We start from the raw sequence: 350,486 nt of genomic DNA, 5'->3' as shown, positions 1-350,486 counted from the left end.
GACCGAACTCGCTTTCCACGGCATCCACACCTCCCGCAGAACAAAAGCGGAAAGTGTAATCCATGTGTCCGGTACGTTTTGTCACCTATGTCTCGGGCCGCTCAAGGCACTTCCTGCTAACCTGCGATCCTCGGACTCTCTTGGTACCACATTAGTCCCACCAATTCGCAAGCTGGCGAGCATGAAGCTACGCGCTGCGGAGGGGAAGACGGCGGGGTACATTTAGCGGTTTAGCGCCCGGAGTCGAAGCGTGGCCGCTTCTCAGCGGGCAGAACCCTACGGCTGAGCCGTGCTGCAGCCGACGCGATTGTGCCAGAGCCGCGGAACACGGGGACAAACCTCAGCTCTGCCGATTGCCAATCCCTGCTGCGTGCTAACCGCTCGGAACGAGAAGACGGGCCAAAGGATTCGTCCGGGCAGGAGCAAGCTCGATGCTGATGACGAAGGAAAGACGGCCGGCGATCCGAACGCTGCGCGGCTGGGCGCTCAGCGTGCTGCAGGAGGCGGGCGCCATCCACGAATGCGAGGAGCACGGCTGGGCGAAGGACCGGGCCGACCCGCATGCACGCGAGCACGCATTGGATATAGCCAGGCAGGAGCCACCCGAGGGCTTATCTCCGGATCAGGCCGTCGGGCAAGTGCGCGAGGTTTTGCATTCGATCGGCGATACGTGCCCGGAGTGCCCGCCACGTCCCGATTAAGTCCCCTGCGCTGTCGCGCCGCTCGAATGGCGTGCGAGCCTCAAACGCCTTTGGCAAACTTGGACGACGTAAGGGATATCAGCGGACTATTGCCAAAAGGCCCTTCAAGCGAGCAAGTCTAGTGCGTTCTCGATCGCTGCGCCGGCTGCGGTGTTGTCGAAGATGCACCAGGTCTCACTAGATGACGACGCAGCACCGAGCCGCAGCTTCAGCGATCGCAGGAACGCCCCGTCGTACGCGGAGTAGTAAATGCGCGGCGCTCCATGCAATCGAAAATAGCGCAGACTAGGCCACCCGCCCGGCACGTCGGCATCGGGCACCCGCGCCGGATCCGCGGCGACACGAGCAATCCGACGTTCCCCGAGCCAGGCGCCGACCTCGGGCGTAAACCAGCTGACGTGACGCGGCTCGCAAGCGAGAGCGGCTGAGGTCTTTTCCTGCAGCGCGCGGAACAGGAACTCCGCATCGGACTCAACGAACATTTTGCGAGGTGCAAACTGAACGAGCAAAACCCCGAGCTTCGCACCAAGTCCGGCGCTCTCTTCGATGAACCGATCGAGTTCACCCTGCGCAAGCTGTGACGAGTGAGTAACAGACTTCGGCACCTTTACCGAAAAGCGGAAATCATCGGGCGTCGCGTTCGCCCATTTCTCGTAGGTCGAACGCCGATGCGGCTTATGAAATGATGAGTTGATCTCGGTGGCGTTCAACACCCGCGCGTAGCGTTCAAGCTGGCTACCTACCCCGCCAACTCTTTCCTTGCAGACTCGCGGAACATTCCATCCCGCTGTGCCGAGCCGCAGCTCAGTCTTGACATGCGCGGCCTCTTCCATGTCAGTCCGTGACTGCCATCGGGTATCACCGGATGTTTCAATCTCACGCCGACTTCCGCCGCGCCCCTGCTGTCGGCTTCTTCGCCGCCGCTTCCTTAGCCGGCTTCTTACCGGCGATCGGCATCAGCATCTCCTTCTGAGCCGCGGCAGCTTTCTTCGTCTTCTTGGCAGGCTTTTTTGGAGCCTCGGTCTTTGCTGCCCCGCCGACGCTCTTGCGTAGCGCGTCCATCAGATCGACGACGTTCTCGCCTTTCGGCCGATCCTTCGGGACGATCGGCTTACCGGCGCGCTTCTGGTTGATGAGCTCGATCAGCGCGCTTTCATAATGGTCCTCGAACTTCTCCGGCTCGAATAATCCAGCCTTCTGGTTCACGATGTGCCTGGCTAGATCGAGCATGTCCTTCGTCACTTTGACGTCTTGGATATCGTCGAAGTATTCCTGCTCACTACGCACCTCGTAGGGATACCGCAGCAAGGTGCCGACCAGGCCCTTGTCCATTGGCTCGAGCGCAATGATGTGCTCTCGGTTGGTGAGCACCACGCGCCCGATCGCAACCTTGTTCATCTCGCGGATGGTCTCGCGGATGACCGCGAAGGCGTCGTGGCCGACTTTTCCGTCCGGACGGATGTAGTAGGGGCGAATTAGGTAGCGCGGATCGATCTCGGCCTTGTCTACGAACTCGTCGATCTCGATGGTACGCGTGGATTCCAGCGCGATCTCCTCAAGCTCCTCCTTGGTCACCTCGATGAACTGGTCCTTCTCGAGCTGGTAGCCCTTAACGATGTCCTCGTTGGGCACCTCGTCGCCGGTGTCGGCGTCGACTTTCAGGTACTTGATCCGATGACCGGTCTGACGGTTGAGCTGGTTGAAGGAGATCTTCTCGCTCTCCGAGGTAGCTGGGTAGAGCGCCACGGGACAGGTGACCAACGAGAGACGCAAAAAGCCTTTCCAGTTCGCGCGGGGGGCCATGGTACGCAACACTCCATTATGGGATTTGGAGTCAAGACGAACGGCGGGCCGCAGTTCCGACATCACCCGCAGGTGTCCACTGCAAATTGATGCCACGTCCCGGTCAAGCGGCCGGAATAGATGGCGGGCGGTCTTAACCCAACGAACAAAACAAGAACATGTATCGGTGACGCAATCCCTGGCACTCCGCGGTGATTAGACCTCTGTGGAAAACGGCCAATCCCTTGCTCTAGGGAAGCGGCAACCCAGCCCGTCGGGCAAACACCCTTCTCCCGTCAATCCCTCTCGGCAAAAATATTCCACTTTGCCGAAATTCGGAAACGGCGTATGTGTCGCTCATCCCGGCTCATCCTTGAGGGGCGATCTCGTTGTCGTCTTGATTTGCGAGCCGGGCTTGCGATGGACGCGGCAGCGTCGGTACGAGATGGTGCGGGCAGGGCGGGTAGACCCTGTGAGCCCGCAACCGCGTGCGGACGAGCGGCGCTGCTAGGCTTCGTCTCGCCTGTAAGTTTTCGGCTTCGTCGACAGGGCTGGAAAAACTGCGGCGAAATGGCGGGCCGTGCGTACGGCAAAACCGTGTGGTCCTGGCCGTCGTTGCTACGGTCAAGCTTTCGCGGAGGTGTGTGCGAGCCCAACCGGGCAGACAGCATCATCCAAATTCGCGAGGCGAGGGAGGCCAAAGAGAACTCGGCTCCCGGGAGAGCACGGCATAAGCCGTCCAACCGTCGCGCAGGGAAGGCCGAGTGATTGGCTACACCTGTATGCTGCTGTGCGGTTTTCCTGCGTGTGCTTTTCGCGCAGCGGACCGCGGGTGCCAGCCGGCACCCGGCCTTCCCTGCGCCCTCTTGGATATGAGGGCGGAGTGACGAAGCAAAGCTCGGGCGAAACGCGCCGCAAGAACGAGAAATCATGTCCGCTGTTTGAATGCCTGGTCGCGTCATGTGCCGCGACGTCTCGGTGGCAGGCGCTCAGGATGAATTGCCGAAGCGATGCTCTGGAAGTCCCTGTGCAATGCCATCAATGGCCAGAACATGACCCGCCTGGGGTTCGCGGCCCAGTTGCTCGCGATCAAGAAACTTTCTCGCCGTCGTCACGAACAGGGTCTTCAGATCGGCTCCGCCGAAGCATACGCAGGTCGGATTGGTCGCCGGCACCGGAATGACGGTATCGATCCGGCCGTCCGGCCGATAGCGCACCACCCGGCCGCCGGAGAAGAATGCGGTCCACAGTCCGCCCGCAGCGTCGATGCACGCGCCGTCGGGCCTCTCGCCGGAGGCGCTGTAATCCGCGAACAGCCGTCTGTTGCTAATCGCGCCGTCATCGAGATCGAAGTCGAACTGCCAGGTGCGGTAACGCCTCGTGTCCGTGAAGTAGAGCGTGCGATTGTCGGGCGAGAACGCGATGCCGTTCGTCACGATGACATCGCCGAACATGCGCGTTGTCCGGCCGTCCGCGTCCACGCGATACAGCGCTCCGTTCGGCCGATGCAGCTGGTTGTCCATGGTGCCGATCCACAGCCGGCCCCGCGCGTCGACGCGCCCGTCGTTCAGGCGATTGTCGAGGCCGCTTTCGACCTCGCAGAGCTGACCTGGAGGATCGTCATCGGACGCGCGGCGATAAAGCCCCAGATCCTGCGCGAGCAGGTGGGAGCCATCTGCCGTCAAGGCCTGACTGCCGAGGAAGTTGCACGCGTACGGAACAACCTGATGCGCGCCGGTCGCCGGATCGAAGGATTGATGCAGCCGCCGGTCGATGTCGACCCACCACAGCTTGCGGGAGCGGTCGCACCACAATGGCGTTTCGCCCAGGATGTCGCCTGCGGCGACCGCGGTCTCGACCCGATATGCGGGAATCATGTCAGGAGTCATCCCGAAATCCGATTGCAGCGACGAGCGCTGTCTCCGAACGACGTCAGGCCGCGGACGATCAATCCTCGTTCCAGGAGGCGAGGGCGTGCGCGACGCACCCGTTGATGTGATCGGTGAGCACGGTTTTGGCGCTTTTGATGTCGCGCTTGAGGGCGCATTCGAGCAGCGCCTTGTGCTGGTTGATCGTCTCCGCGCCGCGGTAGCGCAGCGCATAGCGGAAATATTTGTCGAACACGATCGCGTGGGTCTGCATCAGCTCGCGCGAGCCGCAACTCGAGATGAGAGCCTGGTGGAATTCGCCGTCGTAGCGTTTGCGCAGCTCGGGATCGTCCCCCTCCTTGAGGACGGTGCGTTCGGTGGCCGCCAGCTTGTGATGCGCGGACACCACGCGGCCCTCCCACTCGACGTCGCCGGCACGAAACGACTCGGCCATTGCATGCTGCTCCAGCAGGATGCGCAGGCCGGCGAGTTCACGCAGGTTCTGGATGGATATCGGCGCCACCTCGAAGCCGCGCTGGCCCTCCGCGACCACGAATCCCTCGGAGGTCAGACGATTGAGGATCTCGCGCAGCGTGGAGATGCTGACGCCGTAGTCCTCCTTCATGGCGTCGAGCTTGAGACGTCCGGACGGCGTCAGCACGCCGAAAATGATGTCAGATCGAATCCGCTGATAACCGCTGTCGCCCGCCGACAAGGGGCGCCCCTCGAGTGACGTCATGCTCTCCGATCCCGCAATATGCGCGCAACGCCCCGTGGTGGGCGGCCGAACCATCAATGTTACCAGCAATATAGCAAATCCATAACAAAGATGTATTCGAAAATATCAGATGAACAGAGATTTATCATTTGACCGAGAAATGTAGTTATGTTTTTTGATTGACCTGAGGGTGCAGAAAAGAATGGCTCGAGCCGCCGTCGTGCCCCGATCGAGCAGGGAGGTCAAAATGAGCTTGTTGGTACGGGCGCTGTCTGCGACGGCGATCTGCGTGGCGCTGACGGTCGGTGCATCCGCTGAGGACATTCAGGAGCGCACGATCAGGTGGGGACACCTGAACAACACCGATCACCCCGTCAGCGCGGGGGTGCAGAAATTTGCGGAGATCCTGCTGGCGAAGAGCGGGGGCAAGATGAAGATTCGTGAGTTCGCGGCCTCGCAGCTCGGCAACGAGCTGCAGCAGCAATCCGCGCTACGCGGCGGCACGCAGGAAATGCTGTCGGCCTCGACGACGTCGCTCGCAACCGTCGTGCCGGAGTTCGGCCTCATCGACTTTCCATTCATCGTGAAGACCATCGAGCAGGCGGATGCTCTCGGCACCGGCAAATTCGGCACGTCGATGCTCGATACGTTGCCGTCGAAGGGATTGATCGGTCTGGGCTATTGGGGCCTCGGCTTCCGCAACGTCACCAACAGCACGCGGCCGATCACCAAGGTCGAGGATTTCAACGGCCTCAAGCTCCGCGTCATTCCGAACCCGGTCTATCTCGAGACCTTCGGATCCTTCAAGGCCAATCCCGTTCCGATGGCCTTCGGCGAACTCTATTCGGCGTTGGAGACGCGCACCGTCGATGGCGAGGAGAACCCCTTCACGGTCATTCTCTCCAACAAGTTCTACGAAGTGCAAAAATACGTTTCCGCCACCAATCACACCTTCACCCTGAACATTATTCTGGTGAGCAAGGCGTTTTGGGACAAGCTCTCGCCGACCGAGCAGCGCCTGATGCGCGAGGCGTATGAGGAAAGCCGAGGCTATCAAAAGGAGCAGACCCGCCTTCAGACCGAAAAGGCCCTCTCTGAATTACAGGCGAAGGGCATGCAGTACAACACCGTCGCGCCGGAAGAGCTCGATCGCATGCGCAAGACCGCGCAGCCGGTGGTCGACAAGATTGCCGCCAATCTCAAGCCGGAGGCGGTCAAGCTGTTCAACGACGAGCTCGATCGCATCCGCAAGGACGTGAAATAGTCGACCTCGTCAGCATGCAAGAGGCAGAGCCGGCCAGTCGGCCGGCTCTGAACCCGACTTTGCCCGGACGACACGCATGGCGCGAATTCTCGACCTCTATTGCACCCTGCTGAAGGGCATCATCGCCGCATGTCTTGCGGTGATGGTGGTGCTGGTGTTCGGCAACGTTGTCCTGCGCTACGGCTTCAACTCCGGTATTGCGATTTCCGAGGAGCTGTCGCGCTGGCTCCTGGTCTGGCTGACTTTCCTCGGTGCGGTCGTGGCAATGCGTGAGCACGCCCATCTCGGCGTCGATAGCCTTGTGCGGATGCTGCCGGCTTACGGCAAACGCATCTGCTTCATCGTCAGCTACGTCCTGATGCTGTTCGCCGACTGGCTTCTGCTCTCGGGAAGTTGGCGGCAGACGATCATCAATATCGACGACCGCGCGCCGGCGACCGGCCTCTCGCTCGGCATTTTCTATGGCGTCGGCGTGATCTTCGGCGTTTCGGCCGGAGTGATCCTTCTCTACGACCTGTTCCGCGTCGTTTCCGGACAGGCCAGCGAAGCCGACATGGTAGCCGTCAGGGAATCGGAGGAGCACTGATGCTGTCTCCTCGTATCGTGCCGCCCGGCGCTCACATCCTGAAAATCACCGGGATCATGCCATGACGATTGCCGTCTTCACCCTCTCGCTGCTCGGCGCCATGGCGCTGGGCATGCCGATCGCCTTTGCGCTGATCGTCTGCGGCGTGGCCCTGATGAGCACGATCGACATGTTCGACGCGCAGATCGTGGCGCAGAACGTCATCAACGGCGCGGACAGCTTTCCGCTCATGGCCATTCCCTTCTTCATGCTCGCCGGCGAGGTCATGAACAAGGGTGGTTTGGCCAAGCGAATCGTCAACGTTGCGCTCGTCGCGGTCGGCCATTTTCGCGGCGGCCTTGGTTACGTCACGATCCTCGCGTCCTGCATCCTTGCGTCGCTCTCGGGCTCCGCGGCAGCCGATGCCGCGGCACTGGCTGCCCTGCTGGTGCCGATGATGGTGGCGGCGGGCCACAAGAAATCCTATGCGGCGGGTCTGGTCGCGGCCGGCGGCATCATCGCGCCCGTGATTCCGCCCAGCATCGGATTCGTCATTTTCGGTGTCGCCGCGGGCGTGTCGATCTCGAAACTGTTTCTGGCCGGGATCGTCCCCGGGCTGTTGCTCGGGGCGGGGCTCTGCCTGGCCTGGTGGTGGGTGGTCCGCCAGGAGAACCTGACGCCCCCGCCAAGAGCATCGCTCTCGGAAATGGTGAAAGCGGTGGTCGACGGCTTCTGGGCGTTGATGCTGCCGGTCATCATCGTGGTCGGCCTGCGTTTCGGCATCTTCACGCCGACGGAAGCCGCAGTGGTCGTCGCTGTCTATTCGCTGTTCGTTGCGACCTGCATCTATCGGGAATTGAAGCTGTCGCAGCTTTACGAGGTGTTCGTCTCCTCGGCCTTGACGACGAGCATCGTCATGTTTCTCGTGGCAGCCGCGCTGGTGTCGTCCTGGCTCATCACCGTGTCCGAGATTTCGGCACAGATCGTCACCCTGCTCAAGCCTTTCATGGGCAACAACACGCTCCTGATGCTGGCGATCATGGTCGTGGTGGTGATCGTGGGGACGGCTCTCGACATGACGCCGACCATCCTCATCCTCACGCCGATCCTGATGCCGATCGTCAAGGCGGCGGGCATCGATCCCGTCTACTTTGGTGTCCTCTTCATCATCAATAATGCGATCGGCCTCATCACGCCACCGGTCGGTATCGTGCTGAACGTGGTTTGCGGCGTCTCCAGGATCAGCATGGAGGACATCATCAAGGGCGTCTGGCCCTTCTTGATTGCGCAACTGATCGTCCTGTTCGCGATGGTGCTATTCCCGGGGCTGGTGACGATCCCGGCCAAGTGGTTCAGCGGCTAGACGCGTCGGCAACAAAAGAAGGACAAGCGAAAATGGCCGCAAGGATCATGATCCTCAACGGACCCAATCTCAATTTCCTCGGCATCCGCGAGCCCCACATCTACGGCTCGACGACGCTCGGGGAGATCGAGGCGAGCTGCAAGGCGCTGGCCGACCAGCTCGGGGTTTCGATGTCGTTCCATCAATCGAACATGGAGGGCGAACTCGTCAGCCTGATCCAGTCCGCCCATGGCAACGCGGACGCCATCATCATGAACCCCGCGGCCTATTCATTCACCTCGATCGCGCTGATCGATGCGCTGAGGATTTTCGAGGGTGTAAAGATCGAGGTGCATATCTCGAACATCCACGCGCGGGACGAGCTGCACCGCCACTCGATCACGTCGAGCGCCTCCACGGCAGTCATTTGCGGCCTGGGTCCCTATGGTTATCTCGCCGCGATGCTCGCGGCGGTCCAACGGCTAGGGCAATTGCCTGCGACCATCGCGCCAGCTCTGCACGGGCTTGCGGCCGGCGGCAAGGCGTAGGCATGGAGGGCGGGATGCGCGGCACGGGATTTCTCGCCATCTGGAGCGACGTCGAGGCTCACGACCTGACCGACTACCGGCACTGGCTGACGCGTGAGCACACGACCGAGCGCGTGACGACGAAGGGCTTCCTGGCATCGCGTGTCTTCCGCGCGGCAAGGGACGACATCAACCGCTTCTTCATTCTGTACGAGCTGGGGACGCCGGAGGTCCTCGACGGCGAGGCTTATCTGGCGCGCCTCAACGCACCGACGCCGTGGTCCCGGCGCATCATGCCGAAGCTTGGCAATTTCATGCGGGGCGGCGGCGTCATGATTGCGCGGGGAGGGCGGGGCGAGGGCGCATCGATCGTGGCGCTGCGGATCGAGACGTTGCCGAAGGATCCCCAGGGTCTGGCTCAGGCGCTCGTTGCGTGCGACGGGGTTGCCGCGGTGCAGATCGGCGCGACCGACGAGGCGCGGACATCGGTGCGGACGACCGAGAAGGGCATGCGGAAGAACGAGGGCTTTTTCGCCGGACTTTTGCTGATCGAGGCGCTCGACGTCGCGTCGTTGCAGGGCGCCTTGCGGAAAGCCGCGGAAATTGCCCCCGACGTCATGGCCGGGGCGAGCGAGCCGGAAGTTTTTCAAAGCATGTTTGCGCTCGACGCCCGTATCGCAGATTTCGGCTGATGACAACGTTCTCGCTCGCCGCGGTGACTTGCTCGAGCTTGCGCCGCCTGCTGCCCGACGTCAGATTCGTCTGGATTGCTGGCTGACGTGGCATCCCGATACCTGAGGAACGCTCCGCGTCAGGAGTGCACCGCTCCATCCCGGGGCCTGTAAAAGGCGGCGAGAGCGGGCTTCGTTCGAGCTCGCGTGTTCGCCGCTCCGGGCTAGGAACTCTTGCGCACCATCGAGGCTTGACTCAGCGGGCCAGCGTCGCCGCCGATTTGCTGGCCTGCACGGCCCCGCCTCCAAGCCCCCATACCCCCCAGGGTGGGGCCGTGTCTCTTCGCAGGAGATGCAATGCCGGAGCCGACCGATCACGACATCAGAGAACGCGCGCACCGCTTGTGGGAACAGGCGGGCAAGCCGGAAGGCCGCGAGGACGAGTTCTGGCACGCGGCCGAGCAGGAGTTGCGCAACGAGGACAAGTCGAACCCGATGCGGACGCCGGATACGCTGTGACCAACAAGGGCTGCCCATTCTGCCACGGTCTGGGATGGGTCTGCGTAAACCATCCGCTCCGCGCCTGGAGCGAGGAATTGGGCGGCTGCCGCTGTGGTGAGGGCATGCCCTGCACCTGCAACACGACGGAAGATCCCGAAACAAGAGTGGTGATCGTCGAAGCTGACACGACGTGGCATTGAAGGACCTGGCGTTGAAGGCGGAACAGAGCCTTCCAGCAGGAATTGAGGATGTGAGCAGCACGGGCTGCGACGCAGGCCGGTGGCTACGGCGGGGTTTGCGGTGGATGAGCAGCAAAAGATAGAGCACCAGATCGAACTCGCAACGCGAGCGGCTGCGCTCGTTAAAGACGAAACCACCGTCCAGCGATTCAGGAGTTTCGCCGAGGAGCTGAAGCAAAAGCTCCTTCGCATGATGCGGCGCGGCAAGGTACGAGCGCGCGCGTACGAGCTCTGGGAGCAGGCCGGTCGCCCGGCCGATCGCGATGTGGAGTTCTGGGTCGAAGCGGAACGGCAGATCGAAGAAGAGCGCGATCAGCGGAGGTCCTCGGATTCAGAGAAACGATAGTAGCTGGCGCTGCCGGTAGCCACATCGGCAGCGAACAAGCTCGGCCGCGCGTTCCTGGACAGAGAAAAAGCCGCCGAGCTCTTCACCCTGGCGGCTTCAAAAGTTTCGTAGCTGTTGGTCGCCTCTCCAGCCTCATGCGTACCGCCGTTACCTTGTTTGCGGCCATGCAAGATCAATCTACGCGACGGCGCTCGATTCTGCTGTGACCTGAAGCACACATTGGAAGGACGATGTGTCGGGAAGCTTGGGAGGGCGCCGACTTTGATGGGACGGCCCCGTCATTGGCCTATGCGCCGGCCGCGAGACCGAGGCGGCCTATGCCTGGAAGCTTCAGCGCGGGGCGGCGGATGTCGAGGCCGAGCACCGCGCCGAGGAAATTGATCTCGACCCCTTCGACCCAGCCGATGGTCATGCCGAGATAGCCCGACAGCGAGGCGTAGAGCCCGGTACCGGACGCCGTGATGCCGGCCCAGCGTCCGCTGTAGGGAAAGTCCTTGCCGATAGCGGTCGGCGGCAGCACGGCACGCAGCTCGGGAACAGCATCCAGCGCCGCCTGCACGAAGGTGTTGGAATTTGGTCCCGGCCAGGCGCTGTAGTCGCCATAGGCGCGGAACTTGTAATTCTCGATGACGGCACGGATCTTCGGAATCAGCGCTTCGGCCCGCGCGCCATCGACGGCGACCACCGTTTCCGGGAGGGCTCCGAACCAGCGGCCGTCGGGCGGAAAGCCGTTGCTGCGAACAGGGTCGCCCCAGGCCGTGTAGTCGTATCGGCTATAGGTTGTGGCGCCCTTCTCCTTGACGACGATCCAGGTGTGGACGGCAAAAATACTGCGCCAGCGCACGGTGCGCGCGGCGAACACTCGGATCAGCGCATCCGGATTGGCCGATGCGGGCGGCAGCAGGCCGGCGCTGGAGCGATCCGCCGTCTGCCAATTGCCGCGGCCGTCGCCGCGCAAATAATAGCGGCCGGCCGACACGCCGATCGGCAGGAAGATCAGCAGCAGGAACAGAATCAAGGATTTCCTCAAGGGCAAACGGCGATCAGGCGGGACGATGCCACCAATATAGTTCGCAAGGCACGCCGCGCCAGCGCTCTCCTGCTCTTGCATTGGGGTGGTGCGGCCATATGTTGCCTCCATGAGGAAGTTGTCGCTCGTCGAGGACCAGGCCATCCAAGCGCGAATCGCGTACATCGCGGGCGCCGAGATTTTCGATCGCCTCTTCGCCGGCATCCGGTTCGACGAAATCGACGGCAATCTGCTGTTTGCCATTGCCAGCGACGAAGACTGCGCGGCCGAGATCGAGGACGAGTTCTCGCACCAGCTCGCTGTGGTCGCCACGCACATCCTCGCGCAGAGCGTGGACGTGGTCGTGGTGCTGCCGAAGGTTCTGCAATAGCCGCCTGCCCGTTAGCCTTCTGCCCGTTCAGGCCGCTTGCCTTTGCCCCCTGTCTCTGCTTTTCAACGCAATTGCAAAATTGTAATGACGTCAGTGGGCGCTCAAGCCCGAGGCGCGTTATCGACGGAGCTCGACGGGAGGGCTCGTCGTCGCTCGCCTCTATTTGCGAAACAAAGTTGGATACACATTGGCGCCCACCAGCAAAGCCCGGGCCACGACCGGCGCGATAAAGACAAAAAGCAAGAGCTCGAAAAGCGTAGGCTCGATAAGCAAGAGCGCGAAGAGCACGAGTTCGAAAAGCAAGAGGTCGAAAAGTACCAGCTCGACAAGCAAGCGCCCGGACAAGAGCGCCTCGCGTTCCGCGGTCGCCTCCTCATCGCCGCTCGGCATGCTGGCGCTGCATCTGCTCGAGCAGTGGGAGAAGTCCGGCCGCGACGGCCTCGTCTTCCTCTGCGACGACGAGAGTAGGGCGGAGCGGCTGGGCGGCGTGATCCACGCCCTCGATCCCTCGGTCGACGTGCTGGTGTTTCCGCGCCTGAACACGCTGCCCTTCGACGGCCTCGAGCCCTCCCGCGAGATCGCGGGCCGGCGCAGCTCGGTGCTGCGGCGTCTCGCCAAGACAAAGAAGCCCGTCTTCCTGGTGTCCACCGCGGAAGCCATCATGGAACGGCTGCCGCTGCCGGCGAGCTGGTCGCGGTCGAGCCTCACGCTGAAGGTGGGCGCGCCCTATTCCGAGACCGAGCTGGAGACGCGGCTGGAAGCTCTCGGCTACGATCTCGACGAAGAGGCGGAGTATCCGGGCGGTGTCCTGTTCCATGGCAAGACGTTCGAAGTGTTTCCCGCCGGCGCACTCGCTCCCTTCCGGATCGAGCATTCCGGCGACACGATCCGCAAGATCGTCGCGGTTGATCCTATCGAGCACGAGGTCGTCTACGAGACCCCGGAATTGATCATAGATCCCATGTCCGAGCGGATCGCTCTGGGAGCTACGCGCGGACAGCGGGCGACACTGCCTGATTATTGCAGCCGCGCGCGATGGATCGCGGATGCCGGGGTATCGGCTCACGCCGAGAGCTGGCTGGGCACGATCGAGGACGCTGCCGGCCGCAGGGATGCGGAACGCGAATATCTGGGGCAGGCGGACTGGAAGCAGCTGAAGAAGCGCATCAGCGTGCTGCCGCGCAAGGCGGCCTTCATCTCGACGCCGGAGTTCTCGAAGCTGGCCTCGCCTCGCAAGGCGCTTCGCGCCTTCGTCGCCGACATGCAGCGCGGCGGATCGCGGCTGCTGTTCGTCGCGGCCGTCGAGGACGACCTTCGCGCGATGGAGCGAATGAGCGGCATCAAGGCGGAGCGCCTGGCCGATTGGAGCGAGGTGACGAAGGCACGGAGCCGCGAAGGCGCGCTGCTGGCCGATTTCGACGCGGGGTTCATTGGCGCCGGCCGCAAGCCGCTCGTCGTCGTGACCGCGTCCGACGTGCTCGGCAGCCGAGCCCATCATCCGCAGCCGATGGCGCGCGCCTGGAATCCGGCTTTTGATCATCCCGACGTGCCGGAAAAGGGCGCCGCTATCGTCCATCTGCAACGCGGGCTCGCCGTGCTCGATGGCTTGCAGACCCTGGATATGGGCAAGGGATCGCGACGCGAGATGGTCAGGCTCAAATTCGCGGGCGACAATGCCGTGCTCGTACCGCCCTCCGATCTTGCCGTGATCTGGCCTTATGCCGGCGAGCCCGGGAAGCTGACGCTGGACAAGGCGGACGGCAGCAGCTGGTGGGCGCGGCGCACCGAGGCGGAAGCGGAAATCCAGGTCGCCGCCAAGGCGCTCGCCAAACACATCAGCCAGCGCCTCCGCCGTCGTGCACCCAAACTGGTGCCGCCGGGGCCGGCTTACGAAAAATTCGTCGCCCGGTTCCCCTATTTCACGACAGTGGACCAGGCCCAGGCGATTCAAGACGTCCTAGACGATCTTGCGGCGGGCCACCCCATGGACAGGGTGATCTGCGGTGACGTCGGCTTCGGCAAGACCGAGGTCGCGCTGCGGGCGGCGGCCGCAGTGGCGCTGTCCGGCAAGCAGGTGGCGATCGCGGCGCCGACGACCGTGCTGGCGCGGCAGCATGTCGAAACCTTCCGCAAGCGGTTCGGCCCTCTCGGCATCGAGGTGGGAAGCCTGTCACGAGCCAGTTCAGGCCCGGAGACGCGAGAGACCAAGGAGGGGCTGCGGCGCGGCATGCTGAAAGTCGTGGTCGGCACGCAGGCGCTTGCGGCAAAGGACGTGAAGTTCGCCGACCTCGGCCTCGTCATCATCGACGAAGAGCAGCACTTCGGCGCGGCCGAGAAGGCGAAGCTTTCAGGCCTCGCCAAGGGTGTCCATTCGCTGTGGATGAGCGCCACGCCGATCCCGCGCACGCTCGCGGCGGGTCTTGCCGGCTTCAGGGATCTTAGCGTCATCGCCTCGCCGCCGGTTCATCGCCTTCCCATCGTGACCAGGATCGCGCCGCTGTCCGATGCTGCCATTGCCGCAGCGCTGCTCCGCGAGCGCAGGCGGCACGGTCAGAGCTTCCTGATCTGCCCACGCATCCAGGATCTGGAGCCGATGCTGGCGCGGGTGCAATCGGTGGCGCCGGAGCTGCGCATCGTCTGTCTTCACGGCAGACTGCCCGTGGACGAGATCGACGATCGCATGATGAGTTTCGTCGATGGCGAGGCGGATGTGCTGCTGGCGACCAATATCGTGGAAAGCGGTCTCGATATTCCGCGCGCGAACACCATCGTGGTGTGCTGGCCCGAAAAGTTCGGACTTGCGCAGCTGCATCAGCTCAGGGGGCGGGTGGGACGCGGCGGCACGCGCGCCTTTGCTCATCTGCTCACGGAAGCGACCTCGGAGCAGTCCGAGAAGCGTCTGGCGGTATTGGAGGAGTTCAGCAAGCCGGGGGCCGGCTTTGCGATCAGCGAGCGCGACCTCGACCTCAGGGGCGCCGGCGATCTGTTCTCGGAACAGCAGTCCGGCCACGTCCAGGTGTTCGGACCCGTGCTCTACAGTCATCTGCTGAAGCGGGCGTCCGAGCGAGGCAGCGATACCGGGGCCGATCTGTGGGTGCCCGATCTCAATATGCCGCTGGCCGACATGCTGCCTGAAGGCTACGTGCAATCGGAAGCGGTCCGGCTCGAGATCTATGGCCGCGCTGCCAGGTGCCGAAGCGACGACGATCTGGAAGATCTGGAGGAGGAGATCTCGCGTCGTTTCGGCAGGCTGCCGCCGGAGGCCCGCGACTTCTTCGCATCCGCCAGGCTCCGGATCGATTGCAAACGGCGCGGCATCGTCAGGCTCGATGTCGGGCCCGAGGCCGTCGCCGCGACATTCCTGCCGGGGCGGCTGCGGAAATTCAGGGGAAAGTCCGAGGCACGATCGCTGCAGCGCGACGGCGACCGCGTTGTTCACGCCGGCCGCCGCGACCAGGATCCGTTCAGCCGGGTCGAGGAGTTTCTCGACCTGCTGGACGGCTAGGGATCATTCGGTCTGCTCGACTGCCGCGGGCATTTTCGCCACCGACATCAGCGAGCGAGCCACCTGGTTGAGAAGCTGATCGGCGTTCTCCTCCTCGGCGAGCGATTTCGACAGCAGGGCGACAATGGCACTGTGGCGAAGCTGCTGGGCGAGGTTGCGCGCCGTGGTATAGCCCGCGATCTCGTAATGCTCGACGCGCTGCGCTGCGCCGATCAGGGCGAGGTCGGCCGCCGCGTCCTCCTTGTCCTCGCCCTCGGCCATGATCTCCTGGCCTTCCTCGACGAGGCCCATCATGCCCTTGCAGGGCTTGGCGCGGGCGGATTTACCGAGCATTTCGAAGCATTCGTTGATGCGCTCGACCTGCGCTTCGGTCTCGGCGAGGTGCTGCTCGAACAGCTCGCGCAACTGATCGAAGCGGGCGGCCTCCGCCATCTTGGGAAGCGCCTTGGTCAATTGCTTCTCGGCATGCAGGATATCGCGCAGCTCGTTGATGAGCAGATCGCCGAGACCCGCTTCGTCCGCGGGCGGCGAGCTCTCGGTGACGATGGCCGAGGCCGGACCCGGTTCGCCCGCCTGGATCGCAGGCGACTCCGTGAACACCCAGTCGCCGCCCTCGTTCCACGGGCCGCGCGTGTCGATCTCGCCATGGTCGCCGGCGCCGGTGGAATCGTTGAAGAACTGGTCCACGAGGCCGGGCGTCGGCGCGATGCGGCCGATGCTGAACGCTGGCTTGCCCATGCTCTCGAGCGCGAGCGCGAACGCCTTCATGTGCGTGATCTCGCGGGTCATCAGGAACTGCAGCGCGTCCTTGCTGCCGGCGTCGTCGCAGAAATTGATCAGCCGCTCGTAGACGATCTTGGCCCGCGCCTCCGCGGCGATGTTGCTGCGCAGATCGACGTCAAGCTCGCCGGTGATCTTCAGATAGTCGGCGGTCCAGGCATTGCCCTGGGAGTTGAAGAGATTGACGCCGCCGCCGCCGGCGATGGCGATGAGGGGATCGGCTTCGGCCGCCTGGCGGTCGAACTTCGACGGCTTGAGATGCATCCGCGCCAGCGTGCCGACCACTTCCAGATGGCTGAGCTCTTCGGTGCCGATGTCCATCAGCAGGTCCTTGCGATCGGGATCCTCGCAGTTCAACCCCTGGATCGAGTACTGCATCGCGGCGGCGAGCTCGCCATTGGCGCCGCCGAACTGCTCCAGCAGCATGTTGCCGAAGCGGGGATCCGGCTCGTCGACGCGAACGGTGAACATCAGCTTCTTGACGTGGTGATACATGGTGGGGACTCTCGTATTGGGAGGACAGGAAAGAGGATGTCTTCCGAACGGGCGGCTTTAGCGTTCGTTCCTCGCGAAACGACCTGCGCCGATGATATCGGGCGCAGGTCGTTCGAAGTCGATCGGCAGGATTGTGGGCGTATTCGTTTAGCGTTGGTCCGGACGCTTGGCGGGCGGCCCATTCTTGTTGCCTGGCGCGCCCTGAATATTCGACGGGTCCTGCGACTGCACGGCGGTGTTGCCAGTGGAGCTCGTCGAACTCGATCCAACGGTCTCACCAGGCTTTGCGGCCGGCCCGTTCTTGTTGCCGGGCTGCCCGGCAATGCCGGCACCCGAATTCTGCGCGCTCGGCGCGGACGAAACGTCAGGCTTGCTGGCCTGCGCCCAGGCTGCTCCAGGCAGCGCGAGAGCGGCGAGGATAACGGCACCTGTGAACTTCATCTCGGTGTTCTCCGACTGATGCCCCATCTACTCGAACGCCGATAACCTGCGTGCGTTCCCTGTCGTCATCAACTCGAAAGCGTCGGCTCACCGTGTCACGACCAACTACCCCGGCAGCGGCGCCTCCACGACGTCCAGCAGCGCGCCGAGGCCCTGGCGCAGGCGGCGCGTGGCGATGGTTTCGGTGGCGAGACCGAACACCACGAGGGATCGCCCCGTCATCGCATAAACGTGCCCGAACTCGAATGCGGGCATTTGCCCCTCCGGTTGATTGGTGTCGATCAACCCGATCCAGCTGCGTCCCTCGGCGACTGCGGGCAAGGTGAAATTCACGACGTCGTAATGGGCGTTGTAGATCAGCAGCATGGTTGCGTCCGAGCCGCGGCGCTTGATCCCGGTCTCCTGGGCGCGGCCGTCGAGCAGCAGGCCGAAACATTTGGCGTTACCGTCCTGCCACTGGTCCGTCGTCATTTCCTCCCCGGACGGCGCGAGCCACGTCACGTCCTTCACGTCCAGCTCTTCATTGTGGGAGCCGACCAGGAAGCGGCTGCGGTAAAGAATCGGAAATGCCTTGCGCGTGGCGATCAGCTTGCGCGTGAATTCGCGCAGGCTGCGGCCATTTGCGGTGATGCGGAGCCAGTCGAGCCATGTGGTCTCGTTGTCCTGGGCGTACGCGTTGTTGTTGCCGTGTTGGGTGTGTCCGAATTCGTCACCGGCAAGCAGCATAGGCGTGCCGTGCGACAACAACATGGTCGCCAGCAGATTGCGCTTCTGGCGCTCGCGCAGCGCCGTGATGTCCGGATCGTCCGTCGGTCCCTCGGCGCCGCAATTCCAGGAATGATTGTCGCTGTGGCCGTCGCGATTATCCTCACCATTGGCTTCGTTGTGCTTGTCGTTGTACGAGACGAGGTCATTGAGATTGAAGCCGTCATGGGCTGTGACGAAGTTGACGCTGGCCCATGGCCGGCGGCCGCGCTTGTTGAAGAGATCGCCGGATCCGGACACGCGCTTGGCGAAGTCCGCGATCGATCCCTCATCGCCCTTCCAGAAGGCGCGCACGGTGTCCCTGAACTTGTCGTTCCACTCCGCCCATCCCGGCGGAAACTGACCGACCTGATAGCCGCCCGGACCGATGTCCCAGGGCTCGGCGATCAGCTTGACGCTGGAAAGCACGGGGTCCTGCCGGCAGGCATCGAGGAAGCCGCCGCCTTCATCGAACCCGTAAGGTTCGCGCGCCAGGATGGTGGCGAGATCGAAGCGGAAACCGTCGACCCGCATCTCGGTCGCCCAGTAGCGCAGGGAATCCGCGACCAGTTGCAGCACGCGTGGATGCGACAGGTTCACCGTGTTCCCGGTACCGGTGTCGTTGATGTAGTAGCGCTGCTGGTCCGGCAGCAGGCGGTAATAGCTGGCGTTGTCGATGCCCTTGAACGAGAGGGTTGGGCCGAGCTCGTTTCCTTCAGCGGTGTGATTGTAGACGACGTCGAGGATGACCTCGACGCCATGGGCGTGGAACTGGTTGACCATGGCCTTGAATTCGTTCGCGAACGGCGTTCTGAGGTAACGCGGCTCCGGCGCGAAGAAGGCAAGGGAGTTGTAGCCCCAGTAATTGCGCAAGCCTTTCTCGACCAGATAGCTGTCGTCAACGAAGGCATGGATCGGCAACAATTCTGCACTGGTAATGCCAAGCGAGCGCAGGTAGGCCGGAACTTCCGAGTGCGCGAGACCGGAGAACGTGCCGCGGTCTGCGTCGGGCACCAGCGGATGCAACTGGGTAAACCCCTTGACGTGCATCTCGTAGACGATCGTCCGCTCCCACGGCACTTCCGGCTTGCGCGCGGCGCCCCAGGTGAAGGCCGGGTCGATGACACGGCATTTCTGCATCAAGGGCGCGCTGTCGCGTTCGTCGTAGGAGAGATCCTTGTCGGCATGGTCGAGCTGGTAGCCGAACAGCTCCGGTCCCCAGCGCAACCGGCCGACCAGCTGCTTGGCGTAGGGATCGAGCACGAGCTTGTTGGGATTGAAGCGGTGTCCAGCGTCGGGTTCGTAGGGGCCATGGACGCGGTAGCCGTAGACGGTGCCGGGGCGGGCCGAGGGCAAATAGCCGTGCCAGACTTCGTCGGTATATTCGGGGAGTTCGATCCGCTCCAGTTCGGTTTCGCCGCTGTCGTCGAACAGGCAGAGTTCGACCTTGGTGGCATGGGCTGAAAACAGCGCGAAATTGACGCCGAGCCCGTCCCAGGTGGCGCCGAGCGGAAACGGCTTGCCCTCGCTGATGCGGGAGCGGCGCAGGCTCGAGGCCGCCCGCGTCAGGGTGTCGTCTGAATGTACCGTTTGATCCATCGCTGCCCCCGAATAGCCCCTGAAGAATTTGGTGAGGTTGCCGTCACTTCCGCGTCGCCTGCTCGCCGACGGTCGCAGAAGTAATTACCGCGACAGGAGGCACATCGTCCGGCTTCGGCAGCGTGGTTGCCCTTTGCAGCGCCGCCTCCTTGCTGATAGCCGCAATCGAGTTGCCAATCCGCTCGACGATGCTGGTCAGCTCTGCGTCGGATAGTCCGAGACGCTTTCTGACGAGGCGCACCTGAGTACGGTCGGCCAGGTCGAGCTTGTTGCGGATCGGCTGTGGCTTCGAGCGGCGCATGACGAAAACTCCCGTGTGGAGTTGCAACCGTCGCCCCGGCGATTCCGTTCCCTGTTTGCAACTTGATCTTCCCCAACCCATCGTCGCCGCACCTCGGCCCAAAAGTGCACACAACGCACATGGCGCATCGGTGTGGCGCCGGCCTGAGGAACGAATGCCCACATCTCGGCTTCTCCCGTTGAGCATGCTCAAGCGATCGTAAAATCGAGCCTCGCGAAGCGTGCCGTAACTTCCAGCCATGCACGCAAAGGCGGCCAGGTTTGAGTCACAGTTTGGGAATGGCTGGGCCAGCGCGACACCACGGCCCTCGATGCCTCGACCACGGGGTCTGCTTCAATCTGTGGGCGCCGACGGCGCAATCGGTCGAATTGCTCGAAGCCGGCCGGCCGCCACTCCGGATGATGCGCGACCACGATGGCTGGTACCAGGCGTTGAGTCCCGCCGCGCATGTCGGCACGCGCTATCAGTTCAGGATCAACGAAGACCTGGTCGTTCCCGATCCCGCCTCGTTCTTCCAGCCGGACGACGTCGGGGCCCCGAGCGAGGTGGTGGACACTGCGGCGTTCCGAGACTCGGTGCTCTATCCCGGCCGCCCTTGGGCGGAGGCCGTGATCTACGAGTTGCACGTCGGCACCTTCAATGAGGAGGGCACCTATGCCGGCGTCGAGAAGAAGTTGCCCTATCTGCGCGATCTCGGCATTACCGCAATCGAGCTGATGCCGCTCAATGATGTCCCCGGCCGGCACAATTGGGGCTATGACGGCGTGCTGCTGAATGCGCCGAATGCGCGCTACGGCAGGCCGGAAGACCTCAAGCGGCTGTTACGCGCGGCGCATGCCCTCGACATCATGGTCTATCTCGATGTTGTCTATAACCATTTCGGACCGCAGCTGAACTATCTGCACCTCTATGCGGAAAGTTTCTTTACCGCGCGCCACAGCACCGGCTGGGGCCCTGCCGTCAACCTCGAGGGACACGACGGCGCGTTCGTGCGCGAGTTCCTGATCGAGAACGCGTTGATGTGGCTGCGCGACTACGGGTTCGACGGCTTGCGGCTCGACGCCGTTCACGCCCTGAAGGACGATTCCGACCGCCATTTCCTGATCGAGCTTGCCGAGACGGTTCGCAGTCAGCTGCCGGACCGGCGCGTGCATCTGATGCTGGAGAACGAGGCCAATCAGGCCCGCCTGCTCGACCGTGCTCAGGGGCGAACCCGGCTCTATGACGCGCAATGGGGCGATGATTTTCACAACGCGCTCCACGTCCTGTTGACGGGCGAGGACGAAGGCTATTATCGCGCGTTCGCAGACAGGCCGCTTGAACATCTCGCGCGAGCGCTCACCGAGGGCTTTGCCTACCAGGGCGAAATCTTTCCGCTGCATGACGAACCGCGCGGCGAGCCGAGCGCGCATCTGCCGCCTGATGCCACCATCTTCTTCGCCCAGAACCACGACCAGATCGGCAACCGCGCGCTCGGGGAGCGGCTTTCCGCGCTGGTCGGTCCGGAGAAGTTGGACCAGGCCATGGCACTGGTTCTCTTGAACCCGCATATTCCCCTGTTGTTCATGGGTGAGGAAGCCGCGGCCGAGACGCCATTCCTGTTTTTCGCAGACTGGTCCGGCGAAGCTGCCGAGCTGACGCGGGAAGGGCGGCGCAAGGAGTTCGCGCACTTCAAGGCGTTCTCGACGCCCGGCATGCGCGCCAGGATTCCGGATCCGTGCGATGAAAAAACCTTCGGGGCATCGAAGCTCGACTGGGCCGGCATCGACCGCTCTCCCGCCAGCGCCAGGTTTCGCGGCCTCACAGCCCGATTGCTGAAGATACGGCGCGAGAAGATCGTTCCGCTGATCAAACGGGGTTTCGTTTCGGCTCATTGCAGGTTGCTGGGGGAGAACCAGCGTAAGGGCGGCCTGGATGCCCGTTGGCGGACGCAGAAGGGAGACATCTTGCAGATTGTTGCCAATTTCGCCGACCACGAACTGCCCATGCCGGCGCTGGTCGCGGGCGAGAGCCTATGGCGATTGGGCGCCGCCGACGCGCCAGCGCTGTTGCCGAGCGACATCATCGTGCGGCTTGGCCACGAGGCGTGATGGAACCGCGAGGAACGCTTCCGAAAGCTTTCCGTTAGCGGAGTAAATCCCTGGAGCCACTCCATGACCGAATATCCAAAGCCGCCTTATCCCTCCCAGCAGCAATCGATGCCCGGTTCGACCCGCGCGATGAATCCACGACCGGATCACGGCGAAGAGAGTTACAAGGGCTCCGGGCGACTGTCCGGAAAGAAGGCAATCATCACCGGTGGCGACAGTGGCATCGGCCGCGCGGTCGCGATCGCCTATGCCCGGGAAGGTGCCGACATCGTCATCGCCTATTTGAACGAGGACGAGGATGCCGCTGAGGTCAAGACGCTGGTGGAGCGCGAGGGACGCAAGGTCGTCCTGATCCCCGGCGACATCCGCAATCCCGATCATTGTCGCGCGATCATCCAGCGCACCGTCGAGGCGTTCGGCGCAATAGACATCCTCGTCAACAACGCGGCGCATCAGGACACGTTCAAGGAGATCGCTGAGATCAGCGACGAGGAATGGCAGCGGACGTTCGAGACCAACATTCACGCCATGTTCTATCTCACCAAGGCTGCGGTCCCCCACATGCGCCCGGGAGCGGCGATCATCAACACCGCGTCGGTGAACTCCGACATGCCGAATCCAACCCTGCTGGCCTATGCCACGACCAAGGGCGCCATTCAGAACTTTACCGGCGGCCTTGCGCAGATGCTGGCGGCAAAGGGCATTCGGGTCAATGCGGTCGCTCCGGGTCCGATCTGGACGCCGCTGATTCCGTCGACGATGCCGGAGGACAAAGTCAAGAACTTCGGCAAGCAAGTGCCGATGCAACGGGCCGGCCAACCGGCCGAACTTGCGACCGCCTATGTCATGCTCGCCGATCCACTCTCGAGCTACACGTCGGGAGCGACCCTGGCGGTCACCGGCGGCAAGCCGTTCATCTGACCGAACCTGCAACGAGAACGTGGCAGCCCCGCGGGTGGGGCCGCCACGTCTAGTACGTCTTCACCAGCACGCCTTGACCAGCAGGTCTCGATCAAGCCGCGCTGGACGCCTTGGCATTGACGCCCTTGCGAAGCGCCACGGTGTTCAGCTTGGTGTTGGCGGCCTTCTCTTCGTTCAGGTTCGTCGTGAGGAAGCGCACGATGTCGTCGTGCCCGAGTTCCTCCGCCCATGCGATCAGCGTGCCGTAGCGGCACATCTCATAATGCTCGACGGCCTGTGCGTTGGCCACGATCGCGGCATCGAGCACGGCCTTGTCCTCGATTTCGCCCGCGGTCTCATCGGCCTCCTTGATGAGGCCGTCGATGGCGGGACAGTGTGTCCCGCTGGGCTCCTTGCCGAGCTTCGCGAATGCCTTGCCGAGCCTGTCGACCTGCTTGTTGGTCTCCTCCAGATGGGCTTTCAAGCCGGCGGCAAGGTCCCTGTTTGTCGCCTTCTCGATCATCTTCGGCAGAGCCTTGAGGATCTGCTGTTCCGCGTAATAGATATCCTGCAGGCCGTGCAGCAGCAGGTCTTCCATCGATTTGATGTCCTTGGTGAAGAATCCCATAAACGACGTCTCCTTTGACAATGATGGAACTGGAACGCTGCACAGCCCTAGCTGTTCCATTCCCGTGATCAGATCAGGAGAGCCGAATGAGCGATGGTGCGGATCATCTTGCGGGCTTGCTCGGACGAGCGGCCATGGACGTGTGGGGTGACATGCCTCGCGACATCCAGGAAGCGCTGTTCGAGACCGCCATGAAGGGGCGTCCTGCGGAGCGGGAAGAGCTCGCGCGACTGCTGCACGAGCGGCATCCCCGTACGCTTCATCCGGCACGGCCTGGCTGAGCCGCGGCAGGAACGATTGTGTCAGAAGCCGATTTGTAAAATGGGCGAGGCGCGGTGAATGGGATTGACGAAGCCCGTGAGCCGTAGCTCGCCCAGGATCAAATCGGTGAGTCGATCGGCGTGACTGAAATGATGATCGGAAAATGGTACGACCCGATCTCCCAGCGATGGATCGTGCCTCGCGAGGAACGTCCGGTGGCGGACTATTCGCAGTCCAACCCGGAGAAGGGGCCGGAAAGCAGCGCATCGCGCGAGGCGCAGCGGATCTGGGACCTGTTGGTCGATTGCTGTGCGCGCGGTTGATGTCCGAGCCGCACCATCATTCGCTTCTACTTGGCAATTCAGAGAGTGATGACATAGACCGCGAAGGCAATGATGAGCGCCAGGCTTACGACGGCGGTGCTGATCAATATCTTGCCCATGGCGCGTCCGTGTTGTCTCGCCGCGTCAATGTAACAGCCGCCATTTTCGTTCCGGAGCGGCAGGTGAAGGTGGCTCCCACTGTTCACATGTGAACAGTGGGTGTCGGCACCAAATGGCGTGAACTATATCATTTGATACAGACATGGCTGCGCCGATCGTGCTCAGGCGGCGTCGCGTTCAGCAAACCACCACTCTGCAAGAACGGCTTGCGGAGTTCACCAGGACCATCCGTGAAAAGGCCGAGGCGTTGCCCGACGGCAAGGAGCGGGATGAGCTGATGAAACGGCTCAGAAGCGCCGACGCGGCGTCAAACCTCGACCGTCAATTCGCCGGCAGGGATTGAGCTGGTGGTCTGCCGAGGCGGAGTTTGCGTTCAGCCTCTCCGGCGTCAGCTGCGATACCAACTCGCCAGATTCCAGGTCGTGACGTCCCATCCCGACATGTCGACCATGAGGTTGTTGACGCCTGCGTTGACGATGTTGCGGGATAGAAGCGGCAGGAACACGTTGGCCTCGCAAAAAGTTTCGTCGACCTTGATCAGCAGCGCGGCCCGCTTGACCGGATCAAGCTCGTTCTGCGCAGACTTGTAGGCCTTGTCGGCCTCGGGATCGGACCAGCGCGAGACGTTGCGGCCGAGCCATTTGTTTTCCTTGTTGGAGATCTCCCAGGAGACGCACTGGTTCAGGAAGCGCTCCGGGTCGGGCTGCGGCTGCGTGGTGTTGTACATCTCCATGTCGGCATAGAACTTGGAGTAGGTGTCGGGGTTGCCGACGTCGGACGAGAAGAACACCGATGCCGTGACCGCCTTGATTTCGATCTCGATCCCGGCCTTCTGGCAGGCCTGCTTGATGATGGCCTGCGTCTTCTGACGCGGCGCATTGGTCGAGGTCTGGAAGACGAATTTGAGCTTCTTGCCGTCTTTCTCGCGGATGCCGTCCGCGGCCTTGGCCCAGCCGGCCTCGTCGAGGATCTTGTTCGCCTTGTCGACGTCGAACTCGTATTTCAGCTTCGGCGACTTGAACTGTTTGGGCGCGTTGACGAAGCTCGCGGTGGCGACGCCGCCGCGCCCGTAAATGAATTTCTGAATCGACTCGCGGTCGATCAGCAGATTGATCGCGCGGCGAACGGCGGGATCGGACAGCGTCGGGTGCTTGGTCTTGGGGCTTGAGCGCTCGCCGTCCACCTCGGTCCAGGGGTCCGTCGTGTTGAGGATGATGAATTCGACGTTGCCTGATGGCGTGACGTCGAGCTTGCCCTTGCCGCTGGCCTCCATGCGTTTGAGGACCTCCTCCTCCACCTGCATGTTCCAGGCATAGTCGTATTCGCCGGTCTGCAGCACGGCGCGCGCGGCGGACACCGCATCGCCACCGCCCTTGATCTCGAGCGTGTCGAAATGCGGCTGGTTCTTGACGTGATAGTCGGGATTGCGTTCGGCCCGGATCAGGTCACCCGGCTTGAACTCGACGAATTTGTAGGGACCAGTGCCGACCGGCTTCAGATTGCCGGGCGCTTCGCGCGACTTCGCGCCGACATAGTCGCCGAAATGATGTTTCGGCAGGATCGGACCGACCGAGCCGACGAAGGGATCGGCCCAGAACGGCGTCGGCGCCTTGAACAGCACCTTGACGGTGTGGTCGTCGATCTTCTCGACCGTGATGTCTTTGTAAGACCCCGTAGTGTACGCCGCCGTGGCGAGATCCGAGGCGTATTGCCAGGTGAACACGACGTCGTCGGCGGTGAAGGGCTTGCCGTCATGCCATCTCACGCCCTGCTTCAGTTTCCAGGTCACGCTCAGGCCGTCCGGCGAAAGGCCGCCGTTCTGCTTGGACGGAGCCTCGGCCGCGAGGCAGGGGACGAGGTTGCCGTCCTTGTCCCAGCCGGCGAGCGGCTCGAAGAAGACGCGCGAGGCGATCTGGTCCTTGGTCCCGAGCGCGAAATGCGGATTGAGCAGTGTAGGGGCCTGCCAGAGCAGGATCTTGAGTGGGCCGCCGCCGCCGGCCTTGGTCGGCTTGTAGGGCAGGGTGGCGTCCGCCATCGCCACGTCGTTCCAGACCAGGATCTGGCTCGCGACAGGCGCCGCGATCCCGATCGCAGCCATCGTCTGCATGAACGAGCGTCGCGACAAGGTGCCCTGCTGCACCTCAGTGATGGACTTGCGGATTTCGTTCTCGTTCATCGGATGATCCCCCACTTCAAGGACAAGTCGTCACCGGCCAAGGCCCATCATGTTTGATCATGGGCGAGGCGGCAATGCCACCAAGGTCAGAAAACCCTGCGGCGAAATGACGAATGTGCGGGGAGAGGTCTGACGCCCGGATGGAGCCGAGCGCAACCAGGATAAGTCCAGCCGCGCTGGCGGCGCCCCGGATTGCGCATCGCTCCATCGGGCTACGGGCAACGATCCGTGGGTTTTGTCGTGACGCGTCTCACGCTTGCGCAGATGCATTCGTTCCCCACATGCGGTCGAACGGAGAAGCGTGGTCCGCGTCAATCGGTCAATATGGATTTACATTTCATTGATTTCGCGCCGCGGAGAAGCGAATACGGTTCCAATCATTGCCGAGTCATGGAGACCAAGATGTCGTTCTGTTCCACCCTGATCCTTGCGACCGTGCTCGCCGCCTGGTCGGCCGCCGCTTCAGGCGAGACCATCAAGATCGGCGTGACGCCGGGGCCGCACGCCCAGATCTTCGAGGCGGTGAAGCCGATCGCCGCCAAGCAGGGTCTCGACATCCAGCTCATCGAATTCTCCGACTACGTCGTGCCGAACGCCGCGCTCGATGCCGGCGAGATCCAGGCCAATTCGTTCCAGAACCAACCATATTTGGACAATCAGAAGGCGGACCGTGGCTACAAGATCGAAGCCGTCGGCCTGACCGTGAATTTTCCGATCGGCGTCTATTCCAAGAAGCACAAGGCCTTCGCCGATATCCCCGAGGGCGGCAAGGTCTCGATCCCGAACGATCCGACCAATGGCGGCCGCGTGTTGCTGCTGCTGCGCGACAAGGGCGCGATCAAGCTGAAGGACGGCACGGGTTTCAAGCCGACGGTGCTCGATATCACCGAGAATCCCAAGAAGCTGAAGTTCATCGAGGTCGACGCGGCGCAGGCGCCGCGCGCGCTCGACGACGTCGACGCCGCCGCGATCAACACCAATTATGCAACCCAGGCTGGCCTCGATCCCGTCAAGGATCCGATCCTGCGCGAGGACCCGAAGGGTCCCTACGTCAATCTCATCGCCGTTCGCACGGTCGACAAGGACAAGCCCTGGGTCAAGATCCTGGTGGACAGCTATCACACGGCGGAGGTCAAGGAGTTCATCCTGACCAAGTTCAAGGGCGCGGTTCTGCCGAGCTGGTAGGCAGTCTGCCCAGCCAAAGTTCAGCTCGGGGCGATCCCGGCGGGCGGGCTTGCGTACTAGCCCTGCGCAATGCCCGCTTGTCTGGAGCTGCGGCAACCGACATCATCGGGACCTATCCTCGTCCGACAGGGGTCGTATGAAACGCTTAGCAAACCTGAAACGCCTGGGGTTTTTCACACGGCTTCTCGACGAGGCCCCGCCGGCCGACCGATATCGCTTCGCGGCCGAGCAGATCGTGCGCGCCGAGACGGCGGGCCTCGATTCCGCGTGGATCGCGCAGCACCATTTCCACGAGCGCGAGGGCGGCCTGCCGTCCCCCTTCACCTTCCTCGGTTATGTCGCAGCCCAGACCTCGCGCATCAGGCTCGGCACCGGCATCGTCACCTTGCCGCTGGAGAACGCGGTGCGGGTGGCGGAGGATGCCGCGGTGCTCGATCTGCTCTGCAACGGTCGCTTCGAGCTCGGTGTCGGCACCGGCGGCAATCCCTCGGCCTTTGCCGCCTTCGGCCTCGACAGCGCCCAGCGCAACGAGATCTTTGCGCGCAATCTGGACGTCGTCCGCACCGCGTTGGTCGGCAAGCCGCTCGAAGGTGGTGACACGCTCTATCCGCAGCGGCCGCAATTGGACGACAGGATCTGGCAGGCGACGTTCTCTGTCGCGGGCGGCGCGCGTGCCGGCAAGGCAGGCGATGGCCTGTTGCTGTCGCGCACCCAGCCTCGAACCAAGGAGGCGCCGAAGGCAACGCTCGCCGAGATTCAGAATCCGGTGATCGATGCCTATCTCGAGGCGCTGCCGCCGGGACGGGAGCCCCGCATCATGGCCTCGCGCACCGTCTTCGTTGCCGACGACCGGACTGAGGCGATGCGTCTTGCCGATATCGGCCTGCGGCGCGCGCTCCCGCAATTCCTCAAGGGCGGCCACGCCAAGCCAGGCGAAACGCTCGAGGAGATGATCGCGGCGTTCGACACCCATGTCGGCGCGGCCGACGACGTCATCGCTTCGCTCCGCGCCGACGCCACGCTGGAGCGGGTGACCGATCTCGTCTTCCAGGCGCATTCGGTCGATGCCCCGCATCCCCATATCCTGCGCTCGATCGAGCTGGTGGCGGAGAAGGTCGCGCCGGCGCTGGGCTGGGCGCGGACGGCGCCCGACGTGGCGCTGGCGGGTTAGTCGGAATGAGGTTGCAAGAGGCTGAATGATGGCTACGAAAGATATCATCGACACGCTCGCCGGGATCGAACCGGGTTCGGCTCTGGACGGCATTCGGGCCAAGCGCATCCAGGCGCGCGACAATGCGCAGAAGAGCTATCTCTCGCTGTTCGAGCCGATCGACGCCGGCGATGTCTCGCTGGTGGAGCGCGCCGCGGTCGCGCTCTTCGTGATCGGGCTTCACCGCGAGCCCACGATGGCCGGCTTCTATCGGGCGAAGTTAGCTGCGACCGCCGATGGCGCGCGCCTGGTCGAAGCTGTCGATGTCGAAATCGCGCGGGGCGAGACCTCGGGCCCCTACGGTGCCTTTCCAACCGGCCCCCTGTCTGTCGAAAACAAGGCCGGCTTGATCTACCGCGTCAGCGCGGAGCGCAAGCCCGATCTCGGGGACCGGCTCGCTGCGGCGTTCGAACATGCGCATCTGCTGGTGTTCCGCCCGCGCGATGCGGCCGCCGCCGACATGAAGGCTCTGCTCGCCGCCGGTTGGTCGAACACCGGAATCGTCACGTTCTCTCAGCTCGTTGCGTTCCTGTCGTTCCAGGTGCGCGTCGTCACCGGACTGCGCGTGCTCGGTGCCTCGCTCGGGCGCACCACGAACGCCGCGGCCGGCGCGTAAGGAGGCTGCATCATGAGCGCTGCAAACAATGCCAATCCGCCCGTCGTCTTCACCCAGGACGAACTGAGCTGGGTGTCCTGGATCGACCCGCTGCTCGAAGCCGAGCTGACCGAGCGGCATTTCGCGGGCCTCGTCGATCGCTTCCGTTCCAAGTCCGAGTATTTCCGCCTGCTGGTGCGCGACCCCGAGGTGCTGGAAGCCCGCACCAAGACAGACAAGGACATCTTCTACAACGTCGCCGACGGCCTGCCGCGCGCCGAGCGCGAGCTCGCGGCGGCTGCGACCTCGCGCTACAACGGCTGCATCTACTGCGCCTCCGTGCATGCGCGTTTCGCCAGCACTTATTCCAAGCGCCGCGACGATGTGCAGCGCCTGCTCGACGAGGGCGTCGGCGCCGATCTCGGCGAGCGCTGGAATGCGGTCGTCAAGGCCTCGGTGGCGTTGGCTGCGACGCCGATCGCGTTCAGCCCCGACAATATCGATGAGCTGCGCCGCGCCGGTCTCGACGATGCCGAGATCGTCGACGTCATCAACGGCGCGTCGTTCTTCAACTGGGCGAACCGGCTGATGCTGTCGCTTGGCGAGCCCTCGAAATAGCCAATCTCACCGGCATGGAAATTGCTAGTTGTTTCAACGCCTGACAGGATGGAGCCGTCCATGAGCAACATCGATCGTCGTACCCTGGTCAAGGGCTCGCTTGCCGCCCTGATGGCGGGGGCAGCCTTCTCGCGCGCCGCGCTTGCGCAATCGTCCGAACCGATTTTGCTGGGCGTCAGTGGTCCGTTGACCGGGCCGAACGCACAATATGGCACGCAGTGGAAGCAGGGCTTCGATCTCGCGCTCGACGAGATCGAGGCAGCGGGCGGCATCAACGGCCGCAAGCTCGCCTATAATTTCGAGGACAGCCAGAGCGACCCGCGCCAGTCGGTGGCGATCGCCCAGAAATTCGTCTCCGATCCCAGGATTGTCATGGAGCTCGGCGACTTCTCCAGCCCCGCCTCGATGGCGGCCTCGCCGATCTATCAGCGCGGCGGGCTGGTGCAGTTCGGATTCACAAATTCGCATCCCGATTTCACCAAGGGCGGCGACTTCATGTGGAGCACCTCGGTCAGCCAGGCTGACGAGCAGCCGCTGCTGGCGGCCTATGCCGTCAAGCGCCTCGGCCTGAAGAAGCTCGCCGTGCTGCACCTCAACACCGATTGGGGCCGTACCAGCCGCGACTATTTCGTTAAGGCCGCGAAGGAGCACGGCGCCGAAATCGCCGTCACCGAAGGCTACATCGCGGAGGAGCGCGACTTCCGCTCCACGCTGGTGCGTGTCCGCGACGCCAATCCTGACGGGCTGATCCTGATCTCCTATTATTCCGACGGTGCGCTGATCGCGCGCCAGGCGCGCCAGGTTGGGCTGAAGCAGGTGATCTGCGCCGCGAGCTCGGTCTACTCGCCGAAATTCCTGGAGCTCGGCGGCGAGGCCGTCGAGGATGTTCATGTCGGCACGCGCTACTTCCCGGAAGACCCGCGCCCCGAGGTGCAGACGTTCATCGCCGGCTTCAAGAAGAAATACAACGGGGTGGAGCCCGACGCGTTCAACGCCTACGCCTATGACGCGATGAACATGGCGGCCGCCGTGGTGAGGATCGGCGGCGCCGACCGGCGCGCGATCCGCGATGCCTTCACGAAAGTGAAGGACGTCTCGAGCGTGATCTTCGGCAAAGCGACGTTCGACGTCGAGAGCCGGCGCGTCAAGGGCGCCATGAATGCGGAGCTCGTCGTGCGCAAGGGCCAGTTCGCCCTCTGGGACGGCAAGCCGACCTGAGGGGATCTCCTGCGTGTCTTCCTGGCTCGACTACACGATCAACGGGCTGATCGTCGGTAACGTCTACGCCCTCGTTGCGGTCGGGCTCGCGCTGATCTTCGGCGTCAGCCGGCTGATCAACTTTGCGCAAGGATCGATCTACCTCGTCGGCGCCTATATCGGCTGGGTCGCGGTGGTGCAGCTGCATACGCCACTGCCGCTCACCATCATCCTGGTCGCGGTGGCGGCGGCGCTGGTCGGCTTGATCATCGAGCGGTTCGGCCTGCGCCCGCTGCAGAACTCGGTGCGCATCGCACCGCTGCTGGCGACCATCGGCATCAGCTTCGTGCTCGATCAGCTCGTGATGCTGACTTTTTCGCCCAATCCGCGCGCATTGCCGAGCCAGTTGCCGGATGTCCGCTTCCAGATCGGCGGCGGCACGATCGGCCCGCTCGATCTGCTCATCGCCGGTGTCGGCCTCACCAGCGCGTTGCTGCTGTTCGTGTTCCTGCGCTACAGCAAGCTCGGCTGGGCCGTGCGTGCCACCGCGCAGGACCGCGACGCCGCGATGCAGATGGGCGTCGACGTCAACCGCGTCAATCAGGCCGTGTTCGGCATTGCGGCTGCGCTCGGCGGCGTCTCCGGCCTGCTGGTCGGTATGTACTATAACCAGATCGACACCGCGATGAGCCTGCAGGCGACGCTCAAGGGCGTCGTCGCCGAAGTCGTCGGCGGTGCCGGCAATGTGCCGGGTGCGGTGATCGGCAGCCTGCTGCTGGGATTGGTGGAGAGCTACGGCGTTGCCGTGTTCGGCACCAGCTACCGCAACCTGTTCGCGTTCCTGCTGCTGGTCGTGGTGCTCGTGCTGCGCCCGAACGGTCTGTTCGCCAGCGCGCGGCAGGCGCCGCCCGAGCCGCTCACCGGCACTTTCATCGCGCCGAGCCGCCCGGTCTGGATTCCGCGCTGGGCTCTGCTGATCGCTGCCGTCGTCTTCGCGATCCTGCCGCTGTTGCCCGTGTCGTTCTACGTGCTCCAGACCCTGATCAACGCCTGGCTGCTCGGCATGCTCGCGCTGAGCCTCACCCTTGTTGCAGGCACGATTGGTCAGGTCTCGCTGGGACACGCCGCGCTGCTCGCGATCGGCGCCTACACCTCCGCGCTGCTGTCGCTCACGTTCGCTGTCCCGGTCGGCCTTGCCATCATCGGCGGCGGCCTGATGAGTGCTGCGCTGGGCACGGCGCTGATCTCGCCGTCGTTCCGGCTGCGCGGACATTATGTGTCAATCGCGACGCTCGCGATCGGCGAGATCGTCTCGCTGGTGATCCTGAATTGGGAGAGCGTCACGCGCGGGCCGATCGGCATCTCCGGCATCCCGCCGCTGTCGCTGTTTGGCTATGAGCTGGTCAGCCCGATTTCGATCTACTGGTTCAGCTTCATCGTGATGGTCGTGCTGGCGCTGCTGCAGGGACGCCTGCTCGGCTCGCATCTCGGCCGCAGCTTTCGCGCCATCCGCGACGACGACATCGCCGCGCGGGCCTATGGCCTCAGCCTGAATCGCTACAAATCGCTGGCCTTCATCTTCGGCGGCTTTGCCGCGGGGGTCAGCGGCGGCATCGCCGCGCATCTCTATTCCTATATCAACCACGAGACCTTCAACACGCAGCAATCCATCCTGGCGCTGACCGTCGTCATCCTCGGCGGTCTCGGCAATGTCGTCGGGGCGATTCTCGGGGCGGTCGCGCTGGTCGGCCTGCCGGAAGTGTTCCGCATCGCGGCGGAGTATCGCATCCTGATCTACGGCATCGTGCTGCTGCTGCTGGTGCGGTTCAGGCCGCAGGGCCTTTTGGGGACGGTGTGATGATGGACGCACACACGGCGATGCTGTCCCTGCGCGGGCTCACGCGGCGCTTCGGCGGCCTCACCGCCGTCGACGCCATCGATCTCGATCTCGCCAAAGGCGAGCTGATCAGCATCATCGGCCCGAACGGGGCGGGCAAGACAACGCTGTTCAATCTCGTGACCGGGCTTGACCTTCCGGACGCCGGGACGGTTCGCTTCGAAGGTCAGGACATCACAGGTTTCTCGCCGGAACGCCTGGCGGCCGGAGGCATCGCGCGGACGTTCCAGCTCGGCCGCGTCTTCGGCAATCTCAGCGTGATGGACAACGTCCTGATCGGTGCGCATACGCGCTTGCGCGCGGTGAAACCGGCAGTGCCGGTGATCGGCCCGCTGCTGGAATTGGGTCTGGCGCTGCTGCGCCCCGCTAGCGTCAAGGCGGAGGAAGAGCGGCTGCGCGAGGAGGTGAAGGTCATTCTCGCGCGCTTCGGCGAGCGGTTGCTGCCGCGTATCGATCAGCCGGCCTACAGCCTCTCTTACGCCAACCGCCGCCGCGTCGAGATCGCGCGCGCGCTCGCCTTGAAGCCGCGCCTGCTGCTGCTGGACGAGCCGACCGCCGGCATGAATCCGACCGAGACCACGGAGATGCAGGGGCTCGTCGCCGAGCTGAAAGCCGAAGGGCTGACGATCTTGCTGATCGAGCACAAGCTCGAAATGGTGATGCGCCTCTCCGATCGCGTCATCGTCATGGACGAGGGCAAGAAAATCGCGGAAGGCCCGGGCGAAGCGGTGCGCGGTGATCCCAAGGTGATCGAGGCCTATCTCGGCCACGGCCTGACGACGAAGCAGGAGAGCGCGGCATGACGAACCCGCCTCCCGATGCGCTGCTCGCGATCACCGACGTCAATACCTTCTATGGTCAGGCCCAGGTGCATTTCGACCTGTCGATATCAGTTCCGCGCGGCCACATCGTCTGCCTGCTCGGCGGCAATGCCAGCGGCAAATCGACCACGATGAAGATCATTCTAGGCCTCGTGAAGCCGCGCTCGGGCGACGTGACGTTCGACGGCACTTCGCTACTGGGACTTACCACGCCGCAGATCGTCCGCCGCAGCATCGCCTCGGTGCCGGAGGCACGGCGGCTGTTCGCCGACATGAGCGTCCGCGAGAACATTTTGATGGGCGCCTTCGTGCGCGACGACCGCGAGGCGATCGCGCAGGATCTCGACAAGATGCTCACGCTGTTCCCGAAGCTCGGCCAACGGCTGTCGCAGCGCGCCGGCTCGCTCTCCGGCGGCGAGCAGCAGATGGTCGCGATGGCGCGCGCGCTGATGAGCCGTCCCAGGATGATCGTGATGGACGAGCCGACCATGGGCCTGTCGCCGCTTTACGTCGACCGCGTGCTGGAACTGACCCGTACCATCAACCAGGAGGGCGTCTCGGTCTTCATGGTCGAGCAGAACGCCAGCCTCGCGCTCGAGATCGCGCACGAGGCCTATGTGCTCCAGACCGGCAAGATCGTTCTCTCCGGCTCCGCCCGCGCGCTGAAGGACGATCCCCGCATCCGCGATGCCTATCTCGGCGGCTCCGAGGCGGCGTAGCGCCATCTCGGCCTGCATGGTTCGAGACGCCCGCCCTTGGCGGGCGCCTCACCGTGAGGGTCTGGCGATCTCGCGGCGAAGCAAGACCTCATCCTAAAGGAGCCCGCGCAGCGGGCGTCCCGAAGGACGCCGCAAGCACTGCTGCAGAACCGTGCCGCCCCTCCGGGATTGCACTGGTCAGTATGACCACCTTATGAAAAGATCATACCGCTCGTGCGATGGGTCGTGCAGCGGACGGAATGATTGGCGTGACGAAATTATCTTTGCGGGCGGTCGACCCCGGAATGATGCTGCTGTTCGGCGGGTTGATCGCGGCCAACATCGGGGCGTGGGCTTGGGCGTTCGCGGCGTTCGGTGACCGGCCGACGGTGATGGCGACCGCGCTGCTTGCCTGGGTGTTCGGCCTGCGCCACGCCGTCGATGCCGACCACATCGCGGCCATCGACAACGTCGTGCGCAAGCTGATGCAGGCCGGCGATGCGCCGCGCAGCGTTGGTCTCTATTTCGCGCTTGGTCATTCCACCGTGGTTGTGGTCGCGACCATGCTGCTCGCGCTGGGCTTGGTGAGCCTTGGCGGCGACAGCCTGCTCAAGGACGTCGGCGGCTTCATCGGCACGTCGGTGTCGGCGCTGTTCCTGCTGGTGATCGCGGCCATCAACCTGGTCATCTTCGCCGGCCTGTGGCGGACGTTCCGGATCGCGCGCGCGCAAGGCATCCACGACGCCGCGCAGCTTGATGCGCTGCTCGCCAGCCGCGGATTGCTGGCGCGGCTGCTCGGCCCGATGTTCCGCCTGGTGACCAAGCCGGCGCATATGTACCCGCTCGGCTTCCTGTTCGGCCTCGGCTTCGACACCGCCACCGAGATCGGCCTGCTCAGCATCTCCGCCAGCGAATACGCGCTTGGTGCATCGCTGGCCGACGTCATGGTCTTTCCCGCGCTGTTCGCATCAGGCATGGCGCTGGTCGACACCGCCGATTCCGCGCTGATGGTCAGCGCTTATCGTTGGGCCTTCGTCGATCCCTTACGGAAGCTCTGGTACAACCTCACGATCACCGGTGCCTCGGTCGCGGTGGCGCTGTTGATCGGCGGCATTGAGGCGCTTGGCCTGATCGGGGATCGGCTCGGCCTGTCTGGCGGTGTGTGGACGCTGGTCGACGGCCTCAACGATTCGCTCGCGAACGTCGGCTTCGCCGTGATCGCGCTGTTCGCGATTGCATGGCTGGTTTCGGTCGTGCTCTATCGCAGGCTATACGCGCTCGAGCGGCGGCGCACGCCTGATGTGCTGGTGGGCGCCGATGCTACCGAGACAGCATGAGTCAATCGTGGGCTCAAGCCGAAGCTGCGCTCTCCGCCGGCAGATCGTCGGCATTGGGATCGCCCGGCGCGGTGGCCCAGGCCAATTCCACCAGCGTCACGAACCTGCGGCCGGCGCCGTCGAGCTGGCAGACGATCAGGCCCTGCTCTTCCATGTAGCCGAGCAGGCGCTGCGCCCGGCGCAGCGAATGCGAGCCGTAGGCGCGGGCGATCGCGGCGTCACCGGGACACGGCCAGCCTTCTTTCGCCGCACGCGCGATCATCATGAAGACGCCCTGCATGTCGTCGGGAAGGATCGAGGCGCGGAGCGACACGTCCTGCCAGGCGTCGTCTTCGGCATGCTCGGCGCCGAGCCCGGCGCGTGCCCGTGTCAGCATGCGGCGGAATTCGGTGAGGTCGGGCACCGCCGAGCCGAGGCCCTCGATGCGGCAGCGGACCACGAACTCCTGGTACAGCACGCCCACCGCGCGGAAACCGGCATCGGGCGCGGCGAGCACGGCACGAAGGGTCCGATCCACGCGTTCGCGCCGTTCAGCGAGCTCTTCGGCACTAATCGGGACCTCGATTATTTCGGGGCCGATCTCCGGTGCCGCAGCCTTCGCGGCGCGGAGCTGCTCGAGCAGATCGGGCGCGGGCCGGCGCTGCGGCCGGCTGGCATCGGGCGGCGGCGCGGCCAGGATCACGGCGCGCATATTTTCGAGTGCGGCTTCGGGCATCGGCATCAGCCGCGGCGTGGAATTGCGCGGCTGGGTTTCGGTCGCGCCGATGTTCAAACGCAGCGGCCGGCGTGACAGCGCGGGGCCGAGCGCCATGAATTGTCCGCGTTCGAGATCGCGAAACGATTCGGCCTGCCGCCGCTCCATGCCGAGCAGGTCGGCGGCGCGCGCCATGTCGATGTCGAGGAAGGTGCGGCCCATCAGGAAGTTGGACGCTTCCGCCGCGACGTTCTTGGCGAGCTTCGCCAGCCGCTGGGTCGCGATGATCCCGGCAAGCCCGCGCTTGCGGCCGCGGCACATCAGATTGGTCATCGCGCCGAGCGAAAGCTTTCGCGCTTCGTCCGAGACTTCCCCCGCGACCGCAGGCGCAAACAGCTGCGCCTCGTCGACCACGACCAGCATCGGATACCAATGGTCGCGGTCCACGTCGAACAGTCCGCCGAGGAAGGCCGCGGCGCGGCGCATCTGGTTCTCGGCGTCGAGCCCTTCGAGGTTGAGCACGGTGGAGACGCGATGCAGCCGCGCGCGCTCGCCGGCAACCTGAAGGCCGCGTTCGGTGTGATCCTGGGCCTCGATCACGAGATGGTCGAAATGCTCCGCCAGGGAGACGAAATCGCCTTCGGGATCGATGATCGCCTGCTGCACCCAGGGTGCGCTCTGCTCCAGCAGCCGCCGCAGCAGATGTGATTTTCCGGAACCCGAATTGCCTTGCACCAGGAGGCGGGTCGCCAGCAGTTCCTCGAGGTCCATGGCCGCCGCGGCGCCCGCCGTGGTCTGCCCCATCTCGATCGCAACCGTCATGCCCGACTCAAGTCCCATCATTCGCGGACAGGGGCTTATCAATCCGGCCGTGGCGCGTCGAGCACCATGGCGTAAATCATGCGTTGTTGCCCACGGCGGATTTCAGGCGCGATTCGATTGCCGTAGAAGTGCGGGCCGATAGGGCGCTTGCGGACCGGCGTCCTGGGGTATCACTTGCGCGAGTTCCCCCCTTGATGTGCGAAACCGCCATTGCACCGTGCGCTTGGCATGCGCCCAGCCAATGATGGGTGCGGGGCAAAGGGGATCGCGGCCCGTTACAGCGCGCCCGATCCGCCCTGCACGATCTTCTCGTTGAGCTTCAGGTCCACGGTCTCGACCGTGCGGTCGATCTCTGCATTGGGCGCGCCGAGCTGATGCGAGATCAGCTTGACCAGCAGGTCGACGCGCTCGATGAAGGGCGCGCCGCCGGCCACCGCGCGTGCGGCCGATGACGGCTTCAGCAGGCTCTCGGCAGCCTTGGCGTATTTCGCGAACGGCACCTGGTCCTGCGGATCGGCGCCGAGACGCCTGGCGATGGCGTCGACATGCTCGTAGATCGTCTGCGAGCGCGCGAGATCACCGTGCACGGCGTCCCGGATCGACTGCGGCTCGTGCGGCGTGATGCAGCGGTAGTTGCCGGTCAGCAGCATCGACCATTTGGCCAGCGGCACGAACAGGGAATCGAACACCTTCAGCTTCACCGGCACGTCGTGGCCGTCGAGGGTCACCGCGTCGATGTCGGCTTCGAGCTCGCGCAGCACCTTGTTGTGCTTCTCGTCGGCGAACACGGATGCCTTGAAATTCGTGGGCAGACCGACGTGCAGCACGTTCGCAGCCTCTTCCGGCGGACGGAATGCCTGCGGGTCGGGCGAGCACAGGGTCACCAGCCCCGGCTCGAAGCGCTCCCACACCTGCGCATTGGTGTAGGCCTCCTCGAGATCCATGTCTGCGAGCGAGGGGATCCGCTTCAGATAGGGCAGCGGCGGCATGTTCATGATCGAGAGGCACGGCAGCTTCGCCGCGGCGATCCTGACCATGAGAACGCGCACCGTATGGTTGGTGTATTGCGGCTCCTGCATCGCAAGGCCGACCATGTCGTAACGGGACAGGTCCACATTGGCCGGCGTCACGGCGTCGAGCTTGCCGGGCAGGTCGCGCGAGAAGATGGCGCGGTGAACGGCCTCGTCACGCAACTTGATGCGCACCTCGGTCCCCTCGCGGTTGATCAGCTCAGCGGTCTTGGCGCGGCAGACCAGGGTCACGTTGTGCCCCGCCATCAGCAGCTTCGTGCCCAGCAGGGAGCCGTAGGAAGCCCCGAGAATCAGGATGTTACGCGCCATGTCTCGTCCCTTTGACAATTGGTGATTTTTGGGCCCCGGCCGTCAGCCGCGGGCGAGTTTGGCGGGCATGTAAGGCAAAGTGCGTGGGGATGGCAACTGGGATAATGAATACAAGGCGCGGATCAGCGGGCGGCCCGGCGTGTTGCTTGACGCCGAAAGCAAGACGACGCCAAACCGGCGGCGGTTGTGCATGGTCGTTGAGTTGCTCAAATAACTGGCTTACCGAAGTAAGAAATGTTGCACATCTCAATCGCCCAGGCTCTCCCAGAACGCGATCATACCTCGTCACGTCTCGCGCGCCGGGTGCGGATGAGCGGCTTCGAGGATTTTGTCGCGCCGGTTTTCCTGCGACATTGACTAGCGGAAAGTCCTTTGGCGAAGGCCGTCGGCATCGATCAGGCGGTAACCCGCCGCATTTTTATCGCTGGCGTGATTGGTGGCGCGCCGGATCGGCGTCATGAGGAATCATGATGGAAGCCGACACAGGCGATGCCTTCTCCCCCGTTAAATGAGCTCCAATTTTAGTCGTCCACCGCAACAAAAAACTGCAAACGCGGGACAGCAAAAAATGGCAGAGTGGTGCGGGCCTAAACTGTGTATCAGCAACGGAGCTGAGACGTGACGATTGAGTTGGAGTCGGCGTGCGACTTGTTTTGCGACCGGTTCGTTCGGACTGTAGTCCGTCCGGTCCAATGCCCCCGCCCGCGAAGGGAAAACGGAACGATCATCGGGACGGCAGACGCAAGCGCGATCACGCACGCGTGACATCGCATCGAGCAGACATGCAGGGCGTTGCGCTGACAGCGCTGCGCCGAGTCCAAGCAACCGCCGACGCGCCGTTCGGGGACGGGCATGGAAGATGATCATTGGCCTCACGGCACGTGCGACGGCGCCGGTCGAAGCCTGGCGTGCTTGCGAAAACGCGCGTCCCATTTTTTCGAAAGCTTGTCCGTCGCGGAACTCGTGCGCGAGGCGCACAGGCATCGGTGGATTTCGGAGTGGTTGAGGATCTCAGGCGAGTACCGGATATTCGCCGAATCGGCGCGCGTAACCAGTTCAGCTCAGATCGCGCGGGAAGCGTGGCTGTGCTCGCTGACGGCCCTTGAAGTCGCGAGGAACCTGTCTTGGCCCGGAGATCCCGGGGGTACCGACCTCGTAGACAAGGTCAGACTCTGCCTGAGGGGCTTCGAGGAGGACGCCGGTTCGGCGATCGAGCGTGTGGAGATCGACTGCTTTGATCAAGGCTCGCTTGCGGGCTACTTTCTGCCGGCGTTCCCCGATCGGTCTTTCGCACCCGCGGTTATCTGCGTCAGCGACGAGGACATCACCCTCGGCTCGATGATGAGCAGGCTGTTGCCGGCTTCAGGGCGACGGAACGTGTCACTCCTGCTCGTTGATGCCGGCGATTCATCCGGTCGTAGCCCCTTCAAGCCGGCGCATATTCTTCAATGCTGGCTGGATTACCTGGAAGCTCGTCCGGACGTCGATTCGCAGCAGATCGCGGTCTACGGCGAGGGGGCGGCCGCCAGTCACGCATCCCGTCTTGCCCTCGTGGATCGCAGAATGGCTGCCGCCGTGTGCGACGGCGGCATTGCGACGCCGGTCATGCGCCGGGCATCGCTGCGCTGGATGATCGGCGTCGAGCAGGCGGTCCGTGACGGGCCCTCGACGGGTTCGTTGCTGCCGTTGTGTCGGATACCTTGCCCGCTTCTGATGGTCGTCGGCAGCCGCTCAATGGTTTGGGAGGAGGATGCTCTCGAACTGCAAGCCGGCTATCGGCAGGCCGGAGCCGATTGCGCGACCGTCGTGCCGAACTGCATTCCGTACCCTCTGGGCGAGGTCGAGAATTTCATCGCGGTGGACGATTTCATTTTCGAATGGCTCGACAGCAAACTTGGAATTGCCCGCCAGCTGGCTTCCGTGACCTACCTCTAAGGCGCCAAGAGATTGGGAAGGCGAGAAAAGATTGGGAAGGCGAGGAGAGATTGGGGATGAATCGAGGCGCGCGTTCCGCGCCTGACGTCAGGAGTCAGGAAGCGTCGATGGCCAGCAACCGTGCGGCCAGCCGGGCATTCTTGGCAATCGTTGCGAGCGCGGCATTCAGGTCGGCCAAGGTCTTCTCGTCGAGCTCGTTGAACATGGTCGAGTTCAAGGCGAGCTTTCTCTTCGACAGTTTTTCAATCTCCGTCGTTGCTTTCGCCGTCAGCGACATCAGGACGTAGCGTGCGTCGTCTGCGGCCGGCCGTCGCGACAGGAAGCCGCCCTTTTCGAGACTCTTGGTCTGGTTGGTGACGAAGGCGGGGTGGACGCGCAGCTTGTTCGCGATGTCGATTCCCGCGACACCTCGCCCCTGGTCCAGTTCGGTGATGGCCATCAGGATCAGCCACTGCGGCTCGGTAATGCCCAGCAGTCCGGCCCAGCTGGTGTGGATGTCCTCCAGCTGGGAATGAATTTCGACGACGTTCCAGATGAAGTCCGTAATCGCCCTGCCGAGTTTCTTCTCGATCATGTGGCTCCTCCCCGTTTATCCCTTGCCTATCCTTAATGGGATATCTCGGAAGCGTCTCGAAAATCGCGCGCCGACCAAACAGAGATACCGCGCGGAAGAAATCGTAGGCCCCATTATTACTTGCAAAGAACAATTAATTTCATTATCGATTATCGCGCTCTATTTCGCTGCTCTTGACCGACGCGACGGACAGCGATGCGAGACCTCCAAGAAGCCCTCGGGATGCCCCCTGAGGGCTTTTCTGGCTTGTATGCAATGATATTCCGGGGTGATATCGCCGCTGTTGCCCTCAAGCCACATCGCGACCCGAAGTGTCGATTCATCAAAGCAATAAATTGAGACCATTGTTTTTATAAATTATATGTGAAGCCGCGACGGAGGGGGCACCTCGCTGTCGTTTCAGTCCGAACCTTCGGTGCGGGCCTGAATTGAACGGAAATTGAGAGGGTAAAGCGGCGTCCACCGAGGACCCGAGCCCCCTGAACCGACCTGGAGGTTTACTAATGAAGTTGACGAAGACACTCTTTCTCGGCTCGGCTGCCGGCCTGATGGCCGCCTCCGGGGCGTTCGCTGCCGATCTTCCCGTGAAGGCCAAGGCGGTCGAATACGTGAAGATCTGCTCGCTGTACGGCGCCGGTTTCTACTACATCCCGGGCACCGACACCTGCATCAAGCTCGGTGGTTACCTGCGTGCCGATGCGAACCTCAATACCAATTCGGACTTCAACCCGAACCAGAGCGGTGTTGCCGGTGCACGCAACCGCCTGATGAACTACTACACCTTCCGCGCTCGTGAAGACCTCAACATCGACACCCGCACCGCGACCGAATACGGCGTGGTCCGCACGTTCTTCGACGGCGTCTTTACCTGGACGACCGGCAACTATTCGGGCACCGGTTCGGCAACGGGTGGCACCCAGTACAGCGGTACGCTCGGTCTCAACGCTGCGGGCACAGGCCTCGTCGGTTCGGGTAGCGGCAACGTCAACGGCACCGACGGCAATACCTCGGCCGGTGCGCTCGGCGTATACTACGCCTTCATCCAGTTCGCCGGCTTCACGATGGGTAAGGCCGTGTCGCAGTTCGACGCGCCCTGGACCAACTATCCCGGCAACATCACCGACAACCTCGTCGGCGGCAGCGGCACCGTTACTGGCGTCACCCAGTTCACATACACCGCCGACTTCGGCCAGGGCGTCACGGCATCGTTCTCCGCTGAAGATGCGACGGCCTACTATCAGGCCGGCAACCTCAACATGACCGGCGCGACCGCAGGTGGCATCATCGGCGGTTCGTACGGCACCAACGCCCTCGGCGGCTCGCGTTCGCCGAACCTCGTCGGTCAGGTGCGTGTCGATCAGGCCTGGGGTCTCTTCCAGGCGTCAGTGGCTGCGCATGACAACCATGTCGCCTATTACGGCGCGACCGAAGCCACCGGCCATCCCGACGACAAATGGGGTTGGGCTGTTCAGCTCGCTTTGTCGATCAAGAACATCCCGACCGGCGCGGGTGACACGATCAACATCCAGGGCGTCTACACCGACGGCGCGACCCGCTACAACTTCCAGAACCTGTCGGGCAGCAGCTACTCGCTGTTCGGTAGCTCGGGTGTTGCCTACCAGAGCGTTGGCTTCGCCAATGCTCCTGACACGGTGTACGTGACCGGTAGCTCGCAGGAAACCGTCAAGACCTGGGGCTTCCGTGGCGCTTACACCCACAACTGGGATCCCAACTGGAACTCCTCGCTGTACGGTGCTTACGCTCAGGCCCAGTTCGGCACGCTGGCCAAGACCACCATCTGCGGCGCCGGCGGCGGCGCCGGTGTGTTCGGAGCCCTGGCAGGTGTGACGGGTTGCAACCCGGACTTCGCGATCGGCCAGCTAGGTGTCGTCACCCGGTGGACCCCGGTCAAGAACCTGACCTTCTCGGCGGACGTGTCCTGGACCCATCTCGACCAGAAGTATTCTGGTACGGTTGGCGCCTCCCCGAGCGTCGCGACCGCCAAGCCGACGGCGGCCTACGAGCTGAAGGATCAGGACTCGGTCGCCATGATCCTCCGCGCTCAGCGCAACTGGTAAAATCTATCGAAACACATGAACGAACACCCGGCGGGAAACCGCCGGGTGTTTTTTTGCGCAAGGCAGATGATATAGGGCGGCGAAGCCCCGGTGCCCGGATGGAGCGGAAGCGTGATCCGGGGGCTGCTCGCGCTGCGTCCGGCACCTTCCCGGATCACGCTTCGCTTCATCCGGGCTACGGGACCGCGCCTGTGTCGCCCCCGTGTCAATCCGCTCTCACAAAAATATTCCGCTTTACCGAAATTCGGAAACGACGTATGTGTCGTGCATCCCGGCTCATCCTTGAGGGGCGATCTTGTGGTCGTCATGTTCGCGAGCCGGGCTTGCGGTGGACGCGGCAGCGTTCGGGTGCGAGAGGCCAAGGGCAGGGCGGATTGCTCTCCGTGAGCCCAAGGCTGCGTTCCAACGAGCGGCGCTGCTAGGCTTCGTCTCGTCTGTAAGTTTCCGGCTCCGTCGACAGGGCTGGAAAAACTGCGGCGAAATGGCGAGCCGTGCGTACGGCAAAACCGTGTGGTCCTGGCCGTCGTTGCTACGGTCAAGCCCTGGCGAATGCGGCATCCGCGTCAACCGGCGCGGTGCCGGTGACTTTCGTTGGGACGAGGGAGGCCAAAAGGAACTCGGCTCCCGGGAGAGCACGGCATAAGCCGTCCAACCATCGCGCAGGGAAGGCCGAGTGATTGGCTACACCTGTATGCTGCTGTGCGGTTTCCTTGCGCTACATTTTCGCGCAGCGGACCGCGGGTGCCAGCCGGCACCCGGTCTTCCCTGCGCCCTCTTGGCTTTGAGGGTGGAATGACCAGGCAAAGCTCGGGCGAAACGCCGCGAGGACGCGAAGGCGTGTCTACGGCTACACACTCCCTGTCATCGCCCGGCTTGACCGGGCGATCCAGTATTCCGAGACAGTTATGATTGAACCGAGAAGCCGCGGCGTACTGAATTCCCCGCTTTCATCGGGGAATGACAGTGGTGCTGGGAGGACGAAGCCGCCGCCTCATACTCCGTCATTGCGAGCGCAGCGAAGCAGAGTCTTACCGCGGAGAGACTCTGGATTGCTTCCGCCTTCGCTAAAGCTTCGGCGGACAAGTCGCTGCCCTCGCAATGACGATGTGGGGAGAATGTGCGCCACACTCCGTTCTCGTGCCCTAGACGCAGCGCAGCGCTTTTGCGGTGCGGCTGCAGAGCCGGGGCCCATCTCGCCGCATCACGCCGTGTCGCCCTGGTCCCGGTTCTGCGCAGCAGCGCCATAAGCGCGTTTACGCGCGTCTTCGACACGCTTTGCGCGTTGCAGCTTGTCCGGAACATGAGAGGCTCTGTGCGCCTTTCAGAGATCGCCACCGCGCGGAAATTTACGCGTGCCTCACCCCTGGTTCACCACGCGCGCGCGGTCGAGATGCTCCTCGATCTTGGGACGGTCGCGGGTGTGCTCGAAACTGGTGCAGAGCAGTTCAGTCTCCTCGAGCGAAACCGGGGCGCGATACAGCCGGCACATGAATTCGGCCGTTGCGCGTCCCTTGCCGGTACCCGGCCCGCGTTCGGCGAGAAACATGCAGTCCCGGCAGACGCTGGCATCGAGCCGCTGATGTGCCGCGTCGAGATGATTGAGGATCTCGCGCAGCGAATCGCGCAGCCTGACGCACTCGTCGGGTCCGAGCGCCGTGACCGCGTTCAGCACGTGATTGACCGGATCGTGCTGGCTCAGGCACTTCTCGCCCTGCGCAGTGACGTGCAGCACGACAGAACGCTTGTCTTCGTGCGACGGCTTTCGCACCAGGAAGGTCTTGCTCTCCAGCGTCTTCACAATCTGCGATGCAGTCGCCCTGGTGGCGCCGATGAAGCCGGCGAGCGCGGAGGGCGTGCGCGAAAACCTGTTGGCGCGGCCGAGAAAGCGCAGCGCCATCCATTCCCGATCGCGCAACCCATGCTGATCGCCTTCGAAATACCAAGCCCTCGCTGCCTGAACCAGCAGCTCCACGGCTTCTCTTGCCAATGGCATGAATTCCTACCTTGCCCCGGGAGTCACGTCTGCGGCGCTCCGGAGCCGCCTTCCGCCGTTGCGCACGAGCCGTTTGCGAGAAGCCGGACCACCGGCAATGTCCGACACATGCACCGTGCTCTTCTCTCGCGTGAAGGCACGGCCTGCCCGGCGTCCGACCTGGACTGATGAGCACTGCAAGCTATGGCGTGGGAGGCGGTGTTGCTGTGGATATGCCATTCGCGGCGTCGTCGCACGGGAGCCCGAATAGCCGTCGCCACCAGACGATGGATCGGAGTAGTTCAACCGAAGCCCCTAAGGTTCAAGTCACACGCAGACGTTTCTTATCTTCCGACGAAACGATGAATGACCTTCTCAACAAAATCAAGTAGAGACCATCTCGCAGACAGGATGTCGTCGCAGGCGAATGTAACGTTCAAGACAATCCCGCTCCTCGGGACACATGTTGGTGAACGCAATACGCTGTCCCACGAGCAACATGCACGCGACTATGCGACGGTTTTATTGCACGGCCCGTTGGCTGTCGTTGATGCAAGTTGATCGAAGCTTGTGCAGGACGACGATGTGCGTCCGCATGTCATCCACAACTTGTGCGTTCTGCCAAGAATTGTCCGAGGGAACTCACAGGAATTACACGCGGCGGTTGTCCGGACTGAATCAAGGAATCGCCGGTTCAGTCGCTTTCGGCGCGGCTCCGCTACTTTCTCACCCGAATGGTGGAGGCGATCGCGGCGGAAACCGGAGACGGCCGCGCATGCGCTGGAAGCGTGGCGGCATGCGCAATCGCCTGTCGAAAACAACGAGCAAGGTGCGATCGCGTGGCGCCTCGCGCGCCGACTCAATCTGAGACTTGCTAGTCGCCCTTGAGCATGTCCCGCAGCTCGCGGAACGGATCGGCGCTTGGGGGAGCCGAAGCGTCCTGCCGCATCGCGCCATAGATTCTCGGGACCATGTCGACCGCCTGGTCGAGCCCCGAATCGCGTCCCGCCTGGTATCCGCCCATCAGGCGAAGGTCGCGCGTGTCCTCGTATTTGGCGATCATGGCGCGCAGCTTGCTCACCAATTCGCGCTCTTCGGGGTCCCAGACGTTATGGGCGAGACGGGAGACCGAACCCAGAACGTCCACCGCCGGGTAACGTGCCTGGTCGGCGATGTGCCTGGAGAGCACGATGTGTCCATCGAGTGTGCTGCGGATGGTATCGGCGATCGGCTCGTTGTGATCGTCGCCATCCACCAGCACGGAGAAAATACCGGTGATCGTCCCGGATCCCTCCTCGCCGGGCCCGGCGCGCTCCAGAAGGCGCGGCAGATCGGTAAAGACGGTGGGTGCGTAGCCGCGCGCGACCGCGGGCTCACCGGCGGCGAGCGCCACTTCACGGGCGGCGTGGGCGAAGCGGGTGATCGAATCGACCATGAGCAGGACGGATTCGCCCCGGTCTCGGAAATATTCGGCGACCGCCATGGCCGTCTTCGGCGCCAGTCGCCGCATCATCGGGCTCTCGTCTCCCGTCGACACGATCGTGACGGCGCGGTGACGATCGGCGCCCAGCACGTCCTCGATGAACTCGCGCACCTCGCGGCCCCGCTCGCCGACCAGGGCCAGCACGACCGTGTCAAAACCCTGGCTGCGGGCGAGCATCGCAAGCAGGGTCGATTTACCGACACCGGAGCCGGCAAAGATGCCGACACGCTGGCCGGCACAGATCGGGGCGAACAGGTCGATGACGCGTACGCCGGTGCGCAGCGGCTTGTGGACCCGCGCGCGCTTCATGGCCGAAGGCGCCTCCGCCTCGGCCGAGACCGGACGCGACCCGGGGGTGAGAGGGCCCTGTCCGTCCAGGGGCGCCCCGAGCGCGTTGATGACGCGGCCCTTCCAGCTCGGATCGGGCGCGAAGGACAGGGGCGGCATCCGGTAGGCGACCGAGCCGAGGCCGCCGGCGAACTGCCGGTCGAACGGCTTGGCGATGATGCCCTCGCTGTCGATCCGCACCACCTCGCCGATCTGGGGCTTGCCGCCGGAGTTGACGCCGATCAGCTCGCCAAGCCTGACGAAGCGCGACAGGCCGGAGACGCGGAAATGCGTCGACGCGATCTCGGAGATCGCGCCGCTGACGCTTGCCAGGGGAGTGCTCTGCTGAAGCTCCAGCAGCGCCCACTCAAGTTGCCGAAGAGCGTTCAAGGAAACCGTCCAACCTCATTGCGCGCGGGCGCAGTCTATTTGCCGGGTTCGCCCAGCGTCCGGATTGCGTTCTGGAGCGAGCTCTCGGTGCCCTCGATCATCGAATTGGTGCCGTCGAAGGCGCGCGAGGCCGCGATCAGCTTCGTCAATTCCATCATCGGATTGGCGCCCGAGCCCTCGACATAGCCCTGCTTGAAGCCGTCGCGGGAGAAGTCGGCGATCGCGGTCGCAGGCCGGTTGGGCGTGACGCCCGAATTGCCGTAGCGGTCGAGATTGGCGTCGGCGGGAATGTTGAACAGGCCGATGGTGCCGATCTCGTTGTTGTCCTGGGTGATCGCGCCGCTGCGCGCGATCGAGACCGGTCCGCCGTTTGGATCGAGGGTGATCTGCGCGCCGCCGGAATCGATGACGGGGAAGCCGGACACGGTCTGAAGGTCGCCGTTGGCGGCGATCTGGAGTCGGCCGTCGCGCGTATAGACCGTTCCGTTCGGACCGGCGAAGGCGATCCAGCCCTGTCCGACCACGGCGATGTCGAGTGGGTTGCCGCTCTCGGTGATGCTGCCCATTTCGCGCGAGATGATGTTGTCGCCGGGCGAGGAGAAGGCGACCGGGTTCGCGCCCGCCTTGGACAGCACGGTCTCGAACTTCACCACGTCGGTGCGGAACGCCGCCGTGTTGACGTTGGCGACGTTGTTGGCGATCGTCTGGAGGCGCTTTTCGAGAGCGACCTGCGCCGACAATCCTACATAGAGGGCCGATTGCATGACTTACCTGTTGAACTTGATGTTCTGAAGTGTCGTGAGCACGTTGGTATCCATGCCGATCGACGGTGCGGCGCCGCCGATCAGGACCAGCGCCGGGTTGATCGAGTTGTCGCTCTGGGCCTGGGTCGCATCCCACATCGCCGCGAAGCGCTGCACGAATTTGGTGACCTTGGCCGGGTCCTGGAAATCGGTGAGCTTGATCTTGCTCGTGATCATCTTGGCCTGGGCATCGATATCAGCCGAGCTGATCGTCGACGGCAGGCCGAGCGCCGTCTGCACCACTTGCGTCATCGCCTTGTCCGCGAGGATCTGGTAGGAATTGGTGATCGTGGAGGCCTTGCGCGTGAAATAGAGCGCCAGCCGCAGGCCCTCGTTCTGGTCGCCGGCCTTGTCCTCCATCGTCTGCGTGACGTATTGGGTCGCCGTGCCGGTCGTGGCCGCGGCGGTTTGGGTCGCCTTGTCGCCGAGGGCGGCGAAATTGAAGGCGGCGGCGAATTGCCGGTAGCGGATGTCGGTCAGCTTGTTGGCGAAGGTCTTGTTGTCGGCGATACCCTCGGTCAGCACCTTGCGCATGAACGCCTTGGCGTAGGTCATGTCGCTGAGGCCATATGCCTTCATCGCGTAAGAGTAGAGACGATAGTCCTTCAGGAAGTCGTCGATGGTCTTCACGTTGCCGATGTGGCTGAGGAAATAATCGGTGTCACGGCTGACGTCCGGCTGCGTCGCGACCTGTGTCAGCGACTTGCCCATGTCCTTGGTCAGTCTGGTGTAGTCCGCGATGGTGGATAGCATGACACGCGCCCCTCTGGCCGCTCTCGCGACGTCGTCCCAAGCTGCCGTGAATCGCTTGCGCGAGGCTGGCGAGGGGGAAGCCAGCCTCGCGCAAGGCTCGCCAACTAGATATTCCCGATGGGATCGGTGATGGAGCGGCGCGTTGGGCAGTTTCGTGGGGATCGTCATCACGGTAGCGGCACTGCTGGGCGGATTTGCCGCCATGGGCGGGCATCTGGGCGTGCTGATGCAGCCGTGGGAGTTCGTGATCATCATGGGCACCGCGGCCGGCACCTTCATCATGGCCAATCCCTGGAAGACGGTCGCGGATACCGGGCTTGCCTGCGTGCAGGCGGTGACGGGAGCGGTGCCAGGTCAGCGCTACTATCTCGATCTGCTCGGTGCGCTGCACGCGCTGATGCGGGAGCTGCGGGGCAAGGGCCGCAACGAGGTCGAGGCGCATATCGACGATCCCGCGTCCTCCGAGATCTTCAAGGCGTTCCCGAGCGTGCTCGGAGATCCGTCGCTGCTCCAGTTCATCTGCGACTACGTCCGCCTCATCATCATGGGTAACGCGCGAACGCACGAGATCGAAGCGCTGATGGACGAGGAGATCCACACCATCGTGAAGAGCAAGCTGGCGCCCTACCACGCGCTGGTGGTGGTCTCGGAGGCGCTGCCTGCGCTCGGCATCGTCGCCGCGGTGCTCGGCGTCATCAAGGCCATGGGCGCGCTTGACCAGTCCCCGAAGCTGCTGGGCGGCTTCATCGGGGCCGCCCTCGTCGGCACCTTTGCCGGTATTTTCCTGTCCTATGGGATCATTTCGCCCTTCGCGATGAAGGTGAAGATGACGCGCGAGAAGCGTTGCCGGCCCTACATCATCGTCAAGCAGACGCTGCTGGCGTTCATGAACGGCGCCATGCCGCAGATCGCCGTCGAGCACGGCCGCAAGATGATCGCGAGCCCCGAGCGGCCCTCGATCGACGTCGTCGAGAACGAGACGATCGCGGGCCCCAAGGCTGTCGTGACCGAGGTTGAACCGAAGGCTGCGCGCGCATCATGATGGAAGCCCTCGAAATCGATCAGCGCAAGCCGCTGCCGAACTATCTGCTGGACGCCGCCGGCATCTCGATCGAGCGCATGCCGATGCTCAATGTGATCTTCGATCGCATGGCGGCATCGTGCACGGACAGCCTGCAGCCGATGGCTGGAACGCCATGCTATTTCTCGGTCAACGGCATCACCAACGACCGTGTCGGCGACATCGTCAAGGACTACGAGGCCAACGCGGTTGCGGCCGTGCTCTATGCCGAGCAGTGGGACTCCCGCATCATCATCATGCTCGACCGCGACTTCGTGTTCACCATGGTCGAGGCGATGTTCGGCTCCGATGGCGCAGAACCGCCGCTCGACGTCGAGCGCAGCTTCTCGAACATCGAGATCCGCCTGGTCCAGGCGCTGTTCGAGCGGTTCGCCAAGGCGCTGCAATCCGCTTTCGCCGGCACCTCCAACGTCACCTTCCGCGTCGAGCGGGTCGAGACCGCCATGGCGTCGCTGGCGATCGGGCGGAGCGGCAACATGTCGATCTGCGCGAACATCATGCTGCAGGCGCTCTACCGCGGCGGTCAGATGTTCCTCATCATTCCGCATTCCGCGCTCAACCCGCTCAGGCAAAAGCTCGCGACCGTCGTCGTCAGCGACGGCCGCGCGGCCGATCCGCGCTGGCGCGAGCAGATGGAGACCGAGGTTCACCGCACCGAGGTGACGCTGAGCGCCGTGCTGGACGAGAAGATGATTTCGCTGGGCGACGTCGTGAAGTTCCAGGTCGGCCAGGTACTCGAGCTCGAAGCCACGCCGCGCACGCTGGCTCGGCTCGAGAGCAACAACCAGGTGCTGTTCTGGTGTCAGATCGGCCAGCTTGATGGCTATTACGCCATGCAGGTGGCAGATCCCGTCGATCAGAAACGGGAGTTCGTCGATGATATCCTATCTCGTTGATGCCGTGCTGCTGATCGCGCTCGCCTTCACCAGCATGCGGGTGACCCGGATGCATCGCGAGCTGGCGCGGTTGCGCAGCTACCAGGGCGAGTTCTCGACCATCGTCCAGGAGACGGCGGGCGCGTTCGACACGGTCATCAACGCGGCGCATGATTCCACCGCAAATCTCGGGCGGCTCGCCAACGTGCTGAGCACGAAGATCGACCAGGCCCACGAGGCGATCGCGGCGCTCGATGCGAGGAGCGGACTCGCATCCGCGGCGACCGCGGGCGGCGCCGACGTGAACAAGCATTGAAGCCGAAGCCGGCGGAATAAATACGATCGGAACGTCGCGGCGCTCCGGGAGCGGAAATACCAAGAGGCGATACCAAATGGCGCAATCCTTCGACTATGAGTCAGCATCGGCGTCCGACGAGGGGCATACGGAGACATCTCCGCTGGAGCGGCTGGCGGAGATCGCCGCGCGCACTGCGGAGGAGACCGGCAAGTTCGCCAATGTCGATGCGATCCTGCGCATTCCCGTGACCATGCAGGTGGTGCTGGGATCGGCAACCATTCCGGTGGCAAACCTGATGAAGCTCGGCCGTGGCGCGGTGGTTCCGCTCGACCACCGGGTCGGCGAACCCGTCGACGTCGTCGTCAACGGTCGCGTCGTCGCCCGCGGCGAGGTCGTCGTGGTCGAAGAAGACAATTCCCGCTTCGGCGTCTCGCTCACCGAAATTGTCGGGCCGTTGGGACAGGGTGATACCTGACCATGGCCGCACAGGTCGGCATGGCTCCCATCAAGCAGCGCGGCGTCGCCACGCTGGGCGGAACGGAGAAGGTCGCGGCACTCCTGCTCGCCATGGGCCGGCAGGCGGCCGCCAGCGTGCTCGCGCAGTTCGAGCCGCAGGATATCCGCACCGTGACAAAGGCCGCCGCCGAGCTACGGCCGATCACGGCGCAGGAACTGGAAGCGATCGTCGAGGAGTTCGCCCAGCAGTTCTCAATGGGCGCCAACATTCTCGGCACCCTCGGCGGCCTGGAAGCTGTGCTCGGCGACGTGCTTCCGGCCGATCAGGTCTCGGCGATCATGTCGGACCTGCTCGGCAATTCGAGCCGGTCAGTGTGGGACCGCGTCTCGTCGGTGTCGGAAAACTCGCTGGCAAGCTACCTGTCCAAGGAGCATCCGCAGACCGCAGCGCTCATCCTGTCCAAGGTCAAGCCGTCCTGCGCCGCCAAGGTCATGAGCCAGCTGCCGTCGAGCCTGCGCAACGAGCTGATGCGGCGCGTGCTCAGCCTCAAGCCGATCGTCGACGACGCCATGAGGGTCCTCGAGAAGACGCTGCATGAGGATTTGACGCTGAATTTCGCCCGCAACCTCGGCGCGGACACCTATGCCCGCGTCGCCGACATCATCAACAAGATGGAGCGCGGACACATCGAGGACATGCTGAAGAGCCTGTCGGAGAAGCGGCCGAAGTCGGCCGAAGTGCTGAAGGAGCTGCTCTTCACCTTCGACGACGTCACCAACCTGACGCCGAAGGCGCGCACCATGATCTTCGACCAGGTGCCGACCGATCGCATCGTGATCGCGCTGAAGGGCACTGACAAGCACTTCCGCGAGATGATCCTGTCCTCGGTCGCCTCGCGCGTCCGCCGGGTCGTCGAGCACGAACTCGCCATTGGCGAACCGTCGAACCAGCGCGACGTGCTGGAGGCGCGGCGCGTGATCACGGACCTCGCGCTCGACCTCGCGGAAAAGGGCGAAATCGAGCTCAACCCCGAGCAGGAGGATGAGCTGGTCTTTCGCTGACCGCTGAACGGGCATGGCAGAAACAACCGATCAGGAGAGCAAGACAGAAGAGCCGACCGAGAAGAAAGTCCGCGATGCGCTCGAACAGGGCAAAATCCCGGTCTCTCGGGAGGCTTCCATCTTCGCCTCGATGGCCGCGCTGATGGTGATCCAGGCGTTCCTGATCGGTCAGGGCGTGCAGCAATTGACGCCGATGCTGACGGGCTTTCTCGACGATCCCGACGGCTTCCCTCTCAGCACCGGGGCCGACGCCCAGAATCTCCTCATCGTGGTCGGGCTTCAGGCACTGCGATTCCTGACGCCGCTCGTCGTCACCCTGGCGGCGTTCGGGCTCGCAGCCTCGCTGTTGCAAAATGCTCCCAGCCTGGTGCTCCAGCGCATCACGCCGGACCTTTCGCGAATCTCTCCGCTCGGCGGCTGGAGCCGGCTGTTTGGATCGCAGGGCCTTGTCGAGTTCGCCAAGTCGCTGTTCAAGCTCGCCGCGGTCACCGTCGTCGTCGCGTTCGTGCTGCGCTCGTCGGAAGCGAAGGCGTTCGAGGCGATGTACACCGATCCGGTCGCGCTGCCGGAGATGATTCTCAACATCGCCATGCGAATCGTCTCGGCGATCTGCATCGCGACCATCGTCCTGGTCGCGGTCGATCTGGCTTGGGCGCGCTTCCACTGGCGGCGCGAGCTGCGCATGACGCGGCAGGAGATCAAGGACGAGCACAAGCAGGCCGAAGGCGATCCGCTGATCAAGGCGCGCCTGCGCTCGCTGGCGCGCGACCGCTCGCGCCAGCGCATGATCGCCTCCGCATCGCGCGCGACGCTGGTGATCGCGAACCCGACGCATTTCGCGATCGCGCTGCGCTACAATCGCGAGGAAAATCCGGCGCCGATCGTCGTGGCGAAGGGCATGGACGTGATTGCGCTGAAGATCCGCGAAGTCGCCGAGCAGAACCGGATTCCGGTGATCGAGAACAAGGCGCTGGCGCGCGCGCTCTACGAGGCGGTTCAGGTCGACCAGGTAATTCCGGCGGAGTTCTTCCGGCCGGTCGCCGAGATCATCTACTTCCTGCAGTCCAAGCAGACGCCGCAGTCCGAGAAGGTCCAGTAGAATTCCGAGGACGGCGTCCCTTCCATCAGCCTGACGAAAGCTTGCGACCCTAAGGTTACACCGTCTGAACCAGAATGGTGCTGCCGTGGGACCGCTCTATCTCTTCGAACTCGCATCGTCGCAGGCGCGATACCTCGAGCTCCGCCAATCGACGATCGCCACCAACGTCGCCAACGCCAACACGCCGGGCTTCAAGGCGCGCGACGTCGAACCCTTCAACAAGGTGCTCGACGGCATGCCGGTGAGACTGGCGACCACGTCGCCGTCGCACCTGCAGCTCTCCCCAGCCGAGAGCGACACGCGGGCGACTGCGAAGAAGGACAGCTGGGATGTGGTTCACTCCGGCAACTCCGTCAGTCTCGAGCAGGAAATGATCAAGGGCAGCGACGTCAGTCGCGATTACTCGATGAACTCGGCGATCGTGCGGTCGTTTCACCGCATGCTGCTGTCGAGCGCGAAGACCTGAGGTGAACTGACATGCTGGACTCATTGCAATCCTCGTTGACGGTCGCGAGCTCCGGGCTCGAAGCGCAGTCGACGCGCATGCGCATCGTCTCGGAGAACCTCGCCAACGCGACGTCGACAGGGCGCTCAGCCGGCGCCGATCCCTATCAACGCAAGACGATCACCTTCGACGCCGCGATGGACCGCGCCTCGGGCGCGCAGCTGGCGAAGGTCAAGGAAATCGGGGTCGACACCACGCCTTACCGCGTGGAGTACGAGCCGGGGCATCCCGCCGCCGACAAGGCCGGCTACGTCAAGCTGCCGAACGTCAACATGATGATCGAGATGGCGGACATGCGGGAAGTCAACCGCTCCTATGAAGCCAATCTGCAGGTCGTGAAACAGGTGAGGTCGATGCTGGGCATGACCATCGACCTGCTGAGGAGCTGACAATGCTTGAAGCGATTTCATCCACGGCGATTTCGGCCGGGCAAGCGGCAAGCCGCGCGACCGAGACGCAGGCCATCTCGCCGGCGGCGACGCCCGCGATTCAGTCCGGTGGCGACGTCGGATTCGAATCGGTCATGAAACAAGTGACGACGGACGCGATCGGAACGCTGAAGGCGGGCGAGGCGGCCTCGGTCTCGGCGATGCAGGGCAAGGAATCGACGCGGCGCGTCGTCGAGGCGCTGATGTCGGCCGAGCAGGCCTTGCAGACGGCGGTCGCAGTTCGCGACAAGGTCGTGCAGGCCTACCAGGAAGTCGTTCGGATGTCGATCTGATCAAGGAGTGACGCTGTGAAATCGCTTGCCATCGCGGCCACGGGCATGAACGCCCAACAGACCAACATCGAAGTCATCGCCAACAACATCGCCAACATCAACTCGACCTCGTACAAGCGGGCGCGTGCCGAGTTCACCGATCTGTTCTACCAGATGGACCGCATGCAGGGCGTTGCGAACACCAGCGGCTCGTCGCCGATTCCGGAAGGCGCCAATCTCGGCCTCGGGGTCAAGTCGGCGGCAATCCGCAAGCTGCATATCCAGGGCGCGCTCACGCAGACCGGCAATCCCTACGACATGGCGATCAACGGCCGCGGCTGGTTTCAGGTGCTCGGTCCGAACAACGAGGTGCAGTATACCCGCGCGGGTTCGTTCAACACCAATGCCAATAGTCAGCTCGTCACGACCGACGGCTATCTGCTGGATCCGGCAATCACGGTGCCGCAGGGAACGGTCCAGGTCACGGTCAACCAGACCGGACAGGTGTTCGCCAAGCTGGATACGGAAGTGAACCCGAGGCAAATCGGGCAGCTCAATCTCGCCAATTTCGCCAACGAGGCCGGGCTCGAACCGCTGGGCAGCAATCTCTATCGCGAGACCACGGCGTCCGGCACGCCGGTCGTCGGGCTGCCCGGCGATTCCGGCTACGGCAAGATCAACCAGCAATATCTCGAAGCCTCGAACGTCGATCCCGTCAAGGAAATCACCGAGTTGATCTCTGCCCAGCGCGCCTACGAAATGAATGCCAAGGTCATCCAGGCCTCGGATGAAATGGCCCAGACGGTCTCGAAGGGCATGCGCTAGTTCCGGTGTATCCATGTTGAACAGGATGGGCTCGATCATGCACGGGATGGCCGCCGTGCTGCTGGTTCTCGTCTCGGCGCGTCTCGCCGCGGCCGAGGAGAAGCGGCTCCCCGTGCCGGCCGTCTCGATCCGCGCCGGCGAACTGATCCGGGACGACATGATCACCGAGCGCGCCTTTGCGCCGAACGTGCTCGGCGTCGCCATATTCATCGAAGGACGCCAGGTCCTGGTCGGCCGCATGGCGCGCCGCGCGCTGCTGCCCGGCCAGCCGATCCCGACCAACTCGGTGGAGGATCCCTGGACGGTCGCCCGCGGCGCCATGGTCAAGGTCGTGGTCGAAGACAGCGGCCTGTCGATCGTGACCTACGGCGCAGCGATGCAGTCCGGCGCGCCCGGCGCGCTCATCCCGATACGAAACACCGATACCGGTGTGATCATCAGGGGCGTTGTGCAGCCGGACGGCACCGTCAAGGTCGTGGACGGGTCATGACCAGAGTCCTGCTTGCGCTCGTCCTGCTCGTTTCCGCCGCCAGCGCCCAGGCCGCCGTCCGCATCAAGGACATCGCGGACATCAAGGGATTGCGCGAAAATCAGATCGTCGGCTACGGCCTCGTGATCGGCCTGAACGGGACTGGCGACACGCTCCGCAATGCGCCGTTCACGGAGCAGTCCCTGCAATCGATGCTCGAGAACATGGGCATCAATGTCAGGAACGAGACCACCAGCACCAACAATCCGCCGCGTCCGACGACGCTGCGCACGCGCAACGTCGCGGCCGTCATGGTGACCGCGGACCTGCAGCCCTCGATCAGTGCGGGCGAGCGCATGGACGTGACGGTGTCATCGCTCGGCGATGCGACCTCGTTGCTCGGCGGCACCCTGGTGATGACGTCGCTGCGCGCGGCGGACGGAGCGGTCTATGCAGTGGCGCAAGGCGCCGTCACGGTCGCCGGCTACAGCGTCGGGGGCCAGGCCCAGAACGTCAGCCAGGGTACGCCGACCGCGGGTCGCATCCCGAACGGCGCGCTGGTCGAGCGCGAGGTGCAGGGTAGTCTCCATGAAATGGAATATCTTGTGCTGGAGCTCAAGAACCCCGACTTCGTCACCGCAACGCGAATCCTCGACGCCATCAACCGCTACGCGGGCGGACGCTACCGCGCCCAGATCGCCTTCGAGCGAGACTACCGCACGATCGTGCTGTCGAAGCCGCGCCACATCGGACCGGTCCGCTTCCTTGCCGAAATCGGCGAGCTGACGGTCGAGCCGGACACGCCGGCGCGGGTGGTGATCAACGAGCGTACCGGCACGGTGGTGATCGGACGCGACGTGCGGATATCGACCGTTGCCGTGACGCACGGCAATCTGACGGTCCGGGTCACCGAGCTTCCCGTGGTGTCGCAACCCGCGCCGTTCTCGAAAGGGCAGACGGTGGTCGTGCCCCAGACCGTGGTCGAGGCCAACGAAGCCGGATCGCAGGTGGCGATCCTGAGCGGCGTCGATCTCCAGCGCCTGGTGCGCGGCCTGAACCAGATCGGCCTGAAACCATCCGGCATCATCGCGATCCTCCAGGCGATCAAGACGGCTGGCGCCCTCCAGGCGGATGTCATCGTGCAATGACGCGTAAGCGCCGTGCAAGCTTGGTCGCTCAATGCTCTCTCGACCGAGAATCGCACGCGGGCCGATGTTGAAGCTGGATCATAAAGCCAAACTCCTCCTCCTGGTCGCAGCCTCCGCGCTCGCGAGCGCTTCGCCCGTTCTGGCGCTGGATGAGGCCAAGCCGTCGAAGCCGCTCAACCTGCTGTCCTTCGCGCGCGCCCGTGCGTCTGGCCCACAGAAGCCAATCTCATCGATCCCGAGCGACAATGCGTCGATGCGAGCGACAGCGTGGGCAGCCGAAGATTCGGGACCAGTGATCACGGGTGCCGTTTCGGCCTCCGAGAAGCCCGCGTCGGCACCCACAGCCGCGGCGCGACCGGCCAAGCCCGGCAGCGTCACGGCGCCGCCGAAGCCGGTGCCGCCCCAGGCCGCTGCAACCGCGGACAACGAAGTCGCCCTGTTCTGCAGCAATGTCGCCGACTCCGCCGCCGATGCAAGGCTGGCCTGGCAGCTCAAGGAGCTGGAGAAGGCCGAGAACCAGCTTCGCGAGCGGATCGCCGAGGTCGAGGCCAAGCGCGCGGAATATGAGAAGTGGATGGCGTTGCGCGACGAGTTCCTGAAGAAGGCCGAAGCGAGTGTGGTCGAGATCTACTCGCGCATGAAGCCGGATGCCGCCGCAACCCAGATCGCCGGGATGGCGGACGAGACGGCTGCGGCCGTGCTCGCAAAGCTCAGCCCGAGGAGTTCGAGCGCAATCTTCAACGAGATGGAGACGGGCCGCGCGGCGCACCTCGCCGATCTGCTCGGCGGGATGCGTCGCGTGGATGACGGAAAGACCAAATAGATGAAGAATCTGATCCTCATCCTGTCGCTGTTATCGCTTGCGGGATGCGTCACTGATCCGGCCGAGGTCCTGACTGGCCCGCGACTGTCGCCGGTCGGGAGCGGCCTGAGGACGCAGGCCGATCCGATTCCCGTGACGCCCCGTATGCACTCGCCCGTCAGCTATCGCTCGACCTGGGACGACGGCACCGACCTCTACCGCGATCCCCGCGCCCGGCGCGTTGGCGACGTCGTGACGGTGATCATCTCGATGCAGGACAAGGCCAAGCTCGACAACAAGACCGGCCGCTCGCGCGATTCGCAGATCAAGTTCGGGCTCGACTGGCTGATGGACGTTGCGGGATGGCAGGACAAGGGCTCGACGAGCGCCAACCTCAACACCAACACGCAGATCAAGGGTAACGGCCAGATCGACCGCACCGAGGATATCAAGCTGTCGATCGCAGCCATCGTCACCGACGTGTTGCCGAACGGCAATATGATGATCAGCGGCTCGCAGGAATTCAAGGTCAACACGGAAATGCGCGTGCTCAACGTCGGCGGCATCGTGCGTCCACGCGATATCTCGCGAACCAACACGATCTCCTACGAGAAGATCGCCGAAGCGCGCGTGGCCTATGGCGGTCGGGGAAATCTCTCGGACGTGCAGCAGCCTGGATGGGGACATCGGATCTATGACGCCGTGGCACCGTTCTGAGATGCGCTCCCGTCGGGCCGCGTCACGAGGGCAGGGGACGTCATGCGCCTGATTGTGGCCATCGTGGTGCTGACCCTGATCGCGATCGGCGCGGGCGCGCTTGCCGGCCTGCATCTGTTTGCGGCCGCCGAGCGCGTCGCGGATGCGAAGAAAACCGCCACGCCGCCGCCTCTTGCCTCGAGCTACGCCGGCAGCGCGCGGCTCAGGAAGCTGTCCCCGATCGTGACCAATCTCGGCGCGCCGGCCAACAACTGGGCCCGCATCGAAGCCTCCATGGTGACCGACAGCATGAGCGACGAGGATGCCGGCATCCTGGCGGCCCATATCAGCGAAGACATCGTCACCTATCTGCGTTCGGCGACGGTGGCGCAGTTCGAGGGATCGCGCGGGCTTCAGCATCTGCGCGACGACCTGACCGAACGCGCCAATATCCGCTCCTCGGGCAAGATCCGCGAATTGATCATTGAGACGTTGGTGATTCAGTGAAACTGAGAGTCCTGCTGCTTGCGTTGCTCCTGGTCGTGCTGCCCGAAGTGGCACTGGCCCAGATTCCGGACCTCAATTCGCTGCTGCCACCGGGCAACGGCTCGACCAGCGGCCGGATCATCCAGCTGATGGCGGTGATCACGGTGCTGTCGGTGGCGCCGGGACTGCTCATCATGGTGACGAGCTTCACGCGATTTGCGGTGGCGCTGTCGTTCCTGCGCGCCGGTCTCGGCCTCCAGACCACGCCGGCCAATCTGGTGCTGATCAGCCTCGCGCTGTTCATGACCTTCTACGTGATGGCGCCGACCTTCGACCGCGCCTGGGAAACCGGCATCCAGCCGCTGATGAAGAACGAGATCTCGGAGGAAGAGGCCTATCTGAAGATCACCGATCCGTTCCGCGAATTCATGCTGGCCCATGTTCGCGACAAGGATCTGCAGACCTTCGAATCGCTCGCCGCGGAGAGCTTCCGCAGGAAGTTCGACGACAAGCGCGTCGATATGCGCGTCATCATTCCGGCCTTCATGATTTCCGAGCTCAGGCGTTCGTTCGAGATCGGGTTTCTGATCATCCTGCCGTTCCTCGTCATCGACATGATCGTGGCGACGCTGACCATGTCGATGGGGATGATGATGATGCCGCCGACGATCCTAGCATTGCCATTCAAGATGCTGTTCTTCGTGCTGATCGACGGCTGGAACCTGCTCGCCTCAGGGCTGGTGCGGTCGTTCTCGTGATGGCAACGAGCGCCAGAGGAATGGTTATGGTTAGCGAGAAGAACCGGACTATGGTTACCAAAATGTACTGTTAACCAACTGATTTTACAGCGTAATTCAAGCCAATCTTAATCCGCGCGCAAGATTCGGCGTGCTAGCAATGCGTCACGGCGGGTTGGACCCCACCCACATCAGTCCAAAGGCATGATGCCGCCCCTCCGTACCGGTGAAAGCCCGGTATGTCCCCTCGTGAAAATGTAACGCGTACATAAAGGGACATTCGCAATGTCAAGCCTGCTTACGAACTCGACCGCCATGACCGCACTCCAGACCTTGCGGTCTGTGAGCTCGCAGCTCTCCACCACGCAGACCCGCATCTCCACCGGCCAGCGCGTCTCGACCGCTTCGGACAACGCTGCCTACTGGTCGATCGCGACCTCGATGCGCGCCGACAACGCCGCGCTCTCGGCGGTCTCCGACTCGCTCGGTCTGTCGGCTGCGACCGTCGACACCGAATATACCGCTTTGACCACAGTCATCGGCGACAAGGACTCCGGCCTGACCAAGCTCCAGTCCCTGCTGGTCGAAGCCAAGACAGCCGGTATCGACCGCAGCAAGATCCAGGCCGACGTCACCCAGATCCAGCAGCAGATGAAGGCGACAGCCAATGCGGCGACCTTCAACGGCATCAACTGGCTGAGCACGACCGCCACCACGCCAACGACCTTCAGCCTGGTGTCGTCGTACTCGCGTGTTGGCGGCACGCCCACCATCGGCTCCATCACCGTGACCACCGCCAACTACTCGCTCTACACCTCGGCGCAGGGGGGCATTCTGGACACGGCCGGCTCGACCGCTCCGTCGATCGACACGATGAGCATCTCCGCACTGACCGACTCGGCAGCTGACCAGACCACGCTCGATGGCTACATCGCGCAGGTCACCGCTGGCATCAACTCGGTGGCCTCGGCCGCCGCCAACCTCGGTGCTGTCAAGAACCGCCTCTCGACCAACACGGACTTCGTGAAGTCTCTGATGGACTCCGTGGATCGCGGTATCGGCCAGCTCGTCGACGCCGACATGAACCAGGAGTCCACCCGGCTGTCGGCCCTCCAGGTCCAGCAGCAGCTCGGCGTCCAGGCGCTCTCGATCGCCAACAACAGCAGCCAGAGCATCCTGTCGCTGTTCCGCTAAGCCTCGAACCATCCGAAGAGGGCCGCGCTTCTTGCGAAGCGCGGCCCTTTTGTTTGGCGTGACGTCGCGCGCCGCAATTTCGGCCGCCTTGTTGCGGCAAAGCCACAGAGCCACAAGCCTCGCACAAGCTTCGCGGGCTATCGTCGCCGTTACGACAGGTTGGGCCTTGACGCTTCTGCGCAGCCCAAAGGCATGACGCCGCCCTGCCGTACCGGTGCAAGTCCGGTATGTCCCAAACTCAATCCAATCTCCAAAGGGACATCAAAATGGGTTCTAGCCTCCTCACCAACTCGTCTGCAATGACCGCGCTGCAGACCCTTCGCAACGTCAGCTCGCAGCTCGCGACGACGCAGAACCGGATCTCGACCGGTATGCGCGTGTCCACGGCCTCGGACAACGCGGCCTATTGGTCGATCGCGACGTCGATGCGCTCCGACAACGCCGCGCTTTCCGCGGTCTCCGACTCGCTCGGTCTGTCGGCCGCGACCGTCGACACCGAATATACCGCTCTGACCTCGGTCATCGGCGACAAGGACTCCGGCCTGACCAAGCTCCAGGCGCTGCTGGTCGAAGCCAAGACCGCCGGTATCGACCGCACCAAGATCCAGGCTGACATCACCCAGATCCAGCAGGATATGAAGCTCAAGGCCAACTCGGCGACCTTCAACGGCATCAACTGGCTGAGCACGACCGCCACCACGCCGACGACCTTCAACCTGGTGTCGTCGTACTCGCGTGTCGGCGGTACGCCCACCATCGGCTCCATCACCGTGACCACCGCTAACTACTCGCTCTACACCTCGGCGCAGGGCGGCATTCTGGACACGGCCGGTTCGACCTCCCCGTCGATCGACACGATGAGCATCTCCGCGCTGACCGACTCGGCAGCTGACCAGACCACGCTCGACGGCTACATCGCGCAGGTCACCGCCGGCATCAACTCGGTGGCCTCGGCCGCCGCCAATCTCGGTGCCGTCAAGAACCGCCTCGCGACCAACACGGAGTTCGTCAAGACCCTGATGGATTCCGTGGACCGCGGTGTCGGCCAGCTCGTCGATGCCGACATGAACGCGGAATCGACCCGCCTTCAGGCGCTCCAGACCCAGCAGCAGCTCGGCGTTCAGGCGCTCTCGATCGCCAACCAGAACAGCCAGAGCATCCTGTCGCTGTTCCGCTAAGCCGCGGCTTCGAAAACGACCGTGCTCCCCAGGGAGCACGGTCTCCGCCATGAACGGCGGATCTCGGCACACGACGTGCCAACATCGATTTCCTGACGTCGCATCCCAGGCAACATGCCGTCGCCGATCGCACCGCGATGCAACCGGCCGTCCGCCTGTTGCCGACGCGCGCGATTGCGTCACTCGCTCTCTGGTAAAATTGCAACGCCTCGCCTGCGAACCGACACATTCGTGGTCTCGCGCAACCTTCAGACAAGGTTGGCAGCAGAGTGTCCTCTACGTTCGCATTGGTACGAGGTCACATGCTGCTCAGTCGTGCGCAGGTACAGCAACTGCTCAACAATCTGCTGGAGCTTGGGCCGCGACGCCTGATGGCTTTGGGATTGATCGGTTTCGCCGTTCTCGTCACCGTCGTGGGCGGCGCCTATTATCTGAGCCGGCCTGAATTCGAAACGCTCTATACCGGCCTTTCCCGCGAAGACGTGACGCGCATGGGTGCAGCGCTGCGCGAGCAAAACATCACCTTCGACGTCAACACCGCCGGCGACGCGGTCTCGGTGCGTCCGAGCCAGACCATGCAAGCGCGGATGCTGCTCGCCGAGAAGGGGCTGCCGACCAGCGCCAATTCCGGCTACGAGCTGTTCGACAAGATCGGGTCGCTCGGTCTGACCTCGTTCATGCAGGAGGTCACCAAGCTCCGTGCGCTGGAAGGCGAAATCGCGCGCACGGTGCAGTTGATGAAGGGCGTGAAGGCGGCGCGGGTGCATATCGTGATGCCGGTGCGGGGGTCGTTCCGCGCGACGCAGCAGCCGCCTTCGGCATCGGTCGTGCTGCGCACCGACGGCGCCATCGAGGCGCGCACGGCGCAGTCGATCCGTCATCTCGTCGCGGCGGCCATTCCGGGCATGAGCCGCGACAAGGTCACGGTGCTGGACGCCGACGGTTCGATGCTGCTTGCCGAAGAGGACGAGGCCACTGCCGCTCCGACCAAGATGGCGAGCCTGCAGAAGACGGTCGGCGGAATGGTGCAGGAGAACATTCGCAAGGCGCTGACGCCGTATCTGGGCCTCGACAATTTCGAAGTGAGCGTTGCATCGCAGCTCTCCACCGACAAGCGGCAGATCAACGAAACCGTCTACGATCCGGAGAGTCGCGCGGAACGTTCGGTCCGGAACGTCCGCGAGAACGAGAAGTCACAGAACGCGGACCGTTCGCAGCCGACCACTGTGCAGCAGAATCTTCCCGACCAGCAGGTGAACGCCGGCGGCACCAAGAATTCCAGCGAGGACAAGACCCGCCGCGAGGACGTCACCAATTTCGAGGTCTCGTCCAAGACCACGACGACGGTGAGCGACGGCTATTCGGTGAAGAAGCTGTTCATTGCCGTGCTGGTGAACCGCGGGCGGCTCATTGCCGACCTGGGCGACAAGAGCAACCAGGCCATCGTCGACAGCAAGCTCGCCGAGATCAGCCAACTCGCAGCCACGGCCGGCGGCCTCGACAAGGCGCGCGGCGACCAGATCCAGGTGACGGCCGTCGATTTCATCGAAGGCTCGCGCGAACTGGCGCCGGTGCCGCCGATCAGCTTCGTCGAGATGATCAACAAGCAGCTCGGCAGCGTCATCAACGCGGTCACGATCCTGGCCGTCGCTTCGATGCTGGTGTGGTTCGGACTTCGTCCTGCAGTCAACGGCATTTTGACCCATCGCGCGGCGCAGGAGCAGACCGAGGCGGCGGAAGCCGCCCAGCTCCAGGCAGCCGCCGGCGCCCTCACGCTGGCGGACAGCGAAGAGGCCGAGCTCAACCTGGTCGAAGACCTCGAAGGCAAGATGCAACGAACGCCGCAGAAGCGGTTGGAGCAGATCGTCCGTCTCGATCAGATGCAGGCGGCAGCGATCCTTAAAGACTGGATGCGACGCGAGGAGGCGGCATGAACGCGGCAATCGGAAAGCTCCTGACGCAGTTCGATGCGAACGGGCGGGTCAAGTCGCCTCCGCCTCCACCGCCGCCCAAAATCCAGGATGTGCTGACGAGGCCGAAGGAAGCCCGGCGCGAGCCTCAGCCGCAACCCGAGACCCATTCGCAGCCGCAGCTTCAGTCGCCGCCTCCGGCGCCGAACGCGGAAGCCCCCGCGGTCAGTCTCCTGGACGATGCCTTTCGGCGCGGCCATGCGGCCGGCGTAGCGGAGGGCGAGTCCAGGATCGCCGAGGAAAGAGTTCGCAGCGCGATCCGGCTCGGCGAAGAGCGGGCCAAGTGGTCCGACCAGCAGGCGGTGGCGGTTGTCAGCGGCTTCGAGACGGCTTGCCGCGAAATCGAGACCAACATCGCGAGCTCCGTTGCGCGGATATTGCTGCCGTTCCTCGCCGATGCTGTCCGCGACAAGGCGATCGGGTCGCTGGTCGAGCAGATTGCGGCGCTGACCGGCAATTCGCCAGTGCCGGTGTTCAAGGTCACCGGACCAAGCGAACTGCTCGACCTGGTGAAGACGCAGCTCGGGACGGCCAGGCGAACGGGTTTCGAGTATGAGGCCGCCGATACTTTTGAGGTTCGCGTCGTGGCCGACCAGACCGTAATCGAGACGCAGATCACGACCTGGAGCGAGCGCCTGAAAGAGGCGCGCCGGTAGTCCGTCATGAATGAGGTCAAGCCAGAACTCGTCATCATCCGCCGGCGGAGTGCCTTCGACGACGAGAAGCCGCACGGCGGCGTCTGGAAGATCGCCTATGCGGACTTCATGACCGCGATGATGGCGTTCTTCCTGGTGATGTGGCTGATCAATGCGCTCAACCAGGATCAGAAGCAGGTGGTCGCGAGCTATTTCAATCCGATCAAGCTCGCGGAGAACGCACCTGCCCCGAAGGGCCTCAAGGATCTCTCCAAGAAAGAGCCGTCGTCGTTCGACGGCCAGGACGGCAGGCGCCAGCCGGGAGGACCGAGCGAGGAACGTCGCGGTGACTCTCCGACGGCCGAGAAGCCGCCCTTCTACGAGGAGAGGGTCCTGTTCCGCGATCCCTATACGGCGCTCGCCGAGATCGCCAGCAGTGCGAACCAGGCCTCGGGCCAGCGGCGCGCCGGCGCTCTGACGTCCGCCGAAGAGGATGGCCTCAAGGGAGGCGACGCCTACCGCGATCCGTTTGATCCCGGCTATTGGAAGCTTGCGCCGCAGGCAGGCAAGGATGCCGACCGCGTCATCGAGGGCGAGCCCAAGCCCGAGTCCAAGCCGAATGCGTCCGCGCGCGACACTGCCTCCGGCTCAGGCCAGGCCGAGCCGCAGGCGCGCCGAGCCAGGCAGGACGATGCTGGCGGAAACGTGGCTCCGAGCGCCGATGCGTCGTCCGCAAGCCTGTCGCCTGTGCTGCCGCCGGGGCCCGCGCCATCGCAGGCCTCACGCGAAGGGAGCGCGCAGCCTGGCGCCCAGGCTGGTAATCAAGCCAATGCCGCCGCGCAGCCGCATCCCAACGACACGACCAAGGAATCCGAGCCGCGCGACGCGGTTCAGGCCCAGCAACTAGCGGTCAAGCAGCTTCAGTCGGCGATCGCGGACGCGCTGTCGGACGTCAAGGCTGGCGCCGGACCGGTGGCCGAGGTGCGTCAGGTTGAGGAGGGCCTGCTGATCAGCCTGACCGACGATGCGAACTTCGGCATGTTCGCGGTCGGCTCGGCTGAGCCGCGGCCCGAACTCATCCGTGTGATCGACAAGATCGGCCCGCTGCTGACGAAGCGTCCCGGCGTGATCATCGTCCGCGGCCACACCGACAATCGACCGTACCGTTCGGAGGCCTATGACAACTGGCGGCTGTCGACGGCCCGCGCGCAGATGGCCTATTACATGCTGGTCCGCTCCGGCGTCGATGCGCAGCGCATCGAGCATGTCGAGGGTTATGCCGATCGGCGGCCGAAGCTTCAGAACGATCCGGCGGCCGCGCAGAATCGCCGGATCGAGATCATGATCCGGGAGAAGCGCCCTTGATCAGGTCTCCTCTCCGCGCCGCGTTGCTGATGCTGCTGCTGCCGTTCACGGCGGCAGGCGCATTCGCCGAGCCGGCACCGGGGGCATCGGCATCGGGCGAGCCATATGAACTCGTTCGGGCGTTGCAGGCCGTGCAGGACGGCATCGCCAACGGCGATAGCGCGGCGTACGGCAGCCACAGCGCATTGATCCGGCAGATCGGCGAAAAATTTCTCGCCGCCGATCCGGGCCTGTGGAGCAACCCGCAGAACGGCCAGGCCGCCGTGATCTACCTGCTCAGTGGCGGCGCGCCGCAAGTCATCCGCAAGCTGCCGCGCGACAAGCTGAACGTCGATGGACGGCTGTTCGATGGCGCGCTTGCCTATGTCGAGGGTCGTCAGGACGAAGCGCGCGAACTGCTCAAGGACGTCAAGCCGCGGACGGTTCCGTCGGGCCTGGGCGGACAGCTCGCGCTGGTCCAAGGTGCACTGTTCGCACGCGCCGAGGCATCGCTCGCAATCGAGCGTCTGGACGATGCGCGCTTGCTCCTGCCGGGCACATTGGTGGAGGAGGCCGCGCTGCGGCGCGAGATCCTGTTGGTCGGGCAAGCCGAGGATTTCGACAAGTTCGAGTTCCTGACGCTGGCCTATATCCGGCACTACCACAACTCGGTCTATGCCGGGGACTTCTGGCAGCGCTTTGCGACCGGCCTGACGCAGTCGGGCCTCGCGCTCGACGAGCGCCGGTTTGCGCGGATCACCACCTTGCTTGAGCAGATCGACCGCGCGAGCCGCCTCAAGCTCTATCTCGTGATCGCGCGTACCGCGATGGTGCGCGGAGGGCTGGCCGTCACCCGGCTTGCCGGCGAGCGTGCCCTGACTCTCAGCGCCGATGCCTCGGCGGAGCGCGAGCGGGCGCATTTGTTCCGCGGCGTGTCGCGGGCGCTCGCCGACGAATATGACGGCGGTCTCGCCGAGTTGAAGGCGCTCGACCGGTCGAAGCTGCCCGAGCGCGACATTCCCTTTCTCAATGCAACGGTGCAGCTCGCACTCGACGTTCGCAAGCCGTTCGCTGGCGGATCCGCCGCCGCAGCCGACAAGCCTCCGGTCACGCCGGCGCGTCTCGACCTCGCGTCGTCGACCGCAACGCTTGTTCGTGCGCGGAAGCAGCTCGGGGAGCTCGAACTTCTCACCAGGGATCGCCGTCCATGATGAAGCTCAGTGGAACCTCCGGACAGGTCTTTTCGGGTCTCGCCGAAAGCCTCAGCATGCGGGGCACATCGCGCTCCGGGAAGAGCGCCGGGGCGAAAGCGCAGGCGGACTCGTCCTTCAACGATCTTCTGCACACCGTCTCGAATCTCGCGAAGCGTGCGCTCAACGACGAGGGCAGCGCCACGGCCGTGAAAGCCGGAACGCTGCGGACGCGCCTGGCGCATCAGAGCGGGAAGGACAACGCGAGCGACGAGACGGTGCACGACCGTGCCGCGGCGGTCGAGGAGCCGGGATCCAGCGAGACGTCCACCGAGAAATCTTCCGACAAAAAGACCGATAAGTCGTCCGGGAAACATGGACCTCTCGATCACATCGAGCAGGCCGACGTCCAGAGCCGATCGAGTATTGCCGGGATCGTCGGACAGGAGATCGTCGCCGGGCCGCCGGTCGTGATGCCGCAGATGCAAGCACCGGCCGGCGACAAGAAGGATGCGTCCGGGCGCGACGAGCGGTCTTCCACGACGAAGCGCGACGTTCAGGCCTTGGGCATGGCGAAGGCGACAGCCGAGCTCCCACCTCCGGTGGCTCCAACCGCCGCCCGCTCGCAGGCCGCGGATTCGCACGCGGCGACCAGCGCCCAGGCGACATCGACGGACGACAGTGAGCCATCGCCGAAGGCAACGGCACCCGGCTTCGAGGCCGTCGCGGCCAATGTCGAGCGTGCTGTCAAGGCGTCGGCGCGGGACGCATTGCCCGAGACGACCAAGGTCACCGTGGTCCAGCAAGAGACCCATCTGCCGCCGGCGCAGTTCAACGCTCCGCAACAGGTTGCCAACGCCGTTGTCGCCGAGTTGAAGGAAGCTCCGGCATCGACGGCGTCCGCAGCTCCAGATCTTGCAGCGTCCCAAGCCAATGCGCCGGATCAGCCGCTCAAGATCCTGACCATCAATCTCGAGCCGCCCGCGCTCGGCAATGTCACCGTGCGCCTTCGCCTGGTCGGCAACGAAGTGTCCGTCCACCTCGCCGCTGCGCGCAAGGACACGAGCCAGATGCTCGACCAGCAGCGCGATTCGATCCGCGACCTGATGCAGTCCGCGGGCTACGTCGCCGACATTGCGCCCGTCCAGCACGGCTCGCTGGATGGTTTCCAGAGCGGCTCCGGCCAGTCGCAGCCGCAGCTTTCGGGCCAGCAACAGCCCTCGTCGCAGTCGCAAGGCACGTTTGACGGTACGAGTAATTCGTCGGGACAAGCGGACGGCGGCGCGAAGCAGGCTCGACAGGAGCGCCAGTCCAACCAGGAGACGCGTCATGACCAGGACGTGGCGCCGCAGATTCGTCGCGGCCCTGTTTATCTGTAACGCCGGCGCCGCGGCCGCGGCGACCGACAATTCGCGCCCGTGCGAGCGCGAGATGGCGCGTGCGTCCCAGCAGCACGGAATTCCGCTCGGCATTCTCTACGCGGTCGGACTGACCGAGACGGGGCGGCGCGGCGCACTTTATCCTTACGCGCTCGGCGCCGAAGGACAGACCGTGTTCGCCAAGGACATGAACGACGCGATCGCCAACTTCGAAGCCATGCGAGCCAAAGGGATCAAGCTGATCGACCTCGGCTGCATGCAGATCAACCATTACTATCACGGCGACAAGTTCGCCTCGGTCCGGGCGATGTTCGATCCCGCAGGGAATGTCGACTACGCCGCACGCTTCCTGAAGGAGCTCAAGCAGCGCGAGGGCAGCTGGACCATGGCAGTCGCCCGCTACAATGCAGGCCCCAACAACCAGCCGGCGCAGAAGCGCTACGTCTGCCACATCGTCGCGCATCTCGTCTCCAGCGGCTTCGGCGCGTGGACCGACAAGGCGCGCTCGTTCTGTCAGCCCAAGACGACCTAAGGAGACGACGCCAAGTTGTGCATCGTTCCCCATCATCAGCCCCGCGCAAGCAACAGTCTCCATTGTAGCTGCAACCTACCAAAGGAGCCCAATTCATGAGCCTGTATGGTGTTATGCGCACCGGCGTTTCCGGGATGAACGCGCAGTCCAACAAGCTGTCAACCGTTTCGGACAACATCGCGAACGTCAACACCACCGGTTACAAGCGGGCTTCGACCGAATTCTCCTCGCTGATCCTGAAGAGCGGCTCGGGCAATTACGATTCCGGCGCGGTCGAGACCACGGTGCGTTACGCCATCTCCGACGCCGGCAATTACCAGTTCACGACCTCGGCCACGGATCTCGCGGTCCAGGGCAACGGCTTCTTCGTCGTGCAGGATCCGAACGGCACCAACTTCCTGACGCGCGCCGGTGCGTTCGTGCCCGACAGCACGGGTAACCTAGTTAACGCGGCCGGCTTCCAGCTGATGGGCTACAACATTGCCAACGGTGCCACTCCCACCGTCGCAGCCAACGGGTTCGGCGGCCTCCAGGTCGTCAACGTCAACCAGATGGCGCTCCAGGCGTCGGCTTCGACCAAGGCGACCGTCGCCGCCAATCTGGATCCGAGCGCTACCTTCTCTGCTGGACCGGCCGGCCCCGCCAACTATACGTCGAAGACGTCGATCGTGACTTACGACAATATCGGAAATGCCGTGACGCTCGACGTCTATGCCAAAAAGACTGCGGCAAATACCTGGGATATGCAGGTCTACAACGGCGCGACCGCGCTTCCATCAAGTGGGCCCAGCACCACGTTCACGTTTAACGTAAGCTCGACCGGAAAAGGCAAGCTCGATCTGGTGGGCCCGCCGCCGAGTGCGACATCGCTTACGGTGGCGATCCCCGGTGGTTCGGCTGCCTTCAACATCGACCTCTCGGCCATGACCCAGGTCGCCTCCAGCTTCGACTTCAAGGCGACCGTGGATGGCAACGCTCCGTCCGCGGTGGACAAGGTGAACATCGACGACAAGGGCGTGGTCACGGCCGTCCTCAAGAATGGCACCACGCTGCCGAGCTTTCAGATCGCGCTCGCGACCGTCCCGAGCCCGGACCATTTGACGCCCGAAGTCGGCAACGTCTACTCACCGAACCTGGAATCCGGAAACGTGCAGGTCGGCCTCGCCGGCCAGGGCGGGCTCGGCACCATCCAGTCGGGTGCTCTGGAAGATTCCAACGTCGATCTCGCGGACGAGTTGACCTCGATGATCGAGGCACAGCGCGGCTTCACCGCGAACTCGAAATCGTTCCAGACCGGCGCCGATCTGCTGGACGTGGTCGTCAACCTGAAGCGCTGATTTCTTCAGCGCTCGTCCCCGGCAAGAGCAGATCATGAACCTTACCGCCGCTCTCGAATCCGCCCGCTCCTCGTTGATGGCGTCGGGCATCCAGTCGTCGGTCATCTCGCGCAACATCGCCGGTGCCAGCTCCGCCGGCTATTCGCGCAAGATTGCCGTGCTGGACAACCTTCCGGGAACCGGCGTCTACGTGGCGGCGATCCAGCGCGCCGCGAGCTCGGGTCTCTACACCAACGTGCTGACCGCAACCTCGACGTCGGCCAAGCAGAGCGCGATCCTTGACGGTCTCCAGAAGATCGCATCTGCCACGGTGGACGATCCGGAACTCGACCAGTCGCCGACGGCGCAGCTCAATGCGCTGAAGAAGGCGCTCCAGCAATATGCCAACGCCCCGGACAACACCACGCTGGCACAGGCCGCGGTGACGTCCGCCAAGGACATGGCGACCGCGCTCAATCAGGCGACCCAGACCGTGCAGTCGGCCCGGGAGGGCGCGGATGCCGACATGAATACGTCGGTTCAAAACATCAATCGGCTGCTCTCCCAGTTCCAGACCGTGAACACCGCGATCGTGAAGGGGACGATCTCCGGCGATGACATCACCGACTACCTCGACCAACGCGACAGCATCGTCTCGCAGCTGTCGCAGGAGGTCGGGGTCTCGATGTCGCTCCGTCCCAACGGCGACGCGGCGCTCTATACCGACAGCGGCGTCGTGCTGTTCGACAAGACGGCGCGAACGGTGAGCTTTGCGCCGACGAACGCCTATACGGCCGGCACCACCGGCAATGCGGTCTATATCGACGGCGTTCCGGTGACCGGCGCCAATTCCGCGATGCCGCTCAAGTCCGGCAAGCTTGCTGGCCTGGCGCAGCTGCGCGACAATGATACGGTTACTTACCAGAGCCAGCTCGACGAAATCGCGCGCGGCCTGGTCGACGCCTTCAAGGAAAGTGACCAGTCGCCTGTTCCGACGCTGCCCGACGTCCCCGGTCTCTTCACCTATCCGGGCGCGCCGGCGATGCCGGCGAGCGCTACCGTCTTGGTGGGCCTCGCTGGTACGATATCCGTTGCTGCATCGGTCGATCCCGCCCAAGGCGGTAATCCCAACCTGCTGCGCGATGGCCCGATCAGCGGCAACGTCGCATACCAATACAATACCGCCGGCAACGGCGGTTACTCGGCTCGGCTGCAGCAGCTCATCGGCGCCATGGATGCGTCGCAGCCGTTCGATGCGACCACGCAAGGCAAGCCGAACGGCAGCTTGATCGACTTCGCGTCGTCGTCGACGAGCTGGATCGAAAACCAGCGCAAGACCGCCGACTCCAATGTCACCTACCAGAAAACGCTGCTCGACCGCAGCACCGCGGCGCTGTCGAACGTCAGCGGCGTCAACATGGACGATGAGATGTCGTTGATGCTTCAGGTCGAACGCACCTATTCGGCCTCGTCGAAGATCATCTCGACCGTCGACGAAATGTTGCAGAGCCTGCTGGCTGCCGTGGGAAATTAAGTCATGATGAGCGCAAACTACATCTCGACCTTGATGCTGTCTTCGTCGTTGAGGTCTTCGATCACCAACAATCAGGCCGCGCTGGCCAAGGCCTCGAAGGAAGCCACCACCGGCCGCTTCGCCGATGTCGGCCTCGAGCTTGGTGCTACGACGGGAGGCGACGTCACCCTGCGGGCGGATTGGAGCTTCGCCGATCAGCTCGTCGATACCAACGGGCTGGTCTCGGGACGTCTGGACATAACGCAGAGCCGGATCACCCAGCTTGGTTCGACCGCAACGGACTTCCTCAAGGACCTGATCGCGGCGCGCAGCACCGACGGCGGCGGACGGATCATCCTGCCGCCTGCGTCCTCCAACCTCCAGGATCTGATTGGCGCGCTCAACGTCTCCTATAACGGCTCGTCTCTCTTCTCGGGCATCAACACGCAGAACACGCCGATCACGGCCTACACCGCGGGCTCAGCCAGCAAGAACCAGGTCGACGCCGACTTCCTTGCGACCTTCGGCTTCTCGCAATCATCGCCCAGCGTGAACAGCATCACCCCGGCCCAGATGCAGACCTTCCTCGACACCACCTTCGATGCCGAGTTCGCGAGCCCGGCCTGGAACACCAATTGGTCATCGGCCACCGACCAGGTCATGCAAAGCCGTATCTCCACGACCGAGATAGCGGATACCTCCGTCAGCGCCAATCAGACAGGCTTCCGCAAGCTCGCCGAGGCCTACACCATGATGGCAGATCTCGGGAACGCCAACCTGGATCAAGCGACGTTCCAGGTTGTCGTGGACAAGGCCATCGGCCTTGTCGGAAACGCCATCACTGACCTTGCCACCCTCGGCGGCGACATCGGCACGGTCCAGCAGCGGATCACCTCAGCAACCGACAAGCTCAAGACGCAGCAGGACATTCTGAACAATCAGATCGTGGGTATAGAGAAGGTCGATCCGACGGAAGCCTCCGTCAGGGTCAACACCTTGCAGACGCAGATCCAGACGGCACTTGCGCTCACCTCGCAGCTCCAGAAGATCAGCCTCATCAACTATCTCTAAGTCCCGCTCCTTCGTAAGGCTCGTAATCCTTGTCTTATTGTTCGGTCTCCTGCGCAGAGTTGTCCTGATGACGTTTGAAGCCTATGAAGCGGTCGTCGACGAGAGCGGCTATGAGGCGCGGGGCCGCGAGCGGCAGGCGCTCAGCCTTGGCATCGACCGGCTCGAGCGGATCCAGAAGGACCGCTTCAGCCTGGAGGATCTGGTCGAGAGCCTGCTCTATGTGCGGCGGCTGTGGACGATCTTCATCGAGGATCTCGCGCATCCGGAAAACGGGCTTCCGGAAAAGCTGCGCGCCGACATCATCTCGATCGGGCTGTGGGTGGTCAAGGAAGCCGACCGCCTTCGCGAAGAAAAGTCGAATGACGTGATCCAGCTCATCGAAATCAACCGCCTGATCCGAGACGCACTTTAATGAAGATATCCTTGCGTGCGGGCGAACGGGTCTACATCAACGGCGCTGTGCTGCGCGTGGACCGCAAGGTCTCCGTCGAGCTCGTCAATGACGTGATGTTCCTGCTCGAAGGACAGATCATGCAGGCCTCCGACGCCACCACGGCGCTGCGGCAGCTCTATTTCATCGTCCAGCTCATGCTGATGAATCCGACCGATGTCCGGGATGCTTCGGCTCTCTACGGGCAGCATCACGCCGCTCTGCTCGCGGTGTGCGAGAGCCAGGAGATGCTGGTCGGGCTTGGTGCGGTCGACGACCTGGTCGGGGCGACCCGTTACTTCGACGCGCTCAAGCGGATTCGGGCACTGTTTCCAGTGGAGCAGGCCATCCTGGCCGGCGCCACGATTGATTCCCCATTCGAGGCTGCCTGACAGCGGAGAGATACATGAACGTCACCAGCGCGACCGATAGCACCAGCAAGTCGTCCAGTTCGACCAGCTCGACGACGTCGACGTCGAGCACCGGCGTCGACTACAACACGTTTCTTCGGCTCCTCATTGCAGAGATGAAGAACCAGGATCCGACCAATCCGATGGATACCTCGCAATACATGAGCCAGTTTGCGCAGCTCTCGTCGGTCGAGCAGGCGATGCAGACCAACACCAAGCTCGACGCTCTGCTGTCTTCGCAGTCGCTGTCGCAGGCCGACGGGCTGATCGGAAAGACCGTCAGCTTCACGGATGCGACAGGAGCGAGCTTCAGCGGCAAGGTCGCCTCGATCTCCATCAACAGCGACGGCTCGGTCGCGACACTCGAGAACGGCACGAAGGTCGCGATCGGCCCCGGTCTCACGATCAGCCAGTCATGAACGAACGGGACGCTCTCGACATCGTCCAGGCGGCGATCTGGACCATTATCGTGGCCTCCGGACCTGCCGTCGGTGCCGCGATGCTGGTCGGCACCATCATCGCGCTGATCCAGGCCCTGACCCAGATCCAGGAGGTGACGCTGACTTTCGTTCCGAAGATCATCGTCATTCTCGTGGTCGTTGCCGTCTCCGGCTCCTTCATCGGAGCCCATCTCTCCACCTTCACTGAGATGGTCTATTCGCACATCGAGCGCGGCTTCTGACCCGACGGTCCCGGCCACCTCTGCCACCCTGCCACCACCCCCGCGTAAGCTTTGCACGGCAGATTACGGGCCGGATCCTCTGCCGGTGACCCATGTCCGATACGTTAGCTGCTAGCCTGCCGACCCCGCGACGATTGGGCGCCGACGCCTTTTTCGCGGGCGGCATCGTGGCCATGCTCACGATCCTGTTCCTGCCCATACCGCCGATCCTGATCGATCTCGGCCTCGCGTTCTCGATCGCGCTCTCGGCACTGATCCTAATGGTCGCACTGTGGATCCAGCGGCCGCTTGATTTCTCGGCCTTCCCGACCGTGCTCCTGATCGCGACGATCCTGCGGCTTGCGCTCAACGTCGCAACGACCCGTCTCATCCTGTCGCGCGGCGGGGAGGGCGAAAACGCCGCGGGCCATGTCGTTGCCGGTTTCTCGAAGTTCGTCATGGGTGGTGACTTCGTCATCGGCCTGATCATCTTTGCGATTCTGGTCACGGTGAACTTCGTCGTGATCACCAAGGGCGCAACGCGTATCGCCGAAGTGGGCGCCCGCTTCACCCTGGATGCGATCCCGGGCAAGCAGATGGCGATCGACGCGGATCTATCCGCGGGCCTGATCGACGACAAGGAAGCCCAGCGCCGGCGCCGCGAGCTGGAAGAGGAGAGCGCGTTCTTCGGCGCCATGGACGGCGCCTCGAAATTCGTCCGCGGCGACGCCGTCGCCGGCCTGATCATCACCGCGATCAACATTTTCGGCGGTATCATCATCGGCGTGACGCATCATGGATTGACGCTGGCACGCGCCGCCGACGTCTACACCAAGCTCTCCGTGGGCGACGGCCTGGTAACGCAGATGCCCGCGCTGATCGTGTCGCTGTCGGCGGGCCTGCTCGTCTCGAAGGGCGGCACCAGAGGTTCGGCCGAGCAGGCGGTGTTGCGGCAGCTCGGCGGCTATCCGCGCGCGGTGTCGGCCGCCGCGCTGATGATGTTCGTGCTCGCCTTGATGCCGGGGCTGCCGACGGCGCCCTTCCTGCTGCTCGGCGGCGTCATGGCCTTCGTCGGATACTCGTTGCCGAGGCGGCAGGCAGCCCTGAGGCGCAAGGAAGATGCGCGCAACGCCGACGAACGCGCCCAGGTCGATGCCAAGGAATCCGTCAAGGAATCGCTTAAGACCGCGGAGATCGAGCTGGCGCTCGGCGGCCACCTCTCGGTCCATCTGCTGGGCTCGCGCACCGAGCTGGCGCACCGCGTGGCCAAGATCCGCAAGAAGTTCGCCAAGCAGTACGGCTTCGTGGTTCCCGAGATCAAGCTCACCGACAATCTGTCGATCGATCCCAAGGGATACCAGATCCGGATCCACGACACCCGCGTCGCCCAGGGCGAGCTCAGGCTCGGCGAAGTGCTGGTGCTGGTCGACAAGGATGGCAAGCCCGACGTTCCCGGCGAAGAGGTGATCGAGCCGGCCTTCGGCATGAAGGCGCTGTGGGTGACGGACGCTTTCACCGACGAGGTCAAGCGTCAGGGCTGCAAGCCGGTCGACAATCTGTCGGTGCTGCTCACGCATCTGAGCGAAGTGATCAGGGCCAACCTCGCCCAGCTCCTGTCCTACAAGGACATGCGCGGCCTGCTCGACCGGCTCGATCCCGAATACAAGCGCCTTGTCGAGGATCTCTGCCCGTCGCAGATATCGTATTCGGGGCTGCTGGCGATCCTGAAGATCCTGCTGGCCGAGCGCGTGTCAATCCGCAACCTCCATCTGATCCTCGAAGCCATCGCCGAGATCGCGCCCCATGTGCGGCGCTCCGAGCAGGTGGCCGAGCACGTGCGTACCCGTCTTGCCCAGCAGATTTGCGGCGATCTCTCCGACAACGGCGTACTCAACGTCGTGCGTCTCGGCAACCGTTGGGATCTCGCGTTTCACCAGAGCCTGAAGCGCGACGCCAAGGGCGACGTCGTCGAATTCGACGCCGATCCGCGCCTGATCGAGCAGTTTGCGACCGAAGCCAGCGCCGCGATCCGCAAGTTCACCGAGAACGGCACCAGCGTGGTGCTGGCGGTGACCCCGGAAGCGCGTCCCTACGTCCGGATGATCCTGGAGCGGGTCTTTCCGACACTGCCGATCCTGTCGCATGTCGAGGTCGCGCGCAGCACCGAGATCCGGGCCCTCGGAGCCATATCGTGATCAGCGGCCTCACCGATAGCGTGCTGGTGACGTTCATCGTGTTCTGCCGCATCGGTGCCTGCCTGATGCTGGTGCCCGGCTATTCCAGCGTCAACGTTCCGGCCCAGGTCCGCTTGTTCGTCGCGCTCGTCACGACGTTTGCGCTGACGCCGATCCTGATCGCCGTCCTGAAACCCCTTACGGACAACGCGGCGCCTCTGACGCTCGCGCTCCTTATCTGCTCCGAGCTCGTGGTCGGCTGCGTCATCGGGCTCGGCGGTCGCGTGTTCTTCCTCGCACTCCAGACCATGGCCACCGTGATGGCGAGCGCAATCGGGCTGAGCAACATCCCGGGGACCCCGGTCGGCGATACCGATCCGGCGCCGGCCCTGGTGCCGCTGATCATGACGGCCGTCACCACGCTGTTCTTCATGACCGACCAGCACTGGCAGGTCCTGCGCGGACTGATGAACTCCTACGCCGTCTGGCATCCCGGCGACCGGCTCGGCGGCAGCATGCCGCTCGGCCAGCTCGTCGGCAGGCTGTCGGAGGCGTTCGTGCTGACGCTGCGGATCGCCAGCCCTTTCATCGTCTATTCGGTCGTCGTCAACCTGGCGGTCGGCCTAATCAACAAGCTGACGCCGGCGATTCCGGTCTATTTCATCTCGGTGCCCTTCGTGCTGTTCGGCGGCTTCCTGCTGCTCTACCTCACCAGCGACGAACTCCTGACGCAATTCATGCTCGGCGTCTCGTCGTGGCTGGCGGAGTGATCAATCATGACGTCGCGCGCGGACAAGCTCGGCCGGATGGTCTCGCTCCTGAAGCTCCAGCTTCGGCTGTCAGAGTGGCAGCTCGCTCATCTCCGCCAGCAGGAGCGCAGCTTGCAGGACGAGCAGGAATGGCTGGTCGGAACTCTCAACGAGGGGAAGCCGCCGGCGGGATCATCGAGCGAATCGATCGCGCGGCGCCTGACCAGAGCCAGCGTCGGCGCTCGCGCGATTCAGGCCCAGGCCTCGCAGCAGCTCGACCAGGTTCGCACGGAGAGCCGCCGTGTGAAGCAGTTCGAGCAGGTCGCGAAGGCGGCGCTCGCGGACAAGCTTCGCGACGCCGAGAAGCGATCGCTCGAGGAGATGACGGGAACAAGCCTCACCGTGCGCGAGTGGCCGCCACGGCTAGCCAATCGGACCAAGACATGATCGTGACAGCGACACCCGACCTCGTTCTCGACGTCCTCGACGCCGCCGATCCCGTGACGCAGCGCGCGGCCACCGCGAAGCTCGACGCCCTGAAATCATCGGACGCGGATTTCGCCGCCACGATGGACGCGGAGGTCGGCAAGGCCAAGGCGGCTGCTGCCGATCAATTCGCGACGAAGATCTCGGAACCCCAGTCGGGTGCGGTGAACGGGGCGCCGGTGCAGGTGATCAAGGCGCCGGCATCCGGCGAGGTGTACCGCAAGTTCGAGGCCTTCATCCTCCAGACCTTCGTCGAGACGATGCTGCCGAAGGAGTCGGAGCAGGTCTTTGGAAAAGGCACGGCCGGCGGCGTCTGGAAGTCGATGCTGGCGGAGCAGCTCGGTGCTCAGCTGGCAAAGGGCAAGGGCATTGGCATTGCCAAGCAGCTCGCTGCCGCGCATCCGGCGGGACCGGACGCTTCGGGCAAGGCCGGATGACGATCCGGGAATGGATGACAGAAGTTGAAGGGTGAATTTCCTATGCAGGCACAAGAAGGCGCGGCGGCCCTGGTGATGGAACAGCCGGTCGTGGACCGCGAGGCGATGACGACGGCGGCCGTGTCGGGGGATGCCCTGTTGCCCGTGCTGCTGCCGAATGTCGGCGGCGAGGTGGCGAACGACGGCGCGGACGCGGCGAGATCGGACGAGGTACGCGGCCTGCTGGCTGCGATCCGCCGGCTCGAAGGCATCGTCGAAGAGGAGACGGCCGCGCTCGCGACCGGCAAGAAGATCGACTTCGACGAGTTCAGCGCCCGGAAGAGCCGGAGCATGCTGGAATTCGTCCGTCTGATGCGGGCACGAATGCACCTCGGCGGCGAGGTCGAGATCACCGAGGAGGTCCAGCGGCTGCGCGAGAAGCTCGAGCGAAACCGTTCCATCCTCGAAATGCATTACGATGCGGTGCGCGAGGTTGCGAGCATCATCGTCAAGGCCATCAAGGACGCCGAATCGGACGGCACCTATACCGGCCGCGCAGCACAGGACGGAAAATGATCAGACTCGTGCTAGCCGGGCTCTGGGTATGCATCCTCACCGCGGGAACGAGCTATGCCGTGGCCTATTGGAAGGAAAATGGCAGTCTGCTGCCGGCAAAGGATGAATATCTCGACGGGCTGCAGTACCAGAAGACGCGGGCCCTGAGCGTGCCAATGGTCGAGAGTGGCAACGTGCAGGGCTACATCGTCGCGCGCTTCGTCTACACCGTAGAGGCGCGGACCATGCATCAGCTCAACGTGCCGCCCGAGCCGTTCGTCGTCGATGAAGCCTTCCGCAGGATCTATGCCGACGACCGCCTGGATTTCAGAAAACTCGCCCGTTACGACCTCTCCATCCTCACAACGGCCATCAAGCAGCGTGTCAACGAGCGAATGCAGGCCGAAGTCGTCCAGGACGTCCTTGTCGAGGACTTCAATTACGTGTCGAAGGAAGAATTCCAGCAGAAGCCCTAGGCATTACCGGTTCTGATTGAATCAGAAGCGAGCCTCTAGAATCATACTTAGACGCGAGCCGCGGCGCCGGTACTGCCGCGCCTCTGTTCGCCGTTGATGTCGCTGAAACTACAACGGCCCCTGCGAAGGTGGTTCGCGAGGCCGTTGTCGGTTGCGTGGCAGCGCCCTGCCGATCAGTTTCCGGCCGGATACGCCGCCGGAGCGGCATGCGACCTGTTGAGCAAGATGCCGACTTCGTCGAGCTCCTGCATCGGCACGTCGATGGTTTCGCCGGCCGGGATGTCGAGGCGGTACCCGACGTAACGCCGCGCCACGATCGCATCGAAGCCGAGGCGGTCGCGGAGCTTCTTGCGCAGTTTGCTGACGTGGCTCTCGATCACGCTCTCGTCGAACGTCGCTTCGAAGATGCCGTAGACCGCGTTGAAGATCTGCGTCTTGGTGACCCACTTGCCGTGGTTGCTGACCATATATTCGAGAATGCGCAGTTCGCGGCGTGGCAGGGTGAGGGCGTGGCCAGCGATCTCGGGGTCACGTCCGTTGAAGAAGACCTGGATCCTGGTCTCGCAGGGCCTCGGCAGTTCCCCGACCCGGCGGCGCGCAACCGCGGCCGTTCGGGCGAGGATCTCGCGGAGGTGAATCGGTATGTGGACGACGTCATCGACGCCCGATTCGAAGAGCTCCAGCGTGTTCTTGAGCATCTTTTGGCCGCTCATGGCGATGATGGGCGCCGAGGAGCGCTTGCGCATCGCCCGCGGCAGGCTTCCTCGGGTGTCGCAATCCCCGAGGAGGAAGGCGTCCACCGCGGCCAGATCCGATTCACTCGCAGATTGCAGCCAGTCCCAGAATTCTCCGGAGGAGAAGCCGATCGACGATACACCTTCGCGAACGAGCCCTCCGACATAGCTGTTCGTGACGCTCTCGCGATCATCAACGATAATATACATCAGTCTTTCGCCCCTGTTTCGCACTTGTTACGGCCGGTTGGTTGTTGTGATGCCCGGCTCGGCAACTGTGCTGTTTGACGATATTCCTTCCCGCGAACCGTTATTATGGTTTCGATATTCGCGGGCAGCCCTACGCATTCAGTGCCTGCGTCTCGCAGGCCTGCTACTTCGACTCGATACTGAACGCTTACTGCGTGAGGCTCGGCGGGTGTCTTGCGGATCACCTCGCGGAGCGGATTGAGAAAGCGACCTAGAACAATTGCGCCAAGTCGCTCATGCGTCCGAACGCTACTGTACTGTGTCAATCCCCTCGCCAACTGGCGAGAATCACTTGAGTAGGACCGTAACAATTGCCGATTTCCGATCAAGCGTGCGCAACTAAGCGTTTGCTACACGTGCTTGATGCTGTTGGTTTGGTTCGAGTTGTTTCTTTGTATATTCAATCGCATCAGTTGATTTGGAATTCGAACTAGTTTTGCACCTTGGCGGTTCCAAACTTCCGCATCCCCGTATGATTACAGCTATTTCGGGTGGTGCTGCGCTTCATGCACATTGATGGATTTTCAACCCGGGATTGACTCTCGTCATCGCGTTTCCACGTGCGACAATTCGACTCATGTATGGCGAGGCGACTCCAGCTTGGCGAAATCTTGGCGAGGGTGTGTCTTTCGAGTCGCACTCTCGCCACGTGCGTGACGCGTTTGACTCATGTGACGTCGCATCGCGCGTGATGAGAAGTTTTCGATGCGCACGTTTCAGGCAAGCTTCGGCAAATAATGTCACCGTTCGACAGATCGAACCGAACGGAGCATTCTCGCATGTTGTCCGATGGACAAGCTCGTCCCAACGCGAACGCCGATGTTTCCGCAGCGGCGAAACCGGCCGCGGAGACGCGCGATGCCAGAGACAATGCGGCGCCGACGGCCAGGCCTTTTGTAAATGCCAAGCATTTTGCAAATACCAAGCCTGCTGCAAATACCAAGCCTGCGAACACCAAGCCTGCGTCGGCAGCAGCGAGTGATGAAACTCTGGCGAAAGAGGCGCTCGAGGGTCTGAAGCGTATTCGCGCCAAGGCGCGCCTCGACAAGATGGCAATTTCCAAGCCTACGCCCATCGTGATCAAGCCGGCCGTGATCGTGGCCAAGCCGCCGCCCCCGCGTCCGACATGGGTCGTGCCGCTCGCGACATTGGCGGTCGCTGCGATCCTGGTCGTCTGCGCCTGCACCGGAGTGATCGCCTATCTCACCATGCAGCCTGCCCAGAGCAACGTCGCGGCCAACACTGAGATCAGGAATCTGCGCGAGACGGTGGCGCAACTGCGCAGGCAGGTGTCGGGCGTGTCCGACAATCTCGACGGCCTCCGCACCGCGGTCGACCAATCGAGCAAGGCGACCAATGACCGTTTTGGCCGGTTTGGCGAAAATCTTGATCGCATCGAACGGGTGGGCTCGTCCTCTACGGTGAAGCTCGACAAGCTTGCCCAGGTGCAGGCCCAGGCTCCGGCGCCCGTCGCCACACAGCCAATGCCGATGATGGCCTCGGCCGCTACGCCCGAGATCACGGGATCGGTAGCACCTTCCGAGCGCATCTCGGCGCCGCGCAAGACGGTCAAGGGCTGGTCGGTCCGCCAGGCCTATGAGGGGATCGCGATCCTGCAAGGCCCGAACGGCGTCGTCGAGGCGGTGTTGGGACAGCAGGTGCCCGGCCTTGGCCGTATCGAGGAGATCAAAAACGAGAACGGACGTCTGGTGGTCGAGTCCAGCGGGGGCGTCATCTATTCGTCACGCAAGGCCACGCCCTGATCGAGGGCCACTTCTATTTGCGGTGATGCTCGAAGCTGGTGCATAGCAGATCGACCTCCGCCTCCGCGATCGGCGCCCGAAACAGGCGGCAGCTGAACTCGGCGATCGTCCTGCTGTCCGTGGTGGTGCGATCTTCGCGGAGGAAGATGCATCGCTTGCAGACGTCGGTATGGTGCCGCTGTTCGGCCGCATCGGCCTGATCGAGCGCGTGCCGGAGTGTGTCGCGAAAGCGAGTCTTGGCCTCGTCGTCGAGAACGGCAATGGCCTCGAGCAGAACGCTGATGGGGTCGCGCACGAGAAATTTCTTGCCCTGCTGCGTCACGCTCAGCAACACGGAGCGCTTGTCCATGGCGGAGCGCTTGCGCTCGATGTAGCCCAGTCGCTCGAGCTCGCCGATGATGAACGAGGCGGTGGCGCGCGTGGTGCCAACGTAGCTGGCGAGCGCCGAGGGCGTCCGGGAAAACCGGTTGGCACGGGAGAGGAAACGCAGCGCCATCCATTCGCGGTCGCGCAGGCCATGCTTGGCGCCTTCGAACCACAGGATGCGGGCCGTCTGCCCCAATAATTCGATCGCTTCGCGAGCCAAATACATTTCAATATCTTTACTCAATTCAGCTTTTGGCAGCGCAATCCGGGTGGCTGATAATGAAGCTCCCTGAGAGAGGCGGAACCTTCCAGTCGTGGAACTAGAGCGTCACGAACAAAGTTCGAGTAAATCCCCCGGCTCAACTCTTCTGAAAATTTCACTCAAATGACCGCGGTGTACGCGCAGATTCCGCTCGCGCGGGATGTGCGTGCAACATGATGTGTCGCTGCGACCACCGCAAAGCCCATTTGTTGCGCGATGCGCTTCGAATCGCGCGAGCGGACGGATCGGCAGCAACTCGGGCAGCGGAAAAGGGGGCGAGAGAACCACCGTTTTCGGTTAATGAATGTTGCGTTGCAATGCGGCTAGGCGGTTAAATCGAAATAGGATCGAGCCCGGGAATGATCGAGCAAGTGAAGCCGTTCAGCGTCAAGCGCGCAGCATTGGCCGCCACCGTCGGCAACATGCTCGAGTTCTACGACTTCATCACCTACAGCTTCTTCGCCATCCAGATCGGCCATACCTTCTTCCCGACGGGAAGCGAGTACGGCAGCCTGATGCTGTCGCTGGCGACTTTCGGCGCCGGCTTCGTGACGCGGCCGATCGGCGGAATCGTGCTTGGGATCTATTCCGACCGGATCGGCCGGCGGCCTGCCATGCTGCTGAGCTTCGCGCTCATGGGGCTATCGATCCTGACCATCGCGCTCACGCCGTCCTATCGATCGATCGGCCTTGCAGCGCCCGTCATCGTGATCGGGGCGCGTATGGCGCAAGGCTTTGCTCTGGGCGGGGAGGTTGGACCGACCACCGCCTATCTGATCGAGATCGCCCCGCCCCAGCATCGCGCGCTGGTGGTGGCCTGGCAACCGGCCAGCCAGGAGATCGCCGCGACCGCAGGCGCGCTCGTCGGCGTCATCCTGAGTAAGACGATGGGGCCGGAGATGCTCGACGCCTATGGCTGGCGGGTGGCGTTTCTGATGGGAGCGGTGTGCCTGCCGTTCGGGTTCTGGATGCGCCGGACGCTGCCCGAGACTATCCCGCAGGCCGAAGCCGGTGCCCGCACCGTCGAGCACACTGGTCATCTCTCGCAGGCGAGACGGCACCTTGGCGTCATCGGACTTGCGCTGATGATCCTGGCAAGCGGCACGATCTCGACCTACGTCACCCAATACATGACGACCTATGCGCAGAACACGCTGCATGTGTCGTCGACACTGGCTTTCGCCGTGTCGCTGGTCAGCAACGGCATCCAGTTTGTCGGCGCGCTGGTCGGGGGCTGGCTGGCAGATCGTCTCGGTCGCAAGCCGGTGATGATCTGGCCGCAGCTCGCAACGCTGCTGCTGACCTACCCGACCTTCCTCTGGATCGTCCATGCCCCCGGCGCGTTGTCGCTCCTGGTTGGTTTCGGTGTTCTGTCCGTCATCGGCTCGCTGCCGTTCACTGCGTTCTACGCGACCTTCACCGAGGCGCTGCCCCAGAACATCCGCGGCGGTGTGTTCGCGACCGTCTACGCGGTCGCGATCGCCAGCTTCGGCGGTACGGCGCAGCTCGTGGTCACCTGGCTCCTCCACGTCACCGGAAATCCGCTGGCGCCGGCCTGGTACCTGCTGCTCGCGGCGATCGTCGGACTAGTCGCGATGAGCCTCATGCCCGAGACTGCGCCAGTGAAACAGCATCAGAACAAGACCTGAAAACACGGCCTGAAAGCAGCGCGTTCGCAGGCTGGTGATTTGCGTTCTGCCGGCAACTATGGCGAATGCGTCGCCTGAACGATCAGGCGCACGCATCAGGAAGGATGAACCCATGAGTATCGATACCACCATGACATCCGACGTCGTCGGGCTGACCAAGGTCGCTCCGGTCGCGCCGCGGATTCATGAGCGCGACTGCGGCCGTCGCCGCCGGCTACACGCTTGCGGCCGGGCCCGTGCGCGCCGAGGCGATCACGACCGACACCCGCGGCCTCCAGACCGGGGACGCCAAGATCAAGGTCGGCTCCGAGCAGATGCATGCGTATTTTGCCCGCCCCGCCGGCAACACCAAAGCGCCGGTGATCATCGTGGCGATGGAGATTTTCGGCCTGCACGAATACATCAAGGATGTGACGCGGCGCCTCGGCAAGCTCGGCGCTTTCGCGATCGCGCCCGACTATTATTTCCGCAAGGGCGTCGATTTGACCAAGGTCACCGAGATCAAGGACCTGCTGCCGATCGTCAATGCCAAGCCGGACGCGGAGCTGCTGTCCGATCTCGATGCGACGGTGGCGTGGGCGGGATCGCAAGGCGGCGACACCGGTAAGCTCGGCATCATCGGCTTCTGCCGCGGCGGACGCACCGTCTGGGAATATGCCGCTCACAGGGGCAGCCTCAAGGCCGGCGTCGCCTTCTACGGTCCGCCGGTCGATCCAGCCAATCGGCCGTGGCCGAAGAGCCCGATGCAGCTCGCGCCCGAGATGAAGGCACCGGTGCTCGGCCTCTACGGCGGCGCCGATACCGGCATTCCCGTCGCCCAGGTCGAGCAGCTCAAGACAGCCTTGGAGCAGAACAAGAAGACGGCCGAGTTCAAGATCTATCCGGAAGCGCCGCATGGCTTCCATGCCGACTACCGCGGCAGCTATCGCAAGGACGCAGCAGAAGATGCCTGGAAGCAGGCCCAGGCCTGGTTCAAGAAGTATGGCGTGTTGAGCTGACGCTTGATCATGATCCTCCTTCCCCCGCTTGCCACAACGCATCCAGGGCGTGGCGGTAGGTCGGATAAGCAAGCGTGACGCCGAGCTCGCACTTCATTTTCGCGTTGGAGACGCGGGCGCTGCTCGCATAGAAGCTGCGAGCCATCGCCGACATCTCGGCGGTCTCGAACGGCTCTTCCGGCGGCGGTGCAACATTCATCAGCTTCGCCGCGTAAGCGATCACCTCCTGCGGCGGCGCCGGCTCGTCGTCGCAGACGTTCCACGTGCCGCCGCTCGGGTGATGAATCGCAGCCATGATCGCGCTCGCGATGTCGTCGACGTGGATGCGGTTGAACACCTGTCCCGGCTTGATGATGCGCCGCGCCGTTCGAGCGCGCAGCGTCACCAGCGCGTTACGGCCGGGGCCATAGATACCCGCAAGCCGCAGGATCGCGGCGTCGCCACCGGTCGTGTCGGTCCATGCCTGTTCCGCCGCGACCCGCATGCGCGTCCGGTCGAGGTCCGCCTTCGGCGGCGTGCTCTCGTCGACCCAGCCGCCGGCGTGATCACCATATACGCCGATCGTGGACAAATAGACGATCTTGCGGTCGCCGCCCGCCGCCAGCAGGCCGGAGAAGGCCGCGATTGCGGGATCGCCGGCACTGCCGGGCGGGATCGAAACGAGAAGGACATCCGCGTCCCTCATGCGTTCGATCGTCTCGCGTGCCGGACTGCTGCCGGAGAAAGCATGCACCTCGACGCCGGCGAGAGCGCCCCGCTGCGCGGGATCGCGCACCGTGCCGGCGATATGCGAGAAGCGGCCACCGAACAGGCGGACGAAGTGCCGCGCACTGTAGCCGAGGCCAAGGATAAAGAGCAGCATACATCTTCCTTGCAGGTCGGAGTTCCCGTTCGCGCCGCAGCGCGCCTCCGCTCATAAGAGATTTTTGGGTCCGGCAAAAGATATTGCAATTTGTCTCGCCCGCCTGTGCAGGCGATGGTCGCTCACCGGAGGGACGCATCGATCATGCAGGCAGAAGCGCCAGCCATCATGCTATCTGACGCGGCTGAGCTAGTCCGCCGCGCCGCCGCGCTGATCTTCGACGTCGACGGCACCTTGGCTGAGACCGAAGAGCTGCATCGGCAGGCCTTCAACCATGCCTTCGCCCGCCACGGTCTCGATTGGCAATGGGATCGGGCCGTCTACAAGGACCTGCTGCGGGTCACGGGCGGCAAGGAACGCATTCGCGCCCACCATGAAAGGCTGAGGATCGCCGCGCCATTATCGGATGTGGACATCGCGGAACTCCACCGCATCAAGACCGCGCATTATGCCGAACTGGTCCAAACCGGCTGCTGCCCCTTACGGCCCGGGGTGACGGATCTCCTCGTCGCTGCCAAGGCGCGCCGCCAGCGGCTCGCGATCGCGACGACCACGTCGCACGCCAACATCGACGCGCTGCTGTCGCGCGCCCTGGGAAAGTGCTGGGCCGCGGATTTTGATGCGATTGTCGCCGGAGATGACGTGCGGCATAAAAAGCCTGCGCCGGATGTCTATGTCGAGACCCTGGCGCGGCTGAAGCTCAACGCGTCCGACTGCGTCGCGATCGAGGACTCCGCTAACGGCCTGACCGCAGCTTCGCGGGCGAACATTCCCGTGCTCATCACCAGAAGCATGTTCTTCCGGGACGACGATTTTAGCCAGGCGCGGGTCGTGCTGGATGATCTGTCGGGGCTCGGGTGAGGCGGCAAAACAAAAAAACTGAAAAACAACCCCATGCACAGTAGAATGTGCCTGCGGGCCGGGCGCCCTCAATGGACGCGGTGGCTCGCTCTATCGTCCTCAGCTTGCTCGACAATCTGCGCGATCGGGCTTGACTGGTGGTGCACCAGGCGCCAGTCGTCGCCGACGCGCCGAAAATGGTTGGCCGCAGCCAATGCCGTGCCGTCGACGATCTCGATGCAGAGCACGCGCGCGCTGTCGCCATCGACGATGGCCTGCGGTTCCGCGCAGACGATCTGCGGCCGCTCCGGACTCTGCAGGATGTCGCGCCAGCTTCCGATCACCGTGGCCCGGCCGATGATGGCCGGCCAGCCGGGATGAATGCAGGAAATGGCGTCATCGTCCGCCCACATCCGCTCCATTTCGTCGAAATCGCCGGTCGAAAAGGCGGCGTAGAACGCTGCGTTCGCGGCGATCACCTTGCTGTCCTTTGCCATGCCTCTCGGGTGGGGCAATGACAGGCAAAAATCAAGCAAGACTTCCGTCGACTTTCCGTCGATCTGGACCGCAATGCAGCATCGCTGCCCGTTTTGTGGTCACGCCGAGACCAGAATCTCCACCGCACGCCGCGCGCCATCCTTGTAGAGCCGGCCGAGCGCAGCGGTCACGGCTTCGCGCAGGCGCGGCTCGGCGCCCAAGGGCCCGAACACTTTTCCGACGCCGAGCAGCGCGGGTGCCAATCGTTCGGCGACGGGACCTGCCTCGCGCGCCAAGCCGGCGAACTCGGCTGCGAGCGGATCGCGCACGTCGATGGTGCGGCCCTTCTCGTCAAGGCCGCTGACGTAGCGCATCCAGCCGGCCACCGCGAGCGCATGCGTCGCGATCGGCAGGTTCCTGGCGAGACGATCCTGGATCGCGCCGAGCAGGCGCTGCGGCAGCTTTTGCGAGCCGTCCATCGCGATCTGCCAGGTGCGGTGATGCAGTGCCGGATTGGCGAAGCGCTTGAGCAGTGAGGCGCGATAGGCGGCCAGATCTGCGCCTGATGGCATCGTCAATGTCACCGCGGCCTCTTCCATCACCTGCGCGGCGAGGCGCGCGAAATGCGGATCCAGCATGGTGTCGGCGATGGTCTCGTAGCCTGCGAGATAGCCGAGATAGGCCAGCGCCGAATGGCTGGCATTGAGCAGCCGCAGCTTCATCAGCTCGAACGGCTTGACGTCGTTCACCAGTTCGACGCCCGCGGCGGCAAGATCGGGCCGGCCGGCCGTAAAGCGATCCTCGACCACCCATTGCGTGAAGGGCTCGGTCATGACGGGCCATGCATCGCGTAAACCGAGCGCCGATGAAACCGCATCGCGGTCACTATCCGTCGTCTCCGGCACGATCCGGTCGACCATGGTCGAGGGGAAGGCCACCGTATCCGCGATCCACTTGCCGAGATCCTTCGAGCGCAGCGCGGCGAATTGCGTCACGATCCGCTGCACGGTGTGGCCGTTGGCGGCGAGGTTGTCGCAGCTCAGCACGGTGAAGGGCGGGGCGCCCAGCGCCCGCCGGCGCGCCAGCGCGGCGACGATGAAGCCGGGAGCCGAGCGCGGCGCGTCGAAATTGTTGAGGTCGTGCACGACATCAGGATGCCGTTCGTCGAGATCGCCGGTCTGGGGCGTGTGGCAATAGCCCTTCTCGGTGACGGTGAGGGAGACGATGCGAATGGCGGGATCGGCCATTCGCTCGACCAATCGTGCCGGGCTTTCGCGCGCGACCACGCTGTCGAGCAGCGCACCGATGATGCGGTGTTCGGTGCCTTCGGCTGCACGGACGGCAACCGTATAGAGATGATCCTGCGGGGCGAGGGCGTCGCGTGTGTCCGGGCTGCGCAGGCTGGCACCGACGATGCCCCACGAGGTGGCGCCGGCCGCAAGGCAATCATCGATGACGACGGCCTGGTGGGCGCGATGAAACGCGCCAAGGCCGAGATGCACGATGCCAGAGGTGACGCGCGAACGGTCGTAGGCCGGGCGGCGGATGCCGGGTGGCAGCCGGTCGAGATTGGCGCGGCCGAGGCGCATGTCGTCTCTCCCCTTGTTTGGCCGCTGCTTGACATGGCGCCCGTCCTCGGTCAATGCTTGCGGTCAATTGGTAAGACCAATTTTCCAAAATTGGCGGGCCGCGGGCAGCGAGAGCTGCCGGCATGACCCTTTCGGGAGGACCAGCGTGCCGCTGGAAGCTGTGGAGGCGAGACGGCTTTATCGCCAAGTCGCCGATCAATTGCGAAGCCTGATCGACAGCGGCGAGTACGCGGTCGGCAGCCGCTTGCCGACCGAGCGCGAACTCGCCGAGCAGCTCAAGATATCCAGGCCGACAGTGCGCGAAGCCCTGATCGCGCTCGAAGTCGAGGGCCGCCTTCGTATCCGCGTCGGTTCCGGCATCTATGTGATCGAGCCTGCGGCGGTTGCGGCGACCGCGCCTGCTTCCGTCATCGAGGGCCCGTTCGAGCTGTTGCGTGCCCGCGAATTCCTGGAAAGCGCCATCGCCGAAGAAGCCGCGCGCGTGGCGACGAAGGACGACCTTGCCCGCATCGATGCGTCCCTTGTCGCGATGGAGAATGTAGAACACCCCGGCGAAGCCTCGATGGTCCACGACCGCGCCTTCCACGTCGCGATCGCCGGAAGCCTCGGCAATGCCGTTCTGGTGCGCGTGGTCGGCGAGTTGTTCGACCAGCGCCTCAATCCCTATTTCGCGCAGCTTGCGCATTATTTCGAGAGCCCGGGCACGTGGCGCACTGCACTCGACGAGCATCGCGCGGTGCGCGACGCGATCGCGGCGCATGATCCCGGGGCCGCGCGCGAAGCCATGCGCGATCATCTCGCGAGATCCCAGGAGCGCTTTGCGCAGAACTTCGGCGCCGAGAGCGCCGCAGGACCGTCCTCCGGGCGCGCGGCGCGATCGACGGCAAAGCCGACAATACCGGAACGTGCGCCGAAGAAGAAGCGAGCTGCGAGCAGCAGCGCGCGACCGCGATGAGATCGTGCGGCCCGCACCCGCGTTTGGGGGCGGGCGGACAAGAAGCAGATTTAAAAGAAGCAGACTTGAAAAATGGAGGAAAAGTCAGTGTTGAAAAAGATGACAATGGTGCTGGCGGTCTCGGCCGCGGCGATGATTGCTACGGCTGGCGCCGGCATGGCGCAGACCAAGCTCAAATGGGCCCATGTCTACGAGACCTCGGAGCCCTTCCACACTGCTTCGGTCTGGGCCGCGCAGGAGATCGGCAAGCGCACCAACGGGCGCTATGCGATCGACGTCTATCCGGCGTCGCAGCTCGGCAAGGAGGCCGACATCAACCAGGGCCTTTCGCTCGGTTCAGTCGACATCATCATCTCCGGCTCGAGCTTTGCCGCCAAGAGCTTTCCGCCGATCGGCGTGACCTATTATCCCTACACCTTCCGCGATGCCGATCATCTGCTCGCCTACACCAAGAGCGACATCTTCAAGGAGCTCACCAAAGGTTATGAGGACAAGAGCGGGCACCACATCGTCGCGGTGACCTATTACGGCGTGCGCCAGACCTCGTCGAACAAGCCGATCAAGACCTGCGCCGACATGAAGGGCCTGAAGATGCGCGTGCCCGATGTGCCCGCTTATCTCGCTATGCCGCGCGCCTGCGGCGCCAACACCGCGCCGATCGCGTTCGCCGAAGTCTATCTGGCGCTCCAGAACGGTACCGTCGAAGCCCAGGAGAATCCGCTCACCACGATCGAGGCCAAGAAGTTCTACGAGGTGCAGAAGCACATCGTGCTGACCGGCCACATCGTCGACCATCTCAACACGGTGGTGGCCGGTGCGCTCTGGAAGAAGCTCAGCGACGAGGACAAGAAGACCTTCACCGACGTCGCGCAGGAGGCCGCCGCCAAGGCGACCGCGGAGATCAAGCAGAACGAGGCGAAGCTGGTCGCCTTCTTCAAGGAGAAGGGCCTGACCGTCACCGAGGTCGACAAGAGCGAGTTCCGCGACACCGTGCTGAAGAACGTCGCGTTCGAGACCTTCGGCTACCGCAAGGCCGACTGGGAACGCATTCAGGCGGTGAAGTAATGACGTAGTCGCCATCCCGGGGCGGTCCGCTGGACCGAACTACGGTGTGCAATTGCGCACCTGAAAATCTCGAGGTTCCGGGTCTGGTGCTGACGCACCATCCCGGAACGACGTGATCAGTTTGAGGAGCACACCCATGTCCACCGCCGAAACGCACCGGCAGATCACCGCGGACGAGATCGCCCACACCTTCGAGGAAGAGGCGACGCCCAAGGTCGATCTCGGCATCTACGCTTTTGAGGACTGGGTCGCGCTGGCGATCTTCTGGGTGATGGCGCTCGCCGTCTTCCTCCAGTTCTTCACCCGTTACGTCCTCAACGACAGCTACGCCTGGACCGAGGAGATCGCGACCTACTGCCTGATCGGCGTGGTCTTCATCGGCTCCTCGATGTGCGTGCGGCTGTCGCGGCACATCCAGGTCGACCTGCTCTATCGCTATCTTCCGCACCTTGTGGCGCGCGCATTGTCGACAGTGATCGATCTGATCCGGATCGTCTTCTTCGGTTACGCCATCAAGCTGGTCTGGGTCTACATCCAGATCATCGGCGACGAATCCATGACCACCATCAATCTTCCCAAGGACTACGTCTATTACGCCGTGCTGGCGGGCTTCGTGCTGATGTTCGTCCGCTCGGTGCAAGTGGCCATACAACATTTGCGGCAGGGCTACTCGATCCTCGAACGTCCCGGCGCCTACGACGGCTTTGAAGGGTAATTCCATGTTGCTGTTGCTTGGAGGCTTCCTCATCCTCATGCTGCTCGGCGTTCCCGTGGCCATCGCCATGGCGGCGTCGTCGCTGCTCTACATCCTGGTCAGCGGCGTGACGCCCGACGTCACGCTGGCGCAGCGCATGATCGCCGGTGTCGAGAGCTTTCCGTTGCTCGCCGTGCCGTTCTTCATCCTGGCCGGCAATCTCATGAACATCGCGGGCGTCACCGGGCGCATCTATAAATTCGCCGTCGCGCTGGTCGGCTGGATGCGCGGCGGCCTCGGCCACGTCAATATCATTGGCTCGGTGATCTTCTCCGGCATGTCTGGCACCGCGATCGCGGATGCCGCCGGTCTCGGTACCATCGAGATCAAGGCGATGAAGGACCACGGCTACTCCACGGAATTCTCCGTGGGCGTCACCGCGGCCTCCGCCACGCTCGGGCCGATCATCCCGCCGTCGCTGCCTTTCGTGATCTACGGCATGATGGCCAACGTCTCGATCGGCGCGCTGTTTCTGGGGGGCGTCATTCCAGGCGTCGTGCTGACGCTCCTGATGATGGCCACCGTCACCTACTTCGCGCACAAGAACAAATGGGGCAGCGATACGCCGTTCTCCTGGCCGCAATTGGGATCGGCGGGGCTCGAGATCCTCGTCGTATTGAGCTTCCCGATGGCTGTCTGGCTTCTGACGGTCGCCGGTCTCTCCACCAATTGGGCAGTTGGTCTCGGCCTGTTCGCGCTGCTCGCGATCGACTGGTACTTCGACTTCTCCGCGGTGATGGCGCTGATGGCGCCGGTGATCCTGATCGGCGGCATGACGCTCGGCTGGTTCACCCCAACGGAAGCCGCGGTCGCCGCCGTGATCTGGTCGCTGTTCCTCGGCCTGGTACGCTACCGCACCATGACGATGAAAACGGTCGCGAAAGCGACTTTCGACACCATCGAGACCACGGCTTCGGTGCTGTTCATCGTCACGGCAGCCTCGATCTTCGCCTGGCTGCTGACGGTGTCGCAGGCAGCCCAGATGCTGTCGGACTGGATGCTCAGCATCACCCACAACAAATGGGTGTTCCTGGCGCTCGCCAACGTCCTGATCCTGTTCGTCGGCTGCTTCATCGACACCACGGCGGCGATCACCATTCTGGTGCCAATCCTGCTGCCGATCGTGCTCAAGCTCGGCATCGACCCGATCCATTTCGGTCTGATCATGACGCTGAACCTGATGATCGGTCTGCTGCATCCGCCGCTCGGCATGGTGTTGTTCGTGCTCGCGCGCGTCGCAAAGCTCTCGGTCGAGCGCACGACGGTGGCGATACTGCCGTGGCTGGTGCCGCTGATGGTTGCGCTGATCGCAATCACCTACATCCCCGAACTGACCCTCTGGCTGCCGAAATACATGGGACTTTCCAAATGACTTCAACTGCTCTCGCCGCAACCCTGTTTGGCCCCGAAGATCTGCGCATGGTCGAGCATCCGCTCGACAAGCTCGCTGAAGGCATGGTGCGCCTCCGTTTCGGCGCCGGCGGCATTTGCGGCTCGGACATGCATTATTTCCGCCATGCCCGCACCGGCGATTTCGTCGTGAAATCGCCGCTGGTGCTCGGTCACGAGATCTCCGGCGAGGTCGTGGAGATCGCGGGCTCCGCGGCGAACCTGAAGCTCGGCGACCGTGTCGCCGTCAACCCGTCGCGCTGGTGCGGCCATTGCGTCGCTTGCCGCGAAGGCCGGCAAAACCTCTGCGAGAATATCTACTTCATGGGCTCGGCCTCGAAGACACCGCACATGCAGGGCGGCTTTGCCAACTATTTCGACGCGATCCCGGCACAGTGCGTGAAGATTCCCGATCATGTGTCCTATCAGGCCGCGGCGCTCGCCGAACCGCTCGCGGTCTGCCTGCACGCCGTCGCGCGTGCCGGCAACATCGATGGCAAGCGCGGCATCATCTTCGGCGCCGGTCCGATCGGGCTTCTGACCATGCTCGCCGCGCGCCGCGCCGGCATGACCGACATCACGGTGGCCGACATCGCGCCGGCGCCGCTGGCCTTTGCGACCCGGCTCGGCGCCTCTCACGTCGAGAATGTCGCAGCCGGCGAGGAAGGCCTGAAGGCGCAGGCCGCCTCGCGCCCCTACGATGTCGCTTTCGAAGTCTCGGGCACGGCTGCAGGCCTTGCCAGTGCGATCGGTATCGTCAGGCGCGGCGGCGTTGTGGTGCAGATCGGCAATTTGCCGGGTGGCCAGATTCCGGTGCCGGCCAATGCGGTGATGGCCAAGGAGATCGACCTGCGCGGCTCGTTCCGCTTCGGGCTCGAGTTCATGACGGCGGTGGAGCTGATCGCGGACGGCAGCGTCGACGTGCTGTCGCTGGTCACCGCCGAGCGGCCGCTGTCCACCGCGCCGGACGCGCTGCGGCTGGCGCTCGACCGCTCGCAGAGCGTCAAGGTCGTGCTGACCGCGAACTGATCCGGGAGAATTCCTATGATGCTCGAGGGATGGCGCTGGTATGGGCCGGACGATCCGGTCTCGCTGGATGATGTCAGGCAGGCCGGCGCGAGCGACATCGTCTCGGCGCTGCATCAGGTGCCGATCGGCGACGCCTGGACACGTAAGGCGGTCGAGGAGCGCAAGAACTTCATCGAGAGCGGCCAACCCGGGCGCTCGCGGCTGACCTGGTCGGTGGTGGAATCGATTCCGATCCCCGACGACGTCAAGCGTCTCGGGGCTAAAGCGACGCGCTCGATCGAGACATGGATCGCCAGCCTGGAGGCGGTTGCCGCGGCCGGCATCAAGATCATCTGCTACAACTTCATGCCCGTCGTGGATTGGTGCCGCACCGATCTCGAATGGGAGCTGCCGAACGGCGCCCGCGCCATGCGCTTCGATCAAGACCGTTTCGCGGCCTTCGAGCTGCACATCCTGAAGCGTCCCGCCGCCGTCCAGGAATACTCGCCCGAGCAGCAGGCCCGCGCGAAAAAACTGTTCAAGCAGATGAGCCAGGCCGATATCGACTATCTCGTCATGGTCATCGCCAGCGCGCTGCCGGGCTCGACCACCGAGCCGATGACCATCCCGCAATTCCGCGATCGGCTCGAAACATATCGCGACGTCACGCCAAAAATCCTGCGGCAGCATCTCGCCGAGTTTTTGGGCCGCGTCACCCCCGTCGCCGAGCAGCTCGGGGTCTCATTGACGCTGCATCCGGACGACCCGCCGCGCCCGCTGTTCGGTCTGCCGCGCGTCGCGTCCAGCGCCGATGACTATCAGGCGTTGTTCGATGCGGTGCCGTCAAAGGCGAATGGTATCTGCCTGTGCACGGGGTCGCTTGGCGTGCGCGCCGAGAACAATCTTCCCGCGATGGCCGAACGCTTCGGCCCGCGCATTGCCTTTGCGCATCTGCGCGCGACCAAGCGCGAGGCGGATGGCCTGTCCTTCTACGAGTCCGATCATCTCGACGGTGACGTCGACATGGTCGCGGTGCTGAAGGCGCTGCTGAAGGAGAACGCGCGGCGTTCGCCCGGCCAGAAAATTGTGTTCCGGCCCGACCACGGCCATCGCATGCTCGACGATCTCGCGGCCACCAAGCGCACCAATCCGGGCTACACCGCGATTGGCCGCCTCCGCGGCCTGGCCGAGCTCCGCGGCGCGATCCGCGCGATCGAGCATCGATAGAGGCCAAAACTTTATCCATACCGTCATTGCGAGCGCAGCGAACCAAACTAGAATTCCTCCGCGGAAGGACTCTGGATTGCTTCGCTACGCTCGCAATGACGCGGAGGGAGAGGTGCCTCGTCTCAACCTTGTCCCCTTAGGCGCAAAGGCAGAATACGTCCCGGGCACGCGCACAGATTGTCAAAATTCCAGCCATATGCGAAGGTAGCGTCATTCCGTTTTCGATCGACGCATTGCAGCAATAAGCCATTTAGGAGCTTGATGTGAGCATTCTGGTCGAACTTCCTCCCGATCAATATGAGCGACGGGCATTTGCAAAATTCAACGAGACATCAACCGGCTTTGATCTCGACATCGCTCGCGCGATGATGTGGATGTCGCAACTCGCCTACGAGACCCATGTGCCGGACACGATCAACAGGGTCTCTCCTTTCTGGGATCTGTCCGGCGTCAAGTTGCTGAGCCAGCCGGCGCATTCGACGCTGCCGCTGACCGACACGCGCGGGATCATCGCGAGCAAGGGTGACGCAACCATTGTCGCCTTCGCCGGCACCGACCCGCTTCATCTCCTGAACTGGGTCAGCGATTTCACGCTTGGCCGACCGAAGGCGCCCGTGCACCAGGGGTTCGTCGATGCGGCGGCGGCCGTGTGGGACGACGTGAAGAGCGCACTGGCGGCAGCGCTGGCGCGCAAATCACCGATCTTCATCACTGGGCACAGCCTCGGCGCCGCGATCGCGGTGGCAACGGCGGACTTCGCGCGGGAGCAGCTCCAGCTCGCGGATGCGCAGATCTATCTTTACGGTTGTCCGCGCGTGGGCCGCGACGATTTCGTCGCCCTCTACAACGGTACGTTCGGCAGGACGACCTATCGTCTCGTGCACGGCACCGACATCGTCCCGACCGTGCCTCCGCCCGGGCTTGGCTTTCATCACGTCGGCCGTTATCTCGCCTGTGCACGCGGCGCCAAATTCAGCGCCAGCCAGCTCATGACGAATGTTGGTTCGGATGAGCCAATGGCGAATGCTGGAATTGGTGAGCAGGTCCGCAATCTCCTCAGCGGCGTATCCGAGAACACGCGGACGGATGTCGTCGGCAGGCTCACGGTGCTGCTGCCGGCAGGGATCGGCGATCACCTGCCCGATCGTTACTGTGCCGCGCTGACACCCGCCTAGACTCCGGTTTTGATGCGTTTTCTTCACGTGAACCGGTCCACTTCGCCCGAAAACGCTCTAGTAGCAAGCCGCCATCGCGCCGAGCTTCGGATAGAGCCGGTCGATCGCGGCGATCTCGCTTTTCATCTGCGCGGTGATCCAGTCGCGGATCTCGGCGGCGATCGGACGCATCGGCCGGTTGCGCGGTGGCAGGAATTCGCAGATGCGGCGTGTGGTGGTGAGCGTGTCGGAGGCCGGCACCAGCGCGCCGGTCAACAGCCAGTGCGAGGCGACCGTCAGCCAACCGAGCGCGATGCCCTGGCCGAGCAGGGCGGCCTGCATCACGACGGCATAGTCCGTGAAGCTCAGCGCCTTTGCCACACCGCGGCGCCCGGTGAGAAGCGATGCGTAATCCGCGGCCCAGTCGCCCGGCGTCTCGGCGAGCCGAATGATGGTGTTGCCTTCGGCGGGATCGGTTTCGCCGAGATAGGCAGGGCTGCACATCGGCAGCATGACCTCCTTCATCACCAGCGTGCCGCCGGATGACGGCTCCTCGCGATCGCGGAAGCGCATGCCGAGGTCGACATTCTCCACCGGTCCGCGCAGCGCGCCGGAGATCAGCTGAAAGCGCAAATCGACCTGAGGAAATTGCTTCTGCAGCTTGTCGATGCGCGGCATCAGCCAATGCGTGGTGAAGGCGGAGGAGACCGACAGTGTCACCGTCTCGGTGCCCTTGCGGCGGCGCTCGATCTCGACCAGCCCGCTTTCGATGCTGCGAAAGCCTTCGAGCACGCGGCGATACAAGAGTTCGCCGTCCTCCGTGAGCACCGCGCGTCCCGCCTTGCGATCGAACAGGCGGACGCCGAGATAGTCCTCGAACTGACCCAGCATCCGGCTCACCGCAGGCTGGGTGACGTTCAGTTCGGCGGCCGCCGCCGTGAAGCTGCCATTGCGCGCCGCTGCGTCGAAGACGAACAGGGCGTTACTTGAGGGCAGCATCCGGCGCAGCTCTGGCATAACACCATGTTATGACCCAGGTGAGAATTTGGCAATTGCCGAGTTTTGCCAAGTCTGGTGTCATTGGCGTCATAGCCAAAAGACAGGGCCTGCGAGCGAAGATGTTGGTGCGGTGCACGCTTCGACCAGGAGTGCTCAAATTCCTGTCTATAAAGCAGGCTTATGGCGCGCAGTGAAGCACGCCGGCTCAGGAGATGGCGAGGTCGATCGTTGGACAAACGAGCGGAAAGCGTCGAGATCAGATCCGCGAGCAAGGCCTATGGTGCCGTTCGCGCCCTCGACGACGTGTCCCTCAATGTCGCCGCCGGCGAGTTCGTCTCCCTGCTCGGCCCCTCCGGCTCCGGCAAGACGACGTTGCTCGGCATCCTCGGCGGCTTCATCCTGCCATCGAGCGGAACGATCTTGTTCGGCGGCCGCGACGTCACCTGGATGCCGCCGCACAAGCGCGACATCGGCGTCGTGTTCCAGAACTACGCGCTGTTCCCGCATATGAGCGTCGGCGAGAATGTTGCCTTTCCCTTGCGCGCGCGACGGCTGCCGAAGGCGGCCTGGCCGGATAAGGTGCGCGCGGCGCTTTCGATGGTCGGTCTTGCCGGCTACGAAGAGCGCGGTATCGCGCAACTCTCCGGCGGCCAGCGCCAGCGCGTGGCGCTCGCACGCGCCATGATCTTCGAGCCGCGGCTGATCCTGATGGACGAACCGCTGTCCGCGCTCGACAAGCAACTGCGCGAATCCATGCAGATCGAGCTGCGCGCGCTGCACAAGCGCATCGGCGCCACCATCATCTACGTCACCCACGATCAGCGCGAAGCGCTGACCATGAGCGACCGCGTCGCCGTGATGAAGGACGGCAGGCTGATCCAGATCGACGCGCCCGAGCGCCTGCACGATCATCCCGCGGATTCCTTCGTCGCGAGTTTCATTGGCGAGGCCACGATGCTTCCCGTGCGACGCGTCGATGCCTCCGGCGTTGCGCTCGGCAATGTGCTTCTGCGCAGCGCCCGCGCCATTCCCGACGGGGACGCGCTGATGCTCGCCGTGCACAGCGAAAAACTGCTGATCGACGATGGTGCGCCGGACACCGCCTGCAATCGGCTCACCGGCACGGTCACCGACATCGTCTATCAGGGCGAGAGCCTGCGCATCTTCCTGGCGCTCGCCGATGGCATCGTGCTCAGCCTGCGCCAGGCGAGCTATCACCAGGCCTACAGCCGCATCCCGCCGCTGGGCGGCAGCCTTACCGTGACCCTTCACCCCGAGGACACCATCGTCGTGCCCAGGGTGAGGGACTGAACCCAAGCCTTGTCCAACCGAGAGAAGAAGCCAAAAATGTCGTCAGCAGCCTCGTTCAGCAATTTCAAGGTTCTCACCTTCGACGTCGTCGGCACCTTGATCGATTTCGAGACCGGCGTGCTCTCCGCGGTGCGCCGGATCTCGGGCAAGTCGCCGGCCGAGCTCAGCGACGACAAGATCTTCGAATCCTACAAGCGCGGTCGCGACAAGCACCACGAGCGTTCGAGCGAGGTGATGTTCCATGTCTATCGCTATCTTGCCAAGGAACTCGGGCTGCAGGCCGATGACGCCTCCTGCGACGTGTTCCAGCTCGCGGTGCTGCGCTGGGGACCGTTCCCAGACTCGGTCGAGGCTCTGAAGCGCCTGAGAACCAAATTCCGCCTGGTCGCGATGACCAATGCCGACCGCGTCGCGCTGTCCTGTTACGCGCACGCGCTCGGCAATCCCTTCGACGATACCGTTTGCGCCGACGAGACTGGCGTTGCGAAACCCGATCCGGAGTTTTTCGCCTACAACAAGGGCCGCCAGTCCGCTTTCGGCTACAAGCAGTCCGATATCCTTCACGTCGCGCAGAGCCAGTATCACGACATCGGGATTGCGCGGAAACTCGGCTACAAGGTGTGCTGGATCGAGCGCCGCCAGGGCATGGCCGGTTTCGGAGGCACACCGGCCGTGGAGACGCTGACCAAGCCGGACTTCCATTTTCCGACGTTGAAGGCGCTTGCCGATGCGGCCATCGGGCCGGCGGCGTAAGGCATGAGCGGTGGCATGACACGGGACTGGAACGCGCTGCCGTCGGCCAACTCGCTGTGGGCCGCCACGGCCGAGCCGGCGCGCGAGTTTCCGGTCGTGTCAGGCGAGCACCAGGCGGATGTGGTGATCATCGGTGCGGGCTACACGGGCCTGTCTGCTGCGCACCACACCGCCAAAAGCGGTTTGTCGCCGATCGTACTCGAGGCCAACCGCCCGGGCTGGGGCGCGAGTGGACGCAATGGCGGCGTGATCACCGCAAAGTTCCGCCTCTCGTTCCGCGAGATCGACGCCGTGCACGGCCGCGCCATGGCGCAGCGCATGTACGGGATCGCGCATGAATCCACTGATATCGTCGAGGAGCTGGTCTCCGAATTTGGCATCACCAGTGCCGCGTTGACGCGCACCGGCCAGGTCAAGGCCGCTCACAACGAGACGACCCTGAAGGCCGCGATCGACGAGGCCAACTGGATGAAGCGCGAGATGGGGGATGCGGAGGTCCGCATCCTCGACAAGGGGCAAGTGCGCGACGAGACTGGCTCCGACATCTTCGTCGGCGGCGTGCTCAATCCCGGCTCCGGCGGCATCCATCCGCTGAATTATCTGCGCGGCCTTGCCGATGGCGTGGCGCGCCGCGGCATCCCGATTTTCCAGGAGTCGCCGGTCGTAAGGCTCCGCCGCGACAACAGCGGCATCGTCGCTGAAACGCCGCAAGGCGCAGTGCGGGCAAAGCACGCGATCATCGCCACCAACAGCTATTCCGACCTCACCGGCGCGACGACGAACATGCAGCGCACGCTGATCCCGTTCCGAAGCGCCATCATCGCGACCGACAGGCTGCCGCGCAACCTCGCGGGAAGCCTGATGCCGACCGGGCGCACCTACACCGAGACCAAGCGCATGATGCGCTGGTTCCGCATGGTCGACAATCGTGTGATTTTTGGTGGCCGCGGCGCGTTCGGCAAGCAGGATTCGGAAACCGCTTTCGACGCGTTGCGCAAGGCGATGGTCGGAATCTTTCCCGACCTTGCCGACGTCCCGCTCGCCTACAAATGGTCGGGCCTGGTCGGGATGACGTTGGACTCCGTGCCGCATATCGGCCGGCTCGACGACCGCACGCTGTTCTCGATGGGCTACAACGGCGCGGGCGTGGCGATGTCGAGCCTGATGGGCCGCTATCTCGCCGCTTTCGTGCGCGGCGAGACGCCAGAGGTCGGGCTGCTCGACGCGAGGCGATTGAAAGCCATCCCGTTCTATCCGTTGCGCGAGCCCGCCGTGCGCATGGTCGCCGGCTGGTACCAGTTTCTCGATGCGATCGGACAGTGACATTTAATTAGTGACAGAGGAGGCGAGGATGACGACGAAACGAGATTTTCGATTTGGCTACGCTTTGTTGGGCGGATCGCTCGGAATGTTCGCAACAACCGGCATCGCCGCCGCTGCCGAACAGATCACCTTCGTCTCGCAAGGCGGCGCCTACCAGCAGGCGCAGACGGCGGCGATTCTCGATCCCACCGCCAAGAAGCTCGGCATCACCGTCAACCAGGACTCCATTCCCGATGCCTGGCCCGCAATCAAAACGCAAGTCGGCAGCGGCAAGCCGATCTGGGATGTCGTCGATACTCCGACCGGCAACTGCCTGCGTGGCGGCGAGCAGGGGCTGATCGAGAAGCTCGACTTCTCGAAGATCCCGAATGGCGCCGCGATGCCGGAGTCCTATCGCAGCCCCTATTCGGTTTCCTACGAGTTCTATTCCAGCGTACTGGCTTACAGCCAGAAGACGTTTCCGAAGGACGCGCCGAACAGCTGGGCCGATTTCTGGGACGTCAAGAAATTTCCCGGGCGCCGCGCACTGCGTAACCACCCGTTCGCGACGCTCGAGGCGGCCCTGATGGCCGACGGCGTCGCGCCCGACAAGCTCTATCCGCTCGACGTCGAGCGCGCCTTCAAGAAGCTGGAAGAGATCAAGCCGCACATCACGGTGTGGTGGACCTCCGGTGCGCAGTCGGCACAGCTTCTCAATGACGGCGAGGTCGACATGGAGATGGCCTGGAACGGCCGCGTCAGCGCAGTCGCGAAGGAAGGCGCCAAGGTCGCCTTCACCTACAACCAGGGCGTTTTGCAGAGCACCTCGCTCTGCATTCTCAAGGGCGCGCCGAATCTCGAGACGGCAGTCAAATTCCTCAACGAGGCCGTCGATCCCGTGCACCAGGCCAATCTGCCGCTCAATATCGATTATGGTCCGGGCAATCCCAAGGCGTTCGAGACCGGCGTGATCAAGCCCGAGCGCGCCGCGCAATTGCCGAGCGAGCCCGCGAACGCGGCGAAGCAGGCGCTGATGTCCTACGCCTGGTGGTCCTCGCCGGCGGGCGAAGCCGCCGAGAAGCGTTGGGCGTCGTTCATGCAGAAGTAGGCGAAGCGGGCCGCGTCGATGACATCCGTGCCGGATCCCTCCCAAAAGCATCAGCGTCGCGAACACGGCCTGATGCTGGCATTGGTGTCGCCGGCGCTGCTGGTGATCTTGGCTCTGATCGTGCTGCCGGTCGGCTGGCTCGCCTGGCAGTCGATCTACCATGACGGCTTCACGCTGGAGAATTATCGCCGCGTCTTCACCGAAGACATCTACTGGCGCAGCTTTGCGCTGACCTTCGAGATCAGCCTCGTGGTCACGGGAATCGCGCTGCTGCTTGGCTATCCCGTGGCCTACCTCGCCAACTCGGTGCCGAAAGGATGGAGCATTCTCATCCTGTCGCTGGTCGTGCTGCCGTTCTGGACCAGTGTGCTGGTGCGCGCTTATGCCTGGCTGGCGCTGCTCCAGCGCACCGGTGTGATCAACCAGCTTTTGCGTTATCTCGAGGTGACGAGCGAACCGCTCGCGCTGGTGCACAACACCTTCGGCACGGTGGTTGCGACGGTACACATCCTCTTGCCGTTCATGGTGCTGCCGCTCTACGCCACCATGCAGAAGATCCCGTCCGACCTCATGCAGGCCGGCGCCAGCCTGGGAGCGAGCCCGTCGCTCACCTTCGTCCGCGTCTTCCTGCCGCTGTCTCTGCCGGGCGTGCTGGCAGGCTGCACCATGGTGTTCGTGCTCTGCCTCGGTTTTTACATCACGCCGGAACTGCTCGGCGGCGGCCGCACGGTGATGGTGTCGATGCTGGTGAGCCGCAATGTCGAGCTATACAACCAGTTCGGCGCGGCGAGCGCAGTCGCCGTCGTGCTGCTCTTAAGCGTGCTCGCGATCTTCTTCGTCGTCAGCCGCTTCATCTCGCTCGATCGCATATTGGGGCAGAAATGACGCGATTGTCACCCGCCCGGATCGCCCTCTATGTGATCAGCGCGCTGGTGCTGATCTACCTGATCCTGCCGGTGCTGATCATCGCGCCGATCTCCTTCTCCAGCGCGCGTTTTCTGACCTTTCCGCCACCGTCGTTCTCGCTGCGCTGGTATCAGCAGTATTTCTCCAACGCGGCCTGGATGCAGGCGACGCGGGTAACGCTGACGGTCGCGCTCCTTACCGTGCTTATCGCAACGCCGCTCGGCGTCTCCGCCGCCTATGCCATCAGCCAGTCGAAGCTGCGGATCATGCGGCTGATCCACATGATGCTGCTGTTGCCGCTGGTGGTGCCGATCATCATCACTGCGGTGGGGATATTCTTCCTCTATGCCAAAATCGGCTTGGTCGCGACGCTGCCGGGCCTGGTGCTCGCCAATGTGATGCTGGGGCTGCCTTACGTGATCATTTCGGTGCTGGCGGGCTTGCAGAGTTTCGATCCGGCGCAGGAGATGGTCGCACGCAGCCTCGGCATGAATCGCCTGCGTAGCTTCTTCGCGGTGACCTTGCCGCAGATCAAGTCCAGCGTGGTCGCAGGCGGCATCTTCGCCTTCATCTCGGCGATGGACGAGACCATCGTCGCGCTTTTCATCTCCGGCGGCCAGTATCAGCCGCTGACCAAGCGCATGTTCACCGCCCTCCGCGACGAGATCGACCCGACCATCGCTGCCATCTCGACGCTGATGACGGCGGCCTCCTTCGTGCTGGTACTGCTGGCGAGCGCGCGGCAGAAAAAGGGCGGGTGATTTTTGTTCATCGTCCTGGCGAAAGCCAGGAGGTCCTGGCTTCGCCAGGACGACACCGAATGCTTGGCACGAACTTCGCCGTCTCACGCTTTCGCCGCCGGCCACGCCAAAATCATCTCCACGATCTGTGCCCTGCTGTTTGCCGGCACGTCGGCCTCGCTGAGGTCGCGGTCGAATAGGGCACCGATCTGGTTCGGCCAGGTCGTCAACGAAGGCGTCGAAGCTCGCCACCTCTCGTCCGGCAAGCGGCTGCGACATGGGCTGCAGTGCAACCAGCAGGGGCGGGCATGACGCCTGCGCAGGGTGCGAGGAGCCTTTCGATCTTGCGCGCCCTGTCGGCCTGTCCTACGCCAGCTCCGAGCAAAATTTCGCGAAGCTGCGAAACGCATCGCCAAAGCCTTGAGGGAGCCGTCATGACCATTCGCAACGCCCGCACCGGGGGCCAGATCCTGATCGATCAGCTCGTCGCCCAGGGCGTCGAGCGCGTCACCTGCGTGCCGGGCGAGAGCTATCTGGCGGCGCTGGACGCGCTGCACGACAGCCCGATCGACGTCATGATCTGCCGCGCCGAAGGCGGTGCGGCGATGATGGCGGAAGCCTATGGCAAGCTCACCGGGCGTCCCGGCATCTGCTTCGTCACCCGCGGCCCCGGCGCCACCAATGCGAGCCACGGCGTCCACATCGCGATGCAGGATTCCACGCCAATGATCCTGTTCGTCGGTCAGGTCGACACCGGCATGCGCGAGCGCGAGGCGTTTCAGGAACTCGACTACAAGGCGGTGTTCGGCACCATGGCGAAATGGGCGGTCGAGATCGATCGTCCCGACCGGATTCCGGAGTTGGTCGCGCGCGCTTTCCGCGTCGCCATGCAGGGCCGTCCCGGTCCCGTGGTGATCTCGCTGCCCGAGAACATGCTGACCGAGACCGCAGCCGTTGCGGACGCCATGCGCATCGAGCCGGCGGTGAGCTGGCCGGCGCCTGCCGATATCGAGCGCGTCGGCGCCATGCTTGCGAGCGCCAAGGCGCCGCTCGTCATTCTTGGCGGCTCGCGCTGGACGGATGAAGCGACCCGGAGCATCGCGCGCTTTGCCGAGCGGTTCGACCTGCCGGTCGCGACCTCGTTCCGCCGGGCCTCGCTGATCGACGCCGATCACTCGCATTATGCCGGCGATCTCGGCATCGGGCCGAGCCCGGGCCTGAAGGCGCGCATCAACCACGCCGACGTCATTTTGCTGATCGGCGGCCGCATGTCGGAAATGCCGTCCTCATCCTACACGCTGCTCGACATTCCGACCCCGCGGCAGAAGCTGATCCACGTTCATCCCGGCTCGGAAGAGCTCGGCCGCATCTATCAGCCTGAGCTCGCGATCCAGGCCACGCCCGCCGCCTTCGCGGCCGCGGTCGAGACGCTGAAGCCGGCAGGCGCCGTTGCCTGGAAGGGCGAGGCCGCCAAGGCGCATGCCGACTATCTCGCCTGGACCGAAAAGGCGCGCGAGCTGCCGGGCACGTTCCAGTACGGCCAGGTCATGACCTGGCTGCGCGATCGCCTGCCCAAGGACGCGATCGTCTGCAACGGCGCCGGCAACTACGCCGGCTGGATCCATCGCCATCATCGCTTCCACAGCTTTGCCGCCCAGCTCGCGCCGACCTCGGGCTCGATGGGATATGGCGTGCCGGCGGCGGTGCTCGCGAAACGGCAATATCCGGATCGCACCGTTATCGCGTTCGCTGGCGACGGCTGCTTCCTGATGAACGGGCAGGAATTCGCGACTGCCGTGCAATACGATGCGCCGCTCGTCGTCATCATCGTCGACAATGCGCAATACGGCACCATCCGCATGCACCAGGAGCGCGACTATCCGGGACGCGTGGTCGGCACCCAGCTCAAGAACCCGGATTTTGCGATGTACGCAAAAGCGTTCGGCGGCCATGGCGAGCGCGTCGAGCGCACCGAAGAGTTCGCGCCGGCGTTCGAGCGTGCGCTCGCCTCGGGCAAGCCGTCGATCCTCCACTGCATCATCGATCCGCGCGCGATGTCGGTCGGCAAGGACTTCGCCCCTGCGGTGAAGGCTTAAGCGATGTCGGAGGGCCGCCACGTCGCCATCATCGGTGCCGGCGCGGTCGGCGTGATCAGCGCCATCGAGGCGCTGCGCGAGGGATATCGCGTCACGCTGATCGACGCCGGCGAGCCCGGTGGCGAACAGGCGGCGAGCTACGGCAATGCCGGCTGGCTCTCTTCGCATTCGGTAATCCCGCCGGCCGAGCCCGGTGTCTGGAAGAAGGTGCCGGGTTATCTGGTGGACCCGCTCGGGCCGCTCGCGATCCGCTGGTCTTATCTGCCGAAGGCGCTGCCCTGGCTGGTCAAATATCTGCTCTCGGGCTGGACCGAGGCGCGGGTCGAGACGACGGCCTTCGCGCTACGCGGCCTCCTGAAGGACGCGCCGCAGTTGCACAGGAAGCTCGCGGAGGAGGCGGGCGTCCCTGAATTGATCGAGCGTAACGGCGTGATGCATGTCTTCCCGTCACGCGGCAATTTCGACAACGATCTCGGTTGGCGCGTGCGCAAGCGCGTCGGCGTCGAATGGCTTGAGCTTTCGTCCGACGAGATGCGTCAACGCGAGCCGGATTTGCATCCGCGCTACACTTTTGGCGTGGTGGTGGAGGAGGCCGGGCGCTGCCGCGATCCCGGTGCCTATGTCGCGGCGCTCGCGCAACATGCCCTAGCAAGCGGCGCCAAGCTCGTGCGGGCCAAGGCAATTGGGCTGAAGCTATCCGGCAACAAGCTCGTGGCTGTCCTGACCGAGACCGGCGAGATTGCGTGCGATGCCGCGGTGATTGCCGCCGGTGCGCATTCGAAGCGGCTCACGGCGTCCATCGGCGATCCGCTGCCGCTTGAGACCGAGCGCGGCTATCACGTCATGATCGAGAATCCGGAATCGGGGCCGCGCAGCTCGATGATGGCCTCGGATGCGAAGATGGTGGTGAACTGGACCGACAAGGGTTTGCGCGCCGCCGGCACGGTCGAGATCGCCGGCCTCGAGGCCGCACCGAACTGGAAGCGCGCCGAGATCCTGCGCAACCATCTCGTCAGCATGTTCCCGAAACTGCCCACGGACATTCCGGCTTCGCGTATCAAGACCTGGTTCGGCCATCGGCCGAGCATGCCGGACGGACGTCCCTGCATCGGTTACGCGCGGGCCTCGCGTGACATCGTCTATGCCTTCGGCCACGGCCATATCGGCCTGGTCGGCTCGGCCCGCACCGGTCGTCTCGTCGCCCAGCTTCTGAGCGGCAAGCCGCCGGAAATTCCGCTCGCACCGTTTTCGCCCGATCGTTTTCTCTGAGATCGCATCATGACCGCTCCAGCCAACTCGTCCCCCCGAATAGCCCGCGGCGGCAAGGCCATCTATGGAGCGCCGCTCGGCATCCTGATGCTGGAGGCGCGCTTTCCCCGCATTCCCGGCGACATGGGCAACGGCACCACCTGGCCCTTCCCCGTGCTCTATCGTGTGGTGAGCGGGGCTTCGCCCGAGAAGGTGGTATTGAAGGGCGCCGCCGGTCTGCTGCCTGATTTCATCGACGCGGCAAAGGACCTGGTGCGGCTCGGGGCCGAGGCCATCACCACCAATTGCGGCTTCCTCTCGCTGTTCCAGAAGGAGATCGCGGCCGCGGTCGGCGTTCCCGTTGCGACCTCGTCACTGATGCAGGTGCCGTGGGTGCAGGCGACCTTGCCGCCGGGCAAGCGCGTTGGCCTCGTCACGGTATCCGGTTCGACCTTGACGCCGGCCCATCTCGCAGGCGCCGGCGTGCCGCTCGATACGCCGCTGGTCGGCACCGAGCACGGCAAGGAATTCTTCCGCGTCTTGATCAAGGCCGAGAAGGAGGACATGGACATTGCGCAGGCCGAACGTGATGTGGTCGAGGCCGGCAAGGAGCTGATCGCCAGGAACCCGGATGTCGGCGCGATCGTGCTGGAATGCACCAACATGCCGCCTTATGCAGCGGCGCTTCAGGCCGAGGTCGGATTGCCCGTCTACGATATCTATTCCATGATCACCTGGTTTCATGCCGGGCTGCGGCCGCGCCAGTTTGGCTAGAGGTCGAGAAGTTGTCTATGACTCCTCTTCCTTCTCCCGTGCGGGAGAAGGTGGCGCGAAGCGCCGGATGAGGATATCTCTCCGCGCATATGGATGCGGATGAGTTCGCGGAGAGATACCCCTCACCCAAATGAGTTTGTATCTGTCAGCGGTGATGTCCTCTCCCGCAAGGGGAGAGGGCGCAGCCATGCGCATCGTGCGCTGTCCCACCGGCAGCGGAAGAGGCAGCTATACAATCCCTCGATACCTGATCGCGCCAGACGGTCAGAGCTTTGGCGCCTGAACATCGCTAGAGTGCCTCTCGAAATCCACGGAGACCAGCGGTGCACAGCCTTCAATCCAATCCCGACACGCGCGCAGACGATTGGCCGTCCGAGCTCTACCGCATCCTGAAAGCCGCCGACGTGCGGCAGATGTTCTACGTTCCCGATGCCGGTCACAGCCAGCTCATCCGCCTGTTCTCCGCCGACCGCGACGTCACCACCAACGTGCTGACGACGGAAGAGGAGGGCGTCGCCATCGCCGCAGGCGCCTGGCTCGGCGGCCAGCGTAGCGTGCTCTTGATGCAGTCGAGCGGGGTCGGCAATTGCATCAACATGCTGTCGCTGTCGGCGATCGGACGATTTCCACTGCTGATGCTGGTGACGATGCGCGGCGAATGGGCCGAGTTCAATCCCTGGCAGGTGCCGATGAGCCGTGCGACGCAGCCCTCGCTGGAAGCGATTGGTTTGAAGGTGATGCGCGCGGAGACGGCGGAGGATCTGGTCGAGACCGTGGAATCGGCCGCAGCGCTCGCCTACGATTCCGATCAGCAGATCGCGGTGCTGATCGGGCAACGCCTGATCGGCAAGAAGAAGTGGTGATGCCAATGCAAGCTCAGCTCGACCGCCGCGCCGCCGTCGCCGCGCTCCTGAAGAATCGCAAGGACACGCTGGTCGTGTCCGGCCTCGGCTCGCCGACCTATGATCTTCATTCGGTCGGCGACCATGACGGCAATTTCTATCTCTGGGGCGCCATGGGCGGCGCCGCGCTGATCGGGCTTGGCCTCGCGCAAGCCCAGCCGGGAAAGCGCGTCCTCGCTTTGACCGGGGATGGCGAGCAATTGATGGGCCTCGGCGGCATCGCCACCATCGGCGTCGCGCGCCCGCGCAATCTCGACATCGTCGTGATCGACAACCAGCATTTTGGCGAGACCGGTATGCAGGCCAGCCACACCGGGCGCGGCGTCGATCTCACTGCGATCGCTGTGGCCTGCGGCTTTGCCGCGACCGGGACCGTGCGGACGCTCGAGGAGGTGGAACGTCTGGCGACGCAGCTCGACGAGCCGGCCGATGGCCCGCGCCTTTTTGTCATCAAGGTTCTGGCCGAAAATCCGCCGCGCTCGCTACCCTCGCGCGATGCCGTCTTTATCAAGAACCGGTTCCGTGCTCATCTTAGCTTCGCGTCGGTCTGAGCCGGGTTTCTCGCCCGGCGACAGTCTGCTGTCGAAGCAGCTACTCTGGAGTGAGACCATGAAACTATCCGGCAAGGTCGCCGCCATCACCGGCGCGGCGCGCGGTATCGGCAAGGCTTGCGCAAAGCGATTCCTGGACGACGGCGTCAAGGTCGTCATCTCGGATGTCGATGCCGAGGGCTTGGCCGCGACGGCCGCCGAACTCGCGCGACCGGATGCCTTGCGCACTGTCGTCGGCAATGTCGCAAAGCGTGCCGATGTCGACCAGCTGGTCGCAACTGCCGCAAAAGAGTTCGGCCGGCTCGATATCATGGTCAACAATGCCGGCGTCGCTCGCAACCGGGACCTCCTGGAGATCTCCGAAGAAGAATTCGATGAAATCATCGGCATCAACCTGAAGGGCGCGTTCTTCGGCGTGCAGGCGGCGGCGAAGCAGATGATCGCGCAAGGCGGCGGCGGGGTCATCATCAACATGTCCTCGGTCAATGCACTGCTGGCAATCCCGGCGCTTGCGACCTACGCCATGTCCAAGGGCGGCATGAAGCAGCTCACCTCGGTCGCTGCCGTCGCACTCGCTCCGCACAATATTCGTGTCGTCGCGGTCGGGCCGGGCACGATTCTGACCGACATGGTGGCATCGTCCATCTACACCTCGGAAGATGCCCGCAAGACCGTGATGTCACGCACGCCGGCCGGCCGTGGCGGCGAGCCGAGCGAAGTTGCCTCCGTCGTCGCGTTTCTTGCGAGTGACGATGCGTCCTACATCACGGGGCAGACGATCTATCCAGATGGTGGGCGGTTGATTCTGAATTACACGGTGCCGGTGAAGTAGATCACTCCGCCGCAGCCGTCATCCCGTGACCCAGTCGTTTCGAAATGCCGCCCGCGCAATCGCGTAGCGCATGGGCGATCGGGCTGTCCCAGCGCGCGTCAAAAGTGCCTTCCGGCCCCATCGCGGTGATTACCAGCGCGACATGGCCGGAATGATCGAACACCGGCGCAGAGAATGCGTTGACGCCGGGCAGGGGGTCGCCGAGCGCGCGGGCGAGGCCGTGCTTGCGGACCTCTGTGAGCATCTCAGTGACCTTCGCGCCTTTCACGGCGCGCTTCGGATTATAGCCGACGCCATGACGATCGAGGCCGCTTTCGAGCGCGGCGTTGATCGTCTTCTCCGGCAGGAAGGCCGCAAAGGCGCGGCCCGTGGCCGTCTCCAGCAGTGCCATCACCGAGCCGGCGCGCATCACGATGTGAACGGGCTGGCCGGGTTCTTCGAGCTGCACCACGGTCGGGCCGTGCGTCCCCCACACCGCGAGCGAGACCGCATGCCCGATCTGACTTGCGAGCGCCGCGATCTTCGGTCCTGCGATGCGTACGCCGGATAGTCGGCGCAGGCTGATCAGGCCGAGCTCCAGCGCCAGCGCGCCGATCTCGTAACGGCCGGTGGTCTCGTCCTGCTCGATCAGGCCGATGCGGGAGAAGCTGGCGAGATAGGGATGCGCTTTGGCCGGCGTCATGCCGGCCTCGCGCGCGAGATCGCGCAGCATCATCGGCTCGCCGCATCTTGCAAGCGCGCGGAGCAATTCTCCGCCGACCTCGATCGACTGGATGCCGCGGCTCTCTCTTTTCATGCGCCTCCTGGCGTGGCTTACGCCGCGTTGCGCTTGGCGGCGCTGTCGGCGAGATGACGGCCGGCAATGTAGCCGAAGGTCAGCGCCGGCCCAAGCGTGATGCCGGCGCCCGGATAATTGCCGCCCATGATGCTCGCCATGTCGTTGCCGGCGGCATAGAGCCCGGGAATCACCCGTCCCTCCGCATCGAGCGCCCGCGCGTTCTCGTCGGTGACGATGCCGGCATAGGTGCCGAGATCGCCGACCACCATCTTGATGGCGTAGAACGGGCCGTTCTCGATCGGCGCGACGCAGGGGTTCGGGCCGTGCAGCGCATCGCCCTGGTAGCGGTTATAGGCCTTTGAGCCCTTGCCGAAGGCGGCGTCGTGTCCCTGTGGTGCGGTCGCATTGAACTGCTTGACGGTCTCGGTAAACGCGCTGGCATCGATACCCGCTTTTGCCGCGAGTGCCTCCAGTGTCTCGCCGCGCATGAGATATCCCGTCTTGAGGTGATGACCCAGCGGCATCGGGAACGGCGGCACGCAGCCGAGGCCGTATTTGCGCAGGGTCTGGTGATCGCAGACCAGGTACGCCGCGATCTCCTCGCCGGGTTTCGCCGCCTTGACCATGGCCTGGACGAAGTCGTGATAGGAATTGCCCTCGTTGGCAAAGCGCTTGCCGTCACGCATCACCGCGATCACACCGGGTTTGGCGCGGTCGATGAAATGCGGCATCACGCCGTGTGAGCCGTCCTTGCGCTTGGTGACCGAGACCGGGACCCAGGCTGCCGCGTTCGGCAGCCTGTCCTCGACATGTCCGCCGGCGCGTTCTGCGAGCCGCAGCCCATCGCCGGTGTTGCCGGTCGGTCCCGGCGAAAAATGCTCGTTCCCGGTCGGCGCGTGCGGGAACATCTTCTTGCGCCGTTCGACATCATGCGGGAAACCGCCGCAGGCGAGCACGACGCCTTGTCTCGCACGAATGCGGACGTCGCGTCCGTCGCGGGCGACAATGGCGCCCGTGACAGTGCCGTTCTCGACAGTGAGCTCGCGCACCGGCGAGGACAGCCACATCGGTATCTTCAGGTCCTGGGCCGATTTTGCCAGGCGCCCGGCGAGCGCATTGCCGTTGGTCAGCGTCATGCCGCGGCCATAGCGCAGTACGTCCATCAGATGCCGCGACAGGCGCTTTGCGACATAGACCGCCGAGCTTAGGGACTTCGTCGCGCGCATGAAATGGACGATGTCTTTGCCGGATCCGAGCATCATGCCGAATACGGTCAGCTCGGGCAGGGGCATGCCGAGGGTCTTGATCTGGTCGCCGAGTTCGCGGCCGTCGAACGGGCGCGCCACCATCGAACGACCACCCTGGGCGCCGCCGGGCGCCTCGGCGTGGTAGTCCGGGAACACCAGCGGCATGTCGAAACGGAGCGCCGTCTTGCTGGTGAAAAAATCGATCGCCTCGGGCCCGGCGCTCAGGAATGCATCGACGCGCGCGGCTTCAAAGTTGTTGCCGGCTTCGTGCCGCAGGTAAGTCCGCGCCTGCTCCGGTGTCTCCTCGATGCCGTAGGCCTTGGCCAGCGAGGTACCGGGAATCCAGAGCCAGCCGCCGGAGCGGGCGGTGGTGCCTCCGAAGCGCGGCTCCTTCTCGACGATCAGCACGTCGAGGCCGCGATAGCGCGCGGTGATGGCGGCCGACATGCCGGAGCAGCCCGATCCGGCCACGAGCACATCGCACTCGTAAGTCTCGTTGCGCTCGTTGCCGGTCATGCAGGCCTCACTTCTTGAGCAACGGACATTTCGACTCGGAGACCGGGCGGAAGGCGTCCTCGCCCTTCACCGTCTTGATGATCTCCAAATAATCCCACGGTTCCTTGGACTGCTCGGGTGTTTTCACCTTGGCGAGATACATGTCGCGAATGACGCGGCCGTCCTCGCGCAAGCGTCCGCCATGAACGAATGTATCCTCGATCGGCAGCTCGCGCATCTTGGCCATGGCCTTGGCGGGATCATCGGTGCCGGCGGCCTTGATGGCCTTGAGATAATGCAGCACCGAGCCGTAGACGCCGGTCTGAATCATGGTCGGCATCACCTTGGTGCGCTCGTAGAATTTCCGCGACCATGCGCGGGTCGCCTCGTCCATGTTCCAGTACGAGGCCGTGGTCATGTAGGTACCCTGCGCGGATTTGAGGCCGATCGCGTGGACATCGGTGTCGAACATCAGGAGGCCGACCAGCTTCTGGCCACCCTGCACCAGGCCGAACTCGCCGGACTGCTTGATGGCATTGTCGGTGTCCTGGCCCGCATTGGCGAAAGCGACGACGTCCGATTTCGAGCTTTGCGCCTGGAGTGCAAAGGACGAGAAATCGGCCGTATTGGTGGGGTGCTTCACGCCGCCCAAAACCTTGCCGCCCATCTCGTTGATGAAGCGCGTGGCATCCTTCTCGAGCTGCTGCCCGAAGGCGTAGTCGGCGGTGATGAAGTACCAGGATTTTCCGCCTTCCTTGATCACGGCGGAGGCCGTCACCTTCGACAGCGCGTAGGTATCGTAGGTGAAGTGCACGGTGTTCGGGCTGCAAAGCTCGTCGGTCAGCGAACTCGCGCCGGGCCCGGAGAGCAGCGCAATCTTGTTGCGGTCGCGCACCATATTGTGGACGGCGATCGCGATGCCGGAATTGGGGATGTCGACGACGGCATCGACCTTGCCGTTGTCGAACCAGCCGCGCACAATCTGCACGCCGACATCGGTCTTCATCTGGTGATCGGCGCTGATGATCTCGATCGGCTTGCCGAGCACGGTGGGCCCGAATTCCTCCAAGGCCATTTTCGCGGCCTCCACGGAGCCCGGCCCGCTGTTGTCGCGGCCCCAGCTCGACAGATCCGTCAGCACGCCGATCCGCACGGCGTCGTCGGAGATTTGCGCGTTCGCAACGGTGGTCATGGCAGCCGAAGTCATGGCCGCGAGCATGGCGCAGGCCAAAAACCCTCTCATCGTCGTTCCCTCTCGTTTATGGGCGCGCTTGGCGCGGCCGGCTATTGTGGCAGCAAGTTAGATATTAGCAAATAAGTTTGTCAATGGAGAATAAAGGATCCGCGTCGTCTTGGCGAAGGCCGGGACCCATACCGCGTGATCTCTCGAAGTCGGGCGGTCGCAGTACCAGGGCGCCGGTCTTTGCCAAACTCCTCCCTGTGATTATGGGTCCCGGCCTTCGCCGGGACGACAGTGAGGAGGCAGTGGCGCGAAAATCTCGCATTCTGATCTTGGGAGAACTAACACTCCCGCAAGTTGCAACCGCCACAACGATTGGCCATCATGTCGCCCAGGAATCTTGGGGCGGATGGCAATGACGGCAGCATCGGGAGTCTCCACTGCGGCGGAGAAATCGACGACGGCGCATGTGGTGTGGGCAGCCGCGCTCGGCACCGCGATCGAGTGGTACGACTTCCTGATCTACGGCACGGCGGCGGCGCTCGTGCTGAACAAGCTGTTCTTCCCGAGTTTCGATCCCATGGTCGGCACGCTGGCGGCGTTCTCGACCTATGCGGTCGGCTTTGTCGCGCGGCCGATCGGCGGTGCGATCATCGGGCATTACGGCGACCGGCTCGGCCGCAAGAAGATGCTGGTCGCGACCATGTTCGCGATGGGACTGGGCACGTTCCTGATCGGTTGCCTGCCGACCTACAGCCAGATCGGCGTCTGGGCGCCAATCTTCCTCGTCATTTTGCGCTTCGTCCAGGGCATCGGGCTCGGTGGGGAGTGGAGCGGCGCGGTGGTCATGGTGGCCGAGCACGCCGGCAACCGCCGCGGCTTTTACGGCAGTCTGGTGCAGATCGGCTTCCCCGTCGGCGTCGCCGCGTCCACCGGCATTTTCGGTCTGATGACGCAGCTGCCCGAAGCGGACTTCCTGAGCTGGGGCTGGCGCGTGCCGTTTCTGATCAGCATCCTGCTCGTCGGTGTCGGCTTCATCGTGCGGCTGAAACTCGCGGAGACGCCGCACTTCAAGGAGGTGCTCGAGCGCAAGGAGGTGCTGGCGCAGCCGGTGCTGGAAGTCCTGCGCCGCGACTGGCGCAGCTTCCTGCTGGCGATCGGCATCACGGTGTCCGAAGTCGGGCTCGCTTATCTCCTCACTGTTTTCACCGTGGTCTATGCCACGACGCAGCTCGGCCTTCCGCGGCAGGTGATCCTCAACGCGGTGGTCTATGCCGCGCTCGTCGAGCTCGCGACGCTGCCGCTCGCAGGCTGGCTGTCCGACATCTTCGGCCGCAAAGCGCTGTATCTCGCCGGCGGCGTGTTCTCGGTGGCGCTGGCGTTTCCGTTGTTCTGGTTCCTCGACACCAGGGAGCCGGCGCTGATCACGCTCGCGCTCGTCGTGACGATGACACTGACGCATGCGCTGTTGTTCGGGCCGAAGGCGGCCTTCATGCCGGAGCTGTTCCGTACCCAGGTGCGCTATAGCGGCGCATCGCTGGGAGCCAACGTTGCCGCCGCGCTCAGTGGCGGCTTCTCGCCGCTGATTGCGACGGCACTGCTTGCATGGGCCGCCTCGTACTGGCCGGTGTCGGTGTATATCATCGCACTGTCGGTCATCACCATCATCGCAACGTTGATAGCGCCGGAGACCGCGCGGGACTCGCTCAAGTCCTGAGGGCCGCCTTCATCTTATGCGCGTTGCCAAAAGCCGGTGCAGCGGGGCGAATCATTAGCCGCGTTTATGCAGCGAATTTTTACTTCCAATTTTACTTCACGACATCCCGCCCATAGCCTCCCTCGCAATTGATCACATCCGCAGCCGGTCAATGGCGACCGGTGCGCACGTTCATTGTAGCCAACGAGGGTTGCCATGCTTGACAGGGACAAGGGGACATCCACTGCCAATCCGGCGGGGACGAGCGACAAGTCTGCGAAAAAGCTGAGCAGGCGCACGCTGTTGAAGGGCGCCGCGGCGGTGGCCGGCGCGGCTGCAGGATCGGACGCGATCCGCGGATTCCCGACCATCTGGGCGCAGGAGATCAAGGATATCGAGCTGCGCCATGTCGGCGTGTCCTATTCGGTGGTGAAGGCGATCGGCGACCAGGCGGCCAAGGATCTCGGCTTCAAGGTGACGATGCAGAACCTCGACACCTCCGCCGCCATCAACCGCTTCATAAGCCAGCCAAATACGGTCGATATCGCCGATCTCGAGGGCTGGCAGGCCAAGCTCGCTGCCAAGCGCGGCGTGATCCAGGGCATCGAGGTCAAGAAGGTCAAGGAGTTCGACAACATCCTGCCGATCTTTACCAAGGGCGAGATCGACGGTCACAAGATCCCGCGCCAGGGCATCTCGCCCTACGAGGCCATGTATATCGCCAAGCCCGATTCGACCGATTTGAGCGACGGCGTGACCGAATGGGCGACCTTCCTGCCGCAGGTCTACAACGCCGACTCCATCGGCTATCGCCCCGACCTCGTCGGCCATGAAGTCACGGAATGGAAGGATCTGATCGATCCGAAATTCAAAGGCAAGGCCGCGATCCTCGACGTGCCCGCGATCGGCATCATGGACGCCGCGCTCTGCTTCGAAAGCGCCGGGCTGATCAAGTACGGAAACAAAGGCAACATGACCAAGGAGGAGATCGACTTCACCTGCAACAAGCTGATCGAGCTCAAGAAGCAGGGCCAGTTCCGCGCGACCTGGACCACCTTCGACCAGTCGGTGCAGCTGATGGCGGCGGGCGAAGTGGTCATCCAGTCGATGTGGTCGCCGGCGGTTGCCGCGGTACGCGTGAAGGAAATCCCCTGCGTCTACGCGCCGGTCAACATCAAGGACGGAAAGGAAGGCTATCGCGGCTGGTGCAACGGCATGGGCCTGATGAAACATCTCTCCGGCAAGAAGCTGGACGCGGCCTACGAATATCTCAACTGGTATCTGTCGGGCTGGCAGGGCGGTTTCGTCGCGCGCTACGGCTATTACAGCCCGGTCCCCTCGACTGCGAAGAAATTCCTCACGGCGGCCGAATGGGCATTCTGGTACGAGGGCCAGCCCGCGCCCGAGGTGGTCAACGACCCCTATGGCGTGCCGATGGAGAAGAGCGGCACCAAGCGTGACGGCGGCTCGTTCCTCGACCGCGTCAAGAACATCTCCTGCTGGAACACGCTGATGGACGAAGCCGCCTACATGAACAAGCGCTGGAACGACTTCAAGGTGGCCTGAAACCTGCTTTCCCTGACGTGAACGAAACGCCGGCGCGGCGATGCGCCGGTGCCAAATGACCGACTTCGAGGCGTTTGCCGACATGCAGCCAAGTCTTAGTCCAGCTCAAACCCCACCACGCGCAAATCTCGCCGGCTGGCTCTACGTGTCGCCGCTCGTGCTGGTGCTTGTACCGTTCTTCGTGGCGCCGATCCTGGTCGTGCTGGCCGCGAGCTTCTTCGCCACCGACGGCTTCGGCGGGCTGACGCCGGGCTTCACGCTCGCAAGCTATGTCGAGGTGCTGCATTCGGCGCTGACGCTGAAGCTGTATCTGGCGACGATCAAGTTCACGTTGCTGACCTGGATCCTCACGCTGATCATCGGCTTCTTCGTCGCATACTTCCTGGTTTTCCACGTCCGCAACCAACTACTGGCGATTGGCCTGTTCCTGCTCTGCACGGTGCCGTTCTGGACCTCGAACATCATCCGGATGATTTCCTGGATTCCGCTGCTCGGCAAGGAAGGCCTGATCAACCAGGCGCTGCTGGGACTCGGTGTGATCCGCCAGCCGCTTGAGGTGCTGCTGTTCTCCGACCTTGCGGTGGTCATCGCCTATGTCCATCAGCTCACCATTTTCATGATCGTGCCGATCTTCAATTCCATGGCACGGATCGACAAGAAGCTGATCGAGGCCGCGATCGATGCCGGCGCCAGTCGTTTCGACATCATGCGGCTGATCGTGGTGCCGATGTCCAAGAGCGGCATCGCCCTCGGCACCATCTTCGTCGTCTCGATCGTGATGGGCGATTTCTTCGTGGTCAAGGTGATGTCCGGCGGCGGCTCGGCCTCTGTGGTCAGCGCCTTCTACGAGGATGTCGGCGTGCTGCAATATCCGACCGCGGCGGCGAGCGCAGTATTGCTGACGCTGGTGCTGGTCGCGATCGTCTCGCTGATCCTGCGCACGGTCGACATCAGGCAGGAGATCACGCGATGAGTGCGGTTCTCGCCGACATGCCCAAGGCTGATGTGTCAAAGGCGATCGCGCCGGTGACAAAGGCGATTGCGCCGAGCAAGGGCGGTCGGCCGTGGACGTTCTATGTTCTGGCGACACTGTTCGCGTTCTATGTGATTGCGCTGTACGGCCCGATGTTCTGTATCTACGTCCTGTCGTTCCAGGACATCCGTGGCGGCCTCGTGTTCCCGATGAAGGGCACTTCGCTGCACTGGTTCGTCGATCTCTTCACCCAAGTGCGGACCGGCGACGTCAAGGGCTCGTTCGATCGTTCGATCAAGCTCGCGATCATCGTCACTATCATCACGGTGGTGGTGTCGTTCCTGGCCGGGCTCGGTTTTCGCAAGCGCTTTCGCGGCGACACCGTCGTGTTCTACATGATGATCGGCAGCCTGGTCGCACCGGGACTCGTGCTCGGCCTCGGTACCGGTCTGTTGTTCCAGGCCCTCGGCCTCAATGCGAGCTGGTACACCTCGGCGCTCGGCGCGCAACTGTCATGGACGCTGCCGTTCGGCGTGCTCGTGATGTTCGCGGTGATGTCGCGCTTCAACCACGTCTGGGAGGAGGCGGCCTACGACCTCGGCGCCAGCCGTTGGCAGTCGATCCGGCTGGTGATGATCCCGGTGCTGGCACCCGGCCTGGTGGCGGTCACGCTGTTCGGCTTCACGCTCTCCTACGACGAGTTCGCCCGCAGCCTCCAGACCGCGGGCTCGCTCAACACGCTGCCGCTGGAGATCTGGAGCATGACGCTGAACGTCACCTCGCCTTCGCTCTATGCGCTCGGCACCGTGACCACCATCGTCTCCTTCATTGTCATCGGCGCGAGCCTGGGCAGCATCGTGCTGATCCAGAAGAAGCGCGGCAGCAGCACAAAGGGTTGAGCTGGGAAATGAAGAGCGATCGCGGCGATATCGAACTGGCTGGCGTCTGCAAGAGCTTTGACGGACTCGGCAATGTGGTCGACGGCGTCAACCTCAAGATCGCCGACGGCGCCTATTGCTGCTTCATCGGCCCCTCGGGCTGCGGCAAGACCACGATACTGCGCATGATCGCCGGCCACGAGGACCCGACCGCCGGCGAGATCGTGATCGGCGGCCAGAACGTCGTCGGGCTCGCGCCGGTGCAGCGGCGCACCGCGATGATGTTTCAGTCCTACGCGTTGTTCCCGCATCTCACCGTGCGCGAGAACATCGCCTTTGCGCTCCGCGTGCGCGGCATGTCGAAGGCCGATCGCCTCCGCGCAGCCGATGCCATGATCGAGAAGGTGCATCTGACGCAATTCGCCGACCGCCTTCCAGCGCAGCTCTCCGGCGGCCAGCAGCAGCGCGTGGCGCTGGCGCGTGCCGCGATCACCGAGCCGAGGGTCCTGTTGCTCGACGAGCCGCTGTCCGCGCTCGACGAACAGCTCCGCGTGCAGATGCGTCAGGAGCTCAGGCGAATGCAGCAGGAGCTCGGCATCACCTTCGTCCACGTGACCCACACCCAGCTCGAGGCGATCGCGCTTGCCGATCTGGTGGTGGTGATGGAGCAAGGCAGAATCAAGCAGGCGGGCGCGGCACGCGATGTCTACGCCCATCCGCATGATCGTTACGTCGCCGAGTTCATGGGCGGGCAGAACGTGCTGTCGGGACGGGTCGAGAAGGTCAACGGTTCGACCTTTACGCTCGCACAGGCCGCGCCTGATGGCATCGAGGTCCCGCTCCAGGCGCGGTCCACGGTCAGCGTCGGCGACAAGATCGACATCGCCGTGCGCCGCGACGATGTCGCGCTGGTCCGGCCGGGCAGGGCGCTGCCGCCGGGCTGCTCCACCTCGCTGCCGAGTCGCGTGCTCGCGATCGAATACCAGGGCTATTTCGTCAAGGTCATGCTCGACACCGTGCCGGACGACGCGTTCGTGGCCTACGTGCCGGAAAAGACTTTCTTCGCGGATCCCTTCACCGTCGGCGATGTCGTGATGGCCACATGGGCCACCGGCAGCGCGCTTCCACTCGCCTAAAGACCCGTCGCGCACAGGAGTATGATCGTGCAGATATCCTTCACACTCAACGGACGGCCGACAACTGTGGATGTCGAACCGGCGACGCTGGTCGCCGAGCTGCTGCGCGAGCGGCTCAACCTCACCGGCACCCATATCGGCTGTGACACCAGCCAGTGCGGCGCCTGTGTCGTGCACCTCGACGGCCTGCCGGTGAAGAGCTGTACGCTGCTTGCGCCCGCGCTCGACGGTGCGACGCTGCTCACCATCGAGGGCCTGCAAGGTGTGCCGGGTTCGAACCGGCTGCATCCGATGCAAGAGGCATTTCGCGAGCATCACGGTCTGCAATGCGGCTTTTGCACACCCGGCATGCTGATGACGGCGGTGGCGCTCGCGGCCGAGAAGCCGAACCTGACGGAGGCCGACGTCCGTCACGGCCTCGAAGGCAATATCTGCCGCTGCACCGGCTATCAGAACATCGTCATCTCGGTCATGGCAGGCGCCGCCGCCATGAACGCGGCCAAGGGAGAGTGACCATGGGCCATGTGATCGGGATCGGCGCTTCACCTAAACGGAAAGAGGACCAGCGCTTCCTCACCGGACGCGGCAGTTACGTCTCCGACATCAAGCGTCCGGGCATGACGGCGGGTGTGTTCGTGCGCTCGCCGCACGGACACGCGATCCTGCGCGGCATCGACAAGAGTGCGGCCCTGGCATCGCCCGGCGTCATCGCGGTGCTGACCGGCGAGGATGCCGCCGCCGACAAGCTGGGCTCGCTGCCCTGCGGCTGGGGTATCTCGGATGCCAAGGGCGTGCCGATGAAGGAGCCGCCGTTCCCGATGCTGGCGCAGGGCAAGGTGCGCTTCGTCGGCGACATGGTGGCTTTCGTCGTCGCGGAGACGCCGGCGCAGGCCGGCGCGGCAGCCGAGCTGCTGACAGTCGATTACGAGGTGCTGCCCTCGGTGGTCGGCGTGCTCGAAGCCGTGCGGCCCGGCGCGCCGCAACTGTTCGACGACGTTCCGAACAACATCTGTTGCGATTGGGAGCTCGGCGACAAGGCCGCGGTCGAGACCGCCTTCCGGAAGGCGGCCCATGTCGCAAAGCTCAGCCTCGTCAACAACCGGTTGATCGGCAACCCGATGGAGCCGCGCGCGGCGATCGCCGAATACGAGCCCGGCACGGATCGCTTCACGCTGTGGACCACCAGCCAGTTCCCGCATGTCGTGCGCTTCTTGATGGGCGCGCTGGTGCTGAACATTCCGCAGCACAAGCTGCGCGTGGTCGCGCCCGATGTCGGCGGCGGCTTCGGCGTCAAGCAGTTCCACTACGGCGAAGAGGCCGTGATCACCTGGGCCGCCAAGCGCGTGATGCGGCCGATCAAATGGGTCGCGAGCCGGTCGGAAGGCTACGTCTCCGATCGCCACGGCCGCGATCACGTCACCGAGGCCGAACTCGCACTGGACGAGACCGGAACGTTTCTGGCCTTCCGTGTCAACACGCTCGCCAATATGGGCGGCTATCTCTCGACCTTCGGACCGAACATCCCGACCAATCTCTACGGACCGTTGCTCGGTGGCGTCTACACCACGCCGGCAATCTACTGCAACGTGAAGGTGGTGTTCACCAACACCGTTCCGGTCGACGCCTATCGCGGCGCAGGCCGGCCCGAGGCGACTTTCGTGTTGGAGCGCATCGTCGACGTCGCAGCCAGCGAGATGGGCATCGACCGCGTCGAGATCCGCCGACGCAACATGATCCCAAAGGAGGCTTATCCGTACCAGACGCCGGTGCTGGTGCAGTACGATTCCGGCGATCCGATGGGGTGTCTCGACGGCGCTCTTGTCGCGGCCGACGTCAAGAATTTCGGTATCCGCAAGGCGGAGTCGGCGCGCAGGGGCAAATTCCGCGGGCTCGGCTACTCGACCTATGTCGAGGCCTGCGGCCTCGCGCCGTCGCGCTTCGCGGGACGATTGGGCGCGCGTGGCGGGCTTTATGAGAGTGCCACGGTGCGGGTGCATCCGACCGGCCAGGTCACGGTGATGATCGGCACGCATAATCACGGCCAGGGCCACGAGACGACGTTCGCGCAGATCGTCTCGGAAAAACTCGGCGTCGCTTTTGACAATGTCGACATCGTGTTCGGCGATACCGATCGCGTGCAGTTTGGCATGGGTACCTATGGCTCGCGATCGCTGGTGGTCGGCGGCGCGGCGCTGTCGAAGGCGACGGACAAGGTGGTCGCGAAAGGCAAGAAGATCGCGGCGCATCTGCTTGAAGCGGCCGAAGTGGATATCCAGTTCGAGGCCGGAAAATTCTCGGTCGCGGGCACCGACCGCATGAGGACGTTCGAGGAGATCGCGGGCGCCGCCTACGTGCCGCACGACTATCCGCTCGAAGTGCTGGAGCCGGGGCTCGAAGAGCAGGCTTATTATGATCCCGTCAACTTCACCTATCCCGGCGGCTGCCACATTGCCGAGGTCGAGATCGACCCGGAGACCGGCACGGTGACGCTGGTCAATTACACCGCGGTGGACGACGTCGGCACTGTCATCAACCCGATGATCGTGGAGGGCCAGTTGCACGGCGGCATCGTGCAGGGCGTCGGTCAGGCGCTGTACGAGAACGCGGTCTATGACGAGGGCTCGGGCCAGCTGCTATCGGGCTCGCTGATGGACTATTGCATGCCGCGCGCCGACCACATGCCGATGATGAACGTCGCGACCCATTCGACGCTGTGTACGCACACGCCGATGGGCGTGAAGGGCTGCGGCGAGGTCGGCACCATCGGTTCGCCGGCCGCCGTCATCAACGCGGTGGTCGATGCGCTGTCGCATCTCGGCGTCACCCATGTCGACATGCCGGCAACGCCGAACCGGATCTGGCGCCTGCTGCAGAACGCGTCGCTGCCGGTCGCTGCGGAATAGGGAGGATGACAATGAAGCCGTTTGCCTATCACCAGCCGGACCGGATTCCCGACGCTGCCAAACTGCTGACCTCGATCGAAGACAGCAAGCTCCTCGCCGGCGGCATGACGCTGATCCCGACGCTGAAGCAGCGGCTCGCCAGTCCGCCAGCCCTAGTCGACCTGTCGAGGCTCGGAGATCTGAAGGGCATCACCAACGACGGCGGCACCATCACCATCGGTGCAATGACGCCACATGCCATGGTGACAGCCTCGAAGCTGGTGCAGACGAAGATCCCGGGTCTCGCCGCGCTGGCCTCGATGATCGGCGATCCCGCCGTACGCATCCGCGGCACTATCGGTGGCTCCGTCGCGAACAACGATCCGTCGGCCGATTATCCGGCAGGTGTGCTCGGATTGGGCGCGACCGTCGTCACCAGCACGCGCGAGATCGCGGCCGACGGGTTCTTCCGTGGTCTGTTCGAGACCGCGCTTGAACCTGGCGAGATCATCACGGCGATCCGCTTTCCCGTGCCGCTCAGGGCGGGCTACGCCAAGTTCAAGGCGCCGGCGTCGCGCTATGCGCTGGTCGGCGTGTTCGTCGCGAAATTCGCCGATGGTGTTCGCGTGGCCGTGACCGGCGCGGGCTCCGGCGTATTCCGCGTTCCCCCGATGGAAGAAGCACTGTCGCGAAATTTCGATCCGTCCGCGATCGCGGCGATCAGGATCGACACCGACGGTCTCACCTCCGATATCCACGCCGAAGCCGACTACCGTGCACATCTCGTCACGGTCATGGCCAAGCGCGCCGTCGACGCGGCGCTCAGCTAGCTCTTTTAGGGTTGATGATGACTGATGGTTCCGGCCGAACGGCCTTCCCGCCGGTGCCGACTGGCCTTGGCTCGCTTTCCGCAACCGAGATCCTGGCCGGCTACCGGCGCAAGGCGTTCACTCCGCGCGATGTCGTCGACGACACCATTGCCGCACTGGAGGCGACGAACGAGGCCTGCAACGCGGTGGTGACGCCGATGTACGGGCAGGCGAGGGCGGAGGCCGACCGTCTCACCAGGGAGATGCGCGCCGGCGAGACCAAGGGAGCGCTCGCCGGTGTCCCCGTCACGATCAAGGACCTGGTCTTTGTCGCGGGCGTGCCGGCCTATGGCGGCTCACCGATGAACAAGGCGTTCGTGCCCGATGTCGACGCGGCGGTTGTCTCAGCGCTGAAGGAAGCGGGTGCGATCGTCACCTGCAAGACCACGACCTGCGAGTCCGGTTACAAGTTGACGGCGGACAGCCCGGTCACCGGCACCACGCGCAATCCCTGGAACCCGGGTCGCACCAGTGGCGGATCGAGCGGCGGCGCGGCGGCGGGCGTTGCCGCCGGCTGCGGTCCGATCGCGATCGGAACCGATGGGGTCGGCTCGATCCGCGTGCCCTCGTCCTTCTGCGGTGTGTTTGGCCTGAAGCCGACCTTTGGCCTGGTGCCCCGTTCGCCCGGCTTCTCGCCACCGTCCTGGGGCTCGCTCGCGCATACCGGGCCGATTACGCGCACGGTCGCGGATGCCGCGCTGACGCTGGAGATCATCGCTGCTTACGATCTGCGCGATCCCGCGAGCCTGCCGGTGGCGGCGCGTCGGTTCGATACGAAGGCCGCGCCGTTGAACGGCATTCGCATCGGCGCCAGCGTCGATCTCGGCTACGCCGCGGTCAGCCCCGATGTGCGCGCGGCGTTCGGCAAGGCGCTGGCCATTCTCGATGCCTGCGGCGCGCAGGTCACCATGGATGGTCCGGGCCTCGATCCCGGGATCCTGGAGCACACGCTGAAGCCGATCGCCTTTACCGAACAGGCGGGCGCGGTCTCGAGCAAGACCACGGCCGATCTCGCCAGCTCCGAAGCAGATTATCTTGACGTCATCAGTGCCGGCAGGCGCTACAGCGGCACGGACTATATCGAAGCAGGGTATCGCCGCGCCCAGGCTCGCAGCAGCTTCCTGAAGCTGTTCGAGCGCGTCGATGCGCTGGTGACGCCGACCGTCGCGGTGACCGCGTTCGAGGCCGGCCGCCTCGGCGTCGACACGATCGACGGCGGCAATGTCGATCCGCATCTCGGCTGGTCGCCCTTCACCTGGCCGATCAATCTCGCCGGCCTTCCGGCCGCGACGCTGCCCTGCGGCTTCGATCGCGATGGGCTGCCGATCGGCTTGCAGATCGTCGCTCCCTGGCTCGACGAGCCCACGATCTTCCGCATCGCCGCTGCGTTCGAAGCGGCCCAGCCATGGGCGGCGTTCTGGCCGCAGCTGGCGTTGCGCGAACCGGATCGTGCCCGCGCGAAGGCGTGAGCCGAACCCGGCCTGGAGCGGGCCGGCCGCGTCCTGCCGGTCGGCCTCTGCGCCCGAAAAATTTTTCGAGGGGCCCTCTTGAAGTCGACTTGCGTTCTTCTAAGTCATTTTCGCCGCGAGAGCGGTGTGCCGGGTGCCCGCGAGGGGCCCGGAGCGGGCGCCGGGCCGGTGTCTTTGGACCCGTCTAAAACCCTGTCCTGCGCTCCTTCGTATCCATCTTGCTCTTTGGAGGACTTGGTTATGAGGACCACGTTTGACTTCGCGCCCCTGTGGCGCTCCACCGTCGGCTTCGATCATCTGGCGGGTCTCGTCGACAGCGCGCTGCGCCAGGCGAGCGAAGACAACTATCCCCCCTATAACATCGAACGCTCCGGCGAAGATCACTACCGGATCAGCCTCGCTGTGGCGGGCTTTGGCGTCAACGATATCACGGTGACGGCCGAACAGAATGCGCTGACCGTCGAGGGCAAGAAGCCCGAAGGTGCGACGGGCGAATATCTGTACCAGGGTATCGCCGCACGGCCGTTCCGGCGCGTGTTCAACCTGGCCGATTATGTCCAGGTGAAGCAGGCGTCCTTCCAGGACGGCCTCTTGATCATCGACCTCGTCCGTGAGGTTCCGGAAGCGATGAAGCCGCGCCGGATCCAGATCGCGGGCGCGGCCTCTCCTGCAACTCAGATCGAGCAGAAGAAAGCAGCCTAAGCGCTCGATCGAGGGGAATGGTGGAACGCGGCGCTCAGATATGCGCGCCGCGCTCCCACATGCATGAGAGAACGGCCATTCGATCATCAGCACATCCATCCCTTCGAAAGGAGCGTCAGGGGAGGCCCAACCGATGACAAACGTGAATACGAATTCCGGAAATCTCAACCCGCTGTTTCATCCCGCGGTTCACTACGGTTCGCCCGCGGATGTCCTGAATGCAAAGGAGCTCTCCACGCCGGAGAAGCGGATCATTCTGTCGTCATGGGCGTCCGACATGTACGCCGTCGAATCCTGTCCCGCTTTGCGTGAAATTCCCGGCATGAACCGTACGATTCGGCTCGCCGATATTCTCGCGGCCCTGCGCCGGCTCGACGGCGACAATGACGACGACGACCCGCCGCGCGGCGGCGGCGTCCCGATGCGCTTGCGGCGGCCTTGGGCCGCCGCAGAACGGCGAGGCGCGTGATGCTCACGCAGGCCGTTCTTGCTCTGGTGCTGGTCGGCCAGGTCTCCGCGGCCTGGGCCATTCCATTTCTAGCCTTGCAAGGCTGGCTCGACGTGCCGCCAGACAAACGTGAAGCGGCTCTCTGATTTCAATCTCAGACGATGCGACTGGTCATGAAGACGATTGCTATGCGTTCGTTCTCGCTTGCGTTGCTGGTGCTGATACTGACGGCGTCACATCCCGCCGCAGGCCAGATCCCCGATCTGAAGCCGGGCGGCTCGGTGCCGACTTTGGCGCCTCTGGTTCGGCAGGTGACGCCGGCGGTGGTCAACATCTCGGTGCACGGCCGGGTACGCGAGGACAATCCGCTCTATCGTGACCCGCTGTTCCGCGAATTCTTCGACGTTCCGAGGCAGATCGAGAAGGAAGTCAGCGCGACCGGCTCCGGCGTGATCGTCGATGCCCGGAGCGGCTACGTGCTGACCAACAACCACGTGGTCGAAGGCACCTCCGCCCTCCAGATCACGACCAAGGACGGCCGGCAGTTTTCCGCAAAGGTCGTCGGCCGCGACTCGCCGACGGACGTCGCCGTGCTCCAGATCCAGAATCCGACCGGACTGAAGGCGCTTCCCCTCGGTGACAGCGACGCACTGGAAGTCGGGGACTTCGTGCTCGCGATCGGCAATCCCTTCGGCCTCGGCCAGACGGTGACGTCGGGCCTCGTCAGCGCCCTAGGCCGAACCGGCCTCGGCAAGCAGGGTTATGAAGACTTCATTCAGACCGACGCCGCTATCAATCCCGGCAATTCCGGCGGCGCGCTGGTCAGCCTGCAGGGCGGACTGGTCGGCATAAATTCGGCCATCATCTCGCCCGCTGGCGGCAATGTCGGTATTGGCTTTGCCATTCCCGTCAACATGGCGCGCAAGGTGATGGAGCAGATCATCGCCACCGGCAGGGTCGAGCGCGGTCGCATCGGCATTTCGCTGAAGGACCTCCACCCGTCCGTCAACAAGGGACGCACCGAAGGCGCGCTCATCGCCGAAGTTGCCGCGGATTCGCCGGCCGAGAAGGCTGGCCTGCACAAGGGCGACATTGTCACCACGGCGGAGGGCCGCCCGATCCGCACCGCCGCGCAGCTGCGCAATACCATTGGTCTTGCGCGGGTCGGCGACGAGGTGAAGCTCGCTCTGCTGCGCAACGGCACACCGCTCACGGTCCTCGTCCGAGTGGCTCCAGCAACCGAGCCGCGCAATGCCAATGCAGGAAGCAACCGCCTCGTTCGCTAGGCCAATCAAAGAGGATATCACCGCAGCAAGCCGGTCGCTCTTTGTCTGCGATCGTGGACCCGGGACGCAGTTTGGGACGACCGCTGCGCGAACGTCCGGATGGCTTTATCCCAGCTCGATCGGCTCGCCGCGGCCGCTGAGCTCCTCGTCGAGGCGCAGATAGTGCGCGAGATAGTCGTGCAAGGCGGTCGCCGCCTTCGAGGTCGCGCCGCTCGACTTGTAAAGCAGCAGCTCGATCTTCGGCAGCGGCGGCAGGCCCTCGTTCGGGCCGATCTCGCGCATCGCCGGCACCAGCGCGCTGCGGCCGAGTACGGTCACGGCCATGCCGGCGAAGGCCGCCGCCTGGAGGCCGCCGACGCTTTCGCTGACGCAGGCGATGCGCCAGCGCAGATTCGCACGTTCCAGCGTGTCAATCGCGTAGTCGCGATAGATGTTGCCGGGCGGCAGCAACGCCAGCGGGATAGGCCGTTCCTGGTGCGCGGAGGACTGCTCGCCGGTCATCCAGACCAGTTGCTCGCGCCGTACCACCTGGCCGCCCGTAAAATCGTTCATGCGGGTGACGAGCGCGATGTCGACATCGCCGCGCTTGACGAGGCCCACCAGCGGCGTCGAGAGCGCGCAATTGAGCTCGACCTGGACGCGCGGGAATGATTTTCGGAACACGCTGAGGATCTGCGGCAGCATGAAGGCGGCATAGAGGTCGGGCGTGCCGAGCACGACCTGACCCTCGATCTCCTGTGACGCCAGCTGCGAAATCAATTCGTCATGCAACCTCAGGATGGATTTGGCGTAGGTGAGAACCGTGGTGCCGTCCTCGCTCAGCGTGAGCCGGCGCCCGACATGCTCGAACAATTGCTTGCCGGTGAGCTCCTCCAGCCGCTGCAATTGCAGAGTGATCGCCGGCTGAGTGCGGCCCAGCCGCCGCGCGGTCTCGGTGATGCTGCCGGTCTCGACCACGGAGATCAGCGACCGGAGCATGCGGATATCGAGGCTGATGAGGTTCATGCGGCGTCCATGTCGCCCAGAATTTATGCAAGTTCCATGCTAGGGCGAAAGGGAGCGGGTTTCGGAAGGCTCGGCTGCAGCCGGCCTGTTCTCAATTAGACGACCTGCCGGTCCAGCATTGCTGGCATACTGAATATTGATTATCAGGCGGCTCGGCGCGCATGATGCGCCCAACGAACATAAAAAGGGAGCACAACCATGAAAGAGACATCAGCAACGCGACGGGAGCTGCTCGCAATTGCCGCGGCGGCAAGTGCTGCCTCAATCGCGGAAGTTGCGCCGGCCGCGGCGCAGGCAGGGCCGAAGCCGATCTTTCCGGTGCCGATGGTCACCATCCCGATCGTCGGCGAAACCCAGGTGTTCCAGGTCCGCCGCATCTACTGCATCGGGCGCAACTATGCGGCGCACGCGATCGAGCGCGGCTCGGACCCGAACCGCGAGCCGCCGTTCTTCTTCCAGAAGCCGACCGACGCGATCCAGAACGTCGCTGTGGGCGAGGTCGCCGATCATCCCTATCCGTCGCTGACCAAGAACTATCACCACGAGGTCGAACTGGTCGCCGCGTTGAAATCCGGCGGCAGCAACATCCCGGCCGAGAAGGCGCTCGACCATGTCTATGGTTATGCGCTCGGCCTCGACATGACCCGGCGCGATCTCCAGAACGGCATGGCCGCGGAGAAGAAGCCGTGGGAGATCGGCAAGAGCTTTGACCACGCCGCGGTGATCGGTCCGATCCACCCGGCCAGCAAGACCGGGCATTTCGACAAGGGCGCCATCTCGCTGGCGATCAACGGGACGGTGAAGCAGAACTCGGATCTCAGCAAGATGATCTGGAGCGTGGCCGAGCAGATCGCAAAACTGTCGGAAGCGTTCGAGCTCAAGGCCGGCGACATCATCTATTCCGGCACGCCGGAGAATGTCGGCCCGGTCGTGAAGGGCGACGTGCTGTTGTGCAAGCTCGACGGCTTGCCGGATATGTCGATCAAGATCGTCTAACGCTCCCCTCTCCCCGCCTGCGGAAAGTGAGGGGCCGGACGTTTTCGCTTCGTCATGCCCGGGCTTGTCCCGGGCATCCACGTTTTGGGTGCCGGTTGCGTGGAAGCCCGTGGATCGCCGGGACAAGCCCGGCCACGACGACGCTGAGAGTGGCTTCGATCCCATCTGTCGCAGCGCGGCGTCCTGATCTAACTCTGGCCGAGGATCTTCTTTGCGGCGCGAAGATGCGGCTTGTCGATCATCTGGCCGTCGAGGCGCAGCGTGCCGGAGTTCGGATTGCTCGCGAACGCCGCGATCACCTTCTCGGCCCAATTGCGCTCGGCCTCGGTCGGCTCGAACGCCGCGTTGACCACGTCGACGTGCTTGGGATGGATCAGCGCTTTCGCCGAAAAACCGTCACGCCGCGCCGCGCGCGTTTCCTGTTCGAGTCCGGTGAGATTGTCGATGTCGGTAAAGACGGTGTCGATCGGCGCGACCTCGGCCGCGGCGGCCGCCATCAGGCAGAGATCGCGGGCCAGACGATAAGGGCTGTGGAACACGCCGCCCGCCGCTTTCTCAGTCGCGCCGAGCGAGGCCGAGAGATCTTCCGCGCCCCACATCAGGCCCGCGAGGCGAGGAGAGCAGCCCTTGTAGCTGCCGAGCCCGAAGATCGAAGCTGCGGTTTCGGTCGCGACGCAGACGATGCGTGTTGAGCCAATGGCGATACCAGCCGCAGCTTCCAAAGCTTCCAGCCAGGTCGCGACCTGTCGCACGTCGTCGCCGCCCTGCGATTTCGGCAGCACGATGCCGTCGGGCTGGCCCGGAATCACCGCGGCAAGGTCGGCGAGCGTCATGCCGGTGTCGAGCGCGTTGACGCGGACATAGAGCTGGTGGGGCTTGTTGCGGCCCTTCAGCATCGTCAGCGTCAACCCGCGCGCCTCCGGCTTCTTGTCGGTGACGACGGAATCTTCGAGATCGATGATCAGCGCGTCGGCGTTGCCTTCGCTGGCCTTCTCGAATTTGCGCGGGGAGTCGCCCGGCACGAACAGCATCGAACGCATCAGACCGGCCTCTTGTGCATCATCGCCATGCGGCGGCATTTGCCGACGATCTCATCGTTCTGGTTGAGAGCGTGGTGCTCGAACTCGACGATGCCCGCCTTGGGGCGCGATTTGGATTCCCGCAACGAAAGCACCTTTGTCGTCGCCCGCAGCGTATCGCCATGGAAGACCGGTTTCGGAAAAGTGACGTCCGTCATGCCGAGATTGGCAACGGTGGTCCCCATGGTCGTATCATAGACCGTCATGCCGATCATGATGCCGAGGGTGTAAAGGCTGTTGAAAATGCGCTGGCCGAACTCGGTCTGGGCCGAAAAATGTGCGTCGATGTGCAGCGGCTGCGGATTGAGCGTCAGCAGGCTGAACAGGGTGTTGTCCATCTCCGTGACGGTCCGCGTCAGGGGATGCCTGAACTCCTGGCCCACCGAAAACTCCTCGAAATAAAGTCCGGCCATCGCGGTTTCCTCCCTGCGAAATAACGGCGCGCTCGCATCCTCGCGCCGCATGACCCTATGCATGCTACACACAGTTGATAGGGAAATTCACGTATCTGTACCCTGCTTTTCAAGTTAAAGAACGCAAGCGAAGGCACGTTCGGGCGCACCAATCCGCCACGGCCTTCGCGTGGGGAACGCGACGAGGGGGAGATTGCGCGGTCGCTTCTCCCAAGAAGGAGATCAAGAATATGGATTTCGCGCTCACCGCTCAGCAGGAAGCCATTCGCGACGCCGTCGCAAAGGTTTGCGAAGACTTTCCCGATGCCTATTGGTTGAAGAAGGACCACGACGGCGGTTTCCCGCACGACTTTCACAAGGCCATGGCGGACGCCGGCTGGCTCGGCATCTGCGTGCCGGAGGAATATGGCGGCTCCGGCCTCGGCATCACCGAAGCCGCGATCATGATGCGCGCCATCGCGGAATCCGGCGCCGGCATGTCCGGCGCCTCCGCGGTGCACATCAACGTGTTCGGTCTCAATCCAGTGGTTGTGTTCGGCACCGAGGAACAGCGCAAGCGCATGCTGCCGCCGATGGTCGAGGGCCGCGAGAAGGCCTGCTTTGCCGTGACTGAGCCTAACACCGGCCTCAACACCACCCAGCTCAAGACCCGAGCGGTGGCCAAGAACGACCGCTATATCGTCAACGGCCAGAAGGTGTGGATCTCCACCGCGCAGGTCGCGCACAAGATCCTGCTGCTGGCGCGCACCACGCCGCTGGAGGACGTGCGCTCGCCGACGCATGGGCTGAGCCTGTTCTATACGGACTTCGACCGCAACAGGATCAAGGTCCACGAGATCGAGAAGATGGGCCGCAAGGCCGTCGATTCCAACGAGCTGTTCTTCGAGGATTTCGAGATCCCCATGGAAGACCGGATCGGCGAAGAAGGCAAAGGCTTCCAGTATATCCTCGAAGGCATGAACCCGGAGCGCATCCTGATCGCAGCGGAAGCCGTCGGCCTCGGCAAGCTCGCGCTGTCGCGCGCGACCGAATACGCCAAGACCCGCGTGGTGTTCAACCGGCCGATCGGCAAGAACCAGGGCATTCAGCATCCGCTGGCTGTAAACTGGGTCGAGCTCGAGGCGGCCTGGTTGATGGTGATGTCGGCGGCCTGGCAATACGACAAGGGCATGCCTTGCGGTGGCGCCGCCAATGCCGCGAAATACATTGCGGGTGAGGCCGGATATCACGCCTGCGAGCAGGCGGTGATGACCCATGGCGGTTTTGGCTATGCCAAGGAGTTTCACGTCGAGCGTTACTTGCGTGAAGTTCTGATTCCGCGCATCGCGCCGGTCAGCCCGCAGCTTGCGCTGAGCTTCATTGCGGAAAAGGTGCTTGGACTGGCCAAGTCATACTAAGCTCGAACACGTACCATTGCCGGGCGCCGCGATATTCGCGCCCGATCACCGCGACGCGCTACGGCAGAGCTATTCGGCCGCGATCCGCTCCATCGCCATGGCCCGAAGCCGGGCGCGCTGGATCTTGACGCCGTTGGCGCTGTCGGTGACGGGGAAGGCCTCCACGACATAGATCCGCGCCGGGACCTTGTAGCCGGCGAGCCGCTCGCGCAGGCGGGCGATCAACGCGTCCTGCCGCGGCGGCTCGTGGGGTTGCTGGGAGGGGATCACGAAGGCAACGCAGCGGGCGTTTCCCTTCAGATCGACCGCGACGACCTGGGCGTCGGCCACGCCAGCGCACGATTTGAGTTCGTCCTCGATCTCGCCGGGCGCAACCAGGAAGCCGCCGAGCCGCATGGCGTCGCCCGCGCGGGTTTCGTAGACGAACGAGCCGTCGCCGCGCAGCTGGCCGATATCGCCGGTGCGGAAGAAGCCGTCCGCGGTGAAGGCGTCGCGCGTCGCGTCGGGATTGTTGTAGTAGCCGAGAAAGAGTGATGGCGCACGGATCTCGATCTCGCCGGAGACGCCGCGAGGGGCGGGTTCGCCGGTCTCGGTGTCGCGCACCCGGACCTTGGCCTCCGGCGACATCGGCCAGCCGCCGCCCTCGATGCGATCGGCGAAGCCATCACTCGAGCGTGCGATCGAGAACAGCGCCTGCACCTCGCTCGAACCGTAGAGGCCGTGCAACGGCATACCGCGCGCTTCGGCCTCCGCCGCAAGCTCGCGCCAGCCGGGCTGGAACGCGGCAAAGCCGCATGCCTCGACATGCGGAAATGGATGCGGCGCGTCGGTGAGGGCGAGGATGCGGCGGAACATCTCGTCGGAACCAAAGGCGTGCGTGATCCCGCACTTGCGGAGAATCTTCAGCGCCGGCGCGGCCTCGAAGGCGTCGAGCGCATGGACGGCCGCGCCCGCTGCGACGAAGCCGAGCAAGCTCGTCATGCCAAAAGTGCCGCAGAACGGCAGCATCGCCAGCAGCGCATGGCGCTGCGGCGAGAGTTTGAGCGCCTTGGCAACGGCGGCGGCGTGCGTGGCCAATGTTCGCTGTGAATGCGCGACAAGCTTCGGTCCCTTGGTGGTGCCCGACGTCGTGTAGAGCAGCAGAGGCAGATCGACGTCCTCCTCCTCCGGCGTAGCCGGCGGATAAGGCTTGTCGAAGGCGTCGAAACGTACGCATGGCCATTGGGCGGGAATCTCATCCGCGCCGACCACCGCGAGTTCTCGTAGCGCGGGCACCTCGTCCTTGGCGACGTCGGCGAGAATAGCGGCAAAGTCGATCGAGCGGAACGCGGCTTCGATCACCATCACACGGGCGCCGGACAGCTTCAGGAGATGCGCGACCTCCGCGCTGCGGTAGCGTGTATTGACGGCGGCGACGATTGCCCCACGCCGGGCGGCGGCGAACAGCAGTGCGATCCATTCGATTCGGTTGACCAGCCAGACCGCAACGACGTCGCCCTTGCCGATACCCTGCGCGGCAAGCCAAGCGGCGGTCTGCTCGATCTTTTCCGAGAACTCCGCGCGCGAGACCGGCGTGCCGTCGAACACGAAGGCGGGATCGGCGGCGGCCTCGGCCCGGATCAGCGATTGCAGCGAAAATTCGTTGGCGCCCATGGCAATCGAACTAACCCGATCGCGCGCACCTGTCTACTTGGTGCCGAACATCCGGTCGCCGGCGTCGCCCAGCCCCGGCACGATGTAGCCGTGGTCGTTGAGCCGCTCGTCGATCGCGGCGGTCCAGACCGGCACGTCCGGATGCTCGCTCTGGAACTGCGCGATGCCCTCAGGCGCCGCCAGAAGGCAGACGAAGCGGATGTCGCGGGCGCCGCGCGCCTTCAGCAGCGAGGCGCCGGCGCAGGCCGAATTGCCGGTCGCCAGCATCGGATCCATCAGGATCACGGTGCGGTCCGACAGGTCCTGCGGCGCCTTGAAGTAATACTCCACGGCCTGCAACGTCTCAGGATCGCGGTAGAGCCCGATATGAGCGATGCGCGCCGAGGGCATCAACGCCAGCATGCCGTCGAGGAAGCCGACGCCGGCGCGCAGGATCGGCGCCAGCGTGAGCTTCTTGCCGGCGATCTTGGGCGCCCGCATCGGCGCAATCGGCGTCTCGATCTCGACCAGCTCCAGCGGCAGGTCGCGCGTCACCTCGTAGCCGAGCAGCATCCCGATCTCGTTCAGGATTTCGCGAAAGCTCTTGGTCGAGCGGTCCTTCTCCCGCATCAGGGAGAGCTTGTGCTGGACCAGGGGATGGGCGACCACGTTGACGTTGCTGATGCTCATGAAACCGATCTACACGGTTCCGTGAAACTGCGCCAGATCGGCCGAGTGTTTTTGGTGCGGGAGACGTGCCCTCAGCCGGGCGTCGCGACCGCGCTGCGGAGCCGGTTGCTCGCCCCGTAGGCAGCCATGGTCAATTCGCGGTCGATGGGCGTGACGGTTTATGCTCCGAGCCCGCGCGCCACGAGTGTGATGACGAGCGTCAGGACCGCGCCCACTAGCCGAAATTTTCGCAGCCTACCGGCTCGTAGAGCGGGTCAGGCGCGGGGCGAACAGCGGGAACACTCGGACGCGAAACTTCCAGGGCCAATGCCCGACCCTCGATGAAAGCCGACAGCAGTGCGAGCGCGAGATCGGAGTGGCGCGCCTCGACCGCGGCGTCGAGCCAGTCCGGCAATTCGCGCTCGCGCGAGAGAGCGCAATGCCATTCACCCTCGTCATAGGCGATGCGGCGGACTTGCCAGAGCGGCAGCTCCAGCTCCATCAGCGCCAGCGCGGCATCGGCCCAGGCTTCTGCTTCGATCAGGCGCGTGACGCGCGCGGTGGGCTCGATCTGTCCGAGCGAAGGGAAGTGCCGACACGCCTTGTCGATGATCTCGAGCATCAACGGTTGCGTCATCACCTGCGCATTGCGCAAGCGGTTGCCAAGTGACGGTGGATCGTAGTGTCGGAGAGCGGCGGTGGTCATGTCAGGCCTCCTGGAGGTGGCGTCGGTCAGTCGGCCGGCCTCTCCAAGATGGCCAAAACGGCATTTGAAAACGAGATGGGGGCGGGGCGGGAGATATAGGGATTTCATAAGTGCGGGATGGGGGCGGTCGCGCGCCATTCTCCGCCTTCGCCGGGACGACGATGTGATGTGCCTCGCGAGCGTTGTCCGACCAGGCCAGCCTCGGCCTTTTATGAGATTCCTATAACTTCGCCACGGCCCTCGTCTCGAAAACCTATGCCTGGGGTGGCACTTCAGCACGGTCAAAGGTCCCGGTGGGCGCGGTGGAAATGCACTGGCATTTCCTTTCACGCGCCGACCGGGTCTCCCGAGAAACGATTGCGTCCAAATCAATGGCGCAACGAGGAGTATCTCCATGATGGACATTCTGATGCTGGCGCTGGGCTTCGGCTTCTTCGCCCTTGCGATTGGCTACACCTACGCCTGCGAACGGCTTTGAAGGAGCGGCCATGATCTTCGATTATTCGCTCGCCGGCGCCGTTTCGCTCGGCCTCCTGTTCTACCTCACTTACGCGCTGCTGCGGCCCGAGCGGTTCTGACCGTGCTCACGAAGCCTGAAGGGTTGATGTCATGACTATGATCGGTTGGCTCCAGATCATTCTCTTTTGCGTCATCACCGTCGCGCTCACAAAACCGCTCGGCTGGTACATGACGCGCGTGTTCAACGGCGAGCGGACCTTCCTGTCTCCGGTGCTGCGTCCGATCGAGGCCGGCATCTACCGGTTCTCCGGCGTCGACGAGAAGCGCGAGCAGCATTGGCTGACCTATACGGTCGCCATGCTGTTGTTCCATGTCGGCGGCTTCCTCATCATCTACGGCGTGATGCGGTTGCAGGCCGTCCTGCCGTTCAATCCGGCCGGCCAAAGCGCTGTCGCCGCGGATCTCTCCTTCAACACCGCGATCTCCTTCATCACCAACACCAACTGGCAGAATTACGGTGGAGAGAGCACGCTGTCCTATCTCGTGCAGATGCTCGGCTTGACGCACCAGAACTTCTTGTCGGCGGCAACCGGCATCGCGCTGGCGGTCGCCCTGATCCGCGGCTTCTCGCGCGCGTCGGCGCGCACCGTCGGAAATTTTTGGGTCGACGTCACCCGCTGCAGCCTCTATGTGCTGTTGCCAATCGGTATTGTCTATACGCTGTTCCTGGTCTGGCAGGGCATCCCGCAGACGCTCGGTGACTATGTCGAGGCCACCACGCTCGAGGGTGCCAAGCAAACCATCGCGGTCGGCCCGGTCGCCTCCCAGGTCGCGATCAAGATGCTCGGCACCAATGGCGGCGGCTTCTTCAACGCCAATGCGGCGCATCCGTTCGAAAATCCGACCGCGCTGTCCAATTTCATTCAGATGCTGTCGATCTTCGTGCTAGGTGCGGCGCTGACCAACGTGTTCGGTCGCATGGTCGGCAACGAGCGCCAGGGCTGGTCGATCCTGTCCGTGATGGGCGTGCTGTTCGTCGCCGGTGTCGTCATCACCTATTGGGCGGAGGCCAACGGTACTTCGACCCTGCACGCGCTCGGCCTGACCGGCGGCAACATGGAAGGCAAGGAGGTTCGCTTCGGCATCATCGCGTCCTCCCTGTTCGCCGTGATCACGACGGCCGCCTCCTGTGGCGCGGTCAACGCCATGCATGACAGCTTCACGGCGCTCGGCGGCATGATTCCCCTGATCAATATGCAGCTCGGCGAAATCATCGTCGGCGGCGTCGGCGCCGGCCTTTATGGCATGCTGCTGTTCGTCGTGCTCGCGATCTTCGTGGCAGGCCTGATGGTCGGCCGCACGCCGGAGTATGTCGGCAAGAAGATCGAGGCGCGCGAAGTGAAGATGGCGATGCTCGCGATCCTGGTGCTGCCGCTGATGTATCTGGGATGGACCGCGGTCGGCGTGGTCTATCCGGCGGCGGTCGCCTCGATGGCGAATGCCGGGCCGCATGGCTTCACCGAGGTGCTCTATGCCTTCACCTCGGCGACCGGCAACAACGGCTCGGCATTCGCGGGCCTTACCGGCAACACCTTCTTCTACAATCTCACGCTCGCAAGCGCGATGTTCGTCGGCCGCTTCTTCATGATCATTCCGGCGATGGCGATCGCGGGTTCGCTGGCCGCCAAGAAATCGATCCCGCCGTCCGCGGGCACCCTCCCGACCACGGGCGGGCTGTTCGTCGGCCTCGTCGTCGGCGTGATCCTGATCATCGGCGGCCTCACCTTCTTCCCGGCCCTCGCCCTCGGCCCCATCGTCGAGCATCTCGCGATGAACGCCGGCCAAGTGTTCTGAACGACTAGTGTTCTGATCGACCGCCTTCTGATTGTTTGGAGGGACCTCCATGGATACCACGAACCTGCAAAAACGCGCGTCCGTCTCGGCGATGCTCGATCCCAAGATCGTCGTGCCTGCGATCCGCGCGTCCTTCATCAAGCTCGATCCGCGCTTGATGATCAAGAATCCGGTGATGTTTGTGGTCGAGATCGTGGCCGCGCTCACCACTGTGATCTTCCTGCGCGATCTCCTCACCGCCGGTGAGAATCTCGGCTTCACCTTCCAGATCATCGTCTGGCTCTGGTTCACGGTGCTGTTTGCCAACTTCGCCGAAGCGGTGGCCGAAGGCCGCGGCAAGGCGCAGGCGGAATCGCTGCGCAAGACCCGCACCGAGAGCCAGGCCAAGCTACTGACCGGCTCTGACCGCACCTTCAAGTTGGTGCCCGGCACCAGCCTCAAGGTCGGCGACATCGTGCTGGTCGAGGCCGGCGATACCATTCCCTCCGATGGCGAGGTGATCGAGGGCGTCGCGTCCGTCAACGAGGCCGCCATCACCGGCGAGTCCGCACCCGTGATCCGCGAATCCGGTGGCGACCGTTCGGCGGTGACCGGCGGCACCCAGGTGCTGTCCGACTGGTTTCGCGTGCGGATCACGGCAGCGCAGGGCTCGACCTTCATCGACCGTATGATCAAGCTGGTCGAGGGCGCCGAGCGGGCGAAGACTCCGAACGAGATCGCGCTCAACATCCTGCTGGCGGGCCTCACCATCATCTTCGTGTTCGCCACCGTCACCATCCCGAGCTACGCGGCCTATGCCGGCGGCTCGATCTCGGTGGTTGTGCTGGTCGCGCTGTTCGTGACGCTGATCCCGACCACGATCGGCGCACTGCTGTCGGCGATCGGCATCGCCGGCATGGACCGTCTGGTCCGCTTCAACGTGCTGGCGATGTCCGGCCGTGCGGTCGAGGCCGCCGGAGACGTCGACACGCTACTGCTCGACAAGACCGGAACGATCACGCTCGGCAACCGCCAGGCGACCTCCTTTCGCCCGGTGCGCGGGGTCACCGAGCAGGAGCTCGCGGACGCGGCCCAGCTCGCCTCGCTCGCCGACGAGACCCCGGAGGGCCGTTCGATCGTGGTGCTGGCCAAGGAAAAATACAGTATCCGTGGCCGCGACATGGCCGAGTTGGGAGCCACCTTCATCCCGTTCACGGCGCTGACCCGCATGAGCGGCGTCGACGCCGGCGGCTCGTCGGTGCGTAAGGGCGCGGTCGATGCGATCCTCAACTATGTCGGTGGCGGTGGACCGCTGGTGGTCGCCTCCGGCAACACGGCTCGTTCCATCCAGCCCGCCGGGCTCTCGGACATCGGCCGCGAGATTCAGACCATCGCCGACGACATATCGAAGGCCGGCGGCACGCCGCTGGCGGTCGCCCGGGACGGCAAGCTGCTCGGCATCATCCAGCTCAAGGACATCGTCAAGGGCGGTATCCGCGAGCGCTTTGCCGAGCTGCGACGCATGGGCATCCGCACCGTCATGATTACCGGCGACAATCCCATGACGGCGGCCGCGATTGCAGCGGAAGCCGGCGTCGACGACTTCCTGGCGCAGGCAACTCCCGAGGACAAGCTCAAGCTGATCCGCGACGAGCAGGCCAAGGGTAAGTTGGTGGCGATGTGCGGCGACGGCACCAACGATGCGCCGGCGCTCGCGCAGGCAGATGTCGGTGTCGCCATGAACACGGGCACCCAGGCGGCTCGCGAGGCCGGCAACATGGTCGACCTCGACTCCAATCCGACCAAGCTGATCGAGGTGGTCGAGATCGGCAAGCAGCTCCTGATGACGCGCGGCGCGCTGACTACATTCTCGATCGCCAACGACGTCGCGAAATATTTCGCGATAATCCCGGCGATGTTCCTGGCGTTCTACCCCCAGCTCAATGTGCTCAACATCATGAATCTGTCGAGTCCGCAGAGCGCCATCATGTCGGCGATCATCTTCAACGCGCTTGTTATCATCGCGCTGATCCCGCTGGCGCTGAAGGGCGTCGCCTATCGCGCGGTCGGGGCCGGCGCACTGCTCCGGCGCAACCTGCTGATCTACGGCCTCGGCGGAATCGTCATTCCCTTCATCGGCATCAAGGCGATCGACCTCGTGGTGACCGCTTTGCATTTGGCCTAACCCCGTCATTGCGAGCGAAGCGAAGCAATCCAGAATTCTTGCCGCGGCTGAGAGACTGGATTGCTTCGTCGCTTCGCCCCTCGCAATGACGAAAGAAATAGGAGAAACACATGCTCAGAGAAATCCGCCCCGCCATCGTCCTGCTGCTGGTGCTCACCGCCATCACTGGCTTAGCCTATCCGCTCGCGATGACCGCTATTGCCGGCGCGATCTTCCCCGCGCAGGCGCAGGGCAGCCTGATCGAGCGCGACGGCAAGGTGGTCGGCTCCGCCCTGATCGGGCAGGAGTTCAAGGACGACAAATATTTCCACGGCCGTCCCTCGGCGACGGTGGCGCCGAATCCGAACGATTCGACCAAGACGGTACCGGCGCCCTACAACGCCGCGAATTCGGGTGGCTCAAATCTCGGCCCGACCAGCAAGGCGCTGGCCGACCGGCTGCAGGAAGACGTGGACAAGCTCAGGGGCGAGAATCCGAATGCCGCCGTGCCGGTCGACCTCGTGACGACCTCAGCCAGTGGCCTCGATCCGGATATCTCGCCGGAAGCGGCGCAATTCCAGGTGCCGCGCGTCGCGAAGGCGCGAAACGTGCCGGAGGATCAGGTCAAGCAACTGGTGGCTTCCAACACCCAGGGCCGCCTGCTCGGCCTGATCGGCGAGCCCCGGGTCAACGTGCTGACTCTGAATCTCGCGCTCGATCGTGCCACGAAGTAGTCTAGGCTAGGTCCGCGCGGATGATTATATTGATCTGATGGTCCGAGAGCGCCGCGATCCCGAACAACGTCCTTCGCCCGAGGCGCTGCTGGAGGCCGCGCGCCGGGAGGAGGGCGTGAGCGGCAAGCTGAAAATCTTCGTCGGCGCCGCTCCCGGCGTCGGCAAGACCTACGAGATGCTGCAAAGCGCCCACGCCAAGCGCAAGGCCGGCATCGACCTCGTGGTCGGCTTCGTCGAGACCCATGGCCGGGCCGAGACAGAGGCGCTGGTGCGTGGGCTGGAAGTGATCCCGCGCAAGAAGCTCGACTACCGCGGCCAGATTGTCGAAGAAATGGATCTCGACGCCGTGATCGCGCGCCGCCCGAAAATCGCGCTGGTCGACGAGCTCGCCCACACCAATGCTCCCCTTTGTCGCCATCCAAAACGCCATCTCGATGTCGAGGAGCTGCTGTCCCACGGCATCGACGTCTACACCGCCGTCAATATCCAGCACATCGAGAGCCTGAACGACGTTGTCGCGCAGATCACCCATGTGCGGGTGCGCGAGACCGTGCCGGATTCGGTGTTCGACCGCGCAGACGCCATCGAGCTGATCGACCTCACGCCCGACGACCTGATCCAGCGCCTGAAGGAAGGCAAGGTCTATGTCCCCAGGCAGGCCGAGCGGGCGCTGGAGCATTATTTCTCGCCGGGCAACCTGACCGCGCTGCGTGAACTCGCGCTGCGGCGCACGGCCGAACGGGTCGACGAGCAGCTACTCAGCCACATGCAGGCGAACGCGATCGCCGGTCCCTGGGCCGCAGGCGAGCGCATCCTCGTCTGCATCAGCGAAGATCCGCGCGCGGCCAGCCTCGTGCGTTACACCAAGCGGCTGGCCGACCGGCTGCACGCGCCGTTTATCGCGGTGTCGATCGAGACGCGGCGGTCCCTGCAAATGTCCGATGAGGAGCGCGACCGGCTCGCCGATACGCTGCGGCTCGCGGAATCGCTCGGCGGCGAGGCACTGACGATTCCGGGCGTCGGCCGCCGCCTCGCCGACGACGTGGTCAACTTCGCGCAGGGCAACAACGTCACCCAGATCGTGATCGGAAAGTCCACGCGCTCGCTCTGGTTCGAGATGACGCGCGGCTCCGTCGTGCACGATCTGGTGCGCCGCGCCGGTAACATCAGCGTGCATGTCATCCCTGGCGACGAATTCACGAACGAGCCGCCGCCGAAGACGGCGGTACAGACCGCAACGCGATCGGACCCGTTCGATGGGCGGCCCTATCTGAAGGCGGTCGGGATCACCGCGCTTGGCCTCGCTGCCGCCGTGGCGATCAAGCCGTATTTCGGCATTGAGAACGTCGACCTGATGTTTCTGACCGCCGTGGTGACGGTTGCCGTGCGCTACGGATTGTGGCCGTCGTTGCTTGCGAGTGTCGCGGCGTCCCTCGCCTACAATTTCTTCTTCCTGCCGCCGGTCTATACCTTCACCATTACCGATCCGACCAATGTCGCGGCGTTCTTTTTCTTCATGCTGATTGCGTTCGTGGTGTCGAATGTGGCGGGGCGGGTCCGCACCCAGGCTGATGCTGCGATCGGCCGCATCCGGACCACCGAGCAGCTCTATGCTTTCAGCCGCAAGCTCGCCGGCACCGGCACGCTCGACGACGTGCTGTGGGCGACCGCCTACCAGATCGCGCTGATGCTGAAAGTCCGCGTGGTGCTGCTGTTGCCGGACGAAGGGCTGCTCACGGTGAAGTCGGGCTATCCGCCCGAGGACGATCTCGATCAGGCCGACCTTGCGGCCGCCAACTGGGCCTGGAGCAATGACCGGCCTGCAGGCCGCGGCTCGGACACGCTGCCTGGTGCAAAACGGCTATTCCTGCCGATGCGCACCGGGCGCGGCCCGATCGGGGTCATCGGGATCGACAACGACCGCACCGGTCCCTTGCTGACGCCGGACCAGCGCCGGCTGCTCGATGCGCTGGTCGACCAGGGTGCGCTGGCAATCGAGCGCGTGCTGCTGGTCGAGGACGTCGATCGCGTCAAGCGCTCCGTCGAATCCGAGCGGCTGCGTTCCGCATTGTTGACGTCGATTTCGCACGACCTGAAGACGCCGCTCGCATCCGTGCTGGGTGCGGCCTCGACCATGCGCGATCTCGCCAGCGCGCTCTCCGACACCGAGAAGCGCGACCTGCTCGCCACCGTGATCGACGAATCCGAACGGCTCAACCGCTTCATTGCCAATCTGCTTGACATGACCAAGCTCGAATCCGGCGCCATCGTGCCCAACGCTGCGTTGCACGATCTCGGAGAGATCGTCGGCAGCGCGCTCCGGCGGGCAGCCAAGATCCTCACCGCCCACAAGGTGGAGCTGGAGTCGGCCGCAGACCTTCCCATGCTCCAGCTCGATGCGGTGCTGTTCGAGCAGGTGCTGTTCAACCTGCTCGACAACGCCGCCAAATATTCGCCGCCCCACGCGACGGTCTCGATTCGCAGCCGGCGCGACGGCGATCATGTGGTGCTCCAGATTACCGATGAGGGCGAGGGTATTCCGTCCGAGGAGCTCGAGAGCGTGTTCGACAAGTTTTATCGCGCGCGGAAGGGCGATCATGTCCGTCCCGGTACCGGGCTCGGGCTCGCCATCTCCCGCGGCTTCGTCGAGGCGATGCGTGGCACGATCTCGGCCGCGAATCGCAGCGACCGGAGCGGCGCGGTTCTGACCATCCGTCTGCCCATTCCGGCCCGGACCCACGCATTGGATACCGCCGCATGAGCGCAGCCCCGATCAAGGTGCTGGTCATCGACGACGAGCCGCCGATCCGCAAATTGCTGCGGATGGGGCTCTCGACGCAAGGCTATGAGATCCTGGAGGCGTCGAACGGCAAGACCGCGCTGGAGAAGCTCAGCGAGGGTCCCGCGCTGATCATCCTCGATCTCGGCCTGCCTGACATTCAGGGCCACGAGCTGCTGCGCACCATCCGCGCCCGCAATGAAGCTGTGCCGATCGTGGTACTGTCGAGCCGTGGCGACGAAGCCGGCAAGGTGGAGGCGCTCGATCTCGGGGCCGACGATTATCTGACAAAGCCGTTCGGCATGGACGAGCTGCTGGCGCGCCTGCGCGCCGCGCTGCGGCACCAGCTTCAGATCCAGGGCGAACGGCCGGTGTTTCGTGCCGGCGATCTCTCGGTCGATCTGGTGCGCCGGGTCGTCAGGGTCGGCGAGCGCGACGTCAAACTGTCGCCGAAGGAATATGACCTCCTGCGTGTGCTGGTGCAGCACGCCGGCAAGGTGCTCACCCACCGCTTCCTGCTGAGGGAGTTATGGGACGAGCTGACCGACGCGCAATATCTGCGCGTCTATGTCCGCCAGCTCCGGCAGAAGATCGAAGCCGATCCGGAACGGCCGCAATATGTACTGACGGAAACGGGGATCGGGTATCGGTTAAGGGCAGGGGATTAGGGTTGCCCGCGTGCAACGATCCGTCATGGCCGGGCTTGTCCCGGCCATCCACGTCTTGACCCAGGGGAGCGAGAACGTGGATGCCCTGGACAAGCCCGGGCATGACGGTCGGCGCAAGCCTGCATCAGCATCGTCATTGCGAGCGCAGCGAAGCAATCCAGACTGCCCCCGCGGAAAGATACTGGATTGCTTCGCTGCGCTCGCAATGACGGATTAAGTCAACCCGCCTTCCTCTGCCGCGCGGTCGACCGATGCGTCTTCTTCGCCGCGCCCGTTCGCCCCGACGCCCGGCGCGCATGGGACTTCGCCGCCGTCTTCTTCCCGCCGCGTCCCTTCAAGCTCTGCTTCAGCGCATCCATCAGGCTGACCACATTGCTCGGCTTCTCCTCGGGCTCCGGCAGTTCGATTGTCTTCCCGCTGGCCTTGCGCTTCACCAGGGCCTTCAGCGCGGTCTCGTAGTCGTCCTTGAACTTGCTGGGATCGAAATGGGAGGTCTTGGTCTGGAGGATATGGCCGGCGAGCTCAACCATGTCCTTGGTGATCTTCGGGCTCTTGATGTCGTCGAAGAACTGGTCCTCGTCGCGCAGTTCGTAGGGGAAGCGCAGCGTGGTGCCGAGCAGGCCCTTGCCGAGCGGCTCGATCGCGATGATGTGCTCGCGATTGGTGAGCACGATCTTGGCGAGCGCGACGCGATCCTGGTCCTTCATGGCGTCGCGGATCACGGCAAAAGCATCGACCGCGGCCTTGCCGTCGGGCGCGATGTAGTAGGGGTGGTTGAGATAGCGCTGGTCGATCTCGTCGCTCGGCACAAAGCTCTCGATGTCGATGGTGTGGTTGCTCTCGATCTGGACCGCTTCGAGCTCCTCCGGCTCGATCTCGACATATTTGCCCTTGCGCAGCTCGTAGCCGCGCCCCTTCTGGTCGCTCTCGACGACGTCGCCGGTCTCGGCGTCGATCATCTGCTGCTTCAACCGGTTGCCGGTCTCCCGGTTGATCATGTGAAACCGCGTCTTCTCGGCCGCGGTGGTCGCCGGATAAAGCACAACGGGGCAACTGACCAGCGAGAGCTTCAACGTTCCCTTCCAATAGGCGCGCGGTGCCATTCCGTTCTCCAGCGTCTGCGAGTCATTTTGGAACCCCAACCGTCCCGCGGGGTTTTGGTTCCGGGTGGGATGCGGGCCGTGATAGGCTTCACGCCAAAGAGAATCCGGGACCAGTCGTGCTGCAAAAGCTCTCCAAGTATCGACAGAAACGTGATTTCGAGAAGACGCCCGAGCCATCGGGCAAGACCGCGGTGGCGCCGTCGAAGCAGCGCCGCTTCGTGATTCAGAAGCATGACGCTTCGCGGCTGCACTACGATCTGCGGCTCGAGTTCGATGGCGTCTTCAAGTCCTGGGCGGTGACAAAAGGGCCCTCGCTCGATCCGCACGACAAGCGGCTGGCCGTCGAGGTCGAGGACCATCCGCTCGACTATGGCGACTTCGAAGGCACGATTCCGGAAGGCCAGTACGGCGGCGGCACGGTCATGCTGTGGGATCGCGGCACCTGGGAATCCGATGATCCCGAACGCGGTTTCAAGAAGGGCGATCTGAAGTTCACGCTGCACGGCGAGAAGCTGCACGGCAGCTGGGTCCTGGTGCGCATGCGCAACGACCGCACCGGCGGCAAACGGACCAATTGGCTCCTGATCAAGCATCGCGACGAATATGTTCGCGAGGGCGCAGACAACGACATTCTCGAGGAGGACAAATCGGTCGCCTCCGGCCGCGCGATGGATCAGATCGCCGAAGGCAAGGGCCGTGCGCCAAAACCGTTCATGCTGGCGAAGGGCACCAAGGCCAAGGCCGACGCGGTCTGGCAGTCCAACCGGGCGGACGAGGCGAAAGAGCGCACGGTCAAGCCGGCGCCCCGCGCGGCGTTGAAAACCGGCAAAACAGTCAAGAAGAAAGCGACGACCGCGACGACCGCGAACAAGGCGGCGGAGATGCCGGATTTCGTGGCGCCGCAGCTCTGTACGTCGGTCGAGCGCCCGCCGGGCGGCGACGGCTGGTGCCACGAGATCAAGTTCGACGGCTACCGCGTGCAGCTGCGGGTCGAGGGCGGCAAGGCGACGTTGAAGACGCGCAAAGGCCTCGACTGGACCGAAAAATTCGCAACTATCGCGAAGGAGGCGGGCGCGCTGCCGGATATGATGGTCGACGGCGAGATCGTCGCGCTCGACCACAATGGAGCACCCAATTTTTCGTCGCTCCAGGCGGCGCTGTCGGACGGCAAGACCGAGGAGCTCATCTTCTTTGCGTTCGACCTGCTGTTTGCGGAAGGCCTCGATTATCGCCGGCTGCCGCTCGGCGAGCGCAAGGCGCGGTTGAAGGAGCTGCTGGAAGCGCGTAAGCGCAAATCGAGCCAGATTCGCTATGTCGAGCATTTCGAAAGCGGCGGCGACGCCGTGCTGCAATCCGCCTGCAAGCTCGAGCTCGAGGGCGTGGTGTCGAAGAAGCTGGACGCGCCCTATCGTTCGGGGCGGACAGAAAGCTGGACCAAAGCAAAATGCCGCGCCGGCCATGAGGTCGTGATCGGCGGTTACAAGACCACCAATGGCAAATTCCGTTCGCTGATGGCCGGCGTGCACCGCGGTGATCATCTCGCCTTCGTCGGCATGGTCGGCACCGGCTTCGGCGCGGACAAGGTCAAGCGCATCATGCCGTCCTTGAAGGCTATGGAGGCGAAGCAAAGCCCCTTCGGCGGCAAGAACGCACCGAAAAAGACGCGCGAGGTGCACTGGCTGAAGCCGGAGCTCGTGGCGGAGATCGAGTTCGCCGGCTTCACTGCCGACGGCAATATCCGCCAGGCCGCCTTCAAGGGTCTGCGGCAGGACAAGCCGGCGGAGGAGGTCGAGGCCGAGACACCGGTCGATACCGAGCTTGCCGAGCCCTCGACGAAGCAGCGCGCGAAGCCGCGCGCGCAAGCGAAGACCGGTGCACGAACAGCGCAAGCCGGCACTGCCGAAGTGATGGGTGTCGTGCTCTCGAAGCCGGACAAGGCGCTGTGGCCGGACGACGGCAATGGCGATCCCGTTACCAAGCTGGATCTCGCGCGCTACCTCGAAGCCGTCGGCGAATGGATGATCGTGCATCTCAAGGGCCGGCCGTGCTCGCTGATCCGCGCCCCTGACGGCATCAAGGGCGAATGCTTCTTCCAGCGCCACGCCATGCAGGGCACCTCGAACCTTCTGGAGCTCGCGCGGGTCTCCGGCGACCGCAAGCCCTATTTGCAGATCGACCGCATCGAAGGGCTCGCGGCCGTGGCGCAGATCGGCGGCGTCGAGCTGCATCCCTGGAATTGCGCGCCCTACGCCTACGATACCCCGGGCCGGCTGGTGTTCGATCTCGATCCCGCGCCCGACGTCGTCTTCGCCGAGGTCGTTGAGGCCGCCAAGGAGATGCGGCAGCGGCTGACCGACATCGGCATGGAAAGCTTCTGCAAGACCACCGGCGGCAAAGGTCTGCACGTCGTGGTCCCGCTGCGTCACGGCGCGCGCGACCAGGTGAGCTGGAAGGAGGCCAAGGCCTTCGCGGAAGGCGTCTGCCAGTGGATGGCGGACGACGCTCCCGAGCGCTATCTGCTCAACATGTCGAAGAAGCTGCGCAACGGAAAGATCTTCCTAGACTATCTGCGCAACGATCGGATGTCGACGGCGGTGGCGCCGCTGTCGCCGCGTGCGCGAGATGGTGCGACTGTGTCGATGCCGGTCACGTGGGCGCAGGTGAAGAGCGACCTCGATCCGAAGCGGTACACGGTGCGGACGGTGCCCGGCTTGCTGGCGCGATCGAAGGCGTGGGATGGTTATGACGATGCAGCCGCGTCGATCAAGGCGGCGATCAAGAAGCTCGCCGGGAAAACGAAGTAGGGTGGGTAAAGTGAAGCGTGCCCACCATCTTCTCTCAGCCGAGCAAAAAGGTGGGCACGGCGCATTGCGCCTTTGCCCACCCTACTAGATCTTCGTTTGGTGGCTAGATCCGTCCCAGCAGGAGCAGGATCAGCAGGATCACGATGACGAGCCCGAGACCGCCGCCGCCGTAATAGCCGGTGCCGTAGAACGGGCCGCCGCCGATGCCGCTGAAGCCGCCGAGCAGCGCGATGACCAAAATGATCAGAATGATCGTACCGATAGACATGCGGAAATCTCCTCCGGCCCTTCGTCAAAAAGGGTTCCTATGTTGTGCTCAGGGCAACTTGCCGCACCTTTTAAAGTTCCATCTTTGAAACACGGGTGGCCGCCAAAGACGCATGGAACCTTTGTGGCACCGCCGGGGATGCCTATGTGAGATTTCATCACAGCCGGACCGGGTCATGTCAGCACCGCTTGTCGTCTCCATTCCCCACCGCCTCGGCCGCGAGGAGGCGGTGCGCCGGCTCAAGACTGGGCTAGGCCGTGCTGCGGCGAGCATTCCCGTGATGCAGGTCGAGGAGGAGAGCTGGAGCGGCGACAGCATGAATTTCCGCATCCGCGCGCTCGGGCAGATCGCGACGGGGCAGGTCGACGTCGCCGACGACCATGTCAAGGTGCAGGTGGTGCTGCCCTGGCTATTGCAGCGCTTTGCGGAGATGGCGCAGGCCACGATTCGCAAGCGCGGCCAGCTGCTGTTGGGCAAGGACGGGAAAAGCTAGCGTTCAAGCACGGGTGCGCTGTCGCACCGGTTTCGCCGCGCCCGCTGGACGCGCGGGGATGACCGAAGCGGGAAAACCGCGAAGCGCCTGCGCGAGCGGCAGATCGTTGCCGGCGAAACCCGGCACACTATAGCCCGTGACGTCAATAGTGGCGTCGGCCCCATCGAACGCCGGCCATTCGCGGCCTGCTTGCGTGAAAGGTGCGAAGTGGCGCCCGACCGCGACGATCGCCGCAGCGCGGCCGTGGCGGCGGGCAAACGCTACGACATGGTCGGCATGTGCGCCCCGCACCTGAAGCGGCTGGTAGTCACCTCGCGCGAAGACGTCGGGCAGCTCGTTGCGCAGCTTGAGCAGGTGCCGCGTCCAGGCCAGCTTGAGCTGACCGTCCGGCCAGCTCTTGATTAGGTGATTCCAATCGGGATTCTCCAGCCTGCCCAGCGCCACATGTCGCGCGGAAAAATCCACCGGGCGGCGGTTGTCGGGATCGACCAGCGACAGGTCCCAGAATTCGGTGCCTTGGTAGAAGTCGGGTACGCCCGGCAGTGTCGCCTTGAGCGTGAGCTGGCTCAGCGCGTTCAGCGCGCCGAGCAGCGCGACGCGGCGAGCCAGCGTGTTCAGCGCCTCCAGGAATTCGCCTGATTGCGCGGGATCGAGGATCTTCGCGATGAAGCTCTTGACGCCGTTCTCATAAGCCTCGTGCGGGTTGAGCCAGCTGGTCTCCTCCTTGCCCTCGCGCGCGGCCTTGAGCGCATAGGCCTGGATACGCGCGACGAAACCGGCATCGGCCGGCTCCTGGAGGGAGCAGGCGCCGAGCAGCGTCTGGTAGAGCATGTATTCGAACGTTGCCGACGGAGCGCGCAGATTGCCGTCGAGCGCGAGGTGCGGCGCGTTCAGGACTTTCCAGCGTGCCACAGCGCTGGTCCATTCGCCGGGAATTTCACTTAAGGCAGCGATCCGCGCGCGGGCGTCCTCGCCACGTTTGGTGTCGTGCGTGGCGGTCGCCGTCATCCCTTGCGGCCATTCCCTGGCGCGGGCCTGCATGGTCTCGTGGAAAGCGGGAATGGTGAGGCCCTTGCTCGCGGGATCGCCGCCGACTTCGTTCAGGGCGAGCAGCCGGTGGAATTGATAGAAGGCGGTGTCCTCCAGCGACTTCGCCATCATCGGCCCGGTGAATTGCTGCACCTTCAGCGCAAAGCGGCGCACCCGCGGGGCACTGTGCGGGGGACGGCCAGGCTTGAGCAGGTCCATGGTGAGGGCGTCGCGCAGGAAGTCGAAAATGCCTTCGTCCGCGGCGAACCATTCCCGGCGAGCGTGCTCGATGGTGTTGTCGATCAGCTTACGATCGTTCGCCGTTGGCGCGCTTGTCGTCAAATAGGTGCGGTACACCGGAAAATGCAGCACATAGAGCTCGAGCGCCTGCCGCAGGCTGTCAGCGGAAAAGTCGCGGGTCGAGTAGTGCCCGTTGGCGATGCGCGCAAGCAGGCGCGTCAGAACCGTGAATTCGCTGGTCAGCAGCGTCTCCAGCACGCGCCGTTTGGCATCCTTGACGTAAGGCGCGAGCCGCGGCGGCCGGTTGCTGATCTGTCGCCAGGTCTCGTCCATGGCCTCCAGCCCCTTGGGGTCGACCAGAACGTGAGTGATGGCGTTCATCCACTCATAGCCGGTGGTGCCCTGGACGCCGGCGAAATGCGGCAGGCGCTCGTGCTCGCACAGGATTTTCTCGATCACCGTATAGAACGGCTTTGTGGTGCCCTGAGCGTCGCGCACCAGCCGGCGCAGCCGCTGGCAATATTGCGCGGGATCGCGCAGGCCGTCGATATGATCGAGCCGGATGCCTTGCAGTTTGCCGTCGGCAATGAGTTGCTTCACCAGCCGGTGCGTGGCGGCGAACGTGCCGGGATCCTCGACGCGCATGCCGGCGAGCCCGTTGACGTCGAAGAAACGTCGATAGTTGATGTCGCTGGAGGCAAGCCGCCAGTGCCCCAGCTTGTAGTGCTGGCGCTCCAGCAAATGATGCAGCGCCAGCGTCTGCGCGGGACGGTCCTTGGCCGCGCGATAGGCGCCGAGGCCGCGCCCGATGATATCGGCGCTGCCTGCGATCTCCCTGAGCTCCGCCTTGAAGCCGGGTGCTTCCTTGCGGTTGGGGCGGCGCAGTCCCGTGTAGCGCGCCGCGAGCGACAGCAGGCGCTTGCCCGTCTCGGTCTCGGCGGCGTCGGCGTCCTTCACGATCATCCGCAGCACCTCGCCATAGCGCTCCGGCGCGATCGGCAATCGATGTTCGAAATACCAGGCGGAAAAACTACCTTCGTTGGGATCGTAGCGCAGCTCGATATCGCCGCTCTCGAGCGCTTCGCCATAGGACGCTCCGAGGATCGGCAGCAGCACGCCGCCGCGGGCGCGGAAGGCCAGTTGATCCCAGTCGATATCGAAGGAGACGGCGTGCGGCGAGGCCTGGCCCCATTCCAGCACGTCCAGCCACCAGGGATTGTCGGCGAAGTGCACGCCGACATGGTTCGGTACGAAGTCGATGATGAGGCCGAGGTCGTGTCGCGTCAGCGCCTCGCTCAGCCGCGCGAAGCCGGCCTCGCCGCCGAGCTCCGGATTGAACTGGCTGTGGTCGACGGTGTCATAGCCGTGCGTCGAGCCCTTGCGGGCCTTCATCACCGGCGAGGTGTAGAGATGCGTGATTCCCAGCGCCTTCAGGTAGGGCACCACCGCGGCGGCCTTGTCGAAGTCGAAATCCGCGGTGAGCTGAAGCCGGTAGGTTGCGAGAGGAATGGCTGGAGGCATCTCAACCTCCGAGGCGCCAGACCACCGACCAGGGCGCAAGCCGGTCGCCGGTTGCGCCGCCCCAGATCAGGGTCCCCACACCGCCGTCGGAACACGCGATGTCCTTGTCGGAGAGATTGGCCACGAGGCGCAACGTCGCGCCATCTCCCATGTGCCAATGTGCGGTGAGCAGGCCGCTATCGGCCACGGCGGCATCACCGAAGCGCGCACCTTTCAGTCGTGGCGCGATCTCCTTGTGGCGGAGTGCGAGCAGCTCCCGCACCAGCGCGAGACGCGCATCCTGCTCCGGCGTGTGGTCGGTCCAGTCGAGCACGGCCGATTGCAGTGTTGCCGGATCGAGCGGGTCGGGCACCTCGTCGCCGTACTTTTCATAGGCCCAGGCGTATTCCTGCCTGCGCCCCTTGCGGACGGCATCAGCCAGTCCGCCCTGGAAGTCGCAGAAGAACGGGAAGGGCGCGATGGAGCCCCACTCCTCGCCCTGGAACAGCATCGGCACCATCGGTGCGAGCAGGGTCACCGCGAGTGCGGCTTCGATCTGCTCGGGCGATGCCAGGCTTTCGAGCCGGTCGCCAAGCGGCCGGTTGCCGATCTGGTCGTGGTTCTGCAGGAAGTTGACGAAGGTTGCCGGCGGCAGCTCGCCGCTGTTCTCGCCCCGCGGCTTCTTGCCCCAGAATTCCGAGATCTCGCCCTGATAGACGAAGCCGGAGGCGAGCGCGCGTGCGAGATCGAGCCGCGGCGTTTGATAGTCCGCATAATAGCCGGCGAGTTCGCCCGTCAGCATCACGTGCCAGACGTGGTGGTAGTCGTCGTTCCACTGGCCGCGATATTTGCCGTTCGGAGGCTCCTGCGCCGCGTCGAGCAGGCTCGCGCGGTTGTCGCCGTTCTCCAGCACGAGATGGATATGGCGCTCCGTCGCCTTGGCAAGCTCGCCCGCGGCGACGCTAAGGTCTTGCAGCATCGATTGCTCGCCGGGGATCGCCATGATGTGATTGGCGGCATCGAGCCTCAGGCCGTCGAAGCGATAGTCGCTGAGCCACGACAGCGCGTTCTCGACGGCAAAAGCGCGAACCTGCGGCACGCGATAATCGATCGCACTGCCCCATGGCGTGTGCGCGTCGGTGAAGAAGGCCGGCGCGTAGCGGCCGAGGTAATTTCCCTCGGGGCCGAAATGATTGTAGACGACGTCGAGGAACACCATCAGCCCGCGCAGATGGGCTTCGTCGATCAGCGTCTTCAATTCATCGGGATGACCATAGGCGCTGTCGGGCGCGTACCACAGCACGCCATCATAACCCCAGCCGCGGCGACCGGCGAAGTCAGCCAGCGGCATCAGTTCGATCGCGGTGATGCCGGTCGCGACGAGATGATCGAGCTTGTCGATCATGGCACGATAGGTGCCTTCCGCAGTGAAGGTGCCGACATGCGTCTCGATCAGCACCGTCTCTTCCCACGGGCGGCCGCGCCAATCGGATGCGCGCCAGGCGAAGGCGTCATGATCGATCACCTCGCTCGGGCCGAACACGTCGTCGGGTTGGAATGCAGACGCCGGATCGGGCACGTCGATCTCGTCATCGATCCTGAATTTGTAGTTGCTGCCGACGGGCAGATTGGCAATCTCGGCGACATACCAGCCATCCTGCCGGCGCTGCATCGCGTGTCGTCTGTCGAGCAGGAGATCGACACGGCGCGCGGCAGGCGCCCACAGCCGGAACGATACGCCGTCCTTCGTCGGCCTCGCCCCGAAGGATGGCCTCATAGCGCCCCCGCGAAAGCGATCACGGAGCGCGGCGGCGCCTTGCTGTCGCTCCCGGGCTGGAAGTCGATCGTATTCAGCTTGGCGTCGGTCGTGTTCAGGATCTGCTGCCAGCTCTTGTATTCAGTCATTTTTGGCAATTTGAATGCGATCTCTTCGGGGGCTGCGTTGAGTACGATAAAGATCGCGGCGCTGCCCGGTTCCATCGGCCCCATCACATAGGAGAGGAACCGCCCTTCCGGGAATTTCCAGTCGCTTTCCGTCATTTCGTCGCCGGCCGGCGTCAGCCACAGCGCGCCATAGGAGATGCCGTCCTTGGGGCGGCCGTCGAGCCAGCGATGGCTGCGAAGCTGCGAGAACCGGCGGCGGATATCGGCGAGTTCGGCGACAAAACCGACCATGTCGTCGCCGTCCTTGCCGAGATTGTCCCAGCCGACCCAGCCCACCTCGTTGTCCTGGCAATAGGCGTTGTTGTTGCCTGATTGCGAATTCCCGACCTCGTCGCCTGCGAGGATCAGCGGAATGCCCTGTGCCAGCATGAGGCAGGCCAGTACGTTCTTGCGAAGCTGCCGGCGCAAGCTGACGATTTGGGGATCGTCGGTCGGACCCTCGACACCGCAATTGTTGCTGTGGTTGTCGTTGGAGCCGTCGCGATTGTCCTCGCCATTGGCCTCGTTATGCTTCTCGTTGTAGCTGAAGAGATCGGCCAGGGTGAAGCCGTCATGCACGGTGATGTGGTTGATGCTGGCGCGCGGCCGCCGTCCGTCGTGGTTGAACAGGTCGGAGGACGCCGTCATGCGGCTGGAGATATCGCCGATCAGGCTGCCTTCGCCGCTCCAGTAGCGGCGCATGGCGCTGCGGTAACGGTCGTTCCACTCCGACCATTGCGAGGGAAATGCGCCCACCTGATAGCCGCCAAGGCCGAGATCCCAGGGTTCGGCGACGAGCTTGACGCTCGCCAGCACCGGGTCCTGGCGGATCGCGGTCAGGAACGAGCTGCCTCGATCATAACCGTTCGGTCCGCGGGCCAGCGTGGTGGCGAGGTCGAAACGGAAGCCGTCGACGTGGCAGACCTCGACCCAGTAGCGCAGTGAATCCATCACCATCTGCAGCACGCGCGGGTGGGTGAGGTTCACCGACGAGCCGCAGCCGGTAAAATCGTCGTAGTAGCGCGGGTTTTCGCGGTTCAGCCAGTAATAGGAGGCGTTGTCGATGCCGCGATAGCACAGCGTCGGACCGAGATGATTGCCCTCGGCGGTGTGATTGTAGACGACGTCGAGCATCACCTCGATGCCGGCATCGTGCAGACGTGCGATCGTGGTGCGGAAGGAATCGAGAGCGTTGTCCTGGGCGTAGCGCTGCTCGGGCGCGAAGAAGGACAGGGTGTTATAGCCCCAGTAGTTGACGAGCTTCTTCTCCACCAAGATGCGGTCGTCGACGAAGCTGTGCACCGGCAGAAGCTCTACCGTGGTGACGCCGAGCTTCTTCAGGTGCTCGATCATCGCGGGCGAGGACAGGCCGCCATAGGTGCCGCGCAAATTCGGCGGCACGTCGTCGCGCTTCTGTGTCAGTCCCTTGACGTGGGCCTCGTAGATGATGGTATCTTCCCAGGGAATGTTGGGCCGGATCTCGCGGCGGCCCCAGTTGAAGGTCTCGTCGACGACGACGGCCTTCGGCATGCCGCGCGCGTTGTCGCGCCGGTCGAACGACAGGTCTTCGCGCGGGCTTCCGGTGCGATAGGCGAAATGCGCGTCACTCCAGACCAGCCGCCCGGAAAGCCGCTTGGCATAGGGGTCTAGCACGAGCTTGTTGGCATTGAAGCGGTGGCCGTGCTCCGGCTCGTAGGGGCCATGCACGCGGTAGCCGTAGAGCTGGCCGGGCGAGACGTCGTTGAGATAGCCGTGCCAGACATCCTCGGTGCGCTCCGGCAGCTCGACGCGCTCGAGTTCGCGGCGGCCCTGCATGTCGAACAGGCACAGCTCGACCTTCTGCGCGTTGGCGGAGAACAGCGCGAAATTGGTGCCGCGTCCGTCCCAGCTTGCGCCGAGGCGTGCGGGCGATCCAGCAGTCAGGCGCATCGTTCAGCTTTCCGGAACGAGGAAGATCGCGGCGAGCGGCGGAATGGTGAGGCGGAGCTCGCCATTGACGGCGTGGACTTCGCCGATGTTGCCGACATTGCTGCCGCCGTAATGAGCGGAGTCCGAGTTGAACACTTCCTTCCACTTGCCACCGAACGGCGCGCGAACGCGGTAATTGCGATAGACATTGGGTGAGAAGTTGACGATCACCATGCACCGGGCGTGCTCGTCAAATCCCTTGCGCAGCCAGGCGAACACGTTGCGGTTGGCGTCGTCGGTGATCAGCCATTCGAAGCCGGCCTGCTCGCAGTCCATCTGGTGCAGGGCGGGCACCGCGCGATAGAGCCGGTTGAGATCGCGGATCAACGCCTGGATGCCTGAATGGGGCTTGTACTCGAGCAAGTGCCAGTCGAGCGATCGGTCGTGATTCCATTCTCGGCTTTGCGCGATCTCGGCGCCCATGAACAGCAGCTTCTTGCCGGGATGGCCGAACATGAAGCTGTAATAGGCGCGCAAATTCGCGAAGCGCTGCCATTCGTCGCCGGGCATGCGCCCGAGGATAGAGCGCTTGCCGTGCACGACTTCGTCGTGCGACAGCGGCAGGACGAAGTTCTCCGAGAAGGCGTAGTGCAGGCCGAACAGGATGTCGCCGTGATGATGCTTGCGGTGGATCGGGTCCTTGCTGATGTAGTTCAGCGTGTCGTGCATCCAGCCCATATTCCACTTGTAGCCGAAGCCGAGCCCTCCGAATTCGACCGGGCGCGAGACCTGCGGCCAGGCGGTGGACTCTTCGGCGGCCGTGGTCGCCTGCGGGAAACGCGCGAACAGCTCGGTGTTGAAGCGGCGCAGGAATGCGATCGCCTCGATGTTCTCCCGGCCGCCATGCTGGTTCGGAATCCACGCCCCGGGCGGACGGCTGTAGTCGAGGTAGAGCATGGATGCGACGGCATCGACTCGCAGTCCGTCGATCGCGTAGCGCTCGAGCCAGAACAGCGCGTTCGAGACCAGGAAGTTCGTCACTTCGGTGCGGCCGTAATTGTAGATCAGCGTGCCCCAATCGAGATGCCGGCCCTGGAGCGGATTGGCGTGCTCGTACAGCGCTGTGCCGTCGAAGCTGCCGAGCCCGTGCGGATCGTCCGGGAAGTGGCCGGGCACCCAGTCGAGCAGCACGCCGACGCCCTCGCGGTGGCAGGCATCGACCAGCGCGGCAAAATCCTCCGGCGTGCCGAAGCGGCTGGTCGGCGCATACAGCCCGGTCGGCTGATAGCCCCACGAGCCGTCGAAAGGATGCTCGCTGACGGGGAGGAATTCGAGATGGGTGAAGCCCATGTCGCGGGCGTAGGCCGGCAGCTGCTCGGCCAGCTCGCGATAGGTCAGCCATTCATTGCCGTTCTTGCGCCGCCATGAGCCGAGATGGACCTCGTAGATCGACATCGGCGCGGACAACGCGTTGATGCCGTCGGGCGCCGGTCGCGGCCGCGGCAGATGCGCTTCGTCGAACACGATGGAAGCGGTCTTCGGGCGCACCTCGCTTGCAAAGGCCATCGGATCGGATTTCAGCGGAAGCAGATGGCCGTGCGGTCCGATAATTTCGAACTTGTAGTGGTCGCCGGCCTTGGCGTGCGGGATGAACAATTCCCAATAACCCGCGCCGCGCACCCGCATCGGATGGCGCCGTCCGTCCCAGAAATTGAAGTCGCCGACCACGGAGACACGCCGGGCGTTGGGCGCCAGCACCACGAAGCCGATGCCATCGATGCCTTCGAGCCGCATCGGATGCGCGCCGAGCTTGTCGTAAAGGCGCTGGTGGGTGCCTTCGCCGAGCAGATAGAGGTCGAAATCGGTCAGGATCGGCGGAAAGCGATAGGTGTCCTCGAATTCGATGACGTTGTCGCCGAACTTCGCGCGGAGCTGGTAGTGCTTCGCGCCGTTCGGCAGAGCGCCGATGAACAGGCCGGCATCATGGACGCGATCGAGCTTCGCCACCTCGCCGTGCTCGCCCACCGCCTCGACGTTGGAAGCATCGGGAAGAAACGCGCGCACCACGCTCTTGTCGCCCTCGGGATGCAGCCCGAGATAGTGGAACGGATCGGAGTGGCGACCCTCGATGATCGCATAGGCCTCGGCAGGGAGTTTAGGCATGGGCTTCGCTCTCGATACTGGACAGAATGCGAAGCAGTCCGGACAGCGGCGCATGGAGCCCCTCAGGCCGGTGGGACAGCTCGTACTCTACTTCCTCGAACGCTTGATCAAGCAGGAAAAACCTTAACAGGCCAGCCGCAGATTGCGGATCTTCCGGCCACAGCCGCCGATCGGTCATGGCTTCGCGGTAGGCGGTGAGGAACGTCGCGGTGGTGCGCTCGCGCCATTCGTCGAGCGCAGCCGTGAGACGGCCCTGTTCGTCGGAGGCGCCCGTGAGCGCGCGGTGAAGCGCCGCGTTAACCGAAAGATCAATCGAGCGGATCAGGCCGGCAACGTCACGCGCCGCAGGCAGCTTGCGCCGCTTGTCGGCCAGCGGCAAACGCGGATCTCCGTCGAAGTCGATGATGAAGATATCGTCCTTCACAATCAGAGTTTGCCCGAGGCGGAAATCGCCATGATGACGGATGTTCAACCCGCCGAGCTCGGAAGGTAAGAGCGCGTTGAGCCAGCCGGACAGGGTCGCGCGCTCCGCGGCGAGCTGATTGATCAGCGGTCGGTCCACCTCCCGCAGGCGGTCGGTGCTGGCGGCCAGCCGCTCGAAAACCCGCTCGGCCCGTGTCTCGAGCTCGGATGACCAGCGCTTGACGTGTGCGGAGCCAATGGGCTCCGGCGCGAGATCTCCGGGCTTTGCAGCGGCCAGAGCCACATGCAGCTCGGCGAGCCGTCGGCCGATCTGCGCAATGAAGTGCAGATAGGGCGCTTGCTCCTGGGTCTCGCGGGGCATCTCGCCCGGTGGCAGCACCCGTTGCTCGTCGATATAGCGGTCGAGATAGCCCGCGGTGACGCCCCAGCCGTCGCCCTGATTCTCGACATAGGCGTGCAGCACGCCGACTGCGCTGCGACGGTCGTCTTCGACCAGCTCGACGCTGCCGAGCAGTGCCGGCGTATTGGCAAAGCGGGCGATCTCGGTGAGGTAGGAGCCGATCTCGATCTCGGGATTGATGCCGGCTTCGAGCTGGCGATAGATCTTGGCGACATACTGGTTGTCGACCAGCGCGGTGCTGTTCGACTGCTCGATCGTGCGGATGCGTTCGGGCTCCTTGATGGTGTACTCGGCAAACCGGCTGGTCGCCTTGAACTCCAGCCGCAGATTGTTTTCTTCCACCACCAGGTTCTGCGACAGATTGCGCAGGAACAGGCCGATGAAGATCTGCTCGGTTGCCACGTCCAGCAGCGTCCCTTCGCGGGCCCCCTGACGCACGGCGGCGAGCGCCCTGGGATTGAAGCGTTCGCGGTCGAAGCGCACCCATTCGATCTGCATCGGCAGCACGTAGCGCGTGGTGACGTCGCCCTGCGCCGCCTCGAAGAACGCGATCCAGGGCCTGTTGTCGCCGATGTCGCAGAACGGCACCGCCGAGGTCAGCGTCGGCTTGATGTGCTTGGGATTGTGCTCCGGATACCAGCGCGTGCGCGACAGGAATCCCGGCAGCACCTCGTGCTCGAACACGCCCCGCTCGCGCGCCAGCGACACCCAGGTCGAGTTCACCGGCACCACCAGCGTCTCGAATTCGGGCACTGCGCGCGGCGTCACCGGCTCGGACTTGTCGCGCTCGGTGAGCTGGAACCAGTAGAAGCCATAGGGCCCCAGCGTGACCATGTAGGGCAGTTCGCCGATCGCCGGAAAACGCGTGCGGCCGAGCATCTCCTGCGGGATGCGGTCCTTCCAGGGCGACAGATCGAGCTCGGTCGCCTGGGCCGCGCGCGACAGATTGGCGACGCAGAGGATCACCTCCTCGCGGTACTGCCGGACATAGGCCAGCACGGCGCGGTTGGCCGGGCGGATGAAGGTCATGGTGCCGCGGCCGAAGGCGAGCGTCGATTTGCGCACCGAGATCAGACGCTTGGTCGCGCTGAGCAGCGAGGACAGGCTGCGCGACTGCGCCTCCACGTTCACCGATTCATAGCCGTAGACCGGATCCATGATCAGCGGCGCGTAGAGGCGGGCCGGGTCGCAGCGCGAGAAGCCGCCGTTGCGGTCCGGGCTCCACTGCATCGGCGTGCGCACGCCGTTGCGGTCGCCGAGATAGATGTTGTCGCCCATCCCGATCTCGTCGCCGTAGTAGATGATCGGCGTGCCGGGGAAGGACAGCAGCAGCGAGTTCATCAGCTCGATCTTGCGCCGGTCGTTGTCCATCAGCGGCGCGAGGCGCCGGCGGATGCCGACATTGATGCGGGCGCGCGGATCGTTGGCGTAGGTGGTCCACAGATAGTCGCGCTCGACGTCGGTCACCATCTCCAGCGTCAGCTCGTCATGGTTGCGCAGGAACAGCGCCCATTGGCAGCTCGCCGGAATATCCGGCGTCTGGCGCAGGATGTCGGTGATCGGGAAACGGTCCTCCTGGGCGATCGCCATGTAGATGCGCGGCATCAGCGGGAAGTGGTAGGCCATGTGGCACTCGTCGCCGCGGCCGAAATATTCCTGCACGTCCTCCGGCCATTGATTGGCCTCGGCCAGCAGCAGCTTGCCCTTGGAGTAGGAATCCAGCTCGTGGCGGAGCCGCTTGATGATGGCATGCGTCTCGGGGAGGTTCTCGTTCGAGGTGCCTTCGCGCTCGCAGAGATAGGGAATGGCGTCCAGACGGAAGCCGTCGACGCCGGCATCCAGCCAGCGCTTCATCACCTGGATCAGCGCGCTGACGACGCGCGGATTGTCGAAATTGAGGTCCGGCTGGTGCGAGAAGAAGCGGTGCCAATAAAACGCCCCGGCCTCGTGATCCCAGGTCCAGTTCGACTTCTCCGTGTCGGTGAAGATGATGCGGGTGCCCTGGTATTTCTGGTCGGTGTCGCTCCAGACATACCAGTTGCGGGCGCTCGAGCCTGCCGGGCTGCGGCGAGCACGCTTGAACCAATTGTGCTGGTCCGAGGTGTGGTTGACGACGAGCTCGGTGATGACGCGCAAGCCTCGCTTCTGCGCCTCCTGGATGAAGCGCTTGAAATCCTTCATCGTCCCGAAATCGGGATTGACGGAACCGTAGTCGGCGATGTCGTAGCCGTCGTCGCGGCCGGGCGAGGGATAGAACGGCAGCAGCCAGAGCGCGGTGACGCCGAGCTCCTGGAGATAGGGCAGCTTCTCGGTCAGCCCGGCGAAGTCGCCGATGCCGTCATTGTTGCTATCGGCAAACGCCTTGACGTGAAGCTGATAGATAATGGCGTCCTTGTACCAGAGCTCGTCCACGATCTCGGCAGCCTCGGCTTTCTTGGTGTCGACGGAAGACAATACGTTCATGGCGTGCGCCCTTACGCCAGGCAGCGGAACAGCAGCGCCGGATCGCGCTCGGGATCGATACGCAATTTGATCCCGCCCCATTCGATGCGGGCCTGTTCGCCGGTGAGGAGGTTTTCGAGTGCCGACACATGGTGTCGCTGCCCGCCGGCGTCAACCGTGACGTCGCCGAGCGGCAACCAGAATTCGCGCACGTGGCACGAGAGCGCAACCACGGCCACGACGATGTTGGCCGGGTCGGTCGCTTCCTTGACGAAGGCGATCGTCTCGCCCTCTTCGATGCCGAGGAAGCGCAGGTTCGCCGTCCGCTGAAGCGCAGCATTCTCGCTGCGGATGCGATTGAGCTCCGTGATGTAGGCCTTGATGTTGCCGGGCTTGTTCCAGTCGCGCTGCTTGATCTGGTATTTCTCGGAGTTGAGATATTCCTCGCGGCCGGGGATCGCGTCGTGCTCCAGCAGCTCGAACCCGCTGTAGACGCCGTAATTGCCGGACAGCGTCGCCGCCAGCGCGACGCGCGATTTGAACGCCCATGTCTCGCCGCCCTGGAGATGATAGGGCAAAAGATCGGGCGTATTCACGAACAGGTTCGGCCGATAGAAGTCACGTTCGGGATAGCGCGTCAGCTCGCCGAGATATTGCTCCAGCTCCCACTTCGCCGTGCGCCAGGGGAAATAGCTGAACGATTGCGCAAAGCCGAGCTTGGCGAGGCCCTTCATCAGCTTCGGGCGCGCGAACGTCTTGGAAAACAGGATCACCTCGGGATGCCGGCGGCGGATGTCACGGATCAGCCACTCCCAGAAGGCGAGCGGCGCGGTGTCGTGATTGTCGATGGCGAAGATGGTGACGCCGTGGTCGATCCAGAACAGCATGGCGTCGCGAAACGCGTTCCACAGTCCAGCCCGGTCGACGGACGCGAAATCGGGGATGACGATATCGGAATAGGGCCCGTCAGCCGTCCGCACCGACCGATCCGGGCGCCATTTGAACCATTCCGGATGCTGCGTCAGCCACGGGTGGTCCGGCGAGCATTGCACGGCGAAGTCGAGCGCGAGTTCGAGGCCGTATTCCAGGCAGGTCGCGACCAGCGCGCGAAAATCCTCGATCGTGCCGAGTTCGGGGTGCAGCGCGTCGTGCCCGCCCTCGATGGCGCCGATCGCATAAGGCGAGCCGGGATCGCCGTCGCCCGCCACCGGCATGTTGTTGCGGCCCTTGCGCCGGGTGCGGCCAATAGGATGGATCGGCGTGAAGTACAGCACGTCAAAGCCCATCGCGGCGATGTCGGGCACGCGCGCGATGCAGTCGCGGAGCGTGCCATGCTGTCCTGGCACCACGCTCTGGCTGCGCGGCATCATCTGATACCAGGCGCCGAAGCGTGCCTTGTCGCGGTCGACGAACAGTGGGAATAGCGCCGAGCGCGTGAGATCAGGCCGCAACTGGCTCTCGGCCATGGCTGCGCCGAGCTCGGTTGCCAGCAGCGGGGCAACGTCGCCGGTCTGAAGATAGTCCTCGCATCGCCTGACGATGACGGCGGCGGCGTCCTGCTGCGCGCCATGCGCCTTGGTCAAAAGGCCGGCGCCCTCGATCGCATCGAGCGTGACGTCGGCACCGGAGCGCTGCTTGCGCGCGACCGCGTGCGACCAGGTGGCGAATTCGTCGGTCCAGGCTTCGATCGCATAGACATATTTGCCGGGCTCGACGGGTGTGAACGCGCCGGACCAGCGGTCATTGCCGTGAGGGATCATCGGCTCGCTCTGCCATTCGCGGTCCTGCTCCTGTCGCCAGATCAGCGCTGCGCCGATCACGGCGTCGCCGTCCCGGTAGATGTCGGCCCAGACCTCGACCGGTTCGCGCGCGATCCGCTTCACGGGGAAGCGCCCGCCGTCGATCAGGGGATAGACGTCCTCGATGAGGAAAGTGCTGCCGGCTGCGGCACTCTCGACAGTTTGAATTGTCTTGTTCACGGTGATGCCATTGACAAGAAAGCAGGAGCCCGTTTCCCTTGCCGGGAACCTACGCTTGATACCACTATAGAAAGCCGCTTGTGTGTCATTGGTTCCCTGGGGAACGGCAGGCGCGGCTCGCGAGTTAACCCTGACTAACCTCTTCCGCGACCTCGTTAAAATCGATGCCCCCGGCCACAAAATGGCCTGCAAGCTGCGTGCCGAATGGATCTTTTAGCTCAAGCCCGGATCAAGGGCGTTCAATCCGAATTCGTCGATGCCCTCGGAAAGCTGCGGGTCACCGATCCCGTGGCCCTCAAATCCATCCTCGACGCCTTGCCGGAAAAGCGGGTTTACCGCTTCGTCAGCGGGCCTGTGGTGGTACGCGCCTTGGGCCATCCGCGCACCGAATTGGTGACGATCGGTGCGCCGCCGCTCAAATGGAAGATGACCGGCAACGGCAATTTGATCGCGCAAGGTGAGACGCGCGAGCCCGTGATTGCCTGGCCGGCCGGCCTGCCGCTCGGCTATCACCGGCTGACGCTGACGGATGCCGGAGGCGTGACGGAAGAGGTGCCGATGATCGTGGCGCCGGAGCGGGCCTTCGGCGGCGATTTCGACCGGGGCTGGCTGCTTGCCGTGCAGCTCTACAGCGTCCGCTCGGACCGCAATTGGGGCATCGGCGATTTCACCGACCTCGCCGGTCTGGTCCGGCTCGCGAAGCAGTTGGGCGCCGACGGCGTCGGGCTCAATCCCCTGCATGTGTTGTTCGATGACCATCCGGCCGATTGCAGCCCCTATTCGCCGAACAGCCGGCTGTTTCTCAATCCGCTCTATATAGACGTCGAGGCGATCCCGGAATTTTCCCCCGACCTCGTCCCCGATGCGGCCGCGACCGCCGCGCGGCTCCGCGACGGTGATCGTGTGCCCTATCCGGACATGGCGGCCTTGAAATGGTTGGCCTTGCGTGCCGCCTTCGACAGCTTCGTGAAAACCGCGAGCGGCGTCCGCCGCAACCAGTTCGACGCCTTCCGGGCGGCTCGCGCGCCGCTGTTGTCCCGTTTTGCCTGCTTCGAGGTGCTACGCCATCGCTTTGCGGCGCCGTGGTGGGAATGGCCGCAGGAATGGCAAAAGCCGGATGAGACGAAATGCGCCGAGCTGCGCAACGGCCCGGACAAGCACGAGGTCGAGTTCGTCGAATTCGTGCAATGGACCGCCGATAGCCAGTTGCATGCGGCCAAGGAGCTGGCCGGCCAGCTCGGCATGCGGGTCGGGCTCTATCTTGACGTTGCCGTCGGCGTGCAGTCGAACGGCTTCGATGCTTGGAACGAGCAGGAGGCGATTTCTCGTCATCTCGCCGTCGGCGCGCCGCCGGACGTGCTCAATACCATTGGCCAGGATTGGGGCTTGGCCGGCTTCAATGCCGGCGGCCTGGAGGCGCAATCCTTCGTGCCATTCGCCGATATGCTCGCGGCTTCGATGCGCCATTCCGGAGCCATCCGTCTCGATCACGTGCTCGGCTTGAAGCGGCTTTATCTGGTGCCGCGCGGCTTCAAGCCCGACAACGGCGCCTATGTGCAGATGCCGTTCGAGGCGCTGCTGGCGACCGTGGCGCGGGAGAGCGCGGCCCATAAGTGCATCGTCATCGGCGAGGACCTCGGCACGGTGCCGGAAGGTTTTCGCGAGACCATGCAGGATTTCGGCATCTGGTCCTACCTCGTCATGATGTTCGAGCGCGACGATGCCGGTCACTTCCGGCCCGTCGATCACTACCGGCCCAACGCGCTGGTGACGTTGAACACGCATGATCTGTCGACCTATGCCGGCTGGCGCTCTTTCAGCGATCTCAAGATGAAGCGCTCGCTCGGGCTCGATCCCGGCGAGAACGATCAGGCCCGCTGGGATGCGCTCGGCCTGCTCGACGAGATCCTGCGTGCCAACGGCATCCGTGCCAATGATGTCTATTCGGTGCTCGCCTTCCTGTCGCGCACGCCGTCGCGGCTGCTTGCGGTGTCGCTGGAGGATCTGCTCGGCGTGATCGACCAGCCCAACATTCCCGGTACGATTGACGAGCATCCGAACTGGCGCCAGCGCCTGCCTGTGACGCTCGACAAGATCGTTTCGAAGGTCGATGTCGCAGCCTTGAAGGCCGCGACACGGGAACGCTCGTTACCCGGCGGGCGTTGATCGCCGGGGTCTCCGGACGTCGTTTTCGAGGCTCGCACGACATTGTCTCAGAGGATTGAAGATTATGCGCTGATCGGCGACTGCGAGACCGCGGCGCTGGTCGGCCGCAACGGCTCGATCGACTGGCTGTGCTGGCCGGCCTTCGATTCCGATGCCTGCTTTGCCGCGCTCCTCGGCACGCACAAGAACGGCCGCTGGCTGATCGCGCCGAGCGAGGACGTCACCGCGACGTCGCGCCGCTATCTCGGCGACACCCTCATCCTCGAAACGCGCTTTGAGACTGACGGCGGCACCGTTGCGCTGATCGACTTCATGCCGCCGCGCGGCAAGGCCTCCGACATCGTGCGGCTGGTCCGCGGTGTCAGCGGCACGGTGAAGATGCGGATGGAGCTCGTCATCCGCTTCGGCTTCGGCGTCGACATCCCGTGGGTGCGGCGGATCGACCATTCCCTGCTGGCGGTCGCCGGGCAGGACATGACCGTGCTGCGGACACCGGCCAAGACCCGAGGCGAGGATCTGACCACGGTTTCCGATTTCGAGGTGAAGGCCGGCGAGACCGTGCCGTTCGTGCTGACCTACGGCCCCTCGCATCTCGAGCCGCCCGCGCCAATCGATCCGGAGGTCGCACTCAAGGAGACCGAGAAATTCTGGCAGGACTGGTGCAGCCACTGCAATCGCGATGGCGACTATCGCGACCTGATCGTGCGCTCGCTGATCACACTCAAGGCGCTGACCTTCGCTCCGACCGGCGGCATCGTCGCGGCGCCGACCACCTCGTTGCCGGAGAAGCTCGGCGGCGCCAGGAATTGGGACTACCGCTTCTGCTGGCTGCGCGATGCCACCTTCACGCTGCTGGCGCTGATGAACTCGGGTTACACCGAGGAAGCCTCGGCCTGGCACAATTGGCTGTTGCGTGCGGCGGCAGGCTCACCGGCGAACATGCAGATCATGTACGGCATCTGGGGCCAGCGGCGGCTGCTGGAATGGGAGGCCGGTTGGCTCGATGGCTACGAGGGCGCACAGCCGGTGCGCGTCGGCAATGCCGCGCATGCGCAGCTCCAGCTCGACGTCTACGGCGAACTGATCGACGCCTTCCACCAGTCGCGGATGGCCAAGCTCAAGCTCGACGACGAGAGCTGGGCGCTGGAATGCGCCGTGCTCAAGCATCTCGCCGAAGTCTGGGACCAGCCCGATCACGGCATCTGGGAGCGGCGCGGACAGCCGAAGCACTATGTCTTCTCCAAGGTGATGACCTGGGTCGCCTTCGACCGCGGCATCAAGAGCGCCGAGACCTTCGGCTTCAAGGCGCCGCTGCTGCACTGGCGCACCTTGCGCGACGCCATTCATCGCGACGTCTGCAACCGGGGCTTCGACGCGGAGGAGAATGCCTTCGTGGAGTCCTACGGCTCGAAGCTGCTCGATGCCAGCGTGCTGCTGCTGCCGTCCGTTGGCTTCCTGGAAGCGTCGGATCCGCGCATTCGCGGCACCATCGCGGCGATGGAAAAGCACATGATGCCTGACGGCTTTGTGCTGCGGCACGATCCGCGCGAAGTGTCCGAGGAGAAGCAGCCGATCGAGGGCGCCTTCCTCGCCTGCAGCCTGTGGCTGGCAGATGCCCATGTACTGGCGGGCGATCTCGACAAGGCGCAAGCGTTGTTCGATCGCGTGGTCGGTGTCGCGAATGATGTGGGACTGCTGGCCGAGGAATATGATTCAGGCGCCAGGCGTCAGACCGGCAATTTCCCGCAGGCGCTGACTCATATCGCGCTGGTCAACACCGCGCATAACCTGTCGGCCGCAAGGCAGGGCAGCAAGAAGCCCGCGATGCAGCGGTCGAAGCAGTGACCTAGGTGACCTCGTTCCGCTTCAAAATCATCTCCATCGCTTCCGCAAAACCGTCCTGCTCGTTGGTCGCGGTGACGTGGGTCGCCTGGTCCTTGACGTTGTCGGCCGCATTGCCCATTGCGATCGAAACGCCGCTGACGCGAAACATCGCGAGGTCGTTCTGCATGTCGCCGATGGTGGCGACCGCGTCCGTTGAAATGCCGAGGCGCTTGGCCATGGCTTGCACGAATGTGCCCTTGTCGAAGCCGGGCGGGGTGATGTCGAGGTAATAGGTCTGCGAGCGCACCGCCATCGCCTCGCTGCCGAGCGCCTTCTGCATCGCCTTCTCGCAAGCTTCGAGGCCGGCTGCATCGGCGCTGGCCCCGACGATCTTGCAGGCGCTCGCGAGATACGGCGAGAAATCCGTCACGATGGTCGGGTCGGAGCGGATGGTGTGCTGCTCATGTGCCACGTATTGGCCATCAGGCTTGTCGATCAGCCATTTGTCGGTGGTGAACAGCCAGATGTCGGCGCCGAAGTCCCGCAGAATTTGCAAGCTTCGCTCGGCCGCCGCGGCGGGGATGAGATGCTGTTCGACCGGAGTCATCTCGGGGTCGACGATCGAGGAGCCGTTGAACGGGCCGACCGGCAGCCAGAGCGCCAGGGGTTCGATCAGGAAACGCATGCCGATCGCGGGGCGGCTCGACGTAATCGTGAAGCCGATACGGGCCTGGTGCAGACGCTGAACCGCGGACCTCGCGCGGTCGGTCAGCGTCTTGTCCTTGGTCAGCAGCGTACCGTCGACGTCGGAGACGACGAGCGAGATTTTTGTCATGACGGTCCCTTGGGTGTTTCTTGGGTGTTTGGCCTCAGCGTTTCGCGCCGCCCAGTTTCAACTGCCGCACCGCGCCATCTACGATCGCTTCCACGGATTCGTCGATCGAGACTGTGATCACGTGCTCGCCAGCCTCCGGCGGCTCCAGCGTGTTGAACTGGCTCGTCAGCAGGCCGGGCGGCATGAAGTGCCCCTTACGTTGCGCGAGGCGAGCGGCGATCAGCTCCTTCGTCCCCCTCAGGAAGATGAAGCGGACGTCGTCGCGTCCGCGCAGGAGCACGTCCCGATAAGTATGCTTCAGCGCCGAGCAGGCGATGATGACGTGCTCGCCCTTGTCACAGACCCTCGCGATCTCGTCGGCAATGGCGTTGAGCCAGGGCCAGCGGTCCTCGTCGGTGAGGGGATGGCCGGCCCGCATCTTCTCGACATTGCTGGCGGGATGAAAGCTGTCGCCGTCCTCGAAACGCCAGCCGAGGCGCTCGCCGAGCGCTTTTGCAACCGTGCTCTTGCCCGAGCCCGACACGCCCATCACGATCAATGCACAAGGTGCTTCAACGCCCGCCACGAATTCCCTCCGGAAGCGCGGCCTGGTCGACCAGCCAGACGGTCTCGCCATTCGAGCGCGCGCGTACAACCGGCAGAGTCTCGCCATTGAGCAGGCGCGTCAAGATCGGCTGCTTGTCGTGCCCCGCTATCTCGAACAGCATTTCGCGGCAGGACGCCAGCGCGGGCAGGGTGAGCGAGACCCGCGGCACGAAGGGGGCAACATTGGCCTTGGGGACGCCGACCACCCAGCGTCCCATCTCCTCGATCGCGGGGTAGCCCGGGAAGAGCGAAGCCGTGTGGCCGTCCGGCCCCGCGCCCATCAAGACCATGTCGAACAGCGGCCGTGCCGGATCCAGGCTTTCCGCGCCGTAGAAAGCCTGCAACTCGCGCGCATAGGCCTCGGCGCTCTGATCAGGGTCGTCAGCCGTCGTCGGGATCGGGTGAACATGGCCGGAGGGCGCGTTGCGATCGAGAAAGGTCGCGCGCGCGACCGCCATGTTGTTGAGGGGATCGCTTTCGGGCACGAAGCGCTCGTCACCGATGAACCAGTGCACGCGCTCCCACGGGATTTTTTCGCGCCAAGCCTCGCTGCCCAGCAGCTGGTAGAGCCTCTTTGGGCTGGAGCCGCCGGTCAGGCAGATCGCAATGCGCCCGGGATTGGCCGCGATTCGCGCCATCACCCGTCCGGCCGCGGTCCGCGCGAGAGCCTCGGCGTCGGCCTCGACGATCAGCTTCGGCTGTCCGGCCGTCGCCGTCACGAAAATTTACGCCAGCTTCGGCCGTCGCGGCGGAGCAATTCATCGGCGCAGGCGGGGCCGTCGCTGCCGGCTTGATAGGTCTCGATGCCGTTGCTGCCCGCGTTCTTCCAGGCGTCAAGGAACGGCTGCACCGCCTCCCATCCGGCTTCGATGCCGTCGGCACGCTGGAACAGGATGTTGTCGCCGATCATACAGTCGTAGATCAGCGTCTCGTAGCCGGTCGAGGGATCGGCCCGGAAATAGTCGCCATAGCGGAACTTCATCTCGACGCCGTCGATGGTGACGCTCGGCCCCGGGATCTTGGCGTTGAACTGGAGCTCGATGGTCTCGGTCGGTGCGATGCCGATCGTGAGGAAGTTCTGAGAGAGACGATCGACAGCCGTGCCTGAGAACATCGACAGCGGCGCCTGCTTGAACTTGATCGCGACTTCGGTGCGCTTGTGGCCGAGCGCCTTGCCGGTGCGCAAATAGAACGGCACGCCGGCCCAGCGCCAATTGTCGATCATCAGCTTCAGCGCGACATAGGTCTCGGTAGTGCTGCCGGGTTTGACGTCCTCGGTCTTGCGATAGTCCGGGATCTCATCGTCGCCGATGCGCCCTGCGAGATATTGGGCGCGCACCGAGCTCTTCAGCGCTTCCTCTTCGCTCGGGCGCTGAATCGAGGTCAGAATCTCGGCCTTCTCGGAGCGCACGGAATGGGCGTCGAAACGCGCCGGCGGCTCCATCGCGACCAGCGACATCAGCTGGAACAGGTGGTTCGGCACCATGTCGCGTAGCGCGCCGGTGGCGTCGTAGAAGCCGCCGCGATGGCCGACGCCGAGCTTTTCCTCCACCGTGATCTGGATGTGATCGATATGGTTGCGATTCCAGATCGGCTCGAACATGCCGTTGGCAAAGCGCAGCACCAGGATGTTCTGCACCGTCTCCTTGCCGAGATAGTGATCGATCCGGTAGATCTGGTGCTCGTCCATGATCTTCAGCAGCTCGCCATTCAGCGCGCGCGCCGAGGCGAGGTCGGTGCCGAACGGCTTTTCGATCACCAGGCGCCGCCACGCCCCGTTCTCCTTCATCATGCCGGTGCGGCCGAGCTCGCGCGCGGTCGGCGCGAACGCAGCCGGCGGGGTCGCGAGATAGAACAGCCGGTTGCCGCCGGTATCCTGCGCGCATTCCAGGGAATCCAGATGCTCACGCAGGCGATCAAAGGATGGCGGATCCTTTGCGTCGGCTTCGACGAAGGTCACGCATTCCAGCAGCTTCTTGGCAATGTCGTCGTCCACCGGCCGGGTCGCGAACTGGCGCAAGCCCTTCAACAGGCTGTCGCGCAGCTCGTTGTCCGACTGGCCCCGGCGGGCGACGCCGACCACGCAGAACTTTTCGGGTAACAGATGCTCGGCCGCCAGATTGTAGAGCGATGGCATCACCAGCCGATGGGTGAGGTCGCCGGTGACACCAAAGATGACGAAGGCGCAATTTTCCGGCTTGCGCTTGGCTTGCGGGTCTTTTGTCACGAACTATTGGCCTTCGTTCTGCTAATTGCTATTTCGGCTTCGAAGCAGCCGGCTGCTTCGGCTCCTTGTGGCCGCCAAAACCGGCTCGCATCGCTGAGAGAATTTTCTCGGCGAAAGTGTGTTCCTTGCGGGAACGGAAACGTGCGAACAGCGCCGCGGTCAGGACTTCGGCCGGCACGGCCTCGTCGATCGCCGCGTTCACGGTCCAGCGTCCTTCGCCGGAATCCTCCACGAAACCCGAATACTCCGCCAGTGCAGGGCTATCCGCGAGCGCGGTCGAGGTAAGGTCGAGCAGCCAGGACGGGATCACGCTGCCACGCCGCCACACCTCGGCGATATCGGCGAGATCGAAATCGTAACGATGATCCGCCGGCAAGGCCTCGATGTTGGCGTTCTTGAGGATGTCAAAACCTTCGGCGTAGGCCTGCATCAGGCCGTATTCGATACCGTTGTGGATCATCTTGACGAAATGACCGGCGCCGACGGGGCCGGCATGGATGTAGCCCTGCTCGATGCGGGGATCGCGCCCCTCACGTCCCTCCGTGCGCGGAATGTCGCCGGCGCCGGGCGCGAGCGCGGCGAAGATCGGATCGAGCCGATCGACGACCTGTTTCTCGCCGCCGATCATCATGCAATAGCCGCGGTCGAGGCCCCAGACGCCGCCGGAGGTGCCGACGTCGACATAGTGGATGCCGCGCTCCTTCAGCGCCTTGCCGCGGCGGACGTCGTCCTGCCAGAACGTGTTGCCGCCGTCGATGATGACGTCGCCTTCCTGCATCGCGCCCGCGATCGTGTCGATCGTGGTCTCGGTGATGTGGCCGGCCGGCAGCATCACCCAGGCCGTGCGCGGCCGCTCCAGTTTCGCAATGAACTCTTCGAGCGTCGCCGAGCCGACCGCGCCGTCTGCCGCAAGGCCGGCGACGGCCTTGGCGTCCTTGTCGTAGACCACGGTCGAATGTCCGTGGCGCATCAGGCGGCGAACGATGTTGCCGCCCATCCGGCCGAGGCCGATCATGCCGAGTTGCATTTGAGGAATTCCCTTAGTTCAGTGCCTCGTTGAGCGCCGCATTGAGCGCCGCGAGACCCTTCTTGAGCCCGCCCTTCAAGTGGACCCGCAGCGCGCGCCGGCCGCGCTCGGTAAGCACGTCGAAGTCGCCGCGCGCCTGCGCGGCCTTGATGACGCCGAAGCTGGCCTTCTGGCCCGGCACCGGCAGGTCCTTGGCATCGTCGGCGGTGATCTGGAGGAACACACCGCTGTCCGGCCCGCCTTTGTAGGCTTGCCCCGTCGAGTGCAGGAAGCGGGGGCCGAACTCGGCGCAGGTCGCAACGTGTCGTTTCTCGCGCACCTCGAGCCGCATGGCCTGGAGCGCGTCGATCGTCGCCTTGTCGCGGGCGATGTAGCCGAGCAGGGCGACATAGTCGCCATGATTGGAGCGCGACAGATGCGCCTTCAGCCAGGAGGTGAGGTCGCCGTTGGCGCCGGCAGCGCGCAGGGCTGCGGCATTGGTCTCGTCGGTGTAGAGATCGGCCTCGGTGGTGCTGACCACCGGCTGCTCGGCCGGCAGCGCGCCGGTCTTTTCGAACGAGGCGGTGAGCTCTCGGGTCTTGATCTTGGCCGCTTCCACGTCCGGCTGGTCGAACGGGTTGATGCCGAGGATGCTGCCCGCGACCGCCGTTGCCATCTCGAAGCGGAAAAACTCCTGGCCGAGATGGTCGATCGACTTCATCACGATGCGCACGACGGGATGGCCGGCCGCTTCGATCGCAGCAAGCTGCGAGTCATGGGCGGCGTCCGCTTCGCCCTCGATACGGATGTCGATGAAGAGCCGGTCATTGCCGTAGACCGCCGGCTCGCCCAGTGGCTCGCCGTCGATCGGGATCAGGCCCTTGCCGTCCTTGCCGGTCGATTCCGCGATGAGCTGCTCGGCCCAGGCGCCGAAATCGGCAATCTTCTTCGACGACAGGATCGTCACCTTGTCGCGGCCTTCGAGCGCTGCATGGCCCATGGCAAGGCCGAGCTGCACGCCGGGGTTCTCGGCCGGCGGCACGTCCGGTCCGCAGGAGCGGGCCATCGCAAGCGCGTGCTTGATGAAGGTCTTGATATCGACGCCCGCGGTTGCCGCCGGCACCAGGCCGAATGGCGAGAGCACCGAATAGCGTCCGCCGATGGAGGGCTCGCCGTGGAAGATGCGCGCATAGCTTAGCGTCTTCGCCGCCGTCTCCAGCGACGATCCGGGATCAGTGACCGCAATGAAGCGATGGCCGGTCTTGACCTTCGGTCCGACCGCCTGCGCGACGCGCTCGTGGAAATAATCCTTCATCGCATTCGGTTCGGTGGTGCCGCCGGACTTGCTGGAGACGATGAACACGGTGTTGGCGATGTCGATCCTGGCCTCCATTGCCCGCACCTGCGCCGGATCGGTGGAATCCAGCACGTGCAGCTTCGGGAACCCGGGCTTCTTGCCGAAGGTCTCGGCCAGCACCTCCGGCCCGAGGCTTGACCCGCCCATGCCGAGCACGACGGCGTCGGAGAATTTCTGGCCTTTCACGCGGCTGGCATAATCCTCATAATCGGCGACGTCGGCCTTGGCGGCGCTGTCGAGCCAGCCGAGCCATTTGTCCTCGTCGGTGCCGGTCCAGACCGATTTGTCCCGTTGCCACAGCCTGCGGATCTTTGCCGACGCGCGCCATTCCTCGGTGCTCTTGGTCACGGCCTTGCCGAGGCCGTCGCCGAGCGAGAGAAGCTGGCGGTCGATCGCAGGCCCGAGCACGGTGGCGCGCTTGTGGGCGACAGCGCCATAGAGCTTGTCGGCGGCGTCGGCGAACTGCTTGACGCCGTCCTTGACGAGTTCCTCGGTGATAGCATCGAGCGAGACGCCGGAGCGCTCCAGTTCTTCCAGCACGCGCCTGGCGTCGTCGACATTCTCTTCCAGGCTGTCCCGCGGCGTGCCGTGGTCGCGGAACGCATCCAATGTCGCCGGCGGCACGGTGTTGATGGTGTCGGGACCGATCAATTCCTCGACATAGAGGACGTCGCTGTAGTCCTTGTTCTTGGTGCCGGTCGAGGCCCACAGCATGCGCTGCGGCTTGGCGCCCTTGGCCGCGAGCTTGTCCCAGCGCGGACCTGAGAACAGGCGCTTGTAATCCTGGTAGGCGACCTTCGCATTGGCGATCGCGACCTTGCCCTTCAGCGCGGCGAGCCGTTCCTTCTCACTCGGGTCGTTGGCGCGGGCGATCTTCTCGTCGAGCTGTTTGTCGACCACCGAGTCGATACGGCTGACGAAAAAGCTCGCCACGCTCGCCACGTGCAAGGGGTCGCCGCCGCCTGCGACGTATGTCTCCAGGCCGGCGATATAGGCCTCGGCAACCTGCAGATAGACGTCCCTGGAGAACAGCAGCGTGATGTTGATGCTGATGCCGTCGCCGATCAGGGTCTCGATCGCCGGCAGGCCCTCCGGCGTCGCCGGCACCTTCACCATCAGGTTCTTGCGGTTGACGTCCTTCCAGAGCCGCCGCGCCTCGGTGACCGTGCCGGCGGTGTCCATCGCCAGATAGGGCGAGACTTCCAGGCTGACATAGCCGTCGCCGCCCTTGAGGCGGTCATAGACCGGACGCAGCACGTCGGCGGCGTTCTGGATGTCCTCGACCGCGACGGCCTCGAACAGGTCGGCGACCGACCGATCGCCGCGCTTCAACGCCTTGCCGATCGGCGCGTCGTACTCGTCCGAGCTCCCGATCGCTTTCTCGAAGATCGACGGGTTGGAGGTGACGCCCTTGACGCCGTCGGTATCGATCAGCCGCTTCAGGTCGCCCTTGGCGATGAAGCCGCGGGCCAGGAAGTCCAGCCAGACGGCTTGTCCGTGCTTTTCCAGTTCTTTGACGGGATTCATGATGCTAATTTATCTCCAAGCCTGCGGGCGAGGGGTTTCCGCGCCGGTCCTGACGCGCTATCCTCTAGCTTACATGCTTCCTTGAGGGAACCAATCAAGGGTATGGGCGTCATATCCTCCAGTGTAACTCCGTCGCGATCATGGCGATCCGCGTAGAGGGAGCCGAGTTGCGTAAAAGGTCGTTGGCCGTGAGGAATCGGCTAGGCCCTTGTTGTGTAACGCCAGCTGCCTCGCCTCGCCGCCAGCGGCTGCGTGGAGTACTCATCAGCGGATTCCGGTCCGCCTGATGCATCGTGGCTCGGTCGCGAATGGCCATGCTGGGGGAAAGCATGCAAGCACATCATGACCGTCTGGCGCTCGCTGTCACAGACAGCCCCCAGTCGGTCACGTCGACCGGATGCGTCGATGCGTCCCACGATCTCGAAATCGGTCCATGTACGACCCAACTGCGGTTGCTGATCGTTGCGGGTTTCGCCATGACGCTGCTCAGCGCAACGCTCGCCTTGGGCTGGTGGAACGCTTTTGGCGATTACGACACGACGGTCGGCTATGCCGGCGTGGTGGCGTTCGCCGCGATGACCGGCCGGCTGATCTGGATGCTCCCCGCCGAGCGGGCATCGGTGGTGATCGTCACCCCCTATGGCATTCGCGACCTTCGCATCGGCAATGAATTTCTGCTGTGGGACTCGATCGCGGAGATTTCGGCTGAAGAACGCCGCGGGCGCAAGGTGATCGTGCTGACGCCGACGCCGGCCTTGCAGAGGCAGCTCTGCAGCATCCGCGGCTTGGCCCGCGGTGTGACGGACGATCGCATCGTCATCCGGTCGGAGGGCCTGGCGACCGATTTTGATACACTGCTGCGCGTTTGCCGCGACTGTCACGCCGCCGGCGGTCCACGCACCGCATTGCAGCAGGAAGATGAACGCGCCACGCAAGGCTTCGCCGCACAAGCGTCATAAGATCGCCGTTCGCAGACGGCTATGATGCGGCGCCGGATGAACGCATCCCCGGTAATGCCCGGATGTTGCGAGCGAGTGACATTTTCTGGAAATGAGCCAATATAGACAAAGATTCGCTCAAATATCAGGCAGGTGCCTGTTCGTAACTCACCCTGTGCCTACGTTGTGCGTTGCGCCGAGAAGGCGCCCGGGTGTCGAATGATCGTCATGTGCTCACGCTGATTCGAGAGTGGCGCTAAGGAACGGTCCGGTCGCTGCTTTCGTTCAATTGTGTAGCGGAACTCACGCGGAGAGGGATCATGTACAACGATTCTCTATTCAACGCTTTCGCTAAGTCGTTCGAGGCGAGAAGCCAACACGACATGTCGATGGCGGAATATCTGGAATCGTGTCGAAGCGATCCCATGAAATACGCAAACGCGGCCGAACGACTGCTAGCAGCGATCGGTGAGCCCCAGACGATTGACACGGCCAAGGACCCACGCCTTGGCCGTATTTTTTTGAACCGCACGATCCGTACCTATCCGGCCTTCGCCGGTTTCTACGGCATGGAAGAAACCATCGAGCGCATCGTCGGTTTCTTCCGTCACGCGGCGCAGGGCCTCGAAGAGCGCAAGCAGATCCTGTATCTGCTCGGTCCGGTCGGCGGCGGCAAATCCTCGCTCGCTGAGCGGCTCAAGTCGCTGATGGAAGTGCATCCGATCTACGTGCTCAAGGCCGGCGACGAGCTCTCGCCCGTGTTCGAAAGCCCGCTCAGCCTGTTCGATCCGGATCAGCTCGGCCCGATGCTGGAAGAGAAATACGGCATTCCGCGCCGCCGTCTCACCGGCCTGATGAGCCCGTGGTGCTACAAGCGGCTGGAAGCCTTCGGCGGCGACATTTCCCAGTTTCGGGTTGCAAAGATCCAGCCGTCGCGGCTGCGCCAGATCGGGATCGCCAAGACCGAGCCGGGTGACGAGAACAACCAGGACATCTCCTCGCTGGTCGGCAAGGTCGACATCCGCAAGCTCGAAACCTACGCGCAGAACGATCCCGACGCCTACAGCTATTCCGGCGGCCTCAACCGCGCCAACCAGGGCGTGCTCGAATTCGTCGAGATGTTCAAGGCGCCGATCAAGATGCTGCACCCGCTGCTCACCGCGACGCAGGAAGGCAACTATATCGGCACCGAGAACATCGGCGCGATCCCCTTCACCGGCGTCATCCTTGCGCACTCCAATGAAGCCGAGTGGTCGAGCTTCAAGGCCAACAAGAACAACGAGGCCTTCATCGACCGCATCTGCGTGATCAAGGTGCCGTACTGCCTGCGGATCACGGAGGAGCAGAAGATCTACGAGAAGCTGATCCAGGGCTCCGAGCTCGCGGCCGCGCCTTGCGCGCCCGCGACGCTGGAAACGCTGGCGCGGTTCTCGGTGATGTCGCGCCTGCGCAAGCACGAAAATTCCACGATCTACGCCAAGATGAGGGTTTACGACGGTGAGAGCCTGAAGGAGACCGATCCGAAGGCGCGCAGCGTCCAGGAATATCGCGATGCCGCCGGCGTCGACGAGGGCATGGACGGTGTTTCCACCCGCTTTGCCTTCAAGATCCTGGCTGCGACCTTCAACCACGATCCGCAGGAAGTCGCCGCCGACGCGGTGCATCTGATGTACGCGCTGGAGCAATCGATCAAGCGCGAGCAACTGCCCGAGGAAGTCGAGAAGCGCTACCTCGAATTCATCAAGGCCGACCTTGCGCCGCGTTATGCCGAGTTCATCGGCAACGAGATCCAGAAGGCTTATCTCGAATCCTACTCGGATTACGGCCAGAACCTGTTCGACCGCTACGTCGACTACGCCGATGCCTGGATCGAGGACCAGGATTTCAAGGACGCCGACACCGGCCAGCTGCTGGATCGTGAGCTTTTGAACCAGGAGCTGACCAAAATCGAGAAGCCGGCGGGCATCGCCAACCCGAAGGATTTCCGCAACGAGGTGGTCAAATTCTCGTTACGGTCGCGCGCCCAGAACGGCGGCAAGAATCCGACCTGGATCTCCTACGAGAAGATTCGCGATGTGATCGAAAAGCGGATATTCTCCCAGGTTGAGGACCTGCTTCCGGTCATCTCCTTCGGGTCGAAGAAGGACGGCGAGACGGAGAAGAAGCACGGCGAGTTCGTCGCACGCATGGTGGAGCGCGGCTACACCGAGCGTCAGGTTCGCCGGCTCGTCGAATGGTACATGCGCGTGAAGCAGGCCGGTTGAGGCGGATGGAAAAGTGCCGATTCACATTATTGACAGGCGCCTGAATCCAGGCGGCAAGAGTCTCGAGAACCGGCAGCGGTTCTTGCGTCGGGCCAAATCCCTGGTGCAGGGCGCCGTCAAGAAGACCTCGCAGGAACGCGACATCAAGGACGTCCTGGAGGGTGGCGAGGTCACCATTCCGCTCGACGGCATGCACGAGCCGCGTTTCCGCCGCGACGGCGGAACGCGCGACATGGTGTTGCCCGGAAACAAGAAGTTCATCGAGGGCGACTATCTCCAGCGCTCCGGCCAGGGCAGTGCCAAGGATTCCGGTCCGGGCGAAGGCGACAGCGAGGACGCCTTCCGCTTCGTGCTCAGCCGCGACGAATTCGTCGATCTCTTCCTCGATGACCTCGAACTTCCTGATCTCGCCAAGCGCAAGATCGCGCAGACCGAGAGCGAGGGCATCCAGCGCGCCGGCTACACCACGTCGGGCTCGCCATCCAACATCTCGGTGAGCCGGACGGTTCGGCGCGCAATGGCGCGCCGTATCGCGCTCAAGCGTCCCAGCAAGGAGGAGATCGAAGAGCTTGAATCCGCCATCGCTGCCTGCGCAGATGAGGACGAGCGTCTGCTGCTGCTAGCCCAGCTCGAAAAACTGAAGGCGAAATCCAAGCGCATTCCCTTCATCGATCCGCTCGACATCCGCTACCGCCGCTTCGAGACGGTTCCAAAGCCCGTTGCCCAGGCTGTGATGTTCTGCCTGATGGACGTGTCTGGCTCGATGTCCGAGCACATGAAGGATCTCGCCAAGCGCTTCTACATGCTGCTCTACGTATTTCTGAAGCGCCGCTACAAGCATGTCGACATCGTCTTCATCCGCCACACCGATCGCGCCGAGGAGGTGGATGAGCAGACCTTCTTCTATGGCCCGGCTTCCGGCGGCACGCTGGTCTCCAGCGCGCTGCAGGCCATGCACGAGATCGTGCGCGAACGCTTCAGCCCGTCGGACTGGAATATCTACGCTGCGCAAGCTTCCGACGGCGACAATTCCTATTCCGACGGCGAGCTCGCGGGCATGCTGCTGACCGACAAAATCCTGCCGGTCTGCCAGTTCTTCGCCTATCTCGAGGTCGGCGAGTCCGGCGGCAGCGCCTTCGATCTGTCCGACTCCTCGCTCTGGACCCTCTACGAGCGCTTGCGCAACAGCGGCGCACCGCTCTCGATGCGCAAGGTCAGCGAGCGCAGCGAAATTTTTCCGGTGTTCCACGATCTGTTTCAGCGCCGCGACACTGCCCAGGAGAAAGCCGCTCCATGACGGAACGCTTGTTCGAAGGCGCCGATTGGGATTTTCACACCTTGCAGCGCATCACGGATGCCTGCGAGGAGGTGGCGACGAAAGATCTCGGGCTCGACGTCTATCCGAACCAGATCGAAGTCATCACCGCCGAGCAGATGCTGGACGCCTATTCGTCGGTCGGCATGCCGCTGTTCTACAAGCACTGGTCGTTCGGAAAGCACTTTGCGTATCACGAGGCCTCATACCGCAAGGGCCTCATGGGCCTCGCCTATGAGATCGTGATCAACTCCTCGCCCTGCATCTCCTACCTGATGGAAGAGAACACGGCGACGATGCAGACCCTGGTGATCGCGCACGCCGCCTTCGGCCACAATCACTTCTTCAAGAACAACTATCTGTTCAAGCAGTGGACCGACGCCGACGGCATCCTGGACTATCTGGATTTCGCCAAGAACTACGTCATGCAATGCGAGGATCGCTACGGCCGGGTGGAGGTCGAGCGCACCCTCGATGCCGCGCATGCGTTGATGTCGCATGGGATCGACCGCTATCCCGGCAAGAAGAAGCTCGACCTCCGCGCCGAAGAGAAGCGGGCAGGGCGCCGCCGCCAGCACGAGGAGGAGGTCTTCAACGACCTCTGGCGCACCGTGCCGGCGGGAAAGAGCAAGACCCGGTCCGCGCTCAGCATCGAACGCCGCCGCAAGCTGCTCGGCCTGCCGCAGGAGAACCTGCTGTATTTCCTCGAGAAGAGCGCGCCGCGGCTGGCGCCCTGGCAGCGCGAGCTGTTGCGCATCGTCCGCCACATCGCGCAATATTTCTATCCGCAGAGCCAGACCAAGGTGATGAACGAGGGGACGGCGACCTACGTCCACTATCGCATCATGACCAAGCTGCATCAGCAGGGCCGCATCAGCGACGGCAATTTCCTCGAATTCCTGCAGTCGCACACCAATGTCGTGTTCCAGCCCGAATTCGATGACCAGCGCTTTTCCGGCTTTAATCCCTATGCGCTCGGCTTCGCCATGATGCAGGACATCGAGCGCATCGTCACCAGGCCGGAAGACGAGGACCGCGAATGGTTCCCGGACATCGCCGGCAAGAACGACGTGATGGGCGTGCTGCGCGACGTCTGGGCCAACTACCGCGACGAGAGTTTCATCGCCCAGTTCCTGAGTCCGAAGCTGATGCGGCACCTCCGCATGTTCCACCTGCATGATGACCCCGAGGAACGCGCCGGCATCCGGGTCGACGCCATTCACGACGAGCGGGGCTTCCGCCGCGTTCGGCGCGAGCTGGCACGGCAGCACGATGTCGGCTACATCGACGCGAATATCGAGGTGGTCGACGTCGATCTCTCCGGCGACCGGCGGCTGATCCTGCATCACCATGTCATCAAGGGCGCGCAGCTCAACGAGACCGACGCCAAGCGCGTGCTCCAGCATCTGGCCGATCTCTGGACCTACGACGTCGCACTGATCGAGGTCGACGCCAATGACAAGGTGCTGCGCGAATATGTCGTGAGCCCGCGCCCGATCTCGGCGGTGGCCTGACGCTGCTGACTATGCGGAGCAATACGGCGAGATGCGCGTTGATGCGCCCTCGCCCCTTGTGGGAGAGGGCGGCGACGCTCGGAGACACAAGCTCACTGCGGTGAGGGGTATCTCTCAACGTTTCCCGTGTCGATAGAGACCCCTCATCCGGCGCTTCGCGCCACCTTCTCCCACAAGGGGAGAAGGAAAGCGTTCGTGGCTCCACAACGGCTGTTCTATCCGGAACGTTTCGCCGGCTTCTTCTTGGACGCATTCAGCGCCACGGCTGCGCGGATCAGCGCCTTCAACGCCTTCTCGTTGATCTTCTCGCCTTCGCGAATATCGATCGCGCGCCGCACGTTGCCGTCGAGGCTCGAGTTGAACAGGGCGGCTGGATCGTCCAGCGCTGCGCCCTTGGCAAAGGTCATCTTCACCACGGCCTTGTAGGTCTCGCCGGTGCAGATGATGCCGTCGTGCTCCCACACCGGAACGCCGCGCCATTTCCATTCCTCGACGACGTCAGGATCGGCCTCCTTGATCAGGCCGCGGATTCGTCCGAGCATGTCGCCGCGCCAGTCGCCGAGCTCCTTGATCCTGCCGTCGATCATCCTGGATGGCGAAGCGCCATCCGCCTTCGTCGCGCTGCTGTTTTTCACGGTGACGGCCTTCTTCATGTTCACGCCTCTTGTCGGGCGCCGCGGCTGCGGCCGAGATATGGCAGCGCGAACATGTAGAGTCCGGTCGCAAGCAATGGGATCAATGGGACGAAGGCGAGCAAGCCGATCCACGTCGCCTGGACTTGCAGCGTCAGGGCGACGATGTTGGCGATGACGGCAAGCGTGAAAGCGATCGACAGCCAACGATGGATCTGTCGAACCCACATGTTTCCGGTCAATGAAACCTCCTCTTGAGATGATTGAATGAAGGCCGGCGGCCAAGCTAGTCTGCCCTTGCCAGCAGCTCGTCCAGCTTGGCGAGAAACTGCTTCCAGCCGGCATGCGCGCCGCCAAAAGCCTGCTTCTGCGTCGGGCTGAAGCCCGCTTGCTCGACGCGCAGATGCGTGCCTGCGCCCGCCGGCGTCAGCGTGAAGGTCACGACGCTCTTGAGATCGAACGCCGCGTCGTCATGCGAGAAATTCCAGGTGTAGGCGAGTGTCTTCTGCGGCTCGATGGTGAGGACCTCGCAGTCCAGCACGCCGCCCCACTCGCCGCGAAGGTTGAAGCGGTGGCCCACGTTCGGCTTGAAGTCGTTCTTCATCAGCCATTCCTCGATCAGATGTGGCTGCGTCAGCGCGCGCCAGATCCGCTCTGCCGGAAAGGCATATTCGCGCTCGACGACGACAGATCGGGTTTCGGTGGGGGATTCGTTCATTGGTCCATCCTCTTCAGGAGATCGTCGAGCGCATCGAGCCGGTTCTGCCAGAATCCGGTCATCTGGCTGGTCCAGTCGATCAGCGGATTGAGCGCGCCGGGCTGGGCGCTATAATGCTTCTGCCGCCCTTGATGCCTGTCGCGCACCAGGCCAGCCTGCTTCAGCGCGCCGAGATGTTTTGAGACCGCGGGCTGGGAAACGCCCGACAGTGCTGTCAGGGCCCCGACCGTCTGTTCGCCCTCGCGGCACAATCGCTCGAAGATCGCCCGACGGGTGGGGTCGGCGAGCGTCCTGAACAAAAGGTCGTGGGCGGTGGCGGGCATAAAATCCATAACCTGCAAGTTATGGATATATTCATAACCCTGGGGTTATGTGTACGTCAAGGGGGTGTCGAGCGCCGGCCCCTACGGCCGCAGATAGAGATAACCCTGCGACTGGAGCTCGGCCAAACGGACGACGCCACCCTTCTCCGCGCTGACGAAGCCCGGCAGCAGATCCGTGAGCGTGACGTTCTGCGCCTTCATCGTGTTGCCGCAGGCGGCAAGCTCGACGCCATCCTTGGAAAAATCGCCGACGCGCTTGCTAATGTCAGGGTTGGCCTGCGCCGAGTGAAACGCCTTCAGTGCCGGGCCGTGGATCACCAGCGCGATCGTCACATGGTCGGGGCCGCCGACGCCATCGATGTGGTTCTGGATGTTGCCGAGGACGAAGTTGACCTTCTCGGCATCGCTCAGGTGATAGACCACCTTCAGCTTGTTGCCCGTGCCGGCCTCGGTCGCGGCCTTCGCGCTGGAGGCGCCAAGTGCCGCGCCCAGGCCTGAGACGGCGCTCCACAAGATGTTCCGGCGGTTCATGACGATCTCCCCTCGATTGTGCCGGACACATATCATTTGTGGCGAAACGCGGCGAGTTCCTTGCGGTCGGTCACGAGCGAGGCGCATTCCTTATTGTCCGTTCGATCTAGGCGGAAAATCCCGTCGTCGGCCCCGGCGACCAGTGACAGTTCGGCATCCTCGTCCGGCTTGTTGTTCTGCCAGACCCTGACCCGCGCCAGCCGCACGACCGCCGATTTGTCGTCCTTCGAGAGCGCGACGCCGATGCCGCCGCCCTCGCAGTCGACGCCGCAACCGAGGCGGATTTCGGTGCCGTCCTTGGTGAACACGGCGTGATGACAGGAGCCGCTGGAATCGAAATCGCCGGAGCGGTGACGATATCTGAAGCCGAGGCGGAAGGAGTTGTGGAGCTGCTTGTCTTCGGTGTCCATCTCCGCCGAGATCAGCAGCTTCATCGAGGCGACCTTCTGCTTCGGATGGTGCGCCAGATGCTCGGCATCGTAGCGGCGCACGAAGCAGGCATAGGCCTTGTTGCCGGGTTCGCCGGCATACATGCGCACGTTGAAGGTTTCGGCTTCGGCCTTGCTGGCCTCACGGATATCGTCGGCCTCCTCGGCGTGAGCGGCGCCGCCGAGCGCGGCAAGGAAGACGGCCGCAACGAGAAAAGACTTCATGATGGCCGCAGCAGCTGAGCTGTACGCTGTAGACGCAGCCCCGGTGCGACGCGTTCAACGTCCGCACAGCTGACAGCATCATCGCAGGGCGGAGCGAGGTGATTAGTTCCACGCCGGGCATTAGTCGTCGGTGGGGTCCTGAAGGTTCATTCGACGTGACGCCTTCGCCTTTCGGAACTCGGCGCCTGCGATTCCACGGACATTGCCCGATTCCATCGATGTGATAGCCTTCACAGACGATCGCCTTTGGCAGTCGTAGGCTGGGGTCTGCCTTTGCAAGTTTGTGGAGTCCCCGCAATGGGCGAAATTCGCAACTTCAGATCCGGGAATGACGAGCCGCCTTCGCACGGCCCTATGCCTCGTCGCCTCGCGGCCATCATTGTCGGTGACATCGCTTCCTACAGCCGCCTGATGCAGGCCGACGAAGAGGGCACGCACGTCCGCGTCAAGCGGATCGAGCGGGATCTCATCCAGCCCAGCATCGTCGAGCACAACGGAAGTCTGGTGAAGACGACGGGCGATGGCTTCATCGCGATTTTCGACAGTCCGGTCGAGGCCGTCCGATGCAGCATCGTCATCCAGCAGAATCTCATCGGCCGCAACGCCTCGCTTCCGAAGAACACCCGGATCGAGTACCGGATTGGCGTCAATCTCGGTGACGTCATCGTGGAGCCTGACGACGTCTACGGCGACGGCGTCAATATCGCCACGCGTATCGAGGGCATCGCCGAGCCAGGCCAGGTCTTTATCTCCGGCGCGATCTACGAGCAGATCAAGCACAAGGTCGTGTGCGGTTACGAGTCGCTCGGGGACCGCAAGGTCAAGAACATCACCGATCCCGTGCGCGTTTATAAAGTGCTGCCGGATGCAGACGCGGTCGGCAGGACGCGGGGGCGGCGCGAGAATGCCCTGATCTTTCTCCTGGGTATCACGCTGTCGGTGATGGCCGCCGGCGTGCTGTGGTATCTTCTGGCTCAGGCGCCGGGCAGGGTGGGCGAGCAGGCCGCCGTCACTCCCGCTTCTCCTGCCGCATCGCCGAGCCCGCAGCCTCCGCCGCGCGAAGCGGCGCCGCAGACGCCGCAGCCTTCTCCCTCGTCGGCCTCGTCATCTCCATCGCCCGCTCAGGCGCCAAATCAATCGACGAGTCAATCGGTAAGTCAATCGCCGATTCCCGTCCGCGAACCCGAGATGGTCGCCATTCGCGGCGGCAGCTTTGCGATGGGAAGCAACGACGACCCGACCGAGCGTCCCGTCCATCAGGTGACGGTGAAGCCGTTCTCGATCAGCAAATATCCCGTGACCGTGCAGGAATGGAACGAGTGCGCCGCTGCAAAGGCGTGCAGCTTCACCGCCATCGGCAAGGACGATGCGCCGGTCAGCAATGTGAGCTGGACCGACGCGCAGCAATATGCGGCCTATCTCGCCAAGGCGACGAAGAAGACGTATCGGCTTCCGAGCGAAGCCGAATGGGAATATGCCGCGCGGGGCGGAACGCAGACCAGATATTGGTGGGGCGACAAGCTGCAGCCGGGCATGGCCGGTTGCAAGGATTGCGGTGATCTCGCGGCCGAGCAGCCAGCGAAAGTCGGCAGCTTCAAGCCGAATCCGTTCGGGCTCCACGACATGGGCGGCGGCGTCGATCAGTGGGTCGAGGACTGCTGGCACAAGACCTATCAGGGCGCGCCCACCGACGGCTCGGCATGGAGCAGCGGGGACTGCAGCGCTCATGTCCTGCGCTCGGGCTCCTGGAAGAACGATTCGAGATATGTGCGGCCGTCCAACCGCGATGGCTACGACACCAATGTTCGTTACCCCACGCACGGATTCCGCGTGGCGCTCAGTCCTTAAGTGGTGGAGTTGGTTTGATGCAGATCCTTCGTTGCGCCGCGCTGGCGGCGGCGCTCGCATTGCTTCCGGGGGCAGCCTTTTCGCAGGGCAAGGCAGCGCCCAAGGACGCAAAGCTCTATTTCATCACCCCGCGTGACGGGCAGAAGGTGCGCGGCGGATTCTGGGTCCGGTTCGGCTTGCGCAACATGGGAGTGACCCATGCCGGCGACGAGTACCAGAACGCCGGTCACCATCATCTGCTGATCGACGTCAACGACCCCATCGATCCCAAGGAGCCGATCCTGCAGGACAAGTCGCATCTGCATTTCGGGGCAGGGCAGACCGAAACGCTGCTCGAGCTTCCGCCCGGGACGCACACGCTTCAACTCGTGCTGGGCGATGCCAAGCACTATCCGTTCGAGCCGCCCATCGTGTCGGAGAAGATCACCATACGCGTCCGGCAGCCGGCCGTGGCACGATAGGCAATCACCGCAGGCTGGCGTTGAACTTGTCCAGCGCCGCCGAGCCGGGGCAGAGCGTGTCGGCTTCCAGCGTGTTGAGCGGCGTTTCGACCGTGTTGAGATGCTCGTGCAGGTCTTCCGCGTCGGGATCGACATAGAGCAGGCCGGTGACGATCTGTCCCTTGGCGGCGTGCTTTTGCAGGAAGGTCTGGGCGCCGAGCCGGTCGTGCGGATCGTAGTCGGCATCGATCTTGCGCAGCGCGATCCTGCTGCCGTCATGCTGCTCGACCATTTGCACGGTGCCGGGTGCGTAATCCACCGCAATCGGATCGCGGCTGACCAGCACGTCGAGCCGGTTCACCGCGTCATTGTGCTCGCGGACATAGTCGAAGCTCTTGGTCGAGCCGGCATGGTTGTTGAAGGCGATGCAGGGGCTGATGACGTCGATGAACGACGCGCCCTTGTGGCGGATCGCGGCCGCGATCAGCGGCACGAGCTGGGTCTTGTCGCCGGAGAACGAGCGCGCGACGAAAGTCGCCCCCAACTGCAGGGCGATCGCGACGAGGTCGATGGCGTTGTCGGTGTTGGTGACGCCCTTCTTGGACTTCGAGCCGCGGTCGGCGGTCGCCGAGAACTGGCCCTTGGTCAAACCGTAGACGCCGTTGTTCTCGACGATATAGGTCATGTTGACGCCGCGCCGGATCGAATGCGCGAACTGGCCGAAGCCGATCGAGGCGGAATCGCCGTCGCCGGAGACGCCGAGATAGATCAGGTCGCGATTGGCGAGATTGGCGCCGGTCAGGACGCTGGGCATGCGGCCGTGCACGGAGTTGAAGCCGTGCGAATTGCCGAGAAAATAGTCCGGCGTCTTCGACGAGCAGCCGATACCCGAAATCTTGGCGACCCGGTGCGGCTCGATCGAAAGCTCATAGCAGGCCTCGATGATGGAGGCCGTGATCGAGTCATGGCCACAGCCGGCGCACAGCGTCGAGATCTTGCCCTCGTAATCGCGATGGGTGTAGCCGAGCTCGTTCTTCTTCAGCCCGGGATGGTGGAATTTCGGCTTTGCAATGTAGGTCATGACACGGCCTTGCGGAGCGGGGTCACCTTGATGTGATCCTGGTGGTCGCCAATGGCTTTTGCGATGAAGCGGGCGGTGATCGGCGAGCCGTCGTAATGCACGATCGGCACCAGCCGCACCGGGTCGATGCCGTTTTCGTTGACGATGAGCTGGCGCAGCTGGCTGTCGCGATTCTGCTCGACCACATAGACGAAATCGTGCTCGGCGAGGAAGCTCGCCACGCTGGAGTGGAACGGGAAGGCGCGGATGCGCAGGCGGTCGAGCTGATGCCCGCGCGCTTCAAGCAATCCGATCGCCTCGTCCATCGCCGGCGTGGTCGAGCCGAAATAGATCACGCCGTATTTGGTTGGCCGTTCCGCATTGGCCTGGAGCGGCCGCGGCACCAGATCCTGCGCGGTCTCGAACTTGCGCATGAGGCGCTGCATGTTGTCGGCGTAGACCGAGCCTTCTTCGGAGTAACGCGCATAGCGGTCACGCGACGTGCCACGGGTAAAATAGGAGCCCTTGGTCGGATGCGTGCCGGGATAGGTTCGGTAGGGGATGCCGTCGCCGTCGACGTCGAGATAGCGGCCGAAATCGCGGCCTTCGTCCAGCATCTCCGCGGTCATCACCTTGCCGCGGTCATATTGCTTGGCGTCGTCCCATTTCAGCGGACGGCAGAGCCGGTGGTTCATGCCGATGTCGAGGTCGAGCATCAGGAAGATGGTGGTCTGGAGCCGCTCGGCGAGATCGAAAGCCGCGGCCGCGAACTCGAACGCTTCGGCGGGATCTTCGGGGAACAGCAGCACATGCTTGGTGTCGCCATGCGAAGCATAGGCGCAGGCGATGACGTCGCATTGCTGGGTACGGGTCGGCATGCCGGTCGAGGGACCGGCGCGCTGGATGTTCATGATCACGGCCGGGATTTCGGCGAAATACGACAGGCCGATGAACTCGGTCATTAGCGAAATGCCGGGGCCGGAGGTCGCGGTGAAGGCGCGCGCGCCGTTCCAGGAGGCGCCGATCACGATCCCGATCGAAGCCAGTTCGTCCTCGCCCTGCACGATGGCGTATTTCGCCTTGCCGGTTTCCGGGTCGTGCCGGTACTTCTTGCAGTGCGCGGTGAAGGCCTCGGCCACGGACGAAGACGGCGTGATCGGATACCACGCGCACACCGTGGCGCCGCCATAGACGGCGCCGAGCGCGGCGGCGCTGTTGCCTTCGATGAAGATGCGGTCGCCGACCTTGTCGGACTTCTTCACCCGCAGCCCGGTCGGGCATTTCAGGTTTTGCAGCGCCCAGTCGCGGCCGAGATGCAGCGCGTGGACGTTGGACGAGAGCAGCTTCTCCTTGCCCTTGTACTGCTCGCCGATCAGCTGCTCGATCAGCTTCGGATCCATGTCGAGCAGCGCCGAGAGCGCCCCGAGATAGATGATGTTCTTGAACAGCTGGCGCTGGCGCGGATCGGTATAGGTCGAGTTGGTGATCGCGGTCAGGGGGACGCCGATCACGGTGATGTCGTCGCGGAATTTGGTCGACGGCATCGGCTTGGTGGAATCATAGAACAGATAGCCGCCGGGCTCGATGCCGGCGACGTCCTTGTCCCAGGTCTGCGGGTTCATGGCGACCATCATGTCGACGCCGCCGCGGGCGCCGAGATGGCCGTCTTCGGTCACCCGCACCTCGTACCAGGTCGGCAGGCCCTGAATGTTGGAGGGGAAGATGTTGCGGGGGCTCACCGGAACGCCGTGGCGCAGGATCGCGCGCGCAAACATCTCGTTGGCGCTGGCCGAGCCGGATCCGTTGACGTTGGCGAAGCGGACGACGAAGTCGTTTACGCTGCTGATCGGCTTTTTGTCGGACATGCTGAACCTGCGTGAGTCATCTCGATCAAATATTTCTGCATGTCCCAGGCGCCGGTGGGGCAGCGCTCGGCGCACAGCCCGCAATGCAGGCAGACATCCTCGTCCTTCACCATCACGCGCCCGGTCTTGAGGTCGCTGGACACATAGAGGTCCTGGTCCGGATGCAGCGAGGGTGCTTTCAGGCGCTGACGGAGATCGCCTTCCTCGCCGTTGTCCGTGAAGGTGATGCAATCCATCGGACAGATGTCGACGCAGGCATCGCACTCGATGCAGAGCGAGGTCGAGAACACGGTCTGGACGTCGCAGTTCAGGCAGCGATGAGCTTCGCCCAGCGCCAGCTTGACGTCATAGCCGAGCTCGACCTCGGTGCGGATGTCCTTCAGCGCGATCACCTTGTCGCGATGCGGCACCTTGTAGCGCTTGTCGTTGGAGATGTCGTTGTCATAGCTCCATTCGTGGATGCCCATCTTCTGCGAGGAGATGTACACGTCGGGCAATGGCCGCTCGGTGATGTCCTCGCCCGAGAGCATTTTGTGGATCGACAGCGCGGCGTCATGGCCCTGCGCCACCGCCCAGATGATGTTTTTCGGCCCGAACGCGGCGTCGCCGCCGAAGAACACCTTCGGGTTGGTCGAGACGAAGGTTTGCGGATCGACCTTGGGCATGTGCCATTTATCGAACTCGATGCCGCAGTCCTGCTCGATCCAAGGGAAGGCGTTCTCCTGGCCGACCGCGACCAGCACGTCGTCGCATTCGATGGTCTGGTCCGGCTCGCCTGAGGGGACGAGGTTGCGGCGGCCCTTGGCGTCGTATTCGGCCTTCACCTTCTGGAAGGTGATGCCGGTGAGCTTGCCGTTTTCGTGGACGAACGCTGTGGGAACGAGGAAATTGAGGATCGGAATGTCTTCGTGGAGCGCGTCTTCCTTCTCCCAGGGCGAGGCCTTCATTTCCTCGAAGCCGGAGCGCACGACGACCTTCACCTCTTCGCCGCCGAGGCGACGCGCAGTGCGGCAGCAATCCATCGCGGTGTTGCCGCCGCCGAGCACGATGACGCGCTTGCCGATCTTGTCGGTATGACCGAACGAGACCGAGGACAGCCAGTCGATGCCGATATGGACGTTGGCGGCTGCTTCCTTGCGTCCGGGGATGTCGAGCTCGCGGCCGCGCGGTGCGCCGGAGCCGACGAAGATTGCGTCGTACTTCTCCGCGAGCAGCGCCTTCATGCTCTCGATGCGATGGCCGCTCTTGAAGTCGACGCCGAGACCCAGGATGTAGCCGGTCTCCTCGTCGATGACCGAATCCGGCAGGCGGAATTTCGGGATCTGCGAGCGCATCATGCCGCCGGCTTGGGCATCGGCGTCGAACACGGTGCAATGATAGCCGAGCGGCGCGAGATCGCGGGCGACCGTCAGCGAAGCGGGACCACCGCCCACGAATGCAACGCGCTTGCCGTTCTTGGCCGAGGGGCGCGGCAAGCGCTGCGTGATGTCGTCCTTGAAGTCGGCGGCGACGCGCTTCAGGCGGCAGATCGCGACCGGCGTCTCCTCGACGCGTCCGCGGCGGCACGCCGGCTCGCATGGACGATCGCAGGTCCGTCCCAGAATTCCTGGAAACACGTTCGATTTCCAATTGATCATATAGGCGTCGCTGTAGCGGCCTTGGGCGATCAGTCGGATGTATTCGGGAACGGGAGTGTGCGCAGGACAGGCCCATTGGCAATCGACCACTTTGTGAAAGTAGTCGGGGGCCGCAATATCGGTCGGTTTCATTCCTACCCTGTCCGCGCAGGCTCAAAGACCCCGCGGCCTTTTCTTGAGCTTGCGAACGCTAACGCGCGGCGATCTGGTTTCTGAATGACGTCATTGGGTTAGCTTATTAGAACCGCTCCGAAGTACAACGGCAAATTTCGCGCTTCCCCTCTTTCATGGGAGCTACGCGCGCACAGATTAACGGCCGTGCGCAGTATGTGGCGGTGCAGCATGTTGCGATGCGTCCAATGGCTTAGTTGCGCGCGATGTCGCTCTTCGCGAGGTCCCACATCAGGCAGTAGGAGCCGACCGACACGGGAAGCGGGAATGGCGAGGCGGCAGGGCCGGTGAAGCGCTCGGCGATCACGGACGAGACCGCGCCGACATGCGTGCCGTCGATCAGCACGAACCAGTCGCGCGCGCCTTCGTTGCGCACCGCCGGAATATCCGCGGTCGCGCCTGATAGTTCCGGCTCGCTTTCGAGCAGATGCATGGAGATGATGCCGTCGTGTTTTTCCGGCGCCAGCCGTTCTTGCAGTGCGTCACGCCACGCGACTGCATTGTCCGCCGTCGGCCGCAGCCGCACGAGGCCGAGCGCCGCGCCGCGTCCGGTACCGTTGCTGATCGTGATGCGGGCGACCACGCGGAGCATGTCCTTGAAATGCGCCATGCTCCGCCGCGACCATTCGGTCTGACTGGCGAGCCTCGCCCGGTAGGCGGGACTGTCGAGCACGTCGAGCGTCGCGGTTGAATACAGCGAGAGATATTTGGGATTGGCGGCGTGCGCGACATAGCGCCGCGCTTCGAGAAAGCCCTCGATCGCAACGCGCTCTTCCAGATGCTCGCGATCGTACCAGCGGTTGAAATCGGGTTCATTTGGAACGTCGATATTCATCGACGTGAGCAACATGCCCTTCCCGGCGAGTGGCATTTTCTTGTCCCGCTATCGCGAAATCTTCGAAGCGATATCTGCGATCGACTTCATGACCGCGTCCCGCACGCCGGTATCATAGAGCGAATGGCCGGCTTCTTCCACGATGCGAATCTCGGAACCCGGCCACACTTTCGCGAGCGCCTGCGATGTCTCGGGAGGGCACAACAGATCGTAGCGGCCCTGGACGATGATGCCGGGAATGCCGTCGAGCTTGCCGGCGTTCCGCAACAACTCGTTCTCCGTCATGAAGCTGTCTTGGACGAAATAATGCGCCTCCATGAACGGCGTCGCCGGCAATGTGCGCCACACGTTCAGCGACGCCAGATCCAGCCGTGTCTTTGCCGCCTTGTGCTCCGACAAGGCGCGTTCGGTATCGTGCCAGGCGCGCGAGGCCGGGCCATGCACCGCCGGATCGGGATCGAGGATGCGGCGATAGTAGGCTTCCACCGGTTGCGCGCGCTCCTCGACCGGCAGCACGCTCAGAAAATCGTCGTAGAGCGCGGGGTAGAATTGCGACAGGCGCGAGGTGAAGGCGATCTCGACTTCAGCACGCGTGCCGAGAAAGGTCGCGCGCAGCGCAATTCCGGAGACGCGCTCGGGATGCGCCTGCGCATAAGCCAGCGCCAGCGTCGCGCCCCAGGAGCCGCCGACCACCATCCAGCGCGCGACGCCGAATTTCTCGCGGATCTTTTCCATGTCCGCGATCAGATGCTGCGTGGTGTTGTGTGCGCGCGATCCCTTCGGCCGGCTGCGACCGCAGCCGCGCTGGTCGAACAGCACGGCATGAAAACGGTCGGGATCAAACAGCCGGCGGTGGTCGGGCTGGCAGCCGCTGCCGGGGCCGCCATGCAGATAGACCGCCGGGATTCCGTCGGTGCGGCCGACGCTCTCGACATAGAGCTCGTGGCCGCCGCCGACGTCGAGCATTTCGGAGGTCAGCGGTGCAAAGGGATCGGCGCGCTTGACTGAGCTGGCCGCGTCGGCGTCAGGCACCATTCTCGGATTCCAGGGTGCCGCCGGCGAAATTGCGATAGAGGAAGCGGTTGGTTTCGCCCTCAGCCTCGCGCTCGGCCTGCTTGAAGATGGTCTCGTGCAGCGGCGACAGCGCGCAGGCGGGATCGGTGTTGGCGGCGTCGCCGGTCAGCGCAAAGGCCTGGCAGCGGCAGCCGCCGAAATCGATCTCCCGGAATTCGCAACTCTTGCACGGCTCCTTCATCCAGCCGGTGCCGCGGTAGCGGTTGAAGGCGTCCGAGTTCTGCCAGATCCAGGCGATCGAATGGTTGGAGCGCACGGATTCGAAGTCGAGCCCGGTGATGCTCTCGGCGGCGTGGCAGGGCAGCACCTTGCCGGCCGGCGAAATGTTGAAGAACTGCCGACCCCAGCCGCCCATGCACTTCTTCGGCCGCAGCGCGTAATAATCGGGCACGACATAGTCGATCGTGAGCCGGCCCTTCAGCCGCTCGCGCGCCTCCTCGACGATGCGGGTGCACTCGTCGAGCTGCGCCACCGTCGGCATCAGCGCGGCGCGGTTCTTTAGCGCCCAGCCGTAATATTGGACATTGGCGACCTCGAGCCGGTCGGCGTCGAGGTCCACCGACATCTGGATGATATCAGACAGCTGGTGCAGGTTTTGCCGATGCATCACCGCATTCACGGTGAGCGGCAAATCGAGCTCGCGCGTCCATTTTGCGACTTCGAGCTTCTTGCGGTGCCCGTTTTTGTAGCCGCCGACGCGGTCGGCGAGGGCTTCTTCAACGCCCTGAAAACTGATCTGGACGTGGCAGAGCCCGGCATCGGCAAGTTCGCTCAACCGCTCACGCGTCAGCAGCACCGCCGAAGTGATGAGGTTGGTGTAGAGCCCGACGTCGCTCGCATGCTTGACCAGCTCGACGAGGTCCTTGCGCGCCGTCGGCTCGCCGCCGGAGAAATGCACCTGCAGCACGCCGATCTCGGCGAGTTCGCTCAATACCTTCTTCCATTCCTCGGTCGTCAGCTCCTTGCCCGAGCGGTCGAGCTCGACCGGGTTGGAGCAATAGGGACATTGCAGCGGGCAGCGATGGGTGATCTCGAGCAGCACGGCGAGCGGAATGCCGAACGTCTCTGCCGTCGAGCGGCTCTTCTCCAGCACCGCGAGGCTGTCGCTGGCGTCGGGCGGGATGGTGGGATTGCCGAGCACATCGCTCATGACGTCTTCTCCCGGGCCTCCGTGAGAAAGCCCTTGTCGGCGAGATCCTGCAGCATGACGATGACGTCGGCCAGGATCGCCTCGCGCGGCGCGGCGTATTTTGCCGCGAGTTGGTCGGACATTTCGCCGACATTGCGCTCGCCGTCGCAGAGCTGCAAGACCTCGACCGCGATCTCGTCCGGCGCCAGCACGCGTTCGGGCGCCAGGATCACCCAGACATTTCGCGTCTCGTCATATTTCAGCTTGGCGTGCCGCGGCAGAACCGGCCTGCTCGTCTCGCTGACGCTGATGTGACGCGGCCCGGCCATCGCTCGTTCCTCAGCTCGCCTTTTGGTGTTCTTGGGGCACGAACGCGCCCGGCGGAATATGGCCCTCGACATAGGCGTGTTGCAACGCGTCGAGCTGCACCCATAGCACGTTGGTCTTGAAGATCAGCGCATTGCAGACGGACGCGCGTTGCTCGGGCGTGACGGCATGTGCCTTGACATAGTCGAGCGCAAAGCCGGCGTCGCGCGGCGCCTGCGCCAGCCGGCGCTTGAAGTAGCTCATGATATCAGGATTGACGAAGTCGTAGTGCTCCAGCATCCCGGAGATGCGCTCTTCGTGCAGGTTCGGCGCGAACAATTCGGTGAGCGAGGACGCGATCGCCTCCAGCGGCGACTTCTCGCGGCAATAATGCACATAGGCTTCCACCGCAAAGCGCGTCGCCGGCAGGATGCCTTCGGTCGATTCCACGTAAGCCGTGTCCAGCCCGAGGCCTTCGGTCAGCTTCAGCCAGCGCTCGATACCGCCTTCGGAGCCGATGTCGCCGTCATGATCCTCGATGCGGTGGCGCCATTCCAGCCGCGTGGCGCGGTCGCGGAAGCGCGAGATCACCACCGCGTCCTTGATCGGGATGGTGCTCTGGTAATAGTAGCGGTTCAGCGCCCAGGCCTGCACCTGGCCCTTGTTGAGCTTGCCGCCATGCAGCAGTCTATGGAACGGATGCAGGCTGTGATAGCGCGTCGCACCGATGTGACGCAGCGTCGCCTCCAGCTCCTCGGCGCTAGTGAGCCTGATGTCCTTGCCGATCGAGAGCGCGGTCATTCCAGTCAGTGACGCGGCATTCACAGCACGATCTCCGTTCCGTCCGCGGGTATCTGCCAGCCCGCCGCTTCAGCGGCCTTGCGCTCCGGGGAAGCGGGCAGCAGCGCCGGATTCGAATTATTGATATGCAGAAATATCTTCCTGTCGAGTGTGAGGTCGGCGAGCCGCGCGATGGCGCCGTGGTCGCCGGACATCGCGACGTGGCCCATGCTTTTGCCGGTCTTGTGGCTAAGCCCGGCCTTGATCATCTCGTCGTCCTGCCACACCGTGCCGTCGAAGAACACCAGCGCAGCGCCGTCGATCTCGGCCTTGAGCGCGTCGGTGACCTCGGCGCAGGCGGCGATGAAGTAGAAGCATTTGCCGGTTGCTTTGTCGGTGATCTTCAGCCCCAGCGTATCGCCTTCGCCGCTGTCGCCGCCCGGATGCGTCTTGCCTTCCAGGTACCAGGCCGATTTGCCCGAGACCGCGAAGGGCAGCACCTCAAGTCCTGAGCGCGCCCCGTCCGGCAGCCGCGGCTCGAACGGCTCATTGATGCCGATCGGCTGGCGCTGCACGTTTTTCTCGTTCAGCACATTGAAGATGCTGTTCGCCCTCAGGATCGCCAGCACCTTCTCGTGCGCATAGACCGTGAAGGGCGAACCCTCGCGCATCGACAGCAGGCCGGCCACTGCGTCCACCTCGCTGTTGGTCAGGATCACGCCTGCGATCGGCGTATGGCGCAGCGCGCCTGCCTTCGGATGCAGCTGTGGCGTCGCATTCAATTGCTGGCGGAGGTCGGGGGAGGCGTTGATCAAGAACCAGTGCTCGCCGTCGCCGCTGAAGGCGACCGAGGCTTGGGTCCGTTGCAGCTCTTGGCCGTTATCACGGGCCGTCCGGCAGCCCTCGCAGCCGCAATTCCATTGCGGCACTCCGCCGCCGGCTGCGGCGCCCAGGACGACGACGCGAAGCATGATCCGTCTCCTGGAGGCAATGTCGCGAGGTGGACCTCACGCAAACACAAATCCTGTCTTCCGGACATGCATCGTGACCGAAAGATCCACCTGCGCAGAACGCGAACTCACCAACCGCTTACTTGCGGGTGGCGCTCACATACATGTTGATTTCCATGCCACAGGGCACTTCGACGATCTTCGGGGCTTTCCAGGCCATTTTCGGCTCTCCATTTTCGAGAATTCGGACGTATCCGCCCAACCCTTAAGTTAGTGCGGGTGGAAAAGTTCGCCAGTGAAATTTTCCCGAGAAAGCCATGTTGCGGCGCGAAAAATGCTGCCGGAACGATACTTGCTGGTGATGCTGCCTTGCGCCCGGCGCATTCGGTCGCGAACCCTGTCCTGATAAAGCGGTTGTGAGTGCAGTGCAGCTTTCAATCCGGTACAGGCGACCCAACTGGAACTTCGTGATGCCCAGATATTTCTTCAACACCCGTATCGGCGACGAACTGATCGTGGATCCTGAGGGAGAGGATTTGCGCAATCCCGATCGCGCCTGGGAGGTTGCCCGCCAGATGATTCTGGAGGTGCTGAGATCGGAAGGCACCCAGCCGGCCCTGCTTGAGGCCGTCATCGAGGTCACCGACCGCGAAGGCGAGATCGTGCTCGAATTCCCCTTCACCGAGGCACTCCTGGACATTCCGGACCAGTCCGCCACCCGGCATTAAGGCTTGCCCTCGCCACCGTCGCAATGGCGGAGGAATCCCTGCGAAATCCGCATGGCTTTGCCGCGTTCCCGGGGCTAAAAGACGCCGGTTACACGGAGCAAGTCATGCAAGATCTCTGGCGCCTGTCGGCGGCCGACCTCGCCAATCTCGTCAAAACCAAAAAGGTCTCCGCCAGGGAGGCCGCGCAGGCCGGCCTCGCCCGGCTCGACGCCGTCAATCCGAGCCTCAACGCCGTGATCGACCACCGGCCCGAGGACGTGCTCAAGCAGGCCGACGCCGTCGATGCCGCCATCGCCAGGGGCGAGGACCCCGGCATGCTGGCCGGAGTGCCCGTGACCATCAAGGCCAATGTCGACCAGGAGGGCTTTGCCACCACCAACGGCCTCAAGCTCCAGCGCGACCTGATCGCGCGCGAGGACAATCCGGTGGTCGCCAATTTCCGCAAAGCCGGCGCCGTTCTGCTTGGGCGCACCAATTGCCCGGCCTTCTCCTATCGCTGGTTCACCACCAACCTGGTCCACGGCGACACCAAGAACCCCCGCGACGCCTCGCTGACGCCGGGCGGCTCGTCCGGCGGCGCGGGCTCGGCGGTCGCGGCCGGCATCGGCCATATCGCCCATGGCACCGACATTGCCGGCTCGATCCGCTATCCCGCCTATGCCTGCGGCGTGCATGGCTTGCGCCCGACCTTGGGCCGCATCCCGGCCTTCAATCCGGCCCTGCCGGAGCGCCCGATCGGGCCGCAGATCATGGCGGTGTCGGGGCCGCTGGCGCGCACCGTCAACGACATCAGGATTTCGCTCGCGGCCATGTCGGCCCGCGACATCCGCGATCCCTGGTTTGTGCCGGTGCCGCTGGAAGGCCCCGCGCGGCCGAAGCGCGCCGCGCTCTGTCTCGACCCGGACGGCCTGGCCACCGCGCCCGAGGTGAAGGCCGCCGTCATCGACGCCGGCAAGCGGCTCGAACGGGCCGGCTGGACCGTCGAGACAATCGAGAACACCCCGCCAATGCGCGAAGCGGTCGAGTGGCAGATCAAGCTCTGGCTCGGCGACGGCTATGAGGCGCAGCTCGAGATGGCCGAGCGTGAAGGCGATCCCGGCGCGCTGGCGTGCCTGCGTGGCAACCGTGCCAGGGTCACGCCGATGGACCAGGCCAATTACGCCAAGGCATTGACCCGCCGCGCCACGCTGACCCGCGACTGGATGCTGTTCTTCGAGACCTATGCCGTGCTGCTGACGCCGGTCTCCGGCGAACTGCCGTTCCCCGATCATCTCGACCGCAAGGACGACTCTTCCTTCAAACGCGTCTGGGAAGCGCAGTTGCCGCAGATCGCCATTCCCTTCATGGGCCTGCCGGGCCTCGTGGTCTCCACGGGCCTCGTCGGCAAGGCGCCGGTCGGCGTGCACATCGTGTCGGGCCGCTATCGCGAGGATCTCTGCCTGCTCGCAGGCGAGGCGATCGAGGCGGGCGGCGTGCCGCCGTCGCCGATCGATCCCGTAGGTTAGCGATGTCCGCGATCTACGACTTCAAGGCCAACTCGCTTCTCGGCGAAGAAGTGCCGATGCGCAGCTTCGAAGGGCAGGTGCTGCTGATCGTCAACACCGCGAGCAAATGCGGCTTCACGCCGCAGTATCGCGGGCTGGAGGATCTGCATCGCGACCTGTCCCCGCGCGGCTTCTCGGTGCTCGGCTTTCCCTGCAACCAGTTCGGTGCGCAGGAGCCAGGGCAGGCGAGCGAGATCCAGGCGTTCTGCTCGACCAATTACGACGTCACCTTTCCCCTGTTCGAGAAGATCGACGTCAACGGCAGCAATGCCCATCCGTTGTATGAGTACCTGAAACGCCAGCAATCCGGCCTGCTGGGCGCCTCCATCAAATGGAATTTCACGAAATTCCTGGTGGACCGCGCCGGCAAGGTGGTTTCGCGCTATGCGCCGACCGCGCGGCCCGAAGGATTGCGGCAGCAAATCGAGACCCTGTTATGAGCGAGACAATCATGAGCGACGAATTTCCGGACCGCCTCTCGGTCGATCCGAACAGCCCCTTTTACAATGCGGACATCCTGGCGCGCGACGTCGGCATCCGCTTCAAGGGTGTCGAGAAGACCAATGTCGAGGAATACTGCATCAGCGAAGGCTGGGTCCGCGTCACCGCAGGCAACGCCAAGGACCGCCACGGCAACCCGCTGACCATCAAGGTGCACGGCCCGGTCGAGCCGTATTTCAGGGATAAGAAGTAGTTTTGGAATGCGAAGCGTGCTTGGGGCACGCCGTCATGCCCGGGCTTGTCCCGGGCATCCACGTTCTTCGAGCGGCTAAGACGTGGATGGCCGGGACAAGCCCGGCCATGACGAGAGGAGGGAGCCCGCAGAAAGCCAAACCCCATGTCCGTCCGCATCGTCGACGTCCGCGAGATCACGAAGCCGATCTCTTCGCCGATCCGCAACGCCTATATCGATTTCACCAAGATGACGACGAGCCTCGTGGCCGTCGTCACCGACGTCGTTCGCGACGGCAAGCGCGTCGTCGGCTACGGCTTCAACTCCAACGGCCGCTACGGGCAGGGCGGCCTGATCCGCGAGCGTTTTGCCTCGCGCATCCTGGAGGCCGATCCGAAATCGCTGCTGAACGCGGCCGGCGACAATCTCGACCCCGACAAGGTCTGGGCCGCGATGATGACCAACGAGAAGCCGGGCGGTCACGGCGAGCGCTCGGTCGCGGTCGGCACCATCGACATGGCGGTGTGGGATGCGGTCGCGAAGATTGCGGGCCAGCCGCTGTTTCGCCTGCTGGCTGAGCGTCACGGCGTCAAAGCCAATCCGCGCGTGTTCGTCTACGCTGCCGGCGGCTACTACTATCCCGGCAAGGACCTCTCGATGCTGCGCGGCGAGATGCGAGGCTATCTCGATCGCGGCTACAACGTCGTGAAGATGAAGATCGGCGGTGCTGATATCGAGGACGACCGCACCCGCATCGAAGCGGTGCTGAAGGAAATCGGCAAGGACGCGCAGCTCGCCGTCGACGCCAACGGCCGCTTCGATCTCGAGACCGGCATCGCCTATGCCAAGATGCTGCGGGATTATCCCTTGTTCTGGTACGAAGAAGTCGGCGATCCCCTGGATTACGCGCTGCAGGCAGCCCTCGCCGAATTCTATCCGGGCCCGATGGCAACAGGCGAAAACCTGTTCAGCCACCAGGATGCCCGCAATTTGATTCGCTACGGCGGCATGCGCCCCGACCGCGACTGGCTGCAATTCGATTGCGCGCTGTCCTACGGCCTGTGCGAATACCAGCGCACGCTGGAGGTGCTGAAAACTCATGGCTGGTCGCCGAGCCGCTGCATCCCCCACGGCGGCCACCAGATGTCGCTCAACATCGCAGCCGGCTTAGGCCTTGGCGGCAACGAGAGCTACCCCGACCTGTTCCAGCCCTATGGTGGCTTCCCCGACGGCGTCCGCGTCGAGAACGGCCACATCACCATGCCGGAGCTGTCAGGCATCGGCTTCGAAGGCAAGTCGGATCTCTACAAGGAGATGAAGGCGCTGGCGGAGTAGGGGGCGCGACGGCCACGCCATGCTTTCCGCTGTCATGCCCCGGCTGGACCAGGGCATCCAGTACGCCGTGGCGAATGTGGCGAGAGCGAGCGCTTCAACGGAGGCCTCTGGAATACTGGATCGCCCGGTCAAGCCGGGCGATGACACCGAGATTGTGGACGAACCAACGCAATCAGCCGAGGTCGTCCCTTACGACAGTCGCATATCCAACAGCCGCCGCCCTTCGCCCTTCAAGAGCTTCTTCACCGCGCTCGAGGCCACGACTTCGCCGTCATTGGCGTAGGCTTCGTGGTTCTTCTCGATGTCGTCGAGGCGGTAGAGGTAGTTGACCATCACGCCGGCGGACTCGCGCACGCCCTTCGGCGAGAGATCGCCTAACCAATTGATGCGCTCGAGGCGGGCGCCATTGCCGAGATGGAAGCGCGCGACGGAGTCGATCAGCTTGCCTTTGGGTGTGCGCGCCTTCAGGAAATAGTGCGCCGCGAGCGGTTCGATCACGCCACGTAGCAGTGTCGTTGTCTCGGGGTTCTCGAACCATTTGGGATCGTCGAGGCGCTTCAGGATCTCGCGGTCCTCGTCCGACAGCGGCAAATCCTTGTCCTGCTTCACCCATGGCATGAAGCCCGGCACCGGCGACAGCGTCACGAAATTGTCGAGCTTGGGCAATTCGCGGCGCAGCTCCTCCACCACCTGCTTGATCAGGAAGCTGCCGAAGGAGATGCCGCCCAGACCGCGCTGGGTGTTGGAGATCGAGTAGAACACGGCGGTACGGGCGCGCTCGATCGGGACGGATGGGCGATCGACCGCGAGCAGCGGCGCGATCGCGCCGGGGATCGTCTCGGTCAACGCGACCTCGACGAAGATCAGGGGCTCGTCCACCATCGCGGGATGGAAGAAGGCGTAGCAGCGGCGGTCGACCGGATCGATGCGGCGGCGCAGATCGTCCCAGTCGCTGATCTCGTGCACGGCCTCATAACGGATGATCTTTTCGAGGATGTTGGCCGGGGTCGACCAGTCGATCCTGCGCAGCACGAGAAACCCCCTGTTGAACCATGACGAGAGAAGATGCGAAACGTCGCGATCGAGTGCGGCGAGATCGGCGTGCCTGTTCATCATGTCGAGCAGGTCGGCGCGCATCTTGACGAGATCGCCGGTGCCGCCGGGTGCGCGGTTGAGGCGGCGGATCAGCTCCTGCCGGCGCGGCTCGGAGGCGAAGTGCAGGGCGCTGGCATCCTCGTCGGCCGGCTTGGCGCGCCATGTCTCGATCGCCTTGGACAGGCGTTCCCGATCCGGGCCGAAATCGCGCACCAGGGCTTCGAAAAAGGCGCGACGTCCCGCCGCATCCAGGTCCTGGTAGATGTCGAGCACCTCACGCGCCATGGCGGTGCCGGAAGCTTCACCCCGGCCCGACAGCAGCGCGCCACAGAGCTCGATCAGCCCATCGGCGTCCGGCTTGGTGTCGGCAGAATCCCCGCGGCGAAGCAGCGTGCGGCCGCGCTCGGAGATGGTAGTAAGTAAGTCGGAGAAGAAGGCGTTGGCCATCGGGGCTTTCGTGTCGGGTTTGTGCGGTGCGGGAATCTTACACGGGATTTGGGCGGAATCCGATCACAATCAAGCGGGGGATTTTGGCAAGTTTAGCGGGGCTATGCGCCCCAAGTGAGTTGTCATGCCCCGGCTTGACCGGGGCATCCAGTACGCCGCAGCTTTTCGCTTCTAGCCGCGCCGTCTCGGAGTACTGGATCGCCCGGTCAAGCCGGGCGAGGACACCGAGTGTGTGGCAAACTCGGTCGGCGTCCGTCCCGTCACCTGACGGAACGCGGCCGAAAACGCCGGTACGCTGGCATAGCCGAGCTGGGTCGCGAGCTGCTTCACGGACACATTGGCATCGGTGGACAGCCGCTGGATCGCCGCCGCAATCCTCGCACGCTGGCACCAGCTCTTGAAGCTCAGCTGCGTCTCTGTCGAAAACAGCCGCGACAGTGTGCGCGCGGAGGTTCCGACCTCGCGCGCCAGCGCGTCGATGTCGTGCAGGCCGGTGGGATCGTCGAGCACGATCATGGCCGCGCGCCGGCAGCGCGGCTCGTGTGGCAGCGGCACGAAGGTCGCGGAATCCTCGGCCCGGACCAGTTCCAGCATCACTAGCCGAACCAGCAGATCGGTCCGCTCCTCGGTATTTTGCGCGTCGAACAGCGCGAGGATCGCCTGGTTCAGCAGCGGCGACACCCGCACCACGAATTCCTTGGTCAGTCCCTCATGGCGCTGCGCGCGCTTCAGCCAGGCCAAGTCGAAATACAGCGTCCGCATCTCGATGTCGGCGAGCAGATCGATGGCGTGCTGGAGCCCGGCGGGGACCCAGACCGCGCGGTCCGGCGGCACCAGCCAGCGCCCTCCGGGCGTCGTCACCTGCATGGTGCCCCTGGCGGCATAGATCAGCTGTGCCTCGCGGTGCATATGCGGATCGATCCGCATGCCCTTGGGATAGTCGCGTGCGACCAGATGCACGCCCGCGGGCGAGCGATGATTGCTCCGGACCGCCCGGAGGATTGGCGTCTCGACGACAGTCATTGGCAGCATCCCGTCATGCCCAAGACATATAACTCATTTCGGAGCAGGAGAGGATTCCCATGAACAGCCCCAGCCGGGTGATCAGTTTCGTCAACGCGGGCCATTTCATCGACCATTACGCGATGCTGATTTTCGCCGCCGCGGTGATCATCATGGGACCGGCGCTCGGCATGGCCTATTCGGAACTCCTGCCTTACGCGACGCCGGGCTTCGTCGCCTTCGGCGCGGGCTCGCTGCTCACCGGCTGGCTCGGCGACCGCTGGAGCCGTCGCCACATGATGCTGATCTTCTTCGTCGGCATCGGCGCCTCCATGATCTCGGTTGGCTTCGTGCAGACCCCGGCCCAACTCGGCGCGGCGCTGTTCGCGATCGGCATTTTTGCCTCGATCTATCATCCCGTCGGCACTGCCATGATCGTCTCCTACGCTGACAGGCTCGGCCGCGAGATGGGCATCAACGGCGTCTGGGGCAATCTCGGCGTCGCTTCGTCGGCGCTGGTCACCGGCGTGATCGGCCAGTATCTCGGCTGGCGCTTCGCCTTCATCGTCCCCGGCATCGTCACCATCCTGATCGGCATCGCGTTCGCGACGATGGTCGTTCACGAGGACCGCAAGGGCTCGAAGCAGGCGGCAGCGCAGGCGCGGGTCGCCAAGCAGGACATGTGGCGCGTGATCCTGTCGCTGCTGATCGTGGTGATCGCGATCTCCACGACGTTCAACGCCGTCACCGTGGCGCTGCCAAAGCTGTTCGCGGAGCGGCTTGCCGATCTCACCAAAAGCCCGGCGCTGCTCGGCGTCATCGCGGCCTGCGTCTACGTGTTCGGCGCGATGACGCAGTATACGATCGGCCGGCTGCTCGACCGCTATTCGCTGAAGACAGTGGCGCTGCCGCTGTCCTTCATGCTGGCGCCGTTCCTGTATCTCGCCGCGAGCCTGTCCAATCTGCCGCTGATCCTGGTCTCGATCGGCATCGTCATGGGCGCGTTCGGACAGGTCACGGTCAACGACGCCATGGTCGGCAAATACACCAGCGAGGAATGGCGCTCGCGCGCCTATGCCGTGCGCTATTTCATCGGCTTCACCGCGGCCGGCGCCTCGGTCGGCCTGGTCGCCTGGCTCTACGAGCAGGGCGGCTTCGTCACCATGCTGCATGCCTTCGCCGCACTCTGCCTGCTCGCGATCGCAGCCGCGATCATTCTCCCGCGCGAGATCAGGACACCGCAGGCGGTGTGAGGGATCGGCGTGAGGCGCGCGCCCGTTTCAATCCCGTCATTGCGAGGAGCGTAGCGACGAAGCAATCCAGAATCTTTCGGCGGACGGATTCTGGATTGCTTCCGCCTTCGCTAAAGGTTCGGCTGTCAAGTCGCCGCGCCCGCAATGACGTGGGAGTGGCGGCGGCTCGCGTAGTCTGCCGATGATGCCATCATGCCAGTGTTTTGCCCGACGGGGCAAGCATTTTCGGCAAAGCGAAATTAGATTTCGGCAAAGACGAAATTTTCTCCAGTCTTTTCAACCTCATCTCTACTGTGCATGGGGTTGTTTTCGCGTTTTTTTTGTTGAGGCCCCTTACCCGCCGCGAAGTCAAGGAACTCCCGTTGCCTGCCGCGGGTTCTATCCCCGTCATCCCGGCACCTCGCCGGGGCAGATGAAGGGGTAAAATTCCTGCATGCAGTGGAGCCTGCTCCGACCGGTCGGCCTTGTCCCCGCGGCGCTTGTCCTCACCACCGTTGCGGCCAGCGCCGAGGGCGGCAAATCGGCCGGTCCCTCGGAATTCCTGCTGGTGGCCCAGATCGTGCTGTTGATCGCGGTCGGCCGCGGTCTCGGCGAGATCATGCAGCGCCTCGGCCAGCCCTCGGTGATCGGCGAATTGCTCGCCGGCATCCTGCTCGGTCCCTCGCTGTTCGGTTGGGTCTGGCCTGACGCACAGCAGGCAATCTTCCCCAAAACGCCCGAGCAGAAAGCGATGATCGACGGCATCGCGCAGTTCGGCATCCTGCTGCTGTTGCTGCTGACCGGCATGGAGACCGACCTCAAGCTGGTCAGGAAGGTCGGCAAGGCCGCGATCGCGATCTCGATTGCCGGCATCCTCGTGCCCTTTGCCTGCGGTTTTGCGCTCGGCGAATTCCTGCCAGATGCGCTGTTGCCGAATCCGCAAGCCCGCCTGGTTGCGTCGCTGTTCATGGGCACGGCGCTGTCAATCTCCTCGGTGAAGATCGTCGCGGTGGTTGTGCGCGAGATGAACTTCATGCGCCGCAATGTCGGCCAGATCATCGTCGCCACCGCCGTCATCGACGACACCATCGGCTGGATCATCATCGCCGTCATCTTCAGCCTCGCTTCGCACGGCGCGCTGGATATCGCCTCGGTGGCGAAAGCTGTGCTGGGCACGCTGGCCTTCCTCGCGATTAGCTTCACCATCGGCCGCCGCATCGTGTTCCAGCTCATTCGATGGGCCAACGACAATCTCGTCAGCACCGCCCCGGTCATCACGGTGATCCTGCTGCTGATGTGCGCGATGGCGCTGGTCACGCATCTGATCGGCGTCCACACCGTGCTCGGTGCCTTCGTCGCCGGCATTCTGGTCGGGGAGTCCCCGATCCTGACGCGGCAGATCGACGAGCGGCTGCGCGGGCTGATCTCGAGCTTCTTCATGCCGGTGTTCTTCGGTTTGGCCGGCCTGAGCGCCGACCTCACGGTGCTGCGCGATCCCCATCTGCTGATGCTCACCGGCCTGCTGGTCGTGATCGCCAGCGTCGGCAAGTTCGGCGGCGCCTTCGTCGGCGGAACCGTGGGCGGGCTGAACACAAGGGAGTCGCTGGCCCTCGCAAGCGGGATGAACGCGCGCGGCTCGACCGAGGTGATCATCGCCACCATCGGTCTTTCGATCGGCGTGCTCAGCCAGAACCTGTTCACGATGATTGTGACCATGGCGATCGTGACCACGATGGCGATGCCGCCGATGCTGCGCGCCGCGCTGGCAAAGCTGCCGATGAACAAGGACGAGCAAGAGCGCCTGGAGCGGGAAGAATTCGAGAAGCGCGGCTTCGTCGCCAATCTCGAACGCCCCTTGCTCGCCGTGGACGAGAGCGTGAACGCCACCTTCGCTGCCCACATCGCCGGCCTGATCGCCGGCATGCGCGGCTTGCCAATCACCGTGCTGCACATCGGCAAGCGCGCCAAGGATCAGGAGAAGGGCCGCGATGAAGAGGAAAGCGCGGAAACCGTGGTGAAGAAGGCCGCCGAGATCGTATCGGCCCATGGCGATGGCGATGTCGGCAGCGTCGACGTCGTCACCCGGGCAAGGCGTGCGGAGCTCGGCGAGTCCATCGCCGACGAAGCGCGCAAGGGCTTCGATCTTCTGGTCATCGGCGTCGACAAGGTTGCTGCCGCCAAGGATCGCTTCGATCGGAGGATCGAGGACATCGCAGCGAAGTTCGAGGGACCGCTCGCGGTCGTGGCGGCCAAGGGCAAGCACCTGAAGCAGCCGACGCCCGAGGCGCTCAACATCCTCGTTCCGGTCTCCGGCAGCGGCGTCTCCAAGCGCGGCGCCGAGGTCGCGGTCGCGCTGGCGCAGGCGGGATCAGGCTCGCTCCGGGTGATCTATGTCGCGACGACGCGCGACAAGGGCGCGCAGCGCGGCGCCTCGCGTGGTCTGAACCAGGAGGCCGGCATCCTGAAGGACGCCAGCGATCTCGCCGCCCGTTACGAGGTCGACATCACCACGACCTTGCGCGCGAACCGGGCGCCTGAAGCGGCGATCCTGCGCGAGATCGAGACCACCGCCGTCGATCTCGTGGTGATGGGGGTCGATCGCATCCAGGCCGATCATCTCTCCTTCGGCGGCGTCGCCGACGCCGTGCTCAGGCAAGCGAAGGTGTCGGTGCTCCTGGTCTCGAGCGGGGAGGCGCGGCCGACGTCCACGGAGAAAGCCTAGGATTTCACTTCGGCCACTGCCACCGCCTTCGGCGTTTTCTTCGACGCACGCCAGTTCTCGAAGCGCTGCACCACCACGAAGAACGCCGGCACGAACAGCACCGCGAGGCAGGTCGAGGCCAGCATGCCCGAGAACACCGTGATGCCGATCGACTTGCGCGCGCTGGCACCGGCGCCGGTCGCGATCACCAGCGGCACCACGCCGAGGATGAAGGCGAACGACGTCATCAGGATCGGGCGGAAGCGGGCGCGCGCAGCTTCGACCGCGGATTCCAGCACCGGCTTGCCATCGCGGCCGTGCAGCTCGAGCCCGACCTCGACGATCAGGATGGCGTTCTTGGCCGACAGCGCGATCAGCAGGATCAGGCCGATCTGGCAATAGAGGTTGTTGTCGATCTTCAGTGCGTTGAGGATCAGCATGGGGCCGAGCAACGACAGCGGCACCGCCAGGATTACCGAGATCGGCGCGTACCAGCTCTCGTACTGGCCGGCGAGCACGAGATAGACCAGCAGCATGGCGAGCCCGAACACCCAGTAGATCTGGTTGGAGACGGCCTTCTCCTGATAGGACATCGCGGTCCATTCGAAGCCGGTGCCCGGCGGCAGCGTCTTGTCCGCGATCTCCTCCATCAGCTTCAGCGACTGGCCAGAGGAGTAGCCCTGCGCCGGCAGGCCGATCACGGTCGACGATGGATAGAGATTGTAGAGGCTGATCAGCGACGGGCCGGTGGCCGGCGTGATCGTGGCAACCGTGCCGATCGGGATCATGTCGCCGTTCGAGTTGCGCACCATCATGTTGGCGATGTCGCGCTCGGTGACGCGGAAGGCGGGATCGGCTTGCGTGTAGACCTGGAACACGCGGCCGAACTTGTTGAACTGGTTGACATAAGACGAGCCGAGATAGGTCGACAGCGCCGCGAACACCTGGTCCGTCGTCACGTGCAGCGTCTGGGTCTTGATGCGGTCGATCTCGACGTTAAATTGCGGAACCGAGGAGCGGAACGAGGACTGGACGCGCTGCAGGGCGCTCTGGCTCTGGCCGTTGGAGACCATCGCGCCCGTGATGGCCTGGAGCTTGGCAAAATCGCTGTTGCCGTCACGCAGTTCGACCTGCATCGAGAAGCCGGCGGCGTTGCCGATGCCCTGGATCGGCGGCGGCGGCAGCACAAGCGTGCGCGCTTCCATGATGGCCGCGAGCTTGTCGTTCAGCCCGTACACCAGCGAACGCAAATCCTCGCCGGGGCCTTTGCGCGCGTCCCAGTCCTTCAGGATGATGTAGGCGACGCCGGCATTGGCAAGGCTGGCGCTGTTGTCCAGCGCGGAGATGCCGGCGATGGTGATGACTTGCTGGACTCCGGGCGTGTCCTTGATCAGCTCGCTCGCTCTGTCGAGCACCTTCTGGGTCCGTTCCAGCGCGGCACCGTCAGGCAGTTGCACGGCAGCGATCAGATAGCCCTGGTCCTCGATCGGCAGGAAGCCGGTCGGCACCCGGGACAGGCCGTAGCCGCCGATCCCGATCAGCACCAGCGCGAGCGCGACAGAGATCGTGCTGTTCCTGCACAGCACGCCGATCAGTCGGATGTAGCCGCGCTCGACGCGGTTGTAGACCGCGTTGAAGCCGCGATAGAAGAAGTTGCGCTGCTCCGGCGGCACCGTCGGCCGCAGCCAGAGAGCGCATTGCGTCGGCTTCAGCGTCGCCGCGTTGATGGCGGACAGAAGCGCGGTCGCCGCGATCACCAGCGCAAATTGCGAATAGATGCGGCCGGTGAGCCCGGCGAGGAACGACGCTGGCAAAAACACCGAGATCAACACCAGCGTGATGCCGACGATCGGCGCGAACAGCTGGTCCATCGCCTTGATCGCGGCGTCATGGCCGTTCATGCCCTGCTCGATGTTGTGGGCCGCGCCTTCCACCACGACGATGGCATCGTCGACGACGATGCCGATCGCTAGCACGATCGCGAACAGCGTCGACATGTTGATGGTGAAGCCGAGCGCGGCCATGGCGGCGAAGGCGCCGATGATGGTTACCGGCACAGTGGTCGCCGGCACCAGCATCGCGCGCCAGTCCTGCAGGAACACCAGGATCACGACCAGCACCAGCAGGCCGGCCTCGATCAGCGTCATGTAGACCTCGTGCACCGAGGCCTGCACGAATTTGGTGGTGTCGAACGGCGTGTCATACTTCATGCCCTGCGGGAAGGCCTTTGCGAGCTGCGCCATCTTCTTCTCGACGGCCTGCTCGACCTGGAGTGCGTTGGCGCCGGGTGACTGGAACACGCCGATGCCGGTGGCAGGCTGCTTGTTGAGCGAGAAGATCTGGCTGTAGGTCTGCGCGCCCAATTCGACCCAGCCGACGTCGCGCACCCGCGTGACGTCGCCGCTGGTGCCTGATTTGACAATGATGTTCTCGAACTCGGTGGTATCGTCGAGCCTGCCGTTGACGTTGAGGGTGTACTGGAACGCCTGACCCGGCGGCGTCGGCGGTGCGCCGACCTGGCCGGCGGAGACCTGCTGGCTCTGCTGCTGGATCGCTTGGATCACGTCCTGCGGCACCAGGCCCCGGACCTGCAGCTTGTTCGGATCGAGCCACACCCGCATCGAATACTGACCGGCGCCGAACACGGTGACGTTGCCGACGCCGGGCAGGCGCGAGAGTTCGTCGCGGAGGTTGATGGTGGCGTAGTTGCTCAAATAAAGGCTGTCGAACGTCTTGTCGGGCGAGGTCAGCGTCACGAACAGCAGGATCGACGTCGACCGCTTCTGTACGGTGACGCCCTGGTTCTGCACCGACTGGGGCAATTGCGACAGCGCGCTGGAGACGCGGTTCTGCACCAGCACTTGCGCGAAGTTCAGGTCGGTGCCGATCTTGAAGGTCACGGTCAGCGTATAGGTGCCGTCGGAGCCGCTGTAGGACTGCATGTAGAGCATGTCCTCGACGCCGTTGACCTGTTGTTCGATCGGCAAGGCAACTGTGTCGATCACGGTCTTGGCGCTGGCGCCGGGATAGCGTGTGGTGACCTGCACCGTCGGCGGCACCACGTCGGGATATTGCGCGATCGCGAGGTTGAACAGCGCGACGCCGCCGATCAGGATCATCAGCAGCGCGATGACGTTCGAGAGGACCGGCCGCTCGATGAAGAATTTTGAGATCATGGCCGGCGCTCCTACTTGCAGATCTTACTTGGCAGACGCCTGCGGCTGCTCGATCTTCGTCACCTGCGGGTCGATCTTCTGGCCCGGAATCACCCGCAGCAGTCCCGCGGTCACCACGCGGTCCTCCGGCTTCAAGCCGCTTTCGATCACGCGCAAGCCGTTGTCCACGGGACCGATCTGCACCTTGCGCTGCTCGACAACGTTGTCGCCATTGACGACGAGGAGATAGCGGCCGCCCTGATCGCTGCCGAGCGCGGTGTCGGGCACGAGCAGGGCGTCCTTCTCCTGAGTGAAGGGCACGCGAACGCGGACGAAATAGCCGGGCAGCAGCACCCGCTTGTCGTTGGGGACAAGGCCCCGCACTGCGAGCGTGCCCGTCGACTGGGTGAGGGTCGGGGCGACATAGTCAAGCTTGCCCTCATGCGGATAAGCGGCCTCGGTCTGCAAACCGACTTGAATCGGAAATTGCTTCATGTCTGCGGCGGTGAGCCCGCGGCGGGCGGCCTCGGCACGGATGCGCAGCACGTCCTGCTCGTTGACGGTGAAATTCACATAGATCGGGTCCATCGCGACGATGGACGCGAGTTGAGTTGGAGAGGAGACGCCGACGAGTTCGCCGACCGAGACCATGTGAGCGCTGACGATGCCGTCGAAAGGCGCGGTCACGTTGGTGTAGCCGTAGTTGACCTGGGCGAGCTTGGTGTTGGCCTCGGCCTGCTGGAGATTGGCCTGCGCGTTATCGCGCGTCGATGTCGAGGTGTCGAGCGTGGCCTGCGAGACGGCCTGGCGCTGCACCAGCTCAGCCTGCCGTTTGTAGTCGGCTTCCGCCTGGCGGACTGAGGCCTGCGCGCCGGCCTCGGCCGCCCGCGCCTGGTCGAGCTTGAGCTTGTAGGTCTCGGGCTCGATCGTGAACAGCTGGGTGCCCTGCTTGACGAAGGCGCCGTCCTGGTAGTCGATCGATTGCAGGAATCCCTGCACGCGCGCGACGAGATCGACATTCTTGATCGGCGCGGTGTTGCCGGTGGCCTCGACATAACGGGTCACCGGGCGCTGCACAGGCGCGGCGACGTCCACCTTGGGCGGCGGCAGAGCGACGAAACTGTTCTTGTCCTCGCAGCCGGCGAGCGCGGCCACGGCCATCGCGGCGGCCAGTGCCTGCCCGACATGTCTCCACGCTTCGTTGCGCCGTGCGGGAGATGCGGGATTCGCGCAGGTCATTCGGTGGCCCCCGGTTGCTGTCTGTCGAGGCGGGAGGCTACCAACAAATGCCCGGACGTGGAACACCATAGCCATGGCAGTCGTCGGCCTTGCGCTGCGGACCGCGCTGTGGCCTTTGGCAGTTTTGCCATCACAAACCGCTTTTCATCGCGCACACGATCGACCAGAATTATGTCACAGGCCGAGCGACGGCGCGCGAAGCGGTCGGGACGAACAAGAGAAGAATACAAGAAGAAAAGGTCGGGAGATCATGACATGCCCACGTCGGTCCTTAAGTCGGTCCTTGCCGGCCTCATTCTCGCCGCGGCGGTCGTCATGCCCGCGCTAGGCGATGGACTTAAGGACGAGATCGCACCGACCGGCAAGCTGCGGGTCGCGATCGCGATCAGCCTGGCTGGCGGCGCGTTCTGGTCCACCAAGACCGGAGACGGCTATGCCGGCGTGCCGGTCGATCTCGGCAGGGAGATGGCCGGGCAACTCGGCGTGCCCGTTGAATATGTCGTGTACCAGAATTCAGGGGCAGATCACTGACGCGGCATCGAACGGCAACTGGGACGTCACCTGGTTGCCCAAAGATCCTGAGCGCGAGAGCAGGATGATGTTCGGCCCGATCTACGAGGTCGCGGACGCCACCTACATCGTCAAATCAGGCTCGAACGTCACCAATTTCGCCACGCTCGATCAGGTGGGCATCAAGGTCGCGGCCGTGAACGCCACGACCACGATGCGCGGCGCGGCCGCGCATCTGAAGAATGCGAAGGTCACGGGCTATCAGACCTATGACGAGATCTTCGGCCTCCTCAGCAGCGGCCAGATCGATGCGTTTGCGCTGTCGCGCGACCAGCTCAACAAGATGGCGCAGAAGATCCCGGGCACGCGCGTGCTCGACGAGACCTTCAAGAAGACCGTCACGGCGGTCGCTGTGCCGCTCGGCCACCCCCAAGCGCTGACCTTCGTCACCAAATTCATGAACGAGGCGGTGACGAATGGCACCTTGCGCAAGGCCTATGACAGCAATGGCCTGAAGGACGCGCCGATCCGCACCGAATAGGACGGCGGCGCAGGATGACTGCGCCGCGCTCCGGCCCTACGGCTCCGCGGTGCGGATGCCCGCGGGGCTCACTTGCATCTTGAGCGTGGATGTCTTGTTCAGCGCCTTGCCATCGAACGAGAAGGCGATCAGCTCGTTTTCGACCATGCACTGGGCCACGACATATTTGGAGTCCTTGGACCACACCATGCCCTGGCACCAATGGCCGATCTTCGCTTCCGTCACCGGCGTAAGGTCAGTGCCCGAAATCTTGTAGACCTTGAGCAGGCCGAAATCGTTGAAGAACGGCGACGCTGACGGCTTGTTCGAACCGTTCATGACGGTCACGGCCACGTAGTTGCCGTCCGGGGACATCTTCACGGCTTCCGGCGTCTGCCCGACGGTGACTGTCGTGACGACGCGGATCGGTTTCGCCGTCATGTCGATCAGGCTGATCGAGTCGTTGTCGCCGCTGCTGGCGCCGACATTGCCGACGATGGCGGCGGCGCCGCCGGTGAGATCGATGTCGTAGGGGCGGATGCCCGCGGAGAGATCGCGCTTGGCGTACTCGACCTTGCTCCCGTCCACAGTCAGAAGCGAGATCTTGCTGTCTCCGTCGCGCGTGACCAGCGCGGTCGCGCCGTCATGGGAAAAGACCGCGTGGCTGGGGCCTGATTTGGCGTCGCCGAGCTAGATCTTGCCGACGGGCGCAAGCGTGCCCCCGCTGATGGTGAAGACCGAGACCGTTCCTTCGCTGCGGTTCGCAACCAGCGCCAGCGTGCCCGCGCGGTTGATCGAAACGCCGGCAGCGCCCGCGCCGGCTTGCAAGGTCGCCAGTACTTTGGGCGGCGTGGATTTCAGGTCGATGACCGAAAGCTTGTCGTCGGGCACCGTCTTGGTCGGATCCGCGGGATCGAGCTTCATCGCGCCGGTAACGAGGGCGAACGCGCCATCCGGCGCAATTGCCACGCTCGGCGGCGGTCCGACGACGCTGGCCGGGGCGGGCACCTCGCCTAGAAGTTTCAAGGCACCGTCGGTGAAGTCGATGACGCTCACCGTGTCCGGCAGTGGTTGCTTGCGCACCAGGGCGCTGCCGTTCTCGAGCACCATCTTGCCGTCATTGGCCGTGACGACGATCTCGGCGTGCGCGGCGAAATTGGCGAGGCCCGCCAGGGATGTTGAGATCAAAGCACATGCGGCACGGCGCGTGCGCTTGCGAAGAGCGGCTGTCATATGTCCCCCCGAGATTTGTTCTTGTCCGGAGAAGCTAAATGCACCGGGCGCAGGACGCAATGACCAGGTGGCGAGCGTTTGCCTTTGAAGACGCCGACGGACGGCTACAAGGCGGGAGCTAGCCTCTCAGTCGCGTGCCACGCGGCGAGGCCCCTCAGCGTGGCTTGATCTCCGCGTATTTCGCCATCGCCTTCTCGAACTTCCGCTTGAACAGCCACATCGCGCCAAGGATTTCCCGGAAGCTTGCCGAGGTGCGCGCCCGGTCGGCCTGTCCGAATGCGAAGATGCTGTTGTTGCGCAGGTGCTTCATGATCGTCGGACTGGACACCCTGTAGTTCAGGAGATCGCCGGACTTGAGCGCCGCCCGCGTCGGCGTGGGAACGATCTGGATCAGCTCGAACAGCTTCATTTGGTCGATCGGGTCGGGCAGCGTCTTCACGATTCCTGGGATCTCCCGGAAAATATCCGCATGCGCGTTCATCAGGCCGTCGCGCACGTTGGTCCAGTGATTGAAGCGATGATCGGTGCCGCGGGCCCGCGCCTCCTCCTTGTCGTCGCGCGCGCTCAACCCGGGATCGGCGGCCGCGATCTCGCCCTTGATGGCGTCCCATTTCCTATGGCCGTTGCGGTCCTCGGACGGGCCGGTCTGGAAGCTGCCCATATAGGTGTTCGAGCGCCCGTTGCGGACGTTCTGCTTGCCGTTGGTCTCGGCGAAGAACAGCCCCAGACTGATCCGGCCCGCGGCTTCGGCGTGGTCAGGCGCCAACCCCTTGGCGCGTGCGATCGCGACCGCGAGATCCACCACGTCCTTGAACGGTGTCGCCGAGTTCTGCGCGCCGGCCGGCGGCGCTTCCATGATCTCGAACAGCTTTGAGTATTCGTCCACCAGCGGTTCGATGTCGGCATCGAAATAGGCCGGCGGGATCTCGAACTTGTTGGGCCTGCCGGTCCGCGACGGCATGACGTCGGTGAGATCCTTGTAAGCACTGATCACGGCGACGCGTGCCAGATAGAGCGCCTGGCCCGGCAGGTTCGGCAGCGGCTGTTTGGCGTCGATCTGGCGGCGCCGCTCGGAGAGAATCGCTTTGAAATCGCCGAGCGCACGCTCGTAGGTCGCAACCGCCTCCGATTGCCTGGCCGTGAGCGTTTGCGCCAGGCTCGGGACGAAGGTCGCAAGGATCAGCCCAAGCGCCGTTATGACTGCGGCGGCGCGATGTCGTGCTCTCATGGCCGGTTCCCTGGGCCTGTCGATTCGATGGCCAAGGGGATCGTAAGCATCGGAGGCGAGGGCTGGCGAGCGGCAAATTCCACTCGGCCCGAATTCGCGGCCTCACGCCGCTTGGTAATCCGGCGCGGAGGCGAGAAATCGCGCATAGGCGTCCGCGTCCGGCGGCCGGAAGTGGCCCGCGAGCCCGCCGCGCTTCTGCTCCTTGGCGCCGATGTCGGCCATCAGCTCGTCGAAGTGACGGTAGTGATAGGGCGCGACGCAGAGGCCGCCATAGACGCCCGCAGCCGGCCGTTCGACCCGCTTGAAGTGCAGCATCATCTCGATGTTGTCGCGCATCTGTTGCGCGGTCGGCTGGCGTGCGAGCTGTCCGTCGGCGTAACGGACCAGCCAGTTGGCGGCGAGGTCGGCGCAGAGCACGGTGCAGAACGAGGAGTTGAAACCGACGAAACCGAGCTCCGGCAGGTCGGGATTGGCGATCAGGCGATAGAGCCGGTACTGCCCATCCGCATCGACCAGCTTTGCCTGGTACGCGGCGGGCAGGAATGGCACGCCGAGCTTGTAGCCGATCGCGAGCACCGCGACATCGGCCGCCACGCGCTCGCCGCCGCTCATCACGATGGTGTCACCGTCGTAATGATCGAAGCTGCCGAACACGGCCTTGATGCGGCCGTCGGCCACCATCGGATGGAAGCCGGGTGTTGCGATCGGCACCGAGCAGTTGACTCCGTCCTCGATCCGCTCCTTCGGCACCATGTTGCATTGCTTCAGCTTGAGCTGCGCCTTCAACAGGCTTTCCAGCCCGCGCCAGTTTGCCCAGACGAACGGTGCTGCGATGCGATGCGCAAGGCGCGACATCGCGCCGATGCCCCAGCCCGGAAACATCTCCTCCTGCGCACGGATGTAGAGGATGCGCTTGAAGTTCACGAGACCGCCGATGAAATAAGGAATGCGCCAGACCGGCTCGCGCATCACGATCGTCACCTCACGCGCGCCCGCTTTCACGGCGTTCACCGCGATGTCGGTTGCCGATTTCGATCCGCCGAGCACGACGACGCGCCGTCCTTTCACCACTTGAGGATCGTTGTATTTCGATGAATGCAGGATCTGCCCGCCCTGTGCTAGAAAGCCGTCTTCGCCGGGGCAGTGCAGCTCCCGCGGCTCGTTGAACTGTCCGGTGCAGACCGCGACGAAGTCGAAATCCTCAGCTGTGCTGGCGCCGCTCTTGTCCGAGAGCGCGAGCGTCCAGCCTGGTCTGCCGTCGGCGCGTCGCGCCATGCCCGACACGCTGGTGTTGAAACGCAGCATACGGTCGAGGCCAAAAATTCGTGCGTAGTCGGCGAGGTAGGCGTGGACTTGCGATCCGGTCGGCCATTCCGGATAGGCTTCGGGCATGGCGCGGTCGGTGTAGCGGTAGAGCTCCTTCGGGCTCTGGGTCTGCACCTCCGGATAGGAGCGCGCCGGCTCCCAGACGCCGCCGAGATCGGCGCTGCGTTCAATGATGGTGACCCGGTGACCGCGGGTCGAGAACGCCTTTGCGGCGGCAAGGCCGGAGACGCCGGCGCCGATCACGCAGACATGCTTTGGGTTGACCATGGGATTGCTCGCGAGCTCGAATGTTCTGGGCACAGCAGGCCGCGTTCGGCCGCGCTGCGCGGCCGCTGGACCTGCGACGAAACAGAAATGGGAGTGGGGCGGCCGCCTAGTCGTTGGCTTCAGGCGGCAGGAAGTCGACCTCGTGCAGGGCCGAGATGCGCACGACCTCGGCGGGGTCGGCCAGATTGTGGAGCTGGTTGAACAGCGCCTCCAGCTTCTGCATCGGCGAGACCCAGAACAGCGCGCGGGCCGGCTTGTCGGACTTGTTGAAATAGCCGTGCGGGATGCCGCGCGGCAGGCGCACGAGATCGCCGGCGTTGGCCTTGACCCATTTGCCGTCGAGCTTGAGGTCGAGCGTGCCCTCCTGCACCAGGATGAATTCGTCCTGGGTCGGATGGATGTGCACTGGCACGAACTGGCCCGGCTCGCTGTTGGTCTCGAAGGCAAAGGTGGAATCGGTGACGGCCTTGGGAAAATAGACCTGGCCCAGAATATTCCAGGTCTTGCCGCCATAGCCCGTGCCGTTCGCGGTAATGCCCTTCTCGAGTGCAGTCATGGCTCGCCTCCATCGTGGATCCCGACGAGGGTGGAGCTTCGGTCAGGCGCGGGCTGCTGTCTATCCGCTAAACGAATCCGGACACGTCCTGTGCCGTGCGGCACGACGTTTTTGCGACAGGGCTCTTTCCGGGGACGGGGAACTATTATAGGTTTAAAATATTCCGTGATGCCAAGCGTGGTCGGCGATGTCCGCAGCCGAGCTGGAAATGAGCACGCCTCGATCCGCGGCCGAAAGGCTCGCGGCTTTCGCCCGCGTCACCACCGACGACGCCGACGAGGCGGCCGAGCAGGTCGGGCGCATCTTCTGCCCGCATGATCTGACGCCGATGCGGAGGTCGGGCTTCTCGGCCAGGCACAATTGTGCCGCCTTCGACGGCTTTTCCATCAACTATGTCGCCTATGGCGGATCCGTCACCATCGATCCCGGCTGCCTCGACCGCTTCTTCCTGGTGCAGATCCCGCTCGCCGGCACGGCCCGTATCCGCGCAGGTACCCGCGAACTCGACACAGCGCCGGAACGGACGGCGTCGCTGTTGTCGCCGACCATCCCGACCCGGATGATCTGGACCGAGTCGGCGCAAGCGATCCTGCTGCTCGACCGCCGCATGGTTGAGCAGCGCGCAGCGGCATTGTCGGGCAGGGCGACCCGCGCGGTCGAGTTCGACCCTACGCTCGACCTGAACGCGCCGGCCGCGCGCGGCCTCGCGGCGAAGCTCGTCGAGCTGATGATGCTCGCCGAAGGTCTCGGACCGTCCGGCAGGCTTTCACCGGTCGCGACCGCGGGCTGGCGCGAGGCGCTGCTTCATTACCTCCTCGACGGCCAGCGGCACGGCCTGTCCGACGCGATCAGAACGTTCTCGGGCCAGGGCGAGCGTCTGCCGCGCGCGCTGCACACTGCGCGGGACTGCCTCGCGGCGAATGCCTGCGACCCGCTCGACCTTGCGCACCTCGCCTGTGAGTCCGGGATCGGCATCCGCGCGCTACAGCTCGGTTTCCGCCGTCATTTCGGCGTGTCGATCTCGCAGATGCTGCTCGACATGCGCCTCGCCAATCTCCACACCCGGCTCACGCAAGCCGAGCTGGACACTTCGATCACCGAGATCGCCTTCGATCTCGGCTTCACCCATCTCGGCCGCATGGCCGGCGCCTATCGCGAAAAATTCGGCGAGACGCCGTCAGCGACGCTGCGGCGGAAGATGAGCTGATGCGCCGGCGGCTTCCCGATGTCGGTTGGGGAGCGCGCGGCGCGAAGATGCGGCATCATTTGAACATCGTCGCCTGAGTAACATCGCCCCAGCAATAACTGATCGTCGCAGTCTTTTAGCCTGTCGTTGATTGACCATTCAACCATGCCACCCGCGTTGGAATTCGCAGCGGATGGCCTAGGTCTTCCGCGACCTTGTCGCGCCATCGCGTTCAGCCGCCTGCCTGCGCAGAAAGCCTTCGAGATCGGCCTGCACGGAATAGGGCGTCGGGATCGGATCGCCCGCGTCGTCGACAGCGGTGTCGAGAGAGCGGCGCAGCATGCGCGCGAGCTCGGCCTTGCGGTAGGGCTTTGTCAGAAGCGGTGCGCCCTTGGTGGCGCGCCCCTGCGCATGCGGGGCGTCGTAGGCATAGCCCGACGTGAAGAGCACCCGCAGCGAGGGGCGCGATGCCACCATCTCGTCGGCGAGCTCTCGTCCGTTCAAGCTGCCGGCCATCACGATGTCGGTGAAAAGCAGGTCGAAGGGCGTGCCTTCGGCCGCGATGGCCAGTGCCTCGGCTGCATTGGCGGCCGGGATGACCTTGTAGCCGAGGCTTTCGAGCTGAACCGTGACGTACTGGCGGACGTCGCGGTCGTCCTCGACACAAAGAATGGTTTCCGTCCCGCCCACGACCTTGCGCTCGTCATAGCCGGTGGGGCGAAGCGTGCTCGCCTCCGCCTTCGGCAGATAGATCGTGAAAGTCGTGCCGCGTCCTTCTTCGGAAGCGACCTTGATTCCGCCACCGGACTGCTTGATGAATCCGAACACCATGCTGAGCCCGAGCCCGGTGCCCTTCCCGACGTCCTTGGTCGAGAAGAAGGGATCGAAGATCCGCTCCAGAATGGCCGGCGGAATGCCAGTTCCGGTATCGCCTATCTCGATCTCGACATAGTCGCCGGCATAGCCGGCCCCGACCGCCACGGCCTCGCGGACGCCGAACACGACGTTGCGCGTCGTCAACGTCAGTCTGCCGCCGTCCAGCATCGCGTCGCGGGCGTTGATCGCGAGGTTGAGAAGCGCCGAGCTCAATTGGCCACGATCGACGAGGGCGAGCCAAATGTTGCCGTCGAGCCGGGTCACGATCTCGATCTTCTTGTCGAAGGTTGCCAGCAGCAGCTTTGCGAGCTCTTCGAGCAGCTCGTTGATGTCGCTCTCGACCGGCTTGAGCGCCTGCTTGCGGGCAAAGGACAACAGGCTCGACGTCAGCGCGGCGCCGCGATCGGCGGCGTCGCTGATCAGCTTGGTGATGGTCGCGAGCGGCGGATTATCCTTCACGGCGTCGGCGAGGATCTCGATCGTGCCCGTGATCACGGTGAGCATGTTGTTGAATTCGTGCGCAATGCCGCCGGTGAGCTGACCGATCGCCTCCATCTTCTGGGCCTGGATCAGCTGCTCCTCGGCGGCGCGCTTCTGGGTGACATCCTTGACGAAATTGTTGATGAGGGTGCGCCCCCCGATGTGGAGCGCCGTGCTGGAGGCCTCGATCAGGATCTCGTCGCCGTCCCGGTGCAGCAGGGTCGCTTCGAACCGGATGCCGATCGGCGTATCCGACAATTCCGGCAGCAGCCGCATCATGCGTTGCCTGAAGCCGTCGCGCAGCGGCTCGGCGATGAGGAGGTTGACGACGTCCGTGCCGAGCGCCTCCTTGCGCGTCCATCCCGTCAGGGCCTCGGCCTGAAGGCTCCATTCCAGCACGATGCCGTTCTGGTCGGTCTGAACGAAGGCATCGAGCGCGGTCTTGATGACCGCTTGCGTCATCTGTGCGCTGGCTCGCGCCTGCTCGGTCAGTAGCGCGGCGGCGCGTTTTTCCTGCGCCGTTTCGATCGCGCGCGTGCACAGACGAGCGAGCAGGACCGCAATGGCGCCGCTTGCGAGCATGGCGACGATCTGGGCAATGCCGAACCCGGTTCCGGTCGCGGCATAGGAGACGAGGAGAGCCGCCGCGGTCACGATGACCTGCGCGGCCATCGCGAGTGTCAGAAGCCGCCTGAGTTTCATGGTCTCACACCAACGCGTCAGTGGCAGACCCTCGTGTCCGCCCTGTCAATGACCGGCTCCACGTGAGCTACAGATGTGAGCTACAGATTCCGCGCGGCAGCGTCGAGGGGCAATTTGCGGTGGTGCCGGGCTGGCGGCGCTTTCAACCTGCCGGCGAATCGGTCTGGCGCAGCGTCGTCACCCAGATCACGCGGGCCGTCTGCTGGGTCGGGTTGTCGAACATGTGCGGCACGATGCTCGGAAAGCGAAAGCTGTCGCCGGCGTCGAGCAGATGGGCCTGGTTGTCGAGCCACAGCCGCAGGCTGCCTGAGAGGATGTAGCCCGCCTTCTCGCCGGTGTGCTGCAGGAAGTCGGTGCCGGACGAGGCGCCGGGATTGAGCGTGAGCTCGTAGAATTCGAGCTGGCCTTTGTCTGCCGGCGTCAGCGCTTCCTTGACGACGCCGCTGGCGGTGAGCCGCAGCAGGCGCCGGCCGTTCTTGCGCACGATATAGCGCTGCACGTCGGCGGGATCGGTGGTCTCGAAGAAATAGGAGATGGGAACGTCGAGCGCGATGCTGAGCAGGCGCAGCGTGCGTATCGACGGCATGGCGCGCGCGCGTTCGAGCTGGCTGATCATGCCGTTGGAGAGGCCGGTCTTCTTGGCGACGTCCTGGATCGACAGGCCCGCGCGCTGCCGCAGCAGCCGCACGGTCTCGCCGAGGCGCTGGTCGACGGCATCGTCGGCTTCGGTCGGCGGGGCATCCTTCGGATCGTTGATCTCGCCGCGACCATCCATGTCGCTCTCCCATGCATCATCTCAGCCCGGACAATGACGTTCCGGAGCTTCAGTCGGAGTGAAAAGGTCGCGCATCCTAGCAATATGATTGACAGCTGTATTTAGTCGTGATGAACTTTTGATAGAAAATTTAGAAGCACTAAAGCCCATTCCTGTCCCTTTGCCGGGGTCTCGGGGCCCGGGAGACGGTGCCGCGTGCGACAACGGAGAGTGGTCATGGCGGACGACACCGGGAAGTTCGGCGTTGGGGCACTGCATCTCGGCAATCCGAATCGCCGTCAGATCTTTCAGCTCGGGGCCGGCGCCGCGGCGGGATGGACGCTATCGGGCAACGCATTTGCGCAGACAGAACGCCCGACCAATCCGCCGGACAAGCCGCGCGGACAGGTGATCGCGGCGCTGTCGCAGGAGCCGACGGTCTTTCATCCCCTGATGCCGGGCATCGAAGTCGATCAGGGCATCTGGTGGCAGGTGTTCTCGCCGCTCTGGTTCATCGATCCCGACGGCAAGTTCGTTCCCGACCTCGCCCGCGAAGTCCCGACGGTCGAGAATGGCGGCCTCTCGGCCGACGGCCTGACCTGGAAGATCAAGCTCCGCAGCGACGTGAAATGGCACGACGGCACGCCGTTCACGGCCGAGGACGTGAAGTTCTCGCTTGAGCTGATCAACAACCCCGATTTTCGCGCGCGCAGCCGCGTCGGCCATAGTCTCGTCAAGGACATCAAGATCGTCGCGCCCGACGAGATTCACTGGCGCATGGAAGCTCCCTATTCGCCCTATATGTCGATCCTGGGATCGCTGACCTTCATCGTGCCCAAGCACATCCTGGAGAAGGTGACCGATCCGAACGCCTCGCCGTTCCACAATGCGCCTGTCGGCACCGGACCGTTCCGCTGGGGCGAGCGCGTGCCGGGCGACCACATTCAGTTGAATGCCCATACCGGCTATCACGCCAAGGGACCCTACGTTGAGCGCGTGGTGTTCAAATACATTCCAGACCTGACCGTGCTCTACACCCAGTTCCGCACCGGCCAGGTCGATTACACCGGCCTGCAAGGCATTCTGCCGAACTTCGTGCAGGAAGCGAAGACGCTGAAGGGCCGCAAGATCTTCGTCTCATCCACGTCGTCGGTGGAGCACATCGCGCCCAATCTGGAGTTCGGCGCGTTGGCGGACCGCACGGTGCGCGAGGCGCTGTATCTCGCGATCAACAAGCAGGCGATCATCGACGCGCTGAACTACGGCTTGCCGACGCAGACCGAAAGCTTCGTGCCGCAACAGGCCTGGTCGTTCCAGCAGGGACTGCCGCAGCACAAATACGATCCGGCCAAGGCCAACACGCTGCTCGATGCGGCCGGTTGGGTCCGCGGCGCCGGCGGCGTGCGCGAGAAAGGCGGCGTCAAGCTCGAATTCACCAATTCAACGACGTCGGGCAATGCGGTGCGTGAGCAGACCCAGCAGCTGCTGATCCAGGACTGGCGCGCGATCGGTGCCGCGATGCGCGTCAACAACATGCCGGCCGCCGTGATCTGGGGCGACTTCTGGCAGCAATCGAAATTCAATTCGGTGATCGTGGGAGTGAATTTCATGCTCGGCAGCGACCCCGACGTGACGCCCCGCTTCGGCTCCGGCGCCATTCCTGCCAAAGGTGGCCGCGGCTACAACACCTATCAGTATCGCAACCCGGAGGCGGATCGGCTTCTCGCCGAAGGTGCCAAGCAGTTCGATCTGGCGCAGCGCAAGACGACCTATGGCGCTCTGCAAAAGCTCATCCGCGACGACCTCGCGATCCTGCCGCTGTTCCAGGGCTTCATCGCCGAAGGTGTGAAGGAAGGGCTGCAAGGCTTCCGTCCCAACATCAACATGTCGATCAACTGCTGGAACATTCGCGAATGGTATTGGGCCTGATGGTTCAGGCGCGCGAGATCGCCTGAGATGGCCCGTTACGTCGCCAATCGCCTGGCGCAGGCGATCATGCTGCTGGTGATCGTGTCCGCGATCGGCTTCGCCATCCTGCATCTGGCGCCCGGCGGTCCGCTCTCGCAATTCGCGGCGTCCGCGCAGATGACGCAGGAGGATCTCGACCGCGTCACGCGGCAACTCGGCCTCGATCGTTCGCTGCCGATCCAGTATCTCGATTGGTTCGGCCGGATGCTGAGGGGCGATTGGGGCCGCTCGTATCGTGACGGCGAGGCGGTGCTGGCGGTGATCTCGTCGCATCTCGGCGCCACGCTGGAACTGATGGCGACTGCGACCATCATCGCGGTGCTGCTCGGCTGCTGGATTGGCGTGCTCGGTGCGCTGCGCCGCTATTCGCTGTTCGATTCGCTCGCAACCGTCGGCGCCATGATCGCATTGTCGATCCCGACCTTCTGGTTCGGCCTCGTCACCATCTATGTGTTCTCGGTGAAGCTCGGCTGGCTGCCGGCCGGCAACCGGCAGACCGTCGGCGATGGCTCCCTGCTCGATCTGCTCCATCATCTCATTGCGCCGGCGCTGGTGCTGGCGCTGGTGGAGACCGCGATGTGGGGCCGCTTCATGCGCTCCTCGATGCTCGAAGTCATCAACCAGGACTACATTCGCACCGCGCGCGCCAAGGGCATGCCGGAATGGCGAATCCTTACGGTTCACGCCTTGCGTAACGCGCTGCTGCCGATGATCACGATGGGCGGCCTTCAGTTTCCGACGCTGCTCGGTGGTGCGCTGGTCGCTGAAACCGTGTTCACCTGGCCCGGCATGGGCCGGCTGTTCCTCGATTCCATCGGATATCGCGACTATCCCGTGGTGATGGGCATTCTGATGTTCTCGGCGATCATGGTGCTGATCGGGTCGCTGCTGGCCGACATCCTCTATGCGGTCGTCGATCCGCGCATCCGGGTGGGCTAGGGATGACGACCGTAGACTTGTCCAGCGCTCAACCCGCACCCGGCCAGGCCGCGTGGCGGCGATTTCGTCGGCACCGGCTTGCACTTGCAGGCGCGGTGATCATTCTCGTCCTTGTTCTCGGTTCGGCATTCGGCCCGTACCTCCTGCCGTTCGACGACACCTACATCGATATCATGAAGCGGTTCGCACCGCCGCTGTCGGGCGCGCACATCCTCGGCACCGACGAACTCGGCCGCGACGTGCTGGCGCGGCTGATGATGGGCGCGCGCGTCTCGCTGTCGATCGGCTTCGTCGCGATGGTGATGGCGATGGCGGTGGGCATCGTCGTCGGGGCCTTCGCCGGCTTCTATGGCGGCGTGGTCGGCGCGGTGCTGATGCGGCTCGTCGATGCCATGCTCTGCTTTCCGACCATCTTCCTGCTGCTTGCGCTCGCGGCGCTCATCGAGCCCGGCTTCATCACCACCACCGTGCTGATCGCGGCAACCGCCTGGATGTGGGTGGCCCGCGTCGTCGAGGCCCAGGTGCGCTCGCTGCGGGAGCGCGAGTTTGCGGTTGCTGCACTCGCGTTCGGCTCGTCGAATCTGCGGATCATGTTCCGCGAGCTCGTACCCAATGCGATCGCGCCGATCGTGGTGGCGGCGACGCTGAACGTGGCCAAGGCCATTCTGCTCGAATCCTATCTCAGCTATCTCGGTTACGGCATCCAACCGCCGGCCGCGAGCCTCGGCAACATGCTCAATAACGCGCAGATCTATCTCACCAGCGCGCCCTGGCTCGCGATTGCACCGGGCCTCGCCATCACGCTTGCGGTGACGAGCTTCAACTTCCTCGGCGACGGCCTGCGCGACGCGCTCGATCCGCGGATGAACATCCCATGATCTGCAAACTAGCGACGAGCCGAGCTGTCTGGATCGAACTGAATATCTGGAGTTTCCCATGTCCCCGCCGCTCACCCGCATAAACAGTGACGAGCGCCTGCCAGCGCAGGTGGATGTCGTCGTCATCGGCGGCGGCGTCATTGGCGTCTCCGCGGCCTATCATCTCGCAAAGAAGGGCCTCTCCGTCGCCTTGGTCGAGAAGGGCCATGTCGGCGGCGAGCAGTCGAGCCGCAATTGGGGCTGGTGCCGCCAGCAGGGCCGCGCGCGTGAGGAGATCCCGCTGGCCCGCGAGGCGCTGCGGCTGTGGGAAGACATGCAAAACGATGCCGGCGTCGATGCCGGCTTCCGCCGTACCGGCGTGCTGTTCCTGACCAAGAGCAAGGACGAGCTCGCCAGCTGGGAGCGATGGGCCGCAACGGCGCGCGAGATGCAGGTTCACTCGACCGTGCTGACGCCGGCGGAGGTCGCCGAGCGCCTGCCCGGCAATGCCGAGACATGGGTTGGCGGATTGCACACGCCGAGCGACGGGCGCGCCGAGCCCTCAATGGCCGTGCCGGCGCTTGCGACCGCCGCGCGAAAGCACGGCGTCACGATTCATCAGGGCTGCGCCGCGCGTGGGTTGGAGACGCAAGGTGGACGGGTGAGCGCCGTCGTCACCGAGAAGGGCACCGTTCGCACGCAATCGGTGCTGCTGTCCGGCGGCGCCTGGTCGTCGCTATTCTGCCGTCGCCACGGCATCGAGCTGCCGATCGGCCTCGTCAATGCGACCGCGTGCCGGACCACGCCGGGGCCGGAGATCAACTCCGGTGCGCTCGGCACCGATTTCTATTGCATCCGCCGCCGCCTCGACGGCGGCTTTACCCTGGCGCTACGCAACCGCGGCACGGTCGAACTGTCGCCTGATCTGTTCCGGTACGCGCGAACTTTCTGGCCGACCTATCTGCATCGCAAGAACGGGTTGAAACTGTCGTTCGGCAAATCCTTCTTCGACCAGCTCATGCGCGGCACGAACTGGAGCTTGGACAAGCCGTCGCCATTCGAGACCGAGCGGGTGCGCGATCCCGCGCCTGACATGTCGCTGGTCAATGCCGCGCTGGCTTCGCTGATCAAGTCGAACCCTGAATTGAAGGACATCGAGATCGCGGAAGCCTGGGGCGGGACGATCGACTGCACGCCGGATACCATTCCGGTCATCTCGCCGGTCGATGCCATGCCTGGCTTCTTCCTTGCCACCGGCTTCTCCGGCCACGGCTTTGGCATCGGTCCTGCGGCCGGCAAGCTCGCGGCGGACATCGTGACGGGCGCGACGCCGCTGGTCGATCCCGCGGCCTACAGCCACAAGCGCCTGATCGACGGCCGCCGGCTCGCGCCGGTCAGCCCGTTCTGAGAGTTTTGGCGGCATGACGGTTCTCTACAAGGCCAACATGGTTCGGGGCGCTGAATGGGCGGGCTTCTTCGCCGAGCGCGCGCCCGATGTGCCATTCCGGCTCTGGCCCGACATCGGCGATCCCGCCGACATCCGCTATCTCGTGGCGTGGGTGCCGCCCGACGACATCGCGACGACTTTCCCAAATCTCGAGCTGGTCTTCTCGGTCGGTGCGGGTGTCGATCAGTTCGACGCGAAAAAACTTCCAGCGCACATTCCGCTCGTTCGCATGCTGGAGCCTGGCATCGCCGAGACCATGGTCGAATACGTCACCATGGCGGTGCTCGCCCTGCATCGCGATCTCCTGCACTTCATCGCCCAGCAGAAGGCGCAGGTCTGGCGCGAGATCCGGATCACGCCGGCGAAGCGGCGGCGCGTCGGCGTGATGGGTCTCGGCCAACTCGGCCAGGCCGTGCTCGAACGCCTCACGGCTTTCGACTTTCCACTACTCGGCTGGAACCGATCGATGCGCGAGATCGACGGCGTCACCTGTTATACGGGCATGGGGACGTTGCCGGATTTCCTTGCGCAGACCGACATTCTCGTCTGCCTGTTGCCTCTGACGGATGAGACCCGCGGCATCCTCAATGCGGACTTGTTCGCGCGCCTGCCGCGCGGCGCGTCGCTCGTCAACGTCGGGCGTGGCCCGCATCTGGTCGAAGCCGACTTTCTCGCGGCGCTCGACAGCGGCGCGTTGTCGGGTGCTGTCCTCGATGTCGCCGAGCCGGAGCCGCTGTCTGCGGGTCACCCTTTCTGGAGCCATCCGCGCATCCTGGTCACGCCGCACAATGCCAGCATGACGACGCCGGATACGGCGGTCGATTTCGTGCTGGATGTGATTGCGCGCCACCGCCGCGGTGAAGAATTGCCGGGGCGTGTCGATCGTAGTCGCGGCTATTAGGACACCAGCATGAGCATGGGCGCAAGCGGAGCTGATCAAATCGCTGCCAACGCGCAGTCGCCGGTGCTGTCGGTTTCCGGCCTGACGACGTCCTTCCTGCGTGAGCGGCGATGGATTCCCGTCGTCTGCGACGTGTCGTTCGATATTGCCTCGCGGGAAACCGTGGCGATCGTCGGCGAGTCCGGTTCGGGCAAGAGCGTCACTGCGCTCTCGATCATGCGGCTCATTCCGAAGGAGAACGGCCGCGTCGAAGGCAGCGTCCGGCTTGCCGGTCGCGACCTGCTGACGCTGCCCGAAGCGAGCATGAAGGATGTTCGTGGCAACGAAATCGCCATGATCTTCCAGGAGCCAATGACGAGCCTCAATCCGGTGCTGACCATCGGCTTCCAGATTGCGGAAGCACTGATCCAGCACCGCGGCCTGTCGCGCGCGGCGGCGGAGGTCGAGACCATATGCCTGCTCGACCGCGTGCGGATACCTGCGGCGAAATCGCGCTTCCACGAGCATCCGCATCGCTTCTCCGGCGGCATGCGCCAGCGCGTAATGATCGCGATGGCGCTGGCCTGCAAGCCGAGGCTGCTGATCGCAGACGAGCCGACCACCGCGCTCGACGTCACGATCCAGGCCCAGATCCTGGAGCTTCTGAAGGAGCTTCAGCAGGAAGAGGAGATGTCGATCCTCTTCATCACCCACGACATGGGGGTGGTGGCCGAGATCGCGGACCGCACCGTGGTGATGTATGGCGGCCAGGCAGTGGAAACCGATGCGACCGCGCGCATCTTTGCTTCACCCTCGCATCCTTATACCCGCTCGCTGCTCGCGGCCGTGCCACGCCTCGGCTCGATGGACGGGCGGACGCGGCCGATGCGTTTTCCGACCGTCGACAAGGTGACGGGGACCTCTGACGAGCCGGCGGAGACGCCCGATACGGTCTCGATTGCCGAGCGACCGCTGCTCGAGGTCTCCAACCTCACGACGCGCTTTCCAATCCGCTCGGGCCTGTTCGGCAAGGTCTCGGGCCGCGTCCATGCGGTCGAGAACATCTCCTTCACCTTGCGCGCCGGGGAGACGCTGGCGCTGGTCGGCGAATCCGGCTGCGGCAAGTCGACGACGGGCCGCTCCATTCTCAAGCTGACGGAGCCGGACAGCGGCACCGTTCTGGTGGACGGGCAGGATGTGCTGGCGATGAATGCCCGCACCTTGCGTGACTTTCGCAAGCAGATGCAGATCGTGTTCCAGGATCCGTTCGCGAGCCTCAACCCGCGCATGTCGGTGGGAACGGCGATTGCGGCCCCATTGCTCGCCAACGGGCTCGTCACGGCGTCGCAGGCACGGGAGAAGGTCGCCGACCTGCTTGTCCGCGTTGGTCTCACCGCCGACATGGCCGCGCGCTTTCCGCACGAATTCTCCGGTGGCCAGCGCCAGCGCATCTGCATTGCCCGCGCGCTCGCGCTCGGACCGAAGCTGATCGTCGCGGACGAAGCGGTCTCGGCGCTCGACGTTTCGGTCAAGGCGCAGGTCGTCAATCTGATGCTGGACCTTCAGGCCAGCATGGGACTTGCCTATCTCTTCATTTCCCACGATATCGCGGTGGTCGAGCGCATGAGCCATCGCGTCGCGGTGATGTATCTCGGCGAGATCGTCGAAACCGGTCCACGCGCGACCCTGTTCGGAAATCCGCAGCATCCCTATACGAAGAAGCTGATGGCGGCCGTGCCAGTGCCCGATCCAGCGCGCCGCGGCACCAGGCGCGAGGCCACGAATGACGAGATCAGAAGCCCGGTGCGCGCGCCCGATTACCAGCCGCCCGTGCGTCAATTTCGTGAGGTGTCGCCGGGCCATGTCGTCCAGCTCTGGGGCGAGGAATGGTCCAACTGACGTGCGCAGGCCGCAAATTATTTCCAAAATGCACGATGAAGTCGCCCCGCGATCTGCCGGGCAGGTCAACGGTGGTGTCCTTCGCGACGCCAGGCCGGTGACATCACGCTGAAATCACAATGAAATCATCGCGGCACGGCCCGGTGCGACGGCTGGCCGCGCCAGCTTCGTGTTATGCGCTGCAGCTGGACCGTCGGCCGGCGATCTCCGATAATGCGCGGATCTCGGGAAGGCCGGCGAAGACGTGCCTTTACGGATGGATTTACTAGAATGACACAAGCAGGCGTCTACGGGCAGAGGCTCGGGCAGGGCCTTCGCTCCAAGCAAGCACCGGTCCTGATCACGCGTTCGCTGCACAGCGCCGAGCTCGCGGTCACCGAAGTCCGCAACGACGATCCGACACCGGATATTTCCGGATCGCTGGCTGCGGAAGATGCCTATCTCCTCAGCCTGAAACTCCGCGACTATCCGGATTGCGAATGCTGGGAGGAGGGCCGCTGTGTCACCAAGGCGGATGTTCGCGCAGGTGCGACTTATCTGTACGACCTCAAGCGTGACCCGCGCTATGTGATCGACAAGCCGTTTCACTCGCTCTTCTTCTATTTGCCGCGCTCGGCGCTCAACAGCGTTGCCAGGCAACCGGGCGGGCCGCGCGTAGGCGAGCTCAGCTACGAGCCCGGTGTCGGTCATGACGACGAGGTCGTTCGACATGTCGGTGCCTCGTTGCGGCAAGGACTGTGTCGGCCCGACGAGACCAACCAGCTTTTCGTCGATCACATGATGCTCGCGCTCACCGCCCATGTCGCCCAGACCTATGGTGGGCTGAAGCCGGCCGCGGAACCGAGCCGCGGCGGTCTCGCGCCATGGCAGGTGAAGCGTGCGTGTGACCGGCTCGATTCCGATCTCTCGGGCAAGATCGCGCTGCAGCTGATCGCGACCGAGCTTGGCCTGTCAGTCAGCCACTTCTCACGCGCATTCCGGATCTCCACCGGCCTGCCGCCGCATCAATGGCTGCTCCAACAGCGCGTCAAGGCGGCCAAGCAACTGATGACAGTCCGCGACCTGCCGTTATCCGAGATTGCCATCTCGGCCGGATTTGCCAATCAGAGCCATTTCACGCGGGTGTTCTCGTCCATCGTCGGCGTCAGTCCGGGCGCATGGCGCCGAGAAACGGATGGTGGACGGGACAAGACTTGAAGTTACCGACGCTTCGCCAGCGAGATCGTGTAGGCCGTGCGGCGCGCCGCAAAAATCTCGTCCGGCGGATGGCCGATGCCGTCGGCAAGATTGGCTGGATTGAAGATGGAGCCGTCGCAGGCCGCGTTGGCTTCGAGGCTGGTGATGACGATCGTCCCCAGCCGCACCTGCTCACGGTTGTCCTCGTCCGGCCATCGCAGGGTCACGTCCATAGTGGGATCGCCGGGACGGTCGAGCAAGGCCATCACGTTGAATCGGACGTCGCCGGCTACGATCCTCCGCGCGAGATCGTCATGCAGGAAATCGGCCGACTTCGCCCTCGCTTCGTCCTCGCTCAAGGTGACGTCGCCGCCGACCGGCGAGACCTTGAACTTGATGAAGCGGGTCTCATCCTTCGCGTTCGTCGCGGGAAAGGAGTGCACGCCCCAATAGGTCGTGCCGGCAAAGCTGCCGGGCAGCCGGCGTGCCGCGACGTAATTCGCCTGGTTCAGTGTTTCAGGATTGGCCGCCGAAAAGGCCCGGACCTTCTCGATGTCGGGCTTGCCGTCCGCACCCGGAATGCGCGCCTCGAGGAAGGCGAGCATCTGGTCGAGCGTCCGTGCAAAATGCACCGGAGCGGTTTCCGTCAGGATGTCCGAGCGATGGGCGTCGTCGCCCAGCCTGAAGCTGAAGCCGCGCAGCACGAGGTTGTTGGTGTCGGTCACCCCGGGATTGCCGCCGCCGACGGAGAAGCGCGCCAGCACGCGCGACGGTTTTGTGAAGCTCAGCGATCGCGTAATCTCTGCCGCGCGGTCGGACGGGGCATAGGTCCCGCGCACACAACGACCCTTGGCGAAGCTCGCGCGCACCTTCGGCGGATTGCCTGCGACCGCCTTCAATGCATCGACGACCGCGGCGGGTGTTGCAGCGGGGGTGGGAAGTTCGGACATGGCTTGGCCTCCGGCAAAAGCGGCATGTCCGTGTGTTAGGGCTGGCGGAGCGCCGGCGTCTTTCCTAAAGCCGCGCTGCCTTGTCCGATCCTGCTGATTGCTTGCTTGCGCTTCAGGAATTCACGTGCACGAAACACGGTATGAGGGGATAGATCTGATGTCGGCCGGGACAACTTGTTTACTGGCTCAGCTCCCGTGCTCCCGGGTCTCGCGACGATGCAGACTTGTCCTCCGGAAATTGTGATCGGATAGAGCGCCGGGGAACCGCGTTATGTGAACCGTCTCATATTTCATCACTCTCTTTCGAGCTATCACTCCCGCAAGAAATTGCCGCACCCGGACCTAACTGACCGACACGGGTGAGATGCAATGCCTGCGTAGCCGCGTGCTCGCAGCTTTGGATTGGCTCTCGTCTTGCTCACGAGCAAGCCAGCCCCATCACTCAGCACAGATTTTTCAGAAATTGGAATCAAGGCAATCGCAAAACGCGTCCACGAGGCTGCCTCTATTCGGGGTCGGCCGGTAGGCCGCTACTTACCTAAGAAGGAGACCCCCAATGAAAATTAGTGATGCAGTTTCCAGCGCATTTTCCCTAACGAGGGGCTCCGGCAATCTTCGGATCGCTCGTTCCGGTCTGATCAGGTCGGCCCATCTTCTTGAAAGAATTGGGCTCGCAGCCGTTGGGGCCTCCTGTGGCCTCTATGTGGGTGCGACCCTGTTGCGTGAGAAAGGCGGACTGTTTGAAAGCGGCTGGATCGTGCTGATAACGATGCTCTATGGAGCTCTCAGCTATTATGTCGGAATTGATTTGTCTCGCAGTGTCGCGCGGAAGTCGATCTCGAGCAACTCGGAAGAGTGGAATGGTTCCGAGCCGGCTGAGATCATGAGTGCGGCTGGAACGTTCGGCGCCGCGATTGCCGCAACTCTGTCCGTCAGCATCCTTGTCCTTGATCAAAACCCAGCCAATGGCCTGATAACCTTTGTTGCCGGCTGTTGGGTGGTTGGTTCCTCGCTCCAAGTTGCGGCGGGCATGATGGCTCGCAACTACGAAGCGCGCATGGACAAGCAATGAAGGAATTGTGCTCACGCAAGAACGTCTGCTTGGCGTCATGACGAGTGCACAAGCCGCAGTGTTGGATTCGATTTCAGGTCCGGAGTGAGTAGTGACCACTCATCGCAACCTCTGTCGTCCAACGCTGCGGGAAGACGATTTTTGGTAGCGCAGTCGTTCGCATCGGGCGGCGACCCGGCTTGGAAGCCGTGTCGGTACTGAGTAACCTAAATTATCGCACAACAAACAAGACGTGCCATCATGGCGGTGTTGGGATATCGTCCCCGCGCCGTGGTCCAAAATCCTGCTAACCGCCAACCACACGATCGGTGGAGCCAATGCAGATTGCGGAGTGGCTCGAGAAACTGGGGCTTGGGCAATACGCAGAGCGTTTTGCCCAGAATGGAATCGACGTGGGCGTCCTCCCCGAACTGATGGACGAGGACTTTGAAAAGCTCGGAGTCCTGCTAGGCCATCGCCGCAAAATGCTGCGTGCTATTGCCGACCTCGATCCAGCCGCGTTGATCGCATCGCCGACCCCTCCTCAGGACGCCGAGCGGCGCCACCTCACCGTTATGTTTTGCGATCTGGTCGGCTCGACCGCGCTCTCGGCGCGTCTCGATCCCGAGGATATGTGGGAAGTGATCCGGGCCTACCGCGCCGCCTGCGCGAGCGTCATTGCCGCTTATGACGGCAGGATAGCCAGGTTCGTTGGCGACGGAATACTCGTCTATTTCGGCTATCCTCGCGCGCATGAGGATGATGCGGAGCGCGCAGTACGAGCTGCCCTCGACACTATCTCCGCAATTGGGCAGCTCAAAACGGGCGCCGACGAACGGGTTGAACTGCGCATCGCAATTGCGACAGGGCTTGTGGTGGTCGGTGACCTCATCAGTGGAGATGCATCAGAGGAGCAGGCAACCGTCGGCGACACACCAAACCTCGCCGCTCGGCTCCAGAGCCTGGCGGAACCGGGCGCGGTCGTCGTTGCTTCGTCGACGCGCCGGCTGCTTGGTGATCTCTTCACGTTTCGCAATCTCGGCCGCCGTGAGGTCAAGGGGATAGCCGAACCAATCGCAGTCTGGGCGGTGGAGGGGGCGATCGCATCCGAGAGTCGCTTCGAGGCGGTCCGCGCGGTACGCTCGATCGGTTTTGTCGGCCGCAGGGACGAGATCGAGTTCACTCTCTCGCGCCAGCGGCTGGCATGGCAGGGGCAGGGCCAGATGGTATTGATTTCTGGCGAAGCGGGCATCGGCAAGTCGCGCATTGTCGCAACCCTGTCCGAAAGCCCCTCGTTGGGGGCGCACCGCCGGGTGCGATATCAGTGTTCGCCCTACCATACCAACAGTGTGCTCCATCCCTTTCTCGCGCAGCTCGAGCGCGCCGCCGGCATCCGGTCGCACGACACGCCTGGGCAAAAGCTCGACAAGCTCGAGGCAATGCTGTCGCTTGGAACACAGCAGGTCGCCCAAGCGACACCGCTCATTGCGGCTCTCCTTTCGATTCCCACCGGCGACCATTGTCCGCCGCTGGCTTTGAGCCCGGCGCAGCAGCGGCGACAGACATTTGCCGCCCTTCTGGATCAGCTTGAGGGGTTGGCGCGAGAGCAACCCCTGCTGATTATCTGCGAGGATATGCATTGGGCCGATGCCACGACACTTGAACTGTTCGATCTCGCGGTCGATCGTATCAGAGGACTGCCGATACTCGTGCTCATGACATCCCGGCCAGAGTTCGAGCCCTCCTGGTCGGGCCTTGCCAACGTCAGTCTGTTGCGGCTCGACCGACTCGATCGGCGGGACTCGCGCGCGCTGGTCGAACAGGTGGCCGTTGGTCGCCAGCTGTCACGCGAGATGATGAAGCAGATCATCGATAGGACGGATGGCATCCCACTATTCGTCGAGGAATTGACCAAGATGGTGCTGGAGTCCGGGCTACTCGTCGAAGATGCCGGGCGCTATCGTCTCGATAATCCGCTCCCGCCGCTCGCTATTCCCGCGACGCTGCAGGATTCGCTGATGGCGCGGCTTGACCGGCTGGCCCCCGTCAAGGAGTTAGCGCAGATAGGCGCCGCCATTGGTCGCGACTTTTCATACGCGCTGCTGAGATATGTGGCGGGACGCGATGATCTGACGCTGAGCGCTGCGCTAGCGCAACTCGAAGAGGCCGAACTGCTGGTGCGTCGCGGGGCTCCGCCCGAAGCAAACTATAGTTTCAAGCACGCCCTCGTTCAGGAAGCGGCCTACGAGAGCCTGCTCAAGAGCAAACGGCAGGTGCTTCACAAGCGCATCGGCGATGTCCTGCGCGAGAAGTTTCCAGTCGTCGCCGAGACTGAGCCGGAAGTTCTGGCACACCACTTCACTGAGGCGGGGCTGAACGAGGTCGCCCTCGAATGGTGGCGCAAGGCGGGCCTGCAGGCGCTGAAACGCTCCGCTTATTCCGAGGCGATTGCACATCTCGGCAAGGCGATTGCCATCGCCGATGAGCTGCCCGATGAGCACGACCGGATGATGGGTAGGCTACATCTTCAAATCGCATATGGCCGTGCATTACGGGGCAGCCTCGGGCACAGCGCTCCCGAAACGGTAGCCGCATGGACGCGCGCCCGACAGTTCGCAGCCGACATCAATGATCCGGTTGAACTTGCGCCGGTCCATTCGGGTCTCTTCAATGCCTGCCTGACACACGGCGAACTCGCGCCGATGCAGGCGCTGGTGGATGCCATCGTGAACGCCGCTGACCGGCGACCGGCCTCACCGGTGGCCGCCGTCGTTGCACATTGGACGGGCGGGGTTACCTGCTGGTTCGGGGGCGACTACTTGAACGCGAGAGTACATCTTGAGAAGGCACTAGAGATCTATGGTGACGAGCCGGATCCCGCGACGTTCAGGGGCTCGGCGCTGGATCTCCCATTCGTGATCATGAGGTTTCTTGCCCTGGTGCTTTGGCCCCTTGGCAGGATCGCCCGCGCACGCCGCCTCGCCGCGGAAGCGATAAGGGCTTCCGGAGAAAAACGGGCGCTTTCTCAGGCCAATGCGCTTGTTCATCGAGCTGTGTTCGACGGACTATGCGGGGGCATGTTGCAGCAAACAGAGACGATCCTGGCGCTTGGTCTCGCTCGCGACCACACGATGCCGCTGTATGTGGCCGCCGGCACCTACCTGAATGGCCTGGCCAAGTGGCGCGCTGGCGACGGAATGGCCGGGCTCACGGAAATGCGTCGCGGCTGGACCTTGCTGCACGAGAATGACTGCTACCTCTGTGAGCCGTTTTGGGGGATGCATGTCGCCATGGCGGATGCAGAGTCGGGCCAACTCGAAAACGGGCTGGAAATCTTGAGCGGATTGATCGCATGGGCGGGGCAATCCGGTCAGCATTGGCTTGATGCCGAGCTGCATCGCGTCTACGGGGAGCTTTTGTTGCGTCATGATCCTTCGGACCTAGCCAGGGCCGAAACTGCGCTAAGCCGAGCGCTTGAAATCGCACGGCACCAACGGGTGAAGACTTTCGAGCTGCGCAGCGCCATTGGACTTGCACGCCTGCATAAGACAAATGGCGGAGCGGGCGCGGTATCCGAGGTGCTCGCTCCCTTGCTCGCTGAATTCGATGCGGAGCGCAATCTTCCCGAAGTCGTTGAAGCCAGAGAGCTGCTCAAGCAAGTGCATTAGGCACGTGCGGTTTGTTTAGCTAGCCGTTTGGTCAGGAGAGACGTCTCGATCCTGACCCATCTCCGGTCGCCTCACTGCAATTGCGCGTTGAGGTTCGCACGTGACGTACGGGCCAGGGGCTGATGGGTTACGAATTCACGTGCACGAAATCCCGCAAGAGCGGGTAGATCTCGTTGTTCCAGCGTTTGCCCGAGAACACGCCGTAATGGCCGACGCCGGCCTGCATGTGGTGGACGCGGCGGTAGGCGCGTACGCCGGTGCAGAGGTCTTGCGCGGCCAGCGTCTGGCCGATCGAGCAGATGTCGTCCTTCTCGCCCTCGACCGTCATCAGCCCCATGCGGCTGACGGCCTTGGTGTTCACCGGACGTCCCCGATGCATCAGCTTGCCCTGGGGCAGAAGATGCTCCTGGAACACGTCTCGCACGGTCTCGATGTAGAATTCCGCGGGCAGGTCCATCACGGCGAAATATTCGTCGTAGAAGGTCTTGATGCTGGCCGCCTTCTCCTTCTCGCCCTTGGCGATGTGATCGGCGAGATCGATGTGCTGCTTGATATGGCGCTCGAGATTCATCGAGACGAAGGCGGTGAGCTGCACGAAGCCGGGATAGACTTTCCGCAGGGCACCGCGGCACTGCATCGGCACGTAGTTGATCAGGTTCTGCTCGAACCAGTCGATTGGCCTGCTCTTGGCGAATTCGTTGACCCTCGTCGGCTGGATGCGCGTGTCGATCGGGCCGGCCATCAGCGTCAGCGTCGCCGGCCGCGAAGGATGGTTGCCCTCGCACATGATCGCGGCGGCCGCGAGCGCGGAGACCGAGGGCTGGCAGATCGCGACCATATGCGGGCGGGGGCCTAATTGGCCGAGGAAGTCGATGAGATGCTCGGTGTAGTCGTCGAGCCCGAAACGGCCCTCGCTGCGGGGAATGTCGCGTGGATTGTGCCAGTCGGTGATGTAGACGTCGTGATCCTGCAGCAGCGTCTTCACGGTGCCGCGCAGCAGCGTCGAAAAATGGCCGGACATCGGCGCCACCAGGAGCATGCGCGGCTGCTCGCCCACGCCTTCCTTCTTGAAACGCAGCAGCGAGCCGAACGGGGTCGCGTAAGCGATCTCCTCGGTTACGGCGACCTCGCGATTGCCGACCATGACGCTGTCGATGCCGTAGGCGGGGCGGTGATAGGTGAGGGTGGAGCGGGAGATCAACTCCAGCGCGGCCGACAGCCGGCCGACGACCTGATCCGATAAGCCCTGCGGCACCAGATTGAGGAATTTGAGTGCGGACGAAGCCCCCGACCGCCACGGCGCCGTCAGGTCCATATGGTTCTGAAAGGCCTGATAATACATCGACATCATACTGAAACGCCCACCTGTCCCCGTGCTGCTATGCAATATCGGAGCCAAACCGGAGATGGGCCGTCCTCAAGATTGGCACGTCGCTTGCTGCTCTTTTGGCGGGAAGCACAGGCGGTGCGCACTCCCGCAGTCCAGGCGGGTGCAAGTCTTAGGCGTGAGGGAAGGCCATATGGCGAAGGCGACACTGACCATCAGCAGCAAGAACTATTCGTCCTGGTCGCTGCGTGGCTGGCTGCTGACGAAATTTTCCGGGCTCGATTTCGATGAGATCGTCACCGCGCCGGACGACGCGTCGGCGCGTGCCGAAATCCTGCTATTGTCGTCGTCGATCCTGGTGCCGTGCCTGCGGCACGACGGCGCGATCGTCTGGGATACGCTGGCGATCGCCGAATATCTCAACGAGGCGATGCCGGATGCCGGGCTGCTGCCCGCGGATCGCGTTCAGCGCGCGCATTGCCGCTCGATCTGCGGCGAAATCCATTCCGGCTTCACCACCTTGCGCGCCTCGCTGCCGGTCAATCTGAAGGGGCACTTCCCCGGCTTCAAGATCTGGTCGCGCGCGCAGGCCGACATCGATCGCGTCTGGGCGATCTGGCGCGACTGCCTGGACAAATCGGGCGGGCCCTTCCTGTTCGGCGAGACCCGCACCATGGCTGACGCGATGTACGCCCCGGTGGTGACGCGCTTCGTGACCTATAACGTCAAGCTCGAGCCACAGCTGCAGGCCTATGCCGATACCATCATGGCCATGCCGGAGATGAAGGAATGGATCGCGGCGGCACGGGATGAGCCGGCCGAGATCGAGGAGCTCGAGGTCGAATATTAGGCAGGCCGGGTGCCATCTGCCTGTTTTGGGAGCGAGCATCCAACCGCCGCACCCCGCGGTCATGTCATTGAAGGCGTTAACGTTTGACGCCCGTGGTGGGCTGAGCCCGCTCACGCGCTGTGCAGATATTGTATGCGCGCGCTGGCCGGTTGCGACATCTAGCCGTGAACAGGCGCGTACGGGGCGCTACGGCTGATTCGGACGTGATTCGTTCGGGCCGCGTTCCGAAGGTTAAAGCCGGGACGCGGCCCCGTTGCATTTTGAGACAGAAATCAGTGCTCAGGCCACGCCCGAATGCTTCATGCGCGGGACGCGCCAGCCGATGACGGTTGCTTCAACTGCGACGCCGGCCGCGTGGTTCTGCCAGCGTCCCTCGATATAGCGGCAGGCGAACGGCAGCTGATACGTTCCGCTGTGGTCCTCGCACAGCACTTCGACTGCAAGGCCGGGCGGCGGTTCTCCGGCGCCGTCGAATTCCGCCAGTCGTCTGTCGCGCGTTGCCATCAAAAAACTCCCTTAAACAAAGCCGCGGAAAGAGTGCCCATTTCCTCCGCGTGCAGATCATCGCTCCCCGTGCGAGGGAACAGCCGCAAGCTCAACGCGAGAATGCGGTGCGAGTGTGGTAGCCTCGACAGGCTGCGTGCAAAAAGCGCACATTGCCGTGATTGATTTGACAAGGAACCTGTATGCTGCTTCGAAGCGCCGTCGTTTGTTTCGCGATGTTGCTGCTCGCTACGCTGGCGATTGTGCCGGTCCGCGCGCAGGACGTGCCCGGTATCGAGATCTGCACCGTCGAGAAGACCATGGAGCGCCGCACCAGCTGCCTCCAGAGCAACGTCGACTTCCTCCAGAAGACGATCACCAAGCTCAACCTCGATCACCAGCAGAAGCTGGACGCCGCGGCTCGCCAGATCGATGCGTTGAAGACGACCGTGGCCGGCTTGCAGAAGATGCTCGGCGATCTCCAGGCCGCGCAGGCGAAGACCGCGGAGGATGTGAAGAAGAAACAGGATGCGCCGCCGCCGAAGGATGCGGCGAAATAGGCGCCGCGCTCAGGCGACGCGATATCGCTCCATGACGCTGCGGGCGGGCTCATAGCCGAGCCCAGGTCCGGTCGGCACCGCGACATGGCCGGTGGCATCGACATCGGCGCGGCCGCCCCAGAGGCAGGCCTCGCGCTTCAGGTAAAACATCTCGACCAACCCGTCGTCGCGCCCCGCCAGGAGATGCAAGGTCGCCAGCAGGCCGGGGCCGAAATACGGGGAGTGCGGAACGATCTTGACGCCTTGCCGATCCGCGAGCGCCGCAACCTTCAGAAATTCCGTGATGCCGCCGACCTTGATCACCGACGGCTGGGCGTGGCTGACCGCGCCCGCCTCCATCATCTGGCGGAATTGATATTCCGTGCAGGCGTTCTCGCCGGCGGCGACGCCGAGCCCGCCCTTGCTGCGGACCTCGGCGAGCGCCGCAAAATCCTCCGGCGGCCAGACCGGCTCTTCCAGGAACATCGGCTGCGCGTCCCCGCATGTCCTGGCGAACGCGACCGCCTGCTCGCCTGACAGCGGGCAGTTCATGTCCACCATCAGCGGAATGCCGGGCCCGATCGCCGCGCGCGCGGCAAACACCGCCGGCGCCGTGGTCTCGTGCAGCTTGATGGCGCCATAGCCGAGTGCGAGCGCCTTCTTGCATTCGGCGGCGATGTTGTCGGGCGAACCGATCCGCAACAGGCTCGCATAGGCCGGAATGGCCGAGCGCCTGGTGTCGCCGAGCAGGCGGTTCAGCGGCACGCCCTCGATCTTGGCGGCGAGGTCCCACAGCGCGATGTCGAGCCCGGAGATCGCGAACATGGTGATGCCGTAACGGCCGAACAGATGCAGATTGCGCTGGATCTGGTCCATCACCGCGGGGATGCCGGCGGCATCGGGAACCTGCAGCCCATGGGCTTGTGGTGCGATCATTTCCTCGACGGCACTGCGCGTGGTGCGGGGGCAGACATAGGCGAAGGCATCGCCCCAGCCGGTGAGCCCGGCGTCGGTGGTGACCTCGAGGATCACCATGTCGAGGGCGGTGATGGCGGAGGCGCCCTGACGGAAGCTCGCGACACCAGCGTCATAGGGGATGCGGATATGGTGCGCCCGCACATCGGTGATTTTCATGACGCGGTTCCTCCTGCTTTCTTGTGAGCGGTTTCAAGGACGTCCCGAGTGTAGCCATGAACGCCCGGACGTTGCCAGTGGCTGTTCCGGCGTTATCCTCCTGCGGGACCGCAACGCCGATCAAGCGAAACCCGCGGACTTCCGTGCATCATGGTCGCGCTTCGAACGAGAAACGCCATGAACCCAGCCCAGCGCGCGCTCTGGTATGTCGAGAGCCATCTGGCCGAGCCGATGACGCTCGACGAGATCGCTGCGATATCGGGCGTGTCGCGGTTCCACATCGTGCGCGCGTTTGCCGTAGCCACCGGCCTGCCGGTGATGCGGTACGTGCGCGCGCGGCGGCTGAGCGAAGCGGCGCGCAGTCTTGCGAATGGCGCGCCGGACATCCTGTCGCTGGCGCTGGAGGCCGATTACGGCTCGCACGAAGCATTCACCCGCGCGTTCCGCGACCAGTTCGGCACCACGCCCGAAGCGGTGCGCGCCGCGCAATGCACCGGCCATCTCAAGCTTCAGGAGCCGATCCTCATGGATTCAACCATCTCGGACAAACTCGCCAACCCGCGCTTCGAAACCACAAAGGCCTTCCTCGTCGCAGGCATCAGCGAGCGCATCTCCTGCGACAACGGCGCGGCCATTCCTGGACTGTGGCAGCGCTTCCACCAGGAGGTCGCCGACATTCCCGCGCGCGTTGGACCGGTCGCCTATGGCGTCTGCTGCAACGGCGACGATGCCGGCAATTTCGACTACATTGCCGGCGTCGAGGTCGCCGATTTCTCCGAACTGCCGCGCCCCTTCGGCCGTATCCGCATCCCCGAGCAGCGCTATGCGGTGTTCACCCACACCGACCACGTCGCCTCGATCAGGCGCACCGTCAACGCGATCTGGAATCAGTGGCTGCCGGCCTCCGGCCTGAAGGCTGCCGATGCGCCGAACTTCGAGCGCTACGACGAGAAATTCGATCCCGCCACCGGCAATGGCGGCCTGGAGATTTGGATACCCGTGCGAGATTAGCGCGCAACGCTGGCATACCATCCGGCTTGCTTGGCAAGCCCCGGTGACTTTGTCATAACCGCAGGCAATCTTGCGTGTGGGGCCCGTGCCGGACATCCCGCGCAAGTCATAACAAGCAGCCGGGAGGGTCCCCACATGTCCAACGTCCGCGTTCTCGCCACCGACCTCGAATTTCCCGAAGGGCCGGTCGTGATGCCGGACGGCTCGGTCGTGCTGGTGGAAATCCGCGGCCAGCGCCTGACCCGAATCCATCCCGACGGGCGCAAGGAGGTCGTCGCGAAGATTCCGGGCGGCCCGAACGGCGCAGCCCTCGGCCCCGACGGCAAGATCTACATCTGCAACAATGGCGGCTTCTCCTGGATCCCGACCCGCAACATGATCATGCCGGGTCCGCAGCCCGACGGCTATCTCGGCGGCTCGATCCAGCGCGTCGATCTGCAATCCGGCCAGATCGAAACCGTCGTGACCAGATGCGGCGAGCACGATCTGCGCGGGCCGAACGATCTGGTGTTCGACAAGCAGGGCGGCCTCTGGTTCTCCGATCTCGGCAAGCGCCGCGCGCGCGAGATGGACGTCGGCGGCATGTACTATCTCAAGCCCGGCATGAAGGAGATCGTCGAGGTCGTCCACGGCGTGTTGCCGGCGAACGGCATCGGCCTCTCGCCGGACGAGACCACCGTCTACATCGCGGAGACGCCGACGGGCCGGCTCTGGGCCTACGAGCTCTCCGCGCCCGGCACGCTCAAGCCGCGCGACGCGATCTATCGCGGCGAGCGGGGCAAACCGATCTGCGGCCTCGGCGGCTACCAGATGTTCGATTCGCTGGCGGTCGAAGCCAACGGCAATGTCTGCGTCGCCACCCTCGTCTCCGGCTGCATCTCGGTGATCGCGCCCGATGGCACGCTGGTCGAGCAGATCCCGACCGGCGACCGCGTCACCACCAACATCGCCTTCGGCGGCCCCGAGCTGAAGACCGCCTACATCACCCTCTCCGGCAAGGGCGAGCTGATCGCCATGGACTGGCCGCGCAGCGGTTTGCCGTTGAATTTCCTTAACAAGTAAACGGTGCTAGTGACCATCATTGCAACCGAAGCGAAGCAATCCAGGAATGCGTCCGCGGTGACAGTCTGGATTGCTTCGTCGCTTCGCTCCTCGCAATGACAAAGGAGAGAGTTTCAAATGCCCTGGCCTGATCCCATCACCCTGCGCGGACAGCATGCCGCTCTGGAGCCGCTGTCGCATCAGCACCGCGAGGGGCTGAGCGAGGCCGTGAAGGATGGTGAGCTCTCCACCATCTGGTACACCGCAATCCCGACGCCGGACAACATGGGCAAGGAAATCGACCGCCGGCTCGGTCTTCAGGCCGCCGGCTCGATGCTCCCCTTCACCGTATTCGATGGCAGCGGCAAGATCGTGGGCATGACGACCTACATGAACATCGATGGGGCCAACCGCCGCGTCGAGATCGGCTCGACCTGGTATGGTAAGAGCGCGCAACGCGGCCCGCTCAACACGCAGTGCAAATTGCTGCTGCTCACCCACGCCTTCGAAACCCTGGACTGCATCGCGGTGGAATTCCGCACCCACTTCTTCAATCACCAGAGCCGCCGCGCCATCGAGCGCCTGGGCGCCAAGCAGGACGGCATCCTGCGCAGCCACCAGGTCGCGCCGAACGGCACGCTACGCGACACCGTGGTCTACAGCATCACCGCGGCCGAATGGCCTACGGTGCGAACGCATTTGAATTATCAACTCAACGACAAGCCGCGCTAGAGGCGGCCGAGGCACCATGGACAGATTTGATTATGTGATCGTCGGCGCGGGCTCCGCCGGTTGCGTGCTCACCAGCCGGCTGAGCGAAAACCCTGCGACCAGCGTTTGCGTGCTCGAGGCCGGCCCGAGCGACTGGCATCCCTACATCCATCTGCCGGCCGGCTTCATCAAGACCTTCCACATGAAGAGCATCAACTGGGCCTACCAGCAGGAGGTCGGACCCTGGACCGGCGGCCGCAGCATCTACGCGCCGCGCGGCAAGACGCTCGGCGGTTCGTCCTCGATCAACGGCCACATCTACAACCGCGGCCAGCGCATGGATTTCGACACCTGGGCGCAGATGGGCAATCGCGGCTGGGGCTATGCCGACGTGCTGCCCTACTTCCGGCGGCTGGAGAAGCGGGTCGGCGAGGGCGAGGACATTTATCGCGGCCGCGAAGGCAATCTCACCGTCACCACCATGAACTGGCGCGATCCGCTTTGCGAAGCCTTCATGGAAGGCGCGGTGAGCCTCGGCATTCCGCGCAACCCCGACTACAACGGCAAGACCCAGGAAGGCGTCTCCTATTGCCAGCGCACCATCGACAAGGGCTTGCGCGTCTCCGGCGCCACCGCTTTCCTCAAGCCCGCGATGAAGCGGCCGAACGTGCATGTCCGCACCCACGCGCATGCGACCGAGATCATCTTCGAGGGCAAGCGCGCCGTCGGCGTGCGCTACATGAAGGTCGGTCATGGCGGCACGCCGGTCGAGGTCCGCGCCAACAAGGAAGTGATCCTCTCCGGCGGCACCTATAATTCGCCGCAGCTGCTCCAGTTGTCCGGCATCGGCTCACCGGATCTGTTGCAGGCCCACGGCATCGCCGTGCGTCACGCGCTTCCGGTCGGCGAAGGCCTGCAAGATCACTACGCCCCGCGCACGGTCGCGCGCGTCAAGGACATCAGGACCATCAACGAGCTCCGCCGCGGCTGGCGTCTCTGGGTCGAGGCGATGAAATGGGCGACCGCGCGCAAAGGCCTGCTGTCGCTGTCGCCGACCATGGTCTACTGCTTCTGGCACTCCGGCGAGAGTGCGGAGAGCTCCGACCTCCAGCTCACCTTCACACCGGCGAGCTACAAGGAAGGCGTGCAGGGCCAGCTCGAGGACGAGCCCGGCATGACGGTGGCGTCCTGGCAGCAGCGCCCCGAGAGCCGCGGCTATGTCCGCATCCGCTCGGCAGATCCGTTTGCGCCGCCGATCATCCAGACCAACTATCTTGACGCCGAGCTCGACCGCCGGGTCATCGTCGGCGGCATGAAGCTCGCGCGCAGGCTTTTGAAGAGCGCGCCGCTGTCGCCCTATTACGCCTACGAGGATTTCCCCGGACCCAACGTCAATACCGACGACGAGTTTTTGGCGGCCGCCACCGAGCGCGGCACCACCACCTTCCACCCCGGCTGCACCTGCCGCATGGGCCCGGCGGATTCCACCTGGGCGGTGGTCGACGATCAGCTCCGCGTTCACGGGTTGCAAGGTCTCCGCGTCATCGATGCCTCCGTGATGCCGCGCATGATCTCGGCGAACCTCAATGCCTCAACCATGATGATCGCCGACCGCGCCTCGGACTTGATCCGCGGCAAGAAGCCGATGGAAGCCGCGCGCGTGCCGGATGCGGCGGTGGCGTAGCAAGGTCTCGTGCTCCGGACGCAGCGCAGCGCTTCCCCGGCGATGCGAAGCATCGTCCGGTGCAGCTGTGCGCTGCAGAGCCGGAGGCCCATCTCACGCGACCTTGGTCGCCCCTCGCGATTTGAAGCGCGAGTTGGAGAGGGCGATGCTCACCCTTGCTCCGTCATCGCGAGCGCAGCGATGCAATCCAGGATCTTTCCGCGGAGGCAGCCTGGATTGCTTCGCTGCGCTCGCAATGACGAGGTGGAGAGAGTGCGCCACACTCTCGGTGTCATCGCCCGGTTTGACCTGGCGATCCAGTATTCCAGAGGCGGTTATGATTGATTCGAGAAGCCGCGGCGTACTGGATTCCCCGCCTTCGCGGGGAATGACACCGGAAGGTGGGGCGGCAGCGGAGTGCGCTCGAACCTACACTTCCCTCCGGCTCAGGAACGCCAATCGCTCGAACAGATGCACGTCCTGCTCGTTCTTGAGCAGCGCACCGTGCAGTGGTGGGATCAGCTTGCGCGGGTCGCGCTCGCGCAACTGCTCGACGCTCATGTCTTCGTTGAGCAGCAGTTTGAGCCAGTCCAGAAGCTCTGAGGTGGAGGGCTTCTTCTTCAACCCGGGCACTTCGCGGACCTCGAAGAAGATGCGCAGGGCTTCCTCGACCAGCCGCTTCTTGATGCCGGGGAAGTGGACGTCGACGATCCGGGTCATGGTGTCGGCATCGGGGAACTTGATGTAGTGGAAGAAGCAGCGGCGCAGGAACGCGTCCGGCAGCTCCTTCTCGTTGTTGGAGGTGATCATCATGATCGGGCGCTGCTTGGCCTTGATCGTCTCGCCGGTCTCGTAGACGTGGAATTCCATGCGGTCGAGCTCAAGCAGGAGATCATTTGGGAATTCGATGTCGGCCTTGTCGATCTCGTCGATCAGCAGCACCGGGCGCTGCTCGGCGGTGAAGGCATCCCACAGCTTGCCGCGCTTGATGTAGTTCTTGATGTCGGACACGCGGGCATCGCCAAGCTGGCTGTCGCGAAGGCGCGATACCGCGTCGTATTCATAGAGGCCTTGCTGTGCCTTGGTGGTGGACTTGATGTGCCAGGTCAGAAGCGGGGCGTTCAGCGCCTTCGCCACTTCCTCCGCCAGCACCGTCTTGCCGGTGCCGGGCTCGCCCTTGATGAGCAGCGGGCGCTCCAGCACGATCGAGGCATTGACCGCGACCTTGAGATCGTCGGTCGCAACATAGTCCTTGGTGCCGGTAAATTTCATCGCGCGTCCTTGTTGGTCGTCGTCCCAGGAATTGCCAGTTTCATGGCCCTGGTCCAACAAACGGAACGGCCGCGCGTGGCGGCCGTTCCTGGTTCGGTCAGGCTTTCAGACCCGTTTTATCAGCGAAAGGATGACGAGCACAATCGCTCCGCCAATCCCGCCTGGCGGACAATCCTGCCCAGAGCTCGTCGGGTGGGGTCTCCGAGGCGCCCCTTGACGCCGACAATCCAAAGGGCAATCTGTCACCCATGTTCCTGCAATTCTTCACTTCTCTGCGCGATGCGCAGGTCCCCGTGACGCTGCGCGAATACCTCACGCTGATGGAGGCGCTCGACGCCGACCTCGCGGACTACTCGGTCGAGAATTTCTACTATCTCTCGCGCACCTCCCTGGTGAAGGACGAGCGCAACCTCGACAAGTTCGACCGCGTCTTCGGCACCGTCTTCAAGGGGCTGGAAAGCCTGCTCGACGCCATGGAGGGGGCCGAGATCCCCGAGGAGTGGCTGAAGAAGCTCGCCGAGAAATACCTGACCGACGAAGAGAAGAAGCAGATCGAGGCCATGGGCTGGGACAAGCTCATGGAGACCCTGAAGAAGCGTCTCGAGGAGCAGAAGGGCCGTCATCAGGGCGGCTCGAAGTGGATCGGCACCGCCGGCACCTCGCCGTTCGGCGCTCATGGTTACAATCCCGAAGGCATTCGCATCGGCCAGGACAAGAACCGCAACAACCGCGCCGTCAAGGTGTGGGACAAGCGCGAGTTCAAGGATCTGGACGGCAATGTCGAGCTCGGCATCCGCAACATCAAGGTGGCATTGCGCCGCCTGCGCAAATTCGCGCGCACCGGCGCGCCGGATGAACTCGATCTCGACACCACCATCCGCGAGACCGCCAATCACGGCTATCTCGACGTGCACATGCGGCCCGAGCGCCGCAACGCGGTGAAGCTGCTAGTGTTCTTCGACATCGGCGGCTCGATGGACGCGCATATCGAGCAGGTCGAGGAGTTGTTCTCGGCGGCGAAGAGCGAGTTCAAGCACATGGAGTATTTCTACTTCCACAATTGCCTCTATGAAGGCGTGTGGAAGCAGAACAAGCGGCGCTTTACCGACCGCACCCCGACCTGGGACGTGCTGCACAAATACCCGCACGATTACAAGATCGTGTTCGTCGGCGACGCCTCGATGTCGCCCTACGAGATCATGCTGCCCGGCGGCTCGGTCGAGCACGTCAACGAGGAGCCCGGCTCGGTCTGGCTCGACCGCATCATCCGTACCTATCCGCATTCGGTGTGGCTGAACCCCGTGCAACAGAAGCACTGGGACTATTCGGAATCCACCACCATCATCAAACGCATCTTCGCCAACCGCATGTATCCGATCACGATCGAGGGACTTGAAGGTGCGATGAAGGAATTAACGCACTAGCTCGCGCTCCGCGCCCGGAATGACAACAAGAGGGAGGACCACGTGCCCCAGACCATCACCCGTGGCATCAAGGCGCTGATCGACGAGGCCAATGCCGAGATCGAGACGCTCACCGCCAAAGACGCCATCGAGATCTCCAAGAACGGCGACGTCGTCATCGTCGACATCCGCGATCCCCGCGAGATCGAGCGCGACGGCCGCATCCCCGGCGCGTTCGCCTGCACCCGCGGCATGCTCGAATTCTGGATCGATCCGCAGAGCCCTTATGCCAAGCCGGTGTTCCAGGAGGACAAGAAGTTCGTCTTCCATTGCGCCGGCGGCTTGCGCTCTGCGCTCGCCGCCAAGACTGCGCAGGACATGGGCCTCAAGCCCGTCGCCCACATCGCGGGCGGCTACGCCGCCTGGCGCGACGCCGGCGGGCCGACCCAACAGTGGGAGCCGAAGAAGAAGGGGTGAGGGTGCTGCGCTGCCGCTCCAATCTCCGGCGTCATTCCCCGCGAAAGCGGGGAATCCAGTACGCCGCGGCCTCTCGGCTCAATTACAATCGCCTCTGGAATACTGGGTCGCCCGGTCCTAGTGCGCAATTGCGCACTGGCCGGGCGATGACAGCGGAGTTGGATGCGCACTGCTTCAACCTCGCTCACGTTACGCTCGCGCGGAATAATAGAAAGATCTCGCATGCCCACCGATCCCCTCGTCTCTACCGAATGGCTCGCCGCCCACATCAATGACGCCAACGTCAAGGTGCTCGACGCCAGCTTCAAGCTGCCGGGTGTGCTGCCATTGCCGAAGGACGATTATCTCGCCGCGCATCTGCCGGGCGCGGTGTTCTTCGACGTCGATGCGATCTCGGACCATTCCAACCCGCTGCCGCACATGTATCCGAGTGCCGAGCAGTTCGGCCGCGACGTCGGTCATCTCGGCATCTCCAATGCCGACACCGTCGTGATCTATGATGCCGGCGGCTGGGTCGCTGCTCCCCGCGCGTGGTGGATGTTCCTGGCTTTCGGGCACGGCAATGTGCGCATCCTCAATGGCGGCCTGAAGAAGTGGCGCGCCGAGGGGCGTCCGGTCGAGAGTGGCGAGGCGAAGCCGAAGCCTGCGACGTTCACGGCCAGCTACGATTCAAAACGCGTGCGCAGCATGCAGCAATTGATCGCCAACGTCGAAAGCCGTGCCGAGCAGGTGATCGACGCGCGCGCCGCCGACCGGTTCGAGGGCCGGGCGCCGGAGCCGCGCGCAGGCATCCGCTCCGGCCATATCCCGGGCGCGCGCAACGTGCCCTACAATCTCCTGTTCGACGCCGCGACCGGCACGATGAAGCCGCTTGATGATCTCCGCGCTGCCTTTACCAACGCCGGCGTCAGGCTCGATGCGCCGATCGTGACGAGCTGCGGCTCCGGGGTCTCCGCCGGCGTGCTGACATTGGCGCTCTATCGCCTCGGCATCACCGACACCGCGCTCTACGATGGCTCATGGTCGGAATGGGGCCAGGAAAAGGGACCGCCGATCGCAACCGGGCCGGCGTAACCCTACTGACGTGCGCGCGCGGTCGTCGTTGCGGCGAGCGTGGGTTGCGGTTGTCCGAACGGATCGAGTTGCTGAACCGGCGGCGGCGCGCGCCGGACAATGCGGCGGCGCTTCTTGACGCGATGCGCCCGCGGCTTGGTCGCCTTGCTCTCCGGCGACCTGCTGTCGGCCTTAGAGCCGGCCTTGGCCTTCGCCGGCGGACCCTCCCAGGCCGTGGTCGCCGGGTCGTTCAATGCGGCGAACTTCGCGCTCGCCATGTCGAACCTGGACGAAGCCGAGGCTCCGCTGGGTGCGGCAGGTGTTGGTTTGCTCGCGAGAGCGATCGAAACGGGCTTGGCCTCGGCGATGGATGCGCTGGCGTCGGCCGGAGTAAGCGTGTTGCTTGAGGCCTGCACCGCGGCGTCCGTCGTCGTCTCGGCCTTGGTCTCCGCATTGGCCGGTTCGGCCGGGACGTCAGCCGGAGGTGCAACGACCTGCGGCTGACCGTCGGTCTCGGTCGTCAGCGCGACCACTTGTTCGGGCTCGCTCATCGGCAGTGCGATGGTCGGGACTTGATCGCGCAGCGACGGCGTCGGATCGGTGGCCGCTTCCGGCTCGGCGCGGAGGACCGCGAGCACCGGCTGGGCCGGCTCGGGAGCTTGTGCAAACACCTGCTCCTGCGGGCCGTTCCGCCAGGAGGGGTTGCTGACATACTGCTCGTGGCTCGCCCGCAGCAGCGCGGCGGCGCCCAGGCCGAATACCAGGATGGAGGCTGACAGCAGGATCGCGGCAAACAGGAAGCGAAAGCCGGGAAGCATCGAGGGATTGCGAATTTCCGCCCCGGCGGCGAAGTGGCCAGGGCCCATGAGCCATCTGAACGCGGTGACGGTACTGCTTGCCGCGTTCGCCACGCGGGGATCGAAGCTCAAAGCGGAGGCGAATCAGGCTAATTCGAACATACCGCAACGATTCCGTGCCGTTCCGTAAAAAACGGAGCCGGCGACTCCGGCGATCTCGGGCGTGGGCTGATTTTCGCCCCGTGATGCAAGGAGGCAACGGTAGTCTTGCGGATCACAAATCGGCAAATCAGGCACAAATCCGCCTGTAATGTCTTGAATGTGCCGCTATCTTCCGTCATCTGGCCGTTAACGGTCCGGACGGGGCCCGGGGACTATACAAGAGCGATGATGATCAAACATTTTCTGACGATATGCGCTGCCGCAACAGTCGCTGCGGCGGGAACCTCGCTCGCACAGGCCCAGAGCTATCCGATCCAGCAGGCGCCGAGCTATGGCGCGCCGCCGGCCGAATATCGGCCCGGCGACCGCGCGCCGAGTTTCGACGCGCTCGACGATGAAGATGACGCGATGCCGCAGGCAGCGCTGCCGCCGCCCGGCCCGGATCCGCGCTACGGCCGTCCGCCCGGCGCTCCTCCGGTGTATTCCGCCGCGCCGCCGCAGGGCCCGGTGATGTCGCCCGACGATCCCCGTTATGGCCGTCCCGCAGGTGCCCCCGTCTACTCGGCCGCGCCGCCGCAGGGTCCCGTGACGTCACCCGACGATCCGCGCTACGGCCGCCCTGCCGGCCCGCCCGCGGTGATCTACGCCGATCGTCCGGCTCAGGCGCCCGGCAGTGATGGCCTGCGTCCGCCCGAGGTGGTCGGTGGTCCCGCCGCGACCGGAACGGTCCAAGCTGGGCAGCCGCCCGTTGGTGCCGACGGTCGGCCGATGGCGATCGCCTCGCTGCCGCCCGAGGAGCAGCCTGACGCTGCTCCGGCGCAGCTGCCGCAGAACCTGCGCCGTCAGGAGGTCTCGCTGGCGACCAAGGAGCCGGCCGGAACACTCATCGTCGATACCCCAAATACCTACCTCTATTACGTGCTGGGCAACGGCCGTGCGATCCGCTACGGCGTCCGCGTTGGCCGGGACGGCTTCACCTGGACCGGCGTGCAGAAGATCACCCGCAAGGCCGAGTGGCCGGATTGGCATCCGCCGACCGAGATGATCGAGCGCCAGCCCTATCTGCCGCGTTTCATGGCTGGCGGTCCCGGCAATCCGCTCGGCGCCCGCGCGATGTATCTCGGCTCGACCGTCTACCGCATTCACGGCACCAACCAGCCCTCGACCATCGGCAAGTTCGTGTCCTCCGGCTGCATTGGCATGCTGAACGAGGACGTCTCCGACCTCTTCGATCGCGTCAAGGTCGGCACCCGCGTGGTCGTGATGCCGGGTGGTCCGCCGCCGGGAACTGCGACCGCATCCGCCGCGCCCGTGCCCGTCGCTGCAGGCCCTGCGCCAATGGCCGCGCAGACCGGTCCGGTCGGAGGCACCCAGCCGACAGTGGTGCCGCCGTTGCCCGCACCCGTCACCGTGCGCTGAACCATCCTCGCAAGAATTGATCTGATGACGGCGCGTGGCCTTCGGTCACGCGCCGTCATCATTTGACGCATGCGTGCAGGTCTCACTTGCGCATACTTGAACGGCTCCGCACCTCGATTACGTCCGGGAGGATTGCAACGAATTGAGGAGCACAGGATGCGCATCTTTGTTGCGGGCGCGACCGGCGCGGTCGGTCAGTATCTTGTTCCGGCGCTGGTCGCCGCGGGTCATTCGGTGATCGGCACGACACGGAGTGCGGCAAAAACAGACCTTGTACGGCGATTGGGTGCGGAGCCGGTCGTTGCCGACGGCCTCGATGCCGACAGCATGCGCGCTGCGGTGATTGCGGCAAAGCCCAACGCCGTCATCCACCAGATGACAGATCTCGCGGCCGCCACGGACCTCCGGCATTTCGATCGGGCTTTCAAGCGAACCAACGAGCTCCGCACCCGCGGAACCGACATTCTGCTCAACGCCGCGCGCGAGGCCGGCGCCAAGCGCTTCATCGCGCAAAGCTTCTGCGGCTGGACCTTCAGTCGCGCCGGCGGAACGGTGAAGATCGAGACCGATGAACTCGACTCGAATCCACCGCGAGAGCTGCGACGCACGCTCGAGGCAATCCGCTATCTGGAGCGAATCATCACCGCTTCGACGAAGCCGGAGGGCATCGTGCTGCGCTATGGATTCTTCTATGGACCCGGCACCGGCACGCTCTCGCCGGCGATGATCGACCAGCTGCGCCACCGGCGTGTGCCGGTGATCGGTGACGGCGGCGGCACGTGGTCGTTCATTCACACCGAAGATGCAGCCTCTGCCACGCTCGCCGCGCTTGAACGCGGACGCACCGGCAGCATCTACAATATCGTCGACGATCATCCGGCGCCGGTGAAGGATTGGTTGCCCGCGCTGGCCGAACTCCTCCGTGCCAAGCCGCCGCGTCACATCCCCGCCTGGCTCGGGCGCCTGCTTGCGGGCGAGCATATGGTTGCGATGATGACGGAGGTGCGTGGAGCCTCCAACGGCAAGGCCAAGCGCGAGCTCGGTTGGCTGCCGGCGCATGCCTCCTGGCGCGACGGCTTTGCCGATGCGGCACGGCAGCCCACCAGCCAGCGCTCGGCGGCCTGAGGCATCACGCCAGCTTGCGCGGCAGCTCACTGCCCTTGGTGAAGGCGTCGATCGCCTCGATCATCTGGCCGTAATGGATGCGCAAGCCGTCCTCGGTGGCGTAGCCGAGGTGCGGCGTCAGCACGAGGTTGTCGAGCTTGCGGAAGGGATGGTCCGTCGGCAGCGGCTCGACCGAGAATACGTCGATGCCGGCGCCTGCAATCCTCTTCTGCTGCAACGCCTCGAGCAGTGCCTGCTCGTCCACGATCGGCCCGCGCGCGGTGTTGACGAGGAAGGCCGTCGGTTTCATCCGCGCGAGATCGGAAGCCCCGACCAGCCCGCGCGAGCGCTCGCTCAGCACCACATGGATGCTGACGATGTCGGCCTTGGCGAACAGCTCCTCCTTGGTGGCGTAGCCGACGCCGGCGTCCTTGCACTTCTCCGGGGTCAGGTTCGGGCTCCAGGCGATCACGTTCATGCCGAACGCCTTCGCGATATCAGCCATCTTGCTGCCGAGCTTGCCGAGCCCGACGACGCCGAGCGTCAATCCCTCGATCTCGACGCCGGCAAAGGCCTGCCAGGGCTCGCCCGCATGCATGCGCGCGTTCTCGCGGCCGATGCCGCGGGTCAGTTCCAGGATCAGGCCCATGGTGAGGGGCGCGGTCGGATCGCGCGAATATTGCGTGCCGCCGATCGTGACGCCCCGCGCCTTGGCGGCCTCCATGTCGATCGAGGCGTTGCGCATGCCTGACGTCAGCAGGAGCTTCAGCTTCGGCAGGCTTTCGAACAGGCTCTTGGGGAACGCGGTGCGCTCGCGCATCGCGCAGACGATCTCGAAATCGGCCAGCGCGCTCGCCGCGGCCTGCTCGGAGGCGAAGGGATGGCTGAACACGGTGACGTCGATGCGGTCGGACAGGCTTTGCCAATCGGCGACGTCGAGGGCGAGGTTGAAATAGTCGTCGAGAATTGCACAGCGCAGCCGCGTCATCAGCGTTCTTCCATGGCGAGAGGTGGAACCAGGCCATGGTTGCGCGCAATCAGGACCGTGCGCAAGCCGTTCGCGTCTTCAAAAATCCGACAGGTGATAAAGGCTCAGAGGTCGCGGGGCTTGAGCCGGAACGGCGCATTCATGCCGTGCTTGGCGCGCCAGGCCGGGCCGGGGCCGCGCATGTAATGCAGTTCGGGCCGGTAGGGGTTGAAAGCGGTGGCAAAGAAGCGCTTCCAGAAGCCCTTGATCTCCGAGGCAAATGCGGAGGCGCTGCCGGCTTCCGCCGGAACGGGAAGGGAGTTGGTCTCGATCATGGCCATGACGCTGTCTCGCTGTGCTCCCGTTCATTCTGAGCGGGTGGCGCTGTTTCCGCGCGAAACCGAGCTTTGGCCTGATTTATTAAAAGATGGTTTCAATTGTCCGGATCGGCGGTGGGATGGTGTCCGTTCCGTATTCATCCGTGGTGAACGGAGGGAAAACATTGCCCTTTGGGGGCGGGGTCGCTACATCGGCGGCAAGCAAATTTCCTCAAATCGAAGGTTTTCGGGACCGATGGCGCGCCAGTTCATCTATTTCATGCAGGGCCTGACCAAGAGCTACCCGACTCGGAAGGTGCTCGATAACATCCATCTGAGCTTCTACCCGGACGCCAAGATCGGCGTGCTCGGTGTCAACGGTTCGGGCAAGTCGACGCTGCTCAAGATCATGGCCGGCCTCGACAAGGAGTATAACGGCGAGGCCTGGGTCGCCCAGGGCGCCCGCGTCGGCTATCTCGAGCAGGAGCCGCATCTCGATCCGGCACTCAGCGTGCGCGAGAACGTCATGCTGGGCGTTGCCAAGCAGAAGGCTATCCTCGATCGCTACAACGAGCTGGCGATGAACTATTCCGAGGAGACCGCCGACGAGATGACCAAGCTGCAGGACGAGATCGAGGCCCAGGGCCTCTGGGATCTCGACAGCAAGGTCGACCAGGCCATGGACGCGCTGCGCTGTCCGCCCGACGATGCCGACGTGTCGAAACTCTCCGGCGGTGAGCGCCGCCGCGTCGCGTTGTGCAAGCTGCTGCTCGACCAGCCTGAGTTGTTGCTGCTGGACGAACCGACCAACCATCTCGACGCGGAATCGGTGTCGTGGCTGGAAGGCCACCTGCGCAACTATCCCGGCGCGATCCTGATCGTCACCCATGACCGCTACTTCCTCGACAACGTCACGAGCTGGATTCTCGAGCTCGATCGCGGCAAGGGCATTCCCTACGAGGGCAATTACTCGTCCTGGCTGCAGCAGAAACAGAAGCGGCTCGAGCAGGAGGGCCGCGAGGACGCTGCGCATCAGAAGACGCTGGCCCGCGAGCAGGAATGGATCGCGTCCTCGCCGAAAGCGCGCCAGGCCAAATCCAAGGCGCGCTATCAGCGCTATGACGAACTGCTGAAACAGGCGAGCGAAAAGCAGACACAGACCGCCCAGATCACGATTCCCGTGGCCGAGCGACTGGGTCAGAACGTGGTCGACTTCGAAGGGCTCAGCAAAGGTTTCGGCGATCGCATGCTGATCGACGATCTCACTTTCAAGCTGCCGCCCGGCGGTATCGTCGGCGTGATCGGCGCCAACGGCGCCGGCAAGACCACGCTGTTCAGGATGATCACCAAGCAGGAAGAGCCGGACAAGGGCACCATCACGATCGGCGAGAGCGTTCATCTCGGTTACGTCGATCAGTCCCGCGACGCGCTCGACGGCAGCAAGAACGTGTGGGAGGAGATCTCCGGCGGCAACGAGCTGATCCTGCTCGGGAAGAGGGAAGTCAATTCACGCGGCTATTGTTCGTCGTTCAACTTCAAGGGCGCCGACCAGCAGAAGAAAGTCGGCGCGCTCTCGGGCGGTGAACGCAACCGCGTGCACCTTGCGAAAATGCTGAAATCCGGCGCCAACGTGCTGCTGCTCGACGAGCCGACCAACGACCTCGACGTCGACACGCTGCGTGCGCTCGAAGAGGCGTTGGAGGATTTCGCTGGCTGCGCCGTCATCATCAGCCATGATCGCTGGTTCCTCGATCGCATCGCGACCCACATCCTTGCCTTCGAAGGCGAGAGCCATGTCGAATGGTTCGAGGGCAACTTCCAGGACTACGAGAAGGACAAGATGCGCCGGCTCGGCCAGGACAGCATCATTCCGCATCGCGTGAAGTACAAGAAGCTGACGCGGTGATCTCGGCATGATGCGGCGGGTGCTCATAGCTGCGGTGATCGCTATCACCTGCGGCCTGTCGCCCGCCCGCGCTGCCGACCTCGCCTTCACGCAGTTCATCGCCTCGCTCTGGCCGGAGGCCGAGGCCGCCGGCGTGTCGCGCGCGACGTTCGAGCGAGAGACGCGCGGGCTCGAGCCGGACTACAAGCTGCCGGATCTGATCCTGCCGGGGCGGCCCGCAACAGGGGCGCCGTCGCAGGCGGAGTTCGTGCAGGTGCCGGCCGACTATGTCAGGGAAGCCTCGATCGCGCGGCTTGCGGGCGAGGGGCAGCGGTTGCTGCAAAAATATCGCCCCGCGCTGACCGAGATCGAGAAAAACTCCGGCGTGCCTGCTACCGTGATGCTGGCGATCTGGGGCCGCGAGACCGATTACGGCCGCTATACGCTGCCTTACGATCTCGTCCGCGTGCTGGCGACGCAGGCCTATGTTGGCCGCCGCAAGGACAGCTATCGCAACGAGTTCATCCTCTCGCTGAAAATTCTCGGTGACGGCGTAGTGACACGCAAGGACATGCGCTCGTCCTGGGCCGGTGCGACCGGGCTCACGCAATTCCTGCCGTCCGAATATTACAAGCATGGCGTCGATTTCGACCGCGACGGCCGCATCGACATCTGGCACTCGGTGCCGGATGCGCTGGCCTCCGCCGCGCAGCAGCTCGTCAACAAGGGCTGGCAGAGCGGTGTACGCTGGGCCTACGAGGTGCAGGCACCGGCCAAAGTCGATTGCACCGCCGGCGTGCCCGAGGTGACGAAGCCGATCGGCCAATGGCTGCGCGAAGGCTTTGTACCGGTGCGTGGACAAAAGCTCACTGCCGCCGAGCAGGCACAGCCGGCCTCCCTGCTGCAGCCTGAAGGCATCTACGGCCCGTCCTTCCTGACCACGAAGAACTACTTCGTGATCAAGGAATACAATTTTTCCGACCTCTACGTGCTGTTCGTCGGACATCTCGCCGACCGCATGACGAGCCCGCAACCGTTCGCGACCCCATGGTCTGCCTCGAAGCAATTGCGGACCAAGGACGTCGAGGCGATGCAGCGGGGGCTCACGCGCGTCGGGCTCTACAAGGACAAGGTCGACGGCAAGGCCGGCATGCAGACGCGCGCTGCGCTCGGCGCCTACCAGAAGTCGGCAGGCCTCAAGGTCGATTGCTGGCCGAGCGAAGAGGTGCTGCGCTCGATCCAGGCGGCGCGATAGGTGCGCAGGGCTGATAACGCAGGGTTGGCAAAAGAAAAAGCCCGGCCGAGGTGCTCGGCCGGGCTTCGATCGCGGCGCTCATGAGCGCCATGCGATCAGATCAGTAGCAAACGCGAACCGGGCGGACGGTCCAGCCGTAGCCATCCCAGTAGCGCTGGCGCTGCCAGTAGCAGGGCGGGGGCGGCGGGCCGGGCTCGGCCACATAAACCGGTCCACCATAGGCGGGACGGCTCGATGCGATGGCGCCGCCGACGATCGCGCCGCCGATCAGGCCGGCTGCGATGCCGACGCCGACCCCGTCATGGGCCTGGGCGGACGGCGTGGCGGTCACCAGCGAACCGGCGATCGTCGCAACCGTGAGGGCGGCAACTAAAGTCTTCTTCATACTCTTGGCTCTCCTGAGAGATGGATGCTCCTTGTTAGGAGCGCCCGGGGTTCAAAGGTTCACGCAGACTCTGATGGAATTGGCCTTGCAGCTAGGAAGCGCGCAAATGGTCAATCCGCGGTAAACGCACACGGAGCTGTGACGAGAAAAAGCGGTCTTTTTCAGGCCCCTGAATGAACGGCGCATCTGGAATGAGCCGGTTGGGGCGACTTCAGCCACAGACTCTGGCGCGGCGGACGCGCCAGGCATAACCGTCCCAGAAGCGCTGCTTCTGCCAGACGCAGCCGTTGCCGTAATAGTCGTCCGCGACGTAGCCCGGGCCCGGCGCATAGTAGCGCGGCGGATAGTAGCCGGCGCCATATCCGGGACCATATGCGTAGCCCGGGCCAGGGCCTGGACCGTAATAATACGGAGAGGCCAGCGCCCCACCGACAATGGCGCCGCCGATGATTCCGGCTGCCACACCCGCGGCGACGCCGCGTTGCGCCTGGGCTGGTGTAATGGCGCTAAGGGCCACAGCGGCGACGGCAGCAATTGCCAGGAGCGACTTCTTCATTGGCTGACCTTTCGAGCAAACACGCGGGAACTCTTTGAGGGTAAAGTTCCATACTTCGTTTGAATGATCAATGAACGGCACCTTTGCCCGGGGCGACCAATCGGTAGGGACCGCAGCCCAGCCAGGGGAGGGCGATGATGGGTAACGCGATGATAAATGCATTGATCGCTGCCGGGATCGTCTTCGCGATCGGCTACGGCTGGATCACCCATCTCCAGAACCGCGGCCAGCGGCGCTCCCGCGCCGGGGCCAGCGGCAATAGCGGTGGCGACACCTCCGCGGGCACGAGCGACGGCTTCTCATTGGGGAGCTGGTTTTCCAGCGATAGTTCCAGCAGCTCGACCGACGGCGGCAGCTGTTCCAGCAGCGATGGCGGCAGTAGTGGCGGAGATTGCGGGGGCGGCGATGGTGGAGGCGACTAGATCCGCCGCAATCTTGATCCAGAGCAAGGCCCTGTTTTAGAGCCGTTCTAGGCTGTTTGCGGGCTAGTTTGGAATAGCTTCAAATTCCGCTTTTTCCTTTTGCATCCGGCCGGCCCCTTAAATATCGATGATGGCGCATCACCAAAGGGCCTGCCGCTTCCATGATCGTTTGTTCCTGTAACGTGCTGAGCGATGACGACATCCGCGCCGCCGTCGCCGAGTCCGACGACGCCGTGCGCCATGCCAAGCAGGTCTATGGATGTCTCGGCTGTAGCGCCGAATGCGGCCGCTGCGCCCGGACGATCAAGACCATTATCGATGAAGCGCTCGGCCCCTGTGCCTCGTCCTGCTGCTCCGGCTGCCCGCACAACCACACTGTGGCTGCCAATGACGGGACGGCCCAGCCGGCCGAGTTCGCCCTCGCGGCCTGCTGAAATCTTCCGCAACCCTTACTGAGCTTTTCCCCGGCTGCGTCTCCGTAGCCGGTTGCCCCAGTCTTCAAACTCATTTAGAAGCGTTCTAAATTCGGTTTACGGCCGATTTGGACCGCAAGAGCTGGAGTGAACCATGCAGGGCGACGCAAAAGTTATCGACTATCTCAACAAGGCGCTGCGTCACGAGCTGACTGCGATCAACCAGTACTGGCTGCACTACCGGTTCCTCGACAATTGGGGCCTGCGGGACATGTCCAAGGTCTGGCGCAAGGAGTCCATCGAGGAGATGGAGCACGCCGATAAGCTCACCGAGCGAATCCTGTTCTTCGACGGCTTCCCGAACATGCAGGTGCTCGATCCCTTGCGCATCGGCCAGAACGTCAAGGAGATCATCGAGTGCGATCTCGCCGCCGAGATGAGCGCGCGGGCGCTCTATCAGGAAGCGGCGACCTACTGCCACAGCGTCAAGGACTACGTGACGCGTGATCTGTTCGAGAAGCTGATGAGCGACGAGGAGCACCACATCGACTTCCTCGAGACCCAGCTCGACCTGATCGGCCGCATCGGCCTCGAACTCTACACCCAGAAGCACGTTGGCGGGCTCGAGGGGGACGGGCATTAGTTCGGCGCGTTAGCGATGGCACAACTCCGTATCGGCCTGATGCGCGATTGCGCACCAGGCCGGGACGACAGCCTGGACGCCAGCTACAACTGCGTCTTGTAGAGCTCTTCCACGATCTCCTGACTCTGCGGCTCACCAAGGCCGGTCTGCTCGTGGACCACCTCGACGATGCTCGGCATCACCGAGCGGGGCACCTTCTCGGACGACCAAAGCTTCGAGCGCATCAGTGCCTTGCCGCAGTGGAAATAGACTTCGCTGACGGCGACGTTCAGCACCGCGCGCGGCGACTTGCCAAACTCCACCATCGAGGCGAGCAGGTCCGGATCGGCGGACAGCGAGCCGCGGCCGCCGACGCGCAGCGTCTCGTCGATGCCGGGGACGAAGAACAACAGATGCACGAAGCCCGAGCCCTCGACGACATTTCGAAAACTGTCGATCCGGTTGTTGCCGGAGCGATCAGGCATCAGCAGCTGGTTGGGGCCGGCGACGTGGACGAAGCCAACGCCGCCGCCGCGTGGTGAGGCATCGACGCTGCCGTCCGCTCCCGATGTCGCGAGCACGCAGAACGGCGACATCTCGATGAATTTCTTCGCATGCGTGTCGATTGCGGGGCGCGCTTTCGCGATCACGCGCGGGCTCGGCTGGGCATAGATGGTGGCGAGGTCTTCGGCGCAAAGATCAGTCACGAAGGTCGCCCTGGTGGAATGCCCCGAGAATATCATCTCTCGGCCCGATCGCTATCCCCCTTTGTCACGCCGCCGCGTCCAGTCGATCACGCCAGCGCAGTTCAGAGCCCACCAGATCAGGACTGGCTGCAGCGCCAGCCGCGGCCCGTGATAGAGCCAGCTGTTGGAGATGGGTGGAAGGTCGATGCCCTCCAGGACCTGCTTGATGCTTGCCGCCCACACGCAAGGCGGATAGAGCGCGAGCTCGCGTTCTGTCGTTCACAGGAGCTATCGGCCGAGCTAGCACGCGCCGCGTCGAGGCGCTTCGCGCTACACCGCATCCGCCGGCACGAAGCAACTGATGATGATGGCGCCGCGGTGACGGACGTACCACACCACGGCCTGGCCGACCGGATTGCCGCGGTCGCGGATGATGGCGCGCTCGGGCACCTCCATCCATTGTCCCTCGATCGGCACCCAATAGGCACCGCTGCGCACGTCGTACTCCGTGCGATGGCCGTCGGAGACGTCACAGCATGGCACGCCGTTCGGTGCGATCACGCTCTTGAACCAGGCGCGGATGTCGGGCGGGACGTGATCATATTGCCCGTTGTCGAACGCGAACGCGGCGCCCGTCAGTGCGGCCAGCCAAACGCACAGTGCGAGCCTGTGCATGCGATCCTCCTCATCGCGTGTCGTGCCGTTGGCGCGCGATTATCCCGCGCGTCGATTCGGACATCGACGCAATTAAGCCCGAGCCGTCAGCGTAATGCATGCTCAAATAATATGCGGGCTAGACGGCCGTTGATGCGATGCAAAATCAGCGGCGCGCAGATTCGATCGTTTGCTGCGGCGCGGCTTGCAGAAATTGCTGGACCTGCTCGCTGTAGAATTTGGCGTTTCCGGTGGTGCCGTGGCCGCGCGTCTCGGTGCTTGCCGGAATGAGATACAGTTTGCTGTTCTTGACCCGCGTCATCGCAGCGTCCGTGATGCCGGTCTCAGGCGGGTTGCGTTCGTCGTCGGCTGAATTGATCAGCAGCAGCGGCGCTTCGATGGCCTCCAGCTTCTCGCCGGCATTGTAGTTATGCGAAGACTCCCACTGGTAGACGAAGTCGTTGGCATCTGCCGTGATCGGCATGGCCAGCCGCTCGTCGACGATCTTGTCGGCCTTCGCCGCCGTCGGCGCCTGCGATTGATAGGCCAGCGTTCCACCGATGCTCGCGATGCCGTAGGCGGTGATGGCGTATTTCATCATGCGCGGCTGGCTGGTGTAATTCCCGCCGTTGTAGTCGGGGTCGCTGCGGATGGTGTCGAGCATGATCCGCCGCAGCATCCAGTTTCGGGATGCCATCTCGGTCGGCTGCGAGGCCATCGGGATCAGCGCGTCCATCGCCTTCGGATATTTCTCGCCCCACAACCAGGTGTGCATGCCGCCCATCGAATTGCCGATGACGAGCCGCAGATGCTTGACCCCGAGCCCTTCCGTCACCAGGCGATACTGAGCTTCGACCATGTCGTCGTAATCGTATTTCGGGAAGCTCGTCTTCATCCCGTCGGACGGTTTTGACGATTTGCCATGGCCGATGTTGTCGGGGATGATGATGTAATATTTGGAGGCATCCAGTGGCTGCCCCGCGCCGAACAGCTCGCCGCCGAAGGCCGGCGACAGCATGCTCGCGCCCGAGCCGCCGGTGCCGTGCAGCACAAGGACCGGCTGGCCGCTCGGCTCCCCCACGGTGGTGTAGTGCAGCTTCAGCTCCGGCATGGTCTCGCCGGTGTGGAACTTGAAATCCTTGGCGATCCAGTCGCCCTGCTTCGGCGCCGGATAATCAGCCGCCCATGCGGACGTCGAGATGGCCGCCAACGAGACGGACAACAGGATGGCTGACAGCGCCGCGCAGGAAGCTTTCATGTCTATTTCCCCCGTGCGGCTCTGGTCGGCGGCCGCGTTGCGGCGGAACTTAGCAGAACTGTGCGGAAGGATGTAGGATTTCGTTTTCGCCGGTCGTCCTTTGGGGGAAAGGTCAGGAGAGACTGCATGTGCCGCAACATCAAGACGCTGTTCAACTTCGAGCCGGAGGCGACCGAGGATGAGATCCACGCCAGCGCGCTCCAGTTCGTTCGAAAACTGTCCGGCTTCAACAAGCCGTCGCAGGCCAACGAGGCGGCCTTCGATCGTGCGGTGGCGGAGGTCTCGGAGGCTGCGCGAAAACTCCTGACGTCGCTGCACACCCATGCGCCGGCGCGTGATCGTGAGGTCGAAGCGGAAAAGGCCAAGGAACGTTCGCGGCTGCGGTTCGGTTAGGCGGCTCGAAGGTCCGTTCCGTGACCTGCCTCACGGTGACAACGGTCTCAGCGCGCGATGATGTTCGCCGGGCTTTTGACACCCCGGAGCACGACCATGAGCCGCCCCCTTCTTCCGCTGAAAGCAGGTGCCATCGTTTTCACGTTGCTGTGGACCGCGTGGATGACGTGGTGGAGCGGCTCGTTCTCGAGCGCGAACGTCGTGATCCTGGCCTTGTGCGGCGCAGCGGTCGGCTATCTCTGGTACCGCGCCATGCGCTGGCAGTTCGAGCGCATGGGCATGCTGCCGCGACGCGAGAATGGGACGAAATAGATTCGTCCGTCAGTCCTTGTGGCCGTGCTTCTTCTTTTTCTTCTTCTTCCTGTGATCGCCTTCGCTGTCCTCGTCTTCGTCATCGAGGGGCGCGTCGTCGGTCTCCTGCACCGCGGCTTCCAGCGCCTCGCGCTCGGCAGCCTCATGCTCGCGCTGGCGGCGGCGTTCGTCCCAGGCGTCGAACAGCTGATCGAGCCACGGCAGCACCTGTTCGATCGACGGCAACTGGCCGGGCGGACCGGCCTCGCCGCGCGGGCCCTGCGGCCCCGCCGGCCCCTGCGGTCCGACAGGTCCCTGTGCACCGGCCGCCCCGCGCGGGCCGGCTTCGCCCTGCTTGCCTTGCGGACCGGGCTTGCCCAGCGGTCCAGGCTTTCCGATCGGGCCCGGCTTGCCCTGCGGACCTGGCTTGCCACGCGCGCCATCGGGCCCGCGCTTGCCTGGATGACCCTGCGGTCCCGGCCGCCCCGGTTCGCCCTGCCGTCCGCGCGGTCCCTGAGGTCCCTGCCGTTTTTGTTCGTCTGCCACGCCGCTGCTCCCTTGACCGGAAGCAAGTAATTAGCGGCGTTTGACGACAGCAGCAATTCCACTCGGACAGCGCGCCGGCTGGATCAACATCAATCGGCGGCACGTCGCGCGCTAGTCGTGATAGGCCGGCACCTCGATGCCGGAGGCGGCGTAGAGCCTGATCTTGTTGCGCAACGTGCGCACCGAGAGGCCGAGCACGCGTGAGGCGCGCGTGCGATTGCCGTCGCAGCGGGCGAGCGTCTGCAGCACGAGCTCACGCTCGACCTCGTCGACGGTCGCGCCGATCAGCAGCGGAACGATCTGGTTCGGTGAAAGGACATACGCGCCCGGTTCGGACGCAGCGACATGAACAGTGGTCATCGACACACTCCCCGATCAACGCCCGCTTCCGTCTTGGAAGCGGATCGAGAACAAACGACCCCCAAGCCGTAGATCTACGGTGGGCGGGTTTGGTTAACGAAAGGTTAACAGCGGGCGATCGCACGAATTGACCTTGGGAATGCCGCCGCGCCGCCGCGATTGGCACGGATTGCATATTCCTGCGAGCATACCCCGCAAAGCAGGCATCCCTCCCGCTCACACCGTCCGGTATCCGCCATCCACCATCACGATCGTTCCCGTGACGTAGGCCGACATGTCCGACGCAAGGAAGATCGCGGGACCCACGATGTCCTCGGGCTTGCCGGTGCGCGCCAGCGGGGTGTGATCGACGAAAGCCTGCACCAGCGCCGGATTGGTCGCACGCACATTGGCGTTGATGTTAGTCTCGATGAAGCCCGGCCCGATTGCATTGACGCGCACGCCCTCCTTGCCGAGCTCGACCGCGAGCGCCTTGGTGAAGCCGAGCACGCCGTGTTTCGAGGTGGTGTAGGCCGCCGAGCTCGGCGTGCGCAGATGCACGAAGGACTGGATCGATCCGATATTGACGATGCGGCCCTTGGCTGCTCGCAAGGGCGCGAGGAACGCCTGCGTCATGTTGAAGAGGCCGTTGAGGTTGAGCGAGATGATGTCGTTCCAGTCCTTTGCCACCGTTTCCGGCTCCGCGGTGAAGGCGTTGCGGCGGGTGATGCCGGCATTGTTGACGAGGATCGAGACCTGCCCGACCTTGTCGGCGACTTGCCTGGCGAGCGCGAAGCAGTCGTCGCGTTTGGTGACGTCGAGTGCAAAGCTCTCGGCCTTGCCGCCGGACTTGCGGATCCCCTCGGCGGCTTCCGCGACCGTGTCGGCGACGTCGAGCAGCACCACTTGCGCGCCCTCGCGGGCGTAGCCGGCCGCGATGGCCCGGCCGATGCCCGAACCGGCGCCCGTGATGACGGCGATATGGTTTGCGAGCAATGCCATGACAATTTCCTCCCGATTTCTTTTCGAAGTTTCATGAAAGGCTAACTCGAAATTAAGGGGTCGGAAACGGCGCCCTTGGCATACTGATCTTGATTGCTAAACGTTGCGCGCATGATGGAACGGCTCGAATCCTGGAAACTCGCACTCGAACGCCTGCGGTCGGCGGACGGCGCCGGTTGGGCCGAGGCGGGCCGGCTGGTGGCCGAGATCGCGCGGATGAGCACCGATACCATGCTGCGCCAGGCCGCCGAGCAGGCGCTTCCGGTGCTGCGCCAGGCCGTGGACAACGACGATCACAGCGTCACGCTGGCGGCCCGCCGCCGTCTCGGCGTGGTGCTCGATGTCGTTCACGATCTGACCGCGCCGCGCTTCGGCCGCCGCAATGCTGCGCCGAAGACATTGTCCAGCGAGGATCGCGCCCGCAGGGTGCTCGGCCTGCCGCTCGCGGTGCAGCTCACCTGCGAGGACATCAATCAGGCCTATCGCCGCGCCGCCAAGGGCATGCACCCCGACCGGGGCGGCAGCGCGGAAGCCTTCATCGACCTCGCCGCCGCGCGCGATATCCTGATCCATCCCCGCGCGTACAAGGACGCGTGAGGGCTCATGTGCTATCCTGTAGCCCGGATGAGCGAAGCGACATCCGGGACGGGTCTAGCCCATGGTTTTGTATCGCAGAAATTTTCTTCCCGGCGGCACCTACTTTTTCACTGTAGCGCTCTTCGACCGCAGATCGACCATTTTGATTGAAAACGTTGGCGCCCTGCGTGATGCCTTCCGGGCCGCTCGCAGGGAGCGCCCGTTCGAGGTCGATGCGATCGTGATCCTTCCGGACCATTTGCATGTCGTCATGAGCCTCCCGCCGCATGACGCCGATTTCGCGGGACGTTGGCGAAGGATCAAGGGGCATTTCAGCAGCGCACTACTGCATGCGGGTATCGACGTAGCCCGCCACTCCAATGGAGAATTGGCTCTGTGGCAACGACGCTACTGGGAGCACACGGTTCGCGACGAAGATGATTTCGCCCGCCACGTGGATTACATTCACTTCAACCCCGTCAAGCATCGCTACGTCCAGCGCGTTTGTGATTGGCCGCATTCGTCCTTTCACCGATATGCGCGGGCGGGATTGCTCTCGGAAGACTGGGCGGGCGATGCCGGCGAAAGTGGGATTGCTTTCGGTGAGCGAGCCCAGGGAGGCTGACCGGGAATTCCCGGATATCGCTTCGCTCATCCGGGCTACGGACGTCAGACTTGGAGTCGGACGCTGGTGCGCCCCGGACAAGATGTGAGTGGGTCCGCCAACCGGCCAGGTTCAAAGCGTGTGCGCGGAAAATGCGTGACGTCGGCCGAAAAACCGGTGGTCCGTCCAAAAGAAAAGGGCGGTCCGCTTGCGCGATCCGCCCTTTGAAATCCGGTCTGTCGCCTCACGCCTAGAGCGTGCAGCGGCGCTCCGCGCGCAGCTTGATCTGGAGCTCCGAGGCGGCCGTGAAGGTCGGGAGCGGCTTGCTGACGACCTTGTAGGTCGACACGCCCCACTGGAACGGCTTGTACTTGAGGTCCTCGTTCCAGACCTGGCAAATGCCGGTGTTGTCCCAGCGGATCACGTAATAGCCGACTGCCGCAGAGGCCGGCACGGCGAACACGGAGGTGGCGATGCCAGCAACGGCACAAAGGGCGAGAACGCGACGCATGAAATATCTCCTGATGGGAACGTGAGAGAAAACTGGTGCGGCAAATCTGCGTGGCTGGCAAGCGGGGCGGCGACCGTTCACGGATATGTCAGCCGTTGGTCGGCTGTTCGGACGACCCTTATCCCTTGACTATCGCCTGACGATCACACGTCTAACTCTTGGCCAGCGACGCCACCGCCTCGATCTCGATCAGCATCTTCGGATCGGGCAGTGCGTGGACCACGCAGGTGGTGCGGGCAGGGTAAGGCGGCGGGCCGAAGGCGCCGGCATAGAGCGCGTTCATGGCGGCCACGTCGGAGGCGCGGGTCAGCAGCACGTTGACCTTGACGAGATCGCGGATCTCGGCGCCGGCCTCCGCCAGCACGCGCTTGATGTTGACGGCGACGTTGGCGAACTGCGCATCGAAGCCGTCGGGCAGCGCGCCGGTCGCGTCGAAGCCGGGAATGCCGGAGACGAACAGGAGATCGCCGGCGCGCGTGGCAAAGGACAGCGGCGGCGCCTTGACGTGCGGCGGGGGCGCGAAGTGCTGGATCGGCATGGGATCACCTCGGATGGACGGCTGGACGCGCAAGCGTAGCGGCAGCTCGGGGCGCCTCCAACAAAAAACGCGAAAACAACCCCATGCACAGTAGGCATCCAGCAGGAATCGTTGAGCTTTCTTTTTCACTTCGGGAAAAACAAAATAATCGTTGCCCCGTCGGGCAAAACAGGGGCAGAATGGCATGATGGCGGGTGAGCGTCTTGTCGCGCCAAACTCCGCCGTCATGCCCCGGCTCGACCGGGGCATCCAGTACGCCGCGGCTTTTCGGTTCACTATCGCTCTCTCTGGAATACTGGATCGCCCGGTTGAACCGGGCGATGACAGTTGAGTGTGTTGCTACAGACCGCGACTCACGCCCATCCCATCATGTTGCCGCCCCGATCCATCGGATAGATTCCGCTCGTTCGATTCGTTTCCCTCCTTGAAGAATAGCCCCCGGAGACTCCCATGAAGTTCGCATCCACCCTCCGCGCCGCGCTGGTCGGCATTGCCGCGCTTGCCGGCCTCTCGACCTCGGCTCTGGCCGACGGCGGCACCGTGGTGCTGACGATCTACAAGGCGGGCTGGATCATCGGCGGCTCCGGCGGCTCGGGCGTGATGAACTTCCGCGGCCGCGCCTATTCGCTTTCGACCGGCGGTCTCGACTACGGCCTCGTCTTCGGCGGCTCCAAGACCGTGTTGCGCGGCCGCGTCTCCAACATCAACCGGCCCTCCGACATCGCCGGCGTCTATGGCGCCGCCGGTGCGGGCATCGCGGTGGGCCGCGGCGCGCGTGCGATCGTGCTGACCAACCAGAAGGGCGCCGTGCTCGAGCTGTCCGGCACGCAGGTCGGCCTGATGGCGAATGCGGACCTGAGCGGGCTCGCGATCACGCTGCGGTAAGGCCGATGTCGTAGGGGGAAATGGGGCGCAAGCGCCGCGCCCACCATCTCTTCCCGACAATTCCGGCCGGGGTCGTTATACTCACGATCCCAGTGACCTCGGCAAGATGGGGATCCCATGGCGAGAAAGTTGGACGGCAAGGTGGCGGCCGTGACCGGGGCTGCGTCGGGCATCGGATTGGCCAGCACCGAGGCGATGCTGGCCGCCGGCGCGCGCGTGGTGATGGTCGACCGCGATGAGGCCGCGCTGAAGGCGCTCCGCGACAAGCACGGCGACGCGGTGATCCCGCTGCTCATCGATCTGCTGGACCCAAAGGACTGTGCAACGCTGCTGCCGCGCGTTCTGGAGCAGGCCGGCCAGCTCGATATCCTGCATGCGAATGCCGGGACGTATATCGGTGGCGATCTGGTCGATGCCGACACCATGGCGATCGACCGGATGCTGAACCTGAATGTCAACGTCGTGATGAAGAACGTGCACGACGTGCTGCCGCACATGATCGCGCGCGGGACCGGCGACATCATCGTCACGAGCTCGCTGGCGGCGCATTTTCCCACGCCATGGGAGCCGGTCTATGCATCGTCCAAATGGGCGATCAACTGCTTCGTCCAGACGGTGCGGCGCCAGGTCTTCAAGCACGGCATCCGCGTCGGCTCGATCTCGCCCGGCCCGGTCGTGACCTCGCTGCTCGCGGACTGGCCGCCGGAGAAGCTGAAGGAAGCCAGGGACTCGGGAAGCCTCCTGGAGGCCAGCGAAGTGGCTGACGTGGTGATGTTCATGTTGACGCGACCGCGCGGCATGACAATTCGTGACGTGGTGATGCTGCCGACCAATTTCGATCTGTAGGGCGCTAACGGTCCTGGGAACCCTTCGATGCAGCGGTGAATATCGCCAATTGCGCGTCGAACGCCCGCCTGAAAGCCGGCCGCGCTTCGCCGCGGGCGACATAGGCGGCGATATCTGGATATTCGTTCAGCAGGCCCGATGTGTGCAACCGGCGCAGCACCGTCACCATCATGAGATCGCCGGCGCTGAACGCACCGTCGAGCCAGTCGGCGTCGCCGAGGTGGCGGGACAATTCGCCGAGCCTGACACGGACGCGGTCCTGCAGCATCGGCAGCCGCTCCGCGTACCAGCTCTTGTCGCGCTCGAACAGCATCGCCATGCCGAGCTCGACGATCGGTGGCTCCAGCGTGCTGAGCGCGGCAAACATCCAGGCGATCGCGCGGGCCCGGGCGTTCGGCTCCGTCGGCAGCAGCCCGGCGTGACGCTCGGCGATATGGAGCACGATCGCGCCGGACTCGAACAGGGCGAGATCGCCGTGCTCGTAGGTCGGAATCTGCCCGAACGGATGCAGCGCGAGATGCGCGGGCGCCTTCATGTCCTCGAATGAAACCAGACGGACGTCGTAAGGCTGCCCCACCTCTTCAAGCGCCCAGCGCACCCGCATGTCGCGGGCCTGTCCGCGGCCGCGGTCGGGTGAGTTTGCGAACGCTGTGATGGTGGGGGGCATCGGGAGGGGCTCCGGGGTTGATCGCGTTTTGCGTTCGGAGGACGAATGGAATGAGTGGATTCCGACAGGTCATTGGGTTTTCGTGGACCCGTAGCCCGCATGAGCGATAGCGATTTGCGGGGCAGCTGCGGGCCCCGGATGTCGCTGTCGCTCATCCGGGCTACAAGAAAATCCCGCGGCCACTGTCGGATCGTTGCCCCCTGCCTCGTCCTTGGAACACTGGCACCCTGCGGCGCGTCCAGCCAAGGCGAAAGGATACACGTTAATGACCTCCATCACGCCGTTTCTCTGGTTCGACAACAACGTGCCGGAGGCCGTCGCCTTCTACAAATCGGTGTTCCCCAACGCCAAGGTTGAGACCGTCAGCGACTTCATGGCGGTGTTCGAGCTCGAAGGCCAGCGCTTCAACGCGCTCAACGGGGGCCCGCAATACAAGTTCAACGAAGCGGTGTCGTTCTTCATCAGCGTAGAGACGCAGGCGGAAGTCGATTATTTCTGGGACAGGCTCACCGCCGACGGCGGCGAGGAGTCCCGCTGCGGCTGGCTCAAGGACAAGTTCGGCCTGTCCTGGCAGGTGATCCCATCAGCGCTCGGCCGCTACCTCGGCGACCCCGACCGCAGCAAGGCGAACCGCGTCATGCAGGCGATGATGCAGATGAGAAAGATTGTGATTGTGGATTTGGATAAGGCGTATGCGGGGTGAACTTGTCGCGGGATGCGTTGCCTAAATCGGCGGTGTCGTCCCGGCGAAGGCCGGAACCCATACCGCGGAATCCATCGATTACGAATGGTCGCTGTACCGGACCTCGAGTCTCCGCCAAACCACTCCGTGGGTTATGGGTCCCGGCCTTCGCCGGGACGACGCCTGAGGGGGCGAGCGCTATCGCAAATTCACGCTACGCCGCGATCCACGCCGCAAGCTTTCGCCACGGCTCCAGCGTCCAATGCCCTGACGCAGCACCCGACGGCGAGGGCAGGACGAAAATCTCCGGCAAACTCTCATCGCGTGGCTGCCGCCCCAGCGCAATCACGCTCGACGGCGTGCCGTAAAACAAGCTCGCCGCCTTCTTGCTCGTGAACGCAATTGCCCTCGGGCGAAACTTTTCGATCTTGGCCCTGAAGCCGGGCACGTCGATTGTCTCAGCCGCGATCTGATGATCCATCCCGGCGCCCGACTTGGAGAGATCGGTGAAGCCGATCCCGAGCTCCAGCAGCGCCGCAAACTCGCTTGGCTGATAGCGCCGCGGCGTGATCCCGGCCTCATGAATCGCGCGCCAGAAGCGGTTGCCGGGATGGGCGTAGTAATGCCCGAGTTGGGCCGAGCGCGTGCTGGCGGCAGTGCCGACGAAGACGAGGCGGAGGTTGGGACGGAGCTGGTCGGGGAGGCGGTGAGGGGATGTATCGGGCACGTCAATTATCCGGGGCTGTAGCCCGCATGAGCGGAGCGATATGCGGGAGGGCAAAGACCCGGATGTCGCTGCGCTCATCCGGGCTACGCTTGCCCGCGCTAGTCCGATTTGCGCGTCACACGCACCGCCCGAGCCGCATCTAACTCATAAACTCCGTCGGTGCAGTGGTCTGTCAAAAGATCGAGGCTGAATGATACCCAAGAGTCTCCAATTGCAGACCATGCTTCGCCGGTAAGTTTGGTTTCGTGGACATTGATACTGCGGAAGCTATCCCACGAAATCCGCGGACTAATCCATCACAGGTCATCTGACCGAACCGCGCTAAAATCGACCAACCCTTGGAAAACCACCAGTCCAAGAGCCGGTACCGCAATCACTTGTCCGGTGTCACTTCCAATGTGATCTCTAACTGCACGGTCTTCCGGATCGATAATGCAGGTGTCGCCACACGCGACAACGATCACGTCCCTTCCGTTGGGATGATCGAGCACAGTGGTGCAATCGAAGATGCCTCCCACGAAATTGCCGATCCATGGATCGGAACCCTTGGGATAGAAGCGGACAACCAAACCTTTCCCGAAATTCGCGCTCACCGTGTCCGGTCAAAGAGATGGCCGGAGGTCCGTACGGTGGTAGTCCTGGTAGTATTTCAGACCGCATGGGCCGTTCGCATTGCGTTTCCAACTTTGGGGGCGACGATCGTCGCCCCCAAAGTTCGCACGGGCCCGCTCACAACACCCGATTGCTCTCCTTCACCTTCTCCGCATCCAGATACAAGTTCTCGCCCATCTCCTTGAACTTCGCGCTCATCTTGGCCATGCCGTCCTCGGCCGTGCCGCTCATCGACATGCCCACGCCGTTCGGATCGTTCAGCGTCGCCGCGTAGTCGCGGACGTCCTGTGTGATCTTCATCGAGCAGAACTTCGGGCCGCACATCGAGCAGAAATGCGCGACCTTGTGGGCTTCCTTCGGCAGGGTCTCGTCGTGGAAGTTCTTGGCGGTCTCGGGGTCGAGGCCGAGGTTGAACTGGTCGCTCCAGCGGAAGTCGAAACGGGCGCGGGAGAGCGCGTCGTCGCGCAGTTGGGCTGCCGGGTGACCCTTGGCGAGATCGGAGGCGTGGGCGGCGATTTTGTAGGTGATGACGCCGACCTTGACGTCGTTGCGATCGGGCAGGCCGAGATGCTCCTTCGGCGTGACGTAGCAGAGCATGGCGCAGCCGAACCAGCCGATCATGGCGGCGCCAATCCCTGAGGTGATGTGGTCATAGCCCGGCGCGATGTCGGTGGTCAGGGGCCCGAGGGTGTAGAACGGCGCTTCGCCGCATTCCTTGAGCTGCTTGTCCATGTTGATCTTGATCTTGTGCATCGGCACGTGGCCGGGGCCTTCGATCATGACCTGGCAGCCCTTGTCCCACGCGATCTTGGTGAGTTCGCCGAGCGTCTCCAGCTCCGCGAACTGCGCGCGGTCGTTGGCATCCGCGATCGAGCCCGGACGCAGGCCGTCGCCGAGCGAGAACGAGACGTCATACTTGCGCATGAGGTCGCAGATCTCGTCGAAATGGGTGTAGAGGAAGCTTTCCTTGTGATGCGCCAGGCACCACTTCGCCATGATCGAGCCGCCGCGCGACACGATGCCGGTGACGCGGTTGGCGGTGAGGTGGATGTATTGCAGGCGCACGCCGGCGTGGATGGTGAAATAGTCGACGCCCTGTTCGCACTGCTCGATCAGCGTGTCCTTGTAGAGCTCCCAGGTCAGCTTGACCGGATCACCGTCGCACTTCTCCAGCGCCTGATAGATCGGAACGGTTCCGATCGGCACCGGCGCGTTGCGCAAAATCCATTCGCGGGTGGTGTGGATGTTGCGCCCTGTCGAGAGGTCCATCACGGTGTCGGCGCCCCAGCGGATCGCCCACACCATCTTCTCGACCTCTTCCTCGACGGATGACGTCACCGCCGAGTTGCCGATATTGGCGTTGATCTTGGTCAGGAAGTTGCGGCCGATGATCATCGGCTCGAGCTCGGCATGGTTGATGTTGCAGGGAATGATGGCGCGTCCCCGTGCGATCTCGCTGCGCACGAACTCCGGGGTGATGAAGGCGGGGACTTGGGCGCCAAAGCTTTCGCCGTCGGCAAGCGCTGCCTCGGCGCGCTCGAGCTGCTCCTTGCGGCCGAGATTTTCACGCGCGGCGACGTAGATCATCTCCTTGGTGATGATGCCGGCGCGGGCGAATTCGAGCTGGGTGATTTTGTGGCCGTCGAGGCCGCGCAGCGGCTGGTGATAGGCCGAGAAGGCACGCGCGGCCTTGTCGGTGGAGACGCTGCCATTGTCCTCCGGCTTGATCTGCCGGCCCTGATATTCCTCGACGCCGCCGCGCTCCAGCACCCAGGCCTTGCGGCCGCGCGCGAGGCCGGCGTTGACATCGATGGTCACGCTCGGGTCGGTGTAGGGACCGGAGGTGTCATAGACGGGCAGGTTCGGCTCGCCGGCGCCTTCAGAGAGGATGATCTCGCGCAGCGGCACGCGCAGGTCAGGCGCGGCGTCGGGCGAGGCGAAGATTTTTCGCGACGAGGGCAGCGGGCCGGTGGTGACGGCGGGGACGGTCTTGTCGGGGTTGGAGCGGATGTTCATGGGATCCTCCGGTTTAATTCGTTGATGTCGCTGTGCGAGAGGCAAATACCGCTGTCATCCCCGCCTAGTGCGCAATTGCGCACGGGAGCGGGGATCCAGTACTCCGAGACGGTGCGGCTGAAGCCGAGAAGCCGCGGCGTACTGGATCGCCCGGTCAAGCCGGGCGATGACAGTGGCGTGCGGGGTGAGAGAGTGAGGCGCATCACGCCGCCTCCGCGGACAGGCCGAGCCATTGCCGCACCCGCGCATCCGGGTCGGCATTTTGCGTGACGTCGGAAACGACGGCGATGGAATCCGCGCCCGCGGCAAAGATCTCCGCGGCGTGCTCGAACTTGATGCCGCCGATCGCGACCAGCGGGATATTGCCGACGCGCTTCTTCCATTCCGTGATCTTCGGAATGCCCTGCGGCTCGAAGCGCATCGACTTCAACGTGGTGAAGAAGATCGGGCCCAGCGCGACATAATCGGGCTCGGCTGCGAGCGCGGTGTCCAGCTCGGCATCGTCGTGGGTGGAGACGCCGAGCGACAGGCCGGCCTCGCGGATGGCAGCGAGGTCTGCGTCGGCAAGATCCTCCTGGCCGAGATGCAGATACTTTGCACCGGCGACGATCGCGGCGCGCCAATAGTCGTTGACGACGAGCTTGGCTTGCGTGCCCGCGGTGATCGCCAGCGCATCGGTGACCATCTGCAGCGACTGGGAGTCGTCGAGGTCCTTTGCGCGCAGCTGGATGGTGCCGACGCCGAGCTTGGTCAGGCGCTCGACCCAGGCGAGGCTGTCGACGACGGGATAAAAGCGATCAGGATACGGCATGCCAGAACGGTGTCCCAACGACAGGGGTGGAAGGGGAGGCGAAATCGCGGGCGTTCATCAGCCCGGCCTCAAAAGCGGTGCGTCCGGCCTCGATCCCGAGGCGGAAGGCGTTGGCCATGGCGACGGGATCGGCGGCCTTTGCGATGGCGGTGTTGAGCAGCACGGCGTCGTAGCCGAGCTCGAGCGCCTGTGCCGCATGCGAGGGCGCACCGATGCCGGCGTCGACCACCAGGGTGATATCAGGCAGCCGCTCGCGCATCAGCTTGAGCGCGTCACGGTTGGTGATGCCTTTCGCGCTGCCGATCGGCGCCGCCCACGGCATCACCACCTTGCAGCCGGCATCGACCAGGCGGTTTGCGACCGAGAGATCCTCGGTGCAGTAGGGGAACACTTCGAAGCCGTCCTTGATCAAAATGGCGGCGGCTTCGACCAGTCCAACGACATCGGGCTGCAGCGTGTCGTTGTCGGCGATGACTTCGAGCTTGATCCAGCTCGTGCCGAATAGTTCGCGCGCGAGCTTGGCCGTCGTCACCGCCTCGCGCACGCTGCGGCAGCCGGCGGTGTTCGGCAGCACGGTGACGTCGAGCTCGCGGATCAGATTCCAGAACGCGTCCCCAGTCTTGCCGCCGGCGGATTCGCGCCGCAGCGACACCGTGACGATGTTCGAGCCCGAGGCGCGGATCGCCGCCTGCATGGTCGCAGGCGAGGGATAGAGCGCGCTGCCGATCAGGAGGCGGGAGGGGAAGGTCTTGCCGTAGAAGGTCACCATGGGGTGTCTCTCCAAATGACACTGTCATCCCCGCCTAGTGCGCAAATTGCGCACGGGGGGCGGGGATCCAGTATTCCAGAGGCGGTGCGGTTAGAACCGAGACGCCGCGGCGTACTGGATCGCCCGGTCAAGCCGGGCGATGACAGCTGAGTGTTCGGCGAGCGCGCCATCATCATCACCCTCCCTGCCGCGGCGTGATGATCTCGATCTCGTCGCCGGGCTTCAGCGCCGTCTCGGCCCAGCGGCTCTTCGGCACGACGTCGTAGTTGAGCGCGATCGCGAAATGGGTGCCCTCGTAGTCGAGCTCGCTGAGCAGCGCGTCGACGCTGGCCGAATTCACCTCGCGCTGCTCGCCGTTCACGATCACGCGCATTGCATCACCTCATTGTCGATCTGGCCGCGCTCGACAAAGCCAAGCGTCAGCTCGGCCAGCGCCGGGGCGATCAGGAAGCCGTGGCGGTAGAGGCCGTTCACGCTGATGGTGCCGTCACGGATGCCGATGCGCGGCAAATTATCGGGAAAGGCGGGCCGCAGGCCGGAGCCGAATTCGACGATGCGGGCCTCGCCGAAGGCGGGATGCACGGCATAGGCCGCACCCAACAGCTCCAGCGCGGAACGCACGCTGACGCCGGTGTCCTCGGCCTCGATCGAGGTCGCGCCCAGCATGAACAGATTGTCCTCGCGCGGGATCACATAGAGCGGCCAGCGCGGATGGATCAGCCGCACCGGGCGCGCGAGCTGCACCTCGGCGGTTTCGATCAGGATCATCTCGCCCTTGACGCCGCGCAAGCCGGGCTGCTCGTCGCGCGCAGAAAGGCCGCGGCAGTCGATCACGATGCCTTTAGGATCAAGTTTTGCGAGTTCGGCCGCGGCGACGTCGCTTTCGAATTTGATGGTGCCGCCGGCGGCGCGGATGCGCTCGTGCAGTTTCGGCAGCACGCGGCGCGGCTCGACATGACCCTCGGTCGGGAAGAACAACGCGTCGCGGAAGCGGCCTTCGAGCGACGGCTCGAGCTCGGCAAGGCCGGCGGCATCGAGCCGGCGATGGCCTTCGGTCATCCGGGCAAAACGCTCGAAGTCGTTGCGCTCGCGCGGGTGGGCAACGACCAGCGAGCCGTTGAAAGGCGTGTCGGGAAATTCGCGCCGCCAGATGTCGAGCGAGCGCAGGCCGAGGCGGCTGATGATGGGTTCGGAAACCTCCGCCTCGCAATAGGGCGCGAGCATGCCGCCGGCCCAATGGCTGGTGGCGTCGGTCATGTCGGCGTCACCGCGCTCGTGCAGGGTGACGGCGTGGCCGGCCTGCGCGAACAGCAAGGCCTGCCAGGCGCCCGCAATGCCTGCGCCGATGATGGATACCGGGGAATCCGGTCGCTTGGTCGTCTGCAACATCCCTGTCCCTTCGCCGGCATGACCCGGATCAGGTTCAAAGGGTCACCGCGGTCCTGGGCGGATTTGCCCATTTAGCGGTATCTCAGCTCCTCCTCGGAGCACCCCTCGGAACGGCTCTAATGTATGCCAGCAGGACTGGGTGGTCAACGCGCTTGGCGGGAACCGGGCTTACCTGGGCGCCTGTGCCCGGGCGTTGCGGACGCGCTGGGCGAGCTTGCGGTGCGGCGCGGCGCCGAATATCGGCTGCGGATTGCCGTTCGGCTCAAGCCAAGGGGAGCCCATATTGGCCTCGCTCGTATTGGCGACCTGCACGGCCTCCTGCCGTTGCCGCTTTGCGGCGTAGTAATAGCCGCCGGCGAAATAACGCACGGCGCGGGCGTGATCGCCATTGGCGGCGTGATAGGCGCCGGCGAGATATTTCACAGCATAGGTGAGATTGGTATTGGGATCGCGCAGGCCGGCGGCGTCGCCGGTGTAGCCGACCCCGCGCGCGGTCGCGAGCTTGATCTGCATCAGCCCGATGGTGCCGCCATGGCCGACCAGGCCGGGCTGATAGCGGCTTTCGCGCATGATGACGCGATGCACCAGCGCCTCCGGCACGCCGTTGGCGCGGGCATGGGCCGCGACCATCTCGGCGTACTCCGCTTGGCCCGCGAATGCGGCCTGTGGCAACGTCAGTCCGGCCGCGAGCAGCGCGGCGACAAGTAAAATTTTCATCAAATGTTCCTCGGCACCGCTCACCTGCGCCCGCTCGCGTTAGGCCCCGCGAACGCGGCGATGATGTGGCGAAACGCCTCCGATTACGTTTTTGCAGCGCAGAGCCGTCATTCGGACGCAAGGCCGGCGTAGGGCTTGTCATGCAGACGAAGCCGTCATTCGCGACAGCGGGCCTGTCTATTCGCGTGTGGGCCCGAAAGCGAGTAAGAGAGCGGCGCAAATCGGGAGAGGTGCCATGACAAAAGCAAACGTGGTGAAGGCACACATCGGCGACATTCCCAGGCAAAATCCCTGTGCGCAATGCGGCGCGCCGATCCCCCAACCTGATTGGATCGAGGCGGGCGACGGACGCATCTCCTATCTTTGGACATGCCGTGCTTGCAATTATCGCTTCGAGGCGGTTGCGATTTTTGATGAGGGAGCCGTCGCGCACCCGCCGCTTGCGGCCTGAGGTTTAGTCTTCGGGCATGATCTTTTCGGAAAACCGCTGCACACTTTGCGCTGGCGCGGCCCTTCGGGTCCGGATCATGGCTTAAGCCGCAAGCTGCGGCTGCTGCCGTACCGGCAATTGCATCCGCACGATCGGCCCATGCGGCTCCGGGTCGTGCAGCGACAGTTCGCCGCCGTGGGCGATCGCGATCGCGCGCGCCGCATGAATTTATCGACGAAATCGTGCGCTGCGAAATGTTCCTGAGTGACTTAGGAACAATTGAACGCAGCCCAGATGCTCGCGCAGCACGCGACGAAATTGCAGCACGCGCGGAACTGGGACTGATCCGAGCTGTTTTCTCCGCACAAGTTTTCTGCTGAAGGAGAGGACAATATGTTGATGAAATCGATCGCGGCCGGTCTTGCCGGTACCGCACTGCTCGCAACCGTTGCGTTCGCGCAAAATCCGACCGCCACCACCGACAAGGCGCCGGCTGCCGCGGCGACGACGACCACCACGACCGCGTCGGGACAGTGGCGTACGTCCAAGATGGACGGCATCAAGGTCTATAACGACGCCAATGAGAACATCGGCTCGATCAACGATCTGCTGATGGACAAGAGCGGTAACATCAAGATCGCCGTGATCGGCGTCGGCGGCTTCCTCGGCCTGGGCGAGCATCTGGTTGCGGTGCCCTTTGAGAAGCTGAAATTCGTCAACGAGGCGGTTGCCTACACCGGCGCTGCCGGGAACAACCCGAACAGCGCAGCCAACCGGCCCGCGGCGACTACCACGACGGGTGCTGCGACCGGCACCGACAACAAGCCCGCGACGACGACGACGGCCACGTCCGCGTCGAAATGGTATCCGGACCACGCCGTGTTCAATGCGAGCAAGGACGAGTTGAAGAACATGCCCGAGTTCAAATACTCGGAGTAACGCGGCTCTGAACGGCTAAACGAAGCGCGCCCGGTTTTTGCCGGGCGCGCTGTCGTGCTCTTCCCAACCTCTCCCCGCAAGCGGGAAGAGGGAGAAGAACTTCAGTGCGTCACCAGCGGGCAGCCGCCCTTGTCGAGCGGACGGAAGGCCTCGTCGCCGGGCACGGTGGCGATCAGCTTGTAGAGGTCCCACTCGCCCTTGGAGTCCTCGGGCTTCTTGACCTCGAACAGATACATGTCGTGGACCATGCGGCCGTCGATGCGGATCTTGCCGTTCTTGGCGAAGAAGTCGTTGACCGGTGTCTTGCGCATCTGCTCCATCACCTTCGGTGCCTCGTCGGTCTTGATGGCGTCGATCGCCTTCAGGTAATGCATGGTCGCGGAATAGAGCCCCGCCTGGATCATGGTCGGCATGTGACCGACCTTCTCGTTGAAGCGCTTGGAGAAGGCGCGCGTCTCCTCGTTGGTGTCCCAGTAGAACGCGTCGGTGATGATCAGGCCTTGCGTCGACTTGATGCCGAGCGAATGAACGTCGGTGATCTCCATGAGCAAGGCGATCATCTTCTGGCCGCCCTCCGTCAGGCCGAACTCGGCCGCCTGTTTCAGCGCATTGGTGGTGTCGCCGCCGGCATTGGCCAGTGCGACCACCTTGGCCTTGGAGGCCTGGGCCTGGAGCAGGAAGGAGGAGAAGTCCGACGAGTTGAGCGGATGGCGGACCTCGCCGAGCACCTTGCCGCCGCTCTCCTTGACGACGTTGGCGGCGTCGCGCTGCAGCGCCATGCCGAAGGCGTAGTCGGCGGTGACGAAGAACCAGGTGTCCTCGCCGCGCTTGACCATCGCCTTGCCGGCGACGTTCGACAGCGCATAGGTGTCGTAGGTCCAGTGCACCGTGTTGGGCGAGCAGGCGACGCCCGTGATATCGGATGAGCCGCCGCCGGAATTGATGTGGATCTTGTTCTTCTCGCGCGTCAACGCCGAGATCGGCAGCGCCACCGACGAGGTCGGCACGTCGAAGATCGCGTCGACCTTGTCGTTGTCGTACCAGTTGCGGGCGATGTTGACGCCGACGTCGGGCTTGTTCTGGTGATCGGCGGAGACCACCTGCACGGGCTTGCCCGCGACTTTGGCGCCGTAATCGGCGACCGCCATCTCCACGGCGGCGAGCGAGCCCTTGCCGGTCGCGTCCGCATAGAGGCTCGACATGTCCGTGAGCACGCCGATCTTGACGACGTCGTCGGAAATCTGCGCCTGGGCGGCGCCTGACGTGGCGGCGAGCGCGAGACCGGCCGCGATCGCGGCGATGAGCTTTTGCATTTTGTTTCTCCCTCAGCGTTGTTGTTTGGGTTTTGTTGCGGGGACCGTTCTAACGACAATCGGTCCCCGGAGCAAAGCCCGAGAATGCGCGAGGAGGGTTGAGAAATAAGCAGGGCGCGGCAGTGTTTTCACCCTCTCCCCGGGAGAAGGAAGAAGCTCACGCGCTGCTGCCCTTGAGCCGTTCGTTGCGCCGGCGCAGGCCTTCCAGGGTGGCGAGCAGGATGACCGAGACCGTCGTCAGGATCACCGCTGCCGCCGTGATGGTCGGGCTGATGTTCTCGCGGATGCCGCTGAACATCTCGCGCGGCAGGGTGCGCTGCTCGGGACCTGCCATGAACAGCACGATCACCACCTCATCGAAGCTGGTCGCGAAGGCGAACAGGGCCCCCGATGCCACGCCGGGCAGGATCAGCGGCAGGATCACGCGGCGGAAGGCGTCAAGCGGCGAGGCACCGAGCGAGGCGGCAGCGCGGGCCAGATTGGTGTCGAAGCTCTGCAGCGTCGCGCCGACCGTGATGACGACGAAGGGCGTCGCCAGCGCGGTGTGGGCCAGGATCAAGCCGAGATAGCTGCCGGTCAATCCGATCGGCGCGAAGAAGAAATAGAGACCGACCGCGGTGATGACCCCGGGCACGACGACCGGCGACAGCACGAAGGCCAGCACGAGCGGCTTGAACCGGCTCTTCCACTGCGCCAGCCCTAACGCCGCCAGCGTGCCGAGCACCATCGACAGCAGGGTCGAGGCGACACCGATGATCATGCTGTTCTTCAGCGAATTCATCCAGCGCGGCGAATTGATGAAGTCGTCGTACCAGCGCAGCGAGAGGCCCGGCAGCGGATAGGTGAGGTACGAGCCCGAGCTGAACGACAGCGGCATGATCGCAAGGATCGGCGCAATCAGGAAGATGAACACCAGCGTGGAGATCACGATGGTCGCGGTCCACGCAATGCGCTGGCTCGGCGTGCGGATGGAGGAATTGTCGCTCAATTCTTCATCCCTCCCGTGACCTGCTGTCCCTGCACCAGCTTTCCGTAGAGGAGCGCGAGCAGAATAGTGGCGAGCAGCAGCACCGCACCCAGTGCCGAAGCAAGGCCCCAATTGGCCGTCTCGGTCGTGTAGAGCGCGATGAAGTAGCTGATCATCTGGTCGGCGGCGCCCCCGACGAGTGCCGGCGTGATGTAATAGCCGAGCGCCAGGATGAAGACGAGCAGGCTTCCCGCGCCGATGCCCGGCAGCGTCTGAGGCAGGTAGATCCGCAGGAAGGCGGTGAGGGGTGGTGCACCGAGCGAGGCGGCGGCACGCATGTAAGCAGGCGAGATCGCCTTCATGCTGCTGTACAGCGGCAGGATCATGAACGGCAGGAGAACGTGGGTCATGGCCACGCAGACACCAAAGCGGTTGTAGATCAGGCGCAACGGCTCGTCGATGATGCCAAGCCAGAGCAGGCTGTCGTTCACGACGCCTTTGCTCTGCAACAGAACGATCCAGGCGCAGGTGCGGACCAGCAGCGACGTCCAGAACGGCAGCAGGACGAAGATCATCAGCAAATTCGACCGGCCGGGCGGCAGCGCGGCCAGCAAGTAGGCGACCGGAAAGCCAAGGATCAGGCACAGCACCGTGACACTGAGGCTGATGAGGAAGGTGCGGACGAAAACGTCGCGGTAGATGGCCTGATCCGGCGGGGCTGCGACGATCGCGCCGTCCACGTTCCGCGTCAGATCGAGCGCCGACAAAAGATAGAAGCCGGTCATGGGACCACTGGCGTCCTTGATCGTGGTCCAGGTGGCGCGTTCGCGCCAGGCCGGGGCGATCTTGCCCAGCGTCTCCCTGGCCGTGCCGGGCTCGGGCGCAGTCTTCAGATTGCGTGCGGTGCTAGTCAGGATCGTGCGGAAGCCGTTCAGTGCGTAGTTGAGCCGCTTGGCCGCAATCGCAATGGTGCCGGAATCGCGCGCCGCCATGATGTCGCCCGCCAGCGCCGCGTAGGCCTTTTCGTCCGGCAGATTCCTGCCGTCCCAACTGGCGAGAGCCGCGATGGTCTGAGGCAGAACCAGACGCACCTCGCGGTCATCGACGGCACGCCACAGCATGCCGGCGATGGGCCCAGCGAAGGTGAAGAGCAGGAAGACGAGAAGCGGCAGAACCAGCGCCAATGCTTTGACCTGGCGTGCTCGCTCCGCCCGCCGCAATCGGCGCTTGAGCGGCACCTCGGTCGGGCCATGGGCGCCGGTCAAGAGCGCATCCGTCATTGGTCTAACCTTGGGTCGAGCTTTGTGGGGACGCTATTTCGCGGCCCATTTGTTGAAGCGCTCGGTCAGGCGGTCGATGTTCTCGAGCCAGAAGGCAACATTGATCTCGACCGCATTCTTGATGTTGTCAGGCGCCGTCGGCAGGTCCTTCAGAACAGCAGGCGCGAGCAGGGCGGCTGCGTCCTTGTTCGAGGTGCCATAAGCAATGTTCTCCGACAGTTTCGACTGGTTCTCAGCCTTGCCGACGAAGTCCAGGAACTTGTAGGCCGCGTCCTTGTTCGGGCTGCCTTTCAGAATCACCCAAGTGTCGAGGGTGAAGAGCGCTCCGTCCCAGACCATGCCAAAATTCTTCTTCTCGTTCTTGTTCGCGGTGTCGATGCGGCCATTGTAGACCGAGGTCATTGCCACCTCGCCGGAGGCGAGCAATTGCGGCGGCTGAGCGCCGGCCTTCCACCAGACGATGTCGCCCTTGATGGTGTCCAGCTTCTTGAACGCGCGCTCGACGCCCTCGTCGGTCGCCAGCACCTTGTAGACGTCCTTTGGCGCGACGCCGTCGGCCATGAGGGCGATCTCCAGCGTGGTCTTCGGCCCCTGACGCAGGGCACGCTTGCCCGGGATCTTCTTGGTGTCGAAGAAGTCGGCCCAGCCCTTCGGGGCCTCCTTCAACTTGTCCTTGTCGTAGCCGAGAACGAAATCGTAGAGGATGGCGCCGACGCCGCAAGGATTGACCGACGGTGGGATATAGGCGGCCTCGCCGCCGATCTTCGAATAGTCGAGCTTTTCGAACAGGCCTTCCTCGCAGCCAACCGCCAGCTCGTCGCTCTCGACCTGGACGACGTCCCAGGTGGCGGCACCACCCTGCACCTTGGCGCGCAACACGCCGACGCCGCCGTCCCAGGACTCGTCATTCAAGGGAACACCGGTCGCTTTCTTGAACGGCTCGAAATAGACCTTCTTCTGGGCATCCTGATAGGCGCCGCCCCACGACACAACGGTGAGGTCACGCGCCTGCGCGACCGTGGCCAGCGTCGCGCTGGCAGTGAATGCCGCGGCGAAACCCAGAATAATCTTGCGCTTCAGCATGGTCTTTGTTCCTTCTTCACGTGACGTTGAGCTTGGTCGGTGCAGGTCCGCCCACCTTGGAGCGATGCTGCATGGTCGGATCAGACGGGATCGAGGGCCAGGCAGTCCTCCGGGCGGAAGGTGATGAACACGTCATCGCCAGGTCTCAGGCTGCCAGCTGTAAGGCTGCCAGCTCTCAGGCTGTCATGTGTCCCCGGCTGAAGCTTGACCATGAACTCCTTGTTGTCGGCGACGTCGAGCACGGCCAGCGCGTGGTCGCCGAGATAGATGGTGTTCTGCACCTTGGCCGGCAGTCGGTTCGGTTCGTCGCTGGAGATGCCATCCGGGATAATGGCGATCCGCTCCGGCCGCACCGACAGCGAGGTCGATGCGCCCGCGCCTGATACGTTGACGGCTCGTGCGGTCACGGCGCCGCCGCCAGCCAGCGCAACTCGGCAATATTCTTTCTCGACCGTCTCGACGGTGCCGGCCAGCACATTGTTCTCGCCGATGAAATGGGCGACGAAGCTGTTCACCGGATGCTCATACAGCGCGGCGGGCCTGTCGATCTGCTGCACGATGCCGTCGTTGAATACGGCGATGCGATCCGACATGGTGAGCGCTTCACTTTGATCGTGGGTGACGTAGACGACGGTGATGCCCATCGTCTCGTGCAGTTGCTTGATCTCCAGTTGCATCTGCTCCCGCAGGCGCTTGTCCAGGGCGCCCAGCGGCTCGTCCATCAGCACGAGTTGCGGATTGAAAACAAGGGCGCGGGCCAGTGCCACGCGCTGCTGTTGACCGCCGGACAGCTGCCCGGGCCGCCGCTGCGCCAGAGTTTCCATCTTGATCATGCGCAATGCCGCTTTGACACGATCCTGCGCTTCGGCCTTGTTCGTGTTGCGAACGGAGAGCGGGAAGGCGATATTCTCCGCAATCGTCAGGTGCGGAAACAGGGCATAGTTCTGGAACACCATGCCGATGTCGCGCTTGTGTGCCGGCACGTTCTTGATCGGTCGGTCCGCGAGGAAGATCTCGCCATGGGTCGGAACCTCGAAACCCGCCAGCATCATCAGGGTGGTCGTCTTGCCCGAGCCCGACGGACCAAGCAGGGTGACGAACTCGCCCTTCCTGATGTCGAGATCGAGGTTTTTCACCACGAGGTGCTCGCCATCATAGGTCTTCTGAATGCCGGAAAAGCGCACCAGCGCCGGCGCAGGCGTAACCATGCCGGCTTCCATGTCATCCTCGCGTTGTCAGCCACAGTGCTGTCAGCACCCCGTCCCCGGGGTGCGAGGAACAGCTTAGCATCGTCCGACCAGATTGCCAGCGGCGCAAGCGACTGCGCGCACGGACCCGTCGGGAAAAGGCGCGCGCTACATCCCCGACAGCTTCGTCACGGATACATTCAGCGAGCCCCCGGCTTCCGCGATCACGCGCAGCGTCTTGGAGTCGAAGGCGATGTCGGCGAGGCTCAGGCTGTCGATCTTCGCCTCGACCTTGATGCCATCCTCGTTCTTCTGATAGTCGGCGATCGCGGCGGCGATCTTCTCGCGTGCGTTGGCGGCAATCGGCTTCAGATCGACCGTCGCTTTCTGCACCAGCGCCTGCTGCATCTGCGGCACCACCGCGCGCGCCGCGGCACCCAGCAGGCCGAAGGCCGCCTCGGATTCCACGGCGAGCTGGATGTCGGCGAGCCGCAGCGTCTGCTGCGCCTGGTCGAGCATCGGCCGGCCCCAGATGTGCACGGTCGCTTCGGCGCCGAGACCAAGCCAGCTCTTCTTCTCCTTGGCGCGCACCAGCAGCGAGATCAGGAGGCGCTCGCCCGACGGGATCACGTTGACGCTCTTGACGGTGACATCGACCGGGCCGGAGCCGTCCTCGGGATAGGTGTGGCCGACCATCTGCGCCGCGATGAGCTTGTTGATCTCGGTGAAGGGCACGTCGATCGGCACGCCAATGTTCACACCGGTGCCGGTCGGCGGCACGATCGAGATCTTGTCGGGGAACGGGCAGTCGGGCTTGGTCGGCGTCGAGATCACGCGCGTCTCGAGCTCGAGGCCAAGCAGCAGCGTCACGTTCTGTGCGTCGACGCGCGGCTGTGCCGCGATGGCGCGGGTCGGCTTCATCTCGAGCCAAAGCGGCGGCAGCGCGGCGGAAGACCCCGAGCCTTGCAGCGGGATCGAGCGGCAGGCCTTGGCCCATTGCAGCTTCGCGTTGTCCCGCAAGGTCGGATCGTTGCGCATGCGTTCGGAAACGGCGTTGATCTGTTCGCCAACGGTCTTGTCGATCAGCGGCTTCACCTGCGCAGGCACGTTGACCTTGGCGCCCGAAATGTTGAGGTTTGTATCGCCAAGATTGACCTGGGCGCCGAGATTGGGCTCGAGATGCCAGTTGGCGGCAAGCTTCGGCCGCGAGGTAACGACGACGTTGCCCTTGATCTCGGCGCTGGCGTTCAAATTCTTGATGTTGACCGCGCCGATCTGTTTCGCGGCATTGCCGCCGAGCACGCTGCCGAGCGCCTCGCCGAGCGCGCCGGTGGCTTTCGACGACAGCGAGCCCGTCACGTTCAGCTTGCCCGTGAGCGGCGTCGAGATCGTCAGCACGTCCTTGTCGCCGGCAGTCGCCATCGGTCCGCGTACCGCCGACCAGCCGATGTCGGCGTTCTCCAGGATTTGCGAAATCGGGTTCTCGGCCTTGCCGGCGAAATTGCGCGGAGCGGCCTTCTCGGCCTGCTCGCGGATCGCCGACAGCGCGATGGCGACCGGCGCCACCACGATCGAGCTCTTCGAGACTGGCGGCAGCGGCGGCAATTGCGCGACCGGCGGCGCGGAATTCGTTGCCCGCGGCGACAGCCAGTCCATCGCCTTCAGGCTGATGAAAAACGACGCCGAGAGCACCGCGACGGCGATCAGGACAGTTTTTAAGTTCAGCGTCAGTCGCATCAATCCCCCAGGCCGCCCCGGGGCAGAAGTCTACAGGGCAGGCAAGGAGGGCGCTAGAGCCCACCGATGGGGTGGAATTGGGGCAAACATATTAACGGCCGCGAACGCACCGTTGCCGCGCATGCGTCATGGCACACCCTAGCTGCGCCTCGGACGGCGCACCGCCCTCACATTGCCGCGATCTCCGCCACCGCAGAAGAAACGGTCGCCGCCATCGGACTCCAATCCTGACACCATCGTCCCGGCGGGCAGGTCGAGCTGCTCCAGCACCTTGCCCGTCTCGGGGTCGATCCGCCTGATGTCGCTGTCCTCGCCTTCCCAGGTGCCGTGCCAGAGCTCGCCGTCGACCCAGGTCACACCGGTGACGAAGCGCTTGCTTTCGATGGTGCGGAGAATTTTTCCCGTCTGGGGATCGACCTGATGGATCTTGCGCTCCCGATACTGTCCGACCCAGAGCGAGCCCTCGGCCCAGGCCAGTCCGGAATCGCCACCGCCGCCGGGTGCCGGGATGGTGGCGAGCACCTTGCCGGTCACAGCGTCGATCTTCTGGATGCGGTCCTCGGCGATCTGGAACAGGTGGCGGCCGTCGAACGCCGTTCCCGCATGCGCGGCGACATCGATGGAGCGGGTGATGTTGCCATCGGCCGGGTCGACCGCGTTCAATCTGTCGCCGGATGCGAACCACATAAGGCTGCCGTCATAGGTGACGCCGTGCACGGCTTCGACGCCTGCATAGGGCCCGTATTCCCTGACGATCTCGGCGGCTGAACGTTTCATCTGCTCGGTCCCTGCGGTGTGAATCCCACTTTACGTCTTCATGAGCGGTCCGGGGAGTAACAAGCCTGTCGGGAAACCCGGCACGGGCGGCGTCATCCAGCGCCGCGCCCGTCCGTGTCCGAAGGACTGCACCTTGTTCGATCGCGCCAGCTCTTCGAGGGCCCGTTGCACGGTGCGCGCGCTCGTTCCCAGCGCCAGCGCGAGCGCCGAACTCGACCAGGGCTCGCCATCAGAGAGGAAGGCGAGCACATTGGCGTGCTTCTCCTCGACGGGCCGTGCGAGGACGAGAACCTGCCGCGTGTTGCGCGGCGTCAGCGCAAAACCTTGCCTGGTCGCGCTGACGTCGGCCAGAGGCTTGAGCTTGGTGCGGAGCCGCCCGATTTCGACGCGCAGCCGGGCGCGATGCGATTCATCGACGTGCCTTGCCTGAAACGCTCCCGTGATCAACGCTTCCCGCGAGACATCGGCCGGCCAGGCCTGCGCCAGGATGCGCGCGAGCGCGAACAGCACCGGCCGCGTTCCGAGCGGCACGAGGATGCCTCGCCTGCGAACCGCGTGATGGAACGTGTCCACCACGAGCGCCTCCGATGTCACGAGGTCCTCGACCTCCTCGAGCAGTAGCGGCCGTTCGTGCCCGCGCGTGATCAAGCGCGCTGCGGGCGTGTCGAGCACGCGGCTCGTGCCTTCGACCTCCGCCGCAAGCGCGGGAATGCCGGCCTGTCGTGCTGCGCTCGCCGCGCGCCCGAGCGCCGCGCGCGCGTCTTTCGTTCGGAGCCGCCGGATGGCGATGCCGGCAATGACGAGCTCGCGGGCGACCTGCGCAGCCGGGGGCAGCGGTGTGGTCTTGATCTCGGCCAGCGTGCGCTCGGCCTCGTCGAGGCGCCCGAGAAGGAGAAGTCTGCGCGCCTCGATGTGACCCGCATGGGCCGCGTTGGCGAGGTCACCGTGGCTTGCGAGCGTCGCCCGCGCGGCCACGAGCGTGTTGGCCGGCCAATTCAGGTCGCGCGAGACGAGTGCGATCTCGGCCTCCGCCACCACGCATCTGGCGCGCGCGACCGCCTCTTTCGGGCCGAAGGCGCGTGCGGCGCTGCGCAGCAACGTCTTCGCCTTGGCGAGATCGCCGAGTTGCGCCATCGCGATGCCGCGCAGCGCCAGCGAAGGTGCATCGTTGCGCAGCGCAACGCGGTTCAGCGCGCCGAGCGGATCGCCGGCTTGGAGCGCGCGCGCCGCGGCCGTGATCAGCGACTCCATTCAAATCCCGCCACACTTGTTACTCCCACCACGCAACCGTCCGGTGCGAGAGATCGTTGACGGCCGACAATGTGCGGCGAGGGGCGAGCGGTTCCGCATCTTGCATAGCGAGATACGGAACGGCCGCCCGGGAAAAGTTGGAGAGCCATGATGACATCAGCTGACAACGCAGGAAATAACGGACAAGCCGCCATGCAAACACCGCCGGTGGTGTCGCCGCAGGACTGGGAGGCCGCCCGTCAGCAACTGCTCGTGAAGGAAAAGGCGCATACCCGTGCCCGCGATGCCCTGGCGGCCGAGCGCCGGCGCATGCCGTGGATGGAAGTGACCAAAACCTATGCGTTCGAGGGGCCCGGCGGCAAGGTCAGTCTGCACGACCTGTTCCAGGACCGGCGGCAGCTGATCGTCTACCGTGCGTTCTTCGAGCCGGGCGTGTTCGGCTGGCCGGATCATGCCTGCCGCGGCTGCTCCATGGTGGCCGACCAGGTCGCGCATGTCGCGCACCTCAATGCCCGCGACACCACGCTGGTGTTCGCCTCGCGCGCACCGCAGGCCGATATCAGCAGGCTGAAGCAGCGGATGGGCTGGACCATGCCATGGGTCACCGTCACCGACAGTTTCGATGCGGATTTCGGCGTCGACGAGTGGCACGGGACCAACGTGTTCTTCCGCGACGGCGACCGGATCTTCCGCACCTATTTCGTCAAGAGCCGGGGCGACGAGCAGATGGGCGGCACCTGGAATTACCTCGACATCACGCCGCTGGGACGGCAGGAGGTCTGGGAGGATTCGCCGAAAGGCTATCCGCAGACGCCGACCTACAAATGGTGGAACTGGCACGACAGCTACACCGAAGGTGCGGCGCCCGACAAGAGATGGGTCGAGATCTCGACCGCGGGCGAGAAGGCTTTTCGCGAGGAGGCGGCTGAAGGACGTGACTAGTCCCGTCAGCGCAATGGCCGGCGCGAGCCGCAACGGTGTGGTGGCCGCGCGCCACCTCGCCAGATGGTTGGGGCTGGCGGCGACGCCGACCTTCGCGATCATGGCCGTACTGACGGCCATGCTTGATGGCCCGGCGGACATGCTGTGTGGCTCCGGACATGGGGCGATGCTCGGCGGGATGGTGCCGATGTATCTGCTGATGAGCGCGTTTCATTCGGCGGCGTGGCTGAGGCTGATCGCAGATCGGCGGGGCCGGTGGCCCTACTGCGAAGCCGCCTGCAAATAGGCAACGATCTTGCCCGCTTCCTCCGCCGAGACGCCGCCATAGGGCTGCATCTTGTTGCCGGAGACGACCTCGTCCGGCTTGAGCATGAAGCGGGTGAGTTTGTCCTGGTCCCAGACGAAGCCGGCTTCCTTCATCGACGAAGAATAGTTGTAGTTCGGCAGCGCGCCGGCCTTGCGTCCGACGATTTTGTTGAGGTTGGGGCCCAGACGATTGTCGCCCTCTTTCACCGAGTGGCAGGTGCGGCAGGAATTGTTGAAGGCTTGCTGGGCTGCATCGTCGCTCCCCGGCTGCTGTGCGCGCGAGGTGGGCACGGTCAGCAGCAGTGCCACGGCGGCAGCGATCGCGCGCAGGCATTTGCCTTGCGGCGTTTGCGGACGTGATTGCATTCGCGCCTCCATCGGGGATCGCGCCGCAGCACGCGCGCGCATCGGTATGCAGAGGGCCAACGAAAACGGCCCCGGTGGGTTCCGGGGCCGTTTGCGTCACAATGTCCTGTCGCTTACCGCGTTGCGGCTCCGAGCTCTGCGCGGCGCTCCGTCATCGGCAGCACGATCACCTTGGTGCCGACGTTGACGCGGGAGTACAGGTCCGCGACATCGTCATTGGTCAGGCGGATGCAGCCGGAGGAGACGTGCTTGCCGATGGTGTCGGGTGCGTTGGTGCCGTGGATGCGGTAGATGGTGCCGCCGAGATACATGGCGCGGGCGCCGAGCGGATTGCCGGGACCGCCGGCCATGTGGCGCGGCAGATAGGGTTGGCGGGCGATCATCTCCGGCGGCGGGGTCCAATCCGGCCACTCCGCCTTCTTGGTCACCGACTGGGTGCCGGACCAGGTGAAACCGTCGCGGCCGACGCCGATGCCGTAGCGCATCGCCTGGCCATTGCCGAGCACGAGATAGAGATAGGTGTTGGGCGTATCGATGATGATGGTGCCCGGCGCCTCACGCGTCGCATAGGAGACGGTCTGGCGGCGGAAGCGGGCCGGCGTTTCGACCGCGTCCTGCTCCTCGGACGGCGCGGCCCGATAGGGCGTCGCTTGATAAGGCTGGTACGGCTGCGGCGCTGCGATCGGCGGCAGCGGCTGGAAGAAGGGGAAGAGCTGCACAGGCGCGGCCTTGGCCGGGCCGGCGAACGCGATCGCGGTGACAGCCACTGCGCCAAACGCAACGGCGCGCGAATAAGTCTTCAACGTCTCCAGATTGATCATCGGTCGCCCCTGTTTGCGCGGTGTTTCTTGGTCACCCGGCACCGTTGCGGTGCTCTGTTGGCTAGATCACTAACGGCAAGAAGTTTCGGGACGTTTGCGCGGAAAACCGAAAACGGTTTCATGGCGGAAAGGATTGTTTCATGACGGTTTCGTGGCTGCGCGGACCCGTTAACGAACAAAACAGCGGCCGACACTTCCATGACGTCACACGCCTGAAATATCCGTGGTTGATGGTCCTAAGCCGAGAATCATAAAAATCTCGGGATTTCCCCATGCGGGTATTAATCGCGACTGACGCCTGGCATCCGCAGGTCAACGGCGTGGTGCGGACGCTGACCTCGCTGGCTGGCGCGGCCAAGGCATTGGATGTCGAGATCGACTTCCTGACGCCGGACGGCTTTCGGTCATGGCCGTTGCCGACCTATCCGGGGCTGCGCATTGCGCTGCCGAGCGGCAGGGAGATTGGGCGGCGGATCGAGAGGGCGGCGCCGGAGGCGCTGCACATCGCGACCGAAGGGCCGATCGGCTGGGCGGCGCGGGCTTATTGCCGTCGCAACCGGCTCGCCTTCACCACCTCCTACACCACGCGCTTTCCCGAATACGTCTCGGTGCGAACCGGCATCCCCGCGAGCGTCGGCTACGCCGTGCTGCGCCACTTCCACGATGCCGCCGCCATGACGATGGTCGCGACGCCCTCGCTGCGGCAGGAGCTGTCCGAGCGCGGTTTCAAGCGGCTCGGCTTCTGGACCCGCGGCGTGAACACCGAGCTGTTTCATCCGGACTCTCCAGCCAAGCTCGATCTGCCCGGGCCGATCTTCATGACGATGGGCCGCGTGGCGGTGGAGAAGAATCTCGAGGCCTTCCTCGCGCTCGACCTGCCCGGCACCAAAGTCGTCATCGGCGACGGCCCGCAGAAGGCCGCCCTTGAAAAGAAATATCCCGACGGGGTCTTCCTCGGCGAGAAGAAGGGCGCTGACCTCACCGCGCACCTTGCCGCCGCTGACGTGTTCGTGTTTCCGAGCCTGACCGACACGTTCGGCGTGGTGCAGCTCGAAGCGCTCGCCTGCGGCACGCCGGTTGCGGCGTTTCCGGTGACGGGACCGAAGGACGTCATCGCAGATCACCCGATCGGCGCGATCGACCATGATCTGCGTGCCGCGTGCCTGCGCGCTCTCACCATGTCGCGCCAGACCTGCCGCAACTTCGCGCTGGAGCGCTCCTGGGAAAACAGCGCGCGCCAATTCGTCGGCAACCTGACCTCACTTCAGCCCAGCCGTGCCTTGCGCGCCTCGCCTCGCATGGCGCGGCGGCCGGTGCGCGGCTGATCCCGTTCGACCACAGCGAGAACCTCATCGATGGCTAAGATCATGAACCTTGACGGCACCCAGCAGCTCGACCTTACCCGTGGCACGGTCGAGCAGGCCTATGACCGCTGGGCGCCGGTCTACGACCTCGTGTTCGGAGGCGTGTTCGCAAAAGGCCGGCAGGCCGCGATCGCGGCCACCAACAAGATCGGCGGCCGGGTGCTCGAGGTCGGCGTCGGCACCGGCATCTCGCTGCCGCTCTACGCGCCGCATCTGCGCATCTTCGGCACCGACATCTCGGAGGCGATGCTCGACAAGGCGCGCCAGCGCGTCGCCGAGGGCGGCCTAGAGAACGTCGAAGGCCTCGCGGTGATGGATGCCGAGAAGCTCGAATTCCCCGACAACTCCTTCGACGTCGTGATGGCGCAATACGTCGTCACCGCCGTGCCGAATCCGGAAGTCGCGCTGGACGAATTCGCCCGCGTGCTGCGCCCGGGCGGGGAGCTGATCATCCTCACCCGCGTCAGCGCCGATACCGGCATGCGCCGCTTCATCGAGCAGAAGCTGCAGCCGGTGGTACGTCCGCTCGGTTTCCGCACCGCCGAGTTCGCCTGGTCGCGTTATGCCAAATGGCTGGCCGGTGCCGACGGCATCGAGCTCGCCGAGCGCCGCCTGATCCCGCCGCTCGGTCATTTCTCGCTGGTGCGATTCCGCAAGATCGACGTCGCCAAGGCGGCTTGATCCAAGCTCACGTAACCCGTGCGTCATCGCGCCGCTGCGCATCGTCACATGACAAAATGATGATGTCACACGGCCTACATCGAATCCCTGTAAATCCTGAACCCGAAAGCATTTGGGGGAGAGCATGATCAAGAACTATCTCGAGCAGCTGCGGATCCAGCGCTGGGACGACCATCGCTACTATCACCACAGCCGCATCAATCAGAGCCTGCACTTCGTCAGCGCGCTGAGCTTCCTGTTCGCCTATGTCTGGCTGTTCGTCGACCCCATGGTCTCCGCGCTGGTGGGCTGGCTGGTCTCGATGACCTCGCGCCAGGCCGGCCACTTCTTCTTCGAGCCGCATGGCTACGACCAGATCAACCAGGCGACGCACGAGCACAAGGAAGAGATCAAGGTCGGCTACAACCTTCGGCGCAAGGTGGTGCTGATGTCGATCTGGGCGCTGTCGCCGGTGGTGCTGTTGGTCGATCCGACTCTGTTCGGACTGTTCACGCCTTGGGCGGGCGCGACCGACTTCATGCGGCAAGTGGCCAAGATCTGGCTCGTCGTCGGCGGCGGCGGTCTCATGTTCCGCACGGTGCACCTGTTCTTCATCCGCGACGTCGAGACCGGTCTCGTCTGGATGACGAAGATCCTGACCGACCCCTTCCACGATTTGATGCTCTACCGCAACGCGCCGCTGGCGCTGATGCGTGGCGAGCTGATGGATCCCGGCCTGCATCTCAAGCCCGAGCACACGCTGGGCCTCATCGGTGAGCCCACGCTCGAAGAGCAGCACGCCTGAGCGCGCCGTTCTCACCAAGGCCTCCGATGTCTGATGGTTGCGTCATGCCCGGGCTCGTCCCGCCTGCGCGGCCGAAGCCGCTTCGGCGAGGCGAAGGCCCGGGCATCCACGTCTTGGAGGTCTTGCGCGGAGACGCGTGGATGGCCGGGCATAGGCGAGCGGAAGCGACGCCGTCCTTCGGACGGCTGTGCCCGGCCATGACGCCGTTGGAGGAACCAGCCTCAGCGCCCGAAGCGCTTGGCCAGCATCTCTTTCAGGATCTGCCGCTTGATGGTCTTGTTGGTGAGGACGCCATCGTGCCACCAGAAGCCGTCGGCCTTCATCTTCTCGGCCGCGCGGACGAAACGCTCGGCGACCTCGGTGAAATCGGCGTCGGTGTAGTTCAGGCTGAAGATCAGCCTGCCGGTGCCGACCCAGCTCAAGGACAGGCCTTCGGCGCGCAGATAATATTGCAGCATCCAGTTGTAGCGGGACGGCGTGGTGTATTTCACCGTCCAGATCGACGAGAAATTTGCAAACCGCACCGGCAGGTCGGCATCGCTCATCATTCGGTTGAGCTTTTGCGCGCGGCCGTTCCAGGTCTCGTCCAGTCCGTCATAGACGGCGCGGAAATTCGGGCTGGCGAGCCGGCTCAGAAACTCATCCATCGCCGTCATGACGTAGGGGTGCGAGTTGAAGGTGCCGCGGGCGAAGCAGACGTCGGCGGGGCGGTCGTCGCGGAAGCGGCGCATCAGCTCGCGTTTGCCGCAGACCACGCCGACCGGCAGGCCGCCGGCGAGGCTCTTGCCGTAGGTCACCATGTCGGCCTTGACGCCAAAGTATTCCTGGGCGCCGCCGGCAGCGAGACGGAAGCCGACGAAGACCTCGTCGAAGATCAGCACGATGCCGCGCTCCGTGCAGACCTCGCGCAGCTGCTTGAGCCATTCGGTGTAGGCCGCGCGGTCGAAATTACCGCCCCGGGAGGAATCGACCAGCGAGGAATCGCCGGGCGCGTTGCCGTTCGGATGCAGGCCCTGCAGTGGATTGACCAGCACGCAGGCGATGTCCTTGCGCGTGCGCAGCACGTGCAGCGTCTTCTCCGACATCTCGGCGAGGGTGTAGGTCTCGTGCGCGGGAATCGGATTGCCGACGCCGGGCTGCACGTCGCCCCACCAGCCGTGATAGGCGCCGGCGAAACGGACCAGATGCGTGCGCCTGGTGTGGTAGCGCGCGAGCCGCACTGCCTGCATCACGGCCTCGGTGCCGGACATATGGAAGGACACTTCGTCGAGGCCCGAGATCTGGCACAGCCGCGCCACGTTCTCGAGGATGACGGGATGGTAGGGTCCGAGTACCGGTCCGAGCGCGTGCGCCCGCTTCTCGGAGCCTTCGATGCACTCCTTGTAGAAGTCGTTGCCGAAGATGTTGACGCCGTAGGACCCCGTGAGGTCGTAGGAGGTGTTGCCGTCGACATCCGTGACGGTGACGCCGCGCGAGGACTCCACGAAGGTCGAGGTGCCCAAATGCTCGCGAACGAGACGCGAGAACTGGAAAGGCACGCGGTAGGTCTCGGTGAAGTGCAGGTCGGAGATCTTTTCCGCCGCTTCCTTCGTCATCGCGCGGCCCTTGGGGTAGCGCTCGGCGTAAAGGCTTGCGAGGCGGAAGAAGCCGTCCCTGCGCAGGCCTGCGATGTTCGCCGGCGCGCCGTCGCAGGCAAAGTAGGCATCGCCTTCGAATTCGTAGAACGGAAGCAGCTTTGCCACCCGGCGCGACATCTTGGAGTGTCCGGCGAGCGAGCGGTGCTTGGCGCGGGACAATTCGATCCGCGCCTTGATCTTCGGGAAGGCGGCGGCAGCAGACGCTGCGGCGGCCACGGACAAAGAAAGAATCGGGAGTGTCGTTTCCATGACAACAAGCGCTAATACTGCGAGCTGACAGATTCATGACAGTCAAAGCCCTCATCGCCTCTTTCACCCAGCAGGAAGACCTCAACTTCCTGTTGACCAACCGCATCCCGCGCGCCGCGTTGACCCGGTTCATGGGCTGGTTCTCCAAGATCGAGAACCCGCTGGTGCGGGACGGCTCCATCGCGCTGTGGAAGCTGTTCTCCGACCTCGATCTGTCGGAGGCACGCAAAACCCATTTCCGGAGCCTGCACGACTGCTTCACCCGGGAGCTCAAGCCGGGCCTGCGGCCCTTTGATCCGGACCCCTCCATTGTCGCGAGTCCGTCCGACGGCATCGTCGGCGCCCATGGCCGGATCGCCGATACCGAGCTGTTCCAGGTCAAGGGCGCGCCGTACTCGCTGCTCGATTTGCTCGGCGATTCCGTGCTGGTCGACCAGCACCGCAACGGGTCCTTCGTCACGCTGCGGCTGACCTCAAGCATGTATCACCGCTTCCACGCGCCTTATGACGCGCATATCGAGCGCGTCACGCTGATCCATGGCGACGTCTGGAACGTCAACCCCATCGCGCTGAAGCGGGTCGAGCGTCTGTTCTGCAAGAACGAGCGCGCGGTGATCCGCACGCATCTATCAACTGGCGAGGCCGTGACGCTGGTGCCGGTCGCCGCGATCCTGGTGGCAAGCATCCGCCTGCACTTCCTCGACATGGTGCTGAATGCGCAGACCAGGGGGCCCGTCAATTTTCCCTGCGACGTCAACGTGAGCAAGGGCGAGGAGCTCGGCTGGTTCGAGCACGGCTCGACCATCATCATTCTCGCGCCCGGCGATTTCACCTTCTGCGACGGCGTCGCCGAAGGCACGCGCATTCGCGCGGGTCAAGCGTTGCTGAGAAAAAACTAGCCTTCAATCTGCCGGGTCGGCCGCCTATATCGTTCGTGGGGACGTTTCTACGACGACGGATCGGATGATGACGCGGGCGCCGGTTATGGCGGCGGGTGGTATTGTGCTGCGGCGAGGTGCGCCGCCGCTGATTGCCGTCGTGCGCCAGCGCAAGCGCAACGAATGGGTTTTGCCCAAGGGCAAGCTCGACGACGGCGAGACGCCGAAGCAAGCTGCGCATCGCGAAGTGCGGGAAGAGACCGGCCACGACGTCGCCATCCACGAATTTTTGGGTACGCTCGTCTATCAGTCCGGTGGCCGCTCCAAGGTCGTGCATTTCTGGCGCATGGAGGCCGGGGGCGGTCCCGTCCGCAAGCTGATGAACGACATCAAGGCGGTCGACTGGCTGCCCCTGGAAGACGCGCTCGCGCGGCTGTCGCGCGAGTATGAGCGCGTGTTCCTGACCCAGGTTGGCCCGATCGCGCTCGCGGCTGCGGGGCTTGCATCTTCGCCTGCGCCCGAGCCGCCACCGCTGGCGACCGACGATGTCGATGCGGCTTTGCAGACACTGACACCGGCTGAAGCAGCCTCGGTGGGCGAGTTGCGGCACGGTCTGTTGCAGAAGATGAAAGCCTGGCTACGCGGAGAGGCGTGAGTTTTCTTCACCTCGCCCCGCGTTGACGGTGCACCCTCGCCCCTTGTGGGAGAGGGTGGCTCGCCGCGAAGCGGCGAGGCGGGTGAGGGGTCTCTCTCCACGCGTGAAGCTGTCGATGAGTTTTCGCCGATAGAACCCCTCATCCGGCGCTTCGCGCCACCTTCTCCCACAAGGGGAGAAGGAAGAAAGTCACCGCCGCTCCTTCTCCTTCGGAACTGGCGCTGGCCGTCGCGGCGCTGCGGGGCGTTGTGCGGCGGGGAGGCGCTGCTGGAATCCGCCCGGGCGTTGCAGGCCCGGCTGTTGAGCAGCGGGCGGCTGGCCGGGTTGCATGCCGGTGCGCGGCAGTTGCGGCTGCGGACCGGGCTGCTGTTGCGTTCCGCCCGGCTGCGGCGGCGCGACTCCGCCGGGCTGCGTCGGACTCTGTCCACCGCGTCGCGGCCGGGTTTGCGGGGTGCCGTCAGGCTGCGTGCCTTGACCGGCGCGCGGTGGGCCTGCCGGACGTCCCGCGCCTTGTTTCTGGCCTTGTTGCTGCTGACCCTGACCTACGCGCGGCGTACCGGGCTGCACGGCGCCACCTTGGCCCGGCGCTTGGCCCTGCCGCTGCGGCTGTTGCGGCTGTTGTCCTGGCGCCGTGTTCGGCCGCAATTGTTGCTGTTGCGGCGGCTGGAACGGCCGCGGAATGCGCGGGCTCGCGGTCGGATTGGCGCGGCGGAAGTCGCGCTGCTCGGTGACGATCTGCCGGCCCGTGGTTTGCGCCAGATGCACCTGGCTGACGAAGCCGCGGTCGCGCGCGATCTGCTGTGCGGGAATCGTGATCGGCACCGCGGCAAAGCGCATGACGCCGGCCGCGGCTGCGCCCGGCCGGATCGCAAAACCGCTCGCGCCTTGCGTCAGCGCGCCGAGCCGGGTCCCACTTGTGCGGTCGTCGACGTCGATGTGTCCGACCCGGCCATCGGCGTCGGGATAGAGCTTGATGTTGACGTTGTTGGTCTTGTTCGCGGCCGCGCCTTCCGGCACCTCGACCACGCCCGTGGTGCCGCGGATGCCGAGCGTGGCCGTCGGCGTCGTGATCTTCATGTCGCCGGTCTTTGCCACCGCCGCCGCGACGAAGGCGACCGTGCCCTTGCCGATGTCGAAGATGCCTGCGTTGTGCTTGCCGCCGTCCTCATAGACGTAAGTGTCGATGGTGATCTTCGTGCTGGCGGAGAGGTTGAACGTGGTCGCGTCGTCGAAGGTGATGCCGAGCGATGAGTTCGACGAAGTCTGCACGACGTCGTTGAGATAGATGTCGTCGCGCACGCGCAGCGGATAGGAATTTTTGTCGCGGATCACGGTCGCGATGCCCGTCACCGTCGCAACGTTGCCGATCGGCTCGACGGCAGCGGGCTGCGCCTCGGTCGCGGGAGCGGGTGAAGCCGATGGCGTCGGCGAAGGGGCGGGCGACGGTTGCGCTTCTGGCTGCGCCTGCGCAAGCTCGATCGCATCGAATCCGAACGCAACGCTCGCGCCGGCCGGCGGCGACGCCAGCAGCACAAGCGCGAACATGAAGCGGCGCCAGGCCACGGTAAGAGTCACGAAGAATCCCGGTGAGAGATCGACCGATATCAGCCGCGTACAGCTGAACGGCGGATGAATGTCTATCGCACGGAGGCGGTGAACGTTCAAACGGTACGCGATGCTAGCTTGCGGCCAAGCCTCTCCACCGTCATGGCCGGGCTTGCCCCGGCAATCCACGCCTTGAAGCGCGGGACTAAGAACGCGGATGCCCGGGCCTTCGCCTCGCCGAAGCGGCTTCGGCCGCGCAGGCGGGACAAGCCCGGGCATGACGAAGAATGTGCATGTGTTGGAGACGACGCCTGCGGCGTCAGCTCACGCGCTTCCAGGTCTGGCCGCCGCAGAACATGCCGCCGAAGGCGCAGCCCTGCACGCGCATTGCATTCGGGCCCTTTATCGCGATCGTCGAGTCGTAATTGCGGCCGGAGTCGGGATCGTGGATACGGCCGCTCCACTTCGCGCCGTCGGGCTTCATGTTGATCAGGATGCGCTCGTTGGTCTTTGCGGCGTAGCCGCAGAGATTGACGCCGCACTGTTCGACGCGGACATTGCCCTTGTTCTCTTCGGTGGCCCAGACGCCGATCGGTGTGTTGGCAACCGCGACAGGCACGGCGGGCACCGGGGCCGGAGCAACCGCGACCGGCGCGGGCGCAGGAGCGGGAGCCGCAACGGGCGCGGTCTGCGTCGTGGCGTCGTAACCGACGGACGGAACAGCGGCAACCGTCGTGCTCGGTGCCGCGATAGCCGGCGCTGCCGGCGCAGTCGCCTGCACCGGGGGCTGCTGCACGGGATGCTGCTGCACCGGAGCCGGCGCGGGCTGCGCGGTCGTGGCAGGAGCCGGCGTGGTGTCGACGTCATCATCTTTGGAGCCAAGACCCTTGAGGTTGATGTTGTTCAGCTTGATCGGCTTGTCCGAGAGGCCCGGCGCGACGATGGTCACGCAATTGAGCGAGGCGCAGTTGCGTGGCGTCTCGATGCGGATGTTCTGGCCTTCGATCTGGAACGAGATCGCATTGCCGGCATGCGCGGCGGCGGTGGACGCGAGGAAGAGGGCGGTGGCGGCGATGGTGAGCTTGTTCATGACAACCTCCGAAGATGTGTGGTCCCGATGGGACTGAAGTCGCGGGTGGATGAAGCGTGGTTCGACCCTACGCCGGGCTGGCCGGACGTTCTGTGATAGACGTCACAACGGCTCGCCGCGGCTGGGTGACGCAGCGCACATTCGGTCGCGATTCCATTTGCGTAACGTCGTCGCCACACAGAGGGAGGCGCCGATGATGCGGCTTGTGACTTCGCTTGGCACATTGATCGCGCTGCTGGCGATTGCGCCCGCAGCCGAGGCCGGGTCTTACGCGTTCTCGATTGGCGGTCATCGATTTCAGGTCGAGGCGCCCAGGAATTGCCGATCGGCTTCCTGTGTCTCGGTTTCCTCCCATCGCAGCTTTCGGCCTGACGTCGACACGACGCCAGCCCCTGCGCCGGTGCTTCCGCCGCCGCAGCCGCTCTATCCCGTGGCTCCGGTCAGGCCAGCGCAAGCGATTGCGGTCGCGCCTGCGACGGCGCAGACGGCTCCTATCCTTGCCTCAACGACCTCGCAGCCAATTGTCCTGCCGCAGGCGCCAAGCTCCAATCCGCCACGGGTGGAGCTACCGCAGACGGATCCGCCGAAGACCGTCGCGCTCGATCCGCCGCGCATGGAGGCACTCGTCGTCGCGCCAAGGCCGCAGCTCGAGCAGGCCGTGACGAGCCCTGAGCGCGGCGACGACGAACTCTCCTATTTGCCGCTCGGCGAATGGGAGAGCGCAGGCGCCAAGGGCACGGTCCGCATCGAACGCTGCGGTCCTGCACTGTGCGGCTTCGCGCTGACTGAAGCATCGACCAGGGGCGAGAGCGTGCTCGTCAACATGAAGCCGAAAACGCACGACGTCTGGACCGGCAACATCTACAGCCGCTCCAGCGGCAGTACCTATTATGCGAGGATGACGCTGAAGAGCTCCGGCAAGCTTCACGTCGAAGCCTGCGCACTGGGCCATTTCTGGTGTTCCGGCAACGACTGGACGCGAGCCGAAGAGCGGCCGGAGAAGCTGATCACGACGTCGCGGCAGTGGAGCGCGCGGTCGTAAGGGAAGCGTTCGATACCTCCGGCTGAAGCCGCTAGATCATGCCTAGCACGATGGCACCGACAAAGGCCATGGCGAGGTACGCGGTGATAACGCTCAGTCTCCCGGCGAACGTCATGAGGTCGCTCCCGCTGTCGCGCCGCCTTGCGCGAGAGGATCATGGTTAACAGAGAGTCTCTTTTCGAAAAAGTCAGCCTTGCTGTCGCTCGTTCACCGGCAGCGCTCCTGCTGGCGCCGGCCGACATGGTTAAAGAACACTGAAATCAACACGTTGAAGAGTCTTTAAGTAAATTCACCGAACGTGCGTGCATGACGCGCGGAGTTCGTTTGTATCTCGTCGGCTCCATCGTCCTTGTTTCGTTAGCGGGTTGCGGACGCGGCGTCTTCCAGGCCGAACGTGAACCGTGGCGGGCCGAGGCCGAAGCCGCATGCCTGAAATCAGGCGCGGTGAAAGAAGGGCCGGATCTCGTCCGCATCGACCCGATTTCCGGGCCGGGCATGTGCGGCGCGGAGTTTCCGCTCAAGGTCGCCGCCCTCGGCGAAGCCTCGAGCAGCTACGGCTTCGCCGATGAGGAATTGCGTCCGCCCGGGAGCATCGGCAACCAGCCGCGCTGGCCGGTGACGCAGCCCCGATCGAATTACCCGCAAAGCCAGAACTATCCGCAACGCTCGAACTATCCCGAGAGCGCGGTGCGGCAGCCTTCCGGCTATGGCGCTTCGCCTGGCCCGATGCCGTTGAATGCGCCCGGCGTGGCGCAGCAGGAGGACGAGATCGATTTGCCGCCCGAGGGCACCGATGCCGCGGGCGCGTCGCGCTACATGAATGCGCCGAGCTATCCAGCGCGGCCGGCGCCGTACTCGCAGGCGCCCGCGCAGCAACCGCTGCCGCGTCTTGGTCCGGCACGGGGCGATCCCGTCACCGCCGTCGGCCCTGTTGCGATCAAGCCGGTTGCCACGCTGGCCTGTCCGATCGTATCCGAGCTCGACCGCTGGCTCGCCGACACCGTGCAGCCCTCGGCGATGCGTTGGTTCGGCACCCGCGTCGCGGAGATCAAGCAGATCTCCGCCTATTCCTGCCGCGGCATGAACGGCAATTCGCATGCCCATATTTCCGAGCACGCCTTCGGCAATGCGCTCGACATCGCCGCCTTCGTGCTCGCCGACGGCCGCCGCGTCACCGTGAAGGATGGCTGGCGCGGCATGCCGGAAGAGCAGGGATTCCTGCGCGACGTGCAGTCGGGCGCGTGCGTGCATTTCACCACGGTGCTGGCGCCGGGCTCGAACGTCTATCATTACGATCACATCCACGTCGATCTGATGCGCCGCGCCAGCCGCCGGCTGATCTGCCAGCCCGCCGCCGTCTCCGGCGAAGAGGTCGCCGGGCGCGCGGGCGGGCACAATCCCTATGCGAATGCACGCGATCCCTCCGTGACCGGCTCGCTGGGTACGCGCAAGAGCATGGCGCGAAAGCACGAAGAGGACGAGTACGCCGATGATTGAGGATTGCGCGTGGCCCGTAGCCTGGATTACGGGCGGCGCAATCCAGGCAAGGCGTTCCCGCATTCCGCTTCGCTCCATGCGGGCTACGACCCCATGCCGGCCCGCCTCGCGCTGAGCCCTGCCTGTTCAGGCGACGCCGCGTCTTTGGCAGAGCGCATCTCGGGCGCAAAAATTTGCGCACGCGCAAATCTTGCCTAAGCCATTGAAATCATCAATACAATCCTGCCGTGACGGGCTTTTCCCGCAGTTGGCACGGTCGCTGCAATGAGGAGGCCGCCACGAAGCGGCGCTGCCGGCGCCGTGAGCCAGCGGATCCCGTCATGCAGATGCCTGTCAGCCCTCCTTATTCGGATCTCGAACAGCGCGTGCTGTCGCGCATCACGGAGGAGCGCTGGCTTGAACTGGCATCCGAGCTGATCCGCACCGGTCAGCCCCGTTCCGGCAATCCGCTGGATCCCGATTTGCCGCCCGCCGAGGAAGAGGCGATCTCGATGCTGGTCGCGGGCAAGCTCGAAGCGCTTGGCATGGAGGTCACCAAGCACAGCGCGCAGCCGCACCGGCCGAACGTGCTGGGCGTGCTCAAGGGACGGGACGGCGCCCCCTCGCTCATTCTCAACGACCATCTCGACACCTATCCGGCCGTCGAGCCCGAGAAATGGCACATGACGGATTTCGATCCGTTCAAGGCGACGCGCCACGGCGATCTGCTCTATGCGCGCGGCACGTCCGACACGCGCGGAAACCTGGCGGCATCCTTGCTCGCCGTGCAGGCGCTGACCGAAGCGGGCGTGAAGTTCGATGGCACCTTGATGTGCTGCTACACCGTCGATGAGGAGCGGAACGGCACCGAAGGCTCCATCTACATGCTCAACAAGATTGGCCTGACCGCCGACTACGAGATCACCGCCGAGCCGACCGCCTGGGGCGACGTCAACACGGACTGGGGCATGAACCTGTCGGTGGCCAATTCCGGCCACTGCCTGATCGAGCTCACCGTTCACGGCATCAAGTCGCACATCTGGCGACCGGACATCAGCGTCAACGCCATCATGGAAGCGGCAAAGCTGTTGCCGAGGTTGAAGGACATGGCGTTCACCCATGTCCCCAGCAAGTTCATGGGGCATACGCCGCCCTGCTGCGCCGTGGTGCGGATTCGGTCCGGCCTGCCCGGCGAGATGCAGTTCTCTCCGGATGCCTGCACCATCACGCTCGCCGTGGTCGGCATCGTGCCGGGCATGACGCTATCGAGCGTGATTGCGGACATCGAGCGTCTCGGACGGGACACTTTTGCGGGCGTGAACGACGTCAAGGTCGAGGTGCGCCAGGTGCCGGGCTCGCTGTTCGTCAACGCGACCGAACCGGTGCCGGTCGAGGAGGAGCCCTGCCGCTCCTTGCGCGCGGTTTACCGGCGTCTGATGGGCCGCGAGCCCGGGGTCAACCGCAAGAATGCCTTCAACGACACGATCCGCTTCCGCGAAGCCGGAATCAATGCGGTGACGTTCGGTCCCGGAGAAGACGGTTGGGCCGTCGACAACGAGAACATCTCGATCACCAAGTCGGTGATGGCGACGCGGATCTACGCGCTGACCATCATGCAGATCCTGGGAGTGCGGACATGAGCGTCGAGGCGACCCACATGACGATTCCAATCTCGCCGGATCGCACCCGACGCGGCAGCTTCCGGCTGCGGCTTCCGAAGGTCTCGCGATCGGTGCTGCTCTCGACGCTGACCGTGGCCGTGCTGCTGGCCGGCTGGGCCATCGTCACGGAGATGGGCTGGGCCAACGAGCTGTTCCTGCCGAAGCCGCAGGCGGTCTGGGCCGCGTTCGTCAAGACGATGACGAAGGGATATCAGGGCGCGACCCTGCTTCAGCATCTCGGCGCAAGCCTCTATCGCATCCTCACGGCCTTCACGCTGGCCTGCCTGATCGGCATCCCGCTCGGCGTCCTCATGGGCGTGTCGCGCAACGCGCGCGCGCTGCTCAATCCGCTGATCGAGTTCTACCGGCCACTGCCGCCGCTCGGACTTTATACGCTGCTGGTGATGTGGCTCGGCATCGGTGAGAGCTCGAAGCTGTCGCTGCTGTTTCTTGCCGGCTTGCCGGGCATCGTCATCTCGACCATCCAGGCCGTCACCAGCGTGGACCCGGTCTATGTGCGCGCCGCCCAGTCGCTCGGCGCGACCCGGCGCCATTTGCTGTTTCACGTCTATTTGCCGGCGGCGGGACCGCTGATTCTGGCCGGCATGCGCATCTCGCTTGGATTCACCTACACCGTTCTCGTCGCCGCCGAAATCGTCGCGGCCTCCGCCGGCATCGGCTGGATGATCTGGGACGCGGCAAAATTCCTGCTCTCCGACGTCGTGATCATGGGGCTGATCGTCCTCGGTCTCACCGGCGTCGTGCTCGACCTCTTTATGCGCGGCATCGCGAAACTGTTGATGCCGTGGGCCTGAATCCAATTCTGATCGTAGGGGAGACCTCCATGAAGAGACTGATTGCGACGCTCGCGGTAACCACGTTGGCGCTCACGGCCGCAGTCCGCGCCGAGGACAAGCCGGCGAAGGTGACCGTCGGCTATCTGAACCTGGTGAATGCGCAACTGGTCACCAAGCATCTTGGCCTGCTCGCCAAGGAGATGCCGGGCGTCGACATCAAATACGTCAAGATCGGCGGCGGCGGCGACATGCTGCGCGCGATCGCCGGCAGCGACGTCGACTTCGGCGGCCTCGGCAACCCGCCGACCGCGATCGGCGCGACGCGCTCCCTGCCGATCAAGGGCATCCTGGTGATCAACATGCTCGACTACGTCGAGTCGATGGTGGTCCGCGCCGACAAGAACATCACCTCGCTCAAGGACCTCAAGGGCAAGACGGTGGCGGCGCCGTTCGGCTCCACGACGCACTACCTCCTGCTCCAGGCGCTCAAGGAGGAGGGTGTCGATCCCGCCTCGATGAAGATTCTGGACCTCGCGCCGTCGGACATCGCGGCGGCCTGGCTTCGCGGCGACATCGACGCGGCCTGGTTCTGGGAGCCGAATCTCGGCAAGGCCGTGAAGAACGGCGGCAAGATCCTCGTCACCTCGGGCGAGATGGCCAAGCGCGGCTACCCGACCTGGGACATCGGCGTCGTCATGAATGCGTTCGCGGAGAAGTATCCGTCCTACGTCGACAAGTTCATCAAGGCCGAATGCGAAGGCATCGATTTCTGGCTGAAGAACCCGGAGAAGACCGCGGAGATCATCGCGGAAGAGCTTTCGCTGCCCATCGAGGATGCGCAGCGAATGATGAAGGGCACCGGGATGATCCCCTGCAACAAGCAGCTCACGGAGGAGTATCTCGGCACGTCCGCGAAAAAGGGCAAGTTCGTCGACACGCTGATCTCGACCGCCGATTTCCTGGTGAAGCAGGAGCGCTTGCCGAAGCTGCTGCCGCGCGCCGACTTCGAAGCCTTCATCCAGCCCGCCTATCTGGAGAAGGTGATCGGCCGCTAGGATCGGTGCCGGCGGGCTTGTCCCGCCGGCGCATTGCCAATCCCCGCACGTACGTGACCGACATGAATATCGCACCTCGCCACCTCCGCGCCGCCTATCGCCGCGGTGAGCTCAAGCCGTCCGATGTCGCCGCGCATGTGCTTTCGCGCCTTGACGACGCCGACCAGAGCGGCGTTTGGATCTCGACGGCAAATCCCGAAAGCGTCATGGCAAGGGCGTGCGCGCTCGATGCCCGCATTGGCGAGATCGGCGAGCTGCCGCTCTACGGCCTCGTGTTCTCGGTCAAGGACTGTATCGACGTGGCCGGCGAGCGGACCACCTCGGCCTGCCCGGAATTCGCCTACACCGCGAAAGACACGAGCCCGGTTGTTGCCGACGCCATCGCCGCCGGCGCGATCTATCTCGGCAAAACCAATATGGATCAGTTCGCGACCGGCCTCGTCGGCGTGCGCTCGCCCTATGGCATCGCCCGCAACCCGCACAACCCCGACTACATCCCCGGCGGCTCCAGCTCGGGCGCAGCGGTATCGGTCGCGACGGGCACCTCGTCCTTTGCGTTCGGCACCGATACCGGCGGATCGGGCAGGGTGCCGGCGTCCTATTGTGGCGTGACCGGCTTCAAGCCGGCGCCCGGCGCCTTCAGTCAGCGCGGCATGGTCTACGCGTGCCGTAGTTTCGATACCATCTCGCTCTACACGCGCGATCCCCGCGATGGCCACGAGATCTATCGCGTGTTGGCGCGGCGCGACGTCGAGGACTGTTTTTCACCGGTGGATTCCGCCGGATGGACGGAGCAGGCATCTCCGGCGCGGCCGCTCAACATCGCAACGCCGCGTCCGGATCAGCTCAGGTTCTTCGGCAATGCGGAGACGGAGGCGCTGTTCGGCGATGGACTCCGCAAGCTGCGGCAGCTCGATCTGTCGGTCGCATTGGTCGATTTCGCGCCGTTCATTTCGGTCAACGATTTGATGTTTTTCGGACCTTTCCTCGCCGAGCGGGACGTCTCGGTCGGCGCATTCCTCGACGCCAACCCGGAGGCGGGCGTGAAGATCGTGCGCGACCTCGTCATCGGCAGCCGCAAGTTCACGGCGGCCGACGCCTATCGTGCGCTCTACAAGGTCAAGGAGGTCCAGCGGTCGCTGCGCGATTTCTGGCAAGTTCATGATGCGCTGGTCGTGCCGACGGTCGGCACCGTGCTGAGCATCGACGACGTCGCGCGCGATCCGCTGACGGCCAACTTCAACAACGGCTATTACACCAACTACGCCAACCCGCTTGGGCTGGCCGCCATCGCCGTTCCGAACGCCGTCACCGCAGCCGGCGTGCCCTATGGCATCACGTTCCTGGCGCCGGCCGGCCGGGAGCGCCTGCTCACCGATCTGGCTTGCGCTTTCATGGGGGCTTCGGCCGAGCCAGAACATCTGCGCCGCGTTGCAATCCGAGCGGAGACCTCCTAGCCTTCGAGCCGTCACTCGAAGGGAGACCGATCGTGGGGCGCAGCGATGCGCATGAGGTGGCCGATCCAGCTGAGCCGCGCGCCGACCTGCCACGGCCCGGGACCGGACGTTATGTGCTGAAGGCATTGGACAAGCCCGATCTGGAGCTGGTGATGCGAACCGGCAGGCTCGCGACCTACCAGAACCGCGAATATCTGCTGCGGGAGGGCGAGCCCGCAAACGGCATCCACATCATCCTGAACGGGATCGTCGAAAGCACCCATGCCGGCACGCAGGGGCGCGAACTGATGCTGTCGACCTGGGAGGCCGGCGACTTCGTCGGCGCGCCCTATATCCTCGGCGATCACCGCCACAGCTGGTCGGCCCGCGCGCTCGGGCGCGTCGAAGCACTGCATCTCGACCAGGATGCGGTCCGCCGGTTGATCGCGCAGTCGCCGCCGTTCGCAGTCGCGCTGATCGAGTGCCTCGGCTTCAAGGGCGAGACCTATTCGATGCTGGCGCAGACGCTGGCCGGGCAGAAGGCGGCGGAACGGTTGGTGCTGCTGCTGGTCAAGCTGTGCGAGAACGCGGCCCAGGACGAGAGCGGCCCGATATCGCTCGGCCGCATCACGCAGGCCAATCTCGCGCGCATGATCGGCGCGACGCGCCAGTCGATCAGCCTGATCCTCAGCCGCCTCCAGGACGACGGCATCATCTGGACCGGCCCGACCAAGATGGTCGTCAACGATCTCGCCGCGCTCCGCAAGCAGGTAGCAGTAGGCGTGGACCAGTAGGGTCAGCTTACCGACGCAACGGAAGTCTCCGCCTTGAGCATGATGGGCGCTTGTGACCGGAGCGCACATGCTGCTTGTAATCTTCGATAGTCCTTTAGCGCACAGGGACTGCGCGGCTCGTCTGACATCAGCTTTGGGCCAGCAAACGCACTAGCTTCAACCGAACTGGAACAATCTCCAAGCGATCCGGTTGAAGTTTGTTATGGCCAATCTGGGACAGGCACGGATTAGTCCTGGAGAAGCGTGTTGTTTATCAGGAAAGGTGCTTCACATGGATGACGAACGAAAATCGTCAAAAGCTGGGGAACGCGCCGCTGAAGGCCTGCGCGAGGCGGCTGCTAAGGACGAAGCGAAAAACGAGAGCAAGACGGGACACGATTTAGCGAAGGGCGCTGACCGCTTCGAAGAACGCTCCAAAAGCTCGGATGGAAGAAGCGCGGAAGAGAAACAAAAAGGGTGAATGTCTACAGCAGATCCGGCGCTGCGTTTCAGTGGAAGAAAGCAGGCGAACTTGGAGCCGATAGCATCGAGGTTGTGCCGACGACAATCCATCCCGGTAACAGCCACCTGACGCTTGTGCTGCGGACTGTCACGGAAGCGTCGACTAGCTCGAACTCGTCGCACTGACTTAGATCTCCCAGGGCGCGAGGTTGTCCCAGCTGCTATCATCTGTGCAAACTGCGAGCATGGCAGCTGTGAACCACACCTCCCTGAGAAGCCGCGTCCGTCGCCTCTACGAGGGTACAACGCCCAGCGCCGTTGGTTTCCGCTATGCTTTGCTCGCGTTTGATGTTGTGACCATACTGTTCATCATCGGGACGTCGTTCCTGCACCCCAGTGAGATCATCGAAACCTTCGACCTGCTATTCGGCGCAATGATATTGGCCGATTTTTCAGCACGGCTACTCGCCGACCGGCATCCGCTTCGAAAGTTCGGCCGCCTCTCGACATGGGCTGACATGGTCGCCATCGTTTCATTCCTGGCGCCCCTCGCTGGCGAGGCTGGCGGCTTTCTGCGGATTTTGCGGACACTGGGACTGCTTCGTGACTACCAGATGCTCGCCAGGTTGCGCATGGATTCCTCATTCTTCCGTCGCAACGAGGAGGTCATCTTTGCCGTCACCAATCTTGCGGTTTTCATATTTGTCATGACGGGGATAGTCTACGAGACCCAGAAGTTTCGTAACGATCAGATTCGGAATTATGCTGACGCGCTGTATTTCACTGTGACCGCGCTGACGACGACTGGCTTTGGCGATATCACCCTGCCAGGCACAATAGGTCGTTTGATAACCGTCGTGATCATGATTTTCGGCGTAACCCTGTTCTTCAATCTTGCGCGCGCATTGTTGAGTCCGAACAAGGTCAGATTTCCTTGCCCAACTTGCGGACTGCAGCGGCATGAGAGCGATGCCGTGCATTGCAAAGCATGCGGCGCTGTTCTCAATATTCCCGATGAAGGTTTGGCGTAGCTGTTGCTACCTCGGCGATCGAAACGTATTGCCATCATCAGAATCTGTGCCCAAGCGGCCATTCGACCATGGCCTCTTTCTAGGCGCTCGCAGCCATCGCAATCGTTGCCGTGGTAACGGCCGGCCTTGTCTAGCGCCCCGTAGAAATCATTTCAGGCTTCGACGCTGCCGGCACCAGCCCCATGCAGCACTGCACCTCGGCCGGGACATTGTAGGTCCGCATGATGTGGCGGCTGTCGCGCAAGCCGGATGCCTCACGCTGCACCACCAACATCCAGAGCGCGTGGCCGGCTTCCATCACCAGCTTGCGTCGGGCCGGCTGCATCGCGGCCGGCACCTCGGGGAGGGCATGGGCGGCGTCGAACTCGCGCAGGCGCGCCAGCGCCTGTTCGAGCGTGCGGCCCATCCGTCCGAGTGCGGAGGCCTGTTCCTGGACAATCTCGTAATGGAGGATATCGACGGGCGGGCGGAGATCACGGGACATGAGCCCGAATATAATGCCGCCGGAGCGGCCTGCAACGCAGGCCCGCCTTGCCGCTACTTCGCCCCGTACGCCGCGAGGAACATCCGCGTCGCGCTGTCGACGACTTCGCTCATGCGCTCTTCCGACGGTGCGGGCGCGGCCTGGAAGACGAAGGGCAGGAACAGCGAGGCCTTGCACAGTTCCATGAATTGCGACGCCGCCAGATCGCAATCGTCGATATCGAGATCGCCGGCGGCGGCCTGGGCTTTGAGATAGTCGGAGAGGCGGTTGATCGACTTGTCCAGCACCCGCGCATAGTAGCGGCGGCCGAGATCGGGCATGCGCTCGGCGATCGCCATCACGGTGCGGATCGCCGATCCGCCGCCGGGCCGGCACAGCAGACGGTTGTAGGCCCGGCCGAAATCCTTCAGCGTGGTTTCAACATCGCGTGCCGGATCGAAATTGAACGCGACCTGCCCGTGCTGGAGCGCCTCCTGCTCGAGGATGGCTTCGAACAGCGCGCATTTGTCGGCGAAGTAGACGTAAAGCGTGCCCTTGGAGACCTGCGCAGCGCGGGCGATCTCGCCCATGCTGGCACCGTCAAACCCGAGATCCATGAACACCTTGCGGGCCCCGTCCAGGATCTGGCGGCGTTTGGAGCTGTCCTCCTCCTGGACGACGTGGAGATGTTCGCGGCCGGGTACAACCATTGGTTCAGGGTCTCGGAAAGTTTTTGCATCGGTCCAGGGTGATGAAACCGAAATAAAGGATTCGGGCCGGTAGGGTCCGTTCGGGTATTATCTATATTGACCGAACCGTTCGGTCAATGATATTTGGGATGGGTGAGAGGGAACCGGCCGTAGGGCGGGTTGTCCCTCATCGCGCTTTTTTGGGGAGGCCTCCATGGCCGTAGTGAGAGACCAGGCTGCGCGCGTCCTTCGCCCGGACGCCGTGGAGACGCCGGCGCCCGCGGGTGGTGACGCTGCCACCGAGACGTCTGTGGCTCTCGCCGAGCAGTTGCGCTCTCATGTGGCCGAGGAAACCAAGCGCCGTCCCAGCGAGGCGCCGGAGAAGCCCGTGACCGACAAGCCGGCCGCAGCCCCAGACGCGCCCGCCGCCGGCGCGCCGAAGTCCGGCAAGCGCAAATTCGTGATGATGGGAGTAGGGCTCGTGCTGGCGCTCGCGGCGGCGAGCTATGCCGGCTATTACACGCTGGTCGGCCGCTTCTACGTTGCGACCGACGACGCCTATGTCCGCGCCAACAACACCATGCTGGGCGCGCGTGTTGCCGGCCACGTCTCCTCGATCCTCGCCGGCGACAACACGACGGTGCGCGCCGGCGACATCGTCTTCCGCATCGACGACGGCGACTACAAGATCGCGGTCGACGCCGCCGCGACCAGGATCGCGACCCAGCAGGCCACCATCGATCGCATCGGCCGCCAGGTCGCGGCGCTCGACAGCCAGGTCGCGCAGGCCAGGGCGCAGCTCGTCTCCGCTGAAGCCGGCCTCAAGCGCGCCGACCTCGATTATGAGCGCCAGCAGGCGCTGAGCAACAAGGGTTTTGCCTCGCGCGCCACCTTCGAGAGCTCCGAAGCCGGACGCGACCAGGGCGCTGCCGCGGTCAAGGCCGCGCAAGCCGCTTACGACGTCGCGCTCAGCAATGTCGACGTCGCCAAGGCGCAGCAGGCCGAAGCGCAGGCGCAGCTCGCCGAGCTCAAGACCACGCTGGCCAAGGCCGAGCGCGATCTCGCCTTCACCGCGGTGCGCGCGCCGGTCGACGGCACGTTCTCGAACCGCCTCGTCAGTGCCGGCGATTTCGTCGCGGTGGGCCAGCGGCTCGGCAACGTCGTGCCGCTCGATAACGTCTATATCGACGCCAATTTCAAGGAGACCCAGCTCAAGCGCATCCGCCCCGGCCAGCCTGTGACGATCAAGGTCGATGCCTACGGCATGCGCAAGTTCTCCGGTGTCGTCGACAGCATCGCAGCGGGCGCGGGCTCGGTGTTCACGCTGCTGCCGCCTGACAATGCCACCGGCAACTTCACCAAGATCGTGCAGCGCGTGCCGGTCCGCATCCGCGTGCCGAAGTCGGTCGCGAAGCAAAACCTGCTCCGCGCCGGCATGTCGGTCACTGCAACGGTCGACACCAACAAGGGCGCGGCCGACGCCGACAGCGAGGTCGATCTCGACGACGCCACCATGATCCATCCGCAGTAGCGCGCCTGCGCCGCGAGGTCAGACCATGGCGAACGCCACGACCGCTTCACCTGCCATGATGGCGGACCCCGCTTCGGAGCGCATCGCACCGAAGCGGTTGTTCGCTTTCATCATCATGGTGTTCGGGATGTTCATGTCGATCCTGGACATCCAGATCGTCTCGGCGTCCCTGAGTGAAATCCAGGCCGGCCTGTCGGCAAGCTCTAGCGAGGTCTCCTGGGTCCAGACCGCCTATCTGATCGCCGAAGTGATCGCGATCCCGCTGTCGGGATTCTTGTCGCGCGCCTTCGGCACGCGGCTGTTGTTCGCAATCTCGGCGGCAGGCTTTACCGCATCGAGCCTGCTCTGCGGCTTCGCCACCACCATCGAGGAGATGATCCTCTGGCGCGCGCTGCAAGGTTTTCTCGGCGCCGGCATGATCCCGACGGTGTTCGCCTCGGCCTACACCGTTTTCCCACGCACCAAATTCCACATCGTCGGTCCCATCATCGGGCTCGTCGCAACGCTGGCTCCGACCATCGGGCCAACTGTCGGCGGCTACATCACCGACCTGATGTCCTGGAACTGGCTGTTCTTCATCAACATCGTGCCTGGCATCGGCATCACCATCGGCGTGCTGGCGCTGGTCGATTTCGACGAGCCGCATTTCGAGTTGCTCGACCGTTTCGACTGGTGGGGGCTGCTGTTCATGGCCGGCTTCCTCGGCACGCTGGAATACGTGCTGGAGGAAGGCCCGCAATATGAATGGATGCAGGACCCCTCGGTCGCGATCTGCGCCTGGATCTGCGGCATCTCGGCGATCGCCTTCTTCTGGCGCGTCTTCACGGCGGCCGAGCCGATCGTCAATCTACGCACCTTTTCCAACCGCAATTTCGCGATCGGCTGCGTCCTTCAGTTCTGCATCGGCATCGGCCTCTACGGCCTGACCTACATCTATCCGCGCTACCTCGCCGAAGTGCGTGGCTACAGCGCACTGATGATCGGCGAGACCATGTTCGTCTCGGGCATCACCATGTTCCTGATCGCGCCGGTGGTCGGGCGTCTCATGGCGAAGTACGACATGCGCTACATGATCGCGTTCGGGCTCGTCGTGTTCGCGCTCGGCTCCTACCAGATGACCTGGATCACGCGCGACTACGATTTCTATGAGTTGCTGATTCCGCAGATCCTGCGCGGCATCGGCATGATGTTCGCGATGGTGCCGACCAACAACATCGCGCTCGGCACGCTGGCGCCCGACCGGGTGAAGAACGCCTCGGGCCTCTTCAACCTGATGCGCAATCTCGGCGGTGCCGTAGGTCTCGCCGTCATCAACACCGTGCTCAATGACCGCACCGATCTGCACATTACGCGCCTGCAGGAGCGTGTGACCTGGGGCAACGCGACCGCGACCGAAACCCTGACCATGTTCATGCAGAAGTTTCAGGGGCTTGGCGATTCCACGCTGATGGCGATGAAGCAGCTCAGCCAGCTCGTGCATCGCCAGGCCGTGGTGATGGGCTTCGGCGATGCTTTCTTCATCCTGACGCTGTTCTATCTCGGCCTCACCCTGCTCGTCACACTGTTGAAGAGGCCGGCCTCGCCGTTCGGCGCCAGCGGCGACGCGCACTAATTTGCAACACTCGTGCGTGATCTCGCGCGAGCCCCGTTGCAAATCACCACTGACACATCTATAAAGCGCACCTCATTCCATCGAACCGGGAGGATTTGCATGATTTCGTCGCATTCGCAGATCGCACGCCCGCGCTCGATGATGTTCTGGCTCGGTATGTGCTCGGCCTCCTAGAGGCCTCTTCCGCCAGCTTCGATTGGGCTCCTGGTCCCGATCGCCCCGCTTCCCAAGTCAAAACCAACTTTAAGTGACGCCGTCTCGGCCCTCGCGGCCGGCCTGCGTCCATCAATGGAGCCGGCCCGCGCCATAAGCGGCCGGATGATGCCATGACCGCTCTGTCAAAAAGGCCCGCGGCGATACGCGTGGTGCTGCCCTTCGTGTTCCGGCACTGGCTGAAGCAGCCGGGGCGTACCCTCGTCGTCGCCGGCGGCTTGTTGGGTGCGACCATCGCCGACCTGTTCATGCCGGTCTTCTCCGGACATCTGGTCGACGCTCTGACGCGCGGCCCATCCGATCCCGCCGCGCGTGACGCTGCGCTGATGGCATTGGGCGGTATCGTGGCGCTGGGCGCGGCCTCCATGGTGCTGCGGCTGACGGGCCTCCAGGCCATCGTGCCGTTCTCGCTGAAGATCATGTCCGAGGTCGCGCAGGAAGCCTTCATGCGCGTGCAACGGTTCTCGACCGACTGGCACGCCAACTCCTTTGCGGGATCCACGGTGCGCAAGGTCACCCGCGGCATGTGGGCGCTCGACCTGTTGAACGACACCATCTTGATGGCGCTGGCGCCGTCGCTGCTGGTGCTGATCGGGTCGATGATCCTGCTCGGCCTGCACTGGGCCTCGCTTGGCGCGGTGATCGCGCTGGGCGCGCTGGCCTATGTCACGATGACGGTGCTGTTCTCGACGCGCTACATCGCGCCGGCCGCGCGCATCTCCAATGCCTGGGACACCAAGGTCGGCGGCACGCTGGCGGATGCGTTGACCTGCAACGCGGTGGTGAAATCGTTCGGCGCGGAAGCGCGCGAGGATGCGCGGCTTGCCCGTGTCGTCAACCGCTGGCGCGTGCGCGTGCGGCGGACCTGGCTGCGCTACAACTACACCAATCTGGCGCAGCTCTCGGTGCTGCTGGCCCTGCGTGCCTCCGTGATCGGCGGCGCCGTGCTGCTGTGGATGTCGGGGCGAGCCTCGCCCGGCGACGTCACCTATGTGCTGACGAGCTACTACGTCATCCATGCCTATTTGCGCGACGTCGGAATGCACATCAACAACCTGCAGCGCTCGGTCAATGACATGGAGGAGCTGGTGGCGATCCACGACGAGCCGATCGGGATTGCGGATGCGACGGACGCGCGGCCGATTGCGATCGAGCGCGGCGAGCTCGTGTTCGACGACGTCACGTTCCATTATGGCGGCCATCATGCGCCGCTCTATGACGGACTGTCGGTCACGATCCGCGCCGGCGAACGCGTCGGTCTCGTCGGCCGCTCCGGCTCCGGCAAGACCACCTTCGTCAAGCTGGTGCAGCGGCTCTACGACGTCACCGGCGGCCGCGTTCTGATCGATGGGCAAGACATCGCCAAGGCCACGCAGCATTCGCTGCGCAGCCAGATCGCGGTCGTGCAGCAGGACCCGATCCTGTTCCACCGCTCGCTCGCCGAGAACATCGCCTATGGCCGGCCCGGCGCCAGCCTGGAGGCGATCGAGCAGGCGGCACGGCTGGCCAACGCGCATGACTTCATCCTGCGCCTGCCCAAGGGCTACGGCACGCTGGTCGGTGAACGCGGCGTCAAGCTCTCCGGCGGCGAGCGGCAGCGCGTGGCGCTGGCGCGCGCCTTCCTGGCGGACGCGCCGGTGCTGATCCTGGACGAAGCGACCTCGAGCCTCGATTCGGAATCCGAGGCGCTGATCCAGCAGGCGATGGAGCGGCTGATGCGAGGCCGCACCTCGATCGTGATCGCGCACCGGCTCTCGACGGTGAAGAGCCTCGATCGCATCCTGGTGTTCGACCGCGGCGAGATCGTCGAGCAAGGCACGCATGCCAAGCTCGCGGCCAGGCCCGGCGGCATCTATCGCGGCCTGTTCGAGCGCCAGGTGGTGGAGCTCGGACAGATCGCAGCAGCGGAATGAGTGGCGCGCGGCCGGCGGACCAATGTCGGCCGCGTCGCCAAGGAATCGGTCAAGGATGGGTGAAATGAAAGACCTGACCAACGGCTCCGTCGCGAAGCACATTCTGGGCATGGCACCGCCGATCATGGTCGGTATGGTCACGATCATGCTTTGCCAGCTGGTCGATCTGTACTTCGTCTCGGGCTTGGGCGATGCCGCGGTCGCGGGCGTGGCGGCGGCCGGCAATGCCGGCTTTCTCATCAACGCGCTGATGCAGGTGCTCGGCGTCGGCGCGGTGTCGTTGATCGCGCATGCCGTGGGACGCAAGGATCGGCCGGATGCCAATTTGATCTTCAATCAGGCGATCGTGCTGTCGGTGCTGTTCGGACTGTTGACCCTGGTCGCAGGCGCGGCGCTGTCGCGCGCCTACATGCATGCGATCGCCGCGGACGAAGCCACGATCGAGGCGGGGACCACGTATCTGCTGTGGTTCATGCCGGCGCTCGCGTTGCAATTCGCGAGCCAGGTGATGGGATCCGCGCTGCGCGCTACCGGCATCGTGCGTCCCACGATGCTGGTGCAGGCGCTTGCGGTGGCCATCAACATCGCGCTGGCGCCGGTTCTGATCGCGGGCTTGGGCACGGGCCATGCGCTCGGCGTTGCCGGTGCGGGGCTGGCGAGCTCGATCGCGGTGTTGATCGGCGTCGTGATGCTGCTTGCGCATTTTCGTAAGGTCGAACGCTATGTCGCCTTCAATCCGGCGCAGTGGCGTCCGCAGGCGCAGCATCTGAGGCGCATCCTCAATGTCGGCCTGCCTGCCGGCGGCGAGTTCGCGATGATGTTCATCCTCATGGCGGTGGTCTATTTCGTGCTGCGCGATTTCGGTGCGGCGGCGCAGGCCGGTTTCGGGATCGGACAACGGGTCCTGGGCCTGATCCAGATGCCGGCGCTTGCAGTTGCGCTCGCCGCTGGGCCGATCGCCGGCCAGAACATGGGCGCCGGAAAAGGCGAGCGCGTGCGCGAAACCTTCGTCAAGGCGGCGCTGATCACCAGTGTCGTGATGATAGGCTTCATGTGCCTCGCGCAGTTGAAGCCGCAGCTCCTGCTCTCGGGGTTCTCGAACGACCGCGAAACCATGGAGATCGCGTTCCTGTTCCTGCGGATCATCTCGCTCAACATGGTGGCGCAGGGCGTGATCTTCACCTGCTCGAGCATGTTCCAGGGCCTCGGCAATACCAAGCCGGTGCTGTGGAGTTCGGCAACGCGCGTGCTCACCTATTCGCTGCCGGCGATCTGGCTGTCGACGCGGCCGGGCTTCCGGATCGAGCACGTCTGGTACCTGTCGATCGCGGCAACCACGCTGCAGGCGGCCCTGAGCTTGTGGCTGCTACGGCGTGAATTCAGGAAGCGCCTTGCCACGCTCCGGCATGAGAAGTCCCCGGAGCCGGCTGCGCCCAAGCGCGTGGCGTCTCCTGTACGCGCGCCAGCGTAGCGATCGCTTGTCCCCGCCCCACGGCTCCGGCAAACTTGCCGCGCCGTGGGGATCGGCTGCAGGGGCCAAATGACCGAGGTGTTGAACGAGCAGCGGCCCAATTCCTGGCTCGCCGCGATCTGGGCGGCACGCTATCGCACGCCAGCCCGCTTCGTCGCGCTGATCGCCTTGCTGTTGCCGTGGACCACGACCGGGCTCATTTTCGCGCTCATTCCCTGGCTGATCGCGTTCGCGTTCCTCGACCTTCGCGAATTTCCGCGTTCGCTGCTTCGGCCAATCTGCCTGCTGCCGATTGCGCTGGTCCTACTCGCCGCCATCGGCACGCTCTGGTCGGATGCGCCGTGGCCGGACCGAATCCATGCGATCGGCCCGGCGGCGAAGCTGCTGGTAATTCCGCTTCTGATCTACCAGTTCGAGCGTTGGCCGTTTGGCGGCTGGGTGTTTTCCGCGTTCCTGGTATCCTGCACGGCACTGATGCTCTATTCCTTCGCCGTCGCCGTCGATCCCGCATTGTCGCTGAAACTCTATCTGTCGCGCGGGCCCTACAAGGTCGAAAGCGGGATCGCGGTGCGCAATTATATCGACCAGAGCCAGGAGTTCGCGCTCTGTGCGATCGCGCTGGTCTACCCGAGCGTGTCGCTGCTGCGACGAGGCCGCTACCGCGTCGCGGCGCTGTTCGTGGCGCTCGCGATCGGATTCCTCGCCAACATGATGTTCGTCGTGGTCTCGCGGACAGCGCTGGTGACGCTGCCGATCCTGATCGTGGTCTTCGCGCTTTTGCATTTGCGCCGCCGCACCGCACTCTTCGCCGTCGGCGCGATGGGGCTGTTGACCGTGCTGCTGTGGACCGCCTCGCCGCGTCTGCGCGCAACAGTCGCCAAATTCAACGGAGACTATGAGGTCAGCATCGCCGGCAATGATGTCAGCGGCATGGGGTCACGACTGGAGTTTTGGCGCAAATCGCTGGCGTTCACCGCGGACGCGCCGCTGCTCGGTCACGGCACCGGGGCGATCCGCGGCCTGTTCGCGCGCGCGGCTGTCGGCGAGAGCGGGGTTCGAGCGGAAATCGTCGGTGATCCCCACAACCAGACGCTCAATGTCGCCGTGCAGTGGGGCGCGTCGGGCGTCGTGATCCTCTATGCGCTCTGGTTCGCGCACCTCTCGCTGTTTCGCGGAGAGGGGCTGGCCTGCTGGGTCGGCCTTCTGGTCGTGGTGCAGAACATGCTGTCCTCGCTGCTCAACTCGCATCTGTTCGATTTCGCCGAGGGCTGGATCTACGTGCTTGGCGTCGGCATTGGCGGCGGCATGGCGCTCGCCGCGAAGACAATACGGAGTTAGTGCGTGCCCAAACTGTTCCAGACCAGGCCGAGGCCCGACAGGAACAACAGACCGAGCACGACATCGCCGAAATGCTTGTCGCTCAGCGCATGATAGACGCGCGCGCCGGCCCATGCGCCGATCAGCGTGCCCGGAAATGCGATCACTGCGAGCCAGACCACCTTGAACGCGACGAGGCCCGAGGCGGTCTGCAACACCAAGGCGGCGCCGAGCACGGTGAAATTGAAGAGCTGGAAGATGCCGCGCCGCTCGTGCTTGTTCCAGCCTCGGATGTTTGCCCACAGGATCGGAAGTGGCCCCGACAGTCCGGCAAGGCCACCCAAGATGCCGCCGGCAAAACCGATCGCGCCGTCGGCAATGCGGCCGCCGAACGTGACGGCGAGCGGCCGCTTGTTCAGATAGAGAGCCGTCGAAAAAACAAGGATCAGCACGCCGACGCTCAGCTTGAACACTTTTGGATCGGCGGAGGCGACCAGCATGGTGCCCAGCGGCACGCCGATCAGTCCTCCAATCAGGAACGGCCAGACCAGCGAGAGATCAAAACTCTTCCACATCGACGGCAGCGTCGAGCTCTGCGCGATCACCGAGCAGATCAGCACCAGGGGCACCGCGAGCGAGGGCGGCAGCACGTAGAGCCAGATGCCGAGCGCCATCAGCGCCGTGCCGAAACCGGCAAGGCCCGAGACGAAGCCCCCGGCCAGTGCGCCGAGCAGCAGCAGCCCGTAGGTGAGTATTTCCAACAGATTGTCCCTGTTATCTTGACGATCCCGAACTGTTGATCGCCATCGCTCGCATAGCACAGCTGCGGCCGTGCAGGTCAATTTCAAAACCGCACGCAAGCGTGATCCCCAGCAGCGGGCGTTCGCGAAAGACAGGCCTACATGACGCTCGTACTTCAAACTGGGGGCCCGCTCGACGCCATCATGCGGTTCGATCGGCCAGTCTCCCGAATGAGATATGGAGAAGGACGATGACCCGCACGAAGATTGCCGTCGCGGCCGCACTAGTGTCGGCGGCGGCCTTGATGCCGACCATGGCGCAGGCCCAGTTTTCCGAGCCTGCGGCCTATCAGGCTGCCCATCCCGACCGCGACGTTCTGAATGGCGGCCAGCTCACGCCCGCCGCGCGCGGGGCTCTCGGCCAGCCGAGCGATGCCTACGCATCGCAAGCTTATCCATCGGCTGTTGCGCCGGTCGTGCGCTCCCACCATCGCCGGCAGCATCGATAGGTATTTGCTAGACGATCTGCCGGGTGTCGGCGGGCCTGTGCAGCGCGCTCATGAGGATGCGCAGCGCCTCCGTCAATTCCGCCCGGTTGCGCGCCGCGCCTAGCGAGACGCGTGCCGCGTGTGGTGCGGTCCCGTCGACGGTGAAGGCCTCGCCGGCGACGACTGCCAGTCCATTCCGCAGCAGATGCGCCGCGACATCGGGACGGTCCTCCGGCAGCCGCAGCCACAGATGATGCGCGGCGGGCTTGGCCTGGAACTCAAATCCCTTGAGCGCCCGTTGCGCGAGCTGCTGGCGGCCGATCGCCTCGCTTCTGATGGCGGTGATGATGCGGTCGGCGATCCCGGTCTCGATCCAATGCGTCACCAGCGCGACCATCAGCGGCGCCGGCATCTGCACCGTCGCCTGCAAAGAGCTACGCATCTCCCGCTGCGAGCTGCCGTCGGGCGTCACTAGATAGGCGACCCGTAGTGCGGGCGCCATACATTTTGACAGCGTGGTCGCGAGATATGTCTGATCCGGAATGAGATTGGCGATCGGCGATGCCGAGCGATCGAGCAGCCCGTAGGCATCGTCCTCGATCAGAATCGTATCGGCATCGTTGATGATCTTGGCGATGGCGCTGCGGCGCTCGGGGAGAAGCGTCGCGGTGGTCGGATTGTGCAGCGTCGGAATGAGATAGACCGCTTTCGGTCTATGCGTGCGGCAAGCCTTTGCCAGCGCCTCTGGCAGGATGCCGCCGTCATCCATCGCGACGCCGACGAGTCTGACGCCGAGGCGCGCGGCGGCGGCCCTGATGCCGGGGAAGGTGAGGGCTTCCGTCAGCACGATGTCGCCGGGCCGGGCGAGGTGGGCGAGCAGGTTGAACAGGATCGTCTGTGCGCCGGGAAAGATCACGAGCCTGTCGGCATGGGCATGCGGCACGCGGGGGCGCATCCATCGCGCCGCGACCTCGCGCTCGTGTGCGCTGCCGCCGGGCGGCTGGTAGTTGAGATGCGCGGTCAGGCCCGATTGCGCGCGGATGGCTTCCATCCCGGCGATGATGCGCTCGTCGAGCTGCGCTTCGAGAGGTTGCGGCGGCACGTTCATCGAGAGGTCGATCGCGACGGGATGCGGCAGATCGACCACGCGGCGCGCGCTGGTCTCCGACACGAACGAGCCCTGGCCGACCCGGGCCTCCATGATGCCGCGGCGCCGCGCCTCGGTGTAGGCGCGTGTCACCGTGGTGAGGTCGATGCCGAGCGCCTTTGCCAGCGCCCGCTGCGTCGGCAATTGTTGGCCGCGCACCAGCCGGCCGGCGGCGATATCGGCCTCCATGGCTTCGACGATGCGCTGATAGCGCGGCCCGCTCAGCTCCGAGATTGTAGGGGTCCAATCCATGCAATGAAGGCCCATATCCTTTGAATGTATGGATACAAGATATTATTGTATGGATCGTAGAAAAGGAAGAGGTGGGGTCATGGCGACCGGTTCAGTCTCTCTCACGAAAGCGATGTGGCGCGGTTTCTTGGGCAAATGCCCCAATTGCGGCGAGGGGCACGCGTTCGGCCGTTTCCTGAAGGTGGCGGATACCTGCGACCATTGCGGCGAGGAGCTGTTCCACCAGCGCGCCGACGATTTCCCGGCCTATCTCGTGATGGTCGTCGTCGGCCATCTCGTGGTGCCGGCAATCCTCGCGGTCGAGACCGCCTATGCGCCGGCCGTCTGGCTGCAACTGGTGGTGTGGCTGCCGGTGACGTTGTTCGCTTCGCTCGCGCTGTTGCAGCCGACCAAGGGTGCCATCGTCGGGCTGCAATGGCAGATCGGCATGCATGGTTTTGAGGCGGGCAAGCTGCGGCGCGAAGCCGGTCGGCCTGCAGCCGTCCTCGTGAAGGTGAACGCGCGCGCGGCTTAAGGGGCCGTAGCGTTTACATCGCGGGACCGGCCGCTACACTCCATCGTACAAACAAGAACGATGGAAACGCCGATGGCCGCACGCTCAAAAACCTTCCTGCTTTGTCACGGCGCGTGGTCCGGCGGGTGGGCCTGGAAGAAGATGCATCCGTTGACGGCAAGGGCCGGCCATCGCCTCATTGCGCCGACCTATACCGGGCTCGGCGAGCGCGCGCATCTGGCCAGTCCCGCGATCGATCTCAACACGCACATCCAGGACATTCTCAACGTCATCAGGTTCGAGGATCTCGAGGACATCGTGCTCCTCGGCCACAGCTATGGCGGCATGGTCGCCACCGGTGTCGCCGATCGCGCGCGCGAGCGGGTGACGCAATTGATCTATCTCGACGCCTTCGTGCCGCGTGACGGCCAATCGCTGTTCGATCTCCACGAGGGCGGGCGCGAGCCGATGCGCAAGGCTGCAAGCTCAGGCGACGGCTACCGCATCCCGCCGAACCCGCCGCCGCCGGATACCCCGCAGGCCGATCTCGACTGGCTCAACGCACGCCGGATCAACATGCCGATCAAATGCTTCGAGACGAAGCTAACGCTCGAACATGGCGAGCCGGCGATGCCGCGCAGCTACATCTATTGCACGCGCATTCCGCCGGGCGACGTGTTCGGGCAGTTCGCGAAGCGCACCAAGACCGAGGATGGCTGGCGCACTTTCGAACTCGATGCGAGCCATGCGCCGAATGTGACAGCGCCGGAGGCGCTGATGGGTGTGTTGCAAGAGATCGTCGGATAGCAAGCCCCCAAATGGTGAGGGGCCCGATGCAGTCAGCATCGAACCCCTCGTTGAAGATATCAGCCGGCCTCTAAGCCGGGTTCTGTAGGGCACCGTCCGCTTGCGCGAACGATACGTGACGGCCATTCCTCTGGGACCATGTTTGCACATGGCCTCGAGCAACCTACCCGGACGGCGGGCCTGACATCGCCCCGCGGCGTTATCGCTTTCGCGAACACTCCGCTATGCCGTCCCTATTCGGTTTTGCTCCCGGTGGGGTTTACCATGCCGGCTCCGTTGCCGCAGCCGCGGTGCGCTCTTACCGCACCTTTTCACCCTTACCTGCCTACGCAGCTTGCGCTGCTACGGCACGGCAGGCCCGAGGGCTTGCCGCGCCAAAGCCCCGAAGGGGCGACGGCGGGCGGTTCGTTCTCTGTGGCACTTTCCCTGGGGTCGCCCCCGCCGGACGTTATCCGGCACCGTATGTCAAGGGAGCCCGGACTTTCCTCCCCGGCGGCCTTTCGGCACTTGCCGGAGCGGCCGTCCGGCCGACTGACGGCTTACGCATGAAGCATTTGTGTCGGTTCCGCAAGCCGATAACGCCATGCACGGTTCGCCCGAAATAATTTATCCTGAAGATGTCGTTGGGTGCGTGTCCCGTTCGACTGGATGTCGGCGATCCAGCCGTGCAACAGGAGTTAACCGATGCAGTATTTGCTGATGATCTACCAGAACGAAGCCGAGTACGCGAATATGCGTCCGGCGGCCGGCCAGCAGATGACGGCGGAATATCAGACCTTCACGCAAGGCATCATCCAGAGCGGCAATTTCAAGGCCGGCGACCGTTTGCAGCCGACCACGACCGCGACGACGGTCCGCGTGCGCGACGGCAAGACCCTGACGACCGACGGCCCGTTTGCCGAAACGCGCGAGCAGCTCGGCGGCTATTACCTCGTGGAGGCCAAGGATCTCGATACTGCGATCGAGATCGCGTCGCGGATTCCCTCGGCGCGCATCGGCTCGATCGAGGTGCGGCCGATCTGGGTCTACGACAAGTGATGGCGCAGCCGCGCATCGACTTATGACATTGTGCGAGATCGACAAGATCTTCCGCGACGAGGCGGGGCGGGCGCTGGCCACGCTGATCCGCCTCGTCGGTGATTTCGATCTCGCCGAGGACGCGCTCCAGGACGCCTTTGCGGTGGCACTGGAGCGCTGGCCGGCGTGCGAGGTCCCCGACAATCCGCGTGCCTGGCTGGTCAATGTCGCCAGGCACAAGGCGATCGACCGTATCAGGCGCCAGGCCGTTTTCCGCGGCAAGGAGCAGGCACTCGTGCACGAGCTCGAGCTGAACGCGCAAGCGCCCGTCGAGCCGCCGGCGATGCTCGACGACGACATGCTGCGGCTGATCTTCACCTGCTGCCATCCGGCATTTGCGCCCGAAGTCCAGGTCGCGCTGACGCTGCGCACCGTCTGCGGGCTCTCCACGGCGCAGGTCGCGCGCGCCTTCCTCGTCACTGAGGAGGCGATGGGGCGGCGTCTCGTCCGCGCCAAGCAGAAGATCAGGCTCGCCGGCATTCCCTATGAGGTCCCCGAGCGCGACACGCTGGTGCCGCGGCTCGATGGTGTGCTTGCCGTGATCTATCTCGTCTTCACCGAAGGCTACGTGGCGACGTCCGGTGCGGATTTGATGCGACCCGATCTTGCCGCCGAGGCGATCCGGCTTGGCCGCTTGCTCGACCGGCTGCTACCCGATCGAGCCGGGATCAAGGGCCTGCTGGCGCTGATGCTGCTGCACGATGCGCGCCGCGCAGGGCGCCAGACCGCCGCCGGCGACATCGTGCTGCTGGAAGAGCAGGATCGTTCGCAGTGGGACCATGCACAGATCGAGGAGGGTCTGCGCCTGGTGGACGACGCACTGCGCGTGCCCGGCCGGCCGCAGCCGTATGCAGTCCAAGCCGCGATCGCTGCGCTGCATGCGCGTGCGCCGAGCTACGAGCAGACAGACTGGCCGCAGATTGCCGGGCTCTATGAAGTGCTGCTGCGGATCAATCCGTCGCCGGTGATCGAACTCAACCACGCGGCGGCGGTGTCGATGGTCGATGGGCCCGCGCGCGCACTCGATCTCGTGGATGCGACCGCCGCACGCGGCGCGCTTCATGGCTATGAGCTGCTGCCAGCGGTGCGGGCGGATTTGTTGCGGCGGCTCGGCCGGAATGAGGAGGCGCGCGAGGCCTATCGCGCTGCGACGGAGGCGACGCAATTAGAGCCGCTGCGCCGGCTGTACGCGCGAAGGATGCGGGAGATGGAGTAGTCGCCACATACTCCGTCATTGCGAGGAGCACTTGCGACGAAGCAATCCAGACTGCTTCCGCGGAGGCAGTCTGGATTGCTTCGCTTCGCTTCGCTCGCAATGACGGGGTGTGTGGCAGTCGTCGTCACTTCGTCGCGACGGTCGTAGCCTCCTGAGGGAGACTCCCCAACAGCGCCTGCAAGGTCGACAGCGTCGAGTGATCCGCGACCCCATCCAGTCGCGCCGGGCGGAAATGGCGCTGGAACGCGGTGACGACTTCCATGGTCGCGGCGTCGTATTTGCCGGTGAGGGGAACGCCGTAGCCGTATCTGGCGAGCGCTTGCTGCAGGCTCAGCACCTCGTCGCTGATGGTGCCGAGCATCAGGCTCTCGCCGCGCACCACCGGTGCGGGCGTGACCCAGTGGCCGACGCCGGAATTGGCCAGCGAATGCCACGGAAATTTCTCGCCGGGATCTTTCTTGCGCGCGGGCGCCACGTCGGAATGGCCGAGCACCCGGTGCGCGGGCACCTTGCGGCGGAGCATGATGCCGCGGCACAGCGCGATCACGGCGGCGATCTGGCGCAGCGGAAACTCCGGATAGCCCCAGTCGTGGCCGCGATTGACGATCTCGATCCCGATCGAGCAGGAATTGATGTCGTCCTCGCCGGACCAGGACGAGACGCCGGCATGCCAGGCGCGCCTGGCCTCCGGCACGCATTGCACGATGCGGCCGTCTTCCAGCACGACATAATGTGCCGATACCTCTGTGCCCGCGGAGCAGAGCCGCGCCAGCGCACCTTCGACGTCGGGCATGCCGGTGTAGTGCAGCACAATCATATCGGGTTGGCGGCCCTTGTTGCGGTCGCCATGGTTCGGTGAGGGGATGATGTCGGAGACGATCGAGGAATCCGGCTCGAACGTCCGCATGTTCGCGGCGGCTTTGGGAACCGGCAGAACGCGTTGACGCTTCGAATCAGATCCAGACGGCGTGGACGAACCGGACGACATAAATAGCTCGAGACAGACAGAGAGTGGGCCAAGCCCTTTTCTTTACTATTCCTTTACCCTCCACCGTGCGCAACCGCGCGACGAGGTTAACGGATGCATTTTGGCGCATGTGTGTGGATGAAGCATCACCGCCGCGTCAGCTTTTCGACTTGTCGCGAGCCGATCAACGCTTTCTTAACGCTAAGGGCCGTTACTGAGAGATGAAGAGCCGACCCGCGTCCGGAGGCGGCCAAAGCGTATTTTGGCTCGAAATCCCATGGCTGCCCGACAAATTCCAAGGGGAATACTGGGTTGGTGGCCCGGGACGACCGGGCACGGTAACCATATCGGACGGGGGTTGGGTCGTGGAACCGCCGCGACGCGGAATCATTCGAGGCGTTATGAGCTTGTTCGTCCCCGATCTCACTTGGGAGTCCGGCGGGGCGATCGGCAGGCCTGGCGCATGAGCTCGGCTCCGCACATCCCCGTTCTTGGCCGCGAGGCCATCGACCACCTCGCCCCGCGCGAAGGTGGCCTTTATATCGACGCGACCTTTGGTGCCGGCGGCTACAGCCGCGCGATCCTCGACGTGCCGGGAACCCAGGTGATTGCCATTGATCGCGACCGTACTGCGATCGAGGGCGGCGCCGAGCTCGTCGCACGCTCGGCGGGCAGGCTGACCCTCGTTGAAGATCGTTTCTCCAACCTCGCCGAGGTCTGCGCGGCTCAAGGCATCGATGGCGTCCACGGCGTCGTGATGGACGTCGGGGTATCCTCGATGCAGCTCGACCAGGCCGGCCGCGGCTTCTCGTTCCGCCTCGATGGTCCGCTCGACATGCGGATGGGGCAGGCAGGCCCGACTGCGGCCGATGTCGTGGCGCGCGCCTCGGAAGGCGATCTCGCCGACATCATTTATCTTCTCGGCGAAGAGCGGCAGTCGCGCCGGATCGCCCGCGCTATCGTCGCGGACCGTCAGGAGACGCCGTTCACGACCACGCGCGCGCTCGCCGAGCTCGTCGGCAGGGTGGTTCGGTCCAAGCCCGGCGATATTCACCCGGCGACGCGGACGTTCCAGGCCCTGCGCATCTTCGTCAACGAAGAGCTCGAGGAACTCCAGAGCGCGCTCATCGCTGCCGAGCGCGTGCTCAAGCCCGGTGGTCGCCTCGTTGTCGTCTCGTTCCATTCGCTGGAAGACCGCATCGTCAAGAATTTCCTTAGCCTGCGCAGCAAGACGGGTGGCGGCTCACGCCATTTGCCGGAAGTGTCTCAGGCGGTGCCGAGTTTTCAGCTGCTGACGCGGCGGCCGGTGATCGCGGGCGAAAACGAAGTCGCGCATAACCCGCGTGCGCGATCGGCAAAACTGCGCGCCGGCGAGCGCACCTCGGCGCCGGCGCATGACGAGCGCGAGCAATCGTCCTGGCCAAAACTCTCCGATGTCATGAGAGGTGGCTAGCGCATGCGCTTCATCCACCTCCTCGTCATCGGCGCGCTGATCTTCGCGGCAGCCTATGTCTATAGGATCAAGATGGACTCCACGGCGCGCACCGAAAAGGTGCTGCGGCTGCATGCGGAGATCCGCGAGCAGCGCGATGCGATCGCGGCGCTGCGCTCCGAATGGGCCAAGCTCGATGCGCCCCTGCGCCTGCAGGGCCTGTCCGATCGGCATCTGCAGCTCAAGCCGGTCAACGGCACGCAATATGACTCACTGAAGAATCTGCCCGAGCGCCCGCCGCGGATGTTCAGGCCGGGCGAGCCGGATCCGATCGGCGCCATGCTCAACACCATCGAAGCCGCCAGCGATCCCGATAATGTGACGGGCTCCGTACCTCAGCCCGAGGACAAGCCATGAATGCTGTGACCCCGGCCAAACCGGCAGAAAAGCCGACTGAGCCTTGGCGCCAGCGCCTGATCCGCAGCCTGCTGTACGGGCGCAACGTCGATCGCGCGGCCAAGGCGCGGGCGCGCGTCGGCCTGGCGATGCTCGCCTTTGGCGCGGTCTACGCCCTGATCGGCGGCCGGCTAGTGATGTTCGCGATCGGCGCCGACGCCCACGGCGCGCGCCGCGCCGCGGCGCAGGAGGTGGTCGCGACCGCGCGGCCCGACATCGTCGATCGCAACGGCGCGATCCTCGCGACCGACGTCAAGGCGTCGAGCCTGTTCGGCGAGCCGCGTCGCATCATCGACAAGGACGAGGCAATCGAACTTCTGACCGCCACGGTGCCCGACCTCGACGAGGCCGAGGTGCGCGAGCGCCTGAAGACGCGCAAGGGCTTCGTCTGGCTCAAGCGCGAGATTACGGCGAAGCAGCAGCAGGACATCCACAAGCTCGGCATTCCCGGCATCGGTTTCCTGCGCGAGAACAAGCGCGTCTATCCGACCGGCAACGAGGTCGCCCACCTCATTGGTCTCGTCAACATCGACAACCAGGGCATCGCCGGCATGGAGAAGTGGCTCGACAATCAGGGGCTCGCCGATCTCCACCGCGCGGGCTTTGCCACCGACCGGCTGCAAAAGCCGATCGAGCTATCGGTGGATCTGCGGGTCGAGCACGCACTGCGTGACGAGCTGCTGAAGGCCAAGGAGAAATACCACACCAAGGCCGCCTCCGGCATCGTCTCCAACGTCAAGACCGGCGAGATCGTGGCGATGGTCTCGCTGCCGGATTTCGATCCCAACAATCCGAAGGAAGCGCACGATCCCGACCGCATCAATCGCCTGACCACCGGCGTCTACGAGATGGGCTCGACCTTCAAGGCGTTCACGCTGGCGATGGCGCTCGATTCCGGCAAAATCAATTTGAACTCGATGTGGGATGCACGGGGAAACCTGCACTACGGCAAGTTCACCATCCATGACAGCCACGCGCTCGGACGTTTCATCAACACCAAGGAAGTGTTCACGTTCTCGTCCAACATCGGCGCCGCGCGGATCGCGCTCGGGCAGGGCGTCGAGGCGCACAAGGCATTCCTCGGCAAGATGGGCCAGTTGACGCGGCTGCGCACCGAACTGCCGGAAAGCGCGGCTCCGCTGATACCGCGCCGCTGGGGCGAGCTGAACACCGTGACCATCGCGTTCGGCCAAGGCATGTCGGTGGCGCCGCTGCAGGCGGTGATGGGCATCAACGCGCTGGTGAACGGCGGCTATTTGATTCCGCCGACCTTCATGAAGCGCAGCGAGTCCGAAGCGGCGGCGATGGCCAAGCGCGTCATCAGGACGGAGACCAGCGACAAGATGCGGTTCCTGATGCGGCTCAATGCAGAAATCGGCACCGCCAAGACCGCCGACGTCAAGGGTTACTACGTTGGCGGCAAGACCGGCACGTCCGAGAAGGTCATCAACGGCCGCTATGCCAAGAAGCGGGTGCTCAACTCCTTCACCGCGATCATGCCCTGCGACGATCCGAAATATCAGATCCTGATCATGCTGGACGAGCCCCAGGCCATTCCCGAAACGAAGGGTTTCATCACCTCGGGCTGGAACGCGGTGCCCACGGGCGGCAAGGTGATCGAGCGGATCGCGCCGCTTCTGGGTGTCGAGCCGCGGTTCGACCTGCCGCCGTCCGAGCGCCTTATTCTTGCAGCATCCAGGACAACCCAGTAATCAACCGGGTGGGCCGTTGCCGCTGCTGAGTCGGGATTTCCCTGCAAATTCGGCGATCCGGTCCGGCATGTCGACTGGAAGACCATGAAGCTGCGCGACCTCCTCGATCAGGACGTTCAGGGCAATGACGCCGCAATCGAGCCCGCGGTCGCGGCGCTCGACGTGACCGGCGTTGCGCTCGACAGCCGCGCGGTCAAGCCAGACGATCTCTTCTTCGCACTTGCGGGCAGCAAGACCGACGGTGCGCGCTTTATCGATGCCGCGATTGCCGCAGGCGCGGTGGCGGTCGTCGGCGACCATGCGCCTGACGGCTGCAAGGTGCCGTTCATCACAGTTGCCAATCCGCGCCGCGCGCTGGCGCTGGCCGCGGCAAGATTTTTTCCCGCGCAGCCTGCGACAATTGCGGCGGTGACCGGCACCAGCGGCAAGACCTCGGTCGCCGCATTCACCCGGCAGATCTGGGAACGGCTCGGGCACGCCTCCGCCAGTATCGGAACCATCGGCCTGGTCTCGCCGAAGCGTACCGTCTACGGCTCGCTGACGACGCCCGATCCGATCGCGCTGCACCGGCAGTTGGACGAGATCGCGCGCGAGGGCGTCACGCATCTCGCCTTCGAGGCCTCTTCTCACGGGCTCGACCAATATCGCCTCGAGGGCGTGCGCGTGTCCGCCGGCGGCTTCACCAATCTCTCGCGCGACCACATGGATTACCATCCGACCGTCGCGCATTATCTCGCGGCCAAGCTCAGGCTGTTCCGCGAACTTGTCCCGCCGGGGGGCGCGGCCGTGATCTCCGCCGATCATGATTGCTCGGCGGAGGCGATCAGTGCTGCGAATTCGCGCGGCTTGCGCGTGATGGCAGTCGGTCGCAACGGCGACGGGGCGGGCGAGGGCATTCGTCTCGCCGGTGCGGAGGTCGAAGGATTTTCGCAAGTGCTCGCGCTCGAACATCGCGGCAAGCGGTATACGATCCGGCTGCCGCTGGTCGGCGAGTTCCAGATCGAGAATGCGCTGGTGTCGGCTGGCCTCGCCATCGGCACCGGCGGCGACGCCGCGGACGTGTTCGCGAGCCTCGAACATCTCGAAGGCGCCAAGGGCCGGTTAGAGCGCGTCGGAGAGCGCAACGGTGCGCCGATCTTCGTCGACTATGCGCACAAGCCCGATGCGCTGGCCAAGGCGCTGCAGGCGCTGCGTCCCTACGCCAGGCGCAGGCTGGTCGTCGTGTTCGGCGCCGGCGGCGACCGCGATGCCGGCAAGCGTCCGATCATGGGCGAGATCGCCGCCGGCAACGCCGACGGTGTCATCATCACCGACGACAATCCGCGCAGCGAGAAGCCGGAATCGATCCGCGCCGAAATTCTCGCCGCCGCCAAGGGCGCCCGCGAAATCGGCGACCGGGCCGCGGCGATCCGCACCGCGATCGCCGAATTGGAAGATGGCGATGCGCTGCTCATCGCCGGCAAGGGCCACGAGACCGGGCAGATCGTCGGCGGAGAGGTTTTGCCCTTCAGTGATCACGAGGCGGTCGCCGCCGCATTAGCGTCGAGGATTGCATGAGCGCGCCCATATGGACGGTGGCCGAAGTGGCGCGCGCGCTGGGCGCCGTCGGATCGTTCCCGGACACGCCGATCGACTTTGTCACCCAGGACAGCCGGCTGGTGAAGCCGGGCAGCCTCTTCGTCGCGCTGAGCGGCACCCCGAGCGGCGGCTTCATCTCGGCCTTCGCCAGCGCGCGTGACGGCTGGGAGTTCGCGGACAAGGCGGAAGCCTCGGGCGCGGTCGCGATGATCGTGCCGCACGAGATCGCGGGCATCCGCATTCCCCAGATCGTCGTGAAGGACACGCTGATCGACGGGCTCTGGGGCCTAGCGCGCGCAGCACGCGCGCGCTTCAACGGCCCGGTGATCGGGCTCACCGGCAGCGCGGGCAAAACCAGCACCAAGGAATTCCTCGCGGCCTATCCCGGCGCCTATGCCAGCCCGTCGAGTTTCAATAATTTCTGGGGCGTGCCGCTGACGCTGTGCAATGCGCGCCCCGATGCCAGTCTCTGGGTCGTCGAGATGGGCATGAACCAGGCCGGCGAAATCGCGCGGCTTAGCGAACTGACGCGACCGACGGTGGCGCTCGTCGTCAACGTCCAGCCGGTGCATCTGGAGAAGCTCGGCTCGCTCGAAGCCATCCGTCGCGAGAAGGTGTCGATTGCACTCGGCCTGCCCGCGGAAGGCGTGCTGGTGCTGCCCGCCGGGACCAAGGCGCCGGACTGGAAGGGCAAGGTCATACGCTTCGGCGAGAAAGCCGAGGTGCATGAAGTCGCGCACGCGCCGCACGGCGACAGCTGGCAGGTCGTGGCCGCGCTCGGCAAGAAGGAGATCGCGTTCAGCCTGACGCCGGGCGCGCCGCATCGCGTTCAGAATGCGCTGGCCGCGCTCGCATCGATCCGTGCGGCCAACCTCGATGCGGCGACGCTTGCGATCAAGCTCGACCGGGTCGGTATCATGAGCGGCCGTGGCGTCGAGCAGGCGGCCGGTGGCGTCACCGTGATCGACGACAGCTTCAACGGTAATCCGGCCAGCGTGGCTGCCGCGCTGCAAAGCTTGCAGGCGCGCAACACGACCGGTGGCCGCCGCATTGCCGTGCTCGGCGACATGCTGGAGCTGGGCGACGGCGCACCAACCTATCACATCGACCTCGCCAGGCATCTCGACGGCATCGACGGCGTCTATTGCGTCGGACCCCTGATGCGTCACCTGTTCGAGGTGCTTCCAGCCGGCAAGGGTCTCGGTTGGCACGACGACCCCGTCACGCTGAAGCCGGGCGAGGTCGCAAATCTGCTGAGGGCAGGCGATGTCGTGGTTGTCAAGGGCAGCAAGAAGATGTTCTGGGTCAACAAGTTTGTGCCGGGCCTAGTGGCCGCCTTGCAGGCAAGGGCGTAAACTGCTTGGAAGGCGCTGTTCCCGAATCCCCTTTCCGGCGCGAAGCCGTTCGTTTTCTTTAGAGGTCGCCCGACCCGATGATGAAGACCAGCGAATGCGCGTGAGGCAGGTTGACAAGGCCAAGATCAAGGCGCGTGCAAAGGCGCCATAGGACCGTCTGAATGTTTTACTGGCTGATCGAGCTCTCCAACACATTTCCGGGCTTCGGTGCCGTTCGCACCTTCCTGAACGTCTTCCGCTACATCACCTTCCGCACCGGCGGCGCCGTCGTCACCGGCGCGCTGTTCGTATTCCTGTTCGGACCCTGGATCATCGACCATCTGCGCATCCGGCAAGGCAAGGGCCAGCCGATCCGGGCCGATGGTCCGCAATCGCATCTCGCCAAGAAAGGCACGCCCACCATGGGCGGGCTGATGATCCTGTCCGGTCTCACGGTCGGCACGGTGCTGTGGGCCAATCCGCTCAACCCTTACGTCTGGATCGTGCTGGCGGTGACGCTTGGCTTCGGCTTCGTCGGCTTCTATGACGATTATCTCAAGGTGACGAAGCAGACCACGACCGGGTTCGGCAGCAAGCTTCGCCTGCTGATCGAGGCGGCGATCGCGCTGGTGGCCTGCTACGCGCTGGTGCGGCTGAACCGCGATCCCGCGTCGACCGCGCTGACGATTCCTTTCCTGAAGGACACCGTGCTGCATTTCGGCTGGTTCTTCGTCGTGTTCGGCGCCTTCGTCATCGTCGGCGCCGGCAATGCGGTGAACCTCACCGACGGTCTCGACGGCCTTGCCATCGTGCCCGTGATGATCGCGACCGCGAGCTTTGCGATGATCGCCTATCTCGCCGGCAACGCGGTGTTCGCCGACTATCTCCAGATCAAATATGTCGCCGGCACCGGCGAGCTCGCCGTGCTCTGCGGCGCCCTGTTGGGCGCGGGCCTCGGCTTCCTCTGGTTCAACGCGCCGCCGGCCTCGATCTTCATGGGCGACACCGGCTCGCTCGCGCTCGGCGGCATGCTGGGCGCGATCGCAGTGGCGGTGAAGCACGAGATCGTGCTCGCGGTGATCGGCGGCCTGTTCGTGCTGGAGGCGGTCTCCGTCATCGTGCAGGTAGTGTCGTTCAAGATGACGGGAAAACGCATCTTCCGGATGGCGCCGATCCATCACCATTTCGAGCAACTCGGCTGGACCGAGCCGCAGATCGTGATCCGGTTCTGGATCATCTCGGTGATGCTGGCGCTCGCCGGCCTATCCACGCTGAAGCTGCGGTGAGCGCTCGATGATCCCTGTCACGTCCTTTGCCGGCAAGACGGTCGCGGTGTTCGGCCTCGGCGGCTCGGGACTCGCCTCCTGTCACGCGTTGAAAGCGGGCGGCGCCGAGGTGATCGCCGCCGACGACAGCGCCGAGAATGTCGCCAAGGCCGCGCAAGCGGGCTTCATCACGGCTGATTTGCGCAACGTCTCATGGGCGAATTTCGCCGCGCTGGTGCTCGCGCCCGGTGTGCCGATGACCCACCCAGTCCCGCATTGGAGCGTGCTGAAGGCGCGGGAGGCCGCTATCGAGGTGATCGGCGACATCGAGCTGTTCTGCCGCGAAAGGCGCCGGCACGCGCCGGATGCGCCGTTCGTCGCCATCACCGGCACCAATGGCAAATCGACGACGACGGCTTTGATCGCGCATCTCACCAAGGTCGCCGGCTATGACACCCAGATGGGCGGAAATATCGGCACCGCAATCCTGTCGCTGGAGCCGCCGGGCATGGGCCGCGTCCACGTCATCGAGATGTCGTCCTATCAGATCGACCTCACGCCTTCACTCGATCCCTCCGTCGGCATTCTGCTCAATGTCAGCGAAGACCACATCGATCGCCACGGCACCATCGCGCATTACGCCGCGGTGAAGGAGCGACTCGTTGCCGGTGTGCAGGCCGGCGGCACCGCGATCGTCGGCGTCGACGACGGCTTTTGCCGCGATATCGCCGACCGGCTCGATCGCGCCGGCAAGAACGTGGTGCGGATCTCCGTCAAGAATCCGCTGGCCAGCGGCATCCATGTCGAGCACGGCCATATCGTGCGCAATTCGGGCGGCGCGCGCAGTGAAATCGCGGCGCTCGGCGGCATCGGTTCTCTGCGCGGCTTGCACAATGCGCAGAACGCGGCGTGCGCGGCAGCCGCCGCGCTCGCGATGGGCATCGGCCTCGACGTCTTGCAGAACGGCCTGCGCAGCTTCCCCGGCCTTGCGCATCGCATGGAGCAGGTCGGCCGCCGCGGCAACGTGCTGTTCGTCAACGATTCCAAGGGCACCAATGCCGACGCCACCGCGCATGCGCTGTCGTCCTTTTCGGACATCTTCTGGATCGCGGGCGGCAAGCCGAAGGCCGGCGGAATCACCGGCCTCACCGGCTACTTCCCGCGCATCCGAAAAGCCTATCTGATCGGCGAGGCCGCGCAGGAATTTTCGGGCACGCTCGGCACGAAGGTGCCGCACGAGATCAGCCAGACCCTCGACGTCGCCGTCGAGCAAGCCGCATGCGATGCGGAGGCGTCAGGCATCGCTGACGCGGTCGTCCTGCTGTCGCCCGCCTGCGCCTCCTTCGACCAGTATCGCAACTTCGAAATTCGCGGCACCAGGTTCCGCGAGCTGGTGCAGGCGCTGCCGGGCATGAAGCCGGTGGTGTAGGGACGCTGCTGGTTGTTGCTCCGCTGTCGTCGCCCGGCTTGACCGGGTGATCCAGTACGCCGCGGCTGTGGTTATGAACCCTCGACGTCTCTGGAATACTGGATGCCCCGCTTTCGCGGGGCATGACGGGCATTTGAGGTAAGCGCTCGCCTTCATCTCCAATCATCCCCGTTTCCTTAACCCCCCGGTAACCAACCTCGGCGACCAATGGACCGACCTCTGTCCGAAAGCGGCCGCCATGCTCTCCCGTGAAGAACGCACCCCCTTTTCCGAGTGGTGGTGGACCGTCGACAAGCCGCTGATGGGTGCCATCCTGGCGCTGATGCTGACCGGCGTGATCCTGTCGCTGGCGGCGAGCCCGCCGGTTGCGACCCGCATCGGGCTCGATCCCTTCCACTTCTTCAGCCGCCACGTGCTATTCCTGGTGCCGTCCTGCATCGTGCTGCTCGGGGTGTCCTTCCTGTCGCCGCGGGCGATCCGTCGCTCGGCGCTGATCATCTTTGCGGTCAGCATCGTCCTGATCGTGCTGACGCTCGCGATCGGCCCCGAAGTAAAGGGCTCGCGGCGCTGGATCACGCTACTCGGCCTCAATATCCAGGCCTCCGAGATCGCAAAACCGTCGTTCGTCGTCATGGCCGCCTGGCTGTTCGCGGAATCCACTAGGCGGCCAGAAATGCCGGCGACCTCGATGGCGCTGGTGCTGCTCTTGATGCTGGTCTCGCTGCTGGTGATGGAGCCCGACTTCGGCCAGACCATGCTGATCCTGATGGTGTGGGGCTCGCTGTTCTTCATCGCGGGCATGCGGATGATCTGGGTGTTCGGGCTCGCCGGCCTCGGCGCCGCCGGACTGTTCAGCGCCTATCTTTTTGTTCCCCACGTCGCCGGCCGCATCAAGCGCTTCATGAATCCGGCCTCGGGCGACACCTTCCAGGTCGATACCGCCATGGAGGCCTTCTACAATGGCGGCTGGTTCGGCCTCGGACCGGGCGAGGGCATCGCCAAGCGCAGCCTGCCCGACAGCCACACCGATTTCGTGTTCGCGGTTGCCGCCGAAGAGTTCGGCATCATCCTGTGCCTCGCGATGCTGGCACTGTTTGCTTTCGTCGTCATCCGGACGCTGTCGCGCGCCTATGCCAACGAGGACATGTTCTCGCGCTTCGCGGCCTCGGGCTTGGCGATCCTGTTCGGCGTGCAGGCCGCCATCAACATGTCGGTCAATCTCCAGCTCATCCCCGCCAAGGGCATGACGCTGCCCTTCATCTCCTATGGTGGCTCCTCGATCGTGTCGCTGGCCTATGGTGTCGGCATGATGCTCGCGCTGACGCGGCTGCGCCCGCGCACCGAAGTCGAGGCGAGCGGCCACGCCGAGGCGATGCGCAGCTACGCATAGTTTTTCGTCATTGCGAGCGAAGCGAAGCAATCCAGAATCTCTCCGCGGTGGCAGTCTGGATTGCTTCGCTGCGCTCGCAATGACGAAAGAGTCCTTGTAAAACTCGCCACCATGGACACCTCCCCCCTGATTCTTCTCGCCGCGGGCGGCACCGGCGGCCATCTGTTTCCGGCCGAGGCGCTCGGCGTCGAGCTGATCCGGCGCGGCTTCCGCGTCCGCCTCGTCACGGACGAGCGCGCGCTGCGCTACAGCGGACTGTTCACCAAGGACATGATCGACGTCGTCTCGAGCGAGACTGCGCGCGGACGCAATCCGCTGCAGCTCGCCTATGCCGGCCTGACGCTCGCGGCCGGCACGCTGTCCGCCTACAGCCTGATCAAGCGACTGAAGCCGGTCGCCGTCGTCGGCTTCGGCGGCTATCCGACGCTGCCGCCGCTGGTCGCCGCAAAATTCGCCGGCGTGCCCGGCATCATCCATGACGCCAATGCGGTGCTCGGCCGCGCCAACCGGTTCCTGTCGAGCCGCGTCCAAGCCATCGCGACGTCGTTGCCCGGCGTGCTCGATCGCGATCCGGCGCTATCAGGCAAGACCACGACGGTCGGCACGCCGATGCGTCCGGCGATCCTCGCCGCAGCTGGCGTGCCATATGCTGCGCCTGAAGTGAACGGTCCGCTGCGCCTGCTCGTCGTCGGCGGCAGCCAGGGCGCGCGCATCATGGCCGACATCGTGCCGGGCGCGATCGAGCGCCTCGAGCCTGCGCTGTGGAGCCGGCTCGTCCTCACCCAGCAGGTGCGCGACGAGGATATGGCGCGCGTGCGTGCGGTCTACGACAGACTGAAGATCAAGGCCGAGCTCGCGCCGTTTTTCACCGATCTTCCGGCACGGCTGGCCTCCAACCATCTGGTGGTGTCGCGCTCAGGCGCCGGCACCGTGGCGGAACTTGCCGCGATCGGGCGGCCCTCGATCCTGGTGCCGCTGCCGGGCGCGATCGACCAGGACCAGTTCGCCAATGCCGGCGTGCTGGCCAAGGTCGACGGTGCGATCCGCATTCCGCAGACCGAGTTTTCCTCCGATCGCCTCGCCGCCGAGATCTCCGCCTTCGCCGCCGAGCCCGCGCGTCTTGCCGCCATGGCGCAGGCCGCCCGCGGCGCCGGCCGGCTCGACGCAGCGGAGCGGCTGGCCGATCTGGTGGCCAAAATCGCGGGAATCTGACGCGAAATCGGCCGGAATTCCTACTTTTGCCGTCATGGCCGGGCTTGTCCCGGCCATCCACGTCTTGCAAGAAGTGGTAAGGATTCGTGGATGCCCGGGACGAGCCCGGGCATGACGAAGGGAACTGCGGGATACACCATGAGACTGCCGCGCGAGATCGGACCTATCCACTTCGTCGGGATCGGCGGGATAGGCATGAGCGGAATCGCCGAGGTGCTGCTCAATCTCGGCTATTCCGTGCAGGGTTCGGACGCGTCCGACAATTACAATCTCGACCGCCTGCGCAAGAACGGTGCGAGGGTCTCGGTCGGCCACAAGGCGGAGAACGTCGACGGCGCCGAGGTCGTCGTGGTTTCTACCGCGATCAAGCGCGACAATCCGGAACTGACGGCGGCGCGCGAACGGCGCATCCCCGTGGTGCGCCGCGCCGAGATGCTGGCCGAGCTCATGCGGCTGAAGAGCTGCGTCGCCATCGCCGGCACCCACGGCAAGACCACCACGACCACGATGGTCGCGACGCTGCTCGACGCCGGCGGCCTCGATCCCACCGTGATCAACGGCGGCATCATCAATGCCTACGGCTCCAATGCGCGTCTCGGTGCGGGTGACTGGATGGTGGTCGAAGCGGACGAGAGCGACGGCACGTTCCTGAAGCTGCCGACCGAGGTCGCGATCGTCACCAATGTCGATCCCGAGCATCTCGATCACTTCAAGACCTTCGAGGCGGTGCAGGACGCCTTCCGCCATTTCGTCGAGAACCTGCCGTTCTATGGCTTCGCCGTGATGTGCATCGATCATCCCGTGGTGCAAACCCTTGTCGGCAAGATCGAGGATCGACGCATCATCACCTATGGTGAGAATCCGCAGGCCGATGTGCGCTTCGTCGACCTGACCCCGGCGGGCGGCGGATCGAAGTTCAAGGTTGCCTTCCGCGATCGCAAGACGGGCGCCGTGCACGAGATCTCCGATCTCATGCTGCCGATGCCGGGGCGCCACAATGCCTCCAACGCGACCGCCGCGATTGCGGTCGCGCGCGAGCTCGGCGTGTCGGACGAGGCGATCCGCAAGGCGATCGCCGGCTTCGGCGGCGTCAAGCGCCGCTTCACCAAGACCGGCGAGTGGAACGGCGTCACCGTCATCGACGACTACGGCCATCATCCGGTCGAGATCGCGGCGGTGCTGAAGGCGGCGCGGGAATCCACCAACGGTAACATCGTCGCGGTGGTGCAGCCGCATCGCTACACCCGCCTGCAGTCGCTGTTCGAGGAATTCTGCACCTGCTTCAACGATGCGGATGCGGTGATCGTCGCCGAGGTCTATGCTGCGGGCGAGACGCCGATCGAAGGCATCGATCGCGACCATTTCGCCGCGGGCCTGCGCGCCCACGGCCACCGCGAGGTGATCCCGCTGCCCGCGGCGTCCGATCTCGCTGGCATCGTCAAGGGCGTGGCGAAGTCCGGCGATCTCGTCGTGTGTCTGGGCGCCGGCAACATCACGCAATGGGCGTATGCCTTGCCCGGCGAATTGAAGGCGCTGGGGTAGCGCAGTGAGCTTCCCCGACATCACACCCGACCTCAAAGCCGTGATGCCCGATCTTCGCGGCCGGCTGCTGGCGAACCAGTCGCTCGCCGAGCTCACCTGGTTTCGCGTCGGAGGTCCCGCGCAGGTGCTGTTCACGCCGACGGATGAGGACGATCTCTCTTATTTCCTCGCGCATCTCGCAAGCGACATTCCCGTCTATGTCGTCGGCGTCGGCTCCAACCTGATCGTGCGCGACGGCGGCATGGCGGGCGTGGTGATCCGGCTTGCGCCGCGCGCCTTTGGCGAGGCGAGCGCGAGCGGCGATGTCGTCACCGCGGGCGCAGCCGCGCTCGACAAGCGCGTGGCGGAAGTCGCCGCGTCGGCCAATATCGGCGGGCTCGAATTTTACTTCGGCATTCCCGGCACGATCGGCGGCGCGCTGCGCATGAATGCGGGCGCCAATGGCGGCGAGACCAAGGACGTGTTGATCGAGGCGCGTGGCGTCGGGCGCGACGGCACGAAGCACATCTTCTCCAATGCCGACATGAAGTTTGTCTACCGCAACAGCGGCGTCGATGCCTCCATCATCTTCACCTCCGCGCGGTTCCGCGGCGAGCTCAGGGATGCCGAGGCGATCCGCGCGCGCATGGCGGAAGTGCAAACCCATCGCGAGACCGCGCAGCCGATCCGCGAAAAGACCGGCGGCTCGACCTTCAAGAATCCGCCCGGCCATTCCGCCTGGAAGCTGGTCGATGCCGCCGGCTGCCGCGGTTTGCGCGTCGGCGGTGCAGAAGTCTCCGAGATGCACTGCAATTTCCTGATCAACACGGGCAATGCCACCGCGCACGATATCGAGACGCTGGGCGAGACCGTACGTGAACGGGTGAAGGCAAATTCCGGAATTGAGCTACACTGGGAAATCAAGCGGATCGGAATTCCCGGCTAATTTGGACAAGCGACGAGAGAACATGCGCATCACCATCCTCTTCGGCGGCTCCAACCGCGAACGTCTGGTTTCCGTCGCCTCAGCCCAGGCGCTGCATCAGGCGCTGCCCGAGGCCGATCTCTGGTGGTGGGACGTCGAGGACAAGGTGCATGTCGTGCAGTCCAAACAGCTGCTCGAACATGCCCGCCCGTTCGAGGACGAGTTCAAGCCGGGCACGTCGGGCATTCCGTTGGAGCAGGCGCTCGACCAGGCCAGGGCGGAGGACCGCGTGCTGGTGCTCGGCCTGCATGGCGGGCGTGCCGAGAACGGCGAATTGCAGGTGATGTGCGAAGCGCGCGGCGTGCCGTTCACCGGATCGGGCTCGGCCTCCTCGCATCTCGCGTTCGACAAGATCGCGGCCAAGCATTTCGCCGCGCTCGGCGGCGTGACGCCGCCGGCCAACATTGCGCTGGACCAGATCGACGAGGCCTTCGCCGAATACGGCCGGCTGATCGCAAAGCCCGCCAGGGATGGCTCGAGCTACGGCCTGATCTTCGTCAACGCCAAGCAGGATCTCGTCGCCGTTCGCAATGCGGCCAAGCACGAAGAGTACGTGATCGAGCCCTACATCTCCGGCGTCGAGGCGACCTGCGGCGTGCTGGAGCGGCCGGACGGCTCGATCATCTCGCTGCCGCCGATCGAGATCATTCCGGGCGAGGGCAGTTTCGACTACGCGGCGAAATATCTTTTGAAGTCGACCCAAGAGATCTGTCCCGGCCGTTTCGCACCCGAAATCACCGCCGCGCTGAAGCACCAGGCGATGCTGGCGCACCGGGCGATGTCGTGTACCGGCTATTCCCGTTCGGACTTCATCGTCTCGGACAAGGGGCTGGTCTATCTCGAAACCAACACGCTGCCCGGCCTGACCAAGTCCTCGCTCTACCCCAAGGCGCTGAAGGCCGAGAGCATCGAGTTCGTCGACTTCCTGCGCGGCCTGATCGAGCTCGCTGTGGCCGGTGTGCGAAAATAATTAGGACTGGTTAACGGCCGAACTGGCGAAACGGCCGGTTTTGGAACCCAAAACCGGTAAAATGCCGGATATTGCGGCATAAATGCCTCACAGGCCTGGGCAAAAAGCTCACGTCGTTAACGAACTTTACCTTTTGTTTACCAGGACGTCCGAAGGTTAACGCTGGCGGCGCATATGACGCTTTGGCTGCCGGCGCGTGGACCGTTGCGGGTGTTGTCACCCCCAGCGAACGCTCTGAAGGGGAGAGGTTTTCTTCTGCTGAAGACCAGCACCCGGCCCGGCAAGTCCGAGACGTCATGTTCGCCAGGACCCGCGCGATGTCGCGGGCAAACTGTTGACGAGCTCGTGCAATGGATGGAGCAGGAAGCCTCACTCGGTCGCTTTTCAGATCGCTGAGGCCCCAAGCTGACCTGAAGGCGGCCGCTATCGGAGCGGTCGTGCTTCTGCGCGAGTGGGTGCAGGACAAGCGTCAGGAAAGAGTTCTCGGCGCCCGTGCTGCCGCCAAGGAAAAGACCAGGGCCAAAGCCATCGTCGAGCGCGAGCCGCCGCCGCGGTTGGTCGCGCTGGTCGAGCGCTATCTGCCGCGCCGGGTCGGGATCAGCATGACGGTGCTGCTCCTGATCGGAAGCTGCGGCTTCGGTATCGTCAAGGGCGGCCATCTCCAGGATTTCATCACGGCGGTCAACGACACCCGCAACGCGCTGGCCAATTCCGCCGGCTTCCGCATCACCTCCGTCGTGATCAACGGTCGCAAGCAGCTCAGCCAGGACGAGATCCTCGCGATCGGCGGCGTCAGCGGCCGATCCTCGCTGCTGTTTCTCGACGCCGACGCCGTGCGCGACAAGCTCAAGGCCAATCCCTGGATCGCGGATGCGACCGTGCTGAAGCTCTATCCGGGCCAGCTCATGATCGAGCTCACCGAGCGCAAGGCGTTCGCGCTGTGGCAGGAGGCCGGCCGGCTCTCCGTCATCGCCGATGACGGCGCCGTGCTCGAACCCTACGTCTCGCGCCGCTTTCTGTCGCTGCCGCTCGTGGTCGGCAAGGGCGCCGAGACGCAGGCCCGCGATTTCCTCGCTTTGCTGGCGCGCTATCCGCAGGTCAATTCCATTACCAAGGCCGCGATCTTCGTCGGTGAGCGGCGCTGGAACCTGAGGCTCAAGGACGGCCTCGACATCCGCCTGCCCGAACAGGACGTCGGCAACGCGCTTGCGATGCTGTCCAGGCTCGACAAGGAGGACAGGCTGTTCTCCCGCGACATCGTCGCCGTCGACCTGCGCCTGCCCGATCGGCTCGTCGTGCAGCTGTCCGAGGACGCCGCCAAGGCGCGCGACGATTTGTTCAAGGACAAGAAGAAGAAAAAGGCCGGGGACGCTGCATGACCGGTCTTGATCGCACCCAGACACCGAAGACACGCCCGATGCCGCACAAGCGCGGCGGCCTCGTCGCCTGCCTCGACATCGGCACCAGCAAGATCGCCTGCATGATCGCGCGGCTGAAGCCGTCGGCGCCGAGCGAAGCCCTGCGCGACCGGACCCATGCGGTGGAGCTGATCGGCTACAGCCAGATTCAGTCGCGCGGCATGAAGGCCGGCGCCGTGATCGATCTCGGCGAATGCGAGCAGGCGGTGCGACAGGCCGTCGGGCTTGCAGAGAAAATGGCCAAGGTGCGGGTCGAGTCCGTGCTGCTGTCGGTCTCCGGCGGCCGGCTCTCCGGTCAGCTGGTCGAAGCTGCGGCCGACATCCGCGGCGGCGCCGTGACACCGGCCGATGTCAGCCGCGTCACCTCCACCGGCATGCGCCACGCCACCGGCGAAGGCCGCACCGTGCTGCACGCGCTGCCGGTCGGCTACACGCTTGACGGCGTCAAAGGTATCCGCGACCCCCGCGGCATGGTTGCGCATCAGTTCGGCATCGACATGAATGTCGTCACCTGCGACGCCACGGTGGCGCGGAACCTGATGCTGGCGGTCGAACGCTGCCACATCAACGTCGAAGCCATGGCGGCAAGCCCCTATGTGGCAGGCCTGTCGGTGCTGACCGACGACGAGGCCGATCTCGGCGCCGCCGTGGTCGAAATGGGCGCGGGCACCACCACGATCGCGGTCTTTTCCGGCGGCCACTTCGTGCATGCCGCGGGTTTTGCGGTCGGCGGGCAACACATCACGATGGATCTGGCGCGCGGACTCTCCGCGACCATTGCCGATGCCGAGCGAATCAAGACGTTATACGGGACCGTCATCACCGGCGGATCGGACTCGCGTGAGCTGATGTCTGTACCGACAGCCGGTGACGAGCAGGATCTGCCGCAGATCGTCTCCCGCGCTACCATCGCCAACATCGTCAAGCATCGTGCCGAGGAAGTCTTCGAAATGGTTCGGGACAAGCTGAAGGATTCGCCCTTCGCCTCGGAGCCGAACGGCCGCGTCGTGCTCTCGGGCGGGGCCTCGCAGCTCACGGGTCTCGTTGAGCTCGGAACGCAGATTCTCGGCCGGCCCGTGCGGGTCGGACGTCCGCTCGGTTTCGGCCGGCTGCCCAACGAGGCGAAGAACGCCGCCTTCGCGGTGCCGGCCGGACTGCTCGTCTACCCGCAATATGTTCACCACGAACATGTCGAACCGCGGCATACGCGGCAGCAGGTCAGGACGGGGACCGGCGGGTATTTCGGAAAGGTCGGACGATGGCTACGCGAGGGCTTCTGATGACTCCTTCCCGCAATATTCGATTTTCACCAACTCCCGCGGCCGCCGGCCGGGGCGAACCCACGCGCGCGTGATCGAGAGGCAAACATGACCATCAGCATCAATGTTCCTGATATTCACGAACTGAAGCCCCGCATCACCGTGTTCGGCGTCGGCGGCGCCGGTGGTAACGCCGTCAACAACATGATCACGGCGGGCCTCCAGGGCGTCGACTTCGTGGTCGCCAACACCGACGCGCAGGCGCTGACGATGTCGAAGGCGCAGCGCATCGTGCAGATGGGCACGGCGGCCACGCAAGGGTTGGGCGCAGGTTCGCAGCCGGTGGTCGGCGCGGCCGCGGCCGAAGAAGTCATGGACGAACTCCGTGACCATCTCTCGGGCGCCAACATGGTGTTCGTCACCGCCGGCATGGGCGGCGGCACCGGCACCGGCGCAGCTCCCGTGATCGCCAAGATCGCGCGCGAGATGGGCATCCTCACCGTCGGCGTCGTGACCAAGCCCTTCCACTTCGAGGGCGGCCGCCGCATGCGCACCGCGGAAGCGGGCATCAATGAGCTGCACAAGGTCGTTGATACGCTGCTGATCATCCCGAACCAGAACCTGTTCCGGGTCGCGAACGAGAAGACCACCTTCGCCGACGCCTTCGCGATGGCCGACCAGGTGCTCTATTCGGGCGTTGCCTGCATCACCGACCTGATGGTCAAGGAAGGCCTGATCAATCTCGACTTCGCCGACGTCCGCGCCGTCATGCGCGAGATGGGCAAGGCGATGATGGGTACGGGCGAAGCCTCCGGCGACAAGCGCGCGCTGACCGCCGCCGAAGCCGCGATCGCCAACCCGCTGATCGACGATAGCTCGATGAAGGGCGCCAAGGGCCTCCTGATCTCCATCACCGGCGGCAAGGATCTCACCCTGTTCGAGGTCGACGAAGCTGCGACCCGCATCCGCGAGGAAGTCGACCAGGACGCCAACATCATCGTCGGCGCCACCTTCGACGAGGCCCTCGATGGCCTGATCCGCGTCTCGGTCGTCGCCACCGGCATCGAACAGGCCGCGATCGCGCGCAACAGCCAGGCCACCAGCGCTCCCGTGGCGAATCCTGCTCCGCAGGCGCAGCAGGCTCCCGCCGCTCCCGCCGCGGCTGCCGAGAGCCGTCTTGCCGATCTGACCGCGCGGCTGCGCGCTGACAATCAGCGCATGGCCGAGCGCGCCCAGAAGTTCGAAGGACAGACCCCGGCCACAGGAACGGGCCAATTTGCCGCCGCTCCCACGGCTCCGCGTCCGAACGTCGAGCGCGCTGCGCTTGCCGCCATCGCCGCCGCCGTTGCGGACGTTCCGCAGGCTCCCGCGCCGATGCAGACCTATGGCGACGTTACCGTGCGCCCGATCGCGCAGAAGCCCACGCTGTTCCCCGAGCCCGAGCAGGCGCCGATGGCCATGCAAGAGCCGATGACGCCGGAAACCTTCATCCCTCCGCAGGCCGAGCGTGCACCGGTCCGCACACCGCGGATGCCGCGGATCGAGGAACTTCCGATGCCCGCCCAGGCCGAGCTTCGCCAGGCCCGCGGCGAGGTCGAGGAGGAGACCCCGCAGAAGACCCGGCTGTCGCTGCTGCAGCGCCTCGCCAATGTCGGCCTCGGCCGTCGTGACGAGGAGACCGAGGCGCCGATCGCGGCCCGCACCGCCGGTCCCGCGATGCCGCCACTGCCCGATCGCCGCCCCCAGAAGACCGTGGCGCAGCAAATCGCTTCTACCGAGCCGGTGTCCGAGTATGCACGTCGTCCCGCGCCGCAGGGCCTGGACATGCACGGCCGTCCCGCGCCTGTTGCCCCGGCGCCACAGGGAGATGACCATCTTGATATCCCGGCCTTCCTGCGGCGGCAGGCGACCTGAGGATTGTTACAATAAGGCGGACGAAAAAAGGTCCCGGCGGGAAGCTTGCCGGGGCCTTTTCTTTTGCCCCGTGCATATCCGGATTGCGTGGCCAAACAACTGATTTTAAATCATTAATTACGTATTCGATGGTTCAGTAAAACTACCGAAAACGGTCCCGAACTCCGGTCCAATTTGGTTAAGCCTTGGCGCGAATACGGCGGGTTTGGGGTAACAATCGGTAAAAAAGCGTGAGTTGGCGCTGTTTGGGGCAGTGACTATGGTTTGCCGTGACTTGGGGATACGGATTCGGAACAGCGGTCTAGGCCGCAGTCGGGTTCAGTATAAGTCGCGATGGTCGTAGTGGGGCGGTTCCTGATGAAATTTAGCCGGCAAACAACGCTTCGTGCGCAAGCCAGTGTGGCAGGCGTCGGCGTTCATTCCGGTCTTCCCGTCACGCTCACGCTTGGACCCGCGCCTGTCGACGCGGGATTTGTTTTTATCCGCACCGGGCTCGAGGGAAGCGACCGCGAAGTTCAGGCCACCGCCGAGCAGGTGATCGCGACGGATTTCGCCACCGTCCTCGGTGATCGGGATGGCCCGCTGGTTTCCACCGCCGAGCATGTGCTTGCTGCGCTGCGGGGCATGGGCGTCGACAACGCCATCATCGAGATCGATGGGCCGGAAGTGCCGATCATGGACGGCAGCGCGGCAGCCTTCGTTGCGGCGATCGACCAGGCCGGCATCGTGACCCAGCCGGCGCAGCGCCGCTTCATCCAGGTTTTGAAGCCGATCTCGGTCAAGATCGGCGACTCCTTCGGTGAGATCAGGCCCTATGCCGACGGGTTCCGCGCCGAGGTCGAGATCGACTTCACCAATCCTGTCATCGGCCAGCAGAGCTATGCCTTCGACCTCAACCCGGAGCGTTTCCGCCGCGAAGTCGGCCGGGCCCGGACTTTCGGTCTGATGTGCGACGTCGCGCGGCTCTGGAGCGCCGGCTATGCGCTCGGTGCCTCATTCGACAACACCGTCGTGTTCGACGAGGAGCGGCTGCTCAACACCGAGGGCCTGCGCTACGCCGACGAATGCGCCCGCCACAAGGTGCTGGACGTGATCGGCGACCTCGCGCTGGCGGGTCTGCCGCTGCTCGGCGCCTACCGCTCGGTACGTGGCGGCCACAAGCTCAACCACACCGTTCTGACCGCGCTGCTCGCCGACCGCACCGCTTGGCGGGTGGTCGAGGGCGAGGCAGCCCGCCGCACCACGCGTCCGGTGGCCGAAACCGGTCGCGGCATCGTCGGTGGCCGGATCGCCGCGGTCTACGGGCCGGACGTTTCCTGAAGAGAGACGTTTCCTGCAGCGGACGTTTCCTAGACGAGAGACGCGTCCTGAAGAGACCCGTCGCCGCGGGCGTTTGGCGGGGCTTTCCCCGGGAAACTCCTGGTAACGATGATCGGCTAGGATTGCGGCGCGTTCGCCTTAATCCGGGCGGAATGCCTGCCTATCCGGTTGGTTGAAGATCGTTTTTCGGTTACACCGGCGTGGTCGCACGGCAGGCACCACGCCTATATTTCGCGCCCAGGACGGGGTTCATGGGCTGGCGGACACCGCACCACAGGGCGTCAGGGCAATACTCATGTCGGCACAGCGTATGACGCGCGGATATCTTCAAGTCCCGTCTCGAGAAGTCTCGTCTCGAGCCCGTGGGCTGCTTCAGGTTGTCGCCCTCTTCGTGCTCGCGCTGCCGCTGGCCGGCTGCGGCACCGGCGCGCTTTGGGACAAGTTCACCGCCAAGGACGACACCTTCGTCGAGGAGCCCGCCGACAAGATCTACAATGAGGGCCTGTACCTCATGAACGAGAAGAAGGACATGAAGGCGGCGAACAAGAAGTTCGAAGAGGTCGACCGCCAGCATCCTTATTCCGACTGGGCCCGCAAATCATTGCTGATGTCGGCCTACGCGTCCTACCAGGGCGGGGATTATGACAATTGTATCGGCGCGGCCACCCGCTACGTCACGCTGCATCCCGGCAGCCCGGATGCGGCCTACGCGCAATATCTGATCGCCGCCTCGCATTACGACCAGATTCCGGACATCAGCCGCGACCAGACCCGCACCGAGAAGGCGATCGCCTCGCTGGAAGAGGTGGTGCGCAAATATCCGACCTCCGAATATGCGACCTCGGCCAAGGCCAAGATCGAAGGTGCGCGCGACCAACTCGCCGGCAAGGAAATGAACGTCGGCCGCTATTACGCGCAGAAGCGCGACTACACGGCGGCGATCAACCGGTACAAGGCCGTGGTGACGCAGTACCAGACCACCCGCCATGTCGAGGAGGCGCTGTACCGCCTGACCGAGGCCTATATGGCGATCGGCATCGTTGGCGAGGCCCAGACGGCCGCCGCCGTGCTCGGGCACAATTTTCCTGATAGTCGCTGGTACAAGGACGCCTATAATCTTGTAAAATCAGGCGGTCTCGAACCGAGCGAGAATCAGGGGTCCTGGATTAGCAAGACCTTCAAGAAAATGGGTCTCGGCTAGGAAATAGAATTCCATGCTGGCGCGTCTGTCGATCCGTGACATCGTCCTGATCGAACGGCTCGATATCGAATTCGCACCGGGCCTCGCGGTTTTGACCGGCGAGACCGGTGCGGGCAAATCCATCCTGCTCGATGCCTTTGCGTTGGCGCTCGGCGGCCGCGGCGATGCCGGCCTCGTGCGGCATGGGGCGGAGCAGGGGCAGGTCACTGCCGTATTCGATATCCCAAAAAACCATCCCGCGGCCAAAATCCTCGCGGAGAACGGGCTGGACGATACCGGCGAGATGATTCTCCGCCGGGTCCAGCTCGCCGACGGCCGCACCCGCGCCTTCATCAACGACCAGGCGATCAGCGTGCAGACGCTGAAGGCGGTCGGGGCCGCTCTGGTCGAGATCCATGGCCAGCACGACGAGCGCGCGCTGGTCGATGCCGCCACCCACCGCCGCCTGCTCGACGCCTTCGCCGGTCTCGAAAAGGACGTCTCGGCGGTCGAGGCGCTCTGGGACGCCCGCCGCACCGCCAACACCGCGCTGGAGGAGCATCGCGCCGGCATGGAGCGCGCCGCGCGCGAAGCCGATTACCTCCGCCACGCCTCCGACGAATTGAAGCAGCTCGCGCCCAAGGACGGCGAGGAGACCTCGCTGGCCTCCCGTCGGACCACGATGATGCAGGGCGAGAAGATCGCCTCCGACCTGCGCGAGGCGCAGGAGGCGGTCGGCGGCCACCATTCGCCGGTCGCCTCGCTGTCGGCGGCCGTGCGGCGGCTGGAGCGTCGCGGCGTCAACTCGCCGGCGCTGGTCGAACCCGCGGTGAGGGCGATCGACATCGCCATCAACGCGCTGGAGGAAGCCGACCAGCATCTTCAGGCGGCGCTTGCGGCGACCGATTTCGATCCCTCGGAGCTCGAACGGATAGAGGAGCGCCTGTTCGCGTTGCGCGCCGCCTCGCGCAAATATTCGACGCCGGTCGACGGGCTCGCCGCGCTCGCCGCAAAATACGCCGCCGATGTCGTTCTGATCGATGCCGGCGCCTCACGGCTGAAGAAGCTGGAGCAGGCCGCGATCGAGGCCGATGCGCGCTATGCGGCGGCTGCGAAGAAGCTGTCGATGGCGCGGCAGAAATCGGCGGAGAAGCTCAACAAGGCCGTCAATGCCGAGCTCGCGCCGCTCAAGCTCGAGCGCGCAAAGTTCATGACCCAGGTCGAGACCGACGAGGCAGCTCCGGGCCCGCAAGGGTTCGACCGCGTCGAGTTCTGGGTGCAGACCAACCCGGGCGCCAAGCCGGGGCCGCTGATGAAGGTCGCCTCCGGCGGCGAGCTGTCGCGTTTCCTGCTGGCACTGAAGGTCGTGCTGTCCGACCGCGGTTCGGCGCCGACCTTGGTCTTCGACGAGATCGACACCGGCGTCGGCGGCGCGGTCGCGGACGCCATCGGCAGACGGCTGGCGCGGCTCGCCGGCAAGGTCCAGGTGATGGCCGTCACCCACGCCCCGCAGGTCGCCGCTCGTGCCGACCAGCATTTGCTGATCTCAAAGGACGCACTGGACAAGGGCAAGCGCGTTGCGACCCGCGTCAATGCGCTTGCCGCCGACCACCGCCGCGAGGAGATCGCGCGGATGCTCGCCGGCGCCGAGATCACCGCCGAGGCGAGGGCTGCCGCGGACCGGCTGCTCAAGGCGGCGACGGCTTGATTTCGTGTCCCGGACGCGCGCAAGCGCGAGCCGGGACCCAGAATGTCGCCCCGATGGGCCCCGGCTCTGCAGCGCACCGCCAAAGAAGCGCTGCGCTGCGTCCGGGGCGCGAGACCTCAACACGCCTTTACCCTCCCGCCCGCTCCATCGTATCCAAGCACCATGGCCAGAGCAGCAAAATCGAAACCAACACCGCTTCGCGACGTCGCCGACCTCACCAAGGCGCAGGCCAAGGTCGAGCACATGCGGCTCGCGCTCGAGATCGAGGGGCATAACGAACGCTACTACCAGGACGACGCGCCCACCGTCACCGACGCCGAGTATGACGCGCTACGCCAGCGCTTCAACGCGATCGAGAAGCGCTTTCCGGAATTCGTCAGCGCGGACTCTCCGTCGCAGAAAGTCGGTGCTGCACCATCAGGCCGCTTCAAGAAGGTGCGGCATGCCGTCCCCATGCTGTCGCTCGACAACGCCTTTGCGGAAGAGGATCTGCGCGACTTCGTCGGCCGCATCGTGCGCTTCCTGAAGCTCGACGACGACAAGATCGATTTCTCGGCCGAGCCGAAGATCGACGGCCTCTCGATGTCGCTGCGCTACGAGGGCGGTGAACTCGTCACCGCGGCGACTCGCGGCGACGGCGCGGTCGGCGAGGACGTCACCGCCAACATCCGCACGCTCGAGGACGTGCCGAAGAGGCTGAAGGGCCGCAACGTCCCCGATATCTGCGAGGTGCGCGGCGAGGTCTACATGACCAAGAAGGCCTTCCTCGCGCTCAACGAGCGGCAGAAGGCGGAAGGCAGCACCATCTTCGCCAATCCGCGCAATTCGGCCGCGGGCTCGCTCCGGCAGAAGGATCCGACCATCACCGCCTCGCGCCCCCTCGGCTTCTTCGCCTATGCCTGGGGCGAGATGAGCGCGATGCCGGAGGGCACGCAGAGCGGCATGATCGGCTGGTTCGAGCGCTGCGGATTCAAGACCAACCCGCTGACCAGGCTCTGTCACTCCGTCGAGGAGCTGCTGGCGTTTCATCATGCGATCGAGGAGCAGCGCGCAAAGCTCGACTACGACATCGACGGCGTCGTCTACAAGGTCGATCGCATCGACTGGCAGGAGCGGCTCGGCTTCGTCTCGCGCACGCCGCGCTGGGGCATTGCCCACAAATTCCCGGCCGAACGCGCCACGACGGTGTTGCGCGACATCGAGATCCAGGTCGGCCGCACCGGCTCGTTCACGCCGGTCGGCAAGCTCGAACCGGTCGGCGTCGGCGGCGTGATCGTGCAGAACGTCACGCTGCACAACGAGGACTACATCAAGGGTATCGGCAATAAGGGCGAAGTGCTGCGCGAGGGCCGCGACATCAGGATCGGCGACACCGTCGTGATCCAGCGCGCCGGCGACGTCATCCCGCAGGTGGTCGACGTCGTCCTCGACAAGCGGCCGAAGGCTGCCAGGGAATTCCA

General features: G+C 64.2%; 322 protein-coding genes, 1 other RNA gene, 4 pseudogenes and 1 riboswitch (1 of these 328 only partly in view). Of the genes and pseudogenes, 206 read left to right on the top strand and 121 right to left on the bottom strand.

What is annotated here, in order from left to right:
• Positions 1–431 precede the first annotated feature (431 nt).
• Positions 432–701 (top strand): hypothetical protein, encoded by a 270-nt coding sequence (locus ACFQX9_RS14545; protein WP_018453910.1) that lies wholly within the window; start codon positions 432–434, stop codon positions 699–701.
• 104 nt (positions 702–805) lie between these two features.
• Here the strand turns inward: ACFQX9_RS14545 and ACFQX9_RS14540 are convergent, their stop codons facing one another.
• The 4 genes from ACFQX9_RS14540 to ACFQX9_RS14525 form a co-directional block, all read right to left on the bottom strand.
• Entirely contained in the window at positions 806–1,534 is a 729-nt protein-coding gene (locus tag ACFQX9_RS14540) for a DUF72 domain-containing protein (RefSeq protein ID WP_377789020.1), read from the bottom strand.
• A gap of 43 nt (positions 1,535–1,577) precedes the next feature.
• Positions 1,578–2,504, bottom strand: coding sequence for a Ku protein (locus ACFQX9_RS14535; protein WP_085348504.1), 927 nt, complete (start codon positions 2,502–2,504; stop codon positions 1,578–1,580).
• A gap of 968 nt (positions 2,505–3,472) precedes the next feature.
• Complete coding sequence (locus ACFQX9_RS14530; RefSeq protein ID WP_085348503.1) at positions 3,473–4,372, bottom strand: SMP-30/gluconolactonase/LRE family protein; 900 nt, start codon at positions 4,370–4,372, stop codon at positions 3,473–3,475.
• 58 nt (positions 4,373–4,430) lie between these two features.
• Positions 4,431–5,090, bottom strand: a complete 660-nt coding sequence (locus tag ACFQX9_RS14525; RefSeq protein WP_377789017.1) for a GntR family transcriptional regulator — start codon at positions 5,088–5,090, stop codon at positions 4,431–4,433.
• A 226-nt stretch (positions 5,091–5,316) separates the two neighbouring features.
• Between ACFQX9_RS14525 and ACFQX9_RS14520 the strand changes: the two genes are divergently transcribed.
• The 7 genes from ACFQX9_RS14520 to ACFQX9_RS14490 all read left to right on the top strand — a co-directional run bounded on the left by ACFQX9_RS14520 (position 5,317) and on the right by ACFQX9_RS14490 (position 10,524).
• Positions 5,317–6,333: a TRAP transporter substrate-binding protein gene (locus ACFQX9_RS14520; protein WP_018453915.1), complete on the top strand. Its 1,017-nt coding sequence runs from the start codon at positions 5,317–5,319 to the stop codon at positions 6,331–6,333.
• Between the two features lie 76 nt (positions 6,334–6,409).
• On the top strand, positions 6,410–6,919 hold the full coding sequence (locus ACFQX9_RS14515) for a TRAP transporter small permease (protein WP_085383159.1): 510 nt from the start codon (positions 6,410–6,412) through the stop codon (positions 6,917–6,919).
• A gap of 61 nt (positions 6,920–6,980) precedes the next feature.
• Positions 6,981–8,261: a TRAP transporter large permease subunit gene (locus ACFQX9_RS14510; RefSeq protein ID WP_085383158.1), complete on the top strand. Its 1,281-nt coding sequence runs from the start codon at positions 6,981–6,983 to the stop codon at positions 8,259–8,261.
• A gap of 32 nt (positions 8,262–8,293) precedes the next feature.
• Positions 8,294–8,788 (top strand): type II 3-dehydroquinate dehydratase, encoded by a 495-nt coding sequence (locus ACFQX9_RS14505; protein ID WP_247394186.1) that lies wholly within the window; start codon positions 8,294–8,296, stop codon positions 8,786–8,788.
• Positions 8,789–8,802: 14 nt separating this feature from the next.
• Positions 8,803–9,459 (top strand): hypothetical protein, encoded by a 657-nt coding sequence (locus ACFQX9_RS14500; RefSeq protein ID WP_247394188.1) that lies wholly within the window; start codon positions 8,803–8,805, stop codon positions 9,457–9,459.
• A 336-nt stretch (positions 9,460–9,795) separates the two neighbouring features.
• The gene (locus ACFQX9_RS14495; protein WP_018453920.1) at positions 9,796–9,957 is read left to right on the top strand and encodes a DUF2934 domain-containing protein; all 162 of its coding nucleotides are present in this window, start codon (positions 9,796–9,798) and stop codon (positions 9,955–9,957) included.
• A 282-nt stretch (positions 9,958–10,239) separates the two neighbouring features.
• Complete coding sequence (locus ACFQX9_RS14490; RefSeq protein WP_039798852.1) at positions 10,240–10,524, top strand: DUF2934 domain-containing protein; 285 nt, start codon at positions 10,240–10,242, stop codon at positions 10,522–10,524.
• Between the two features lie 286 nt (positions 10,525–10,810).
• Here ACFQX9_RS14490 and ACFQX9_RS14485 read toward each other — a convergent pair whose 3' ends face one another.
• Positions 10,811–11,542, bottom strand: coding sequence for a DUF3750 domain-containing protein (locus ACFQX9_RS14485; protein WP_377789012.1), 732 nt, complete (start codon positions 11,540–11,542; stop codon positions 10,811–10,813).
• Between the two features lie 121 nt (positions 11,543–11,663).
• On the opposite strand from ACFQX9_RS14485, the gene ACFQX9_RS14480 reads away from it, so the two are divergent.
• Complete coding sequence (locus tag ACFQX9_RS14480; RefSeq protein ID WP_007595982.1) at positions 11,664–11,924, top strand: hypothetical protein; 261 nt, start codon at positions 11,664–11,666, stop codon at positions 11,922–11,924.
• A gap of 159 nt (positions 11,925–12,083) precedes the next feature.
• Here the strand turns inward: ACFQX9_RS14480 and ACFQX9_RS14475 are convergent, their stop codons facing one another.
• Positions 12,084–12,314: a hypothetical protein gene (locus tag ACFQX9_RS14475; RefSeq protein WP_094183264.1), complete on the bottom strand. Its 231-nt coding sequence runs from the start codon at positions 12,312–12,314 to the stop codon at positions 12,084–12,086.
• Between ACFQX9_RS14475 and ACFQX9_RS14470 the strand changes: the two genes are divergently transcribed.
• A complete protein-coding gene (locus ACFQX9_RS14470) occupies positions 12,313–15,429 on the top strand; it encodes a DEAD/DEAH box helicase (RefSeq protein WP_377789009.1) in 3,117 nt (1,038 codons plus the stop codon). The two genes, ACFQX9_RS14475 and ACFQX9_RS14470, sit on opposite strands and share 2 nt — an antisense overlap.
• 3 nt (positions 15,430–15,432) lie before the next feature.
• On the opposite strand, the gene ACFQX9_RS14465 is transcribed toward ACFQX9_RS14470, so the two are convergent.
• From ACFQX9_RS14465 to ACFQX9_RS14450, 4 genes are all read right to left on the bottom strand, one after another.
• Complete coding sequence (locus ACFQX9_RS14465) at positions 15,433–16,704, bottom strand: DUF892 family protein (RefSeq protein ID WP_018453925.1); 1,272 nt, start codon at positions 16,702–16,704, stop codon at positions 15,433–15,435.
• Between the two features lie 147 nt (positions 16,705–16,851).
• Positions 16,852–17,145: a hypothetical protein gene (locus ACFQX9_RS14460; protein ID WP_026232628.1), complete on the bottom strand. Its 294-nt coding sequence runs from the start codon at positions 17,143–17,145 to the stop codon at positions 16,852–16,854.
• Between the two features lie 105 nt (positions 17,146–17,250).
• Positions 17,251–19,488 carry a glycogen debranching protein GlgX gene (gene glgX / locus ACFQX9_RS14455; protein ID WP_018453927.1) on the bottom strand — a complete coding sequence of 746 codons (2,238 nt, stop codon included), beginning with the start codon at positions 19,486–19,488 and terminating at the stop codon, positions 17,251–17,253.
• Positions 19,489–19,531: 43 nt separating this feature from the next.
• Complete coding sequence (locus ACFQX9_RS14450) at positions 19,532–19,789, bottom strand: DUF3606 domain-containing protein (protein WP_018453928.1); 258 nt, start codon at positions 19,787–19,789, stop codon at positions 19,532–19,534.
• A gap of 278 nt (positions 19,790–20,067) precedes the next feature.
• Here ACFQX9_RS14450 and treZ (ACFQX9_RS14445) point away from each other — a divergent pair, with 278 nt between their 5' ends.
• Both treZ (ACFQX9_RS14445) and ACFQX9_RS14440 read left to right on the top strand, forming a co-directional pair.
• Entirely contained in the window at positions 20,068–21,879 is a 1,812-nt protein-coding gene (gene treZ, locus ACFQX9_RS14445; protein ID WP_377789005.1) for a malto-oligosyltrehalose trehalohydrolase, read from the top strand.
• A gap of 63 nt (positions 21,880–21,942) precedes the next feature.
• Positions 21,943–22,800 carry an SDR family oxidoreductase gene (locus ACFQX9_RS14440; RefSeq protein ID WP_018453930.1) on the top strand — a complete coding sequence of 286 codons (858 nt, stop codon included), beginning with the start codon at positions 21,943–21,945 and terminating at the stop codon, positions 22,798–22,800.
• 91 nt (positions 22,801–22,891) lie between these two features.
• Here the strand turns inward: ACFQX9_RS14440 and ACFQX9_RS14435 are convergent, their stop codons facing one another.
• A complete protein-coding gene (locus tag ACFQX9_RS14435) occupies positions 22,892–23,407 on the bottom strand; it encodes a ferritin-like domain-containing protein (RefSeq protein ID WP_018453931.1) in 516 nt (171 codons plus the stop codon).
• An 86-nt stretch (positions 23,408–23,493) separates the two neighbouring features.
• On the opposite strand from ACFQX9_RS14435, the gene ACFQX9_RS14430 reads away from it, so the two are divergent.
• From ACFQX9_RS14430 to ACFQX9_RS14415, 4 genes are all read left to right on the top strand, one after another.
• On the top strand, positions 23,494–23,688 hold the full coding sequence (locus tag ACFQX9_RS14430) for a hypothetical protein (RefSeq protein ID WP_007614011.1): 195 nt from the start codon (positions 23,494–23,496) through the stop codon (positions 23,686–23,688).
• Between the two features lie 120 nt (positions 23,689–23,808).
• Positions 23,809–23,991: a hypothetical protein gene (locus tag ACFQX9_RS14425; RefSeq protein WP_143273038.1), complete on the top strand. Its 183-nt coding sequence runs from the start codon at positions 23,809–23,811 to the stop codon at positions 23,989–23,991.
• Positions 23,991–24,203 (top strand): hypothetical protein, encoded by a 213-nt coding sequence (locus tag ACFQX9_RS14420; RefSeq protein ID WP_143273036.1) that lies wholly within the window; start codon positions 23,991–23,993, stop codon positions 24,201–24,203. The genes ACFQX9_RS14425 and ACFQX9_RS14420 overlap by 1 nt, the downstream gene beginning before the upstream one ends.
• 50 nt (positions 24,204–24,253) lie before the next feature.
• Positions 24,254–24,454 (top strand): hypothetical protein, encoded by a 201-nt coding sequence (locus tag ACFQX9_RS14415; RefSeq protein ID WP_377789002.1) that lies wholly within the window; start codon positions 24,254–24,256, stop codon positions 24,452–24,454.
• Between the two features lie 45 nt (positions 24,455–24,499).
• Here ACFQX9_RS14415 and ACFQX9_RS14410 read toward each other — a convergent pair whose 3' ends face one another.
• Positions 24,500–26,287 (bottom strand): peptide ABC transporter substrate-binding protein, encoded by a 1,788-nt coding sequence (locus tag ACFQX9_RS14410; protein ID WP_247767597.1) that lies wholly within the window; start codon positions 26,285–26,287, stop codon positions 24,500–24,502.
• A 390-nt stretch (positions 26,288–26,677) separates the two neighbouring features.
• Between ACFQX9_RS14410 and ACFQX9_RS14405 the strand changes: the two genes are divergently transcribed.
• From ACFQX9_RS14405 to ACFQX9_RS14365, 9 genes are all read left to right on the top strand, one after another.
• Complete coding sequence (locus tag ACFQX9_RS14405) at positions 26,678–27,472, top strand: MetQ/NlpA family ABC transporter substrate-binding protein (RefSeq protein ID WP_204512175.1); 795 nt, start codon at positions 26,678–26,680, stop codon at positions 27,470–27,472.
• A gap of 136 nt (positions 27,473–27,608) precedes the next feature.
• Positions 27,609–28,643, top strand: coding sequence for a putative FMN-dependent luciferase-like monooxygenase (locus ACFQX9_RS14400; RefSeq protein ID WP_204512174.1), 1,035 nt, complete (start codon positions 27,609–27,611; stop codon positions 28,641–28,643).
• Between the two features lie 28 nt (positions 28,644–28,671).
• Positions 28,672–29,298, top strand: a complete 627-nt coding sequence (locus ACFQX9_RS14395; RefSeq protein ID WP_204513992.1) for a CMD domain protein — start codon at positions 28,672–28,674, stop codon at positions 29,296–29,298.
• A gap of 12 nt (positions 29,299–29,310) precedes the next feature.
• The gene (locus ACFQX9_RS14390; protein ID WP_377788999.1) at positions 29,311–29,895 is read left to right on the top strand and encodes an alkylhydroperoxidase domain protein; all 585 of its coding nucleotides are present in this window, start codon (positions 29,311–29,313) and stop codon (positions 29,893–29,895) included.
• Positions 29,896–29,955: 60 nt separating this feature from the next.
• Positions 29,956–31,113 (top strand): ABC transporter substrate-binding protein, encoded by a 1,158-nt coding sequence (locus tag ACFQX9_RS14385; protein WP_026232631.1) that lies wholly within the window; start codon positions 29,956–29,958, stop codon positions 31,111–31,113.
• 13 nt (positions 31,114–31,126) lie between these two features.
• Positions 31,127–32,950: an ABC transporter permease gene (locus ACFQX9_RS14380; RefSeq protein WP_204512172.1), complete on the top strand. Its 1,824-nt coding sequence runs from the start codon at positions 31,127–31,129 to the stop codon at positions 32,948–32,950.
• The gene (locus ACFQX9_RS14375) at positions 32,950–33,792 is read left to right on the top strand and encodes an ABC transporter ATP-binding protein (protein ID WP_018453942.1); all 843 of its coding nucleotides are present in this window, start codon (positions 32,950–32,952) and stop codon (positions 33,790–33,792) included. Before ACFQX9_RS14380 ends, ACFQX9_RS14375 begins: the two co-directional genes overlap by 1 nt.
• The gene (locus tag ACFQX9_RS14370) at positions 33,789–34,529 is read left to right on the top strand and encodes an ABC transporter ATP-binding protein (RefSeq protein WP_085383548.1); all 741 of its coding nucleotides are present in this window, start codon (positions 33,789–33,791) and stop codon (positions 34,527–34,529) included. The genes ACFQX9_RS14375 and ACFQX9_RS14370 overlap by 4 nt, the downstream gene beginning before the upstream one ends.
• A 284-nt stretch (positions 34,530–34,813) precedes the next feature.
• Complete coding sequence (locus ACFQX9_RS14365) at positions 34,814–35,845, top strand: HoxN/HupN/NixA family nickel/cobalt transporter (RefSeq protein ID WP_018453944.1); 1,032 nt, start codon at positions 34,814–34,816, stop codon at positions 35,843–35,845.
• A 13-nt stretch (positions 35,846–35,858) separates the two neighbouring features.
• Here ACFQX9_RS14365 and ACFQX9_RS14360 read toward each other — a convergent pair whose 3' ends face one another.
• Together ACFQX9_RS14360 and ACFQX9_RS14355 are read right to left on the bottom strand one after the other, a co-directional pair.
• Complete coding sequence (locus ACFQX9_RS14360; protein ID WP_026232634.1) at positions 35,859–37,361, bottom strand: helicase HerA domain-containing protein; 1,503 nt, start codon at positions 37,359–37,361, stop codon at positions 35,859–35,861.
• Between the two features lie 275 nt (positions 37,362–37,636).
• The gene (locus ACFQX9_RS14355; RefSeq protein WP_007595931.1) at positions 37,637–38,701 is read right to left on the bottom strand and encodes a ketopantoate reductase family protein; all 1,065 of its coding nucleotides are present in this window, start codon (positions 38,699–38,701) and stop codon (positions 37,637–37,639) included.
• A gap of 852 nt (positions 38,702–39,553) precedes the next feature.
• Here ACFQX9_RS14355 and ACFQX9_RS14350 point away from each other — a divergent pair.
• Positions 39,554–40,636: an alpha/beta hydrolase gene (locus ACFQX9_RS14350; protein WP_377788996.1), complete on the top strand. Its 1,083-nt coding sequence runs from the start codon at positions 39,554–39,556 to the stop codon at positions 40,634–40,636.
• Between the two features lie 94 nt (positions 40,637–40,730).
• On the opposite strand, the gene ACFQX9_RS14345 is transcribed toward ACFQX9_RS14350, so the two are convergent.
• Positions 40,731–41,210, bottom strand: coding sequence for a MarR family winged helix-turn-helix transcriptional regulator (locus tag ACFQX9_RS14345; protein ID WP_377788994.1), 480 nt, complete (start codon positions 41,208–41,210; stop codon positions 40,731–40,733).
• Between the two features lie 503 nt (positions 41,211–41,713).
• Here ACFQX9_RS14345 and ACFQX9_RS14340 point away from each other — a divergent pair.
• A complete protein-coding gene (locus tag ACFQX9_RS14340; RefSeq protein WP_085357572.1) occupies positions 41,714–43,288 on the top strand; it encodes a porin in 1,575 nt (524 codons plus the stop codon).
• Between the two features lie 1,357 nt (positions 43,289–44,645).
• Here ACFQX9_RS14340 and ACFQX9_RS14335 read toward each other — a convergent pair.
• From ACFQX9_RS14335 to ACFQX9_RS14320, 4 genes are all read right to left on the bottom strand, one after another.
• Positions 44,646–45,281 carry a MarR family winged helix-turn-helix transcriptional regulator gene (locus ACFQX9_RS14335; RefSeq protein WP_377788992.1) on the bottom strand — a complete coding sequence of 212 codons (636 nt, stop codon included), beginning with the start codon at positions 45,279–45,281 and terminating at the stop codon, positions 44,646–44,648.
• Positions 45,282–46,134: 853 nt separating this feature from the next.
• A complete protein-coding gene (gene fliI / locus ACFQX9_RS14330; protein ID WP_018453953.1) occupies positions 46,135–47,460 on the bottom strand; it encodes a flagellar protein export ATPase FliI in 1,326 nt (441 codons plus the stop codon).
• 35 nt (positions 47,461–47,495) lie between these two features.
• On the bottom strand, positions 47,496–48,224 hold the full coding sequence (gene flgF, locus ACFQX9_RS14325) for a flagellar basal-body rod protein FlgF (protein ID WP_377788990.1): 729 nt from the start codon (positions 48,222–48,224) through the stop codon (positions 47,496–47,498).
• A gap of 3 nt (positions 48,225–48,227) precedes the next feature.
• Positions 48,228–49,016, bottom strand: coding sequence for a DUF1217 domain-containing protein (locus ACFQX9_RS14320; protein ID WP_377788988.1), 789 nt, complete (start codon positions 49,014–49,016; stop codon positions 48,228–48,230).
• 142 nt (positions 49,017–49,158) lie between these two features.
• On the opposite strand from ACFQX9_RS14320, the gene motA reads away from it, so the two are divergent.
• The 37 genes from motA to ACFQX9_RS14135 all read left to right on the top strand — a co-directional run bounded on the left by motA (position 49,159) and on the right by ACFQX9_RS14135 (position 79,934).
• Positions 49,159–50,058, top strand: coding sequence for a flagellar motor stator protein MotA (gene motA / locus ACFQX9_RS14315; RefSeq protein ID WP_007613972.1), 900 nt, complete (start codon positions 49,159–49,161; stop codon positions 50,056–50,058).
• A complete protein-coding gene (locus ACFQX9_RS14310; protein ID WP_377788986.1) occupies positions 50,055–50,993 on the top strand; it encodes a flagellar motor switch protein FliM in 939 nt (312 codons plus the stop codon). Before motA ends, ACFQX9_RS14310 begins: the two co-directional genes overlap by 4 nt.
• Positions 50,974–51,288: a hypothetical protein gene (locus ACFQX9_RS14305; RefSeq protein ID WP_377788984.1), complete on the top strand. Its 315-nt coding sequence runs from the start codon at positions 50,974–50,976 to the stop codon at positions 51,286–51,288. Before ACFQX9_RS14310 ends, ACFQX9_RS14305 begins: the two co-directional genes overlap by 20 nt.
• A gap of 76 nt (positions 51,289–51,364) precedes the next feature.
• On the top strand, positions 51,365–51,745 hold the full coding sequence (gene fliN, locus ACFQX9_RS14300) for a flagellar motor switch protein FliN (RefSeq protein ID WP_007595899.1): 381 nt from the start codon (positions 51,365–51,367) through the stop codon (positions 51,743–51,745).
• A 2-nt stretch (positions 51,746–51,747) separates the two neighbouring features.
• Positions 51,748–52,788, top strand: a complete 1,041-nt coding sequence (locus ACFQX9_RS14295; protein ID WP_027570476.1) for a flagellar motor switch protein FliG — start codon at positions 51,748–51,750, stop codon at positions 52,786–52,788.
• Between the two features lie 13 nt (positions 52,789–52,801).
• Positions 52,802–53,887, top strand: coding sequence for a flagellar biosynthesis protein FlhB (gene flhB / locus ACFQX9_RS14290; RefSeq protein ID WP_018453960.1), 1,086 nt, complete (start codon positions 52,802–52,804; stop codon positions 53,885–53,887).
• 85 nt (positions 53,888–53,972) lie between these two features.
• A complete protein-coding gene (flgB, locus tag ACFQX9_RS14285; protein WP_018453961.1) occupies positions 53,973–54,353 on the top strand; it encodes a flagellar basal body rod protein FlgB in 381 nt (126 codons plus the stop codon).
• 11 nt (positions 54,354–54,364) lie between these two features.
• Positions 54,365–54,781: a flagellar basal body rod protein FlgC gene (flgC, locus tag ACFQX9_RS14280; RefSeq protein WP_085385293.1), complete on the top strand. Its 417-nt coding sequence runs from the start codon at positions 54,365–54,367 to the stop codon at positions 54,779–54,781.
• A 2-nt stretch (positions 54,782–54,783) separates the two neighbouring features.
• Positions 54,784–55,113: a flagellar hook-basal body complex protein FliE gene (locus tag ACFQX9_RS14275; RefSeq protein ID WP_018453963.1), complete on the top strand. Its 330-nt coding sequence runs from the start codon at positions 54,784–54,786 to the stop codon at positions 55,111–55,113.
• A gap of 15 nt (positions 55,114–55,128) precedes the next feature.
• Positions 55,129–55,917 carry a flagellar basal-body rod protein FlgG gene (gene flgG, locus ACFQX9_RS14270; protein WP_007595892.1) on the top strand — a complete coding sequence of 263 codons (789 nt, stop codon included), beginning with the start codon at positions 55,129–55,131 and terminating at the stop codon, positions 55,915–55,917.
• Between the two features lie 13 nt (positions 55,918–55,930).
• Positions 55,931–56,407 (top strand): flagellar basal body P-ring formation chaperone FlgA, encoded by a 477-nt coding sequence (gene flgA / locus ACFQX9_RS14265; RefSeq protein WP_083926354.1) that lies wholly within the window; start codon positions 55,931–55,933, stop codon positions 56,405–56,407.
• Positions 56,404–57,534: a flagellar basal body P-ring protein FlgI gene (flgI, locus tag ACFQX9_RS14260; RefSeq protein ID WP_085351960.1), complete on the top strand. Its 1,131-nt coding sequence runs from the start codon at positions 56,404–56,406 to the stop codon at positions 57,532–57,534. The genes flgA and flgI overlap by 4 nt, the downstream gene beginning before the upstream one ends.
• Positions 57,535–57,598: 64 nt before the next feature.
• Positions 57,599–58,357 carry a MotE family protein gene (locus ACFQX9_RS14255; protein ID WP_247295081.1) on the top strand — a complete coding sequence of 253 codons (759 nt, stop codon included), beginning with the start codon at positions 57,599–57,601 and terminating at the stop codon, positions 58,355–58,357.
• Positions 58,358–59,053, top strand: a complete 696-nt coding sequence (flgH, locus tag ACFQX9_RS14250) for a flagellar basal body L-ring protein FlgH (protein ID WP_018453966.1) — start codon at positions 58,358–58,360, stop codon at positions 59,051–59,053.
• Positions 59,054–59,095: 42 nt separating this feature from the next.
• Positions 59,096–59,539, top strand: coding sequence for a flagellar basal body-associated FliL family protein (locus ACFQX9_RS14245; RefSeq protein ID WP_018453967.1), 444 nt, complete (start codon positions 59,096–59,098; stop codon positions 59,537–59,539).
• A complete protein-coding gene (gene fliP, locus ACFQX9_RS14240; RefSeq protein WP_007595877.1) occupies positions 59,536–60,276 on the top strand; it encodes a flagellar type III secretion system pore protein FliP in 741 nt (246 codons plus the stop codon). Before ACFQX9_RS14245 ends, fliP begins: the two co-directional genes overlap by 4 nt.
• 264 nt (positions 60,277–60,540) lie before the next feature.
• Entirely contained in the window at positions 60,541–61,449 is a 909-nt protein-coding gene (locus ACFQX9_RS14235) for a flagellin (protein WP_018453968.1), read from the top strand.
• Between the two features lie 266 nt (positions 61,450–61,715).
• Complete coding sequence (locus tag ACFQX9_RS14230) at positions 61,716–62,627, top strand: flagellin (RefSeq protein ID WP_007613947.1); 912 nt, start codon at positions 61,716–61,718, stop codon at positions 62,625–62,627.
• A gap of 302 nt (positions 62,628–62,929) precedes the next feature.
• The gene (gene fliF / locus ACFQX9_RS14225; RefSeq protein ID WP_018453970.1) at positions 62,930–64,561 is read left to right on the top strand and encodes a flagellar basal-body MS-ring/collar protein FliF; all 1,632 of its coding nucleotides are present in this window, start codon (positions 62,930–62,932) and stop codon (positions 64,559–64,561) included.
• Complete coding sequence (locus ACFQX9_RS14220) at positions 64,558–65,253, top strand: hypothetical protein (RefSeq protein WP_247295079.1); 696 nt, start codon at positions 64,558–64,560, stop codon at positions 65,251–65,253. Before fliF ends, ACFQX9_RS14220 begins: the two co-directional genes overlap by 4 nt.
• Before the next feature lie 6 nt (positions 65,254–65,259).
• The gene (locus ACFQX9_RS14215) at positions 65,260–66,597 is read left to right on the top strand and encodes a MotB family protein (RefSeq protein ID WP_377788975.1); all 1,338 of its coding nucleotides are present in this window, start codon (positions 65,260–65,262) and stop codon (positions 66,595–66,597) included.
• On the top strand, positions 66,594–67,787 hold the full coding sequence (locus ACFQX9_RS14210) for a chemotaxis protein (RefSeq protein ID WP_377788973.1): 1,194 nt from the start codon (positions 66,594–66,596) through the stop codon (positions 67,785–67,787). The genes ACFQX9_RS14215 and ACFQX9_RS14210 overlap by 4 nt, the downstream gene beginning before the upstream one ends.
• Complete coding sequence (locus ACFQX9_RS14205; RefSeq protein WP_247295075.1) at positions 67,784–69,145, top strand: flagellar hook-length control protein FliK; 1,362 nt, start codon at positions 67,784–67,786, stop codon at positions 69,143–69,145. The genes ACFQX9_RS14210 and ACFQX9_RS14205 overlap by 4 nt, the downstream gene beginning before the upstream one ends.
• The gene (locus tag ACFQX9_RS14200; protein WP_026232641.1) at positions 69,096–69,677 is read left to right on the top strand and encodes a transglycosylase SLT domain-containing protein; all 582 of its coding nucleotides are present in this window, start codon (positions 69,096–69,098) and stop codon (positions 69,675–69,677) included. The genes ACFQX9_RS14205 and ACFQX9_RS14200 overlap by 50 nt, the downstream gene beginning before the upstream one ends.
• 95 nt (positions 69,678–69,772) lie before the next feature.
• Entirely contained in the window at positions 69,773–71,014 is a 1,242-nt protein-coding gene (locus tag ACFQX9_RS14195; RefSeq protein ID WP_377788971.1) for a flagellar hook protein FlgE, read from the top strand.
• A 34-nt stretch (positions 71,015–71,048) separates the two neighbouring features.
• A complete protein-coding gene (gene flgK, locus ACFQX9_RS14190; RefSeq protein WP_377788969.1) occupies positions 71,049–72,527 on the top strand; it encodes a flagellar hook-associated protein FlgK in 1,479 nt (492 codons plus the stop codon).
• Positions 72,528–72,530: 3 nt separating this feature from the next.
• Positions 72,531–73,577, top strand: coding sequence for a flagellar hook-associated family protein (locus ACFQX9_RS14185; RefSeq protein WP_247295073.1), 1,047 nt, complete (start codon positions 72,531–72,533; stop codon positions 73,575–73,577).
• Between the two features lie 67 nt (positions 73,578–73,644).
• Positions 73,645–73,989 carry a flagellar biosynthesis regulator FlaF gene (flaF, locus tag ACFQX9_RS14180; RefSeq protein ID WP_018453979.1) on the top strand — a complete coding sequence of 115 codons (345 nt, stop codon included), beginning with the start codon at positions 73,645–73,647 and terminating at the stop codon, positions 73,987–73,989.
• Positions 73,989–74,399: a flagellar biosynthesis repressor FlbT gene (gene flbT, locus ACFQX9_RS14175; RefSeq protein WP_085351953.1), complete on the top strand. Its 411-nt coding sequence runs from the start codon at positions 73,989–73,991 to the stop codon at positions 74,397–74,399. Before flaF ends, flbT begins: the two co-directional genes overlap by 1 nt.
• Before the next feature lie 14 nt (positions 74,400–74,413).
• A complete protein-coding gene (gene flgD, locus ACFQX9_RS14170) occupies positions 74,414–74,836 on the top strand; it encodes a flagellar hook assembly protein FlgD (protein ID WP_018453981.1) in 423 nt (140 codons plus the stop codon).
• Positions 74,833–75,099: a flagellar biosynthesis protein FliQ gene (fliQ, locus tag ACFQX9_RS14165; RefSeq protein WP_018453982.1), complete on the top strand. Its 267-nt coding sequence runs from the start codon at positions 74,833–74,835 to the stop codon at positions 75,097–75,099. The genes flgD and fliQ overlap by 4 nt, the downstream gene beginning before the upstream one ends.
• Before the next feature lie 92 nt (positions 75,100–75,191).
• The gene (gene flhA, locus ACFQX9_RS14160) at positions 75,192–77,273 is read left to right on the top strand and encodes a flagellar biosynthesis protein FlhA (protein WP_377788965.1); all 2,082 of its coding nucleotides are present in this window, start codon (positions 75,192–75,194) and stop codon (positions 77,271–77,273) included.
• Positions 77,270–78,022 (top strand): flagellar biosynthesis protein FliR, encoded by a 753-nt coding sequence (gene fliR / locus ACFQX9_RS14155; RefSeq protein ID WP_247295069.1) that lies wholly within the window; start codon positions 77,270–77,272, stop codon positions 78,020–78,022. Before flhA ends, fliR begins: the two co-directional genes overlap by 4 nt.
• A gap of 6 nt (positions 78,023–78,028) precedes the next feature.
• Positions 78,029–78,448, top strand: coding sequence for a hypothetical protein (locus ACFQX9_RS14150; RefSeq protein ID WP_085351951.1), 420 nt, complete (start codon positions 78,029–78,031; stop codon positions 78,446–78,448).
• Positions 78,445–78,924 (top strand): rod-binding protein, encoded by a 480-nt coding sequence (locus ACFQX9_RS14145; RefSeq protein ID WP_018453986.1) that lies wholly within the window; start codon positions 78,445–78,447, stop codon positions 78,922–78,924. Before ACFQX9_RS14150 ends, ACFQX9_RS14145 begins: the two co-directional genes overlap by 4 nt.
• Before the next feature lie 42 nt (positions 78,925–78,966).
• The gene (locus ACFQX9_RS14140) at positions 78,967–79,479 is read left to right on the top strand and encodes a FlgN protein (protein ID WP_018453987.1); all 513 of its coding nucleotides are present in this window, start codon (positions 78,967–78,969) and stop codon (positions 79,477–79,479) included.
• A complete protein-coding gene (locus tag ACFQX9_RS14135; protein ID WP_018453988.1) occupies positions 79,476–79,934 on the top strand; it encodes a hypothetical protein in 459 nt (152 codons plus the stop codon). The genes ACFQX9_RS14140 and ACFQX9_RS14135 overlap by 4 nt, the downstream gene beginning before the upstream one ends.
• 173 nt (positions 79,935–80,107) lie before the next feature.
• Here the strand turns inward: ACFQX9_RS14135 and ACFQX9_RS14130 are convergent, their stop codons facing one another.
• Positions 80,108–80,878, bottom strand: coding sequence for a winged-helix domain-containing protein (locus tag ACFQX9_RS14130; protein ID WP_377788962.1), 771 nt, complete (start codon positions 80,876–80,878; stop codon positions 80,108–80,110).
• A gap of 818 nt (positions 80,879–81,696) precedes the next feature.
• On the opposite strand from ACFQX9_RS14130, the gene ACFQX9_RS14125 reads away from it, so the two are divergent.
• The gene (locus ACFQX9_RS14125) at positions 81,697–82,680 is read left to right on the top strand and encodes a hypothetical protein (RefSeq protein WP_247295067.1); all 984 of its coding nucleotides are present in this window, start codon (positions 81,697–81,699) and stop codon (positions 82,678–82,680) included.
• A gap of 13 nt (positions 82,681–82,693) precedes the next feature.
• Here ACFQX9_RS14125 and ACFQX9_RS14120 read toward each other — a convergent pair whose 3' ends face one another.
• Positions 82,694–83,272, bottom strand: coding sequence for a MarR family winged helix-turn-helix transcriptional regulator (locus ACFQX9_RS14120; protein ID WP_247295065.1), 579 nt, complete (start codon positions 83,270–83,272; stop codon positions 82,694–82,696).
• Positions 83,273–83,667: 395 nt separating this feature from the next.
• Between ACFQX9_RS14120 and ACFQX9_RS14115 the strand changes: the two genes are divergently transcribed.
• Both ACFQX9_RS14115 and ACFQX9_RS14110 read left to right on the top strand, forming a co-directional pair.
• Positions 83,668–84,957 carry an MFS transporter gene (locus ACFQX9_RS14115; protein WP_377788959.1) on the top strand — a complete coding sequence of 430 codons (1,290 nt, stop codon included), beginning with the start codon at positions 83,668–83,670 and terminating at the stop codon, positions 84,955–84,957.
• A gap of 112 nt (positions 84,958–85,069) precedes the next feature.
• Positions 85,070–85,955 (top strand): annotated as a pseudogene (locus tag ACFQX9_RS14110) (dienelactone hydrolase family protein).
• Between the two features lie 7 nt (positions 85,956–85,962).
• Here ACFQX9_RS14110 and ACFQX9_RS14105 read toward each other — a convergent pair.
• Positions 85,963–86,817 (bottom strand): SDR family oxidoreductase, encoded by an 855-nt coding sequence (locus tag ACFQX9_RS14105; RefSeq protein WP_085351943.1) that lies wholly within the window; start codon positions 86,815–86,817, stop codon positions 85,963–85,965.
• A 144-nt stretch (positions 86,818–86,961) separates the two neighbouring features.
• Between ACFQX9_RS14105 and ACFQX9_RS14100 the strand changes: the two genes are divergently transcribed.
• Positions 86,962–87,678: an HAD family hydrolase gene (locus tag ACFQX9_RS14100; protein ID WP_085351942.1), complete on the top strand. Its 717-nt coding sequence runs from the start codon at positions 86,962–86,964 to the stop codon at positions 87,676–87,678.
• A 68-nt stretch (positions 87,679–87,746) separates the two neighbouring features.
• Here the strand turns inward: ACFQX9_RS14100 and ACFQX9_RS14095 are convergent, their stop codons facing one another.
• Positions 87,747–88,154, bottom strand: a complete 408-nt coding sequence (locus ACFQX9_RS14095) for a nuclear transport factor 2 family protein (RefSeq protein ID WP_018453996.1) — start codon at positions 88,152–88,154, stop codon at positions 87,747–87,749.
• A gap of 99 nt (positions 88,155–88,253) precedes the next feature.
• On the bottom strand, positions 88,254–89,723 hold the full coding sequence (locus ACFQX9_RS14090; RefSeq protein ID WP_085352028.1) for a mannitol dehydrogenase family protein: 1,470 nt from the start codon (positions 89,721–89,723) through the stop codon (positions 88,254–88,256).
• Positions 89,724–89,868: 145 nt separating this feature from the next.
• Between ACFQX9_RS14090 and ACFQX9_RS14085 the strand changes: the two genes are divergently transcribed.
• The 7 genes from ACFQX9_RS14085 (at position 89,869) to ACFQX9_RS14055 (ending at position 97,296) form a co-directional block, all read left to right on the top strand.
• Complete coding sequence (locus ACFQX9_RS14085; protein WP_377788955.1) at positions 89,869–90,678, top strand: FadR/GntR family transcriptional regulator; 810 nt, start codon at positions 89,869–89,871, stop codon at positions 90,676–90,678.
• A gap of 105 nt (positions 90,679–90,783) precedes the next feature.
• Positions 90,784–91,743 carry a sialic acid TRAP transporter substrate-binding protein SiaP gene (locus ACFQX9_RS14080; RefSeq protein WP_377789046.1) on the top strand — a complete coding sequence of 320 codons (960 nt, stop codon included), beginning with the start codon at positions 90,784–90,786 and terminating at the stop codon, positions 91,741–91,743.
• 136 nt (positions 91,744–91,879) lie between these two features.
• Complete coding sequence (locus ACFQX9_RS14075) at positions 91,880–92,458, top strand: TRAP transporter small permease (protein WP_018454000.1); 579 nt, start codon at positions 91,880–91,882, stop codon at positions 92,456–92,458.
• Positions 92,459–92,462: 4 nt separating this feature from the next.
• Positions 92,463–93,869 carry a TRAP transporter large permease gene (locus ACFQX9_RS14070; RefSeq protein WP_085351941.1) on the top strand — a complete coding sequence of 469 codons (1,407 nt, stop codon included), beginning with the start codon at positions 92,463–92,465 and terminating at the stop codon, positions 93,867–93,869.
• On the top strand, positions 93,866–94,915 hold the full coding sequence (locus tag ACFQX9_RS14065; RefSeq protein WP_085351940.1) for an L-idonate 5-dehydrogenase: 1,050 nt from the start codon (positions 93,866–93,868) through the stop codon (positions 94,913–94,915). The genes ACFQX9_RS14070 and ACFQX9_RS14065 overlap by 4 nt, the downstream gene beginning before the upstream one ends.
• 15 nt (positions 94,916–94,930) lie before the next feature.
• The gene (gene uxuA / locus ACFQX9_RS14060) at positions 94,931–96,121 is read left to right on the top strand and encodes a mannonate dehydratase (protein WP_377788952.1); all 1,191 of its coding nucleotides are present in this window, start codon (positions 94,931–94,933) and stop codon (positions 96,119–96,121) included.
• 263 nt (positions 96,122–96,384) lie between these two features.
• Entirely contained in the window at positions 96,385–97,296 is a 912-nt protein-coding gene (locus ACFQX9_RS14055; protein ID WP_377788950.1) for a lipase family protein, read from the top strand.
• Between the two features lie 57 nt (positions 97,297–97,353).
• Here the strand turns inward: ACFQX9_RS14055 and ACFQX9_RS14050 are convergent, their stop codons facing one another.
• Entirely contained in the window at positions 97,354–98,292 is a 939-nt protein-coding gene (locus ACFQX9_RS14050) for a LysR family transcriptional regulator (RefSeq protein ID WP_085351937.1), read from the bottom strand.
• A gap of 210 nt (positions 98,293–98,502) precedes the next feature.
• Between ACFQX9_RS14050 and ACFQX9_RS14045 the strand changes: the two genes are divergently transcribed.
• The 12 genes from ACFQX9_RS14045 (at position 98,503) to ACFQX9_RS13990 (ending at position 110,797) form a co-directional block, all read left to right on the top strand.
• The gene (locus ACFQX9_RS14045; RefSeq protein ID WP_018454006.1) at positions 98,503–99,585 is read left to right on the top strand and encodes an ABC transporter ATP-binding protein; all 1,083 of its coding nucleotides are present in this window, start codon (positions 98,503–98,505) and stop codon (positions 99,583–99,585) included.
• 36 nt (positions 99,586–99,621) lie between these two features.
• The gene (locus ACFQX9_RS14040) at positions 99,622–100,338 is read left to right on the top strand and encodes an HAD family hydrolase (RefSeq protein ID WP_018454007.1); all 717 of its coding nucleotides are present in this window, start codon (positions 99,622–99,624) and stop codon (positions 100,336–100,338) included.
• Between the two features lie 15 nt (positions 100,339–100,353).
• Complete coding sequence (locus ACFQX9_RS14035; RefSeq protein ID WP_377788947.1) at positions 100,354–101,661, top strand: NAD(P)/FAD-dependent oxidoreductase; 1,308 nt, start codon at positions 100,354–100,356, stop codon at positions 101,659–101,661.
• Positions 101,662–101,689: 28 nt separating this feature from the next.
• Entirely contained in the window at positions 101,690–102,748 is a 1,059-nt protein-coding gene (locus tag ACFQX9_RS14030) for an ABC transporter substrate-binding protein (protein ID WP_204512149.1), read from the top strand.
• A gap of 72 nt (positions 102,749–102,820) precedes the next feature.
• Positions 102,821–103,633: an ABC transporter permease gene (locus ACFQX9_RS14025; protein ID WP_039798931.1), complete on the top strand. Its 813-nt coding sequence runs from the start codon at positions 102,821–102,823 to the stop codon at positions 103,631–103,633.
• A complete protein-coding gene (locus ACFQX9_RS14020) occupies positions 103,630–104,415 on the top strand; it encodes an ABC transporter permease (protein WP_085361521.1) in 786 nt (261 codons plus the stop codon). Before ACFQX9_RS14025 ends, ACFQX9_RS14020 begins: the two co-directional genes overlap by 4 nt.
• A gap of 413 nt (positions 104,416–104,828) precedes the next feature.
• Positions 104,829–106,490, top strand: coding sequence for a thiamine pyrophosphate-binding protein (locus ACFQX9_RS14015; RefSeq protein ID WP_377788945.1), 1,662 nt, complete (start codon positions 104,829–104,831; stop codon positions 106,488–106,490).
• 3 nt (positions 106,491–106,493) lie between these two features.
• The gene (locus tag ACFQX9_RS14010; RefSeq protein ID WP_085351932.1) at positions 106,494–107,759 is read left to right on the top strand and encodes an FAD-binding oxidoreductase; all 1,266 of its coding nucleotides are present in this window, start codon (positions 106,494–106,496) and stop codon (positions 107,757–107,759) included.
• 9 nt (positions 107,760–107,768) lie between these two features.
• Positions 107,769–108,512, top strand: coding sequence for an aspartate/glutamate racemase family protein (locus ACFQX9_RS14005; protein ID WP_085351931.1), 744 nt, complete (start codon positions 107,769–107,771; stop codon positions 108,510–108,512).
• Between the two features lie 323 nt (positions 108,513–108,835).
• Positions 108,836–109,375, top strand: a complete 540-nt coding sequence (locus tag ACFQX9_RS14000; RefSeq protein ID WP_085351930.1) for a thiamine pyrophosphate-binding protein — start codon at positions 108,836–108,838, stop codon at positions 109,373–109,375.
• Positions 109,375–109,965, top strand: a complete 591-nt coding sequence (locus ACFQX9_RS13995) for a thiamine pyrophosphate-dependent enzyme (RefSeq protein ID WP_143273367.1) — start codon at positions 109,375–109,377, stop codon at positions 109,963–109,965. Before ACFQX9_RS14000 ends, ACFQX9_RS13995 begins: the two co-directional genes overlap by 1 nt.
• Positions 109,966–110,023: 58 nt before the next feature.
• Positions 110,024–110,797 (top strand): SDR family NAD(P)-dependent oxidoreductase, encoded by a 774-nt coding sequence (locus ACFQX9_RS13990; RefSeq protein ID WP_085351929.1) that lies wholly within the window; start codon positions 110,024–110,026, stop codon positions 110,795–110,797.
• 1 nt (position 110,798) lies between these two features.
• Here ACFQX9_RS13990 and ACFQX9_RS13985 read toward each other — a convergent pair whose 3' ends face one another.
• Genes ACFQX9_RS13985 through ACFQX9_RS13975 form a run of 3 tightly spaced genes read right to left on the bottom strand, consistent with a single transcriptional unit; the run spans position 110,799 to position 114,560 of the window.
• Complete coding sequence (locus ACFQX9_RS13985; protein WP_085361518.1) at positions 110,799–111,593, bottom strand: IclR family transcriptional regulator; 795 nt, start codon at positions 111,591–111,593, stop codon at positions 110,799–110,801.
• Between the two features lie 17 nt (positions 111,594–111,610).
• A complete protein-coding gene (locus ACFQX9_RS13980; RefSeq protein WP_085385314.1) occupies positions 111,611–113,338 on the bottom strand; it encodes an FAD-dependent oxidoreductase in 1,728 nt (575 codons plus the stop codon).
• 7 nt (positions 113,339–113,345) lie between these two features.
• Positions 113,346–114,560 (bottom strand): ABC transporter substrate-binding protein, encoded by a 1,215-nt coding sequence (locus ACFQX9_RS13975; protein ID WP_377788942.1) that lies wholly within the window; start codon positions 114,558–114,560, stop codon positions 113,346–113,348.
• A gap of 352 nt (positions 114,561–114,912) precedes the next feature.
• Here ACFQX9_RS13975 and ACFQX9_RS13970 point away from each other — a divergent pair, with 352 nt between their 5' ends.
• The 13 genes from ACFQX9_RS13970 (at position 114,913) to ACFQX9_RS13910 (ending at position 128,402) form a co-directional block, all read left to right on the top strand.
• Positions 114,913–116,214, top strand: coding sequence for an MFS transporter (locus tag ACFQX9_RS13970; RefSeq protein ID WP_247370136.1), 1,302 nt, complete (start codon positions 114,913–114,915; stop codon positions 116,212–116,214).
• A 195-nt stretch (positions 116,215–116,409) separates the two neighbouring features.
• Positions 116,410–117,759: a PotD/PotF family extracellular solute-binding protein gene (locus tag ACFQX9_RS13965; RefSeq protein WP_377788940.1), complete on the top strand. Its 1,350-nt coding sequence runs from the start codon at positions 116,410–116,412 to the stop codon at positions 117,757–117,759.
• A gap of 55 nt (positions 117,760–117,814) precedes the next feature.
• A complete protein-coding gene (locus ACFQX9_RS13960; RefSeq protein WP_204512142.1) occupies positions 117,815–118,732 on the top strand; it encodes an ABC transporter permease in 918 nt (305 codons plus the stop codon).
• Positions 118,729–119,631 carry an ABC transporter permease gene (locus ACFQX9_RS13955; RefSeq protein ID WP_377788938.1) on the top strand — a complete coding sequence of 301 codons (903 nt, stop codon included), beginning with the start codon at positions 118,729–118,731 and terminating at the stop codon, positions 119,629–119,631. Before ACFQX9_RS13960 ends, ACFQX9_RS13955 begins: the two co-directional genes overlap by 4 nt.
• 8 nt (positions 119,632–119,639) lie before the next feature.
• Positions 119,640–120,746: an ABC transporter ATP-binding protein gene (locus ACFQX9_RS13950; protein WP_377788936.1), complete on the top strand. Its 1,107-nt coding sequence runs from the start codon at positions 119,640–119,642 to the stop codon at positions 120,744–120,746.
• Between the two features lie 21 nt (positions 120,747–120,767).
• Entirely contained in the window at positions 120,768–121,259 is a 492-nt protein-coding gene (locus tag ACFQX9_RS13945; protein ID WP_201263837.1) for a (2Fe-2S)-binding protein, read from the top strand.
• A 2-nt stretch (positions 121,260–121,261) separates the two neighbouring features.
• Complete coding sequence (locus ACFQX9_RS13940) at positions 121,262–123,649, top strand: xanthine dehydrogenase family protein molybdopterin-binding subunit (RefSeq protein ID WP_377788935.1); 2,388 nt, start codon at positions 121,262–121,264, stop codon at positions 123,647–123,649.
• Between the two features lie 11 nt (positions 123,650–123,660).
• On the top strand, positions 123,661–124,458 hold the full coding sequence (locus tag ACFQX9_RS13935; RefSeq protein WP_085351922.1) for a xanthine dehydrogenase family protein subunit M: 798 nt from the start codon (positions 123,661–123,663) through the stop codon (positions 124,456–124,458).
• Between the two features lie 17 nt (positions 124,459–124,475).
• Positions 124,476–125,966, top strand: a complete 1,491-nt coding sequence (locus ACFQX9_RS13930; RefSeq protein ID WP_085352025.1) for an amidase — start codon at positions 124,476–124,478, stop codon at positions 125,964–125,966.
• Between the two features lie 240 nt (positions 125,967–126,206).
• Entirely contained in the window at positions 126,207–126,668 is a 462-nt protein-coding gene (locus tag ACFQX9_RS13925; protein ID WP_018454031.1) for an Hsp20 family protein, read from the top strand.
• A 133-nt stretch (positions 126,669–126,801) separates the two neighbouring features.
• Positions 126,802–127,137: a hypothetical protein gene (locus ACFQX9_RS13920; protein ID WP_018454032.1), complete on the top strand. Its 336-nt coding sequence runs from the start codon at positions 126,802–126,804 to the stop codon at positions 127,135–127,137.
• Entirely contained in the window at positions 127,137–127,262 is a 126-nt protein-coding gene (locus ACFQX9_RS13915; RefSeq protein ID WP_018454033.1) for a hypothetical protein, read from the top strand. The genes ACFQX9_RS13920 and ACFQX9_RS13915 overlap by 1 nt, the downstream gene beginning before the upstream one ends.
• Positions 127,263–127,289: 27 nt before the next feature.
• Positions 127,290–128,402 (top strand): trypsin-like peptidase domain-containing protein, encoded by a 1,113-nt coding sequence (locus tag ACFQX9_RS13910; RefSeq protein WP_377788933.1) that lies wholly within the window; start codon positions 127,290–127,292, stop codon positions 128,400–128,402.
• Positions 128,403–128,507: 105 nt separating this feature from the next.
• On the opposite strand, the gene ACFQX9_RS13905 is transcribed toward ACFQX9_RS13910, so the two are convergent.
• On the bottom strand, positions 128,508–129,407 hold the full coding sequence (locus ACFQX9_RS13905) for a LysR substrate-binding domain-containing protein (RefSeq protein WP_018454035.1): 900 nt from the start codon (positions 129,405–129,407) through the stop codon (positions 128,508–128,510).
• A gap of 198 nt (positions 129,408–129,605) precedes the next feature.
• Between ACFQX9_RS13905 and ACFQX9_RS13900 the strand changes: the two genes are divergently transcribed.
• A complete protein-coding gene (locus tag ACFQX9_RS13900; protein WP_018454036.1) occupies positions 129,606–130,403 on the top strand; it encodes a fumarylacetoacetate hydrolase family protein in 798 nt (265 codons plus the stop codon).
• A gap of 188 nt (positions 130,404–130,591) precedes the next feature.
• Here the strand turns inward: ACFQX9_RS13900 and ACFQX9_RS13895 are convergent, their stop codons facing one another.
• Complete coding sequence (locus tag ACFQX9_RS13895) at positions 130,592–131,443, bottom strand: CoA ester lyase (RefSeq protein ID WP_026232655.1); 852 nt, start codon at positions 131,441–131,443, stop codon at positions 130,592–130,594.
• Positions 131,443–131,946 (bottom strand): MaoC/PaaZ C-terminal domain-containing protein, encoded by a 504-nt coding sequence (locus ACFQX9_RS13890; protein ID WP_018454038.1) that lies wholly within the window; start codon positions 131,944–131,946, stop codon positions 131,443–131,445. Before ACFQX9_RS13890 ends, ACFQX9_RS13895 begins: the two co-directional genes overlap by 1 nt.
• Positions 131,947–132,125: 179 nt before the next feature.
• Between ACFQX9_RS13890 and ACFQX9_RS13885 the strand changes: the two genes are divergently transcribed.
• Entirely contained in the window at positions 132,126–133,292 is a 1,167-nt protein-coding gene (locus ACFQX9_RS13885) for an acyl-CoA dehydrogenase family protein (RefSeq protein ID WP_085351921.1), read from the top strand.
• Between the two features lie 69 nt (positions 133,293–133,361).
• Here the strand turns inward: ACFQX9_RS13885 and ACFQX9_RS13880 are convergent, their stop codons facing one another.
• The 3 genes from ACFQX9_RS13880 to ACFQX9_RS13870 all read right to left on the bottom strand — a co-directional run bounded on the left by ACFQX9_RS13880 (position 133,362) and on the right by ACFQX9_RS13870 (position 136,299).
• The gene (locus tag ACFQX9_RS13880; protein WP_085351920.1) at positions 133,362–134,945 is read right to left on the bottom strand and encodes an AMP-binding protein; all 1,584 of its coding nucleotides are present in this window, start codon (positions 134,943–134,945) and stop codon (positions 133,362–133,364) included.
• Positions 134,946–134,978: 33 nt separating this feature from the next.
• Positions 134,979–135,614, bottom strand: coding sequence for a uracil phosphoribosyltransferase (gene upp / locus ACFQX9_RS13875; protein ID WP_085351919.1), 636 nt, complete (start codon positions 135,612–135,614; stop codon positions 134,979–134,981).
• Positions 135,615–135,828: 214 nt separating this feature from the next.
• Positions 135,829–136,299 carry a hypothetical protein gene (locus ACFQX9_RS13870; RefSeq protein WP_085385317.1) on the bottom strand — a complete coding sequence of 157 codons (471 nt, stop codon included), beginning with the start codon at positions 136,297–136,299 and terminating at the stop codon, positions 135,829–135,831.
• 488 nt (positions 136,300–136,787) lie between these two features.
• Here ACFQX9_RS13870 and ACFQX9_RS13865 point away from each other — a divergent pair, with 488 nt between their 5' ends.
• From ACFQX9_RS13865 to ACFQX9_RS13840, 6 genes are all read left to right on the top strand, one after another.
• Entirely contained in the window at positions 136,788–136,877 is a 90-nt protein-coding gene (locus tag ACFQX9_RS13865; RefSeq protein WP_018454042.1) for a K(+)-transporting ATPase subunit F, read from the top strand.
• Between the two features lie 31 nt (positions 136,878–136,908).
• A complete protein-coding gene (gene kdpA / locus ACFQX9_RS13860; RefSeq protein WP_085351917.1) occupies positions 136,909–138,612 on the top strand; it encodes a potassium-transporting ATPase subunit KdpA in 1,704 nt (567 codons plus the stop codon).
• 49 nt (positions 138,613–138,661) lie between these two features.
• On the top strand, positions 138,662–140,776 hold the full coding sequence (gene kdpB, locus ACFQX9_RS13855) for a potassium-transporting ATPase subunit KdpB (protein ID WP_085351916.1): 2,115 nt from the start codon (positions 138,662–138,664) through the stop codon (positions 140,774–140,776).
• 110 nt (positions 140,777–140,886) lie between these two features.
• Positions 140,887–141,489, top strand: a complete 603-nt coding sequence (locus ACFQX9_RS13850; RefSeq protein WP_018454045.1) for a K(+)-transporting ATPase subunit C — start codon at positions 140,887–140,889, stop codon at positions 141,487–141,489.
• Between the two features lie 37 nt (positions 141,490–141,526).
• Positions 141,527–144,250, top strand: coding sequence for a sensor histidine kinase KdpD (locus ACFQX9_RS13845; RefSeq protein ID WP_085351915.1), 2,724 nt, complete (start codon positions 141,527–141,529; stop codon positions 144,248–144,250).
• Positions 144,247–144,936: a response regulator transcription factor gene (locus ACFQX9_RS13840; RefSeq protein WP_085351914.1), complete on the top strand. Its 690-nt coding sequence runs from the start codon at positions 144,247–144,249 to the stop codon at positions 144,934–144,936. The genes ACFQX9_RS13845 and ACFQX9_RS13840 overlap by 4 nt, the downstream gene beginning before the upstream one ends.
• Positions 144,937–145,154: 218 nt before the next feature.
• Here ACFQX9_RS13840 and ACFQX9_RS13835 read toward each other — a convergent pair whose 3' ends face one another.
• A complete protein-coding gene (locus ACFQX9_RS13835) occupies positions 145,155–146,039 on the bottom strand; it encodes a Ku protein (protein WP_018454048.1) in 885 nt (294 codons plus the stop codon).
• Positions 146,040–146,155: 116 nt separating this feature from the next.
• Here ACFQX9_RS13835 and ligD point away from each other — a divergent pair, with 116 nt between their 5' ends.
• On the top strand, positions 146,156–148,843 hold the full coding sequence (gene ligD / locus ACFQX9_RS13830; RefSeq protein WP_377788929.1) for a DNA ligase D: 2,688 nt from the start codon (positions 146,156–146,158) through the stop codon (positions 148,841–148,843).
• 103 nt (positions 148,844–148,946) lie between these two features.
• On the opposite strand, the gene ACFQX9_RS13825 is transcribed toward ligD, so the two are convergent.
• Complete coding sequence (locus ACFQX9_RS13825) at positions 148,947–149,111, bottom strand: DUF3309 family protein (protein ID WP_007595743.1); 165 nt, start codon at positions 149,109–149,111, stop codon at positions 148,947–148,949.
• 175 nt (positions 149,112–149,286) lie between these two features.
• Between ACFQX9_RS13825 and ACFQX9_RS13820 the strand changes: the two genes are divergently transcribed.
• Positions 149,287–149,604 (top strand): polyhydroxyalkanoic acid system family protein, encoded by a 318-nt coding sequence (locus tag ACFQX9_RS13820; protein WP_085351913.1) that lies wholly within the window; start codon positions 149,287–149,289, stop codon positions 149,602–149,604.
• A 3-nt stretch (positions 149,605–149,607) separates the two neighbouring features.
• Here ACFQX9_RS13820 and treY read toward each other — a convergent pair whose 3' ends face one another.
• Genes treY through ACFQX9_RS13790 form a run of 6 tightly spaced genes read right to left on the bottom strand, consistent with a single transcriptional unit; the run spans position 149,608 to position 163,611 of the window.
• Complete coding sequence (gene treY / locus ACFQX9_RS13815) at positions 149,608–152,394, bottom strand: malto-oligosyltrehalose synthase (protein ID WP_085351912.1); 2,787 nt, start codon at positions 152,392–152,394, stop codon at positions 149,608–149,610.
• Position 152,395: 1 nt separating this feature from the next.
• A complete protein-coding gene (gene treZ, locus ACFQX9_RS13810; RefSeq protein WP_247370167.1) occupies positions 152,396–154,150 on the bottom strand; it encodes a malto-oligosyltrehalose trehalohydrolase in 1,755 nt (584 codons plus the stop codon).
• Positions 154,147–156,225 carry a glycogen debranching protein GlgX gene (gene glgX / locus ACFQX9_RS13805; protein ID WP_085385326.1) on the bottom strand — a complete coding sequence of 693 codons (2,079 nt, stop codon included), beginning with the start codon at positions 156,223–156,225 and terminating at the stop codon, positions 154,147–154,149. The genes treZ (ACFQX9_RS13810) and glgX (ACFQX9_RS13805) overlap by 4 nt, the downstream gene beginning before the upstream one ends.
• A gap of 3 nt (positions 156,226–156,228) precedes the next feature.
• Complete coding sequence (gene glgB, locus ACFQX9_RS13800; protein WP_377788924.1) at positions 156,229–158,367, bottom strand: 1,4-alpha-glucan branching protein GlgB; 2,139 nt, start codon at positions 158,365–158,367, stop codon at positions 156,229–156,231.
• Positions 158,360–161,653: a maltose alpha-D-glucosyltransferase gene (treS, locus tag ACFQX9_RS13795; protein ID WP_377788922.1), complete on the bottom strand. Its 3,294-nt coding sequence runs from the start codon at positions 161,651–161,653 to the stop codon at positions 158,360–158,362. The genes glgB and treS overlap by 8 nt, the downstream gene beginning before the upstream one ends.
• Positions 161,654–161,664: 11 nt before the next feature.
• Positions 161,665–163,611, bottom strand: coding sequence for a maltotransferase domain-containing protein (locus ACFQX9_RS13790; protein ID WP_018454057.1), 1,947 nt, complete (start codon positions 163,609–163,611; stop codon positions 161,665–161,667).
• Positions 163,612–163,815: 204 nt separating this feature from the next.
• Here ACFQX9_RS13790 and malQ point away from each other — a divergent pair, with 204 nt between their 5' ends.
• Complete coding sequence (gene malQ / locus ACFQX9_RS13785) at positions 163,816–165,777, top strand: 4-alpha-glucanotransferase (RefSeq protein ID WP_018454058.1); 1,962 nt, start codon at positions 163,816–163,818, stop codon at positions 165,775–165,777.
• 42 nt (positions 165,778–165,819) lie between these two features.
• Positions 165,820–167,622: a glycoside hydrolase family 15 protein gene (locus tag ACFQX9_RS13780; RefSeq protein ID WP_018454059.1), complete on the top strand. Its 1,803-nt coding sequence runs from the start codon at positions 165,820–165,822 to the stop codon at positions 167,620–167,622.
• 1 nt (position 167,623) lies between these two features.
• On the opposite strand, the gene ACFQX9_RS13775 is transcribed toward ACFQX9_RS13780, so the two are convergent.
• The 6 genes from ACFQX9_RS13775 to ACFQX9_RS13750 are packed head-to-tail and all read right to left on the bottom strand — an operon-like array spanning position 167,624 to position 175,138.
• Positions 167,624–168,436 carry a Cof-type HAD-IIB family hydrolase gene (locus ACFQX9_RS13775; RefSeq protein ID WP_018454060.1) on the bottom strand — a complete coding sequence of 271 codons (813 nt, stop codon included), beginning with the start codon at positions 168,434–168,436 and terminating at the stop codon, positions 167,624–167,626.
• Between the two features lie 34 nt (positions 168,437–168,470).
• Positions 168,471–169,001 (bottom strand): gluconokinase, encoded by a 531-nt coding sequence (locus ACFQX9_RS13770; RefSeq protein ID WP_026232661.1) that lies wholly within the window; start codon positions 168,999–169,001, stop codon positions 168,471–168,473.
• The gene (gene pgl / locus ACFQX9_RS13765) at positions 168,988–169,740 is read right to left on the bottom strand and encodes a 6-phosphogluconolactonase (protein WP_085395695.1); all 753 of its coding nucleotides are present in this window, start codon (positions 169,738–169,740) and stop codon (positions 168,988–168,990) included. The genes ACFQX9_RS13770 and pgl overlap by 14 nt, the downstream gene beginning before the upstream one ends.
• Positions 169,737–171,248 (bottom strand): glucose-6-phosphate dehydrogenase, encoded by a 1,512-nt coding sequence (zwf, locus tag ACFQX9_RS13760; RefSeq protein ID WP_018454061.1) that lies wholly within the window; start codon positions 171,246–171,248, stop codon positions 169,737–169,739. Before zwf ends, pgl begins: the two co-directional genes overlap by 4 nt.
• Positions 171,249–171,276: 28 nt before the next feature.
• The gene (gnd, locus tag ACFQX9_RS13755) at positions 171,277–172,275 is read right to left on the bottom strand and encodes a phosphogluconate dehydrogenase (NAD(+)-dependent, decarboxylating) (protein WP_085351901.1); all 999 of its coding nucleotides are present in this window, start codon (positions 172,273–172,275) and stop codon (positions 171,277–171,279) included.
• A gap of 13 nt (positions 172,276–172,288) precedes the next feature.
• The gene (locus tag ACFQX9_RS13750) at positions 172,289–175,138 is read right to left on the bottom strand and encodes a bifunctional transaldolase/phosoglucose isomerase (protein ID WP_085361501.1); all 2,850 of its coding nucleotides are present in this window, start codon (positions 175,136–175,138) and stop codon (positions 172,289–172,291) included.
• A gap of 308 nt (positions 175,139–175,446) precedes the next feature.
• Here ACFQX9_RS13750 and ACFQX9_RS13745 point away from each other — a divergent pair, with 308 nt between their 5' ends.
• The 4 genes from ACFQX9_RS13745 (at position 175,447) to ACFQX9_RS13730 (ending at position 181,169) form a co-directional block, all read left to right on the top strand.
• The gene (locus ACFQX9_RS13745; RefSeq protein WP_085351899.1) at positions 175,447–176,097 is read left to right on the top strand and encodes a hypothetical protein; all 651 of its coding nucleotides are present in this window, start codon (positions 175,447–175,449) and stop codon (positions 176,095–176,097) included.
• Between the two features lie 299 nt (positions 176,098–176,396).
• Complete coding sequence (locus ACFQX9_RS13740) at positions 176,397–178,340, top strand: PrkA family serine protein kinase (protein WP_018454065.1); 1,944 nt, start codon at positions 176,397–176,399, stop codon at positions 178,338–178,340.
• Between the two features lie 19 nt (positions 178,341–178,359).
• A complete protein-coding gene (locus ACFQX9_RS13735) occupies positions 178,360–179,637 on the top strand; it encodes a YeaH/YhbH family protein (RefSeq protein ID WP_026232663.1) in 1,278 nt (425 codons plus the stop codon).
• Positions 179,634–181,169 (top strand): SpoVR family protein, encoded by a 1,536-nt coding sequence (locus ACFQX9_RS13730; RefSeq protein WP_007613791.1) that lies wholly within the window; start codon positions 179,634–179,636, stop codon positions 181,167–181,169. The genes ACFQX9_RS13735 and ACFQX9_RS13730 overlap by 4 nt, the downstream gene beginning before the upstream one ends.
• Positions 181,170–181,384: 215 nt before the next feature.
• Here the strand turns inward: ACFQX9_RS13730 and ACFQX9_RS13725 are convergent, their stop codons facing one another.
• The 6 genes from ACFQX9_RS13725 to ACFQX9_RS13700 all read right to left on the bottom strand — a co-directional run bounded on the left by ACFQX9_RS13725 (position 181,385) and on the right by ACFQX9_RS13700 (position 184,026).
• Complete coding sequence (locus tag ACFQX9_RS13725) at positions 181,385–181,822, bottom strand: DUF1801 domain-containing protein (protein WP_317245831.1); 438 nt, start codon at positions 181,820–181,822, stop codon at positions 181,385–181,387.
• A 2-nt stretch (positions 181,823–181,824) separates the two neighbouring features.
• Positions 181,825–182,043 (bottom strand): hypothetical protein, encoded by a 219-nt coding sequence (locus ACFQX9_RS13720; protein WP_026232665.1) that lies wholly within the window; start codon positions 182,041–182,043, stop codon positions 181,825–181,827.
• 44 nt (positions 182,044–182,087) lie between these two features.
• On the bottom strand, positions 182,088–182,519 hold the full coding sequence (locus ACFQX9_RS13715) for an SRPBCC domain-containing protein (RefSeq protein ID WP_317245832.1): 432 nt from the start codon (positions 182,517–182,519) through the stop codon (positions 182,088–182,090).
• Positions 182,516–182,842 (bottom strand): ArsR/SmtB family transcription factor, encoded by a 327-nt coding sequence (locus ACFQX9_RS13710; RefSeq protein ID WP_377788916.1) that lies wholly within the window; start codon positions 182,840–182,842, stop codon positions 182,516–182,518. Before ACFQX9_RS13710 ends, ACFQX9_RS13715 begins: the two co-directional genes overlap by 4 nt.
• An 81-nt stretch (positions 182,843–182,923) precedes the next feature.
• Positions 182,924–183,373 (bottom strand): DsrE family protein, encoded by a 450-nt coding sequence (locus ACFQX9_RS13705; protein WP_085385332.1) that lies wholly within the window; start codon positions 183,371–183,373, stop codon positions 182,924–182,926.
• Between the two features lie 32 nt (positions 183,374–183,405).
• Positions 183,406–184,026: a hypothetical protein gene (locus tag ACFQX9_RS13700; protein WP_377788914.1), complete on the bottom strand. Its 621-nt coding sequence runs from the start codon at positions 184,024–184,026 to the stop codon at positions 183,406–183,408.
• A gap of 297 nt (positions 184,027–184,323) precedes the next feature.
• On the opposite strand from ACFQX9_RS13700, the gene ACFQX9_RS13695 reads away from it, so the two are divergent.
• Both ACFQX9_RS13695 and ACFQX9_RS13690 read left to right on the top strand, forming a co-directional pair.
• The gene (locus ACFQX9_RS13695) at positions 184,324–185,874 is read left to right on the top strand and encodes an SUMF1/EgtB/PvdO family nonheme iron enzyme (protein ID WP_085351894.1); all 1,551 of its coding nucleotides are present in this window, start codon (positions 184,324–184,326) and stop codon (positions 185,872–185,874) included.
• 17 nt (positions 185,875–185,891) lie between these two features.
• The gene (locus ACFQX9_RS13690; protein WP_377788912.1) at positions 185,892–186,335 is read left to right on the top strand and encodes a DUF4399 domain-containing protein; all 444 of its coding nucleotides are present in this window, start codon (positions 185,892–185,894) and stop codon (positions 186,333–186,335) included.
• 4 nt (positions 186,336–186,339) lie between these two features.
• Here ACFQX9_RS13690 and ACFQX9_RS13685 read toward each other — a convergent pair whose 3' ends face one another.
• The 10 genes from ACFQX9_RS13685 to pqqA form a co-directional block, all read right to left on the bottom strand.
• Entirely contained in the window at positions 186,340–187,395 is a 1,056-nt protein-coding gene (locus ACFQX9_RS13685) for a 2-oxoacid:ferredoxin oxidoreductase subunit beta (protein WP_085351892.1), read from the bottom strand.
• Complete coding sequence (locus ACFQX9_RS13680) at positions 187,392–189,239, bottom strand: 2-oxoacid:acceptor oxidoreductase subunit alpha (RefSeq protein ID WP_377788910.1); 1,848 nt, start codon at positions 189,237–189,239, stop codon at positions 187,392–187,394. The genes ACFQX9_RS13685 and ACFQX9_RS13680 overlap by 4 nt, the downstream gene beginning before the upstream one ends.
• Positions 189,209–191,008 carry an FAD-dependent oxidoreductase gene (locus ACFQX9_RS13675; RefSeq protein WP_085351890.1) on the bottom strand — a complete coding sequence of 600 codons (1,800 nt, stop codon included), beginning with the start codon at positions 191,006–191,008 and terminating at the stop codon, positions 189,209–189,211. Before ACFQX9_RS13675 ends, ACFQX9_RS13680 begins: the two co-directional genes overlap by 31 nt.
• 232 nt (positions 191,009–191,240) lie before the next feature.
• Positions 191,241–191,918 carry a DUF4286 family protein gene (locus tag ACFQX9_RS13670; protein ID WP_018454079.1) on the bottom strand — a complete coding sequence of 226 codons (678 nt, stop codon included), beginning with the start codon at positions 191,916–191,918 and terminating at the stop codon, positions 191,241–191,243.
• Positions 191,919–191,930: 12 nt separating this feature from the next.
• The gene (gene pip, locus ACFQX9_RS13665) at positions 191,931–192,917 is read right to left on the bottom strand and encodes a prolyl aminopeptidase (protein WP_085351889.1); all 987 of its coding nucleotides are present in this window, start codon (positions 192,915–192,917) and stop codon (positions 191,931–191,933) included.
• Positions 192,907–194,106 (bottom strand): pyrroloquinoline quinone biosynthesis protein PqqE, encoded by a 1,200-nt coding sequence (gene pqqE, locus ACFQX9_RS13660; protein WP_018454081.1) that lies wholly within the window; start codon positions 194,104–194,106, stop codon positions 192,907–192,909. Before pqqE ends, pip begins: the two co-directional genes overlap by 11 nt.
• Positions 194,103–194,414, bottom strand: a complete 312-nt coding sequence (gene pqqD, locus ACFQX9_RS13655; RefSeq protein ID WP_085351888.1) for a pyrroloquinoline quinone biosynthesis peptide chaperone PqqD — start codon at positions 194,412–194,414, stop codon at positions 194,103–194,105. The genes pqqE and pqqD overlap by 4 nt, the downstream gene beginning before the upstream one ends.
• 10 nt (positions 194,415–194,424) lie before the next feature.
• A complete protein-coding gene (gene pqqC / locus ACFQX9_RS13650) occupies positions 194,425–195,192 on the bottom strand; it encodes a pyrroloquinoline-quinone synthase PqqC (protein WP_377789043.1) in 768 nt (255 codons plus the stop codon).
• Positions 195,193–195,212: 20 nt separating this feature from the next.
• Positions 195,213–196,142: a pyrroloquinoline quinone biosynthesis protein PqqB gene (gene pqqB, locus ACFQX9_RS13645; RefSeq protein WP_085385338.1), complete on the bottom strand. Its 930-nt coding sequence runs from the start codon at positions 196,140–196,142 to the stop codon at positions 195,213–195,215.
• Between the two features lie 118 nt (positions 196,143–196,260).
• Positions 196,261–196,341 (bottom strand): pyrroloquinoline quinone precursor peptide PqqA, encoded by an 81-nt coding sequence (pqqA, locus tag ACFQX9_RS13640; RefSeq protein ID WP_007595659.1) that lies wholly within the window; start codon positions 196,339–196,341, stop codon positions 196,261–196,263.
• A 250-nt stretch (positions 196,342–196,591) separates the two neighbouring features.
• Here pqqA and ACFQX9_RS13635 point away from each other — a divergent pair, with 250 nt between their 5' ends.
• The 5 genes from ACFQX9_RS13635 (at position 196,592) to tarD (ending at position 200,401) form a co-directional block, all read left to right on the top strand.
• Complete coding sequence (locus ACFQX9_RS13635) at positions 196,592–196,849, top strand: DUF6894 family protein (RefSeq protein ID WP_007613759.1); 258 nt, start codon at positions 196,592–196,594, stop codon at positions 196,847–196,849.
• 104 nt (positions 196,850–196,953) lie between these two features.
• Complete coding sequence (locus ACFQX9_RS13630) at positions 196,954–198,354, top strand: amidase family protein (RefSeq protein ID WP_085385421.1); 1,401 nt, start codon at positions 196,954–196,956, stop codon at positions 198,352–198,354.
• A 2-nt stretch (positions 198,355–198,356) separates the two neighbouring features.
• Positions 198,357–198,833 (top strand): glutathione peroxidase, encoded by a 477-nt coding sequence (locus tag ACFQX9_RS13625; protein ID WP_018454085.1) that lies wholly within the window; start codon positions 198,357–198,359, stop codon positions 198,831–198,833.
• Positions 198,830–199,087, top strand: a complete 258-nt coding sequence (locus ACFQX9_RS13620) for a DUF3297 family protein (RefSeq protein WP_007613756.1) — start codon at positions 198,830–198,832, stop codon at positions 199,085–199,087. The genes ACFQX9_RS13625 and ACFQX9_RS13620 overlap by 4 nt, the downstream gene beginning before the upstream one ends.
• Positions 199,088–199,231: 144 nt before the next feature.
• Positions 199,232–200,401, top strand: a complete 1,170-nt coding sequence (tarD, locus tag ACFQX9_RS13615; protein WP_085361487.1) for a D(-)-tartrate dehydratase — start codon at positions 199,232–199,234, stop codon at positions 200,399–200,401.
• A gap of 189 nt (positions 200,402–200,590) precedes the next feature.
• Here the strand turns inward: tarD and ACFQX9_RS13610 are convergent, their stop codons facing one another.
• Positions 200,591–201,943 (bottom strand): malonyl-CoA decarboxylase, encoded by a 1,353-nt coding sequence (locus tag ACFQX9_RS13610; RefSeq protein ID WP_085351884.1) that lies wholly within the window; start codon positions 201,941–201,943, stop codon positions 200,591–200,593.
• 171 nt (positions 201,944–202,114) lie between these two features.
• Positions 202,115–202,966 carry a helix-turn-helix transcriptional regulator gene (locus ACFQX9_RS13605; RefSeq protein WP_026232669.1) on the bottom strand — a complete coding sequence of 284 codons (852 nt, stop codon included), beginning with the start codon at positions 202,964–202,966 and terminating at the stop codon, positions 202,115–202,117.
• A gap of 59 nt (positions 202,967–203,025) precedes the next feature.
• On the opposite strand from ACFQX9_RS13605, the gene ACFQX9_RS13600 reads away from it, so the two are divergent.
• The gene (locus ACFQX9_RS13600) at positions 203,026–204,198 is read left to right on the top strand and encodes an MFS transporter (protein WP_018454089.1); all 1,173 of its coding nucleotides are present in this window, start codon (positions 203,026–203,028) and stop codon (positions 204,196–204,198) included.
• Positions 204,199–204,631: 433 nt separating this feature from the next.
• Positions 204,632–206,899 carry a cation:proton antiporter gene (locus ACFQX9_RS13595; RefSeq protein WP_018454090.1) on the top strand — a complete coding sequence of 756 codons (2,268 nt, stop codon included), beginning with the start codon at positions 204,632–204,634 and terminating at the stop codon, positions 206,897–206,899.
• Here ACFQX9_RS13595 and ACFQX9_RS13590 read toward each other — a convergent pair.
• Positions 206,896–210,054, bottom strand: a complete 3,159-nt coding sequence (locus ACFQX9_RS13590) for an efflux RND transporter permease subunit (RefSeq protein WP_204512121.1) — start codon at positions 210,052–210,054, stop codon at positions 206,896–206,898. The genes ACFQX9_RS13595 and ACFQX9_RS13590 overlap by 4 nt on opposite strands.
• Before the next feature lie 24 nt (positions 210,055–210,078).
• Positions 210,079–211,272 (bottom strand): efflux RND transporter periplasmic adaptor subunit, encoded by a 1,194-nt coding sequence (locus tag ACFQX9_RS13585; protein WP_377788902.1) that lies wholly within the window; start codon positions 211,270–211,272, stop codon positions 210,079–210,081.
• Positions 211,273–211,527: 255 nt separating this feature from the next.
• Between ACFQX9_RS13585 and ACFQX9_RS13580 the strand changes: the two are divergent.
• Positions 211,528–212,323: pseudogene (locus ACFQX9_RS13580) on the top strand (ABC transporter substrate-binding protein).
• Positions 212,324–212,359: 36 nt separating this feature from the next.
• On the opposite strand, the pseudogene ACFQX9_RS13575 reads toward ACFQX9_RS13580, so the two are convergent.
• The 4 genes and pseudogenes from ACFQX9_RS13575 to ACFQX9_RS13560 all read right to left on the bottom strand — a co-directional run bounded on the left by ACFQX9_RS13575 (position 212,360) and on the right by ACFQX9_RS13560 (position 216,912).
• Positions 212,360–213,535, bottom strand: a pseudogene (locus tag ACFQX9_RS13575) (YncE family protein).
• Positions 213,536–213,689: 154 nt separating this feature from the next.
• Complete coding sequence (locus ACFQX9_RS13570; RefSeq protein ID WP_085385345.1) at positions 213,690–214,763, bottom strand: hypothetical protein; 1,074 nt, start codon at positions 214,761–214,763, stop codon at positions 213,690–213,692.
• 102 nt (positions 214,764–214,865) lie between these two features.
• Entirely contained in the window at positions 214,866–216,356 is a 1,491-nt protein-coding gene (locus ACFQX9_RS13565; protein WP_085351881.1) for an NAD(P)/FAD-dependent oxidoreductase, read from the bottom strand.
• 106 nt (positions 216,357–216,462) lie between these two features.
• On the bottom strand, positions 216,463–216,912 hold the full coding sequence (locus tag ACFQX9_RS13560) for a cupin domain-containing protein (RefSeq protein ID WP_018454097.1): 450 nt from the start codon (positions 216,910–216,912) through the stop codon (positions 216,463–216,465).
• 187 nt (positions 216,913–217,099) lie between these two features.
• On the opposite strand from ACFQX9_RS13560, the gene ACFQX9_RS13555 reads away from it, so the two are divergent.
• The gene (locus tag ACFQX9_RS13555; RefSeq protein ID WP_317245846.1) at positions 217,100–218,119 is read left to right on the top strand and encodes an AraC family transcriptional regulator; all 1,020 of its coding nucleotides are present in this window, start codon (positions 217,100–217,102) and stop codon (positions 218,117–218,119) included.
• Positions 218,120–218,296: 177 nt separating this feature from the next.
• Here the strand turns inward: ACFQX9_RS13555 and ACFQX9_RS13550 are convergent, their stop codons facing one another.
• Both ACFQX9_RS13550 and ACFQX9_RS13545 read right to left on the bottom strand, forming a co-directional pair.
• The gene (locus tag ACFQX9_RS13550) at positions 218,297–220,156 is read right to left on the bottom strand and encodes an ATP-binding protein (RefSeq protein ID WP_377788899.1); all 1,860 of its coding nucleotides are present in this window, start codon (positions 220,154–220,156) and stop codon (positions 218,297–218,299) included.
• A gap of 142 nt (positions 220,157–220,298) precedes the next feature.
• A complete protein-coding gene (locus ACFQX9_RS13545) occupies positions 220,299–220,931 on the bottom strand; it encodes a cupin domain-containing protein (protein ID WP_018454100.1) in 633 nt (210 codons plus the stop codon).
• 216 nt (positions 220,932–221,147) lie between these two features.
• On the opposite strand from ACFQX9_RS13545, the gene ACFQX9_RS13540 reads away from it, so the two are divergent.
• The 7 genes from ACFQX9_RS13540 (at position 221,148) to ACFQX9_RS13510 (ending at position 230,097) form a co-directional block, all read left to right on the top strand.
• On the top strand, positions 221,148–222,839 hold the full coding sequence (locus tag ACFQX9_RS13540) for a peptide ABC transporter substrate-binding protein (RefSeq protein ID WP_085351879.1): 1,692 nt from the start codon (positions 221,148–221,150) through the stop codon (positions 222,837–222,839).
• Positions 222,840–222,866: 27 nt separating this feature from the next.
• Positions 222,867–223,817: an ABC transporter permease gene (locus ACFQX9_RS13535; protein ID WP_204512119.1), complete on the top strand. Its 951-nt coding sequence runs from the start codon at positions 222,867–222,869 to the stop codon at positions 223,815–223,817.
• Between the two features lie 2 nt (positions 223,818–223,819).
• On the top strand, positions 223,820–224,695 hold the full coding sequence (locus ACFQX9_RS13530) for an ABC transporter permease (RefSeq protein ID WP_085361475.1): 876 nt from the start codon (positions 223,820–223,822) through the stop codon (positions 224,693–224,695).
• A gap of 58 nt (positions 224,696–224,753) precedes the next feature.
• Positions 224,754–226,082: an NAD(P)/FAD-dependent oxidoreductase gene (locus ACFQX9_RS13525; RefSeq protein WP_377788895.1), complete on the top strand. Its 1,329-nt coding sequence runs from the start codon at positions 224,754–224,756 to the stop codon at positions 226,080–226,082.
• Between the two features lie 13 nt (positions 226,083–226,095).
• Positions 226,096–227,022 (top strand): glyoxylate/hydroxypyruvate reductase A, encoded by a 927-nt coding sequence (locus tag ACFQX9_RS13520; protein WP_204512117.1) that lies wholly within the window; start codon positions 226,096–226,098, stop codon positions 227,020–227,022.
• A 9-nt stretch (positions 227,023–227,031) separates the two neighbouring features.
• Positions 227,032–228,900, top strand: coding sequence for a dipeptide ABC transporter ATP-binding protein (locus tag ACFQX9_RS13515; RefSeq protein WP_377788893.1), 1,869 nt, complete (start codon positions 227,032–227,034; stop codon positions 228,898–228,900).
• A 270-nt stretch (positions 228,901–229,170) separates the two neighbouring features.
• Positions 229,171–230,097, top strand: coding sequence for an AraC family transcriptional regulator (locus tag ACFQX9_RS13510; RefSeq protein ID WP_085385352.1), 927 nt, complete (start codon positions 229,171–229,173; stop codon positions 230,095–230,097).
• Positions 230,098–230,099: 2 nt separating this feature from the next.
• Here the strand turns inward: ACFQX9_RS13510 and ACFQX9_RS13505 are convergent, their stop codons facing one another.
• On the bottom strand, positions 230,100–231,026 hold the full coding sequence (locus tag ACFQX9_RS13505; protein WP_085361470.1) for a catalase family peroxidase: 927 nt from the start codon (positions 231,024–231,026) through the stop codon (positions 230,100–230,102).
• A gap of 556 nt (positions 231,027–231,582) precedes the next feature.
• Between ACFQX9_RS13505 and ACFQX9_RS13500 the strand changes: the two genes are divergently transcribed.
• Positions 231,583–232,098: a hypothetical protein gene (locus ACFQX9_RS13500; protein WP_204512115.1), complete on the top strand. Its 516-nt coding sequence runs from the start codon at positions 231,583–231,585 to the stop codon at positions 232,096–232,098.
• A gap of 317 nt (positions 232,099–232,415) precedes the next feature.
• The gene (locus tag ACFQX9_RS13495; RefSeq protein WP_377788890.1) at positions 232,416–235,745 is read left to right on the top strand and encodes an adenylate/guanylate cyclase domain-containing protein; all 3,330 of its coding nucleotides are present in this window, start codon (positions 232,416–232,418) and stop codon (positions 235,743–235,745) included.
• A gap of 127 nt (positions 235,746–235,872) precedes the next feature.
• On the opposite strand, the gene ACFQX9_RS13490 is transcribed toward ACFQX9_RS13495, so the two are convergent.
• Positions 235,873–237,096, bottom strand: a complete 1,224-nt coding sequence (locus tag ACFQX9_RS13490; protein ID WP_018454111.1) for a polyhydroxyalkanoate depolymerase — start codon at positions 237,094–237,096, stop codon at positions 235,873–235,875.
• A 169-nt stretch (positions 237,097–237,265) separates the two neighbouring features.
• Between ACFQX9_RS13490 and ACFQX9_RS13485 the strand changes: the two genes are divergently transcribed.
• Positions 237,266–237,922: a glutathione S-transferase family protein gene (locus ACFQX9_RS13485; RefSeq protein ID WP_085361466.1), complete on the top strand. Its 657-nt coding sequence runs from the start codon at positions 237,266–237,268 to the stop codon at positions 237,920–237,922.
• Positions 237,923–238,201: 279 nt separating this feature from the next.
• On the opposite strand, the gene ACFQX9_RS13480 is transcribed toward ACFQX9_RS13485, so the two are convergent.
• Positions 238,202–238,426 (bottom strand): hypothetical protein, encoded by a 225-nt coding sequence (locus ACFQX9_RS13480; protein WP_018454113.1) that lies wholly within the window; start codon positions 238,424–238,426, stop codon positions 238,202–238,204.
• Positions 238,427–238,608: 182 nt separating this feature from the next.
• Here ACFQX9_RS13480 and ACFQX9_RS13475 point away from each other — a divergent pair, with 182 nt between their 5' ends.
• The gene (locus ACFQX9_RS13475) at positions 238,609–238,965 is read left to right on the top strand and encodes a hypothetical protein (RefSeq protein WP_018454114.1); all 357 of its coding nucleotides are present in this window, start codon (positions 238,609–238,611) and stop codon (positions 238,963–238,965) included.
• 9 nt (positions 238,966–238,974) lie between these two features.
• Here the strand turns inward: ACFQX9_RS13475 and ACFQX9_RS13470 are convergent, their stop codons facing one another.
• Positions 238,975–240,078, bottom strand: a complete 1,104-nt coding sequence (locus ACFQX9_RS13470) for a mandelate racemase/muconate lactonizing enzyme family protein (protein WP_377788887.1) — start codon at positions 240,076–240,078, stop codon at positions 238,975–238,977.
• A gap of 177 nt (positions 240,079–240,255) precedes the next feature.
• On the opposite strand from ACFQX9_RS13470, the gene ACFQX9_RS13465 reads away from it, so the two are divergent.
• The 4 genes from ACFQX9_RS13465 (at position 240,256) to ACFQX9_RS13450 (ending at position 244,525) form a co-directional block, all read left to right on the top strand.
• Positions 240,256–241,089: an AraC family transcriptional regulator gene (locus ACFQX9_RS13465; protein WP_162496389.1), complete on the top strand. Its 834-nt coding sequence runs from the start codon at positions 240,256–240,258 to the stop codon at positions 241,087–241,089.
• Between the two features lie 135 nt (positions 241,090–241,224).
• Positions 241,225–242,151, top strand: coding sequence for an SMP-30/gluconolactonase/LRE family protein (locus ACFQX9_RS13460; RefSeq protein ID WP_018454117.1), 927 nt, complete (start codon positions 241,225–241,227; stop codon positions 242,149–242,151).
• 117 nt (positions 242,152–242,268) lie between these two features.
• On the top strand, positions 242,269–242,862 hold the full coding sequence (locus tag ACFQX9_RS13455) for a GNAT family N-acetyltransferase (RefSeq protein WP_377788884.1): 594 nt from the start codon (positions 242,269–242,271) through the stop codon (positions 242,860–242,862).
• Positions 242,863–242,878: 16 nt separating this feature from the next.
• Positions 242,879–244,525 carry a GMC family oxidoreductase gene (locus tag ACFQX9_RS13450; protein ID WP_377788882.1) on the top strand — a complete coding sequence of 549 codons (1,647 nt, stop codon included), beginning with the start codon at positions 242,879–242,881 and terminating at the stop codon, positions 244,523–244,525.
• A 408-nt stretch (positions 244,526–244,933) separates the two neighbouring features.
• Here the strand turns inward: ACFQX9_RS13450 and ACFQX9_RS13445 are convergent, their stop codons facing one another.
• Positions 244,934–245,776, bottom strand: a complete 843-nt coding sequence (locus tag ACFQX9_RS13445; protein ID WP_007600695.1) for a MoxR family ATPase — start codon at positions 245,774–245,776, stop codon at positions 244,934–244,936.
• Between the two features lie 248 nt (positions 245,777–246,024).
• On the opposite strand from ACFQX9_RS13445, the gene ACFQX9_RS13440 reads away from it, so the two are divergent.
• From ACFQX9_RS13440 to sseA, 3 genes are all read left to right on the top strand, one after another.
• Positions 246,025–247,200, top strand: a complete 1,176-nt coding sequence (locus ACFQX9_RS13440; RefSeq protein ID WP_377788879.1) for a VWA domain-containing protein — start codon at positions 246,025–246,027, stop codon at positions 247,198–247,200.
• 42 nt (positions 247,201–247,242) lie between these two features.
• Positions 247,243–247,656, top strand: a complete 414-nt coding sequence (locus ACFQX9_RS13435; RefSeq protein WP_018454122.1) for a rhodanese-like domain-containing protein — start codon at positions 247,243–247,245, stop codon at positions 247,654–247,656.
• 222 nt (positions 247,657–247,878) lie between these two features.
• Positions 247,879–248,730 carry a 3-mercaptopyruvate sulfurtransferase gene (gene sseA / locus ACFQX9_RS13430; protein WP_085361463.1) on the top strand — a complete coding sequence of 284 codons (852 nt, stop codon included), beginning with the start codon at positions 247,879–247,881 and terminating at the stop codon, positions 248,728–248,730.
• A 2-nt stretch (positions 248,731–248,732) separates the two neighbouring features.
• Here the strand turns inward: sseA and ACFQX9_RS13425 are convergent, their stop codons facing one another.
• Positions 248,733–249,575 (bottom strand): hypothetical protein, encoded by an 843-nt coding sequence (locus ACFQX9_RS13425; protein WP_377788877.1) that lies wholly within the window; start codon positions 249,573–249,575, stop codon positions 248,733–248,735.
• 321 nt (positions 249,576–249,896) lie between these two features.
• Between ACFQX9_RS13425 and ACFQX9_RS13420 the strand changes: the two genes are divergently transcribed.
• Both ACFQX9_RS13420 and ACFQX9_RS13415 read left to right on the top strand, forming a co-directional pair.
• Positions 249,897–251,087 (top strand): L,D-transpeptidase family protein, encoded by a 1,191-nt coding sequence (locus ACFQX9_RS13420; RefSeq protein ID WP_377789038.1) that lies wholly within the window; start codon positions 249,897–249,899, stop codon positions 251,085–251,087.
• 156 nt (positions 251,088–251,243) lie between these two features.
• The gene (locus ACFQX9_RS13415) at positions 251,244–252,212 is read left to right on the top strand and encodes an NAD(P)-dependent oxidoreductase (protein WP_018454127.1); all 969 of its coding nucleotides are present in this window, start codon (positions 251,244–251,246) and stop codon (positions 252,210–252,212) included.
• Positions 252,213–252,216: 4 nt separating this feature from the next.
• On the opposite strand, the gene ACFQX9_RS13410 is transcribed toward ACFQX9_RS13415, so the two are convergent.
• Together ACFQX9_RS13410 and ACFQX9_RS13405 are read right to left on the bottom strand one after the other, a co-directional pair.
• The gene (locus ACFQX9_RS13410; protein ID WP_377788874.1) at positions 252,217–253,179 is read right to left on the bottom strand and encodes a D-2-hydroxyacid dehydrogenase family protein; all 963 of its coding nucleotides are present in this window, start codon (positions 253,177–253,179) and stop codon (positions 252,217–252,219) included.
• 104 nt (positions 253,180–253,283) lie between these two features.
• Positions 253,284–253,499 carry a hypothetical protein gene (locus ACFQX9_RS13405; RefSeq protein WP_018454129.1) on the bottom strand — a complete coding sequence of 72 codons (216 nt, stop codon included), beginning with the start codon at positions 253,497–253,499 and terminating at the stop codon, positions 253,284–253,286.
• A 232-nt stretch (positions 253,500–253,731) separates the two neighbouring features.
• Between ACFQX9_RS13405 and ettA the strand changes: the two genes are divergently transcribed.
• Positions 253,732–255,381: an energy-dependent translational throttle protein EttA gene (gene ettA / locus ACFQX9_RS13400; RefSeq protein ID WP_377788872.1), complete on the top strand. Its 1,650-nt coding sequence runs from the start codon at positions 253,732–253,734 to the stop codon at positions 255,379–255,381.
• A 7-nt stretch (positions 255,382–255,388) separates the two neighbouring features.
• The gene (locus tag ACFQX9_RS13395; protein ID WP_377788870.1) at positions 255,389–256,615 is read left to right on the top strand and encodes a lytic murein transglycosylase; all 1,227 of its coding nucleotides are present in this window, start codon (positions 255,389–255,391) and stop codon (positions 256,613–256,615) included.
• Between the two features lie 100 nt (positions 256,616–256,715).
• Here ACFQX9_RS13395 and ACFQX9_RS13390 read toward each other — a convergent pair whose 3' ends face one another.
• The gene (locus ACFQX9_RS13390) at positions 256,716–257,000 is read right to left on the bottom strand and encodes a hypothetical protein (RefSeq protein ID WP_007613695.1); all 285 of its coding nucleotides are present in this window, start codon (positions 256,998–257,000) and stop codon (positions 256,716–256,718) included.
• Between the two features lie 211 nt (positions 257,001–257,211).
• Positions 257,212–257,556, bottom strand: coding sequence for a hypothetical protein (locus ACFQX9_RS13385; RefSeq protein WP_018454132.1), 345 nt, complete (start codon positions 257,554–257,556; stop codon positions 257,212–257,214).
• A gap of 134 nt (positions 257,557–257,690) precedes the next feature.
• Here ACFQX9_RS13385 and ACFQX9_RS13380 point away from each other — a divergent pair, with 134 nt between their 5' ends.
• From ACFQX9_RS13380 to bfr, 3 genes are all read left to right on the top strand, one after another.
• The gene (locus tag ACFQX9_RS13380; RefSeq protein ID WP_377788868.1) at positions 257,691–257,978 is read left to right on the top strand and encodes a hypothetical protein; all 288 of its coding nucleotides are present in this window, start codon (positions 257,691–257,693) and stop codon (positions 257,976–257,978) included.
• Positions 257,979–258,139: 161 nt separating this feature from the next.
• Complete coding sequence (locus ACFQX9_RS13375) at positions 258,140–258,412, top strand: bacterioferritin-associated ferredoxin (RefSeq protein WP_377788866.1); 273 nt, start codon at positions 258,140–258,142, stop codon at positions 258,410–258,412.
• A 133-nt stretch (positions 258,413–258,545) separates the two neighbouring features.
• Positions 258,546–259,034, top strand: coding sequence for a bacterioferritin (gene bfr, locus ACFQX9_RS13370; protein WP_018454135.1), 489 nt, complete (start codon positions 258,546–258,548; stop codon positions 259,032–259,034).
• Positions 259,035–259,117: 83 nt separating this feature from the next.
• Here bfr and ACFQX9_RS13365 read toward each other — a convergent pair whose 3' ends face one another.
• The 4 genes and pseudogenes from ACFQX9_RS13365 to ACFQX9_RS13350 form a co-directional block, all read right to left on the bottom strand.
• Positions 259,118–259,720, bottom strand: coding sequence for an MSMEG_1061 family FMN-dependent PPOX-type flavoprotein (locus ACFQX9_RS13365; protein ID WP_026232674.1), 603 nt, complete (start codon positions 259,718–259,720; stop codon positions 259,118–259,120).
• Positions 259,721–259,771: 51 nt separating this feature from the next.
• Positions 259,772–259,963: pseudogene (locus ACFQX9_RS13360) on the bottom strand (hypothetical protein); the annotation flags it as partial.
• A 66-nt stretch (positions 259,964–260,029) separates the two neighbouring features.
• Positions 260,030–260,374, bottom strand: a complete 345-nt coding sequence (locus tag ACFQX9_RS13355; protein WP_085351861.1) for a hypothetical protein — start codon at positions 260,372–260,374, stop codon at positions 260,030–260,032.
• Between the two features lie 145 nt (positions 260,375–260,519).
• A complete protein-coding gene (locus tag ACFQX9_RS13350) occupies positions 260,520–261,611 on the bottom strand; it encodes an alpha/beta fold hydrolase (RefSeq protein ID WP_018454138.1) in 1,092 nt (363 codons plus the stop codon).
• A 126-nt stretch (positions 261,612–261,737) separates the two neighbouring features.
• Here ACFQX9_RS13350 and ACFQX9_RS13345 point away from each other — a divergent pair, with 126 nt between their 5' ends.
• Both ACFQX9_RS13345 and ACFQX9_RS13340 read left to right on the top strand, forming a co-directional pair.
• A complete protein-coding gene (locus tag ACFQX9_RS13345) occupies positions 261,738–262,004 on the top strand; it encodes a DUF2277 domain-containing protein (protein ID WP_018454139.1) in 267 nt (88 codons plus the stop codon).
• 96 nt (positions 262,005–262,100) lie between these two features.
• Positions 262,101–262,316: a hypothetical protein gene (locus ACFQX9_RS13340; protein ID WP_018454140.1), complete on the top strand. Its 216-nt coding sequence runs from the start codon at positions 262,101–262,103 to the stop codon at positions 262,314–262,316.
• Positions 262,317–262,325: 9 nt separating this feature from the next.
• On the opposite strand, the gene ACFQX9_RS13335 is transcribed toward ACFQX9_RS13340, so the two are convergent.
• From ACFQX9_RS13335 to ACFQX9_RS13325, 3 genes are all read right to left on the bottom strand, one after another.
• On the bottom strand, positions 262,326–262,841 hold the full coding sequence (locus tag ACFQX9_RS13335; protein WP_085351859.1) for a collagen-like protein: 516 nt from the start codon (positions 262,839–262,841) through the stop codon (positions 262,326–262,328).
• Positions 262,842–262,952: 111 nt separating this feature from the next.
• The gene (locus ACFQX9_RS13330) at positions 262,953–263,201 is read right to left on the bottom strand and encodes a helix-turn-helix domain-containing protein (protein ID WP_018454141.1); all 249 of its coding nucleotides are present in this window, start codon (positions 263,199–263,201) and stop codon (positions 262,953–262,955) included.
• A 216-nt stretch (positions 263,202–263,417) separates the two neighbouring features.
• Positions 263,418–264,182 (bottom strand): SDR family NAD(P)-dependent oxidoreductase, encoded by a 765-nt coding sequence (locus ACFQX9_RS13325; RefSeq protein WP_377788860.1) that lies wholly within the window; start codon positions 264,180–264,182, stop codon positions 263,418–263,420.
• A gap of 111 nt (positions 264,183–264,293) precedes the next feature.
• Between ACFQX9_RS13325 and ACFQX9_RS13320 the strand changes: the two genes are divergently transcribed.
• On the top strand, positions 264,294–264,779 hold the full coding sequence (locus tag ACFQX9_RS13320; protein WP_085385365.1) for a molecular chaperone DnaJ: 486 nt from the start codon (positions 264,294–264,296) through the stop codon (positions 264,777–264,779).
• Positions 264,780–264,840: 61 nt separating this feature from the next.
• On the top strand, positions 264,841–265,383 hold the full coding sequence (locus ACFQX9_RS13315; protein WP_377788857.1) for a transposase: 543 nt from the start codon (positions 264,841–264,843) through the stop codon (positions 265,381–265,383).
• Between the two features lie 229 nt (positions 265,384–265,612).
• Here ACFQX9_RS13315 and ACFQX9_RS13310 read toward each other — a convergent pair whose 3' ends face one another.
• Both ACFQX9_RS13310 and ACFQX9_RS13305 read right to left on the bottom strand, forming a co-directional pair.
• Entirely contained in the window at positions 265,613–265,873 is a 261-nt protein-coding gene (locus ACFQX9_RS13310) for a hypothetical protein (protein ID WP_007613673.1), read from the bottom strand.
• A gap of 151 nt (positions 265,874–266,024) precedes the next feature.
• On the bottom strand, positions 266,025–266,411 hold the full coding sequence (locus tag ACFQX9_RS13305; RefSeq protein ID WP_085361452.1) for a RidA family protein: 387 nt from the start codon (positions 266,409–266,411) through the stop codon (positions 266,025–266,027).
• 450 nt (positions 266,412–266,861) lie between these two features.
• On the opposite strand from ACFQX9_RS13305, the gene ACFQX9_RS13300 reads away from it, so the two are divergent.
• Both ACFQX9_RS13300 and ACFQX9_RS13295 read left to right on the top strand, forming a co-directional pair.
• Complete coding sequence (locus ACFQX9_RS13300) at positions 266,862–267,296, top strand: hypothetical protein (protein ID WP_085385366.1); 435 nt, start codon at positions 266,862–266,864, stop codon at positions 267,294–267,296.
• A 117-nt stretch (positions 267,297–267,413) separates the two neighbouring features.
• Complete coding sequence (locus tag ACFQX9_RS13295; protein WP_377788854.1) at positions 267,414–268,142, top strand: SDR family oxidoreductase; 729 nt, start codon at positions 267,414–267,416, stop codon at positions 268,140–268,142.
• 4 nt (positions 268,143–268,146) lie between these two features.
• Here the strand turns inward: ACFQX9_RS13295 and ACFQX9_RS13290 are convergent, their stop codons facing one another.
• Positions 268,147–268,809, bottom strand: coding sequence for a glutathione S-transferase family protein (locus tag ACFQX9_RS13290; RefSeq protein WP_085385368.1), 663 nt, complete (start codon positions 268,807–268,809; stop codon positions 268,147–268,149).
• A gap of 265 nt (positions 268,810–269,074) precedes the next feature.
• Here ACFQX9_RS13290 and ACFQX9_RS13285 point away from each other — a divergent pair, with 265 nt between their 5' ends.
• A complete protein-coding gene (locus tag ACFQX9_RS13285) occupies positions 269,075–269,512 on the top strand; it encodes a VOC family protein (RefSeq protein ID WP_204512104.1) in 438 nt (145 codons plus the stop codon).
• A 193-nt stretch (positions 269,513–269,705) separates the two neighbouring features.
• Here ACFQX9_RS13285 and ACFQX9_RS13280 read toward each other — a convergent pair whose 3' ends face one another.
• From ACFQX9_RS13280 to ACFQX9_RS13245, 8 genes are all read right to left on the bottom strand, one after another.
• A complete protein-coding gene (locus tag ACFQX9_RS13280; protein WP_377788850.1) occupies positions 269,706–270,218 on the bottom strand; it encodes a mismatch-specific DNA-glycosylase in 513 nt (170 codons plus the stop codon).
• A 296-nt stretch (positions 270,219–270,514) separates the two neighbouring features.
• On the bottom strand, positions 270,515–270,811 hold the full coding sequence (locus ACFQX9_RS13275) for a hypothetical protein (RefSeq protein ID WP_143273906.1): 297 nt from the start codon (positions 270,809–270,811) through the stop codon (positions 270,515–270,517).
• A gap of 136 nt (positions 270,812–270,947) precedes the next feature.
• Positions 270,948–272,846, bottom strand: a complete 1,899-nt coding sequence (thiC, locus tag ACFQX9_RS13270; protein ID WP_085385371.1) for a phosphomethylpyrimidine synthase ThiC — start codon at positions 272,844–272,846, stop codon at positions 270,948–270,950.
• A 202-nt stretch (positions 272,847–273,048) separates the two neighbouring features.
• Complete coding sequence (locus ACFQX9_RS13265; RefSeq protein WP_377788848.1) at positions 273,049–273,657, bottom strand: thiamine phosphate synthase; 609 nt, start codon at positions 273,655–273,657, stop codon at positions 273,049–273,051.
• The gene (locus ACFQX9_RS13260; protein ID WP_377788846.1) at positions 273,644–274,426 is read right to left on the bottom strand and encodes a thiazole synthase; all 783 of its coding nucleotides are present in this window, start codon (positions 274,424–274,426) and stop codon (positions 273,644–273,646) included. Before ACFQX9_RS13260 ends, ACFQX9_RS13265 begins: the two co-directional genes overlap by 14 nt.
• A gap of 175 nt (positions 274,427–274,601) precedes the next feature.
• Complete coding sequence (gene thiS, locus ACFQX9_RS13255) at positions 274,602–274,799, bottom strand: sulfur carrier protein ThiS (protein ID WP_085349129.1); 198 nt, start codon at positions 274,797–274,799, stop codon at positions 274,602–274,604.
• On the bottom strand, positions 274,790–275,815 hold the full coding sequence (locus ACFQX9_RS13250; RefSeq protein WP_085385374.1) for an FAD-dependent oxidoreductase: 1,026 nt from the start codon (positions 275,813–275,815) through the stop codon (positions 274,790–274,792). Before ACFQX9_RS13250 ends, thiS begins: the two co-directional genes overlap by 10 nt.
• A riboswitch (TPP riboswitch) is annotated at positions 275,803–275,931 on the bottom strand. It overlaps the preceding gene by 13 nt.
• Positions 275,932–275,983: 52 nt before the next feature.
• On the bottom strand, positions 275,984–276,532 hold the full coding sequence (locus ACFQX9_RS13245; protein ID WP_377788845.1) for a transglycosylase SLT domain-containing protein: 549 nt from the start codon (positions 276,530–276,532) through the stop codon (positions 275,984–275,986).
• 235 nt (positions 276,533–276,767) lie between these two features.
• On the opposite strand from ACFQX9_RS13245, the gene ACFQX9_RS13240 reads away from it, so the two are divergent.
• Entirely contained in the window at positions 276,768–276,983 is a 216-nt protein-coding gene (locus ACFQX9_RS13240) for a hypothetical protein (protein ID WP_018454159.1), read from the top strand.
• Positions 276,984–277,355: 372 nt separating this feature from the next.
• Positions 277,356–277,901 carry a PRC-barrel domain-containing protein gene (locus ACFQX9_RS13235; protein ID WP_018454160.1) on the top strand — a complete coding sequence of 182 codons (546 nt, stop codon included), beginning with the start codon at positions 277,356–277,358 and terminating at the stop codon, positions 277,899–277,901.
• 101 nt (positions 277,902–278,002) lie between these two features.
• On the opposite strand, the gene ACFQX9_RS13230 is transcribed toward ACFQX9_RS13235, so the two are convergent.
• The 8 genes from ACFQX9_RS13230 to ACFQX9_RS13195 all read right to left on the bottom strand — a co-directional run bounded on the left by ACFQX9_RS13230 (position 278,003) and on the right by ACFQX9_RS13195 (position 287,496).
• The gene (locus ACFQX9_RS13230; protein ID WP_018454161.1) at positions 278,003–279,214 is read right to left on the bottom strand and encodes an ABC transporter substrate-binding protein; all 1,212 of its coding nucleotides are present in this window, start codon (positions 279,212–279,214) and stop codon (positions 278,003–278,005) included.
• A 157-nt stretch (positions 279,215–279,371) separates the two neighbouring features.
• Entirely contained in the window at positions 279,372–280,202 is an 831-nt protein-coding gene (locus ACFQX9_RS13225) for an ABC transporter permease (RefSeq protein WP_018454162.1), read from the bottom strand.
• Positions 280,199–281,461 carry an ABC transporter permease gene (locus tag ACFQX9_RS13220; RefSeq protein WP_377788842.1) on the bottom strand — a complete coding sequence of 421 codons (1,263 nt, stop codon included), beginning with the start codon at positions 281,459–281,461 and terminating at the stop codon, positions 280,199–280,201. The genes ACFQX9_RS13225 and ACFQX9_RS13220 overlap by 4 nt, the downstream gene beginning before the upstream one ends.
• A 33-nt stretch (positions 281,462–281,494) precedes the next feature.
• On the bottom strand, positions 281,495–282,544 hold the full coding sequence (locus ACFQX9_RS13215) for an ABC transporter substrate-binding protein (RefSeq protein WP_085361438.1): 1,050 nt from the start codon (positions 282,542–282,544) through the stop codon (positions 281,495–281,497).
• 80 nt (positions 282,545–282,624) lie between these two features.
• Complete coding sequence (locus ACFQX9_RS13210; RefSeq protein ID WP_085361437.1) at positions 282,625–283,764, bottom strand: ABC transporter ATP-binding protein; 1,140 nt, start codon at positions 283,762–283,764, stop codon at positions 282,625–282,627.
• A gap of 135 nt (positions 283,765–283,899) precedes the next feature.
• Complete coding sequence (locus ACFQX9_RS13205; RefSeq protein WP_085361436.1) at positions 283,900–285,468, bottom strand: DUF4403 family protein; 1,569 nt, start codon at positions 285,466–285,468, stop codon at positions 283,900–283,902.
• 138 nt (positions 285,469–285,606) lie between these two features.
• Positions 285,607–286,245, bottom strand: coding sequence for a PQQ-binding-like beta-propeller repeat protein (locus tag ACFQX9_RS13200; RefSeq protein ID WP_085361435.1), 639 nt, complete (start codon positions 286,243–286,245; stop codon positions 285,607–285,609).
• A gap of 30 nt (positions 286,246–286,275) precedes the next feature.
• Positions 286,276–287,496, bottom strand: a complete 1,221-nt coding sequence (locus ACFQX9_RS13195) for a helix-turn-helix domain-containing protein (RefSeq protein WP_247475532.1) — start codon at positions 287,494–287,496, stop codon at positions 286,276–286,278.
• A gap of 147 nt (positions 287,497–287,643) precedes the next feature.
• Here ACFQX9_RS13195 and ACFQX9_RS13190 point away from each other — a divergent pair, with 147 nt between their 5' ends.
• Together ACFQX9_RS13190 and ACFQX9_RS13185 are read left to right on the top strand one after the other, a co-directional pair.
• Positions 287,644–288,438, top strand: a complete 795-nt coding sequence (locus ACFQX9_RS13190; RefSeq protein ID WP_368507231.1) for a DUF899 domain-containing protein — start codon at positions 287,644–287,646, stop codon at positions 288,436–288,438.
• Positions 288,431–288,724 (top strand): hypothetical protein, encoded by a 294-nt coding sequence (locus ACFQX9_RS13185; protein WP_039798961.1) that lies wholly within the window; start codon positions 288,431–288,433, stop codon positions 288,722–288,724. Before ACFQX9_RS13190 ends, ACFQX9_RS13185 begins: the two co-directional genes overlap by 8 nt.
• Here ACFQX9_RS13185 and ACFQX9_RS13180 read toward each other — a convergent pair.
• On the bottom strand, positions 288,700–289,110 hold the full coding sequence (locus ACFQX9_RS13180; protein WP_039799008.1) for a cytochrome c family protein: 411 nt from the start codon (positions 289,108–289,110) through the stop codon (positions 288,700–288,702). The genes ACFQX9_RS13185 and ACFQX9_RS13180 overlap by 25 nt on opposite strands.
• A 113-nt stretch (positions 289,111–289,223) precedes the next feature.
• Positions 289,224–289,931 (bottom strand): L,D-transpeptidase, encoded by a 708-nt coding sequence (locus tag ACFQX9_RS13175; protein WP_085385382.1) that lies wholly within the window; start codon positions 289,929–289,931, stop codon positions 289,224–289,226.
• Between the two features lie 272 nt (positions 289,932–290,203).
• Between ACFQX9_RS13175 and ACFQX9_RS13170 the strand changes: the two genes are divergently transcribed.
• From ACFQX9_RS13170 to ACFQX9_RS13160, 3 genes are all read left to right on the top strand, one after another.
• Entirely contained in the window at positions 290,204–291,256 is a 1,053-nt protein-coding gene (locus ACFQX9_RS13170; RefSeq protein WP_377788837.1) for a glycosyltransferase family 4 protein, read from the top strand.
• A 30-nt stretch (positions 291,257–291,286) separates the two neighbouring features.
• A complete protein-coding gene (locus ACFQX9_RS13165; RefSeq protein ID WP_026232678.1) occupies positions 291,287–291,976 on the top strand; it encodes a methyltransferase domain-containing protein in 690 nt (229 codons plus the stop codon).
• A gap of 124 nt (positions 291,977–292,100) precedes the next feature.
• The gene (locus tag ACFQX9_RS13160) at positions 292,101–292,760 is read left to right on the top strand and encodes a hypothetical protein (RefSeq protein WP_085349114.1); all 660 of its coding nucleotides are present in this window, start codon (positions 292,101–292,103) and stop codon (positions 292,758–292,760) included.
• A 221-nt stretch (positions 292,761–292,981) separates the two neighbouring features.
• On the opposite strand, the gene ACFQX9_RS13155 is transcribed toward ACFQX9_RS13160, so the two are convergent.
• A complete protein-coding gene (locus ACFQX9_RS13155) occupies positions 292,982–294,646 on the bottom strand; it encodes an aminotransferase class III-fold pyridoxal phosphate-dependent enzyme (RefSeq protein ID WP_377788834.1) in 1,665 nt (554 codons plus the stop codon).
• Positions 294,647–294,681: 35 nt separating this feature from the next.
• On the opposite strand from ACFQX9_RS13155, the gene asd reads away from it, so the two are divergent.
• Both asd and ACFQX9_RS13145 read left to right on the top strand, forming a co-directional pair.
• Positions 294,682–295,545 carry an archaetidylserine decarboxylase gene (gene asd, locus ACFQX9_RS13150; RefSeq protein ID WP_377788832.1) on the top strand — a complete coding sequence of 288 codons (864 nt, stop codon included), beginning with the start codon at positions 294,682–294,684 and terminating at the stop codon, positions 295,543–295,545.
• A 67-nt stretch (positions 295,546–295,612) separates the two neighbouring features.
• Positions 295,613–296,179: an NUDIX hydrolase gene (locus ACFQX9_RS13145; RefSeq protein ID WP_377789036.1), complete on the top strand. Its 567-nt coding sequence runs from the start codon at positions 295,613–295,615 to the stop codon at positions 296,177–296,179.
• A 189-nt stretch (positions 296,180–296,368) separates the two neighbouring features.
• Here ACFQX9_RS13145 and ACFQX9_RS13140 read toward each other — a convergent pair whose 3' ends face one another.
• Positions 296,369–297,724 carry a FecR domain-containing protein gene (locus tag ACFQX9_RS13140; RefSeq protein ID WP_085349141.1) on the bottom strand — a complete coding sequence of 452 codons (1,356 nt, stop codon included), beginning with the start codon at positions 297,722–297,724 and terminating at the stop codon, positions 296,369–296,371.
• 319 nt (positions 297,725–298,043) lie between these two features.
• A complete protein-coding gene (locus tag ACFQX9_RS13135) occupies positions 298,044–298,814 on the bottom strand; it encodes a DUF2147 domain-containing protein (RefSeq protein WP_377788831.1) in 771 nt (256 codons plus the stop codon).
• Between the two features lie 193 nt (positions 298,815–299,007).
• Between ACFQX9_RS13135 and ACFQX9_RS13130 the strand changes: the two genes are divergently transcribed.
• The 9 genes from ACFQX9_RS13130 (at position 299,008) to ACFQX9_RS13090 (ending at position 308,547) form a co-directional block, all read left to right on the top strand.
• Positions 299,008–299,856, top strand: coding sequence for a DUF2147 domain-containing protein (locus ACFQX9_RS13130; protein WP_377788829.1), 849 nt, complete (start codon positions 299,008–299,010; stop codon positions 299,854–299,856).
• Positions 299,857–300,162: 306 nt separating this feature from the next.
• A complete protein-coding gene (locus ACFQX9_RS13125; RefSeq protein ID WP_377788827.1) occupies positions 300,163–301,353 on the top strand; it encodes an extensin family protein in 1,191 nt (396 codons plus the stop codon).
• A gap of 320 nt (positions 301,354–301,673) precedes the next feature.
• Positions 301,674–302,972, top strand: a complete 1,299-nt coding sequence (locus ACFQX9_RS13120; RefSeq protein WP_018454213.1) for a M20 family metallopeptidase — start codon at positions 301,674–301,676, stop codon at positions 302,970–302,972.
• On the top strand, positions 302,969–303,808 hold the full coding sequence (locus ACFQX9_RS13115; protein WP_085361422.1) for an ABC transporter permease: 840 nt from the start codon (positions 302,969–302,971) through the stop codon (positions 303,806–303,808). The genes ACFQX9_RS13120 and ACFQX9_RS13115 overlap by 4 nt, the downstream gene beginning before the upstream one ends.
• 29 nt (positions 303,809–303,837) lie before the next feature.
• Positions 303,838–304,845, top strand: coding sequence for an ABC transporter substrate-binding protein (locus tag ACFQX9_RS13110; RefSeq protein WP_377788824.1), 1,008 nt, complete (start codon positions 303,838–303,840; stop codon positions 304,843–304,845).
• A gap of 62 nt (positions 304,846–304,907) precedes the next feature.
• Positions 304,908–306,302, top strand: coding sequence for an amidase family protein (locus ACFQX9_RS13105; protein WP_377788822.1), 1,395 nt, complete (start codon positions 304,908–304,910; stop codon positions 306,300–306,302).
• A 32-nt stretch (positions 306,303–306,334) separates the two neighbouring features.
• Positions 306,335–307,075 carry a Crp/Fnr family transcriptional regulator gene (locus ACFQX9_RS13100; protein ID WP_085349104.1) on the top strand — a complete coding sequence of 247 codons (741 nt, stop codon included), beginning with the start codon at positions 306,335–306,337 and terminating at the stop codon, positions 307,073–307,075.
• A gap of 271 nt (positions 307,076–307,346) precedes the next feature.
• Positions 307,347–307,535: a hypothetical protein gene (locus ACFQX9_RS13095; RefSeq protein WP_085385390.1), complete on the top strand. Its 189-nt coding sequence runs from the start codon at positions 307,347–307,349 to the stop codon at positions 307,533–307,535.
• A 226-nt stretch (positions 307,536–307,761) separates the two neighbouring features.
• Complete coding sequence (locus tag ACFQX9_RS13090; RefSeq protein WP_035968996.1) at positions 307,762–308,547, top strand: potassium channel family protein; 786 nt, start codon at positions 307,762–307,764, stop codon at positions 308,545–308,547.
• 130 nt (positions 308,548–308,677) lie between these two features.
• Here ACFQX9_RS13090 and ACFQX9_RS13085 read toward each other — a convergent pair whose 3' ends face one another.
• Entirely contained in the window at positions 308,678–309,031 is a 354-nt protein-coding gene (locus tag ACFQX9_RS13085; protein ID WP_377788819.1) for a DUF6665 family protein, read from the bottom strand.
• Between the two features lie 53 nt (positions 309,032–309,084).
• Positions 309,085–309,720, bottom strand: coding sequence for a TetR/AcrR family transcriptional regulator (locus ACFQX9_RS13080; protein ID WP_377788817.1), 636 nt, complete (start codon positions 309,718–309,720; stop codon positions 309,085–309,087).
• 193 nt (positions 309,721–309,913) lie between these two features.
• On the opposite strand from ACFQX9_RS13080, the gene ACFQX9_RS13075 reads away from it, so the two are divergent.
• From ACFQX9_RS13075 to ACFQX9_RS13055, 5 genes are all read left to right on the top strand, one after another.
• Positions 309,914–311,230, top strand: a complete 1,317-nt coding sequence (locus tag ACFQX9_RS13075; RefSeq protein ID WP_377788815.1) for an efflux RND transporter periplasmic adaptor subunit — start codon at positions 309,914–309,916, stop codon at positions 311,228–311,230.
• Between the two features lie 25 nt (positions 311,231–311,255).
• Positions 311,256–312,842 (top strand): DHA2 family efflux MFS transporter permease subunit, encoded by a 1,587-nt coding sequence (locus tag ACFQX9_RS13070; protein WP_085349098.1) that lies wholly within the window; start codon positions 311,256–311,258, stop codon positions 312,840–312,842.
• Between the two features lie 326 nt (positions 312,843–313,168).
• Positions 313,169–314,968 carry an ABC transporter ATP-binding protein gene (locus tag ACFQX9_RS13065; RefSeq protein WP_368507236.1) on the top strand — a complete coding sequence of 600 codons (1,800 nt, stop codon included), beginning with the start codon at positions 313,169–313,171 and terminating at the stop codon, positions 314,966–314,968.
• A 64-nt stretch (positions 314,969–315,032) separates the two neighbouring features.
• A complete protein-coding gene (locus ACFQX9_RS13060) occupies positions 315,033–316,439 on the top strand; it encodes an MATE family efflux transporter (protein ID WP_018454222.1) in 1,407 nt (468 codons plus the stop codon).
• A 69-nt stretch (positions 316,440–316,508) separates the two neighbouring features.
• Positions 316,509–317,777 (top strand): O-antigen ligase family protein, encoded by a 1,269-nt coding sequence (locus tag ACFQX9_RS13055; RefSeq protein ID WP_377788812.1) that lies wholly within the window; start codon positions 316,509–316,511, stop codon positions 317,775–317,777.
• On the opposite strand, the gene ACFQX9_RS13050 is transcribed toward ACFQX9_RS13055, so the two are convergent.
• Positions 317,774–318,517, bottom strand: a complete 744-nt coding sequence (locus ACFQX9_RS13050; protein ID WP_085349094.1) for a sulfite exporter TauE/SafE family protein — start codon at positions 318,515–318,517, stop codon at positions 317,774–317,776. The genes ACFQX9_RS13055 and ACFQX9_RS13050 overlap by 4 nt on opposite strands.
• Before the next feature lie 230 nt (positions 318,518–318,747).
• On the opposite strand from ACFQX9_RS13050, the gene ACFQX9_RS13045 reads away from it, so the two are divergent.
• Positions 318,748–319,005 (top strand): hypothetical protein, encoded by a 258-nt coding sequence (locus ACFQX9_RS13045; protein ID WP_018454225.1) that lies wholly within the window; start codon positions 318,748–318,750, stop codon positions 319,003–319,005.
• A 7-nt stretch (positions 319,006–319,012) separates the two neighbouring features.
• Here ACFQX9_RS13045 and ACFQX9_RS13040 read toward each other — a convergent pair whose 3' ends face one another.
• The gene (locus tag ACFQX9_RS13040; protein ID WP_085385396.1) at positions 319,013–320,383 is read right to left on the bottom strand and encodes a PLP-dependent aminotransferase family protein; all 1,371 of its coding nucleotides are present in this window, start codon (positions 320,381–320,383) and stop codon (positions 319,013–319,015) included.
• A gap of 49 nt (positions 320,384–320,432) precedes the next feature.
• Between ACFQX9_RS13040 and ACFQX9_RS13035 the strand changes: the two genes are divergently transcribed.
• Both ACFQX9_RS13035 and ACFQX9_RS13030 read left to right on the top strand, forming a co-directional pair.
• On the top strand, positions 320,433–320,897 hold the full coding sequence (locus ACFQX9_RS13035; protein WP_085385397.1) for a DUF983 domain-containing protein: 465 nt from the start codon (positions 320,433–320,435) through the stop codon (positions 320,895–320,897).
• Between the two features lie 72 nt (positions 320,898–320,969).
• Positions 320,970–321,683: an alpha/beta fold hydrolase gene (locus ACFQX9_RS13030; RefSeq protein ID WP_377788808.1), complete on the top strand. Its 714-nt coding sequence runs from the start codon at positions 320,970–320,972 to the stop codon at positions 321,681–321,683.
• Between the two features lie 55 nt (positions 321,684–321,738).
• Here the strand turns inward: ACFQX9_RS13030 and rnpB are convergent.
• Positions 321,739–322,218, bottom strand: an RNA gene (rnpB, locus tag ACFQX9_RS13025) — RNase P RNA component class A.
• Positions 322,219–322,367: 149 nt separating this feature from the next.
• On the opposite strand from rnpB, the gene ACFQX9_RS13020 reads away from it, so the two are divergent.
• Positions 322,368–322,721, top strand: a complete 354-nt coding sequence (locus ACFQX9_RS13020) for a YciI family protein (protein ID WP_007600836.1) — start codon at positions 322,368–322,370, stop codon at positions 322,719–322,721.
• A gap of 22 nt (positions 322,722–322,743) precedes the next feature.
• The gene (locus ACFQX9_RS13015; protein WP_377788806.1) at positions 322,744–323,976 is read left to right on the top strand and encodes an RNA polymerase sigma factor; all 1,233 of its coding nucleotides are present in this window, start codon (positions 322,744–322,746) and stop codon (positions 323,974–323,976) included.
• 124 nt (positions 323,977–324,100) lie between these two features.
• On the opposite strand, the gene ACFQX9_RS13010 is transcribed toward ACFQX9_RS13015, so the two are convergent.
• Positions 324,101–324,883 carry an N-acetylmuramoyl-L-alanine amidase gene (locus ACFQX9_RS13010; RefSeq protein WP_085385400.1) on the bottom strand — a complete coding sequence of 261 codons (783 nt, stop codon included), beginning with the start codon at positions 324,881–324,883 and terminating at the stop codon, positions 324,101–324,103.
• Positions 324,884–325,406: 523 nt separating this feature from the next.
• On the opposite strand from ACFQX9_RS13010, the gene rsmH reads away from it, so the two are divergent.
• From rsmH to ligA, 19 genes are all read left to right on the top strand, one after another.
• Positions 325,407–326,396 (top strand): 16S rRNA (cytosine(1402)-N(4))-methyltransferase RsmH, encoded by a 990-nt coding sequence (gene rsmH, locus ACFQX9_RS13005; RefSeq protein WP_377788804.1) that lies wholly within the window; start codon positions 325,407–325,409, stop codon positions 326,394–326,396.
• A 3-nt stretch (positions 326,397–326,399) separates the two neighbouring features.
• Positions 326,400–326,792, top strand: a complete 393-nt coding sequence (locus ACFQX9_RS13000) for a hypothetical protein (protein WP_007600843.1) — start codon at positions 326,400–326,402, stop codon at positions 326,790–326,792.
• Complete coding sequence (locus ACFQX9_RS12995) at positions 326,789–328,543, top strand: peptidoglycan D,D-transpeptidase FtsI family protein (protein WP_377788802.1); 1,755 nt, start codon at positions 326,789–326,791, stop codon at positions 328,541–328,543. Before ACFQX9_RS13000 ends, ACFQX9_RS12995 begins: the two co-directional genes overlap by 4 nt.
• 84 nt (positions 328,544–328,627) lie before the next feature.
• Positions 328,628–330,100, top strand: coding sequence for a UDP-N-acetylmuramoyl-L-alanyl-D-glutamate--2,6-diaminopimelate ligase (locus ACFQX9_RS12990; RefSeq protein ID WP_377788800.1), 1,473 nt, complete (start codon positions 328,628–328,630; stop codon positions 330,098–330,100).
• Entirely contained in the window at positions 330,097–331,476 is a 1,380-nt protein-coding gene (gene murF, locus ACFQX9_RS12985) for a UDP-N-acetylmuramoyl-tripeptide--D-alanyl-D-alanine ligase (RefSeq protein ID WP_377788798.1), read from the top strand. The genes ACFQX9_RS12990 and murF overlap by 4 nt, the downstream gene beginning before the upstream one ends.
• 161 nt (positions 331,477–331,637) lie before the next feature.
• The gene (gene mraY / locus ACFQX9_RS12980) at positions 331,638–332,741 is read left to right on the top strand and encodes a phospho-N-acetylmuramoyl-pentapeptide-transferase (protein ID WP_007600847.1); all 1,104 of its coding nucleotides are present in this window, start codon (positions 331,638–331,640) and stop codon (positions 332,739–332,741) included.
• 7 nt (positions 332,742–332,748) lie between these two features.
• The gene (gene murD / locus ACFQX9_RS12975) at positions 332,749–334,149 is read left to right on the top strand and encodes a UDP-N-acetylmuramoyl-L-alanine--D-glutamate ligase (RefSeq protein ID WP_018454237.1); all 1,401 of its coding nucleotides are present in this window, start codon (positions 332,749–332,751) and stop codon (positions 334,147–334,149) included.
• Between the two features lie 238 nt (positions 334,150–334,387).
• Positions 334,388–335,539 (top strand): putative lipid II flippase FtsW, encoded by a 1,152-nt coding sequence (gene ftsW / locus ACFQX9_RS12970; RefSeq protein ID WP_018454238.1) that lies wholly within the window; start codon positions 334,388–334,390, stop codon positions 335,537–335,539.
• 111 nt (positions 335,540–335,650) lie between these two features.
• Entirely contained in the window at positions 335,651–336,751 is a 1,101-nt protein-coding gene (gene murG, locus ACFQX9_RS12965) for an undecaprenyldiphospho-muramoylpentapeptide beta-N-acetylglucosaminyltransferase (protein ID WP_085349085.1), read from the top strand.
• A 138-nt stretch (positions 336,752–336,889) separates the two neighbouring features.
• Positions 336,890–338,293 carry a UDP-N-acetylmuramate--L-alanine ligase gene (murC, locus tag ACFQX9_RS12960; RefSeq protein WP_377789034.1) on the top strand — a complete coding sequence of 468 codons (1,404 nt, stop codon included), beginning with the start codon at positions 336,890–336,892 and terminating at the stop codon, positions 338,291–338,293.
• A gap of 4 nt (positions 338,294–338,297) precedes the next feature.
• Entirely contained in the window at positions 338,298–339,218 is a 921-nt protein-coding gene (gene murB, locus ACFQX9_RS12955) for a UDP-N-acetylmuramate dehydrogenase (protein ID WP_085349084.1), read from the top strand.
• Between the two features lie 22 nt (positions 339,219–339,240).
• Positions 339,241–340,227 (top strand): D-alanine--D-alanine ligase, encoded by a 987-nt coding sequence (locus ACFQX9_RS12950; protein ID WP_085349138.1) that lies wholly within the window; start codon positions 339,241–339,243, stop codon positions 340,225–340,227.
• Between the two features lie 350 nt (positions 340,228–340,577).
• Positions 340,578–341,606 (top strand): cell division protein FtsQ/DivIB, encoded by a 1,029-nt coding sequence (locus ACFQX9_RS12945; protein ID WP_026232695.1) that lies wholly within the window; start codon positions 340,578–340,580, stop codon positions 341,604–341,606.
• A complete protein-coding gene (gene ftsA, locus ACFQX9_RS12940) occupies positions 341,603–342,925 on the top strand; it encodes a cell division protein FtsA (protein ID WP_018454244.1) in 1,323 nt (440 codons plus the stop codon). Before ACFQX9_RS12945 ends, ftsA begins: the two co-directional genes overlap by 4 nt.
• A gap of 87 nt (positions 342,926–343,012) precedes the next feature.
• On the top strand, positions 343,013–344,818 hold the full coding sequence (ftsZ, locus tag ACFQX9_RS12935; RefSeq protein WP_018454245.1) for a cell division protein FtsZ: 1,806 nt from the start codon (positions 343,013–343,015) through the stop codon (positions 344,816–344,818).
• Between the two features lie 357 nt (positions 344,819–345,175).
• Positions 345,176–346,138: a UDP-3-O-acyl-N-acetylglucosamine deacetylase gene (lpxC, locus tag ACFQX9_RS12930; RefSeq protein ID WP_377788793.1), complete on the top strand. Its 963-nt coding sequence runs from the start codon at positions 345,176–345,178 to the stop codon at positions 346,136–346,138.
• Positions 346,139–346,433: 295 nt separating this feature from the next.
• A complete protein-coding gene (locus tag ACFQX9_RS12925; RefSeq protein ID WP_026232697.1) occupies positions 346,434–347,339 on the top strand; it encodes an outer membrane protein assembly factor BamD in 906 nt (301 codons plus the stop codon).
• Between the two features lie 13 nt (positions 347,340–347,352).
• On the top strand, positions 347,353–349,026 hold the full coding sequence (gene recN / locus ACFQX9_RS12920) for a DNA repair protein RecN (protein ID WP_377788791.1): 1,674 nt from the start codon (positions 347,353–347,355) through the stop codon (positions 349,024–349,026).
• Between the two features lie 162 nt (positions 349,027–349,188).
• A protein-coding gene (gene ligA / locus ACFQX9_RS12915) for an NAD-dependent DNA ligase LigA (protein WP_377788789.1) crosses the window boundary here: on the top strand, positions 349,189–350,486 show its 5' portion. 856 nt of this gene lie beyond the right edge of the window; the window shows 1,298 of its 2,154 coding nt (coding positions 1–1,298); the start codon lies at positions 349,189–349,191; its stop codon lies beyond the right edge, outside the window.

It is taken from the genome of Bradyrhizobium sp. GCM10028915 (genome assembly GCF_042666195.1).
Classification (GTDB): domain Bacteria; phylum Pseudomonadota; class Alphaproteobacteria; order Rhizobiales; family Xanthobacteraceae; genus Bradyrhizobium; species Bradyrhizobium canariense_D.
This window is presented reverse-complemented; position numbering and strand designations above follow the sequence as displayed.

Bases quoted from the DNA above. Each gene is read 5' to 3' on its own strand.
- mraY (WP_007600847.1), top strand. From the start codon at position 331,638: ATGTTTTACTGGCTGATCGAGCTCTCCAACACATTTCCGGGCTTCGGT.
- ACFQX9_RS13825 (WP_007595743.1), bottom strand. From the start codon at position 149,111: ATGTCTATCGGTACGATCATTCTGATCATTTTGGTCATCGCGCTGCTC.
- ACFQX9_RS13300 (WP_085385366.1), top strand. From the start codon at position 266,862: ATGAAGTTCGCATCCACCCTCCGCGCCGCGCTGGTCGGCATTGCCGCG.
- ACFQX9_RS13465 (WP_162496389.1), top strand. From the start codon at position 240,256: ATGAACCCAGCCCAGCGCGCGCTCTGGTATGTCGAGAGCCATCTGGCC.
- flgI (WP_085351960.1), top strand. From the start codon at position 56,404: ATGACCAGAGTCCTGCTTGCGCTCGTCCTGCTCGTTTCCGCCGCCAGC.
- ACFQX9_RS13015 (WP_377788806.1), top strand. From the start codon at position 322,744: ATGACATTGTGCGAGATCGACAAGATCTTCCGCGACGAGGCGGGGCGG.
- ACFQX9_RS13545 (WP_018454100.1), bottom strand. From the start codon at position 220,931: ATGGATGGTCGCGGCGAGATCAACGATCCGAAGGATGCCCCGCCGACC.
- ACFQX9_RS14255 (WP_247295081.1), top strand. From the start codon at position 57,599: ATGTTGAAGCTGGATCATAAAGCCAAACTCCTCCTCCTGGTCGCAGCC.
- ACFQX9_RS13700 (WP_377788914.1), bottom strand. From the start codon at position 184,026: ATGAAGTCTTTTCTCGTTGCGGCCGTCTTCCTTGCCGCGCTCGGCGGC.
- ACFQX9_RS13910 (WP_377788933.1), top strand. From the start codon at position 127,290: ATGAAGACGATTGCTATGCGTTCGTTCTCGCTTGCGTTGCTGGTGCTG.
- pqqE (WP_018454081.1), bottom strand. From the start codon at position 194,106: ATGAGCGATGTGCTCGGCAATCCCACCATCCCGCCCGACGCCAGCGAC.
- ACFQX9_RS13395 (WP_377788870.1), top strand. From the start codon at position 255,389: ATGATGCGGCGGGTGCTCATAGCTGCGGTGATCGCTATCACCTGCGGC.
- ACFQX9_RS13505 (WP_085361470.1), bottom strand. From the start codon at position 231,026: ATGTCCGAACTTCCCACCCCCGCTGCAACACCCGCCGCGGTCGTCGAT.
- ACFQX9_RS13880 (WP_085351920.1), bottom strand. From the start codon at position 134,945: ATGGGCGCCAACGAATTTTCGCTGCAATCGCTGATCCGGGCCGAGGCC.
- ACFQX9_RS13325 (WP_377788860.1), bottom strand. From the start codon at position 264,182: ATGGCATTGCTCGCAAACCATATCGCCGTCATCACGGGCGCCGGTTCG.
- ACFQX9_RS12995 (WP_377788802.1), top strand. From the start codon at position 326,789: ATGAATGCTGTGACCCCGGCCAAACCGGCAGAAAAGCCGACTGAGCCT.
- ACFQX9_RS13975 (WP_377788942.1), bottom strand. From the start codon at position 114,560: ATGAGAGGGTTTTTGGCCTGCGCCATGCTCGCGGCCATGACTTCGGCT.
- ACFQX9_RS14340 (WP_085357572.1), top strand. From the start codon at position 41,714: ATGAAGTTGACGAAGACACTCTTTCTCGGCTCGGCTGCCGGCCTGATG.
- ACFQX9_RS13480 (WP_018454113.1), bottom strand. From the start codon at position 238,426: ATGGCAACGCGCGACAGACGACTGGCGGAATTCGACGGCGCCGGAGAA.
- thiS (WP_085349129.1), bottom strand. From the start codon at position 274,799: ATGCGCGTGATCGTGAACGGCGAGCAGCGCGAGGTGAATTCGGCCAGC.
- ACFQX9_RS14530 (WP_085348503.1), bottom strand. From the start codon at position 4,372: ATGACTCCTGACATGATTCCCGCATATCGGGTCGAGACCGCGGTCGCC.
- flgH (WP_018453966.1), top strand. From the start codon at position 58,358: ATGAAGAATCTGATCCTCATCCTGTCGCTGTTATCGCTTGCGGGATGC.
- ACFQX9_RS13305 (WP_085361452.1), bottom strand. From the start codon at position 266,411: ATGCCGATCCAGCACTTCGCGCCCCCGCCGCACGTCAAGGCGCCGCCG.
- ACFQX9_RS13850 (WP_018454045.1), top strand. From the start codon at position 140,887: ATGCTCAGAGAAATCCGCCCCGCCATCGTCCTGCTGCTGGTGCTCACC.
- ACFQX9_RS13745 (WP_085351899.1), top strand. From the start codon at position 175,447: ATGGCCATGCTGGGGGAAAGCATGCAAGCACATCATGACCGTCTGGCG.
- ACFQX9_RS14420 (WP_143273036.1), top strand. From the start codon at position 23,991: ATGTCCGAGCCGCACCATCATTCGCTTCTACTTGGCAATTCAGAGAGT.
- ftsZ (WP_018454245.1), top strand. From the start codon at position 343,013: ATGACCATCAGCATCAATGTTCCTGATATTCACGAACTGAAGCCCCGC.
- ACFQX9_RS13990 (WP_085351929.1), top strand. From the start codon at position 110,024: ATGAAACTATCCGGCAAGGTCGCCGCCATCACCGGCGCGGCGCGCGGT.
- ACFQX9_RS13410 (WP_377788874.1), bottom strand. From the start codon at position 253,179: ATGACGCGGCTGCGCTGTGCAATTCTCGACGACTATTTCAACCTCGCC.
- ACFQX9_RS13685 (WP_085351892.1), bottom strand. From the start codon at position 187,395: ATGACCTACATTGCAAAGCCGAAATTCCACCATCCCGGGCTGAAGAAG.
- murG (WP_085349085.1), top strand. From the start codon at position 335,651: ATGGACACCTCCCCCCTGATTCTTCTCGCCGCGGGCGGCACCGGCGGC.
- ACFQX9_RS13200 (WP_085361435.1), bottom strand. From the start codon at position 286,245: ATGAAACGTTCAGCCGCCGAGATCGTCAGGGAATACGGGCCCTATGCA.
- ACFQX9_RS14515 (WP_085383159.1), top strand. From the start codon at position 6,410: ATGGCGCGAATTCTCGACCTCTATTGCACCCTGCTGAAGGGCATCATC.
- ACFQX9_RS13460 (WP_018454117.1), top strand. From the start codon at position 241,225: ATGTCCAACGTCCGCGTTCTCGCCACCGACCTCGAATTTCCCGAAGGG.
- murC (WP_377789034.1), top strand. From the start codon at position 336,890: ATGAGACTGCCGCGCGAGATCGGACCTATCCACTTCGTCGGGATCGGC.
- ACFQX9_RS13245 (WP_377788845.1), bottom strand. From the start codon at position 276,532: ATGAAAATTTTACTTGTCGCCGCGCTGCTCGCGGCCGGACTGACGTTG.
- pqqC (WP_377789043.1), bottom strand. From the start codon at position 195,192: ATGACCGCGCTCTCGATCGGCAAGGACATCAGGCTCACTAGCGCCGAG.
- ACFQX9_RS13340 (WP_018454140.1), top strand. From the start codon at position 262,101: ATGAGCCGCCCCCTTCTTCCGCTGAAAGCAGGTGCCATCGTTTTCACG.
- ACFQX9_RS13135 (WP_377788831.1), bottom strand. From the start codon at position 298,814: ATGAACAAGCTCACCATCGCCGCCACCGCCCTCTTCCTCGCGTCCACC.
- asd (WP_377788832.1), top strand. From the start codon at position 294,682: ATGACAGTCAAAGCCCTCATCGCCTCTTTCACCCAGCAGGAAGACCTC.
- ACFQX9_RS14200 (WP_026232641.1), top strand. From the start codon at position 69,096: ATGACCAGGACGTGGCGCCGCAGATTCGTCGCGGCCCTGTTTATCTGT.
- ACFQX9_RS14075 (WP_018454000.1), top strand. From the start codon at position 91,880: ATGTCCACCGCCGAAACGCACCGGCAGATCACCGCGGACGAGATCGCC.
- ACFQX9_RS14220 (WP_247295079.1), top strand. From the start codon at position 64,558: ATGAACGCGGCAATCGGAAAGCTCCTGACGCAGTTCGATGCGAACGGG.
- ACFQX9_RS13675 (WP_085351890.1), bottom strand. From the start codon at position 191,008: ATGAAACCGACCGATATTGCGGCCCCCGACTACTTTCACAAAGTGGTC.
- ACFQX9_RS14090 (WP_085352028.1), bottom strand. From the start codon at position 89,723: ATGCGCCTCGGCCGCGCCAATCTCGACCGGCTGCCACCCGGCATCCGC.
- ACFQX9_RS13265 (WP_377788848.1), bottom strand. From the start codon at position 273,657: ATGCCGTATCCTGATCGCTTTTATCCCGTCGTCGACAGCCTCGCCTGG.
- ACFQX9_RS13695 (WP_085351894.1), top strand. From the start codon at position 184,324: ATGGGCGAAATTCGCAACTTCAGATCCGGGAATGACGAGCCGCCTTCG.
- ACFQX9_RS14010 (WP_085351932.1), top strand. From the start codon at position 106,494: ATGTCGGAGGGCCGCCACGTCGCCATCATCGGTGCCGGCGCGGTCGGC.
- ACFQX9_RS13295 (WP_377788854.1), top strand. From the start codon at position 267,414: ATGGCGAGAAAGTTGGACGGCAAGGTGGCGGCCGTGACCGGGGCTGCG.
- treS (WP_377788922.1), bottom strand. From the start codon at position 161,653: ATGAACGTATTGTCTTCCGTCGACACCAAGAAAGCCGAGGCTGCCGAG.
- ACFQX9_RS14135 (WP_018453988.1), top strand. From the start codon at position 79,476: ATGATCAGACTCGTGCTAGCCGGGCTCTGGGTATGCATCCTCACCGCG.
- ACFQX9_RS13030 (WP_377788808.1), top strand. From the start codon at position 320,970: ATGGCCGCACGCTCAAAAACCTTCCTGCTTTGTCACGGCGCGTGGTCC.
- ACFQX9_RS13715 (WP_317245832.1), bottom strand. From the start codon at position 182,519: ATGAACGAATCCCCCACCGAAACCCGATCTGTCGTCGTCGAGCGCGAA.
- fliN (WP_007595899.1), top strand. From the start codon at position 51,365: ATGGCGCAATCCTTCGACTATGAGTCAGCATCGGCGTCCGACGAGGGG.
- ACFQX9_RS13550 (WP_377788899.1), bottom strand. From the start codon at position 220,156: ATGAAACTCAGGCGGCTTCTGACACTCGCGATGGCCGCGCAGGTCATC.
- ACFQX9_RS13840 (WP_085351914.1), top strand. From the start codon at position 144,247: ATGAGCGCAGCCCCGATCAAGGTGCTGGTCATCGACGACGAGCCGCCG.
- ACFQX9_RS14435 (WP_018453931.1), bottom strand. From the start codon at position 23,407: ATGGGATTCTTCACCAAGGACATCAAATCGATGGAAGACCTGCTGCTG.
- ACFQX9_RS14030 (WP_204512149.1), top strand. From the start codon at position 101,690: ATGACGACGAAACGAGATTTTCGATTTGGCTACGCTTTGTTGGGCGGA.
- ACFQX9_RS14275 (WP_018453963.1), top strand. From the start codon at position 54,784: ATGCTTGAAGCGATTTCATCCACGGCGATTTCGGCCGGGCAAGCGGCA.
- ACFQX9_RS13680 (WP_377788910.1), bottom strand. From the start codon at position 189,239: ATGTCCGACAAAAAGCCGATCAGCAGCGTAAACGACTTCGTCGTCCGC.
- ACFQX9_RS14005 (WP_085351931.1), top strand. From the start codon at position 107,769: ATGACCGCTCCAGCCAACTCGTCCCCCCGAATAGCCCGCGGCGGCAAG.
- ACFQX9_RS13870 (WP_085385317.1), bottom strand. From the start codon at position 136,299: ATGACCACCGCCGCTCTCCGACACTACGATCCACCGTCACTTGGCAAC.
- ACFQX9_RS14215 (WP_377788975.1), top strand. From the start codon at position 65,260: ATGAATGAGGTCAAGCCAGAACTCGTCATCATCCGCCGGCGGAGTGCC.
- ACFQX9_RS14120 (WP_247295065.1), bottom strand. From the start codon at position 83,272: ATGTATTTGGCTCGCGAAGCGATCGAATTATTGGGGCAGACGGCCCGC.
- ACFQX9_RS14405 (WP_204512175.1), top strand. From the start codon at position 26,678: ATGGAGACCAAGATGTCGTTCTGTTCCACCCTGATCCTTGCGACCGTG.
- ACFQX9_RS13955 (WP_377788938.1), top strand. From the start codon at position 118,729: ATGAGTGCGGTTCTCGCCGACATGCCCAAGGCTGATGTGTCAAAGGCG.
- ACFQX9_RS13165 (WP_026232678.1), top strand. From the start codon at position 291,287: ATGGCTAAGATCATGAACCTTGACGGCACCCAGCAGCTCGACCTTACC.
- rsmH (WP_377788804.1), top strand. From the start codon at position 325,407: ATGAGCTCGGCTCCGCACATCCCCGTTCTTGGCCGCGAGGCCATCGAC.
- ACFQX9_RS13705 (WP_085385332.1), bottom strand. From the start codon at position 183,373: ATGAACCGCCGGAACATCTTGTGGAGCGCCGTCTCAGGCCTGGGCGCG.
- ACFQX9_RS14430 (WP_007614011.1), top strand. From the start codon at position 23,494: ATGAGCGATGGTGCGGATCATCTTGCGGGCTTGCTCGGACGAGCGGCC.
- ACFQX9_RS13450 (WP_377788882.1), top strand. From the start codon at position 242,879: ATGGACAGATTTGATTATGTGATCGTCGGCGCGGGCTCCGCCGGTTGC.
- ACFQX9_RS13000 (WP_007600843.1), top strand. From the start codon at position 326,400: ATGCGCTTCATCCACCTCCTCGTCATCGGCGCGCTGATCTTCGCGGCA.
- ACFQX9_RS13490 (WP_018454111.1), bottom strand. From the start codon at position 237,096: ATGATGTCGATGTATTATCAGGCCTTTCAGAACCATATGGACCTGACG.
- ACFQX9_RS14145 (WP_018453986.1), top strand. From the start codon at position 78,445: ATGATCGTGACAGCGACACCCGACCTCGTTCTCGACGTCCTCGACGCC.
- ACFQX9_RS13260 (WP_377788846.1), bottom strand. From the start codon at position 274,426: ATGGTGACCTTCTACGGCAAGACCTTCCCCTCCCGCCTCCTGATCGGC.
- ACFQX9_RS13405 (WP_018454129.1), bottom strand. From the start codon at position 253,499: ATGGCCATGATCGAGACCAACTCCCTTCCCGTTCCGGCGGAAGCCGGC.
- ACFQX9_RS13775 (WP_018454060.1), bottom strand. From the start codon at position 168,436: ATGACAAAAATCTCGCTCGTCGTCTCCGACGTCGACGGTACGCTGCTG.
- ACFQX9_RS14495 (WP_018453920.1), top strand. From the start codon at position 9,796: ATGCCGGAGCCGACCGATCACGACATCAGAGAACGCGCGCACCGCTTG.
- upp (WP_085351919.1), bottom strand. From the start codon at position 135,614: ATGAGCATCAGCAACGTCAACGTGGTCGCCCATCCCCTGGTCCAGCAC.
- ACFQX9_RS14320 (WP_377788988.1), bottom strand. From the start codon at position 49,016: ATGCTATCCACCATCGCGGACTACACCAGACTGACCAAGGACATGGGC.
- ACFQX9_RS13605 (WP_026232669.1), bottom strand. From the start codon at position 202,966: ATGACTGTCGTCGAGACGCCAATCCTCCGGGCGGTCCGGAGCAATCAT.
- ACFQX9_RS13725 (WP_317245831.1), bottom strand. From the start codon at position 181,822: ATGAAGAAGGCCGTCACCGTGAAAAACAGCAGCGCGACGAAGGCGGAT.
- ACFQX9_RS13170 (WP_377788837.1), top strand. From the start codon at position 290,204: ATGCGGGTATTAATCGCGACTGACGCCTGGCATCCGCAGGTCAACGGC.
- ACFQX9_RS13290 (WP_085385368.1), bottom strand. From the start codon at position 268,809: ATGCCCCCCACCATCACAGCGTTCGCAAACTCACCCGACCGCGGCCGC.
- ACFQX9_RS14440 (WP_018453930.1), top strand. From the start codon at position 21,943: ATGACCGAATATCCAAAGCCGCCTTATCCCTCCCAGCAGCAATCGATG.
- ACFQX9_RS14050 (WP_085351937.1), bottom strand. From the start codon at position 98,292: ATGCCAGAGCTGCGCCGGATGCTGCCCTCAAGTAACGCCCTGTTCGTC.
- ACFQX9_RS13635 (WP_007613759.1), top strand. From the start codon at position 196,592: ATGCCCAGATATTTCTTCAACACCCGTATCGGCGACGAACTGATCGTG.
- ACFQX9_RS13820 (WP_085351913.1), top strand. From the start codon at position 149,287: ATGTCAGCACCGCTTGTCGTCTCCATTCCCCACCGCCTCGGCCGCGAG.
- ACFQX9_RS13960 (WP_204512142.1), top strand. From the start codon at position 117,815: ATGACCGACTTCGAGGCGTTTGCCGACATGCAGCCAAGTCTTAGTCCA.
- ACFQX9_RS13415 (WP_018454127.1), top strand. From the start codon at position 251,244: ATGCGCATCTTTGTTGCGGGCGCGACCGGCGCGGTCGGTCAGTATCTT.
- ACFQX9_RS13740 (WP_018454065.1), top strand. From the start codon at position 176,397: ATGTACAACGATTCTCTATTCAACGCTTTCGCTAAGTCGTTCGAGGCG.
- ACFQX9_RS13590 (WP_204512121.1), bottom strand. From the start codon at position 210,054: ATGATCTCAAAATTCTTCATCGAGCGGCCGGTCCTCTCGAACGTCATC.
- ACFQX9_RS13535 (WP_204512119.1), top strand. From the start codon at position 222,867: ATGGCCCGTTACGTCGCCAATCGCCTGGCGCAGGCGATCATGCTGCTG.
- ACFQX9_RS14370 (WP_085383548.1), top strand. From the start codon at position 33,789: ATGACGAACCCGCCTCCCGATGCGCTGCTCGCGATCACCGACGTCAAT.
- ACFQX9_RS13075 (WP_377788815.1), top strand. From the start codon at position 309,914: ATGGCCGTAGTGAGAGACCAGGCTGCGCGCGTCCTTCGCCCGGACGCC.
- ACFQX9_RS14070 (WP_085351941.1), top strand. From the start codon at position 92,463: ATGTTGCTGTTGCTTGGAGGCTTCCTCATCCTCATGCTGCTCGGCGTT.
- ACFQX9_RS14310 (WP_377788986.1), top strand. From the start codon at position 50,055: ATGATGGAAGCCCTCGAAATCGATCAGCGCAAGCCGCTGCCGAACTAT.
- ACFQX9_RS14130 (WP_377788962.1), bottom strand. From the start codon at position 80,878: ATGTATATTATCGTTGATGATCGCGAGAGCGTCACGAACAGCTATGTC.
- ACFQX9_RS13940 (WP_377788935.1), top strand. From the start codon at position 121,262: ATGGGCCATGTGATCGGGATCGGCGCTTCACCTAAACGGAAAGAGGAC.
- pip (WP_085351889.1), bottom strand. From the start codon at position 192,917: ATGGTGCCTGACGCCGACGCGGCCAGCTCAGTCAAGCGCGCCGATCCC.
- ACFQX9_RS13445 (WP_007600695.1), bottom strand. From the start codon at position 245,776: ATGAAATTTACCGGCACCAAGGACTATGTTGCGACCGACGATCTCAAG.
- recN (WP_377788791.1), top strand. From the start codon at position 347,353: ATGCTGGCGCGTCTGTCGATCCGTGACATCGTCCTGATCGAACGGCTC.
- ACFQX9_RS13120 (WP_018454213.1), top strand. From the start codon at position 301,674: ATGCAGATGCCTGTCAGCCCTCCTTATTCGGATCTCGAACAGCGCGTG.
- ACFQX9_RS13210 (WP_085361437.1), bottom strand. From the start codon at position 283,764: ATGGAAGCCGGCATGGTTACGCCTGCGCCGGCGCTGGTGCGCTTTTCC.
- ACFQX9_RS13160 (WP_085349114.1), top strand. From the start codon at position 292,101: ATGATCAAGAACTATCTCGAGCAGCTGCGGATCCAGCGCTGGGACGAC.
- ACFQX9_RS13035 (WP_085385397.1), top strand. From the start codon at position 320,433: ATGGATCGTAGAAAAGGAAGAGGTGGGGTCATGGCGACCGGTTCAGTC.
- ACFQX9_RS13570 (WP_085385345.1), bottom strand. From the start codon at position 214,763: ATGAGAGCACGACATCGCGCCGCCGCAGTCATAACGGCGCTTGGGCTG.
- ACFQX9_RS13925 (WP_018454031.1), top strand. From the start codon at position 126,207: ATGAGGACCACGTTTGACTTCGCGCCCCTGTGGCGCTCCACCGTCGGC.
- ACFQX9_RS13065 (WP_368507236.1), top strand. From the start codon at position 313,169: ATGACCGCTCTGTCAAAAAGGCCCGCGGCGATACGCGTGGTGCTGCCC.
- ACFQX9_RS14115 (WP_377788959.1), top strand. From the start codon at position 83,668: ATGATCGAGCAAGTGAAGCCGTTCAGCGTCAAGCGCGCAGCATTGGCC.
- ACFQX9_RS13390 (WP_007613695.1), bottom strand. From the start codon at position 257,000: ATGAAGAAGACTTTAGTTGCCGCCCTCACGGTTGCGACGATCGCCGGT.
- ACFQX9_RS13895 (WP_026232655.1), bottom strand. From the start codon at position 131,443: ATGCGTTCGATGCTGTTCGTGCCGGGCGACTCCCCGCGCAAATTCGAG.
- ACFQX9_RS14020 (WP_085361521.1), top strand. From the start codon at position 103,630: ATGACGCGATTGTCACCCGCCCGGATCGCCCTCTATGTGATCAGCGCG.
- ACFQX9_RS13600 (WP_018454089.1), top strand. From the start codon at position 203,026: ATGAACAGCCCCAGCCGGGTGATCAGTTTCGTCAACGCGGGCCATTTC.
- ACFQX9_RS13845 (WP_085351915.1), top strand. From the start codon at position 141,527: ATGGTCCGAGAGCGCCGCGATCCCGAACAACGTCCTTCGCCCGAGGCG.
- treY (WP_085351912.1), bottom strand. From the start codon at position 152,394: ATGCCTCCAGCCATTCCTCTCGCAACCTACCGGCTTCAGCTCACCGCG.
- flhA (WP_377788965.1), top strand. From the start codon at position 75,192: ATGTCCGATACGTTAGCTGCTAGCCTGCCGACCCCGCGACGATTGGGC.
- sseA (WP_085361463.1), top strand. From the start codon at position 247,879: ATGCCCACCGATCCCCTCGTCTCTACCGAATGGCTCGCCGCCCACATC.
- ACFQX9_RS13080 (WP_377788817.1), bottom strand. From the start codon at position 309,720: ATGGTTGTACCCGGCCGCGAACATCTCCACGTCGTCCAGGAGGAGGAC.
- murF (WP_377788798.1), top strand. From the start codon at position 330,097: ATGAGCGCGCCCATATGGACGGTGGCCGAAGTGGCGCGCGCGCTGGGC.
- ACFQX9_RS13560 (WP_018454097.1), bottom strand. From the start codon at position 216,912: ATGACTGCACTCGAGAAGGGCATTACCGCGAACGGCACGGGCTATGGC.
- ACFQX9_RS13905 (WP_018454035.1), bottom strand. From the start codon at position 129,407: ATGAACCTCATCAGCCTCGATATCCGCATGCTCCGGTCGCTGATCTCC.
- ACFQX9_RS13610 (WP_085351884.1), bottom strand. From the start codon at position 201,943: ATGGCCAACGCCTTCTTCTCCGACTTACTTACTACCATCTCCGAGCGC.
- ACFQX9_RS13110 (WP_377788824.1), top strand. From the start codon at position 303,838: ATGAAGAGACTGATTGCGACGCTCGCGGTAACCACGTTGGCGCTCACG.
- ACFQX9_RS14235 (WP_018453968.1), top strand. From the start codon at position 60,541: ATGTCAAGCCTGCTTACGAACTCGACCGCCATGACCGCACTCCAGACC.
- ACFQX9_RS13180 (WP_039799008.1), bottom strand. From the start codon at position 289,110: ATGCAATCACGTCCGCAAACGCCGCAAGGCAAATGCCTGCGCGCGATC.
- ACFQX9_RS13285 (WP_204512104.1), top strand. From the start codon at position 269,075: ATGACCTCCATCACGCCGTTTCTCTGGTTCGACAACAACGTGCCGGAG.
- ACFQX9_RS13320 (WP_085385365.1), top strand. From the start codon at position 264,294: ATGATGGAACGGCTCGAATCCTGGAAACTCGCACTCGAACGCCTGCGG.
- ACFQX9_RS14415 (WP_377789002.1), top strand. From the start codon at position 24,254: ATGGCTGCGCCGATCGTGCTCAGGCGGCGTCGCGTTCAGCAAACCACC.
- ACFQX9_RS13060 (WP_018454222.1), top strand. From the start codon at position 315,033: ATGAAAGACCTGACCAACGGCTCCGTCGCGAAGCACATTCTGGGCATG.
- ACFQX9_RS13105 (WP_377788822.1), top strand. From the start codon at position 304,908: ATGAATATCGCACCTCGCCACCTCCGCGCCGCCTATCGCCGCGGTGAG.
- ACFQX9_RS13540 (WP_085351879.1), top strand. From the start codon at position 221,148: ATGGCGGACGACACCGGGAAGTTCGGCGTTGGGGCACTGCATCTCGGC.
- ACFQX9_RS13565 (WP_085351881.1), bottom strand. From the start codon at position 216,356: ATGGTCAACCCAAAGCATGTCTGCGTGATCGGCGCCGGCGTCTCCGGC.
- ACFQX9_RS13920 (WP_018454032.1), top strand. From the start codon at position 126,802: ATGACAAACGTGAATACGAATTCCGGAAATCTCAACCCGCTGTTTCAT.
- ACFQX9_RS13310 (WP_007613673.1), bottom strand. From the start codon at position 265,873: ATGCGTCGCGTTCTCGCCCTTTGTGCCGTTGCTGGCATCGCCACCTCC.
- glgX (WP_018453927.1), bottom strand. From the start codon at position 19,488: ATGGATCAAACGGTACATTCAGACGACACCCTGACGCGGGCGGCCTCG.
- ACFQX9_RS13515 (WP_377788893.1), top strand. From the start codon at position 227,032: ATGAGCATGGGCGCAAGCGGAGCTGATCAAATCGCTGCCAACGCGCAG.
- ACFQX9_RS14350 (WP_377788996.1), top strand. From the start codon at position 39,554: ATGGAAGATGATCATTGGCCTCACGGCACGTGCGACGGCGCCGGTCGA.
- ACFQX9_RS13205 (WP_085361436.1), bottom strand. From the start codon at position 285,468: ATGCGACTGACGCTGAACTTAAAAACTGTCCTGATCGCCGTCGCGGTG.
- glgX (WP_085385326.1), bottom strand. From the start codon at position 156,225: ATGCGCCTGACTGCTGGATCGCCCGCACGCCTCGGCGCAAGCTGGGAC.
- fliQ (WP_018453982.1), top strand. From the start codon at position 74,833: ATGAACGAACGGGACGCTCTCGACATCGTCCAGGCGGCGATCTGGACC.
- ACFQX9_RS13555 (WP_317245846.1), top strand. From the start codon at position 217,100: ATGTCCGCAGCCGAGCTGGAAATGAGCACGCCTCGATCCGCGGCCGAA.
- ACFQX9_RS13980 (WP_085385314.1), bottom strand. From the start codon at position 113,338: ATGACCGGCAACGAGCGCAACGAGACTTACGAGTGCGATGTGCTCGTG.
- ACFQX9_RS14125 (WP_247295067.1), top strand. From the start codon at position 81,697: ATGTTGTCCGATGGACAAGCTCGTCCCAACGCGAACGCCGATGTTTCC.
- ACFQX9_RS13155 (WP_377788834.1), bottom strand. From the start codon at position 294,646: ATGGAAACGACACTCCCGATTCTTTCTTTGTCCGTGGCCGCCGCAGCG.
- treZ (WP_377789005.1), top strand. From the start codon at position 20,068: ATGGCTGGGCCAGCGCGACACCACGGCCCTCGATGCCTCGACCACGGG.
- bfr (WP_018454135.1), top strand. From the start codon at position 258,546: ATGCAGGGCGACGCAAAAGTTATCGACTATCTCAACAAGGCGCTGCGT.
- flgF (WP_377788990.1), bottom strand. From the start codon at position 48,224: ATGCAATCGGCCCTCTATGTAGGATTGTCGGCGCAGGTCGCTCTCGAA.
- ACFQX9_RS13420 (WP_377789038.1), top strand. From the start codon at position 249,897: ATGATCAAACATTTTCTGACGATATGCGCTGCCGCAACAGTCGCTGCG.
- ACFQX9_RS13995 (WP_143273367.1), top strand. From the start codon at position 109,375: ATGCCAATGCAAGCTCAGCTCGACCGCCGCGCCGCCGTCGCCGCGCTC.
- ACFQX9_RS14465 (WP_018453925.1), bottom strand. From the start codon at position 16,704: ATGTATCACCACGTCAAGAAGCTGATGTTCACCGTTCGCGTCGACGAG.
- ACFQX9_RS14245 (WP_018453967.1), top strand. From the start codon at position 59,096: ATGCGCCTGATTGTGGCCATCGTGGTGCTGACCCTGATCGCGATCGGC.
- flgK (WP_377788969.1), top strand. From the start codon at position 71,049: ATGAACCTTACCGCCGCTCTCGAATCCGCCCGCTCCTCGTTGATGGCG.
- ACFQX9_RS13175 (WP_085385382.1), bottom strand. From the start codon at position 289,931: ATGATCAATCTGGAGACGTTGAAGACTTATTCGCGCGCCGTTGCGTTT.
- ACFQX9_RS14305 (WP_377788984.1), top strand. From the start codon at position 50,974: ATGATATCCTATCTCGTTGATGCCGTGCTGCTGATCGCGCTCGCCTTC.
- ACFQX9_RS13520 (WP_204512117.1), top strand. From the start codon at position 226,096: ATGACGGTTCTCTACAAGGCCAACATGGTTCGGGGCGCTGAATGGGCG.
- ACFQX9_RS14065 (WP_085351940.1), top strand. From the start codon at position 93,866: ATGACTTCAACTGCTCTCGCCGCAACCCTGTTTGGCCCCGAAGATCTG.
- ACFQX9_RS14105 (WP_085351943.1), bottom strand. From the start codon at position 86,817: ATGCTGCTCTTTATCCTTGGCCTCGGCTACAGTGCGCGGCACTTCGTC.
- pqqA (WP_007595659.1), bottom strand. From the start codon at position 196,341: ATGGCCTGGAAAGCCCCGAAGATCGTCGAAGTGCCCTGTGGCATGGAA.
- uxuA (WP_377788952.1), top strand. From the start codon at position 94,931: ATGATGCTCGAGGGATGGCGCTGGTATGGGCCGGACGATCCGGTCTCG.
- ACFQX9_RS14205 (WP_247295075.1), top strand. From the start codon at position 67,784: ATGATGAAGCTCAGTGGAACCTCCGGACAGGTCTTTTCGGGTCTCGCC.
- ACFQX9_RS14395 (WP_204513992.1), top strand. From the start codon at position 28,672: ATGGCTACGAAAGATATCATCGACACGCTCGCCGGGATCGAACCGGGT.
- ACFQX9_RS13620 (WP_007613756.1), top strand. From the start codon at position 198,830: ATGAGCGAGACAATCATGAGCGACGAATTTCCGGACCGCCTCTCGGTC.
- kdpB (WP_085351916.1), top strand. From the start codon at position 138,662: ATGGATACCACGAACCTGCAAAAACGCGCGTCCGTCTCGGCGATGCTC.
- ACFQX9_RS13585 (WP_377788902.1), bottom strand. From the start codon at position 211,272: ATGACCTGCGCGAATCCCGCATCTCCCGCACGGCGCAACGAAGCGTGG.
- ACFQX9_RS14035 (WP_377788947.1), top strand. From the start codon at position 100,354: ATGACACGGGACTGGAACGCGCTGCCGTCGGCCAACTCGCTGTGGGCC.
- flaF (WP_018453979.1), top strand. From the start codon at position 73,645: ATGACGTTTGAAGCCTATGAAGCGGTCGTCGACGAGAGCGGCTATGAG.
- ACFQX9_RS14385 (WP_026232631.1), top strand. From the start codon at position 29,956: ATGAGCAACATCGATCGTCGTACCCTGGTCAAGGGCTCGCTTGCCGCC.
- ACFQX9_RS13440 (WP_377788879.1), top strand. From the start codon at position 246,025: ATGTTCCTGCAATTCTTCACTTCTCTGCGCGATGCGCAGGTCCCCGTG.
- ACFQX9_RS14540 (WP_377789020.1), bottom strand. From the start codon at position 1,534: ATGGAAGAGGCCGCGCATGTCAAGACTGAGCTGCGGCTCGGCACAGCG.
- ACFQX9_RS13250 (WP_085385374.1), bottom strand. From the start codon at position 275,815: ATGTTGCAGACGACCAAGCGACCGGATTCCCCGGTATCCATCATCGGC.
- ACFQX9_RS13315 (WP_377788857.1), top strand. From the start codon at position 264,841: ATGGTTTTGTATCGCAGAAATTTTCTTCCCGGCGGCACCTACTTTTTC.
- pqqD (WP_085351888.1), bottom strand. From the start codon at position 194,414: ATGGCCGGGCCGCGTCACATCAGCGTCAGCGAGACGAGCAGGCCGGTT.
- ACFQX9_RS13455 (WP_377788884.1), top strand. From the start codon at position 242,269: ATGCCCTGGCCTGATCCCATCACCCTGCGCGGACAGCATGCCGCTCTG.
- ACFQX9_RS13510 (WP_085385352.1), top strand. From the start codon at position 229,171: ATGACACAAGCAGGCGTCTACGGGCAGAGGCTCGGGCAGGGCCTTCGC.
- ACFQX9_RS14345 (WP_377788994.1), bottom strand. From the start codon at position 41,210: ATGATCGAGAAGAAACTCGGCAGGGCGATTACGGACTTCATCTGGAAC.
- ACFQX9_RS14375 (WP_018453942.1), top strand. From the start codon at position 32,950: ATGATGGACGCACACACGGCGATGCTGTCCCTGCGCGGGCTCACGCGG.
- ACFQX9_RS14355 (WP_007595931.1), bottom strand. From the start codon at position 38,701: ATGGCGCGTAACATCCTGATTCTCGGGGCTTCCTACGGCTCCCTGCTG.
- ACFQX9_RS13040 (WP_085385396.1), bottom strand. From the start codon at position 320,383: ATGGATTGGACCCCTACAATCTCGGAGCTGAGCGGGCCGCGCTATCAG.
- thiC (WP_085385371.1), bottom strand. From the start codon at position 272,846: ATGAACATCCGCTCCAACCCCGACAAGACCGTCCCCGCCGTCACCACC.
- ACFQX9_RS13485 (WP_085361466.1), top strand. From the start codon at position 237,266: ATGGCGAAGGCGACACTGACCATCAGCAGCAAGAACTATTCGTCCTGG.
- ACFQX9_RS14195 (WP_377788971.1), top strand. From the start codon at position 69,773: ATGAGCCTGTATGGTGTTATGCGCACCGGCGTTTCCGGGATGAACGCG.
- ACFQX9_RS14545 (WP_018453910.1), top strand. From the start codon at position 432: ATGCTGATGACGAAGGAAAGACGGCCGGCGATCCGAACGCTGCGCGGC.
- ACFQX9_RS13530 (WP_085361475.1), top strand. From the start codon at position 223,820: ATGACGACCGTAGACTTGTCCAGCGCTCAACCCGCACCCGGCCAGGCC.
- ACFQX9_RS14450 (WP_018453928.1), bottom strand. From the start codon at position 19,789: ATGCGCCGCTCGAAGCCACAGCCGATCCGCAACAAGCTCGACCTGGCC.
- ACFQX9_RS13930 (WP_085352025.1), top strand. From the start codon at position 124,476: ATGACTGATGGTTCCGGCCGAACGGCCTTCCCGCCGGTGCCGACTGGC.
- ACFQX9_RS14410 (WP_247767597.1), bottom strand. From the start codon at position 26,287: ATGAACGAGAACGAAATCCGCAAGTCCATCACTGAGGTGCAGCAGGGC.
- ACFQX9_RS13965 (WP_377788940.1), top strand. From the start codon at position 116,410: ATGCTTGACAGGGACAAGGGGACATCCACTGCCAATCCGGCGGGGACG.
- ACFQX9_RS13215 (WP_085361438.1), bottom strand. From the start codon at position 282,544: ATGCTGAAGCGCAAGATTATTCTGGGTTTCGCCGCGGCATTCACTGCC.
- murD (WP_018454237.1), top strand. From the start codon at position 332,749: ATGATCCCTGTCACGTCCTTTGCCGGCAAGACGGTCGCGGTGTTCGGC.
- ACFQX9_RS13710 (WP_377788916.1), bottom strand. From the start codon at position 182,842: ATGCCCGCCACCGCCCACGACCTTTTGTTCAGGACGCTCGCCGACCCC.
- ACFQX9_RS13750 (WP_085361501.1), bottom strand. From the start codon at position 175,138: ATGAATCCCGTCAAAGAACTGGAAAAGCACGGACAAGCCGTCTGGCTG.
- ACFQX9_RS13230 (WP_018454161.1), bottom strand. From the start codon at position 279,214: ATGCAAAAGCTCATCGCCGCGATCGCGGCCGGTCTCGCGCTCGCCGCC.
- ACFQX9_RS13140 (WP_085349141.1), bottom strand. From the start codon at position 297,724: ATGTTCGCGCTTGTGCTGCTGGCGTCGCCGCCGGCCGGCGCGAGCGTT.
- ACFQX9_RS14475 (WP_094183264.1), bottom strand. From the start codon at position 12,314: ATGCCGAGCGGCGATGAGGAGGCGACCGCGGAACGCGAGGCGCTCTTG.
- ACFQX9_RS13690 (WP_377788912.1), top strand. From the start codon at position 185,892: ATGCAGATCCTTCGTTGCGCCGCGCTGGCGGCGGCGCTCGCATTGCTT.
- ACFQX9_RS13380 (WP_377788868.1), top strand. From the start codon at position 257,691: ATGATGGGTAACGCGATGATAAATGCATTGATCGCTGCCGGGATCGTC.
- ftsA (WP_018454244.1), top strand. From the start codon at position 341,603: ATGACCGGTCTTGATCGCACCCAGACACCGAAGACACGCCCGATGCCG.
- ACFQX9_RS13470 (WP_377788887.1), bottom strand. From the start codon at position 240,078: ATGAAAATCACCGATGTGCGGGCGCACCATATCCGCATCCCCTATGAC.
- ACFQX9_RS13020 (WP_007600836.1), top strand. From the start codon at position 322,368: ATGCAGTATTTGCTGATGATCTACCAGAACGAAGCCGAGTACGCGAAT.
- ACFQX9_RS12990 (WP_377788800.1), top strand. From the start codon at position 328,628: ATGAAGCTGCGCGACCTCCTCGATCAGGACGTTCAGGGCAATGACGCC.
- flbT (WP_085351953.1), top strand. From the start codon at position 73,989: ATGAAGATATCCTTGCGTGCGGGCGAACGGGTCTACATCAACGGCGCT.
- ACFQX9_RS13375 (WP_377788866.1), top strand. From the start codon at position 258,140: ATGATCGTTTGTTCCTGTAACGTGCTGAGCGATGACGACATCCGCGCC.
- treZ (WP_247370167.1), bottom strand. From the start codon at position 154,150: ATGAGGCCATCCTTCGGGGCGAGGCCGACGAAGGACGGCGTATCGTTC.
- ACFQX9_RS14100 (WP_085351942.1), top strand. From the start codon at position 86,962: ATGCAGGCAGAAGCGCCAGCCATCATGCTATCTGACGCGGCTGAGCTA.
- ACFQX9_RS14025 (WP_039798931.1), top strand. From the start codon at position 102,821: ATGCTGGCATTGGTGTCGCCGGCGCTGCTGGTGATCTTGGCTCTGATC.
- ACFQX9_RS13115 (WP_085361422.1), top strand. From the start codon at position 302,969: ATGAGCGTCGAGGCGACCCACATGACGATTCCAATCTCGCCGGATCGC.
- gnd (WP_085351901.1), bottom strand. From the start codon at position 172,275: ATGCAACTCGGCATGATCGGCCTCGGCCGGATGGGCGGCAACATCGTT.
- flhB (WP_018453960.1), top strand. From the start codon at position 52,802: ATGGCAGAAACAACCGATCAGGAGAGCAAGACAGAAGAGCCGACCGAG.
- ACFQX9_RS14080 (WP_377789046.1), top strand. From the start codon at position 90,784: ATGGTGCTGGCGGTCTCGGCCGCGGCGATGATTGCTACGGCTGGCGCC.
- ACFQX9_RS14185 (WP_247295073.1), top strand. From the start codon at position 72,531: ATGATGAGCGCAAACTACATCTCGACCTTGATGCTGTCTTCGTCGTTG.
- ACFQX9_RS14015 (WP_377788945.1), top strand. From the start codon at position 104,829: ATGACCATTCGCAACGCCCGCACCGGGGGCCAGATCCTGATCGATCAG.
- ettA (WP_377788872.1), top strand. From the start codon at position 253,732: ATGGCGCGCCAGTTCATCTATTTCATGCAGGGCCTGACCAAGAGCTAC.
- ACFQX9_RS14470 (WP_377789009.1), top strand. From the start codon at position 12,313: ATGCTGGCGCTGCATCTGCTCGAGCAGTGGGAGAAGTCCGGCCGCGAC.
- ACFQX9_RS13240 (WP_018454159.1), top strand. From the start codon at position 276,768: ATGACAAAAGCAAACGTGGTGAAGGCACACATCGGCGACATTCCCAGG.
- ACFQX9_RS13865 (WP_018454042.1), top strand. From the start codon at position 136,788: ATGATCTTCGATTATTCGCTCGCCGGCGCCGTTTCGCTCGGCCTCCTG.
- ACFQX9_RS13350 (WP_018454138.1), bottom strand. From the start codon at position 261,611: ATGAAAGCTTCCTGCGCGGCGCTGTCAGCCATCCTGTTGTCCGTCTCG.
- ACFQX9_RS14400 (WP_204512174.1), top strand. From the start codon at position 27,609: ATGAAACGCTTAGCAAACCTGAAACGCCTGGGGTTTTTCACACGGCTT.
- ACFQX9_RS13235 (WP_018454160.1), top strand. From the start codon at position 277,356: ATGTTGATGAAATCGATCGCGGCCGGTCTTGCCGGTACCGCACTGCTC.
- ACFQX9_RS14500 (WP_247394188.1), top strand. From the start codon at position 8,803: ATGCGCGGCACGGGATTTCTCGCCATCTGGAGCGACGTCGAGGCTCAC.
- flgA (WP_083926354.1), top strand. From the start codon at position 55,931: ATGTTGAACAGGATGGGCTCGATCATGCACGGGATGGCCGCCGTGCTG.
- ACFQX9_RS13900 (WP_018454036.1), top strand. From the start codon at position 129,606: ATGAAAGAGACATCAGCAACGCGACGGGAGCTGCTCGCAATTGCCGCG.
- ACFQX9_RS13630 (WP_085385421.1), top strand. From the start codon at position 196,954: ATGCAAGATCTCTGGCGCCTGTCGGCGGCCGACCTCGCCAATCTCGTC.
- ACFQX9_RS13915 (WP_018454033.1), top strand. From the start codon at position 127,137: ATGCTCACGCAGGCCGTTCTTGCTCTGGTGCTGGTCGGCCAGGTCTCC.
- ACFQX9_RS14510 (WP_085383158.1), top strand. From the start codon at position 6,981: ATGACGATTGCCGTCTTCACCCTCTCGCTGCTCGGCGCCATGGCGCTG.
- ACFQX9_RS13935 (WP_085351922.1), top strand. From the start codon at position 123,661: ATGAAGCCGTTTGCCTATCACCAGCCGGACCGGATTCCCGACGCTGCC.
- ACFQX9_RS13090 (WP_035968996.1), top strand. From the start codon at position 307,762: ATGGCAGCTGTGAACCACACCTCCCTGAGAAGCCGCGTCCGTCGCCTC.
- ACFQX9_RS12945 (WP_026232695.1), top strand. From the start codon at position 340,578: ATGGATGGAGCAGGAAGCCTCACTCGGTCGCTTTTCAGATCGCTGAGG.
- ACFQX9_RS13085 (WP_377788819.1), bottom strand. From the start codon at position 309,031: ATGTCCCGTGATCTCCGCCCGCCCGTCGATATCCTCCATTACGAGATT.
- flgD (WP_018453981.1), top strand. From the start codon at position 74,414: ATGAACGTCACCAGCGCGACCGATAGCACCAGCAAGTCGTCCAGTTCG.
- ACFQX9_RS13355 (WP_085351861.1), bottom strand. From the start codon at position 260,374: ATGCACAGGCTCGCACTGTGCGTTTGGCTGGCCGCACTGACGGGCGCC.
- lpxC (WP_377788793.1), top strand. From the start codon at position 345,176: ATGAAATTTAGCCGGCAAACAACGCTTCGTGCGCAAGCCAGTGTGGCA.
- ACFQX9_RS12925 (WP_026232697.1), top strand. From the start codon at position 346,434: ATGTCGGCACAGCGTATGACGCGCGGATATCTTCAAGTCCCGTCTCGA.
- ACFQX9_RS13835 (WP_018454048.1), bottom strand. From the start codon at position 146,039: ATGGCACCGCGCGCCTATTGGAAGGGAACGTTGAAGCTCTCGCTGGTC.
- ACFQX9_RS13625 (WP_018454085.1), top strand. From the start codon at position 198,357: ATGTCCGCGATCTACGACTTCAAGGCCAACTCGCTTCTCGGCGAAGAA.
- ACFQX9_RS13945 (WP_201263837.1), top strand. From the start codon at position 120,768: ATGATCGTGCAGATATCCTTCACACTCAACGGACGGCCGACAACTGTG.
- ACFQX9_RS14335 (WP_377788992.1), bottom strand. From the start codon at position 45,281: ATGCCATTGGCAAGAGAAGCCGTGGAGCTGCTGGTTCAGGCAGCGAGG.
- ACFQX9_RS13330 (WP_018454141.1), bottom strand. From the start codon at position 263,201: ATGACCACTGTTCATGTCGCTGCGTCCGAACCGGGCGCGTATGTCCTT.
- ftsW (WP_018454238.1), top strand. From the start codon at position 334,388: ATGCTCTCCCGTGAAGAACGCACCCCCTTTTCCGAGTGGTGGTGGACC.
- ACFQX9_RS14230 (WP_007613947.1), top strand. From the start codon at position 61,716: ATGGGTTCTAGCCTCCTCACCAACTCGTCTGCAATGACCGCGCTGCAG.
- ACFQX9_RS13385 (WP_018454132.1), bottom strand. From the start codon at position 257,556: ATGAAGAAGTCGCTCCTGGCAATTGCTGCCGTCGCCGCTGTGGCCCTT.
- ACFQX9_RS14390 (WP_377788999.1), top strand. From the start codon at position 29,311: ATGAGCGCTGCAAACAATGCCAATCCGCCCGTCGTCTTCACCCAGGAC.
- ACFQX9_RS13220 (WP_377788842.1), bottom strand. From the start codon at position 281,461: ATGACGGATGCGCTCTTGACCGGCGCCCATGGCCCGACCGAGGTGCCG.
- ACFQX9_RS13475 (WP_018454114.1), top strand. From the start codon at position 238,609: ATGCTGCTTCGAAGCGCCGTCGTTTGTTTCGCGATGTTGCTGCTCGCT.
- ACFQX9_RS14040 (WP_018454007.1), top strand. From the start codon at position 99,622: ATGTCGTCAGCAGCCTCGTTCAGCAATTTCAAGGTTCTCACCTTCGAC.
- ACFQX9_RS14365 (WP_018453944.1), top strand. From the start codon at position 34,814: ATGATGCTGCTGTTCGGCGGGTTGATCGCGGCCAACATCGGGGCGTGG.
- glgB (WP_377788924.1), bottom strand. From the start codon at position 158,367: ATGCCTAAACTCCCTGCCGAGGCCTATGCGATCATCGAGGGTCGCCAC.
- ACFQX9_RS13425 (WP_377788877.1), bottom strand. From the start codon at position 249,575: ATGGGCCCTGGCCACTTCGCCGCCGGGGCGGAAATTCGCAATCCCTCG.
- ACFQX9_RS14360 (WP_026232634.1), bottom strand. From the start codon at position 37,361: ATGACGGTTGCGATCGAGATGGGGCAGACCACGGCGGGCGCCGCGGCG.
- ACFQX9_RS13890 (WP_018454038.1), bottom strand. From the start codon at position 131,946: ATGCGGCGCGAGGATGCGAGCGCGCCGTTATTTCGCAGGGAGGAAACC.
- ACFQX9_RS14480 (WP_007595982.1), top strand. From the start codon at position 11,664: ATGAGGAAGTTGTCGCTCGTCGAGGACCAGGCCATCCAAGCGCGAATC.
- ACFQX9_RS14295 (WP_027570476.1), top strand. From the start codon at position 51,748: ATGGCCGCACAGGTCGGCATGGCTCCCATCAAGCAGCGCGGCGTCGCC.
- ACFQX9_RS13010 (WP_085385400.1), bottom strand. From the start codon at position 324,883: ATGCGGACGTTCGAGCCGGATTCCTCGATCGTCTCCGACATCATCCCC.
- ACFQX9_RS13670 (WP_018454079.1), bottom strand. From the start codon at position 191,918: ATGCCACTCGCCGGGAAGGGCATGTTGCTCACGTCGATGAATATCGAC.
- ACFQX9_RS13730 (WP_007613791.1), top strand. From the start codon at position 179,634: ATGACGGAACGCTTGTTCGAAGGCGCCGATTGGGATTTTCACACCTTG.
- ACFQX9_RS13045 (WP_018454225.1), top strand. From the start codon at position 318,748: ATGACCCGCACGAAGATTGCCGTCGCGGCCGCACTAGTGTCGGCGGCG.
- ACFQX9_RS14520 (WP_018453915.1), top strand. From the start codon at position 5,317: ATGAGCTTGTTGGTACGGGCGCTGTCTGCGACGGCGATCTGCGTGGCG.
- ACFQX9_RS13130 (WP_377788829.1), top strand. From the start codon at position 299,008: ATGATGCGGCTTGTGACTTCGCTTGGCACATTGATCGCGCTGCTGGCG.
- ACFQX9_RS13345 (WP_018454139.1), top strand. From the start codon at position 261,738: ATGTGCCGCAACATCAAGACGCTGTTCAACTTCGAGCCGGAGGCGACC.
- ACFQX9_RS13885 (WP_085351921.1), top strand. From the start codon at position 132,126: ATGGATTTCGCGCTCACCGCTCAGCAGGAAGCCATTCGCGACGCCGTC.
- malQ (WP_018454058.1), top strand. From the start codon at position 163,816: ATGGATCTTTTAGCTCAAGCCCGGATCAAGGGCGTTCAATCCGAATTC.
- fliF (WP_018453970.1), top strand. From the start codon at position 62,930: ATGCTGCTCAGTCGTGCGCAGGTACAGCAACTGCTCAACAATCTGCTG.
- ACFQX9_RS14505 (WP_247394186.1), top strand. From the start codon at position 8,294: ATGGCCGCAAGGATCATGATCCTCAACGGACCCAATCTCAATTTCCTC.
- ACFQX9_RS14525 (WP_377789017.1), bottom strand. From the start codon at position 5,090: ATGACGTCACTCGAGGGGCGCCCCTTGTCGGCGGGCGACAGCGGTTAT.
- pqqB (WP_085385338.1), bottom strand. From the start codon at position 196,142: ATGCTTCGCGTCGTCGTCCTGGGCGCCGCAGCCGGCGGCGGAGTGCCG.
- tarD (WP_085361487.1), top strand. From the start codon at position 199,232: ATGTCCGTCCGCATCGTCGACGTCCGCGAGATCACGAAGCCGATCTCT.
- kdpA (WP_085351917.1), top strand. From the start codon at position 136,909: ATGACTATGATCGGTTGGCTCCAGATCATTCTCTTTTGCGTCATCACC.
- ACFQX9_RS14150 (WP_085351951.1), top strand. From the start codon at position 78,029: ATGACGTCGCGCGCGGACAAGCTCGGCCGGATGGTCTCGCTCCTGAAG.
- flgC (WP_085385293.1), top strand. From the start codon at position 54,365: ATGCTGGACTCATTGCAATCCTCGTTGACGGTCGCGAGCTCCGGGCTC.
- ACFQX9_RS13495 (WP_377788890.1), top strand. From the start codon at position 232,416: ATGCAGATTGCGGAGTGGCTCGAGAAACTGGGGCTTGGGCAATACGCA.
- ACFQX9_RS13595 (WP_018454090.1), top strand. From the start codon at position 204,632: ATGCAGTGGAGCCTGCTCCGACCGGTCGGCCTTGTCCCCGCGGCGCTT.
- ACFQX9_RS13095 (WP_085385390.1), top strand. From the start codon at position 307,347: ATGGATGACGAACGAAAATCGTCAAAAGCTGGGGAACGCGCCGCTGAA.
- ACFQX9_RS14095 (WP_018453996.1), bottom strand. From the start codon at position 88,154: ATGGCAAAGGACAGCAAGGTGATCGCCGCGAACGCAGCGTTCTACGCC.
- ACFQX9_RS13125 (WP_377788827.1), top strand. From the start codon at position 300,163: ATGACGCGCGGAGTTCGTTTGTATCTCGTCGGCTCCATCGTCCTTGTT.
- ACFQX9_RS13190 (WP_368507231.1), top strand. From the start codon at position 287,644: ATGATGACATCAGCTGACAACGCAGGAAATAACGGACAAGCCGCCATG.
- ACFQX9_RS13525 (WP_377788895.1), top strand. From the start codon at position 224,754: ATGTCCCCGCCGCTCACCCGCATAAACAGTGACGAGCGCCTGCCAGCG.
- ACFQX9_RS13055 (WP_377788812.1), top strand. From the start codon at position 316,509: ATGACCGAGGTGTTGAACGAGCAGCGGCCCAATTCCTGGCTCGCCGCG.
- ACFQX9_RS13145 (WP_377789036.1), top strand. From the start codon at position 295,613: ATGACGCGGGCGCCGGTTATGGCGGCGGGTGGTATTGTGCTGCGGCGA.
- ACFQX9_RS13195 (WP_247475532.1), bottom strand. From the start codon at position 287,496: ATGGAGTCGCTGATCACGGCCGCGGCGCGCGCGCTCCAAGCCGGCGAT.
- ACFQX9_RS13950 (WP_377788936.1), top strand. From the start codon at position 119,640: ATGAAGAGCGATCGCGGCGATATCGAACTGGCTGGCGTCTGCAAGAGC.
- ACFQX9_RS12950 (WP_085349138.1), top strand. From the start codon at position 339,241: ATGCGCATCACCATCCTCTTCGGCGGCTCCAACCGCGAACGTCTGGTT.
- ACFQX9_RS14140 (WP_018453987.1), top strand. From the start codon at position 78,967: ATGCAGGCACAAGAAGGCGCGGCGGCCCTGGTGATGGAACAGCCGGTC.
- ACFQX9_RS14535 (WP_085348504.1), bottom strand. From the start codon at position 2,504: ATGGCCCCCCGCGCGAACTGGAAAGGCTTTTTGCGTCTCTCGTTGGTC.
- ACFQX9_RS13970 (WP_247370136.1), top strand. From the start codon at position 114,913: ATGACGGCAGCATCGGGAGTCTCCACTGCGGCGGAGAAATCGACGACG.
- ACFQX9_RS13500 (WP_204512115.1), top strand. From the start codon at position 231,583: ATGAAAATTAGTGATGCAGTTTCCAGCGCATTTTCCCTAACGAGGGGC.
- ACFQX9_RS13070 (WP_085349098.1), top strand. From the start codon at position 311,256: ATGGCGAACGCCACGACCGCTTCACCTGCCATGATGGCGGACCCCGCT.
- ACFQX9_RS13985 (WP_085361518.1), bottom strand. From the start codon at position 111,593: ATGAAAAGAGAGAGCCGCGGCATCCAGTCGATCGAGGTCGGCGGAGAA.
- ACFQX9_RS14460 (WP_026232628.1), bottom strand. From the start codon at position 17,145: ATGAAGTTCACAGGTGCCGTTATCCTCGCCGCTCTCGCGCTGCCTGGA.